235 protein-coding genes and 7 pseudogenes (2 of these 242 cut by a window edge) are annotated in these 461,373 nt (G+C 73.5%); 116 read left to right on the forward strand and 126 right to left on the reverse strand.

Going from position 1 to position 461,373, the window contains the following annotated elements; all coding sequences use genetic code 11:
* A protein-coding gene (locus OG570_RS34915; RefSeq protein WP_326960245.1) for a MarR family winged helix-turn-helix transcriptional regulator crosses the window boundary here: on the reverse strand, positions 1 to 413 show its 5' portion. Its footprint begins 64 nt before the window's first position; only the first 413 of its 477 coding nucleotides appear in the window; the start codon lies at positions 411 to 413; the stop codon falls past the left edge of the window.
* A gap of 145 nt (positions 414 to 558) precedes the next feature.
* Here OG570_RS34915 and OG570_RS34920 point away from each other — a divergent pair, with 145 nt between their 5' ends.
* From OG570_RS34920 to OG570_RS34930, 3 genes are read left to right on the forward strand one after another with little or no spacing between them, the layout of a single operon-like run.
* Entirely contained in the window at positions 559 to 1,146 is a 588-nt protein-coding gene (locus OG570_RS34920) for an ArsR/SmtB family transcription factor (protein ID WP_326953211.1), read from the forward strand.
* Positions 1,143 to 2,417, forward strand: coding sequence for an MFS transporter (locus OG570_RS34925; protein WP_326953212.1), 1,275 nt, complete (start codon positions 1,143 to 1,145; stop codon positions 2,415 to 2,417). The genes OG570_RS34920 and OG570_RS34925 overlap by 4 nt, the downstream gene beginning before the upstream one ends.
* Positions 2,381 to 3,214 (forward strand): metallophosphoesterase family protein, encoded by an 834-nt coding sequence (locus OG570_RS34930; RefSeq protein WP_326953213.1) that lies wholly within the window; start codon positions 2,381 to 2,383, stop codon positions 3,212 to 3,214. Before OG570_RS34925 ends, OG570_RS34930 begins: the two co-directional genes overlap by 37 nt.
* Before the next feature lie 241 nt (positions 3,215 to 3,455).
* Here OG570_RS34930 and OG570_RS34935 read toward each other — a convergent pair whose 3' ends face one another.
* Positions 3,456 to 4,007 (reverse strand): CGNR zinc finger domain-containing protein, encoded by a 552-nt coding sequence (locus tag OG570_RS34935; RefSeq protein ID WP_326953214.1) that lies wholly within the window; start codon positions 4,005 to 4,007, stop codon positions 3,456 to 3,458.
* 38 nt (positions 4,008 to 4,045) lie between these two features.
* Here OG570_RS34935 and OG570_RS34940 point away from each other — a divergent pair, with 38 nt between their 5' ends.
* Positions 4,046 to 4,981 (forward strand): phosphotriesterase family protein, encoded by a 936-nt coding sequence (locus OG570_RS34940; protein WP_326953215.1) that lies wholly within the window; start codon positions 4,046 to 4,048, stop codon positions 4,979 to 4,981.
* Between the two features lie 15 nt (positions 4,982 to 4,996).
* Here the strand turns inward: OG570_RS34940 and OG570_RS34945 are convergent, their stop codons facing one another.
* The gene (locus tag OG570_RS34945) at positions 4,997 to 5,908 is read right to left on the reverse strand and encodes a PAC2 family protein (RefSeq protein WP_247051910.1); all 912 of its coding nucleotides are present in this window, start codon (positions 5,906 to 5,908) and stop codon (positions 4,997 to 4,999) included.
* A 275-nt stretch (positions 5,909 to 6,183) separates the two neighbouring features.
* On the opposite strand from OG570_RS34945, the gene OG570_RS34950 reads away from it, so the two are divergent.
* The 5 genes from OG570_RS34950 to hisG all read left to right on the forward strand — a co-directional run bounded on the left by OG570_RS34950 (position 6,184) and on the right by hisG (position 10,125).
* Positions 6,184 to 6,816, forward strand: a complete 633-nt coding sequence (locus OG570_RS34950) for an HAD family hydrolase (protein ID WP_442788342.1) — start codon at positions 6,184 to 6,186, stop codon at positions 6,814 to 6,816.
* A gap of 58 nt (positions 6,817 to 6,874) precedes the next feature.
* Positions 6,875 to 8,350, forward strand: a complete 1,476-nt coding sequence (locus tag OG570_RS34955) for an AlkA N-terminal domain-containing protein (RefSeq protein ID WP_326953217.1) — start codon at positions 6,875 to 6,877, stop codon at positions 8,348 to 8,350.
* A 21-nt stretch (positions 8,351 to 8,371) separates the two neighbouring features.
* Positions 8,372 to 8,863 carry a methylated-DNA--[protein]-cysteine S-methyltransferase gene (locus tag OG570_RS34960; protein ID WP_326953218.1) on the forward strand — a complete coding sequence of 164 codons (492 nt, stop codon included), beginning with the start codon at positions 8,372 to 8,374 and terminating at the stop codon, positions 8,861 to 8,863.
* Positions 8,864 to 8,976: 113 nt separating this feature from the next.
* Positions 8,977 to 9,240, forward strand: a complete 264-nt coding sequence (locus OG570_RS34965) for a phosphoribosyl-ATP diphosphatase (RefSeq protein ID WP_247051907.1) — start codon at positions 8,977 to 8,979, stop codon at positions 9,238 to 9,240.
* A gap of 39 nt (positions 9,241 to 9,279) precedes the next feature.
* Positions 9,280 to 10,125 carry an ATP phosphoribosyltransferase gene (hisG, locus tag OG570_RS34970; RefSeq protein ID WP_326949716.1) on the forward strand — a complete coding sequence of 282 codons (846 nt, stop codon included), beginning with the start codon at positions 9,280 to 9,282 and terminating at the stop codon, positions 10,123 to 10,125.
* A 59-nt stretch (positions 10,126 to 10,184) separates the two neighbouring features.
* Here the strand turns inward: hisG and OG570_RS34975 are convergent, their stop codons facing one another.
* From OG570_RS34975 to OG570_RS34985, 3 genes are all read right to left on the reverse strand, one after another.
* On the reverse strand, positions 10,185 to 11,120 hold the full coding sequence (locus OG570_RS34975) for a ParA family protein (protein ID WP_247051905.1): 936 nt from the start codon (positions 11,118 to 11,120) through the stop codon (positions 10,185 to 10,187).
* Between the two features lie 64 nt (positions 11,121 to 11,184).
* A complete protein-coding gene (locus OG570_RS34980; protein WP_247051904.1) occupies positions 11,185 to 11,976 on the reverse strand; it encodes a thioesterase family protein in 792 nt (263 codons plus the stop codon).
* On the reverse strand, positions 11,976 to 12,893 hold the full coding sequence (locus OG570_RS34985; protein ID WP_326949715.1) for a RecB family exonuclease: 918 nt from the start codon (positions 12,891 to 12,893) through the stop codon (positions 11,976 to 11,978). The genes OG570_RS34980 and OG570_RS34985 overlap by 1 nt, the downstream gene beginning before the upstream one ends.
* A gap of 234 nt (positions 12,894 to 13,127) precedes the next feature.
* On the opposite strand from OG570_RS34985, the gene OG570_RS34990 reads away from it, so the two are divergent.
* Both OG570_RS34990 and OG570_RS34995 read left to right on the forward strand, forming a co-directional pair.
* Positions 13,128 to 14,282, forward strand: coding sequence for a site-2 protease family protein (locus OG570_RS34990; protein ID WP_326949714.1), 1,155 nt, complete (start codon positions 13,128 to 13,130; stop codon positions 14,280 to 14,282).
* A gap of 77 nt (positions 14,283 to 14,359) precedes the next feature.
* Complete coding sequence (locus OG570_RS34995) at positions 14,360 to 15,190, forward strand: tRNA (adenine-N1)-methyltransferase (protein ID WP_326949713.1); 831 nt, start codon at positions 14,360 to 14,362, stop codon at positions 15,188 to 15,190.
* A 1-nt stretch (position 15,191) separates the two neighbouring features.
* Here OG570_RS34995 and OG570_RS35000 read toward each other — a convergent pair whose 3' ends face one another.
* Positions 15,192 to 15,641 (reverse strand): hypothetical protein, encoded by a 450-nt coding sequence (locus OG570_RS35000; protein WP_247051900.1) that lies wholly within the window; start codon positions 15,639 to 15,641, stop codon positions 15,192 to 15,194.
* Positions 15,642 to 15,654: 13 nt separating this feature from the next.
* Positions 15,655 to 16,524 (reverse strand): hypothetical protein, encoded by an 870-nt coding sequence (locus tag OG570_RS35005; RefSeq protein WP_247051899.1) that lies wholly within the window; start codon positions 16,522 to 16,524, stop codon positions 15,655 to 15,657.
* A 361-nt stretch (positions 16,525 to 16,885) separates the two neighbouring features.
* On the opposite strand from OG570_RS35005, the gene arc reads away from it, so the two are divergent.
* A complete protein-coding gene (arc, locus tag OG570_RS35010) occupies positions 16,886 to 18,688 on the forward strand; it encodes a proteasome ATPase (protein WP_247051898.1) in 1,803 nt (600 codons plus the stop codon).
* Between the two features lie 57 nt (positions 18,689 to 18,745).
* On the opposite strand, the gene OG570_RS35015 is transcribed toward arc, so the two are convergent.
* Positions 18,746 to 19,672: a DMT family transporter gene (locus OG570_RS35015; RefSeq protein ID WP_326953219.1), complete on the reverse strand. Its 927-nt coding sequence runs from the start codon at positions 19,670 to 19,672 to the stop codon at positions 18,746 to 18,748.
* Between the two features lie 97 nt (positions 19,673 to 19,769).
* Here OG570_RS35015 and OG570_RS35020 point away from each other — a divergent pair, with 97 nt between their 5' ends.
* Positions 19,770 to 20,624, forward strand: coding sequence for a DUF3626 domain-containing protein (locus tag OG570_RS35020; protein ID WP_326953220.1), 855 nt, complete (start codon positions 19,770 to 19,772; stop codon positions 20,622 to 20,624).
* Here OG570_RS35020 and OG570_RS35025 read toward each other — a convergent pair.
* Both OG570_RS35025 and OG570_RS35030 read right to left on the reverse strand, forming a co-directional pair.
* Positions 20,601 to 21,479, reverse strand: coding sequence for a TIGR03620 family F420-dependent LLM class oxidoreductase (locus OG570_RS35025; RefSeq protein ID WP_442788343.1), 879 nt, complete (start codon positions 21,477 to 21,479; stop codon positions 20,601 to 20,603). The genes OG570_RS35020 and OG570_RS35025 overlap by 24 nt on opposite strands.
* Before the next feature lie 84 nt (positions 21,480 to 21,563).
* A complete protein-coding gene (locus tag OG570_RS35030; protein ID WP_326953222.1) occupies positions 21,564 to 21,899 on the reverse strand; it encodes an ArsR/SmtB family transcription factor in 336 nt (111 codons plus the stop codon).
* A 92-nt stretch (positions 21,900 to 21,991) separates the two neighbouring features.
* Between OG570_RS35030 and OG570_RS35035 the strand changes: the two genes are divergently transcribed.
* From OG570_RS35035 to OG570_RS35045, 3 genes are all read left to right on the forward strand, one after another.
* Positions 21,992 to 22,330 (forward strand): hypothetical protein, encoded by a 339-nt coding sequence (locus tag OG570_RS35035; protein ID WP_247051894.1) that lies wholly within the window; start codon positions 21,992 to 21,994, stop codon positions 22,328 to 22,330.
* Positions 22,331 to 22,338: 8 nt separating this feature from the next.
* Positions 22,339 to 23,277: an aldo/keto reductase gene (locus OG570_RS35040; RefSeq protein WP_326953223.1), complete on the forward strand. Its 939-nt coding sequence runs from the start codon at positions 22,339 to 22,341 to the stop codon at positions 23,275 to 23,277.
* A gap of 68 nt (positions 23,278 to 23,345) precedes the next feature.
* Positions 23,346 to 23,954 carry a hypothetical protein gene (locus tag OG570_RS35045; protein ID WP_326953224.1) on the forward strand — a complete coding sequence of 203 codons (609 nt, stop codon included), beginning with the start codon at positions 23,346 to 23,348 and terminating at the stop codon, positions 23,952 to 23,954.
* Here the strand turns inward: OG570_RS35045 and OG570_RS35050 are convergent.
* Positions 23,945 to 24,463: an NUDIX domain-containing protein gene (locus OG570_RS35050; RefSeq protein ID WP_326953225.1), complete on the reverse strand. Its 519-nt coding sequence runs from the start codon at positions 24,461 to 24,463 to the stop codon at positions 23,945 to 23,947. The two genes, OG570_RS35045 and OG570_RS35050, sit on opposite strands and share 10 nt — an antisense overlap.
* 42 nt (positions 24,464 to 24,505) lie before the next feature.
* Between OG570_RS35050 and dop the strand changes: the two genes are divergently transcribed.
* The 4 genes from dop (at position 24,506) to prcA (ending at position 28,160) form a co-directional block, all read left to right on the forward strand.
* Complete coding sequence (dop, locus tag OG570_RS35055; protein ID WP_326949704.1) at positions 24,506 to 26,008, forward strand: depupylase/deamidase Dop; 1,503 nt, start codon at positions 24,506 to 24,508, stop codon at positions 26,006 to 26,008.
* Positions 26,009 to 26,094: 86 nt separating this feature from the next.
* Entirely contained in the window at positions 26,095 to 26,289 is a 195-nt protein-coding gene (locus OG570_RS35060) for a ubiquitin-like protein Pup (protein WP_013226725.1), read from the forward strand.
* Positions 26,290 to 26,434: 145 nt separating this feature from the next.
* Complete coding sequence (prcB, locus tag OG570_RS35065; RefSeq protein WP_247051889.1) at positions 26,435 to 27,289, forward strand: proteasome subunit beta; 855 nt, start codon at positions 26,435 to 26,437, stop codon at positions 27,287 to 27,289.
* Positions 27,290 to 27,347: 58 nt separating this feature from the next.
* The gene (gene prcA / locus OG570_RS35070) at positions 27,348 to 28,160 is read left to right on the forward strand and encodes a proteasome subunit alpha (protein WP_326953226.1); all 813 of its coding nucleotides are present in this window, start codon (positions 27,348 to 27,350) and stop codon (positions 28,158 to 28,160) included.
* Between the two features lie 600 nt (positions 28,161 to 28,760).
* On the opposite strand, the gene OG570_RS35075 is transcribed toward prcA, so the two are convergent.
* Together OG570_RS35075 and OG570_RS35080 are read right to left on the reverse strand one after the other, a co-directional pair.
* Complete coding sequence (locus OG570_RS35075) at positions 28,761 to 29,945, reverse strand: alpha/beta hydrolase (protein ID WP_326949701.1); 1,185 nt, start codon at positions 29,943 to 29,945, stop codon at positions 28,761 to 28,763.
* A 129-nt stretch (positions 29,946 to 30,074) separates the two neighbouring features.
* On the reverse strand, positions 30,075 to 31,556 hold the full coding sequence (locus OG570_RS35080; RefSeq protein ID WP_326953227.1) for a bifunctional phosphatase PAP2/diacylglycerol kinase family protein: 1,482 nt from the start codon (positions 31,554 to 31,556) through the stop codon (positions 30,075 to 30,077).
* 143 nt (positions 31,557 to 31,699) lie between these two features.
* On the opposite strand from OG570_RS35080, the gene pafA reads away from it, so the two are divergent.
* Together pafA and OG570_RS35090 are read left to right on the forward strand one after the other, a co-directional pair.
* A complete protein-coding gene (pafA, locus tag OG570_RS35085; RefSeq protein ID WP_247051886.1) occupies positions 31,700 to 33,058 on the forward strand; it encodes a Pup--protein ligase in 1,359 nt (452 codons plus the stop codon).
* A 114-nt stretch (positions 33,059 to 33,172) separates the two neighbouring features.
* On the forward strand, positions 33,173 to 34,198 hold the full coding sequence (locus OG570_RS35090) for a WD40/YVTN/BNR-like repeat-containing protein (protein WP_326960247.1): 1,026 nt from the start codon (positions 33,173 to 33,175) through the stop codon (positions 34,196 to 34,198).
* A 36-nt stretch (positions 34,199 to 34,234) separates the two neighbouring features.
* Here the strand turns inward: OG570_RS35090 and OG570_RS35095 are convergent.
* The 3 genes and pseudogenes from OG570_RS35095 to OG570_RS35105 all read right to left on the reverse strand — a co-directional run.
* Positions 34,235 to 34,394: pseudogene (locus tag OG570_RS35095) on the reverse strand (IS481 family transposase); the annotation flags it as partial.
* Positions 34,395 to 34,447: 53 nt separating this feature from the next.
* A complete protein-coding gene (locus OG570_RS35100) occupies positions 34,448 to 35,146 on the reverse strand; it encodes an SDR family oxidoreductase (protein WP_326953228.1) in 699 nt (232 codons plus the stop codon).
* Between the two features lie 20 nt (positions 35,147 to 35,166).
* A complete protein-coding gene (locus tag OG570_RS35105) occupies positions 35,167 to 36,093 on the reverse strand; it encodes an NADP-dependent oxidoreductase (protein WP_326953229.1) in 927 nt (308 codons plus the stop codon).
* Between the two features lie 106 nt (positions 36,094 to 36,199).
* On the opposite strand from OG570_RS35105, the gene OG570_RS35110 reads away from it, so the two are divergent.
* From OG570_RS35110 to OG570_RS35140, 7 genes are all read left to right on the forward strand, one after another.
* Positions 36,200 to 36,631, forward strand: coding sequence for a winged helix-turn-helix transcriptional regulator (locus OG570_RS35110; protein ID WP_326949697.1), 432 nt, complete (start codon positions 36,200 to 36,202; stop codon positions 36,629 to 36,631).
* A gap of 10 nt (positions 36,632 to 36,641) precedes the next feature.
* Positions 36,642 to 37,634 (forward strand): helix-turn-helix transcriptional regulator, encoded by a 993-nt coding sequence (locus OG570_RS35115; protein WP_247051882.1) that lies wholly within the window; start codon positions 36,642 to 36,644, stop codon positions 37,632 to 37,634.
* Entirely contained in the window at positions 37,631 to 38,611 is a 981-nt protein-coding gene (locus OG570_RS35120) for a helix-turn-helix transcriptional regulator (protein WP_247051881.1), read from the forward strand. Before OG570_RS35115 ends, OG570_RS35120 begins: the two co-directional genes overlap by 4 nt.
* 9 nt (positions 38,612 to 38,620) lie before the next feature.
* A complete protein-coding gene (locus OG570_RS35125) occupies positions 38,621 to 38,833 on the forward strand; it encodes a bacteriophage holin (RefSeq protein WP_247051880.1) in 213 nt (70 codons plus the stop codon).
* A 31-nt stretch (positions 38,834 to 38,864) separates the two neighbouring features.
* Positions 38,865 to 39,200 carry a Sec-independent protein translocase subunit TatA gene (gene tatA / locus OG570_RS35130; protein ID WP_326953230.1) on the forward strand — a complete coding sequence of 112 codons (336 nt, stop codon included), beginning with the start codon at positions 38,865 to 38,867 and terminating at the stop codon, positions 39,198 to 39,200.
* A gap of 86 nt (positions 39,201 to 39,286) precedes the next feature.
* Entirely contained in the window at positions 39,287 to 40,261 is a 975-nt protein-coding gene (gene tatC / locus OG570_RS35135) for a twin-arginine translocase subunit TatC (protein ID WP_326949695.1), read from the forward strand.
* Positions 40,261 to 41,142, forward strand: coding sequence for a diacylglycerol/lipid kinase family protein (locus OG570_RS35140; RefSeq protein ID WP_326953231.1), 882 nt, complete (start codon positions 40,261 to 40,263; stop codon positions 41,140 to 41,142). The genes tatC and OG570_RS35140 overlap by 1 nt, the downstream gene beginning before the upstream one ends.
* A 36-nt stretch (positions 41,143 to 41,178) precedes the next feature.
* On the opposite strand, the gene OG570_RS35145 is transcribed toward OG570_RS35140, so the two are convergent.
* The gene (locus OG570_RS35145; RefSeq protein ID WP_326953232.1) at positions 41,179 to 41,745 is read right to left on the reverse strand and encodes a hypothetical protein; all 567 of its coding nucleotides are present in this window, start codon (positions 41,743 to 41,745) and stop codon (positions 41,179 to 41,181) included.
* Positions 41,746 to 41,972: 227 nt separating this feature from the next.
* Here OG570_RS35145 and OG570_RS35150 point away from each other — a divergent pair, with 227 nt between their 5' ends.
* The 5 genes from OG570_RS35150 (at position 41,973) to OG570_RS35170 (ending at position 48,616) form a co-directional block, all read left to right on the forward strand.
* A complete protein-coding gene (locus OG570_RS35150; protein WP_326949692.1) occupies positions 41,973 to 44,750 on the forward strand; it encodes a DEAD/DEAH box helicase in 2,778 nt (925 codons plus the stop codon).
* Between the two features lie 158 nt (positions 44,751 to 44,908).
* Positions 44,909 to 45,700 (forward strand): DUF4333 domain-containing protein, encoded by a 792-nt coding sequence (locus tag OG570_RS35155; protein ID WP_326949691.1) that lies wholly within the window; start codon positions 44,909 to 44,911, stop codon positions 45,698 to 45,700.
* 76 nt (positions 45,701 to 45,776) lie between these two features.
* Complete coding sequence (locus tag OG570_RS35160) at positions 45,777 to 46,979, forward strand: GNAT family N-acetyltransferase (protein WP_326953233.1); 1,203 nt, start codon at positions 45,777 to 45,779, stop codon at positions 46,977 to 46,979.
* Between the two features lie 25 nt (positions 46,980 to 47,004).
* Complete coding sequence (locus OG570_RS35165; RefSeq protein WP_326953234.1) at positions 47,005 to 47,343, forward strand: DUF4333 domain-containing protein; 339 nt, start codon at positions 47,005 to 47,007, stop codon at positions 47,341 to 47,343.
* Positions 47,344 to 47,398: 55 nt separating this feature from the next.
* Positions 47,399 to 48,616 carry a GNAT family N-acetyltransferase gene (locus tag OG570_RS35170; RefSeq protein ID WP_326953235.1) on the forward strand — a complete coding sequence of 406 codons (1,218 nt, stop codon included), beginning with the start codon at positions 47,399 to 47,401 and terminating at the stop codon, positions 48,614 to 48,616.
* On the opposite strand, the gene OG570_RS35175 is transcribed toward OG570_RS35170, so the two are convergent.
* Positions 48,613 to 49,560 carry a 5'-3' exonuclease gene (locus tag OG570_RS35175; RefSeq protein ID WP_326949687.1) on the reverse strand — a complete coding sequence of 316 codons (948 nt, stop codon included), beginning with the start codon at positions 49,558 to 49,560 and terminating at the stop codon, positions 48,613 to 48,615. The two genes, OG570_RS35170 and OG570_RS35175, sit on opposite strands and share 4 nt — an antisense overlap.
* A 131-nt stretch (positions 49,561 to 49,691) precedes the next feature.
* Here OG570_RS35175 and OG570_RS35180 point away from each other — a divergent pair, with 131 nt between their 5' ends.
* From OG570_RS35180 to OG570_RS35195, 4 genes are read left to right on the forward strand one after another with little or no spacing between them, the layout of a single operon-like run.
* Positions 49,692 to 50,834 (forward strand): M24 family metallopeptidase, encoded by a 1,143-nt coding sequence (locus OG570_RS35180; protein WP_326953236.1) that lies wholly within the window; start codon positions 49,692 to 49,694, stop codon positions 50,832 to 50,834.
* On the forward strand, positions 50,831 to 51,286 hold the full coding sequence (locus OG570_RS35185; protein ID WP_247051868.1) for an Lrp/AsnC family transcriptional regulator: 456 nt from the start codon (positions 50,831 to 50,833) through the stop codon (positions 51,284 to 51,286). Before OG570_RS35180 ends, OG570_RS35185 begins: the two co-directional genes overlap by 4 nt.
* Positions 51,287 to 51,332: 46 nt before the next feature.
* Positions 51,333 to 51,557, forward strand: a complete 225-nt coding sequence (locus OG570_RS35190) for a hypothetical protein (RefSeq protein WP_326949685.1) — start codon at positions 51,333 to 51,335, stop codon at positions 51,555 to 51,557.
* Entirely contained in the window at positions 51,544 to 51,843 is a 300-nt protein-coding gene (locus OG570_RS35195; RefSeq protein WP_247051866.1) for a hypothetical protein, read from the forward strand. The genes OG570_RS35190 and OG570_RS35195 overlap by 14 nt, the downstream gene beginning before the upstream one ends.
* Positions 51,844 to 51,939: 96 nt before the next feature.
* Here the strand turns inward: OG570_RS35195 and OG570_RS35200 are convergent, their stop codons facing one another.
* Positions 51,940 to 53,019, reverse strand: coding sequence for a GDSL-type esterase/lipase family protein (locus OG570_RS35200; RefSeq protein ID WP_326953237.1), 1,080 nt, complete (start codon positions 53,017 to 53,019; stop codon positions 51,940 to 51,942).
* A 129-nt stretch (positions 53,020 to 53,148) separates the two neighbouring features.
* Positions 53,149 to 54,051, reverse strand: coding sequence for a LysR family transcriptional regulator (locus OG570_RS35205; protein WP_326953238.1), 903 nt, complete (start codon positions 54,049 to 54,051; stop codon positions 53,149 to 53,151).
* A 98-nt stretch (positions 54,052 to 54,149) separates the two neighbouring features.
* Between OG570_RS35205 and OG570_RS35210 the strand changes: the two genes are divergently transcribed.
* Positions 54,150 to 54,989: an oxidoreductase gene (locus OG570_RS35210; RefSeq protein ID WP_326953239.1), complete on the forward strand. Its 840-nt coding sequence runs from the start codon at positions 54,150 to 54,152 to the stop codon at positions 54,987 to 54,989.
* Positions 54,990 to 55,044: 55 nt separating this feature from the next.
* Here OG570_RS35210 and OG570_RS35215 read toward each other — a convergent pair whose 3' ends face one another.
* Genes OG570_RS35215 through OG570_RS35225 form a run of 3 tightly spaced genes read right to left on the reverse strand, consistent with a single transcriptional unit; the run spans position 55,045 to position 58,989 of the window.
* Entirely contained in the window at positions 55,045 to 55,707 is a 663-nt protein-coding gene (locus OG570_RS35215; protein WP_326960249.1) for an ABC transporter ATP-binding protein, read from the reverse strand.
* A 20-nt stretch (positions 55,708 to 55,727) separates the two neighbouring features.
* Positions 55,728 to 56,420, reverse strand: coding sequence for an ABC transporter ATP-binding protein (locus OG570_RS35220; RefSeq protein ID WP_326953240.1), 693 nt, complete (start codon positions 56,418 to 56,420; stop codon positions 55,728 to 55,730).
* The gene (locus OG570_RS35225) at positions 56,413 to 58,989 is read right to left on the reverse strand and encodes an FtsX-like permease family protein (protein ID WP_326960251.1); all 2,577 of its coding nucleotides are present in this window, start codon (positions 58,987 to 58,989) and stop codon (positions 56,413 to 56,415) included. Before OG570_RS35225 ends, OG570_RS35220 begins: the two co-directional genes overlap by 8 nt.
* A 293-nt stretch (positions 58,990 to 59,282) precedes the next feature.
* On the opposite strand from OG570_RS35225, the gene OG570_RS35230 reads away from it, so the two are divergent.
* Both OG570_RS35230 and OG570_RS35235 read left to right on the forward strand, forming a co-directional pair.
* A complete protein-coding gene (locus tag OG570_RS35230; RefSeq protein WP_326953241.1) occupies positions 59,283 to 60,998 on the forward strand; it encodes a glycosyl hydrolase family 18 protein in 1,716 nt (571 codons plus the stop codon).
* A 144-nt stretch (positions 60,999 to 61,142) separates the two neighbouring features.
* Positions 61,143 to 61,676 (forward strand): carboxymuconolactone decarboxylase family protein, encoded by a 534-nt coding sequence (locus OG570_RS35235; protein WP_326953242.1) that lies wholly within the window; start codon positions 61,143 to 61,145, stop codon positions 61,674 to 61,676.
* A gap of 60 nt (positions 61,677 to 61,736) precedes the next feature.
* Here the strand turns inward: OG570_RS35235 and OG570_RS35240 are convergent, their stop codons facing one another.
* The 4 genes from OG570_RS35240 to OG570_RS35255 all read right to left on the reverse strand — a co-directional run bounded on the left by OG570_RS35240 (position 61,737) and on the right by OG570_RS35255 (position 65,444).
* Entirely contained in the window at positions 61,737 to 62,597 is an 861-nt protein-coding gene (locus tag OG570_RS35240) for a dioxygenase family protein (protein WP_326953243.1), read from the reverse strand.
* Between the two features lie 11 nt (positions 62,598 to 62,608).
* A complete protein-coding gene (locus OG570_RS35245; protein WP_326953244.1) occupies positions 62,609 to 63,406 on the reverse strand; it encodes a citryl-CoA lyase in 798 nt (265 codons plus the stop codon).
* Entirely contained in the window at positions 63,399 to 64,568 is a 1,170-nt protein-coding gene (locus OG570_RS35250; RefSeq protein ID WP_326953245.1) for a CaiB/BaiF CoA transferase family protein, read from the reverse strand. The genes OG570_RS35245 and OG570_RS35250 overlap by 8 nt, the downstream gene beginning before the upstream one ends.
* Before the next feature lie 69 nt (positions 64,569 to 64,637).
* Positions 64,638 to 65,444: an IclR family transcriptional regulator domain-containing protein gene (locus tag OG570_RS35255; RefSeq protein WP_326953246.1), complete on the reverse strand. Its 807-nt coding sequence runs from the start codon at positions 65,442 to 65,444 to the stop codon at positions 64,638 to 64,640.
* A 146-nt stretch (positions 65,445 to 65,590) separates the two neighbouring features.
* On the opposite strand from OG570_RS35255, the gene OG570_RS35260 reads away from it, so the two are divergent.
* Positions 65,591 to 67,024 (forward strand): amidohydrolase family protein, encoded by a 1,434-nt coding sequence (locus OG570_RS35260; RefSeq protein ID WP_326953247.1) that lies wholly within the window; start codon positions 65,591 to 65,593, stop codon positions 67,022 to 67,024.
* A gap of 3 nt (positions 67,025 to 67,027) precedes the next feature.
* Here OG570_RS35260 and OG570_RS35265 read toward each other — a convergent pair whose 3' ends face one another.
* The 4 genes from OG570_RS35265 to OG570_RS35280 all read right to left on the reverse strand — a co-directional run bounded on the left by OG570_RS35265 (position 67,028) and on the right by OG570_RS35280 (position 73,285).
* Positions 67,028 to 69,916, reverse strand: a complete 2,889-nt coding sequence (locus tag OG570_RS35265) for a helix-turn-helix transcriptional regulator (RefSeq protein ID WP_326949673.1) — start codon at positions 69,914 to 69,916, stop codon at positions 67,028 to 67,030.
* Between the two features lie 68 nt (positions 69,917 to 69,984).
* The gene (locus OG570_RS35270; protein ID WP_326949672.1) at positions 69,985 to 70,158 is read right to left on the reverse strand and encodes a hypothetical protein; all 174 of its coding nucleotides are present in this window, start codon (positions 70,156 to 70,158) and stop codon (positions 69,985 to 69,987) included.
* Between the two features lie 50 nt (positions 70,159 to 70,208).
* Entirely contained in the window at positions 70,209 to 70,388 is a 180-nt protein-coding gene (locus tag OG570_RS35275) for a hypothetical protein (RefSeq protein WP_326953248.1), read from the reverse strand.
* Positions 70,389 to 70,423: 35 nt separating this feature from the next.
* The gene (locus OG570_RS35280) at positions 70,424 to 73,285 is read right to left on the reverse strand and encodes a type 2 lanthipeptide synthetase LanM family protein (RefSeq protein WP_326953249.1); all 2,862 of its coding nucleotides are present in this window, start codon (positions 73,283 to 73,285) and stop codon (positions 70,424 to 70,426) included.
* Between the two features lie 431 nt (positions 73,286 to 73,716).
* Between OG570_RS35280 and OG570_RS35285 the strand changes: the two genes are divergently transcribed.
* From OG570_RS35285 to OG570_RS35355, 15 genes and pseudogenes are all read left to right on the forward strand, one after another.
* Positions 73,717 to 74,202 carry a cobalamin B12-binding domain-containing protein gene (locus OG570_RS35285; protein ID WP_247051847.1) on the forward strand — a complete coding sequence of 162 codons (486 nt, stop codon included), beginning with the start codon at positions 73,717 to 73,719 and terminating at the stop codon, positions 74,200 to 74,202.
* The gene (locus tag OG570_RS35290; RefSeq protein ID WP_326953250.1) at positions 74,199 to 75,485 is read left to right on the forward strand and encodes a methylaspartate mutase; all 1,287 of its coding nucleotides are present in this window, start codon (positions 74,199 to 74,201) and stop codon (positions 75,483 to 75,485) included. The genes OG570_RS35285 and OG570_RS35290 overlap by 4 nt, the downstream gene beginning before the upstream one ends.
* Before the next feature lie 35 nt (positions 75,486 to 75,520).
* Positions 75,521 to 76,513: an asparagine synthetase A gene (locus tag OG570_RS35295; protein ID WP_326949668.1), complete on the forward strand. Its 993-nt coding sequence runs from the start codon at positions 75,521 to 75,523 to the stop codon at positions 76,511 to 76,513.
* A complete protein-coding gene (locus OG570_RS35300) occupies positions 76,510 to 77,763 on the forward strand; it encodes a glutamate synthase-related protein (protein WP_326953251.1) in 1,254 nt (417 codons plus the stop codon). The genes OG570_RS35295 and OG570_RS35300 overlap by 4 nt, the downstream gene beginning before the upstream one ends.
* Positions 77,764 to 77,863: 100 nt before the next feature.
* On the forward strand, positions 77,864 to 79,093 hold the full coding sequence (locus tag OG570_RS35305; protein WP_326953252.1) for an MFS transporter: 1,230 nt from the start codon (positions 77,864 to 77,866) through the stop codon (positions 79,091 to 79,093).
* Positions 79,090 to 79,296 (forward strand): MbtH family protein, encoded by a 207-nt coding sequence (locus OG570_RS35310; protein WP_247051842.1) that lies wholly within the window; start codon positions 79,090 to 79,092, stop codon positions 79,294 to 79,296. The genes OG570_RS35305 and OG570_RS35310 overlap by 4 nt, the downstream gene beginning before the upstream one ends.
* 40 nt (positions 79,297 to 79,336) lie before the next feature.
* Positions 79,337 to 99,370, forward strand: a pseudogene (locus tag OG570_RS35315) (non-ribosomal peptide synthase/polyketide synthase); the annotation flags it as partial.
* Complete coding sequence (locus tag OG570_RS35320) at positions 99,367 to 103,356, forward strand: non-ribosomal peptide synthetase (RefSeq protein ID WP_326953254.1); 3,990 nt, start codon at positions 99,367 to 99,369, stop codon at positions 103,354 to 103,356. The pseudogene OG570_RS35315 and the gene OG570_RS35320, both read left to right, overlap by 4 nt.
* An 11-nt stretch (positions 103,357 to 103,367) precedes the next feature.
* Entirely contained in the window at positions 103,368 to 104,393 is a 1,026-nt protein-coding gene (locus OG570_RS35325) for a GHMP family kinase ATP-binding protein (protein WP_326953255.1), read from the forward strand.
* A 5-nt stretch (positions 104,394 to 104,398) separates the two neighbouring features.
* Positions 104,399 to 105,439: a pyridoxal-phosphate dependent enzyme gene (locus OG570_RS35330; protein WP_326949662.1), complete on the forward strand. Its 1,041-nt coding sequence runs from the start codon at positions 104,399 to 104,401 to the stop codon at positions 105,437 to 105,439.
* Positions 105,439 to 106,638, forward strand: a complete 1,200-nt coding sequence (locus OG570_RS35335; protein ID WP_326960253.1) for an ATP-grasp domain-containing protein — start codon at positions 105,439 to 105,441, stop codon at positions 106,636 to 106,638. The genes OG570_RS35330 and OG570_RS35335 overlap by 1 nt, the downstream gene beginning before the upstream one ends.
* Complete coding sequence (locus OG570_RS35340; protein ID WP_256474751.1) at positions 106,635 to 106,763, forward strand: hypothetical protein; 129 nt, start codon at positions 106,635 to 106,637, stop codon at positions 106,761 to 106,763. Before OG570_RS35335 ends, OG570_RS35340 begins: the two co-directional genes overlap by 4 nt.
* A complete protein-coding gene (argH, locus tag OG570_RS35345; protein ID WP_326953256.1) occupies positions 106,760 to 108,250 on the forward strand; it encodes an argininosuccinate lyase in 1,491 nt (496 codons plus the stop codon). Before OG570_RS35340 ends, argH begins: the two co-directional genes overlap by 4 nt.
* Positions 108,247 to 108,432 (forward strand): MbtH family protein, encoded by a 186-nt coding sequence (locus tag OG570_RS35350; protein ID WP_326953257.1) that lies wholly within the window; start codon positions 108,247 to 108,249, stop codon positions 108,430 to 108,432. The genes argH and OG570_RS35350 overlap by 4 nt, the downstream gene beginning before the upstream one ends.
* 17 nt (positions 108,433 to 108,449) lie before the next feature.
* The gene (locus tag OG570_RS35355; protein ID WP_326953258.1) at positions 108,450 to 109,565 is read left to right on the forward strand and encodes a GntG family PLP-dependent aldolase; all 1,116 of its coding nucleotides are present in this window, start codon (positions 108,450 to 108,452) and stop codon (positions 109,563 to 109,565) included.
* Between the two features lie 298 nt (positions 109,566 to 109,863).
* Here OG570_RS35355 and OG570_RS35360 read toward each other — a convergent pair whose 3' ends face one another.
* Positions 109,864 to 110,073, reverse strand: a complete 210-nt coding sequence (locus OG570_RS35360) for a hypothetical protein (protein ID WP_326949658.1) — start codon at positions 110,071 to 110,073, stop codon at positions 109,864 to 109,866.
* A gap of 312 nt (positions 110,074 to 110,385) precedes the next feature.
* On the opposite strand from OG570_RS35360, the gene OG570_RS35365 reads away from it, so the two are divergent.
* Positions 110,386 to 112,470, forward strand: a complete 2,085-nt coding sequence (locus OG570_RS35365) for a DUF6351 family protein (RefSeq protein WP_326953259.1) — start codon at positions 110,386 to 110,388, stop codon at positions 112,468 to 112,470.
* Between the two features lie 45 nt (positions 112,471 to 112,515).
* Here OG570_RS35365 and OG570_RS35370 read toward each other — a convergent pair whose 3' ends face one another.
* On the reverse strand, positions 112,516 to 114,081 hold the full coding sequence (locus OG570_RS35370; protein ID WP_326953260.1) for an MDR family MFS transporter: 1,566 nt from the start codon (positions 114,079 to 114,081) through the stop codon (positions 112,516 to 112,518).
* 133 nt (positions 114,082 to 114,214) lie between these two features.
* Here OG570_RS35370 and OG570_RS35375 point away from each other — a divergent pair, with 133 nt between their 5' ends.
* The 6 genes and pseudogenes from OG570_RS35375 (at position 114,215) to OG570_RS35400 (ending at position 187,489) form a co-directional block, all read left to right on the forward strand.
* Positions 114,215 to 114,799, forward strand: coding sequence for a TetR/AcrR family transcriptional regulator (locus OG570_RS35375; protein WP_326953261.1), 585 nt, complete (start codon positions 114,215 to 114,217; stop codon positions 114,797 to 114,799).
* 134 nt (positions 114,800 to 114,933) lie between these two features.
* Positions 114,934 to 158,595 carry a type I polyketide synthase gene (locus OG570_RS35380; protein ID WP_326953262.1) on the forward strand — a complete coding sequence of 14,554 codons (43,662 nt, stop codon included), beginning with the start codon at positions 114,934 to 114,936 and terminating at the stop codon, positions 158,593 to 158,595.
* A 77-nt stretch (positions 158,596 to 158,672) separates the two neighbouring features.
* Positions 158,673 to 181,097, forward strand: a pseudogene (locus tag OG570_RS35395) (type I polyketide synthase); the annotation flags it as partial.
* Positions 181,098 to 181,253: 156 nt separating this feature from the next.
* Positions 181,254 to 183,107, forward strand: a pseudogene (locus tag OG570_RS48440) (type I polyketide synthase); the annotation flags it as partial.
* Positions 183,108 to 183,452: 345 nt separating this feature from the next.
* Positions 183,453 to 184,532, forward strand: a pseudogene (locus tag OG570_RS48445) (thioesterase domain-containing protein); the annotation flags it as partial.
* Positions 184,529 to 187,489, forward strand: a complete 2,961-nt coding sequence (locus tag OG570_RS35400; protein ID WP_326953263.1) for a non-ribosomal peptide synthetase — start codon at positions 184,529 to 184,531, stop codon at positions 187,487 to 187,489. The pseudogene OG570_RS48445 and the gene OG570_RS35400, both read left to right, overlap by 4 nt.
* 6 nt (positions 187,490 to 187,495) lie before the next feature.
* On the opposite strand, the gene OG570_RS35405 is transcribed toward OG570_RS35400, so the two are convergent.
* Complete coding sequence (locus OG570_RS35405) at positions 187,496 to 188,884, reverse strand: KamA family radical SAM protein (RefSeq protein WP_247051829.1); 1,389 nt, start codon at positions 188,882 to 188,884, stop codon at positions 187,496 to 187,498.
* A gap of 131 nt (positions 188,885 to 189,015) precedes the next feature.
* Between OG570_RS35405 and OG570_RS35410 the strand changes: the two genes are divergently transcribed.
* The 3 genes from OG570_RS35410 to OG570_RS35420 are packed head-to-tail and all read left to right on the forward strand — an operon-like array spanning position 189,016 to position 193,054.
* Positions 189,016 to 190,620: an amidohydrolase gene (locus tag OG570_RS35410; protein WP_326953264.1), complete on the forward strand. Its 1,605-nt coding sequence runs from the start codon at positions 189,016 to 189,018 to the stop codon at positions 190,618 to 190,620.
* An 11-nt stretch (positions 190,621 to 190,631) separates the two neighbouring features.
* Entirely contained in the window at positions 190,632 to 192,260 is a 1,629-nt protein-coding gene (gene lnt / locus OG570_RS35415; protein ID WP_326953265.1) for an apolipoprotein N-acyltransferase, read from the forward strand.
* Positions 192,261 to 192,286: 26 nt separating this feature from the next.
* Positions 192,287 to 193,054 (forward strand): polyprenol monophosphomannose synthase, encoded by a 768-nt coding sequence (locus tag OG570_RS35420; RefSeq protein ID WP_326949648.1) that lies wholly within the window; start codon positions 192,287 to 192,289, stop codon positions 193,052 to 193,054.
* Here the strand turns inward: OG570_RS35420 and OG570_RS35425 are convergent.
* Together OG570_RS35425 and OG570_RS35430 are read right to left on the reverse strand one after the other, a co-directional pair.
* A complete protein-coding gene (locus tag OG570_RS35425) occupies positions 193,041 to 193,799 on the reverse strand; it encodes a class I SAM-dependent methyltransferase (RefSeq protein WP_326953266.1) in 759 nt (252 codons plus the stop codon). The two genes, OG570_RS35420 and OG570_RS35425, sit on opposite strands and share 14 nt — an antisense overlap.
* Positions 193,800 to 193,811: 12 nt before the next feature.
* Entirely contained in the window at positions 193,812 to 194,573 is a 762-nt protein-coding gene (locus tag OG570_RS35430; protein ID WP_326953267.1) for a DeoR/GlpR family DNA-binding transcription regulator, read from the reverse strand.
* 48 nt (positions 194,574 to 194,621) lie between these two features.
* Here OG570_RS35430 and OG570_RS35435 point away from each other — a divergent pair, with 48 nt between their 5' ends.
* A complete protein-coding gene (locus OG570_RS35435; RefSeq protein WP_326953268.1) occupies positions 194,622 to 195,290 on the forward strand; it encodes an NUDIX domain-containing protein in 669 nt (222 codons plus the stop codon).
* Between the two features lie 162 nt (positions 195,291 to 195,452).
* Here OG570_RS35435 and OG570_RS35440 read toward each other — a convergent pair whose 3' ends face one another.
* The 3 genes from OG570_RS35440 to OG570_RS35450 all read right to left on the reverse strand — a co-directional run bounded on the left by OG570_RS35440 (position 195,453) and on the right by OG570_RS35450 (position 198,212).
* Positions 195,453 to 195,800: an RNA polymerase-binding protein RbpA gene (locus OG570_RS35440; RefSeq protein ID WP_003081521.1), complete on the reverse strand. Its 348-nt coding sequence runs from the start codon at positions 195,798 to 195,800 to the stop codon at positions 195,453 to 195,455.
* A 225-nt stretch (positions 195,801 to 196,025) separates the two neighbouring features.
* Positions 196,026 to 196,790: a thymidine kinase gene (locus tag OG570_RS35445; protein WP_247051822.1), complete on the reverse strand. Its 765-nt coding sequence runs from the start codon at positions 196,788 to 196,790 to the stop codon at positions 196,026 to 196,028.
* Positions 196,791 to 196,811: 21 nt separating this feature from the next.
* Positions 196,812 to 198,212 carry an MFS transporter gene (locus OG570_RS35450; protein ID WP_326953269.1) on the reverse strand — a complete coding sequence of 467 codons (1,401 nt, stop codon included), beginning with the start codon at positions 198,210 to 198,212 and terminating at the stop codon, positions 196,812 to 196,814.
* Positions 198,213 to 198,457: 245 nt separating this feature from the next.
* On the opposite strand from OG570_RS35450, the gene OG570_RS35455 reads away from it, so the two are divergent.
* Positions 198,458 to 199,129 carry a transglycosylase family protein gene (locus tag OG570_RS35455; protein ID WP_326949643.1) on the forward strand — a complete coding sequence of 224 codons (672 nt, stop codon included), beginning with the start codon at positions 198,458 to 198,460 and terminating at the stop codon, positions 199,127 to 199,129.
* Between the two features lie 44 nt (positions 199,130 to 199,173).
* On the opposite strand, the gene OG570_RS35460 is transcribed toward OG570_RS35455, so the two are convergent.
* Together OG570_RS35460 and OG570_RS35465 are read right to left on the reverse strand one after the other, a co-directional pair.
* Complete coding sequence (locus OG570_RS35460) at positions 199,174 to 200,316, reverse strand: hypothetical protein (protein ID WP_326953270.1); 1,143 nt, start codon at positions 200,314 to 200,316, stop codon at positions 199,174 to 199,176.
* Positions 200,317 to 200,415: 99 nt separating this feature from the next.
* The gene (locus tag OG570_RS35465) at positions 200,416 to 201,198 is read right to left on the reverse strand and encodes a glycerophosphodiester phosphodiesterase (RefSeq protein ID WP_326949641.1); all 783 of its coding nucleotides are present in this window, start codon (positions 201,196 to 201,198) and stop codon (positions 200,416 to 200,418) included.
* Between the two features lie 66 nt (positions 201,199 to 201,264).
* On the opposite strand from OG570_RS35465, the gene OG570_RS35470 reads away from it, so the two are divergent.
* Entirely contained in the window at positions 201,265 to 201,645 is a 381-nt protein-coding gene (locus tag OG570_RS35470; RefSeq protein ID WP_326949640.1) for a hypothetical protein, read from the forward strand.
* A gap of 795 nt (positions 201,646 to 202,440) precedes the next feature.
* On the opposite strand, the gene OG570_RS35475 is transcribed toward OG570_RS35470, so the two are convergent.
* Together OG570_RS35475 and OG570_RS35480 are read right to left on the reverse strand one after the other, a co-directional pair.
* Positions 202,441 to 203,403 carry a tyrosine-type recombinase/integrase gene (locus OG570_RS35475; RefSeq protein ID WP_247051816.1) on the reverse strand — a complete coding sequence of 321 codons (963 nt, stop codon included), beginning with the start codon at positions 203,401 to 203,403 and terminating at the stop codon, positions 202,441 to 202,443.
* Between the two features lie 569 nt (positions 203,404 to 203,972).
* Positions 203,973 to 204,488, reverse strand: a complete 516-nt coding sequence (locus tag OG570_RS35480) for a GNAT family N-acetyltransferase (protein ID WP_247051815.1) — start codon at positions 204,486 to 204,488, stop codon at positions 203,973 to 203,975.
* Between the two features lie 41 nt (positions 204,489 to 204,529).
* Between OG570_RS35480 and OG570_RS35485 the strand changes: the two genes are divergently transcribed.
* The 5 genes from OG570_RS35485 to OG570_RS35505 are packed head-to-tail and all read left to right on the forward strand — an operon-like array spanning position 204,530 to position 208,264.
* Positions 204,530 to 205,087, forward strand: coding sequence for a helix-turn-helix domain-containing protein (locus tag OG570_RS35485; RefSeq protein WP_326953271.1), 558 nt, complete (start codon positions 204,530 to 204,532; stop codon positions 205,085 to 205,087).
* A gap of 49 nt (positions 205,088 to 205,136) precedes the next feature.
* Positions 205,137 to 205,781, forward strand: a complete 645-nt coding sequence (locus OG570_RS35490; RefSeq protein ID WP_326953272.1) for a DUF1345 domain-containing protein — start codon at positions 205,137 to 205,139, stop codon at positions 205,779 to 205,781.
* Positions 205,782 to 205,797: 16 nt separating this feature from the next.
* On the forward strand, positions 205,798 to 206,019 hold the full coding sequence (locus OG570_RS35495; RefSeq protein ID WP_326953273.1) for a hypothetical protein: 222 nt from the start codon (positions 205,798 to 205,800) through the stop codon (positions 206,017 to 206,019).
* A gap of 33 nt (positions 206,020 to 206,052) precedes the next feature.
* Positions 206,053 to 206,658, forward strand: coding sequence for a TetR/AcrR family transcriptional regulator (locus OG570_RS35500; protein WP_326953274.1), 606 nt, complete (start codon positions 206,053 to 206,055; stop codon positions 206,656 to 206,658).
* Positions 206,642 to 208,264 carry an acyl-CoA dehydrogenase family protein gene (locus OG570_RS35505; protein ID WP_326953275.1) on the forward strand — a complete coding sequence of 541 codons (1,623 nt, stop codon included), beginning with the start codon at positions 206,642 to 206,644 and terminating at the stop codon, positions 208,262 to 208,264. Before OG570_RS35500 ends, OG570_RS35505 begins: the two co-directional genes overlap by 17 nt.
* Here OG570_RS35505 and OG570_RS35510 read toward each other — a convergent pair.
* Both OG570_RS35510 and OG570_RS35515 read right to left on the reverse strand, forming a co-directional pair.
* Entirely contained in the window at positions 208,261 to 208,557 is a 297-nt protein-coding gene (locus tag OG570_RS35510) for a hypothetical protein (RefSeq protein WP_326953276.1), read from the reverse strand. The genes OG570_RS35505 and OG570_RS35510 overlap by 4 nt on opposite strands.
* Before the next feature lie 81 nt (positions 208,558 to 208,638).
* Positions 208,639 to 208,764 (reverse strand): annotated as a pseudogene (locus OG570_RS35515) (helix-turn-helix domain-containing protein); the annotation flags it as partial.
* Positions 208,765 to 208,802: 38 nt separating this feature from the next.
* Between OG570_RS35515 and OG570_RS35520 the strand changes: the two are divergent.
* On the forward strand, positions 208,803 to 209,981 hold the full coding sequence (locus tag OG570_RS35520; RefSeq protein ID WP_326953277.1) for an FAD-dependent monooxygenase: 1,179 nt from the start codon (positions 208,803 to 208,805) through the stop codon (positions 209,979 to 209,981).
* A 24-nt stretch (positions 209,982 to 210,005) separates the two neighbouring features.
* On the opposite strand, the gene OG570_RS35525 is transcribed toward OG570_RS35520, so the two are convergent.
* The 5 genes from OG570_RS35525 to OG570_RS35545 all read right to left on the reverse strand — a co-directional run bounded on the left by OG570_RS35525 (position 210,006) and on the right by OG570_RS35545 (position 216,106).
* Positions 210,006 to 210,584: a DinB family protein gene (locus tag OG570_RS35525; RefSeq protein WP_326953278.1), complete on the reverse strand. Its 579-nt coding sequence runs from the start codon at positions 210,582 to 210,584 to the stop codon at positions 210,006 to 210,008.
* A gap of 155 nt (positions 210,585 to 210,739) precedes the next feature.
* Positions 210,740 to 211,834, reverse strand: a complete 1,095-nt coding sequence (locus OG570_RS35530; RefSeq protein WP_326953279.1) for an SWIM zinc finger family protein — start codon at positions 211,832 to 211,834, stop codon at positions 210,740 to 210,742.
* The gene (locus OG570_RS35535; protein ID WP_442788344.1) at positions 211,831 to 214,329 is read right to left on the reverse strand and encodes a DEAD/DEAH box helicase; all 2,499 of its coding nucleotides are present in this window, start codon (positions 214,327 to 214,329) and stop codon (positions 211,831 to 211,833) included. Before OG570_RS35535 ends, OG570_RS35530 begins: the two co-directional genes overlap by 4 nt.
* Before the next feature lie 71 nt (positions 214,330 to 214,400).
* On the reverse strand, positions 214,401 to 215,183 hold the full coding sequence (locus tag OG570_RS35540; protein WP_326949629.1) for an ABC transporter permease: 783 nt from the start codon (positions 215,181 to 215,183) through the stop codon (positions 214,401 to 214,403).
* A complete protein-coding gene (locus tag OG570_RS35545; protein WP_326953281.1) occupies positions 215,180 to 216,106 on the reverse strand; it encodes an ATP-binding cassette domain-containing protein in 927 nt (308 codons plus the stop codon). The genes OG570_RS35540 and OG570_RS35545 overlap by 4 nt, the downstream gene beginning before the upstream one ends.
* A 79-nt stretch (positions 216,107 to 216,185) precedes the next feature.
* Here OG570_RS35545 and OG570_RS35550 point away from each other — a divergent pair, with 79 nt between their 5' ends.
* A complete protein-coding gene (locus OG570_RS35550; protein WP_326953282.1) occupies positions 216,186 to 216,971 on the forward strand; it encodes a TetR/AcrR family transcriptional regulator in 786 nt (261 codons plus the stop codon).
* Here OG570_RS35550 and OG570_RS35555 read toward each other — a convergent pair.
* Positions 216,954 to 218,126, reverse strand: coding sequence for a cytochrome P450 family protein (locus tag OG570_RS35555; RefSeq protein WP_326953283.1), 1,173 nt, complete (start codon positions 218,124 to 218,126; stop codon positions 216,954 to 216,956). The two genes, OG570_RS35550 and OG570_RS35555, sit on opposite strands and share 18 nt — an antisense overlap.
* An 86-nt stretch (positions 218,127 to 218,212) precedes the next feature.
* Between OG570_RS35555 and OG570_RS35560 the strand changes: the two genes are divergently transcribed.
* From OG570_RS35560 to OG570_RS35580, 5 genes are read left to right on the forward strand one after another with little or no spacing between them, the layout of a single operon-like run.
* Complete coding sequence (locus OG570_RS35560) at positions 218,213 to 219,283, forward strand: TetR/AcrR family transcriptional regulator (protein ID WP_326953284.1); 1,071 nt, start codon at positions 218,213 to 218,215, stop codon at positions 219,281 to 219,283.
* Between the two features lie 21 nt (positions 219,284 to 219,304).
* Positions 219,305 to 220,585 carry an RNA polymerase sigma factor gene (locus OG570_RS35565; protein ID WP_326953285.1) on the forward strand — a complete coding sequence of 427 codons (1,281 nt, stop codon included), beginning with the start codon at positions 219,305 to 219,307 and terminating at the stop codon, positions 220,583 to 220,585.
* A complete protein-coding gene (locus OG570_RS35570; protein WP_326953286.1) occupies positions 220,582 to 221,385 on the forward strand; it encodes an alpha/beta fold hydrolase in 804 nt (267 codons plus the stop codon). The genes OG570_RS35565 and OG570_RS35570 overlap by 4 nt, the downstream gene beginning before the upstream one ends.
* Positions 221,386 to 221,721, forward strand: coding sequence for a YciI family protein (locus OG570_RS35575; protein WP_326953287.1), 336 nt, complete (start codon positions 221,386 to 221,388; stop codon positions 221,719 to 221,721).
* Positions 221,721 to 222,206, forward strand: coding sequence for a GyrI-like domain-containing protein (locus OG570_RS35580; protein ID WP_326953288.1), 486 nt, complete (start codon positions 221,721 to 221,723; stop codon positions 222,204 to 222,206). The genes OG570_RS35575 and OG570_RS35580 overlap by 1 nt, the downstream gene beginning before the upstream one ends.
* 54 nt (positions 222,207 to 222,260) lie before the next feature.
* Here the strand turns inward: OG570_RS35580 and OG570_RS35585 are convergent, their stop codons facing one another.
* Positions 222,261 to 222,713: an anthrone oxygenase family protein gene (locus OG570_RS35585; protein ID WP_326953289.1), complete on the reverse strand. Its 453-nt coding sequence runs from the start codon at positions 222,711 to 222,713 to the stop codon at positions 222,261 to 222,263.
* Positions 222,714 to 222,730: 17 nt separating this feature from the next.
* Positions 222,731 to 223,552 (reverse strand): NmrA family transcriptional regulator, encoded by an 822-nt coding sequence (locus OG570_RS35590; RefSeq protein ID WP_326953290.1) that lies wholly within the window; start codon positions 223,550 to 223,552, stop codon positions 222,731 to 222,733.
* Between the two features lie 82 nt (positions 223,553 to 223,634).
* On the opposite strand from OG570_RS35590, the gene OG570_RS35595 reads away from it, so the two are divergent.
* The gene (locus OG570_RS35595) at positions 223,635 to 224,579 is read left to right on the forward strand and encodes an AraC family transcriptional regulator (RefSeq protein ID WP_326953291.1); all 945 of its coding nucleotides are present in this window, start codon (positions 223,635 to 223,637) and stop codon (positions 224,577 to 224,579) included.
* Here the strand turns inward: OG570_RS35595 and OG570_RS35600 are convergent.
* From OG570_RS35600 to OG570_RS35620, 5 genes are all read right to left on the reverse strand, one after another.
* On the reverse strand, positions 224,539 to 224,973 hold the full coding sequence (locus tag OG570_RS35600; RefSeq protein ID WP_326953292.1) for a YybH family protein: 435 nt from the start codon (positions 224,971 to 224,973) through the stop codon (positions 224,539 to 224,541). The two genes, OG570_RS35595 and OG570_RS35600, sit on opposite strands and share 41 nt — an antisense overlap.
* A complete protein-coding gene (locus tag OG570_RS35605; RefSeq protein ID WP_326953293.1) occupies positions 224,970 to 225,398 on the reverse strand; it encodes an SRPBCC family protein in 429 nt (142 codons plus the stop codon). The genes OG570_RS35600 and OG570_RS35605 overlap by 4 nt, the downstream gene beginning before the upstream one ends.
* Positions 225,395 to 225,739 carry an ArsR/SmtB family transcription factor gene (locus OG570_RS35610; RefSeq protein WP_326953294.1) on the reverse strand — a complete coding sequence of 115 codons (345 nt, stop codon included), beginning with the start codon at positions 225,737 to 225,739 and terminating at the stop codon, positions 225,395 to 225,397. Before OG570_RS35610 ends, OG570_RS35605 begins: the two co-directional genes overlap by 4 nt.
* A gap of 24 nt (positions 225,740 to 225,763) precedes the next feature.
* The gene (locus OG570_RS35615; protein WP_326953295.1) at positions 225,764 to 226,819 is read right to left on the reverse strand and encodes a hypothetical protein; all 1,056 of its coding nucleotides are present in this window, start codon (positions 226,817 to 226,819) and stop codon (positions 225,764 to 225,766) included.
* 656 nt (positions 226,820 to 227,475) lie between these two features.
* The gene (locus OG570_RS35620) at positions 227,476 to 228,396 is read right to left on the reverse strand and encodes a class I SAM-dependent methyltransferase (RefSeq protein ID WP_326953296.1); all 921 of its coding nucleotides are present in this window, start codon (positions 228,394 to 228,396) and stop codon (positions 227,476 to 227,478) included.
* Positions 228,397 to 228,533: 137 nt separating this feature from the next.
* On the opposite strand from OG570_RS35620, the gene OG570_RS35625 reads away from it, so the two are divergent.
* Genes OG570_RS35625 through OG570_RS35635 form a run of 3 tightly spaced genes read left to right on the forward strand, consistent with a single transcriptional unit; the run spans position 228,534 to position 230,622 of the window.
* Positions 228,534 to 229,031 carry a pyridoxamine 5'-phosphate oxidase family protein gene (locus OG570_RS35625; protein ID WP_326949613.1) on the forward strand — a complete coding sequence of 166 codons (498 nt, stop codon included), beginning with the start codon at positions 228,534 to 228,536 and terminating at the stop codon, positions 229,029 to 229,031.
* Between the two features lie 32 nt (positions 229,032 to 229,063).
* Positions 229,064 to 229,471 (forward strand): YciI family protein, encoded by a 408-nt coding sequence (locus OG570_RS35630; RefSeq protein WP_247051783.1) that lies wholly within the window; start codon positions 229,064 to 229,066, stop codon positions 229,469 to 229,471.
* 5 nt (positions 229,472 to 229,476) lie between these two features.
* The gene (locus tag OG570_RS35635) at positions 229,477 to 230,622 is read left to right on the forward strand and encodes an RNA polymerase sigma factor (RefSeq protein WP_326960257.1); all 1,146 of its coding nucleotides are present in this window, start codon (positions 229,477 to 229,479) and stop codon (positions 230,620 to 230,622) included.
* On the opposite strand, the gene OG570_RS35640 is transcribed toward OG570_RS35635, so the two are convergent.
* The 6 genes from OG570_RS35640 to OG570_RS35665 are packed head-to-tail and all read right to left on the reverse strand — an operon-like array spanning position 230,611 to position 236,189.
* Complete coding sequence (locus OG570_RS35640; protein WP_326953297.1) at positions 230,611 to 231,243, reverse strand: 3,4-dihydroxy-2-butanone-4-phosphate synthase; 633 nt, start codon at positions 231,241 to 231,243, stop codon at positions 230,611 to 230,613. The two genes, OG570_RS35635 and OG570_RS35640, sit on opposite strands and share 12 nt — an antisense overlap.
* A 16-nt stretch (positions 231,244 to 231,259) precedes the next feature.
* Positions 231,260 to 233,032 carry a gamma-glutamyltransferase family protein gene (locus tag OG570_RS35645; protein ID WP_326953298.1) on the reverse strand — a complete coding sequence of 591 codons (1,773 nt, stop codon included), beginning with the start codon at positions 233,030 to 233,032 and terminating at the stop codon, positions 231,260 to 231,262.
* Position 233,033: 1 nt separating this feature from the next.
* Complete coding sequence (locus tag OG570_RS35650) at positions 233,034 to 233,894, reverse strand: PhzF family phenazine biosynthesis protein (protein WP_326953299.1); 861 nt, start codon at positions 233,892 to 233,894, stop codon at positions 233,034 to 233,036.
* 10 nt (positions 233,895 to 233,904) lie between these two features.
* A complete protein-coding gene (locus OG570_RS35655; protein WP_326953300.1) occupies positions 233,905 to 234,768 on the reverse strand; it encodes an LLM class flavin-dependent oxidoreductase in 864 nt (287 codons plus the stop codon).
* Between the two features lie 3 nt (positions 234,769 to 234,771).
* On the reverse strand, positions 234,772 to 235,686 hold the full coding sequence (locus tag OG570_RS35660) for a hypothetical protein (protein ID WP_326953301.1): 915 nt from the start codon (positions 235,684 to 235,686) through the stop codon (positions 234,772 to 234,774).
* Positions 235,683 to 236,189 (reverse strand): VOC family protein, encoded by a 507-nt coding sequence (locus OG570_RS35665; protein ID WP_326953302.1) that lies wholly within the window; start codon positions 236,187 to 236,189, stop codon positions 235,683 to 235,685. The genes OG570_RS35660 and OG570_RS35665 overlap by 4 nt, the downstream gene beginning before the upstream one ends.
* A 205-nt stretch (positions 236,190 to 236,394) precedes the next feature.
* On the opposite strand from OG570_RS35665, the gene OG570_RS35670 reads away from it, so the two are divergent.
* Positions 236,395 to 237,057 (forward strand): O-methyltransferase, encoded by a 663-nt coding sequence (locus OG570_RS35670; RefSeq protein ID WP_326953303.1) that lies wholly within the window; start codon positions 236,395 to 236,397, stop codon positions 237,055 to 237,057.
* Positions 237,058 to 237,133: 76 nt separating this feature from the next.
* Here the strand turns inward: OG570_RS35670 and OG570_RS35675 are convergent, their stop codons facing one another.
* The 9 genes from OG570_RS35675 to OG570_RS35715 all read right to left on the reverse strand — a co-directional run bounded on the left by OG570_RS35675 (position 237,134) and on the right by OG570_RS35715 (position 250,956).
* Positions 237,134 to 238,666: a 4-hydroxyphenylacetate 3-hydroxylase family protein gene (locus tag OG570_RS35675; RefSeq protein WP_371827526.1), complete on the reverse strand. Its 1,533-nt coding sequence runs from the start codon at positions 238,664 to 238,666 to the stop codon at positions 237,134 to 237,136.
* Complete coding sequence (locus OG570_RS35680) at positions 238,648 to 239,199, reverse strand: flavin reductase family protein (RefSeq protein ID WP_326953304.1); 552 nt, start codon at positions 239,197 to 239,199, stop codon at positions 238,648 to 238,650. The genes OG570_RS35675 and OG570_RS35680 overlap by 19 nt, the downstream gene beginning before the upstream one ends.
* Positions 239,196 to 241,058 carry an anthranilate synthase family protein gene (locus OG570_RS35685; RefSeq protein WP_326953305.1) on the reverse strand — a complete coding sequence of 621 codons (1,863 nt, stop codon included), beginning with the start codon at positions 241,056 to 241,058 and terminating at the stop codon, positions 239,196 to 239,198. Before OG570_RS35685 ends, OG570_RS35680 begins: the two co-directional genes overlap by 4 nt.
* Positions 241,055 to 241,699, reverse strand: a complete 645-nt coding sequence (locus OG570_RS35690) for an isochorismatase family protein (RefSeq protein ID WP_326949602.1) — start codon at positions 241,697 to 241,699, stop codon at positions 241,055 to 241,057. The genes OG570_RS35685 and OG570_RS35690 overlap by 4 nt, the downstream gene beginning before the upstream one ends.
* 10 nt (positions 241,700 to 241,709) lie before the next feature.
* Positions 241,710 to 242,477, reverse strand: a complete 768-nt coding sequence (locus tag OG570_RS35695) for a 2,3-dihydro-2,3-dihydroxybenzoate dehydrogenase (protein ID WP_326953306.1) — start codon at positions 242,475 to 242,477, stop codon at positions 241,710 to 241,712.
* Positions 242,474 to 243,724, reverse strand: a complete 1,251-nt coding sequence (locus OG570_RS35700; RefSeq protein WP_326949600.1) for a 3-deoxy-7-phosphoheptulonate synthase — start codon at positions 243,722 to 243,724, stop codon at positions 242,474 to 242,476. The genes OG570_RS35695 and OG570_RS35700 overlap by 4 nt, the downstream gene beginning before the upstream one ends.
* Before the next feature lie 51 nt (positions 243,725 to 243,775).
* Entirely contained in the window at positions 243,776 to 248,197 is a 4,422-nt protein-coding gene (locus OG570_RS35705) for a non-ribosomal peptide synthetase family protein (RefSeq protein WP_326953307.1), read from the reverse strand.
* Between the two features lie 56 nt (positions 248,198 to 248,253).
* Entirely contained in the window at positions 248,254 to 250,044 is a 1,791-nt protein-coding gene (locus OG570_RS35710; protein WP_326953308.1) for a non-ribosomal peptide synthetase, read from the reverse strand.
* Positions 250,045 to 250,473: 429 nt separating this feature from the next.
* On the reverse strand, positions 250,474 to 250,956 hold the full coding sequence (locus tag OG570_RS35715) for a MarR family winged helix-turn-helix transcriptional regulator (protein WP_247051767.1): 483 nt from the start codon (positions 250,954 to 250,956) through the stop codon (positions 250,474 to 250,476).
* A gap of 224 nt (positions 250,957 to 251,180) precedes the next feature.
* On the opposite strand from OG570_RS35715, the gene OG570_RS35720 reads away from it, so the two are divergent.
* Both OG570_RS35720 and OG570_RS35725 read left to right on the forward strand, forming a co-directional pair.
* Positions 251,181 to 253,469, forward strand: a complete 2,289-nt coding sequence (locus OG570_RS35720) for an excinuclease ABC subunit UvrA (protein WP_326953309.1) — start codon at positions 251,181 to 251,183, stop codon at positions 253,467 to 253,469.
* A gap of 55 nt (positions 253,470 to 253,524) precedes the next feature.
* Entirely contained in the window at positions 253,525 to 254,700 is a 1,176-nt protein-coding gene (locus OG570_RS35725) for an LLM class flavin-dependent oxidoreductase (RefSeq protein WP_326949596.1), read from the forward strand.
* 4 nt (positions 254,701 to 254,704) lie between these two features.
* Here OG570_RS35725 and OG570_RS35730 read toward each other — a convergent pair whose 3' ends face one another.
* Together OG570_RS35730 and OG570_RS35735 are read right to left on the reverse strand one after the other, a co-directional pair.
* Positions 254,705 to 255,892 (reverse strand): RNA polymerase sigma factor, encoded by a 1,188-nt coding sequence (locus OG570_RS35730; RefSeq protein ID WP_326953310.1) that lies wholly within the window; start codon positions 255,890 to 255,892, stop codon positions 254,705 to 254,707.
* Positions 255,889 to 256,233 (reverse strand): YciI family protein, encoded by a 345-nt coding sequence (locus OG570_RS35735; RefSeq protein WP_326953311.1) that lies wholly within the window; start codon positions 256,231 to 256,233, stop codon positions 255,889 to 255,891. Before OG570_RS35735 ends, OG570_RS35730 begins: the two co-directional genes overlap by 4 nt.
* Positions 256,234 to 256,303: 70 nt before the next feature.
* On the opposite strand from OG570_RS35735, the gene OG570_RS35740 reads away from it, so the two are divergent.
* The gene (locus OG570_RS35740) at positions 256,304 to 257,350 is read left to right on the forward strand and encodes a site-specific integrase (RefSeq protein WP_247051762.1); all 1,047 of its coding nucleotides are present in this window, start codon (positions 256,304 to 256,306) and stop codon (positions 257,348 to 257,350) included.
* 1 nt (position 257,351) lies between these two features.
* Here the strand turns inward: OG570_RS35740 and OG570_RS35745 are convergent, their stop codons facing one another.
* Positions 257,352 to 257,516 (reverse strand): hypothetical protein, encoded by a 165-nt coding sequence (locus OG570_RS35745; RefSeq protein ID WP_326949593.1) that lies wholly within the window; start codon positions 257,514 to 257,516, stop codon positions 257,352 to 257,354.
* A 25-nt stretch (positions 257,517 to 257,541) separates the two neighbouring features.
* Between OG570_RS35745 and OG570_RS35750 the strand changes: the two genes are divergently transcribed.
* On the forward strand, positions 257,542 to 258,051 hold the full coding sequence (locus OG570_RS35750; RefSeq protein WP_326953312.1) for a CGNR zinc finger domain-containing protein: 510 nt from the start codon (positions 257,542 to 257,544) through the stop codon (positions 258,049 to 258,051).
* Here the strand turns inward: OG570_RS35750 and OG570_RS35755 are convergent.
* Entirely contained in the window at positions 258,048 to 258,470 is a 423-nt protein-coding gene (locus tag OG570_RS35755) for a class I SAM-dependent methyltransferase (RefSeq protein WP_326953313.1), read from the reverse strand. The two genes, OG570_RS35750 and OG570_RS35755, sit on opposite strands and share 4 nt — an antisense overlap.
* Positions 258,471 to 258,640: 170 nt before the next feature.
* On the opposite strand from OG570_RS35755, the gene OG570_RS35760 reads away from it, so the two are divergent.
* On the forward strand, positions 258,641 to 259,417 hold the full coding sequence (locus OG570_RS35760) for an SGNH/GDSL hydrolase family protein (RefSeq protein WP_326953314.1): 777 nt from the start codon (positions 258,641 to 258,643) through the stop codon (positions 259,415 to 259,417).
* Here OG570_RS35760 and OG570_RS35765 read toward each other — a convergent pair.
* From OG570_RS35765 to OG570_RS35790, 6 genes are all read right to left on the reverse strand, one after another.
* Positions 259,397 to 260,011, reverse strand: a complete 615-nt coding sequence (locus OG570_RS35765; RefSeq protein ID WP_326953315.1) for a TetR/AcrR family transcriptional regulator — start codon at positions 260,009 to 260,011, stop codon at positions 259,397 to 259,399. The two genes, OG570_RS35760 and OG570_RS35765, sit on opposite strands and share 21 nt — an antisense overlap.
* Positions 259,992 to 260,468, reverse strand: a complete 477-nt coding sequence (locus tag OG570_RS35770) for an SRPBCC family protein (RefSeq protein ID WP_326949590.1) — start codon at positions 260,466 to 260,468, stop codon at positions 259,992 to 259,994. Before OG570_RS35770 ends, OG570_RS35765 begins: the two co-directional genes overlap by 20 nt.
* Entirely contained in the window at positions 260,465 to 260,785 is a 321-nt protein-coding gene (locus OG570_RS35775; RefSeq protein WP_326953316.1) for a metalloregulator ArsR/SmtB family transcription factor, read from the reverse strand. Before OG570_RS35775 ends, OG570_RS35770 begins: the two co-directional genes overlap by 4 nt.
* Before the next feature lie 26 nt (positions 260,786 to 260,811).
* On the reverse strand, positions 260,812 to 262,341 hold the full coding sequence (locus OG570_RS35780; protein ID WP_326953317.1) for an FAD-dependent monooxygenase: 1,530 nt from the start codon (positions 262,339 to 262,341) through the stop codon (positions 260,812 to 260,814).
* 81 nt (positions 262,342 to 262,422) lie between these two features.
* Positions 262,423 to 263,043 (reverse strand): acyl-CoA-like ligand-binding transcription factor, encoded by a 621-nt coding sequence (locus tag OG570_RS35785; protein ID WP_326953318.1) that lies wholly within the window; start codon positions 263,041 to 263,043, stop codon positions 262,423 to 262,425.
* A 54-nt stretch (positions 263,044 to 263,097) separates the two neighbouring features.
* Entirely contained in the window at positions 263,098 to 263,418 is a 321-nt protein-coding gene (locus tag OG570_RS35790; protein ID WP_326949587.1) for a hypothetical protein, read from the reverse strand.
* Positions 263,419 to 263,573: 155 nt separating this feature from the next.
* Here OG570_RS35790 and OG570_RS35795 point away from each other — a divergent pair, with 155 nt between their 5' ends.
* Complete coding sequence (locus OG570_RS35795; protein WP_326949586.1) at positions 263,574 to 264,920, forward strand: MFS transporter; 1,347 nt, start codon at positions 263,574 to 263,576, stop codon at positions 264,918 to 264,920.
* Positions 264,921 to 264,983: 63 nt separating this feature from the next.
* Here OG570_RS35795 and OG570_RS35800 read toward each other — a convergent pair whose 3' ends face one another.
* The 7 genes from OG570_RS35800 to OG570_RS35830 form a co-directional block, all read right to left on the reverse strand.
* On the reverse strand, positions 264,984 to 266,351 hold the full coding sequence (locus OG570_RS35800) for an SPFH domain-containing protein (protein ID WP_326951536.1): 1,368 nt from the start codon (positions 266,349 to 266,351) through the stop codon (positions 264,984 to 264,986).
* Between the two features lie 88 nt (positions 266,352 to 266,439).
* On the reverse strand, positions 266,440 to 266,913 hold the full coding sequence (locus OG570_RS35805) for an SPFH domain-containing protein (RefSeq protein ID WP_326953319.1): 474 nt from the start codon (positions 266,911 to 266,913) through the stop codon (positions 266,440 to 266,442).
* 11 nt (positions 266,914 to 266,924) lie between these two features.
* Positions 266,925 to 267,359, reverse strand: coding sequence for an NfeD family protein (locus tag OG570_RS35810; RefSeq protein ID WP_247051749.1), 435 nt, complete (start codon positions 267,357 to 267,359; stop codon positions 266,925 to 266,927).
* Between the two features lie 84 nt (positions 267,360 to 267,443).
* On the reverse strand, positions 267,444 to 268,268 hold the full coding sequence (locus OG570_RS35815; protein WP_326953320.1) for a DUF3097 domain-containing protein: 825 nt from the start codon (positions 268,266 to 268,268) through the stop codon (positions 267,444 to 267,446).
* 51 nt (positions 268,269 to 268,319) lie between these two features.
* A complete protein-coding gene (locus OG570_RS35820; protein ID WP_326953321.1) occupies positions 268,320 to 269,207 on the reverse strand; it encodes an aminoglycoside phosphotransferase family protein in 888 nt (295 codons plus the stop codon).
* A complete protein-coding gene (locus tag OG570_RS35825) occupies positions 269,207 to 270,022 on the reverse strand; it encodes an SCO1664 family protein (RefSeq protein ID WP_326953322.1) in 816 nt (271 codons plus the stop codon). Before OG570_RS35825 ends, OG570_RS35820 begins: the two co-directional genes overlap by 1 nt.
* Positions 270,023 to 270,024: 2 nt before the next feature.
* Positions 270,025 to 270,600, reverse strand: a complete 576-nt coding sequence (locus OG570_RS35830) for a DUF3090 domain-containing protein (protein ID WP_326949580.1) — start codon at positions 270,598 to 270,600, stop codon at positions 270,025 to 270,027.
* A gap of 76 nt (positions 270,601 to 270,676) precedes the next feature.
* On the opposite strand from OG570_RS35830, the gene OG570_RS35835 reads away from it, so the two are divergent.
* Genes OG570_RS35835 through OG570_RS35845 form a run of 3 tightly spaced genes read left to right on the forward strand, consistent with a single transcriptional unit; the run spans position 270,677 to position 273,914 of the window.
* Positions 270,677 to 272,602, forward strand: coding sequence for a prolyl oligopeptidase family serine peptidase (locus OG570_RS35835; RefSeq protein ID WP_326953323.1), 1,926 nt, complete (start codon positions 270,677 to 270,679; stop codon positions 272,600 to 272,602).
* Positions 272,599 to 273,504, forward strand: coding sequence for a S66 peptidase family protein (locus tag OG570_RS35840; protein ID WP_326953324.1), 906 nt, complete (start codon positions 272,599 to 272,601; stop codon positions 273,502 to 273,504). Before OG570_RS35835 ends, OG570_RS35840 begins: the two co-directional genes overlap by 4 nt.
* Positions 273,501 to 273,914 carry a TIGR03668 family PPOX class F420-dependent oxidoreductase gene (locus OG570_RS35845; protein WP_326953325.1) on the forward strand — a complete coding sequence of 138 codons (414 nt, stop codon included), beginning with the start codon at positions 273,501 to 273,503 and terminating at the stop codon, positions 273,912 to 273,914. Before OG570_RS35840 ends, OG570_RS35845 begins: the two co-directional genes overlap by 4 nt.
* Positions 273,915 to 273,993: 79 nt before the next feature.
* Here the strand turns inward: OG570_RS35845 and mptB are convergent, their stop codons facing one another.
* The 5 genes from mptB to OG570_RS35870 form a co-directional block, all read right to left on the reverse strand.
* Positions 273,994 to 275,529 (reverse strand): polyprenol phosphomannose-dependent alpha 1,6 mannosyltransferase MptB, encoded by a 1,536-nt coding sequence (mptB, locus tag OG570_RS35850; RefSeq protein ID WP_247051740.1) that lies wholly within the window; start codon positions 275,527 to 275,529, stop codon positions 273,994 to 273,996.
* Positions 275,530 to 275,611: 82 nt separating this feature from the next.
* Positions 275,612 to 277,261: an ABC transporter ATP-binding protein gene (locus tag OG570_RS35855; protein ID WP_326953326.1), complete on the reverse strand. Its 1,650-nt coding sequence runs from the start codon at positions 277,259 to 277,261 to the stop codon at positions 275,612 to 275,614.
* The gene (locus OG570_RS35860) at positions 277,258 to 278,160 is read right to left on the reverse strand and encodes an ABC transporter permease (protein ID WP_326953327.1); all 903 of its coding nucleotides are present in this window, start codon (positions 278,158 to 278,160) and stop codon (positions 277,258 to 277,260) included. The genes OG570_RS35855 and OG570_RS35860 overlap by 4 nt, the downstream gene beginning before the upstream one ends.
* Complete coding sequence (locus OG570_RS35865; RefSeq protein ID WP_326949573.1) at positions 278,157 to 279,176, reverse strand: ABC transporter permease; 1,020 nt, start codon at positions 279,174 to 279,176, stop codon at positions 278,157 to 278,159. The genes OG570_RS35860 and OG570_RS35865 overlap by 4 nt, the downstream gene beginning before the upstream one ends.
* A gap of 3 nt (positions 279,177 to 279,179) precedes the next feature.
* On the reverse strand, positions 279,180 to 281,012 hold the full coding sequence (locus OG570_RS35870; protein WP_326953328.1) for an ABC transporter substrate-binding protein: 1,833 nt from the start codon (positions 281,010 to 281,012) through the stop codon (positions 279,180 to 279,182).
* Between the two features lie 180 nt (positions 281,013 to 281,192).
* Here OG570_RS35870 and OG570_RS35875 point away from each other — a divergent pair, with 180 nt between their 5' ends.
* Together OG570_RS35875 and OG570_RS35880 are read left to right on the forward strand one after the other, a co-directional pair.
* Positions 281,193 to 282,020, forward strand: a complete 828-nt coding sequence (locus OG570_RS35875) for a M55 family metallopeptidase (protein WP_247051735.1) — start codon at positions 281,193 to 281,195, stop codon at positions 282,018 to 282,020.
* On the forward strand, positions 282,013 to 283,311 hold the full coding sequence (locus OG570_RS35880; protein ID WP_326953329.1) for a M20/M25/M40 family metallo-hydrolase: 1,299 nt from the start codon (positions 282,013 to 282,015) through the stop codon (positions 283,309 to 283,311). Before OG570_RS35875 ends, OG570_RS35880 begins: the two co-directional genes overlap by 8 nt.
* 146 nt (positions 283,312 to 283,457) lie before the next feature.
* Here OG570_RS35880 and OG570_RS35885 read toward each other — a convergent pair whose 3' ends face one another.
* Entirely contained in the window at positions 283,458 to 284,102 is a 645-nt protein-coding gene (locus OG570_RS35885; protein ID WP_326953330.1) for a class I SAM-dependent methyltransferase, read from the reverse strand.
* A gap of 41 nt (positions 284,103 to 284,143) precedes the next feature.
* Complete coding sequence (locus tag OG570_RS35890) at positions 284,144 to 284,341, reverse strand: hypothetical protein (protein WP_326953331.1); 198 nt, start codon at positions 284,339 to 284,341, stop codon at positions 284,144 to 284,146.
* 151 nt (positions 284,342 to 284,492) lie between these two features.
* Here OG570_RS35890 and OG570_RS35895 point away from each other — a divergent pair, with 151 nt between their 5' ends.
* Positions 284,493 to 288,803: a GH92 family glycosyl hydrolase gene (locus OG570_RS35895; protein ID WP_326953332.1), complete on the forward strand. Its 4,311-nt coding sequence runs from the start codon at positions 284,493 to 284,495 to the stop codon at positions 288,801 to 288,803.
* An 86-nt stretch (positions 288,804 to 288,889) separates the two neighbouring features.
* Positions 288,890 to 289,429: a YciI family protein gene (locus OG570_RS35900; RefSeq protein ID WP_326953333.1), complete on the forward strand. Its 540-nt coding sequence runs from the start codon at positions 288,890 to 288,892 to the stop codon at positions 289,427 to 289,429.
* A gap of 7 nt (positions 289,430 to 289,436) precedes the next feature.
* Here the strand turns inward: OG570_RS35900 and OG570_RS35905 are convergent, their stop codons facing one another.
* Positions 289,437 to 290,210, reverse strand: coding sequence for an alpha/beta fold hydrolase (locus tag OG570_RS35905; protein ID WP_326953334.1), 774 nt, complete (start codon positions 290,208 to 290,210; stop codon positions 289,437 to 289,439).
* 67 nt (positions 290,211 to 290,277) lie between these two features.
* On the opposite strand from OG570_RS35905, the gene OG570_RS35910 reads away from it, so the two are divergent.
* On the forward strand, positions 290,278 to 293,400 hold the full coding sequence (locus OG570_RS35910; RefSeq protein WP_326953335.1) for a GH92 family glycosyl hydrolase: 3,123 nt from the start codon (positions 290,278 to 290,280) through the stop codon (positions 293,398 to 293,400).
* Positions 293,397 to 295,490 carry an FUSC family protein gene (locus OG570_RS35915; RefSeq protein WP_326953336.1) on the forward strand — a complete coding sequence of 698 codons (2,094 nt, stop codon included), beginning with the start codon at positions 293,397 to 293,399 and terminating at the stop codon, positions 295,488 to 295,490. Before OG570_RS35910 ends, OG570_RS35915 begins: the two co-directional genes overlap by 4 nt.
* Before the next feature lie 381 nt (positions 295,491 to 295,871).
* On the opposite strand, the gene OG570_RS35920 is transcribed toward OG570_RS35915, so the two are convergent.
* Together OG570_RS35920 and OG570_RS35925 are read right to left on the reverse strand one after the other, a co-directional pair.
* A complete protein-coding gene (locus OG570_RS35920; protein ID WP_326953337.1) occupies positions 295,872 to 296,240 on the reverse strand; it encodes a VOC family protein in 369 nt (122 codons plus the stop codon).
* Positions 296,240 to 296,641, reverse strand: coding sequence for a nuclear transport factor 2 family protein (locus OG570_RS35925; protein ID WP_326953338.1), 402 nt, complete (start codon positions 296,639 to 296,641; stop codon positions 296,240 to 296,242). Before OG570_RS35925 ends, OG570_RS35920 begins: the two co-directional genes overlap by 1 nt.
* A 105-nt stretch (positions 296,642 to 296,746) precedes the next feature.
* Between OG570_RS35925 and OG570_RS35930 the strand changes: the two genes are divergently transcribed.
* Positions 296,747 to 297,205 (forward strand): MarR family winged helix-turn-helix transcriptional regulator, encoded by a 459-nt coding sequence (locus OG570_RS35930; protein ID WP_326953339.1) that lies wholly within the window; start codon positions 296,747 to 296,749, stop codon positions 297,203 to 297,205.
* Positions 297,206 to 297,292: 87 nt separating this feature from the next.
* A complete protein-coding gene (locus tag OG570_RS35935) occupies positions 297,293 to 298,273 on the forward strand; it encodes a malate dehydrogenase (RefSeq protein ID WP_326953340.1) in 981 nt (326 codons plus the stop codon).
* Positions 298,274 to 298,330: 57 nt separating this feature from the next.
* Here the strand turns inward: OG570_RS35935 and OG570_RS35940 are convergent, their stop codons facing one another.
* Positions 298,331 to 299,194, reverse strand: a complete 864-nt coding sequence (locus OG570_RS35940) for a Vgb family protein (RefSeq protein WP_326953341.1) — start codon at positions 299,192 to 299,194, stop codon at positions 298,331 to 298,333.
* Between the two features lie 99 nt (positions 299,195 to 299,293).
* Between OG570_RS35940 and OG570_RS35945 the strand changes: the two genes are divergently transcribed.
* The gene (locus OG570_RS35945; RefSeq protein WP_247051721.1) at positions 299,294 to 299,887 is read left to right on the forward strand and encodes a ClpP family protease; all 594 of its coding nucleotides are present in this window, start codon (positions 299,294 to 299,296) and stop codon (positions 299,885 to 299,887) included.
* Positions 299,888 to 300,031: 144 nt separating this feature from the next.
* Here OG570_RS35945 and OG570_RS35950 read toward each other — a convergent pair whose 3' ends face one another.
* The 4 genes from OG570_RS35950 to OG570_RS35965 all read right to left on the reverse strand — a co-directional run bounded on the left by OG570_RS35950 (position 300,032) and on the right by OG570_RS35965 (position 304,853).
* Positions 300,032 to 302,086: a M3 family metallopeptidase gene (locus OG570_RS35950; RefSeq protein WP_326953342.1), complete on the reverse strand. Its 2,055-nt coding sequence runs from the start codon at positions 302,084 to 302,086 to the stop codon at positions 300,032 to 300,034.
* Between the two features lie 95 nt (positions 302,087 to 302,181).
* Complete coding sequence (locus tag OG570_RS35955; RefSeq protein ID WP_326953343.1) at positions 302,182 to 302,901, reverse strand: histidine phosphatase family protein; 720 nt, start codon at positions 302,899 to 302,901, stop codon at positions 302,182 to 302,184.
* Between the two features lie 70 nt (positions 302,902 to 302,971).
* Positions 302,972 to 303,814 (reverse strand): undecaprenyl-diphosphate phosphatase, encoded by an 843-nt coding sequence (locus OG570_RS35960; protein ID WP_326949554.1) that lies wholly within the window; start codon positions 303,812 to 303,814, stop codon positions 302,972 to 302,974.
* Position 303,815: 1 nt separating this feature from the next.
* Positions 303,816 to 304,853, reverse strand: a complete 1,038-nt coding sequence (locus OG570_RS35965; protein ID WP_326953344.1) for an LLM class F420-dependent oxidoreductase — start codon at positions 304,851 to 304,853, stop codon at positions 303,816 to 303,818.
* Between the two features lie 87 nt (positions 304,854 to 304,940).
* Here OG570_RS35965 and OG570_RS35970 point away from each other — a divergent pair, with 87 nt between their 5' ends.
* The 3 genes from OG570_RS35970 (at position 304,941) to OG570_RS35980 (ending at position 307,244) form a co-directional block, all read left to right on the forward strand.
* Positions 304,941 to 305,909, forward strand: a complete 969-nt coding sequence (locus OG570_RS35970; RefSeq protein WP_326953345.1) for an aldo/keto reductase — start codon at positions 304,941 to 304,943, stop codon at positions 305,907 to 305,909.
* A 106-nt stretch (positions 305,910 to 306,015) separates the two neighbouring features.
* A complete protein-coding gene (locus OG570_RS35975; protein WP_326960258.1) occupies positions 306,016 to 307,023 on the forward strand; it encodes a hypothetical protein in 1,008 nt (335 codons plus the stop codon).
* Positions 307,020 to 307,244 (forward strand): DUF5703 family protein, encoded by a 225-nt coding sequence (locus OG570_RS35980; RefSeq protein ID WP_247051714.1) that lies wholly within the window; start codon positions 307,020 to 307,022, stop codon positions 307,242 to 307,244. Before OG570_RS35975 ends, OG570_RS35980 begins: the two co-directional genes overlap by 4 nt.
* A gap of 43 nt (positions 307,245 to 307,287) precedes the next feature.
* Here the strand turns inward: OG570_RS35980 and OG570_RS35985 are convergent, their stop codons facing one another.
* From OG570_RS35985 to OG570_RS36020, 8 genes are all read right to left on the reverse strand, one after another.
* Entirely contained in the window at positions 307,288 to 307,785 is a 498-nt protein-coding gene (locus OG570_RS35985) for a DUF2975 domain-containing protein (protein WP_326953346.1), read from the reverse strand.
* A gap of 31 nt (positions 307,786 to 307,816) precedes the next feature.
* On the reverse strand, positions 307,817 to 308,563 hold the full coding sequence (locus OG570_RS35990) for an SRPBCC family protein (RefSeq protein WP_326953347.1): 747 nt from the start codon (positions 308,561 to 308,563) through the stop codon (positions 307,817 to 307,819).
* A gap of 1 nt (position 308,564) precedes the next feature.
* The gene (locus tag OG570_RS35995; protein ID WP_326953348.1) at positions 308,565 to 309,164 is read right to left on the reverse strand and encodes an ArsR/SmtB family transcription factor; all 600 of its coding nucleotides are present in this window, start codon (positions 309,162 to 309,164) and stop codon (positions 308,565 to 308,567) included.
* A gap of 31 nt (positions 309,165 to 309,195) precedes the next feature.
* On the reverse strand, positions 309,196 to 310,089 hold the full coding sequence (locus tag OG570_RS36000) for an alpha/beta fold hydrolase (RefSeq protein WP_326949548.1): 894 nt from the start codon (positions 310,087 to 310,089) through the stop codon (positions 309,196 to 309,198).
* Positions 310,089 to 311,411, reverse strand: a complete 1,323-nt coding sequence (locus tag OG570_RS36005) for a M20/M25/M40 family metallo-hydrolase (RefSeq protein ID WP_326949547.1) — start codon at positions 311,409 to 311,411, stop codon at positions 310,089 to 310,091. Before OG570_RS36005 ends, OG570_RS36000 begins: the two co-directional genes overlap by 1 nt.
* A 206-nt stretch (positions 311,412 to 311,617) precedes the next feature.
* A complete protein-coding gene (locus tag OG570_RS36010) occupies positions 311,618 to 314,377 on the reverse strand; it encodes an AAA family ATPase (RefSeq protein ID WP_326953349.1) in 2,760 nt (919 codons plus the stop codon).
* A gap of 3 nt (positions 314,378 to 314,380) precedes the next feature.
* The gene (locus tag OG570_RS36015; protein ID WP_326953350.1) at positions 314,381 to 316,984 is read right to left on the reverse strand and encodes an AAA family ATPase; all 2,604 of its coding nucleotides are present in this window, start codon (positions 316,982 to 316,984) and stop codon (positions 314,381 to 314,383) included.
* Positions 316,985 to 317,162: 178 nt separating this feature from the next.
* Positions 317,163 to 319,988 (reverse strand): ATP-binding protein, encoded by a 2,826-nt coding sequence (locus OG570_RS36020; RefSeq protein WP_326953351.1) that lies wholly within the window; start codon positions 319,986 to 319,988, stop codon positions 317,163 to 317,165.
* Between the two features lie 214 nt (positions 319,989 to 320,202).
* Here OG570_RS36020 and OG570_RS36025 point away from each other — a divergent pair, with 214 nt between their 5' ends.
* Positions 320,203 to 321,378, forward strand: a complete 1,176-nt coding sequence (locus OG570_RS36025; protein WP_326960260.1) for a CaiB/BaiF CoA transferase family protein — start codon at positions 320,203 to 320,205, stop codon at positions 321,376 to 321,378.
* An 83-nt stretch (positions 321,379 to 321,461) separates the two neighbouring features.
* On the opposite strand, the gene OG570_RS36030 is transcribed toward OG570_RS36025, so the two are convergent.
* On the reverse strand, positions 321,462 to 322,862 hold the full coding sequence (locus tag OG570_RS36030; RefSeq protein ID WP_326953352.1) for a class I adenylate-forming enzyme family protein: 1,401 nt from the start codon (positions 322,860 to 322,862) through the stop codon (positions 321,462 to 321,464).
* A gap of 201 nt (positions 322,863 to 323,063) precedes the next feature.
* Between OG570_RS36030 and OG570_RS36035 the strand changes: the two genes are divergently transcribed.
* The gene (locus tag OG570_RS36035; protein WP_326953353.1) at positions 323,064 to 323,690 is read left to right on the forward strand and encodes a MerR family transcriptional regulator; all 627 of its coding nucleotides are present in this window, start codon (positions 323,064 to 323,066) and stop codon (positions 323,688 to 323,690) included.
* A gap of 27 nt (positions 323,691 to 323,717) precedes the next feature.
* Here OG570_RS36035 and eno read toward each other — a convergent pair whose 3' ends face one another.
* The gene (gene eno / locus OG570_RS36040) at positions 323,718 to 325,004 is read right to left on the reverse strand and encodes a phosphopyruvate hydratase (protein WP_326953354.1); all 1,287 of its coding nucleotides are present in this window, start codon (positions 325,002 to 325,004) and stop codon (positions 323,718 to 323,720) included.
* Positions 325,005 to 325,250: 246 nt separating this feature from the next.
* On the opposite strand from eno, the gene fbaA reads away from it, so the two are divergent.
* Complete coding sequence (gene fbaA, locus OG570_RS36045; RefSeq protein WP_326945215.1) at positions 325,251 to 326,282, forward strand: class II fructose-bisphosphate aldolase; 1,032 nt, start codon at positions 325,251 to 325,253, stop codon at positions 326,280 to 326,282.
* A 57-nt stretch (positions 326,283 to 326,339) separates the two neighbouring features.
* Here the strand turns inward: fbaA and OG570_RS36050 are convergent, their stop codons facing one another.
* Complete coding sequence (locus tag OG570_RS36050; protein ID WP_326953355.1) at positions 326,340 to 353,936, reverse strand: SDR family NAD(P)-dependent oxidoreductase; 27,597 nt, start codon at positions 353,934 to 353,936, stop codon at positions 326,340 to 326,342.
* Between the two features lie 256 nt (positions 353,937 to 354,192).
* On the opposite strand from OG570_RS36050, the gene OG570_RS36055 reads away from it, so the two are divergent.
* Positions 354,193 to 355,002: a DUF2306 domain-containing protein gene (locus tag OG570_RS36055; RefSeq protein ID WP_326953356.1), complete on the forward strand. Its 810-nt coding sequence runs from the start codon at positions 354,193 to 354,195 to the stop codon at positions 355,000 to 355,002.
* Positions 355,003 to 355,078: 76 nt separating this feature from the next.
* On the opposite strand, the gene OG570_RS36060 is transcribed toward OG570_RS36055, so the two are convergent.
* The gene (locus OG570_RS36060) at positions 355,079 to 355,984 is read right to left on the reverse strand and encodes an NADP-dependent oxidoreductase (RefSeq protein ID WP_326953357.1); all 906 of its coding nucleotides are present in this window, start codon (positions 355,982 to 355,984) and stop codon (positions 355,079 to 355,081) included.
* A 119-nt stretch (positions 355,985 to 356,103) separates the two neighbouring features.
* Here OG570_RS36060 and OG570_RS36065 point away from each other — a divergent pair, with 119 nt between their 5' ends.
* On the forward strand, positions 356,104 to 356,559 hold the full coding sequence (locus OG570_RS36065; RefSeq protein WP_326953358.1) for a MarR family winged helix-turn-helix transcriptional regulator: 456 nt from the start codon (positions 356,104 to 356,106) through the stop codon (positions 356,557 to 356,559).
* Positions 356,560 to 356,668: 109 nt separating this feature from the next.
* On the opposite strand, the gene OG570_RS48450 is transcribed toward OG570_RS36065, so the two are convergent.
* The 5 genes and pseudogenes from OG570_RS48450 to OG570_RS36085 all read right to left on the reverse strand — a co-directional run bounded on the left by OG570_RS48450 (position 356,669) and on the right by OG570_RS36085 (position 411,775).
* The gene (locus OG570_RS48450) at positions 356,669 to 359,800 is read right to left on the reverse strand and encodes a type I polyketide synthase (RefSeq protein ID WP_442788345.1); all 3,132 of its coding nucleotides are present in this window, start codon (positions 359,798 to 359,800) and stop codon (positions 356,669 to 356,671) included.
* A gap of 9 nt (positions 359,801 to 359,809) precedes the next feature.
* Positions 359,810 to 362,860: pseudogene (locus OG570_RS48455) on the reverse strand (type I polyketide synthase); the annotation flags it as partial.
* A gap of 3 nt (positions 362,861 to 362,863) precedes the next feature.
* A complete protein-coding gene (locus tag OG570_RS36075) occupies positions 362,864 to 382,966 on the reverse strand; it encodes a type I polyketide synthase (RefSeq protein ID WP_326953360.1) in 20,103 nt (6,700 codons plus the stop codon).
* Between the two features lie 187 nt (positions 382,967 to 383,153).
* A complete protein-coding gene (locus OG570_RS36080) occupies positions 383,154 to 403,382 on the reverse strand; it encodes a type I polyketide synthase (RefSeq protein ID WP_442788213.1) in 20,229 nt (6,742 codons plus the stop codon).
* Positions 403,379 to 411,775, reverse strand: coding sequence for a type I polyketide synthase (locus OG570_RS36085; RefSeq protein WP_326953362.1), 8,397 nt, complete (start codon positions 411,773 to 411,775; stop codon positions 403,379 to 403,381). The genes OG570_RS36080 and OG570_RS36085 overlap by 4 nt, the downstream gene beginning before the upstream one ends.
* Positions 411,776 to 412,519: 744 nt before the next feature.
* Here OG570_RS36085 and OG570_RS36090 point away from each other — a divergent pair.
* From OG570_RS36090 to OG570_RS36100, 3 genes are read left to right on the forward strand one after another with little or no spacing between them, the layout of a single operon-like run.
* Positions 412,520 to 413,911 carry a glycosyltransferase gene (locus OG570_RS36090; protein WP_326949530.1) on the forward strand — a complete coding sequence of 464 codons (1,392 nt, stop codon included), beginning with the start codon at positions 412,520 to 412,522 and terminating at the stop codon, positions 413,909 to 413,911.
* A 25-nt stretch (positions 413,912 to 413,936) separates the two neighbouring features.
* Entirely contained in the window at positions 413,937 to 414,926 is a 990-nt protein-coding gene (locus OG570_RS36095) for an ATP-binding cassette domain-containing protein (protein ID WP_247051690.1), read from the forward strand.
* On the forward strand, positions 414,916 to 415,683 hold the full coding sequence (locus OG570_RS36100; protein WP_326949528.1) for an ABC transporter permease: 768 nt from the start codon (positions 414,916 to 414,918) through the stop codon (positions 415,681 to 415,683). The genes OG570_RS36095 and OG570_RS36100 overlap by 11 nt, the downstream gene beginning before the upstream one ends.
* Positions 415,684 to 415,961: 278 nt before the next feature.
* On the opposite strand, the gene OG570_RS36105 is transcribed toward OG570_RS36100, so the two are convergent.
* The 3 genes in view from OG570_RS36105 to OG570_RS36115 are tightly spaced (at most 26 nt apart) and all read right to left on the reverse strand, a layout consistent with a single transcriptional unit that may run on beyond the window.
* Complete coding sequence (locus tag OG570_RS36105) at positions 415,962 to 425,612, reverse strand: SDR family NAD(P)-dependent oxidoreductase (RefSeq protein WP_326953363.1); 9,651 nt, start codon at positions 425,610 to 425,612, stop codon at positions 415,962 to 415,964.
* Between the two features lie 7 nt (positions 425,613 to 425,619).
* Positions 425,620 to 451,095, reverse strand: coding sequence for a type I polyketide synthase (locus tag OG570_RS36110; protein WP_326953364.1), 25,476 nt, complete (start codon positions 451,093 to 451,095; stop codon positions 425,620 to 425,622).
* 26 nt (positions 451,096 to 451,121) lie between these two features.
* Positions 451,122 to 461,373 carry the end of a type I polyketide synthase gene (locus OG570_RS36115; RefSeq protein WP_326953365.1) on the reverse strand. 16,895 nt of this gene lie beyond the right edge of the window, so 10,252 of the gene's 27,147 nt are visible here — the last part of the coding sequence; the start codon falls outside the window, past its right edge — the gene reads right to left on this strand; it ends in the stop codon at positions 451,122 to 451,124.

Consider the following 461,373-nt stretch of genomic DNA (forward strand, 5'->3'; position numbering starts at 1 on the left):
CCGTCCGTGAGGAACCCGAGCAGGGCGGTGAGCTGCCGCCGGTCCAGGTGGGCCAGGCGCTCGCCCACGAACCGGGCCATCGGCGCGTACAGCTCCGCGAGCTCGGCCATCCGGTCCGGCAGCGGCCGGACGACGAGCCGGCGCCGGTCGGCGGGGTCGGGCGCGCGCTCGGCGAGCCGGTGCAGCGCCATCCGGTCGAGCAGCCGGGTGAACGCGCCGGTGGTCATGCCCAGCAGCCGGGCGAGCTCGGTCGGGGAGTCGCTGACGCCGCCGTGGAGCAGGTGCAGGCAGTGCAGCTCGGTGGGCGTGACGGCCATCCGCTCGGCGACCGCGGCGTGGAAGAACGCGGTCGACCCCACGAACCGGGGGAGGGCGAGGGCGGCGGCGGTGGCGAGTTCGCGCTGGTCGGGCAACATCCATCCCAGGTTCGGTGACGACGCAGTCACTGCTTCGCGCAGTCGCTGCCCGGCGAACGATAGCGGAGCCGGTTGACAAACCCGCAGGCGGGATCAACTATGAAAGAACACTTTCGAAACGATCCTTTCAGATAGGTGACCGATGGCCGAGCTGCCGCCGCGCAAGCGGGTCGAGGACGTCGAACTGCTGCGGGCGCTGTCGCACCCGCTGCGGTCGGCGCTGCTGCACCACCTGACCTCCGTCGGGCCGCGCACCGCGAGCGAGTGCGCGGAGGCCGTCGGGTCGACCGCGTCCAACTGCAGCTGGCACCTGCGGCAGCTCGCGCAGTACGGCCTGGTCGAGCGGGCGGACGCCGAAGACGGCCGGGAGCGCCCGTGGCGGGCCCGGCAGGTCGGGCTCGACCTCGGCGACATCGACGACGACCCGGTCCGCCGGGCGGCCCAGCTCGGGGTGGTCGGCGCGAGCCTCGCCAACGAGCAGGAGCTGACCCAGCGCTACCTCGACTCGCTGGACGACCTCGACCCGGCGTGGCGGTCCGCGGCCGGGCTGAGCAGCTACTCGCTGCGCGTCACGCCGGAGGAGCTGACCCGGCTCTCGCACGCGATCGACGCCCTGGTCCGGCCCTACGTCGGCGCGATTCGGACGGACGCGCCGCCCGGCGCGCGTCCGGTGCACGTCGGCGTGCGCGCGTTCCCGCGCATCGAACACTCGGGGAAGGCGGAGGAATGAAGCAGCTGCTGGGGGTACCCGCGTTCGCGCGGTTGTGGGTGGCCGCTTTCTTCGGCGAGACGGCCGAGTGGATGCTGCAGGTCGCGCTGCCGGTCTACGTCTTCCAGCGCACCGGGTCCGCGGCGTCGACGGCGCTGAGCATCGTGCTCGGCCTGCTGCCCGCGGTCCTGCTCAGCCCGGTCGCCGGCGTGGTCGCCGACCGCTGGAACCGGCGGGCGGTGCTGTTCGGCGTCTGCTGCGGCCTCGCCGTCGTCGCGCTGCCGCTGCTGGCCGAGCCGGGGATCGCCGTCGTGTACGCGGTGATGGCCGCGCAGGCGGCGCTCGCGTCGGTGTTCGAGCCGGCGCGCAACGCGCTGGTCCCGGAGCTGGTCGGCGTCGAAGAGGTCACCGGCGCGAACGGGCTGATGAGCGTCAACGGCAGCGTCGCCCGGCTGGCCGGCGGCTGGGCCGGGGGCGCGCTGCTGGGCTTCGGGGGACTCGCGGACGTCATCACCGGCTACCTGATCGTGCTGGTCGTGGCCGCAGGCCTGCTGGCGAAGCCGTTCCGCCGGGTGAGCGCGCCCATGCCGGCCGCGGCACCCGAACCGGTGGTGCAGGCGTGGCTGGACGGGCTGCGGGAACTGACGCACAACCGCCGGTTGTGGCGGACCGGGCTCGCCGTGGTGCTCACCTCGCTGGCCCAGGGCATGTTCCTGGTGCTGTTCGTGGTGTTCGTGCTGCAGGTGCTCGGCGGCAGCGAGGCCGACGCGGGCCTGCTGCGCGGTGTACAGGCGGTCGGCGGGCTCGCGGCGGGCTTCGCCATCGCGACCGTGGCGCGCCGGGTGGCGCCGGCCAGGCTGCTGGGCTGGGGCTCGATCGTGCTGGGCCTGGTCTCCGCGGTGATCTGGAACCTGGCGCTGGCGACGACCGCGCTGGGCGTCTACGTGGGGTTGTTCGTGCTGGTGGGCGCCCCCGGCGTGGTCGTCGGCGCCGGCGTGCTGTCGGAGATCCAGAGCGCGGTCGCGCCGGAGCGGGCGGGCCGGGTGCTGAGCACGACGTTCGCCGTGATGGCGACGTTCAGCACCATCGGCGCGCTGGCGGCCGGGACCCTGGTCGCGACGACCGGGCCCGCGGTGCTGCTGGACGTCCAGGCCGGGGTCTACGTCCTCGCCGGCGTCCTGGTGCTCGTGCGGAAAACCCGCCGAATCACCCGGTTCGGGGACGTCGGGGAAACGGTGGTGGCTACGGTGGAGGGGTGCCGCACCTCTTCGCCACCAGCGACCTCCACGTGACCCACGAGGGCAACGGCCCGATCCTCGACTCCGTCGTGCCCGAGACGCCCGAAGACTGGCTGCTCGTGGCGGGCGACGTCGCCGAGCGGGCCGACGTCACGATCGCGACGCTGAAGACGTTGCGCGAGCGGTTCGCGAAGGTCGTCTGGGTGCCGGGCAACCACGAGCTGTGGACCACGAAGACCGACGAGTGCCAGCTGCGCGGCCAGGCGCGCTACGAGCACCTCGTCGAGGGGTGCCGCGAGATCGGCGTGCTCACCCCCGAGGACGAGTACCCGGTGTGGCAGCACGGTTCGCGGCCGCTGACGATCGCGCCGCTGTTCCTGCTCTACGACTACAGCTGGCGGACCCCGGCGGCGGAGGGCAAGTCGCTGGAGGAGGCGCTGCGCCAGGCCCGTGAGGCCGGCGTGGTCTGCACCGACGAGTACTTCCTGCACCCGGACCCCTACCCCAGCCGCCAGGCGTGGTGCGCCGACCGGCTGAAGTTCAGCACCGAGCGGCTCGACGCGATCCCCGAGGACCACGGCACGATCCTGATGTCGCACTGGCCGCTGCACCGCCACCCGACCGCGCCGCTGTACTGGCCGGAGTTCGCGTTGTGGTGCGGGTCGACCAAGACCGAGGACTGGCACCTGCGCTATCGCGCGGAGATCGCTGTGTACGGCCACCTGCACATCCCGCGCACCACCGAAGCCGACGGCGTCCGCTTCGAAGAGGTCTCACTGGGCTACCCGCGCGAGTGGCGCAAGCGCGCCCGGGGCGCGGTGCCGATGCGCCGCATCCTCTGGCCCTCCTGACCCCGCCGCGAGGCCGCACTTTCGCCGAGAAAGTGTTCCGGAGTTACGACCTCCGCATCCGGGTTCACCCGAACGAGCGGGGCCGGTTCCGGCGCCGTGCGGGTTCCGTCGACGTCCTCGCCTCGGACGGACACCTCGGCCTGCGCCCTGATCGAGGTTGCCACGTCGGGCCGGGTCAGCGCGATCGCGGTTTCGGTCGGCGACCTCCGGTCGGTCGCGCGGACCGGCGCGGGTGCCGTCGTCAGGACTCGGCGCGGCGGCGCTCCCTGAGTGCGCGGACGCGGCCGCGGCTGGCGCACGCCGGTGAGGGGCACCAGCGGCGTCGCCCGCTCGGGTCGGCGAACACGCCCCGGCAGTCCTGCTCCGGGCAGGCCCGCAGGTCGGCGCGCAGGGGGCCGGTGAGCCAGTCGGCCGCCTGCAGCGCGAGCCTGCTCAGCGCGTCCGTCACCGTCGCCGGAGCACTGCGGTGGAGCCGGTCGAGCGCGGCCAGGTGCATCGGCTCGGCCCGGAAGAACGCCGTCAGCGCCCGCACCTGCTCGGCCCGCGGCGCGAGCCCGTCGACCGCGCCGAGCGCCAGTTCGCGCACCGCTTCGCGCAGCCGGTGCGCCGCCTCGACGTCGGCGTCGGTGACCAGCGCGAGCGGCGTCAACCCGACTTCGGCGAGCCACTCGGCCAGCCGGTCCCGCGTCGGCATCCGTTCCACCGGGCTCGCCCCGAAGTGGCGGCCGCGGGTGGCCATGAGGTCGAGCCAGGGGGCGCCGCTGTCGAAGCGGAAGGCGTGGTCGTCGGGCATGCTCGCATTGTAACGGGTCAGCCGTTACACTCGACGGCATGACCGCTGACCCGCAGGTCCGGACGGTGCTGGGTGACATCGATCCGGCCGAGCTGGGCGTGACGAACGCGCACGACCACCTCTTCTTCGCCTCGAAGCTGCTGCCGGGCCAGGAGCTGGACGACCCGTCCGCCGCCACGGAAGCGCTCCTCGAGTTCAAGGTGCGGGGCGGCTCGGCGCTCGTCCAGTGGACGCCGTACGGCCTCACGCGCCGGACCCGGGAGCTCGCCTGGATGTCACAGGAGCTAGGTGTGCACGTGGTCGCGGCCACCGGCCTGCACCGCGCGGAGCACTACGACCCGGCCGTCCTCGACCGGGTGATCGACGATCTCGTGCGCGAGTTCGTCGCCGACCTGACCGAGGGCACCCAGCCCGCCGACCTGCCGGACGAGCCGCGCACCGGCCCGCGCGCCGGGCTGGTCAAGGTCGCCGGCGCGTTCCACTCGATCGACTCCCACGCGCGGCTGACGATGACCGCCGCCGCGGTCGCCCACCAGGAGACCGGGGCCACGATCGCCGTGCACCTGGAACTCGGCACCGCGGCGCTCGAGACGGTCCACCTGCTGTGCGAGCAGCTGGACGTGCCGCCGGAGAGCGTGATCCTCGGGCACCTCAACCGCAACCCCGACGTGCGCATCCAGCGTGAGATCGCCGAGACCGGCGTCTTCCTCGGGTTCGACGGCCCGTCCCGGGCCAACCACGCGACCGACTGGCAGCTCTTCGACGGCCTGGAAGCGCTCGTCGAGGCCGGCCACGGCGGGCAGATCCTGCTGGGCGGCGACACGACGACCGCCGCGGCCCGGCGGCAGCCGGGGGCGTCCTACCTGCTCTCGACGCTGGCCCCGCGGCTCACCGAGCTGCTCGGCGGCGACGTCGTCACGGCCATGCTGGTGGCGAACCCCGCCCGGGCGTTCGCCACCAGCTGGCTCAAGTGACCTGGCTCAAGTGACTCAGCGGAGGCCGAAGCCTTCCTGGCCCCCGTTGCCGCCGCGGCCGCGGCGGCGCAGGTAGCGCTCGAACTCGGCGGCGATCTTGTCGCCGCTGACGTCCTGCTCCGCGACCTCGGTCTGCGCGTCGCCGCGCTCCTCGAGCCCGCGGACGTACTCGCTGATCTCTTCGTCCTCGTCGGCCATCTCGCTGACCGTGCGCTGCCACTCCTCGGACTGCTCCGGCAGCGCGCCCAGCGGGATCTCGACGTCGAGGATGTCCTCCAGCTTGTGCAGCAGCGCCAGCGTCGCCTTCGGGGACGGCGGGTGCGACACGTAGTGCGGCACCGCGGCCCAGATCGAGACGGCCGGGATGCCGGCCTGGACGCAGTAGTCCTGCAGGATTCCGACGATGCCGGTCGGGCCCTGGTAGTTGTTCAGGTCGAGCCCGTAGAGCGACGCGGTGTCCTTGTCGTACGCCGTCCCGGTGACCGGGACGGGCCGGGTGTGCGCCGTGTCGGCGAGCAGCGCGCCCAGTGTCACCACGGTCGCGACGTCCAGCTGCTGGATGTGTTCGAGCAGTTCGGCGCAGAAGGCGCGCCAGCGCATGTTCGGCTCGGGGCCCTGCACGAGGACAACGTCGCGGTCGAACCCGTCGGGGCGGCACACCGACAACGTCGTCGTCGGCCAGTCGACGCGGCGGGTGACGCCGTCGACCATGCGGACCGTGGGCCTGCTGACCTGGAAGTCGTAGTAGTCGTCCGGTTCCAGCTCGGCCAGTGGTGTGGCGTCCCAGTTGAGCTGCAGGTGCTCCACGGCGCGGCTGGCCGCGTCACCTGCGTCGTTCCAGCCTTCGAAGGCGACCACCATCAAGGGCCGGGAGGGTTCGGGGCGGTCGCCAGGCGGCCGCGGGGTCTCGTCGACGGGCTCACTCACCGGACCAGCCTACGACCACCGGGCCCAGGCTGTTCAGCACGTCCGGCGGCCTGTCGCCGCCGTTTACCGGCGTCACCCGTCCGGACGGCGCACCGCCGGCCTTCCTCCCGGCGGTGTGGCGGGCGCCTCAGCCGCCCCGTTGGCCGTCGAGGAGTTCTCCCGGCTCGGCTACCGTGGAGTGCGGGGGACCGCGCCCGGAGCGGAAACCCCGGCACTTCACCACCCGACCCCGGAGAGGATCCACTGTGGACGGTCTCGACGCCGTGTTGTTCGACATGGACGGAACATTGGTCGATTCCGAGAAGCTGTGGGACGTCGCGCTGTACGAGACGGCGGAAGCCCTGGGCGGCAAGCTCTCCGAAGAGACGCGGATGACGCTCGTCGGGTCCAACATGGACGACACGGCCGCCTGCCTGCTCGAGGTCGCCGGCCGTGAGGTGACGCCGGAGGCGATCGTCGAAGCGGGTGCGCTGATCCGGCGCCGCACGGCCGGGCTGTTCGACGACGCGCTGCCGTGGCGCCCCGGCGCCCGCGAAGTGCTGGCCGCCGTGCGCGCGGCAGGCCTGCGCTCGGCCCTGGTCACCTCCACCGAGCGTGACCTGACCGAGCTGGCGCTGAACACCATCGGCCGCGAGTTCTTCGACGTCTCCGTGTGCGGTGACGAGGTCGAGGGGTTCAACAAGCCGCACCCGCGCCCGTACCTCAAGGCCGCCGAGCTGCTCGGCGTCGCGCCCGGGCGCTGTGTCGCGATCGAGGACTCGCCGCCGGGCACGGCGTCGGCGGTCGCCGCCGGCTGCACGGTGCTGGTGATCCCGAACGACGTCGACGTCGAGCCGGGGGAGCGGCGCGTCTTCCGCGACACGCTCGTGGGTGTCGACGCGCGTGCGCTGACGGCCCTGCTCGGCTGAGCACCCCCATGTCGCTTTTCCGCTAGCCGGGGCGCGCGGACTCGGCGATGCTGGGGGCGTGCACGAGGACTTCGAGCGGTGCGTGCGGGCCGTGCAGGCGAAGGACGCCCGGTTCGACGGGTGGTTCTTCACGGCGGTCGTGACGACCCGGATCTACTGCCGGCCCAGCTGCCCGGTGGTACCGCCCAAACCGCGGAACATGACCTTCTACCCGAGCGCGGCGGCCGCCCAGCAGGCCGGTTTCCGGGCGTGCAAGCGTTGCCGTCCGGACGCCAGCCCGGGCTCGCCGCTGTGGAACGAGCGCGCGGACCTCGTAGCCCGGGCGATGCGGCTGATCGCCGACGGCGTCGTCGACACCGAGGGCGTCCGCGGCCTCGCCGCCCGCCTCGGCTACAGCGTCCGGCAGGTCGAGCGCCAGGTACTGGCGGAGCTCGGCGCCGGGCCGCTGGCCCTGGCCCGGGCCCAGCGCGCGCAGACCGCGCGGACGCTCATCGAGACGACCACGCTGCCGATGACCGAGCTGGCCCTGGCCGCCGGGTTCGGCAGCATCCGGACGTTCAACGACACCGTCCGCGAGGTGTTCGCCCTCTCGCCGACCGAGCTGCGCACCCGGGCCAAGGGCAAGCCGGGCGCCGCGGCCGGGGCGATCGAGCTGCGGCTGCCGTTCCGCAAGCCGCTCTGCCCGGACAACCTGTTCGGGCACCTGGTGGCCACCGGCGTGCCGGGCGTGGAGGAGTGGCGCGACGGCGCCTACCGCCGCACGCTGCGGCTGCCGCGCGGTCACGGCGTCGTCGCGCTGCGTCCCGGAGACTCCGCCGCCGGTCACATCGCCTGCCGATTGACCCTGTCCGACCTGCGCGACCTCCCGGCCGCCACCAGCCGCTGCCGCCGTCTGCTCGACCTCGACGCGGACCCGGAAGCCGTCGACGACCAGCTCACCACCGACCCGCTGCTGGCCCCGCTGGTCGCGGCCGCGCCGGGCCGGCGCGTCCCGCGCACGGTCGACGGCGCCGAGTTCGCCGTCCGCGCGGTGCTCGGGCAGCAGGTGTCGACGGCCGCCGCGCGCACCCACGCCGCCCGGCTCGTCGTCGCGCACGGCACCCCGATCGAGGACGCCGAAGGCGGCCTGACGCACCTCTTCCCGTCTCCCGAGGCGCTGGCCGACCTCGACCCGGAGACGCTCGCCATGCCGCGCAGCCGCCGTCGCACGCTGCTCGCCCTGGTCGAGGCGCTGACCGGCGGCGGCCTCGACCTCGGCGCGGGCAGCGACTGGGCCGGGACCCGCGCCGCGCTGACCGCGTTGCCCGGCTTCGGGCCGTGGACCGTCGAGAGCATCGCGATGCGCTCGCTCGGCGACCCGGACGCGTTCCTGCCCACCGACCTCGGCATCAAGTACGCGGCGGAGACGCTCGGCCTCGGCGGCCCGGCGGCCGTCGTCGCGCGGTCCGCGGCGTGGCGCCCGTGGCGCGCGTACGCCACCCAGCACCTGTGGGCCACCGGCGACCACGCCATCAACCGCATGCCCGCCGCCTGACCCACCCACGACAGGAGAATCATGCGTTCCCACACGGTGGTGGACAGCCCGTGCGGCCCGCTCACCCTCGTCGCCCAGGGCGACGCGCTCTGCGGGCTGTACATGGTCCAGCAGCGCCATCGCCCGGACGAGCTCACGTTCGGCGAACCCGATCCGGGCGCGAAGATCTTCGTGCGGGCCGAAACCGAGCTGAAGGAGTACTTCGCCGGGCAGCGCCACGAGTTCGAGGTGCCGCTCACCTTCGTCGGCACGCCGTTCCAGCAACGGGTCTGGGCCGCGCTGCGGGACATCCCTTACGGCAGTACCACTTCCTACGGCGAGCTGGCCGACCGGCTGGGGCAGCCTACGGCGTCGCGCGCGGTCGGGCTGGCCAACGGCAAGAACCCGGTCAGCATCATCGTTCCCTGCCACCGCGTCGTCGGCGCGAGTGGTTCGCTGACCGGCTACGGCGGCGGCCTCGAACGGAAGCGCTATCTGCTGGACTTCGAACAAGAGCACGAAGCCCGCTTCTGACCAGCGTCGATCCCATCCCTCGGGAGCCGATGTCCACGGAGGTGTGACATCGGCGGCACCGGGACCGGCCCGGGGCGGCGTCACCCCGGCCGGGGTGGAAGGATCTGCAGACCGTGAAGACCTTCGATGAGCTGTTCGCGGAGCTTGCCGAGCGCGCGCGTACCCGTCCCGACGGGTCCGGCACCGTCGCCGCCCTGGACGCCGGAGTGCACGCCCAAGGCAAGAAGGTGCTGGAGGAAGCCGGCGAGGTGTGGATCGCCGCCGAGCACGAGTCCGACGACCGGCTCGCCGAGGAGATCTCCCAGCTGCTGTACCGGCTGCAGGTGCTGATGCTCGGCCGCGGTCTGTCGACCGAGGACGTCTACCGCTACCTGTGACGGGTGGTCCACCGCTCGCTGAACGAGGAGAAAAGCGAAATGCTGCGTGTTGCCGTGCCGAACAAGGGAGCCCTCGCCGCCACGGCGACGGAGATGCTCGGCGAGGCGGGCTACCGGAAGCGGCATGAGCAGCGCGACCTGACGATCCTCGACACCGTCAACGAGGTCGAGTTCTTCTTCCTGCGCCCCAAGGACATCGCGATCTACGTCGGCTCCGGCGACCTCGACCTCGGCATCACCGGCCGCGACCTCGCGCTCGACTCGGGCGCGCCGGTCGAGGAGATCCAGGCCCTCGGTTTCGGCGGCTCGACGTTCCGCTACGCGGCCCCGGCGGGCCAGGACTGGAAGCCGGCCGACCTGCAGGGCAAGCGGCTCGCCACGTCGTACCCGCGGCTGGTCCGCGAGGACCTCGCCCGCCACGGCGTCACCGCCGAGGTGATCCGCCTCGACGGCGCGGTCGAGATCTCGATCCAGCTCGGGGTCGCGGACGCGATCGCCGACGTCGTCGAGTCCGGCCGCTCGCTGCGCCAGAACAACCTGGTGGCCTTCGGCGACCCGATCTGCGTGTCGGAAGCCGTGCTGCTGCAGCGCAAGGGCACCGAGCAGAGCAAGGCGAAGAGCCAGCTCGCGGCGCGGCTGCGCGGGGTCGTGTTCGCCCAGCAGTACCTGATGCTGGACTACGACTGCCCGCGGACGCTCGTCGAGCGCGCCATCGCCATCACGCCGGGCCTGGAGTCGCCGACGGTGGCCCCGCTCGCCGACGACGACTGGGTGGCGGTGCGCGCGATGGTCTCGCGCAAGGACGTCAACCGCGTCATGGACGAGCTGGCCGAGGTGGGCGCGAAGGCGATCCTGGCCTCGGACATCCGGTCCTGCCGCCTCTGAGTCCCACCGGTCGTGAGTGGTAATGCGGGTTAGAACCCGCATTACCACTCACGACGGGGTCAGCGGGGGCGGTGCGGTTTCTTGGGCAGCAGGTCGTAGAGGCCCTTGCGGGCGCCGTTGTCGTTGGCGTTGCGGGCCACCGAGACCTCGGAGATGAAGTCCTCGAAGACGAACTCCTCGTCGGCCGGGATCACCGCGGGCGCCGAGTTCTGCTCCAGGTAGGTGTCGAGCGTGCCCGCGATCTCGCGGAACGACAGCGCCTGCAGCGTTTCCGGGGCGTAGGTCGTCACCGGGACGCCGTGGGCGGCGGCCTCGTTCATCACCACACCCAGCGGCAGGTGCGACAGCATCGGGATGCCGAACTCGTACATCTCCTGCAGCGCCGCGGCCGCGTAGTGCGAGATCGGCCGGCGGTAGAGGCTCGGCACCAGCCCGAACCACGACAGCGGCTGCCGGCCGACGGTCTGCTCGACGTAGCGCACCTGATCCGCCAGCAGCCGCAGCGCGCGGATGCTCGTCTTGTCCGGCTGCACCGGGACCAGTATCCCGTGTGACGCCGCCAGCGCGTTGTTCGTCAGCACGTCGAGTGCCGGCGGGCAGTCGATGATGCAGTGGTCGTAGTTGGCGAACTGGATGACCCGGGCCAGCTGCCAGCCGGGCACGCGGAACGAGTCGAGCCGCCGGATCAGGTCGAACATCCCCGGCGACGTCGGGATGACGTCGAGCGCGCCGCCGCGGCCCAGGTTGCTGCGCGGATGCGGCACGACGAGGTCTTCGATCGGCCCCTTCCACTTCTTGGCCAGGGCTTTCGCCAGGGTCGGCGCGTCCCCGCGGACCTCGGCCAGGCCGAGCATCTCGGTCGTCGCGTGGCCCTGCGGGTCGAGGTCGACCAGCAGCACCCGCCGGCCGCGCTCGGCCAAGGCCGCCGCGGTGCCGACGCTCAGCGAGGTCTTGCCGACCCCGCCCTTCTGGTTGACCACCGAGGTGATCTGCATGCCGGAGCGCTCCTCATGTCGGTCGTTCCGCGAAGGTTATTGGATGCGGGCCCGTTGTGGTTGGCTATCCGCCCCCGGCCTGTCGCGGACGCACCATCAGCGCCTGCGCGCCGGTGGCCACCGGACCGTCGCCGTCGTGCAGGATGCTCGTCGCCGTGCCGACGCCGTGCTTGCCGACCAGCGTGACGGCGTCGAGGCCGATCCACTCGCCCGCAGGCGGCCGGCGCAGGTGCACGGTGAGCTCGGAGTTGATGAACCACCACTGCCGCGGGTCGAGGTAGTTGGACACGCCGTTGCCGGAGTCGGCGACCGCGAACAGCCGCTGCAGCCCGCTCGGCTCCTCGCCGTCGACCAGCGGGACGCGCTGGCGGGCCCACACCGCGGCCGAGCCGGGCACGTCCATGCCGCCGCGGACCGCGCGCCACTCCAGCGCGTCGAGGTAGCCGCCGTTCCAGCCTTCCGGCCAGGCCGACTCCGCCACGGTGTCCGGCGCCGGCAGCAGCGGGCCGCCGTCGGTGCTCACCGCCGCGGTGTCGGACGTCGCGATCCGCCACGCCGACGCGCGCGCGACGACCCGCTCGCTCGTCGCCAGCTCGGCCTGCAGCAGTTCCACCGACCGGCCGGGCCGCTCCACCCGGGCGCGCACCAGCAGCTCGGTCACCGGTGCCGGGCCGAGGATCTCGACGGTCACCCGCGCGAGCTCCGCGGGGTGGTGCGGTTCGACGTTTTCGAGCGCCCGGACCAGCAGCGCCGACGGCGGCCCGAAGTGCTGGGAGTCCGGGGTCCACGGCCCGGCCGTGTGCGCGGTCGCGGTGAACCGACCCTCGCCGTGGGGGACGTAGAACGCGTCGGCCATCAGTCGGCCCGGTCCAGCGGCGTCTCTTCGCCGGCGTCGGGTTCCGGCCAGCCGGGGTACGCCGGTGGGGTGCCGCCGTACTCGGGGCAGTGCGCCTGGTGGTCGCACCAGTTGCACAGCTTGCTCTTGTTCGGCCGGAAGTCGCCGGTCTTGCCCGCCTTGAGGATGGCCTGCCAGATGGCTTCCAGGGTCCGCTCGAAGCGGATCAGCTCCGCCTCGTCCGGGGTGTAGGCCAGCGACTGGCCGTCGGTCAGGTACATCAGCTTCAGCTGGCGCGGCACGATCCCGCGCAGCCGCCACAGCACCACGGCGTAGAACTTCATCTGGAACATCGCCTTGGCTTCGCCGATTTCCCGCGGCGCGGCGCCGGTCTTGTAGTCGACGACCCGGATCTCGCCGGTGGGCGCGACGTCGACGCGGTCGATGTAGCCGCGCAGCAGCACGCCCGAGCCGAGCTCGATCTCGACGTGCAGCTCGCAGGCCTCCGGTTCGAGCCGCCGCGGGTCTTCGAGCCCGAAGTACGCGTCCAAGAGCTTCTCGGCCGACCGCAGCCAGTCGGCGTGGTCGTCCGGCTTCGCGGCGTCGAACAGCTCGGTCCACTCCGGACGGTCCTCGGACAGCTCGGTCCACGCCGGGCCCAGCAGTTCGCGGGCCTTCGGCGGCACCCGTTCGCCGGCGGGCAGCGCGAAGAGCCGTTCCAGTACCGAGTGGACGAGCGTGCCGCGCAGCTGGGCCTTCGTCGGGACCTCCGGCAGCCGGTCGACCGCGCGGAACCGGTAGAGCAGCGGGCACTGCTTGAAGTCACTGGCCCGGGACGGCGACAACGCGGGCCGCCGCCGCACCCGCGTGGCGACGGCGGAGTCCGCGGCGTCCATGGGGGTGGGCGGGTCCGTGGTGACAGTGTCGGCGTCGGGCATGGGCAGAGCGTAACGCCGGGGTCCGACAGTTCCGGCGACCGCAACGCCCGGCACCGGTACCCGTACGGCGAACTCGCGTACCCGGACGGTCGGTTCGCGTGCCCGGACAGCCGGTTCGCGTGCCCGGACAGCCGGTTCGCGTACCTGGAGGGTCGGGTCGCCGAGTTACACGACCCGGTCGCGGGCGGGGCCGGATCACCCGCTCCTGACACCAGGGGCTCTAGGCTCTCCGGCATGGCCGCGACCAGTGAGCAGGGCACCGGGGGCTCCCGGCAGGCCGTCCTCGGGGACGGCGGCGGCCTCGTGCTGTTCCGCGTCGCCGGTGTCCCGGTGCTGCTGGCGCCGTCCTGGTGGATCGGCTCGCTGATCGTCGTCGTCCTGTACGCACCGCTGGTCGGGCGGCTGCTCCCGGACGTCTCCACGCTGATGTCGTGGCTGCTGGCCGCGGCGTTCGCGCTGCTGCTGGGGTTGTCGGTGCTCGCCCACGAGCTCGGCCACTGCCTGGTCGCATTGCGGCTGGGCATCCCGGTGCGCCGCCTGCGCTTGTTCCTCCTCGGCGGCCTGTCCGAGGTCGCCCGCACGCCGAAACGGCCGAGCGACGAAGGCCTGGTGGCCGCGGCCGGCCCGGCGGTGTCGCTGGTGCTGGGCGGGTTCTGCGGGCTGCTGATGTTCGCCGTGCCGCCGGGCGGCGCGGTCTGGCTGCTGATCGCCGAATGTTCCGTGGCGAACCTCGCCGTCGGTGTCTTCAACCTCCTGCCCGGCCTCCCGCTCGACGGCGGCCGGCTGGTCCGCGCCGGCGTCTGGGCGGCCACCGGCATCCGCGCCAAGGGCACCCGCGCCGCGGTGGGCGGCGGCGCGGTCGTGGCGGCGGGACTGCTCGTGTGGGCCCTGTGGGGCCTCGCGACGGCCAGCCCCGACCGCTGGCTGCGCCTCGGTGTCTGCGTCGTCACGGCGTGGTTCGTCATCCTCGGCGCGCGGTCCGAACTGGCCGCCGAACGGCGGCGTGGCTGGCCCGAGGGCCTGGTGCTGGGCGAGCTGGTCCGGCCCGTGCTGCAGCTGCCGGCGGAGAGCCCGGTGTCGGACGCGCTGGCCGCGTCGGCGGGCCGGGGCGTGGTGCTGGTCCGCGCGGACGGCGTCGCGGCCGGGCTGCTGGACGAGGGCGCGGCGGAGCGGCTGGCGAGCACGTCACCGCACGCGCCGGCCGAGCTGGCGGCCGAGCCGATCCGCGCCGAGACCGTCCTGCTGGCCTCCGAGCCGGGGGAGGAGATCGTCGAGCGGGTCCGCGAGACCCCGGCGTGGCAGTTCCTCGTGGTCGACGACGAAGGCCGCCCGGCGGGCGTGCTGCGCCGGGACGACCTGCGCGCCGCGCTGAACCGCCGTACCCGCTGACCCCGCGGCCCGGGCGGCCTGCGAAGATCTGTCGTCGGTCAAACGGCAAGAGGCCATTCGGGGTACTGGAGGAAGTGTTGTCGGTCAGCGGACCGTTTCGTGCGGGTGATCGGGTGCAGTTGACCGACTCGAAGGGGCGGCACTACACCCTGACGCTGGCCGACGGCGGTGAGTACCACACCCACCGCGGCGGCCTCGCCCACGACGACCTCATCGGCCGTCCCGAAGGCTCGGTCGTGACTTCGGTGGGCGGCTCGACGTACCTGGCGCTGCGCCCGCTGCTGCCGGACTACGTGCTCTCGATGCCCCGCGGCGCGCAGGTGATCTACCCGAAGGACGCCGCCCAGATCGTCATGTGGGGCGACATCTTCCCGGGCGCGCGGGTGCTCGAGGCGGGCGCCGGTTCCGGCGCGCTGACGTGCTCGCTGCTGCGCGCGGTCGGCCCGGCCGGGCAGGTGAGCTCGTACGAGATCCGCGACGACCACGCGGTGCACGCCGAGCACAACGTCGTGAAGTTCTTCGGCGAGAAGCCGGCGAACTGGACGCTCACGGTCGCGGACCTGGCCACGCACGAGGGCGAGGTCGACCGGGTCGTGCTGGACATGCTGGCCCCGTGGGACCAGCTCCCGAACGTCGCCGCGCACCTCGTCCCCGGCGGCGTGCTGACGGTCTACGTCGCGACGGTCACGCAGCTTTCGCGCGTCACGGAGTCGTTGCGCGAGCAGCAGTGCTGGACCGAGCCGGAGTCGTGGGAAACGCTGATGCGGCCGTGGCACGTGGTCGGCCTGGCGGTCCGCCCCGACCACCGCATGGTGGCGCACACGGCGTTCCTGCTGACGGCGCGCCGGCTGGCGGACGGCACCGTCTCCCCGCGCGTGTCGCGGCGCCCGGCCAAGGGCAAGGGCTGAGCTAGCCCGGCACGCACCACTTCCCGCTCTCCTTGTGCAGCGGGAACGGCGTGTCCTTCGTGCCGCCCGCGGCCTCGACGTGCACCACCGCCGTCGCCGACTCGCCGCGCAGTTCCGGGGGTTTCGGCAGGCTCGCCTTCACCTCGCCCGCCGCGTCCCACGTCCGCTGCAGCCCGGCCAGGGCCTCGGTGGTCTGCGGGCGGCAGGTGAGCTCGCCGAACGCCGCCGAGTCGTGCCGGGAGATCGCGGCGACGATCGCGTCGGCCAGCACCTTCACCGCCGCGGCGTCGACGGCGTCCGGGGGCGGGGCCGTGGACGTGCGGGCCGGCGCGGGCGGCGTGGCCGACGGCGGGGGCGTGCTGCCGGACGGCGCCACGAGCAGCAGTCCCAGCACGACACCCACGACCGCCACGCCGGCCAGCACGAGCCCGGCGGTGAGCGCGCGGTTCACCGCCGGCGCGGCCTCACGAGCCGTCCGCCTTGACGTTGGACAGGCACCAGAGACCGGACTCCTTGGCCGCCGACATCGTGCCGACCTTGGTCGCCGCGCCGTCGGTGGCCGAGTAGCGGACCGTGGACTTGTCGCCGACGTCCTTCGGGTCTTCGGTGAGCTTCACCGTCACCTTGGGGATCTGGCCGGTCGTGCCTTCGTAGACGCTGCGGCAGATGACGTCGCCGAGCGCCTTCTCGTCACCCGCGTTGTACGCGTCGATCGTCGAGGCGAACAGCTCCTGCGAGCTGGGCTTGCCGCCGGGGGCGGGGCCGCCGACCGGCTTCGTGGTCTTCGTCGACGGGCTGCTCGGCGTGGTGCTCTTCTTCGGGGTGGTCTTCGGCGCCGACGTCGGCGCGGGGGAGCTGCTGCTCGCCGGCGGCGCGGCCGTGGTGCTGTCGTCCCCGTTGAGGGCCAGCACCAGTGCCGTCACGCCACCGCCGACGACGATGACCGCGCCCACGGCGATGCCGATGATGAGCCCGGTTTTCTTCTTCTTGGGCGGCGGCCCGTCACCGAAACCGCCGCCACCGCCGCCGTACGGGTCGTAGCCGCCGTAGTTCTGCTGGTTCGGGTCGTACCCGCCCGGCTGCTGCTGGCCCCACTGGTCCTGCTGCCCGCCGTACGGGGGCTGAGCGCCCGGCTGGGGCGGGTAACCGCCCTGCTGCGGCTGCTGGCCGTAGGGATCCGGCTGGCCGAACTGCTGCGTGCCGCCGTAGCCCGGCTGGGACTGGGGTCCGCTCTGGGGGTAGCCGCCCGGCTGCTGACCGTAGGGCCCGGGCTGCTGCCCGTAGCCGCCGGGCTGCTGGCCGTAGCCGCCCGGTTGCTGCGGCGGGTAGGTCATGTGTGATGCCCCCTAGCGTTCCCACGACGAGATTCGGCCATCCGGTGGCCGCGTCGGCCCGATGCTAGTCACCGCGCGTGCTCGCCGCGCGGTTAGGGCGCAACTGGCCGGAAATGCCCGGCTTCGGCACGGTTGGGCCTCCCGGGGACGGGGTACTCCCTGCGTGCTTGGTTCGTCCAGCTCCGGAAGACCCCGTTCCGACCCCGTGTCACGGCACACAAATGGCCCCTTGTGCTGCAGGAATGTCCGTGCTGGACCAGGTGAAGAAACCGCGACGCGCCGATCTTGTGATGCGGAAAGGCCTTTTCTTGTCGGTGATCGCCGGTACCGTGGAATGAAAAGCACTCCGAGGAGGTGCCCGATGCATCATGACCTTCCCGGAGGTCGGCGCGAGGAGGCCGACCCTTCAGCAACATCCGGAGCTGGGACGACGGCGGACGAGCAGGCAAGGCAGATCCGCTTTCTCGAAGAGGAAGTGGCGCTGCTGCGCCGCAAGCTGACCGACTCGCCGAGGCAGAACCGCGTTCTCGAACAGCGGCTCGCCGAGGCGTCGGAAAGGGTGAGCCAGCTCACCGAGCGGAACACCAAACTGGTCGAAACCCTGCGCGAAGCGCGAGGACAGCTCCTCGCTCTCCGTGAAGAGGTCGACCGGCTGGCCCAGCCACCGTCCGGGTACGGCGTGTTCGTCACGTCGTACGAGGACAACACGGTGGACGTGTTCACGGCCGGCCGGAAGATGCGGGTGTCGGTTTCGCCCGCGGTGGAGATTTCGTCGTTGCGACGCGGCCAGGCGCTGCGCCTCAACGAAGCCCTGACCGTGGTCGAGGGCGGTGACTTCGAGCGCACCGGCGAGGTGTGCGCGTTGCGCGAGGTGCTCGCACCGGACGTCGAGGGCGCCAGCCCTCGTGCGCTCGTGGTCGGGCACGCGGACGAAGAGCGGGTTGTGCTGCTCTCCGATCTGCTGGCGGAGCAGCCGCTGAAGCCCGGCGACTCGCTCCTGGTCGACTCCAAGGCCGGTTACGCGTACGAGCGCGTGCCGAAGGCGGAAGTCGAAGACCTGGTGCTGGAGGAGGTGCCCGACGTCCGCTACGAGGACATCGGTGGCCTCACCCGGCAGATCGAGCAGATCAGGGACGCGGTCGAACTGCCGTTCCTGCACGCCGACCTCTACCAGGAGTACCAGCTGCGCCCGCCGAAGGGCGTCCTGCTCTACGGCCCGCCGGGCTGCGGCAAGACGCTCATCGCCAAGGCGGTCGCGAACTCGCTGGCCAAGAAGGTGGCGGCGGCGCGGGGCGACAACGAGGACGGGAAGTCGTACTTCCTGAACATCAAGGGTCCCGAGCTGCTCAACAAGTTCGTCGGGGAGACCGAGCGGCACATCCGCTTGATCTTCCAGCGGGCGCGGGAGAAGGCCTCCGAGGGCACCCCGGTGATCGTGTTCTTCGACGAGATGGACTCGATCTTCCGGACCCGTGGATCGGGCGTTTCGTCCGATGTGGAGACCACGATCGTCCCGCAGCTGCTCTCCGAGATCGACGGTGTCGAAGGCTTGGAAAACGTCATCGTCATCGGTGCCTCGAACCGTGAGGACATGATCGACCCGGCGATCCTGCGGCCGGGCCGGCTCGACGTCAAGATCAAGATCGAGCGTCCGGACGCCGAAGGCGCGAAGGACATCTTCTCCAAGTACCTGGCCGAAGGCCTGCCGATCCACGCGGACGACCTCGCCGAGTTCGGCGGCGACGCCAAGGCGACGTTCGACGCGATGATCCAGCACACCGTCGAGCGCATGTACGAGGAGAGCGACGAGAACCGGTTCCTCGAGGTGACCTACGCCAACGGGGACAAGGAAGTCCTGTACTTCCGCGACTTCAACTCGGGCGCGATGATCCAGAACATCGTGGACCGGGCGAAGAAGTCGGCGATCAAGTCCGTGCTGGAGACCAACCAGCCCGGCCTGCGCGTGCAGCACCTGCTGGACGCGATCGTCGACGAGTTCGCGGAGAACGAGGACCTGCCGAACACCACCAACCCGGACGACTGGGCCCGGATCTCCGGCAAGAAGGGCGAGCGGATCGTGTACATCCGCACGCTCGTCACCGGAAAGAACACGGACTCGGGGCGGGCGATCGACACCGCCACGAACACCGGTCAGTACCTGTAGATCGAACATCCCGGTGGGGCGGTCGCCGCGGCGACCGCCCCACCGGCGTGTCCGGGGTCAGTCCCGGACCAGCTCCCCTTCGGGCGCCGGCAGTGCGGCCTTGCGGCGGACGCGCAGCCGGCCGTGCGCGGCGAGAATGCCCAGCACCACCAGGATCGCGCCGGCGGGCTGGTTCCAGCTCACCGGTTCGTCCAGCACCGCCACGCCCAGCAGCACGCCGACGACCGGTGTGAGGTAGGTCACCGCCGATGCGTTAGCCGCGCCCCAGGCCGCGATGATCCGGACGTTCCAGACATAAGCCAGGCCCGTGCCGAAGATGCCGAGCGCCACCATGCTCAGCACGACCGGCAGCGTCGGGTGGATCGGCGTCACCGCGATCGCCGGCGCCAGCAGGCCGAGGATGACCGTCGCCGACGCCGTCTGCCCGAACGCGACGACGACCGGGTCCGCCCCGCGCGGCGAGACGAACCGGCGCATGTAGACGAAGCACGCGCCGTAACACGTGGTGGCGCCGAGACAGGCGAGCTGCGCGGTCAGCTGGTGCGACACGTCGACGCCGTGCCACACCCCGACGATCGTGAGCACGCCCAGGAACCCGAGCAGCAGCCCGAGCACCCGCGGCGGCGTGAACCGCTCCTCGGGCAGCGCCGCCGCAGCCAGCAGCATCGTGATCAGCGGCGTCGTCGCGTTGAAGATGCTGGCCAAACCGGACGAAATGTACTGTTCCGCCCACGAGAACAGCAGGAACGGCACCACGCACAGCAGCACCGACACGACGACGAGGTGGCCCCACAGCGCGAGATCGCGGGGGAGCGCCCGGCGGCGGACCAGCAGTACCGCGGCCAGCGCCAGCGCGCCCAGCGAAACCCGGGCCAGCGCGACCTGAGCGGGGGAGAGGCCGTCGAGGCCCACCTTGATGAACAGGAAGCTCGCGCCCCACACGGCCGCGAGCAACCCGAACCGCACCGTGACCCCGAAACCCATGACGCGCAGTCAAGCCGGGCGACCGCCGCCGGAGCCAGCGATTTTCGGACGTCGTCGTGTGTATAACGACCTATACCGCCGGGGTAGGATCAAGCCCGTGGGGGCTACGAACGACGAAGAACCGCCGTGGCGGCGGGCGCTCGCGCACGTCGCCGGCCTGGTGTCGGGGCCGCCGCTCGCCGCGGACCTGGACGTCACCGTGCACTTCCACCCGGACCGGCTGGTGGGCGGGGTGCCGCTGCTGCGGCACCTGGCCGCCGACGGCGTCTACCGCTCGCAGTTCGAGACCGGCACGAGCAACGGCGGCTTGACCGCCCACCCGGGCGGTGACCGCTGGCGCTGGGAGCACCGGATCTTCGGCGGCGCCTACGACGACGGGCCGCCGTCGGGGCGGCCCAAGTACGGCGCGTTGAACCACCGCTGCCGCGCGGCCGGCGGCTCGGTCCGGTTCGGCTCGGCCCACTTCCGGCTGAAGCGCGACGTGCTGCGGCGGACGACTTTCTGCTACCCGGACAGCTTCAGCGAGCCCGCCGACTTCGGCACAGCCGGCCACATGCCGCTGGTGGCCCTCGCCGACGCGGCGCCGGCGGACGTCCTCGACGACTACGTCGAGGCTCACGTGCACGGCCCGCTCCGGCTGGACACCGACGTCGCGGCCCTGGTGCTGGACCCGGCGTTCCGGGGGACCGACGTCGAGGCGGCGGCTGCCGCGCTGCCGTTCCCGACGTCGTGGCACCACGGTTTCCGGCTGTCCGTCGCGGTGCTCGCCGAGCACGCGGACTTCCGCGGCGAGGACGTCGTGCGGGCCGGCGAGGAGATCGCCGAACACGGGTGGCTCGACGCCCGCGTCATCGGCGACGCCGTGCGGGCCGGCACGCACGATCCGCAGACCCTCAAGCGCGTCTGGCACTGCACCGCGCGGTTCGGGCTACGCGACGACGCCGACGGGTAGCAGCGCCTCGGCCAGCCGCCGCCAGTGCGGCAGCGCGGACTGCCCGGGCTCGATCCCGACGACCTGGACGCCGACGTGGTCGGCGCCCGCGTCGAGGTGCTCCTCCAGCCGGCAGGCGATCGTGTCGAGGTCGCCCCAGAACACCAGGTCGTCGACGATCCGGTCACTGCCGCGGCCGCCGTCGATGTCGGCTTCGGTGTAGCCGAGCCGCAGGAACTTGGCCACGTTGTACCGCTGCGTCAGGTACGGGTGCAGGTGCTCCCGGGCGATCTCGCGCGCCCGGGCCGGATCGGTCTCGAAGAGGACGGCGTGCTCGACGCCGAGGAACGGGCGCTCGCCCAGGATCTCGCGCGCCTGCGCCGTGTGCCGCGGCGTCACGTGGTAGGTGTGCGCGCCGGCCGAGCGGTCGCGGGCCAGTTCGAGCATCTTCGGGCCGTACGCGGCCAGGACGCGCCGCATCGGCGCGGCGGGCGCGGGGTTGGCGTTCGTGGCCGCGTCCAGGGCGTCGAGGTAGTCGTTCATCGCCCGCAGCGGGCTGGTCGTGCCGGGGCGCCCGGCGCCGAAGCCGAGGCCGAGCAGGTGGCGGTCCGGGTAGGCGTCGGCCAGCAGCAGGGCCGCGCCGCGCGTCCACCGCGGCTCACGGGACCAGATCTGGGCGATCCCGTTGACGACGGCCAGGCGCCGGGTCGAGGCGAGCAGGAAACCGGCGTGGGTGAGGGCTTCCCGGCCGTCGCGCTCGGGGATCCAGACCGCCCGCCAGCCGAGGTCTTCCAGCTCCTGCGCGGTGTCGCGGGCCAGGCTCGCCGGCTGGTCCTCGAAGTCGAACGTCCAGATCCCGTAGCGCCCCAGGGGCATGTTGTCGATCGCGGTCATGCATCGAAGTATCGCAGAACTTCGATATGAGTCAACCGTCGGGACTGATCGGGGGGAGGGGAGTGGTCAGAGCGAGTGGCCGAGGATCTCGACGATCCGGGCGATCCGCTCTTCGTCACGGCGGTAGTGCGTCCACTTCCCGAGCCGCGTCGCGCGGACCAGCCCGGCGCGCTGCAGGGACGCCATGTAGGCCGAGACGGTCGACTGGGCCAGGCCGGCCTTCTCCTGGATGTGCGTCACGCACACCCCTTCGTCGACCACCATCGCCCCGCGCTGCTCGAGGAAGTTCTTCTCCGGATCCCGCAGCCACCCGAGGATCCGCAGCCGCACCGGGTTCGCGAGCGCCTTGAACACGTCGAGCAGCTGCTCGACCTCCGGCGGGGCCTCGGCGCGCGTCGTCACCTCTCCGATGGTAGATCACATCGCGACACTCCGATGCGACATCGGCGCGTGGTTCCCGGACCTCGGCGTATAACGACCTATACTTCACGGCTGTGAGCGAAGAAACCGGGCGACCGCGCGCGCCCATCACCGAAGCCGACGTCATGGCCTGGCTGGAGACGACCGCCGCCACCGTCGAAGCGGGGGAGGTGGGCCCCCAGGAGCTCATCGACATCCTCGGCGAGCTGCGCCGCGCCTCCGCGGCCTGCGCCGACGCTTCCGACTGGGCCCTGCTCGCTGCCCGCGAAGGCGGCGCCAGCCTGCGTCAGATCGCGCCGGTCTTCGGCAAGGGCTACGTCCGGGCCCCGGCCGCCCGCCTCGAGAAGCTCCACCGCCAGGCCCAGACCGCCGGCCAGTGGCTCGCCATCCTCCGGCACAAGCAGAACGGATGAGTACGCCCATGGATCGCGTGGATCGCATCGCGCTCGGCCTGGCGGCGCTGGGCCGGCCCGCGTACATCAACCTGGGCCGGGACGGCGCGCTGCCGGCCGTGCGGGACGTCGCGTCGATGCGGGCCGCGACGTTCACGGTGCTCGACGGCGCGTACGCCGCGGGGATCCGCAACGTCGACGTCGCCCGGTCCTACGGGCGTTCGGAGGAGTTCCTCGCCGGCTGGCTCGACGAGCGCGGGCACCGCGACGTCGTCGTCTCCAGCAAGTGGGGCTACGCCTACGTCGGCGGCTGGCGGCTCGACGCCGAGGTGCACGAGGTGAAGGAGCACTCGGCGACGCGGTTCGCCGCGCAGTGGGCGGAAACCCTGGCGCTGCTGGGGGACCGGGTCAGCCTCTACCAGGTCCATTCGCTCACTGTGGACAGTCCGCTGTTCACCGACGAGCCGCTGATCGAGGCGCTGGCGGAGCTCGCGGCGAACGGCGTCGCGGTCGGGTTCTCGACGTCGGGGCCGGCGCAGGCGGCCGCGATCGAGCGGGCGTTCGCGCTGGAAGTGGCCGGGCGGCCGGTGTTCTCCGCGGTGCAGTCGACGTGGAACCTCCTGGAGCCGTCGGCGGGGCCCGCGCTGGCCGCGGCGCACGCGGCCGGGAAACGGGTGCTGGTCAAGGAAACCCTGGCCAACGGCCGGCTGGCGGTCGAGGCGCCGCGGGCGCTGCTCGACATCGCCGCGGCGCACGGGACCGGGCCGGACGCGGTCGCCGTGGCGGCGGTGCTGGCGAACGACTGGGCCGGCGCGGCGGTCATCGGCCCGGCGAGCGCGCCGCAGCTCGAGGCGAACCTGCGCGCCACCATGCTTTCCCTGAGCACCGAGGAGGAAGCCGCGCTGGCCGGGCTGGCGGAGGATGCGGGGGACTACTGGCGACACCGGTCCTCTTTGGGCTGGGACTGACCGGCTGCACTACTCTGCGCAGTCACAGTCGGACTACGGGAGGGCCGGAGCAGGTGCGTCATCGCCAGGTGGTTGCGTTGGCCGCGGTCGCGTTGGTCGGCCTCACGGGGTGCGACGGCCCCGACCCGAACAACCTCGAGACGTACTACGACGATCCGGTCCCGTCGGCCACGCTGTCGGCGCCCACGCCGGAAGCCCTGGCGCCGGCCCCGAAGGCGGCTCCGGTCACCCAGGCGGCGCCGGACCCCGGACTGCTCGCGGAGCGGGCGCTGCTGTCCGATCAGGACGTCGCCGAAGAGGGTGTGCAGCCCGGCTCGGGCGCGGCGTCGGGCTGCCTGACGGACGACGTGTCGGCGACCAGCCGGACCGCGAGCTGGCGGTACCCGAGCGGTTCGGTGCTGCGGCACCGGGTCGCCGCCTACCCGGACGGCTCGGCCGGCGACATCGTGGCGAACGCGCAGTGCACCGGCCACACCGTGGACGTCCCGGCCCAGGCGGGCGTCGAGCGTCAGCGGGCCTGGTGCGACGGCAAGACGTGCACCGTGCTGCTGGCGCGGGGCACGCTCGTGTCCGGGCTGACCGTTTCGGCGAGCACGGAGTCGCGGGCGATCGACGCGGCGAAGCGCCTGCTGCCCGCGATGGCGGCGAAGCTGACGGCGCCGGCGGCTCAGCAGTAGCGGCGGAACCACTCCTGGACGCCTTCGCGGCCGTCGGGGATGAACGGGAGTGCCGGTGCCGGGTCGTCGACCCAGGCGCGCAGCTCGTCGAGCGGGAGCCAGCGGCCTTCGACGATCTCTTCGGCCTGGTGGTGGATCGGGCCGTCCCAGCGGACCTCGAAGGCGAAGTTGTGGCAGCGGTTGCGGCCGTCGTCGTACACCTTCGTGAACAGCGGAACGGGTTCCACCCCGTGGACGCCGAGCTCTTCGGCCAGTTCACGGCGAGCGCACTCGGCCGGTGACTCGCCGGCGGCGACGACCCCGCCGGCCCAGCAGTCCCAGGTGGACGGGAACACGTCCTTCGTGGCGGTCCGGAGGTGCACGTAGACCGCGTTTCCGTCACCCGAACGGACCAGCACGACGCCGGCGGCGTGCCACAGGCCCTCGCTGCGGAGGCGGCTGCGCAGCGTCGAACCGACGACGGAGCCGGCCTGGTCATAGAGGGCAACGAGTTCGTCACTGCCTGGCATGGGTGCATCGTTCCACTAGGCCTACCCCGTAGGGTGGTGGACATGCGGCGGATCATGGGAACCGAAGTCGAGTACGGCATCTCGGTGCCGGGCGACGCGACGGCGAACCCGGTACTCACCTCGACCCAGGTCGTGCTGGCCTACGCGGCCGCGGCCGACATCCCGCGAGCGCGGCGGGCCCGGTGGGACTACGAGGTGGAGTCCCCCTTGCGGGACGCGCGCGGGTTCGACCTGACCGGCCCGGGCGGGCCGGGGCACGACCCGGACGTCGAGGACCTGGGTGCGGCGAACGTCATCCTGACCAACGGCGCGCGGCTGTACGTCGACCACGCGCACCCGGAGTACTCGGCGCCCGAGGTGACGAACGCGCGTGACGCGGTCATCTGGGACAAGGCCGGCGAACGGGTGATGGAGGAGGCGGCGCTGAAGGCCGCGTCCGTGCCCGGGCAGCCCCCGCTCCAGCTGTACAAGAACAACGTCGACGGCAAGGGCGCCAGCTACGGCACCCACGAGAACTACCTGTGCGCGCGCTCGACGCCGTTCACCGCCATCATCGCCGGGCTGACGCCGTTCTTCGTGTCGCGGCAGGTCTTCACCGGGTCGGGCCGGGTCGGGATCGGGCAGCAGAGCGAAGAGGCCGGGTTCCAGCTCTCCCAGCGTGCGGACTACATCGAGGTCGAGGTCGGCCTGGAGACGACGCTGAAGCGCGGGATCATCAACACCCGCGACGAGCCGCACGCGGACGCGGACAAGTACCGGCGGCTGCACGTCATCATCGGCGACGCGAACATGTCCGAGTACTCGACCTACCTCAAGGTCGGCACGACGGCCCTGGTGCTCGACCTGATCGAGTCCGGCATCCGGTTCGACGACCTGAAGCTGGACGAGCCGGTCAAGGCCGTGCACCAGATCAGCCACGACCCGACGCTCAAGGCGCAGGTGTCGCTGGCCAACGGCAAGAAGTACACCGGCCTGGACCTGCAGTTCGCCTACCACGAGATCGCTTCGCAGAACCTGGAGCGCACGGGCGCGGACGAGGCCGCCAAGGAGGTGCTGCGGGTCTGGGGCGAGATCCTGGACGCGCTGGCGCGGGACCCGCAGGAGTGCGCGGACCGGCTGGACTGGCCGGCGAAGCTGCGGCTGCTGGAGGGGTACCGCCAGCGGGACAGCCTCGCCTGGGGCGCGCCGCGGCTGCGCCTGGTGGACCTGCAGTACTCGGACGTGCGGTTGGCGAAGGGCCTGTACAACCGGCTGGTCACGCGGGGCTCGATGAAGCGGCTGGTGACCGAGGAAGAGGTGCTGGCCGCCGTCACGACGCCGCCGTCGGACACGCGGGCCTACTTCCGGGGCCGGGCGCTGGAGAAGTACGCGAGCTCGATCGCGGCGGCGTCCTGGGATTCGGTCATCTTCGACGTCGGCAAGGAGTCGCTGGTGCGGATCCCGACGCTGGAGCCGTTGCGCGGGACCAAGGCGCACGTCGGCAAGCTGCTGGACAACGCGGCGACGGCGGAGGAGCTGGTGGAGGCACTCACCGGTTCGGACTAGGCGGTACGCACGCGGATCGCGGCGGTGACCCCGAATGTCGGGGTCGCTGGGTAGGCTAGGAAACATCAGCCACACCGGGAGGCGAGATGGCCCAGGAAAAGATCGAAAAGCACGGCGGCGGCGACTCCGACGAGGAGTTCGACGACACCGGCGCGGCGGGTCAGGAACGGCGCGAGAAGCTCGGCGAGGACGTCGACACGATCCTCGACGAGATCGACGACGTGCTGGAGGAGAACGCCGAGGACTTCGTCCGGGCCTACGTCCAGAAGGGCGGCGAGTAGCCGCTCGGGCGTTCGCGCCCTTGCCGACCGTTCAGCCGGCGGCCGGGGGCTCCGCGTAGTGGTGACCGTGGTCCGTGCGGGCCGGGGTCGCCGAACGCGGGGCCACGGCCGCCAAGGCCCGCACAGATGGGATTTTTGAGCACGTATGGACAACACCAGGGGCATCTCGGGTCCCGCTCTGCCGGGGGCGTACTTCTCGTCGGCGACGTCGTCGTTTTCCGACTTCCTGCGGGTGCAGGCGCCGGAACTGCTTCCGGAGCGCCGGATGTCCGGTGGTGCGGGCGACCTGGGCGTGCCGCACGGGACGACGATCGTCGCGCTGACCTTCGCGAGCGGAGTGCTGATCGCGGGTGACCGGCGGGCGACGTCGGGGAACCTGATCGCGAGCCGCGACATGGAGAAGGTGCACGTCACCGACGAGTACTCGGCGGTGGGCATCGCGGGCACGGCCGGGCTGGCCGTGGAGATGGTGCGCCTCTACGCCGTGGAGCTCGCGCACTACGAGAAGATCGAGGGCGTTTCGCTGTCGCTGGACGGCAAGACGAACAAGCTGGCCGGGATGGTCAAGGCCAACCTCGAGATGGCGATGGCCGGGCTGGCCGCGATCCCGCTCTTCGTCGGCTACGACCTGGAGGCCGAGGACGCGCGGCACGCCGGCCGGATCGTCTCGTACGACGCCGCGGGCGGGCGCTACGAGGAGAACGGCGGCTACGCCGGGATCGGCTCGGGTTCGCTGTTCGCGAAATCCGCGCTCAAGAAGCTGCACGACCCGGACGCCGACGTCGAGAACGCCACGCGGGTGGCTGTCGAGGCGCTGTACGACGCGGCGGACGACGACACCGCTTCGGGCCTGCCGGACCTGGTGCGCCGGATCTTCCCGTCCGTCGTGACGATCACCGCCGAGCACGGCGCCGTGCAGCTGCCGGAGTCGGAGACCGCCGCCGTGGCGGAGGCCGTGATCGCCGGGCGGATCGAGCGCCAGCAGCGTCGGCTGTCCTGACGCGGGCCGGAGCTGAACCAGTGAACGATGGAACACCGAAAGACCTGGAGCGCACACCGTGACGATGCCGTTGTATGCCTCTCCCGAGCAGCTGATGCGGGAGCGTTCCGAGCTGGCGCGCAAGGGCATCGCGCGCGGCCGGAGCGTGGTGGTGCTGAAGTACGCGGGCGGCGTGCTGTTCGTGGCGGAGAACCCGTCGGCGACGCTGCACAAGGTGTCCGAGATCTACGACCGGATCGGCTTCGCCGCCGTCGGGCGCTACAGCGAGTTCGAGAACCTGCGGGTCGCCGGAATCCGGCACGCGGACCTCAAGGGCTACCAGTACGACCGGCGTGACGTGAGCGCGCGGGCGCTGGCGAACGCGTACGCGGCGACGCTGGGCAGCATCTTCACCGAGCAGCTGAAGCCGTTCGAGGTCGAGGTCTGCGTGGCGGAGGTCGGGGCGAGCGCGGCGGAGGACCAGCTGTACCGGCTGACCTACGACGGCTCGATCTTCGACGAGCCGCAGTTCATCGTGATGGGCGGCCAGGCCGACAAGATCGTCACGAAGCTGAAGGAGACGTTCGAAGACGGCCTGGACCTGCAGGCGGCCCTCGGCGTGGCGGTGACGGCGTTGCGCACGCCGATCCAGCCCGCCGCGACGACGTCGTCGTCTTCGGCCGGTTCGTCGTCGTCCTCTTCGTCGGCGGCGGCGAGTGCGTCGGCCAACGGCAACGGCGAGACGGACCCCCCGATCAAGCTGGAGGTGGCGGTCCTGGACCGCGACCGCCCGCGGCGCGCGTTCCGCCGCCTGACGGGAACGGCGCTGGACGCGCTGCTGCCGGTGCCGGACCCCCAGGGTGACGAGCCGGAGAAGCCCGAAGGCGAGTAGTTCGTACGAAACGGGGCGTGGTCGATGACCACGCCCCGTTTTCGCGTCCGCGGTCAGGTGGCGCCGGAGCCGAAGAGGGCGGTGAGCACGAGGACGAAGGTGACGTTCCCGCCCAGCAGCCACCATGGCAGGTCGACAGGGTGTGCCCGGTGACGACCGATGGCCTGCGGGGTCCGCCCGTGAAGTCCACCGAGCCGTGGGCGGACACGCGGTCCGCCCACGAACGGCTGGCCGCGGGCGGGCTGCGCGGCCGTCTCGTGCTGACGCCGCGAATCCTCCCTTGCACTTGTCGGAGGGCAGCGGGCTCGGCGGTTTGCCGTCGCCGCAGGGGAACGCGCCCAGCACCACGCTGTCGAGGCGTTCGAGGCGGTAGTTCGCCCGGAGGAACAGCAGCCGGGCTTCGCTCGAACCGGTGCCGGTGAACCGGTCGTTCTTGACCGCGGTCGACCGGGTGTACTCGTCCAGCAGGACGGCTCGGGACGGCAGCGGGTCCGGTGTTCCGCACGCGGAGACGGCCAGTCCCGCGGACAGGGCGAGAACCAGGCGACCGAGGCGCACCCGGTGACCGTAGGCGGGGTGTGCCGGGACCCGTCCCGGCCTTCAGGACGCGGCGGACGGCTGCCGGAAGGTCTGGTCGGCGAAGGCCAGCAGGTACGGCAGCGTGGCCCGGGCGGTGTGCCACGTGTGGTTGAAGCCGCGTTCGGCGTGGACGACCGCTTCCTGGCCGCGGGCGTGCAGGGCGTCGGCGATGCGGTGGGCGGTCGTGACGTCGGTGGGCGCGCCGGTGCCGACGGCCAGCATCACCGAGATCGGGGCGGGGAACTTCATCGTCGGCAGGTAGCGGCGCGGGGTGTTGGCGGCGATGGCGGCCTGGTCGCCGCCGAGGACGCCGACGGAGTCGTTGAGATCGTCGTAGGGCAGGGCGATGACCAGGGTGGCGAACTCGTCGACGTGGTGCAGCCCGATGTTGAGCGCGCCGAAGCCGCCGCCGGACATGCCGCCGAGGGCGCGGTGGGCGCGGTCGGCCAGCGTCCGGTAGCGGCTGTCGATCGCCGGGACGACGGTGCGGGCGAGGTAGGTCTCCAGTTGCGGGCCGCCCGGGACGTCGAGGCACTCCCAGTCGGTGCTGGGGACGCCGGCGGTCATGTCCACGCTGACCACGATCATCGGCGCGATGACGTTGGCCTGCTGCAGGGCCTGGAGGGTGCCGGGCGCGTCGCCGGAGGTCAGCCAGTCGCGCGGGCCGCCGAACGGGTAGCCGTGGATCAGGTAGACGACGGGGTAGCGGCGGGCGGCGTTGGCCGGGTCGCCGTACCCGGCCGGCAGGATGACGTAGTTGCTGCCCGACGGCACGCCGTGCGCGGGGTCGGGCAGCGGGACGACGTCGATCTTCTGGCCGGCGGCCGCGACGCCGCTGCCGCCGTGGGGCGCCGGCTCGGACTCGGACTCCGGGGCTTCCCGGTCGTCGTCGAGCAGGCGGCCGGCCAGGTTGACGACGCCGGGGCCGCGCTGGAGCAGGCGGGCGAGGTCGTCGGAGGTGCGCACGTATCCGACGTAGCTGTTCACCGCCGTGACCGCCGCCAGCAGCACGAGGACGCCGAAGGCGGTGAACCCCCAGCGGCGGAGGCGGCGCCGGTGCGCGAGCGCGATCACGGCGGCGAGCACCGCGACCGCGGCGGTGGCGAAGGCGAGCCAGATGAACGGCGATTCGAACGGCCCGAGGTCACGGGCGCGGGCGGTGATGTCGCCCGGCAGCACCGGATCCACCGCGACCTGCGGGGTCATCCGCACCACGCCGCGTGCCACCGCATCGAAACCCCACTCGTCCCCTGGCTGCGGGCAGGAGGGCCCGCATCTCGATCTTGACGCTAGCCAGGGGACGCTGTGGGTTCGTTGAGAGAAAGTAAACGCAGATTAAAGACGGTAGATGGTGAGCGCGCTGGGGCGGGACTTGAAGCGGAACCGGTTGCCGAGCGGGCCGACCTCGCCGTCGGTGGCGACGCGGCGGTGGCCGTCGAGCAGCTCGACGTCCAGCTCGGCGACGTCGAGCTCCTGGTAGACGTGGCTGGCCGCGAGGCTGCGGGTGACCATGGCCAGCAGGAACCGGGCGCGGGAGTACGGCAGGTCGGCGCGCAGGTAGCGGACGTCGAGCAGGCCGGTGTCGAGGGCGGGCCGCCTGCTGGGGGCGAACCCCTTCGGCGCGTACGTGCCGTTGCCCACGAACAGCAGCCAGACCTGGGTGAGCTTGCCGTTGAGCCGGACGGTCAGCGGCTTGGCGTTGCGCAGCGTCCGGGTCAGCGCGATCGCGGCCGAGGGCCACTTCGGGTGCTTTTCCTGCAGCTTCTCGCGCAGCCGGACCATCTCCGGGTAGCCGCCGAGGCTCGCGGTGTTGACGAACCAGCGGTGCGCCGGGCCGTCGGGCCCTTCGACCCCGACCTCGCCGAGGTCGATGCCGACGGCGTTGCCGACCTCGGTGGCCGCGTCGGCGTCGGGCATCGAGCGGACGCCGATGTCGCGGGCGAAGTGGTTCAGCGTGCCGGCCGGGATCAGGGCGAGCGGCAGGTTCCGCTCGGCGGCGACCGAGGCGACCGCCGCGACGGTCCCGTCACCACCCGCGACGCCGAGGGCGCGGATGGTGCCGCGGGCGTCGATCTCGGCCTCGAGCTGGCCCCGCAGGTCCTGCTCGAAGTCGGGGTAGAGGATCTCGGCCTTCGGCCAGGCGAAGCGGACGTCGGCGGTCGGGTCCTGCCCGTTCACCCCGGAATGGGGGTTGACCAGCACGAGCATGTCGTCGCCGTCGACCATCTCCGGGGCGTGGGCGTCGTGGGCGGAGCGGCCCGGGATGTCGTCGTGCAGCGGCCACCAGTGCCGGGTCGCCAGGCCCACGCCGGTGCCGATGGCGAGGCCGACGCCGACGTCGGAGGGCCAGTGCACGCCGGTGTGGACGCGCGAGTAGGCGACCGCGAGCGCGAGCGGCGCGACGACGAGCCCGGCGCGCGGGGACTCCATGGCCACCGCCGTCGCGAAGGCCGCCGCGGAGGCGGAGTGGCCGGACGGGAACGACGACGACGTCGGACGTTTCCGCAGGCGGCGGTGCATCGGCATCTCTTCTTCGGCCGGGCGCCGGCGGGGGAAGAGCGGCTTGCCGATCAGGTTCGCGGCGGCGCTCGCACCGGCGATGGCGACCACGCCGCGCAGGGCGCCGCGACGGGTCGCGCCCGCGCGGACCGCCAGCCCCCCGGCGACCACCCACCAGAGGCGGGACTTGTTCGCCGACCGGGACAGGGCCATCAGCGCGTCGTCCGCCTTCGTGGCCGGCAAGCGGGCGCTGCGGCGCATCAGGGCGCGGTCGGTCCGGCCGACCCGCCGGAACGCCCGGATGAGCTGGTGTGACAAGAGGTCCGCCTTCCGCGCGACGTCAAGGGATGTGCTCCAATCGTGCCTGATTCGGGGGCTTTTCACCGTCTGTGGCCTACTGGGGGCGTGTCGACGCCCGAACGGCCCACCGTCGAGGGGGGTGCAGCGCTTACTCTGGTGGAATGCAGCGGCGGATCTTTGGCATCGAGACCGAGTTCGGGGTCACGTGCACATTCCACGGCCAGCGCAGGCTCTCGCCCGACGAGGTGGCACGCTACCTCTTCCGGCGGGTCGTCTCGTGGGGCCGTTCTTCGAACGTTTTCCTGTCGAACGGCTCCCGGCTCTACCTCGACGTCGGCTCGCACCCCGAGTACGCGACGGCGGAGTGCGACGACCTGGTCCAGCTCGTCACGCACGACAAGGCCGGTGAGCGGATCCTCGAGGACCTGCTGGTCGACGCCGAGCGGCGGCTGGCGGACGAGGGCATCGGCGGCGACATCTTCCTGTTCAAGAACAACACCGACTCGGCGGGCAACTCGTACGGCTGTCACGAGAACTACCTGGTGACCCGCGCGGGTGAGTTCTCCCGGATCGCGGACGTCCTGCTCCCGTTCCTGGTGACCCGGCAGCTCATCTGCGGCGCCGGCAAGGTGCTGCAGACCCCGCGCGGCGCGGTCTACTGCCTCTCCCAGCGTGCGGAACACATCTGGGAAGGCGTCTCGAGCGCGACGACCCGGTCGCGCCCGATCATCAACACCCGCGACGAGCCGCACGCCGACGCCGAGCGCTACCGGCGCCTGCACGTCATCGTGGGCGACTCGAACATGGCCGAGCCGACGACGATGCTCAAGGTCGGGTCGGCGAACCTGGTGCTCGAGATGATCGAGGCCGGCGTCCAGTTCCGCGACTTCACCCTGGACAACCCGATCCGGGCGATCCGCGAGATCAGCCACGACCTCACCGGCCGCCGCCAGGTGCGCCTCGCCGGCGGCCGCGAGGCCTCGGCGCTCGACATCCAGCGCGAGTACTACGCCCGCGCCGTGCAGCACCTCCAGGACAACGGCTCCAGCCCGGCGAACGACCGGGTCATCGAGCTGTGGGGCCGGGCGCTGGACGCGGTCGAGCAGCAGGACTTCGGCAAGATCGACACCGAGATCGACTGGGCGATCAAGCACCGGCTGGTCGAGCGCTACCGGCACAAGCACGACATGGACCTGTCCAGCCCGCGCATCGCCCAGCTCGACCTGGCCTACCACGACATCCGCCGTGGCCGGGGCATCTTCGACCTGCTCCAGCGCAAGGGCCTGGTCCGCCGGGTCACCGACGACGGCGAGATCGAGGCCGCCAAGGACACCCCGCCGCAGACCACGCGGGCCAAGCTGCGCGGCGACTTCATCGCCGCCGCCCAGGCCGCCGGGCGCGACTTCACCGTCGACTGGGTGCACCTGAAGCTCAACGACCAGGCCCAGCGCACCGTGCTGTGCAAGGACCCGTTCCGCTCGGTCGACGAGCGCGTCGAACGCCTGATCAGCTCGCTCTAGCCCAAAGCCGTGAAGGCCTCCTTACCGGCTCTTATGGCCGGTAAGGAGGCCTTCACGGCTTTTGACCCTACGAAAGTCGGCGGGCGGGTGCGGCAGGATCTGCCCATGCGTGTGCTGCGTGCGGTGCTTCTCGTCCTCGGTCTCCTGGCCGCGCTGGCTGTGCCCGCGTCGGCCACGGGGCACCTCCCGAAGTGGGAGCTGAGCGCCACCGGCGTCACCGCCCAGTTCCGCGGCCTGTCCGCGGTCAGCTCCCGTGTGGCCTGGGTCAGTGGGACCCAGGGCACCGTCCTGCGCACCGTCGACGGCGGCCGGAGCTGGCGGTCCGTCGGCCCGCCCGGCACCGGCACCCTCGAGTTCCGCGACGTCGAGGCCTTCGACGCCGATCACGCCGTGATCCTGTCGATCGGCCCCGGCACCGACTCCCGCGTCTACCGGACCGACGACGCCGGCGCGCACTGGCGCCAGACGTTCCAGAACACCGACGCCGCCGCGTTCTACGACTGCCTCGCCTTCTTCGACCCGTGGCGCGGGCTCGCGATGAGCGATCCGGTGGACGGGAAGTTCCGGATGCAGGCCACCGTCGACGGCGGCCGCAGCTGGCGGCAGGTCCCCGACAGCGGCTTCCCGCCCGCGCTGCCCGGTGAGGCCGGGTTCGCCGCCAGCGGCCAGTGCGTCACCACCGCGGGCCCGTTCGACGCCTGGCTGGCCACCGGCGGCGGCGCCACGGCCCGCGTCCTGCACTCCGGCGACGGCGGCCGCCACTGGACGGCGTCGGACACGCCGTTGCCGAGCAGCCCGTCGGCCGGCGTGTTCGCCCTCGCCTTCCGCACCCCGTGGCAGGGCGTCGCCATCGGCGGCGACTTCGCCGCACCGACCGCGCCCGGCCCCGCCGTCGCGCTGTCGAACGACCGCGGCCGCACCTGGCGCACCCCGGCGCAGTACCCCGCCGGGTACCGCTCCGGGCTGGCCTGGCGCGGCGGCACGGTCCTGGCCGTCGGCCCCGGCGGCAGCGACCTCAGCCCCGACGGCGGGCGGCACTGGACGTCGTTCGACACCGGCAGCTTCGACAGCGCGGACTGCACCGCGCTCGGCAGCTGCTGGGCGAGCGGCACCAAGGGCCGCGTCGCGCGGCTGGGCTAGCGACCTGCCCGGAGAGGTTGGTCAGCCGGGTGATGGGTGTCCTCCGCCGTCGGGGATGTTGCCGAACTCGGTGACGTCGACGTGGATCAGCGAGCCGGGGTGTCGTGTTCGTAGCGGCGCAGCGGTTCGCGGGTGACCGGTCGACGCGCGAGAGCCGGTTGACCCGGCTGCGCACGAGGACCGCGTGCACGGTCGAGACGGGCCGTTACCGCTCACCTCAACCCGGGGCAACGTCCCTGGACATCACAGCTAGCGGACCTGCCCGGTCGGGCGGACCATGATCTCGTTGACGTCCACGTGCGGTGGCTGCTGCAGCGCGTAGAGCACCGCCCGGGCGATGTCGGCCGGCTCCAGCTTCGGCTTCTTGCGCTGCTCGTCGCTGAGGATGCCGGTGTCGGTGATGCCCGGCTGGACCAGTGTGACGCGCACGCCGGTGCCGACGGCCTCCTCGCGGATCGCCCCGGCCATCCCCGTCACCGCCCACTTCGTCACCGAGTACAGGCTCGCGTTGCGGATGTAGCGGCCCGCGACCGAGCCGGTGATCAGCAGGTGCCCGGTCGATTCCGCCAGGGCGGGCAGCGCCGCGCGGGCGGTGTAGGCCGCGCCCAGCACGTTGACGCGGACCATCTCCTCCCACGCCGTCGGGTCGGGGTCGCCGGTGCCGAAGAACGACGTCCCGACGCCGATCCCGGCGTTGGCGAAGGCCGCGTCGAGCCGGCCGAACTTCCGCACGGTCTCGGCGACCGCCCCGGAGATGGCCGGCCAGTCCGCGACGTCGGCGCCCAGCGCCAGCGCCCGGTCTTCGCCCAGCTCGGCCGCGAGGGCCGCGACGGACTCCGCCTTGCGCGCCACGAGCGCGACCTTGAAGCCGGCCGCGGCGGCCAGCCGCGCGGTCGCGGCGCCCAGCCCGCGGGAGGCGCCGGTGACGAGGAGAACACGATCATCCATGTCCCCAGGCTAGGGAGGATTCACGGCGTCAGCACGAGACGTCCGCGGAGCCCGCCCGCGGCCAGCCGTTCGTGGGCGGACCGTGCGTCCGCCAGCGGCAGGACGTCCGCGACGCGCAGGGGGAGGACACCCTCGGCGGCCAGCCGCGCCAGCTCGGCCAGGCGAGTGCCGTCGGCGCGGATCCAGACACTGCGGACCCGGACGCCGCGCAGCGGGATCGGCGCGGCGTCCGCGGCGAAGGCGACGAACTCGCCGCCGCCGCGGACCGCGTCCAGCGCGTCCAGGCCGAGCAGCGCGGTGTCGAGGACGGCGTCCACCCCGCCGGGCACCAGCGCGCGCACGCGGTCGCCCAGCGCCGGCCCGCGCGGCACGAACTCGTCCGCGCCGAACGCCCTCACCTGCGCTTCGTCGGCGGGGCCGGCCACCGCGACCACCCGCAGCTTCCGGGCGTGCGCGAGGGCGACGGCGTAACCGCCGACCGCGCCCGCCGCGCCGGTGACCAGCAGCGTCCCGGTGGTGCCGGCGAGGTCCAGCGCCTGCGCCGCGGTCAGGGCGTTGAGCGGCAGCGTCGCCGCCTCGGCGGGGGAGACGCCGGCCGGCGCGGCGGCGACGGCGGCCGCGTCGAGCACGATCTGCTCCGCGTAGGCGCCGAGCGGCGTCGCGAGCCGGTCGCGCAGCCCGATCACCGCGTCGCCCACCCGGAAGCCGGTGCCCGCGCCGACGGCGTCGACCTCGCCGGCGACGTCCCAGCCCAGGCCGAGCACGTCCCGCGGCGGGATGATCCCGGCCTCGGTGAGCAGCCCGGACCGGGTCGCGGCGTCGACCGGGTTGACCGCGGCCGCCGCCACCCGGATCCGCACCTGACCGGGGCCCGGCACCGGCGCCGGGACGTCGACGGGCTCCAGCACTTCGGGACCGCCGAACCGGCGGACCACCATCGCACGCATCTTTCGCTCCTTCGCGGGTCGGACCTTCCCCGCGAACGTATGGGGAGCTACTCTCCATTGGGAAGTACGTACTCGCAGGTTCCCCACGTACCAGGAGGTTCGCCCGGTGCCCACGCGCACGGCGGAACAGCTGCGGCAAGCCGAGAAGGCCGCCTACGACGCCTATCTCGCCGCCTGCCCGACCCGGAAGCTGCTCGACGAGATCGCCGGCAAGTGGGTCAGCCTCGTCCTGGTGGCGCTCGGTGACGGCCCGATGCGCTACAGCGACCTTTCGCGGCGCATCGCCGGGGTGAGCCAGAAGATGCTCACCCAGACCCTGCGGGTGCTCGAACGCGACGGCCTGCTGCACCGCGAGGTGACCCCGTCGGTGCCCGTCCGCGTCGACTATTCCCTTACGCCGCTTGGCGAAAGCCTCCGCGCGCTGATGTCGGCGTTCAAGGACTGGGCCGAGGCCAACTTCGACGAGGTCAGCACCGCCCGCGCCGGTTACGACGCGCGTACACCGGACCTCACGATCGGGCCGGGCGGCGCGGGCTAGTCTCTACCGGGTGTCCACCGCACGCGCCGAACGGCTGGTCAATCTGGTGCTGGCCCTCCTGTCCACCCGGCAGTTCCTCACCGCCGAGCGGATTCGCGGCATCGTGCCCGGATACGGCGACGCGGCCAGCGACGACGCCTACTTCCGGATGTTCGAGCGGGACAAGACCGAGCTGCGCGAGCTGGGCATCCCGCTGGAAACCGGCCGCAACTCCGCCTTCGACGCCATCGAGGGCTACCGCATCGCCCGCCGCGACTACGAGCTCGGCGAGATCGACCTCGCCCCCGACGAAGCCGCCGCGGTCGCGCTGGCGTCCCGGCTGTGGGACTCGCCGGAGCTCACCGGGCAGGCCCAGGGCGCACTGGTGAAGCTGCGCGCCGCCGGCTTGGAGGTCGACGACCAGGCCCCGACCGTCGTCGAGCCCCGCGTGCGCGCCGAACCGGCGTTCGGGCCGCTGCTCGCGGCGGTCCAGAACGGCCAGGCCGTGCGCTTCGAATACCGCCGCAGCGGCTCGCCCGAACGCATCATGCGCACCCTCGAACCGTGGGGCGTGGTGTCGTGGAAGGCCCGCTGGTACGTCGTCGGGCACGACCGCGACCGCGGCGCCACCCGCTGCTTCCGGCTCTCCCGCGTCACCGGCCAGGTCCGGCCCGTCGGGAAGCCCGGCGCCGTGCAGCGGCCCGAGGGCGTCAACCTGCTGCAGCTCGTGTCGGCCACCAGCGGCGCGTCCGAACCCGCCCCGGTCACCACCGCGCGCCTGTGGGTCGCCGACGGCCGCGCCGCCGGGGTTCGCCGCCGCGGCACCGTTATCGGGCGCTCCAGCGTCGACGGCCAGGAGGGCGACCTCGTCGAGATCGGCCTCTACTTCCCGGAGTCGGCCGCCGACTGGATCACCGCGCAGGGCCCGGACGTCGTCGTGCTGGAGCCCGACGTCCTCGCCAAGACCGTCCAGGACCGGCTGGAAGCCGTCGTCGCCCGGCAGCAGCAGGGGAGTGTCCGATGAGCGGCTCCGGCGACCGGATGCCCCGGCTCCTGGCGCTCGTGCCCTACCTGCTGGCCCGGCCCGGCATCCGCGTGGACGAGGCGGCGCAGGACTTCGACGTCACGCCGAAGCAGCTGCGCAAGGACCTCGAGCTGCTCTGGATGTGCGGGCTGCCCGGCTACGGCCCCGGCGACCTGATCGACCTGTCCTTCGAGGGTGACACGATCGTCGTCACCCACGACGCCGGGATGAACCGGCCGCTGCGGCTCACCGGCGGCGAGGCGACCGCCCTGCTGGTCGCGCTGCGGGCGCTGGGGGAGACCCCGGGTGTGGTCGACGGCGACGCCGTCCGCCGCGCCATCGCCAAGATCGAGTCCGCCGCCGGGCAGGCCCAGCCGGCCGGGGTGGTCGTCGGCGGCGGCGTGCGCGAGGGCAAGAAGACCGCGCGGACCCGCGAGGAGGTCGCCCGGGCGCTGCAGGCAGGCAAGGCGATGCGGATCCGCTACTACACCGCGTCGAAGGACCAGGTCACCGAGCGCACGGTCGACCCGATGCGGGTGCTCATCGTGCAGGCCGTCGGGTACCTGGAGGCCTGGTGCCGCCGCGCCGAGGGCGTCCGGCTGTTCCGGCTGGACCGGATCGACGAGCTGACCGTGCTCGACGAGCCGTCCCGGCCGCCCGCGCACGCCCACCCGACCGACATCTCCGACGGTGTCTTCCGCGAGCGTCCCGATCAGCGGGAGGCCGTCCTGGTCCTCGACCCGGACGCACGCTGGGTAGCCGAGTACTACCCCTGCGAAGAGCTCGACGAGCTCGACGGCGGCCGCCTGCGGATCCGGATGCGCTACGCCGACCAGTCCTGGATGGTGCGCCTCGTGCTGGGCTTGAGCGGGGAAGCGCTGGTCGAGAGCCCGGCCGACCTGGCCTCCGACGTCGGCCGCCGCGCCGCCGACGCGGTGGCCCGAGCCCGTCACCTTCCGTCAACCTGCGACCACTAGGCTGACCGCGTGCCGTACCTGCCCACCATCGTGCTCGCCGCCGTCGGCCTCCTGCTGCTCGTGCTCCTGCTGGTGCGCACCGCGCGGGTCTTGCGTGGGTTCAAGCAGACCGCGAGCATGGTGGCTACGAACACCCAGGACCGGGCCGGACTCGTCCGCGCCCGGTCGGCAGCGCTGCGCGTCGCTTTCGCGCAACGCCGCCGCAAGCCGGAAAACCAGTAACATCCCTACCAGACGCAGATAGGAGGCCACCATGCTGAACGGATTGCAGCCGTGGCATTTGATCATCCTGGTGCTCGTCGTCGTGCTGTTGTTCGGGGCCAAGAGGCTTCCCGACGCGGCCCGGTCCATCGGCAAGTCCATGAAGATCTTCAAGGCCGAGACCAAGGACCTCACCGGCGAGCACAAGGCGGCGGCGCACGAAGACGCCGAGCCGGTCGAGACCCGGCAGATCCCGGTCACGCCCGTCGTGCCCGCCGCCCCGTCGGCCACCGACCAGCAGGTCGCCGACCTGCAGCGGCAGCTCGACGAGCTGAAGAAGCAGCAGCAGCAGCAGGCGCCCGCCGCCGAGCAGAAGAACGCCAGCTGAGCGGGTAGTCCACCACCGGTCCCTGGTCCACGGAGCGCGTCGAGCCCGGCGCGCTCCGAAGGACACCGACGAGAACGGAAACTCCAGTGGCGGAACCCGCCTCCGGGAACGGGGAGAAGCGCGGCACGAAGCGGCGCAAGCGCAGCCGCCGCGCCAACCCCGACGGCACGATGACGCTCATCGAGCACATCTACGAGTTCCGCCGCCGGCTCGGCTTCGCCCTGCTCGCCGTCGTCATCGGCGGCATCTTCGGGTTCATCTGGTTCAGCACCAAGCTGGGGCCGGTCCCGTCGCTCGGCGAGATCATGAAAGCGCCGTACTGCGCGATCCCGGCGGACCGGCGGCTCAACGGCGCCCAGGGCTGCCAGCTGCTGCAGACGGTGCCGTTCGAAGCGTTCATGATCCAGATCAAGGTCGGCGTCGCCGCCGGTGCGGTCCTGCTGGCCCCGGCCTGGCTCTACCAGATCTGGGCGTTCATCGCGCCGGGCCTGTACTCCAAGGAACGCAAGTACGCGCTGACGTTCGTGTCGTTCGCTTCGGTGCTGTTCGCCTCCGGCGCGGTGCTCGCCTACATCCTGTTCCCGCACGCGCTGCAGCTGCTGATGGGCTTCGGCCAGGGCGAGTTCATCACCGCGCTGACCGCGGACAAGTACATCTCGTTCATGCTGTCGCTGCTGGTCATCTTCGGCATCAGCTTCGAGCTGCCGCTGCTGGTGGTCATGCTCAACCGCGTCGGCGTGGTCAAGTACGTCCAGCTCAAGAAGTGGCGCCGCGGCATCGTGTTCGCGCTGTTCGTCTTCGCCGCTTTCGCCACTCCCGGTTCGGACCCGTTCTCGATGCTCGGGCTGGCCGCCGCGCTGACCGTGCTGTTCGAGATCTCGATCCAGATGTCGCGCTTCCACGACCGCAAGAAGGATCAGCTCCGGTCCGAAGAGGGCTGGGACAAGCTGGCCGACGACGAAGCCGCGCCGTTCGACTACACGCCGAGCAAGGTCGACGACGAGCCCTCCACGCCGACCGCCTCCGGTGGCCGGTCCGCCGGCACCGACGACATCACGTAGTGGGGATCCACGCCGCGCTCGCCGTGCACCCGGCCTCGGGGCACGGCGCCGCTGCCCGGATCGCGGACACGGTCGCCGCACGGCTCCGCACCGCCGTCGACCGCCTCGACGTCCTCGTGGCCAACTCGGTCGAGGAGTCCCGTGAGCTGATGCGGACGTCGCACGACGCGGGTCTCGACGTCCTGATCGTCCTCGGCGGCGACGGCGCCGCCCACCAGGGCGTCCAGTTCTGCGCGAACCACGACGTCGCGCTCGGCCTCGTCCCGGCGGGCACCGGCAACGACTTCGCCCGCGCCCTCGGCGTCCCCGGTGAGGCCCTGGCCGCGGTCGACGCCCTGGTGGCGGCCCTGAAGTCCGGCGCGCGCCGGCGGATCGACCTGGGCCGTGTCGGCGACACCTGGTTCGCGACGGTGCTCTGCGCGGGGTTCGACGCGAGCGTCAACGAACGCGCCAACCGGATGCGCTGGCCGTCCGGCCCGCGCCGCTACGACGTGGCGATCCTCGCCGAGCTGGCCGCGTTCCGGTCCCGCCCGGTGGTCGTCGACACCGGCACCGAACGTCTGGAGCTCGACGCGACTCTGGTGGCCATCGGCAACACCCGCTTCTACGGCGGCGGCGTCCCGATCTGCCCGACGGCCGACCCCGAGGACGGCGTCTTCGACGTCACGGTCATCGGCCACGCGACCCGCCGCGGCCTCATCCGGATGCTCCCGGGCCTGCGCACGGGCAACCACGTCACCCACCCGGCGGTCCGCACGCTCCGGGCCCGCTCGGTGACCCTGACGGGCAACAGCTGGCCCGCCTACGCCGACGGCGAGCCCCAGGGCACGGTCCCGGTGACGGTCACCTGCGTCCCCGGCGCGCTGACGGTTCTGGCTTAGTGAACTAACTCAGTGATCTCCTGACGACGCTGGCGCTCAGTAGCCCCCGGCTTCGCCGACCAGCTCCCGGAACCGCGCGGGCGCCATCAACGGCCCCTGCGCCAGGTAGACGCCGCCACAGCGGTGGCAGAACCACCCCTGCTCCCACAGCGCCTGCGCCGCCGGGATCCCGGCCCGCCGTCGCCGGTACTCCCGCACCCGCCGGACGTAGAGCCAGATCAGCGTCCCGGCGCCCCCGAACACGCACACCGACGGCAGCGCGAGCAGCGCGAACCCCAGCACCGGCCCGCCGGCGCCGCCCGGGGGAGGGTCGTCGACCGCGGAGAACGGCAGCCACAGGAAGCAGCTCCCGGCCATCAGGAGCAGCACCACACCCGCGACGAGCCCGCCGGCGCGGCGCCGGGGCGGGAACGGATCGAGCGCCCGCGCGACGCCGGTGACGGTCACCCCGGACACCTGGCCGCTGGTGTAGATCACGCCGTCACCGGCCGGCACGGCGACCGTGGGGCCTTGGCCGCGGTAGTAGGAGTGCCCGCCGTAGTAGACCGCGGGCACGTGCTGGACCTGGTCCAGCTGTCCACAGCTCGGACAGGGTGCGGTCACGACGTCCTCCTCATCGCCGCTCCGACGGCGAAACCACCGGACCGGTTCCCTCGCGACCCGGCAGACCTGAGTGTATAACGATCTATACGGCGCGGGCTGGTTACGGGCCTCCGGCCGGCGCACGAAGACCAAAAACCAGCGAAGACGGGGGACCCGATGACCACGTCACGCCACGCCGTTGGTCACGCCGCGTGCAAACTGTCGGTGGTGTGTGGAACCCTGACGGAGTGGCCAGTAGCCCTTCTCCTTCCCCGGCCGAGGCCTATGCGGCCTCCGCGCGCCGGGGGAAGCACCCTCAGCTGACCCGCTTCGCGGCGGAATCCTCCTTCGAGTTCGACGACTTCCAGATCCGTGGGTGTGAGGCCCTCGAGGGCGGCCACGGCGTGCTCGTCTGCGCGCCCACCGGGGCCGGCAAGACGATCGTCGGCGAGTTCGCCGTGCACCTGGCCATGGCCGAGGGGCGCAAGTGCTTCTACACCACGCCGATCAAGGCGTTGTCGAACCAGAAGTACGGCGACCTGGTGGCCCGGTACGGGTCGGACGCGGTGGGCCTGCTGACCGGGGACACCTCGATCAACGGCAACGCGCAGGTGGTCGTGATGACCACCGAGGTGCTGCGGAACATGCTCTACGCCGGGTCCTCGACGATCACCGACCTCGGGTACGTCGTGATGGACGAGGTCCACTACCTCGCCGACCGGTTCCGGGGCGCGGTGTGGGAAGAGGTGATCCTGCACCTGCCCGAGCACGTCCGGGTGGTCGGGTTGTCGGCGACCGTGAGCAACGCCGAGGAGTTCGGCGAGTGGCTGGTCGAGGTCCGCGGGGACACCACCGTCGTGGTGGACGAGCACCGGCCGGTGCCGCTGTGGCAGCACATGCTGGTCGGCAACCGGCTGCTGGACCTGTTCGCCGGGGAAGACGTCCACGGCCCGAACGCCGAGCTGCGCATCAACCCGACCCTGCTGCGCCGCACCGAGGAGATCGGCCGCCAGTACGCGCCGGCGGGGTTCCACGGGCCGCGGGGGGCGCGGCGGGGCGGTCCGCGGATGCCGCGGTTCCGGCCGCCGTCGCGCGTCGAGGTCGTGGAGCAGCTGGATCGGGCCGGGTTGCTGCCGGCGATCGTGTTCATCTTCTCCCGGGCGGGTTGCGAGGCCGCGGTCACGCAGTGCGTCCGGGCGGGGTTGCGGCTCAACGGGCCCGACGAGGTCGAGGAGATCCGCCGGATCATCGACGAGCGCACGTCCGGGCTACCCGAGGGCGATCTCGGGGTGCTCGGTTACTGGGAGTGGCGAGAAGCGCTCGAGCGGGGGATCGCCGGGCACCACGCCGGGTTGCTGCCGGCGTTCAAGGAGACGGTGGAGGAGCTGTTCGTCCGCGGTCTGGTGAAGGCGGTGTTCGCCACCGAGACGCTGGCGCTCGGCATCAACATGCCCGCTCGCACCGTCGTGCTCGAACGCCTCGTCAAGTACAACGGCGAGGCGCACGTCGAGCTGACGCCGGGGGAGTACACGCAGCTCACCGGCCGGGCCGGGCGCCGGGGGATCGACGTCGAGGGCCACGCCGTGGTCTCGTGGCAGCCGGGGGTCGACCCGAAGCAGGTCGCCGGGCTCGCCTCGACGCGGACCTACCCGCTGCGGTCGTCGTTCCGGCCGGGTTACAACATGGCGGTGAACCTGGTCGCCCAGGTCGGCGCGGCGCAGGCGCGTGACCTGCTGGAGCAGTCGTTCGCGCAGTTCCAGGCCGACCGGTCGGTGGTCGGCCTGGCCCGCCGGATCGAGCGGAACAAGGAAGCTCTCAAGGGCTACACCAACGCCGTGACCGGCGACTTCGACGAGATGCTCGAGTACGTCGAGCTGCGCGCGAAGATGTCGGCGCGGGAGAAGGCCCTGTCGCGGCAGAACACCACCGTGCGGCGCGCGGACACGGCGGATTCGCTGGAGAAGCTGCGCAAGGGTGACGTCATCGCGGTGCCCGCGGGCCGGCGGGCCGGGCTCGCCGTGGTCGTGGATCCCGGGCTCGACCCGATCCGCGAGCCGCGGCCGGTCGTGGTGACCGAGGACCGGTGGTCGGGGCCGTTGTCGGTGGCGGACTTCCCGGCGCCGGTCGAGGCGCTGGGCCGGATCAAGCTGCCCAAGCACATCGAGCTGCGCTCGCCCAAGACCCGCCGGGACATCGCCACGACGTTGCGCGGTGCCGGGATTTCCTTGCCCGGCAGGCAGAAGCGGCGCGCGGGGGCCAATGAGGACGGTGAGCTGGCGGCGCTGCGGCGGGCGTTGCGGGCGCACCCGTGCCACGGGCTGGCCGAGCGGGAGGCGAACCTGCGCTGGGTGGAGCGGTACCAGCGGCTGACCGGGGAAACCGAGCAGCTGGAGCGGAAGGTCGCGGCGACGACGCACTCGCTGGCCCGCGCGTTCGACCGGATCCTCGCGTTGCTGGGGGAGCGCGGCTACCTGGGGCCGGAGTCCGCGGGTGACGGCGAGGACCGCGTCACCGAGCACGGCCGCCGGCTGACCCGGCTCTACAGCGAGTCGGACCTGCTGGCCGCGGAGTGCATCCGCAACGGCGTGTGGGAGAAGCTCGGCCCGGCCGAGCTCGCCGCCGTCGTCTCGACGCTGGTGTTCGAGGCCCGGCGGGACACCGCGGGGGAGCCGCGGCTGCCCGGTGGTGCGGTGCCCGAGGCGTGGGAGGAGACGGCGCGGCTGTGGGTGGAGCTGACCGAGGACGAGCGGCGGCACCGGCTCGACCGCACGCGGGAGCCCGACGCCGGGTTCGCGTGGCCGGTCTACCGGTGGGCGCGCGGCGAGTCGCTGGAGAAGGTGCTCACGGCGGCCGAGGCGAACGGGCAGGAGCTGTCGGCGGGTGACTTCGTGCGCTGGTCGCGTCAGGTGATCGACCTGCTCGACCAGATCCGGGACGTGCTGGGCAAGTCCGACCGGGTCGGTGCGACAGCGGCTGAGGCGGTCAAGGCGCTGCGTCGTGGTGTGGTCGCCGCGGGTGCGGCGTGAGCTCGGTGTGAGGCTTGATCCGTCTCGGTGCGGCAGGAGAGCGTGGTCGCGTGTGCTGGGCCCGGACCTGTGGTTGGATCGGCCACGAACCGTGCGTACGCGGCTCGGCGGCGATATCGGGCTGGGCATGAGATGAACGAAGCAGGCGGAGGCAGACGATGAGCACGCCGTATGGCGGCAACGACCCACAGCAGCCCCAGTACGGGCAGCAGCCGGGCGGCGCGTACCCGCCGAGCGGCCCGCAGGAACAGCCTCAGTGGGGCCAGCAGCAGCCGCAGCAGCCGCCGTACGACCCCAACCAGCAGCAGCAGTGGGGTCAGCCGCAGCAACCCCAGCAGCCGCAGCAGTGGGGTCAGCAGCCCGGCGGGTACACCCCGCCGCAGCAGCCGCAGTGGGGTCAGCAGCCACCGCCGTACGGGCAGCAGCCCGGTGGCGGGTATCCGCAGAGCGGCCCGCAGGCGCAGCCGGGGTACGGCCAGCAGCCGCCCGGTGGGCAGTACCCGCAGAGTGGGCCGCAGGCCCAGCCCGGGTACGGGCAGCAGCCGCCCGGTGGGCAGGGCCAGTACGACTACGGCCAGCAGCAGTTCCCCGGCGGCGCAGCGGCTCCCGAAGGGGAGAAGCCGGCGAAGTCGAAGAAGGGCCTGCTGATCGGCATCGTGGTGCTGGTCGTGGTCGTCGCGGTGGTCGGCATCCTCGGTTTCGTCGCGCCCGGGTTCTTCAAGACGCAGGTCTTCAACAACACCCAGATGCAGACGGACGTGCAGAAGCTGCTGTCCGACACGTACAAGATCGACGGCGTCACCGGCGTCACCTGCCCGGCCGAGCAGAAGGTCGAGGACGGTGCGAAGTTCGAGTGCACCGCCACGATCGGCGGCAAGCCGCAGCAGATCCCGATCACGGTGAAGGGCGACGGCGGCAACTACGAGGTGTCCCCGCCCGCCACCAAGTAGCGTTCTACCTCCGGCCGAGTCCGGTCGCCGCGAATTGCGGTGGCCGGACTCCGCCGTCTCCGGAGATGATCCGGGGATGACCGACTTCGAGATCCGGACGCTGCGCGACGACGAGCACCGCGCCGCGAGCACCCTCTTCCGCGCCACCGTGCACGTGCCACCGTCCGACGACAAGGACTGGGAACGCGCCGCGCGCGCCTACCAGTCCGGCGGCACGATCGGGGTGTTCGACCCGGATTTCATCGGCACCGCCCGGGCTTTCGACGCCGAGCTGACGGTGCCGGGTGGCGCCCGGCTGCCGATGGCCGGCGTGACGGGCGTCGGTGTCCGCGCCGACCGGACGCGTCGCGGCGTGCTGCGGGCCATGATGTCCGCTCAGCTGGCGGACTTCGCCGCGCGCGGGGTGGTGTTCGCGAACCTGCTCGCGTCCGAGGCGCTCATCTACGGCCGGTACGGCTACGGCTTGGCGACGCGCAGCCGGACCTACAGCGTCGACCGGCACCGCGCGCGGTTGCGGCCGGACGCGCCCGCCGCCGGGGAGGTCGAGCTGCTGGAGCTGGACGTCGCCGTCGCGGCCCTGCCGGGCGTCTACGAGCGCGTCGAGCACCGGCCCGGGATGATGACCCGCCCGGAGGTGCTGTGGCGGCTCTACGAGAACCACCTCCGCCGCAGCACCGATCCGGTGAAGGCGCTCGTGCACCACGGCCCGGACGGGCCCGACGGTTACGCCCTCTACGTCGTCGGCGGCCTGCAGGCCCACCCGTGGACCAAGACCCTGGAGGTGCCGGACATGTTCGCCGGCACGCCGGCCGCGCTGGCCGGGTTGTGGCGGTTCCTGCTCGGCATCGACCTGGTGGACCGGATCGTCGCCGAGGAACGGCCGTTGGACGAGCCGGTCGAGCTGATCCTGGCCGATCACCGCCAGGGCAACGTCGACCGCGTCGAGGACGAGCACTGGCTGCGGCTCGTCGACGTCCCGAGGGCCTTGGCCGCCCGCGAGTACGGCCACGCCGCGCCGGTCGTCGTCGAGGTCACCGATCCGTTGCTGCCGGCCAACTCCGGGACCTACCAGATCACGCCGGACGGCGCCGAGCGCACCGGGGGACCGGCCGCGCTCGCTCTCGACGTCACCACGCTCGCGATGCTCTACCTCGGCACCTGGCGCGCGTCGGCGCTCGCCGACGCCGGCCGGATCGAGGTCCGCGACCCGGCCGCCCCCGCGGCCGCCGACGTCCTGTTCAGCACGCGCGTCCAGTCGTGGTGCGGTAGCTTCTTCTGAGTCCGCACCGCCGGGGGTGAGCACCGTGACCAGGCGTTTCCTCGCGTTCCTCGGGCTGTGCTGCGTGCTCTCGGGCTGCACCGCGTCGGTCCCGGCGCCGGTGCTGCCGAGCCGCGGCACGCCGGTCTCCACGAGTGCGCCGGTGAAGGTGCTCGACCCGGTCGCGGTCCGCGACGGCGTCCGGAAGATCCTCGTCGAGAGCTTCCACATCGCCGACGTCGGCGGTGTGAGCTGCCCGGTCGGTCAGCCCGTCAGCACCGGGCGCGCGTTCGCCTGCACGGCCCAGATCGGGGGGACGGCGAAGCGGGTCCCGATCACCGTGCTCGACGGGGACGGCCGCTACCGCGTCGATCCGCCGGGCTGAGTGCCTGCGCTAAAAGGGGATGCCGCGTCGTGGGTGTCCCGGCATGATCGGGCGCATGACCACCTTCGACGTCCGCCCCATCACCGAAGCCGAGCGCCGCAGCACGTTCGACCTGCTGGGTCGCTCGCTGCACAGCAACCGGATCGGCGACGAAGACTGGTCCCGCTACGGGGAGTCCTGGCCGGCCGCGCACAAGTTCGCCGCGTTCGACGGCGAGACCCCGATCGGCATCACGAGCTCCTACGAGACGGAGATCGCCGTGCCGGGCGGGCGCACGCTCGGCGTCGCGGCGGTCGACGGCGTGGGCGTGCGCGCCGACTGGACCCGCCGTGGGGTGTTCAGCGCGCTGATGGCCACGCAGCTGGCCGACGTCGCCGCGCGCGGGCTGCCGCTGGCCGCGCTGCACGCGAGCGAGCCGACCATCTACGGCCGCGCGGGTTACGGCTCCGCGACGCTCGGCAAGACGGCCTGGATCCCGCGGCCCGCCGCGCGCCTGCACGAGCGTCTCCCGGCCACCGGGCGGGTCCGGATGCTCACCCCGGACGAGGCCGTCAAGGAGATTCCCTCGCTGTACCAGCGGATCGGGCTGCACCGGGCCGGCATGATGGGGCGGCCGCCGGGGTGGTGGGCGTTCTCGCACGACCGGCTCGTCGGTCCGGCCGGGGACCACGTCGTGGTCGTCCACAGTGGACCGGACGGGGACGACGGCTTCGCCGTGTACGGCACCGTCAACCGCCGCACCCTCGAGGCACCGGACGAGGGCGCGGTGCTGAAGGTGCGCGACCTGCACGGGGCCGACACCGCCGCGCGCGTCGCGCTCTGGCGGTTCCTGCTGTCGGTGGACCTGGTTTCGGGGGTCCGCGCCCGGTTCCGCCCGGTCGACGAGCCGCTGGCGGCGATGATGGCCGACCACCGGCACGCCCGCACGGCCGAGGTCGAGGACGACCTGTGGCTGCGCCTGATCGACGTCGGCACCGCGCTGGACGCGCGTACCTACCGCGACGCCGCCCCGGTGGTCCTCGCCGTGACCGACCGGCAGCTGACGGCGAACACCGGGCACTACGAGGTCGGTCCGGACGGCGCCCGCCGCACCGGGGCCGCCGCGCACCTGAGCCTGGACGTCGACACCCTGGCCATGCTCTACCTGGGGGAGTGGAGCGCGTCCGCGCTGGCCGAAGCGGGCCGGATCACGGTCCGCGACCCGGCGGCGACGGCCCGGGCGGACGAGCTGTTCACCACGGTCACCGCGCCGTGGTGCGGGACGCCGTTCTAAGAACCGGGCAGGGCCTCGATGAGCCGGTCCACGGACTTGCCGAGGTTCCAGCGCTCGGCCAGCTCGGCGACGCGGTCCGGGTCGGCCGGCGTGGCCGGGACCTTGTCCGGGCGCGACTGCTCCACCGGCGCGTCGACCGCGACCCGGACCACCGTCGGCGCGACGGCCAGGTAGTCGGCGGCGTCGGCCAGCCGCAGGCGCGTCTTCAACGGGACGCGGGAGTCGCTCGCCGCCGCGGCCTTCAGGAGCGCGTCGAGGGAGCCGAACTCGGTGATCAGCTTCGCCGCGGTCTTCTCGCCGATCCCGGCGACGCCGGGCAGCCCGTCCGAGGGGTCGCCGCGCATCATGGACATGTCCGCGTAGGCGGGGCCGGCGCTCTCGCGGGGGACGCTGTAGCGCTCGGCGATCTCGTCGGGGCCGAGCGCCTCGGCCTTCGCCCAGCCCTTGCCGACGTAGACGACCAACGTCGGGGTCGGCTCGTCGCGCACCAGCTGGAACAGGTCGCGGTCGCCGGTGATGACCTCGACCGCGTCCTTCTTCTCGCGGTGGGCCAGCGCGCCGATGACGTCGTCGGCCTCGTAGCCCGCCGCCTCCGCGGTGGCGAAGCCGAACGCCTCGAGGACGTCGAGGATGATCGGCACCTGCGGAGTGAGGGTGTCGGGCACCACTTCGACGTCGGGCGCCTGGCCCGTGGTCTCCTGGGCCACCCGGTGGGCCTTGTAGCTGGGCAGCAGGTCGGTCCGGAACTTCGGCCGCCAGTCCGCGTCCATGCAGCACACCAGCCGCGACGGGCGCCGGTCGGTGAGGATCCGCGCGATCGTGTCGGTGAACCCGCGCACGGCGTTCACCTGGGTGCCGTCGTCGGCGCGCATCGAGTCGGGCAGGGCGAAGAACGAGCGGAAGTAGAGGCTCGCGGAGTCGAGCAGCGCAAGGGGTCCGGTCACGCGTACAGCCTGCCACGCCCCGGCGCCGCCGACCGGCATGCCACGCGCCACCCAGCACGGTCGGAGGTGGCTCCGGCATGTCGCACCACCGGGCGGATGGATCACCCGGGCGGCCCGGCTAGGCTCGCCCCATGTCGCGCCGTTCCCTCCACACGCCCGCCCCCGACGCCGCAGCCCTGCGCGCCCGCCTGGACCGCGCCCGCACCGCCGCGGCCGCCGCGGACACCGACGCCCTGCTGATCGCGCCCGGTTCCGACCTGCGCTACCTGATCGGCCAGGCCGGCGGCTCGTTCGAGCGCCTCACCACCCTCGTCGTCCCCGCCGACGGCACACCCGCGCTGGTCGTGCCGAAGCTGGAAGCGCCCGGTTACGCCGACGTGCCGACCGACGAGCTCGGCGTCGAACTGCTGACCTGGGTGGACGGTGACGACCCGTACAAGCTGGTGGCCGACCGGCTCGGCAAGGCCGGCCGCGTCGCGGTCAGCGACTTCACCCCGGCCCTGCACGTGCTGGCCCTGCGCGCGGCGCTCGGCGAGGCCGAGCAGACCCTCGCCGGCCCGGTCGTGCGCGAGCTGCGGATGCGCAAGGACGCCGCGGAGATCGCGTCGCTGCGCGAGGCCGGCGCGGCCATCGACCGCGTGCACGCCCGCGTCCACGAGTGGCTGCGCCCGGGGCGCACCGAGGCCGAGGTCGGCGCGGACATCACCGCGGCGATCGTCGAGGAGGGCCACGTCCGGGCGGACTTCGTGATCGTCGGTTCCGGCCCGAACGGCGCCAGCCCGCACCACGACGTCTCCGACCGCGTCATCAACAGGGGTGACGTCGTGGTCGTCGACATCGGCGGGCCGCTGCCGGCCGGCTACAACTCCGACTCCACCCGCACCTACTCGGTCGGCGCGCCGCGCGACGCCGACGTCGCCGAGACCTACGCCGTGCTGCAGCGCGCCCAGGCCGCTTCGGTCGCCGCGGTGAAGCCGGGGGTCACGGCCGAGGCGGTCGACGCCGCCGCGCGCGACGTCATCACCGAGGCCGGGTTCGGCGAGTACTTCATCCACCGCACCGGGCACGGCATCGGCCTGGACGTGCACGAGGAGCCCTACATCATCGCGGGCAACACGCTGCCGCTGGAGCCGGGCATGGCCTTCAGCGTCGAGCCGGGCATCTACCAGGCGGGCCGCTGGGGCGCCCGCATCGAGGACATCGTGATCGTCACCGCGGACGGCGTCGAGTCCGTCAACAACCGGCCGCACGAACTCGTCGTGCTGGACGCATGACCACCGGTGGCCTGGAGCCGCTCGACCAGTCGATCGTCGAGGAACTCGCGGCCGACGGGCGCCGCAGCTTCACCGACCTCGCCGAACGCGTCGGGCTTTCGGTGTCGGCGGTGCACCAGCGGGTGCGCCGCCTCGAGCAGCGCGGGGTCATCCTCGGGTACACCGCGCGGCTCGACGGCGAGCAGATCGGGCTGCCGCTGACGGCCCTGATCTCGCTGACGCCCAACGACCCCGGCGCGCCCGACGACTACCCGCAGCGGATCCAGCACATCAAGGAGATCGAGTCCTGCTACTCGGTGGCCGGCGACGAGTCCTACATCCTGCTGGTGCGCGTCCAGTCGCCGCTGGCGCTGGAGGACCTGTTGCGCCGGATCCGGGAGGCCGCCAAGGTGTCCACTCGCACCACGGTGGTCCTCTCTACGCCGTTCGAGGGACGTTCGCCTACGTTCTGACACCGGGCAGGTAGCCGGGTACCGGGGGACTGGTACGGTAAAAGGTATGGCAACACGTAAGGTGACTCTTTCGCTGGACAGCGGCGCCTTGGACTTCGCCGAACGCGCCGCGAAAGCACACGGGATCTCGGTCTCGTCCTGGCTGTCGAAGGCGGCCAGGCGCGAGGCGGTACGCACGGGCTACACCCCGCAGAAGCCGGAACCGGCCGTCGCGGACCTCGACGAGGCCGAGCGCACCGCGGCGGAAAAGGATCTGCGTGCGCAGGGGTGAAGTCTGGACGTACCACCCCCCGACCGATCCGGCCCGGCAGCGCACAGTCGTGCTGCTGTCCTCGGACGGGGTGAACGAGTCCGAGCGCCCCTGGCTGCTCGGCACCGAACTGCTCGACCGCGACCCCCAGGACATCCTCGGCGTGGCGATCGACGCCCGCTACTGGGTGTCGACGCTCAACCTCACGCGGCTCTACCGCCCGTGGTTCGACGAGCGCCTCGCGGAGATCGACCAGGAGGTCCAAGAGCGCATCGACATCGCACTGCGAGCGGCCCTCGATCTTTAAGTGTATAACGCCCTATACCGCGGGGCGATAGTGAAAGACCTTGCGGTCCAGTAAGTGCAGACGGCACGACTCAACCCTGCTCGAGAGCAGGGAAGGTCAGCGGGCGACGACCTCCGGGGCCGCGTGGAGCTTGCCGTCCGCGCCCGCGAGGCAGGAGGCGTTGCCTTCGCGAGTGGTCATGAACTCCGTGAGGCAGTCGGCGATCGCGGTGTGGCCGGCGGCGTTGGGGTGGAACGACTCCTGCAGTGCGTGGCCCGCCCGGTCGGCTTGGCCGAGGTCGGCGAGCTGGAGCGTCAGGCGGGTGAACCATTCCGTCGCGGGGTTGGCGCCGCCGCTGCACGCTTCGTGCTGCACGCCGGCCTTGGCGAGGTCCAGGAACCGGGCGCCGGTCTGCCGGGCGGCCGTTTTGATGCCGGAGGACAGGACGCCGATGCCGGTCTGGGAGATCCAGCGCAGGTCTTCGACCCGGAACGGGCAGCCGTTGAGGCTGCGCAGGTCTTCGGGGACGTCGGGGCCGATCGGGGCGGCGTAGGACTGCAGGATCAGCTGGTAGTCCGCGGGTACGTAACCGGCTTGGGCCAGTACTTTCTTGACGTCGGAGACGGCGGCGGCGACCTTCGGGACCATCGCGTCCACTTTGGACTGCCAGCTCTGCTTGAGTGCCGTGCTGCACGGCGGGCCGCCGGGGTCGAACCACGCTTTGAAGCAGTCGGTGACCTGGTTGGAGAACTTGGGGTCGTCGTTGGCGCCGACGGCGATCACGACGGCGGCGACGCGGTGGTCCTTGACCAGGGCGGCGAGCTGTTGTGCTTGTGAGCCTTCGGTCCACTGCTTGACGCCGCCGAGGGCGACCTGTTCGGCGGGGGCGCCGGAGCAGGCGAGGTTGACGTGGGCGGTGATGCCGGGGACGGCGATCTTTTCGACGAAGGCGTTGGGGGATCGGTGGCACCAGTCGCCGCCCTGGCCGTTGGTGGTGGGTGTGTACTGGCCGGCGCCTTCGCCGGAGGCGGTGCTGTCGCCCATGGCGACGACGGTGAGCGGGCCGGTGCCGGGCGGGCCTTGGCGGGGTTGGGGTTGTCCGGGTTGGCTTTCGGAGCCGAAGAAGGCGAAGAAACCCACGAGGAGGGCCACGCTGACGAGGACCAGCGCCCCCCAGTACCACCGAAGTCGTCGCATCACGGCTGATTCTACGGATCAGGTGATCGGCCCGGTCGTCGGACACCGTGCGTCACGGGTCACAGAGTCGCGGTCTCACCTGGGAAAGTTCCGGTCGCTGCGTGCGGCAGCTACTTTCGCGGGCACTTGCTAGCCGGCTTGGGTGAGGTCGGTGGTGGCGGCGAGTTCGGTGGCGACGTCGGTGATGGTGTGCCGGGCGGGGTTGTCGTTGGTGGGCAGCCAGACGAGTTCGGTTCGGGCGATGTCGCCGGTGAGGGGGACGAAGGCGACGCCGGTGCGGCGGAGGCTGTGGGACGAGCGGGTCAGCCGGGTGACGCCGACTCCGGCGGCGACGAGGCCGAGCAGTCCTTGGACGGTCGGGGCGCGCTGGACGACGTGGGGGGTGTAGCCGGCGGTGGCGAAGTCGTCGTCGTAGCTGCGGTGCCAGGGTTCCCAGCTGCTGCGTGGGGTGAGGACCCAGGGTTCGTCGGCGAGGTCGGCGAGGGTGAGTGCCGTGCGGGTGGCCAGTGGGTGGTCTTGGGGGAGGACGGCGCAGACCTCTTCGGTCATGAGGGTCCGTGAGGTGAGGTCGTCGACGAGGGGTGGGCGGGTGAAGGCCAGGTCGAAGCGGCGTTCGCGGAGGCCGTCGACGAGGTCGGCGATGGCTGCTTCGGCGGTGTGGACCTCGAGGGCGGGGAATCGTTCGCGGGCCGCGCGGACGATGGGTGGCAGCAGGTAGTTGGCGGTGGTGGTGAGGAAGGCGAGCCGGATGGTGCCGATTTCGCCGCGGACGGCGCGGCCGAGGGTCGCGACGGCGTCGTCGGCTCGGGCGAGGACCGCGCGGGCTTCGGGCAGGAAGAGTGCGCCGACGGCGGTGAGGCGGGTGCCGCGGGCGTCGCGGTCGAACAGCCGGGCGCCGAGGGTGCGTTCGAGGACGGTGATCTGCTGGGAGAGGGATTGCTGGGCGATGTGCAGGCTGGTGGCGGCGCGGGTGAAGCTGGTTTCGTCGGCGACGGCGACGAAGTAGCGCAGTTGCCGCAGCTCGGGGGTCACAGGTTTTGACTGTAGCTGTGCCAGGTGATCGGTGTTGGCGCCGTGTGCGTGATCTTCCGCAGGATGGACGGAGGAAACGTACTGGGAGGAACTCGGAGATGACGAACACCGACGGCCGCGTCTGGCTGATCACGGGCTGCTCTTCCGGCTTCGGCCGGGAGGTGGCGCTGGCCGCTCTCGCGGCCGGCGATCGGGTGCTGGCCACCGCTCGGCGGCCGGAAACCTTGAGGGACCTGGAAGTGGCGGGTGGTGACCGGGTCCGGACGGCGGCGTTGGACGTCACCGATGCCGGTCAGGTCGACGCGGCGGTGAAGACGGCGCTGGAGACGTTCGGGCGGATCGACGTCGTGGTGAACAACGCCGGCAACGGTTCGGTCGGCGCGGTCGAGGAGCTGACGATGGCGGAGCTGCGCGGGTTGATGGAGGTGATGTTCTTCGGTGCGGTCGAGGTGACGAAGGCCGTGGTGCCGCACCTGCGGGCGCAGGGCAGCGGGACGGTCGTGCAGATCAGCTCGATGGGTGGGCAGCTGTCGATGCCGGGGTTCGGGGCGTACTGCGCGGCGAAGTTCGCGTTGGAGGGGCTTTCGGAGGCGCTCGCGGCGGAGGTGGCGCCGTTCGGGGTGCGGGTGCTGATCGTCGAGCCGGGCGCGTTCCGCACCGAGTTCGGTGGTGACCGGATGCACCGTTCCCGCACGATCGACGCCTACGCGGTGTCGACGTCGGGGACGCGTGGTGCGGTCGAGGGCATGGACGGCACGCAGCCGGGTGATCCGGCGAAGGCCGCGGCGGCGATCGTGCGGGCTGTGGCGAGTGAGGACGCCCCGTTGCGGCTGGCGCTGGGCGCGGACGCCGTCGAGGCGATCCGGGGTCACCACGAGGTGTTGGCGGCGGATCTGGCCGCGTGGGAGGACGTGAGCCGTTCGACCGCCTTGGCGTAAGCCGTGAATGGCACATCGAGGGACTCTGAGTCCCTCGATGTGCCATTCACGGACTTCAGTCGAGCAGGGCGGTGAGGACGCCGTCGAGGAGGCGGACGCGGCGGTCGGCTATGCGGTGGACTTCGTCGTCGTGGGTGGCGACGATGACGGCCGCGCCTTCGGCCGCGCATCGGCGTAGCAGCTTCAGGACGCGGGGGGTGCTGCCGCCGTCGAGGTGGGCGGTGGGTTCGTCGGTGAGCAGGATCCGGGGGCGGCCGGCGACGGCGCGGGCCAGGGCGACGCGTTGCTGCTGGCCGAAGGAGACTTCGAGGGGGTAGCGGTCGCCGAGGTCGCCGATGCCGAGTTCGTCGAGCAGGTCGGTGACGCGGTCGTGGATGACCTGGCGGGACGGGCGGGGGATGTCGGAGCGCAGCCGCAGGGGCAGGGCGACGTTTTCGGCGATGGTGAGTTCGTTGGCGAGGCCGAGGGCCTGGGGCAGGACCGCGCAGGTGTGCCACGGTGGTGCGCCGCTGATGGGGACGCCGTCGAGGAGCACGCAGCCGGAGTCGGGCGAGTCGAACCCGCAGAGCAGGGCCAGCAGTGCGCTCTTGCCGGAGCCGGATCGGCCGGAGACGGTGACGAGTTCGCCGGCGGCGACGCGCAGTTCGAGGCCGCGCAGGACTTCGATGTCGCCGCTGGGGTGGGCGAAGCTGCGGCGCAGGCCGACGGCTTCGAGCATGGACGGTGCGGTTTCGGCGGTCACGGCCGCGGCTCCCGTTCTTCGATGCCTTCGAGGGCGCCCTTGTGCAGGCGGGCGATCCGGGCGCCGAGGTCGATGAGGCGTTCGTCGTGTGAGGCCACCAGGACCGCGAAGTCCTGGTCCACCAGGTACTGCAGGGTGTCGAGGACGAGGTCGGCCGAGGCTTCGTCGAGCTGGGACGTCGGTTCGTCGGCGAGGATGACCGTGGAGCGGGCCGCGAGGACGCAGCCGAAGGCGAGCCGTTGCTGCTGGCCGCCGGAGAGGGCGGAGATCTTCCAGCCGCCGGTGTCGTGCAGGCCGAGCTGGGCGAGGATGTCGTCGGGGCGGCAGTGGGTGCCGGCGGCTTCGGCGGCGGCGCGGAGGTTGTCGGCGACCGAGAGGTAGCCGAGCAGGTTGTCGGAGGGGTTCTGGAACACCAGGCCCAGGTGGTGACGCCGGAGGGCGCGTCGTTCGCGGTGCTTGAGCTTGCGGACGTCGGCGCCCTGGAACGTCAGGGTGCCGCGGGCGGGTTGTTCGAACAGCCCGAGGACGCGCAGGAGGGTGGACTTCCCGGAGCCGGACGGGCCGGCGAGGACGGTCATGCCGCGGGCGGGGACGTCGATGCTGACGTCGTCGACGCCGGTGACGATGCCGGCGGGTGTCTGGTAGTCGACGCCGATGCCGCGGAGCTGGAAGATCGGTTTTTCAGGCACGGATCAGCTCCGCGGTCCGGGCGGTGCGCACCGAGCGCACCGCGATCCAGCCGGCCAGGCCCACCACGAGGACGCCGACGGCCAGCACGGTCAGGACGAACGGCAGTGGGTCGGGTAGTTCGGAGCGGGGGGCGAGGAAGGTCGCGGGGTCGAACCGCGGCACGGAGAGTCCCGCGACGGAGATCCCGCAGACCACGCCGACGACGATGGCGAGTCCGCTGAGGGCGCCGAGTTCCATGAGGTGGCTGGCGAGCAGGGTCCGTGGCCGCATGCCCATCCGCAGGACGAGGGCGCCAGCGAGGGCGTTCTGCCTTCGCCGGACTTCGACGGCGACGAGCAGCGCGAGGATCGCGACCAGGCCGAGGACGGCGCCGAGCAGGGCCACGAAGGAGAACGTCCACGAGACGACGAAGAACGGGAGGCCGTCGAGTGCGGATTCGCGGCTGACGCGGTTGGGGATGTACACCCCGGCCGAGCGCAGTGCGGTGGTGGCGTCGGCCATCGCGGTTTTGGTCAGGACGCTCCACTTGGGGATGCCGTCGAGCTGGGCGTGGCTGAGCGCGGTGCGGGACACGACGTAGCCGGGTGAGGTGCCGATCATCGGGAACACCGGCAGGTCGCCAGCGGAGACGACGTCGGGGAGGCCGCCGGGCAGGTGGGTGGACTGGCCGTCGCGGTGCCCGACCCGGATCGCGGGTGTGCCGTGCGGGTCCGGCTGGGTGATCTTCCGCAGGAGCGCGTCGAGGTCGTCGACCGGGACGCGGTCGAGTGCGGCGGCGTTGGCGAACGTCGCGGGGTCGATCACCAGCACGACGCTGCCGGTGCCGGTGAGCTCGCCGACGATGGTGCTGGTGCCGGCCAGGGCGGCGGGCATGGCGACGGTGCCCATGCCGATCGGGCTGTCGGTGTCGAGGCGGGCGTCGCTGCCGACGAAGATCGCCGACTTGGTGGCGAGGGCGTCTTCCTGGCCGTCGGCGATGCCGATCCCGGTGGCCAGGGTGCCGATCGCGAGGGTGCCGATGACGAGCACGCCGGTCACCGGGGCGCGGGCGCCCGCCAGCCGGCGGATGGCCAGCTGCAGCGCGGGGTGAGACCAGAAGCGGGCGCGGTGGGAGGCGTGCAGGGCGAGCCAGGCCAGCCGGGCGGTCAGCAGCCCGACGGTCAGGACGACGAACACCGGGTAGGTCAGGGCGAGCGGGTCGACCTGGGGTAATGGATTTCCGAGGCGTGATCCGGTGCTGTAGCCGGCCAGGCGGGTCCAGCCGAGCCAGGCCATGCCCGCGGTCGCGAGTTCCCACGGGAAGTACGCGAGCAGCCGCGCCCGGTTGCCCTTGCGGCGTACCCGGCCGAGTTCGAACTCGCGGTGCGCTCGTACGGCGACGACGAGGGCGAGCAGCGTCATGGAGAGCAGCAGGACGGCCGCGGCGACGATGCCGGCGCGCAGTTCGGCGTCGGAGTCGGGGGCGCCGGGTGGTCCGTAGACGCCGAGCAGGAGGCGGGCGGCGACCGCGCCGGCGGCGCCGCCGAGCAGGATCGGCAGGCCGAGCTCGGCGATGGCGAGCCAGCCGAGGGCGCCGGGGCCGCTGCCGCGGGCGGAGAGCAGGCGCAGCTGGGCGTGGCGGCGCTGGTACCACTGCAGGGCGACGCTGCCGAGGCCCGCGCAGCCGACGAGCACGCTGATCACCGCGAGGGGCAGGATCGAGACGAACACGTTGTCCTGGGCCTGGCGGGCGATCGTGACCGAGCGTTCGAAGGTCGGGACGTCGGCGGCGACGGCGGAGCCGAGGCCTTGGGCGGTGAGGTCCGCGCGGACGTCGGCGACCAGGTCCTGGGAGCGGCGCAGGAGGTCTTCGGCGCCGCTGAGGGTGGTGGGTGGCGGGACGTAGAACGAGATGTGGAAGTACTGCATGGTCGGCAGGCCGAGGGCGTGGACGGCGTTGTCGAAACTCGCGCGGTCGGTGGCGAAGACGATCGAGTCGATGGGGTCGTTGGCCAGCCGGTCCACGACGGCGCCGGACTGCTGGGAGCACCACCAGCGCGGTGGCGGGTCGAGCAGGTCGCGGTAGATGCCGGTGACGGGCGGCAGCGGGGTGCCCTGGACGCTCGGGCGGGCGCCGAGGCCGATGTGTTCGCCGTCGGCGACGACGTTGCCGAGCCACAGGCCGGGGGCGCGGGTGCCCTGCTGCAGGGTGAGGTGGTCGAGCCCGGCCTGGTCGCGGTAGCCGAGGCGGATCTTGTAGTGCGGGTCGCCGTTGAACTGGGTGCCGAGCAGGACGTTGGTGTACTGGCCGACGATCGGGGTGCCGAAGCCGTGGGCGGGGGCGTGGCGCTGGACGGCGGCGGTGACCGCGGGGATGGTCTCGACGGGGATGTTGCCCTTGCCGAAGACCGGGCCGTAGGCGTCCGGGCAGACGATGCCGGTCTGGTAGGTGACGGCCGCGCCGCCGGCCGCGGAGGCTTGCAGGACCGCGGCGGTGCCGAGGAAGCACGCGAGCAGCGAGGTCACCGCCGCCACGATCAGCGTCAGCGGGCTGGTGAGCGCGGCTTTCGGTGCCGCACGCCACGGCATGGTCACTCTGAGTTGTTCGATCTTCCCCCACATCACCCGCATGGAGGCGCACGCTACCGGCCCACCCCAGGAGACGGAACGTTTTTGTCACGATCGTTGCTCACCCGCTGTGGTCGAAGGTGTCGAAAAGGGCGGGTGCAACCAGTACGGCCATCCGGCCGGTTTAGTGGTCTAGACCTTGACTCCTGGATTGGTCTGATCCAATCCTGGGGACGTTCCCGCCGTGCGACGCCGCAGCACGGCTCCCCGCCGGCTTTGGAGCGCTCGTGCGTCGACGCAGACCTTTCTCCCGATTGTCCGTTTCTCTTGCCCTGGCGGCATTTTCCGCCGGTTCGCTGGTCGCCGCGGCCGGGACCGCCCAGGCCGCCACGCCGCTGCCCTCGCACGTCTTCGCCCCCTACTTCGAGGCGTGGACCGGCGAAAGCCCGGCCGCGCTCGCGCAGGCGTCCGGGGCCAAGCACCTGACCATGGCGTTCATCCAGGCCGCCACCAAGGGGCAGTGCACCGTCTACTGGAACGGTGACTCCGGGATGCCGATCTCGAGTGCCACCTTCGGCTCCGACATCACCACCATCCGCTCGCGCGGTGGGGACGTCATCCCGTCTTTCGGCGGCTACACCGCCGACAACACCGGGACCGAGATCGCCGACAGCTGCACCAACGTCGACTCGATCGCCGCGGCCTACGAGTCGGTGATCACCACCTACGACGTCCCGCGCCTCGACATGGACATCGAGGACAACTCGCTCACCAATTCAGCCGGCATCGACCGCCGCAACAAGGCCATCAAGAAGGTCCAGGACTGGGCCGCAGCCTCCGGCCGGCCGCTGCAGATCTCCTACACCCTGCCCACGACCACCCGCGGCCTGGCCGACAGCGGTCTCGCCGTGCTGCGCAACGCCGTCACCAACGGCACCCGCGTCGACGTCGTCAACATGATGACCTTCGACTACTACGACAACGCCGCCCACGAGATGGCGACCGACACCCAGACCTCGGCCACCGGCCTGGTCTCCCAGCTCGCGGCGCTCTACCCGGGCAAGACCCAGGCCCAGCTGTGGGCGAGTGTCGGGATCACCGAGATGATCGGCGTCGACGACTTCGGCCCCGCCGAGACGTTCACGACCGCCGACGCGGCCACCGTCTACAACTGGGCCGTGTCCAAGGGCATCAACGAGCTGTCCTTCTGGGCGCTGCAGCGGGACAACGGCGGCTGCCCGGGCGGGGCCGCGGCGGACAACTGCTCCGGCATCAGCCAGTCGCAGTGGTTCTTCAGCCACGCCTTCGAGCCGTTCACCGGCGGCACGACCGTGCCGGGCAACGACTTCTCCCTCGCCGCGAACCCGGCCTCGGCCGCGGTGAACCCGGGCGCCTCCACCTCGGCGACGGTCACCACCGCCGTCACCTCCGGCGCCGCCCAGTCCGTGGCCCTCTCGGTCTCGGGCGCACCCGCCGGCGTCACCGCGTCGGTCAGCCCCGGCTCGGTCACCGCGGGCGGCAGCGCGACGCTGTCGGTCGCCACGACCTCGGCCGCGGTCCCCGGCGTCTACCCGCTGACCGTGGCCGGCGCCGGAACTTCCGGCAGCCACAGCGCGACCTTCACCCTCACCGTCAACGGCACCGTGCCGACCGGCTCGGTCGTCAACGGCGGGTTCGAGACGGGCGCGCTGAGCCCGTGGGTCGGTGCCGGCGACTCGGTCGTCGCCTCGCCCGCGCACTCGGGCACCAAGGCCCTGCAGGTGACGGCCACGGCGTCGTCGACCGGTGAGGCCGCGCAGAACATCACCCTCGCGCCGAACCACGCGTACACGCTCAAGGCGTGGGTGCAGGGCAGCTACGCCTACCTCGGCGTCCGGGGCGGCGCGACCGCCAGCACCTGGACCTCGAGCAGCGGCTGGACGCAGCTGTCGGTGCCGTTCACGACCGGTGCGTCGGGCGCGGTGACGATCTACGTCCACGGCTGGTACGGCCAGGGGTCGGTCTACACCGACGACGTCACCCTCGGCTGAGAAAAGAGCGGCTCCGGTCCTCCCCGCACCTGCCCGCGGGGAGGACCGGAGCCGTTCGGCCGCAGCACCACTGGGCAAAGTGGAGGTTGGCGCGGGCCCCTTCGCCGGAAAGACTGGATCTTCCGCTCGCGAGGAGGAACACCCATGCCCCACATCCCGCTCGACCCGGAGCTGCCCGGGATCCGGTCGCTGATGGCCTACCGGCCCGAGACCGCGGTCCCGCTGAACCTCCTGGCCCAGACGCTCCTGCGCGGGCCGAGCAGCCTCACGGTCGGCGAGCGCGAGCTGATCGCGACGGTCGTGTCGAACGGCAACGAATGCCGCTTCTGCACCGGCAGCCACGCCGCCACCGCGGCCGAGACCATCGACGGCGGCCGCGCGGTGGTCGACGCGGCCTGCGCCGGGGTCGACGACGCGCCGGTGTCGGAGAAGCTCAAGGCGCTGCTGCGGATCGCGCTGGCCGTGCGGGAGACCGGCCGCAACGTCACCGACGAGCTCGTCGCCGCGGCCCGCGCCCAGGACGCGACGGACCTCGAACTGCACGACACCGTGCTGATCGCGGCCGCGTTCTGCATGTACAACCGCTACGTCGACGGGCTCGCCACGATCGCGCCCGACGACCCCGCGGCCTACGAGCAGATGGGGAAGGTCCTGGCCGCCGAGGGTTACGGACGCTGATCAGCCGTGAAGGGCACCCTCAGGGCTTATACAGCCCTGAGGGTGCCCTTCAGGACATTGCTACGCGGGCTGCAGCACGAAGTCGTAGCGGGCTTCGATCCACGGCCCGTCGCTGTGCCCGCCGTCCGGGGTCGGGCCGGCCTCGCGCGGCTCGAACGTGACGACCAGCTCCTGCTTGGTGCCGAACACGACGTCGCTGTCGAGGTACTCGGCGCCCTCCTGGAACAGGTGCGTGATCAGCGGCTCGTAGCCGGCGGCGTTGATCAGGAAGTGCACGTGCGCCGGCCGGTAGTGGCTGATGTCGGTACCGCCGATCAGCTCGCCGACCGGGCCGTCCATCGGGATCGAGTACCCCTTCGGCGCGATCGTGCGCAGGCAGTACGACCCGTCGACGCGGGTGGTGTACTTCGCGCGCAGCCGGGCCTCGTCGATGCCGGGGATCTGCGACTCGTACGCGCCTTCCTCGTCCGCCTGCCAGACGTCGAGGACCGCGCCGCCGACGGGGGAGCCGTCCAGCCCGGTGACGGTGCCGGTGACGTAGAGCGGCGCGCCCGGCAGGCCGTCGGACATGTCGCCGCCGAACTCCTTCTCCGGTGAGCCGTCGATGTGGAACGGGCCCAGCACCGTCGCCGGCGTCGCCTTCGCGTCGAACGCGTGGTTCATCTGCACGACCAGCATGCTCAGGCCCAGCACGTCGGAGGCGAGGATGAACTCCTCGCGCTTCTCGTCGCTGATCTGCCCGGTCTCGGTGAGCCACCGCATCGCGGCCATCCACTCGGTCTCGCTCAACCGCACCTCGCGGGCGAAGGCGTGCAGGTGCCGCACGAGCGCCGACATGAGCTCCGCGGTCCGCGGGTCGTGCGCGCTCGACCAGCGCCGCGCGGCGAGCTCGGTGATGTTGTCCTCGGTGACCAGCTGCATCGGCGTTCCTCTCAGACTTCCGGATCCGGGGCGACGGACCGGTTGTTCAGGTCCACCGACAGGAAGATGTCGTTCGCGACGGGATGGCGCAACTCCTCGGCGAGCTGCCCGATCAACCCGGCCGTGCGGGCCAGCAACGCGAACCCGCGCAGCAGCTCCAGCGGCAGGCCCAGGTCGGCCAGCGCCGCGCCGCAGACGCCCGCGCCGTTGAGCGGCAGCGTCTTGCCCAGCACCCGCGGGTGCACCCGGCCGATCGCCGCGAACAGCTCCAGGTGCGGGCCGCGCAAGCCCTCTTCGGCGGCGATCTCGAACAGCCGCGCGGTGCGCGGGTCGCCGTCCTTGTGCACGTGGTGCCCGAGCCCGGGCACGAACTTCCGTTGTGCGCGCATGCTTTCGACGGTCGTCAACGCGAGTGCGTCCCACCCGGCGTCGTCGGTGGGTGGGTCCTCGACGGTGCCGAGGACGTCGTGGAGGAACCGGCCGCAGTCCTCGGTGACGCCGAGGAAACGCGACCCGCCGCCGAGCAGGCCCGCGGCGAGCGCGCCCTGGATCGAGTCGGGGGCCGAGAGGTAGGTCAGCCGGGTGACGATCGCGGTCGGGGTGAAGCCGTGGTCGGCGAGCGCGGCCAGGACCGCCTCGAAGACGCGCGTCTCGCTCTTGGTCGGACGTCGTTGCGTGGCGAGCCAGAACGCCAGCTCGCCGAAGCCGACCTCGCCCATCACGTCCCGGGCGAGGTCCTGGCCGAGCAGGGTGATCTTGTCGCGGCTCGACGCGCCGAGCGCCGTCTCGTACGCCGGCATGTCAGCCATCGTCGTCCTCCCGGGGACTCGTCAGCCACTCGCGCAGCTCGGCGCCGTGCTCGTCCAGCTCCGGCGGCGGCAGCCGGTAGGCGGCGGGGGTGGCGGAGAAGCGGATGGGGTGGCGGGTGGTCGGCACCGCGCGGTCGCCGTCGCCGACTTCGACGATCGGGTCGAGGCCGAAGCGTTCGGCCATCGCGAAACCGCCGTCGATGGTGTTGATCGGCCCGCACGGCACGCCGACCTTCGTCAGCGCTTCGAACCACTCGACCGCGCCGCGGGTGGCGAGCCGCTCGATGAGCAGCGGCCGGAGCTCTTCGCGGTTCTTCGTGCGGTCGGCGTTGCGGGCGAAGCGCGGGTCGTCCGCAACATCGGGCAGGTCGAGGACTTCGCAGAGCCGGCGGAACTGGCCGTCGTTGGCCGCGGCGACGATCAGGTCGTTGTCCGCGGTGGGCAGCGGCTCGTACGGGAAGACGCTCGGGTGGGCGTTGCCCATCCGGTACGGCACCACACCCCCGGCGGCGTAAGCGGAACTGTGGTTGACGAGCCCGGTCAGCGCCGAGGACAGCAGGTTGACCTCGACGTGCTGGCCCTCGCCGGTCGCGTCGCGGTGGCGCAGCGCGGCCAGGATGCCGATGACGGCGTGGTTGCCGGCCATCACGTCGAACACCGAGATCCCGGCGCGGTAGGGCGGGCCGTCCGGGTCGCCGGTGAGGCTCATCAGCCCGGAGATCGCCTGCACCATCAGGTCGTACCCGGGCACGTGCCGGCCCTCGCCCGAGCCGAACCCGCTGATCGACGCGTACACCGACCCCGGGTTGGCGGCTTGCACGCTCGTGTAGTCGAGGCCGTACTTGGCCAGCCCGCCCGGCTTGAAGTTCTCGATCAGGATGTCCGCGCGGGCCGCCAGCTCGCGGGCGACGACGGCGTCGGCCTCGTCGCGCAGGTCCAGGGCGATGGAGCGCTTCCCGCGGTTGATGCCGAGGTAGTAGGTGGAGACGTCGCCGCGCACCGGCGGCATCCACGTGCGGGTCTCGTCACCCTGCGGGCCTTCGACCTTGACGACCTCGGCGCCCAGGTCGGCCAGCAGCATCGTGGCGTACGGCCCGGCGAGCACCCGGGAGAAGTCCGCGACCAGCAGCCCGGTCAACGGACCGGCGGCGCTGTTGTCCACCCGAACCTCACCTTCGTGTCCGTCAGTCGGACGTATGTCCGCTCAGTTTGGGGGAGTGGCTCACGGCGGTCAAGACGCCGGGACCGTCACGTGCGGGACGTCGGCGAGCCGGGCGAAGTCGGCGCTGATGTCCCCGGCGGTCTGCAGCAGCAGCGGCAGGTGGTGCTCCAGCAGCCGCTCGACGGACGTCTCGGCGGCGTGGCAGTTGACGTTGACGCCGGCGATCACCCGGCCGGAGCCGTCCCGCAGCGGCGCGGCGACCGAGCGGATGCCCAGCGTGAGCTGCTCGTCGGTGAGCGCCCAGCCGCGGGCCCGGACCTCGCGCAGCTCGGCGTCGCGCTCGGCCCGGTCGGGCTGCCAGCGCGCGACCAGCCCGGAGCGGGTCGGTTCGGCCAGCACGGCCTCCAGCTCGTCGAGGGGCAGGGCGGCGAGCTGCACCTTGCCCAGCGACGTCGGCAGCGCCGGGAACCGCGTGCCGATCTGCACGCTGAGCCCGACGATCTTCGGCACGGCCACGCGCGCCACGTAGACGATGTCGGAGCCGTCGAGCTGGGCGATCGAACACGACTCGTTCGTGCGCGCGACCAGGCGTTCCAGGTGCGGGCGGGCGACGTCCCACAAGCCCGCCGAGCGCACGTAGGCGACGCCGAGGTCGAGCACCCGGGGCGTCAGGGCGAAGCCGCGGCCGTCGGAACGGACGTAGCCGAGCTCTTCGAGGGTCAGCAGGATCCGCCGCGCGGTCGGACGGGCCAGGCTCGTGGCCGTGGCCACCTCGGCGAGCGTCATGGCCTGCTGGTGCGGGCGGAACGCCGTGATCACCTCAAGCCCGCGGGCGAGCGCCTCGATGAAGTCGGGACCGGTTCCCTCGCGTGGCATGCGCGACCTCCCTCTGCGGTAACCCTCACCGGCAGCGTAGCGGCGGGGATTGACAGCGGCGCGGCACTGGGCAAAAGTGACTGCGCCCACCCCATGTCCGTCCAGCGGACGAGTGTACGCAGAAGTGCGTGGAGAACGAGGCAGCGATGACGCAGCCCACCGACGGCCGGCCGGTCCTCCTGCGCGGCGGCACGGTCCTGACCCTCGACGACACCCGCCGGGTCCTCACCGGCGCCGACGTCCTGGTCACCGGCGACCGGATCGCCGCGATCGGCCCCGCGCTGGAAGCCCCGCCGGGAGCCGTCGAGATCGACGCGACGGACGGGATCGTCATGCCGGGCATGATCGACACCCACCGCCACATGTGGCAGACGGCCATGCGCGGCTACGGCGCCAACTGGACGCTCACCCAGTACTTCGTCTGGTACTACCTGGAGTGGGGCAAGGTCTTCCGCCCCGAAGACATCCACGCGGGCAACCTGCTCGGCGCGTGGGAAGCGCTCGAAGCGGGCGTCACGACCACCGTGGACTGGTCCCACGGCCTGCAGACCACCCAGCACGCCGACGCAGCGGCCGACGCGCTCGAATCCGTGCCGGGCCGGTTCGTGCTGGCCTACGGCAACATCCAGGACTCCCCGGCCACCTGGACGGGCACGCCGGAGTTCCGCGACTTCGTCACCCGCCGCACCGGCGGCGACCTGGGCTTCCAGCTCGCCTTCGACGTCACCGGCGACCCGGCGTTCCCCGAGAAGGCCGCCTTCGAGGTGGCGCGCGAGCTGGGCGTGCCGGTGACGACCCACGCCGGTGTCTGGGGCGCGACCGGCGACGACGGCATCCGGCTGATGTACGAGAACGGCTTCATGACGCCGGAGACGGTCTACGTCCACAGCGCGTCCCTCTCGGCCGACTCCTACCACCGCATCGCGGCCACCGGCGGCTCGGTGTCGGTGTCGACCGAGAGCGAGCAGAGCGCCGGCCAGGGTTACCCGCCCACCTGGGCGCTGCGCGCGTACGGCATCCCGGTGTCGCTGTCGATGGACACGTCGGTGTGGTGGAGCGGCGACCTGTTCTCGGCGATGCGCTCGACCCTCGGCGCGGACCGCTCCCGCGAGCACCTGGAGGCGCACAAGCTGGGCGAAACCGTGACGCACGCGGCGTTGCGCGCCGAGCAGGTCGTGGAGTGGGCCACCCGCGGCGGCGCGACGGCGCTGGGGCGCTCGGCCGACCTGGGCAGCCTCGAGGTCGGCAAGAAGGCGGACGTGGTGCTGTTGAAGAACGACGCGTCCCCGGTGTCGTTCCCGCTGCTCAACCCGTACGGCCACGTGGCGTTCCAGGCCCAGCGCGCCGACGTCCACACGGTCCTGGTCGACGGCCGCATCGTGAAACGCGACGGCGCCCTGGTGGGCGTCGACCTGCCGGCGGTCCGCCGCGAAGTGGAGTCCACAGTGGACTACCTGCGCGCGCAACTGGGCGAGGAAGCGTGGCGCCAGGGCATGAACCCGGACGTCCCGCAGACGAAGGTCCTGGACAACCCGTACACGTACACGACCTACCAGAGCGACTCCACCCACGGCGGCTGAGGACTACCTCGACCGCGACGCGTACTCCGTCAAGGCCGTGCGGTTCTGCAGGTTCGACTTCGCCATCAGGCTCGCCACGTGCTTCTCCACCGTGCGTGGCGAGATGTGCAGCCGGCGGGCGATGTCCTTGTTGCCCATGTTGTCCGCCAGCAGCTGCAGCACCTCGTACTCGCGGACCGTCACCCCGGCCGAGCGCAGGTCGGCCGGGAGGCGGTCGGTGCCCTCGCGGCGCTGGCCCACCGGGGCGCCGATCTTGCGCAGCAGGCCCCGGCACGCGCTCGCCACCGCCGAGATGCCCGCCTGGTGGAAGTACTCCTCGGCCTCCTTCAGCCACGTCACCGGGTCGCCCCAGCCGTCGGCCGCGGCGGACTCGGCGACCATGCGCAGGCCCAGGTGCCGGCTGACCGGGAACAACGCCGCCGCGTCCACCGCCTTGGCCAGGGCCGCGTCGGCCAGGTCCGCCTCGCCCGCGCGGCCGTGCCGGACCGCCTCGCCCAGCAGGACGAACTGGCGGTTCCAGCGCATCCCGCTCACCGCCGCCCGCGGCTCACCCGGTTCCGTCTCGATCCCGTCGAGGGCTTCGACCAGCAGCCGCAGGCCGTGCTGGCCCGCCAGGTGGAAGCGGCTCGGCTGCCGCTCCTCCAGCGCCATCACCTGAGCCAGCTCCCGTCGCGCGCGATCGGCGTCCTCCTCCAGCAGCGAGCAGAACACCTGGGCCAGCCCGACGCTGAGCACCATCTCCTGCGCCGTCCCGCCGCCTTCGGCGCGGAAGTCGTCCAGCGCCAGCTCCATCCGCGCCCGGTCCGCCTGGTGCGCGGCGACCATCGCGCGCGTCATGTGCGTGTACTGCAACAGCGCGACCAGCCGCAGCCGCCCGAGGACGGCGAGGTTCTCGGCCAGGATCCGGTCCGCGTGCTCGAACTCGCCGCGCATCACCGCGTGCACCGCGCGGCTCGCGTCGACCGCGCAGGTCAGCGTGATCGCGCCGGTCCGCTGGGCTTCCGCTCGGGCCAGGTCGAACGTCCGGACGTCGCCCTCGGCCAGCATCCGGTGCCCACCGAGGCGGACCAGCACCTGGGTCCGCAGGTGCGTCAGCTGGTGGCGCTCCGCGAGCCGCCGCGCCAGCTGCAGGTAGCGCTCGGCCTCCGCGAGATCGGTCTCCAGCGCCACCATGCCGAGCACCTGCAGCGCCTGGCACGACACGAACGGCACCCCGGCGCGTTCGGCGACCTGCCACGCCTGGTCGGCGAGCTTCCGGGCGCGTTCGGTGTGGGCCGGGCCGGGGACGTCGAGCCACAGCGTCGCTTCGACGGCGTCGACGGCCGCCCGCTGCTCCTCGGCCATCTCGTCGCCCAGCGGGGCGCGGGCCTGCTCGATCTGGTTGAGGCACTCGTCGTGCCGCCCGGCGATGTAGGCCGCCCAGGCCAGCTGGATGTGCAGGTCGACCGCCCGCTCCAGCCGGCCCAGCTCGGCGAAGCGCGCGGAGAACTCCACGGCCCGGTCGAACTGCCCGGTCTGCCCGAGCGCGTGCAGCAACGCCTCCAGCGCGTCGGCCCGATCCTCGGTCCCCGCCGCGGCCAGCAGTTCGACGGCCCGGGTCAGCATGGTCACGGCGGTGTCGGCGGCCCCGCCGTCACGCGCGCGGCGGCCGGCTTCGGCGAACAGCCGGCCGGCGCCGGGGTGGTCCATCGCGGTCAGCCGCAGCGACGCGGCCAGCGCGCACAGCTCCCCGGGCAGGCCCGGGTGCAGCAGCTCGACGGCGTCGGCGGCCTTGCGCGCCAGGTTCGCCTTCGTCGAGGGCACCAGCCTCGACAGCAGCGCCTCGGCGGTGAGCGGGTGCCGGAAGGCGTACCAGCCGGGCGTGGTCTCGTCGGTGGTGACGAGGTGCGCGGCGACGCTCGCGCTGATGTGGTTGTGCAGCATCCGGTCGTCCATGTCGGTCACCGCCTGCACCACCGACAGCGGGAACCGCCGCCCGAGCACCGCGGCCACCGACAGCAGCGTCTCGCCGTCCGAACCGAGCGCGTCGACCCGGGCGGCGATGCTGCTGATCAACGCCTCGGGCACCCGGGCCTGCAGCTCGCCGACCACCTGCCAGCCGCCCGGCCCGCCCACGAGCAGGCCGTCGCCGAGCATCCCGTGCAGCAGCTCCTCGACGACGAACGGGACGCCTTCGCTGTTCTGCCACAGCAGGTTCGCGACGGCGGCCGGGACCGCGTCCGGCTCGGTCTCCAGGCACGCCGCCGCGAACTCGCGCGTGCGGGCGGCGTCCAGCCGGGTCAGCTCGAAGGTGCGGCTCGACGACCGTTGCGACGCCGCCGTGGCCAGCCGCAGCGCCTCGCCGGGCTCGTTGCGCAGGGTGCCGATCAGCATCACCTTGCCCGACGCGAGGTTGTCCACCAGGTACTCGACGATGAACAACGTCTCGGCGTCGGCGTTGTGCAGGTCCTCCAGCACGATCAGGCAGCCCTCGGCGCGCCCGGCGACCGACAGCAGCCGGAACACGGCCTCGGCCAGCACCATCAGCGAGCCGTTGTCGTGCGGGCGGTCACCGCGGTACCAGTCGGGCACGAGCCGGGCCAGCACCGGCACCAGCGGGTCGAGCTCCGGCGCGGCGGGCGGGTGCCCGCCGCGGAAGTGCGACAGCAGGGCTTCGGCGAGCGGCCGGAACGGCACCATCGGCCCGATCGAGCTGGCCCGCCCGCGCAGCACCGGCATCCCGGTCGCCAGCGCCCGCGCGGCGACGTCCGCGGCGAGCCGGGACTTCCCGATCCCGCCTTCGCCGACAAGGAAGAAGGCCCCACCGTGGTCGGTGCGGGCCTTCTCCAGAGCCTGGGACAGTGCGCCGAGCTCCCTGTCCCGCCCGATGAGGCGCGTCGAACGGATGCCCATGAGCGGGGACTATAGCCGGACGGATCACTTCCGGATGCCCGTCGAAATACCGGCGGGCCGGTGTCTCACTATTCGGTGAAACCCCCGGTGACGACCGTGACGTCGAACGTGGTGAGCGAATTCATCGAAGCCCTCGGGGCCCGCCCCGACAGTGCGTGGTTGCGGGCGCCGGTGCGGGCCGACGACGGGAGGGTCAAGTCGCCGATCGGGTTGTCGATGGCGGCGGTGTCGTGCTCGGTCATGCGGGTGTCTCCACTCTCGGTAGTACTGGCGGTGCGAAAAGGACGGACGGTCAGAGGGCGAAAGTGCCGTTGGTGACGACGGTGGGATCACCGAGCGTCTCCAATGTGATCCCGGACAACCGGGGCCGCGCCCCGGCCAGCGCCCGGTTGCGCGCACCGGCGCGGTTCGCGCGCGGGAGCACCAGGGCGCCGACGGTGGCTTCGACGGTCTCGGCGGTGATTTCGGGCATCGTGCGGTTCTCCTCGTGCAGGTGGGGCGGGGCGGTCAGCGAGTCGGGGGTTGCAGGAGCAGCGCGGACGGGACACGCGGGCCGAAGCCCAGGCGCAGCAGGCCGTAGCCGATCCCGGCCAGGCCGGTCAGCAGCCCCGGCGAAGGCACGGCGTCCGGGGTGCCGCAGCGCGCGCCGTCCTGTTCGACGGCGGTCAGCAGCTGCCCGGTCCGGCGCTCCACCGCGGCGGCGGCCCCGGCGTGGCCGTTCTCGGCCAGGACACCGAGCACGTCGGTGATGCCGGTTTCGCCGTGGCACAGGCTCAGGTCGCGCAGCGGGTCCTGGGCGGCCAGGCGCCGGACCTGCTCGTCGAGACCACCGAGAACGCCCGGGTCACCGGCGTAGGCGAGCACCTGCCCGGCCAGGCCGGAGCACCAGCCGTGCCCGGTCGCCGCGGTCGCGGGCGGCAGGGTCGCCGTCTCACGCGGGTGCCCGAGCAGGGCCCAGTCGACGCCGGCCGCGCCGTGCGCGAACCCGGGGTCGGCCAGGTCGGGGTCGATGGACCGGCCGGCGAGCTCGGTGGCGTAGGCGTCGGCCAGCAGGGCCGCGCTCGCGAGCCCGGTCTGGGCGGCGACCGACCGCAGCGCGACCAGGCCACCGGCCAGGCCGGTGGTGAACCGCGGTGACGTCGCCGGCGTCGCGCCCGGCATCACGGCGACGGTCCGGGCGGCCAGGTCCAGCAGGTCGGGCCGGGCGAGCAGCCGCGCCAGCCGGGCCAGCGCGTAGGCGACACCGCCGAGCCCGAGCAGGCCGCCGCAGCCGGCCGCCTCCGCGAGCTCCGGGTCGGCTTCCAGCTCCGAGACCAGCCACGGCAGTCCGGCCAGGGCTTTCCCGGCGAGGTCGTGGTATCGGTCGATGCCGGTCAGCTCCGCGAGCTGGGCCAGGAACAACGCAACGCCGGTGTAGCCCTCGCCGAGCCCGGCGCCCATCGGCAGCACGGCCCAGTACTTCTCGTCGACCAGCTCCAGCCCGACCCAGTTGACCCGGCCGCCGGCCGAGGACGCGCGGGCGATGATGGCGTCGGCGATGCCGCACGCGGCCGAGAGCAGGTGCGCGGGCTCGGGGCTCTTGCTCGGCAGGACGCCGTCGGTGACGCCGGTGCCGGCGTGGGTCTCCTCGGCCGGGCGGGTGGCCAGCGCGGCCGAGATCAGCCACTCCTGGTCACGGCGGTCGATCGTGGTCATCCCGGCGATCTTCGCCAGCACCGACGCCAGCGGCGTCGCGCTCAGCATGTCGGGCAGCCGCTTGCCTTCGGCGTCCCACAGATCGGCCGAGCCGGGCTCGCCGCTGAACATCGGGACGTCACCGGCCCACAGGTCGGTGAGCTCGGCCGCGATCAGGCCGCGGCGGACGTCGTCGGTGCTGTCGTCGTGCAGCAGCGCGAACGCCTCATCGCGCTCGGCCGCGTCGGCCAGCAGCGACGGGTGCGTCGTCTCGTCGAGCATCCGGGCGTAGAAGCTGGTCGGGCGGACCAGGACGCGGATCGTGTGTGCCGCGCAGCGCTCCAGCAGGGGAGCCAGCTCGGCCGCGCCGTCGGCGATGGTGTCGTAGCCGGCGCGGAACCCGGCCAGCAGCGCGGCGCCGTGTTCGGCCGGTTCGACGTCGACCCCGCCGAGGGTGGGCCGGTTGACGCCGGCGCCGGGGCCGCCGGGGACGCGGGCCAGCCGCATCCGGTCGGTGCCCGGCTCCAGCCAGTCGACGCGCTCGAGCGCCGGGGTGGTGACGCGGCCGCCGCCGAGGCCGGAGATGTCGACCGCGCCGTGCTCGCCGACGATCATCTGCGGCAGCAGCATCGTGCGGTGCACCGAGCGGGCCAGCAGCGTCGACGCCGGATCGGCGTTGGCGTCTTCCGCGGCCAGCAGGGGCTGGAAGAGCGTCTCGATGTCGATCAGCACCGGCTGGTCACCGGCCGCGATGATGTTCTCGAAGTGCACGTCGGTGCCGTCGAGCGCGTGCAGCAGAGCCAGCAGCACGCCCTGGCGGCGGTAGAAGCGGTCGACCTCGGTCAGGTCCGCGCACGGACGGTGCTCGACGAACCGCAGCCAGCCGTACCCGGGCCGGACCAGCACGTCGACGGTCTCCAGCTCCAGGCCGGGGACACGCGGGTTGAGCCAGGCGACGACGTCGGTGAACGCCGCGTGCAGGCCCAGCGGCCGCGGCTTGTAGACGACCCGGTCGCCGCCGTCGAAGCGCAGTTCGCGCACCGAGCGGCCGCGCTGGTGCGCGTCACCGGTGCCGCCGGTGATCTCGGCCAGCCGGCCGAGGCCGGCGGTGCCGATGAGCCCGGCCAGCGCGTCGCGGTCGGTGGCGTACCGGCCGAGCAGCTCCGTGGCCGACTCGATCGCGTACAGCCCGGCCTGCGCGGCGAGCCGCGCCAGCACCGGGTAGCGGTGCAGCAGATCCGTGAGCCCGGCGGTGGTGCCGGCCTGGCGGACGAAGTCGGCGAAGCGTTCTTCACCGGTCTCCCCGGCGAGCCGGCCGGCCCGGCGGGCCCGGCCCAGCTCCAGCACCAGCGTGCGGGCGGCGAGCCCGGCGAGCTGGTGGCCCAGCTGCGCGGCACAGCCGTCCGCGACCGAGACGACGTCGACGGCGGGCGCACCCGCTGCGGCGTCGGCGATCGCGGCGCGGACCGCGCCGACGAACGGGTGGAACACGGACGCGAACGCCGTGCGCCAGGTCGGGCCGGACACCGGCGCGGCCGGTGCCGCCGAAGCGAGCGCGGTCTCGGCGAAGTCCACCCACGCGGGGCGGAGGCCGTCGGACCGCCGCTCACGCGGGGTCAGGCCCGCCGCCCACCAGGTGGGCGGAAGCGTCGTCGTCGCCGGGTTCGGCTGCGGGGGAATCACGAGATCGAGCATGCCAGCGGGTGACCGCGGTTACATGGGGGTGCTACGCCCGCATTCCGGCGCCGTATGGGGGCGTACTGGGGGCTCATAGGGGCACCGCCGGGAAAACGCCTGGTCACGGAACCCCTGATTGGGCCGGACGGACGTGGCGGTTGGGCCGTTCGGCGGGCGGGCCGCATGGGGGCGTGAAGCGGCAACAAACCCCGAACGGACGCGGTACTCCACCCACCTGGGTCACCCCGGCGCACCGGGTTCCGCACTCGCGCGCGCGGCCGCGACGCCCGCGCGCGAGGCGGTCATGGGGGTTCGCGGCGCCGCCGGAATGCGGGGACGCGGCACCCATGTGCGCCGGGCCGCCGGCGATGACTATTCGTCTCGAGAAGTTCGTGGCCGCACCCCGCCGCGCCGCGGACGTTCCCCGAACTCAAGGGAGCGAGCGCACGATGACCACCTTCCAGATCGAGCAGCACCCCGACCGGCCCGGCGTGGCCGGGCGGCGACCGCTCAAGTTCGTCCTCTCCAGCGTCCAGTCCGACTCGCACATGTGGAACCTCGTCGCCCTCCAGCTGATCATGGAGGAGATGGGCCACGAGGTGCTCAACCTCGGCGCCTGCGTCCCGGTCGAGCGGCTGCTGGCCGCCTGCCGCGACGAGCGGCCGGACTGCCTGGTGATCAGCACCATCAACGGCCACGGCCACGTCGACGGCGCCCGGGTGATCTCCGCCCTGCGCGCCGACCCCGAGCTGACCGGGCTGCCAGCCGTCATCGGCGGCAAGCTCGGCGTCCGCGGCGACGCCAACAGCGAGCTGCGGGCCGAACTGCTGGCTCTGGGCTACGACGCGGTCTTCCACGTCGGCGCCGGCGACTCCGGCCAGGCCATCGAGTCCTTCCGCGAGTTCGTCGCCGCGAACGTCCGGACGTTGCGGTGAGCGCTGCCCGGTCGGTGTTCAGCAGCTTCGTGGCCGAGCACCGCCGCAGCCGGACGCTGCTCGTCCAGCCGCGGATGGGGTTCTCGGACCCCGCCATGATGCGCCGCGGGCTGCACGCGGTCGCCGAGGCCGGGGTGCCGGCCGTCGGCACCGTGACGCTCGACAGCTACACCCGCACCGGGCAGCACGACCTCGCCGCGATGTCGCTCGAATCCGGCGTCCAGCTCAACGGCTACCCGCTCGTCGCGCTCGGCACCGGCGTCACCGCCGAACTGCTCGACGGGCTCTTCGGCCCGCGTTTCCCGGTCCAGGTGCGCCACGGTTCGCCGCAGCCCGAGGACATCTTCGCCGCGATGCTCGAAGCCGGCCTGGACGCCTCCGAAGGCGGCCCGGTGTCCTACTGCCTGCCCTACAGCAGCGTGCCGCTGCGCACCGCGACGGCGTCCTGGTCCCGGTCGGCGACGCTGCTCGCGGCCCAGGCCGACCGCGGCGTCCTCTGCCACCTGGAGAGCTTCGGCGGCTGCATGCTCGGGCAGCTGTGCCCGCCCGGGCTGCTCGTGGCGCTCTCGGTGCTGGAGTGCCTGTTCTTCGTCGAGCACGGCGTCCGCAGCGTGTCCGCCAGCTACGCCCAGCAGACCAGCCCCGAGCAGGACGCCGAAGCGCTGTGGGCGATGCGGCGGCTGTGCGCCGAAGAACTGGCAGGCGTGGACTACCACGTCGTCCTCTACACCTACATGGGCCTGTTCCCGGAAACCCCGGCCGGGGCACGGGAGCTGCTGGCCGAGAGCGTGCGGCTGGCTGTGCGCACCGGCACCGAGCGGCTGATCGTCAAGACCACCGCCGAGGCCCACCGGATCCCGACCGTCGAGGAGAACGTCGACGCGCTGCGGCTGGCCCACGCCACCGCCCTCGACCAGCCCGCGCCCGGCCGGCCGCCGTCCGGTGACACCGAGGTCTACCTGCAGGCCCGCCTGCTCGTCGACGAGGTGCGCTCGCTGGCCCCGACGATCGCCGAGGCGCTGCCGGCGGCGTTCGAACGCGGCCTGCTCGACGTCCCGTACTGCCTGCACCCCGACAACGGCAACGAAACCCGCTGCGTGCTCGACGACGAAGGCCGCCTGCAGTGGTGGCACACCGGGCGGATGCCGCTGCCCGCCGCGCTCGGCGGCCGCCGCAGCCGCGACCGGGTCAGCGCGACCCGGATGCTCGCCGACCTGTCCTACCACCGGCGGCGGCTCGATCCCGTCCTGCCGGGCCCGAGCACCGAACCCGCCCGCGCCTGAACCACCTCTGCCGACCAGCTGGGAGTGAAATCGCCATGGAGTACACCGATTCCGCCGTGCCGCCGGACCCGCGGACGCATCTGACCTCGGACACGACCAAGCACGTGCTGCGCCTGCAGCACCGGATGCTCACCGAGGCCCGCGCGTTCCTCGGCGGCCGCGGCTTCGTCGAGCTGCTGCCCCCGGTCATCGGGCCGGTCACCGACCCGGGCGGCCGCGGCGCGAAGCAGGTGGACATCGACTACTACGGCCACCGCTACAAGCTGATGACCAGCGCGATCCTCTACAAGCAGGCCTCGCTGCTGGGCTTCGACAAGATCTTCTACGTCGCCCCGAACGTCCGGCTCGAACCGCTGGAGACGGCCAACACCAGCCGTCACCTCGCCGAGTTCCACCAGCTCGACGTCGAGGTCTCCGGCGCGTCCCGCGACGACGTCCTCGACCTGCTGCAGGACCTCGTCGCCCACGTGGTGCGCCGGGTCGTCGACGACGCCGGCGACGTGCTGGAGGCGCTCGGCCGCGACTCGGGCGCGTTCGCCGACCTGCTCGGTGGCGCGTTCGGCCGGCTGTCGCACACGACCGCCGTCGAGACCCTGCGCGAGCTCGGGCACCCGCAGAGCGCCGACGCCGAGATCGACTGGGCGGGCGAGGCGATCCTGTCGGAGAAGCACGCCCGGCCGTTCTTCCTCGTCGACTACCCCAAGGGCTCGCGCGGGTTCTACGACCGGGAATCCACGTCCCAGCCCGGGATCCTGCGCAACTTCGACCTGATCGCGCCGGAGGGCTACGGCGAGCTGTGCAGTGGCAGCGAGCGCGAGCACGAGTACGGCCGGATCGTCACGCGGATGCGCGAGACGGGGGAGAACCCGGCCAAGTACGCCTGGTACCTCGACCTCGTCCGCGAGGGCATCCCGGGCAGCGCCGGGTTCGGCCTCGGGCTGCAGCGGTTCACCCGCTACGTCGCCGGCCTCGACGCCGTGTGGCAGGCCACGGCGTTCCCGAAGCTGCCGGGCGTGGTGTCCCCGTGACCGCGCTGCACGCCGGGGGCTTCCCGGAGGACGACGTCCGGGCACGCGCCCGGCTGGGTGCCGAGGCGGTGTTCCCGCCCGCGGCCGAGTACGGCACGACGCTGTTCGGTTCCTCCACGGGCGTTTCGGGTGATTCTTTGGAATCGGCTCGGCTGGTGCCGCCGGCGTTCATGCCGCGCCGGCTGGAGAAGCTGATCGAGCTGGGCCGCGAGCCGCTCTACGGCGACGTCGAGCTGGACACCGTCATCGGCGGGTTCGCCTCGGCACTGCCGCTGTACCTCTCGGCGTTCGGGTCGACGCAGGTGGCGGGCGCCGGGCTCGGCGCGGCCGCGAGTGCCCAGGCCGCGCGGCTCGGCATCCCGATGGTGGTCGGCGAGAACGTCGTCCCGGTCCACGGCCACGGCCGCACGGGCGGCGCCGCGGCGGGCACGCTGCTGGAGCGCCTCCGGGCCTACGGCGACGCGGTCCCGGACGGCCTCGGCGGCGTCGTCGTGCAGCAGAGCACCGAAGACGCCGACGCCGAAGTCTGGAACCTGGTGTATTCGGACCCGTCGGCGGCACCGCTGCTCGACTCCGGGCGGCTGGCGTTCGAGCTGAAGGTGGGCCAGGGCGCGAAGCCCGGCCTCGGCGGGATGACCCTGGTCGACCCGGCGGCGGCGGACCGGCTCGCCGAGCAGTACACAGTGGACCTCACGCTGGGCGACGGCGTGCTGCGCAGCAGCAGCCCCGGGACGTTCACCCCGGAGATCCTGCGTCAGCAGATCCGCTTGATGCGCAACAACTTCCCGCGCGCCGGCGTGTGGGTGAAGCTGCTCCCGGGCCGTGACGTCGCCTCGGCGGCCACGGTCGCCTGGGCGGCCGGCGCCGACGCGGTGACGGTCGACGGCGCGGAGGGCGGCACGGGCTGGGCGCCGACGGCGTTCCTCGGCGTCGGACTTCCTCTGGCCGAGTGCCTGGCCCGGATCGGCGCGCCGGCCGGTTGCCTGCTGACGTCCGGCCGGATGTGGGAAGGCACCCGGGTCGCGAAGGTCCTGGCCCTGGGCGCCCGCGCGGCGGGTCTCGGCCGTGCGGCACTGCTGGCGGTGGACACCGACCCGCGTGACGGGTTGGTCCGCTTCGTGGAGGCTTTGGCGCTGGAACTGCGGCTCTTGGTGAGCGCGCTGGGCCAGTACCGCGCGGACGCCCTGACCTCGGAAGACGTCTGGTTCCCGGACGAGGCGACCCAGGTCCGTGAGCAGGTGCTGTCGTGAGCGCCCGGTTTGCGGGTCTGCCGCGGCTTGTCGTGAGTGGTAATGCGGGTTCTAACCCTCATAGCCACTCACGACCCCTGGCACCGAGCGGGGGTCTGGCATGACCGCCGTTGTCGAGCCGCAGCAGTCGCGGTCGGCGCTGCCTGCGCCGTTTCTCGGGCTCGTGCTCGCCATGGGGTTGTCCTCCTTCGGGGATGCCGTCTGGCTGATCGCTCTCTCCGTGACGCTCGTCGGGGCCGCTGGGCCTGCGGTCGCGGGGCTTGTTCTTGCCCTCGGGTCGCTGCCCAAGGTGCTCACCCTGCTCGTCGGGGGTGCCGTCGCCGATCGGACCGGGCCTCGGCGGGTGCTCGTCGCCACCGATCTGATCCGGGCCGCCGCCATGGTCACCGGGGCCGTCTGCGTGCTGTTCGCCGGGCCTTCGCTGCCGCTGCTGACCGGGCTGATCGTTGTCATGGCCGTCGCCAGTGCCTTCTTCATCCCGGCCTCCGACGCGCTGCGGCCCAACCTGCTGCCGCCCGAGCACCTCGTGCGGGGCAACGCCGTCTACCTCGCCGCCGTCCGCGGGGGGCAGGCCGCCGGTGGGGCGCTCGGGTCGTGGCTGGCCGGGCTCGGCGGGCTCGTCACCGTCGCCGTCGTCAATGGGGTCAGCTTCCTCGTCTCCGCCGTCGCCGCCGGGAACACCAAGACCCTCGCCCCGGCGCAGCCCCGCGAACGCGTCAAGGTCAAGCAGCTCCTCAAGGACGTCGGTGAAGGTTGCCGCTACGTCGCCGTCCGGCCCGCGCTGCGCACCGCCATGATCGTCACCGGGCTCCTCGAACTCAGCGGTGCCGGGCCGATCAACCTCGGGCTCGTCTTGCTCGGCGGCCAGAAAGGCGCCGGCTGGCTGCTCACCGCGATGACGCTCGGCGCGTCACTGGCCTTCATCGTCTCGGTCAAGTGGCCGCCTCGCGAACGCGCCGGGCTGCTGGCGACGTGCGGGCTCGGCGCCCAGGTCGGCTGCCTGGCCCTGCTCGCCACCGGGTCCCTGGCCGTCAGCATCGCCGCGTTCTTCGCGCTCGGCCTGGTCGCCGGGCTCACCGCGCTGGTCCTGGTGTCACTGGCCCAACGCTGGTCCGCGCCGGAGATGCGCGGCCGGGTCATGTCGATCCTCGCGCTGTTCACCCTGGCCGCCACCCCGATCGGCAACCTCCTGATCGGCCTGCTGGTCGAGACGCTCGGCGTCCCGCTCACCATGTTCGCCCACGCCGCGGTCGCGCTCGTCGCGTTCGCCCTGCTCGTCGCCACCCCGGCACTCGGCCGGGCCGCACTCACAGAGGAGAAGAAGTCATGAGCAACCCCTTCGAAGACGAGAACGGCACCTTCCTGGTCCTGGTCAACGCCGAGAACCAGCACTCGCTGTGGCCGTCCACTGTGGACGTCCCGGCCGGCTGGCGGACCGTGCACGGCGAAGACACCCGCGCCGCCTGCCTCGAGTACGTCGAGACGCACTGGACCGACCTGCGCCCGGCGAGCCTCGTCGCCTCGATGCGCTGACCCCCTCCCCGCCGGCAGATTCGAACTGGAGCTGATCTACGTGAAGCACGACACCCGGCAGCTGCTGGCGGCCTGGAACGACACCACCACCGACGTCCCGGAGGCGGGCCGCACGCTCACCCGGCTGCTCACCGAGCAAGCGGCCCGCACCCCGGACGCGACGGCGCTGGTCTTCGAGGGCGAAACCCTCACCTACCGCGCCCTGCACGAGCGGGCCAACCGGCTCGCGCACCTCCTGATCGGCCGCGGTGTCGGCCCCGGCGTCCTCACCGGTGTCTGCGTCGACCGCTCCTTCGACCTGGTCATCGCCCTGCTCGGGGTGCTCAAGGCCGGCGGCGCCTACGTCCCGCTCGACCCCGACTACCCGGCCGACCGGCTGGCCTTCATGGTCGCCGACAGCGCCGCCCCCGTCGTCCTGACCCAGAGCTTCCTCGACGACGCCGACCTCGCCGCGTTCCCGGCCACCGAGCCGGAAACCACGACGACTCCGCAGGATCTCGCCTACGCCATTTACACCTCCGGCTCGACCGGGCGCCCCAAGGGCGTGCTGGTGCCGCACGAGGGGATCGTCAACCGGCTCGCCTGGACGCAGGCCGAATACGGCCTCACCACCGAAGACCGCGTGCTGCAGAAGACGCCGTCCAGCTTCGACGTCTCCGTCTGGGAGTTCTTCTGGCCGCTGCTGACCGGCGCCACGCTCGTCGTCGCGCGCCCCGGCGGCCACCGCGACCCCGCCTACCTGGCCCAGCTGATCCGCGCCGAACACATCACGACCCTGCACTTCGTCCCGTCGATGCTGCAGGCGTTCCTGCTCGACCCGGCCGCGGCCGGCTGCACCGGCCTGCGCCGCGTGCTGTGCAGCGGCGAAGCCCTGCCCGCCGAACTGCAGGCCCGGTTCTTCGACACCCTCCCCGGCGTCGAGCTGCACAACCTCTACGGCCCCACCGAGGCCTCGGTCGACGTCACGTCCTGGGCGTGCCGCGCCGACGGCGGCGCGGTCCCGATCGGCCGGCCCGTGTGGAACACGCAGACGTATGTCTTGGACGCGCAGCTGCGGCCGGTCGCGCCCGGCGACGCCGGTGAGCTGTACCTCGCCGGGATCCAGCTCGCCCGCGGTTACCACCGCCGGCCCGGCCTGACCGCCGAACGCTTCATCGCGAACCCGTTCGTACCGGGGGAGCGGATGTACCGCACCGGCGACCTCGCCCGCTGGACCGACGACGGCGCCCTGCTCTACCTCGGCCGCACCGACCACCAGGTCAAGATCCGCGGCCTGCGCGTCGAGCTGGGCGAGATCGAGACCGTGCTCGACCGCCAGCCCGGCGTCGGCGGCTCCTGCGTCCTGGCCCGCGAAGACCGCGAAGGCGACCAGCGCCTCGTCGGGTACGTCGTCCCCGACGGCGGCACCCCGAACGTCGAGGCGCTGCGGACGGCCCTGGCCGCGGACCTGCCCGAGTACATGGTGCCCGCCGCGTTTGTCGTGCTCGCCGAACTGCCGCTGACCCCCAGCGGCAAGCTCGACCGCAAGGCCCTGCCCGCCCCCGACTGGACGGCGTCCCGCACCGGCCGCGCCCCGCGCACCCCGCGGGAAGCCGCGCTGTGCACGCTGTTCTCCGAAATCCTCGGCGTCGATGGCGTCGGCATCGACGACGGCTTCCTCGCCCTCGGCGGCCACTCGCTGCTCGCCGCGAAGCTCGTCTCCCGGATCCGCGCGACCCTCGGCGTCGAGGCCGCGATCGGCGACGTCTTCCGCGCGCCGACCCCCGCCGGCCTCGCCGAACTCCTCGAAACCGCCGCGCCCGCCCGCCTGCCGCTGACCCCGCGCCGCCGTCCCGAGCCGATGCCGCTGTCCTCGGCCCAGCGCCGGCTGTGGTTCCTCGACCAGGCCGACACCTGGAACGCCGGCTACCACGTCCCGCAGGCCGTGCGCCTCGACGGCCCGGTCGACGCCGACGTGCTGCGCCTCGCCGTCGCCGACGTCGTCGCCCGCCACGAAGCCCTGCGGACGGTGTTCGACAGCCACGGCGACGAGCCCGTGCAGCAGATCCGGCCCGCCGGAGACGTCCCGTGGACGTTCGCGGAGTCCACAGAGGACACTCTCGCCGCCGATCTGCGCACCGCCACCGAAGAGAGCTTCGACCTCGCCCGGGAACTGCCGATCCACGCCGCGCTGTTCACCCTCCCCGTGAAGACGTCGGTGCTGCTGCTGGTCGTGCACCACATCGCCTGCGACGGCTGGTCGATGGCGCCCCTGCTGCGCCAGGTCGGCGAGGCCTACACCGCCCGCACCCGGCACGAAACCCCGGCGTGGGCACCGCTGCCGGTCCAGTACGCGGACTACACGCTGTGGCAACAAGAACTTCCCGTCGACAGCGACCTCGCGTACTGGCGCGACGCGCTCACCGGCCTGCCCGAGGAACTGCCGCTGCCCGCCGACCGGCCCCGCCCGCCGGTGGCGAGCCACCGCGGCGGCGTCGTCCCGATGGACGTCCCCGCCGAGGTGCGCGCCAAGCTCACCGAGCTGGCCGCCGAGTCCGGCGCGACGCTGTTCATGGTCCTGCAGGCCGCCTTCGCCGCGCTGCTGACCCGCCTCGGCGCCGGCGACGACGTCCCCGTCGGCTCACCGGTCGCCGGACGTGGTGACGCCGCCCTTGACGACCTCGTCGGGTTCTTCGTCAACACCGTCGTGCTGCGCACCGAGACGGGCGGCGACCCGACGTTCCGCGAGCTGCTCGGCCGGGCCCGCGAGACGTGCCTGGCCGCGTTCGAACACGCCGAAGTGCCCTTCGAACGCGTCGTCGAAGAGCTGAACCCCGCCCGCTCGCTCGGCCGCCACCCGCTGTTCCAGGTCCTGCTGGTGCTGCAGAACAACCTCGCCGCCGAACTGGACCTCCCCGGCGTGCGCGCGACCGGTGAGCGCGTCGACATCGGCTACGCGAAGTTCGACCTGGCCGCGATCTTCGAGGAACGCGACGGCGAACTCACAGGCCTGCTCGAATACGCGAGCGACCTGTTCGACCGCGCCACCGCCGCCACCCTGGCCACCCGGCTGCTACGCGTCCTGGCCGCCGTCGCCGCGACCCCGGACGTCCGGATCGGCGACCTCGACCTGCTCGACGCCACCGAGACCGCCCAGGCCGTCGCGGGCGGGATGACCCGGCCCGCCGCCGCGAGCGTCACCCTGCACGAGGTCGTCGAAGGCCACGCCCGCCGCAACCCGGACCGCACCGCGCTGCTGTTCGAGGACCGGATCGTCACCTACGCCGAGCTGGACGCCCGCGCCAACGGCGTCGCCGCGCTCCTGACGGACGTCCCGGCCGGCCGGATCGTCGCGATCTGCCTCGACCGCGGCCCGGACCTCATCGCCGCGATCCTCGGCGTGCTCAAGGCCGGCTGCGGCTACACGCTGCTGGACCCGTCGTTCCCCGCCGAACGCCGTCAGCTGCTGGCCGAGCAGGTCGACGCGCCCCTGGTGCTCGACGACCTGTCCACAGTGGACTCCACGGTGACCGCCCCCGGCCTCGCCGTGCCCGCCACCGGACCCGCCTGCGTCATGTTCACCTCGGGCTCCACCGGCACGCCGAAGGGTGTCATCGCCTCGCACGAAGCCGTCGCCACGACCATTCTCGGCCAGGGCTACGGCGGCGCCGTCTGGCTGCAGACCGCGCCCGTCTCCTGGGACGCCTTCGCGTTCGAGCTGTTCGGCGCGCTGCTCACCGGCGCCGCCTGCGTGCTGCAGCCGGGCCCGAAGCCCGAGCCCGCGCTCATCGCCGACCTCGTCGAGCGCCACGGCGTCACCACGATGTTCGCCTCGGCCAGCCTGCTCAACTTCCTGCTCGACGAGTACCCGGGCGTGTTCACGCAGGTCAGCGACGTCTACACCGGCGGCGAGGTCGCCTCGGTCGCACACATCACCAAGGCGCTGACGACGTTCCCGGACCTCACCGTCACCAACGCCTACGGCCCGGTCGAGAACATGATCTTCGTCAGCTGCCACCGGATCACGGCGGCCGACCTCACCGGGGCGCCGATCCCGATCGGCGTGCCGCTGCACGGCAAGCGCGCCCACGTCCTGGACGAGCGGCTGCGGCCGGTCGCCCCCGGCGTCGTCGGCGAGCTGTACGCCGCGGGCGCCGGCATCGCCGACGGCTACGTCGGCCGTCCGGACCTCACCGCCGTCCGGTTCATCGCGAACCCGTTCGCGGCGGGGGAGCGGATGTACCGCACCGGCGACCTCGTGCGCCGCCGCGCCGACGGCGTCCTGGAGTACGTCGGCCGCGCCGACGAGCAGGTCAAGATCCGCGGCTTCCGCGTCGAGCCGGGGGAGATCCGGACCGCGCTCGGCACCCACCCGGCCGTCACCGAATCCGCCGTCGTCGTCCGCGAGGACCGGCCGGGCCAGAAGCTCCTGGTCGCCTACGTCGTCGGCGAGCCGGCCGACTTCCGCGGGTACCTGGCCGAGCGGCTGCCCGAGCACCTCGTGCCGTCGGCGTTCGTGCTGCTGCCCACCCTTCCCTTGACACCCAACGGAAAGCTCGACCACCGGGCCCTGCCCGCCCCCGCGCACACGAGCACGAGCACGAGCCGCGCACCGCGCACCCCGCGCGAAGAAGTCCTCTGCGGCCTCTTCGCCGACGTCCTCGACATCGAAACCGTCGGCGTCGACGACGGGTTCTTCACCCTCGGCGGCCACTCCCTGCTCGCCGCGAGGCTCGTCGCCCGGATCGGCTCGGTGCTGGGTGCCCGGATCGGCGTCGCGGACGTCTTCCGCGCCCCGACCGTCGCCGCGCTGGCCACCGTGCTCGACACCGCCCGCGCCGCCCGCCCGGCCGTCACCGTCCGGCCGCGGCCGGAGGTGCTGCCGCTGTCCGCGGCGCAGCGCAGCCTGTGGTTCGTCGAGCAGCTCGACGCCGCCGGCGCGGCCTACAACGTGCCGCGCGCCCTGCGCCTGAGCGGCCCGCTCGACGTCCCCGCGCTGCGGGCCGCGTTCGCCGACGTCCTCGAGCGCCACGAGTCGCTGCGGACGGTGTTCCCGAACACCGACGGCGTCCCTCGCCAGGAGATCCGCGCGCTCACCGAACTGCCCTGGTTCGAAGACGTGGCGGACGTCGACGAGTTCGCCGCCCGCGAGTTCGACCTGGCCACCGACCTCCCGGTGCGCGCCGCGCTGCTGCGCCACGCCGACGACGACCACGTCCTGGTCATCGTCACCCACCACATCGCGAGCGACGGCTGGTCCCTCGCCCCGCTGCTGCGCGACCTCTCCACCGCCTACGCGGCCCGCACCGGCGGGGAAGCTCCCGGTTGGGCGCCGTTGCCGGTGCAGTACGCGGACTTCGCGCTGTGGCAGCAGGACCTGACCGGCTCCGCCGACTACTGGGCCGGTGCCCTCGCCGGGCTGCCCGACGAGATCAACCTGCCCTTCGACCACCCGCGGCCGCCCGTCGCGACCCACCGCGGCGCCACGCTCCCGGTGGCCTTGGACGCGGACCTGCACGCCCGCCTCCTCGACGTGGCCCGCGGTGAGCACGCGACGCTGTTCATGGTGCTGCAGGCCGGGTTCGCGGCCCTGCTGTCCCGGCTCGGCGCCGGCGACGACGTCGCGGTCGGCACCCCGTCCGCGGGCCGGCCGGACGCCGCGCTCGACGACCTCGTCGGCTTCTTCGTCAACACCCTCGTGCTGCGCACCGACCTCAGCGGCGACCCGAGCTTCGCCGCCCTGGTCGGCCGGGTCCGCGAGGCCGCCCTCGAAGCGTTCGACCACGCCGACGTTCCCTTCGAGCGCGTCGTCGAACGCCTCAACCCCGCTCGCTCGACCGCCCGGCACCCGCTGTTCCAGGTGATGCTGGCGCTGCAGAACAACGTCGCGGCCAACCTCGCGCTGCCCGGCACGACCGCGGCCGACGTCCCGGTGGCCACCGCGACCGCGAAGTTCGACCTGACGCTGAACCTGGAGGAGAGCACCGGCCCCGACGGTGCCCCGGCCGGCATCGGCGGCTTCCTGGAGTACGCGACCGACCTGTTCGACGCCGGCACCGCCGCCGACCTCGCCGAGCGGTTCACCCGCCTGCTCGCCGCCGCCGTCGCCACGCCCGCCGTCCCGGTGTCCGGGTTGGACCTGCTCTCCGACGCCGAGCGCGTCGACCTCCTGCAGGCATCCGCCGAGACGCCGCTGCCGGACACCTCGGTGATCGAGCTGTTCGAGGCCCAGGCGGCCCGCACGCCGGACGCGCCCGCGCTGGAGTTCGGCACTGTGACGCTGACCTACGGCGAGCTGAACGCCCAGGCCAACCGGATCGCCCGATTCCTCGCTGCACGTGGTGCCGGGCCCGAGCGGTACGTCGCCCTGGCCCTGCCGCGCGACGAAAAGCTGATCGTCGCGATGCTCGCCGTCCTGAAGACCGGCGCCGGCTACCTCGCGCTCGACCTCGACTACCCGGCCGACCGGCTCGCCGCGATGCTCGAAGACGCCGACCCGGCGCTCGTGCTCGTGACCGAGGCAGGCGCGGTGCCCGGCGACCCGGCCCGCCACGTCCTGCTGGCCGAGGCGGAGATCGGGACGGCGTGCAACCCGCTGCAGACCGCGTCTCCGGACAGCCCGGCGTACGTGATCTTCACGTCCGGCTCGACCGGCCGCCCCAAAGGCGTCGTCGTGCCCCGGCGGCCGTTGCTGAACTTCCTGCTGGACATGGTGGACCGCTTCGGCATCGCCGCAGGCGACCGGCTGCTGGCCGTCACGACCGTCGGGTTCGACATCGCCGGGCTGGAGATCTTCGCGCCCCTGCTGGCCGGAGCGACCGTCGTGCTCGCCGGACGGGACACCGTCCGCGACAGCCGCGCCCTGGCGGACCTCGCCGAGGACGGCGTCACGATCATGCAGGCCACGCCCAGCCTCTGGCACGCGCTGCTGGCCGAGCCGGTCGACCTCACCGCCGTGCACGTCCTGGTCGGCGGCGAAGCGCTGCCCGACGACCTCGCCCTCGCGCTGCGGGCGCGGGCGGCGTCGGTCACCAACATGTACGGCCCCACCGAGACGACCATCTGGTCCACCACCGCCCGCGTCGGCGAGGGCTCGCCGACCATCGGCACCGCGATCGCCAACACCCAGGTCTACGTCCTGGACCGCGCGCTGCGGCCGGTGCCGCCGGGTGTGCCGGGCGAGCTGTACATCGCCGGCGACGGCGTCGTCCGCGGCTACCTCGGCCGCCCCGACCTGACCGCCGACCGGTTCGTCGCCAACCCCTTCGCCACCGGCGAGCGGATGTACCGCACCGGCGACCTGGTCGCCCGCCGCCGCGACGGCGAGATTCGCTTCCTCGGCCGCGTCGACCACCAGGTCAAGATCCGCGGCTTCCGCATCGAGCTGGGCGAGATCGAGGCCGTGCTGGCCACGCACCCGGCCGTCGCGCTGCGCGCCGTCGTCGTCCGCGAGGACCGGCCCGGGGACAAGCGCCTGGTCGCCTACGTCGTGGGCACCGCCGACGTCGAGACGCTGCGACGGCACGTCGCGGCCGCCCTGCCCGGGTACATGGTGCCGTCGGCGTTCGTGCTGCTCGACGAGCTGCCGCGGACCCCGAACGGCAAGCTCGACCGCAAGGCCCTGCCCGCGCCGGCCGTGGAGAGCGGTACCGGCCGGGTGCCGCGCAACGCCCGTGAGCACGCGCTGTGCGAGCTGTTCGCCGAGGTCCTCGGCGTGCCCGAGGTCGGCATCGACGACGGCTTCTTCGACCTGGGCGGGCATTCGCTGCTCGCCACCCGCCTCGCCGGGCGGATCCGGGCGGCGCTCCGCCTCGACGTCACCGTGCGGGCCCTGTTCGCGAACCCGACCGTGGCGGGGCTGAGCGACAGCCTCGGAGACACCGTCGTGGCGCGCCCGGCCATCACCGTCCGGCCGCGGCCGGCGCGGCTGCCGCTGGCCCCCGGGCAGGAACGGCTGTGGTTCCTGGCCCGTCTCGACGCCGACGACACGGCTTACCACATGCCGATCGCCCTGCGGCTGCGCGGCGACGTCGACGCCTCCGCCCTCGCCGCCGCACTGTCCGATGTGGCCGGTCGCCACGAAGCCCTGCGCACCCTTTACGCCGAGGACGAATCCGGGCCGTACCAGGTGATCCTCGACTCGTTCCGGGTCCCGTTCGAGGTCGGCACCGGCTCGGTCGCCGAGGCCGCACGCACCCCGTTCGACCTGGCCGCCGCGCCGCCGGTGCGCTCGTGGCTGTTCAGCGAGGGCGACGAGCACGTCCTGCTCGTGCTGACCCACCACATCGCCGGGGACGGCTGGTCGATCCCGGTGCTGCTGCGCGACTTGGCCGACGCCTACGCGGCCCGGCTCGACGGCCGCGCTCCGGAGTGGGTGCCGCTGCCCGTGCAGTACGCGGACTACACGCTGTGGCAACGAGAACTCGACAGCGACGTCGCGTACTGGACGGACGCCCTGGCCGGTCTGCCCGAGGAACTGGCCCTGCCCTACGACCGCGTCCGGCCCGCCACCGCGGACCACGCCGGCGGGGCCGCGGCCGTCACGATCCCGGCCGAGCTGCACACGCGACTCCTGGAGCTGGCGGCCGGGCGGCGCGCGACGCTATTCATGGTCCTGCAGGCCGCCCTCGCCACGCTGCTGGCGCGCTTCGGCGCCGGGGACGACGTCCCGATCGGCACCCCCGTCGCCGGTCGCACCGACCCGGCGCTCGACGACCTCGTCGGCTTCTTCGTCAACACCCTCGTCCTGCGCACCGACGTCAGTGGCGCTCCGGCGTTCACCGAGCTGCTGGACCGAGTCCGGGAAACCGACCTGAGTGCGTTCGAGCACGACGACGTCCCGTTCGATCGCCTGGTCGAGGAGCTGAACCCGGCCCGGTCGGCGTCGCGGCACCCGCTGTTCCAGGTGATGCTGGTGCTGCAGCAGGACAGCGCCGCGCCCGCACTGTCCGGTGTGGACGTCGAGCCGTACGAGGTGGACCGCGCGGTCGCCAAGTTCGACCTCACCGCCGCCCTGGAGGAACGCGGCAACGGCGGGGGGATCACCGGCGCCTTCGAGTACGCGACCGCGTTGTTCGACGCCGCCACCGCCGAGCGGCTGGCCGGCGCGTACGTCCGGCTGCTGGAGCAGATCGCCGACGCGCCCACGACCTCGGTCGCGGCGTTCGACGTGCTCACGGCCGCCGACCGCGACCTCGTGCTGACGTCGGGCCACGCGCTCGACCTGGCTCCGACGCCACAGGACTGCCTGCACACCATCGTCGAACGGCAGGATCCCGACGCCGTCGCGATCCTGTTCGACGGCGCCTCGATGACCTACGGCGAGCTGAACGCCCGCGCCAACCAGGTCGCCCACCACCTCCTCAACGACGGCGTCCAGCGCGGCGAGGTCGTCGGTGTCCTGCTGGACCGCGGCTTCGACTTCGTCGTCACGGTGCTCGGCGTCCTCAAGTCCGGTGCCGCCTACACCCTGCTCGACCCGAGCTACCCGGCCGAGCGCCTGGCCGCGGTCACCGAGCAGGCCCGCGTACAGCGGGTCCTGACGACCGCGCCGAGCCACTCGGACAGCACGAACCCGGACGTCGGGCTGACCCCGGCCGACCTCGCCTGCGTCATGTTCACCTCCGGCTCGACCGGCGTGCCCAAGGGCGTCGCGACGTCGCACCGCGGGGTCGTCGCCACGATGGGCCAGGACTACGCGACCTTCGACGCCGGTCAGGTGTGGCTCCAGTGCGCCCCGGTGTCGTGGGACGGTTTTGCGCTGCAGCTGTTCGGCGCGCTGCTCTACGGCGGCCGCACGGTCCTGCAGCCCGGCCAGAACCCCGAGCCCGAGCGGATCGCCGCGCTCGTCGTCGAGCACGGCGTCACCGTGCTGCACGCCTCGGCGAGCCTGTTCAACTATCTGCTCGACCAGGAGCCCCAGGTCTTCGGCGTGCTGCGCCGCGCGATGACCGGCGGCGAGCCGGCGTCCGTCGCCCACGTGACCAAGGCGCTGCGCGAGCACCCGGACGTCGCGCTGATCAACGGCTACGGCCCCGCCGAGAGCATGGGCTACACGACGTTCCACCCGATCACCGCCGCCGACCTCGGCGGCCCGGCCATCCCGATCGGCCGTCCGGTCGCCAGCAAGCGTGCCTACGTCCTCGACACGCACCTCGCCCTGGCCGCCCCCGGCGTCACGGGTGAGCTGTACCTGTCGGGCCACGGCCTGGCCGACGGCTACCGCGGCCTGCCCGGCGCGACGGCCGAGCGGTTCGTCGCCAACCCGTTCACGGCGGGGGAGCGGATGTACCGCACCGGCGACCTGGTGCGGTGGACCGCCGACGGCGTCCTCGAGTACGTCGGCCGCGCCGACGACCAGGTCAAGGTCCGCGGCTTCCGGGTCGAGCCCGGCGAGGTGCAGGCCGTGCTGGCCCGCCACGACGGCGTCGAGCAGGCCGCGGTCGTCGTCCGCGACGGCCGGCTCATCGGCTACGTCGTCGGCGCCGCCGAACCCGCCGCGCTGCGGGTCTACCTCGGCGACCGGCTGCCGGACTACCTGGTGCCCTCGGCGATCGTGCCGCTGGCCGAGCTGCCCCGGACGGCCAACGGCAAGCTCGACCGCCGCGCCCTGCCCGCCCCGGACTTCGCGGCGACGTCGTCCAGGCGCCCGCGGACCGTCACCGAGAACGTCCTCTGTGGACTGTTCGCCGAGGTGCTCGGGCTGCCCGAGGTCGGCGTCGACGACGGTTTCTTCGACCTCGGCGGCCACTCGCTGCTGGCCGCCCGGCTGATCGGCCGCGTCCGCGCCGTCCTCGGCGTCGAGCTGGGCATCCGCGACCTGTTCCGGACGCCCGCCGTCGCCGGTCTCGCCGAGGTGCTCGGCGACGCCGCCCCGGCGCGGCCGCCGGTGACCCGCCGCGACCGTCCCGCGCGGCTGCCGCTGTCGTTCGCGCAGCAGCGGCTGTGGTTCGTCGACCAGGCCGAAGAGGCCAACGCCGGCTACGACGTCCCGCGTGCCCTGCGGCTGCACGGCACCCTCGACGTCGCCGCGCTGCAGGCAGCGTTGGCCGACGTCGTCGAGCGGCACGAAGCCCTGCGCACGGTCTTCCCGTCGCACGAAGGTGAGCCGTGGCAGGAGATCCTGACCGCGCCTTCGGTGCCGTGGACTCTCACGCAGTCCACTGAGGACGAACTGCCGGGTGTGCTCTCGGCGGCCGCGTCGCACGTCTTCGACCTGCGGACCGAGCTGCCGCTGCGGGCCCACCTCGTCGAGATCGCCGCCGACGACCACGTCCTGCTGCTGGTCCTGCACCACATCGCCAGCGACGGCTGGTCAGCCGCGCCGATGCTGCGTGACCTGTCGACGGCCTACGCCGCGCGTCTCACCGGTGAAGCCCCGGGCTGGGCGCCGCTGCCGGTCCAGTACGCGGACTACACGCTCTGGCAGCGCGACGTCCTCGACGAGGCCGAGCTGGCCGGGCAGCTCGCCTTCTGGCGCTCCACACTCGCCGGAGCCCCCGAAGAGGTGGCCCTGCCCGCCGCCCGGGTCCGCCCGGCTGTCGCCAGCCACCGCGGCGGCGCCGTGGACTTCGCACTCGGCGCCGACGTTCACGCGGCGTTGGCCGACCTGGCCCGGGGCAGCGGAGCGACGCTGTTCATGGCGCTGCAGGCCGGGTTCGCCGCGCTGCTCTCACGGCTCGGCGCCGGGGACGACGTCCCGCTCGGCGCCGTCGTCGCCGGCCGCGGCGACACCGCGCTCGACGACCTGGCCGGGTTCTTCGTCAACACCCTCGTGCTGCGCACCGACGTCTCCGGGCAGCCGACGTTCCGGCAGCTCCTGGACCGCGTCCGCGACACCGGCCTCGCCGCGCTGGCCCACGCCGACGTCCCGTTCGAGCGGGTCGTCGAAGAACTGAACCCCACTCGGTCGGCGTCGCGGCACCCGCTGTTCCAGGTGATGCTGGTGCTGCAGAACAACGTCGCCGGGGAACTGCGGCTGCCCGGCCTGGCCGCCGAGGCCGTCACGGTCCAGCGGGACGTCGCGAAGTTCGACCTCACCGCGGGCGTCGAGGAGAACCGCGCCGCCGACGGCACCCCGGCCGGGCTGACCGGCCAGCTGGAGTACGCGGCCGACCTGTTCGACGCCTCGACGGCGGAAGCGATCGCGGCCCGGTTCGCCCGGTTCCTGACCGCCGCCGTGTCCACTCCGGACGTCCCGGTGACCGCCCTCGACCTGCTCACCAGTGACGAGCGCGCCGGACTTCTGGCGCAGGGCACCACTGAGGTGACCGCGCCCGCCATGCGGCTGCACGAGCTGGTCGAGCGGCAGGCCGCATGGGCGCCGGACGCGATCGCGCTCGTCTTCGAGGGCTCGCGCATGACCTACCGGGACCTCGACACCGAAGCCAACCGGCTGGCCCGGCACCTCGTCGCCGAGGGCGTCCGCCGCGGTGACCTGGTCGGCGTCCACATCGGCCGCACCCCGCGGCTGGCCGTCGCGCTGCTCGCCGTCCTCAAGACCGGCGCCGCCTACACCGTGCTGGACACGGACTTCCCGGCCGACCGCCTGGTCGGGGCGCTGCGCCGGACGTCGGCCGCGCTCGTCCTCACCGACGGACGTGAGCTGCCCTGGCGCCGGATCGACGTCGTCGCCGACGCGGCCGCCATCGCCGTCCGCGACGGCAGTGTCCTCGGCCTGCCCGGCAGCCCGGACGACCTCGCCGTCGTCATGTTCACCTCCGGCTCCACCGGCGTCCCCAAGGCCGTCGCGGCCCCGCACCGCGCGGTCGCCGGCACGCTCACCGGCCAGGACTACGCCGGATTCGGCCCGGACGACGTCTGGCTGCAGTGCGCGCCGGTCTCGTGGGACGCGTTCGGCACCCAGCTGCTCGGCCCGCTCATGGCCGGCGGCCAGGTCGTGCTGCAGCCCGGCCAGCGCCCCGACCCGGCGCTGATCGAGGACCTGGTGCTGGCGCACGACGTAACGGTCCTGGACGTCTCGGCCAGCCTGTTCAACTTCCTGGTCGACGAGCACCCGGCGGTGTTCGCGACGGTCCGCCGCGCGATGACCGGCGGCGAAGCGGCGTCACCCGCGCACCTGGCGAAGGTGCTGCACTCGTACCCGCAGGTCGCGGTGATCAACGGCTACGGCCCGGCCGAGACCATGGGCTTCAGCACCTTCCACACCGTCACGGCGGTCGACGGCCCGGTCCCGATCGGGCGGCCGCTCACCGGCAAGCACGCCTACGTCCTCGACACGCTTTTGCAGCCCACGCCCGCCGGTGTGGTCGGCGAGCTGTACCTGGCCGGCGTCGGCACCGCCCACGGGTACCTCGGGCAGCCCGGCGCGACCGCCGAGCGGTTCGTGGCGTCGCCGTTCGGCGCGGGGGAGCGGCTGTACCGCACGGGCGACCTCGCCCGGTGGAACGGCGACGGCGTGCTGGAGTACGCCGGCCGCGCCGACGACCAGGTCAAGATCCGCGGCTTCCGCGTCGAACCCGGCGAGGTCCAGGCGGTGCTGGCCCGGTACGACGGCGTCACGCAGGCCGCTGTGGTCGCTCGCGACGGGCTCCTAGTCGCCTACGTCGTCGGCACCGCCGACCCGGCCGCGGTCGCCGAGTACGCCGCCGCGCAGCTGCCGGACCACCTGGTCCCGTCGGCGATCGTGCCCTTGGAAGCACTGCCCCGGACGGCCAACGGCAAGCTCGACAAGGCCGCCCTGCCCGCACCGCGCCGGATCAGCGCCGGGCACGTCGCGCCCCGGACGGCCACCGAGGTCACGCTGGCCGCGATCTGGGCCGACGTCCTCGGCATCCCGGCACCGAGTGTGGAGGACAACTTCTTCGCGCTCGGCGGTCACTCGCTGCTGGCGGCCAAGGTGACCGGCCGGATGCGCACCGAGTTCGGCGTCCGGCTGGGCGTCCGCGCCCTGTTCGAGGCGCCCACGATCGCGTCGCTGGCCCGGCTGGTGCCGGAAGCGTCCACAGTGGACTTCGAGCCGATCCCGGCCCGGGACCGGTCGGCGCGCACGCCGCTGTCGCCGGTGCAGCGCGGCCTCTGGTTCGCCGAACGGCTCGCTCCCGGGTCTGCGGAGTACCTGGTGCCGCTGGCACTGCGGATCGAGGGTGACCTCGACGTCGAAGCGCTCACCGACGCGCTGTCGGCGCTGGTGGCGCGGCACGAGGTGCTGCGCAGCCGGTTCGTCGAGCAGGGGGGCGAGCCCGCCCAGGTCGTCGAGCCGGTGCGGCCGATGCCGCTCCCGGTCACCGACGTGACCGACGTCGAGGCGTTCGTCCGGTCCCAGGTGGACACGCCGCTCGACATCGAAAACGGTCCGGTGTTCCGGGCCGCGCTCGGCCGGGTGTCGGCCGGCGAGCACGTGCTGGTCCTGTGCCTGCACCACATCGTCGCCGACGGCTGGTCCATGGGTGTGCTGGCCGCCGAGCTGCGTGACCACTACGCCGGGAGCCGGCCGGCCGCGCTGCCGGTGCAGTTCGGCGACGTCGCCGCGTGGCAGGCCGCCGCGTCCGACGAAGCCGGGCTCGCCTTCTGGCGGGCGGCCCTCGAAGGGATGCCGCACGTCGCGGAACTGCCTGCCGACCGGCCCCGGCCCCTCGTGCGGGAGATCGCCGGTGCCAAGACGCCGGTGCACGTGCCGGCGGAGGTCGTCGGCCGGCTGACGGCGCTCGGTGCCGGGCACGGCGCGAGCCTGTTCATGACCGTGCTGGCCGCGTTCGAGGTGCTCATCGGCCGCTACACGGCCATGCGGGACTTCGCGATCGGCACCCCGGTGTCCGGCCGCAGCCACCCGCAGACCGAGGCCCTGGTCGGGCACTTCGTCAACACCGTGCCGCTGCGCGCGGACCTCACCGGCGACCCGGCGTTCACCGAACTCCTGCGCAGGGTCCGCACCAGCACGCTGGCCGCGTTCGACCACGACGACGTCCCGTTCGACCGGATCGTCGAGCTGCTGCGCCCGCAACGCGACCTCACCCGCACCCCGCTGGTGCAGATCGTGTTCGCGCTGCAGAACAACGACGAGGCCGGGTGGGCGCTGCCGGGCTTGGCCGTCGAGCGGCTGGCCGTCGACAGCCGGGTCAGCAAGTTCGACCTCGAACTCGCCCTCGCCCAGGACACCGACGGCGCGCTGACCGGCATCTTCGAGTACCCGACCGCGCTGTTCGACACCACCACGATCGAGCGGCTGGCCGGCCACTTCACGACACTCCTGCAACGGATCGCCGACGCGCCGGAAACCCCGGTCGGCGAGCTGGACCTCCTCGGCACGACCGAACGCGAGCACCTGATCAACGGCGTCAACGACACGGTCGTGGCCTACGACGAGGACGTCTGCCTTCACCACCTCATTTCGCAGCAGGCCGCGCAGACGCCGGACGCGGTCGCCGTCGAGTACCTGGACGAGCACATCGACTACGCCGAGCTGGAACGCCGGGCCGGAGTCCTCGCGGCCCGGCTGGTCGAGCACGGCGTCGGCCCGGACGTCCCGGTCGGGCTGCGGATGGACCGCTCGATCGACCTGATCGTCGGCCTGGTCGCGATCCTCAAGGCCGGCGGCGCGTTCGTCCCGATCGAGACCGACGCGCCCGAACCGCGGGTGCTCGGCATCCTCGGCGACGCCAACTCGCCGGTCTGCCTGGTCAACGCGGGCGCGTCGACGCCCCAGGACAGCGAGGTCGTCTTCCTGGAAGTGTCCGGTTTGGACGGAGAAGCGAAGCACCTGGCAGACACCACCCACCCCGACAACCTGGTCTCGATCTACTACACGTCCGGCTCCACCGGGAAGCCCAAGGGCGTCGCCAGCACCCACCGCGGCTGGGTCAACCGGCTGCGCTGGCACCAGGACACCTACCGCCTCCAGCCGGGCGAGGGCGTCCTCCAGAAGACGACGCTCGTGTTCGACGACGCGGCCGTGGAATGCTTGTGGCCGCTCATCGTCGGTGGTCGCGTCGCGCTGATCCCGCCGGGCCTGCACCGCGACCCGGCCGCGATCCTCGAAGGCGCCATCCGCCACCAGGTGTCCAACCTGCAGTTCGTGCCCAGCATGCTGACGCTGTTCCTGGAGCAGCTCACCCCGGCCGACCGCGCGGCCCTCAAGCCGCTGCGCAACGTCATCACCAGCGGCGAGGCACTCCAGCCGGAACTGCTGAAGCTGTTCTTCGACCGGCTCGGTGAGAACGCGACCCTGCACAACCAGTGGGGCGCCACCGAGGTGTCGATCGACTCGACCATGCGCGAATGCCTCCGGTCCGACCTCGACGGCGCGGGCTCGGTCAGTGTCGGGTCGCCGATCGCGAACAACCAGATCCACGTCCTCGACGAGCACTTCCGGCCGGTCCCGGTCGGCGTCCCCGGTGACCTCTTCATCGGCGGCGTCGGTCTGGCCCGCGGTTACCTCGGCAACCCGGGCAAGACGGCGGCGGCGTTCCTGGCCAGCCCGTTCGTCCCCGGCGAGCGGCTCTACCGCACCGGCGACCGCGGCCTGCGCACCCCCGACGGCGCGCTGACCTTCCTCGGCCGCCAAGACTCGCAGGTCAAGATCCGCGGCATCCGCGTCGAGCCCGGCGAAGTCGAGCAGGTGCTGCTCGAACTGCCCGGGGTGCGCGAAGCCGCGGTGACGGTCTGGCAGCCGTCGCCGGGCGACAAGCGCCTCGCCGGGTACGTCACCGCGCAGGCCGGCGTCACCCTCACCGAAGGTGAGGTCCGCGAGCAGCTGCGCGAGCGGCTGCCCGTCTACCTCGTGCCGACGGCGCTGAGCGTCCTGCCGGAGTTCCCGACCACCATCAGCGGCAAGATCGACCGCAAGGCCCTGCCCGCGCCCGCCGCGGCCGGCGCCGAGTACCGGGCGCCGGAAGGGCCGGTCGCGGAGCTGGTCGCCGAAGTCCTGCAGAACGTCCTCGGCGTCGAGCGGGTCGGCGCGGACGACAACTTCTTCGACCTGGGCGGGCACTCCCTGCTGGGCGTGCGGGTGGTCGCCGAGCTGCGCAAACGGCTCTCGGCGGACATCCCGATCCGGCTGATCTTCGACTCGCCCACGGTCGCGGAACTCGCCGACGCCGTCGCCCGCGCCACCCGCCGCGAGTTCCAGGCCATCCCGAAGCGGCCCGACGGCCCGGCACCGCTCGCGGGCGTCCAGGTCGGCATGTGGCTGGCGGACCGGATGGCGCCGTCGAGCGCGGAATACCTGGTGCCCAACGCGGTCCGCCTGCGCGGCACCCTGGACGTCGACGCCCTCGCCGCAGCCCTGACGAAGCTGGTCGAGCGGCACGAGATCCTGCGAACCCGGTTCGTGGAGCTGGACGGCGAACCCAAGCAGGTCGTCGACCCGGCCGGGCCGGTCCCGCTGCCGGTCACCGACATCGCCGCGGTCGAGCCGTTCGTGGCGGCGCGGCCCATCGACCTCGCCACGGGTCCGGTGTTCTCCGCGGCGCTCGGACGGCTGGCCGTGAACGACCACGTGCTCGTCCTGTCGGCGCACCACATCGTCCTCGACGGCTGGTCCGAAGGCATCCTCGCCGAGGAACTCCGGGACCTCTACGCGGGCATCGACCTGGCGCCGCTGCCGGTGCAGTACGCCGACGTCGCGACCTGGTCCCAGCCCACCGAAGCGGACGTCGCGTTCTGGCGGACGCAGCTGTCCGGGGTCCCGCAGGTCGTCCAGCTGCCCGCCGACCGGCCCCGGCCGGCGGTGCGCGACCCGCGGGGCGCGCGGTACGAGTTCAGCGTCCCGGCGGAGCTGGCCACCCGGCTCGGCGAGCTGGGTGCGGAAGCCCGGGCCAGCCTGTTCATGACGCTGCTGGCCGGGTTCCAGGTGCTCGTCTCCCGGCACACGGGCCTCCGCGAGTTCGCGATCGGCAGCCCGGTCGCCGGTCGCGACCACCCGGACACCGAGCGGCTGATCGGCCAGTTCGTCAACACGCTCGCCCTGCGCGCGGACCTGACGGGCTCGCCCGGCTTCACCGAACTGGTGGAACGCGTCCGCGAGACGGCGTTGAACTCCTTCAGTCACCAGGAAGTCCCGTTCGACCGCGTCGTCGCCGAGCTGCGGCCCGAGCGCGACCCGAGCCGCAACCCTCTGGTGCAGCTGATGTTCGCGCTGCAGACCGTCTCCGAAGGCGGCTGGGCACTCGGTGACCTCGACTGCGAGCCCCTCGGCATCGAGACGGGCGCGGCCAAGTTCGACCTCGCCATGGTGCTGCGCGAGCAGCCCACCGGCGCGGTCGACGGCGTCCTCGAATACCCCGTCGCGCTGTTCGACGAGGAGACGGTCGCCGCGTTCGCCGAGCGGTACGTCCGGCTCCTGACCGGGTTCGCCGCCGAACCGCAACGCCCGGTGGAGCGAGTCACAATGCTCGACGCGGCCGAGGCCACCCCGCTCGACGGCACCGCTCCCGGCGGGACGTTCGCGGGGTTGATCGAAGCCCAGGTGCGACGTTGTCCGGACGCCCCGGCCGTGCTGGCCGGACCGGACTCGCTCACCTACGGCGAACTGGACGCGGCGGCCAACCGCGTGGCCCGCGTGCTGCAGGCTCGCGGTGCCGCGCCGGAGACGGTGGTCGCGCTGCTGCTGCCGCGCTCGGCCGACCTGGTCGTGGCGCAGCTCGCGGTCGTCAAGACCGGGGCCGCGTTCCTCCCGGTCGACCCGAGCTACCCGGAGGAGCGCATCCGCTACATGCTCGACGACGCCGACCCGGTGCTCACCCTCCGCGAGCTGCCGGAGTCCACAATGGACGACGGTCCGCTGGACGTCGAGGTCAAGGCGGAGAACGCGGCGTACGTGATCTACACGTCGGGCTCCACCGGACGGCCGAAGGGCGTCGTCGTCAGCCACGCCGGCCTCGGCACACTGGTGGCCAACACCATCGACGCCTACCAAGTCGGCCCGGGGGACCGGGTCCTGCAGTACGTGTCGCCGAGCTTCGACGCCTCGGTGCTGGAACTGTGCGCCTCCCTGATGACCGGCGCCGCACTCGTCGTCACGCCGCCGGGACCGCTGCTCGGCGACCAGCTGCGGGACGTCCTCGCCGAAGGACGCGTCACGCACGCGCTGATCCCGCCCGCCGCCCTGGCCACGGTGGAGGATCCGGACCTGCCGGACTTCCGCACGGTCGTCGTCGGCGGCGACGTCTGCCCGCCCGAGCTGGTCGCGAAGTGGGCACCGGGCCGCCGGATGCTCAACATGTACGGCCCGACCGAAGCCACGGTCGTCTCCACGGTCAGCGAACCGCTGGTGCCGGGCCGGCAGGTGACCATCGGCCGTGCACTCAAGCACACCCAGGCGTACGTGCTGGACGACCGGCTCCAGCCGGTGCCACCAGGCGTCGCGGGGGAGCTGTACGTCGCCAGCCCCGGCCTGGCCCGCGGGTACCTCGGCCGTCCGGGGCTCACCGCGAGCAGGTTCGTCGCGAACCCGGCCGGTGGGCGGATGTACCGCACCGGCGACCTCGTCCGCCGCACCCGCACCGGGGACCTGGAGTTCCTCGGCCGGACCGACGACCAGGTCAAGATCCGCGGTTTCCGCATCGAACTCGGCGAAGTCGAGTCCGCGCTGCGGGCCCACCCGGCCCTCACGGCCGCGGTGGTGCTGGCCAAACCCGACCCGGCCGGACAGAAACGCCTGGTCGCGTACGTCGTCGGCGAGGTGACCCCGGCGGACCTGCGGACCTTCCTGGCCCAGCGCCTGCCGGAGCACCTGGTGCCGTCCGCGTTCGTCGTGCTCGACGCCATGCCGGTCAACGCCAGCGGCAAGCTCGACCGGGCCGCGCTGCCCGAACCGGCCGAGGAGACGGCGGACTACGTCGCCCCCGGCAGTCCCGAGGAGCAGCTGATCGCCGACATCTGGGCCGAGGTGCTCGGCGTGCCCCGCGTCGGGCTCGGCGACGACTTCTTCGCGCTGGGCGGGCACTCCGTGCTCGCCGCCAAGGTCCGCATGCGGCTGCAGGCCGCGTTCGGGGTGGACCTCTCCCTGCCCGTGCTCTTCCAGACCACCACGGTCACCGCGCTCGCCGCGGTGGTCCACACCGAGATCGAGGCCGAGCTCGCCGGCATGTCCGAGCAGGAGCTCCTCGACTCCCTCACCGAGGAGGCCAGCGCATGACCACGTTCGACACCCGCCCCGCCGGCGACGCTGTTGACGCCGATCGGGCGGCCCGGCTGCGGGCCGCGGTGCTCGCCCGGCGGCTGCGTGGACGCACCACCGCGCCGGTCCGCACCTTCGGCCGCGCCGACCGCGACGTCCCGCTGCCGCTCTCGGCCGGGCAGCAGCGGCTGTGGTTCCTCGACCGCCTAGACCCGGACAGCGCCGAGTACGCTGTGCCGCTCCTGCTCCGCCTGGACGGCGATCTCGACGTCGACGCCCTGCAGCGCGCCCTCGACGCCCTGGTGGCGCGGCACGAGATCCTGCGCACCACCTACGTCGCCGAGGACAACAAGCCGCGTCAGGTCATCGGTGCCCCGGCCCCGGTCGAGCTGCCGGTGGTCGAAGGCGACGTCGACGCGGTGCTCGCGGAGTACGTCGGCCGCCCGTTCGACCTGGCCAACGGCCCGGTGTTCCGGGCCATGCTGGTCCGCGAGACGCCGCAGCGGCACGTGCTGGCGCTCAACGTCCACCACATCGCCTGCGACGGCTGGTCCCTGCCGGTCCTCCTCGACGACCTCCGCAAGCTCTACACCGGCGCCGAACTGCCGCCGATCGCACTGTCCTATGCGGACTTCGCCGTCTGGGAGCAGTCCCGGCTGGACGTCCACGACGCCGACCTCGCCTACTGGAAGGACCGGCTCGCCGGCCTGGAGACGCTCGAGCTGCCGGCGGACCGGCCGCGTCCGGCCACCCGCGACCACCACGGCGCGTCGGTCCGGTTCACCATCCCCGCACCCGCGGCGGAAGCCGTGCTGAACCAGGGCAAAGCCGTCGGCGCGACGCCGTTCATGACGCTGCTCGCCGCCGCGTACGTGGTGCTGGGCCGGCACACCGGCCGCGAGGACATCGCCGTCGGCACCCCCGTCGCCGGCCGGTCGCGGGCCGAGCTGGAGCACATGGTCGGGTTCTTCGTGAACACCGTCGTCGCCCGCGGCGACCTCTCCGGCGACCCGGACTTCGCGACGCTGGCCGAGCGCGTCAAGGTGGCGCGGCTGGCCGACCAGTCCCACGAGGACCTGCCCTTCGAACGGCTCGTCCAGGAGCTCGCCCCGGAACGCGACCTCGCGCACACCCCGGTCGTCCAGGTGATGTTCGCCGTCTACGACGCCTCCGAAGGCGAAGCCGCACTCGGCGACCTCACGGTGTCGTCGGTGGACCAGGAGTCGTCGACGGCGAAGTTCGACCTGATGATCTCCTTCGTCCGCCAGGCCGACGGTTCCGTGGCCGGCGTGCTGGAGTACGCGACGGCGCTGTTCGACCAGGTCCGGATGGCGCGGATGGGTGAGCACTTCGTCCGCCTCTTCACCGAGCTGGCCGCCCGCCCCGCCGCCCGGCTGTCCGAAGTGGACGTCCTCGGCGCCGACGAGCGCACGCTGCTCCTGAACACCTGGAACGCCACCGCCGAGCCCTACCTGCGCGGCACCCTGCACGGCCGGATCGCCGAACAGGCGCTGTCCAACCCGGACGCCATCGCCGTCCGCTGCGGCGCGGTCGAGCTGACCTACGCCGAGGTGGAGGCCCGCGCGACCCGGCTGGCCCAGCGGTTGCGCGCCGAGGGCGTCGGCGTCGAAACCCCGGTCGGCGTCCTCTGCGAGCGCGGCCCGCTGCTGCTGCCGGTGCTGCTGGCCGTCCTCAAGACCGGCGGCCACTACATCCCGCTCGACCCGGCCTACCCGCAGGACCGCAAGGAGTACATGCTCCGCCAGGCCGGCGCCCGCGTGCTCGTCACCACCCGCCGGTACGCCGAGGAGAACCTCGGCGAGGTCGTCGTCTTCGCGGACGAGGCCGTGGCCGACGACCCGGCGCCGTGGCAGGACCCGGTCGTCGACCCGGAGAACCTCGCCTACGTCATCTACACCTCCGGCTCCACCGGCCGGCCCAAGGGCGTGATGATCAGCCACCGCGGCGTGCTGCACTATCTCGACTGGTGCCGCCAGGCCTACCGCGCCGACGAGGGCGACGGCGCGCCCGTGCACTCCTCGCTCGCCTTCGACCTCACCGTCACCGGCCTGTTCCTGCCGCTGCTGTGCGGCACGACCGTGACGCTGGTCCCGGAGGACGAGCACCCGGTCGCCGGCCTGGCGGACGTGCTGTCCAGCGGGCGGAAGTTCAGTTTCGTCAAGCTCACCCCGGCCCACCTCGAACCGCTGCGCCGCTGTCTGGAGCCCGAGGCGGCGGCCGCGGCCGCGCACCTGGTCGTCGGCGGCGAGCAGCTCACCGCCGAGGCCCTGGAGTTCTGGCGCGAGAACGCACCCGAAGTCGTCGTGGCCAACGAGTACGGCCACACCGAGACGTCCGTGGCCAACGTGATCAACCTGCTGCCCGCCGCCGAGTGCGTCAGCACGCCGATCTCGGTGGGCCGGCCGATCTGGAACACCGAGGTCTACCTGCTCGACGAGCACCTGCGCCCGGTCCCGGTCGGCGTCACCGGCGAGCTCTACGCGGGCGGTGCCGGGGTCGCCCGCGGTTTCGCCGGGAGCCCGGGCCTGACGGCGGCCAAGTACGTGCCCAACCCGTTCGGCCCGGGCCGGCTCTACCGCAGCGGTGACCTGGCCCGGTACCTGCCGGACGGGCGGCTGGAGTTCGTCGGCCGCACCGACCACCAGGTCAAGGTCCGCGGCTACCGCATCGAACTGGGCGAGATCGAGGCCGCGCTGGTCGGCGGCCCCGGCGTCACCGAGGCGGTCGCCGTGGTCCGCGACGGCGCCCTCGCCGGCTACGTCGTACCGTCCACAGTGGACGCCGACGCGTTGCGGGCCCACCTTTCCGAGCGGCTGCCGGAGTACATGGTCCCGTCGACGCTGACCACGCTGGACACGCTGCCGCTGACGTCCAACGGCAAGATCGACCGCGTCGCGCTGCCCACACCGGACGCCACGCCGGTCTCGACGTCCGGCGTCCTGCCGCGTGACGAGCTGGAGATGGCGCTCGCCAAGCTGTGGGAAGACCTGCTCGGCCGCCGCGTCGGCGTCACCGACGGCTTCTTCGAGGTCGGCGGGCACTCGCTGCTGGCCGTGGTGCTGGTCGACCGGATCGCCGCCGAACTGGGCGCCACCGTCGGGCTGGCCGAGGTGTTCCGCGCGCCGACCGTGCGGGCGCTGGCCGACCACATCCGCGCCGGAGACAGCGGCGGGGGACTGGTCGTGCCGCTCTCGCCCGGCCGCACCGGCGTCGCGCCGCTGTTCCTGCTGCCGCCCACCGCGGGCAGCCCGTTCCCCTACCTGCAGCTGGTCGCCGAGCTGGACCCGGCGCTGCCGGTGTTCGGCCTGCAGGCGCCCGGCTTCGCGCCCGGCGAGGACCCGGTCCACACCATCGAGGAGCTGGCCGCCCGGTTCGTCGCCGACCTCCTGCCGGTCGCCGGGGACCGCCCGATCCGGCTCGCGGGCTGGTCGCAGGGCGGGTCGGTGGCCTTCGAAATGGCCGCGCAGCTGGAGAAAGCGGGCCGCGCGGTCGAGCACCTGTGCGTCATCGACGCGACCGTCCTCGGCGTCGACGACTACGGCAACCCGTTGCCCGACATCGACACCAGCGACCCGCTGGCCTGGTTCGGCGAGGCGATCCTGAAGCTCGAGCCGGGCGCGGCAAGCACTGACACCTTGGACGAGATGCTCGCCGAGGCCCGTGACCGCGGCATGGTCTCCGAAGTCGCGGGCAACGCCGTGGTCGAGCAGATGGCCCGGGTCTACCTGGCCGGCAAGGACGCGGTCGAGGCCTACCGCTGCCGCGCGGTGGTCGACACCGGCATCCACCTGATCACCTCCACCGGCACCCACCCGGTGAAGGGCCGCCCGGAGGTGCGCCCGGAGAGCTGGCGCGCCCGCACGCGCGGCGAGCTGACGGTGACGCCGGTTTCGGGGCACCACTGGGACATGGTCGAACCGCCGCACGTGGCGGAGCTGGCGGCGGCCGTGCTGGCCGGGCTGGCCGTGACCGCCGACGAGTGAAGGAGAACGCCATGACCGAGGACCTCGCGGTCGCCGCACCGGCCCCCGCCCCTGTTACCAGTCCGACCAAAGGTAGGCCGACCCTCGCGCGCCACGTAACCGTTGCTACAAAGCCATTCGGCCGTGACCGTGGTCGGATTGGTAACGATCAGCACAGTACCGACCCGCGCGCGGGCAGTTTCCGCGTCGACGCCCACCACGGCGAGATCCTGCAAGGGGTCTTCGTCACCGGCGACCGGCTGCGCCGCGGCCTGGTCACGCTGCCGTGCCCGCTCTACAGCACCCGCGCGACGTTCCTGCCCACCGAGGACACCGGCACGACCGTGCGGCCCGCGTGGCGCAGCAAGGCCCGCCGCGCCGCCGACCTCACCCTCGCCCGGCTGGGCTACCCGGTGCCCGGTGGGCTGCTCGACATCACCAGCGACATCCCGCTCTGCCGCGGTTTCGGGTCGTCGACGGCGGACGTGACGTCGGCGATCGGCGCGGTGCTCGCCGCGACCGGCCGCCGGCTCACCCCGGCCGAGGTCGGCGCGCTCGCCGTCGAAGCCGAAACCGCGTCCGACTCCCTGATGTACGGCGGCCGCGCGGTGGTCTTCGCGCACCGCGAGGGCGAGCCGATCGAAGACCTCGGCGAGCTGATGCCGCTGGCCGTGCTGGGTTTCGGCACCAGCCCGGGCGGGCGCGGCGTCGACACCCTGGAACTCCCGCCCGCGCGCTACACGTCGTGGGAGATCGAGGCGTTCCGCCCGCTGCGCGGCCTGCTGCGGCGGGCCATCAACGATGGCGACGCGCGGCTGCTCGGCCGCGTCGCCACCGCCAGCACCCTGCTCAACCAGCGCCACCTGCCCATCCCGGGGCTGGACGACATCCTCGCCGTCGCCCGCGCCGCCGGGGCCGCCGGCGTGCAGGTCGCGCACAGCGGCGACGTCGCCGGCCTGATCTTCGACGCGGCCGACGCCGAAACCCCGGCGCGGCTGGAGTTCGCCGCGACCCGGCTCGACGTGACCGAAACCTGGCAGTTCGAAACCGAAAGGTGAGTCCGATGACCCTTGCCGCTCCCCTCAGCCACGCTGTCAGCCGGTCCGTTGTGGAAGCCACCGAGCTGCCCCGGATCATCCGCATCCGGCCCGGCTTCCACGTCGCCGCCTTCGGCCTGATGAAGCTGCTGCCCGCCCGGTTCATGCTCGACCGCGCCGAAGAACGCGGCGAAGTGGGCCCCGGCACCACCGTGCTCGAGACGTCGTCGGGCACCTTCGGCCTCGGCCTCGCGATGGTCTGCCGCCTGCGCGGCTACCCGCTCACGATCGTCGGCGACCCGGCGATCGACGCGCCGTTGAAGCGCCGCCTCGAGCACCTCGGCGCCCGCGTCGAGATCTGCCCGAAGCCCAGCCCGGTCGGCGGGTTCCAGCGCGCCCGGCTCGACCGGCTGGAGGAGCTGCGCGCGGAGTACCCGAACCACTGGGTGCCCGGCCAGTACAGCAATCCCGACAACCCGGCGTCCTACGCGCTGGTCGCCGAGCAGCTCGCCGAGACGATCGGCGTGCCGGACTGCCTGGTCGGCGCGGTCGGCTCCGGCGGGTCGACGTCCGGCACCAGCTCGTTCCTGCGGATGCTCGCCCCCGAGCTGAACCTGATCGGCGTCGACACCCAGCGCAGCGCGATCTTCGGCCAGCCCGACGGCCCGCGCGTGCTGCGCGGGCTCGGCAACAGCCTGGTGCCGCCCAACGTCGCGCACGAAAGCTACGACCAGGTGCACTGGATCGGCGCCGCCGAGGCGTTCGCCGCGACCCGCGAGCTGTACGCGCGGCACTGCCTGTTCATGGGCCCGACCAGCGGCGCGTCCTTCAAGGTCGCCGACTGGTGGTCGCGGCAGCACCCGGACGCCACCGTCGTCGCGCTGCTGCCGGACGAGGGCTACCGCTACCAGGACACCGTCTACTCCGACGAGTGGCTGCGAGCCCAGGGCCTGGCCCACCCGGGCGCGGCCGAGCCGTACGAGGTCGTCGCCCCCACCGAGCCCGGCGGCTCGTGGAGCTGGCTGAACTGGGGCCGGCGCCGCCTGGTTCCCGACGTGGCGGCGTGATGCGCACCCTGCTGCTCGTCGAAAGCAACACCACCGGCACCGGCCGGCTGTTCGCCCGCCGCGCCCGCGAGCTCGGCTACGAGCCGGTGCTGGCGGCGGCCGACCCGAACCGCTACCCGTACGCGGCCGAGGCCGGCGTCCGCGTCGTCCGGTGCGACACGGCCGACGCGTGCGCGGTCCTCGCCGCCGACATCGGCGAACCGGCCGGGGTGACGACCAGCTCGGAGTACTTCATCCCGGTCGCGGCACGGATCGCGGCGAAGCTGGACCTGCCCGGCCCGGACCCGGACGCCGTCACCGACTGCCGCAACAAGGCCCACCAGCGGGCCGCGCTGGCGGCGATGGCCCCGAAGTGCACGGTCGTGACGTCGGTGGCCGCGGCCGTCGCGGCGGCCACCGAGTTCCCCGTGGTGCTCAAGCCGGCCGAGGGCTCGGGCAGCGTCGGGGTGCTGCGGTGCGAGACACCCGAATCGGTGGCCTCCCAGGCGGCGGCGCTGCTTTCGGTGACCCACAACGAACGCGGCCTGCCGGTGCCGGCGCAGGTGCTCGTGGAGCCGTACGCGAGCGGGCCGGAGTACTCGGTCGAGCTGTTCGGCGACGTCGTCGTGGCGATCGTCCGCAAGCACCTCGGTCCGGCGCCGTTCTTCGTCGAGGTCGGCCACGACGCCCCGGCCGCGCTGCCACCCGCGGACGAGACCGCGCTGGCCGACACCGCACGGGCCGCGGTGGCCGCGCTCGGCCTCGGGTTCGGCGCCGCGCACGTCGAAATCCGGCTCACGCCGGATGGCCCGCGGCTGATGGAGGTCAACCCCCGCCTGGCGGGCGGGATGATCCCGGAACTGGTCCGCGCGGCCACCGGCGTCGACCTGGTGGCGGCGCAGGTGGCGGCGGTGCTGGGGGACGACCCGCACCTGCGGCCGGACCGGCGGGTGTGCGCCTCGCTGCGGTTCCTGACCGCGTCGTCGGCGTCGGTGGTCGCGGCGGGGGACGCGGTCGCCGAAGCCACCGCCGTGCCCGGAGTGGTGGAAGCCCGGCTGTCCCGGCCGGACGGCACCGTCGTCCGCCCGGCCCGGGACTACCGCGACCGGGCCGGGTACGTGCTGGCCGTCGCGGACCGGCCCCGCGCCGGCCGCGCGGCCGCGGTGGCGGGGCTGAACCGGCTGCGCGCCGCCCTGATCCCCCGAGGAGAAACCCGATGACGCTGCGGTTCCTGATCGCCACCGTCGCGCAGACCGCCGAAGCCCACGCCGACCGCGCGGGCGACGAACGGGACCCGGACGGTCCCGCACCCCACCCGGAAACCCCGGAAGGAGCACCCCGATGACCATCGCCAAGGGCGATACAGGACGGCTGAGCAGCCCGGTCGCCGCCGCGGCCCGGGAAATCCTCTTCGACCGCGACACCGCCCCCGCGGCGGACCCGGTCGCCGCCGAGCTCGGCCTGATCAGCCAGGTCGACCGCGCCCACGTCGTGATGCTGGCCGAACGCGGCATCGTCGACGCCGGCCGCGCCGCCGAGCTCCTCGCCGGCATCGAAAACCTGCGGGCGCACCGGTTCGCGCCGCTGCACGAGGTCCCCGCGCCCCGCGGCCGGTACCTCGCCTACGAGTCCTACCTGATCGACACCCTCGGCGCCGAAGTCGGCGGGATCCTCCACAGTGGACGGTCCCGCAACGACCTCAACGCCACCGTCGTGCGGCTGCGGCTGCGGGAACCGCACGAGCGGCTGCTCGCCGAGTCCGACGCCCTCGGCCGCGCCCTGCTGGAACGCGCGCGGCGCTGGGCCGACGTCACCATGCCCGCTTACACCCACCACCAGCCCGCGGTGCCGATCACCTACGGCCACTACCTGGCCGGGGTGGCGAGCGCGCTGGTGCGCGACGTCGAAGGGCTGTGGCAGGCCGGCGCGGAGCTCGACCAGAACCCGCTCGGCGCGGGCGCGGTCGGCGGGACGTCGCTGCCGGTCGACCAGCACCGCACGACGGCGTTGCTCGGCTTCGCGGAACCGCTGGCGAACTCGCTGCACGCCGTCGCGTCGCGGGACCTGGTGCTGCGGCAGCTGTCCGCGGCCACCGTGCTCGGGGTGCTGCTCTGCCGCGTCTCGCACGACCTGCAGGCCTGGACCAGCGCCGAGGCCGGGCTGCTGCGGCTGGCCGACGACGTCGTCGGGTCCAGCTCGATGATGCCGCAGAAGCGCAACCCGTTCCTGCTGGAGCACGTCCAGGGCCGGGCGCTGGCGCCGCTCGGCGCGTTCACCGCGTCGGCGAGCGCGATGGCCACCGCGCGGTTCACCAACGCCATCGCCGTCGGCACCGAAGCCGTCGCCCCTGCCTGGTCGGCGCTCGAAGCGGCCACCGACGCGGTCGTCCTGCTGCGGCTGGTCGTCGAAGGCGCCGAGCCGGTGCCCGAGCGGATGTACGAACGCGCCGTCGACGGCCAGACCGCGGCCACCCACCTCGCCGAGCGGCTCGTCGACGCCGGGATGCCGTTCCGGCAGGCGCACCACGAGGTCGGCGCCATCGCCAAGGAGGCCCTCGACGCCGGGCTGCCGCTGCACGAAGTCGCCCGGACCCGGCTGGCCGGCCAGCCCGAGCACGTCCTCGCGGCGCTCGACCCGGCCGAGGTCGCCCAGCACGCCGCCCACGGTGGCGGCCCGGCGCGGGAGTCCGTGCTCGCCGCCGTCACCGAGGCCGAGACGGCGTTCGCCCGCATCCGCGCCGACGTCGAGGAACGCCGCTGGCGCTGGAGCCAGGCCGAGATCGGCCTCGACGACGCCGTCCGCTCGCTCATCGACACCCGGAGCACGTCATGACGTTCACCGTCGTCCGCAACGACGAGGACCAGTACTCGATCTGGCCCGCCGGCCGCGACCTGCCGCCCGGCTGGCTGAGCGCCGGCGTCACCGGCCCGCGTGACGAGTGCCTCGCCCACATCGACGCCGTCTGGACCGACATGCGCCCGCGGAGCCTCCGCGACCGCATGGCCACCCGCTGACCTCTTAGGAGCCTGTTGTGACGACCTTCGCCGACGACCTCGCGACCCTGCGCCCGGAGTCCGTGCCCGCCCAGGGCACGCACGTCGAACTCCGCAGCGACACCTTCACCCTGCCCACTCCGGCGATGCTCGAGGCGGTCGCCCGCGCCCCGCTCGGCGACGACGTCTACGGCGAGGACCCGACCGTGGACCGCCTCGAGCAGCTCTCGGCCGAGCTGCTCGGCAAGCAGGCCGGCTGCCTGATGCCGAGCGGCACGATGGCCAACCTGACCGCGTTGCTGGCCCACTGCCCGCGCGGTGGCAAGGCGATCGTCGGCCACGAGTCCGATGTCTACGTCTACGAAGCGGGCGGCGCGTCGCTGTGCGGCGGCATCGTCTACGACCCGCTGCCCAACCTCGCCGACGGCACCATCGACCCGGCCGCCATCGCCGAGGCGCTCGCGGTCGACCGCAGCGACCCGCAGATCGCGCCGCCGGCGGTGCTGAGCCTGGAGACACCGCAGAACCGCTGCGGCGGGCTGCCGCTGCAGCTGGACTACCTGAGCGAGGTGTCGCGGCTGATCCGGTCGCACGGCGTCGCCCTGCACCTCGACGGCGCCCGGCTGTTCAACGCCGCGGTGGCGCTGGGCGTCAGCGCGGCGGAGATCGCCAAGCACGCCGACACCGTGCAGATCTGCCTGTCGAAGGGCCTGTGCGCGCCGATCGGCTCGGTGCTGGTCGGCGACCGCGTGACGATCGCGGCGGCCCGCCGGATGCGCAAGATGCTCGGCGGCGGCATGCGCCAGGCCGGGATGATCGCGGCCTGCGGCATCGTCGCACTCACGGAGATGACCGAGCGCCTGGCCGACGACCACGCCCGCGCAGCCCGCCTGGCCCGTGGCCTCTCGCGCGTCCCGGGCGTCCGGCTGGACCCGGGCCCGCCGCTGACGAACATGGTGTTCTTCAAGGTCCGCGACGACCGCTACACCACCCGCACCCTGATCGAGGCGGCCCGCCGCCGCGGCATCAAGGTGGAGGAGCTGGGCACCGACCGCATCCGCGCGGTCACCCACGCCGGAGTCGACGACGACGCCATCGACCGCGCGATCACGGTGTTCACCGAGCTGCTGGGCCCGACCGCCGGCCTGCGGTGACGCTCCGCTCGCGGGGTCCCCAGGCCCCGCGAGCCGGCCACCACCGGCCTGTGACCGACCGCGCTCGTGGCGACCGGTGCCCGGCATCCTCGACGCGGACTTGGCGACGCTGCTGTTCGGCTACCGGGTTACAGCGGCAGCCCGGGCCGAGGCCGGCCGACGCGACCGCCGTCGTCGTCGCAGAGCCGCGGGATCGCCGTCGATCCGTTGGTCCAGAACGAACGAGGCCCGCCTGAACCCCGCTGCGGACGGGGAAAGGCGGGCCTCGGGCTGATGCTCCTTTGTGGACTGACCGCCGTCACCGGGTGGGGGTGACGGTGCCGGTCGTGGCGGTTTCCCGGCGCTTGCGCTGGATCGCTTCCTGCTGACGCTGCAACTGGTCGTGCCAAGCTCCTGAGTCGTTCATGATGGTCTCCGGGTGGGCGAGGCGTGCGGCAATCCGGCGAAAGGCGCCGCGGCCGGTGGGTTTCGCTGTGCCGCAGAAGTACCCAACGGTGCGGCGGGTCAATCAGCTTTACCCCCTTCCACCAGGCAATTAGTCCGCTCGGGCGATGCGGCCCCCACCGCCGGGCCGGTTCGGGTACCGGTCGGCGAAGGCCCCGGACCGCTCGCCCGGGTGCCGGCCCCAGCGTCCGAACCGGACTTTTCGGTTCTTCCACAACGGATACCGGATGTTGTTCCGGCCGGGCCGCAGGTGCTATACCGGCAGCTGCCCGGTGTCGCGATGACGCGATGCCACAAGCGAGCGGGGTGTCTGGTGGCCAACCGTACTTTGCGCTCATCCGTCGTGGTGGCGGCCCTGACCGCACCCGTCCTCCTGATGGGGACCGCGACCGCGGTGGCCGGCGCTCCGCCCGGGCGGCAGCTGACGATCGAGACGGTGTCGAACCCGCGGCCCGCGCTCGTCAGCGGGGGACAGGTGCTGGTCAAGGTCGTCCCGCCGGCGAGGGCGCGGGTCACCGTGAGCGACAACGGCCACGACGTCACCTCGAGCTTCCACGCCCAGCCGGACGGCAGCCTGCTCGGCCTGGTCACCGGCCTGCGCGACGGGGCCAACGACCTGAGCGCCCGGACGAGCGGGCACGGTCCGGACCAGCGGGCCAACCTGCGTGTCACCAACCACCCGATCACCGGGCCCGTCTTCTCCGGCTCGCAGCAGCGCCCGTTCTACTGCGAGACCCAGGCGTTCGGCCTGCCCGCGGCGTCCCAGCCGTTGTGCAGCGCGCCGACCCAGGTGAGCTACCAGTACAAGACCACCGCCGGGGCGTTCGCGCCGCTCGCGGACCCGGCGACCCGGCCCGCGGACCTCGCGACGGCCACGGTCGGCGGGCACGCGGTGCCGTACGTCGTCCGCGTCGAACGCGGCACGATCGACCGCGCCGTCTACGAGATGGCGGCGCTCTACGACGGCGCGCCGTCACCCGTCGCGCCGGACAAGAGCTGGAACGGGAAGCTGGTCTACACCTTCGGCGGCGGCTGCAACGCGGGCTACCACCAGGGCAACTCGACCGGCGGGGTCGTCAACGACCTGTTCCTGGCCCAGGGCTACGCGGTCACGTCGTCGAGCCTGAACGTGCTCGACAACAACTGCAGCCCGATCATCTCCGCCGAAGCGGCGATGATGGTCAAGGAACACTTCGTCGAGACCTACGGCCCGGTCGCCCACACCATCGGCTGGGGCGGCTCGGGCGGGGCGATCCAGCAGTACGACATCGCCGAGAACTACCCCGGCATCGTCGACGGCATCATCCCCGGCGTCTCGTTCCCGGACCCGCTGAGCACCGGCGGCCCGGTGTCGGACTGCCGCCTGCTGGACCGGTACTTCGCCGGGGCGGGCGCGTCGTTCACCGCGGCGCAGAAGCAGGCCGTCGCCGGCTTCACCAGCTACGACACCTGCGTCTCCTGGGACCAGACGTTCGCCAGCCGCGCCACCGCGACCGACAGCTGCAACGCGGCCATCCCGGTCGCGGCACGCTGGGATCCCGTCACCAACCCGCGCGGGGTGAAGTGCAACTCGAACGAGCAGCTGGCCAACCAGATCGGCCGTGACCCGAAGACCGGGTTCGTGCGCAGCCCGCTGGACACCACCGGGGTGCAGTACGGCTTGGCCGCGCTGAAGGCCGGGACGATCACCGCGGCGCAGTTCGTGGACCTCAACGCCGCCATCGGCGGCCTCGACTACACCGGAAAGCCCGTCGCACAGCGGATCGCGGCCGACCCGAAGGCACTCAACACGGTGTACGCCGACGACCTCGTCAACTCGGCGTCGCAGGGCTTGCGGGAGACGCCGATCATCGACCAGCGGACCGATCTCGACCTCGCCGGGTTCGGCAACGACATCCACACCACCGAGTGGTCTTACGTGATGCGGCAACGGCTTCTGCGGGCCAACGGCACCGCGGGCAACCAGGTCATCATCGAAAACCACGCCACCGGAGCCGAAGCGGCGGCCGCCAGCGTCTACGAGCTCGACGCGATGGACCGCTGGCTCACCGCGATCGACGCCGACGGCTCACACCGGAGCCACCAGCAGAAGGTGCTCGCGAACCGGCCGGGCGATCTCAGCGACGGGTGTTACCTCTCCGCCACGTCGCGGATCACCGAGAAGCTGACGTACCCGGCGAGCGGCCAGTGCGGCGCGCAGTACCCGGTGGCGGCGAACACCCGGATGGTCGCGGGGGAGAGCCTGGCCCTCGACGTGCTGAAGTGCCGGCTCCAGCCGCTGAACTTCCGCGACTACCCGGTCACCTTCACGACAGCGGAGCGGACCCGGCTGCGGGCGGCGTTCCCCGGCGGCGTGTGCGACTACAGCCGTCCGGGCGTCGGGCAGCGTGCCCCGATCGGCACCTGGCTGAGCTACGGCGACGAACGGACCGGCACCACGCCGCCGACGAAGCTGCGTTAAGAGAAGGACTCGGTGAGCGTTCCGGCCGGAACGCTCACCGAGTCGTCAGACTTCCTGGAGCGCCGTCTCGGCGGGGGCGCGGCCCCGCAGCGGGATCTGGCGGACGAAGAACGCGATGACGATGCCCGCCGCCGCGACCGAGGCGGCCACGATGAACATCGTGCCCAGGCTGTCGGTGACGGCGACCTTGAACATGTGCTGCGCGGCTTCGGGCAGCTTGTGCAGGATGGCGGGGGTCATCTGGTTGCCGCTCGCGGAGAAGCCGGCGCCCCCGGTCAGGGACGTGCTCAGCGAGCTGGTGTAGATCGCGCCCAGCAGCGCCACCCCGAGCGAGCTGCCCATGTTGCGCAGGAAGGTCGCCGCGCCCGTGCCCGCGCCGATGTCACGCAGTTCGATGCTGTTCTGCGCGATCAGCGTGGACGTCTGCATCAGGCAGCCCATCCCGGCGCCGAGCACGACCATGTAGATCGCGGTCGTCGTCTTCGACGTGTCGATGTCCAGGGTCGCGAACAGGGCGAGCGCCGCGGTGAGCAGGATGCCGCCGATGATCGGGAAGATCTTGTAGCGCCCGGTCTTGCTGATGATCGCGCCACTGGCCAGGGAGACGACCATGGCCGCGATCATCATCGGCATCAGCAGCAGCCCGCTGTTGGTCGCCGACGAGCCCTGCACGAACTGCTGGAACTGCGGCAGGAACGTGACCGCGCCGAACATCGCGAAGCCGGAGATGAACGCCAGCCCGCCGGAGAGGGTGAAGTTGACGTTGCCGAACACCCGCAGCGGCATGATCGGCTCGGCCACCCGGCGCTGCACGATCACGAAGGCGATGAACGCGGCCACGGTCACCACGGCGAGGCCGAGGATCTGCGGTGACGCCCAGTCGTACTGCGTGCCGCCCCAGCTGGTGATCAGGACGAGCGTGGTGATCCACACGGTCAGCAGGCCGGCGCCGAGCCAGTCGATGCGCGCCTTGCCGGTGCCGCGGGGGAGCTTGGCGAGGGTGAGCCAGCAGACCACCAGCGCGACCGCGCCGAGCGGCAGGTTGACGTAGAAGGCCCAGCGCCAGGAGAAGTTGTCCGTGATGAAGCCGCCGGCCAGCGGGCCGCCGATCATCGCGACCGGCATGACGGCCATCATCAGGCCCATGTACTTGCTGCGTTCCCGCGGCGGGATCATCTCGCCGATGATCGACAGCACGCCGACCATCAGGCCGCCGGCGCCGAGGCCCTGCACCGCGCGGAAGGCGACCAGTTCACCCATGTTCTGCGACATCCCGGCCAGCGCCGAGCCCGCGAGGAACACCACGACCGACGAGACGAAGACGATGCGCCGCCCGAAGAGGTCGCCGAGCTTGCCCCAGATCGGGGTGGACGCCGTCGAGGCGAGGATGTAGCCGGTCGTCACCCAGGCGAGGTGGCTCAGGCCGCCGAGGTCGCCGACGATCGTGGGCAGCGCCGGGGCGACGATCATGTTGTCCAGCATCGCCAGGAGCATCGCGATGACCAGGCCGCTCATGGTGACCATGATCTGCCGGTGGGTGAACTGGGCGGGCGCCGTTGCCGTGGCCGCGGTGTCGGGCGGGGCGGCCTCGCCGGTGGTCTCTGTCGTCATGGGGCGGGATCCTTCACGGGATGGTCAACTTACTTTCCGGCCGGTCAGTAGTGAGAGTACTGACCGGCCGGAAGGTAAGCAACGGGTTATCATGGACCCGCGGACCGATCGAGCAACCAGGAGAGCCACGCCCATGGCGCAGCAACGCAAGGCAGCGGGCGACCGGCGCGCCGAAATCCGGCGCGTCGCGCTGGACCTGTTCACCGTGCACGGCTACGAGGCCACGTCGTTGCGGCAGATCGCCGAGCAGCTCGACATCACCAAGGCCGCGTTGTACTACCACTTCGAAAGCAAGGAAGCGATCGTCCGCAGCCTGTTCGAAGACCGGCTGACCACGCTCGACGCGCTCATCGAATGGGCCGAGGGGCAGCCGCACTCGCCGGAGCGCTCGGCCAGGATAGCGGCCGGCTGGTTCGGCCTCATCATGGACGACGGCCTCGGCTTCGCCCGGTTCGCCATCGCCAACCAGGCCGCGCTGCGCGACCTCAAGCCCGACCACGGCGGCGCACTGGACCGGCTGCAGAAGATCTCGTCGCTGCTGGCCGAGCCGGGCGCGTCGGAGCTGGACCGCCTCAAGATCCGGATGGCGATGATGAGCGTCAACCTCGCGGTCATGGGCTCGCACGGGCTCGACCTGACCGACGACGAGATCCTCGCCGCGGCCACCGAGACGGCGTCCCTCATCTCCCCGGGCTTCCCGGTCGTCGTGCACTCGTAGCTTTCCGGACGTTCCCACGCGGGCAAGACTGCGGTTTTCCCGGCCCCGATCAGCCGATCCTTTACCTCGACCTCTGCGATGAGCAGGCGTGCAGGTGAGCAACGGGAGACGCATTGAGCCGGGCTGGTGGCACCGTGTCCGAAACCCTCTCCGGGGATCCCCAGCCGATCGCGGTGGTGGGCCTCGCCTGCCGGCTCCCCGGCGCCGGAAGTCCCGCCCGGTTCTGGGACCTGCTGCGCGACGGTGTCGACGCCGTCGGCGAGGTGCCCGCCGGCCGGCACTACCCCGACGGGCCCGGGCTGCCCCGCCGGGGCGGCTACCTGCCGGACGTCGACCGGTTCGACGCGCGGCTGTTTTCCGTCTCGCCGCGGGAAGCGCGCGAGATGGACCCGCAGCAGCGGCTGATCCTCGAGCTCGGCTGGGAAGCCCTCGAAGACGCCCGGATCGCGCCGGATGCCCTGCGCGGCCACGAGATCGGCGTCTACATCGGCGTCACCTCGGACGACTACTCGATCCTGCACCACCGCGCCGGCGGACCCGTCGGGCACTACGCGATGACCGGTGCGAACCGCGCCATCATCGCCAACCGCGTCTCGCACCGGTTCGGGTTCACCGGCCCGAGCATGGCCGTCGACACCGGGCAGTCGTCGGCGCTGGTCGCCGTCCACCTCGCGTGCACCGCCATCCGGGCCGGTGACTGCGAATCCGCGCTGGTCGGTGGCGTGCAGCTGAACCTGGCCGCCGAAAGCACGCAGGCCGTCGCCGCGCTCGGGGCGCTGTCGCCGGACGGGCGCTGCTTCGTCTTCGACGACCGCGCCAACGGCATCGTCCGCGGCGAGGGCGGCGGAGTCGTCGTGCTCAAGCCCCTGGCCGCCGCGCGGCGCGACGGCGACCACGTCTACTGCGTCGTCCGCGGCAGCGCCGTCAACAACGACGGGCCGACCGACGGACTCACCACACCCGGCCGCGAAACCCAGGAACGCGTGCTGGCCGCGGCCTGCCGCCGCGCCGGAGTGGCGCCCGCGGCCGTCCAGTACGTGGAGCTGCACGGCACCGGCACCCGCGTCGGCGACCCGATCGAAGCCGGCGCGCTCGGCACGGTCCACGGCGCGGGCCGGACCGAGCCGCTGTGGATCGGCTCGGCGAAGACCAACGTCGGTCACCTCGAAGGCGCCGCCGGCATGGTCGGACTGCTCAAGACCGCGCTCGCGGTCGACCGGCACATCCTGCCTGCCAGCCTCAACTTCGCCCGCCCCAACCCGGAAATCCCCTTCGCCGAGGCGAACCTGCGGGTCGTCCGGGAGACGATGCCGTGGCCTTCGGACCGCGACGCCGTCCTCGCCGGCGTCTCGTCGTTCGGTGTCGGCGGCACCAACGCCCACGTCGTCCTCGGCGCCGGCGAAGCACCCGACACCGAGCCTGCCGCCGACCCGGCCGGGCCGGTGCTGTGGCCCCTGTCCGGGCACTCCGAGCCCGCCCTGCGCGACCAAGCCGCCCGGCTGGCCGAGCACCTCGACGCCCACCCGGGCGCGTCGGCCGCCGACGTCGGGTTCTCGCTGGCGACGACGCGGGCCTCGCTGGGCGTCCGGGCCGCGGTCGTCGGCACCGGGACGGCCGAGCTGAGCGAAGCCCTGCGCGCGGTCGCCGAAGACCGCCCGACGACGGCCTGCGTGCGCGCCGTCGCCGAACCGGGCCGCGCGGCCCGCGGGCGGACCGTGTTCGTCTTCCCCGGCCAGGGCACCCAGTGGGCCGGGATGGCTGTAGAGCTGCTCGACACCGCGCCCGCGTTCGCCGAATCGCTGGCCGACTGCGACCGCGTGCTGGCGCCGCTGACCGGGTTCTCCGCGCTCGCCGTGCTGCGGGACGAGCCGGGCGCGCCGTCGATGGCCGACTCGGCCGTCAACCAGCCGGTGATGTGGGCCGTCATGGTCTCCCTCGCGGCGTTGTGGCGCGCGCACGGCGTCGAGCCGGACGCGGTCGTCGGACACTCGCAGGGCGAGCTGGCGGCGGCCTGCGTGGCCGGCGCGATGTCCCTGGACGAGGCCGCCCGCATCGTGGCGGCCCGCGGCCGGGTCGCGTCGGAGGTGATGCGCGGCGTCGGCGGCATGGTGTCGGTGGCGCTGCCCGTCGACGTCGTGCGCGAACGGATCGAGCGCTGGGCGGGCCGGCTGTCGATCGGCGCGGTCAACGGGCCCGCGTCGGTCATCGTGTCCGGCGAAACCGAAGCGCTCGACGAACTGATGGCGGCCTGGGACGGCGAAGACATCCGGCTGCGGCGGCTGAAGGTCGACTACGCCTCGCATTCGCCGCTGGTCGAACGCATCGAGGCCCCGCTGGTCGCCGCACTCGGCGAACTGCACCCGCGCAGTTCGCCCCTGCGCTTCTACTCCACCGTGACCGGTGGCCCGCTCGACACCGCCGGGCTGGACACGTCCTACTGGTACCGCAACTCGCGGGCGACGGTCGACTTCTTCGGCGCCGTCACGGCGTTGTGCCAGGACGGCTTCACGGAGTTCGTCGAGGTCAGCCCGCATCCGGCGCTGCTCGGGAACGTCCGCGACATCGCGCAGGCGGCCGGCGTCCCGCTGGTCTCGGTGGGCACGCTGCGCCGCGATCAGGGCGGCCTGACGCGCTTCGCGACGTCGATGGCCGAGCTGTACGCCGCGGGCGGGCACCTCGACTGGGCGGCCGTGTACCCGGGCGCCACCCGGATCGCGCTGCCGACGTACGCGTTCCAGCGCGAGCGCTACTGGATCGACGACACCCCGCGCGTCGCCGCGACGGCCGTCGAACCCGAGGAGTTCGACGAACCCGCCGAGCCGCAGCGGGACCTGCGCGCGCTGGTGCGGCGGGAGTGCGCCGCCGTGCTCGGGATGTCCGATGTGGACAGTCTGGAACCGGCGGCCACGTTCAAGGAGCTGGGGTTCGACTCCGCCACGCTCGTCGAGTTCGCCGGCCGGCTCAGCGCCGCCAGCGGCCGCGCCCTGACCAGCAGCGTCCTGTTCGACCACCCGACACCGGCCCGGCTCGGTGAGTTCCTCCAGCCCGACGTCGAAGCGGCCGCCGTCGAACCCGAGACCCCGCCCTGTGACGACGACGATCCGATCGTCATCGTGGGCATCGGCTGCCGTTACCCGGGCGGCATCGACTCGCCCGAGTCCTTCTGGACCCTGCTGCGCGACGGCGCCGACGCGGTGTCGGCCATGCCGGCCGACCGCGGCTGGAGCGCCGAGGTCCTGGCCACCGGCCGCGGTGGCGGGTTCCTGCACGACGCCGGCGACTTCGACGCCGCGTTCTTCCGCATCTCGCCGCGCGAGGCCCTCGCCATGGACCCGCAGCAGCGGTTGCTGCTCGAGACGTCGTGGGAGGCCCTGGAGCGCGCCGGCATCGACCCGACGACGCTGCGGGACAGCCCGACCGGTGTCTTCCTCGGCGGCATGGCGCAGGACTACGGCACCCGGCTGCACGAAAGCTCCGGCGACACCGGCGGGTACGGCCTGACCGGGACGTCGCTGAGCGTGCTGTCCGGGCGCGTCTCCTACGTCCTGGGCACGCGCGGGCCGGCGATCAGCGTCGACACCGCCTGCTCGTCTTCGCTGGTGGCGCTGCACCTCGCGGTCCGCGCGCTGCGGGCGGGGGAGTGCTCGCTCGCCCTCGCCGGCGGCGCCACCGTGATGGCGTCACCCGGCGTCTTCGTCGAGTTCGAAAAGCAGGGCGGCCTGTCCGCGGACGGGCGGTGCCGGTCGTTCGCCGACGACGCCGCCGGCACCGGCTGGGCCGAAGGCGCCGGGGTGCTGGTGCTGCAGCGGCTGTCCGACGCGCGGCGCGACGGCCGTGACGTCCTGGCCGTGGTCCGCGGTTCGGCGGTCAACCAGGACGGCGCGTCCAACGGCCTCACCGCACCCAGCGGCGCCTCCCAGCAGCAGGTGATCGGGCAGGCCCTGGCCGACGCCGGGGTGCCCGCGACCGAGGTCGACGCCGTCGAGGCGCACGGCACCGGCACCACACTCGGCGACCCGATCGAGGCCCACGCACTGCTGGCCACCTACGGCCGGGACCGGGAAACCCCGCTGTGGCTGGGTTCCCTCAAGTCCAACATCGGGCACACCCAGGCCGCCGCAGGCGTCGCCGGCGTGATCAAGATGGTCCTCGCCCTGCGGCACCGGCTGCTGCCGAAGACCCTCCACGCCGGGACGGCGTCGTCCAAAGTGGACTGGTCGGCCGGCGCCGTCCGGCTGCTGAGCGAACCGGCCGGCTGGCCCGACGCCGGACGGCCGAGCCGTGCGGGCGTCTCGTCGTTCGGCATCAGCGGCACGAACGCCCACGTCATCCTCGAACAGGCACCAGCCGTCGAGTCGCCCGCCGAGGACACCGAACCGTCGGGAGTACTTCCGCTGGTCGTCTCGGCGCGCTCGGAAGCCGGCCTGGCCGCCCAGACGGGTCGGTTGGCCACGCTCCTCGAAGACGCGCCCGCACTCGGCGCCGTCGCGGACGCCCTGCTCGTCACCCGGGCGCGGTGGGAGCACCGGGCCGTGGTGGTCGCCGACGGGCACGCGGACGCGATCGACGGACTGCGCGGCGTCTCGGCCGGCGACCCGACGTCGTTCGCCGTCACCGGCGCCGCCGATCCGGCCGGGCCGGGCAAGGTCGCGTGGGTGTTCCCGGGCCAGGGCGCGCAGTGGGCCGGGATGGGCGCGCGGCTGTGGGACACCGAACCGGTGTTCGCCGCGCGGATGGCCGAGTGCGAGGCGGCGCTGGCGCCGTTCGTGGACTGGTCGCTGGCCGACGTCGTCCGCCAGGTGCCGGGCGCGCCGTCGCTGGCCCGGGTGGACGTGGTGCAGCCGGTGTCGTTCGCGGTGATGGTGTCGCTGGCCGCGCTGTGGCGGGCCTGCGGGATCCGGCCGGACGCCGTGCTGGGGCACTCCCAGGGTGAGATCGCGGCGGCCTGCGTCGCGGGCGCGCTGTCGCTGGCCGACGCCGCGCGCACGGTCGCGTTGCGCAGCCAGGTCATCGCCGCCCGCCTGGCCGGTCGCGGCGGCATGCTGTCGGTCGCGGTGAGCGCCGAGGACGCGGCCCGCGACCTGCCCGGCGGCGTCGAGATCGCCGTCGTCAACTCGCCGTCCGCGGTGGTGCTGGCCGGCGAACCGGCCGCGCTGGACCGGGCCGAGGCCGCGTACCGCGAGCGCGGGGTGCGCGTGCGCCGCATCGACGTCGACTACGCCTCGCACACGTCCCAGGTCGACGCCGTCGAAGCCGAACTCGCCACGCTGCTGGCCGACGTCGGCGCGACCGCGCCGGAGATCGCCTGGTACTCCACAGTGGACGGTTCGTGGGCGGATGGCCCGGTCGAACCCGGCTACTGGTTCCGCAACCTGCGTGGCCGGGTCGGGTTCGCCGACGCCGTCGACGCGCTGGCAAGCAACGGTTTCCGGGTGTTCCTCGAAGTCTCGTCGCACCCGGTGCTGACGTCGAGCATCCAGGAGGGCTTGGAACGGGCCGGGGTGACCGGCGCGCTGGTCGGCGGCACCCTGCGCCGTGACCAGGGCGATCGCGAGCGATTCCTGCGCTCGGCCGCCGAACTGCACGTCCGCGGCGTGCCCGTCGACTGGCGCCCGTTCGTGCCCGGCACCGGCCGGGTAGCGCTGCCGACGACGGCGTTCCAGCGCACGCGTTACTGGGCGCCCGCCTCGACCGGCACCGACCCGGAGAGCCTCGGCCAGACCGTCGTCGCACACCCGCTGCTGGGCGCGGCGATCGACGCACCGGACACCGGCGGCGTCGTCCTGACCGGCCGGCTGTCGCTGGCCGCCCAGCCGTGGCTGGCCGACCACGCGGTGGCGGGGACCGTGCTGCTGCCCGGCGCGGCGCTGGCCGAGCTGGCCATCCAGGCCGGCGAGTGGACCCGGTGCCCGGTGCTGGCCGAGCTGATCGTCGAGGCGCCCCTGCCGTTGCCGCCGACGGCGGTGGTGCGCATCCAGGTCGTGGTCGGCGCCGCCGACGACGCGGGCCGCCGCGAGGTGGCCGTCCACTCCCGCCCGGACGAACCGGGCCGCGAATGGACCCGCCACGCCACCGGCGTCCTGACCCCCGAACCGGCGACGGTTCCCGCACCGGCCGAGTGGCCACCCGCCGGAGCCGAAACCCTTGCTGTGGAAGGGTTCTACGACGACCTAGCCGCCCGCGGCTACGACTACGGCCCGGTGTTCCGCGGCCTGACCGCCGCGTGGCGGCGCGGGGACGAGTACTTCGCCGAGGTGACACTGCCGGAGCCGGCCGACCCCGCCGGGTTCGCGATCCACCCGGCGCTGCTCGACGCCGCGCTGCACACCACCCTGCTGGCCGCGGGCCCAGCGCCCGAGGGCGAGATCGCCCTGCCGTTCGCGTGGCACGACGTCGTCGCCCACGCCACCGCCGCGGGTTCGGCCCGGGTCCACGTCACACCCGCGACCGACGGCGGCCTGGCGGTGACGCTGACGGACACGGCGGGCGAACTGCTGCTCTCGGTGGGCGCGCTGATCACCCGGCCGGTACCGCTGGCCCAGATCGGCGCGGCCCCCGCCGGCGCCGACCCGGTCTTCACGGTGGACTGGCCCGCCTTGCCAGTGGGCACCACCGAACCGCTGCCCGCCGACGCCGTACAGATCATCACCGGTCCCGGCGACATCGCCGCCCCTTGGCTCGTCTTCCCGGTCGAGCCGGGCCCGGCCGACGCGCGTGTGGCGGTCAACGCCGTTCTCACGGTGCTGCAACGCTTTCTCGCCGAACCGGAAACGCCGGGCACACGCCTGGCCATAGTCACCCGTGGTGGAGTCGCCACCGGACTCGCCGACGCCGCACCCGACCCAGCGGCCGCCGCTGTCTGGGGCCTGGTCCGCAGCGCCCAGCGAGAGAACCCCGGCCGGATCGTGCTCGCCGACCTCGACAGCGCCGACTTCGCTGCGCTCACGGCCGTCCTGCCGGTCGTCACCGCAGCCGGTGAGCCGCAGTTCGCCCTGCGTGACGGCGAAATCCGCGTCCCCCGCCTCGCCCGGCCCGGCCCCGCCGACCTGACGCCACCCGCCGGTGATGTGCCGTGGGTGCTCGACACCACCGGTACCGGCACGTTCGACGGCCTGGCCCTGCTGCCCTGCCCGGAACTGGCGGACCCCCTGTCCGCCGGGCAGGTGCGGGTCGGGATGCGTGCGGCCGGCCTGAACTTCCGGGATGTCCTCGCCGGGCTCGGCATGCGCCGGGGTGCGGCGGAGATGGGTGGCGAAGGCGCCGGCGTCGTTCTCGAAACCGGACCTGAGGTCACGGATCTCGCCGTCGGCGACCGGGTGCTCGGGCTGTTCACCCGCGGCTTCGGCCCGATCGCCGTCGCCGATGCCCGCCGGCTGGCGCGCGTGCCCGCCGGGTGGACGTTCGAGCAGGCCGCGTCGATGCCGGTTGTGTTCCTCACCGCCCTCTACGGCCTGCAGGACCTGGCCGGGCTGCGGGCAGGGGAGAAGGTCCTGGTGCACGCGGCCGCGGGCGGTGTCGGGATGGCCGCCGTGCAGGTGGCCCGCCTGCTGGGCGCCGAGGTGTTCGCCACCGCGAGCCCCGGCAAGCACGGCCTGCTGCGGGACATGGGCCTCGACGACGACCACATCGCCAGCTCCCGCACCCTCGCGTTCGAAGAGCGCTTCCTCGCGGTCACCGGCGGCACCGGCGTGGACGTCGTGCTGGACTCCCTGGCCGGCGAGTTCGTCGACGCCTCGCTGCGGCTGCTGCCCCGCGGCGGCCGGTTCCTGGAGATGGGCAAGAACGACATCCGCGACGCCGGGCAGGTCGCGCGCGAGCACCCCGGGGTCGCCTACCAGGCCTACGACCTGATCCAGCTCGATTCGCCGCGGGTCGCGGAACTGCTCGGCGACCTGCTGGAGCGGTTCGGCTCCGGGGCGCTGCGGCTGATCCCGCTGACCGCGTGGGACATCCGGCGCGCGCCCGAGGTCTTCCGGCACATGGCCCAGGGCCGCCACACCGGCAAGAACGTCCTGACGATCCCGCGGCCACTCGACGCGGGTGGCACCGTGCTCGTCACCGGCGGTACCGGCACGCTCGGCGGGCTGGTGGCCCGCCACTTCGTGCAGGAGCACGGCGTCCGCAGCGTGCTGCTGGCCTCCCGCCGCGGCCCGGCCGCCGACGGTGCCGCACAGCTGTGCGCGGACCTGCGCGACCTCGGCGCCCGTGTCGACGTCGTCGCGTGTGACACCGCCGAGCGCGACGACGTCCGGGCGCTGCTGGCCGCCGTCCCGGCCGACGCGCCGCTCACCGCCGTCGTGCACGCCGCCGGCGTCCTCGACGACGGCGTCATCGCCACGCTCGACGCGGACCGGGTGGACGCGGTGTTCCGGCCCAAGGCCGACGCCGCCGCGCACCTCGACGAGCTGACCCGCGACCTGGACCTGAGCGCCTTCGTGCTGTTCTCGTCCGTCGCCGGGGTGCTCGGCACGGCCGGGCAGGCCAACTACGCCGCCGCCAACGGGTTCCTCGACGGCCTGGCCGCCCGCCGCCGGGCCGCCGGCCACGCGGCGGTGTCGGTCGCCTGGGGCCTGTGGGCCGACGCCAGCGGGATGACCGGCCACCTCGCCGACGCCGACCGCACCCGGCTGGCCCGCACCGGCATCGGCGCACTCGGCACCGCCGACGGCCTGGCCGCCCTCGACGTCGCCCTCGGCTCGGCCCGTCCCGCGCTGGTCGCGGTGACCCCCGACCTCGGCGTCCTGCGCGAGCAGGCCCGCACCGGCACACTGCCGGCGCTGCTGCGCGACCTGGTGGGCCGCGTCCGCCGCGCCGCGCGCACCCCGGACGACAGCGGCGCCGGGACCCTCACCGCCCGGCTCGCGAACCTGGCCGGGCCCGCCCGGCGGACCGTGGTGGTCGACCTCGTCCGCACCGAAGCCGGCGTGATCCTCGGCGGGGGCGGCGCGATCGCCCCGACCCGGGCGTTCCGGGACGTCGGGTTCGACTCGCTGACCGCCGTCGAACTGCGCAACCGGCTGGCCGCCCGCGCCGGCGTCACCCTCGCGACCACCGCCGTCTTCGACCACCCCAGCCCGGTCGAGCTGGCGGATCACCTGCTGGAGAAGCTGTTCGGCACGGTCGAAGCAACCGCCGCGCCGGCCATCGCCGTGGCGCCCGCCGACGACCCGGTCGTGATCGTCGGGATCGGCGTCCGGCTGCCCGGCGGTGTCGCCGGCCCGGACGACCTGTGGGACCTGCTGCGCCGCGGCGGCGACGCGATGACGCCGTTCCCGGCCGACCGCGGCTGGCCCGAAGGGCTCTACGACCCCGATCCCGACGCGCCTGGCAAGTCCTACGCTCGCCACGGCGGGTTCCTGCCCGACGCCGCGATGTTCGACGCCGGGTTCTTCGGCATCTCCGCCCGCGAGGCCTTGGCGATGGACCCGCAGCAGCGGCTGCTGCTGGAAACCTCCTGGGAGGCCCTGGAACGGGCGGGCATCGACCCGGTGTCGCTGCGCGGCAGCCGGACCGGCGTCTTCGTCGGCGCGCTCGCCCAGGGGTACGGCACCGGCGCGGCCGCCTCGGGCGGCGAAGGTTACGTCCTGACCGGGACGTCGTCGAGCGTGCTGTCCGGGCGGGTGTCCTACGTGCTCGGCGCGCGCGGCCCGGCGGTCACCGTCGACACGGCGTGTTCGTCGTCGCTGGTGGCGATCCACCTCGCCGCGCAGTCGCTGCGGTCCGGCGAATGCGGGCTGGCGCTGGCCGGCGGCGTCACGGTGCTGACGTCGCCGATGCCGTTCGTCGAGTTCTCCCGCCAGCGCGGGCTGGCGCCCGACGGCCGGTGCAAGTCCTTCGCCGACGACGCGGACGGCACCGGCTGGGCCGAAGGCGTCGGCGTGCTGGTGCTGCAGCGGCTGTCCGACGCCCGGCGCGAAGGCCGTGAGGTGCTCGCGGTGGTCCGCGGGACCGCGGTCAACTCCGACGGCGCGTCCAACGGGCTGACCGCCCCCAACGGCCCGGCCCAGCAAGCGGTAATCAGCGACGCGCTCACCGCGGCCGGACTGGCCGCTTCAGACGTCGACGCCGTCGAGGCGCACGGCACCGGCACCACCCTCGGCGACCCCATCGAGGCGCAGGCGGTGCTGGCGACGTACGGCCAGAACCGGGAAACGCCGCTGTGGCTGGGTTCCCTCAAGTCCAACATCGGGCACGCCCAGGCCGCCGCGGGGGTCGCGGGCGTGATCAAGATGGTGCTCTCGATGCGCCACGGCGTGCTGCCGAAGACACTGCACGCGGACGCCCCGACGTCCAAAGTGGACTGGTCGGCCGGTGCGGTGCGGCTGCTGGCCGAGGAGACGCCGTGGCCCGACACCGGACGGCCGCGGCGCGCGGGCGTCTCGTCGTTCGGGATCAGCGGGACCAACGCACACGTCGTGCTCGAACAGGGCCAGCCTCTTGAGTCCGAAGTGGACACGACGGTGCCGGATCTGCTGCCGGTCGTGGTGTCCGCCCGGTCGGCGGCCGGGCTCGAGGCGCAGGCCGGTCGGCTCGCGGACTTCCTGGCCGGTGCCACCGATCTCGCCGCGGCCGCCGGCGCCCTCGCGGCCAAGTCGGCGTGGGAACACCGCGCGGTCGTGGTGGCCGGGGGCCGCGACGACGTCGTGACCGGGCTGCGTGACCTGGTCGTCCGCGGGGTCGCCGACCCGGCCGGGCGCGGGGTCGGCGTGCTGTTCACCGGCCAGGGCGCGCACCGGCCCGGCATGGGCCGAGGCCTCTACGAGCGCTTCCCGGCCTACGCGACGGCGTTCGACGACGTCTGCGCCGAACTGGACATCCACCTGGCCGGCCCGGTACCGCTGAGGGAGGCCGTCTTCGACGGGCCGCTCGACGAGGCCGCGTTCGCGCAGGCCGGCCTGTTCGCCGTCGAAGTGGCGATGTTCCGGCTGGTCGAGTCGTGGGGCGTGCGGCCGGTCGCGGTCGCGGGCCACTCGCTGGGCGAGCTGGCCGCGGCGCACGTCGCCGGGGTGCTTTCGCTGCCCGACGCGGCGAAACTGGTCGCCGCCCGCGGGCGCCTGATGGGCGCGCTGCCCGCCGGTGGCGCGATGATCGCCATCGCCGCGCCCGAAGCCGACGTCGTCGCCGAACTGGTCGACGGCGTCTCGATCGCGGCCGTCAACGGCCCCGAGGCGGTCGTCGTCTCCGGTGACGCCACCGCCGTGCACGCGGTGGCCGGCGGGTTCGCCGAGCGCGGCGTGCGGACCAAGACCCTCGACGTCAGCCACGCGTTCCACTCGCCGCTGATGGACCCGGTGCGCGACGACCTGCGCGCGGTCGCGCGGACCCTGACCCACCGGCCGGCGGCGCTCACCGTGGTGTCGTCGGTGACCGGGGCGGCCGGCGCGCCGCTGACCGCGGACTACTGGGCCGAGCAGGTGCGTCGTCCGGTGCGGTTCGCCGACGCCGTCCGCGCCATGCCGGACGTCTCGGTGCTGCTGGAACTGGGACCCGACGGCGTGCTGAGCGCGCTGGCCAACGCCCTCGACGACGTCGCGCCCGCCGTGTCGCTGGCCCGCCGGGACCGGCCGGAGGCCGAGACCGCGCTGGCCGCGCTCGCCGAGGTGTTCGTGCGCGGCAACGACGTCGACTGGACTTCGCTCGCGCCCGCCCGGCGGCCGCTTCCGTTGCCCACCACGGCGTTCCAGCGCCGCCGGTACTGGCTCGACGCGGCACCCGCCGGCGACGCCGCCGGTTTCGGCCTGGACGCGGCCCGGCACCCGGTGCTCGGCGTCGTCGTCGAAGACCCGGCCTCGGGCGGCGTCACGCTGACCGGGCGGGCGTCGCACGCGGCCCAGCCGTGGCTGGCCGAGCACCGCATCGACGGCGTGGCCGTCGTCCCCGGCGCGGCCCTGGTCGAATGGGCCGTCCGGGCCGGCGACCACGTCGGCTGCCCGGTGCTGGACGAACTCGTCGTCGAAACCCCGCTGCCGGTGCCCGAGACCGCCGCGGTGCGGATCCAGGTCGTCGTCGGCGCGGCCGCGGCGGACGGACGCCGCGAGGTCGCCGTCCACGCCCGGCCCGACCAGGGCGGTTCGTGGACCCGGCACGCGTCCGGCTATCTGGCTCCCGCGGTGGCCGTCCCGCCGGTTTCCGGCGAGACCTGGCCACCCGCCGGCGCCGAACCGGTGGCCCTCGACGACCTCTACGACGTCCTCGCCGAGCGCGGCTACGGCTACGGCCCGGTGTTCCGCGGGCTGACCGCGGCCTGGCGCGACGGTGCGGAGCTGTTCGGCGAGGTCGTGCTCCCGGAACCGGCCGACGTCGCGGGCTTCGTGCTCCACCCGGCGCTGCTCGACGCCGCCCTGCACCTGACTGGCCTCGACACCCCGGCCGACGACGACGGCATCGCCCTGCCGTTCGCCTGGAGCCGGGTCGCCGTGCATGCCGGTGGCGCCCGCGAGGTGCGCGTCCGGCTCACCCCGGCCGACGACGGCGCGGTCTCGCTCGACCTCACCGACCCGTCGGGAGCGCCGGTCGCGTCGGTGGGCGGGCTGATCAGCCGTCCCGTCGCCCGCGCCGCCCTGTCCGGCGCGGCCGAGGTCGTCCACGGCGTGGAGTGGCGCCCACTGCCCGCCGGAACCTCTTCGGAAACCGTTGCGGTACAGGCGATATCGGGCCCGGACGACCTGACGCGCCTGGCGGCGAACCCGCCGCGGTGGCTCGTGCTCCCGGTGGTCCCGGCCGGTGCCACGGACCCGGACCGGGCCCGCGCCGCGATCGCCGGGGTCCTGGCGGTCGCACGCCCGCTCCTGACCGAGCCCGCTTGGGCGGCGACCACCCTGGTCGTGACCACCCGCAACGCGGTGGCGGACGAGACGATCGACCCCGCTGCGGCGGCCGTCTGGGGCCTGGCGCGCTCGATCGGCACGGAGAATCCCGGCCGCGTGGCGCTCGTGGACCTCGGTGCTGCCGATGCCGCCCTGCCGGTCGGTGCGATCGAGAGCGGCGAATGGCAGCTGGCCCTGCGCGACGGCGAATTCCGCGTCCCCAGACTGACCGCCCTGCCCGCCGAACCCGTCGGCGAGTGGCTCGACCCGGCCGGCACCGTGCTGATCACCGGCGGTACCGGCGCCCTCGGCGCGGCGGTCGCCCGGCACGTGGTGACCGTCCACGGCGCACGCAGCGTGTTGCTCGCCTCCCGGCGCGGCCTCGACGCGCCCGGCGCACGCGAGCTGCGCGACGAACTCCGTGACCTCGGCGCCCGAGCCGACGTGGTGACGGCCGACGTCGCCGACCGGGCTCAGGTGCGGGCGCTGCTCGCGGGCGTCCCCGCCGATGCCCCGCTGACGGCGGTCGTGCACACCGCAGGCGTCCTCGCCGACGGTGTCGCCACCGAACTCGACGCCGCTCGCGTCGACGCCGTGTTCCGGCCCAAGGCCGACGCCGCCGTGCACCTCGACGAGCTGACCCGTGACCTCGGCCTGCGTGCCTTCGTGCTGTTCTCGTCCGTGTCCGGCGTGCTCGGCGGCGCCGGACAGGCCAACTACGCCGCGGCCAACACCTTCCTTGACGCGCTCGCGCACCGCCGTCGCGCGGCCGGGTTCCCGGCCGTCTCCCTCGCCTGGGGCCTCTGGGCGCTCGACGGTATGAACGGCGCCCTCGGCACGGCCGACACCGCCCGGATCCTCGGCTCGGGCCTCGGCCTGATCGACCCGGCCCGCGGCCTGCGCATGCTCGACACCGCCGCGAGCGCTTCACAGGCGTCGGTGGTCACCGCCGTCCTCGACCTCGCCCGGCCCGGCGCGGTCGTCTCGCCACTGCTGCGGGACCTCGCCGGTCCGGTCCGCCGCACCGTCCAAGCGAGTACCGGCGACCTGGTGCCCCGGCTCGTCGAGCTGGACGCGTCCGCGCGCGTCGAGGCGCTCCTGCAGCTGGTCCTCACCGAAGCCGGCGGCGCGCTCGGTGACGCCGCGGCCCTCGGGCCGGTCCAGGCGTTCCGCGACGCCGGGTTCGACTCCCTGGCCGCGGTCGACCTGCGCAACCGGCTCACCGCCGCGACCGGCGTGCGGCTGCCGCCGACCGTCGCCTTCAACTTCCCCAACGCCACCGCCCTCGCCGAGCACCTGCACAGCGAGCTGTACGCCGAACTCGAAGCGGTGCCCGAACCGGCACCGGCCGAAGCCGTCGTCGAGGACGACCCGGTTGTCATCGTCGGCATGGGTGTCCGGCTGCCCGGCGACGTCGCCGGCCCGGCCGACCTGTGGGACTTGCTGGCCCGCGGCGACGACGCGATCTCGGAGTTCCCCGCCGACCGCGGCTGGGACGAGGACCTCTACGACCCGGACCCCGACGTGCCGGGCAAGTCCTACACCCGCTCCGGCGGGTTCCTCCACGACGCGGCGCTGTTCGATCCCGAGTTCTTCGGCATCTCGCCGCGCGAGGCTCTCGCGATGGACCCGCAGCAGCGGCTGCTGCTGGAAACCTCCTGGGAGGCGCTGGAACACGCCGGGATCGCGCCCGCTTCGGTGCGCGGCCGCGACGTCGGCGTCTTCACCGGCCTGATGTACCACGACTACGGCACCGGGGCGCGCACCGAAGGCCTGGAAGGGCTGTTCGCGACCGGGTCCACCGGCAGCGTCGCCACCGGCCGGGTGTCCTACGTGCTGGGCCTGCGCGGCCCGGCGGTCACGATCGACACGGCGTGTTCGTCGTCGCTGGTGGCGCTGCACCTCGCTGCGCAGGCCCTGCGGTCGGGCGAGTGCTCGATGGCGCTGGCCGGCGGGGCGACGGTGATGGCGACGCCGTCGACGTTCGTCGAGTTCTCCCGCCAGCGCGGGCTCGCCGCCGACGGCCGCTGCAAGGCCTACGCCGAGTCCGCCGATGGCACCGGCTGGTCCGAGGGCGTCGGCGTCCTGGTGCTGCAGCGCCGGTCCGACGCGCTGCGCGACGGCCGCGAGATCCTGGCTGTGGTCAAGGGGATCGCGGTCAACCAGGACGGCGCGTCCAACGGCCTGACCGCGCCCAACGGTCCGGCCCAGGAAGCGGTGATCCGCCAGGCCCTGAGCCAGGCCGGGCTGGCCGCATCGGACGTCGACGCCGTCGAAGGCCACGGCACCGGCACGACCCTCGGCGACCCGATCGAGGCGCAAGCGCTGCTGGCGACGTACGGCCAGGACCGGGAAACCCCGCTGTGGCTGGGTTCCCTCAAGTCCAACATCGGCCACGCCCAGGCCGCCGCCGGTGTGGCCGGGGTGGTCAAGATGGTCCTCGCGATGCGCCACGGCGTCCTGCCGAAGACGCTGCACGCCGACACGGCGTCGTCCAAAGTGGACTGGACGGCGGGTGTCGTCCGGCTGCTGACCGAGCAGAGGCCGTGGCCGGAGACCGACCGGCCGCGCCGCGCGGCGGTGTCGTCGTTCGGCGTCTCCGGGACCAACGCGCACGTCATCCTCGAACAGGGCCCGCCGGTGAAGGCTCCTCGCAGCGTCGGACGTCGCCAGGTCCCGCTCGTGATCTCGGCCCGGTCGGCCGACGCGCTCACCGCCCAGGCCGGGCGGATCGCCACGCTCCTCGACGGTCCCGACGCGCCGGCCGAGGCCGCCGTGGCGGGTGCCCTGATGTCGTCGCGGGTCCTGTGGGAACACCGGGCCGTCGTGCTCGGCGACGTGCGGGCCGGGCTCGGCGATCTCGCCGCCGGTGTCCCGGGACCGGACGTTGTGCGCGGGATCGCCGACGCTTCCGGCAAGGTCGCGCTCGTCTTCCCGGGCCAGGGGGCCCAGTGGCCGGGCATGGGCGCGCGGCTGTGGGACTCCGAGCCGGTGTTCGCGGCGCGGATGGCCGAGTGCGACCGCGCGCTGGCGCCGTACGTGGACTGGTCGCTCGCCGACGTCGTCCGCCAGGCGCCGGACGCGCCGTCGCTCGACCGGGTCGACGTGGTGCAGCCGGTCACGTTCGCCGTGATGGTGTCGCTGGCCGCGCTGTGGCAGTCCACCGGGCTGCGCGTCGACGCCGTGGTCGGCCACTCGCAGGGCGAGATCGCCGCCGCGTGCGTCGCGGGCGCGCTGTCGCTGGCCGACGCGGCCCGGATCGTCACCCTGCGCAGCGCGCTGATCGGCGACCGGCTCGCGGGCGACGGCGGGATGCTGGCCGTCGGCACGTCCGGTGCCGAAGCCGCCCGGGACATCGAGGACTGGGGCGGCCGGGTCGAGATCGCCGCGGTGAACTCGCCGTCGGCGGTCGTGCTGGCCGGTGAACCGGCCGCCCTCGCGGCCCTGAAGGAGACCTACGAGAGCCGGGACGTCCGTGCCCGGCTGATCCCGGTGGACTACGCCTCGCACACCGTCCAGGTCGAGGGCATCGCCGAAGAACTCCTCGACGTCCTCGGCGACGTCGCGGCCACCCGGCCCGCCACACCGTGGTACTCCACTGTGGACAGTCAGTGGGTGACCGGCCCGGTCGCGGCGGACTACTGGGTCCGCAACCTCCGGCAGCCGGTCCGGTTCGCCGAGGCCGTGACGGCGCTGGGGGAGCAGGGCTTCGGCGTGTTCGTCGAGTCCAGCTCCCACCCGGTGCTCACCGCCGGCGTGCAGGACACCCTCGCGGCGGCCGGCGTCGACGCCGTCACCGGCGGCACGCTGCGGCGCGACCAGGGAGACCGGGCCCGGTTCGTCCGGTCGGTCGCTGAGCTGTTCGTCCGCGGCGTCGCGCTCGACGCGGCCACCATCGTCCCGGCCGGTCCGGCGCTGTCCGGCCTGCCGACCACCGCGTTCCGCCGCGAGCACTACTGGCTGCTGCCCGAGACGGTGAGCGACGCGGCCGGACTCGGCCAGGGCGCCGTCGACCACCCGCTGCTCGGGGCCGTCGTCGAGACCGCCACCGGCGGCGGAATCCTGCTGACCGGCCTGCTGTCGCACCGGGCGCAGCCGTGGCTCGCCGATGAGCCGCTGGTGCCCGCTTCGACGCTGGCCGAGCTGGCGATCCGGGCCGGCGACCAGGTCGGCGCACCCGCGCTCGACCGGCTGAGTGTCCACGAGCCGCTGCTCCTGCCGCCGGACACGACCGTCCGGCTCCAGGTCGTCGTCGGGGAACCGGACGACTCGGCGCGCCGGTCCGTGAGTGTCCACTCGCGCCCGGACGCCGGGAGTCCACAGTGGACTCTGCACGCCAGCGGCGTGCTGAGCGACGACGTCCGCCCGCCGTCGACGGAACCAGGCCCGTGGCCGCCCGCCGGTGCCGAACAGGCGGACGCCAGTGACGGCGTGACCGCGCTGTGGACCCGGGGTGACGACGTGTTCGCCGAGGTCAGCCTGCCGGGCGACGCCGGCGGCTTCACCATTCACCCGGCGCTGCTCGAGACGGCGCTGCAGCTCGGCCTCGGCGGCGCGTCCGTCCAGCCCACCGAGTGGACCGGGCTGACCCTGCACGCCGCGGGCGCGACGGCCGTGCGCGTCCGGCTCACCCCGGCCGCCGGCGGCGGTGTTTCGGCCGAGCTGACCGACGAACTCGGCGCCCCCGTTCTGTCGCTGGCCGCGGTGACCGGCACGTTGGTGCGTCCGGCCGTCGCCCGCGCGGGCGACGAGCTGTACGGCGTCACCTGGACCGCCCTGCCCGAAGCGGGGAGCACCCCGGACGGCTCGGTCCGGCCGATTACCGGCGTGGCCGACCTCGACGGCCCGGCCATGGACTGGCTCGTGCTGCCGGTGCCCGGCGACGACGGCACGCCCGAACCGCAGCGGGTCCGCTCCGCGGTCGGCGATGTCTTGGCCGTCCTGCAAGCCTTCCTGAACGACCCGGCTCTCGGCGCGTCCCGGCTGGTCGTCACCACCAGGCACGCGGTGAGCGTCGACGACACCGACCTGATCGACCCGGTCGCGGCGGCGGTGTGGGGCCTGGTGCGCTCGGCCCAGGCGGAGCACCCCGGCCGGCTGCTGCTGGCCGACACCGAAGGCGTCCCGGCGTCCCTCGGTGACCTCGTCGGCCGCGACGAGTGGCAGGTGGCGTTCCGCGACGGCGACCGCTGGGTGCCGCGCCTGGTCCCGATCGCCGCCGAGGCGCCGGAACCGGTGCTGGACCCCGCCGGCACCGCCCTGATCACCGGCGGCACGGGCCTGCTGGGCGCACTCGCCGCCCGGCACCTGGTCGCCACCCACGGGCTGCGCAGCGTCGTGCTGGCTTCGCGCCGGGGCCCGGCGGCCGACGGCGCCACCGAACTGAGCGACGAACTGCGGGCCCTCGGCGCCCGGGTCGAGATCGTCGCCTGCGACGTCGCCGACCGCGAGCAGGTCCGCGCGCTGCTGGCGCGGGTGCCCGCGGACGCGCCGCTGACGGCGGTCGTGCACACCGCCGGCGTGCTCGACGACGGCGTCGTCACCGCGCTCGACGCCGACCGGCTCGACGTCGTGTTCCGGCCGAAGGTCGACGCCGCCGTGCACCTCGACGAGCTGACCCGCGACCTCGACCTGACCGCGTTCGTCCTGTTCTCCTCGGCCGCCGGTGTGCTGGGCACCGTGGGCCAGGCCAACTACGCTGCGGCCAACGCCTTCCTCGACGCGCTCGCCGCTCGCCGCCGCGCGGCCGGGCAGGCCGCCGTGTCGCTCGCGTGGGGCCTCTGGGCCCCGGCCGGCGGCATGACCGATCACCTCGGCGACGCCGACCTGGCCCGGGTGACCCGCACCGGCATCGGTGCCCTGGACCCGGACCAGGGTCTGCGCCTGCTCGACAGCGCACTCTCGGCGTCCCGGCCGCTCGTCGTGCCGGTGGTGCTCGACGTCGCGGCCCTGCGCCGCCGGGCCCGCACCGAAGCGGTGTCGTCGATCCTGCGCGGCATCGTCGGCCGCGTCCGCCGTGACGCTTACACCGGATCCGCCACGAGTAGCCGGTTCGCCGGGCTGGACGCCGCCGCGCGCCGGGCGTCGCTTGTGGAGCTGGTGCGCTCCGAGGCGGCGGCGGTGCTCGGCAGCAGTGCTCCGCAGGCCGCGTCGCGGGCGTTCCGCGACGTCGGCTTCGACTCGTTGACCGCGGTGGACCTGCGCAACCGGCTCGCCGCGGCGACCGGCCTGGTGCTGCCGACGACCGTGGTGTTCGACTACCCGAACCCCGGCGCGCTGGGCGGATACCTGGACGCCGAGCTGTCCGGCGTGACCCCGGCGGCCACGCCGGTGAAAGCCGCGGCGGCCGCCGACGACCCGGTCGTGGTCGTGGGCATGGGCGTCCGGCTGCCGGGTGGCGTGACCAGCCCCGAAGACCTGTGGGACCTGCTGAGCCGCGGTGGCGACGCCATTTCGGGCTTCCCGGCCGACCGCGGCTGGGACCTGGACCCGGCCGGGTCGTTCGCGCGGCTCGGCGGCTTCCTCGACGACGCCGGCCTGTTCGATCCGGAGTTCTTCGGGATCTCGCCGCGGGAAGCCGTGGCGATGGACCCGCAGCAGCGGCTGCTGCTGGAGACGTCGTGGGAAGCCCTCGAACGGGCCGGGATCGACCCGGCTTCGGTGCGCGGCCGCGACGTCGGCGTGTTCACCGGCGCAGCCGGGCAGGACTACGGCGCGCGGCTGCACGAGGTCACCGGGCCGGGTGAGGGCTTCGCGCTGACCGGGACGTCGCCGAGTGTCCTTTCCGGCCGGGTGTCCTACGTGCTCGGCGCGCAGGGGCCGTCGCTGACGGTCGACACGGCGTGTTCGTCGTCGCTGGTCGCGCTGCACCTGGCGGCGCAGTCGCTGCGCTCGGGTGAGTGCTCGCTGGCGCTCGCCGGTGGTGTGACGGTGATGGCCTCGCCGGGCGTGTTCGTGGAGTTCGCGCGACAGGGCGGCCTCTCGGCCGACGCGCGGTGCAAGGCGTTCTCGGACACCGCGGACGGCACCGGCTGGGCCGAGGGCATCGGCGTCCTCGTGCTGCAACGGCTGTCCGACGCCCGGCGCGACGGCCGGGAGATCCTGGCCGTGGTCAAGGGCACGGCCGTCAACCAGGACGGTGCGTCCAACGGCTTGACGGCGCCCAACGGCCCGGCCCAGCAGGCGGTGATCCGCCAGGCGCTGGCCAACGCGGGTCTGCGTCCGTCCGAAGTGGACGCGGTCGAGGCGCACGGCACCGGCACCGTGCTGGGTGACCCGATCGAGGCCCAGGCGTTGATCGCGACCTACGGGCAGGACCGGGACGCGGCCCGGCCGTTGCTGCTGGGGGCGTTGAAGTCGAACATCGGGCACACCCAAGCCGCGGCCGGGGTCGCGGGCGTGATCAAGATGATCCTCGCCCTGCGCCACGGCACTCTGCCGCGGACCCTGCACGTCGAGCGGCCGTCGGCCCAGGTGGACTGGTCGGCCGGGACCGTGCGGCTGCTCACCGAGGAGACGGCCTGGCCCGAGGGTGACGGCCCGCGCCGCGCCGGTGTCTCGGCGTTCGGCGTCTCGGGCACGAACGCCCACGTCATCCTCGAACAGGCGCCGCTCGCCGAGTCCATTGTGGACGCCGAGCCGGTGGCCGGGATCGTGCCGCTGGTCGTGTCGGCCCGCAGCGAGCGGGCGCTGGCCGCGCAGGCGGACCGGCTGCTGACCGCCCTCGACACCGATCTCGGCGCTGTCGCCGGTGCGCTGGTCTCGTCGCGCGCGGTGTGGGAGCACCGCGCGGTCGTCGTGGCCACGGACCGCGAGCGGGCCCTCGACGGCCTGCGCACCGTCGCGTCCGCCGGGCTGCGCCGTGGTGTCGTGCGCGGTGAGGTCGACCCCGCCGTGGAAGGCGTCGGTGTCCTGTTCACCGGCCAGGGGTCCCAGCGGGCCGGGATGGGCCGTGAGCTGTACGAGACGTTCCCGGTGTTCGCGGAATCGTTCGACGCGGTGTGCGCGGAACTCGACCCGCTTCTGGGGGTTTCGCTGCGGGAGGTCGTGTTCGGGACCGAGCTGGACGGCACGCTGTTCACGCAGGCGGGCCTGTTCGCGGTCGAGGTCGCGATGTTCCGGCTCGTGACGTCGTGGGGTGTGCGGCCGAAGGTGGTCGCCGGGCATTCGCTGGGGGAGATCACGGCCGCGCACGTCGCCGGAGTGTTTTCCCTGGCCGACGCGGCGAAGCTGGTGGCGGCGCGTGGCCGGCTGATGGCCGACCTGCCGCCGGGTGGCGCCATGGTCGCGATCGAGGCGGCCGAGGCCGACGTGCTGGCGGCCCTCGACGGCGCGGTCTCGATCGCGGCGGTCAACGGACCGCAAGCCGTGGTCGTCTCCGGTGCCGCCGAGGCGGTGCACGCCGTTGCGGCGGAGTTCGCCGCGCGCGGTTGCCGGACCAAGGCGTTGACGGTCAGTCACGCGTTCCACTCGCCGCTGATGGACCCGGTGCTCGACGAACTGCGCACGGTCGCCGAGTCCTTGACCTACCAAGAATCCACGGTCCCTGCGGTGTCCACCGTGACCGGTGCCGTCGTGACGGACGACTGGCGTTCCCCGGAGTACTGGGTCGAGCAGGTGCGCCGTCCGGTGCGCTTCGCCGACGCCGCCACCGCGATGGGACCGCTGTCGGTGCTGCTGGAGCTGGGACCGGACGGCGTCCTCACGTCGCTCGCCGACGCCCTCGGCGTGCCTGCGGTTGTGCTGACCCGGCGGGATCGGTCCGAACCCGAGACCGCCGTCCTCGCGCTGGCCGAGCTGTTCGTGCGCGGCAACGACGTCGACTGGGCCGCGCTCGTGCCGGCCCCGCGCCGCGTGGTGCCGCTGCCGACCACGGCGTTCCAGCGCCGTCGCTTCTGGGCCGAACCCCCGGCGGCGCGGATCGTCGACGCCGACGCGCCGTTCTGGCAGGCCGTCGAAGCCGGGAACAGCGCGACCCACGGCGACCCCGCTGCCCTGGAAACCGCCTTCGCCGCGCTGTCACGGTGGCGACAGGACCAGCAGGACGAGTCGACCGTGCGCTCCTGGTCCTACCAGGTCGAGTGGGAACCCGTCAGCCACGAAGTCTCGCCGCTCACCGGCCGCTGGCTGGTGCTGTCCACCGCGGACACGGCCGTCGACGCGATCACTCTCGACCCGGCCGCGGCCGACCTGGCCGAACGGATCACCGCGGCCGGCCCGGTCGACGGCGTGGTGTGCCTGGCGGACACCGTGACCGACCTGGTGGCCGCAGTGCGCGCGCTGGTGGCCGCCGGGACGACCGCGCGGCTCTGGTGCGTCACCCGTGGCGCGGTCACCACCGGTGGAACCGACCCCGCTCCGGACCCGCACGCCGCGGCGACCTGGGGCCTCGCGCAGACCGTCGCACTCGAACACCCCGAGCTGTGGGGCGGCATCGTCGACGCCACCGACCCGGCCGAAGCGATCGCCGTGCTCACCGGCACCCCGGCCGAAGACCAGCTCGCGATCCGCCCAGCCGGCGTGTTCGCCCGCCGCCTGGTCCCGGCACCCGAAGCGACGTCCGGCGCGGGCTGGACACCGCGCGGCACTGTCCTGGTCACCACCGCGATCGACGGCGTCGCCGCGCCGGTCCTCGACCGGCTCGCCGCCGACGGCGCGGAACACCTGGTACTGCTGGACTTCCGCGGCGACGCGGCCACACCGCCCGCCATGCCCGACGGCGTCCGGGTGACGTTCGCGGCCTGCGCCCCTGACGACCGCGACGCCGTCACCGCGCTGCTCGCGCAGTACCCGCCCAACGCGGTGGTCCACACCGCCGCCGTCACCGGCGATGTCACCGCCGCCGTCGACCTCGCCCCGGCGGACTTCGCGGCCGGCGCGGCCGCCGCGCTGCTCGACGAACTCCTGCCCGACCTCGACGCCTTCGTGCTCTTCTCCTCGGTGGCCGGGGTGTGGGGCTCGGCGGGCCAGGGGGCCGCCGCGGCGAACACCGGCTTCCTCGACGCCCTCGCGCACTCGCGACGCGCCCGCGGCCGGACGGCCCTCGCCGTGGCCTGGGGCCCGTGGTCGAACCCGGACGTCCGGCACGCCGGCCCCGCCGACGAGCAGGCACGCCGCGGTGTGCTGCCGATGCTGGACGCCGACCTCGCCCTGACCGCCTTGGCGCACGCGCTGCGCCACGACCGCCCGGCGGTGGTCATCGCCTCCGTCGACTGGGCGCGGTTCGTCCCGCTGCTCACCGCCCGGCGGCCCAGCCCGCTCCTGCGGGCGCTGGCCGGCGCGGACACCCCGGTGGCCGGTTCCGTCGCCGACGACCTGCGCGCCCGGCTGGCCGGGCTCGACGCCGACGCCCGGTCGGCGCTGCTGGTGGGCCTGGTGCGCACCGAAGCCGCCGACGTGCTCGGCGCCGGTGAAGGCATCGGCGCACGGCGCTCGTTCCGCGACACCGGGTTCGACTCGCTCACGGCCGTGGAGCTGCGCGACCGCCTGCAGGCCGTGACCGGGCTCGCGTTGTCCCCGACCGTCGTGTTCGACCACGCCGACCCGGTCGCGCTCGCCGCCCACCTCGAGGCTGAGCTGACCACCGGCGACGCGCCTGTGACGACGACCGAAGCCGCCGTCACGGCGACCGACGAGCCCATCGCGATCGTCGGCATCGGCGTCCGGCTGCCCGGCGGCATCACCACCCCGGACGGCCTCTGGGAGCTGCTGCGCACCGGCGGCGACGCGATTTCGGCGTTCCCGGCCGACCGCGGCTGGGACGTCGACGGCCTCTACGACGCCGACCCCGACGCGGTCGGCAAGTCCTACACCCGCTCCGGCGGCTTCCTGCGTGACGCGGCCCTGTTCGACCCGGGCTTCTTCGGCATCTCGCCGCGCGAGGCCCTGGCCATGGACCCGCAACAGCGGCTGTTGCTGGAGACCTCCTGGGAGGCCCTGGAACGGGCGGGCGTCGACCCGACGTCACTGCGCGGGCAGGACGTCGGCGTCTTCACCGGCCTCTCGTACCAGAACTACGGGCAGGGCGCCCGCGACGCGGACCTCGACGGCCTGCTCTCGATCGGCGGCACCGGCAGCGTCGCGAGTGGCCGGGTCTCCTACGTCCTCGGCGTCCGCGGCCCGGCGATGACGGTCGACACGGCGTGTTCGTCCTCGCTGGTCGCCATCCACCTCGCCGCGCAGGCCCTGCGCTCGGGCGAATGCACGACGGCGCTGGCCGGCGGCGCGGCGATCATGGGCACGCCCATGCCGTTCGTGGACTTCTCCCGCCAGCGCGCGCTGTCCGCGGACGGCCGCTGCAAGCCGTTCGCGGCGGCCGCTGACGGCACGGGCTGGGCTGAAGGTGTCGGCGTGCTCGTGCTGCAGCGGCTCTCGGACGCCGTCCGCGACGGCCGCGAGATCCTCGCCGTGGTCAAGGGCACCGCCGTCAACCAGGACGGCGCGTCCAACGGGCTGACCGCGCCCAGCGGGCCGGCCCAGCAGGCCGTGATCCGCCAGGCACTCGCCAACGCCGGACTGTCCACTTCGGACGTCGACGCCGTCGAGGCGCACGGCACCGGCACCGCGCTGGGCGACCCGATCGAGGCCCAGGCGCTGCTGGCCACCTACGGCCGTGACCGTGACGTCCCGCTCTGGCTGGGCTCGCTGAAGTCCAACATCGGGCACGCGCAGGCGGCCGCCGGGGTCGCTGGCGTGATCAAGATGATCCTCGCCCTGCGCCACGCCGTGCTGCCGAAGACGCTGAACATCGACGAGCCGTCCGCGAAGGTCGACTGGTCGAGCGGAGCCGTCGCGCTGCTGACCGAGGAGACGTCCTGGCCCGAGCTGGGCCGCCCGCGTCGCGGCGCGGTGTCGTCGTTCGGCGTCAGCGGCACCAACGCGCACATCATCCTGGAACAGGGCCCCGAGGGCGCTCCGGCCGTCGAGGACGAGCCGGGCGTCACGCCGCTCGTGGTGACCGCCCGGACCGAAGCGGGACTCACGGCGCAGGCCGATCGGCTGGCCGAGTTCCTGGCCGGTGACGGCGACTTCGCCGGTGTGGCCGGATCCTTGGGCGCGGCACGGGCGCGCTGGGAGCACCGCGCCGTTGTCGTGGCCGCGGACGCCGCCGAGGCGGTGGCCGGGTTGCGGGCGCTCACCGGACCCGAGGTCGTGCGTGGCGTCGCCGGCGCCGACACCGGCCGCACCGTGCTGGTCTTCCCCGGCCAGGGTGCGCAGTGGCCCGGCATGGGCGCGGACCTGTGGGCCACCGAACCGGTGTTCGCCGCGCGGATGGCCGAGTGCGAGGCCGCCCTGGCGTCGCATGTGGACTGGTCCCTGTCCGACGTCGTGCGCGGCCGGGACGCCGCGGCCCTCGACCGGGTCGACGTCGTGCAGCCCGTGTCGTGGGCGGTGATGGTGTCGCTGGCCGCGCTGTGGCGCTCGGCCGGGCTGCGCGTGGACGCCGTCGTCGGGCACTCGCAGGGCGAGATCGCGGCGGCCTGCGTGGCCGGCGCGCTGTCACTCGCCGACGCCGCGCGGATCGTGGCGCTGCGGAGCAAGGTGATCGGCGAAGAACTCTCCGGCCACGGCGGGATGCTCTCGATCGCGACCGGCGCGGACGACGTCGACCTCACGGCCTGGGACGGCCGGGTCGAGCTGGCCGCGGTGAACTCGCCGTCCGCCGTGGTTCTCGCGGGCGAACCCGCGGCGCTGGCGGAGGTCCGCGACCGCTACGACGCCCGTGGCGTCCGGACGCGGCTGATCCCGGTGGACTACGCCTCGCACACCGTCCAGGTGGCCGGCGTCGCCGAGCAGCTGACCGCCGTCCTGAGCGGCACCGAACCGGCCGCGCCCGCCATCCCGTGGTACTCCACTGTGGACGGTGCCTGGGTGACCGGCCCGCTCGACCCCGGCTACTGGGTGCGCAACCTGCGCCAGCCCGTGCGCTTCGCCGAGGCGATCGCGGCGCTGGGGGAGCAGGGCTTCGGCGTGTTCGTCGAGTCCAGCTCGCACCCGGTGCTGACCGCCGCCGTCCAGGACACGCTGGCCGGCACCGACGTCGTCGTGGCCGGGACGCTGCGGCGCGACCAGGGCGACCGCGCGCGGTTCGTCCGGTCGCTGGCCGAGGTGTTCGTCCGGGGCGTCGACCTGACCTGGGCCGGGTTCCTGCCGGCACGCCGCGCGTCCTCGGCGATGCCGACGACGGCGTTCCAGCACCGGCACTTCTGGCTGCGGCCCGAGGCGGCCACCGGCGACGCGGCCGGTGCCGGCCTGACCGACGCCGGCCACCCGCTGCTCGGCGCCGTCGTCGACACCCCGGACACCGGCACCCTGGTGCTCACCGGCCGGCTCAGCCCGGCCCGGCAGCCGTGGCTCGGCGAGTACGTCGTCGACGGCGCGCGCCTGCTCCCGCCCGCGGTCCTGGTGGAACTGGCGATCCAGGCCGGCGACCACACCGGCTGCCCGACGCTGGAACGCTTCGACGCCGGTTCCGCGGCGGTCCTGCCGGAGGACGGCGCCCTGCGCGTCCAGGTCGTGGTCGGAGCCGCTGACGACACCGGACGGCGCACGATCGCCGTCCACACGCGGCCGGAGACCGAGGACGCCGCGTGGACGTGCCACGCCAACGGCATTCTCTCCACCGCGCTCACCACCGCAGCGCCCGCTGAAGAGTGGCCGCCGTCAGGCGCTCAGGCCGTCGACGTTCTCACCGAGCACGGCCCGGCCTTCACGGCCGCCTGGCGCCGCGGCCGTGAGCTGTTCGCCGAGGTCACGCTGCCGGAGCCGATCGACCCTGCGGGCTTCGCGCTGCACCCGGCGTTGCTGGACACCGCGCTGCAGGCGATCGACGGCGAGCTGCCGGTCGCGTGGACCGGCGTCACGCTGCACGCCACCGGCGCGACCGTCGTCCGGGCGCACCTCACCCCGGCAGGCGACGGCTGGTCCGCCGAGCTGACCGACCTCGCCGGGCAGCCGGTGCTGTCCGTGGCCTCGGTGACGACCGGCCGCGTCCGCGCGGTGCGGCCGGAACCGGCCGACTCGTCGTACGGCCTCGACTGGCTCGCGCTCCCGGACCTGGTCGCGGCCTCTGTCGGGCGTACACGGACTGTGCAGGACGCCGCGGGATTCGCCGAGCCCGCCGACTGGTACCTGCTGCCCGTCCCGGCCGAACCCGCCACGCCCGAAGGCATCCGGGCCGCGACGGGCCGGGTTCTGCTGGTGCTCCAAGCTTTCCTGGCCGACCCGAACCTCGCGGACGCGCGGCTGGCCGTGCTGACGCGCGGCGCGGTGGACCCGCTCGGCGGGGACGCCGACCCGGTCGCGGCGTCCGTGTGGGGCCTGGTGCGCGCCGCGCAGACCGAGAACGCCGGCCGGATCCTGCTGGCCGACGTCGACCGCGACCTCACCGACGCCGCTCTGCCGGCCGGTGCGGCCGCCGCCGGGGAGTGGCAGCTCGCCGTGCGCGACGACGTCGTGTGGGTGCCGCGCCTGACCCGGCTCACCGCCGACGCCGAGCGCGTGGCGGTGCTGAACCCCGCGGGCACCGTGCTCGTCACGGGCGGCACCGGCACGCTGGGCGCCGTCGTCGCCCGGCACCTCGTCACCGAGCACGGCGTGCGCAGCCTGCTGCTGTCGTCCCGTCGCGGCCTCGACGCCGAAGGCGCCGAAGACCTGCGGGCCGAACTCACCGGGCTCGGCGCCCGCGTCGACGTCGTGGCCTGCGACGTCGCCGAGCGCGAGCAGGTCCGCGCGCTGCTGGCGCACGTCCCGGCCGACGCGCCGCTCACCGGCGTGCTGCACCTCGCCGGGCTCCTCGACGACGGCGTCATCGCCGCCCTGGACTCCGGCCGGCTCGACACCGTCTTCCGGCCGAAGACCGACGGCGCGATCCACCTCGACGAGCTGACCCGCGACCACGACCTCGCCGCGTTCGTGCTGTTCTCCTCGGTGTCCGGCCTGATCGGCGGCCCGGGCCAGGGCAACTACGCCGCCGCGAACGCCTTCCTGGACGCGCTGGCGACCCGGCGGCGGGCCGCGGGCCTGGCGGCGACGTCGCTGGCGTGGGGTCTGTGGGCGCCGGCGAGCGGGATGACCGCGCACCTCGGCGCCGCCGACACCGCGCGGATGGCGCGCTCCGGCATGAAGGCGCTCGGCGAGACGCAGGGCATGCGGTCGCTGGACCTCGCGCTCGGCTCGGCCCGTGCCGTGCTGGCGCCGATGCTGCTGGACGTCCCGGCGCTGCGGGCCCAGGCCCGCTCGGGTGCCGCGCTCTCGCCGCTGCTGCGGACCGTGGTCGGGCACGTCCGGGCCACCGCGACCAACACCGCGGCGGTCACCGGCGTGCCGACGCTGCTCGCCGGCCTCGACACCGCCGCCCGGCGCGCGCTGCTCGTCGAGCTGGTGCGGACCGAAGCGGCCGTGGTGCTCGGCGGCGACACCCCGCTCCCGGAGTCGCGGGCCTTCCGCGACGTCGGCTTCGACTCGCTGACCGGCGTCGACCTGCGCAACCGGCTGGCCGCCGCGACCGGGCTGACGCTGCCGTCCACCGTGGTCTTCGACCACCCGAACCCCGGTGCGCTGGCCGACTTCCTGCTGGCCGAGCTGTCCGGTGTGGTCCAGGAGGCCGCGCCGGTGGCCGCCGCGATGGTGACCACCGACGACCCGATCGTGATCGTCGGCATGGGGGTCCGGCTGCCGGGCGAGGTGGGCAGCCCGGCGGACCTGTGGGATCTGCTGCGCCGCGGCGGCGACGCGATCTCCGGCTTCCCGGACGACCGCGGCTGGGACGTCGACACGCCCTCCACCACCCGCTCCGGCGGGTTCCTGAGCGGCGCCACCCTGTTCGACCCCGAGTTCTTCGGAATCTCACCGCGCGAAGCCGTCGCGATGGACCCGCAGCAGCGGCTGCTGCTGGAGACGTCGTGGGAAGCCCTGGAACGGGCCGCGATCGACCCGCAGTCGCTGCGCGGCCAGGACGTCGGTGTGTTCGCGGGCGCGTCGCCGCAGGGCTACGGCGGCGCCCTCGGCGACAGCGAGGGCTTCGCGCTGACTGGGACGTCGCCGAGTGTCCTTTCCGGACGGATCTCGTACGTCCTGGGCGTGCGCGGCCCGGCCGTCACGGTCGACACGGCGTGCTCGTCGTCGCTGGTCGCGCTGCACCTCGCGGCCCAGTCGCTGCGCTCGGGTGAGTGCTCGCTGGCGCTGGCCGGCGGTGTGACGGTAATGGCGTCGCCCGGCGTGTTCGTGGAGTTCTCCCGCCAGGGCGGGCTGTCCGCGGACGGCCGGTGCAAGGCGTTCTCCGCGGCCGCCGACGGCACCGGCTGGGCCGAAGGCGCCGGTGTCCTCGTGCTGCAACGGCTGTCCGACGCGGTCCGCGACGGCCGTGAGGTCCTGGCCGTGGTCAAGGGCACCGCGGTCAACCAGGACGGCGCGTCCAACGGCTTGACGGCGCCCAACGGCCCGGCCCAGCAGGCGGTGATCCGGCAGGCGCTGGCCAACGCCGGTCTGGCCGCTGCGGACGTCGACGCGGTGGAAGCCCACGGCACCGGCACGGTGCTGGGTGACCCGATCGAGGCGCAGGCGCTGATCGCGACCTACGGCCAGGAACGGGACGCGACGCGGCCGTTGCTGCTGGGGGCGCTGAAGTCGAACATCGGGCACACCCAGGCCGCGGCGGGGGTCGCGGGCGTGATCAAGATGGTGCTCGCGCTCGGCCACGGCGTCCTGCCGCGGACACTGCACGCCGACGAGCCGTCGGCCGAGGTCGACTGGTCGGCCGGGACCGTGCGGCTGCTCGCGGAGGAAACCGCGTGGCCGGACCGCGGTGCACCGCGCCGGGCCGGCGTGTCGTCGTTCGGCGTCTCCGGCACCAACGCCCACGTCGTCCTGGAACAGGCGCCCGCCGCCGACCGGGCCGAGCCCGATGTGGACGTTCCGGTCGTGCCGCTCGTCCTGTCCGCGCGCAGCGAGGAGGCGCTGACCGAGCAGGCCGACCGGCTCGCGGCGTTCCTCACCGACCGCACCGACCGCACCGACCTCACCGCCGTCGCCGGTTCCCTGCTGTCGTCGCGCTCCCGGTGGGAACACCGCGCGGTCGTCGTGGCCCGGGACCACGCGAGTGCCCTCGCCGGGCTGCGTGACGGGACCGCCGTCCGGGGCGAGGTCGACCCCGCCGTCAGCGGCGTCGGTGTGCTGTTCACCGGCCAGGGTGCGCAGCGGCCGGGCATGGGCCGCGAGCTGTACGAGACGTTCCCGGTGTTCGCGGACGCGTTCGACGCCGTGTGCGCGGAGCTGGACCGGTGCCTGGGCGACACCGTCCCGGTGCGCGACGTCGTGTTCGCCGAAGCGGGTTCCGCCGTCGCGGCGTTGCTCGACGACACGTTGTTCACCCAGGCCGGGCTGTTCGCGGTCGAGGTGGCGATGTTCCGCCTGACCGAGTCGTGGGGCGTCCGGCCGCAGGTCCTGGCCGGGCACTCGCTGGGTGAGATCACCGCGGCGCACGTCGCGGGCGTGCTGTCGCTCGAGGACGCGGCGAAGCTGGTGGCGGCGCGCGGCCGGCTGATGTCGGACCTGCCGCCGGGCGGCGCGATGGTCGCCATCGAGGCGTCTGAGACGGACGTGCTGGCCGCGTTGACCGACGGCGTCTCCATCGCCGCCGTCAACGGGCCGGACTCGGTCGTCATCTCGGGTGCCGCGGACGCGGTGCATGCGGTCGCGGCGGAGTTCGTCGGCCGCGGTCGCCGTACGAAGGCGCTGACGGTCAGCCACGCGTTCCACTCCGCGCTGATGGACCCGATGCTCGACGCGTTCCGCGCGGTCGCCGAAACCCTGACCTACGGGCCGCCGTCGATCCCGGTGGTGTCGATGGTGACCGGCACGCTCACCGACGACCTGCGCACTCCGGAGTACTGGGTCGAGCAGGTGCGCCGTCCGGTGCGCTTCGCCGACGCCGTCGCCGCGATGGGACCGCTCTCGGTGCTGCTGGAACTGGGCCCGGACGGCGTTCTCACGTCGCTGATTGACGCGCCTAGCGTCGTGCTGACCCGGCGGGACCGGCCCGAGGCCGAGACCGCCGTCGCCGCGCTGGCCGAACTGTTCGTGCGCGGCAACGACGTCGACTGGACCGCGCTGGTCCCGGTCCCGCGGCACGCCGTGGCGCTGCCCACGACCGCGTTCCAGCACCGCCGGTTCTGGCTGGCCCCCGTCACGTCCGGCGACGCCACGAGCCTCGGCCAGGTGTCCCTGGACCACCCGATGCTGGCCGCGGTGATGGAGGCCCCCGGCACCGGCGGTGCCGTGCTGACCGGCCGGTTGTCCACGGCGCTGCAGCCGTGGCTGGCCGACCACGCCATCGACGGCGTGGTGCTCGTCCCCGGGGCGGCCCTGGTCGAGTTCGCCGTCCAGGCGGGCGACCAGTGTGGCGTGCCGGTCGTCGACGAACTGGTCGTCGAGACGCCGATGGTGCTCACCGGCGCCGCGGCGCTGCGGGTGCAGGTGATCGTCGGCGAGACCGACGAGACCGGCCGGCGCGAGGTGGCCGTCCACTCCCGCCCGGAGCACGGTGCACCCGGCTGGACCCGGCACGCGACCGGCTGGCTGACCACCGAACCCGCCCCCGCGACGCCGTTGTCCACTTGGCCGCCCGCCGAGGCCCAGCCGGTCGACGTGACCGGCTTCTACGACACCCTCGCCGCGCGCGGCTACGGCTACGGGCCGGCCTTCCAGGCCCTGACCTCGGCCTGGACGCGTGACCGTGAGTTCTTCGGCGAGGTGACGCTGCCCGAGATCGCCGACCCCGCCGGGTTCGCCGTCCACCCCGCGCTGCTCGACGCGATGCTGCACGTGGCGCTGGTCGGGCTCGGCCCGGACGACGGGTCGCCCGTCGCGCTGCCGTTCGCGTGGAACCGCGTCGCGGTGCACGCCACCGGCGCCCGCAGCGTGCGCGTCCACGTCTCGGAACTGCCCGACGGCTCGGTGGCGATGACCGTCGCCGACCGGACGGGCGCGCCCGTGCTGGCGCTGGGTTCGCTGGTCAGCCGGCCGATGCAGGCCCCGGCCGCCACCGGTGACGACGCGATGTTCGCCGTCACCTGGACGGCGTTGCCGCAGGCGGAACCGCGGCCCGCGGAGGTCCGGTACGTCACGACGGCCGCCGACGTCACGGAACCGGCGCCCTGGCTGGTGCTGCCGGTCGACACCGGCGCTCCCGAGCAGTCCGAACCCGAGCGGGCGCGGACGGCCGTCGGCACGGTTCTCGCCGTCCTGCAGGCGTTCCTGACCGACGAGTCCACAGTGGACAGCAAGCTGGTCGTCACCACGACCGGTGCCGTCGCCACAGGCACCGAGGACGTCGACCCGGTCGCCGCGGCCGTCTGGGGCCTGGTGCGGACCGCGCAGACCGAGCACCCCGACCGGGTCGTACTCGCCGACCTCGACGCCCCGGCCGAGTTCGTGCCCGGGATCGCCGCGTTCGTCGAGACCGGCGAGACGCAGTTCGCCCTGCGTGACGGCCGGGTTCTCGTGCCCCGGCTGGTGCGGGCCGGTGCCGGTGAGCTGACCGTGCCCGCCGGGACCACGTCGTGGGCGCTGGCGACGACCGGCGGCAAGACCCTCGACGCGCTGGCCCTGCTGCCGCACCCCGAGCTGCCGGAAACCCTGACGGGCAGCCAGGTCCGGCTCGCCGTCCGGGCCGCCGGCCTGAACTTCCGCGACGTCCTGACCGCGCTGGGCCTGTACCCGGGCGACACGGGCCGGCTCGGTGCCGAGGGCGTCGGCGTCGTCACGGCCATCGGCCCGGACGTCACCGGCCTGCAGCCCGGCGATCGTGTGTTCGGCCTGATGGGCCACAGCTTCGGCCCGGTCGCGGTGACCGAGGCCGACCTGCTCGCCCCGGTGCCGGAAGCGTGGTCCGCCGAAGCGGCCGCGACCGTGCCCGTGGCGTTCCTGACCGCGTACTACGCCCTGGTCGAGCTGGCGGACCTGCGGCCGGGCGAGAAGATCCTGATCCACGCGGCCGCCGGCGGCGTCGGCATGGCCGCCGTCCAGCTGGCCCGCCACCTCGGTGCCGACGTCTTCGCCACGGCGAGCCCGGGCAAGCACGACGTGCTGCGCGGGATGGGTATCCCGGACGACCACATCGCGAACTCGCGAACCCTGGACTTCGCGGCGAAGTTCGGCACGGTCGACGTCGTGCTGAACTCGCTGGCGGGGGAGTTCGTGGATGCGTCGCTGGGGCTGCTGGCCGAGGGTGGCCGGTTCCTGGAGATGGGCAAGACCGACATCCGCGACGCCCACCCCGGCGTCATGTACCGGGCGTTCGACCTCTACGACGGCGGGCCGCCGCTGATCGGGCGGATGCTGGCCAAGCTGGTCGACCTCTTCGAGACCGGTTCGCTGCGGCTGCTGCCCTTCACCACCTGGGACGTCCGCGACGCCGTCGCCGCGTTCCGGCACATGGCCCAGGCCCAGCACGTCGGCAAGAACGTCCTCACCGTGCCGCGCACGCTCGACCTGGCCGGGACGGTGCTGATCACCGGCGCCGGCGCGCTCGGCACGCTCGTGGCCCGCCACGTCGTCGACCTCGGCGTGCGCAGCGTCGTTCTCGCTTCCCGCCGTGGCCCGGCCGCCGACGGTGCTTCGGAGCTGGTCGCGGAACTGCGGGAGCACGGCGCCGACGTCGAAGTGGTCGCGTGCGACCTGGCCGACCGCGCTCAGGTGCGGGCGCTGCTGGCGGGGATACCGGCGTTGACCGCGGTGATCCACACCGCCGGGGTCCTGGCCGACGGCGTTGTCGCCGCCCTCGACGCCGAACGCGTGGACACCGTGTTCCGGCCCAAGGTCGACGCGGCCGTCCATCTCGACGAGCTGACCCGCGACCGCGACCTGGCCGCGTTCGTCCTGTTCTCCTCCGCCTCCGGCGTCCTCGGCGGGCCCGGGCAGGGCAACTACGCCGCCGCCAACACGTTCCTCGACGCGCTGGCCGTGCGCCGGCGCGCCGCGGGGCACGCCGCGACGTCGCTCGCCTGGGGCCTGTGGCGCCAGGACGGCGGCATGACCGGGCACCTCGCGGCGGCCGACACGACCCGCATGGCACGGTCCGGCCTCGGTGTCGTCGAAGCCGCGCATGGCATGGCGCTGCTGGACGCCGCGCTGGCCAGCCCGGCGGCGTTGCTCGTGCCGATGGTGCTCGACCTGCCCGCTCTGCGTGCTCAGGCGCGGTCGGGACCGATGGCCCCGATGCTGCGCGAGCTGGCCGGCCCCGGCCGGCGCACCGCGCACACCGCCGCGCCCGCCACCGGCGTTCTGGCCGGCCTGACCGGGCTCGACCCCGAACAGCGGCTGGCCGCGCTGACCGACCTCGTCACCGCCGAAGCCGCGATCGTCCTCGGCGGCGGCCGCGGGATCGGCGCCGCCCGGGCGTTCCGTGACGCCGGGTTCGACTCGCTGACCGCGGTCGAACTCCGCAACCGGCTCACCAAGGCCACCGGCGTCCGGCTGCCCGCGACGGTCGTGTTCGACTACCCGACCCCGCGCGCCCTGGCCGGGTTCGTCGACGGCGAGCTGTTCGGCGCGACCGCCGTGGCGGCCCCGGCGCACACCGCCGTGACCGACGACCCGGTCGTCATCGTCGGCATGGGCGTCCGGCTGCCGGGCGGCGTCGCGACCCCGGACGAGCTGTGGGAGCTGCTGCGGACCGGGCGTGACGCGATCTCGGCGGTCCCCGCCGACCGCGGCTGGGACCTCGGCGACAACCACCCGCGCTCGGGCGGGTTCCTGCACGACGCGGGCTCGTTCGACCCCGGCTTCTTCGGCATCTCGCCGCGCGAGGCCCTGGCGATGGACCCGCAGCAGCGGCTGTTGCTCGAGACGTCGTGGGAAGCGCTCGAACGCGCCGGGATCGATCCGTCCTCTCTGGGCGGCCGGGACGTCGGGGTCTTCACCGGCCTGGCCTACCAGGGCTACGGCGCCGGCGTGCGGTCCGCGGAGCTGGAAGGCCTGCTGGGCACGGGGTCGGCGAGCAGCGTCGCCGCGGGCCGGGTGTCGTACGTGCTCGGGGTGCAGGGTCCCGCGGTGACGGTGGATACGGCGTGTTCGTCGTCGCTGGTGGCGATCCACCTGGCCGCGCAGTCGCTGCGCTCCGGCGAGTGCTCGGTGGCGCTCGCGGGCGGGGCGTCGGTGATGGCGTCGCCGTCGATGTTCACCGAGTTCTCCCGCCAGGGCGCGCTGTCCGGCGACGGCCGTTGCCGCGCGTTCGCCGAATCGGCCGGGGGCACCGGCTGGGCCGAGGGCGTCGGCGTCTTGGTGCTGCAACGACGGTCCGACGCGCTGCGGGAAGGCCGGGAGATCCTGGCCGTCGTCCGCGGCACGGCCGTCAACCAGGACGGCGCGTCCAACGGCCTGACCGCGCCCAACGGCCCGGCCCAGCAGGCGGTGATCCGTCAGGCTCTGGCCAACGCGGGGCTGCGGCCGTCCGAAGTGGACGCCGTCGAGGCGCACGGCACCGGCACGACCCTCGGGGACCCGATCGAGGCCCAGGCCCTGATCGTGACGTACGGCCAGGAGCGCGACGAGCCGCTGTGGCTCGGCTCGCTCAAGTCCAACATCGGGCACGCGCAGGCCGCCGCGGGCGTCGCCGGTGTGCTGAAGATGGTCCTCGCCATGCGGCACGGGACGCTGCCGCGGACGCTGCACGTCGACACGCCTTCGTCCAAAGTGGACTGGGAATCCGGTGCTGTCCGGCTGCTGACCGACACGACGCCGTGGCCCGAGGCCGGACGCCCGCGCCGGGCCGGTGTCTCGTCGTTCGGCGTCTCCGGCACGAACGCCCACCTCATCCTCGAACAGCACCCGATGGAGGTGCCTACCACACCCGAACCCACCGGAGAGCTTCTCCCGATCGTGGTGTCGGCCCGGTCGGAAGCCGGGCTGGCGGCCGAGGCGCGTTCGCTGGCCGACTGGGTCACCGGCCACGCCGACCTCGGCGCGGTGGCCGCGTCGCTGCTGTCGGATCGCGCGCTCTGGGAGCACCGCGCGGTGGTCCTCGCGACGGACGTCACCCAGGCCGCGGACAGTCTGCGCGGCCTCGCGGACGGCGTGCCGGACCCCGGGGTCGTCCACGGCGTCACGCGGACCCCGGGAAAGACCGCGCTGGTCTTCCCGGGCCAGGGCGCGCAGTGGCCGGGCATGGGCGCGGACCTGTGGGACACCGAGCCGGTGTTCGCGGCCCGGATGGCCGAGTGCGCGGCCGCGCTGGCGCCGCACGTCGGCTGGTCGCTCGCCGATGTGGTCCGCGGCCGCGACGCCCTCGACCGGGTCGACGTCGTGCAGCCGGTGTCGTTCGCCGTCATGGTGTCGCTCGCGGCGCTGTGGCGGTCCGTCGGCCTGCGGGTCGACGCCGTGGTCGGGCACTCGCAGGGCGAGATCGCCGCGGCCGTCGTCGCGGGCGCGCTGTCGCTCGAGGACGGGGCGAAGATCGTGGCCCGGCGCAGCCTGCTGATCGCCGCCCGGCTGTCCGGGCACGGCGCGATGCTCGCCGTCGGGATCTCCGGCGACGAAGCGGCCCACGACCTCGAAGACCTCGCCGGCCGAGTGGAGATCGCGGCCGTGAACTCGCCGTCGTCGACGGTCCTGGCCGGCGAACCCGAAGCCTTGAACCAGCTGCGCACAGCTTACGAGGAGCGCGGGGTGCGCGTCCGGCTGATCCCGGTGGACTACGCGTCGCACACCGTCCAGGTCGCCGGGATCGCCGACGAGCTGGCCGACGCGCTCGGCGACGTCGCCGCAGTCACGCCGTCGATCCCGTGGTACTCCACAGTGGACGATCGCTGGGTCACCGAGCCGGTGGCCGACGGCTACTGGCTGCGGAACCTGCGTCAGCCCGTCCGGTTCGCCGACGCCGTGAAGGCGCTGGGGGAGCAGGGCTTCGGCGTGTTCGTCGAGTCCAGCTCGCACCCGGTGCTGACGACCGGCGTCCAGGACACCCTGGGTGAGCCCGGCGCGATCGTGGCCGGCACGCTGCGGCGCGACCAGGGCGACCGTGCCCGGTTCCTGCGGTCGATGGCCGAGGTGTTCGCCGAGGGCGCCGACGTCGACTGGACCGGCTTGGTCCCGGCACGCCGGACGACACTGCCCACGACCGCGTTCCAGCGCAAGCACTTCTGGCTCCACGCTGTCGACGGCGGCGTCGCCGGGGCCGGGCTGGAGACCGCGGAGCACCCGCTGCTCGGCGCGGTCGTCGACATCCCGGAGACGGGCGGGCTGGTGCTGACGGGCCGGGTTTCGCCCGCCACCCACCCGTGGCTCGCCGGCACGCTCGTCGAGCTGGTGATCCAGGCGGGCGACCACGCCGGCTGCCCGGTGGTCGACGACCTGCGGATCGAAACCCCGCTCGTGGCGCCGGCTCGCCTGCGGGTGTCGGTCGGTGCCGCCGACGAGACCGGCAAGCGGCCGGTCACGGTCCACTCCCGCCCGGACGGCACGGACACCGCGTGGACCCGCCACGCCACCGCGACCCTCGGCACCGACCCGGCGCCGCGTCCGGCGTCGACGCCGGAATGGCCCCCGGCCGGAGCCGAGCCCCTCGACGTCGACGACTGCTACGACCGCCTCGCCGCTCAGGGCCACCCCCACGGGCGTGGCCTGCGAGCGGCCTGGGCCCGCGGCGAGGACCTCTTCGCCGAGGTCACCCTGCCCGAGGCCGTCGAACCCGCCGGGTTCGCGATCCACCCCGCTCTGCTCGACGCCGCGACGCACGTCGTGCTGGCCCGCGCCGGGACGGACCCGGTGGCGGCCGCCGACTGGACCGGCCTGACGGTCCACGCCACCGGCGCCACCACCGTCCGGGTCCACCTCGTGTCCACAGGGGACGGTGGGCACGCGCTCGACCTGACCGACCCGGCGGGCGAGCCGGTGCTCTCGGCCCGGTCCGTGCACACCCGGCGAATCCAGGCCACGACCGCCGCTCGCGAGACGAGCCTCTACGCCCTCGACTGGGTCCCGCTGCCCGAACCGGCCGCGGTACCGGCGGTGGCTCCGGTGGAGCTGACCGGCGCCGCGGACCTCGCCGAGGTTCCGGACTGGTTCGTGCTGCGGGTCGACACCGGCGCGCCCTCGCGAACCGAGCCGGAGCGGGTGCGGCAGGTCCTGGAGCACGTTCTGCTTGAGGTGCAAGGCTTCCTGGCCGAACCCGCCTACGCGGACGCCCGGCTGGCGGTCGTGACGCGCGGCGCCGTGAGCGTCGCCGAGGACGTGCCCGATCCGGTCGCCGCCGCCGTGTGGGGGCTGGTGCGCTCGGCGCAGTCGGAGCACCCGGACCGGCTGCTGCTCGCCGATCTCGACGACGAGGCCGGTATCGCGGCCGCGATAGCGGCTGGCGAAGGGCAGGTCGCCGTCCGCGGTGGCCGTGCCTGGGTGCCGCGGCTGCGGCGCACCACCACCGACGACAAGCAGGCTGAGCTCGACCCGGCGGGCACCGTGCTCGTCACCGGCGGCACCGGCACGCTGGGCGCGCTGGTGGCCCGGCACGTGGTGGCGGCGCACGGCGTCCGCAGCCTGGTCCTGGTCTCCCGCCGTGGCCCCGACGCCGACGGCGCGGAAGACCTGCGGGCCGAGCTGACCGGGCTCGGTGCCCGGGTCGACGTCGTCGCCTGCGACATCGCCAACCACGACCAGGTCCGCACACTGATGGCGCGGGTCCCGGCCGACGCGCCGTTGACGGCGGTCGTGCACACCGCGGGCGTCCTCGACGACGGTGTCCTCGCCGCGCTCGACGCCGACCGGATCGACACCGTGTTCCGGCCCAAGGCCGACGGCGCGGTCCACCTCGACGAGCTGACCCGCGACCGCGACCTGGCCGCGTTCGTCCTGTTCTCTTCCGCCTCCGGCACCCTCGGCGGGCTCGGCCAGGGCAACTACGCCGCCGCGAACGCCTTCCTCGACGCGCTGGCCGAACGCCGTCGCGCCGCCGGGCACGCCGCGACGTCGCTCGCCTGGGGCCTGTGGGCACCGGCGAGCGGGATGACCGGCGACCTGGCCGCGGCCGACACCGCGCGGCTGGCGCGCTCGGGCATGAAGCCGATCGGCGCCGAACAGGGGCTGCGGCTGCTGGACAGCGCGCTGGCCACGACCCGGCCCGCGGTGGTGCCGGTGGTGTTCGACGTCGCCGCGCTGCGGCAGCAGGCCCGCACCGGACCGGTGCCGGCGCTGCTGCGGGAGATCGTCGGGCACGTCCGCGCCACCGCGTCGGCGGCCGGAACCGGCCTGGCGGCCCGGCTGGCCGGGCTCGACGCGGCCGGCCGGCGCGAGGTGCTGGTCGAGCTGGTCCGCGCCGAAGCGGCCGTGGTCCTCGGCGGCGCGGCACCGGGCGTGTCCCGGGCGTTCCGCGACGCCGGTTTCGACTCGCTGACCGCCGTCGACCTGCGCAACCGGCTCGCGACGGCGACCGGGCTCGCCCTGCCGTCGACGCTGGTGTTCGACCACCCGAACCCCGCCGCGCTCGCCGACCACCTGGGCTCGCGGCTCGCGGGCACCGAACCGACGGCCGACGCAGCCGTGGCTGTCAGCAGCACCGACGACCCGGTCGTGATCGTCGGCATGGGCGTCCGCCTGCCGGGTGGCGTGACCAGCCCGGACGGCCTGTGGGAACTGCTGCGCCGCGGCGGCGACGCCATCGCGGAGTTCCCGGCGGACCGCGGCTGGGACGTCGGCTCCACCGGGTCGTTCGCCCGACGCGGCGGGTTCCTCTACGACGCCGGGCTGTTCGACCCGGAGTTCTTCGGGATCTCCCCGCGCGAGGCCCTCGCGATGGACCCCCAGCAGCGGCTGCTGCTCGAAACGTCGTGGGAAGCTCTGGAGCGGGCCGGAATCGACCCGGTTTCGCTGCGCGGCCACGACGTCGGCGTGTTCACCGGCGCCGCCGCGCAGGACTACGGCACGCGACTGCACGAAGGTGCCGGCAGCAGCGAGGGATACGCACTGACCGGGACGTCGTCGAGTGTGCTGTCGGGCCGGGTGTCCTACGTGCTCGGCCTGCGCGGCCCGGCCGTCACCGTCGACACGGCGTGTTCGTCGTCGCTGGTGGCGCTGCACCTGGCGGCGCAGTCGCTCCGCTCGGGCGAGTGCTCGGTGGCGCTGGCCGGCGGCGCCACGGTGATGGCGTCACCGGGCGTCTTCGCCGAGTTCGCCCGGCAGGGCGGGCTGTCCGCGGACGGCCGCTGCAAGGCGTTCGCCGACGCCGCCGACGGCACCGGCTGGGCCGAAGGCGTCGGCGTCCTGGTGCTGCAGCGGCAGTCCGACGCGCTGCGCGACGGCCGCCAGATCCTGGCCGTGGTCAAGGGCACCGCGGTCAACCAGGACGGCGCGTCCAACGGCCTGACCGCCCCCAACGGCCCAGCGCAGCAGGCCGTGATTCGGCAGGCGCTGGCCAACGCCGGACTGTCCACATCGGACGTCGACGTCGTCGAGGCCCACGGCACCGGCACCACGCTGGGCGACCCGATCGAGGCCCAGGCCCTGCTGGCGACCTACGGGCAGCGCGACGCCGGGCAGCCCGTGCTGCTCGGTGCGCTGAAGTCGAACCTCGGCCACACGCAGGCCGCCTCCGGCGTCGCAGGCGTCGTGAAGATGGTGCTGGCGCTGGGCCACGGCCTGGTGCCGAAGACGTTGCACGCCGACGAGCCGTCGTCGCAGGTGGACTGGTCGGCCGGGGCGTTGTCGCTGGTGACCGAGGAGACGGCGTGGCCGGAGCGCGCGACGCCGCGCCGAGCCGCCGTGTCCGCGTTCGGGGTGTCGGGCACCAACGCCCACATCATCCTCGAAGCGGCACCCGCGGTGTCCGATTTGTCCACTGTGGCTGCCGGGCCGGTGCCGCTGGTCGTGTCGGCTCGGTCGGCCCGCGCGTTGACCGAGCAGGCCGCGCGCCTGGCCGAGTTCCTTCAAGACGGCGCCGACCTCGCCGCGACGGCGGGCTCGCTGGTGGCCGGCCGGACGACGTGGGAGCACCGGCTCGTCGTCCCGGCGCTGGGCCGGGACGAGGCCGTGGCCGCACTGCGCGACGGCACCGGCGTCGTCCGCGGTGAGATCGATCCCGCCGCCGGCGGCGTCGGGATCCTGTTCACCGGGCAGGGCGCGCAGCGGCCGGGCATGGGCCGCGAGCTGTACGAGACGTTCCCGGCGTACGCGGCGGCGTTCGACGCGGTGTGCGCGCAGTTCGATCCGTTGCTGGGTATTTCCCTGCGGGAAATCGTGTTCGGTGAGGACATGGACGGCACGCTGTTCACCCAGGCCGGGCTGTTCGCCGTCGAGGTGGCGATGTTCCGGCTCGTCGAGTCGTGGGGTGTCCGGCCGAAGGTGCTCGCCGGGCACTCGCTGGGCGAGATCACCGCGGCACACGTGGCCGGGGTGTTTTCCCTGGCAGACGCGGCGAAGCTGGTCGCGGCGCGCGGCCGGTTGATGTCGGCGCTGCCGCCGGGTGGCGCCATGGTCGCGATCGAGGCCGCCGAGGCCGACGTCCTCGCCGCCCTGGGTGACGACGTGTCCATCGCCGCGGTGAACGGGCCGGAGTCCGTCGTGGTGTCCGGTGCCGCCGAGGCGGTGCACGCCGTCGCGGCGGCGTGCACCGAGCGCGGCCGCCGGACCAAGGCGCTGACCGTGAGCCACGCGTTCCACTCGCCGCTGATGGACCCGGTGCTCGACGAACTGCGCACGGTCGCCGAGTCGCTGACCTTCCGGGACGCCGTGATCCCGGTCGTCTCGACCGTCACCGGCACGGTGACCGACGACCTCGGCACACCCGGTTACTGGGCCGAGCAGGCCCGGCGCCCGGTGCGCTTCGCCGACGCCGTCACCGCGATGGGGCCGCTTTCGGTGCTGCTCGAACTCGGGCCCGACACGGTGCTGAGCACGTTGGCCAACAGCCTCGACGGCATCGCACCCGCGGTCGCGTTCACCCGCCGCGACCACGCGGAGGCCGGCACCGCGCGCACCGCGCTGGCCGAACTGTTCGTGCGCGGCATCGACGTCGACTGGAGCGCGCTCGTCCCGGCCCCGCCGCGTCCGGTGGCGCTGCCGACGACCGCGTTCCAGCACCGGCACTTCTGGCTCAAGCCCGCCGACACCACGGTCGTCGACGCGGCCGACGCCGAGTTCTGGCAGGCGGTGGATTCCGGGGACGTCTCGTCGCTGGCGGACACCGGCGACGCCGCGGCGTGGGCGGCCGCCCTGCCGCTGCTGGCGCGCTGGCGCCAGACCCGCCGGGCCGAGTCCGAGCAGCGCGAGTGGACCTACCGGATCGGCTGGGACCGGGTGCTGCCCGGCCGGGCCGTCGTGGGTACCTGGCTGCTGCTGACCGACCCCGGCGCGGCCGAAGACGGCGTCACGGCGGCGTTCGCGGCGGCCGGGATGACCACGAAGACCGTCGTGCTGTCGCCGCACCGCGACGAGCTGGCCGACCGCATCACCGCGGCCGGCGCGGTGGACGGCGTGCTGTGCCTGTCCGACCGGGTCGAGCAGGTGGTGGTGGCGATCCAGGCCCTGCGCGCCACCACCACCGGAGCCCGGTTGTGGGCCCTGACCCGGGCCGCGGTCGCCACCGGGGACGCCGACGTCGTCGCCCCGCGCGCGTCGCTGATCTGGGGGCTCGGCCAGGTGGCCGGGCTGGAGCACCCGGACCTGTGGGGCGGGCTGGTCGACGTGCCGGCCGACGCGGACTCCCGGCTGCTGGCCGACGTCGTCGCCGTGCTGACCGGCGGCAGCGGCGAGGACCAGGTCGCGGTCCGGACCACGGGGGTGTTCGCCCGCCGCCTGCACCGCGCCCCGGACACCTCGGCGTCCGACGCGCAGTGGACTCCCCGCGGGACCGTGCTCGTCACCGGCGGGACCGGGGCGCTCGGCGGGCACGTCGCCCGCTGGCTCGCCGGGAACGGCGCGGAGCACCTGGTGCTGCTGAGCCGCGCGGGCGACGCCGCCCCCGGCGTACCTGCCCTGGTCGCGGATCTCACCGGCGCCGGGGCCCGGGTCGACGTCGTCGCCTGCGACATCGCTGACCGCGACGCCGTCGCCGCCGTCCTGGCCGCCTACCCGCCGGACGCTGTTGTCCACGCGGCCGGCGTCAACAGCGAAGCGACGTTGATCGAGGACTACGAGGCCGCGGACGTCGCCAAGGTGCTCTCGGCCAAGGTCGACGGCGCCGCGATCCTCGACGAGCTGCTCGGCGACCGGCCGCTGGACACGTTCCTGCTGTTCTCCTCGATCGCCGGAGTCTGGGGTTCGGCGGGGCAGGGCGCCTACGCCGCGGCCAACAGCTACCTCGACGGCCTGGCGCACGCCCGCCGGGCCCACGGGCTGGCCGCGCACGCGGTCGCCTGGGGACCATGGTCGGGCGGCGGCATGGCCGGCCACGGCGACATCGAACGGGAGCTGCGCCGCCGGGCCGTGCTGACCATGGCCCCCGGGCCCGCGCTCGCCGCGCTGGGCCGGGTGCTGCGGCAGGACCGGCCGGCGGTGGTCGTCGCGGCCATGGACTGGCCGCGGTTCGCGCCGATCTTCACCGCGGCCCGGCCGAGCCCGCTGCTCGGCGGCTTGCCCGAGGTCCGCGAAGCCCTGACCGTCGGCACCGAGCCCGGCGCGGGTGCGGACCTGCGGTCGCGGCTGGCCGAGCTGCCCGCCGCCGACCGGCTCGAGGTGCTGATCGAGCTGGTCCGGGCGGAGGCGGGCGCGGTGCTGGGCAGCGTCGAGCCGATCGGCGTGCTCCGGGCGTTCAAGGACGTCGGGCTCGACTCGCTCACCGCGGTCGAGCTGCGCGACAAGCTCGCCGCGGCCACCGGGCTCACGCTGCCCGCGACGGTGGTCTTCAGCTACGCCGACGCCACGGCGCTGGCCGGGCACCTGCTGACCCGGCTCGCGCTGCCGGCCCCCGACGAACCGCCCGCACCCGAACCCGACGACGAGGCCCTGATCGCGGGCATGGACGTCGACGAACTCGTGCGCCTCGCACTGGACGGAACCGACTCATGACCACCGGAGGACCCGTGGGCACGCCCGATGCCAAGCTCGTCGAGGCGCTGCGGAAGGCGCTGCTCGACAACGCGCGGCTGACGAAGGCCAACGCCGCCCTGACCGCCGAGGCTGCCGACGACCCGATCGCGGTGGTCGGCATCGGCGTGCGGCTGCCGGGCGGGGTGACCGATCCCGCCGGGCTGTGGGCGTTCCTCCGGCGCGGCGGCGACGGGATCACGTCGTTCCCGGCCGACCGCGGCTGGGACCTCGACGGGATCTACGACCCGGACCCGGACGCGGCGGGCAAGTCCTACGTGCGCTCCGGCGGGTTCCTGGCCGACGCGCCCGCGTTCGACCCGGAGTTCTTCGGCATCTCCCCGCGCGAGGCCCTCGCCATGGACCCGCAGCAGCGCCTGCTGCTGGAGACGTCGTGGGAAGCGCTGGAGTACGCCGGCATCGCGCCGACGACGTTGCGCGGCGAGCGCGTGGGCGTGTTCACCGGGCTGTCCTACCAGGGTTACGGCGGCGGTGCGGCGCCCGTGGAGCTGGAAGGGCTACTCGCCACCGGATCCGCGGGCAGCGTCGCGGCGGGCCGCGTCTCGTACGTCTTAGGCCTGCGCGGTCCGGCCGTCACCGTCGACACGGCGTGTTCGTCGTCGTTGGTCGCGATGCACCTCGCGGGCCAGTCGCTGCGCGCGGGGGAGTGCCGGCTGGCGCTCGCCGGCGGCGCCACGGTGATGGCGACGCCCGGGGTATTCCTGGAGTTCTCCCGCCAGCGCGGCCTGGCCGCCGACGGCCGTTGCAAGTCCTTCGCCGACGCCGCCGACGGCACCGGCTGGGCCGAGGGCGTCGGCGTGCTGGTGTTGGAACGCCTGTCCGACGCGGTGCGCGAAGGGCGTGAGGTCCTGGCCGTGGTGCGGGCCACCGCGGTGAACCAGGACGGCGCGTCCAACGGCCTGACCGCCCCGAGCGGCCTCGCCCAGGAAGAGGTGATCCGCGAGGCCCTCGCGGCGGCCAAGCTGTCCACAGTGGACGTCGACGCGGTCGAGGCACACGGCACGGGCACAGCGCTGGGCGACCCGATCGAGGCCGACGCTTTGCTGGCCACGTACGGTCAGCACCGGGAAACCCCGCTGTGGCTGGGTTCCCTGAAGTCCAACATCGGCCACGCCCAGGCCGCGGCGGGCGTCGCGGGCGTGATCAAGATGATCCTGGCCCTTCGGCACGGCATCCTCCCGAAGACACTGCACGTCGACGCACCGTCGTCCCAAGTGGACTGGACGGCCGGCGCGGTGCGGCTGCTGACCGAGGAGACACCGTGGCCCGCGCTGGACCGCCCGCGCCGGGCGGCGGTGTCGTCGTTCGGGGTGTCGGGAACGAACGCACACGTCATCCTGGAGCAGGCGGCCTCTGTGTCCCCTGCGCCTACTTCGTCTGCGCCGGCGATCGTGCCGCTGGTGCTCTCGGCGCGTTCACCGCAGGCGCTGGCCGCACAGGCGGACCGGCTCGCGACGGCGCTCGACTCGCAGAACAACCTCTTGGCCGTCGCCGGTTCTTTGGTGTCGTCGCGGGCGCTGTGGGAACACCGCGCTGTGGTGATCGCCCCCGACCCCCTCGCCGCCCTGCGTGCTTTGGCAGCGGGTGAGTCTCACCCGGGTGTCGTGCTCGGCGAGGCTGACTCCGCCGGGGTCGGCGTTGTGTTCACCGGCCAGGGCGCGCAACGCGCCGGGATGGGCCGGGAGCTGTACGAGACGTTCCCGGCGTTCGCATCGGCATTCGACGCCATCTGCGCCGACCTCGATCCGCACGTCGGCGTCTCGTTGCGGGACGTGGTGTTCGCCGAGCCCGGCACCGACCTCGCCCGGCTGCTGGACGACACGGCGTACACGCAGGCCGCCCTGTTCGCCGTCGAGGTGGCGATGTACCGCCTCGCCGAGTCGTGGGGCGTCCGCCCGCGCGCGGTGTCCGGGCACTCGCTAGGCGAGCTGACCGCGGCGTACGTCGCCGGGGTGTGGTCGGCGGCCGACGCCGCCAAGCTGGTCGCCGCCCGCGGCCGGCTCATGTCGGCCCTGCCCGCGGGCGGCGCGATGATCGCCGTCGCCGCGGCGGAAGCCGAGGTCCGCGCCGTCCTGGCCGAGCACGGGGGACCGGTAGAGATCGCCGCCGTCAACGGCCCGACGGCCGTGGTGCTGTCCGGCCCGGCGGACGACGTGCACGCCGTCGCGGAAGCCCTCTCGGCCCGCGGGCACCGGACCCGCGCGCTGACGGTCAGCCACGCATTTCACTCAGCGCTGATGGACCCCATGCTCGATGAGTTCCGCGCAGTGGCGGAAACACTCACCTACCGTCCCCCGGCCATCCCGGTCGTCTCCGCGGTGACCGGCGCCCTCTCCGCCGACCTCTGCTCGCCCGAGTACTGGACCAGCCAGGCGCGCGAAACCGTGCGCTTCGCCGACGCCCTCTCGGCTCTCGGTGAACTCCCGGTCTCGGCACTGCTGGAACTCGGCCCGGACGGCGTCTTGACCGCGATGGCGAAGTCCGTCGAAGGTGCACCGCCCGCGGTCGCCCTGACCCGCCGCGACCGTCCCGAGCCGACGACCGCCCTGACCGCGTTAGCCGAGCTGTTCGTCCGCGGAGCCGCCGTCGAGTGGGCCGCGATAGTGCCCCGTCCGGCCCACCCGGTGCGCCTGCCCACGACGGCGTTCCGTCGCCGCCCCTTCTGGCTCACGGCCGAACCCACGGCCACACCGGACCAAGGCGAGGACGCCGCCTTCTGGCGTGCCGCCCGAACCGGCGACGCAGCCGCGCTGGACCCCGCGCTGGCCCCCGACGACCAGGCCGCGCTAGCAGCGGTCCCCCCGGTCTTGTCCCGCTGGCGAGCGGCCCGCCGCGACGACTCCGCGGTCCGAGACTGGACCTACGAGGTCACCTGGGACGAGATCACCGAGCCCACCACCCAGCCCGCTACAGGCCGCTGGCTGGTACTGGTCGACCCCGACGACGACGGCGCACTGGCCGCAGCCTTCGCCGGGACGACTGCTGACCTTTCGGCGGCCCGCACCCAGCTCGCCGGTGCCGGGCCCCTCGGTGTTGCCACGGCCGATCTCTCGACAGACCGCGCCACGCTAGCCTCGGGAATTCCCGAGCGGACTGCGGAAGCCAGCTCGGTAGCCGTGCCGGTGGGCGGTGCCGCGGCTGACCTGCCGCCGGGCCGCGCCGCGCTTGCCGATGCTAGGCCGGTTGGCGGCGTCGTCGTCGAACTCTCCCTGGATCGCGCCACGCTCGCCGCGCGGATCGCTGATGCCGGGCCCCTCGACGGCGTCGTGTGTCTGCCCCGGCGGGCGGAGCAGCTCGTCGTCGTCGTGCAAGCCCTGGCGGATGCCGGGGGCGCCGCGCGGATGTGGTGCGTTACCCGCGGTGCCGTGCGTACCGGGCCCGCCGACACCGCGCCCGACCCGCGGGCGGCGCAGCTGTGGGGCCTCGGCCAGGCGGCGGCGCTGGAACACCCGGGCCGCTGGGGTGGCCTGCTCGACTTGCCGTCCGAAGTGGACGGTGACCTGCCCGCCCGCGCGGTCGCCCTGGTGACCGCGGACGGCGGCGAAGACCAGCTCGCCCTCCGCGCAAATGGCACCTTCGCCCGTCGTCTGGCCCGCGTGGAGGACACCAACGCCGAAGGCTGGCGGCCGCGGGGCACCGTCCTGGTCACCGGTGGCTCCGGCGCGCTCGGCGGCCACGTGGCCCGCTGGCTCGCCCGTGCCGGCGCCGAGCACCTCGTGCTGCTCAGCAGGGGTGGCACCGCGCCGGACCTGACCGGCACCCGTGTCACGACCGTGGCCTGCGACGTCACCGATCGCGACGCCCTCGCCGCCGTGATCGCCCAGTACCCGCCCGACGCGGTCGTCCACGCCGCGGGGGCGGCCGCTGATGCGACCGCGCTGACCGACCACGACGTAGCTGGGTTCAGTAAGGCCGTGGCGGCGCGTATCGAGGGCGCGGCGATTCTCGACGAGCTGCTCGACGGCCACCCGCTCGACGCGTTTGTGCTGTTCTCCTCCGTCGTCGGCGTGTGGGGCTCGGCCGGGCAGTCCGCGCCCGCTGCCGCCAGTGCTTACCTCGACGCGCTCGCCGAGGCCCGTCGTGACCGCGGTAAGCCCGCGCTCTCCGTCGCCTGGGGGCCGTGGGCCGGGACCGGTGTTGTCGGTACCGCCGCCGATACCGAACGGCTGCGCCGGCGCGCGGTGCTGACCATGGAACCCGATCTGGCCCTGACCGCGCTGAACCGCGTGCTGTGCGGTGACCGGGCCGCCGTGGTCGTCGCGGCCATGGACTGGCCCCGCTTCGCCCCGATCTTCACCGCGGCCCGGCCGAGCCCGTTCCTGCGTGGGCTGCCCGAGGCGCGGGACGCCATCGACGCCGCCGAAGCGGCCGTCGCCGCCGATCGGTCGGTCACCAGTGGGCTGCGTGCCCGGCTCGAAGGCCTCGACGCCGCCGCTCGGCACGCTGAGCTCACCACGCTGGTCCGCGCGGAGGCCACACTTGTCCTCGGCAGCGAGGACGCCATCGGCCGGACGCGTGCCTTCCGCGACGTCGGCTTCGACTCGCTCACCGCCGTCGAGCTGCGCGACCGGCTGGTCACCGCCACCGGCGTCGCCCTGCCCGCGACCGTCGTGTTCGACCACCCGAACCCGGCCGCGCTGGCCGAGCACCTGCACGCCGAAATCCTCGGCGTGGACACCGTGGTCACCGCCTCGGTCGCCGCGGTGACGGTCACCGACGACCCGATCGTCATCGTCGGCGTCGGTCTGCGCCTGCCCGGCGGCGTCGACAGCCCCGAATCGCTCTGGGACCTCCTCGAAGCGGGCCGTGACGCCATTTCGGGCTTCCCGGCCGACCGCGGCTGGGACCTCGACGCGCTCTACAACCCGGACGCCGACGTCGAGGGCACGACCTACACCCGCTCCGGCGGCTTCCTGCACGACGCGGGCGACTTCGACCCCGGCTTCTTCGGGATCGCGCCGCGCGAAGCCCTCGCCATGGACCCGCAGCAGCGCCTCTTGCTGACGACGTCGTGGGAAGCGCTGGAGTACGCGGGCATCGACCCGGGGTCGCTGCGTGGACAACCGGTCGGCGTCTTCAGCGGCCTGTACTTCCAGGGTTACGGCGTCGGCTCGCGCGAACCGGGCCTCGAGGGCCTGCTGGGCACCGGGACGGCGTCGAGTGTCGCGGCCGGGCGGGTGTCGTACTTGCTGGGCCTCGAAGGGCCGTCGGTCACCCTGGACACGGCGTGCTCCTCGTCGCTGGTCGCGATCCACCTGGCCGCCCAGGCCCTGCGCTCGGGTGAGTGCTCGCTGGCGCTGGCCGGCGGCGTGACGGTGATGGCGACCCCGGGCGTGTTCGTCGGGTTCTCGCGCCAGCGCGGGCTGAGCGTCGACGGCCGCTGCAAGTCGTTCGCCGAAGCCGCCGACGGCACGGGCTGGGCCGAAGGCGCCGGCGTCGTCGTCCTGCAACGGCTGTCCGACGCGCGCCGCGAAGGCCGCGAGATCCTTGCCGTGGTCAAGGGCACGGCCGTCAACCAGGACGGCGCCTCCAACGGCCTGACCGCGCCCAGCGGCCGGGCCCAGCAGGGTGTCATCCGGCAGGCGCTGGCCAACGCCGGGCTGTCCACATCGGACGTCGACGCCGTGGAAGCCCACGGCACGGGCACGGTCCTGGGCGACCCCATCGAAGCCCAAGCGCTGCTGGCCACCTACGGCCGGAATCGGGAAACCCCGCTCTGGCTGGGGTCGCTGAAGTCGAACGTCGGGCACACGCAGGCCGCGGCCGGGGTCGCCGGCGTGATCAAGATGATCATGGCGCTGAAGCAGGGCGTGCTGCCGAAGACGCTGCACGTCGACGCGCCGTCGTCCAAAGTGGACTGGACGATCGGCGAGGTGCGGCTGCTGACCGAGCCGACGCCGTGGCCGGCACTCGACCGGCCGCGCCGCGCGGCGGTATCGGCGTTCGGCGTCTCGGGCACCAACGCCCACGTCATCCTCGAGGCCGCTCCCGAATCCACTGTGGACGAAGAGCCCAGCGTCGGACTGATGCCGTTGGTGGTGTCCGCTCGATCGGAAACCGGTCTGAACGACCAGGCCGAGCGGCTCGCGGACCATCTGACCGGACGCACAGATCTCGGCGCCATCGCCGGTTCGCTGATCGCCTCGCGCACGGTATGGGAACACCGCGCCGTCGTGCTCGCCACCGACGTCGAAGAGGCAGCCGGACGGCTCCGCACACTCGACGGCACCGGCGTCGTCCGGGGTGTGGCCGACCTGGCCGCACCCGGTATCGCCGTGCTCTTCACCGGCCAGGGCGCCCAGCGGCCGGGGATGGGCCGGGAGCTGTACGCCGCGTTCCCCGCGTACGCCGAGGCGTTCGACGCCGTGTGTGCCGAACTGGACCGGGGCCTGGCCGGGCTGCCGCCGGTGCGGGACGTCGTGTTCGCCGAGCCCGGCAGCGACCTCGCGGCCCTGCTCGACGACACGGTGTTCGCCCAGGCCGGACTGTTCGCGGTCGAGGTCGCGATGACGCGGCTCGTCGAAACCTGGGGTGTGCGGCCGGAGATCGTGGCCGGGCACTCGCTGGGTGAGCTGACCGCCGCGCACGTCGCCGGCGTGCTGTCCCTGCCCGATGCGGCGACCCTGGTCGCGGCCCGCGGCCGGCTGATGTCGGCGCTGCCCGCCGGTGGCGCGATGACCGCGATCGCCGCGTCCGAGAGCGAGGTGGTCCCGCTGCTCGGCGACCGCGTCGCGCTGGCCGCCGTCAACGGCCCGGAATCCGTGGTGATTTCGGGTGACTACGACGCCGTGCACGCCGTCGCCGAGCTGTTCGCCGCGCGCGGGGTCCGCACGAAGGCCCTGACGGTGAGTCATGCGTTCCACTCGCCGCTGATGGACCCGATGCTGGCGGACTTCCGCGAGGTCGCCGCGCGGTTGACCTACGCCGAGCCGGTCATCCCGGTCGCCTCCACCGTGACCGGCGACCGCGCCGGCGCACTGTCCATCCCGGACTACTGGGTCGAGCAGGTCCGCCGCCCGGTGCGGTTCGCCGACGCGGTCGCCGCCCTCGGGCCGCGGCCGGTGCTGCTGGAGCTGGGCCCCGACGGTGTCCTCAGCGGGCTTGCTGCTGCCCTGCCGAGCGGGCCCGCGGCGGTGACGCTGACCCGGCGGGACCGGCCCGAGGTGACGTCCGCGCTCACCGCGCTGGCCGAGGTGTTCGTCCGCGGCGGTGACGTCGACTGGGCCGCGCTCGCCCCGCGGCCACGCCGGTTGCGGCGGCTGCCGGCCACGGCGTTCCAGGAGCGGACGTACTGGCTGCCCGCCGGCACCGGCCTCGCCGACGTGTCGGCGGCCGGGCTCACCGCGGGCGGGCACCCGCTGCTCGGCGCCGTCGTCGAAGCCCCCGAGACCGGCGGCGTGGTGCTGACCGGCCGGATCTCGCGGTCGCTGCACCCGTGGCTGGCCGACCACGTCGTCGCCGGTAGCACGGTCCTGCCGGCTGCCGCGCTGGTCGAACTGGCGATCCGCGCCGGCGACCACGTCGGCTGCCCGGCACTGCGTGAGTTCACTGTGGACACTCCGGTTGCGTTGCCCGAGAACGAGGTCCGGCGTGTCCAGATCGTCGTCGGCGCGGCCGACGACGACGGAAAGCGTGAGGTCAGCGTCCACTCCCGGCCCGACACCGACGGCGCGTCCTGGACCAAGCACGCCACCGGCCGGCTCGGCGCGGGCGTCGCCACACTCGCCGCCGTGACCGGCGAGTGGCCGCCGTCCGGCGCGGAACCGGTCGACCTGACCGGGTGCTACGACGGCCACGAATTCGGTGACGCCCTGCGCGGCCTGACCGCCCTGTGGCGCCGCGGCTCGGAGCTGTACGCCGAACTCACCCTGCCCGAAACGCTGTCCGCCGACGGCTTCGCGATCCACCCGGCGCTGCTTGCCGCCGCGCTGCACCCGGTGCTCGCCACCGACCCCGGCACCGCCCCGCTGACCCCGGCCGCCTGGACCGACGTCGCGATCCACGCCACCGGCGCCCGCACGGTGCGGGCCCGGCTGACCCCGGCCGGCGACGGCGTCGCGCTGCACCTGACCGACCCCGACGGCCTGCCCGTGCTCACCGCCGCCACTGTCCGCCACCAGCGGACGGAAGTGGCCGCCACCCACCCCACCGACGTCCTCTTCGGCGTCGACTGGACACCCCTCGACGTCCCCTCGGCCGCATCGGACTCGACGTCGCAGGTCGTCACCGAACTCACCGAGACGACCACGGCCGCGGACTACGTCCTGCTGCCGGTCCCCGCGGGTACCGGCAGCACCGAACCCGAACGCGTCCGGTCCACTGTGGACGTCGCGCTCAGAGCGATCCAGTCGCTGCTCACCGAGCCGCGCTGGGCCGGGACCCGGCTCGTCCTGCTCACCCGCAACGCCGTCGCCACCCGGGACGGCGAGACCGTCGACCCGGTCGCCGCCGCGGTGTGGGGGCTGGCGCGCTCCGCCCAGTCGGAACACCCCGACCGTCTCCTGCTCGCCGACGCCGACGGGATCCCGGACACGGTGACCCTCGACGCCGCGGTCGCCGCCGGTGAGGGCCAGCTCGCCGTCCGCGAGACCGGCACGTGGGTGCCGCGGCTGACCCGGGTCACCACCGGCCCGCCCGCCGTCGCCCTGGATCCGGCCGGTACCGCGCTGATCACCGGTGGCACCGGCGCGCTCGGCGCCGTCGTCGCCCGGCATCTGATCACCGCCCACGGCTGCGGCACCGTCGTGCTCGCGTCCCGTCGCGGCCCGGACGCCGCCGGCGCGCCGGAACTCGCCGCGGAGCTGCGGGAGCTGGGCGCTCGCGTCGAGATCGTGGCCTGCGACGTCGCCGACCGCGACCAGGTACGGGCGCTGCTGGCCGGGCTGCCCGCGCCGCTGACGGCCGTCGTGCACACCGCCGGGGTGCTGGAGGACAGCGTCGTCACCTCGCTCGACGCCGCCGCGGTCGACCGCGTGTTCCGGCCCAAGGTCGACGCCGCCACCCACCTCGACGAGCTGACCCGGGACCTCGGCCTGGCCGCGTTCGTGCTGTTCTCCTCCGCCGCGGGTGTGCTGGGTGGTCCCGGCCAGGGCAACTACGCCGCCGCGAACACCTACCTCGACGCGCTCGCCACCCGCCGCCGCGCGGCCGGGCACGCCGCCGTGTCGCTCGCCTGGGGCATGTGGGCCCGCGTCGGCATGGGCGGGCGGCTCGACACCGCCGACACCGCGCGGATGGCCCGCTCGGGCATCGGCGCGGTGGACGTCGAGCACGGCATGCGGCTGCTCGACAGCGCGCTCGGCGCTGACCGCGCGGCCCTGGTCCCGGTGGTCCTCGAACCGGCGATCCTGCGCGACTACGCCCGGCTCGGCGTGCTGCCCGCGATCTTCCGCGGCCTGGTCGGCGGCGTCCGCCGGGCCGCGCGCGACGGCGACCCGACCGGCGGCCTGCCGGACCGGCTCGCCGGGCTCGACCCCGCCGAACAGCTCGCGGTGCTGACCGACCTGGTCCGCGCCGAGGCCGCCGTTGTGCTCGGCGACGCCGAGGGCGTCGGCGCGTCGCGGGCCTTCCGCGACGCCGGGTTCGACTCGCTGACCGCCGTGGAGCTGCGCAACCGGCTCACCGTGAAGACCGGCGTCAACCTGCCGTCCACGGCCGTTTTCGACTACCCCAACCCGGAAGCGCTGGCCGGGCACCTGCACGCCGAACTCGTCGGGTCCGCCGCGCCCGCCACGGTGGCTTCGGCCGCGACCGCCGTCGACGACGACCCGATCGTCATCGTCGGGACCGCGCTGCGCCTGCCCGGCGGCATCGACAGCCCCGAAGGCCTGTGGGAGCTGCTGCTCGACGGCGGCGACGCGATCGCGCCGTTCCCCGCCGATCGCGGCTGGGACCTCGGCGACCTCTACGACGCAGATCCGGACGCCTCCGGCAAGACCTACGTCCGCCACGGCGGCTTCCTGACCGGCGCCGGGCTGTTCGAACCGGAGTTCTTCGGCATCTCGCCGCGCGAGGCCCTCGCCATGGACCCGCAGCAACGGCTGCTGCTGACGACGTCCTGGGAGGCCCTGGAACGCGCCGGCGTCTCACCGGTTTCGTTGCGCGGCAAGAACATCGGCGTCTTCCACGGCGCCGCCTACCAGGGTTACGGGCTGGGCGCGCGGACCACCGGGCTGGACGGCCTGCTGGGCACCGGCTCGACGACCAGCGTCGTCGCCGGGCGCGTGTCGTATGTGCTCGGGGTGCAGGGCCCGTCGGTCACGGTGGACACGGCGTGTTCGTCGTCGCTGGTGGCGATGCACTTCGCGGCGCAGGCGCTGCGTTCGGGTGAGTGCTCGATGGCCTTGGCCGGCGGTGTGACCGTGATGGCCACCCCGGCGACGTTCGTCGAGTTCTCGCGCCAGCGCGGTCTCGCGCCCGACGGGCGTTGCAAGCCGTTCGCCGAGGCCGCCGACGGCACCGCGTGGGGTGAGGGCGCCGGGGTCGTCGTGCTCCAGCGCCTCTCCGACGCACTGCGCGAAGGCCGTCGCGTGCTGGCCGTGGTGAAGGGCACTGCGGTCAACTCCGACGGTGCGTCCAACGGACTGACCGCCCCCAACGGCCCCGCACAGCAGGCCGTGATCCGGCAGGCACTGGCCAACGCCGGACTGTCCACATCGGACGTCGACGTCGTCGAAGCCCACGGCACCGGGACGACGCTGGGCGACCCGATCGAGGCTCAGGCGCTGCTGGCGACCTACGGGCAGGACCGGCCCGACGACCAGCCGCTGCTGCTCGGCGCACTGAAGTCGAACCTCGGCCACATCCAGGCCGCGTCGGGCGTCGCTGGCGTGGTCAAGATGATCCTGGCTCTCGAGCACGGCGTGCTGCCGAAGACCCTCCACCTGGACGAGCCGTCGTCCCATGTGGACTGGACGGCGGGTTCGGTCCGGCTGCTCGGCGAGCAGACCCCGTGGCCGGAGACCGGCCACCCGCGACGGGCCGCCGTCTCGTCGTTCGGCGTCTCCGGGACCAACGCCCACGTCATCCTCGAACAGCCGCCGCACGCCGAGGTCGCCGACCGGCCCGCCGAGCCCGCCGGCCCGGTGCCGCTGGTCGTTTCGGCCCGTTCCGAAGCCGGTCTTGCCGCACAGACCGAACGGCTGGCGGCGCACCTGGCCGCGACGCCGGACGTCCGGCTCACCGACGTCGCCGGTTCACTCGTGTCCGCCCGGGCCGCGTGGGAACACCGCGCCGTGGTGCTCGCCGCCGATCCCGGCCAGGCTGTGACCGCCTTGCGCGAAGGCGGCGCCATCCGGGGCGAAGTGGACCCCGCCGGTGCCGGTGTCGCGGTCCTGTTCACCGGCCAGGGCGCGCAACGCGCCGGGATGGGCCGGGAACTCCACGCGGCGTTCCCGGTGTTCGCCGCCGCCTTCGATGCGGCCTGCGCCGAACTGGACCGGCACCTGCCGGAACACCCGCCGGTCCGCGACGTCGTCTTCGCCGAGCCGGGCACCGACCTCGCCGCGCTGCTGGACGACACCGTGTTCACCCAGGCCGGGCTGTTCGCGGTCGAGACGGCGATGTTCGCGCTGGTCCGCTCGTGGGGTGTCCGGCCGCGCGCGGTCGCGGGCCACTCGCTCGGCGAGATCACCGCGGCCCACGTCGCCGGGGTGCTGTCACTGGCGGACGCCGCGAAACTGGTGGCCGCCCGCGGCCGCCTGATGTCGGCGCTGCCTGCCGGCGGCGCGATGGTCGCGATCGCCGCGTCCGAAGAGGACGTCGTCGCCGCGCTCGACGGCCGCGTGTCGCTGGCCGCCGTCAACGGGCCGGAATCCGTGGTGATCTCCGGTGAACACGACGCCGTGCACGCGGTCGCCGAGGCGTTCGCGGCCCGCGGTTGCCGCACGAAGACGTTGGCCGTCAGCCACGCGTTCCACTCGCCGCTGATGGACCCGATGCTGGCCGAGTTCGCGACCGTGGCCGAGACGCTGGAGTACCGGCCGCCGACGATCCCGGTGGTCTCGATGGTGTCCGTCACCGCCGACTGCGCCACGTCCGAACACTGGGTCGAGCAGGTCCGCCGCCCGGTGCGGTTCGCCGACGCCGTCGGCGCGCTGGCCGGCCGGTCGCTGCTGGTCGAGCTGGGCCCGGACGGCGTCCTGAGCGGCCTCGCCGGTGCGCTGCCCGGCGCCCCCGCGGCGGTCGCGCTGACCCGGCGCGACCGGCCCGAGGTCTCGACGGCGATCCGCGCGCTGGCCGAGGTGTTCGTCCGCGGCGAGGACGTCGACTGGACCGCGCTGCTGCCGGCGTCGCGGGCCCTGGTCCCGGTGCCGACCACGGCGTTCCAGGACCGGCGGTTCTGGCTGGAGCCCCAGGAGTCCGGCAGTGCCGCGGCGCTGGGCCTGACACCGGCCGCGCACCCGCTCGTGGGCGCGGTCCTGGACACACCCGGCTCCGACGGTGTCGCGCTGGCGGGCCGGCTGTCGCAGGCCCTGCAGCCGTGGCTGGCCGACCACGCCATCGGCGGGGTCGTGCTCGTGCCCGGCACGGCGCTCGTCGAGCTGGCCGTCCGCGCGGGTGACGACGTCGGCTGCCCGGTGCTCGACGAACTCGTCATCGAGGCGCCGCTGCTGCTGCCCGCGGACGCCGTGCTGCGCCTGCAGGTCGTCGTCGGCGAGCTGGACGCGACCGGCCGCCGCGCGGTTTCGGTGTACACCCGCCCGGAGACCGGCGACGCGAGCTGGACGCGGCACGCGGCCGGGTTCCTCGGCACCGCCGTGCCGGCCGCCGCCGCGGCACCCGCGGTCTGGCCGCCGGACGGCGCGCTCCCGCTGGACCTCGACGGCTTCTACACCGCGCTCGCCGACCACGGTTACGGCTACGGGCCGGCTTTCCAGGGCCTGACCGCCGTCTGGTCGCACGGGCCGGAGCTGTTCGGCGAGGTCGTCCTGCCGGAAGCCGCGGCCGACGACGGGTTCGCGATCCACCCGGCCCTGTTCGACGCGGCCCTGCACACCGCGCTCGTCACCGCGGGCTCGGGCGAGCGCGACGGGATCGAGCTGCCCTTCGCGTGGAACCGCGTCGCCGTCCACGCCACCGGCGCGACCACGGTCCGCGTCCGCGTCACCCCCGCCGCGGACGGCGGGATGGCGGTGGAGCTGAGTGACCCGGCGGGCTCGCCGGTGCTGTCGGTGGGCTCGCTGGTCAGCCGGCCGGTCACCGCCGCGAAGCTCGACGCCGGCCCCGGAATCGGCGCCCTCTACCGGGTTTCCTGGACGGAGCTACCCGCGGCCGGTGAACAGAGCGCCGTCCCCACGAAGACGATCACCGGCCCCGCCGACCTGGCGGGCGAGGGTGAAGCGGATCTGCTCCTGCTGCTGGTGACCACCGCGCAGCTCCCCGATGACGCCCGGGCCGCGGTGACCAGCGTGCTCGAGACCGTCCAGGCGTTCCTCGCCGACGACAAGTGGCGAGGCGCCCGGCTGGTCGTCGTCACCGACGGCGCCGTCGACCCGCTCGGTACGCACCCGGCCGATCCGGCGGCCGCTGCGGTCTGGGGCCTGATCCGCTCGGCCCAGCTGGAGAACCCGGGCCGGCTGGTGCTGGCCGACACCCAGGACACCGTCGGCGGTGCGCTGGCCGCGGCGATCGACGCGGGGGAGAGCCAGTTCGCCGTCCGCGACGGCCGGATCCTGGTGCCCCGCCTGGAAAAGACGCTCCCGGACACCGACCGGCCCGCCGGGTTCGACCCGGCCGGGACGGTGCTCGTCACCGGCGGCTCCGGCACCCTCGGCGGCCTGGTGGCCCGGCACCTGGTGACCGTCTACGGCGTCCGGAGCCTGCTGTTGGCCTCGCGGCGCGGCGCGGCCGCACCCGGTGCGGCGGAGCTGGCCGCCGAGCTGCGCGACCTCGGCGCCGAGGTGCGGCTGGCGGCGTGCGACGTCGCCGACCGCGACCAGGTCCGCGCGCTGCTCGCCGACGTCCCGGCGACCGCGCCGCTGACGGCGGTGGTGCACACCGCCGGCGTGCTCGACGACGGCACCTTCGACGCCCTCGACGCCGCCCGCGTAGACGCCGTGTTCCGGCCGAAGGCCGACGCGGCGGTCCACCTCGACGAGCTGACCCGCGACCTCGGCCTGAGCGCGTTCGTCCTGTACTCCTCGGTCGCCGGGGTGCTCGGCAGCGCCGGGCAGGCCAACTACGCCGCGGCCAACGCCTTCCTCGACGCGCTGGCCGCCCGCCGCCGCGCCGCCGGGCACCCGGCCGTGTCGCTCGCCTGGGGCATGTGGGCCGAGGCGAGCACGATGACCGCGGGCCTCGGCGAGGCCGACGACGCCCGCGCCGACCGCTCCGGCATGACTCGCCTCGACGCCGCCCGTGGCCTGCGCCTGCTCGACGCCGCGCTGACCGCCGACGACGCCGTGCTCGTGCCGGCCGCGCTGGACCTGCCGGTACTGCGCGGGCACGCCCGTGCGGGCGTCCTGCCGTCGATCCTCTGGGGCGTGGCCGGCCGCGGCCGCCGGACCGCCCAGGCGGCGTCGGCGTCCACCGGGCTGCTCGCCGAGCTCGCCGGTCTCGATGCCGCCGAGCAGCTGGCCGCGCTGACCGAGCTGGTGCGCACCGAAGCCGCCGTCATCCTCGGCAGCGGCGCGGGGATCGGTGTGGCGAAGGCGTTCCGCGACGCCGGGTTCGACTCGCTGACCGCGGTCGAGCTGCGCAACCGGCTGACCGCCGCCACCGGCGTGACGTTGCCCGCGACCGTGGTGTTCGACTTCCCGAGCCCGGCCGTCCTGGCCGAGCACCTGCACGGTGAGCTGGCCGGCGACGCGGCCCCCGAAGCCCCCAGTACCACGGTCGCGGTGCGCACGGCGGCGGCCGACGACCCGATCGCCATCGTCGGGATCGGCGTCAAGCTGCCCGGCGGGGTGGCCACGCCCGAAGACCTGTGGGACCTGCTGCGTCGCGGCGGGGACGGGATCACCGAGTTCCCGTCCGGTCGTGGCTGGGACGCGGAGAACCTCTACGACCCCGATCCGGACGCCGCGGGCAAGACCTACACCCGCCACGGCGGTTTCCTGCACGACGCCGGGCAGTTCGACCCCGCCTTCTTCGGCATCTCGCCGCGGGAAGCCCTGGCGATGGACCCGCAGCAGCGGCTGCTGCTGGAGACGTCGTGGGAGGCCGTGGAGCGCGCCGGGATCGATCCGACGTCGCTGCGCGGGCAGCGGGTCGGCGTGTTCACCGGCCTGATGTACTACGACTACGGCATGGGTGCCCAGGCCGACGGCCTGGAAGGCCTGCTGGGCACCGGCGGCTCGGGCGGCGCGGCCGCCGGTCGCGTGTCGTACGTGCTCGGGGTGCAGGGCCCGTCGGTCACGGTGGACACGGCGTGCTCGTCGTCGCTGGTGGCGATCCACCTCGCCGCGCAGGCACTGCGCTCAGGTGAGTGCACGATGGCCCTGGCCGGTGGCGCGACGGTGATGGCCACGCCGGGCCCGTTCATCGGGTTCTCCCGCCAGCGCGGCCTGGCCGCCGACGGCCGGTGCAAGTCGTTCGCCGAGGCCGCCGACGGCACCGCCTGGGGCGAGGGTGTCGGCGTGCTGGTGCTGCAGCGGCTGTCCGACGCGCGCCGCGAAGGCCGTGAGGTGCTGGCCGTGGTCCGGGGGAGCGCGGTCAACTCCGACGGCGCGTCCAACGGCCTGACCGCGCCGAACGGGCCCGCGCAGCAGGCGGTCATCCGCCAGGCGCTGGCCGACGCCGGACTGGCCGCAGCGGACGTCGACGCCGTCGAGGCGCACGGCACCGGCACCACGCTGGGCGACCCGATCGAGGCCCAGGCCGTGCTCGCGACCTACGGCCAGGACCGGGAAACGCCGTTGTGGCTGGGTTCCCTGAAGTCGAACGTGGGACACACCCAGGGCGCCGCCGGCGTGGCCGGGGTGATCAAGATGGTCCTGTCCATGCGGCACGGGCTGCTGCCGAAGACCCTGCACGTCGACACGCCGTCGTCCAAAGTGGACTGGACGGCCGGTGCGGTGCGCCTGCTGACCGAGGAGACGGCGTGGCCCGAGCTGGGCCGGCCGCGTCGCTCGGCGGTGTCGTCGTTCGGGGTCAGCGGCACCAACGCGCACGTGATCGTCGAACAGGCGCCTGCCGCTGTCGTCGAGTCGGCGCCGGACGCGCCGGCGATCGTCCCGGTCGTGGTGTCGGCCCGCTCCCGGCGTGGCCTGACGGCGCAGGCGGCCCGGGTGGCCGCGCACCTGGACGCGGGGCACGACCTCGCGGCTGTGGCCGGTTCGCTGCTGTCGTCGCGGGCCGTGTGGGAACACCGCGCCGTGGTGCTCGCGGGTGACCGCGACGCCGCGGTGGCCGGGCTGACCGCCGTCGACGGCCCCGGCGTCGTCCGCGGCGAGGTCGATCCCGAGACCTCGGGTGTCGGGATCGTGTTCACCGGCCAGGGCGCGCAGCGACCCGGGATGGGACGCGAGCTGTACGACGCCTATCCGGTGTACGCCGAGGCATTCGACGAGGTCTGTGGCGCGCTGGACGCGCACCTCGACGGCCGGCCTGCCGTGCGGGACGTGGTGTTCGCCGAGCCGGGCACCGATCTGGCCGCGCTGCTGGACGACACGGCGTTCACCCAGACCGGGCTGTTCGCCGTCGAGGTGGCGATGTTCCGGCTCGTGCGCTCGTGGGGCGTCCGGCCGAAGCTGCTCGCCGGGCACTCGCTGGGTGAGCTGACCGCGGCCCACGTCGCCGGGGTGCTTTCGCTGGCGGACGCGGCGAAACTGGTCGCCGCTCGCGGCCGGCTGATGTCGGCGCTGCCCGCCGGGGGCGCGATGGTCGCCGTCGCGGCCACCGAAGGCGACGCGCTCAAGGCCATCGAAGCGGTCGACGGGCACGTCTCGATCGCCGCGGTCAACGGGCCCGAGTCGGTGGTGCTCTCCGGCGAGCACGAGCCGGTGCACGCCGTCGCCGGCCGGCTCGCCGCCGAGGGGCGCAAGACGTCGGTGCTCACGGTGAGCCACGCGTTCCACTCGGCGCTCATGGACCCGATGCTCGACGAATTCCGGGCCGTCGCCGAAACGCTCACCTACCAGCCTCCGGCCATCCCGGTCGTCTCCGCGGTGACCGGCACCTTCGCCGACGACCTGGGCTCGCCGGACCACTGGACGGCCCAGGCGCGCCGGACGACGCGGTTCGCCGACGTCGTCACCACCATCGCCGGGCGCTCGCCCGCGCTGGTGCTCGAACTCGGCCCGGACGCGGTGCTGTCGGCCCTGGTCGCGGCGGCCGGCACCCCGGCGGTCGCGCTGACCCGGCGCGACCGGCCCGAGGTGGCCACCGCGCTGACCGCGCTCGCCGAGCTGTTCGTGCGCGACGCCGGCGTCGACGCGTCCGCGCTGCTCGCGGGGCCGCGGCGCGTGGTTCCGGTGCCCACCACGGCGTTCCAGCACACCGAGTACTGGGTGCGCCCGGCCACCGGCGGCAACGCTGCCGGTCTCGGCCAGGCGGCGCTGGACCACCCGCTCGCCGGCGCGGTCGTGGAGATCCCGGGCGGCGGCTTCGCGCTGACCGGCCGCGTCTCGCGCGAACTGCAGCCGTGGCTGGCCGACCACGTCGTCGGCGGCGTGCTGCTGGTGCCGGGGGCCGCGCTGGTCGAGCTGGTGCTGCGGGCCGGCGCGTACGGCGACTGCCCGATGCTCGACGAGCTGGTGATCGAGGCGCCGATGCTCGTCCCGGAGACCGGGGCCCTGGACCTGCGGGTCGTCGTCGCCGAGGTCGACGACCTCGGCCGCCGCGCGGTCGCGGTGCACTCCCGGCCCGATGACGTGTCCACTGTGGACGTCGAATGGACCCGGCACGCCACCGGCTACCTGACGCCGACCGTGCCCGCCGCCCTGCCGGACACCACGACGTGGCCGCCCGCGGAAGCGGAACCCGTTGCCCTGGAAGACTTCTACGACCTGCTCGCCGAGCAGGGTTACGACTACGGCCCGGTCTTCCAGGGGCTGACCGCCGCCTGGCGCCGCGGCCCGGAGACCTTCGGCGAACTGACGCTGCCCGAGACGGCCGAGGCGCGCGGGTTCACCCTGCACCCCGCGTTGCTCGACGCCGCCCTGCACGCCGGTTTCCTCGCCGGTGACGAGAGCGGCGGCGCCCTCGGCGTCCCGTTCGCCTGGAACCGGATCGCGCTGCACGCACCGGGCGCGGACCGCCTGCGCGTGCGCGTCGCTCCGGCCGCCTCCGGCATTTCGGTGGACCTGACCGACGAAACCGGGGCGCCGGTCCTGTCGGTGGCGTCCGTGGTGAGCCGCCCGCTGCAGGCCGACGCGCCGCGGCGGGACGACCTGCTGTTCGGCCTCGACTGGGTCCCCTGGACCGAACCGGCCGTCGCCGAACCCGGCGTCGTGCGCGGCATCGACGACCTGATCGGCCCGGCTGCCGACTGGTACGTCCTGCCCGTGGCCGGCGGAACGTCACTGCACGAGGCGACGGCCGGCGTGCTGGTCGTGCTGCGCGCGTTCCTGGCCGATCCGGAACTGCGGGACGCGCGGCTCGCCGTCGTCACCCACGGCGCGGTCGACGCGGCCGGGACCGTCGCCGACCCGGTGCTCGCCGCCGTGTGGGGGCTGGTGCGCGCGGCCCAGGCCGAGGAACCCGGCCGCGTGCTGCTGGCCGACCTCGACACCGGGGACGCGCCGATGGACGTCCTCGCGGGCGCCGCGTCGGCGCAGGAGTGGCAGGTCGCCGTGCGCGAGGACGCCGTGTGGGTCCCGCGCCTGAACCGCGTCAACGCCGAGCAGACGGACGTCGCCACCCTCGATCCGGCGGGCACGGTCGTCATCACCGGCGGCACCGGCGCGCTGGGCGCGGTCGTGGCCCGGCACGTCGTCGCCACACACGGGATCCGCAGCCTGGTGCTCGCCTCCCGGCGCGGGCTCGCCGCCGACGGCGCGGCCGAACTGGCCGAGTCGCTGCGGGAACTGGGCGCGCGGGTCGATGTCGTGACCTGCGACGTCGCCGACCATGACCAGGTCCGCGGGCTGCTGGCCGCCGTCCCGGCCGACGCGCCGCTGACGGCCGTCGTGCACACCGCCGGCGTGCTGGACGACGGCATGATCGGCACCCTCGACCCCGACCGGCTGGCCACGGTGTTCGGCCCGAAGGCCGACGCGGCGAGCCACCTCGACGAGCTGACCCGCGACCTGGACCTGGCGGCATTCGTCCTGTTCTCCTCCGTCGCCGGCACGCTCGGCAGCGCCGGGCAGGGCAACTACTCGGCGGCCAACGCGTTCCTCGACGCCCTCGCCGCCCGCCGCCGCGCGGCCGGGCACCCGGCGGTCTCGCTGGCCTGGGGCCTCTGGGCCGCCGAGGGCAGCGGCATGACCGGCGGGCTCGGCGCGGCGGACACCGCGCGGATGGCGCGGTCGGGCATCAAGGCGATCGACGCCGAGCAGGGCATGCGCGCCCTCGACACCGCACTGGCCGCCGACCGCGCCGTGCTGGTACCGCTCGCGCTGGACCTGCCGGTCCTGCGTGGCCACGCGCGCGCCGGCGTGCTGCCGGCGACCCTGCGCGAGATCGTCGGCAAGGTCCGCCGCCCGGCGGACCGGACCGCGACGGCCGGCGGGGTGCTGTCCCGGCTGGCCAGTCTCGACGCCGACGCGCAGCGCGCACTGCTCACCGACCTGGTGCGCGCTGAAGCCGCCGTCGTGCTCGGCGGCACCGACCCGATGGCGGTCTCGACGGCGTTCCGCGACGCCGGGTTCGACTCGATGACCGCGGTGGAACTGCGCAACCGGCTGAGCACGGCCACCGGCGTCACGCTGCCCGCGACGGTCGTGTTCGACTTCCCGAACCCCGCCGCGCTCGCCGGGCACCTGCTCGGCGAACTGGTCGGCGAGGACGACGTCCGTGTGGTGACGGCCGCGGCCGGCGCACTCGCCGACGACCCGATCGTCATCGTCGGCATGGGCGTGCGGCTGCCCGGCGGCGTGGCGACCCCGGACGGCCTGTGGGACCTGGTCCACGAGGGCCGCGACGCCGTGTCGGCGTTCCCCGAGGACCGCGGCTGGGACCTCGGGGCGCTGCTCGGCGGCGACCCGGACGCGACGGGCCGCTCGGTCACCCGCTCCGGCGGTTTCCTGCACGACGCGGGCCTGTTCGACCCCGGCTTCTTCGGCATCTCGCCGCGTGAGGCCCTGGCCATGGACCCGCAGCAACGGCTTCTGCTGGAGACGTCGTGGGAGGCCCTCGAACGCGCCGGGGTCGACCCGACGTCGCTGCGCGGGCAGGACGTCGGCGTCTTCACCGGCCTGATGTACCAGGGCTACGGCGCGGGCGTGCGGTCCGCGGAACTCGAAGGCCTGCTGGGCACCGGTTCGGCGAGCAGCGTCGCCGCGGGCCGGGTGTCGTACGTGCTCGGTGTGCAGGGCCCGGCGGTCACGGTGGACACGGCGTGTTCGTCGTCGCTGGTGGCGATCCACCTGGCGGCCCAGTCGCTGCGCTCCGGCGAGTGCTCGGTCGCCTTGGCCGGTGGCGCGACGGTGATGGCGTCGCCGTCGACGTTCGTCGAGTTCTCCCGCCAGGGCGCGCTGTCGGCCGACGGCCGGTGCAAGTCGTTCTCGGACGACGCCGACGGCACCGGCTGGGCCGAGGGCGTCGGCGTCGTGGTGCTGCAGCGGCTGTCCGACGCGCGCCGCGAAGGACGTCCGGTCCTGGCCGTGGTCAAGGGCACGGCCGTGAATCAGGACGGCGCGTCGAACGGCTTGACGGCGCCGAACGGCCCGGCTCAGCAGGCGGTGATCCGCCAGGCGCTGGCCAACGCGGGCCTTCGTCCGTCCGAAGTGGACGCTGTCGAGGCCCACGGCACCGGCACCATGCTCGGTGACCCGATCGAAGCGCAGGCCGTCATCGCGACCTACGGCCAGGAGCGCGCCGAGCCGCTCTGGCTCGGCTCGCTCAAGTCCAACATCGGCCACTCCCAGGCCGCCGCGGGCGTCGCCGGCGTGATCAAGATGATCCTCGCCATGCGGCACGGCGTGCTGCCGCGCACGCTGCACGCCACGACGCCGTCGTCCAAAGTGGACTGGGAGTCGGGTGCCGTGCGGCTGCTGACCGACGAGGTCGCCTGGCCCGAGCCCGGCCGTCCGCGCCGCGCAGGCGTGTCATCGTTCGGCGTCTCCGGCACCAACGCGCACGTCATCCTCGAACAGGGCCCGCCGCCCGCCCCGGCCGACGCCGGCGACGGCACAGCGGTGCCCGTGGTGCTGTCGGCGCGGTCGGCCCGCGGCCTGGCCGCGCAAGCCGAGCGCCTGGCCGACTTCCTGACCGCCGACGGAGACGCGTCACTGCCCGAGGTGGCCCGCACGCTGCTGACCGGCCGGGCCGCGTGGGACCACCGCGCGGTCGTCGTGGCCGGCGACGTCGAGACGGCGATCGACGGCCTGCGCGGCGTCGCTGGCGGCCGGTCGGTGACCGGGGTGCGCACCAGGGCCGTCGTCCCGGCCACCGCGGGCGGGACCGTGCTGGTCTTCCCCGGCCAGGGCACGCAGTGGGCCGGCATGGGCCGCGACCTGCTCGGCACCGAGCCCGCGTTCGCCGCCCGGATGGCCGAGTGCGAACGCGCGCTGGCGCCGCACTTCGACTGGACGCTCTCCGACGTCATCGCCGGGGCACCCGGTGCGCCGGGCCTGGACCGCGTGGACGTCGTCCAGCCGGTGTCCTGGGCGGTGCTGGTCTCGCTGGCGGCGCTGTGGCAGTCCGCCGGCGTCCGGCCCGACGCCGTGGTCGGCCACTCGCAGGGCGAACTGGCCGCGGCGTGTGTCGCGGGGGCGCTGTCCCTTGAGGACGCCGCGAAGGTGATCGCCGTGCGCAGCAAGCTGATCCGCGACGAGCTGTCCGGGCACGGCACCATGCTGTCGGTGCTGGCCGGGGCCGACGTGGTCGAGCCGCTGCTCGGCGATCTGGCCGGCCGGGTGTCGATCGCCGCGGTGAACGCACCCGACTCCGTCACGCTGTCCGGCGAATCCGAGGCGATCGACACCGTCGAACGCCGGCTGGCCAAGGCGGGGATCATGCGCTGGCGGCCGGAAGGCGTCGACTTCGCCGCCCACACAGCCCAGGTCGAGCCGCTGCGCGAGCGCGTCCTCGCGCAGCTGGCGGACCTCGCGCCGCGTACTGCCGAGATCCCGCTGCTGTCTACCGCGACCGGCGACTGGGCCGACGGCGAGGAGCTGGACGCGCGGTACTGGTACGAGAACATGCGTCACCCGGTGCGGTTCGCCGACGCGACCAGGACGCTGGCCGAGCGTGGGTTCCGGGTGTTCGTCGAGGTCGGGCCGCATCCGGTCCTGACCACGGCGCTGGGCGAGACCCTGGACGACGTGGGGGTGCGTGACGCCGTCGTGTGCGGCACGCTGCAGCGCGGTCAGGGCGGCCGGGGCCGGTTCCTGGAGTCTCTCGCGGAGCTGTTCGTCCGCGGCGTCGCCGTCCGCTGGCCCGAGAACCCGGCGACCGGGTCGGTCGCGTCCGTGCCGACGTCCGCGTTCCAGCACGAGCACTTCTGGCTCGTACCGCAGGCCGCCACCGACGCGGCCGGCCTGGGCCAGACGGCGCTCGCGCACCCGGTGCTCGGTGCCGCGGTCGAGGACCCGGACACCGGCGGCGTCGTCCTGACCGGGCGGTTCGCGCTGGCCACCCACCCGTGGCTGGCCGACCACGCCGCCCACGGCGTCGTCCTGGTCCCGGGCGCGGCACTGGTCGAGCTGGCCGTCCAAGCCGGCGACCGGGTCGGCGCGTCGGTGGTGGAGGAGCTGGTGATCGAGGCGCCGATGCTCGTGCCCGACACCGCCGCCCTGCGCGTCCACGTCGTCGTCGGGGCGGCCGCGGAACCGGACGGCCGCCGGGCCGTCGTGATCCACTCGCGGCACGAGACCGGCGGCGCGGACTGGACCCGCCACGCTTCCGGGACGCTCGCCGAGACCACGGTGCCCGCCGGCGCCGGGCTGCGCGAGTGGCCGCCCACCGGCGCAGAGACGATCGAGGTGGGCGAGCTGTACGACACCCTCGGCGCCCGCGGGTACGACTACGGCCCCGCCTTCCGCGGCCTGACCGCCGCCTGGACGCGCGGCGACGAAATCTTCGCCGAGGTGACGCTGCCGCCGCAGGCCGGCGGCACCGGGTTCGTCTTCCACCCGGCCCTGCTCGACGCCGCCCTGCACGCGCCCATGCTGGCGCCGGGGGACAGCGGCGAAGTCTCGCTGCCGTTCGCGTGGACGGGCGTCGCGGTGCACGCCACGGCCACCGGCGCCGTCCGCGTCCGGCTCACCCCGGCCGACGGTGGCGTCGCGATCGACCTCGCCGACACCGCGGGTGAACCGGTCCTCTCGGTCGGCTCCCTGGTGACCCGGCCCGTCTCGCCCGACCAGCTCACGACCGGCCCGGACCGCGGGACCGACGGGCTCTTCGGCATCGACTGGACGGTGCTGCCGGTCCCGGCCGGTCCGCCGGTGGACGCCGTCTTCCTCGACGGCCCGGCGGATCTGGCCGAGGCGGGCGCCCCGCCGTGGCTGGTGCTGCGGCCCGGCGCCGGTGAAGACGGCGAGCCCACACCGCGGCGGGTGCGGACCGTGCTCGCCGACGTCCTCACGACGCTGCAGACCGTGCTCACCGACCCGGCCCGGGAGGACACCCGGCTGGTCGTCACCACCCGGAACGCCGTGGCCACCGAGACCGCCGACCCGGTCGCGGCGGCCGTGTGGGGCCTGGTGCGCGCGGCGCAGACGGAGAATCCCGGCCGCGTGCTGCTCGCCGACCTCGGCACCGACGGCGACCTGCCGCCGGACGTCGTCACGCCGGTCACCGACGCGGGCGAGTGGCAGATCGTCGTCCGGGACGAGCGGGTGCTCGTGCCCCGGCTGGCGGCCGGGACGTCGGAGTCCGCCGACGATCTCCCCTGCACGTTCGGCCCGAAGGGCACGGTGCTGATCACCGGCGGCACCGGCACACTGGGCTCGCTCGTGGCCCGGCACCTGGTGACCGAACACGGCGTCCGCGACCTGATGCTGGTCTCGCGCCGCGGCGGCGGTGCGGACCTCGGCGCCGAGCTGCGGGAGCTGGGTGCGCGCGTCGAGGTGGTGGCGTGCGACGTCGGCGACCGCGACCAGGTGCGCGACCTGCTCGCCCGGGTCCCGTCGGACGCGCCGCTGGCCGGGGTGGTGCACGCCGCGGGCGTGCTCGACGACGGCGTGATCACCGCGCTCGACCCGGCGCGGATCGACACCGTCTTCGGTCCGAAGGCCGACGCGGCGGTGCACCTCGACGAGCTGACCCGCGACCTCGGCCTGACGGCGTTCGTGCTGTTCTCGTCGGTGTCCGGGCTGCTCGGCAGCGCCGGGCAGGGCAACTACGCCGCGGCCAGCACGTTCCTCGACGCGCTCGCGGCCCGCCGCCGCGCCGCCGGGCACCCGGCCGTCTCGCTGGCGTGGGGCCTGTGGGCGCAGGCCAGCGGGATGACCGGCGACCTCGGCGAAGCCGACTTCGCGCGGATGGCGCGGTCGGGGATGACGGCGCTGGACGCCGCGCAGGGCCTGCGGCTGTTCGACGCCGGCCTCACCGCGCCCCGGCCGCTCGTGGTGCCGGTCGGCATCGACGTCGCCGGGCTGCGGGCCCAGGCCCGCTCGAGCGGGACCGTGGTGCCGATCCTGCGCGGCCTGGTCGGGCGCGTCCGCCGCACCGCGACGGCCGCCGCGGCCGGGACCGGCCTCGCCACCCGGCTGGCCGGGCGGGACCGGGCCGGCCGGCTCGCGGTGCTGGTCGAGCTCGTCCGCACCGAAGCCGCGGCCGAACTGGGCTACCGCTCGGTGGAGGCGATCGACGCGGACCGGCCGTTCCGGGAGCTGGGGTTCGACTCGCTGACGGCGGTGGGCCTGCGCAACCGGCTCGCCACCGCGACCGGCCAGCGGCTGCCCGCCACCGTCGTCTACGACCTCGAAAACGCCACCGCCCTGGCGGACCTGCTGGTGTCCCGGGTGGACACCGCAGAGGCCCCGGTGTCCGGCGGGCCCACGTTCGGCGACATCTACCGGACCCTGCTGCAGCAGGGCAAGGGCCGGGAGATGGAGCTGCTGGGCGCCACCGCGGCCGCCGCACGGTCCACTTTCGACAGTGCGGCCGAGTTCGACGGCGGGACGCGGATCGTCCGGCTGGCCGAGGGCGACGAAGGCCCGCACCTGATTTGCTTCGCGCCGCTGGCGGCGATGGACGCCGTGCTGAACTTCAGCAGGCTCGCCAACGAACTGCGGGGCGTCAGCGACCTTTCGCTGGTCGTCACACCCGGGTACGCATCGGGCGAGCCCCTTGCCGCCGGGTTCGACGTGCTGGTGGCCGCGCTCGCCGAGGCGACGCTCCGGTGCGCCGGCGGAAAGCCGTTCGCGCTGTTCGGGATGTCGTCGGGCGGGGTGCTGGCCGCCGCCGTCGCGGCCGAGCTGGAACGGGCGGGCACGATCCCGGCGGCCGTCGTCCTGGTCGACACCTACGTGCCCGACGAAGTGCCGTCGCGGATGCTGCGGTTCCTCAGCCACCAGTACGCGGCCATGCCGGACGCGAGCGACCTCGATTTCGAGAAGATCACCGCGTCCTCGGTGTACACGCTGATGCTGCAGGGCTGGCGGCCGAGCCCGCTCGCCGCGCCGACCCTGGTCCTGCGGCCCACCGACGCGCTGGCCGGGCCGCTCGAGCTGGAACCGCTGGCCGACGAGGAGTGGCACACGCGCTGGCCGGTCGCGCACGACGAGATCACCTTGGCCGGTGACCACTTCTCCCTGAGCAGCCGCGACGTCGCGGCGACGGCCGAGGCCGTGCGGACCTGGCTCGGCGAGCTGCCGGCCGCCCCGGAAGGAACCCACCGGTGACCGAGCGGATCTTCTTCTCCGAGCGATTCCTGCTCGCCACGCCGCCGGCCGCGCCGATGTGCATCCAGGTCGTGGTCGAGGGCACCGGAAGCCTGGCCCCGGCGGCACTGGCCGACGCCGTCGGACGCGCGGCCCGCACCTGCCACGGATCGCGGCTGACCCGCCGCGGCGGCCGGTGGCTCGACAGCGGCCGCGCCCCGGCCGTCCGCACCCTCGACGGCGACCGCGTCGACCGCGTGACGTTCGCGGGCGAGCCGGCCCTGGAGCGGCCACTGACCGGAGCCGGCGGTGAGCCGATGAGCGAGGTCGTCCTGCTCACCGGCGCGCGCCCGGCCGTCGTGTTCCGCGTCCACCACTCCCTGATGGACGGCAAGGGCGCGCTGCTCTGGGCGGGCGAGGTCTTCCGCGCCCTGCGCGGCGAAGCCCCGACGGGCCCCGACGCGCGCACGACGATGCGCGACGTCCAGCACCTGCTCGGTCCCCGCCCCGGGCCCGGACCGGCCAAGCCCACGGCCCCGCCGCCGTTGCGCGGGCGCGCCCCGCTGGCCGCGCGGGGGCACTTCTTCCGGCGGCGCACGGTCGACGGCCGGCACCCGGCCGCGGTGGCCAAGATCGCGACGGCGCTGACGGAGCTGTGCGGCCTCGACCCCGCGACGTTCATCGTCCCGGTCGACCTGCGCCGGCACCTGCCCGACGGCTTCTCGACCGGCCCGCTGACGTCACAGCTGACCCTGCCCGTGCCACCCGGCTCGACGTGGCAGCGGACGCAGGAGACGCTCCTGCGGATGGTCGGCGACGAGCAGCACCTGAGCGGCTACCCGCACCCGGCGCTGCTGTGGCTGCTCGACCGCGTGCCGCTCCCGGCCTGGCGCGCCATGTTGTCCACTGTGGACACCACGATGGCGGTCAAGGGCAAACCCGGGCCCGCCTTCACCTTGAGCCACTTGGGCCTGGTCGAGCTGGCGGACTACACAGCCGGCGGTTTCACCGCGACGACCGTCTACTCGCTGCCGGTGTGCGGCCTGCTGATCACGCCGGTGCTCACGATCGTCGAGGTCGACGGGCGCACCGAGATCATCATCTCCGGCGACGACGTCGACGGCCTCGCGAACCGGGCGGAGGCCCTGCTCGACGGCATCGCGGAGGCGCTTTCCCCGCCCGAGGCCGAGCTGCGCGGCCCGGTCACCCCAGCGGTCGACGAGACACTGGTGAGCCTGTTCGCCCGCCAAGTCGAGCGGACGCCCGGCGCGGTCGCCGTCGTCGAGGGGGACACGACCCTCACCTACGCCGAGCTGGACGCCCGGTCGGACGCCGTGGCGCACACCCTGGTCGAGCGGGGCGTGCGGCCGGGCGACCTCGTCGGCCTGCTCGCCGAGCGCACCGCGGCCACCCTCGCCGGGCTCTGGGGCGTCCTGAAAGCCGGCGCCGCCTACCTCCCGCTGGACCCGAATCACCCGGACGCGTGGCTGGCCGACCTGCTCGCCGACGCCGGGGCGGCCGCGTGCCTGCTCCCGGCGTCCCACGCCGACCGGCCGTGCACGCCCGATGGCTGCACGCGAATCACCCTGGACGATCGGCGTGCGGCGTTTCCGGGAGTGCCGGTGGCGCCTGAGGACCTGGCGTACGTGATCTACACGTCCGGGTCGACCGGGCGGCCGAAGGGCGTCGAGGTCGAGCACCGGCACGTCGTCAACTACGTGCGGTGGGCGATCCGCGAGTACCGGATCGGGCCCGCGACCCGGTTCCCGCTGTTCACCTCGCTGGCCTTCGACCTGCCGATCACCGCGATCCTGCTGCCGCTGCTCGCCGGCGGCAGTGTCGCGGTGTTCGCCGAGGAGCCCAACCACGTCGGGCTGACGCGGATGCTGCGCGACAGCGGCGTCGACTCGGTCAAGCTCACGCCGTCGCACCTGGAGCTGATCGCCAGGCTCGGGATCACCGCGCCGGGCGTGCGGCTCGCGATCGTCGGAGGGGAACGGCTGGCGGTGCGGACCGCGGCCGCGGCGCGGGCGGCGTTCGGGCCGGACTGCCGCGTCCTCAACGAATACGGGCCGACCGAGGTCACCGTCGGCTGCGTCGTCCACGAGTACGACCCCACCACCGACGTCGGCGCCGCCGTCCCGATCGGCCGACCCGCCGACAACGTCACGGTGCACCTGCTCGACGACCGGCGCGCCGCCGTACCGGCCGGCGAGGTCGGCGCGATCCACCTGAGCGGCGCGCAGACCGTCCGCGGCTACCGCGGCCGGCCGGACCTCACCGAGCGGCTGTTCGTGCGCCTGGCCGACGGCAGCCGCGCGTACGCCACCGGCGACCACGCCCGCGTCCTGCCGTCGGGCGCCTTGGACTACCTCGGCCGCGGCGACGACCAGATCAAGGTGCTCGGCCACCGCGTCGAACCCGCGGAGATCGAGCACGCGCTGGAGACCCACCCGGCGATCAGCCGCGCGGCCGTGGTCGCCAGAAGCCGCCCCGGCGACACGGACCGCGTCCCGTGCGCCTACGTCGTCTGCGCCGGGGACGTGCTACCGGCCGACCTCACGGCCCACCTGACCGCCCGGGTGCCGAAGCACCTGGTGCCACCGGTGTTCGTGGCGGTGCCCGACCTCCCGCTCGCCCCCAGCGGCAAGGTCGACGCCCACGCGCTACCGGACCCGTTCGCGACGGCGGACGTCCCCACGGCCGAACCGGCGGGTCCGACCGAGTCGGCGCTGGCCACGATCTGGGCCGCAACACTGGGCCTGCCCGAGCGCGACATCGGCCCGGACAGCGACTTCTACTCCCTGGGCGGCACCTCGTTGACGCTGATGGTGATGGTGGCGAAGGCGTGCGCGGTAGTGGTCGCGCCCGAGGACGAGCCCCACTTCATGGCGGCACTGGGCGAGATCATCGACCGCCCCACCCTGCGCCGGGTCGCGCACCTGGCCGCGAGCCCGGCGCGCGTCCCGATCGCGTGAGCGGCGTCAGCCGGCCTGCCCGGCCCACCACGTCCGGCCCGCCTCCGGCAGGGTCGAGATCGGGTCGTAGTACGGGTAACGGCGGTTCAACGCCTCCGGGTCGTCCAGTTCGATGCCCGTGCGGTAGTTCTTGGTCCAGTAGGAGATCCCCAGCTCCCGGTCGTAGTCGGCCAGCTGGTGCACCCAGCGCTTCCCGACGTACGGGACGTCGCAGACGATGCGCGGGGTGGCGTAGCCCGGGAGGTAGCCCATGATCGCGTGCTGCAGTTCCTGGGCCTCGTGCACCGACACCCGCCAGTGTTCGGCGTTGGGGATCATGTCGCACATGTAGAAGTAGTACGGCAGGATGTTCGCCTCGCCCTGCAGTGCGAAGCACAGGTCCAGCAGCTGTGCCGGCGTCGCGTTGACGCCACGCATCAGGACGCCCTGGTTGCGGACGTCGCGGACGCCGACGTTCAGCGCCGTCTGCGCGGCCTCCGCGACCAGCGGGGTCACCGACTGGGCGTGGTTGACGTGGGTGTGGATCGCCAGGTTGACGCCGCGGCGCTGGGCGGTGACGGCGACGCGCTCCAGGCCTTCGACGACCTTCGGCTGCAGCCAGTGCTGCGGCAGCGCGGCCAGGGCCTTGGTCGCCAGGCGGATGTCGCGGACCGTCTCGATGTCCATCAGGCGCATGAGGAACGACTCGAGCTGCGGCCACGGCACGTTGGCGACGTCGCCACCGGAGACGACCACGTCGCGCACGCCCGGGGTCTTCTTGAGGTACGCGATCATCGCGTCCTGGCGGTCGACCGGCTTGAGGGCCAGCTTGTGCTTCTCGACCTGCTCGGTCGAGTTGCCGACGAGGTCCATCCGGGTGCAGTGCCCGCAGTACTGCGGGCAGGTCGAGATCATCTCGGCCAGCACCTTGGTCGGGTAGCGGTGGGTGAGGCCTTCGACGACCCACATCTCCGCCTCGTGCAGCGAGTCGCGTTCCGAGTGGGGGTGGCTCGGCCACGTCGTGTCGCGGTCGCTCTTGACCGGGAGCATGTAGCGGCGGATCGGGTCGCGGTAGAACGCCTCGGTCACCTTCGCCGGGTCGGTGCCCGCCGTCGGCGCCATCGTGTTGATCATCTGCGGCGGCAGCAGCATCGACATGGTCGCCATCTCGCGCTGGTCGGCGGCCAGGTCGTCGTAGAAGCGGTCCTCCAGCAGGTCGCCCATCAGGGCGCGCAGCTGCTTGGCGTTGCGGATGCAGTGCACCCGCTGCCACTGGGCGTCACGCCACTCCGCGTCGGTCACGCCGTGCCAGCCGGGGAAGCGGCGCCAGTCGGGTTCCACCAGCTCGGCGCGGGCGTACTCGTAGGGCTGGTCGATGGCGGCGGCAGGTGTCACAGGTTCCTGGATCGCAGTCACTTGTACTCCCAGTCGTCGGTTAGGCGTCAAAATATCCTGTCATAACGTTCTCACGGAGTAAATCTTCCTGCATGCTCGCGGATCTTCCCCCAGGTGGCGGAGGGGTCGGCAGGCCGGAGCAGACTCAGGGCGTGACGGACGAACACACCACGCTCCTGCTCGGCGGACGCATCTACACCCCCGCCGGCCCGGACGCCACGGCCATGGCGGTCACCGGCGGCACCGTCGTCTGGGCCGGCCAGGACGGCCCGGCCCGCGCCCTGCACCCCGGCGCCGAGACCATCGACCTCGACGGCGCCTTCGTGGCCCCGGCGTTCGTCGACGCGCACGTCCACGCCACCGCCACCGGCCTGCACCTGACCGGCCTCGACCTCACCGCCGTCCGGGACCGCGCCGGGCTGCTGGCCGCCGTCCGCGACGCCGTCGTCCCCGGGCAGGTCCTGCTGGCCCACGGCTGGGACGAGACCACCTGGACCGACCCGCGGCTGCCCAGCCGCACCGAACTCGACGACGCCGCCGGCGGCGCCCCGGTCTACCTGAGCCGCGTTGACGTCCATTCCGCCCTCGTCTCCACGGCGCTGGTCGAGCTGGCCCCGGCCGCCCGCGGCGCCGACGGCTGGTCGCCCGACGGCCCGCTGACCCGCGACGCCCACCACGCCGTCCGCGCGGCCGTGCGCGCCGCCGTCACGCCCGACCAGCGTGAACGCGCCCAGCGCGCGTTCCTTGCCGAAGCCGCGAAACAGGGCATCGTCAGCGTCCACGAGTGCGCCGGCCCCGACATCTCCGGCCGCGACGACCTCGCCGCGCTCCTGGCCCTCGCCGGCCCGGACGCGCCCGAGGTCGTCGGCTACTGGGGCGAGCTCGGCGCCGTCGACACCGCTCGCGAACTGGGCGTGCGCGGCCTGGCCGGCGACCTCTTCGTCGACGGCGCCCTCGGCTCCCGCACCGCCGCCCTGAGCGAGCCGTACGCCGACCACCACGGCTCCGGGGCGCTCTACCTCGACGCCCACCGCATCGGCGAGCACCTCGCCGCGTGCACCGAGGCCGGGCTGCAGGCCGGGTTCCACGTCATCGGCGACGCCGCCACCGCCGAGGTCGTCGAAGGCTTCCGCCTGGCCGAGAAGCAGGTCGGCCAGCGCGCCCTCGCCGCGAGCCACCACCGGCTGGAGCACCTGGAGATGGTCACGGCCGAGCAGGCCCGGATCCTCGCCGGCTGGGGTGTCGTCGCCTCGATGCAGCCGCTGTTCGACGCCGCGTGGGGCGGCACGGACGGGATGTACGCCGAACGCTTGGGCGCCGGCCGTGCGGCCGGGCTCAACCCGTTCTCCGCCCTGGCCGCCGAAGGCGTCATGCTCGCCTTCGGCTCCGACGCGCCCGTCACGCCACTGGACCCGTGGGCGAGCGTCCGCGCGGCCGCCTACCACCGGACGCCGGGTGCGGGCCTGTCACCGCGCGCCGCGTTCACCGCGCACACCCGGGCCGGGCACCGCGCCGCCGGCGTCAACGACGGCATCACCGGGAGCCTGGCCCCGGGCGCGCCGGCGCACTACGCGATCTGGGACGCCACCGACCTCGTCGTCGCCACCCCGGACACCCGGGTGCAGCGCTGGTCCACCGACCCGCGCGCCGGCGTGCCGCCGCTGCCGCGCCTCGAGCCCGGTGCGGAGCTGCCGCGCTGCCTGCGCACGGTGCGCGCGGGCGAGGTCGTCTACGACGACTTCACGCCGGGCACCTAGAGTCAGCACCTGTGGCAGTCACCGTCGCGGACCCCGAACCGGGCGCTTCGCACCAACCCACCCGAACCCGGCGCTTCCCGCGAGAGTGGCTGCTGCGGCTGGTCGGCGCGCTGGTGTCCGGTTTCGCCTATTACCTGAGCTTCGCGCCGCGCCCGCTGTGGTGGCTCGCCCCGCTCGCCTTCGCCGGGTTCGCGCTCGTGCTGCGCGGCCGGAGCTTCCGGGGTGCGTTCGGCTACGGCTTCGCGTTCGGGCTCGTCTTCTTCCTGCCGCTGCTGACCTGGCTGCTGGACTTCCTCGGCCCGGACTTCGGCCCGTGGCCGTGGCTCGGCCTGTCGGGCGCGCTGGCGCTCTACTACGGCCTGGCGGGCGGGCTCATCACGCTGGTGGCCCGGCTGCCGCTCGCGCCGCTGTGGGGCGCGTTGATCTTCATCGCGATGGAGACGCCGCGCGCGTGGTTCCCCTTCGGCGGGTTCCCGTGGGGCCGGGTCGCGTTCAGCCAGCCCGAAGGCGCGTTCCTGCCGCTCGCCTCCATCGGCGGCGCGCCGCTGGTCGGCCTCGCCGTCGTCTTCAGCGGCTTCTGCCTCGCCGCGCTCGCCGGACGGCTCTGGGACACCCGTGCCGCGCTCCGGCCCGCACTGCGCGCCCGGCGCAACGTCCTGGCCGCCGTCGGCACGGTGCTGCCCGTCGTCGCGGGCCTGGCGCTGTGGCCGACCATCGGGACCGCCGCCCAGGACGGCGAGCGCACCATCGCCACCGTGCAGGGCAACGCCCCGGACATCGGCCTCGCGCTGCAGGGCGAGCGGGACCTGCTGCGCCGCAACACCATCGCCGAAAGCCAGCGGCTGCTGGACGCCATCCGCGCCGGGAAGGTCCCGAAGCCGGACCTGATCCTGTGGCCGGAGAGCGCCACCACCGTCAACGGCCCGGACCCGCAGGTCGACCAGCTCGTCGCGAACTTCGGCGTCCCGGCCCTGATCGGCGCCCTCTACGTGCTGCCGGACCGGCACATCCAGAACTCCGTCATCGTCTGGGACCCGAACACCGGGCCCGGGCAGCGCTACGCCAAGCAGCAGCTGGTGCCCTTCGGCGAGTACGTGCCCGCCCGCAAGCTCGCCGCGCTCGTCACGCCGTTCGTGGACCAGGAGACCGTCGACATGGTCCCGGGCGACGGCGCCAACCAGACCCTGGGCGTCGCCGGCACCCAGGTCGGGGTGTTCGTCTGCTACGAGGCCGCGTTCGACTACCCCGCCCACGACGCCGTGCGCGACGGGGCCGAGCTGCTGGTCGTGCCGACCAACAACGCCTGGTACGGGGACAGCGAGATGAGCGTGCAGCAGCTGGCGATGTCGCGGCTGCGGGCGGTCGAGCACAGCCGGTCGGTCGTGGTGTCCGCCGTCTCAGGGGTCAGCGCCATCGTCGCGCCCGACGGCACGATCACCAGCTCAACCGGCCTTTTCACGGCCGACTCCCTGGTCGGGCGCGTGCCGCTGCGCACGCAGACTACGCTGTCGGATCGACTCGGTGCGTGGACGGAGTACGGGTTGCTGGCACTGGCGATCGCCGGGGTGGCCGGCGGGCTCGTACTCCGTTTTCGCACCCGGCGCAGCAGCGCCGGCACGGCAGGGGACACGGCGGACTGACCGCCGGGGATATCGGAGGAGCACGGATGTCGCAGGCGCCGCGGGGGGCCCGGGGAATCGAGCCGGTGCTGGTGGTGATCCCGACCTACAACGAGCGGGAGAACCTCGGGCCGATCCTGGACCGCCTGCACAAGGCACTTCCGGATGTGGACGTCCTGGTCGTGGACGACGGCAGCCCGGACGGGACCGGTGAGCTCGCCGACGAGCGCGCCGCGGCCAACGAGCGCGTCCACGTGCTCCACCGGACGGAGAAGTCCGGCCTGGGTGCCGCCTACATCGCCGGGTTCCGGTGGGGCCTGGCCCGGGAGTACAACACCATCGTCGAGATGGACGCCGACGGCTCGCACGCGCCGGAGGACCTGCCGCGGCTGCTGGACGCGGTCGGCGACGCCGACCTGGCCATCGGCTCGCGGTACGTGCCCGGCGGGAGCGTGGTGAACTGGCCGGTCAACCGGCAGATCCTCTCCCGCGGCGCCAACGTCTACTCGCAGCTCGCGCTGGGGATGCGCGTGCGCGACATCACCGCCGGCTTCCGCGCGTACCGGCGCCCGGTGCTGGAGAAGCTGGCCCTGGACGAGGTCAACTCGCACGGCTACTGCTTCCAGATCGACCTGACGCTGCGCACGGCCGACGCCGGGTTCGAGATCGTCGAGGTGCCGATCACGTTCACCGAGCGCGAGATCGGCGAGTCGAAGATGAGCGGCTCGATCATCCGCGAGGCGTTCCTGCGGGTGGCGACGTGGGGCGTGCAGCGCCGCACACAGCAACTGAAGCGGCTGTTCAAGCGCGGCTGAGCGCCGTCACGATCCAGGCCTCGGAGCCGAGGAAGACGCCGTCGGGGGTCTCACGCGCGGTGAACGCCGTGCGCAGCCGATCCACGGCGGCGTCTTCGTCCTGCCCGGCGAGCAGCTCCTTCGCGTCCTTGAGGCCGAGGGTGAACTCGACCGCGGTCGCGGTGTCGGGCCCGTAGCAGACCGGCTCGCGCACTTCGGTGAACTCGACGCCGGTGAAGCCTGCGCCTTCGAGCAGCGCCCGCGTGCGCTCCCGGTCACCGAGGGAGAAGTGCGATCCGGCGGGTGGCGCTGTCGTACCGGGGGCCAGGGCGTCGTGGAGCACGGAGTACCACTCGTTGCGGTCGCGCTCCTGCCAGACGAGCAGCACCACGCGCCCGCCGGGCCGCAGGGCGCGGGCGATGTTCGCGAAGGCCGCGGGCGGGTCGGGGAAGAACATCGAGCCGAACCGGCTGAGCGCGACGTCGAACCGCGCGGCCGGGAACGGGTGCGTTTGCGCGTCGGCGACCGCGAACGTGGCTTCTCCGCGTTCTGAGGCGGTCGCGATCGCCGCCTCCGAGACGTCGACGCCGAGGACGGTCCCGGTCACCGACGCCCGCGCGGCCTCCCGCGTCGACTCGCCGGTGCCGCAGCCGACGTCCAGGACGTCCTCGCCGCGGGTGACGGCCGCCGCGGCCCGGAAGCGCTCGTTGTGCGGCCGGACCTCGGCGTCGAACAGCGCCGCGAACTTCACCCGGTGCTCGGTCATGTGGTTTCCCCCTCAGTGGCCGGTGAGCCGCAGCTCGACGCCGAGTTCTGCAAGTTTCCGCACGTTCGGGTCGGTCTCGTCGGCGTCGGTGATGATTCCGGCGACGTCGGTGAAGGGCAAGACCGCGCACCGCGACGCCGCGCCGAGCTTCTCGGCGCTCGCCAGCACGTACGTGTCGGCCGCGCGCCGGGCCAGCGTCCGCTTCATCGCGGCTTCCTCGGCGTCGCCGGTGGTCAGGCCGGCCTCGGGGTGGACGCCGGTGACGCCGAGCAGGAAGACGTCGGCGCTGATCGCCTGGGCGGCCTCGGCCGCGGCGGCGCCGCAGGTGACCGCGGAGTGCCGGAACAGGCGCCCGCCCAGCAGGAACACCTCGATGCCCTCGTGGTCCAGCAACGCGGCGGCGACGGTCGGGCTGTGCGTCACGACCGTCGCCGCCAGGTCTCTGGGCAGCGCCTTAGTGACGGCCAGGGACGTGGTCCCGCCGTCGAGGATGACCGTCGACCCCTGCCGGATGAGGCCGGCGGCGAGGGCGGCCACCCGGTCCTTGCCCGCGACGGCGATCGACGTCCGGCTCGCGTAGTCGGCGACGGCGGGGGAGACGGGCAGCGCCCCGCCGTAGACGCGCTGGCAGAGCCCGGCCGCGGCGAGGTCCCGCAGGTCACGGCGGATGCTGTCCTCCGAGACGCCGAGCTCGGCCGCGACGTCTTTGGCCAGCACCTTGCCCTCGGCGGCCAGCCGGCCCAGCAGCAGCTCGCGACGTTCCCCGACCAGCATGCACGATCCTCCTTGTTCGTTCCGAGTCGTGCACATTATGGTCGCGGCATGACCCCTTCGACAAGCGTGCCCGGCCTCGACGTCCCCGACCACCGCGGCCGCACCGGCCTCGACCGGGCGGGCCGCGACCTGGACCGGAACCCGCGGGTGCGCGTTACCGACGTCGAGCTGCTCGCGGCCGGCTGGCACGTGCTGCGCCGCACGACGTTCGACTACGACCACGGCGACGGGCACCGGACGACCGAGCGGCGCGAGACCTACGACCGCGGCAACGGCGCCACCGTGCTGCTCTACGACCTCGAGGGCGCCACGGTGCTGCTGACCCGGCAGTTCCGTTACCCGGTCTACGTCAACGACCACCCCGACGGGATGCTGCTGGAGGCCGCGGCCGGGCTCCTGGACGACCAGGACCCCGAGACGGCCATCCGCCGCGAGGCGCAGGAGGAGACCGGCGTCCGCATCGGTGAGCTGGAGCACGTGTTCGACGTCTACACGAGCCCGGGCTCGGTCACCGAGCGGCTGCACTGCTACGCGGCGCCGTACCGCCCGGCCGAGCGTGGCGTAGGCGGCGGGCTCGCGGAGGAGGGGGAGGACATCGAGGTGGTCGAGCTGCCGTTCAAGGAGGCCCTGGCCATGGTGGGCACGGGGGAGATCGCCGACGCCAAGACGATCATGCTCCTGCAGTGGGCGGCCCTGGAAGGCCCGTTCAGCCGTTAGCCGTGAGGGGCACCCTCAGGGCTTATACGTCCTGAGGGTGCCCCTCACGGCCGAAGGGCCCCGGCAGCCGGTGTGCGGGCATGCGAAAGGCCCCCGCGGGGGGAGGTCGCGGGGGCCTTTCCGTTGTGGTGGGAGCAGGCTACGAGCCGAGTCCCGAAGAGGTCACGCGGACCGCGAGGTCCGGCGGCCCTTCAGCTCGGCGAGACGTTCGTTCAGCAGGTCCTCGAGCTCGGGGATGGTGCGCCGCTCAAGCAGCATGTCCCAGTGGGTCCGCGGCGGCTTGACCTTCTTCTGCTCGGGCTGCCCGCCATCGACGATCTCGGACTCGCTGCCGTGCAGCCGGCATTCCCACACCGTCGGGATCTCGGCGTCGTCAGAGAACGGCACCTCGAACTCGTGGTTCTTGGGGCAGGCGTAGCGCACGGTGCGTCGCGGGGCGAGGTCGTGGTTGCGGTCGGTCTCGTAGCTGACCGCTCCCAGCCGGCTTCCACGAAGAACACGGTCGGCCATGATGGGTCCTTTCAGTCAGCTCCGGGGTGGAGCCAGGGTGGTGCTCACCCTATGCAACGACTCAGGGTCTCCGGGGATTCCCGGTTCACCATGTCGTTGCTCACGATGAGCTGCGTCACCCGCCGGGATCAGCTTCCACTAGTAGGAGGCATTTCGCGCTCCGGCGTGACGTCAATACGGCCTTCTTAGTGCTGATATCCCCCGGATGGGCTACTCGGGCATCTCTCAGGTCAACCGTAACTGACCGTGATGAGCGGTAACGGGCCCCAGGTCACCCGCCCGAAAGTGGCGACGACACAATACCTGATAACGCAAAGTAGCCGTTTCGGCCTCAAATCGTGCTGAAGCTGAAGTTTCAACTACGGATTGTTCGGTATCTGCCACGACCACCGTATCGCCTTCGCGCACAACCTCGCCGTCGAGCACCCGCGCGTTGAACCGCCCGGTCAGCCCGCACCAGCACAGGACCTCCACCTGGACCGGCTGCAGCTCGTCCGCCAGTTCGAACAGGCGTGCGGCTCCCGGGAACAGCTTGCTCCGGAAATCCGTCGCGATCCCGAAGCAGTAGACGTCGATCTGGACCTCGTCGGCCAGCTCGGCCAGCTGGTCGACCTGTCCGGGGGAGAGGAACTGCGCCTCGTCCACCACCACGTAGTCCACGTGCTGCCCGCGCGCCCACTCCTGGCGCACCAGGTCGCGCACGTCGGTGTCCTCACCGACCTCCACCGCCTGCCGGCTCAACCCGATCCGGCTGGAGATCTGCGGCGCGCCCGAGCGGTCGTGGCGCACCAGCACCAGCCCCCGTCTGCCCTGGCGCGCGTGGTTGTGGTCGATCTGCAGCGCCAGCGTCGACTTCCCGCAGTCCATCGGCCCGTAACAGAACTTCAGCCGGCCCACCGGCGGCGTCCCGCGGCGCGAACCGGCCGCGGGAACCGACGACAGCGCGTCCGTGGGATCGGGGCCGGAGGCCCGGTCGTTCAGCGAGGTCACGACAGTCGACCCTATCGGGGACTACAGCACCTCGGGCGGACGGTTGCCCGCCGCCTCGATCGCGCGCCGCACCGGGACCAGCGCGACCAGCACCAAGCCGGCCACGAAGAAGATCACCAGCGCCACGATCGCCAGCCGGAACGACCCCGTCGCCTGCCCGACCCCCGCGAACACCAGCGGCCCCAGCCACGACGTCCCGCGCTCGCCCACGACGTAGAGCGAGTAGTACTGCGCGTCCTTGCCCTGCGGGATCATCTGGCTGAACAGCGACCGCGACAGCGCGTTCGTCCCGCCCAGCACAAGCCCGATCCCCACCGCCACCGCCAGGAACTGCACCACCTTCCCCGGCTGGATGAAGTACGCCCCGACCAGCACCACGATCCACAGCACCAGGCTGCCCAGGATCGTCCGCTTCGCCCCGTACCGCCGCGCCACCAGCCCGTGCAGCGTGCCACCCAGGTACGCCACGAACTGGATCACCAGGATCGTCATGATCAGCACTTCGTCGCCGAACCGCAGCTCGTCCTTGCCGTACTGCGCCGAGACCGCCACCACCGTGGTGATCCCGTCGGTGAAGATCAGGTAGCTGCCCAGGAACGCCAGCGTCAGCGGGAACGCCTTCGCCGAGACGATCGTCCGCCGCAGCTCGCCGAACCCCGCCCGCAGCACCGACGTCCCCGGCGCGACGTCCACCGGCGTGTGGTTGCGGGGGAGCGCCCGCACCGAGGGAACGGTGAACAACGCCCACCACAGCCCCGAGGTCAGGAAGCAGATCTGCACCGCGGTGCCCTTGGACACCCCGAAGGCGTCGTGGCCGAGGTAGAACCCCAGCTGCAACGCCAGCGCCAGACCGCCGCCCAGGTACCCGAACGCCCAGCCCTTCGCCGAGATGTCGTCCCGCTCGTCCGGCCCGCCGATGTCCACCAGGAACGAGTAGTAGACGACCAGCGAGCCGCCGTACCCGATGTTCGCCACGATGAACAGCGCCGCGCCCAGCTGCCAGTCCGACCCGGCCATGAAGAACATCGCCGCCGCCGCGGTCGCGCCCAGGAACGCGAACCCGCCCAGGATCCGCCGCTTGTTGCGGCTGCGGTCGGCCACCGCACCCGCGATCGGCAGCACCAGCACCTGCACCACGGTCGCCACCGACAGCAGGTAACCCCACGTCGAGCCGGCCGGGAAGTGCAGCCCGAACAAACTCACGTCGCAGTTGTGCAGCGTGTCCGACGCGCCGGACGCGTCGACACAAGCGTGGTCCCCGTTAAGGGTGAAGTTCGACTTCGCGTCCTCGGCCGCGATCGTGCTCATGTAGAGCGCGCCGAACACCGTCGTCGTCGACGAATAGAACGGCGAATTCGCCCAGTCGTAGAAATACCAGCCCCAGCGCTCGCGCTTGGTCGAGCGCGTTCCGGCCAGCGTCATCCACGGCTCCTCAGGGTCAAGAACGTCCAGGTCAGCGCGGAGACTACTGGGCGGTACCGCCGCCGGTCCCGAAGTTCGCCGAAACCGTGTCCGGTTCGTCGCACCGTGATCATCCGCCACTTCCGTGGCAATCACATTCGACGCGTCACGGCGTGTCGCTCGGCGGCGTGAACGGTGTTTCGTGTGAGACTCGTGCGAGCAGTGTGTCTCTTGTGGTCAAAGGGGCACCCTCTTACTGTGCTCGCATGATCCACAACCGCCGACGCACCGTGGCGAGAATCCTGCTTCTCGCCTCCGCCGCTTTGGGTCTGCAGCTGACCGTCCCCGCCATCGCCTCCGCGGACCCCGCGTCGAGCGCCTGGGCCAAGCTGCGCATGTGCGAGTCGAGCGGCCGCTACGCCACCAACACCGGCAACGGCTACTACGGCGCCTACCAGTTCGACCTCCCCACCTGGCGCAGCGTCGGCGGCGCCGGCCGCCCCGACCAGGCCGCCGCCCACGAACAGGACTACCGCGCCCTCTACCTCTACCGGATGCGCGGCTGGCAGCCCTGGCAGTGCGCCGGCATGCTCAAGCTCTCCGGCGACGGCGACGCCCGCAGCAAGCGCGTCCCCAGCTACGCCGACTCCGCCTACATCGGTGGCGGCGGACCGGCCCCCGCACCCACCCCGCCACCCCCGAGCGGCAAACCCGCCTGGCCCGGCGTCGTCTACGCCTACGGCGACTGCGCCGCCCCGCTCAAGACGTTCCAGCTCCGCATGAACGCCTTCGGCTACGGCTTCACCGGCACCGGCTGCTACCTCGAGAAGACCAAGGAAGCCGTCCTCGCCCTCCAGCGCGCCAACGGCATCAAGGACTCCGGCCTCCTCGGCCCCAAGACCTGGGACGCCGCCTGGAACGGCAAACCACCCCGCTGACGCCGGCGCCGGGCCGGGGGAGCAGCCCCGGCCCGGCCCCGACGTCACGGCAGGGGATAGAAGTAGTACCCGTCCCCGTCCAGCACGTGGTTCTCCGCCAGGAACCGGGTGAACCGCCGCTGGAACTCCGCGTGGTCGGTGTCCAGCACCGGCCGCACCGTGAACGACGACGTCGCCGAAGCACCCTGCACGCTCTCGTCGACCGGATAAGCACCGCACACGTTGGTCAGCCCACCCGAGTGCCGGTTCCAGAACGGCCCCCACGTACTCGCACACCGCGCCTCCGCCGCCACCCGGTGCGCCTCACGCGCCGCGACGTCGTAGAACAACCGGTTCTGCGGCCCGGTGAACCCGGCCGACCCACCCGACGTCCCCGGATAACCCGCGTACCGCCCGGCCGGTGCGACGTCCCGCACGAACCGCCCCGTCTCCGCGATCGGCAGCTCGGCCGCCGAGAAGTCGAACATCGGCGTGAACCACGTCCGCAGCACGCAGTCCGCACCCCGCACGTACGCCGGATCCAGCTGCCGCGCCACGTCGCACCGCACACCCGTCCCCATCGACGACCCGGTCAGCGTGAACCGGCCGTCCGTCTCCGCCACCAGCCGCGACGACACGGTGTAGGACGTCCGCTTCTCCGCGGCCACCGCCGCCGACGCCCCCGTGGCCGGCGGGTCCTCGCCGTCCAGGGAGAACACCTCCGTGACGTCGGGCGCCGCCTTCCACTCCGCGATGCTCTTCACCACCGGCACGACCGACCGGTCACAGAACCCGGCGCCACCCGTCGGCGGCCCGCACAGGATCGACACCCCGAACCGCGCCGTGTCCGCCACGTTGTCCGTCCGCCAGTTCACCAGCCGGTGCGCCATCGCCACCCGCCGCGAGTCCTTCAGCACGTTCAGCGTCGAGAACACGTACGCCGACGCCGTCCCGTCCACCCCGCACGCCGGCTCCGGGCACGCGTAGTGCGCGAACTTCAGCTCCGTGAACCAGCACGCCCCGAAGGCGCTCTTCACGTAATAGCCGTGCCGCGTGTCCACATGACACTCGTCCAGCGACAACGGCTGATCCACCGGAGCCGTGTAAGGCTCCGAATTCGGCGGCGGCCCCGCCGCCTCACCCGGCACAGCGACCAGACCCAGCAACGCCAGCACGGCGCAGAACAGCACAACAGCACGTCTTCGCATGGATTCCCTCCCCAAGGAAGCCCGGAACCGGGCGGAAACCCACGCTAGCGAGACCGGCGCGAACCGGTCACTCCGGCGAACAGGTGGACAAAATTCCCGTCACGCCTGCTGCCAGGTGCCCCGCTCGATCAGCACCTCACGCAGCAGGTCCGGCCGGTCCGTCACGATCCCGTGCACCCCGAGGTCCAGCAACGTCCGCATCTCCGCCGGATCGTCGATCGTCCACGTGTGCACCTCGATCCCGGACCGCCCCGCCATCGACACGAACGACTTGTCCACCACCCGCAACGCCCCCTGCCGCACCGGCACCTGCGCCATCACCCCCAGCACCAACCCGCCCAGCGGCAGCAACGGCAGCTTCCCGCGCGCCCACAGGGCCAGCACCGACCGCGGCCCGACCGCCGTCACCAGCTCCGGCCCCGCCAGCTTCCGCAACCGCGCCAGCCGCGCGTCCGAGAAGGACGCCGCCGCCACCCGGTCCCGCGCACCCGTCCGCTCCAGCACGTCCACGAACGGCTCCACGGCCTGATCGACCTTCACGTCGACGTTGAACCGCGCCTCCGGCAGCTCCTCCAGCACGTCCTCCAGCCGTGACAGCGCGACCTCGCCCCCGACCTTCACGTTCTTCAGCTGCGCCCACGTCTGCGACGCGATCGCCCCCGACCCGTCCGTCGTCCGGTCCAGGTGCGTGTCGTGGTGCACCACCACCACACCGTCCGCCGTCGCGTGCACGTCCGTCTCGATGTACCGGTACCCCTCCGCGAACGCCCGCTGGAACGCCGGCAGCGAGTTCTCCAGCCCCGCCAGCTCGTCGAGGTGCCAGCCACGGTGCGCGAAAGCACGGGGGAGCGGATCGGCCAGGTACGGGAAAGACGCGCGCATCCCCCAAGTGTGCACTTCCGCCATGACCCCGGCATGAGCAGACGATGGCCAGCTAGGGTCTCCCGGGTGAGGGAAGCCGCCGAACTAGCCCAGCCACCCGTGGACGACCTGGCCCCGGCCCGCCGCGGCGCCCCGAAGCACTGCGGCTGGTGTGGCCGACGCCTCCCCGAAGGCGGCAACGTCGGCCGCCGCCGACGCTACTGCGGCCAGTCCTGCCGCCAGCGCGCCTACGAACGCCGGACCGCCCTGCAACGCAGCGGCCTCCCCGAAGACGCGGTCGTGCTCTCCGACACGGAGATCGCCGCACTGCAGGACCGTCTGTTCCAGCTCCGCTGCGCCGCCGAGGACATCGTCACCGCGGCGGACGACGGAGCCGACGCCGGGGAGCTGCGCGGCCTCGCCGCCGACATCGCCCGCGCAGCCAAGGACCTCGAACAACTCCGCTGACCCACGGCGGCAAGTGCGCGAGTGGCTGTTTGTGTGAGGTAGCGCTCAAGCGGACACGTGCATGACTGGCCCTCTCCCGCGCCGAGCCGAGCGCGAGTGACCGTTCGCGTGTGAGCAACGCTCAAGGGGACACGTGCACGGCAGTCACGACTGGCCCTTTGGCGCGTAGGGGCAGAGCGCGAGTGGCCCTCTCGCGCTGGGTCGGCGCGACTGGCCCGTTCGCGCGTGCGACAGGGAGCCAACGGGCCGCTCGTGCACCGGCCCAAGCGCGAGAGGGCCGTTCGCGTCCTCGGGGCATGGCACAAATGGCCCGTTCGCGTCTGATGTGGCGCACGAGCGGTCCATTCGCACACACAGCTTGGCGTGAATGGGCCTCTCGTGCGAGATAGAGTCGCCCGCGCACCGGGGGGGGGGGTATGGCACGGACTGGCCAGGGGAGCGAGTGCTGGGGTAACGCACACGAAGACCACTCCCGTGAGGTGCCTCTCAAGAGAGCCGAGCGGCACGCCCTGCCCGGCGCGGTCGCACATGGAACTCCCGACCGCCCATCGGGAAGCTGACGGGAGAAAAGCTGACGGGGGACAGTCGGCCAGGCGCTGTCTGCTCCAGGCATGCATGGAGCGCGGCCCCCACCGTGGTGCGAGTGGCCCGTTCGTGCCCGATAACGCGCGAACGGGCCGTTCGCGCTGCCTGCGCGACTGGCCCGTGCGCGCCGTTGATGCCCCACAGTCCGCAGAACCCAGCTGACCAGGCTGGCTCGACAGCCCCCACCCGCAGAAACTGCCTGAGCCGCCGTCAGCTCAAGCCGTCCAGGGCGCGGTACGTGCGGTTGCTCGCCGCCGCCGCGCGTTGCTCTCGGCCTGTCGCCTCGATGTAGTTCTGGCTCGTCGCCAAGCTCGCGTGACCCAGCAGCGCCATGATCTCCGATGCCGTCGCGCCATCCTCCGCCAAGCGCGTCGCGAACGTGTGCCGCAACGCGTGCAGGTTCGCGCCCACCGGCACCCGGTCGTGCAGACCCGCGCCCCGGTAACACGACTTCACCAGGTACTCCAGCGCGCCCCGGCCGATCGGCTCGCCCGCTCGGTCCACCAGCAACGGCGAACCAGGGGAGGACCGCACCCCCGGGAACCGCACCCGGCACGACTCCCGGTATCGCTCGATCAGCTCCGCCAGCACCGGCTGCACCGGGATCGACCGATCCCGGCTGCCCTTCCCCTTCACGTGCAACCGCAGCTCACCGGCGCGCCCGACCAGCGACCGCGGCGTCAGCGCCCGCATCTCCGCCGCCCGCAACCCCGCCACCAGCCCCAGCGCGATCACCAGCACGTCCCGCTCCGGCCACGGGTCCCGCGCCCGCCGCGAACCGGCGGCCGCCGCAGACAGGAGCTGCTCCGGGGTTTCCTCACCCCGCAACGGCTTCGGCGTCAACGCCGGCGTCCGCGGCCGCGCCACCGCCCCCATCGGGTTGCCCGCCAGCAGCCCGTCCGCCACGCAGAACGTCAGGAACTGGTTCCACGTCGACCAGGCCCGCAGCACCGAGCTCTTCGCGTGCCCGTCCGCGAACACCCCGAACACCGAGCGCAGCGCCTGCCCGGTGAGGTCGGCGACCGCCAGGTCCTCGGCGGGGCGGCCGAGCTCCGAGACCAGGAGAGTGGTGATCCCGGCCAGATCCCGGCGGTAGGCGTCAGTGGTGTGCGGCGAGTCCTTGCGCGGCCGGCGGGCGGCGAAGAAGGCTTGCTGGGCCTCGGAAACCTTCATGGTGGATCTTGTACCGTACGGCACCGACAATTCCGCTCACCGGGTCCCGTCCGATTTCATGCATAATGGCAATTATGCATGAAATGTCGGAATCGACAGGAATCCGCTCCCGGGGGACCCCGGATCTCGCCTGACGGCCTTCGAGGCCCTCTGACGGCTCATCTGACACACCGCGGGGCATACGCACACATGTTCGACTGTCGCTTGAAGGCGTCCAGGCCTGAAGCTGGCCGAGGGCGGACCCGGAAGATGGCTCCCGATGAGCCCGTCAAGTCCCGACGACGTGCGTTCGGCCTAACATTGCGTACTCTAGTTTCGTCACCGTGACGTTTTACGGTCGGGTGACGGGACACCGGATCCGCGGCTCCAGGGGATGTCTCTCGCGGTCCCAAGGAACCCTCCCTGGGCACCCCTGAGGCTCAGGAGACTCCGTACGACGACGCTGTCGCTTCACTCCCGGCCGTTCTCTCAGGAGAAGCCGTCCTGACGAAGAACCCCCGCCGAGTTCGGCTTCTTTCGCCCCTCTTGGGTGTCCGCCGCAGGCACTGCTCTAGTGCCGATAATGTACATTATGTCAAGTAACCGGGATCTGGCGCTCCCTCGTCGTCCGAGAGGTCCTTCTGGACCCAGGCGACGTCACGCCAGGCTCCGTGCTTCCAGCCCACCTTGCGGTAGACGCCCGCGGGCTCGAACCCCAGTGCGCGGTGCAGCCCGGCGCTCGCGTCGTTCGGCATCGCCATCCCGGCGAACGCCCGCCGGTATCCGCGTTCCCGCAGTCTGCTGAACAACGCCTCGTACAACGCGCGCCCGGCGCCCGTGCGGCGTCGGCCTGGTTCCAGGTAGATGCTCGTCTCGCACGACCACCGGTACGCGGCGCGCTTGGCGAACGGGCCGGCGTAGGCGAACCCCAGTACCTGTCCATCCTCCTCGAGGACGAGCCAGGCGTGCGCGCCGGCGATGCGGCGGGTCATTTCTTCGGTGTCGGGTGGTTCGGTTTCGAAGGAGATCACCGTGTCGGTGACGTACGGCGCGTAGATGGCGGCGCAGGCGGCTGCGTCGTCCGGTGTGGCGTCTCGAACCTTCATGGCTCCTATGGTAGCCATACTGAGTCGTATAGTATCAAGTGATGACCGATCCCCTGACTCTTCGGCTGGCGGCGACCGTGCACGCGGCGCGGACGTCCCGAGGCTTGTCCGTCGCCGTGCTGGCCGAGGATTCCGGGGTGTCCCGGGCGATGATCGGGAAGATCGAGCGGGGTGACGTCCAGCCGACGGCGGCGTTGCTGGCGAAGCTGTCGTCCGCGCTGGGGATGACGTTGACGGAGCTGATCGCGCGGGCCGAGGGTGACGAGCGGCGGTTGGTGCGGGCGGCGGAGCAGCCGGTGTGGGTGGATCCGGATTCCGGGTACCGGCGCCGGTCGGTCTCCCCCGCGTCCGGGCGGCCGTTGGAGCTGGTGGAGATCGAGCTGCCGGTGGGTGCGGCGGTGCCGTTGCGGGCGAGCACGTTCTTGCACCAGCAGATCTGGGTGCTGGCCGGGCACCTGCGGATGCGGGAGGGCGCTGAGGTGCACGAGCTGGACGCCGGGGACTGCCTGCAGCTGGGGTCCGCGCCGGATCGGGTGTTCGAGAACCCGGGGTCGCTCCCCTGCCGGTATCTGGTCGCGCTGGTCCCCCGGGCCACCTGACCAGGTGATCCCGGGTGCCGTCGGGGCGTGGGGCCGTTAGTTTCGCGCGATGCGGTGGCTGCGGAGGGTCTGGTACCGGTGCGCGGAGTTCCTGCTGGTGTTGCTGGGGCTGGGGTGGTTGATCGCGCCGAACACCGGGCTGGACGTGGTGTTCCTGCTGGCGTGGGACGTGTTCGCGCTGGTGGCGATCGTGTCGCGGTGGGTGCGGATCCGGCGGTACCGGCTGGTGGGTGACGAGGTGGAGCCGTCGTGGTTGCACAGTCTCCTGGGGCGTCGGTGGAACTTCGCGGCGACGCTGGTGGTGAGTGTGGTCGGGATGACGGCGGGTGGGTTGATCCTGGTGGCGAACGCGATCGCCGACGAGGACGACGAGATGGCGTCGGTGCTGCAGATCAGTGCGGTGCCGGCGGTGCTGGCGGCGTGGATCCTGCTGCACTTCGGGTACGCGGACCGTTATGCGCACCTGCACTACCAGGCCGCGCCGGAGCCGGGGTTGCGGTTCCCGGCGACGGAGCGGCCCAATTTGCTGGACTTCGCGTATTTCGCGTTCACGGTGGGGACGTCGTTCGCGACGTCCGATGTGGAGGTGCGGGCGCGGCCGATCCGGTACACGGTGCTGACGCACAGCGTGGTGTCGTTCGTCTACAACACGGCGATCCTGGGGATCGCGGTGGGTGTGATCACCGGGAAGTAGCGAAGGCGTCGACGTCGTGCTCCCCGACCGGCCGGAGAACCGGCTGGCGCGCCGGGTGTCGACGTTCGAGGCGTCCTTCTCCTGTGTGCCGGTCGACGGCGGGGTCCGGGTGACGCGGCGGATCGTGTTCGGGTTCGCCGCTCCCCTGCGCCCGCTGCTCGAGCCGATGCTGCGGCGCAAGCTGCGAGCCGACGTCGAGGCGGAGATCCGGGGCGCGCAGGCTCTCTTGGAGCGTTGACTGAAGCAATGAATCAGTGCTTCACTTCTTGACGTGCCCTACCGCCGTACCCCGAAGGTGCAGGAACGCCTCGACGCGCAGCGCGAGACGATCGTCTCCGCCGCGACGCGCCAGCTGGCCGAGCGCGGCCACAGCGGCTGCTCCGTCGCCGCGGTCGCCGAGCGGGCCGGGGTGGCCGTCGGCAGTGTGTACCGCCACTTCCCCACCAAGGCCGACCTGGTCGTGCACGTGTTCCGGCAGGTCGTGACGCGGGAGGTCGAGGCGGTCCGGGCGGCGTCGGCGGGGCTGGACGAGCCCGCCGAGCGGGTCCTGGCCGTGTTCGAGACGTTCGCCCAGCGCGCCCTCAAGGCTCCCCGGCAGGCTTATGCCCTGCTCGCCGAGCCGGTCGACGCGCTCATCGACGCCGAACGGCTCGAGTTCCGCCGTGCGTTCACCGACGTCGTCGCCGAGCACGTCGCCGCCGGCGTGCGGGACGGCTCGCTGCCGCCGCAGGACGGCCGGATCACTGCGGCCGCGCTCGTGGGGGCTGCCGCCGAGGTCTTGATCGGCCCGTTGACCAGTGGAAACGAACAGGACGTCGGCGCTCTGCGCGCGTTCGTCCTTCGCGCTCTAGGAGGTTCCGATGCCCGCCACGCATGACGTCGTCAACCAGGTCCCGCCGCTCAACGGCCACGACGTCGCCGCCGACCCGGCGCTGCTGGACGGCCTCGAGCGGGCCGGGGCGGGCTGGGCCGCGGCCGAGGTGCACGAGCTGGGCCGGCTGGCCGGCAGCGAGCTGGCCCAGGACTGGGGTCGGCTGGTCAACGAGCACGAGCCGGTGCTGCGCACCCACGACCGTTACGGCCACCGGATCGACGAGGTCGAGTTCCACCCGCACTGGCACGACCTGATGACCGTCGCGGTCGAGCACGGGCTGCACGGGACGCCGTGGCGTGACCCGCGGGAAGGCGCGCACGCGGCGCGGGCGGCGAAGTTCTTCGTCTGGGGCCAGGTCGAGGCCGGGCACAGCTGCCCGATCTCGATGACCTACGCCGCGATCCCGGCGCTGCGGGCGAACCCGGAGCTGGCGGCGCGGTACGAGCCGCTGCTGGCGGCGACCGAGTACGACTTCGGGCTGCGGGAGCCGACGTCCAAGCGCGGCCTGATCGCGGGCATGTCGATGACGGAGAAGCAGGGCGGCTCGGACGTCCGCGCGAACACGACCACGGCGACGCCGTCCGCGGACGGCAGTTACACCCTCGTCGGGCACAAGTGGTTCACCTCCGCACCGATGTCCGACATGTTCCTGACGCTGGCGCAGGCGCCGGGCGGGCTGTCGTGCTTCCTGCTCCCCCGCGTCCTGCCCGACGGCTCGCTCAACCCGATCCGGCTGCAGCGGCTGAAGGACAAGCTGGGCAACCGGTCGAACGCGTCGTCGGAGATCGAGTACGACCACGCCGTCGGCTGGCTCGTCGGCGAAGAGGGCCGCGGGGTCCGCACGATCATCGAGATGGTCAACAACACCCGCCTCGACTGCGCGCTCGGCAGCGCGTCGGGGATGCGGCTGGGCGCGGTGCGCGCGGTGCACCACGCCACCCACCGCTACGCGTTCGGCAGGGCGCTGGTCGACCAGCCGCTGATGGCGAACGTGCTGGCCGACCTGGTGCTGGAGTCCGAAGCGGCGACGACGGTGGCGATGCGGCTCGCGGCCGCGGGCGACCGGCCCGGCGACCCGCGGGAGCAGGCGTTCCGGCGGCTCGGGCTGGCCGTGTCGAAGTACTGGGTGTGCAAGCGGGCGCCGGCGCACGCGGCGGAGGCGCTGGAGTGCTTCGGTGGCAACGGGTACGTGGAGGAGTCCGGCATGCCGCGGCTCTACCGCGAGGCGCCGCTGATGTCGATCTGGGAGGGCTCGGGCAACGTCGCGGCGCTGGACGCGCTGCGGGCGATGGGCCGGCAGCCGGAGTCGGTAGCGGCGTTCTTCGAGGAGGTCGAGCTGGCCGCCGGGGGTGACGCGCGGCTGGACGACGCCGTCGACCGGGTGCGCAAGGAGCTGACCGACCTGGACGGGATCGAGTACCGGGCGCGGCGGCTGGTGGAGTCGCTGGCGCTGGTGCTGCAGGGTTCGCTGCTGGTGCGCCACGGCGACCCGGCGGTCGCGGACGCGTTCTGCGCGTCACGTTTCGGCGGTGACTGGGGCATCGCGTTCGGCACGCTGCCGGCCGGCGTCGACACGGGCGCGATCATCGAGCGTGCCGCGGTCCGCTAGCGGCCGAGGGCGTCGAGGGCCGCGGTGACCGCCGCGGCCTTCAGTTCGTCGACGGGGGCGTCGGGGAACTGCATGCAGACGTCCTGCAGACCGCCGAGGGCGAGGATCGCGCGGGCGGCCTGTTCGAGGGTGGGTTCGGGGCCGCTGATCAGCTCGGTGAGCCGGGTGCGCCAGGCCAGGGCCTTGTCGATGAGCCCGAGGTCGGCCAGGGTCGGCGTCTCGGTGAGCAGCATGATGACGTCTTCGCGGTGCCGGTAGTTGAAGTCGAAGAACCCCTCGATGAGCTCCCGCACCGGCGCGTCGCCCCGGGCTTCCTGCTCGACCAGGAACTTCTCGCCGTCGTCGAGCAGGGGCTGGACGATGCTGCGGACCAGGTCTTCGCGGGACTGGAAGTGGTAGTACAGCGCGGGTTTGGTGATGCCGAGGACGTCGGCGATGTCCTGGAGGCTGGTGCGCTGGACGCCCTGCTGGGTGAACAGGTCGCGTGCGGTGGCCAGGATGCGCTGCTTGGTGTCGGAGGAGGGTTATCGCGGGTCCGGTGCTGGCCTATTGGCTCACCAGGTACGGCTTCGACGTCACCGTCGTCGAACGCGCGCCGGCGCTGCGCAAGACCGGCGGCCACGCCGTCGACCTCTTCCGCCCGGCCATGGACATCACCGAACGGATGGGCGTGCTGCCGCGGGTCGAGGCCCTGGCCACCGGCACCACGCGGATGACGCTGCACCGCGAAGGCGCGCGCCGGCCGACCCGGGTGGACCTGGCGAAGCTCTTCCAGGCCACCTCCGACCGGCACGTCGAAGTCATGCGCGACGACCTCAGCGAGATCTACTACGACGCCGGCCGCGACGACGTCGAGTACCTGTTCGGCGACTCGATCACCGCCATCTCCCCCGACGGTTCGGTGACCTTCGAACACGCCGCGCCCCGGACGTTCGACGTCGTCGTCGGCGCCGACGGCCTGCACTCGAACGTGCGCCGCCTGATCTTCGGCGAGGAAGCCGGGCAGACCCGGTTCATCGGCGCCTACCTCGCCGTCCTGTCCCTGCCCGGCACCCTCGGCCTCGACGGTGAGACCGTCGCCCACCTCGGCGCCGGGCGCACCGCGGCGATCTACAGCGCCCGGCACATGGACGAGGCCCGCGCGGTGTTCCTCTTCCGCCGCGACGAGCCGCTCGACTACCACCACCGCGACGTCGCGCGGCAGAAGCTACTGCTCCGGGAAGCTTTCGCCGGGATGCATCCGCAGGTCGACGGCTGGCTGGCCGAGCTGGCCGGCGAGCGCACGTTCTACTTCGACTCGATCACGCAGCTGCAGCGCGACACCTGGTCCCGGGACCGCGTCACCCTGGTCGGCGACGCCGGGTACTGCCCGGGCCCGGCCGTCGGCGGCAGCACCAGCCTCGCCGTGCTCGGCGCGTACGTCCTGGCCGGCGAGCTGGCCGCGGCGGGTGGTGACCACACGCGGGCGTTCGCCGCCTACGAACGGGAGATGGGCGACCTGGTCCGCAAAAGCCGGGCCTTCGCGCTCGGCGCGGCCCGGAGCCTGATCCCGGGTTCGCGCGCCGGGGTCTGGGCGCTCGCGCGTGGCGGGCAGCTGGTGTCGGCGTTGCCGGCCGGGCTGACCCGGGCGATCGCGAAGCTCAACACCGGCGGCGTGCGGATGCACGACTCGATGACGGTCAAGGACTACGCGGTCACCCCGGTCGTGAGTGGTTAGGGCGGTTAGAACCGCCCTAACCACTCACGACCTCGGGTGGGCGTGCTGGTCGGCGGCCTCCTGGACGCGGGTGAGGTGGCGGGTCCACCAGTCCGCGTCGCCGGCGACGTCGTGGTCGGCGCCCGGACGGCCGTCGATCGTCTCCCGGATGATGTCCGCGTGGCCGGCGTGCTGCGCGGTCTCGGCCACGACGCGCACCAGCAGGGAGCCGAACGTCGTCCGCCGGCGCTCTTCCGGCCACCACGAAACCGACGCCGGGGCGTCCAGGGGAAGCTGGGCGATCGACTCGTCGGAGTGCTGCCACGCCCGGCGGTAGAGGGTGACCAGCTCCTCGCGGGTCTGCCCGGCCGTGGCCCACATGTCCGCGCTGTCCCAGATCGACGCGTCTTCGACCCACGGCAGCGGGTCCGGAGTGGGGCGGCCGACGCTGTCGCCGAGATACCCGAACTCGACGCCGGCCAGGTGCTTGACCAGGCCCAGCAGGTTGGTCGCCGTCGGCGTCATGGGGCGGCGGACGTCGTACTCGCTCAGCCCGTCCAGCGACGCGAGCAGGCTGTTCCGCGAGTCCTGGAGGTAGCGGTGCAGATCGGCGGCGAGGTCCATGCCGCGCACGCTAGCGCCGGGCACCGACAAAAGCGGACCGGGCGGGCGCGCGGGAGGAGCCCGCGCGCCCGCACCCCCAGTGGCCCGGCGGAAGCCGCCGTCACAGGACAGGAGACAGCGAGGTTCGCGCTGGATACCGGGAATTACGGCGCTTTTCAGACCAGCAGCAGACCGGGGTCGGTCTCCGGCGGGCCGGCGGGCCACCACACGTCGTCTTCGCGGCGGTAGGGGTGCCACCGGCCCTGGTGGTCCAGGCGCAGCTGCGTGTCTCCGAGCGTGCAGTGGTTGCGCTCGAACACCGGGTCGACGTCGGCGAGCGCGGCCCGCGCGGCCGCGAGCACCGGCTTCGGCGGCGTCCACGTCGTGTCGAGGACTTCGAGCCCGGCACGGCCGCCGTGCGTCCACGCCGCCACCGCCCGCTCGAACTCCGGGCCGTCACCCAGCCGTGTGGCCGGGAACTGCGCGGCCAGCCGGACGGTGTCCTGCCGGCGGCCGGGCCACGGCTCCCCCGCCAGCACCGCGCCGGCCTGCGTCGCGGCGTTGGCCACCAGCAGCGCGAACGCCTCGGCGGGCACCCCGGGCGCCGCCGGGATCGACGGCGCCCCCGCGGGCCGGAACTCCGCCAGGTCGGGCAGCTCTCCCGGCGTCCGGTCGACGTCGGCGGAGACGTCTTCGCGGGGCGTGGTCCGGCTCTCCAGCTCCTCCCGGATCTCCCGCTCGCCCATGCCGCGCATCAGCAGCAGCACGAACGGGTCCGCGTCCAGCAGCCACGACGCCTGGAACGACAACGCCGCCGCGTGCTTGCACGGCAGCTCCCAGCCCGGGCAGTCGCACTCCGGGTCGAGGTCGCCGATCACCGGCAGCAGGTGGACGCCGGCGTCGTCGGCCGCCGCCACCAGGTCCGGCGGCATGTCCCGGTCCAGCAACGCCGCCAGGTGCCCGGCACGCGAGGCCACCCGGTCGAGGAAGCGCACCCAGTCCCCGTCGGACAGTTCCGCCAGCGTGAGCTGGGTGCGGTACGGGCCGCCGTCCACGTCATCGACCACGGCCGCGATCCGGCCCGGGCTCACCGTGATCGGCCCGACCAGCCCGGCCGCGGCGTATCGGCGGCCCTGCTTGAGCTGCCGCAGGTCCAGCGCGGTGTCCTCCATCGCGCTCACCCAGGCCCGGCCCCACCACGACGTCGCGAACCGCCCGCGCGTCCCGGTCGTCCCGAACGCGGGGAAGCCCCGCACGCGGTCGTCGTTCATCCGCGGCTCCTCAGTTCGACGAGCTCCGCGAGCTCGGTGTCGGACAGTTCGGTCAGCGCGGCCTCGCCCCCGGCCAGCACCGCGTCGGCCAGGACCCGCTTCTCCCGCAGCATCGCCGCGATCCGGTCCTCGACCGTGCCCTCGGCGACGAGCCGGTGCACCTGCACCGGCCGGGTCTGCCCGATCCGGTACGCCCGGTCGGTCGCCTGGTCTTCGACGGCGGGGTTCCACCAGCGATCGAAGTGCACGACGTGATCGGCGCGCGTCAGGTTCAGCCCGGTGCCCGCCGCCTTGAGCGACAGCAGGAACACCGGCACCGCGCCGTCCTGGAAGCGCGCCACCAGCTCCTCGCGCCGCGGCACGGGCGTACCGCCGTGCAGCAGCTGCGTGCCGATCCCGCGGGTGGCCAGGTGCTGCTCCAGCAGCCGGGCCATCGCGACGTACTGGGTGAACACCAGCACCGCGCCGCCTTCGGCGAGGATGGTGTCCAGCAGCTCGTCGAGCAGCTCCAGCTTCCCGGAGCGCCCGCCGGGTGCCTTGAGGTACTGCGCCGGGTGGTTGCAGATCTGCTTCAACGCGGTCAGCAGCTTCACGATCCGCCCGCGCCGCGCCATCCCGTCGCTCGCGGCGATGTCGGCCATCATCTCCCGCACGACCGCCTCGTACAGCGCCACCTGCTCCGGGCTGAGCGCCACCGGCCGGTCCGTCTCGGTCTTCGCGGGCAGCTCCGGCGCGATCCCCGGGTCGGACTTGCGACGCCGCAACAGGAACGGCCGCAGCAACCTACCGAGCCGCTCCGCGGTCACCGGGTCACCCGCCTCGATCGGCTTCGCCCAGCGCGCCCGGAACTCCGAGAGCGACCCCAGCAGCCCCGGCGTCGTCCAGTCGAGGATCGCCCACAGCTCCGAAAGCGTGTTCTCCACCGGCGTGCCGGTCAACGCCACCCGCGCCGACGCCGGCACCAGCCGCAACGCCTTCGCCGTGCTCGAGCGGTGGTTCTTGACGTGCTGGGCCTCGTCGGCGACCAGCAGCCCCCACCGCACACCGGCCAGCGGCGCGGGATCGGTCCGCAGCGTCCCGTAGGTCGTCAGGATAAACCCGTCGATGTCCTCGATGTCGTCGAGCGAGCGGGCCGCGCCGTGGAAGCGCCGCACCGGCACGCCCGGGGCGAACCGCCGGATCTCGCGTTCCCAGTTGCCCAGCAGCGACGCCGGGCACACCACCAGCGTCGGGCCGGCCGCCCGGTGCAGGTGCAGCGCGATCAGCGTGACCGTCTTGCCCAGGCCCATGTCGTCGGCGAGACACCCGCCGAGCCCCAGCTCGGTGACCGTGGCCAGCCACTGCAGCCCGCGCAGCTGGTAGTCCCGCAGCGACGCGGCCAGCCCGGACGGCGGCACCGGCGGTTCCGGTGGCGCGGCCAGGCGTTCCCGCAGGTCGGCCAGCCAGCCTTCGGTGACGACCTCGACGTGCTCGCCGTCGATCTCGGTGGTGCCGCTCAGCACGGCGCCGAGCGCGTCGACCGGGGTCAGCGGCTTGAGCGTCCGCTCGCGGGCCTTCGCCGCGAACGCCGGGTCGATCAGTACCCAGCGGTCGCGCAGCCGCACCACCGGACGCCGCGCCTCGGCGAGGGCGTCCAGTTCGGCCTCTGTCAGGACCTCGTCACCGAGCGCGAGCTGCCAGTCGAAGGCCAGGGCCCGGCCGCCGCCGAAGAACGACGGCAGGTCACCCGGTGCGTCCCCGGCGGCCACGACGGCCCGCGCGGTGAGCGAACCGGCCAGCTCGGCGGGCCAGTGCACATCGATGCCGGCCGCCGTCAGCCGGGGGGCCGCGGCCGCGACCAGCTCGGTGAGGTCGTCCCCCGCGAGCGCCAGCTCGTCCGGGACGGCCGAGGTCAGCAGCGGGCTCAGCGCCGGCCACACCTGCGCACCCCGCCGCAACGCCAGCACGACGTCGATGCGGGCCCGCGGCCCGAACCGGCCCGTCTCCCACAGCTCCGCCGCGTCGGCGATCTGCCCGGGATCGGCGAGGCTGTGCACCTGGACCACGGCCCGGTAGCGGCCGGCGTCGAAGCCGTCGGGGGCCTCGACGCGCAACGACACCCGGATGCCCGAGTCGAGGCCCGCGGCCAGCTCGTCCGCCCAGTCGCGCACGGCGTCGGCGCGCTGGGGCGCGACCGCGGCGAACAACTTCGTCCCGGCGGCCTTCGCCGCGGCGGGCGTGCGGGGCAGCGTGTCGGCGACGGCGTCGAGGAACGCCCGCAGCAACGGCCCCGGCGCCCGGTCATCGGCGGGCATCGCGGCGGCCAGGTCCCGCAGCCACGCGGCGTCCGCCGGCTGGAGGGGGCCGACGCGCCAGGCGTCGTGCCCGGCCTCGGTGACCCCCGGCAGCAGCCGTCCCGCGGCGACCAGCCGCAGCGCGGCCTTCGCCGCCGTCGCCCAGAACACCGCGGACGGCTCCGGGTCGTCGCTCGCGAGCAACGCCCGCAGACCGTCCACGATGGACAGTGGTGTGTCGTCGAGCACCAGGTGGCCCGCTCGTGGCGGTTCCCCCGGCAGGAAATCGGCGTTCAGTTCCCCAGCCTCCCGAATCGGCGCACGGACAGCGGCACGAACACCGCGAGCAGGACCAGCGGCCAGACCACCGCCATCACCACCGGGTGCGTACTCACCCAGGACGTCCCCACCACCCCCGGGTTGTCGAACAGGACCCGCGCCGCTGTCACCGTGGAGGACAACGGGTTCCACTCGGCCACGGTTCCCAGCCACGCCGGCATCGTCGCGGTCGCGACGAACGCGCTGGAGAGGAACCCGAACGGGAACTCCAGCGTTTGGGCGAGCGTCACCATCGACGGGTCCGTGGTCAGCAGGCCCAGGTAGATCCCGGCCCAGACCAGCGCGGCCCGCAGCAGGAGCAGCAGCGCGAGCGCGGACAGCGTCTCGCCGAGGCTGCCGTGCGGGCGCCAGCCGACCGCGAACCCGCAGCCCACCAGCACGGCCAGCGCGAGGACGGCGTTGACGAGGTCCGCGGCGACCCGGCCGGTGAGCACCGCCGACGGCGCCATCGGCAGCGACCGGAAGCGGTCGGTGACGCCCTTGGTGGCGTCGTCGAGCACCGCGATCATCGTGCCCGACAGGCCGAACGCCATGGTCATGCCGAACATCCCCGGCATCAGGAACTCGCGGTAGGAGCCGCCGCCCGGCACGGTCATCCCGCCGCCGAGCAGGTAGGCGAAGATCAGCACCATCAGGATCGGGAACGCCACCACGGTGACAAGCCGGGCCGGGCGCCGGGCCAGGTGCGCGAGGTAGCGCTGGGTCAGCGTCCAGCCGTCGGTGATCGCCCAGGTCATCGCGCCACCCCCGTCAGCTCCAGGAACACCTCATCGAGCGTCGGGTGCCGCAGGGCCACGTCGGCGAACGCCAGCTCGGTCACCGCCAGCTCGCGCACGACATCGGTCAGCATCGACGGCGCCGCCCGCGCGCTCACCCGCAGCTCCTCGGTGACCGGCTCGGCGCCGGTGACCCGGGCGAGCAACGCCGTCGCCGCGCCCACGACGTCCGGATCGGTCAGCACCAGCTCGATCCGGGTCGCGCCGAGGGACCCCTTCAGCTCGGCCGGACTGCCTTCCGCGATGACGCGCCCGTGCTCGACGAGCGAGATCCGGTCGGCCAGCCGGTCCGCCTCCTCGAGGTACTGGGTGGTGAGCAGGACGGTCGTGCCGTCGGCCACCAGGGACCGCACCGCGCGCCAGACCTCGATGCGGCTGCGCGGGTCCAGCCCGGTCGTCGGCTCGTCGAGGAACAGCACTCGCGGTGCCGCGAGCAGGGACGCGGCCAGGTCGAGGCGTCGCCGCATGCCCCCGGAGTACGCGGACACCGGCTTCGACCCGGTGTCCGCGAGGTCGAACCGCGCCAGGAGGTCGTCGGCGCGGCGGGTGGCTTCGCGGCGGCCGAGGTGGTGCAGCCGGCCGAACAACACGAGGTTCTGCCGGCCGGAGAGCAGTTCGTCGACGGCGGTCTGCTGGCCGACGACGCCGATCGCCGCCCGGACCTTCGCCGGTTCGGTGGCGACGTCGAAGCCGGCCACGCGCGCGACGCCGTCGTCGTGCCGTAGGAGCGTGCTCAGGACGCGGACGGCGGTGGTCTTGCCCGCGCCGTTGGGTCCCAGCAGGCCGTGCAGCGTGCCGGCCGGGACCGACAGATCGAACCCGTCGAGGGCGTACGCGGCGCCGTAGCGCTTGCGGAGTCCCTCGGCCTGGATCTGCGGAGTCATCTTCCCCCTTAACTCTGTACTGTGTACGAAGAAGAGGTTAGCACAACTCTGTACGACGTACGGGGATCGAATGGGCAGAATGAGCGGCGTGAGCACCGAGGACGACGGCGGCAGTGACCCGCGACGGGGGATCGAGCTGCTCTGGGGCGTCTCCGCGCCACCGCGACGCGGCCCGAAACCCAAGCTGACCACGGCCGACGTCGTCAAGGCCGGCATCACGATCGCCGACGCCGAGCACCTCGACGCGGTCACCATCCGCCGCGTCGCCGACCACCTCGGCGTCTCCCCCATGTCGCTCTACACCTACGTCCCCGGCCGGGACGAGCTCGTCGAGCTGATGATCGACCACGCCCGCGGCGAGCTGCCGGCCCCCGAACCCGGCCTCGGCTGGCGCGCGGCGCTGACCGCCATCGCCGAAGCGGCCTGGGCCCACTTCCACCGCCACCCCTGGCTGCTGGAAGCCGCCACGACCCGCTCGGTCCTGGGCCCGCACACCTTCGCCAGGTACGAGCACGAGCTGCGCGCGATCGACGGCATCGGCCTGGACGACGTCGAGATGGACTCCGTGATCACCATCGTCAACGGCCTCGTCCGGGCCACCGCGCGCACCTCGGTCGACGCCGCCCGCCTGGTCCGCGCCAGTGGCCTGACCGACGCGCAGTGGTGGGCGCGCGCCGCGCCGGTGCTGGCCGGCATCCCGGCCGCCGACGCGGCGAACTACCCCCTCGCCTCCCGCGTCGGCCAGGCCGCCGGCGAGACGCACAACGCCGCGTCCGACGCCGCCCACAGCTTCCACTTCGGCCTCGCCCGCGTCCTCGACGGCATCGAGACGCTGATCAACGCCCGCTCAGAGGGTCAGCGGTAGCGCCGACGGCCGCCAGGTCCCGCCGTCGGGCGCGCGCGGAACGTCGTCGACCGCCAGCGCGAGGTCCGGGAACCGCGTGAACAGTCCCGACAACGCCACCTCAGCCTGCACCCGCGCGATCGACGCGCCCAGGCAGAAGTGCGGGCCGTGCGAGAACCCCAGCTGCGCCGGCCCGGACCGGGTGACGTCGAGCCGGTCGGCGCCGTCGAACACCCGCGGGTCACGGTCGGCGGCCACCATCGCCGCGGTCACCCGCTCACCTTCCCGGATCAGGGTGCCGTCGATCTCGACGTCCTCACGCGCGAACCTCGGCGTGGTGAGCAGCTGCGGGCTGCACCACCGCATCAGCTCCTCGACCGCGCCCGGCCACAACGCCGGATCCACGCGCAGCAGTGCGAGCTGGTCCGGGTGCGTGAGCAGGGCTTCGACGGCGTTGGCGATGAGGTTGACCGGCGTCTGCCCGGCCAGCATGAGGTGCCAGACCAGGGTGACCAGCTCGGTGTCGGTGAGCCGGTCACCGTCCTGGGCGCGGACGAGGTCGCCGATGAGGTCGTCACCCGGCTCGGCGCGGCTGCGCGCGACGACGTCCTTCGCGCCCTCGATGATCACCGGGATGGCCGCGAGGAAGTCCTGGCCCACCCCGCCGGCGACCGCGGCGCCGTACTCGCGCCAGCGCGGCCGGTCCGCCGCGGGGATGCCGATCAGCTCGCAGATGACGTCCATCGGCAGCGGCCGGGCGAAGTGCGGGACCAGGTCGACGACGCCGTCCTCGGCATGGGACGGCAGCTCGTCGAGCAGGTGTCCGGTGATGGCCGCCAGCCGCGGGCGGAACTGCGCGGCCCGCTTCGGGGTGAAGGCGGGCGCCACCAGCCGTCGCAGCCGCAGGTGTTCGACGCCGTCCTGCTCGGCCATGGTCCGCATGTACTCGAGGCAGTGCTCGGGGATGCCCGGCGGGCGCATGAAGCTCTCCGGCTTCACCTCGAACCGCGGGTCGCTCAGCATCGCGCGGGCCTCGGCGTAGCGGGTCAGCGCCCAGAACGGGCCGAAGCCGGGGATCACCAGCCGCGCCACCGCGCTCGCCTCGCGTGCCTGGTCGTAGGCGGTGAACGGGTCGGTGAGCACCTTGAGGTCGGTCAGGTCGATCTCGGGGATCATCGGGGACTCCAAATGTTAAGATCAGATGTTCTTGTCATCTGGATGGTCACGGTATCTTGACCGGCAACACCGGGGCAAGGAGGACGATGGCCGGACTCAGCAGAGCGGAAACGCAGGTGCGCAACCGCGCGAAGGTGCTTTCCGCCGCCCGGGACGAGTTCGCCCGGCGCGGCTTCCGCGACGCCAAGATCGACGTCATCGCCGAGCGCGCCGAGCTCACCCGCGGCGCCGTCTACTCCAACTTCCCCGGCAAACGCGCTCTGTACTTCGCGGTACTGGCCGACCTCGCCGAACACGCACCCCGGCCCGCCACGCCGCCGTCGCACCCCAGCGCGCCGGACGCCCTGGCCGCGTTCGCCCGCGCCTGGGTCGCCCGGCTCCCCCTGGCCACCGACAGCGACAGCGAGGACGCCCGGCTCACCCGCGACCTGCTGCCGGAGATCCTCGCCGACGAGCACACCCGCCGGCCGTTCGCGCAGCTCATGCGGGTCGACGCGATCCTGCTCGGCCTCGCCCTCGAACGCCTCCGCCCGGGCGGACGCCTGGTGCGCGTCGCCGAAGCCGCGTTGACCACGCTGCACGGCGCGAGCCAGCTCGCGGCCGCCGCACCGGGCTTCGGCGAGCCGTTCCACATCGTCACCGCCTGCGAGCGGCTCCTGGAGCTGGGCCTCGACGACGACTGGCCCGCCGAGCCACCGATCACCTCCCAGCCCCGGCGCGTCGACGAACCGTGGCACCCGCCCGCCGGGACCGACCTGCTCACCGGCGAGACCGTCCGGCCCGGCGACGGCGTCGTCACCGTCCTCGGCCTGCACCGTGCCGCCGCCTTCGAGGAAGCCGTCCGCACCGGGGCCGACGTCACCGTCGCGCTCGTCACCAGCGACCCCGGCGAACTCGCCCCGCTGACCCGCCTCGCCGTCGCCGACCTGCGCGGCTGCCTCGACCAGGCTGTGGCGCCGCCCCGGGAGCCGCGGCTGCGGATCGTCTGCGACGCCTCGGGCACGCTCGCCGCGGCCGCCGGTGTCACCGCGGTCAGCGACGCCACCGAAACCGCCGTCCGCGTCGAAGGCGGCCGGATCGTCGTGCGCGCCGATGGGTTCGGCGCCTGCCACGCCGTAGCTGTCGAATCGGGGCCGGGCCGTTCGTCGGGACGGTGACAGCAACCGGGAGGAGTGGTGGTGGACGTCGAGACGGCCGTCGCCGAGGCGTTTCGCGAGGAGTGGGGCCAGGTCGTGGCCACGCTCATCCGGATCACCGGCGACTGGGACCTCGCCGAAGAGTGCGCGCAGGAGGCCTTCGCGCTTGCCCTGCGCACCTGGCCCCGCGACGGCGTCCCGAAGCGGCCCGGCGCCTGGCTCACCACCACCGCGCGCAACCGCGCCACCGACCGGCTCCGGCGCGAGACCCTCGGCGCCGCCAAGCTCCGGGAGGCCGGCCGCATGCACATCCCCGAAGACCCCGACGTCTCCGACGACAGTGATGTGCCCGACGACCGGCTGCGGCTGATCTTCACCTGCTGCCACCCGGCGCTGGCCACCGAAGCCCAGGTCGCGCTCGCGCTGCGCACGCTCGCCGGGCTCAGCACCGCCGAGATCGCCCGCGCCTTCCTCGTCCCGGAAGCGACGATGTCGCAGCGGCTCGTGCGGGTGAAGCGCAAGATCCGCCACGCCCGGATCCCCTACCGCGTCCCGCCCGCGCACCTGCTGCCCGAACGCACCGCCGCCGTGCTCGGCGTGCTCTACCTGACGTTCAACGAGGGCTACTCCGCCACCGCCGGGCCCGACCTGCTCCGCCCCGACCTCGCCGCCGAAGCCGTCCGGCTGGGCCGCGTCCTGGCCCGGCTGATGCCCGACGAACCCGAAGTCCTGGGCCTGCTCGCGCTGATGCTGCTGCAACACGCCCGCCGCACCACCCGCGTCGGCCCCGACGGCGAACTCGTGCCGCTCGAAGAGCAGGACCGCACGCGCTGGGACACCGCGCTGATCACCGAAGGCACGCAGCTGCTGGAGACGGCGTTGCGGCGCCGGCAGCCCGGGCCGTACCAGATCCAGGCCGCCATCGCGGCCTGTCACGCCACCGCCGCCACGCCCGCCGACACCGACTGGGCGCAGATCGCCGGCCTCTACCGGGAGCTGCGGAAGTTCGTCCCCAGCGCGATCGTCGCACTCAACCGGGCGGTCGCCGTCGGCATGGCCGACGGCCCCCTCGCCGGGCTCGCCCTCCTCGACGAACTGACCGAGGCGCTCGAGGGCTACCACCTGCTGCCGGCCACTCGCGCCGACTTCCTCCGCAGGCTGGGCCGCCACGACGAGGCCGCACACTGGTACGCCACGGCCCGGGACCTGGCCACGACCGCTGCCGAGCGCAGCTACCTCACCCGAAGAATTTCCGAAACGGTGTCTGTTCCGGCCGATCCCATCCGTCGGGTAGGCGAACCCCGATCCGAGGAGACGCCATGACCACCCGCACCCTCGCCGTACCCGGCGCCCGCATCACCTACGACGTCACCGGCAGCGGCCCCGTCCTGCTGCTGATCCCCGGCGGCCCCGCCGACGCCACCGGCTTCGCCCCGATCCGGCCGCTGCTGGCCGAGGACCACACCGTCGTCACGTTCGACCCCCGCGGCATCTCCCGCAGCCCCCTCGACGGCGAACCCGGCGACCACACCCTCCGAGAGCACGCCGACGACGTCCACCGCCTGCTCGCCGAGATCGGCGACGGGCCGGCTGAAGTGTTTGCCAACAGCGGCGGCGCCATCACCATGCTCAACCACGTCGTGCGCCACCCCGGCCAGGTCCGCACCGTCGTCCTGCACGAGCCGCCGGTCACGCGGTACCTCGGCCCGGGCGTGCTCGACGGCCCCGACATCCCGGCGATCTACCGCGAGCACGGCATCGGCGCCGCCATCGGCGCGTTCGCGAAGATGAGCGGCTTCGACATCACCCCGCCCACCGACCCGACGCCCGAAGAGCTCGCCCGGATGAAGGTGATGGAAGGCAACTTCGCCTACTTCTTCGGCCACCTCATGGCCGCCATCGGCGCCTACGACCCGGACCTCGACGCCCTGCGCGCGGTGACCACCCGGCTGGTCGTCGGCGTCGGCGAGAAGGCCGTCGGGCTGCCCGCCCACGAAGCCGGCCTGGGCCTCGCCGCCGACCTCGGCCTGACCGCCGAGCCGTTCCCCGGCGACCACGGCGGGTTCCTCGCCGAGCCTGCCGCCTTCGCTGTGCGCCTGCGTGAAGTCCTGGAAGGACGTTGAATGCAGTACCTGCTCATGATCTGCGGCGACGAAACCGCCGAAGGACACCAGTACGACGGCTGCGACGGCTGGGGTGAAGACCTGGACCGCCGCGGCAAGATCCGCGGTGGGGGCGGCCTGCGCCCGCCGTCGGAAGCCACCACCATCCGCGTCCGCGACGGCGAGGTCCTGCTCACCGACGGCCCGTTCACCGAGGCCAAGGAGCAGGTCGGCGGGTACGTCGTCCTCGACTGCGACGACCTCGACGAAGCCCTGGAGATCGCGGCCAAGCACCCCGCGGCGACCTACGGCAGTATCGAGGTCCGCCCGATCCGACCGGCCGAGGAGTTCGCCTGATGCCGTCCGTCGTGGACCTGCCCGCCCAGCGCTACGTCGCCGAGCGCGCCACGCTCGGCATCGCGGAGTTCCCGCGGATCGCCGACCGGCTGCCGCCGTTGATCGGCACGCTGGCCGGGCAGGGGATCGCCCTGGCCGGCGCGCCGTTCTTCCGCTACCGCGTCATCCACCCCGGGATGCGGTTCACCGTCGAGGCCGGCGTCCCGATCGCGGGCGACTTCGCCCCGGCGGAACCGGCGTTCACCGACGAGCTGCCGGCCGGGAAGTACGTCCTCGACACCTACGTCGGCGCGCCCGACGGCTTGGCCGCCGCCACCGCGTCGGTGCTGGCCTGGGGCGCGGAGCAGGGCGTCACGTGGGACCGCACCGAAGGACCCGACGGCGAGGAATGGGGCTGCCGCCTGGAAGTGCTGCGCACCAATCCGCTGGAGGTACCCGACCCCGCGCAGTGGGTCACCGACCTGCTCTTCCGCCTCACCGACTGACGTGCCTCGTGAGTGCGTAACAGTGTTCTAACACTGTTACGCACTCACGAGGGGTCAGCCACGGCGGGTGAGGACCGCGGCGACCAGGCAGCCGAAGCCCGCCGTGCTCGTGAGGGTGCGCAGTACGTTCCAGCGCACCCACGACGTCTCGAACTGCGCCCGCAGCGCCGCGTAGTCGTCGCCGCCGTTCTCCAGCGCGTTGTTGAGCGGGATGTTCAGCGTCGCGGTGATCACCAGCGTCGCCACCAGGAACACGAACCCCGCGATCACCCACGGCCGCGGCCCGGGGTTGAGGAAGATCGCCACCCCTGCCAGCAGCGGCGCGCCCAGGAACGTCAGCATGAAGACCGGGTTGACGATCGCGACGTTGATCCCGCGCATCGCCTCCACGAACGTCTTGTCGTCACCGCGCGCCAGGCCCGGCAGCACCGAGCACGAGTAGGCGTAGAACAGCCCCGCGAGCAACCCGGCCGCGACCAGCGCGGCCACCAAAACCACCGTCGACATCGGTGTCACCTTCCCCTTCACCGGGCCCAGACCCCGGTCGCCGCCGCGTCCCGCGCGAAGTCGGCGAAGTCCGTCGCCGGGCGGCCCAGCACCCGGTCGACGTCGTGCGTCACCGACTCGTTGCGCCCGTCGAGCACCCGGGCGAACAGCTCCGTCAGCGCCTCGGCTTCCGCCGTCGGCACGCCGTAGCCGACGGCCGCGGCGGCGTAGTCCTCGGCGGAAACCGGAACATAGCGGACATCCCGCCCCGACGCGGCCGCAATGTCCGCGGCGGCGTCGGCGAAGGTCAGCAGCCGTGGCCCGGTCAGCTCGTACAGCCGGCTCGTGTGGCCGGGTTCGGTCAGCACCTTCACCGCCACGTCAGCGATGTCGCGGACGTCGAGGAACGGCTCGACCACCATCCCCGCGGGCAACGCGATCTCGCCGCCGCGGACGGCGTCGAGCAGGAAGTGCTCGCTGAAGTTCTGCGCGAACCAGCTGCAGCGCAGGATGGTCCAGCCGATGTCGGCCGCGGCGACGATCCGCTCGCACGCCTCGGCCTCCTCCTCACCGCGGCCCGAGAGCAGCACCAGGTGCCGGACGCCCTCGGCGATGGCCAGCTCGGTGAACGCGCGGATGTCGTCGACCGCGCCGGGCACGACCAGGTCGGGGTAGTAGGTCAGGTAGACGGCGTCGATGCCCTCGAGCACCGGCGCCCAGGTGGCGCGGTCGGCCCAGTCGAACGGCGGCGCGCCCCGCCGGGACGTGATCCGCACCGGCAGGTCACGCTCCCGCAGCCGGTCCGCCACCCGGCGGCCGGTCTTGCCCGTGCCGCCCACCACAAGGAAGTTCGTTGTCATGGCCGTGAGTCAACCGGGCCACGGTGAGACTCTCCATAGTTCACAGCCTCGATGGCATGTGCCAGCGTCTACACTCGGACGCATGGATCCGCTCGCCGCCCTGCTCGACGGCCCCCGCGCGCACGGCGCGTTCCTGCTGCGGTCGGTACTGACCCCGCCGTGGTCGCTGCGCATCGAAGACCGGGCGCCGCTGACGGTCGTGTCGGTGGTGCGCGGCGAAGCGTGGATCGTGCCCGACGGCGGCGAAGCCGTCCAGCTGCGCGAAGGTGACGTCGCGATCGCGCGCGGCCCGGACCCGTACGTCGTCGCCGACCACCCCGGGACACCGCCGCAGGCGATCATCCTGCCGGGGCAGGAATGCCGCACGCCCGACGGCGGGCACCTCACCGACTACGCCGACCTCGGCGTCCGGACCTGGGGCCACGGCACCGACGGCCCGGTCGTGCTGCTGACCGGCACCTACGGCATGGAAGGCGAGCTCAGCAAACGGCTCCTCGCGGCACTGCCGGTGCTGATCGTCCTGCGCGCCACCGACTGGCCGACGCCGCTGGTCGGGCTGCTCGCCGGGGAGATCGGCCGGGACGTCCCGGGTCAGGAAGCCGTCCTCGACCGGCTGCTGGACCTGCTGCTCATCGCGGCGCTGCGAGCGTGGTTCGACCGGCCCGACACCAGCGCGCCCGCCTGGTACCGAGCGCACGACGACCCGATCGTCGGCCAGGCGTTGCGGCTGCTGCAGCACCAGCCCGCCGAGCCGTGGACGGTCGCGAAGCTCGCCGCCGACACCGGCGTCTCCCGGGCCGCGCTGGCCCGCCGGTTCGCCACGACCGTCGGCGAGACCCCGATGGCCTACCTGACCGGCTGGCGGCTCGCCCTGGCCGCGGATTTCCTGCGCCAGCAACGGGAAGCAACGATCGGCGCGGTCGCCCACCAGGTCGGCTACGGCAGCGCGTTCGCCCTCAGCACGGCCTTCAAACGCGAGTTCGGCGTCAGCCCGCAGCAGTACCGGACCCGGGCCGCAGCCGGGTGAGTGCTTCGCCGGTGGCGCCGTCGAACGGGACCGAGCTGTGCTCGTGGACGATCTTCCAGCCGTCATCGTCGCGGCGGAGCCCGGCAGTCGAGCGCACCCACATCGCCACGGCGGTTCCGTCGAGCATGGTGCCGCGCACGCGGAACAGGTAGGACGCGAAGGCGACATCGCCGTCGGCGACGACCTCCAGGTCGCGAATGTCCAGCTCGATCGCGGATCGGTAGACGCCGAACCACTCCCGCAGCCGGGCCCGTTCCGCTTCACGGCCCGTGTCGCGCAACGGACCGACCGCGTCGAACAGCGTGACGTCCTCGGCGTAGCAGGCCAGGAGTGCGTCGAGGTCCTTCGCCGCTACGGCCGCGACGCGGGACTCGATCAGCGCCCTCGGGGTCACTTCAGCTCCTCGCCCAGCTTGTCCAGCCAGTCGCCGGTGCCCTGCTCGCGCCAGGCGGGTTCCTCCGCGCCGTCGAGGAAGGTGCCCTGCTCGGTGAGGACGAGGCGGGTGCCGGCGGCGTCGGGGAGCAGCTCGATCGTCGTCGTCGAGACGGTGGCGAGGGTGTCGCCGCCGGTCAGCGTGGTGGAGTAGACGATCCGCTCGTCGGGGACGATGTTGTGGTAGGTCGAGGCGGCTTCGAGCTTGGTGCCGTTCGGCGCGGTGCCCGTGGTGACCTCGCTGCCGCCGGTGCGGAAGTCCAGCGCGTGGGTTTCCCCGCCGAACCAGCGGGCCTTCGCCGCGGGGTCCGCCCAGGCGTCGAACACCCGCGCGGGTGTCGCGGCGTAGGTGCGTTCCAGGGTGAACGTGCTGTGCGTGACGGTCATGAGGACGTTCCTTCCGAGTCACCCGGCTCGAGGAAGTCCCCGAGCCGGTCGAGCTTGCTCTCCCACTCGGTGCGCTGGTGCCCGAGCCAGTGCTCGCCGGCGCGCAGCACCTCCGGCACGATCCGGCAGGTGCGCACCCGGCCGACCTTCTCCGAGCGCACGATCCCGGCCGTTTCGAGCACCTGCAGGTGCTGCACGACAGCGGCGAGCGACATCGGCAGCGGCGCGGCCAGCTCGCTGACCGACGCCGGACCGCGCACGAGCCGCTCCACCAGAGCCCGTCGCGTCCGGTCCCCCAAGGCGCGGAACACCAGGTCCAGCGACTCGTCATGGTTAAGCATGTACTTAAGTTAGGCTCGCTCGGCTCATTGGTCAAGTAACTGCTTAAGTGTTGCTGAGACTTCTTCAGCCTTCAGGGCTGCGCGGACCTGGCTCAGCCGGTGGTCGGCGGCGTCGGCCCGGGCGGTACTGGCGCGCAGCTCGGCGCCCAGGTTCGTGGTGGTCTCGTGCATGGACCGGACGGTCTGCTCGTGGGACGCCTGCACCTCGGCGAGCCGCTGGTCGAAGCCGGCGCGGAGCCGTTCGACGTCGGCCTGGGCCCGGTCCGCGGCTTCCTGACGGGCCTTGGCGTGCTCCTCGCGCGCGGCGTCGAGCTTCTGTGAGACGGCTTCTGCTCGGGTTTCGGCAGCCTCCGCACGGACGGTCGCGGCTTCCGCTCGCACGTTGGCGTCCTGACCACGGCCGCGTTCGTCGTCGAGCGCGGTCCGGGTGGCGGCGAGTTCGGCGGTGACGGTGGCGATGGTCGTGGCCCGCTCCCCGGCGAGGGTCGCGGCGGCCTCGGCCCGCTCGGCGACGCGGGCGAGCTCATCCCGCACGGCGGCCAGCTGCCCCTCGGCGCGTTGCTGCTCCTGCACGGCGGCCTTCCGGACGGCGCGCTCCTGATCCCGTTCCCGACCGGCGGCGGTCTTCTCCTTCTCGGCGACGGCCGCCTGCCGCACGGCTTCTTCGGCGACGTCGCGAGCCTGGGCGGCTTCGGCGTCGGCCCGGCCGCGCTGGAGCCGGTGCTCGTCGGCCTCGGCCAGAGCGGCGTCCCGCTCGGCGAGGGCGGTGGTGGTGGTCGCTTCGAGCTGGTGGCGCAGCGTCGTGAGCGTCTCGACGAGCCCGCGGGCCGGTTCGAGCACCCGGTCGACCTGCCCGGACAACGCCGTGACGGCCGTGTCGTCGAGCGCCGTGTCGCTCTCACGCAGGGACTCGGCGTCGGCCAGGACGGCTTCGGCGTCACGGCAGGTGAGGTTCCGCCGCCCCCAGGTCTTCCCGTCCTGGCAGAACCGCGCCCGGCTCCCCCGGCCCACGGCGGGCGGCAGAGCCGCTCCGCAGCGTCGGTACTCGCAAACCCGGGCTTGACCAGCATCTTCCGTCATGGTCAAGACCCTATCAAACCTTCTGATTAGAACTAGAAGCGGCTGTTCAAAATCAAAAGATAGCTACCAGTGTGCTTAAGTTCGGATAAGGTTACATATCCAAACTCAGATGAGCCTGGAGAAGCCTTGAGGCTTGGAGGGGCGCAAAGAGGCGCTCAAAAACTAGGACCCCCCTCCCCGGGGCCCGCACACACCGCCGGACGGAGCGACGGCCAACGCGCGCCGCTCGATGACGGAGGCCGCGATCTGCCCCATCCCCCACGCGCTGATCGGGTCTGCCGCGGCTTGTCGTGAGTGTTTAGGAGGGTTAGAACCCTCCTAAACACTCACGACCGGTACCGGTGTGGCGCGTGTGACTTCTGGTGCGGTGGGGTTGGCCTGCGATGGCTGGGTGCCGGACCTGCGTGATGCGGGCCGGTGTTCCGATGGGTGGCGGAACACCGGTCCGCTAGTAGACGACTGTCGCGACGGTGCGGAACTGCCACGTGCCGAACGCCAGCCACACGATTCCGGCTGAACACAGATGACAAGCCGCGGCAGACCCGGCAACACGCCAGCCTCAGCAACCCAGAGCGCCAGCCGGACCGGTTGGTCACCAAAGCAGGTCCGCTCCAGCCCGGCTGAGCACTCACGATCCCTCGGCAAGGCTGTGGGTGCTAGTTCGGCGGCTCGTTGAGGGTGCCGCTGATGTAGCGCACGTTCCCCAGCCGCAGGCCGTCGGCCTTCAGGGGTGGGAGGTTGACGGCGGCCAGCAGGTCTCCGACCGTGCTTCCGGACAGGGCCCAACCCAGGCCCGCCAGGTAGGGCGCCGCCTCGTTGCGGTCTCCGAAGTAGCGCAGCTTGGCCATGCCCGGGTCGAAACCGCTCTCGCGCCAGCGCTCGGAGACGCGGTCCAGGCTTTCCTTCGTCCGGTCCTCCTCGCCCGGCTTCGGGTTGGGGCGGCTTTCGGTGGCCACGCGGCTGCCCGGGGCGCTGAGTTCGGTGATCGTGTCCAGCAGGCTGTCCTGGGCCTCCGGTGGCAGGTAGCCCAGCAGGCCTTCGGCGCTCCACGCGGTCGGCCGCGTCGGGTCGAAACCGGTTTCACGCAGGGCGGCCGGCCAGTCGTCGCGCAGGTCGGCCGCGGCCACTCGCCGGTCGGCGGTGGGCTTGGCGCCCAGCTCGGCCAGTGCGCGGGTCTTGAACTCGACGACCTGCGGCTGGTCCAGCTCGTACACCACGGTCCCGGCCGGCCAGGGCAGCCGGTACGCGCGGGAGTCCAGCCCCGAGGCCAGGATCACGACCTGCGTGATGCCCGCGTTCGCCGCGTCGAGGAAGAAGTCGTCGTAGAACTTGCCGCGGACCTTGGCCACGTCGATCGCCACCTGCTCGACCAGGTCGCCCGGCGGCAGCTCGCCGGACGCCAGCCGGGTGAGCAGGTCGACGCCGACCGCCCGGACTAGTGGTTCGGCGAATGGGTCGGCGAAGAGCGAGCTGTCCTCGCGGGTCGCGATCGCCCGGGCCGCCGCGGCGGCGGTGGCCGTGGTGCCGACGCTGGACGCCAGGTCCCAGGTGTCGCCGTCCTGCCTGGTGGAAGTCATGTTCTGCCCCCGTCTTCGGTTGGAGTCGCCGCACTCTAGGACGGGCCGCGAAAAATTTCGGGACCCGTCCCCCGCGGTGATGTCGAGAATGCGGGACCGGCTCCGTCCCAGGGGCGACAGCGACCACTGGAGGAACCGTGCACCAGACCGAGATCACCGAGATCCTGAACCGCCCGTACAGCCAGGAGCTGCTGGGCCGCGACCTGACCCGGCTGGCCTACGTCGCCAAGGACGGCACCCCGCGCACCATCCCGATCGGGTTCACCTGGACCGGCTCGCAGATCGTCCTCTGCACCCCGAAGAACGCCCCCAAGCTGCACGCCCTGCGCGCCAACCCGGCGGTCGCCCTCACGATCGACACCGAGGTGCACCCGCCCAAGATCCTGCTCATCCGCGGCCAGGCCGAACTGGACGTCGTCGACGGCATCCCGGAGGAGTACCTGCAGATGAACGGCACCTACGAGATGACGCCGGAGCAGCGCGTCGAGTGGGAGGCGGAGGTGCGTGACCTCTACGACGGTATGGTCCGGATCGTCGTGACCCCGACCTGGGCGAAGCTCATCGACTTCGAGCAGACCCTGCCCAGCGCCGTCGAGGAGCTGATGCACGAACGTGCCGCGCGGCAGAGCGCCTGAACCCCGAAGACCACCTCGCGAAGGAGATCACCGTGACCAAGTACCTGCTGCTCAAGCACTACCGGGGCGCCCCGGCCGCAGTCAACGACGTCCCGATGGACCAGTGGACGCCGGCGGAGCTCACGGCCCACGTCCAGTACATGCAGGACTTCGCCGACCGGCTCGAGAGCACCGGCGAGTTCGTCGAACACCGGCCGCTCTCCCCCGACGGCACGTTCGTCCGGTCCGACGGCGAGGGACGGCCGCCGGTCACTGACGGGCCGTTCGCGGAGACCAAGGACCTGATCGCCGGCTGGACGATCATCGACGTCGACAGCTACGAGCGGGCGCTCGAGCTGGCCGGCGAGCTGTCCGCCGCGCCGGGTGCCGGCGGGACGCCGATCCAGGAGTGGCTCGAGGTGCGCCCGTTCCTGACCGCGCCCCCGACGATCACGGAGTGACGTCCGTGGACGAAGCCCTGCTGCGGACCCTCACCCCCACCGTGCTCGGCGTCCTCGTCCGGCGCGGCGCCGACTTCGCGGCGGCCGAGGACGCCGTGCAGGACGCCCTGATCGAGGCGCTGCGCACGTGGCCGGACGAGGTGCCGCGCGACCCGCAGGGCTGGCTGATCACCGTGGCGTGGCGCAAGTTCCTCGACGCCACCCGCGCCGAGACGTCCCGGCGGCAGCGCGAGGAACGCGTCGACGACGAGCCCGCGCCCGAGCCGGGCGCGGCCGTGGACGACACGCTCCAGCTGTACTTCCTGTGCGCGCACCCGTCGCTGACGCCGGCGTCGGCCGTCGCGCTCACGCTGCGCGCGGTCGGCGGCCTGACCACGCGCCAGATCGCGCAGGCCTACCTCGTGCCGGAAGCGACCATGGCCCAGCGGATCAGCCGGGCCAAGAAGACCGTCTCGGGCGTCCGGCTCACCCGGACCGGCGACCTCACCACGGTGCTGCGCGTGCTCTACCTCGTCTTCAACGAGGGCTACGGCGGTGACGTCGACCTCGCCGCCGAGGCGATCCGGCTCACCCGCCAGCTGGCGATCGGGACCCACGACGAAGAGGTCGCGGGCCTGCTCGCGCTCATGCTGCTGCACCACGCCCGGCGTCCCGCGCGGACCGGGCCCGACGGCAGCCTCGTACCGCTGGCCGAGCAGGACCGCAGCCGCTGGAACACCCGCCTGATCACCGAGGGCGTCGACATCCTCCAGACGGCGTTGACCGGCGACCGCCTGGGCGAGTTCCAGGCCCAGGCGGCGATTGCCGCGCTCCACGCGGATGCCCAGACGGCCGAGGAGACCGACTGGGTGCAGATCGTCGAGTGGTACGACGAGCTGGTGCGCCTCACCGGCAGCCCGGTGGCCCGGCTCAACCGGGCCGTCGCGGTCGGCGAGGCCGACGGCGCCCGCGCCGGCCTGGCGGCGCTGGCGGATCTCGACCCCGCGCTGCCGCGCTACACGGCCGTCTCGGCGTACCTCCACGAGCGCGACGGCGACGCGGCGGGCGCGGCCCGGCTCTACGCCGAGGCCGCGCGGGCGGCGGCCAGCGTGCCGGAGCGCGACCACCTCACCCGCCAGGCGGCCCGGCTCAATGCCCGGCTACGCGGCTGAAGCCAGCCGGGTCCGGAACCCGCGCAGCATCGCCAAGCTCACCGCCGGTAGCGCGCATTCGCCGCGTAGCCGGTCCAGCTCTTCCGGCTTGGCGAGCCGCGTCGGGTCGAGGGGGCTGACGATGTGCGTGTACACCGCTGCCGGGCCGCAGTGGGCCAGGTCCGCCAGGTCGGACGCCGCTTCGGGGAAGCCGGCGTGGCCGACGACGCCGTCCGGGTGGGTCGCGCGGGTCATCACGTGTCCCGGCCGCTGGAAGTCCGTCGGGCCCGCGGACGAGTCGGCCAGCCGCGAGAGGGTCGTCGCGCGGTCGGTCGCCGAGATGCCCGTGGTGATGCCGTCCGCGGCGTCGACCGTGACGCAGTAGTCCGACGGCTGCTCGAACTCGCCCCACATCCTCGGCAGGCCCAGGTCGTCGCAGCGGCTCCGGGGCAGGGCCGCGATCAGCAGACCCGAGCCGTGCCGGACCAGGAACGCCACCCCCGACACCGAAACCTCGGCCAGTGGCAGCACGAACACGGCTTCGCGTCCGTTGTGGACGACCGCGGGCCGGCCCCGGCCCAGCTCGTCGGTGACTTCGGCCAGCGCACGCCGGCTCGGGGACAGTTCCAGTACGGACTTCACCACGACACCTCCGGTCTCAGCGGGCGACGGCGTAGGCCTGCTGCCCGCGCGGGCTCGCCGCGGCCAGGACGAGGTCGCCGTCGAACCCCGTCGCGCAGACCTTGCCCAGGGACTTGTCCGGGGCGAGGGCGACGTCGTGGCCGCGCGCCCGCAGCTCCGCGACCACCTCCGGCGGGCAGCTGTTCTCCACGACCAGCCGGTTCGGGCGGGCCGAGCGCGGCGCGAACGACGAGGGCACCTGGTCGGTGTGGAACGCCCGCTGCTCCACGGCCGCCTGGGGCCGCAGGCCGCCGTCGACGTGGCTGACGAAGAAGTTCAGCGTCCACTGGTCCTGCTGATCACCGCCCGGGGTGCCGAACGCCAGGTGCGGCCGCCCGTCCTTGGTGACCAGGGTCGGGCTCAGCGTGGTCCGCGGGCGCTTGCCGGGCGCGACCGTGTTCGGGTGGCCCTCGTCCAGCAACGCCATCTGCCCGCGGGTGCCGAGCGGGAAGCCGAGGCCGGGGATGACGGGGGAACTCTTCAGCCAGCCGCCGCTCGGCGTGGCGACGACCATGTTGCCGTCGCGGTCCGACGCGCTGATGCAGCACGTGTCGCCCTTGGCCGCGGTCAGTTTGACGACCGCCGGGATCCCGTCGGCCAGCTGCGCGCGCCAGTCGGTGTCCGGCTCGCCGGGCAGCGGCGGTTCCGGGAACCAGCCGTCCATGCCGGGACGCAATGAACCGCACGCCTTCCTGCCGATCAGCTCACGCCGGGCCGCGGCGTACGCCGGGTCCAGGAGCTCCTTGAGCGGGACGTCGGTGTGGGCCGGGTCGCCGTAGAAGGCCTCGCGGTCGGCGAAGGCGAGCTTCGCGCTCTCGACGACCGTGTGGAGGTGGTCGGCGCCGCCGTGGTCCATCGCGGCCAGGTCGAAGCCTTCGAGCAGGCCCAGCTGCTGGAGGAACACCGGGCCCTGCGACCACGGGCCGGCTTTGTGCACGGTGTGGCCGCGGTAGTCGGCGCTGACCGTTTGCTCGATGGTGGGCCGCCACGCGGCCAGGTCGTCGCCGGTGAGCAGGCCGCTGTTGCGGCGGCCGGTGGAGTCGAGCGGCTCCGCCGTGGCGAGGAAGTCGGCGATCGTCTCGGCGACGAACCCTTCGTAGAACACGGTGATCGCGGCGTCGATCCGGTTCTCGCGCCCGCCCTTGGCGGCGTCGGCCTCGGCGACGATCCGCCGGTAGGTCGCGGCGAGCGGTTTGTTGCAGATCCGCGCGCCGGGCTTCGGCGACCGGCCACCGGGCAGGTACACCTCGCCGGAGCCGGTCCACTCCTCGCGGAACAGCGGTGCGAGGACGTCGATCATGTCCGCCGCCTTCGGCAGCAGCGGGTACCCGTCTTCGGCGTAGGCGATCGCCGGGGCGAGGACGGTGCCGAGGTCGAGGCGCCCGCGGTCGCGCAACAGCCGCAGCCACGCGCCGAACGCGCCGGGCACGACCGCCGGGAGCAGGCCGGAGCCGGGGATGGCGTCGACGCCGCGGTCGCGGAACGCCTGGGGCGTGGCGGCTTCCGGCATCGGGCCCTGGCCGCAGATCACCTCGACCTCGCCGGTCGCGCCGTCGTGGACCAGGATCGGGACGTCGCCGCCCGGGCCGTTGAGGTGCGGTTCGACGACCTGGATGACGAACGCCGCGGCGACGGCGGCGTCGAAGGCGTTGCCGCCCAGGTCGAACATCGCCGTCCCGGCGGCGGAGCCGAGCCAGTGCGTGGACGAGACGGCACCCCGGGTGCCGAGCAGTTCGGGTCGGTCGAGCACGTCAGCTTCCCTTCTCGCGGTCCGGATCGGCCAGCTCGCCTGTGCCCGCGGGCAGTACGGCGCCGGAGACCGACGCCGACACCGGCCGGCCGTCGGCGACCTGGACCGAGCCGGACAAAGTGGACGGACGGCCTTGTTCGTGGCCCTGGTGCAGGGTGAAGTCGCCGCCGGCGAGCCAGCCCGCCTCGACGAGCCAGACGCCCAGGCCGAGCGCGGCCGACGAGCAGGCCGGGTCCTCGGGCATCCCGTAGCCCGGCGCGAACAGCCGACCGTGCGCGGTGCGGGTCGCCGGGTCCCAGCTGAACACCAGGACGTCGGCGAGGTCGGCGGCCGCCATCCGCGCGAAGTCGGGCTTCGCCGCGGCGACGGCGTCCGCGCGCACCGGTAGGAAGTGGAACGCCGGGCCGAACCCGCACGCGAAGGGAAGGGCGCCGCCGGCCGCGGAGGCGGGCAGGCCGACGGCGCCGAGCAGGACCCCGGCATCCAGCTTTTCGCTGGCCAGGGGGTCGTTCGCGGTGATCTTGCCCGCCTCGGCGGACACGTCCAGGGGCAGCAGCTTCGGGCCGCACTCCTGCACGACCCGCCCGGCGGGCACCAGGCCCAGCCGCGCGAGCGTCACCGCCGTGCCGACGCTGGAATGCCCGCCGAACGGCGACTCCGCCTCGGGTGTGAAGACGCGGACGCGGTAGTCGGCGCCGGTCCCGGTCGGGGGCAGCACGAACGCCGTCTCGGTGTGGTTGATCTCGCGGGCCAGCGCCTGCATCCCCGCCGTGTCGAGGTCACCGGCCCGCGGGACGACGCCGAGCGCGCTGCCGGCGTAGACGTGGTCGGCGAACATGTTGACGATCTCGTACGCGGGCATGCTGCTCCTTTCAGGCCAGGTCCAGCTCGTCGAGGACCCGCTCGTCCCCTTGGTAGGGCTCGGACGGCCGGGGCCAGTGCACGACCAGGTCGGTGAAGCCGAGGTCGGCGAACGTGCCCGAGGCGTCCCGGAAGGACTGCGCCGAATCCAGCACACCCCCGACGGTCGCGCCCGTCACCAGCAGCTTCCCCACCGCCGCCGGCTCGCGGCCCGCCGCGGCACAGGCGTCTTCGAACGCCCGGAGCTGGTCCTTCAGCTCCGGCACGACCAGGTCCCAGCGCCGCGCGTCGAACCGGCCCGGCGCCCCCGCGGTGATCCACGTTTCGGCGTACCGCGCGGCCAGGCCCATCGCCTTCGGGCCGGTCGCGGCGACCGCGAACGGCAGCCGCGGGCGCTGCACGCAGCCCGGCACCATCCGGGCGCCTTCGCAGCGGTAGTACTCGCCCTCGTACGACGTCACCGGCTGCCGCAGCAGCAGGTCCGTCAGCTCGAGGAACTCCGCGAACCGCCCGGCCCGGCTGCCTTCTTGTTCAGCGCCGAAGACGCTCTCGTCGTACCCGCCGGCCCCGGAGCCGACGCCGCAGATCAGCCGTCCGCCGGAGATGTCGTCGAGCGTCATCAGCTCCTTGGCGAAGGGCACCGGGTGGCGGAACGTCGGGGTGGCGACGAGCGAGCCGAGCCGCATCTTCGACGTCACCCCGGCCGCGGCGGTCAGCGTCGGCAGGCAGCCGAACCACGTCTCGTCGCGCAGCCAGCGCCACATCAGGTGGTCGTAGGTCCAGGCGTGGTCGAACCCGAGCTCTTCGGCGCGGCGCCAGCGGTCCCGCGCGGCGGACCAGCGCTGCTCGGGCAGCAGGACTATGCCGTGGCGCACGGCTCAGTCCGCCGGGGAGCCGGCCGCGCACGCCGCGACGTCGGCGAGGAGGCCGACGAACCCGGCCTCGCAGGAGCGGACCTCGGGACTGGTCAGCTCGGCCGGCGGGTCCTCGGCGTCGGACACCGCGTCGACGCCGTTCTGCGTGACGTCCAGCGCCACGGCGTTGAGCCGGCGCAGCAGCTGGGCCACGACGTCCGGCAGCGACGTCGGCGCTCGCAGCGTCATGAAGTAGTTGTCGTAGACGACGCTCAGCACGTCCGGGTGCGGCGCCTCGGCCGCGCCCGCCGCGTCCTGCAGCAGCGACCGGCCACTCGGCACCAGCTTGGCCGCGATCCCGCCGTGGACGCGCTGGTAGAAGCCGACTTCGTCGCGCAGGGCCTGGACGCCGGGCGAGTCGTCATCGGGCAGGCCCTTGCCGCGGTAGAGATCGCGGACGGGGGCGAAGTCCGGCGCCCACGTGCCGCTGAACCCGCGGTGCTGCAGGAACATGCTCGGCCGGATGACCTCGTGGTAGACGTCGATCGGCGTCGAGCTGGTGTAGAGCAGCATCGCGCTGAAGCCGCGGGTGAACAGCGCCGCCGAGGCCAGCGCGGCCTCGCGGTCACGCTCGCCGCGTTCGGCCATGGCCAGTTCGCGGGCGACGAGCTGCCACAGCACGAACGTCACCTGGTGGCCGGTGATCCAGCGGAACCAGTACAGCCGGTCGGACGACTCGACGGGTTCGACCGGGCCCGGCACCCCGCTGCGCGAGATGTGCTCCAGGTGGGTGCACAGCCCGGCGAAGCGGGAGCAGGGGCCGTCGCCGCCGGGCTCGGTGCCGGCGTCCGGGATGGTCAGCGGTTCGAGGCCGTAGGGGAAGTCGCCGAAGTCCCACCCCTCGCGCACGGGGACCCCGGTCAGCACGGGAACGGTCATGACGCGGCCTCCGGAATCCAGGTGAACTCGTATTCGAGGCCGTTCACGTCGAATACGTAGAAACTCTGCACGCCGTCGTCATCGGTGACGATCTCCGTCGCCGGTTCGTCACGCGTGAAATGGAATCGGCCGGATTCGTACAACCGGGTCCAGTGCCGCTGCCACGCGGACATTTCCGCCGGCGAGCCGACCTCCATGCAGACGTGCTGGAATTGCGCGTTGCCGGGCTCGGGCGGTTCACTGCCTTCGCCCGCGCGCTCGAAGAGGTGGAACCGGGTGCCGCCGGCCCGCAGTTCGACGAGCTTGACGATGCCCGGCAGCCGGCTGGTGGTCAGCTCGGAGAACTCGTCGAGGTTCCAGTTCTCCTTGCAGCCGAAGAACTCCTGGTACCAGGAGACGCAGTTGGCGAGATCGGCGGTCTGGATCCCCAGGTGGTGGAACGCGGCCGCGCGGAGCGGGGCAAGGCGGGGCGACTCGAGGGTCGCCACGGCGTTCTCGGACATGTCGCCATCCTTTCTTCCGGCGCCGGGAAAGCATTCCCAGACGGCGCCTCGGAGAGTGGCCTTGATCGATCATCGGGGGCGGCGGCGAAACAACCGCCCGATCTCCTTCGACACTACAGTGGTTGCCTCCAGGAAATCAACCTGACGAGAAAAATAATCCATTATCCCTATAGCCGCGCGCCTTCCTCAAGTAACATCGGGAGACATGAGCGAAGACCAGTGGACGAAAATCGACACCTACACCTCGAACCTGATGGTGGAGCACGACGCCGCCCTGGACCTCGCGGCCAAGGCCAGTGCCGAGGCCGGGCTGCCGGAGATCGCGGTGGCACCCAACCAGGGCAAGTTCCTCCACCTGCTCGCCCGCACCCACGGCGCGCGTCGCATCCTCGAGATCGGCGCGTTCGGCGGCTACAGCGCGATCTGGCTGGCCCGCGCGCTGCCCGCGGGCGGCACGCTGACCACGCTGGAGGCCGAACCGTCCTTCGCCGAGGTCGCGCAGCGCAACATCGACAACGCCGGCCTGTCCGACGTCGTCGACCTGCGCGTCGGCAAGGCGCTCGAGACCCTGCCGGAGCTGGCGGGCGGCGAGCCGTTCGACCTCGTGTTCATCGACGCCGACAAGGCCAACATCCCGGAGTACTTCGGCTGGGCCCTGAAGCTGACCCGCCCGGGCAGCGTCATCGTCGTGGACAACGTGGTGCTCGACGGGCTCGTCATCGAGGCCGACAGCCCCAACCCGGCGGTGCAGGGCGTGCGCCGGTTCAACCAGCTGGTGGCCGACGAACCGCGCGTCACGGCGACGACCGTGCAGACCGTCGGCAGCCGCGGCCACGACGGGTTCTGCCTGATGCTCGTCGAAAGCTGAGGAACCAGCTGACAGACGCACGACCGGAGGGCCTTCCCGCACCGCGGGGAGGCCCTCCGTCACGTCGTGGCTCACGTCAGAGCCGATCGGGGTTGATCAGGTCCGGTGCGGTCCAGCCGTCGAGGTCGTACTCGGCCAGGCACTGCTCGGCGAAGCCCTTGTAGCCGTCGACCTGCCCGGACGCCTGCTGGGCGGTGAGCATCTCGATCCGGACGTTCTCGTGGTTGCCCGAGAAGTTCCGCTCGTAGAGCTCGTTGCGGCCGGCGAACTCCGTGCCGACGGAGTCCCAGATCAGCTTCATCAGCTTGACCCGCTCGACCGCGTCGTAGCCCGACGAGCCCCGGACGTACTTGTCCAGGTAGGGCCGCAGCTCCGGGTTCTGGAAGTCGCTGGCGTGCGAGTTCAGGTAGATCAGCGCGCTGCCCAGGTCCTGGTGGATGATCTCCCGCACCCGCGGGTAGCCGATCGTCATGAACCAGCGGTAGGCCATGCCGTAGTCGAGCTTCGGCAGCACCGCGCCGTCCTTCCACGGGTCCGGGTTCAGCGCCATCGCATCGCTCAGGCCCCAGAACATGTTCCGCCACGCGATGACCTCGCCGATGCGGGTCTGGATGCCGCGGAAGTCCTTGGTGCCGGTGACGTCGACGCCCTTGAGCAGCAGCCCGGCCAGGAAGTCCAGCTTCACGGCCAGCCGCGTCACGCCGTGGAACGTCGAGCGGTTCAGGAACCCCGACGCCGACAGGAACGTCGCCGCCTTCGCCTGGTCGCCGTAGACGAAGACGTTCTCCCAGGGGATCTTCACCTTGTCGAGCACGAAGATCGTGTCGTTCTCGTCGAGCCGGCTCGACAGCGGGTAGTCGAACGGGCTGCCCGTCGTGTCCGCCTGCAGCGCGTAGGACGGCCGGCAGATGAGCTTCAGCCCCGGCGAGTCCATCGGCAGCGTCGCCACCAGCGCGAACTCGCGCTTCTTCACCGGCAGCCCGTAATGGGCGATGAAGTTGCCGTGCGTCAGCGCGGACCCGGTCGCGACGACCTTGGCGCCGCTGACGACCAGGCCGTCGTCGCGTTCCTCCTCGACGTGCACGAACACGTCCCCGACGTCGTCGGCCGCCTTGTGCCGGTCGACGGGCGGGTTGATGATCGCGTGGTTCCAGAAGAGGACCTTCTCCTGCGCCTCGGCGTACCAGCGACGCGCGTTGCCCTCGAACTCGCCGTAGTAACCCGGGTCGACGCCGAGGGTGGCGAGGAAGCTCGCCTTGTAGTCCGGGCTGCGGCCCAGCCAGCCGTAGCTCATCTTGGCCCACTCGGCGATCGCGTCCCGGTCGCCGATCAGGTCCTGTGCGGACCTCGGCGCGCGGAAGAACCGGTGCGTGAACCCGCCGCTGCCCGTGTCGGTCGGCGTGGTCAGCACGTCCTGCTTCTCCGGGTCGTGCAGCGCGTCGTACAGCCGCGCGGTCATCCGGGCGGTGTTGCGGAACGCCGGGTGCTTGGTCACGTCGTCGACGCGTTCGCCGTAGGCCCAGATCTCGCGGCCGTCGCGGATGCTCTCCAGGTACTCGTCCCCGGTCAACGGCCGGGTCGTCGTCTCGCTCACTTGCCTGCCTCCCATCGTTGGGGTGTCGGGTCGTCCAGCGACCACGACCAGTGCGGTGCTTCGGGGTCTTCGGCCAGCCGCGGGAACTCGCCGCCGAAGAACAGCAGCGGCCGCCCGCCGGCCAGGTCGAGGCCGGTCACCTCGCCGACGTGCAGCACGTGGTCGCCGCCGTCGTAGGCGCGCCACGGGGTGCACTCGACGTGCCCGACCGTGCCGCCCAGCCGCGGCACCGGCGAGTCGAGGTCGACCCACGGCACGTCGTCGTCGGCCAGCGGCTTGCCCGCGAAGTGCATCGCGACGTCCTGCTGGTCCTCGGCGAGGATGTTGACCACGAACGGCCCGTCGCCGAGGTGCTGCACCGAGCGGCTGCGCCGGTCCAGGGAGACGAGCACGAGCGGCGGGTCCAGCGACACCGACGTGAACGCGTTGACGGTCGCGCCGCGCACCATCGGCCCGCGCCGGTAGGTGACGACCGTGACGCCGGTGGTGAAGTGGCCGAGGAAGGTCCTCAGCCGGGCGCGGTCGAACGCCGGGGCGGTCGCTGTCATGAGCTGCCTCCTTCGGTCGCGTGGTCGACGACGTCGCGCAGGATCGCCGGACCGTCCTCGGTGAGGAAGGACTCGGCGTGGAACTGGATGGTCGCCAGTCCCGGCCCGCGCAGGCCGATGACCTGGTCGTCGAGCCCGCGGACGACGTCGGCGGGCGCACGGCCGGGCACCGCGACGCGGTCGTCGGCCGTCCGCGCGGCGAAGCTGTTGTAGAACCCGACCGCACGGCGGGTGCCTTCGATCGTCACGTGCGCCTGACGGCCCTGGTTGGGCCGCGCCAGCCGCTGGACGGACAGCCCGAGTTCGGCGCAGAGCATCTGGTGGCCCAGGCAGACGCCGACCAGCGGACGGCCTTCGCGCAGCAGATCCGCGGCCAGTGCGCGCAGCCGGCCGACCTTCGCGCCGCCGACGTCGTTGGGGTCGCCCGGGCCGGGGCCGAGCAGCACCAGGTCGTTGTCCGGCAGCTCCCCCGCGTCCCACGGCACCGTCGTCACGTCGCAGTTCACCGACTTGAGCTGGTAGGCCAGCATCGAGGTGAACGCGTCTTCGGCGTCGACGACGGTGATCCGCACCCGGGACCCGGTGCCGGGCCGGGCGCCGTCGAGCCAGAACCGGGACTTCCCGTCGTTGCGTGCCTTCAACGCCGAACGCACCTCGTCCGACGACGTCGACGGCGGTGGCGAAGCCGTGGCGGCGCGGGTTTCGCCGGAGAGCGACTTCAGGACGGCCGACACCTTCGCCGTCGTCTCGGCGGCTTCCGACAGCGGCGCCGACTCGCGGACGATCGTCGACCCGGCGGCCAGCCGGACGTCGCCGCCCGGCGAGATGTCCGCGGTGCGGATGAGGATCGCCGAGTCCAGGGAGCGGCGGCCGTCGTCGTCGCTGCCGACGAGCCCGATGACGCCGCTGTAGTAGCCGCGCCCCTTCGGTTCGTACCGGCGGATCACGCGGCAGGCGTTGACCAGCGGGCTGCCGGTGACGGTCGGCGCGAGCAGCGTGTGCCGCAGCACCTCCGTCAGCGGCCGGCCGGTCTCGCCCTCCAGGGAGTACTCGGTGTGGGCCAGCCGCGACATGCGCCGCAGCCGCGGCCCGGACACCCGGATGCCGCGGTCGCACAGCTCGGCCATCATCTTCAGTTCCTCGTCGACGACCATGCAGAGCTCGTCGGCCTCCTTCTCGTCGTGGAGGAACTCGAGCAGGCCTTCGGCGTCGGCGCCGCCCTCGGGATAGCGGTAGGTGCCGCTGATCGGGTTCATCGTCACCGTGCGGTCGAACAGCCGGACGTGCTGCTCGGGCGTGCTGCCGAGCAGGTACCGCTCGCCGGTGAAGACCAGGAACGTCCAGTACGCCCCGGCTTCCGCGCCCAGCAGGCGCTTGAAGACCGCCCGCGCGACGTCGTCGTCGAAGCCGGGGAACCGGCCGCGCAGGCTGCGGGAGAGCACGAAGTTCGCGCCCTCGCCGGCCCCGATCTCGTCGTCGAGGATCCGCTCGACCGTGCGGGCGTACTCATCGTCGCCGAGGTCGAACGCGCGGTCTTCCAGCGGCGGGACGCCGTCGGGCAGCGCCGCGAGGGTCTCGGCGACGGTGAGGGTCGTCTGGGCCTCGATGTCCATCACCTGCAGCGGGACCTGGTCGTCCGGGCAGTCGTAACCGCGCTCGGCGAGCTGCCGGTACGGGAGCAGCACCAGTTTCGTGTGCCGGCCCCGGCCTTCCCACGAGCCGTCGTCCAGGGTCAGGTCGGCCAGCCGCTCGGCGGTGCGGACCGGGCCGGAGACGATCTCGACCTGGTCGCCGCGGCCGCTGCCGGGCCGGTGCAGGATCGCGTACGGCGAGCCCGCGCGGATGGGCAGGGGACTCACGTGACCACCGCCCCTTCCAGCTCGCCGACCAGCGCCGCCGTGGTGGTCGCGACGGCGCAGTTGCGGGCCGCGTAGTCCACCGCGAGCCGGTGCTCGTCCGGGCCGAAGTCGGCGACCGCGTCGGCGACGAAGAACGTCTCGATGTCGTGCGTGAACGCCTCGACGGCGGTGACCAGGCAGCCGACGTGCGCGTAGATCCCGCAGACGATCAACTGGTCGCGACCGGCCGCGCGCAGCCGGTCGAGCAGGTCGGTGCGGTGGAACGCGCTGTAGCGCCACTTCGTCAGCACGACGTCGGACGGCGTCGGCGTCAGTTCGTCGATCACCTGCCGGTCGGCCGGGGTGGCTTTCATGCCCGGGCCCCAGATGTCCTGCAGCAGCCCGCGGTCCTCGGGTGTCATCGAGCCGGGCTGGGCGGTGTAGAACACCGGGATGCCCAGCCGGTCGGCCGTTTCCCGCGCCTGGACGACGTTGCGGACGAGCGTGCGCCGCAGTTCGCCGTCCTCGGGGTAGAAGCCGAGGAAGTAGCGCTGCATGTCGTGGATCAGCAGGGCCGCGCGGCCCGGGTGGGGCCGCCAGGTCGCGGTGCTGGCCGGGACGGTGGTGGGCAGGTCGTACGGTTCGATCGTGATGCCGGTCATCAGGCCTCCTTCAGACGGCGCCGAGGGCCGCGCCGCCGTCGACGAGCAGGGTGGCGAGGGTGACGTGCCGGGCCTCGTCCGACAGCAGGAACGCGACGCTGCGGGCGACGTCCTCGGCCACGCCGATCCGGCCCAGCGGGATGCCGAGGCGGAACTGGCCCGGGTCGCCGTCGACCGTGGCCTGCCGCCCGGTGTCGTCCGTCCACATGGAACGCAGCATCGGCGTGTCGGTCGAGCCGGGCGCGACGACGTTGCAGCGGATGCCGAGCGGGGCGAGGTCCAGGCCGAGGCTGTGGGTCAGGCTGGTCGCGGCGGACTTCGACGCGGCGTAGGCGGCCATGTGGCTGCGGGGCACCCCCGCGGCGTTGGACGCCACCGTGACGATCGAGCCGCTCTTGCGCGCCGCCATCCGGCGGGACACCGCCCGGCAGACGTGGAACACGCCGGTCGCGTTGACCGCGAACGTCTCGTTCCAGTCCTCGTCGGACAGCTCGGCCACCCGGCCCATCCGCAGCACCCCGGCGACGTTCGCCAGGCCACTGATCGGCCCGAAGCCGGTCTCGACGTGCTCGACGGCGGCGTCGACCTCCGCGCTGGAGGTGACGTCGACGACGTGCGTCTCCACGCTGCGGCCGTCGTCCAGCAGGGGTTTCGCAACCTGGGCGAGGGCGTCCTCGTCCCGGTCGAACAACGCGAGGGTGTGGCCGCGTTCGGCCAGGAGGGTCGCGGTGGCGGCGCCGATGCCGCTGCCGGCTCCGGTTATGAGGGTCACGGTCATGACGCCAGCTCCGTCCTGAGTTCGTGGGCCGCCTCGGGCTGCCAGTGCGCGGTCAGCGCGACGGCCTGGGTGAGGTTCAGCCGCGGGTCGCACAGCGTCGTGTAGCCGGGCCCGCGGGCGGCGGTGATGCCGGCGCCGTGGCATTCGGAGATCTCGCTGGGCGAGGCCTCCATGTGCAGCCCTGCGCAGGCGCCGCCCTCGCCGGTGACGATCCGGACGAACTGGCGCAGCTCGTTCATGATGTCCTCGAGCCAGCGGACCTTGAGCCCGTCGTCGGCGACGACGGTGTTGCCGTGCATCGGGTCGCACAGCCACAGCACCGGGTGCCCGGCGTCGCGCACCGCCCGCACCAGCGGCGCGAGTTCCCCGATGCGGGCCGCGCCGAACCGCGGGATCAGCGTGAGCCGCCCGGGCGTGCGGAACGGGTCGATCTGCCCGCAGAGCTTCAGGACGTCCTCGATCGGCGCCTTCGCGCTCACCTTCGCCGCCACCGGGTTGACCACAGTGGACAGCAGGTGCACGTGGGCGCCGTCCGAGCGCCGGGTGCGTTCGCCGATCCACGGCCAGTGCGTCGAGGCGAGGTAGCTGCGGCCGCCGGGCATCCGGCGCACCAGCGGGACCTCGTAGTCCAGCAGCAGGGCTTCGTGACTGGTCCAGATCCGGCCGGCCGGCTCGGCTCCGGTCCCCCGGCCGAGGCGGCCGATCGACGCGCGGACGCCGAGCGCGGCGTCATGCGCGTCCAGGATCCGGGTGGGGTCGGGCCGCCGGGCTTCGGCGGTCGGTTCGGGGCTGTTGACGATCGGGCCGCGGTAGACGGGCAGCTCGTGGCCGTCGACGTTCTCGACGTTCTGCGAGCGGGGTTTGGCGTACTGGCCGGCGATCCGGCCGACCTCGAGGACCGGGCGGCCGGAGCCGACCCGCATCACCTCGGCGAGCGTGTCGAGCATGCCGATCTTGCGGGCCACGGCCCGGACGCCGGTGTCAGCCGGGTCTTCGGCGCAGTCACCCGCTTGAAGCACGCAGAACTCGCCTTCGGCGGCGCGGGCCAGCAGGGACCGCAGTTGCAGCACCTCGGCGGCGCCGACGACGTCTTCACGCTCGGACAGCGTGTCGCGGACGCCGGCGAGCTCGGCCGGGTCGGGCCAGTCGGGTTGCTGGGCGGCGGGGTAGTCGGACAGGGTCTCGTCGCACTGATCGGCGGCGCGGTGCAGGACCGGCCGGGCTCGTGCGGGCAGCGTCTTCCTCATCACGCATTCCTTGCTTGAGCCGGATATCGGGAGCACGGGGACGAATCGGCGTCAGCCGGTGAATTCGCCCGTTTCACGGAAATAGCCGATCATTTTCGTGAACACGGCCGGGGTGATCTCCGGCCAGCACAGGCCCAGCCGGGCGAGCTCGCGCCCGGTGTGCTCGTTGCCGTAGACGTTGTCGCCGATGTCGAGGGCCCCTTCCTGGTAGAGCGGGGCCATCGCGGACAACGGGTTGTCCCGGTCGGCCAGCGCCGCGCGCCATTCCTCGACCGGGATTTCGCGCAGCGGGTAGCCCAGCTCGCGAATGGCTTCGTAAACGACGTCGAAGGTCTTGATGCCGGGGTTGAACAGGTGCCAGGTGCCGTTCTCCGCCGGGCGGGCCTTCGCCAGCCGGACCAGCGCGCGGCCGACGAAGTCGACCGGCAGGAGGTCGGTGTCGTGTTCCTCGGGCGGCGGGACGACGCCGAGGGCGAGGAAGCTCTTGACCTGCCGCCAGAGGAAGTCCTCGGACTGCAGCGCGCCGGTCTCGCTGTCGCCGGCGATCCGGCCGATGCGGTAGATCGTCACCGGCACCCCGCGGTCGCGGGCCAGCCGCGCGACCTCCTCGGCGACCCACTTGCTCTGGGTGTAGCCGATCGTCAGGTCGTGCGCGTCGTCCGGGACGTCGTCCTCGGTGATCGTCTCGGGCCGCGGCTTCGGCGAGAACACCGCCACCGTGGAGGTGTAGTGCACCGGCTTGACCGGCCCTGACGCGGCGAACTCGACGATCCGGGCCAGGCCGTCCACATTGGCCTGTTTCACCGAGGCGTACGGCGCGACGAAGTTGATGTGCGCCGCCGTGTGGTGGATGGTGCCGACGCGGTGCGCGAGGTCGTCGTAGTCCGCTTCGGACAGTCCCAGCCGCTCGGCGGCGAGGTCGCCGGGGACCGCGGTGACGCGGTCGCGGTCGAGGGACTTCCCGATGCCGTAGCGGTCGGCCGTCGCGGAGATCCGGTCCCACGCGGCGTCGGCGTCGGTGGCCCGGACCAGGCAGTGCACCCGGTCGGTGGTCTCGGTGAGCAGCTCGCGCAGCAGGTGGATCCCCAGGAACCCGGTCGCGCCGGTGAGCAGGACGTCGTCGGCGGTGGCGCGCGGTGCGCCGTCCGGAACGCGGATGTGGTCCGGCAGCCGGACGTCGGCCCGCAGGTCGACGCGGTCGCCGGTGTCCTCGCCGGAGCGCAGCGCGTCGATGCGCGCGGCCATCCCGCCGACGGTCGGGTTGTCGAACAGCACTCGCAGCGGCACGTCGACGTCGAACCGCTTGCGCAGCCGGTACATCAGCTCGGTGGCGAGGATCGAGTGGCCGCCCGCGGCGAAGAAGTCCTCGTCCAGGCCGACCCCGCCGGTGCCCAGCAGGTCGGTCCACGCTTCGGCGATGGCCTGCTCGGTCGGCGTCTCCGGCGGCCGCGACGCGGTCGTCGTGCCCGGGTCGAACAGGTCCGGCAGTGCCTTGCGGTCGATCTTGCCGCTGGGCGCGATCGGCAGCGCGGCGAGCCGCACGAAGTGGGACGGCACGAGGTAGTCCGGCAGCGTCCCGGCGAGCGCGGCCCGCACCCGCACCGGGTCGGGTTCCCGTTCGGTGACGAGGTAGCCGACCAGGCGGCGGTCGCCGGCGCCGAACGTCACCGGGGCCACCGCGGACGCGCTGACCTCGGGCAGCTCGTTCAACGCCGCCTCGACCTCGGCCGGTTCGACGCGGTAGCCGCGGATCTTGATCTGGGTGTCGGCGCGCCCGAGGTAGTCGAACTCGCCGTGCCGGTCGTAGCGGACCAGGTCGCCGGTGCGGTAGAGGCGCCCGAACGGCGTCTCCACGAACCGTTCACGGGTCTGCTCGGGCAGGCCGTGGTAACCCGGCGAGACCAGGTCGCCGCCGAGGTACAGCTCCCCCGGCACCCCGGGTGGGACGAGCCGGCCGCCGTCGTCGAGGGCCAGCATCGACAGGCCCCCGATCGGGCCGCCGATCGACGGCGCCTCCGGCCAGCCGGCCGGGTCGCCGCTCAGCTCGTGCGCGGACGCCAGGTGCGTCTCGGACGGCCCGTACATGTTCAGGAACCGGATTTCCGGCCGCCGCGCGAAGAACGCGCGGATCTGCGGGGTGATCACCAGCTGTTCGCCGACGGAGGCGACCTCCACCAGGTCGGGGAACGGCTTGTCCTCGGCGACCGCGGCCAGCTGCTGCACGGCGACGTACGGCAGGTAGGTCCGGGAGATCCGGTGGTCACGCAGGAAGCCGCTGAGCCGGTGCAGGTCCTTTTGCAGGTCTTCGTCGATCAGCACGAGCGTGCCACCGGCGCAGAGCGTCCCCAGGATCTCCATCACCGAGACGTCGAAGGACAACGTCATGTACTGCAACGTCCGCCCGGTCGCGCCGATCGGCGACGTCCGGCGTTGGTACTCGACGAGGTTAGTGACCGTCGCTTCGGTGAGCACGACGCCCTTGGGACGCCCGGTCGAACCGGAGGTGTAGATGACGTAGATCTCGTCGTCGCCGGTCTTCAGCCGGCCCAGGTCGGTCTCGTCGGTGGCTTCCGCGTCCGCCGACTCCAGCACCAGCGCGACGCCGGAGTCCGCCAGCATGTACTCGATCCGCTCGGCCGGGTACGACGGGTCGACCGGCACGTACGCCGCGCCTGCCTTCAGGACACCCAGCAGCGCGACGACCATGTCCGGCGACCGCGGCACGTGGATGCCGACGCGGTCACCGCGTCCGACGCCCTTCGCCCGCAGGTCACGGGCCAGCCGGTTGGCGCGGCCGTTGAGCTCGCGGTAGGTCAGGACGCGGTCGCCGTGTTCCAGCGCGGGCGCGTCCGGGGTGACCGCGGCCTGCGTCTCGAACAGCTCCGCGACCGGACGGCGGGTGGTGTCCTCCACCGGCGGCGCGCACCACGCGAGCACCTCCTGCTCCTGCGCGTCCGACAGCAGCCCCAGTTCACCGACGGTGCCGCCAGGATTCGCGACGAGCGCTTCCAGCAACCGGACGTACCGGTCGCCGAACTCCTCGACGGTCTCGCGGTCGAACAACGCCGTGTCGTACTCGAACACCCCGCGCAGCGCCGTGCCGTCCTGCTCGACGATCAACGAGAGGTCGTACTTCGAGCTGCGGCTGACGTAGAGGTCGAGGTCGGCGTCCAGGCCGAGCCGGTCGAGGGCCGCCCAGTCGGAGTCCGGCAGCACGAACATGGTCTGGAAGACCGGCGCGTGGCTCGGGCTGCGGGGCGGGTTGACGCGCTCGATGACCTTCTCGAACGGCGCGTCCTTGTGCCGCAGGGCTTCGGTGATCTCGGTGCCGGCCTGCGCGTACAGCTCCCGCAGCGGCTGGTCACCGCGCACGCCGTGGCGGAAGACGACCATGTTGACGAAGTAGCCGAGCATCCCGGCCGTCTCGGGCAGGTCCCGCAGCGAGACCGGGCTGCCGATCAGGACGTCGTCCTGGCGCGTGTGCCGGTGCAGGAACGCCGCGTACGCGGCTTCCAGCAGCATGAACAGCGTGACGCCTTCGTCGGCGGCCAGGGCGCGGACCTGCTCGGTCAGCTCCGGCGGGAGGTCGAACCGGACGATGTCGCCGCGGTGCGACTGCTCCAGCGGCCGCGGCCGGTCCGTCGGCAGGTCCAGCAGCGGCAGCGGCCCGGCGAGCCGCTCTTCCCAGTACCCCAGCAGGTCGGCCAGCTTGTCGTCGCGGACGGTCTCCCGCTGCCGGCGGGCGAAGTCGCGGTACTGCGGCCGGTCCGGGCCCTCGTCGAACGGGTCCCCGGCGAGCGCGGCGTGGTAGCGGGTGAACCACTCGGTGAGGAACACCCCGGCCGAGGCCGCGTCGAAGACGATGTGGTGGATGCTGCAGACGACGTGCGTCGGCCCGTCCGGCTCGGCCGCGCAGACCACCTTGACCAGCGGGCCGTTCCCCAGGTCGAACTCGGTGTCGACGACCTCGGCGACGACGTCGTCCAGCGGCCGCTCGACACTCAATTCGACGGTCGAGAAGTCGGCGACCGGGTCGGGGTTGACCTGCTGGAAGACCTCGCCGCCGTCGGCGGTGAACGTCGTGCGCAGGATCTCGTGCCGGGCCAGCACGGCCCGCAGGCTCTCCTGCAGCACGGCGGTGTCCAGTGGGGTCTTGACGGTGAACACGAACGGCGCGTTGTAGGCCGCCGGCCGCGGCGAGTACTGGTCGATGAACCAGATGCCGCGCTGGCCGTAGGAGGCGGGGGCCGGGCCGCTGTCGTGGCTCGCGGTGAGGCCGGGCGGGCCGCCGCGCAGGTCGTCGATGTGCCGGGCCAGGTCCGCGGGGTCCTCGTGGCGCCGGACGTCCTCGGCCCCCAGCGTGATCCCCAGCAGCGCACCGAGCAGCCCGGCGAACTGCTCGTGGCCGGCCACACCGTCGGCGGTGACGCCGGAACGGGCCCGGCGGATCACCGACTCGAGTGGGTTCTCCATGGTGTCAGTACCTCTCCGATCATCGCGGCCCCCCGTGCGTCGGTTCGGTCTGCCGCTCACCTGGCGGCGGCGCCGGCCCGCAGGGACTCGACGTGCTCGGCGAGCTTGCGGACGGTGCCGTGTCGGAACACGTCCTCGGGCCGGACCTCGACCGCGAAGACCGACTGCAGGCCGGAAGCGAACTTCACGAAGTGCAGGGAATTGCCGCCGTGCCCGACGAACGGGTCGGTGACCGAATAGTCGTCACTGCCGATGATGTCGCGCCACATCTGCAGAATGACCGTTTCGAGGGGGTTCGACATGCGTTGCTCCTTTTCTGCTCGGGGATCTTCCGGCGGCCGGGCGCGCGGGTCGTGCAGTGCGGCCCGGTCGATCTTTCCGTTGAGGTTCGCCGGCATCGCTTCGAGCCGGCGGAAGTCTGACGGGATCATGTGCTCCGGCAGGGAATCGGCGAGTTGCGCGATCAGTTCGCCGGTGCCGATTTCCTGCCCGCTCCACGTCGTGTAGAACGCGACGAGGCTCTTTTCGTTCGCTTCGTTCCCGAAGGCCTTGACCACGGCGTGCTCGACGTCGTCGAAGGACTTCAGGGCGAGCTCCACGGCGCTGGTTTCGACACGGAACCCGCGGATCTTCACGAGACTGTCGGACCGGCCGACCAGGACGACGTCACCGTCGGGGGTCAGCCGGGCGAGGTCGCCGGTGCGGTAGCGGGTGCCGCCGTCGACGAACTTCCCGGCCTGGGCGTCCGGCAGGTTCAGGTAGCCGTTGGCGACGCCGGTGCCGCCGATGCACAGCTCGCCGACGTCGCCGGGCGGGCACGGCTTGAGGTCCTGGTCGAGCACGTCCATCGTGACTCCGGTCAGCGGCTTGCCGACTGGCACCCGGTCGAGGTCGCGGACCGCCGGCGTGATCGGGTACAGCGAGGAGATCGCGGAGTTCTCGGTGCAGCCGTAGCCGTTGAAGATCGCGGCGGTGGTGTGCTCGGCCGCGGTCGCCAGGTGCGCCGGCGACGGGAAGTCGCCGCTGACCATGATCACGCGCAGCTGCCGCAGGGCGTCGAGTTCGTTGTCGACCAAGAGGTTGAACAGTCCACAAGGCAGGCTCAGCACGCTCACGCCGTGCTTGGTGATCACGTCACGCAGGTCGGACAGCGACGGCAGGCCGGGCGGCAGCAGGACGAGCTCGGCGCCGTTGAGCAGGCTCAGCCAGAACTCGTTGCCGGACGCGGCGAAGGAGAACGCGGCCAGCTGCACCAGGCAGTCGTCCGGCGTGATCGTCAGCTTCGGGTCCGCGACCGCGAGCCGGGCGAGGCCGCGGTGGGCGAGCCGGACACCCTTGGGCCGGCCGGTGGAGCCGGAGGTGAACAGGACGAACGCGTCGTCTTCGGCGGCCGGCGCCTGGTCGAGGTCGTGGTCGTCCTGGGACGCGCTTTCCTCCATCAGGTCGGCGACGTGCGCCTGCCGGACCGGCAGGTCCGCCTCCGCCAGCGACGGCTGTCCTTGGTGGACGACCGTGCGCAGGCCGGTCTCCTCGACGATGTGGCGGATCATCTTGGCCGGGTAGGCCGGGTTCAGCGGGACGACGCAGCCGCCCGCCTTGAGCACCGCGAGCAGCGCGACGACGAGGTCGGCCGAGCGGTCCAGGTAGAGGCCGGCCGGGGCGCCGTCACGCACCTGCGTCAGGCGCAGCGTCCGGGCCAGCCGGTTGGCGCGGGCGTTGAGGTCCGCATAGGACACTTCGGGGCCGTCGCCGCTCAGCGCCGTCCGATGTGGACGCAGCGCGGCGGCGCGTTCGAACAGCCGTGGCAGCACAAGCTCGGGCACGGCCGGGTTCCCGTCGACGGGCATGGATCCCCCTGTTCGGTGCCGATGGCGATCGCCTTTACCGCAAGGAAGCGGCACTAATGATCAATTCAGGCGAGATGATTTCTTTTCAGCAACCAGTATGCAAACGGCCCGGAAGCCTGTCAACCGCGGGCAATATCAATGACCCAGCGTTGCCTTTATCGCCTGAAAACGATTACCCGAGAAATTGTTTATCGCCGCGAATTCGCGCGCGTACGGTACCGGCCATTGCGGTCACGGCAACCCGGGCGCGGGAATCCGATGTGGATTGCCGACGGTCAGCGGTGCGCACTGGTCCGATCGGTGGAGAGGTGTCGCGGGAGCACCGGCGTGCACGCGGGGTGACGTCGGCGCGAGCGCGTTTGAGCCGGTCACGGCCGGGGAAACCGTAACGGGACGTGAGCGTCTGGGGGCCAGGCGTGACCGCGCGGATCAGACGTCGCGAAGCGGGAAAGGCTGGGGTGTGGAGTGCAGTGCGTCGGCGACCTTCTGGCAGAGCTCGGCGAAGAGCTGCGCTTCGCCCGATGTGAGCGCCACGCCGGCGACCTTGGCCGTCTCGCGGCGGCCCTGAGCGGCCCGCATGAGGAACTCTTCGCCCTCGGCGGTCAGCGAGGTCGTCTGCTCGCGCCGGTCGGTGCCGCGGGAGGCCTGCTCGATCAGGAACTGGTCCTTGAGCACGCGCAGCACCTTGGACGTGCTCTGGCGCGAGATGCCCAGGGACTCGCCGATCGCCGACGGCGTCAGCGGGCCGTGGATCCGCAGGGTTTCGAGCACGTCGTACTGCGACCAGGTGATCTTCTCCGGCGTCGCGCGCGTACGCCGCGCCACCAGCACGCATTGCATGTACGACAACGCGTTCTCGAGTTCGCCGGGCGGGCCCGGCGGAGCGGTCGGGGAACCGTGGAACTTGGTCATAACCCACCTCCGCTTTCGAGGGAAAGCGCACCGCAATCGGAAAGCCCGAGGATATCATCTTCCGTTCGCGCACAGGCCATACGGCGCTCGCGATACACCTGCCGCCGGTCCGTCACCCGGCCGTGACGGACTCGGGATGGTAAAGTGATTGCCCGAAGGCAATCAATCGTCCGATCGACCACCGGGTCGCGTGGCTTCGGCCCCGGGACGAGGAGGCGCAGGTCATGGCGAACCGGCAGACCCGCCGCACCGGCGGCCACATCGTGCTCGAAGGTGCGTGTGAGAACAACCTGAAGAACGTCTCGCTCTGCATCCCCAAGGGCGAGATCACCGTGTTCACCGGCGTATCGGGCTCGGGGAAATCGTCGATCGTGTTCGACACGATCGCGGTCGAGTCCCAGCGCCAGCTCAGCGAGACCTTCAGCTGGTTCATCCGCAACCGGCTGCCCAAGCACGAACGCCCGCGCGCGGAACGGATGTCGAACCTGTCGACGGCGATCGTGGTGGACCAGAAGCCGATCGGCGGCAACGCCCGCTCCACGGTCGGCACGATGAGCGAGATCCACGCGATGCTGCGTGTGCTGTTCTCCCGCTACGGGAAGCCGAGCGCGGGGTCGTCGAACCTGTACTCGTTCAACGACCCGCAGGGCATGTGCGAGGAGTGCCAGGGCCTGGGCAAGACCACCAAGCTGGACCTGGACCTGCTGATCGACCGCGACAAGACGCTCAACGAGGGCGCGCTGGACTCCCCGCTGTTCGCGATCGGCACCTACATGTGGCAGCTCTACGCGCAGTCCGGACTGTTCGATCCGGACAAACCGCTGAAGAAGTTCACGAAGAAGGAATGGGAGCTGCTGCTGCACGGCGGTGGCTTCCGGGTGGACCGCTCGGGCAAACGGCAGAACTACTCGAACGAGTACGAAGGTGTCGTCGTCAAGCTCGACCGCCGGTACCTCAAGAACGGCCTCGACACGCTCAAGGAGCGTGACCGCCGCGAGGTGGAGAAGATCGTCGCGGCCGGCCCGTGCGCCGTCTGCAAGGGCGGCCGGCTGAACCAGGCCGCGCTGGCGTCGAAGATCAACGGCAAGAACATCGCCGACCACTGCGCGCTGGAGGTCAGCGAGCTGATCGCCGAGCTGAAGGCGATCGACGTCCCGGCGGCGAAGTCGGTGCTCGCGGGCGCGCTCGCGGCACTGGAACGCGTCGAGTCGATCGGGCTGGGTTACCTCAGCCTCGACCGGGAGACCTCGACGCTCTCGGGCGGTGAGGGCCAGCGGCTCAAGACGGTCAAGCACCTGGGCAGCAGCCTCACCGACCTCACCTACGTCTTCGACGAGCCGAGCGTCGGGCTGCACCCCCGCGACGTGCACCGGCTCAACGAGCTGCTGTGCGCGCTGCGGGACAAGGGCAACACGGTGCTGGTCGTCGAGCACGACCGCGACGTCATCGACATCGCCGACCACGTCGTCGACATGGGCCCCGGCGCCGGCACGCACGGCGGTGAGGTCGTGTTCGAGGGCACAGTCAAGCAGCTGCGCCGCTCCTCGACGCTCACCGGCAAGTGCCTGACGCACATCCCGGGGCTCAAGGAGGGCTTCCGCGAGCCGACCGGGCAGCTGCCGATCGAGAAGGCCGACCTGCACAACCTGCACGACGTGTCGGTCGACGTCCCCACCGGCGTCCTCACCGTGGTGACCGGCGTGGCGGGCTCGGGCAAGAGCACGCTGATCTCGGGCTCGTTCCGCCGGCAGCACCCGGACGCGGTGATGATCGACCAGTCGGCCATCGGGGTTTCGACGCGGTCGACGCCGGCGACCTACCTCGACGTCATGGACGTGATCCGCAAGCTGTTCGCCGAGGCCAACAACGCGCAGCCGGGGCTGTTCAGCTTCAACTCCGAGGGCGGCTGCCCGGAGTGCAAGGGCCGCGGGGTCATCGAGACCGACCTGGCCTACATGGACCCGGTGACGACCGTCTGCGAAGCGTGCGACGGTCGCCGCTACCGCCCCGAGGTGCTGGACAAGACGTTGCGGGGCAAGAACATCGTCGACGTGCTCGCGCTGACCGTCGAGGAAGCCCTCGGCTACTTCACCGAAGAGCCGATCACGAAGAAGCTGGAACTGCTGACCGAGGTCGGGCTGTCGTACCTGACGCTGGGCCAGCCGCTCTCGACGTTGTCCGGCGGTGAACGGCAGCGGGTCAAGCTCGCGCACCGGCTGCGCGAGACCGGCAACGTCTACCTGTTCGACGAACCGACCACCGGCCTGCACATGGCCGACATCGGGCACCTGCTGGACCTGCTCGACCGCTTGGTGGACGGCGGCAACACGGTCGTGGTGATCGAGCACGACCTCGACGTCGTCAAGCACGCGGACTGGGTGATCGACCTGGGCCCGGAGGCCGGCCGCCACGGTGGCCGCGTGCTGTTCGAAGGCACACCGGAGAAGCTCTTGAAGGACAAGAAGTCCTACACCGCCGAATACCTGCGCGCGGATCTCGAACACGCCAAGTGATTTCGGCGTTTCCCGTTGACCTGAAAGAAGAACGACTATCCGATAGGAGATGCGCATGTCCCGTGGCACCACGAAGGACCGCCTCCCCGACGGGCAGCTGCGATTCGGCTTCATGTGGCTCAGCTCGCCGACCCCCACCGCGACGTCCAAGGCGGTCGCCGACCGCAACCCGGACGCCCTCGACCCCGCCACGCAGATGGACCTGGCCCGCCGGGTCGAGGACATCGGCATGGACTACGTCTTCTTCGCCGACGGCTACATCACCCACGGCGAGAACAGCGCACGCATCGGGCACGCGCAGCCGCACATCTCGGCGCCGATCTACGCACCCGTCGTGATGGCCGCGACGCAGCACATCGGCGTCGTCACCACCATGCACACCCGCTACCTCTCCCCCGGCGTCATCGCCCGCCTCGGCGCCAACCTGGACGCGCTCAGCGGCGGCCGCTGGGGCTGGAACATCGTGCCCGGCTGGAAGACGCCGGAGGCCGAGCTCCTCGGCGCGCCCACCGACACCGACCACGACCTGCGCTACAAGATCACCACCGAAGCCGTCGAAGCGGTCAAGACGCTGTGGGCCGCGCGCGGTGAGCACGTCGAGTTCCACGGCGAGTACCACGACCTGCGCGGCAGCCTGATCGGCCCGCACATCGAGCAGCAGCCGTGGCCGTGCCTGTTCAACGCCGGCGTCTCGGCGGCCGGGCAGGAGCTGATCGCGGGCACCTGCGACTTCGCGTTCACCCCGCTGCCCGACGACTACTCGAAGGTCCGCAAGACCGTCGACTCGCTCGCCGAGCGCACCGAGGCGGCCGGGCGGTCGCCGCTGGACGTCAACATGGCCGGCGCGGTCGGCGTGCTGCTCGGCCGGACCGACGCCGAGGCGCAGGAGAAGTTCGAGTGGGTCCGCGACTCGCTCGACATGGGCGCCGCCCGCGACATCGCGACGGAACTGATGGGCGGCAGCGAGACCTACCAGGAGAACTACGAGGGCGAGTTCGACGACATCGCCCGCACGATCGGTCTCGCGTGCGGCAGCAAGGTGCTGGTCGGCTCGCCGGAGACGGTCGCCGAGCAGTTGCTGGACCTGCACCACGAGACCGGCGTCCGCGGGTTCATGTTCCTGCCGGTGATGTACGACGCCGAGCAGATCCGGCTGATGGGCGAGGTCTTCCCGTACCTGCAGAAGGCGAACGTCTGGACGCCGCCGGCCGAACGCGGCTGGAGCTGGTGACACGCTAGCCGCACACGGCGAGTTTCCGTTCCAGCAACGTTCTTTCAGCGGCGTTGTGAGTCAGCTCGATCGCCGTCGTGTACGCCGTGACCGCGTCCTGCCGGCGCCCGAGGCGCTCGAGCAGGTCCGCGCGGATCGCGTGGTAGAGCGGGAATCCGCCGAGGTCGAGGTCTTCGACCAGGACGAGCCCGGCGGCGGGCCCCTCGACCTCGGCGACGGCGATCGCCCGGTTCAGCGCCACCACCGGGGTCGGGGTGAGCACGAGGAGCTGGTCGTAGAGCTGCTTGACCTGCGCCCAGTCGGTGGGGGCGTCGCTGTGGACGGCGTTGATCGCCGCCTGGATCTGGTACGGGCCCGGCTGGTTCCGCCGCAAGCAGCGGCGGACGATCTCCTGGCCCTCGGCGATCAGGCCCGCGTCCCACCGGGCGCGGTCCTGATCGGCCAGGAGGACGAGGTCGCCGTCGGCGGTGGTGCGGGCGCCGCGCCGGGAGTCGACGATCAGCATCAGCGCGAGCAGGCCCCAGACCTCGGGTTCGTCCGGCAGCAGGCCGGTGAGGACCCGGGTGAGGCGGATCGCCTCACGGCACAGGTCTTCGCGGACCAGGTCGGCGCCGGCGCTGGCGGTGTAGCCCTCGGTGAAGATCAGGTAAAGCACGGCCAGCACCGCCGCCAGCCGGTCGGGCAGGTCGGTGTCCTGGGGGACGCGGTACGGGATGCCGGCGTCTCGGATCTTGTTCTTCGCGCGGACGATGCGCTGGGCCATCGTGGCCTCGCCGACCAGGAACGCGCTCGCGATCTCGGCGGTGGTCAGGCCGCCGAGCAGCCGCAGGGTGAGCGCGACCTGGGCGGTGGGGGCCAGCGCGGGGTGGCAGCAGGTGAAGATCAGCCGGAGCCGGTCGTCGGGCACGGCGCCCTCCTCGACGGACTCGGTCTCGGCATGCAGCAGCGCGGCCTGGGCGTGTTTGTCTTCGCGCGCGGACTCGCGGCGCAGCCGGTCGACGGCCCGGTTGCGGGCGGTGGTGATGATCCAGCCGGCCGGGCTGGGCGGCTGCCCGGACTCCGGCCACCGCCGGACGGCCTCGGCGAACGCGTCCTGGACGGCTTCCTCGGCGATGTCGATGTTCCCGAAGACCCGCACCAGCACGGACACCGCTCGCCCGTACTCGGCGGCGAAGACGCGTTCGACGCTCATGTGCCGTCGGCGAAGGGCCGCACCTCGACCGGCAGCGGCGCGACGGCGTCGGCGAGCCGGCGGCCCCACGCCAGGGCGGCGTCGAGGTCGGGCGCGGTGATGATGGTGAACCCGCCGAGGTGTTCGCGGCCTTCGGCGAAGGGCCCGTCGGTGCGAAGTGGCTCCCCGGCCCGCACCACGGTGGCGCTCGACGGCGGGTGCAGTCCCCCGGCGAACACCCAGGCCCCGGCGGTCTTGAGGTCGGCGTTGAGCGCGTCGAGCTTCCCGGTGACCCCGGCGAGCACGTCCGGCGGCGGGGTCGGGCCGTCGGGCTGGTAGATGCTGAGCAGGTAGTGCGTCACGGCAGGATCATGGCACGACGACCCGCGCGGGCTCCGGTCCGCGGAGATCGACATCCCGTAACCTCGGCGGGTGCCTGGCGACCTGGAACCGGTGACCGACGCGGCCCTGGCCGCCGCGAGCCCGGAAGACCGGCTCGCGCTGCTGGACGAGGCCGCCACGCGGCACGTCGACGGGCAACGGCCGCCCAACACGCTCAAGGCCTACGCGCAGGACTGGCAGGTGTGGCAGGACTACACCGCCGAGACCGGGATCCCGCCGCTGTCGGCGTCGATCGGCGCGCTGACCGGGTTCGTCGTGTGGCTCGAACGCGGACGCACGCTGCGCCCGGACGAACGTGTCGTGCCCGAGGTGCCGGAGCGGGCCGCCCCGGCGGCGCCGTCGACGATCGAACGGCGGCTCACCGGCGCGCTCGCCGGGCTGCGGCACCACAAGGTCGTCATCGACACCGAGGCGAGCCGGGCGGCCTGGCGCGCGTTGAAGGGCTACCGGCAGCGGCTCGCGCGCGAAGGCGTCAAGCTCGGCCGCGGCAAGGCCACCATGGTCACCCTCCCCGACCTGCGGGCGATGTCGCGGGCCTGCCCGGACACCCTCGCCGGCGCGCGCGACCGGGCGATGCTGCTGATCGGGTTCCCGATCGCCGCGCGGTGCTCGGATCTGGCGAACCTGCTGGTCACCGACGTCGAGCCGGTCGACGACCGGGGCCTGGCGATCACCGTGCGGCACGGCAAGAGCACCGGTGACATGGTCGTGCCGCGGCGGGAGAGCCCGGACACCGATCCGGTCCGGGCGTGGCACGCGTGGCGCTCGGGCGCCGGGATCGGCGACGGGCCCGCGTTCCGCCGGGTCGACCGGCACGGCAACGTCGGCGTGCCGGCGCTGAGCACGACCGGCGTCAACCAGATCCTCACCCGGGCCGGTGTCCGCGCCGGGCTGCCGTACCCGGTGACCGGGCACTCCCTGCGGTCCGGGTTCGCCACGGAGGCCCGCCGGGCCGGGGCCGACGACCTCGCGATCGCCGACCAGGGCCGGTGGGTGCGCGGCAGCCGCGCGCTGTACGAGTACATCCGCCGGGTCGACCAGTGGGACGACAACGCGGCGGGCGTGCTCGACCTCTGACTCACCGGGTCAGCTGCCCTCTCGTCGCGCCGACGACTTCGCCGTCGAGGCGCGCGAGCCAGCTGCCGCAGACGCAGCGCACGTACTCGAGCCGGTGGGAAACGGGCTGGGCCGCGGGCAGTTCGGCGAGCGGCCAGCCGCAGCGGGGGCAGCGGGTGGTGTCCATGATTCGATCGTGCTGTAATGACTCAGTGCACTTCAACCCTTACGGCGGACCGGCCGCACAAGTCGCCGCCGGCCTGGTCAACGCGAGTTCGGCGAGCGAGCTGTTCGACGCGATGGCCGGCAACGGCATGTCCATCGCCGCGCTGACCGGCGACGAGGCCGCGCGCATCGGCGCCTGGGCGGCCCGGCTGCGGCCGGTGTTCGCCGCGACGCCGGCCGAGCGCGTCGACCTCGTCAACGCGCTGCTCACGGAGTCGGCGTGCCGGCCGTACATCACCAGCCACGACGGCAAGCCGCCCCACCTGCACTACTCCGAGGAGGACGCCGGCCCGGTCGGCCGCGTCCGCGCCTACACCTCCGGCGGCTTGGCCCACCTGGTCTGCGAAGCGCCGGACCGGCTCGGCATCTGCGGCCGCGACGGCTGCGAAACGGCGTACGTCGACACCTCGCGCAACGGCCGCCGCCGCTTCTGCTCGACCCGCTGCGCGACCCGCGTCCACGTCGCCGACCACCGCGCCCGGCAGCTCACGGCCTAGTTCCGCGCCCGCCAGGCGAGCACCATCAGGCTGGGTTCGCCGCCCTCGGCGAACCGCTCGAACGTCAGGCCCGCGCCGAGCACCGCGTGCAGCAGCTCGGGCAGCGACAGGTGTGCGGCGCGGACCTTGTCGCGCAGCCCCTGGTCGGTCCACGACGTCGTCGTCCAGCCGGCCTCCCGGTAGCCGGGCCGGATCACGACGGCGCGTTCGTCGGAGCGGTCGGCGAACCCGCCACAGAAGCACGGGTGCACGCCGACGTGCACGAACACGACACCGGGCGCCAGGACGCGGGCGACCTCGCGCAGCACCGCCGGGTAGGCGGGCATGTCGGTGTGCACCATGACGGCCACGACGGCGGGCAGCGACCCGTCGGCGAACGGCGGCGTCACCGCGCGCGATCGGGAGCGTGCAGGCGCCACCGCGCGCCACCGGCAGCCGGTCCGCCGCGTACCGCAGCATGCCTTCGGAGACGTCGAGGCCGAGCGGGGTCCGGCCGAGCGACCGGTCCATGCGGGAGCGGAGTCAGGGATTCCGCGAAGGGCGGAACCGGGTCTCCGGGTGATCGGCGTCGCTGCCTAGACTGGATCTCATGAGCAAGCGCTTAGTAGCACTGGGGGACTCGTTCACCGAAGGCGTCGGAGACGACGATCCGGCCGCTCCCAACGGTGTGCGCGGCTGGGCCGATCGCACCGCCGAGGAGCTCGCGGCCCACGAGCCGGGCTTCCGGTACGCCAACCTCGCCATCCGCGGCAAGCTGATGGGGCAGGTGCTCGCCGAGCAGCTCGAGCCGGCCCTGGCCATGGCGCCCGACGTCGTAACGCTCTACGCGGGCGGCAACGACCTGATGCGGCCCAAGGTCGACATCGACGCGCTGATGGACGCCTACGAGACCGCCGTCGCCCGGATTCGCGCGACCGGGGCCCGGCTGGTGCTGTTCACCGGGGTCGACGGCGTCGAGGACCCGCTGTTCCGCACGATCCGCGGCCGGGTCGCGATCTACAACGAGCACGTCCGCGGTATCGCGGCCCGCCACGACGCGCTGCTGGTGGACATGTGGGGCATGCGGCAGCTGCGCGACCGGCGGCGCTGGGCGCCGGATCGCTTGCACCTCAACGCTTTCGGCCACACCGAGGTCGCCATCGCGGTGCTGGACGCCCTCGGCGTGACGCACCCGCTCACCGCGGCCGTGCTGGGCCCGCGTGAGGTGCTCAGCCCCACCGAGCGCCGCAGCCGGAACCTTCGGTGGGCCCAAGAGCACGCCGTGCCGTGGGTGCGGCGCCGGCTGCGCGGTGAGTCGTCCGGGGACACGATGACCGCGAAGCGGCCCACGCTGGAGCCGATCGGCTCAGCCGCGCTCCCCCGCTGACGCGCGGGGGCGGAGGCCGTCGAAGAGGATCGCCACGGCCCGGTCGCGCAGGCGCGCGTCCGGGCCGGCGTACTCGGCGGCCCGCGCGGTGCCGATGATCACCGTGATCAGCTCGCCGACGACGAGGTCGTCGCGGACCGCGCCGACACCCTGTGCCCGCGAGAGCAGCACGCCGAGCGACTCGATCAGCCGCGCGCCGATGTCGGACTCCGTCTTCGGCACGGTGACGCCGGCCGCGGTGAGCGCCTCGAAGTAGGCGTTCTTGGCGCTCGACATCTCGATCCAGCTGGTCAGGAACGCGAAGAACGCGCCACCCGGGTCGCCGGACTCCGCCTCGACGACGGATTCGGCCTCGTCGACGAACCGCTGCAACCGCGCGTAGAGCACCGCTTCGAGGAGGGCTTCCTTCGTCGGGAAGTGCCGGAAGACGGTGCCGATGCCGACCCCCGCGGCGCGCGCGACCTCTTCGGTGGGTGCCCCGGTGCCCTTGGTGGCGAAGACGCTCTCGGCGGCTTCCAGCACGCGGGCCCGGTTGCGCCGGGCGTCGGCTCGCAGCGGCTTCGACTCGGTGGGATCAGCGGCGGCGGGGGTCACCACCCGATGGTAGCTGGGCCTCGTCGGTCAGCGTGTCCAGCAGCCGGGCCAGGGCCCGCGGCACGTGGGAGCGCCAGCCGCCGCCCATGATCCGCCGGGACATCCGCTGGAACTCGTCGTCGGGGTCGAACCCCTCGTGGCTGAGGAAGAGCCGGGTGCCGGTGCCTTCGGGTTCGAGGCGCCAGGTGACCGTCCACTGCGGACCCCAGCGGATGCTGAGCTTGCGCTCGGGCTCGACTTCGAGCACCTCGCAGGCCACCGGCCCGCCGGCGAACCCGGCCGCGGGCACCGGCTCGGCCAGCAGCTGGAACCGGTGCCCCACCACGGGTTTGATGTCGTTGGGCATGCTGATCCAGCGTTCGAGCAGGTCCGGTTCGGTGAGCGCGCGCCACACCTTGCGGGCCGGGTGGGCCAGGAACTGGTCGACGTGGATCGCGGTCGGGTCGTCGTCGGTCACAGGTCCTCTTCCCGGTCGAGCAGGTCACGCAGGTTGGCGAGTTTGCCGCGCCAGAAGCGTTCGTACGGGGTGAGCCAGTCCGCGACCTCTTCGAGCGGGGCCGCTTCCAGCCGGTAGACGCGGTTGCGGCCGTGGCGCTGTTCGTCGACCAGTCCGGCCTCCCGGAGCACCCGCAGGTGTTCCGAGAGGCTGGGCCGGGCCATCTCGAACCGCTCGGCGATCGCGCCCGCGGCCATCGGGCCGTCGAGCAGCAGCCGCAGCACCTCCCGCCGGGCGGGGCTGGCCAGTGCGGCGAAGACGTCGTCGTTGACCGGCATGCGCCCGACAATACGTAGGAGATATCCTACATGTCAACCGGGCTGCCGAACCACCGCTCCAAAGCCGCCCGAAGGGCCTTCCGATCGGTGTCGTCGGGATCCGTCGCGCTCGTCGCCCAGGCGACGTACCCGTCGGGCCGGATCAGCATCGCGGTCGCCTCCTGGCCGGCCTTCCCGGTGACGACGTCGACGCGGCCGGCCCAGCCGGTCACCTCGTCACCGAGCGAGGCCGGCGGGGTCAGGTCGAGCAGCAGCGGCCGGGCCGTCCTGGTCAGCTCGGCGAGGCGGATCCCGTTGGCCAGCACCAGATCCGGGGCCCAGCGGCCGTCGAGCGGGTGGGCGGTGCCCGGCTCGTAGCGGATGTCGGCGCCGGACATCAGGTCCGCGATGTGCTGCACGGTGCTCGGCTGCCGCAGCAGCTCGCCGAACAGCTCCCGCAGCGCCGTGACGTCACTGCCCGGCGCGATCAGCGCCGACTGGGCCTGGGAGTGCATGACGACCCGCTCCGCGACCGGGCGGCGTTCGGCCTCGTAGGTGTCGAGCAGCCCGGCCGGCGCCCGGCCGCCGATCTCGGCGGCGAGCTTCCAGCCGAGGTTGACCGCGTCCTGCAGACCGAGGTTGAGGCCGGGCCCGCCGATCGCGGAGTGGACGTGCGCCGCGTCGCCGACCAGCAGTACACGACCGGCGCGGAACCGGTCGGCGAGCCGGGTGTTGCGGCCCTTCAGCCGGCGCAGCAGGTGCGGGCCGTCGCCGTCGGGCGGGCCGATCGGCAGGTCGAAGCCGAGAACCCGGTGGACGCTCGCGCGCACCTCGTCGAGGGTCACCGGGCGGTCCTCGTCGTCCTCGGCGTCGTCGCCCCACTCGATGGCGGTGACGCCCGTGCCCGCGGCCAGCGGCGCGTAGACGAAGAGCCCGTGTTCGGTGCGGTAGTGGAACAGCGGCGGGATCACGCCGTGACCCGGCACGCGCAGGCCACCGGTCGCGGCGTCGATCAGGTCGGCGGGCACGGTGGCGCTCGCGCTGTAGGAGATCGTGCGATCGTCGGTGACGCCGGGGAACCCGATCCCGGCGAGCTTGCGGGTGACGCTCTTGCCGCCGTCCGCGCCGACGACGTACCGCGCGGTCAGCGCGTAGGGCCCGTCCGGGCCGGCGATCTCGACGGTGACCTGCTCGTCGTCCTGCGTCAGGCCGGTCAAGGCGTGGCCTCGGCGGATCTCGACGCCGAGTTCGGCCGCGCGCTCACCGAGTGCTGCTTCGATCCGCCGCTGCGGGACGGGGAGGATGTTCAGCGGGTTGGGTTCGGTGAGGGTGAGGTCGAGCCGCAGGGCGCCGAACACGAAGGCGGGCACGGGCGGGCCGATCGGGCCGGCCAGCCGCTCGTGCAGGCCGCGGCGGTCGAGCAGGCGCACGACCTGGCCGACGAGCCCGTTCGCGCGGGGCGTCGGGCTCGGTTCGGGCAGCGCCTCGAGGACGATCGGGTGGACTCCGGCCAGGGCCAGCTCGCAGGCGAGCATGAGGCCGTTCGGTCCGGCTCCGGCGATGACGACGTCTTCCATGGCGGAACTCCTTGTGCTGGAGCGGAAAAGGGCATGACGAACTCGCCCGGCGGGTGCCGGGCGCCCCAGTGGTGCGATAGGTCAGCGCGGTTCGGGCAGGCCGGCGGCGAGCCGGCCGAACACGTCCCGCAGCAGGGCTTCCATCGACGGCGGCGGGTCGGTACCGAGCCACTGCTGGATCACGACGTGGTGCGCGGCCCCGACCACGGCCGCCACCAGCTGCGGGTAGACGTCCGTGGCGGCGTCGGTGCCGGTGCGTTCGGCGACGGCGAGGGCGAACTCGGCCTCCCCCGCGGTCACCGCCTTGTGCATCTCGCCCTGCAGCGCGGGCTCGGCGACCATCAGCCGGACGCCCTCGATCCACGCCTGGTCCGGCGCGCGCCCCTGCCCTTGCTCGCCGAGCGCGAACCCGGTCAGCACGGCGTGGGTGACGGCCTCCCAGAGCGGCTCCCCGGCCGGCCGCTCGCGCAGCGCGGCCGCGATGGCCCGCGACCGGTCGTACTGCCGGGCCGCGATGGCCTCGCCCTTGCTGCCGAAGTAGTTGCTGAAGGTCCGGGTGGACACTCCGGCCGCGGCGGCGATGTCCTCGACCCGGACGTTGTCCAGCCCCCGTTCGACGGTGAGCCGGATGGCCGCCCAGCTCAGCGCGACGCGCGTCTCCTGCTTCTTGCGCTCACGGAGGCCGCCGGTGTCGAGGTCCATGACTCCAAGGTACAGAAACTTGCCGAATCTGCAAACCTGCCGATTCGGCAAGTTTCAGCCGCGCTCCCGGCCCGGCAGCGGCACCCCACCGAGGAACGCCTCGTACGGACCGGCTGCGTCAGCGTCGACCGCCGGCGAGCCGGGGCCGTAGCGACCGTCGGTCCGATCGCGCTTCGGCCCGGACAGCCAGAACTCTTCGCCGCTGTCGACGTCGACGAAGTTGGCGGAGGACAGGCCCCACCAGCGCCGCAGGGTGCGGCCGTGGACGTAGGCCGTCTGCCAGGTCTTGGAGAACCGGACCCACGCAATCCACGACGGGCCGCGATCGGTGTCGTAACCCGTCTTGAGCTGGAGGTACATGACCCGGCGCGCCATGAGGTGACGGTAACCGGCGCGGCATCGACCCCGCGCGAGGTTTCGCGCGCGCCGGGAGTCCTTCACGGCTTGAACAACTTCTCCGTCATCGATCGCCGAATTCGTCGAGGACCGTCACACTGTTGTGTGACGTCAGTCACCGGAGGTGTTGATAGATGGTCCTCGGAGACAATGGAATCACTCACAAGGTGGAGCCGGACAGCAAGTCAGGGCGGGTGCAAGTACGGCGTGCGGCGCTGGCGAGCTCGATCGGCACGACCATCGAGTGGTACGACTTCTTCCTCTACAACACCGCGGCCGCCCTGGTTTTCCCGCACCTGTTCTTCCCCGCGTCGAGCGCCTACGCCGGGGCGATGCAGTCGTTCGCGACCTACGCGGTCGGCTTCGCGGCCCGCCCGGTCGGGGCCGCGATCTTCGGGCACTGGGGTGACCGGATCGGGCGCAAGACGACGCTGATCGTCACGTTGCTGCTGATGGGCATCTCTTCCGGCGTGGTCGGGCTGCTGCCCGGGACGGCGGCGATCGGGTTCGCGGCACCCCTGATCCTGGTGCTGCTGCGGCTGGTCCAGGGCATCGCGATCGGCGGCGAGTGGAGCGGCTCGGTGCTGCTCGCGATGGAGTGGGGCGACCAGAAGAAACGCGGGCTGCTCGGCAGTTTCGCGCAGATCGGCGTGCCGGTCGGGCTGGTGCTCGGCACCGGCGGCATGACGCTGCTCTCGGCGACGCTCTCCCCCGCGTCCTTCGACTCCTGGGGCTGGCGGCTGCCGTTCCTGGCCAGCCTGATCCTGGTCGCGATCGGCCTGGTGATCCGGCTGAAGATCCTCGAGACGCCGATGTTCGCCAAGCTCATCGAGAAGGGCGAGACCGCGAAGACGCCGGTGCTCGACGCGATCCGCCAGCACTGGCGCGAGATCCTGCTCTCGTCCGGGGTGCGCTTCAGCGAGCAGATGCCGTTCTACCTGTTCACCAGCTACGTGCTGATCTACGTCGTGGCGCGCCACGACTTCAGCAAGACGTTCGTGCTCAACGCGGTGCTCGTCGGCGCCGCGCTGGAGCTGCTGATGATCCCGTTGTTCTCGCAGCTGTCCGACCGCTACGGCCGCAAGAAGGTCTACCTGACCGGGGTGGTGCTCACCGGGCTGATCGCGTTCCCCTACTTCGCGATCCTGACCAGCGGCGGGCACGCTCTGGTGTTCGTGATCGTCGTCGTGTCGTTCATCCCGCACGCCCTGCAGTACGGCCCGCAGGCCGCACTCATCGGCGAGAGCTTCCCGACGCACCTGCGTTACGGCGGCGCGGGCCTGGGCTACCAGCTGGCGTCGGTGTTCGCGGGCGGGCCGGCGCCGCTTCTGGCGACGTGGCTGCTGCACCAGACCGGGACGCCGTACTCGATCTCGGGTTACATCGTGCTGTCGGCGATCGTCTCGGTGGTGTGCGTGATCTGGCTGAAGGACCGTTCACACGCCGACATCGACGACGCGAGCGTCTACCGCCGGGCCTGAAACGCCGCGAAGGCCTCCTTACCGGCCATAAGAGCCGGTAAGGAGGCCTTCACGGACCAAGCGTCAGCGGCGCGGGCCACCGAACGGGGGCTGCTGCGGGAACGGCCCGCTGCCCGGGTTCTGCTGCTGGCCACCGAACTGCCCCGGCGGCGGGGTCTGCGGCGGCGGGCCCTGGTAGGACCCACCCTGCGGCGGACCGGAGTGCTGCTGGGACTGCAGGGGCGACTGCGGCTGGGGCAGGCCGGCCGGCGGCGTCGACGCCTGCTTCGGCGGTGCGGGCGCGGGGGTGACCTCGGTGCCGCGGTCCTCGTCGGCCTCGGGTTCCGGTGCGGGAGCCTGCTGCTGTTGCGGACGCGGGATCTGCGGCCGCGCGGGCGGCGCGCTGCTCGGCACCCCGAGCGCCGGGACCTCCTGGCGCGCCACGGCTTCCGCGGCCGCGACGGCTTCGGCGACCTTCGGGTCGCTCTTCGTCTCGAACCAGTCGGCGACCTCTTCGTCCTCGAGCTCGGGCTTGGCCGGGACGTCGTCGTCCTTCGCCGGCTCGTAGCGGAAGACGCCGTCGTCGCCCGGAGCGCCGAGTGCGCGGGCGAAGCCTTCGAGAGCCTTGCCGTAGTCGCTCGGGATCATCCAGACCTTGTTCGCGTCGCCCTGCGCCATCTGCGGGAGCGTCTGCAGGTACTGGTAGGCCAGCACCTCCGGCGTCGGGCGGCCGGCCTTGATCGCGGCGAACACCTTCTCGATCGCCTTCGCCTGGCCCTGCGCCTGCAGGTACCGCGCGGCGCGTTCACCCTGCGCCCGCAGGATGCGCGACTGCCGCTCGGCCTCGGCGGCGAGGATGGTCGCCTGGCGGGCACCTTCGGCCGAGAGGATCTGGCTCTGCTTCTGGCCCTCCGCGGTCTTGATCGCGGACTCCCGCTGACCTTCCGCGGTGAGGATCATGGCGCGCTTCTCACGGTCGGCGCGCATCTGCTTCTCCATCGAGTCCTGGATGGAGGGCGGCGGGTCGATCGCCTTGAGCTCGACGCGGCCGACGCGGATGCCCCAGCGGCCGGTCGCCTCGTCGAGCACGCCGCGCAGCTGGGTGTTGATCGAGTCGCGCGAGGTCAGCGTCTGCTCGAGGCTCATGCCGCCGACCACGTTGCGGAGCGTGGTGGTGGTGAGCTGCTCGACACCGACGATGTAGTTCGAGATCTCGTAGACCGCGGCACGCGAGTCGGTGACCTGGAAGTACACGACGGTGTCGATCGACACCGTCAGGTTGTCCTCGGTGATGACGGGCTGCGGCGGGAACGAGACGACCTGCTCGCGCAGGTCGATCCGGGCCCGTACCTTGTCCAGGAACGGAACCAGGAAGGTGAGGCCCGGTGACGCCACTGTGCGGAACCGGCCCAGCCGCTCGATCACGGCCGACTGCGCCTGCGGCACGACCATGATCGCCTTGGCCACCACGATGATCACGAACAGGACCACCGCGATGACGGCTATGAGCGCTGCTGTCCCCAAGAGACCTTCTCCTTACCTAGTACCATTCTTGCGCGGTTGATGGCGTTCCGGGCGCCGCGGGCGGACGCACCGTGAGCTCGAGCTCCTTGGTGGTGATCCCCCAGCGTCCCGTGGTGTCGTGCAGGACCGTCCACACTGTACGGTGCAGGTCCTCCGGTGCGGCGACGGCACGCTCGGCGGTCGTCAGGCCGGTCTCCTGCCGCAGTGCGGTCAGGGTCAGCTGTTCGATCGCGATGGCCGGGTTGCCGATTTCGTAGGTGGCCAGCCGCGGGTCCGTGACGGCGAAAGTGACCTCGAACCCGACGAGGACCTCGTGCCCGTCACCCGCTTCGACGGCCCGCGGCGGACAGGACAGGATCTGGTCGCCGAGGTCGACGCGGGCCCGGACGCTGTCGGCGAACGGGGTCACGAAGTGCCGGCCGGGGCCGAGCACGGTGCGGAACCGCCCGAGGCGCTCGATCACCGCGGCCCGGCCTTCGGGCACGCGCACCAGGCCGAGGCTCACAGCTCGGCCGACACGACGGCGGTGGCCCCGGCGATTTCGACCACGGTGACCGCGGTCCCGGGGGCGATCGGCTCGTGCTGTTCGGAAATGCTGCGCGCGGACCAGACGTCCCCGGCGAGTTTCACCTGCCCCGCTTCGAAATCCACTGTGGACACCACGACGGCGCGGGCGCCGATGAGCGCGTCGATGCCGGTGCGATGGCCGGTGCCGGCGAAGAACCGGCGTTTCAGCGCGGGCCGGACCAGCACGAGCATCCCGACCGAGGTCACGGCGAACACGACGGCGTCGATCAGCAGGTTCCCGGTGAGCACGTCGGAGCCCGCACCGAACAACGCGGCGACGCCGAGCATGATCAGCACGAAGTCGCCGGAGAGGACTTCCGCGATCATCAGGGCGATGCCGACGATCAACCAGACCACTGCCCATGCCATGGCTTCATGCTCTCAGATCGTGCCGGTTCGCACCGGCGGAGTGACGGGACGTGACCTACGCGTGACCTTGGACAAATCAGACATTCAGCCTTCTTTAGCCGGCTCCGTCGTCGGCTCCGTGACGAAGTCGATGAGCCGCTCCACGGCCCCGATGAGCGGGGTCTCGAGGTCGCGGAAACTGCTCACCCCGCTCAGGACACGTTGCCAGCCTTCGAAAGGTTGCCCCCAGCCGAGCGCGTCGCAGATCCCCTGCTTCCACTCGGTGCCGCGCGGGATCTTCGGCCACGCCCTGATCCCGACCGCTTCGGGCCGCACGGCCTCCCAGACGTCGATGTAGGGATGGCCGGTGACCAGCACGTTCTCGTCGCGGACGCCCGCGACGAGCCGGGACTCCTTGCTGCCGGGCACGAGGTGGTCGACCAGCACGCCGAGCCGCCGGCCGGGGCCGGTGCCGAACTCGGCGATCCGGTCGGAGAGCACGTCGACGCCGTCGAGCGGTTCCACGACGACGCCTTCGACGCGCAGGTCGTGGCCCCAGACGCGTTCGACCAGCTCGGCGTCGTGCTTGCCCTCGACCCAGATCCGCGAGTCGCGGGCGACGCGCGCCTGCAGGCCCTGGACCTTGACCGAACCGGACGCCGACACCTGCTTGACCGGCGTCTGCACCGTCTTGACCGGCACGAGCGTCACCGGCTTGCCCTCCAGCAGGAACCCGGCGGGCTCGAGCGGGAACACGCGGTGGCGGCCCTTGCCGTCTTCGAGCACGACGTTGCCGTACTCGATCTTGATCACGGCACCGCAGAACCCGCTGGCCGGGTCTTCGACGACCAGGCCGGGCTCGGCGGGGACTTCCGGCACCTTCTTGCGGCGCCGGCCGGCGAGCACGTCGTCATAGGAGTGGGAGCGCACGACCAGCGAAGGTAGTGGCCGGAGTGACCCCGGTGGGTGACGCCACGCCGGTCAGCGCGCCATCTGCAGCAGGGCGTCGGTGAACGGCGTGCGCTCGCCGCGGCGCAGCGGGCCGTGCGCGAGCAGCGGCGCCAGCGCGACGCACCAGGCGTGGACGCGCTCGGCGTCGAGGTGCGGCACGTGCGGCGCGAGCAGGGTGATGCCGTCGTCGATCGTGCCGCCCGCCGCCATCGGCAGGAAGGCCCAGTCGACGGCGTCCATGGCCGGGTCGCCGACGCTGGGGCGCGGGTCGATGGCGACCACGCCGCGGCCGGGGCCGGCGTCGAGGACGTTGCCGGGGTGCAGGTCGCCGTGCACGACCGCGACCGGGCCGCCGGTGGCGGCCAGGGCGAGCGCCCGGTTCCGGGCCCTGGCCAGCAGGTCGCGGGTCAGGTGGGGCTCGGCCGCGGACCCGGGGACGGTGCGGTCGGTGATGTCGTACATGAACGTCACCCGGTCGGTCAGCGACGGGAGGCCGGCCGGGGGTGCGACGCTGTGCAGCTGGGTGAGCAGGTCGCCGATCTCGGCCCACGGGACGTCCCGGCCACGCAGCTCGGTGCCGGGGACCAGGCCTTCGAGCAGGATGGCGCCGGCGTCGGGATCGGTGTCGAGGACCTGCACGGCGCGGGGGCAGCCGGTCCACGCGCGCAGCCCCGCGGCCTCGAGCCGGGCGATCTCGGGGTCCGGGGTCAGCTTCAGGACCTGCAGCTCACCGCCGGGGCCGGTGCACAGCAGCGTGCGGCCGGTGTTGCCGGGCCGGGCGTCGCGCACCTCCAGCCCCCAGCGGGCGCTCAGCCGGGCCACCAGGTCCGGGAGGGCGTCGCACCACGGGCCGGCCACGTCCGCGCCGAAGCGGGTCACGAGCCGGGCGCGCGCGGCGGCGTCGAGGACCGCCGTCATCAGAACAAGGGCCAGGGAACCGCGCGCCAGTCGTCGCCGGGCTCGGGGAAGATGCCTTCCGCGAGCAGCAGGTCGGTGCGCTCGGCCAGGGCCCGGATCTCGAACCTGGTGATGTGCTCGGCCAGCTGCTCGCCGAGCTTCCCGTCGATCTCCGAGCGCAGCTTCCGCAGCTTCTCGACGGTGTCCGGCGGCACCGGCTCGCCGATCCAGCCCCAGAGCACGGTCCGCAGCTTGGGGTCGGTGTGCAGGCAGATGCCGTGGTCGACGCCGTAGACGCGGCCGTCGACGCCGGGCAGCAGGTGCCCGCCCTTGCGGTCGGTGTTGTTGACGACGATGTCGAGCACGGCGAGGTCGCGCAGGCCGGGGTGGTCGGCGTGGGCCAGCACCGCGGGCTCGCCGAACCGGTCGTGGGCGTGCAGCACGACCCGCCAGCCGTCGGGCAGCTCCTCGGGGGCGCGGACCTCGACCAGGTCGTCCTCGGTCGTCTCGATCCACAGCTGGACCATGCCGGGGCCGAACGGGCCGTCGCGCAGCACGGTCGGCGGGATCCCGCCGATGCCGCTGGCCTCGGCGATGATCGCGGTGGCGAACTCGCGGCCGGCGAGCGTGCCGTCGGGGAAGTCCCACAGCGGCTTCTCCCCCGACACCGGCTTGTACACGACGGTGCCGGTGACGCCGTCGAGCTCGATGGCGCAGAACAGCGTGACGTTGGAGGCGTCGACGAGCCGGCCCTCGACGTCGATGCGGCCGTGCGTGACGAGCTCACGCGACGCCGGGTCGGCCGGGTCCGGCTGTGCCACCGGCGTGTCGGCCATGGTCAGTCTTCGCCGGCGTCGGTGTCGCGCCGGTAGCCGTTCTGCCGGGGGCAGATGTGCCCGGCCGGGTCGAGCGGCTCGGCGCACAGCGGACACGGCTTGCGGCCGGCGTTGACGACGCGGTCGGCGCGCTCGGCGAAGGCCCGCGCGGCGGCCGGGGTGAGGAAGACGCGGACGGCGTCCGGGCCCTCTTCGGTGTCGTCCAGCACGACCGTTTCGTCGACTTCGCCCTCGGTGATGGCGAGCAGCTCGATGACGACGGCGCTGCTGTCGGCGTCCCAGCCGAGGCCCATGGTGCCGACGCGGAACTCCTCCTCGACCGGCACCGTGAGCGGCTCGAGGTCGACGAGGTCGTCGGGCGCGTCGTCGGGCACGTCGGCACCGAAGCGGCTCGCCACCTCCTCGAGCAGCGAGCCGAGGCGTTCCGCGAGGACGACGACCTGCTGTTTTTCGATGGAGACGCTGATCGTCCGCACTTCCTCCGAGGCCTGGAGGTAGAAGGTGCGGTCGCCGGGCTCGCCGACGGTGCCGGCGACGAAGCGATCCGGCTGGCGGAAGACGTGGATTACGCGAGACATAGCACCAACGACCCTAGGCCACCGGCGCATGATCGGCATCCGCCGCCCCTCGTTCCCGGGCCGCTAGCCTCTGGGGGTGTCTCCGATCTCCCCGTACGGAACGTGGTCCTCGCCCATCACCGCCGCCGAGGTGGCCGCCGCCGGCGGCGGCCCGCAGTGGCTCGACGTCGTCGGCGAAGAAGTGTGGTGGGCCGAAGCAAGGCCTGGTGAGCAGGGTCGCGTGGCCCTCGTGCGCGCGGTGCCGGGCGGTGGGACCGAGGACGTGCTCCCGGCGCCGTGGAACGTCCGCAACCGGCTGCACGAGTACGGCGGGAGGCCGTGGGTGGCCGTCGGCGGTGTGGTGGTGTTCACGCACTGGGCCGACCAGCGGGTGTACGCCCAGCGGCCCGAAGGTGTGGTGGCGCTCACTCCGGAGCCCGCGCGGCCCCAGGCCGTCCGCTACGGCGACCTCGGACCGGGCCGGCCCGGTGAGGTCTGGGCGGTGCGCGAGCGCAGTGTCGGCGAGCGCCCGGCCGACATCGAACGTGAGCTCGTCGCGATCGCGGTGGCCGACGGCGCCGAGCGGGTGCTGGGCGCGAGCCACCACTTCCTGACCGCGGCGAAGCTGTCCCCGGACGGGCGGCACGCGGCGTGGTTCGGCTGGGACCACCCGGCGATGCCGTGGGACGGCACCGAGCTGTGCGTCGCGCCCGTGCTCGAAGACGGGACGTTCGGGCCGCACCGGGTGGTCGCGGGCGGCGCGGACGTGTCCGTCTGCCAGGTCGAGTGGGAGTCGGCGGACACGCTGCTGGCGCTGCTGGACCCGGACGGCTGGTGGAACCTGCACCGCGTCGGCCTCGACGGGACGCTGACCAACCTCGCGCCGGTCGAGCAGGAGCTGGGCGGGCCGCTCTGGAAGCCGGGTGCGCGGTGGTTCGTGTCGCTGGGCGGCGGCCGACACGCGGTGCTGGCGTCGAGCCGGCTGGCCGTGCTGGACGAGGCGGCCGGGTCGGTAACGACCGTGGCGCACCAGCTGACGGCGTGGTCGAGCACCGGGCTCGCCGCCTACGACGACGGCGTCGCCGGGGTCGCGGCCGGGCCGATCCGCGAGGCCGGCGTCGTGCACTACGCGATCGACGCGGACCTGCTCACCGACCTGACCGAGCAGCCGGAGCTGGCCGTGGCCCACGTGCCGGTGCCGGACGAGCGGGTGTTCACGACGGCGGACGGCGAGACCGTGCCGGTGGTGCTCTACCCGCCGTCCAACCCGGAGTTCATCGCGCCCGAGGGCGCGGTGCCGCCGCTGCTGGTGCACGTCCACGGCGGCCCGACCGGGCAGCACCTGCCGGTGCTGGACCTGGAGATCGCGTACTTCACCAGCCGCGGGTTCGCCGTCGCGGCCGTCAACTACGGCGGCTCGACCGGCTTCGGCCGCGCTTACCGGGAGCGGCTGCGTGAGCAGTGGGGTGTCGTCGACGTCGCCGACTGCGTCGCGGTGGCCGAGGCGCTGGTGGCGGCCGGGCTGGCCGACGGCGAGCGGCTGGCGGTCCGGGGCGGCAGCGCCGGCGGGTTCACCGCGGCGGCGTCGCTCACCACGACGAAGACCTACCGCGCGGGCACCGTGATGTACCCGATCGTGGACCTCGCCGGGTGGACCGGCGACGGCGGCGAGACGCACGACTTCGAGTCGCGGTACCTGGAGGGCCTGGTCGGGTCGCTGCCCGCGCACCGGCAGCGCTACGTAGACCGGTCGCCGCTGGCGAACGCCGGGGCGCTGGCCGGGCCGGTGCTGTTCCAGCAGGGCCTGGAGGACCGGATCTGCCCGCCGGAACAGGCGGACCGGTTCGTCGCCGGGCTGGCCGGGCGCGGGATCCCGTACGCCTACCAGCGGTTCCCCGGTGAGCAGCACGGGTTCCGCCGCGCGGAGACGATCGTCGCGGCGCTGGAGGCCGAATTGTCCTTCTACGGCCAGGTGTTCGGGTTCGAGGCGCCGGGTGTGCCGCGGCTGGAGCTGTCGCGATGAGGCCACCGCGGCTGCGGGCGGGCGACACGCTCGCCCTGGTGGCGCCGGCCGGGCCGGTGCCCGCGGACCTGCTGGAGAAGGCACTGCCGGTGCTGCGCGGCTGGGGTGTCGAGCTGCGGATCGGGCCGTGCGTGCGCGCTTCGGCGGGGTCGCCGCCGTACCTGTCCGGTTCGGACGCCGCGCGGGCGGCGGAGTTCACCGAGGCGTGGTGCGACCCGGGCGTGCGGTGCGTCCTGGCCGCGCGCGGTGGCTACGGCGTGCAGCGGATGCTGGATTTGGTCGACTGGACGGCGTTGCGCGCGGCGGGGCCGAAGGTGCTGGCCGGGTCGAGTGACGTCACGGCGTTGCACCGGGCGGTGGACGTCCACTTGGGACTGTCCAGTTTGTTCTCCCCGATGCCGGCGAGCGTGCTGTTCGACGACGTCGCGGTGGAGCACCTGCGGCGCGCGTTGTTCGAGCCGGAGCGCAACCTCGTCGTACGGGGCACCGCGGCTTCGACCCTGGTGCCGGGCCGCGCGTCGGGGACGCTCGTGGGCGGGAACCTGTCGTTGCTGGCGGGCGGCATCGGCACGCCGGAGCACGGGTCGGCGCGCGACGCGGTCGTGCTGCTGGAAGACGTCACCGAGAGCGTCTACCGGCTGGACCGGATGTTGACGCAGCTGCTGCGCAGCGGCTGGTTCACCGGCGTCCGCGGGATCGTGCTGGGCTCGTGGGCGGCATGCGGCGCACCGGCGGACGTCGAGGCGCTGCTGCTGGAGCGGCTGGGGCCGCTGGGGGTGCCGATGGTGGGCGAGTTCGGGTTCGGGCACGTGGCGTCGTCGCCGACGTTGCCGCTGGGCGTGCCGGTGACCCTGGACGCGGACCTGGGGACGCTGACGTTCGACGCCCCGGCGCTGACATGAGGCTGCCTCCCGAGGAAGCCCGCACCCGGTTCGCCGCCGCTCGGGTGGCCCGGCTGGCGACGGCGTCGGCGTCCGGTGTCCCGCACCTGGTCCCGGTGACGTTCGCGGTGCACGGCGACCGGATCGTGTTCGCGGTGGACCACAAGCCGAAGTCGACGACGGCTCTGCGTCGGCTGGCGAACATCGCGGAGAACCCGTCGGTGAGCTTCCTGACCGACGGCTACGACGAGGACTGGTCACGCCTGTGGTGGACCCGCGCGGACGGCGTGGCGAGGGTCCTCGCCGACACGGACCGCGCCGAGCCGGTGTCGTGGCTGGTGGCGAAGTACGAGCAGTACGCGGAGCGGCCGCCGGAGCACGCGGTGGTCTCGACCCTGGTCCGCACCTGGCGGGGCTGGGCCGGGTCGTGAGTGTTTAGGAGGGTTAGAACCCTCCTAAACACTCACGACAAGCCGCGGCAGACCCGGTACAGCGACGGAATTCGGTCGCCTAGTCGCGGATGAACTTCTCCGGGCGGCGCCAGGCGTCGATGAGCCCGAGCGGGTCCGGGCGCAGCAGGGACGCCGCCGAGTAGAGGCTGGCCACGACGACCAGGGCGATGAACCACCAGTCGTAGAGGGCCTGTTCGCCCGTCGGGTAGTAGACCAGCGTCACGAACACCACGACCGCGACCACGACCGCGAGGTGGCGGGGCTGCCACTTGAACGCCGACAGGAGCACGAAACCCCAGGTCAGGTACCACGGCAGGGTCGGCGGCATGAGGATCGCCACCGCCAGCAGCGAGATGCCGGCGCGGTAGACGGCCTCGTGGCCGCCGCCGCGGGCCAGCCACCACTGGCGGACGCCGAAGGCGACCAACAGGAGCATGCCCGCCGCGCGGGCGACCGTGACGAACGGCGAGACCTGGACGTCCACCACCAGGTGCACGAGGTTGTAGAAGACCTCGCCGATGCCGGTGGGGATGTTGAGCCAGTTCGCGATGAGCTGCGGGGCCTTGAGGCCGGACCACCAGCCGAGGTTGAGCGACCCCAGCGAGATCCACGTGCCGGCGACGAACACCGGCAGGAACAGCCCGACCGAGGCGGCGCCGGCGCGCAGGAAGTTGCGGACCTTCGACTCGCCCGCCATGTGGTTGGCCCACATCCAGACGATGAACGGCAGTGCGATCGCCGCCGTCGGCTTGATCAGCATGCCGATCGTGACCAGGACGACCGCGAGGACGTGCTTGCGTTCCAGGGCGGCGAGGACGCCGATGGTGAGGAACGCGAGCATCATCAGGTCGTTGTGCGGGCCGCCGAAGAGGTGGATGACCATCATCGGGCTGGCCACCGCGAGCCACAGCGCGACCGGGAGCTTGCCGCCGAGGTGCTTGACCAGTCGCGGCAGCGCCCACAGCGTGCCGGCCAGGCCGACCAGCAGGACCAGGCGCATCAGGATGACGCCGAGGATCATGTTGTCGCCGGAAACGGCGACGACGCCCTTGGAGATCAGCAGGAACAGCGGCCCGTACGGCGCCGGGGTGGTCTGCCAGAGCGGGTGGACGTTCTGCACCACGTTCGGCAGCACGTCGAGCTCGGCGGGCCCGTTGGCGTACGGGTCGAGGCCGTAGAGCAGCTGGGCGCCCTGGCCGAGGTAGGAGAAGACGTCGCGGGTGAACAGCGGCGGCGAGATGAGCAGCGGCGCCATCCAGCAGCCGGCGGCGACCAGGATCGGGCGGCTGCCGACGCGGCCCTGCAGGACGTAGCGGCCGAGCCGGACCCACGCCCACACCACGAGGCCGAAGCCGGTGTAGAGGACGGCGTTGGCGAGCATGCGCCCGTGGCCGTAGCGGATCCACGAGAGCGGGCCGTGGCCGAGCACGGGGTCCTTGATCAGGATGCCGCCGGCGCCGAAGGCGGCGAGCATGAGCAGCGTGCTGCCGACGGTGCCCATCGCGATCGTGCGGTACGGGAATCGCGAGGGCACGAGGAGTCGCTCGGCCAGTCCGGTCGAGGACGTCTGCGCGGGGTCGGTGGTGGTCGCCATTTCCGTTCGGAGGTTACACACCTGGCCGAGGTGACCTTTCCGCAGTGCCGGGTTTCGATGGGACGAGCCCGGCACCGCGGTTTCAGGCCCGCGCGGTCCGGCGCTGGGCGGTACCGCCGGGCAGGGCGGCCAGCAGGGATTTCGTGTACTCGTGGTGCGGGTCGAGCAGGACCTGTTCGACGGTCCCGGTTTCGACGAGCTCGCCGCGGTACATCACGGCGACGCGGTCGGCGATGTTCCAGGCCAGCCCGAGGTCGTGGGTGATCACCAGCCCGGCTAGGCCGAGCTCGCGGCGCAGCCGCAGCAGCAGCCCGAGGATCTCGCCGCGGACGGACGCGTCCAGCGACGCGACCGGCTCGTCAGCCACCACCACCGACGGTTCCAGCGCCAGGGCCCCGGCGATCACGACGCGCTGGCGCTGGCCGCCGGACAGCTCGTGCGGAAGTCGGTCGGCGTACTTCTCCGCCGGCCGCAGTTCGGCGGCCTCCAGCGCCCGGTGCACGACCGCGCGCTCGTCGCGCAGGCCGTGGATCCGGGGACCTTCGGCGACGGCCTCGTAGACGGTGTGGGCCGGGTTGAGCGCGCTGGTCGGGTCCTGCAGCACCAGCTGGACCTGGCGGCGGTAGGCCTTGAGTCCGGACCCGCCTGACGGCACCGGTTTTCCGGCGTAGCGGACCACGCCGGAGTCGGGTTTCTGCAGGCCGAGCAGGGTGCGGGCGAGCGTCGTCTTGCCGGAGCCGGACTGCCCGACCAGTGCGACGATCTCGTCGCGCGACACCGTGAGGTCGACGCCGGCGACGGCGTCGATCCGCTTGCCGGTGCGGTCGCGGAAGGACACCCGCAGGTTCTCCGCCGCCAGCAGCGGCTCACCGCCGGCCGCGCGGGACGCCGGTTCGGGCGGCAGCGGCGTGCTGGTGGCGGGGGCGAACCGGGACACCGGGTCGCCGACGGTCGGGAACGCCGCCGCGAGGGCCTGGCTGTGCGGGTGCCGCGGGTCGGCCATCAGCTCGGCGCTGGGGCGTTCCTCGACGATCTCGCCGTCGTACATCACCGCGATGCGCTCGCAGGTGGCGGCGAGCACGGACAGGTCGTGGCTGATCATGACCAGCCCGATGTCCTGTTCGGCGACCAGCCGCGAGAGCAGGGCGAGGACCTGGGCCTGGACGATGACGTCCAGCGCCGTGGTCGGCTCGTCGGCGATGATCAGCCGGGGCGAGCAGGCCAAGGCCATCGCGATCATGACGCGCTGCTTCTGCCCGCCGGAGAGCTCGTGCGGGTAGGCGCCGGCGCGGCCCGGGGGCAGGTCGACCTGGGTGAGCAGGTCGGCGACGCGGGCGTCGATCTCGGTGTCGGACAGCATCTTGCCGTCGGTCGGGTGCAGCCGCAGCGGCTCGGCGATCTGCTCGCCGATCTTGCGGACGGGGTTAAGCGCGTGCATGGCGCCCTGGAAGACCACGGACGCCTCGGCCCAGCGGACCGCGCGCAGCCGGCCCCACTTCATGGCGGTGACGTCTTCGCCGTCGAGGAGGATCTCGCCGCTGATCTTGGCCGTGCGCGGCAGGAGGCGCAGGACGCTCATCGCGACCGTGGACTTGCCGGAGCCGGACTCCCCCGCCACGCCGAGCGTGCCGCCGGGGTCGAGGGTGAGGTCGACCCCGCGCACGGCGGGGATGTCGCCGCCGGCCGTCTCGTAGGTGACGGTGAGGTCCTTGAGCTGCAGCAGCGGGGTCACTTCTTCAACCTCGGGTTGAGCACGGTCTCCAGTCCCCGGCCGACCAGGGTGAAGCAGAGCACGACGAGCACGATGGCGATGCCCGGCGGGAGCAGGTTCCACCAGGCGCCGCGGGTGACGGCGCCGTTGTTGAGGGCGGTTTCCAGCATCGCGCCCCAGGAGACGGCGTTCGGGTCGCCGACGCCGAGGAAGGCCAGGGTGGCGTCGGCGATGACGGCGTTGCCGACGACCAGGGTGGTGTTGGCCAGCACGAGCGGCGCGACGCCGGGCAGGACGTGCTTGCCGACGACGTGCAGGTGGCCCCCGCCCAGGGCCCGGGCGCGCTCGATGTAGGGCCGGCTCTCGATGGTCAGCGTCTGGGCGCGGACCAGCCGCGCGGTGCCGGGCCAGGAGGTCAGGCCGATCGCGACGATGACCGTGGTGACGCCTTGGGGCAGCACGGCCGAGAGCGCGATGGCCAGCACCAGCGAGGGCAGGACCAGGAAGAAGTCGGTGAACCGCAGCAGGATCGTCGAGACCCAGCCGCCGAAGTGGGCGGCGGTGATGCCGATGAGCGTGCCGATCAGCACGGACAGCACGGTCGCGGAGAACCCGACGAGCAGCGAGATCCGGGCGCCCCAGAGCGTCATGAGCAGGACGGACCGGCCGTCGATGTCGGTGCCGAGCCAGTACTGGCCACTCGGCGGGCGCAGCGCGCCGCCATCGGCCTTGGTGACGTCGAGGCCGCCTTCGTCGCTGATCACCGGCAGCAGCAGCGCCATGACGACGGTGAGGGCGAGCAGGATCAGCCCGGTGAGCGCGCCCTTCTGGGCGGCGAACTCGGTCCAGGTGCGCGCCGCGGACTGGCGGCGCCGCCGCCAGGCGATCGCCCGCGGCGATTCGATGGACTCGGTGGTCATGAGGTGCGCACCCTCGGGTCGAGCACGCGGTAGAGCAACTCCGCGAGCAGGTTCATCAGCACGACGGCGCCGGCGAGGACGACGAAGACCCCTTGCAGCACCGGCAGGTCCGGGCCGTGCAGGGCCTGGTAGGTCAGCTGCCCGAGGCCCGGCCAGCTGAACACCGCCTCGACCGACACGGCGCCGGCGACGACCGCGCCGAACTGCATGAACACCAGCGTCGTGGTGGGCAGCAGCGCGTTCGGGACGGCGTGGCGACGGCGGACGAGGTCGTCCTTCAGCCCCTTGGCGCGGGCGGTGGTCAGGTAGTCGGCGTTCATCTCCCCCAGCAGCGACGAGCGCATGATCAGCATGTACTGGGCGTAGAACACCGCCAGCAGCGTCACGCACGGCAGCACCAGGTGGTGCAGCACGTCGAGGGTCTGGGAGAAGACGTCCGGCGCCGCGTCCGGGGAGTGCATGCCGCGGCTGGGGAACAGGCCGTTGGTCGCGACCAGCAGGATCAGGCCGAGCCAGAACTGCGGGACCGACCACAGCGTGAGCGCGATGCCGGTCTGGGTGCGGTCGAACACGCTGTCGCGGCGCCAGGCCGCACGCGTGCCCAGCCACAGCCCGAGCGCGATGGCGAGCACGGTCGCGCTGCCGACCAGCAGGATCGTCGGCCAGAGGCGTTCGCCGATCATGTCCGCGACCGGGCGCTGCTCCAGGTAGGACGTACCGAAGTCGCCGTGCAGCAGCTTCCACAGGTAGTCGCCGAACTGCTGGAACACGGGCCGGTCGACGCCGAGGCGCTCCCGGATCTCCGCGATCTGCTTCGGGTCGGTCGGCCGGTCGCGGATCATCGTGGCGACCGGGTCGCCGGGCAGCATCCGGAACAGGAAGAAGAACAGCACGATCACCAGCAGGATGCTGACGAGCGCTTCGACGACCTTCTTGAGGACGAACCGGGCGGTGCCGGTCCCGCCGCGGCGCTCGTCGGGGTCGACGAGCGCCGCGGCTTGTTCGGGGGCGGTCACGCGCTACTCGCGGTCTTCGGACGTCTTGTTGCGGCGGCTGATGATGACGAGCCCGCCGGCCACGATCACCACGACGATGACGCCGACGACGATCCACACGACCGTGCCGCTGTCCCCGGAGTCGGCCGAGGCCTCGGTGCCGGCCGGGGTGGCGCCGTAGACGCCCCAGTAGCCGGACTGCTCGAGGATCGCGCCCTCGGGCTGCGGCTGCTTGGCGAAGCCGGAGAACTTGTCCGAGCGGTACGCCTCGAGCGCGTTCTGGTAGTCGAGCACGACGTTGACGGCCTGGCCGGCCAGGCGGGCCTGGGCCTGCTTCACCGTGGCGGCCCGCTGCGTGTCGTCGGTCTCGGTGAGCTGCTTGGCGCGCAGCGCGTCGAACTCGGGGTCGCAGAAGAACGTGTCGGTCGTGGCGCCCTTGCCCTGGGCGTTCGGCCGGGCCGCGCAGGTGTGCAGCTGCAGCGCGGAGTCCGGGTCCGGGTTGGTCGCGTAGCCGGAGATCGCCAGGTCGTAGTTGCCGGCCGTGGTGCGGTCGTTGAGCTCGTCGTCGGAGACGAGCTCCTGCTTGACTGTGATGCCGATGTCCTTGAGCCAGCCGGAGACGTACTGCGCGAGCCGCTGGTCGTAGGGGCGGTTCGCGTGCCCGGTCAGCCGCAGTTCCAGCTTCGCGCCGCCGGGGGCGGCGCGGACGCCGTCGGAGCCCTTGACGTACCCGGCCTGGTCGAGCGCGGTGTTGGCGCCGGCGATGTCGAACCCGACCTTGTCCGCGCCGGAGGGCTCCCAGTGGTAGGCCTGGTAGATCGGCGGGACGATGCCGGTGCCGAGCTGGGCGTGGCCGCCGGCGACCCGGTCGACGATCGTCTGCTTGTCGATGGCCTGCACGATGGCCTTGCGCAGCCGGATGTCCTTGAGGACCGGGTTGCCGTTGCCGATCGGCTGGTTCTGGTTGTTCTGGACGCCGAAGTTGAGGTTGATCTCGTCGTAGCGGCGGCTCGGGGCGGCGTTGGTCGTGATGTTCGGCTGGCCGTTGAGCGAGTCGAACTGGGTCGGGGTGAGCCGGTTGATGACGTCGACCTCGCCCTGGCGCAGCGCGTTCACCGCGGCCTCGGCGTCCTTGAAGATGAGCAGCTGCAGTTCGTCGACCTTCGGCGCGGTGCGCCAGTAGTCCTTGTTGGCCTTGAACTTGACGTACTCGTTCTGCTTGTACTCGGTGAGCTGGTAGGGCCCGTCGCTGACGCCCACGACCGAGATGTCGTCGGTCTTGGGGTCGTTGAGGTCCTTGATCGGCGCCCAGATGTGCTCCGGGACGATCGGCACGTCGAGCAGGTTCATGTCCGACTGCACGGTCTTGGTCTTGATGACCAGCGTGGTGTCGTCGGGCGCGGTGACCGTGTCGAAGTTGGTCACGTAGCTGCCGTTGGCGGTGCGGGCGTTCTCGTCGGTCAGCATCCGGTTGAACGTGAACGCGGCGTCCTTGGCCGTGACCGGCTGCCCGTCGCTCCACTTGGCGCCGGAGCGGATCTTGTACGTCCAGGTCAGCTTGTCCGCCGACGGCGTCCACGACTCGGCGAGCGCGGGCGAGGCCTGCGCGGTCTCGGCCGAGGGGATGGTGAGGAACTCGTAGATGAACCGGCCCACCTGGGTGGACGCCGCCAGTGACGCGGTGAACGGGTTCAGGTGGTCGATACCCGTGGTCAGCGCGACCCGCAGCACCTTGCCCTGCTGCGCCTGCGCCGGCGCAGCGAGCGGGATCGCCCCCAGTGTCGCGACGGCGACGATCGCCGCCACGCGGCCGAACCGGCCGGGTCTGCGTTGGAAATGCACCAAAAACCACCCCATCGTTCTCGCTGTGAGCCTCCCCAAGGACGAGAAGTAACCACATACCCGGACAACCGCGCAATATGTTGCCACCTCGGCAGGTGTCCGATCGTTATCGACCGGACAAAGTTCACGCTGCGTGACATTCGGAAGGCGGGATTCGGTGCTCGTGGGTCGCGCGGGCTGGTTAGAGTGCCCCGCATGCGCATCATGATCTCGGCGGACATGGAGGGCGCCACCGGCGTCACCTGGACCGACGACGTCGTGCCCGGTTCGCCGCAGTGGGACCGCTTCCGGCGGCTGTTCACCGGCGACGTCAACGCGGTGCTGGCCGGGCTGTTCGACGCCGGGGCCGGCGACGTCCTGGTGAACGAGGCGCATTCCTCGCAGCGGAACCTGCTGCTGGAGGACCTCGACCCGCGGGCGCGGCTGCTGACCGGGCGGCACAAGCCGCTGTCGATGATGCAGGGCGTCGACTCCGGTGTGGACGGTGTCGTCTTCCTGGGCTATCACGCCGGTGCCGGGTTCGACGGGGTGCTTTCCCACACGTACCTGGAGAACCAGATCACCGGGGTGTGGCTGGACGACGTCCCGGCGAGCGAGGGCCGGTTGAACGCGGCGATGGCCGCGGAGTACGGCGTGCCCGTCCTGCTCGTTTCGGGTGACGACGAAACGTGCGAAGACGCGCGTGATTACGCACCGGACGCGGAGCTGGTCCAGGTGAAGGAGTGCGTCAGCCGGTACGCGGCGATCTGCCTGCCGCCCGCGCGCACGGCGGAGCTGCTGACGACCGCGGCCGCCGACGCGATGGCGCAGGCCGGCCGCCTGGAGCGGCGGGTCGGGCCGCACCGGATCGAGGTCGAGTTCGACGCGAGCCACCTGGCCCAGGCCACCGCGGTGATCCCGACGGTGGAGCAGATCGGCGTCCGGCGCGTCGGGTTCGACGCGGTGACGATGACCGAGGCGATGAAGGCGTTCAAGGTCGTGACGGCGATCGCGGCGGGGGCGGTGCAGGGCATCTATGGCTGACGTGGCCGACGCTGTCCAGCTCTGCGCGGACTTGATCCGGTTCGACACCACCAACCGCGGTGGGGGTGACGCTTCGCCGGAGCGGCCGGCGGCGGAGTACGTGGCCGCGTTCCTGGACGGGCTCGGCATCCCGTCGAAGATCTTCGAGGCCGCGCCGGGCCGGGCCAGTGTGATCGCGCGCGTCGCGGGCACCGACCCGTCGCTGCCCGCCCTGCTGGTGCAGGGCCACCTGGACGTCGTCCCGGCGGACGCCGCGGACTGGTCGGTGCCACCGTTCTCCGGCGAGGTCCGCGACGGCTACCTGTGGGGCCGCGGCGCGACCGACATGAAGGACTTCGTCGCGATGGTGCTGGCCGCGCTGGCCGGCGGGGTGCGGCCGCGGCGTGACGTCGTGCTGGCGTTCGTCGCCGACGAGGAGGACCGCGGCGACTACGGCGCGCACTGGCTGGTCGCCGCGCACCCGGAGCTGTTCGAGGGCTGCGCGGCGGCGATCAGCGAGTCGGGCGGCTACACCTACCACGTGCCGGCGGCGGACGGCCGGATCGTGCACCTGTACCCGGTCGGGACGGCCGAGCGCGGCACGGCGCACCTGCGCCTCACCGCGCGTGGCCGCGCCGGGCACGGGTCGCGGCCCAACGACGAGAACGCCGTCACCCGGTTGGTGGACGCGTTGCACCGGATCGCGGCGCACCAGTGGCCGGTGTCGCTGACCCCGACGGTGCAGGCGTTCCTGGAGCGGACCGGCGCGGCTTTGGGCATCCCGGTGGATCTGTCCGATGTGGACGTCACGGTGGCGGCTCTGGGTCCGGCGGGCGGGCTGGTGGTGCCGACGGTCCGCAACAGCACGACCCCGACGATGCTGGACGCGGGCTACAAGGTGAACGTGATCCCGACGACGGCGACCGCCCAGGTCGACGTCCGGGTCCTGCCGGGCACCGAGGACGCGCTGTTCGCGGAGCTGGACGAGCTGCTCGGCGTGGGCGTCACGCGGGAGTTCGTCGCGCACCAGCCGCCGGTGCAGGCCCCGGTCGATTCGCCGTGGTTCGCCTCGATGGCCGCGGCTTTGCAGGCCGAGGACCCGGAGGCGGTAGTGGTGCCGTACTGCATGGGCGGTGGCACCGACGCGAAGGCGTTCGCCCAGCTCGGGATCGTGAACTACGGCTTCGCGCCGCTCTGGCTGCCGGCGGGGTTCCCGTACCGGGCGATGGCGCACGGGGTGGACGAGCGGGTCCCGGTGGAGGGCCTGCACTTCGGGACGCGGGTGCTGTCCCGGTTCCTGGAGAGCTGCTAGACGTCCCGAACCTCCGCGACGCGCGCCTCCGCCTCTGCGCTGTGCCGCAGGGGTCGTGAGTGTTTAGGAGGGTTAGAACCCTCCTAAACACTCACGACAAGCCGCGGCAGACCGCTTACCGATGAGTCGCGGGCGGGCCGGGCGCGTTACCGGGTGAAGGTGGCCCAGTGGCGGGCGCCGTCGCGGACCGTGCCCAGGCTGACCAGGCGTACGCCGTCCTGGGCGATCGACTCGATCTCGGCGCGGCTGAACGGCCACGGCGGGCTGACCCACGTCTCGACGTCCGTGCTTTCCTCCGCGACCTCGCTGACCAGCGCCGTGCCGCCCGGGGCGAGGAACCCGGCCAGCGACGTGAGCGCCGCGGGGCGGAAGTCGCGGGGCATCGCCTGGACGTTCATGATCTCGACGACCAGGTCGAACGCCTGGTGCCACTCCCCCGGCGGCTTCAGCAGATCGGCCACGACGTAGTCCACCGCGGACTCCGGGAAGCGGACGCGGGCGGCCTCGACCGCCGTCGGGGCGACGTCGAAGCCCGTCACCGCCCACCCCGCGGCCGCCAGCAGTTCGGAGTCGTCGCCGAGGGCGCTGCCGACCACCAGGGCGCGGCGGCCTTCGCCGGGGTGCTCGGCCGCCCAGGTCACCAGGTCCGCCTGGGGCTTGCCACGGGTCCACGGGACTTCCGCCTCACCGCGGGCGGCGGCGGTGTAAAGCTCGTCGAACCACGCGGTCGGGTTGCCCTCGGCGAGCGAGGCACGGGACAGGACACGGTCGGCGGGCTCCGAGGTCGACATGATCACGACTTTAGCGACGACCCCGGAGCCGCGTGACCGATTTACCGCGCGACCGGGCCGGTCGCGGCGACGACGGTGGCCGCGGTGATGTGGGTGGTGGCGCCCGGCAGGGTGAACCCGCGGGCCGGATCGCCGCAGGCGGTGCTCGGCCGGACGGTGGAGCCGGTGGCCGCCGGGGTGAAGGCGGTGGTCACGAGCAGGGGCGTCACGACCGCGGCAATGGTCCGGACGGTTCTCACCAGGTCCCCCGGTGGTTGGGTTGTCCAGTTCTGGCCAGGTTTGCCGACCGGTCTTGACATCGATGTCACCCGCGCGTTTGTCTTCCTACGCGCCGCCGGTTTCCCCGTCGCGCGGTGCCGTTGTTCATCCCCTCCAGAGCTTGGAGCAATGATGCCCCGAAGCGCCAGACCACCGGTCGCCATGATGCTGGCCGCCACCGTGGTCGCCGCCGGCCTGGTCGCCCTCCCCGCGGCCGCTTACGCCGCCGAGGACGCCCTTCCCGCCGACTTCTCGTCCTCGTTCGAGCCGGGTGACCCCCAGCCGACGTGGACCGACACCGTCGACACCGACGCGGCCGGGAAGCCGCGCGCGTTCGGCGTCAACGGCGCGAACGGCACCGCGATCCCCGGCGACATCCGCGGCAAGGTCACCGAGACCAGCGCGAGCAGTGAGAACACCGACGGCGGCGAGGTCGTCGCCAACCTCGTCGACGGCACGCCGGACACGAAGTGGCTGTCCTGGGACCCGACCGCGTGGGCGCAGGTGAACCTGTCGGAGGCCACGTCGGTGACGCACTACGCGATCACCTCGGCCAACGACCACGACGAGCGCGACCCCAAGGACTGGACCCTGCAGGGGTCGGACGACGCGCAGACCTGGACGGACCTGGACAAGCAGGCCGGCCAGACGTTCAGCGCCCGGTTCCAGCAGAAGGACTACAAGCTGGCCGCGCCGAGCGCGCCGTACAAGTTCTTCCGGCTGAACGTGACGGCCAACAACGGCGGCGACATCCTGCAGGCCGCCGAGCTGCTGCTGGCCAACGACGACCCGACGCCGCCGCCGCTGCCGAACATGCGCAGCTTCACCGACTCCGGCCCGACCGGCGGGTACACGAACAAGAACCGCGCCGGCTTCACCGGGCTCAAGGCGTTCCGCTACTCCGGCAGCCAGACCGAGGCCGGGCACGGCTGGTCGTACAACAAGGTCTTCGACGTCAACGTCCCGGTCGTCGCCTCGACCGAGCTCTCGTACAAGGTGCAGCCGCAGTTCATCACCGGCGACCTGAAGTACCCGAGCACCAACGTCGCGATCGACCTGGCCTTCACCGACGGCACCTACCTGCGCAACCTCGGCGCCACCGACCAGTACGGCTTCCCGCTGACCCCGGAGGGCCAGGGCGCCTCGAAGGTGCTCTACGCCAACCAGTGGAACCTGGTGCGCTCGGCGATCGGCTCGGTCGCCAAGGGCAAGACCATCGACCGGATCCTCGTCGGGTACGACAACCCGAACGGCCCCGGCACGCTGCAGGGCTGGCTGGACGACGTGAAGGTCTCGGCCACGCCGACGCCGCCGTCGAGCACCCGGCCGAGCGACAACGTCGTGACCACGCGCGGCACGATGGCCAACAGCACGTTCTCCCGCGGCAACAACTTCCCCGCCACGGCGGTGCCGCACGGGTTCAACTTCTGGACGCCGGTGACCGACGCCGGGTCGAGCAGCTGGCTCTACAACTACAGCACCCAGAACAACGCGCAGAACCTCCCGCAGCTGCAGGCGTTCAGCGTGAGCCACGAGCCGAGCCCGTGGATGGGTGACCGGGAGGCGTTCCAGGTGATGCCGTCCGCGGCCACCGGGGTGCCCGACGCCAACCGCGACGCGCGGGCGCTGCCGTTCAAGCACAGCGACGAGGTCGCGCGGGCGCACTACTACGGCGTGCAGTTCCAGAACGGGATCAAGACCGAGATCGCGCCGACCGACCACGCGGCGATGATGAAGTTCTCGTTCCCGGGCGCGGACTCGAGCCTGATCTTCGACAGCGTCAACAACTCCGCCGGGCTCACGCTCGACCCCGCCACCGGCACGCTCTCGGGGTACACCGAGACCAACGTGTACGCCGGCGCGGGCCGGATGTTCGTCTACGCGACGTTCGACAAGCCGGTCACCACGGGCGGCAAGCTCACCGGGCAGGGCCGCGACAACGTCACCGGCTACCTGCGGTTCGCCGCGGGCGCCGACAAGACCGTGAACATGAAGATCGCGACGTCGCTGATCAGCCTGGACCAGGCGAAGAAGAACCTCGCCATGGAGATCGCCCCGGCCGCGACGTTCGACTCGGTGCGTGACGCCGCGCAGAAGGCGTGGGACGACCAGCTCAAGGTGATCGAGGTCGAGGGCGCGTCGAAGGACCAGCTCACGACGCTCTACTCGAACCTGTACCGGCTGTTCCTGTACCCGAACTCCGGGTTCGAGAACACCGGCACCGCCGCCAAGCCCGCCTACAAGTACGCGAGCCCGGTGTCGCCGAAGACCGGCCCGGACACCGCGACCCAGACCGGGTCGAAGGTGGTCGACGGCCAGACCTACGTCAACAACGGGTTCTGGGACACCTACCGCACGACGTGGCCGGCGTACTCGCTGCTCACGCCGGACATGGCCGGGAAGATGGTCGACGGGTTCGTGCAGCAGTACCGCGACGGCGGCTGGATCGCGCGCTGGTCCTCCCCCGGGTACGCGGACCTGATGACCGGCACCAGCTCCGACGTCGCGTTCGCCGACGCCTACCTCAAGGGCGTCAAGAACTTCGACGTCAAGTCGGCCTACGACGCGGCGCTGAAGAACGCCACGGTGACCCCGCCGAACTCGGCGGTCGGGCGCAAGGGCCTGGACCAGGGCACCTTCCTCGGCTACACGCCCAACACCGCCAGCGAGGGCTTCTCGTGGGCGATCGAGGGGTACGTCAACGACTTCGGCATCGCCAACCTGTCGAAGAAGCTGGCCGACGAAGCGGCGCCGAACGACCCGCGCAAGGCGGAGTACCAGGAGAACTACGAGTACTTCACCAGCCGCGCCCAGCAGTACGTGAACCTGTACGACCCGAGCATCGGGTTCTTCCAGGGCAAGGACGCCAGCGGCAAGTTCACCAAGACGAAGGACCAGTACGACCCGCGCTCGTGGGGTGGCGACTACACCGAGACCGACGGCTGGGGCATGGCGTTCACCGTGCCGCAGGACGGCAAGGGCCTGGCGAACCTCTACGGCGGTCAGGCGGGCCTGGCGAACAAGCTGGACCAGTTCTTCGCCGACCAGGAGACCGCCAACTACCCGGGTTCCTACGGTGGCGTGATCCACGAGATGCGGGAAGCGCGGGACGTGCGGATGGGCCAGTACGGCCACTCCAACCAGCCTTCGCACCACCTGCTCTACATGTACGACTACGCGGGTCAGCCGTCGAAGACGCAGGCGAAGGTCCGTGAGGCCCTCTCGCGGCTCTACAACGGCGCCGAGATCGGCCAGGGTTACGCCGGCGACGAGGACAACGGCGAGATGTCCGCGTGGTACATCTTCAGCGCGCTGGGCTTCTACCCGCTGCAGATGGGCAGCCCGAACTACGCGATCGGGTCGCCGCTGTTCAAGAAGGCGACGATCCACCTGGCCGGCGGCAAGGACCTGACGATCAACGCGCCGAAGAACAGCGCGAAGAACGTCTACGTCCAGGGCGTGAAGGTCAACGGCAAGGCCTACAGCTCGACGTCGCTGCCGCAGGACGTCATCGCCAAGGGCGGCACGATCGACTTCGACATGGGCCCCAACCCGTCGAAGTGGGGCACCGCCCCGAACGACGCGCCGACGTCGATCACCAAGGACAACGCGGTGCCGACGCCGTTGCACGACGAGACCGGTCCGGGCAAGGGCACGCTGTCCACTTCGGACGGCTCGGACGCGGGGGCGTTGCTCGACAACACCTCACGCACCCAGGCCGCCGTCACCGGCGCCCTGCAGTACCAGCTCAACTCGACCGACGAAGCCGTCAGCCACTACACGCTGACGTCCCAGACCGGTGCGGGCGACCCGAAGAGCTGGACGCTGAAGGGCTCCTACGACGGCAAGACGTGGGCGGTCGCGGACCAGCAGACGAACCAGAGCTTCGCCTGGCGGCAGCAGACCCGCGCGTTCAAGGTGGCCAACCCGGCGCACTACGCCTACTACAAGCTCGAAGTCACCGCGACCAGCACCGGCGCCCCGGCGCAGCTGGCCGAGTTCGAGCTGCTGGGCAAGCCGGACGTCTCCTGCACGCAGACCATCACCGGTGACCGCAAGGGACCGCTGAACGTCTCGAGCGGCACGGTGTGCCTGCAGGACGCGACGGTGTCGGGTCCGGTCACCGTGGGCGGCGGCGCTTCGCTGATCGTCCGCGGCGGCGAGGTCAAGGGCCCGCTCGCGGCGACGGGTGCCGCCCAGGTCGTGCTCAACCGCACGAAGGTGGACGGCCCGGTGGCGATCACCGGGGTGACCGGTCAGGTGTCGATCGAGCTGACGACCATCGGCGGCCCGGTGGCGCTGACCGCCAACCACGGGCCGGTGCTCACGTCGAGCACGATCGGCGGCCCGCTGGCGTGTGCGATCAACTCGCCGGCCCCGACGGACTACGACCTGCCGAACACCGTCCGCGGCCCGTCCGCCGGGCAGTGCGCGAAGATCTAGTCCCGCAGTAGCCAGGTCCGTGAAGGCCTCCTTACCGGCTCTTACCGCCGGGAAGGAGGCCTTCACGGCTTTCGGAGGGGGGTGAGATGGAGTTCTTCTGCTACCACCGGGACCGGCCCGGCTCGGCCGGGTTGCGTCAGGAGCTGCGGGAGGCGCACTGGACCTACATGGACCGCTTCCCGATGATCGCCCGCGGCCCCACGATGGACGGGGACACGCCCACCGGCAGCGTCCACGTCCTCGACCTGCCGGATTCCGCCGCGGCCCGCGCGTTCGCCTTCGACGAGCCGGGCTACCAGGCCGGGGCGTACCGGGACGTGCTGCTGCGCCGGTGGCGCAACTCCCTGGGCCGCACCATGGGCGACTTCCCGGGCGGGCGCACCGGTGGCCGCCGGTACCTGGTGCTCGGCCTCGGTTCCGGCACACCGGCCGATCTCGAGGTCCCGCCGGGACGGGACGAGCTGATCGCGTACGGGCCCCTGCTGTCCGACGACGGCGAAGCGTGGCTCGGGACGGCGGTGCTGCTGCGGGCCCCGGACCCGGACGCCGCCCGCGCCGTCCTCACCGCGGACCGCTACGCCGCGATCGAGGTGCACGCCTGGCAGTTCGGCGGCCGTCCCGCCTGAGCTTTCGTCAGGGGCGGCGCAGGCCGGCCAGTTCCTTGGCTAGGGCGTCGGCGAAAGGGCCCGGTTCGGACACGAAGCCGAGGTGGTCGCCGGGGAACTCGACGTAGCGGCAGGCCAGGTGCTCGGCCTGCAGCCGCGCGGCCTGGGCGTGGCAGGCGTCCCGGTTGCCGGCACCGGCGGCGGTGACCACCGGGATCCCGGTGCGGCGGACGGCGTCGAGGTCCGGGATGGACAGGGCGATCGGCAGGAACTCCCGGCGCAGGAAGTAGTCGGCGGCCGCCGGTTCGGCGAAGTCGGCCGGGGACGCGCCGAGCAGCTCCAGTGCCGGCACCGCGCCGCGCTGCGTGTAGGTGGTCCGGACCTGCCGGGCGAACGCCAGCCGCTGCGGGGCGTCGGGCAGCAGCGCCAGGCTGGGGGCGTCGTGGACGACGAGCTCGGTGACGACGTCCGGCTGGTGCGCGGCCAGCTCGAACGCGATCGACCCGCCGCCGCCCTGGCCGAACACCACCGCGCGGGCCGTGGCGGGGCGGGCCGAGCGGATGACCGCGGCGGCGTCCCGGGCCTGCTGCGCCAGGTCGAAGTCGGTGTCGCGGCCGGTGCTGCGCCCGGTGCGCCGCCGGTCGTAGGTCACCACGGTGTAGTCGTCCGACAGCTGCTCCGCGAGACCGGCGTAGCGCGTGGCGTCACCGCCGAGGCCGGCGATCAGGAGCAGGAGCGGGCCGGCGCCCCGGAGGTCGTAGGTGAGGTCGGCGCCCTCGTGCCGGACGGTGTGCGTGCCCACGCGCCCCTCCCCCTGCGTCGAGTCTGCCGGGCCACACGCTACGCCGTTCGGCCGATACGGTGGGCACATGTCCGACGCCGTGTTCTTCTCCTCTTTCGAAACCGGTGACCCGCAGCCGGTGGACCCCGCGCTGCGGGTCGATCGTGGGCCGGACCGGTCCCCCACGGCCAAGACCGGCGTCGGCTTCACCGGGGCCCGCGCCCTGCGCTACACCGCGCGTCCGTACGGTGTCCTGTTCGAACTCGACGCACCCGTCACCGACCGCACCGAGCTGTCCTATGTGGTCTTCCCGCGGTCCGACGGGGAGATCCCGGCCTACCACGCGACCTGGGTCAGCCTCGACGTCGAGTTCGCCGACGGCACGTCCGCCGGGTTCGACCCCGTGGACGACAAGACGCTGTGGGTGGACCAGTGGAACCCCGTCCGCCGCGCGCTCGGTGCGTTCGCCGGGCGCCGGATCGCCCGGATCGTGCTGCGGACCGCGTCACCGGACGGCGAGATCACCGGCTGGCTCGACGACGTCCGGATCACCGAGCGGGAAGACGCGCCGCGCGAACCCGCCGACCTCGTCCACACCACCCGCGGCACGCACTCCAGCGGCGACTACTCCCGCGGCAACAACTTCCCCGCGACGGCGGTGCCGCACGGGTTCAACTTCTGGACCCCGGTCACCGACGCCGGCGTCACCAACTGGATCTACTCCTACCACCGCCACAACGACGAGCAGAACCGTCCGGCACTGCAGGCGTTCGCGCTGAGCCACCAGCCGAGCCCGTGGATGGGCGACCGGCACACCTTCCACATCATGCCCGGCACCGGGCCGGTCGAACCGGACCGCCGCAAGCGCGCCCTCGCCTTCTCCCACGACGACGAGACCGACTCGCCGCACCACTACGGCGTCCGCTTCGCCAACGGCATGACCGCCGACCTCGCCCCGGCCGACCACGCGGCGATCCTGCGGTGCACCTTCCCCGACAAGCACGGCTGGCTGCTCTTCGACAACGTCGGCCACCGCGGCGGCCTCCGGCTCAACGCCGACACCGGCGTCGTCACCGGCCACACCTGGGTCCGCAGCCGCCTCTCGGCCGGCGCCCGCCGGATGTTCGTCTACGCCCAGACCGACGCCCCGGCCACCCGCGGCACCAAGTACCGCCGGCCCTGGCGGCGCGTCTCGGGTTACTTCGAGTTCGACGGCCCCGAGGTGACGCTGCGGATCGCGACGTCGCTGATCAGCCTCGCCCAGGCCAAGCGCAACCTCGAACTCGAGATCCCGGCCGGGACGACGTTCGAGCAGGTCCGGGCGCAGGCGCGGGAGCGGTGGCAGGAGCAGCTCGGCCGGATCGAGGTCGAAGGCGCCACCGACGACCAGCGCACCACGCTCTACTCGAACCTCTACCGGCTGTTCCTGTACCCGAACAGCGCGCACGAGAACACCCCGAAGGGGATCCGGCACGCGAGCCCGGTCGTGCCCCGGCGGTGGCCGAGCACCCGCAAGCGCACCGGCGCGAAGGTCGTGGACGGCGAGATGTTCGTCAACAACGGCTTCTGGGACACCTACCGCACCACCTGGCCCGCGTACGCGCTGCTGACCCCGGCCCACTGCGGCCGGATGATCGACGGGTTCGTCCAGCAGTACCGCGAAGGCGGCTGGATCTCCCGGTGGTCGTCCCCGGGGTACGCCGACCTGATGACCGGCACCAGCTCCGACGTCGCGTTCGCCGACGCCTACCTCAAGGGCGTCCGCGGCTTCGACGTCGAGGCCGCCTTCGACGCCGGGCTGAAGAACGCCACCGTCACCCCGCCGCATCGCTCGGTCGGCCGCAAGGGACTCGACCGGTCGATCTTCCTCGGTTACACGCCGACGTCCGTCCACGAAGGACTGTCCTGGGCGCTGGAAGGCTGCATCAACGACTTCGGCCTCGCCAACCTCTCGACGGCACTTTCCCGTGAAAGCGACGGGCCGCGCGCCCGGATGTACGCCGACTACGCCGCCTACTTCCGCGAGCGCGCGCAGCACTACGTCCACCACTTCGACCCGAAGATCGGCTTCTTCCAGGGCCGCAAGCGCGACGGCGGCCGCAAGTTCGCCCCCGAGGGCTACGACCCCGCCGCGTGGGGCGGCGACTTCGTCGAGACCAACGCCTGGAACACCGCCTTCACCGCACCCCACGACGGCCCCGGCCTCGCCGCCCTGCACGGCGGCAACGCCGGCCTCGAAGCCAAGCTCGACACCTTCTTCGCCACCCCCGAAACCGGCCAGCGACCCGGCGCCTACGGCGGCCTCATCCACGAGATGACCGAAGCCCGCGACGTCCGGATGGGCCAGTACGGCCACTCCAACCAGCCCTCGCACCACATCCCCTACATCTACAACCACGCCGGCGCGCCCGCGAAGACCCAGCGCGTCGTCCGTGAGGTGCTGCGGCGGCTCTACCTCGGCAGCGAGCTCGGCCAGGGCTACCCCGGCGACGAGGACAACGGCGAGATGTCCGCCTGGTACCTCTTCAGCGCCCTCGGCTTCTACCCGCTGGCCGTCGGCAGCCCGCGCTACGCGATCGGCTCGCCGCTGTTCGAGAAGGCGACCGTGCACCTGGGCGACGGCAAGAAGCTCGTCGTCCACGCACCCGGCAACACCGACGAGACGGTCTACGTCCGCGGCCTCACCGTCGACGGCGCACCGCACGACGCCACCACGATCGCCCACGCCACCCTCGCCGGCGGCGCCGAGCTCGTCTTCGACCTCACCACCGAACCGACCACCTGGGGCGCCCCGCCGCCGCCCGCCGAGCAGCCGGCCCCGGTCACCGACCTCACCGGCACCGCGACCAGCTCCGACGGCACCCGCGTCACCGCGCTGTTCGACGACACCACCGGCACCCAGGTCACCTTCCGCGGCGCCGAGCCGGTCGTCGAGTTCACCGTCACCGGCGACCCCCGCGAGGTCACGATGTACACGCTCACCTCCGGCACCCGCCGCGGCGACCCCAGCGCCTGGACCCTCGAAGGCTCCGACGACGGCACCGACTGGACGACACTCGACGAACGCACCGGCGAGCTGTTCCGCTGGCGCCGCCAGACCCGCCCGTTCGTCCTCGCCACCCCGGCCGCGCACGCGCGCTACCGGCTGCGGATCACCGCCACCCGCGGCCGCCGGGCCACCTTCGCCCAGTGGGAGCTGCTCGCCCGATGAACCACCTCCGCACCGCCGCGCTCGACCGGTTCGCGGCGGCCGACCCCGGCCTGGTCCGGCTGCGCCTGGCCGGCTCCGCGGTCCTCGGCATCGTCCTGGCCGTCGGGGCGCTGCTGCCGGCGCACCTGCCGCTGACGGTGATGCTGGTCGGCGCGATCGCGGCGATGATGACGGCGTTCACGGTCAACGACGTCACCCCCGGCGGCCAGGCCGGCACCCTGGCCCTCGCGTTCCTCACCGGCGCCGCGTCGATCACCGTCGCCAGCCTCGGCTCGGTCCTGCCGCCGCTCGACACGATCGTCTTCGTGCTGCTGATCTTCGTCGCGGTCTACGCCCAGCGCTTCGGCCCGCGCGGCACCGCGCTCGGCTCCATCGGGTTCTTCCTGTTCTTCTTCCCGATGTTCCTGCAGACCCACCTCAAGCAGGTCCCGCAGCTGCTGCTCGCGCTCGCCGTCGGCGTGCTGGCCAACACCGTCGTCCGGTTCGTGCTGCTGCGCCGCAACCCCGAGGCCGAGTTCCTCCGGGTCCGCCGCGCCTTCCGCGCCCGGCTCGCCGCCGTCGTCCGCGCCACCGAGGCCTACCTCGCGGTCAACGGCAGCGAACGCACCCGCAAGCAGCTGCGCAGCTCCATCAGCCGGCTCCACGAGTGCGTCCTGCTCATCGAGGACGCCGCCCCCGACGTCGTCGACGCCCGTGCCACCGACCGGCTCCGCCGCCGCGCCATCGAGGTCGAGCTCGCTGTCCAGTGGCTCGCCAGCACCGTGCAGCGCACTTGCTCCGACGAGCTCACCGCCGAAGTCCGCGACGACCTCATCGCCCGGCTCGCCCGCTTCCGCGCCCTGATGGAACGCGACCCGCGCGAACTGCCGCTGATCAGCCAGACCGGCGAGTACAGCCGGATGCTCGTCGAAGGCAGCCGGATCGACGAGCACGCCGCGCCCGGCGACGGCGTCCGCAAGGCCCTGGCCGAACTGGCGCTGGCCGACGACCGCGCCCAGCGCGCCGCCGACCCGGAGACCTCGACCGACCCGCTCGACGCCGAAGAGGACGCCGACGAGCCGACGCGGAAGTTCGCCTACGACAACCAGACCCGCAGCGCCATCCAGGCCGTCGTCGGCGGCGGGCTCGCCGTGCTCGGCGGCGCGCTCGTCTCCCACCAGCGCTGGTACTGGGCCGTGCTCACGGTGTTCGTGGTCTTCATCGGCGCCTCCAGCGCCGGCGCCACCTTCGTCAAGGGCGTCCGCCGCCTCGGCGGCACCCTGATCGGCATCTTCGGCGGTGTCCTGCTCGCCCTGCTGGTCGCCGGCAGCACCCCGGCCACCCTCGCGCTGATCCTGGTCTGCGTGTTCGGGATGGTCTACACCGCGCGCGTCTCGCAGGTGGTGATGGCGTTCTTCGTCACCAGCATGCTGGGCCTGCTCTACAGCCTGCTCGGCACGTTCAGCTTCGCGGTGCTCTGGATCCGCGTCGCCGAGACCGCCGTCGGTGCCGCCGCCGGGATCCTCGCCGCGGTCGTCATCGTCCCGGTGCGCACCCGCTCGGTCATGCTCGACAACATCACCGAAGTCCTCGACGAGCTCACCGAGTTCCTCGAACACGCCGAGGGCCTGCTCGCCGGCGAGGAGAACGTCAACATCATCGAGCTCTCCCGCGACCTCGACCGCGCCGTCGAGCAGGTCCGCACCACGATCGAACCCCTCACCCACCCGGTGAACCTGCGCAGCGCCCGCCGCGACTACGGCTGGCACGTGCTCACCACGCTGGAGACCATCGCGTTCCGCGCCCGCCACGTCGCCGCTCGTGCCCAGCCCGGCCAGCTCGCCGGCGGCGACGTCGACCGGCTCCGGCTGTTCACCGGCCGGCTGCTGGCCAACATCGACGTCCTCCGCAAAGCCCTCGACTCACCGGGCGGCCCCACCCCCGGCACGCTCGTGCGCGACGACGGCACCCCCGTCTCCGACCGCATCGAGCAGGCCGAAACCCGGGCCGTCCTCTCCAGCCTCAGCCACCTCGACGAAGGCCTCATCTCCCTCGGCCGCGTCTTCCACGTCGAAGCCACCGATCCCCGGGTACCCGCGAAACGGCCGTGAGGGCGGCGCGGACTCGCCCGGCGAGAGCCGCGTGCTGATCGTCCTTCTCGATCTCCCCGGTACGGCCGTCCCACCTCGTCACAGTGCCGCGCGAGCACGGCCAGCTTGTGCCGGACCGTGCGCCCGCCGTCCGGGACGCCGGTTCCCCGATCGGGCGCTCCGGCCGGTAGTGCGCACCCTCGAACGGCGAGGCGTCTCCGTCCCACATCCGGAACGCCGGCCGGACGGTCTCGTCCAGCCGCTCGAACCGTTCCCCCACCGGCGGGAACGGCAGGCCCATCGCCCGCGCCTCGCCGTCGTGGTGCCCGGTGCCGATCCCGAACCGCGCCCGCCGGGCCACGAGAAGTCCGTGATGCCGATGCCGAACCGCACGACAGCTCCTCAGGCCCGCGTGAGCAGCTCCAGGTTGTGCCCGTCCGGGTCGGCGAAGTAGACGCCCCGACCCCCGAGTTCGTGGTTGATCTCGTCCGGCACCCGGTGGAAGGGGTCGGCCCAGAACGGCGTCCCCGACGCCCGCAGCCGAGCCAGCGCCGCGTCGAACTCCCCGTCGCCGACCAGGAACGCGTAGTGCTGACCCTGCACCGCGCCCTCGGCCATCGCGAAGTCCAGCGTGACGCCGTTCGCCAGCCGCAGCTGGCGGAACGGCCCGGCCACCGGCCCCACCGGCAGTCCGAGGATCCCGGCCAGGAAGCCCGCCGACGCCTCCCGGTCCGACGCCCACACGATCGTGTGGTTCAGCTCCACGCCCATTATGCGGCCCCCGGCGTGAACGGCAGCGGGCCGCCGATCGCGCTGAGGTGGATCCCGGCCAGCCGCCAGCCGCCGTCCTCGCGCACCAGGACGTGCGTGGCGCGGAACTTCCCGTCCGCGGGCGCGCCCTTGAACGACGCGGTCTGCTCGTGGACGCCGATCGCGATCGCCGTGTCCCCGAACTCGCGCACCTCGACGTCACGCCAGTCGAGGGCCTTCGTGACCAGGTCGCCGGTGCGGTAGCGCGCCAGCCACTGCGGCCCGTCCAGGACGAACCCGACCGGGCCGACCAGCCGGAAGCCGTCGGCGACCAACGCGCCGAGCGCCTCGGTGTCACCCCGCACCTCGGCGTCCGCCCACCGGCGTCCCACGGCCCTGACCTGCTCTTCGGTACTGCTCATGATCGCGCTCCCCACCGGGCGGTGACTTGACGACGCAAACGTTAGAAGTCTAACCGTTCGAAGTCAAACGCTTAGACCTCTCCACACCTGCGATACGGTCCCCCCGTGCCACCACCCACCACCGCCCCCATCGGCGTCGTCCTCGCCCGCACCGCCAAAACCGCCAGCCGCGCCTTCGACCACGCCCTCACCGCCGCCGGCAGCTCCCAGCCCATCTGGCAGATCCTCATCTCCCTCAAAACCACCCCCGTCGCCAACCAACGCGAACTCGCCGACGCCGTCGGCATCCAAGGCGCCACCCTCACCCACCACCTCAACGGCATGGAAACCACCGGCCTCGTCACCCGCCGCCGCGACCCCGACAACCGCCGCATCCACGTCGTCGAACTCACCGACCACGGCGAACAGCTCTTCCACCAGCTCGCCACCGCCGCCATCGCCCACGACAAACGCCTCCGCGCCGGCTTCACCGACGACGAGATCACCACCCTCGCCAGCCTCCTGCACCGCCTCGCCGCCAACCTCACCGACCAACCCGCCCCCGAACCGATCCGGCGAGAGTGACTGGACGCACCCGGACGGCGACCACGGAGAGGGATAGGCTCCGACGCACAAGCCAAAGTCGTCTCGATTTCAAGCTGGAGTAGCGCTATGACCCAAGCCCCCGTCAACGTGACCGTCACCGGCGCCGCCGGCCAGATCGGCTACGCGCTGCTCTTCCGCATCGCGTCCGGTCAGCTCCTCGGCCAGGACGTCCCGGTGAAGCTGCGGCTCCTCGAGATCCCGCAGGCGGTCAAGGCGGCCGAGGGCACCGCGATGGAACTCGACGACGGCGCCTTCCCGCTCCTCGCCGGCATCGACATCTTCGACGACCCCAAGCAGGCCTTCGAAGGCACCAACATCGCCCTCCTCGTCGGCGCCCGCCCCCGCAGCAAGGGCATGGAGCGCGGCGACCTCCTCGAAGCCAACGGCGGCATCTTCAAGCCCCAGGGCGAAGCCATCAACGCCGGCGCCGCCTCCGACATCAAGGTCCTCGTCGTCGGCAACCCCGCCAACACCAACGCCCTCATCGCCCAGTCCCACGCCCCCGACGTGCCGGCCGACCGCTTCACCGCGATGACCCGCCTCGACCACAACCGCGCGCTCGCCCAGCTCTCCAAGAAGCTCGGCGTCTCCGTCACCGACATCAAGAAGCTCGCGATCTGGGGCAACCACTCCGCCACCCAGTACCCCTCGGTCCAGCACGCCGAGGTCAACGGCAAGACCGTCGACCTCGACCAGGCCTGGCTCGAGAGCGACTTCATCCCCACCGTCGCCAAGCGCGGCGCGGCGATCATCGAGGCCCGCGGCCTCTCCTCGGCCGCCTCGGCCGCGTCCGCCGCCATCGACCACGTCCACACCTGGGTCAACGGCACCAACGACGGCGACTGGACCTCCGCCGCCGTCGTCTCCGACGGCTCCTACGGCGTCCCCGAAGGCATCATCTCGTCGTTCCCGGTCACCGCCGCCGGCGGCGAGTACAAGATCGTCCAGGGCCTCGAGATCGACGACTTCTCCCGCGCCCGCATCGACGCCTCCGTCGCGGAGCTCGTCGAGGAGCGCGACACCGTCCAGAAGCTCGGCCTCATCTGAGCCAGTACCTCGTAGCGAAAGGGTCGCCGTCCGATGTGGACGGCGACCCTTTCCGCGTCAGTACGAGATCCGCGCCAGCTTCCCGATCTCCAGCGCCGTCCACAGTGCACCGTCCGGACCCACCGCGATCCCATGCGGCTCCGACCCCGGCGTCGACAGCTCCACCTCGGTGATCACGCCGTCCACCGTGATCCGCCCGATCCGGTTACCACCCCACACCGTGAACCAGCAGGCCCCATCCGGGCCCGCCACGATCGCGTGCGGCCGCGACCCGCGGTCCGGCAACGGGAACTCGACGACCTCCCCGCCGGTGTCGATCCGCCCGACCTGACCCGCACCGATCTCCACAAACCACAACGCGCCGTCCGGCCCGGCCGTGATCCCCACCGGTGCCGCGGCCTCCGTCGGCAACGGGTACACCGAAACCTCACCGGACGTCGTGATCCGCCCGATCGCGTTCGCCTGGTTCAAGGTGACCCACAACGCCCCGTCGGAACCCGCGGTGATCATGGACGGGAACGCACCCGAAACCGGCAGGCGAAACTCCGTCACCTCACCCTCGACGGTGATCCGGCCGACCCGATCGGCGTTGATCTCGGTGAACCACAGCGCCCCGTCCGGCCCCGCCGTGATGCCGTACGGCGTCGGCACCGCGAACGACGACACCGCCCCCTCGGTCGTGATCCGCCCGATCCGGTTCCCCTGGTACTCCGTGAACCACAACGCGCCGTCCGGCCCCGGCGTGATCACCGTCGGCCCGGTCGTCGCCGGGTCCAGCTGATAGGTCGTCACCTCATACGCGGTGCTCATGCGGCCGATCTGCCCACTGTGGACCAGCGTGAACCACAACCCGCCATCCGGCCCGGCCACGACCCCGTACGGCCCCTGGCCCGGCACCACGAACTCTTCGATCGACGCCATCACGCGCCCCCCATCCCCGGTGATCGCCCGGAGCGAAACTCGCACGCCCACAGCGAACGACGATCACCACCACACCCCCAGCACCCTACGGTCGGGCCCATGACCCTCCTCGCCGTACCCGACATGCAGACACCCGGCCAGTCCTTCACCGACTCCGTCAACGAACAGCTCCTGCGCGACCGCATCGTCTTCCTCGGCACCGAAGTCACCGACGACGTCGCCAACCGGATCGTCGCCCAGCTGCTCCTGCTCGCCGCCGACGACCCCGAGAAGGACATCACCTTCTACATCAACTCACCCGGCGGCTCCGTCACGGCCGGCATGGCCATCTACGACACCATGCAGCTCGTCAAACCCGACGTCTCCACCTGGGGCCTCGGCTTCGTCGCGTCCATGGGCCAGTTCCTGCTGACCTCGGGCACCCCCGGCAAGCGCTACCTGCTGCCCAACACGCGCATCGTCATGCACCAGCCGTCGGCCGGGATCAGCGGCGCCGCCACGGACATCGCCATCCAGGCCGAGGTGTTCGGCAAGATGAAGCTCCGCATGGCCGAGCTCACCGCGCAGCAGACCGGCCAGAGCGTCGAGCGGATCACCGCCGACGCCGACCGCGACCGCTGGTTCGACGCCGGCGAAGCACTGGCGTACGGCTTCATCGACCACATCGTCACCCGCGAACAGGCGACGGCCTGACTTCCCTGGTCTTTGCTGGTTTGTAACAGCTACAGGACCGCTGATCTTCTTGAAACCAGCCCCGCAGTATAGGGCGTTATACACTTAGAGATGCTGCTGGACCCGGATGTGGTGGTCCGGGTCCAGCAGGGTTGGTCAGATGCCTCAGACGCCGTTGATGCCGCGGCGGATGAGCAGGGGTTCGATCTCGGGGTCGCGGCCGCGGAAGGCGCGGAAGGCGTCCATCGGGTCGACGCTGCCCCCCTTCCCCAGCAGGGTGCGGCGGAAGTGGTCGCCGTTCTCGCGGGTCAGGCCGCCGCTCTCGCGGAACCACTGGACGGTGTCGGCGTCGAGGACTTCGCTCCAGATGTAGGAGTAGTACCCGGCGCTGTAGCCACCGCTGAAGACGTGGGCGAAGTAGGTGGTGCGGTAGCGCGGCGGCACGCTTTCGAGCGCCACACCGGCCTTGACGAGGGCGGCGGTCTCGAACCGCTGCACCTCCCCCACGTGGTCGTCGACGCCGAGGCCGTGCCAGGCCTGGTCGAGCAGGGATGCCGCGAGGTATTCGGTGGTGGAGAAGCCTTCGCCGTACTGCTGGGCGGCGAGGAGCTTCTCGACCTGCTCGGCGGGCAGCGGCTCACCGGTCACGTGGTGCTTGGCGTAGTGGGCCAGGACCTCCGGCCACAGCATCCACATCTCGTTGACCTGCGACGGGTACTCGACGAAGTCGCGCGGCACGTTGGTGCCGGAGAACGTCGGGTAGCGCACCGCCGAGACCAGCGCGTGGAGCGCGTGCCCGAACTCGTGGAACGCGGTGACGACCTCGTCGAAGGTCAGCAGGGTGGGCTCCCCCGCCGGCGGCTTGTTGACGTTGAGCACGTTCACCACGACCGTGCGCTCGCCGAGCAGGTCGGACTGGTCGACGAAGGTGTTCATCCAGGCGCCGCCGCGCTTGGCGTCGCGGGTGTAGAGGTCGAGCAGGTACAGCCCGAGCGCGGTGCCGTCGGTGTCGAAGACCTCGAAGGTGCGGACCTCCGGGTGGTAGACGGGCAGGTCGTGGCGCTCGGTGAAGGTCAGGCCGTACAGCTTGCTGGCGGCGAAGAAGACGCCGTCGAGGTACACCCGGTCGGCCTCGAAGTACGGCCGCAGGCCCTCGGTGTCGACGTCGAAGCGCTCACGGCGGACCTGCGCGGCGTAGTACGGCCAGTCCGACGGCCGCAGCTTCGCGCCCGGGACGTCGGCCTCCAGCAGCTTCTGCAGCTCCGCGGCTTCGGTGCGGGCGTTCGCGACGGCGGCCGGGGCGAGGCGCTCGAGCAGCCCGGCGGCCGCCTCGGCGGTCTTCGCCGTCTCGTCCGCGATGACGTACGCGGCGTGGTTCGGATAGCCCAGCAGCGCGGCGCGTTCGGCGCGCAGGTGCGCGATCTCGGCGACGACGGCGTTGTTGTCCTGGTCGTTGCCCTGGTTGCCACGCGCCATCGACGCGGTGTGGATCCGCTCACGCACGTCACGGTCGCTGAGCGTCTCCAGGGGCGAAGCCTGGCTGGTCGGCAGCGTCAGGTTGATGACGTACTTGCCGGTCTCCCCGCGGGAAGCCGCCGCTTCGGCCGCCGTGGCGATCGCGCTGTCACCGAAGCCGGCCAGCTCGGCGCGGTCGCCGATGACGACGGCCAGCTCGTTGGTGTCCTTGAGCAGGTTCTGCTGGAACTTGGTCTGCAGCGTCGAGAGCTGCCCGTTGAGCTCGCGCAGGCGGGCCTGCTCGGCCTCGCCGAGCCCGGCGCCGGCGCGGCTGAAGTCGGTGTGCCGGCGTTCCAGCAGCCGCAGCGACTCCTCGTCCAGCCCGAGGTCTTCGCGCCGGGCGTGGAGCGCGTCGATCCGGGCGAACAGCCGCGGGTTGAGGTGGATCGCGTCGTGGTGGGCGGCCAGCTTCGGCGCGAACTCCGCCTGGATGGCCTGGATCTCGTCGGTGCTGTTGGAGCCGGCCAGGTTGTAGAAGACGCTCGCCACGCGGCCGAGCAGCTCCCCGGCGCGTTCGAGGGCCTCGACGGTGTTCTCGAACGTCGGCTCGGCGTCCTGCGCCGCGATCTGCTCGATCTCGGCGGCGTGCTCGGCCAGGCCCGCCTCGAACGCGGGCCGGTAGTGCTCGTCGGAAATCCGGTCGAAGGGCGGCAGGGCGTAGGGCAGCTCGCTGGGTGCGGCGAACGGATTGTCCGGCGAAATCATCTCGGGGCAGGCTCCTGGTCGGGGAAAACACTCGGTCCCGCCACCCTACGTGCTCCCCCGGGAGCGATGTCAGCGCTTTCCGTAGGTGGCCGGGGTCACCGGCCGGTGGTACCGCCGACGACCGCGTCGCTGCTCGAGGCGTCCTTCGCGGCCTTTTTGCCCCGCTTCGCCGGTTTCGGCGCGGGCGGCACGATGCCGCGGAAGTCACCGCTGTGGTCGTTGACGCGCAGGACGAACGGCCGGGTCTCGGTGTAGCGCACGACCGAGATCGACGACGGGTCGACGACGATCCGCTGGAAGGCGTCGAGGTGCTGGCCGAGGGCGTCGGCGATGAGGGACTTGATCACGTCGCCGTGGCTGCACAGCAACCAGACGGCGTGGTCGCCGTGCTCGGCGGCGATCCGGCGGTCGTGGGCCCGGACCGCGGCCACCGAGCGGGCCTGCATCTGCGCGAGCCCCTCGCCGCCGGGGAACACCGCGGCGGAGGCGTGCGCCTGCACGACGCGCCAGAGCGGTTCCTTGGCCAGGTGCTTGAGCTCCTTGCCGGTCCAGTCGCCGTAGTCCACTTCGGACAGCCCGGGCTCGACGGTCTTCCCGATCCCCCGCGCCGCCAGCAGCGGCGCGACGGTCTGCTTGCACCGCAGCATCGGCGACACGACCACGCCAGCCAGCGGGACGCCGTCGAGGCGTTCGACGAGCTTCTCCGCCTGGGCCCGGCCCGTGTCGTCGAGGTTCACCTTCGGGGACCGCCCGGCCAGGATGCCGGATCCGTTGGCCGTCGACTTGCCGTGCCTGACCAGAATGACCGTACTCACAGGACCCACCCTACGTTGCCGCCGATCATCCTCCCGGGTACTGGGCGGCAACGCGGGTGACCCGCGACGATCAGCTGCCGACCGGCCCGGCGTTCGGGTCCAGGGCGCCGGTGAAGATGAGGACGAACAGCAGCACGCCCAGAACCAGGCGGTAGACCACGAACGGCACGAAGCTGCGCTTCTTGATGTAGGCCATCAGCCAGGCGATCACCAGGTAGCCGACGCCGAAGGCGACCAGCGTGGCCAGGATCGTCGGGCCCCACTGGGCCGGTACGCCGCCCGAGCCGATGTCCTTGAGCTTGTACACGCCCGAGCCGAACACCGCGGGCAGCGCCAGCAGGAACGAGTACTCGGCCGCCTCGGCGCGGGTGTAGCCCATCAGCAGGCCCGCGCTGGTCGTGCCGCCCGAGCGGGAGACGCCGGGGATGAGCGCCAGCGCCTGGGCGAACCCGAAACCGAGGCCGTGCGGCACGGTCAGCTCGTCCAGGCCGCGCTCCTGCTTCCCGATCCGGTCGGCGACCAGCAGGATCAGGCCGAACACGATGAGCACGGTCGCGGTGATCCGCAGGTCGCGGAACGCGCTGTCGATGGCGTCCTGCAGCAGCAGGCCGAGCACCACGATCGGCAGCGAGCCGACGATGATCAGCCAGCCCAGCCGGGCGTCCGGGTCCCGGCGCCAGTCCGGTTTGTACAGCGAGAAGAACCAGGCCTGCAGGATCTTCCCGATCTTCTTGCCGAAGTAGAGGATCACCGCGAGCTCGGTGCCGATCTGGGTGACGGCGGTGAACGCCGCCCCCGGGTCGTCCCAGCCGACGAGCGCCGCGACGATCCGCAGGTGCGCGCTCGAGGAGATCGGCAGGAACTCCGTCAAACCCTGGACCAGGCCCAGGACGAGCGATTCGAACCACCCCACGTCAGGCCACCCCCGCCAGCTCGAGCGCCTCGACGGCCGTGCGCAGGGCGGCCCCCGGGTCGGGGCTGAACGACGACACCGACAGGGTCGTCACGCCGGCTTCGGCGAATTGGGTCATCTTCTCCGCGATCCGTTCCTTGGGTCCGAGCAGCGACGTGGCGTCGAGGAACTCCAGCGGCACCGCCGCCATCGCCCCCGCGCGGTCGCGGGTCAGGTACTTCTCCTGCACTTCGGCGGCTTCGGCTGCGAAGCCCATCCGGCAGGCCAGCTGGTTGTAGAAGTTCTTCTCCCGGCTGCCCATGCCGCCGAGGTAGAGCGCCGCGTACCCGCGGACGGCGTCCGCGCAGGCCCGCCAGTCGTCGCCGACGACCAGGGGCACGGTCGGGACGACGTCGAAGCCGTCCATCGACCGCCCGGCCGCGTCGGCGCCGGCCCGGATCTGCGCGAGCTGCTCCCCCGCGTGGGCGGGCGAGAAGAACACCGGCAGCCAGCCGTCGGCGATCTCGCCGGTCAGCGCCAGGTTCTTCGGCCCGATCGCGGCCAGGTACAGCGGGATGTGCTTGCGCGCCGGGCGGACGGTCAGCCGCAGCGCCTTGCCGGGGCCGTCCGGCAGCGGGAGCGTGAAGTGCTCGCCCTCGAACTTCAGCCGCTCGCGGCGCAGCGCGCTGCGCACGATCCCGACGTACTCGCGGGTGCGGCCCAGCGGCGACGCGAACCGCACGCCGTGCCAGCCCTCGGACACCTGCGGTCCGGAGACGCCGAGGCCGAGCCGGAACCGGCCGCCCGAGAGCGTGTCCAGGGTGGCGGCGGTCATCGCGGTCATCGCCGGGGTCCGCGCCGGGATCTGCAGCACCGCGGCGCCGACGTCGATCCGCGACGTCTGCGCCGCGATCCAGGAAAGCACCGTCACGGCGTCCGAACCGTAGGCCTCCGCCGCCCACACGACGGCGTAGCCGAGTTCGTCCGCTTGTTTCGCCAGGGCCAGGTTCGCGGGGTCGTTCCCCGCTCCCCAGTAGCCGAGATTCAGTCCGAGTCGCACGGGGCCAGACCCTAACGGGGGCCCTTGTGGGCGACACGACTCACCTTGGTCAGGTCCGGCCGGGGCGGCCCACTAGGCTCGGCGGTCGTGGAAAAGCGACAGCTGGGCCGCTCGGGACTGCGGGTCTCGCGGATGGCGCTCGGCACCATGACCTGGGGTGGCGACACCGACGCGGAGGAAGCGGCGAGCCAGCTGGTCGCCTTCGTCGACGCCGGCGGCACCCTGGTGGACACCGCCGACATCTACGGCGAAGGCGAAGCCGAACGGGTGCTCGGCTCACTTCTGGGTGATCTCGTCCCGCGCGACGACATCGTCCTCGCGACGAAGGCCGTCGCCCGGCGCACCGACGGCCCGTTCGGCGGTGGCGCCTCCCGCGGCGCGCTGCTCTCGGCGCTCGACGGCTCGCTGAAACGCCTCGGCACCGACCACATCGACCTGTGGCAGCTGCACGCCTGGGACCCGACGGTGCCGGTCGCCGAGACCCTCGCCGCCCTCGAATACGCCGTCAACAGCGGCAAGGCCCGCTACGTCGGCGTGTCCAACTACTGCGGCTGGCAGCTGGCGACGGCCGCCGCCGGGGCCGCCGCGGTCGCGCCGCTCGTCTCCACCCAGGTCGAGTACTCGCTGCTGGAACGCGGGGTGGACCGCGAGGTCGTGCCCGCCGCCGAGCACCACGGCATCGGCCTGCTGCCCTGGGCACCGCTCGGGCGCGGGGTGCTGACCGGCAAGTACCGCAGCGGCACGCCGGCCGACTCCCGCGGCGCCTCCAGCGTGTTCGCCGGGTACGTCGAGCACCACCGCACCGACCGCGCCGCCCGGATCGTGCAGGCGGTCGCGACCGCCGCCGACGGGCTCGGCACGTCCCCGCTCGCCGTTGCGCTGGCCTGGGTCCGCGACCGGCCCGGCGTGGTCGCCCCGGTCGTCGGCGCCCGCGACACCGGCCAGCTCACCGGCTCCCTCACGGCGGAGGGCATCACCCTCCCGCCGGCGATCCGGTCGGCGCTCGACGACGTCAGCGCGATCGAGGCCGGCTACCCGGAGCGGTGGCCCCGGTGATCGACACCACGGCAGGTGTCTGTTGGGTGACATGCACGTGACGGCAAGACGATCGTGGAGGATGCTGGTGAAGACCGCCCGTCGAGGGACATCTGGAGGCACCAACGTGCGTCGGCTCACCGCCGCGTCGCGGATCGCGATCCCGCTCGCCGGTGTTCTGGTGCTCGCCGGCTGCTCCTCGGCCAAGTCGGACAGCGACGACCTGCAGATCGTCGCGAACCCGGTGGCCGCGCAGCCGGCCGTCTCCCCCGCTGTCACCGTGAAACCCGCCGGGCAGGTCCTGCCCGGCGCCGCCGTTTCCGCGGTGGCCGTGTCGGGGGCGACGCTGGTCGTCGCTCTCGCTCGGCAGCCGTCTTTGCAGCTCTACGACCTGAACGCGCTTGCGTCACCGCCGGTGAATATGCCGTTATACGGCACAGCTTCACGGTTGACCGTGGCGCCCGGCCGGGTGGAGATCGCGGAGCCGGGTCAGGGTGTGGTGCAGCAGCTGACGTTGCCGGACCGGAAGCTCACGGAGACGAAGACGGGCGGGCAGCCGGCGTCGAGCATCGCCTACGGCGCCGATCGGCTGGTCGCGATGGGGGCGGCGAAGGACATCCAGGTGCTGCCCGCGAGCGGTCCGGCGCGGACGATCGGCGGGCAGATCTACAGCGCCGACGACGTCCTGGCGGCCGGCGACGGTGTCGTGGTACTGGATCGCCTGCGCACGGCCGTGTTCTCCGTGGACGTCGCCGGCGGCAAGATCAACGAAGGCCTGCGGGCGGGTGACGGCGCCGCCAACGCCGTCGCGGACTCCTACGGCCGGATCCTGGTGACCGACGCGCGGGCGGGCGCGCTGATCGCGTTCTCGGCGTCGCCGCTGATCATGCGGCAGCGCTACCCGGTGCCGGGTGGCGCGTACGGGATCGCCTACGACGCCAAGCGAAGCCTCGCCTGGGTGACGCTGACGGCACGCAACGAAGTGGTCGGGTTCGACGTCCGCGGCGGTGAGCCGGTCGAGAAGTACCGGTTCCCCACCGTGCGCCAGCCCGACTCGGTGGGGGTCGAGGACCAGAGCGGCCGGGTGATCATCGGCTCCGCCGCCGGAGAAGGGACCCAGGTGATCCAGCCATGACGACGGTCAGCGAGGCGGTGGTCGAAGGGGATTGGGAGTACCGCCGCCTGCACCTGCCCCCGGGTGTGTCCCGGCGTGCGGCGGCGATCCAGCTCTCCATCCACGCGGAGTTCGCCGGCTGGGAACTGCGGAACGTGCGGCTCTACGCCGACGGCACCCGCAAGGTCTGGCTGCGCCGCAAGAAGACGGGTGAGACCCTGCCCGGCGGCCTGCCCACCTGATCGACCGGCGCCGACCGGCCTCGGGTGGCTGCGCCCCGGGCCGTCAGACGACGCCGTCCAGCTCGGTGCGCAGGCCGATCGCCTTGACCAGCAGGTGCCGGCCGGCGAACAGGAGCAGCACCGCCGCCGTGCCCGCCACGACCGCCGCGGCCGTGCCGAGCCAGAGGCCGATGACCTCCATGCCGTCGCTCGGTGACGGGATGTCGGCGAGGGTCACGTAGGCGAAGACCGCGGCGGTGACCACGGTCGCGGCCGCCGTCGCGCCGACCACGACGTTCGCCCCGGTGAGGGCCGACGGCTGGAAGACCGTGCCCCGGCTCGCCCGGCGCAGCAGCATCCCGAGGCCGACGAGCGCGAGCTGCCCGCACGCCACGAACGCGATCGCCGCGGCCACCAGGGGGAGCCGGATCGGCGCGTACGGCGGGAACAGCTCGACCTGGTCGGCCGCGCTCGTCGGGATCACGACGAGCTGGGCGTACAGGCCGACGAGGAACGCGCCGGCGACGACGGTCTGCAGCGAGGCGACGAGTAAGCGAGGCATGTATCGATAGTCGATGCCTACCGCTCGATTGTCAATCGAACACGCGGGCCAGCCAGTCGCTCCAGATCTTTTCTTCGACCTCGCCGTCCGCGCCGGGCGTGAAAACGTGGTGGGCCGCGACCACCGGACCGCGGAAGCCCCGCATGAACCGGATCATCGCGTCGGGCGTGCGGATGCCGACGGCCTGGTCGTCGGCCACGTAGACGACGCCCTCGACCGGCGCGCGGCCGTCGAGGTCCAGGCGCACCCGGTCCCCTTCGGCGATCCGGGCCGGAAGTCCCAGCGCGGCCCCGAGTTTCGCCCAGGCTTCGGTCCAGTCCGGGACCGGCGGCCCGAACGCCGTGACCGGGACCGCGACGCGGCCGGCGAAGTGCGTGACGTACTCGACCAGCGTGCGCAGGAACAGCGCCCGGCCCGACGTCATCGCCTCGAACTCGTCCTCCCAGTCGTCGCCCGGCAGGAAGCCGCTCGTGACGCACCGGATCACCGAACTGCCGCCTTCGCGGCCCTCGATGAGGAACTCGTAGGCGATGTGCCGGCCGTCGGGCGCGGTGTCGGTGCCGTAGACCAGCCGCTCGAGCGGCTCCCACTCGCGGATCCCGCACTCGGACCGGTAGCCGCCGAAGGCGCCGCGGACGACACCGCCGGTGCCGCTCTCGACCTCGTTGCGGCCCATGAACCACGAGTCGATGCCCGGGCCGGTGGCGATGGCCGCCCACAGCTGTTCCGGCGTCGCGTCGACGTCGGCGACGTCGGTCCGTTCGAAGTCGCGGCCCATGTCAGGACTCCTCCCCCGGCGTCGCCGGCACGCTCGGGTGCACGGCGACGATCACCCGGTGCTTGCGGCCCTTCTCGGCCGTCTCGTCGTGGTACTTCCCCACCAGCGTGGTGACGGCCGTCGCTAGCTCCTCGGCGAACGCGGCCCGGTCGGCCGCCGAGGCGAACCGCACCTCGCCGTCGAGCGCGAAGGTGGCGACCCGCTGGTTCGCCTTGGCCGCGCCGGTGATGAGCACGCCGACGTCACGCACCAGCCGGCCGGCCACCGCGAGCAGCCAGCGGGCCGAGAGCCGGTCCGGCGACCGGGCCGGGTCCGGCTGCACCGCGGCCAGGGCCGCCGGCGAGATGACGTACGAGGACGCCGTCGCCCGCATCATCCGCTCGGTGACGTTGCCCTTCCGGCGCTCCTCGACCAGCTCCACCAGGCCGTGCGCCTCCAGCGCCCGCAGGTGGTAGTTGACCTTCTGCCGCGGCAGGTCGACCCGCCCGGCCAGCATCGTCGCGGACGCCGGTTCCGCCAGCTCGGCCAGGAGCCGGGCCCGGATGGGGTCCAGCGAAACCTCGGCCGCCGCCGGGTCTTCGATCACCGCCACGGAGAACATGCGCCCAGCATCGTGCCGAACAGAAGAGTTGTCAAGAACTCTCGTCTTGTCGGTAACTCGCGTTCACCAGAGCGAGGATCCGCGGCAGCACCTGCGGCGCGGCCTCCAGCGGCACGACGTGCCCGACACCCGGCAGCACCACGGCCGTGCCGTCGTCGAGGCCGCCGGCCCACTGCTCGACGTCGGCGGCCCGGACGATGCGGTCCCGCTCCCCCACGATCGCCGTCACCGGCAGGCCGCTGACCTGCGTCAACGCCGCGTCACGCGCGTAGGCGTCCAGGGCCGGGCGGAACAGGGAGACGGTGTGCGGCCAGTTGCCGCGGATCATCTGCACGGTCAGCTCGACCAGGTCCGGCTCGGGGTCGTCGCCGAAGAGCCACCACCGCAGCCCGGCACTCACCGCGCGGCTCGTGCGCTCGTGCACCACGCCGAACAGCTTCGAGCCGAGCACCGCTTCGAGGTCGCGGGCCAGCTTGCCCAGCGCGTTCGGCCAGGTCGCCGAGACCTCCGTGGCCAGCGTGCCCGACGACGTCGCGAGCAGCGCCAGCCCGGACACCCGGGCGCGGAACAGCTCCGGGTGCCGCTGGGACAGCGACATGATCGCCAGCCCGCCCATGTCGTGCCCGACCAGCACCACCCGCCCGGCCGGGACCTCGCGCTCCAGCAGCTCGGCGAGGTCGTCGCCGAGCTGGGCCATGGTCGCCGTCCCGCGGCGCGCCCGCCCGGACCCGCCGTGGCCGCGCTGGTCGTAGGTCAGCACGGCCACCGGCCCCTCGGCGGCGTCCGGCACCAGCGGCGCGATCCGGTCCCAGCTGCGCTGGTCGAGCGCGTAGCCGTGGACGAACACCACCGCGACCGGCGCGTCCGGGTCGCCCCGGCGGACGACCGCCAGCGGCGTGCCGTCGGCGAGCGCGAAGCCGGTCATCAGGACGTGCGCAGGAACCGGTCCAGCACGCGGGTGCCGAACTTCAGCGCCTCGATCGGGACGCGCTCGTCGACGCCGTGGAACAGGGCCGAGAAGTCGAGGTCCGCGGGCAGCTTGAGCGGCGCGAAGCCGAAGTTGCGGATGCCGAGGTCCTGGAAGGACTTCGCGTCGGTGCCGCCGGAAAGCATGTACGGCAACGTCTTCGCGCCCGGGTCCTCGGCCAGGATCGCCGCGGTCATGGCGTCGACGAGCGCGCCGTCGAAGGTCGTCTCGACCGGCGGCAGCTCCATCCACTCCTTCTCGATGTCTGGGCCGAGCAGCTCGTCGAGCTCGCGGTCGAACGCCTCGAGGCGACCCGGCAGGATCCGGCAGTCCACCGACGCCTCGGCCACCGACGGGATGACGTTCGACTTGTAGCCGGCGGTGAGCATCGTCGGGTTGGCCGTGTCGCGCAGGGTCGCGCCGATCATCCGGGAGATGTTGCCCAGCTTGGCGACCGAGCCCTCCAGGTCGTCCTCCGGGAAGTCCCAGCCGGTGATCTCGGTGACACCGGCGAGGAACTCCTTCACGGAGTCGGTGAGCACCAGCGGGAAGCGGTGGTTGCCGAGCTTCGCGACGGCTTCGGCCAGCTTCGTCACGGCGTTGTCGCGGTGGATCATCGAGCCGTGGCCGGCGGTGCCGCGCACGCGCAGCTTCATCCAGCGGATGCCCTTCTCCGCCGTCTCGATCAGGTACGCGCGGACGTCGTCCTTCAGCGTGATCGAGAAGCCGCCGACCTCGCTGATCGCCTCGGTGACGCCCTCGAACAGCTCGGGCCGGTTCTCGACCAGCCACTGGGCGCCGTACTTGCCGCCCGCCTCTTCGTCGGCGAGGAACGCGAAGACCAGGTCGCGCGGCGGCACGACGTTGTGCATCTTGTAGTGCCGGGCCAGCGCGAGCGCCATCCCGCACATGTCCTTCATGTCGACCGCGCCGCGGCCCCAGACGTAGTCGTCCTGGATCGCGCCGGAGAACGGGTGGACCGACCACTCGGACGGATCGGCCGGCACGGCGTCGAGGTGACCGTGGATCAGCAGCCCACCCCGCTCGCGATCGGCCCCTTCGAGCCGCACGATGACGTTGTGCCGGTTCTTCCCACCCGACTCGACGTAGGTGATCTCGTAGCCGGCGTCGGTCAGCTTCTCCGCGACGTACTCGGCCGCCGCCCGCTCGCCGACCAGGGTCTCGGGGTCCCCGGTGTTGGTGGTGTCGATGCGGATGAGCTCACTGGTCAGCGTGACGGCCTCGGCCGCGGCGGCTTCGATCAGGTTCGGTTCGGTCACCGGCCATTCCTATCATTCCGCGAGGCGGGAAGCCGGACGCGATCACCCGCTGGACCGTGGGTGGCCCGCTCGGCGGCGGGCGGGCCACCGGTCACCGGACCCACGTTCGGGGCTCCGCGAACAACTTCCGTCGCGCGGGCACCGGAAACTGCGGTCAGGGCGGCCGCCGGCTGTGCGTTTCCCCACCTTTCCCGGGCGCCGCGGTGTCACTCCTCCGCGGTGCGGCCGCCCAGGGCGCCGGCCAGGTCCGGACGGCCGTCGATCTTCAGCTTGCGGTAAGAGCTTGTCAGGTGCTTCTCCACCGCTCGGCGGCTGATGCTCAGCTGCTCGGCGATCTCCGAGTTCGTCCTCCCGCGCACCGCCAGTTCCGCCACCGTTGCCTCGCCGCGGGTCAGTTCGGCTGTTGCGCGAGCGGGCTCGGTGTGGGTTACCGGGCCGGCCTCGCGGGTCAGCAGGCGGCCCATTCCGCAGGTTTCCGCCAGGGCCTGGGCGCGGGCCAGCAACCGTTGCGCCGCTTCGGGTTCCGTGGGCCTCAGCCGCTCGGCCAGGTCGGCTCGGGCCTTGGCCTCCTCCAGGTCGTCCGGTGAGCGGGCGAGCAACTCGACCGCCTCGTGCAGCAGCCGGATTCCGTCGCGGCCGGCGTCCAATGCCGCGAGGACTCGCAGGGCGCGGCCGACCGTTGCGGGTGCGCCCCACGCGACGCAGCGGCGGTGGTGTTCTTCGGCCAGGCGTCCGGCTTCGTCGGTGCGGCCGAGGCGGTGGGCCAGTAGCGCCGCCGACGTGCGCCACGGGTAGAGGGCTGGGTTGCGCCAGCCGGCCCGGTCGAGCCGGCGCCCGCAGTCGAGGAACTGCGCCAGCGCCGCGCCGGGGTCGTCGGCGGCGGCCAGTGTCCCGCGCAGGCTCCGCTGGACGGCGAGCACGGCGAGGCCGTCGCCGGCCGGGAGGTCGTCCAGCACCGTGCGGGTCAGCGTCCGGTCGCCGGTCGCGGTCGCGACCAGGCCGAGGATCGTGGCCGGTAGCGCGAGCACGTCGTAGCCGGCGGGCTCGGCGAGCCGGAACGCCCGGCCCGCCGGTTCCCCGGCCGCCGCGGCCCGGCCGCGGGCCAGCAGCGCCAGCGCCCGGTGCACGTCCAGCAGCGCCCGGGTCGCCGCGGTGCCCGCCGCGCCGGTGGCCGACAGCCACGGCGTCACGACGTCGACGCGGCCCGCCGCGACCAGGACGACCGGGACGATCCGCAGCATGGCCCCGGCGCGGACGGACCGCGCGGGCTCGTGGTCCAGCAGGCAGGTCGCCCGGCGCGCGGCTTCCTCGGCGTCGATCCGCCCGGCCAGCGTCGCGGCCAGCAGCAGCACGGCCCGCAGCTCGCGTTCGGCCGCCCCGGGGCCGGCCGGGGTGTCGGTCAGCTCGCGCAGCCGGGCCGGCGCCGCGGCCAGCCGGGCCGGGTCCTCCAGCGCGGCGAACCAGTCGTGCGCTTCCAGCCGCAGGGCGAGGTCGCGGTCGTGCCCGGTCAGGGCGGCGGCCGGGCCGAGCTCGCCGGCGACGGCGCGCACGAGCTCGGTCACCAGCGGGCCGCGCGCGGTGATCGTGAACGGGATCCGGGTGACCGCCGCGGCCCGGTCGCGAACCGTCGGCAGCAGCGGTGCGGCCTGGACCAGGTGCCGCACGGCGGAGGCCGGGTCGGGGCCGAGCTCGGCGGCGGCCAGCTCGACGAGCAGCGGCGCGCGCCCGGCGCTGCCCGGCGGCAGTTCGAGCAGCGCCCGCCGCAGGTAGCGCGCCGCGGACTCGGGCGCGCCCCGGCGCAGCGCGCCGACGGCGGCCGCCCGCAGCATCTCGATCTCCGGGCCGCCGCACAGGGTGTCGACGCGCAGCAGCTGCCCGGCGATGTCCTCCGCGGGGTAGCCCCGCACGGTCAGCAGCCCGGCCGCGGTGCGGTGGGCGGCGGCGGTGTCTGCGGCCGACGCGGTCTCTTCGACCACCCGCACCAGCGCGGCCTCGGGTACCAGCCGGCCGTCCGCGGCGACGGTGAGCCAGGGGCCCTGCAGCGCGGCGCGCGCCGCGCTGCAGGCGGCGTCGGCCAGCCCGCTCAGCGCCGCGACGAGCGCGGGTTCGGCGTGCCGCCCCAGCACGACCACGGCCCGGGCGAAGGCCTCGACCTCCGGATCACGCCGGACGAGCACCCGCAGCCGCTCGCGGCGGAGGTCCGCGCCGAGGGCACGCAGCCGGGCGCGGTCGTCGGCCTTCGCCGTCAACCGGTGGGAGAACGCCCGGTCCAGCAGGGCCCGCAGGTCCTTGGGACGGCCGCCGGTGAGCTCGTGGCAGGCCGCCGCGAACTCCGGGTCGTGACCGGCGTCGAAGCGCGCGGCGACCAGCCGCCCGGTCGCGGCGAGCGACAGCGGCTCGGCCCGCACGTGGTGGCGGGCGGCGGCCTCGATCTCCGGCACGAACGCGGTGCGGGCACCCGCGCCGTCGCGCAGGACCGCGCCGATCAGGACGCGCATGCCGGACAGCCGGGTGACCAGGAAAGCCAGGGCCCGCAAGGAAAGCTCGTCCGCCCAGTGCAGGTCGTCGACGAGCACGACCACCCCGCGGGACCGGCTCAGCCGCGCCAGCAGCGCGTGCAACCCGTGCAGCAGGGACGCCAGCTCCGCCGGACCGGCCGAGCCGTCGGCCAGCGGGCCGAGCACCTGCCGGGCCACCGGCGGCAGCGCCGGGTCGTCCGGGTCGGCGAGGATCGGCAGCACGAGCTGCCGGACGACCCCGAGCGGGAAGGCCTGTTCGAGCTGGGCCCCGCTCGAACGCAGGATCCGCGCGCCGTGGGCCGCGCCGAGCTGGGCCAGGTGCCGCAGCAGCGCCGAGCCACCGGCGCCGGCCTCGCCGTGGATCAGCAGCAGGCCGCCGCTCCCGGCGTCGGCGTCGCGCACCGCCTCGTCCAGCACCGACAGGTGCGCTTCCCGTTCCAGCAGCACCGGTCAGTCCCCCAGCGTCCAGGTCGCCCAGCGCTCGGTGAGCGCGGAGCGGCCCTTGAGACCGAGCTTGCGGTACACCTTCGTCAGCCGCAGTTCGACCGTGCGCAGCGCGATCGAGAGCTCCCGGGCGATCTCGCGGTTCGGCAGCCCGCGCGCGGCGAGCGCGGCGACGTCCTGTTCGGCGGGCGAGAGCACCTCCGGCCGGCGCGGCTCGAACCGGCGTCCCGGCGGCAGCACGGGTTCGGGCACCGGCTCGGCCGGCCGCCGCTGCGCGGGCACGCTGCGCCGCAGTTCGGCGACCGCGCGTTCACGCAGGGCGTCGAAGGCCCCGTCGGTGCCCCAGTAGCCGGCCAGCGACAGCTCCTCGGCCGAGAGTGCCGCGGCCGCCGCGCCGTCGCCGAGGCTGCGCAACGCGAAGCCGGCGATCGTGCGCCACGGGCACAGCATCGGGTTGACCCACTGCCGGGACCGCAGGATCCGGCCGCACTCGCGGGCCGCGGCGAGGGCGGCCTCCAGCTCGTCGGCGGCCAGGGCCAGCTCGGCCCGCGCGTACAGGAGGAACGCCTGCCCCGCGGTGTGCTCGCCGCCGCGCGGCAGCGGTTCGGCGGCGAGCCGGCGGGCGCGTTCGGTCCGGCCCAGCTTGAGGTGCGCGGAGATCTCGACGGCGAGGTAGGCCGGGACGAGCGCGGGGTGCCAGCACCGGACGGGCAGCTCCCGCCCGGCGGCGGTGAGGTCGTGGAGGGCGTCGTCGGGCCGGTTGCGCCGCAGGTTCACGACGGCCCGGTGCAGCAGCGCCTGCGCGGCGGCGGCCTTGGCGTCCCGGCGCCGGGCCGCGGCGGCGACGGCGGTGAGCCCTTCGGCGGCGGACTCCAGCTCGTCGCAGCACAGCAAGGCCCGGCAGGCGGCGATCCGCGGCATGAGCGGCGCGTCCTCACGCACGATGAGAGCCTGCTCGGCCAGGTCGAGCGCCCGGCGGCGGTCCTCGCCCCGGGTCGCGAGCCACCAGGCTTCGGCCCCGGCTTCGGCGGGACCGCCGGGCCGCGGGTTCCAGAGGAGCGGCGCGACGGGCATGACCGGGTCCACCGCGGCTTCCTCCTCGGCGATCCGGCCGAGGGCGACCAGGTCCGAGTCCACAGTGGACGAGACGGGGGCGTCCGCCACGTCACTTTCCACAGTGGACACCAACGCGCGGCCGCGTAGCTCCGCCACCGCGCGCCGGGTCGTCTCGACGTCGCCGCGGGCCAGGAGGAGGTCGGCCGCCGTCACGGCCGCGGGCAACGTGCTCAGTCCGGGTTCGGCCAGGATCCTGCGCAGCCGCCCGTCCGCCGCCTCGGGGTCCCGCGTCACCTCCATCGACGCCAGGCGCAGCAGCAACGCCGCGCGCTCCGCCGGTTCCAGCGGCTCCAGCAGCACTCGGCGCAGCGCGTCGGCCGCCGCCGACGTACGGCCCTGCAGGAACCACTGCTCGGCCGCCTCCACCAGGACCGTCCGCGCCCACGGCTCCCCCACCGCAGGCGCCGCGCAGAGCAGGTCGGCCGCCACCGTCGCGCCGGCCCCGGTGCCGTGCGCCAGTTCCGCCGCCCGCCGGTGCAGGTCGCCGCGAGCGTCGGCGTCCAGCTCCGCCAGCACTTCCGCCGCCAGGTGCGGTTCGGCGGGCCGCCCGGCCGCCACCAGGCCGCTCGCCACGAGCGGTTCCAGCGCACCGGCGACCGCGGTCTCCGGCAGGCCCGCCAGCCGGCCCGCGAGCACGACGTCCGATGTGGACACCGACATCGCCCGCAGCAGCGCCAGCGCGTCGGCCGGCAGGCCGCGCCGGACGCGGGCGGCGCGCGCCGACGTCACCGCGCGCCCGATCCGCACCAGGTGGGGTACCTGCTCGGGCTCGGGCGGGCGCCCGTCGGCGCTCCAGCGCGTCACGATCTCGCGCAGCACCGCGGGCCGGCCGGCCGCGATGCTCAGCGCCGCCGTGGTGAACGCCGCCCCGCCCGGGGCCCCCGGGATCTCCCGCAGCAACGCCGCGGTCTCCGCCTCGGTCAGCGGCGGCAGGTCCAGCTGGGTGCCCGGGCCGTCGCCGAGGTAGCGCGCCAGCGGGCCGTGCGCGGCCGCGACCAGCAGGATCGGGCCGGGCCGGGCGGCCATCGTGGCGAAGCACCGCAGCGACCAGGCGTCCGCCCACTGGAGGTCGTCGATCGCCAGCACCAGCGGCCCGTCGGCGGCCAGCTCGGCGAACACGTCGCACAGCAGCGGCACGGTGGCGTCGCACGGGCCGGCGAAGCACTCGGTCGCCAGGTCCGCGAACCGCGCCGGCGAGTGCAGGGCCGCGACCAGCTGCGACGCCGTGCTGAACGGGATCCCGGTCTCCACCGGCGAGCACGACGCCAGGCCGGCGACGGCGCCGCGTTCGCGGGCGGTGGCGAGCACGTGGCGCAGCAGGACCGTGCGGCCGGTCCCGGCGGCACCCGAGACGCCGGCCCGGGCGGGACGGCCCGCGAAGAGGCCGTCGACGAGGTCGTCGAGCAGGGCGAGCTGGCGCTCCCGGCCGATCAACCGCCCGGCCGGGCGGTGGTGTCCGGAGTTGATCACGGACAGTGGCCGGTGGTACGGCACGGACGACCTCCCTCGGCGCGACGACGGGCGCTCGGACTGGTGGATCCACCAGGGAGGCTAGCTCCGCACTACGGCATCCGCCGACGCCGTGGCCGCCGGACGGGCATTTCCGTCCCCCTTGGCCATTCCGGGTGGCACAAGCGGGCAATGCGTGACGGCGGGTAAGGGATACCGCGGCTCACCAGGTGCGCAGGGCCTCCGCGAGATCCGCCCGGCCCTTGATGCCCAGCTTGCGGTAGACGCTGGTCAAGTGCACCTCGACGGTGCGCTGGGTGAGGAACAGCGACTCGGCGATCTCCCGGTTGGTCGCGCCGGTCGCGGCCCGCTCGGCGACCCGCCGCTCGCTGCCGCTCAGCGCGTCCGCCGGCGAGTCGGTCCCGCTGCGCATCCGCCCGCCCGCCTCGGTCAGCGCCGGCAGCGCCAGCCCGAGCTGCTGCTTGTCCCGGCTGAGCACGGACAGGTCGATCGACCGGCGCAGCCGTTCCCGCGCGCCCTCGGTGTCGCCCCGGCGCAGCAGCCGGCGGCCCAGCAGGTACTCGGCCTTCGCGAGCTCCAGCTTGGCGGGCGAGCCGGCCAGCACGTCGGCGGCCGCCGACAGCCGCTCGATCGCCGCGTCGCCGTCGGCCAGCACCCCGCGGCCGGTCTCCAGCATGCCGAGGGCCCGCGTGGTGCCCCAGCGGCGGACCGCCGGCTCGACCTCGTCGAGCACGGCCACGCCCTCGGCCACCCGGCCGAGGCCCGCCAGCAGCTCGGCCGAGTCGTACCACCACGGCGCCAGCACCGGGTTGCCGATGCCGCTGCCGCGCAGGCTGTCCCCGCAGGTGCGCAGCACGGTCAGCGCGCCTTCGACGTCGCCCTGCGCCGCCCGCGCCCTGGCGCGGGCCATCAGGAACCAGTGGTACTCCAGGGTGAACTCCGACAGCCGCGGCCGGGTCACCGTGTCCAGCACCTCTTCGGCGCGGACCGGGTCCCCTTGACGGACCAGCATCGCGCCGAGCGCCGCCTGCGGCATGGAGACGCCGGGAGCCCACCGCTCCTGCGTGACGACGTCGAACGAGTACTGCGCGTCCGACAGCCCTTCCGCGAGGTTCCCGGTGAACTCGTGCATCAGCGCGCGGGTGCTCGCGCCGAGGGCGTAGGTCCACGCCTCACCGCGGCTCTGGGCGTGGTTGAGCAGCTCGTTGATCGCGGTCAGGGCCGGCTCGCCGTGGTCGCCGAGGTAGAGCGAGAGGACGGCGCCCAGCACGGCCCAGCCGCCGGGGGCGACGTCGCCGATCAGCAGGACCCGGCTCGCCTGGTCGGCCACTTCGGCCGCCGGCCGGCCCTGCAGTGTGCCCAGCGACGAGAGCATGCCGAGCAGCTGGCGTTCCTCGGCGGTGTCGCCGGGCGGCGGCGTGACGTCGCGCAGCCGCGCGCTGACCCGGGGCACGCCGGACTTCTCGTCGAGGCCCGAGAGCAGCAGCGCGGACTCGAGCAGCATCCGCAGGGCCCGGTCGGCGGGCGACGGGTCCGGGCCGCCGGCCGCGACCAGGGCGTCCAGTGCCTCTTCGCCCAGCGCGTAGGCCCGCTGGGAGTTCTGCGCGGCCAGCGAGATCATCGTGTACTGCATGACGACCGGCACCCGGCGGCGCGGATCGGTCACCAGGCCCAGCACCCGCTCCAGGTGCCACAGGGACGACGCCGGGTCCAGCTGCCCCTGCACCCGGGACAGGTGCACCAGCACGGCGACGTCGTCCTCGTCGGCCCGCAGGGCGCGGGTCAGGTACCGGGCGGCGGCCGAGGGCGCGCCCCGGCCCTCGGCCGAGACGGCGGCGTCGCGCAGCACGTTCACCATCCACGGCTGCGGCACCGAGTCGAGCAGCAGCAGGTGGACGGCGACCTCCTCGGCGGGCCGGCCGCGGTCGTTGAGCAGGACGGCCGCGCGTTCCCGCAACCGGGCCAGCTCGGCGGGCGGCACGGAGTCCAGCACCGCGGTGCGGATCAGGTCGTGCGCGTAGTCCAGCCGGTCCGGCGCCAGCAGCTCGCCGGCGCGCAGGGCCCGCACGGCGCCGCTCGCCGGGCCGGGCTGGGTCCCGGCGAGCGCGGCGATCGTCTCCAGGTCTTCCCCGCTCAGCACGGCGATCGCGCGCGCCACGGCGAACGCGCCTTCCGGCAGCCGGTCCAGCAACGGCCGCGCCACGACCTCGCGGCCGATCCGTTCGAGCAGCGCGACGCGCTCGGCGCCCGGCGTCCCCTCGTCCCGGACCCGGCTGACGACCCGGTCGAGCAGGAACGGGTTCCCGCCGGTGAGGTCGAGGACGCGGGCGGCGAAGACCGGGTCCGGCGCCGCGCCGAACGCCGACTCCAGGACGTCGGCGACGGCGTCCGGGGACAGCGGCGCCAGGTCGACCGTCAGGCAGCTCAGGGCCGCGCCGATCTCGCCGAGCACCTCCGGGACGGGTTCGTCCGGCCCGGTCCGCTGGGTCATCAGCACCAGCAACGGCAGGTCTTCCGCGCGGCGCAGCAGGAACCCCAGCCACCGCAGCGACGTCTCGTCGCACCACTGGACGTCGTCGAGCGCGAGCACCACGAGGCCGCGGGCGGCCAGGCCGGCGGTGAGCCAGTGCAGGCCGTGCATCACGGAGTAGGTGTCGGCGCTGCCCTGGCCCTCGCCGAGCGCGGGGACGAGGGCCGGCAGCGCCAGCCGGGCGCTGCCGGTGAGCAGGTCGGCCGCGGCGGCGCCGGCCGGCTGCAGCGGCTCGAACAGCGCCCGGACGGCTTCGTAGGCCGCGACCCCGCTGTCCGGGCAGGCCACCGTGAGGACGGTGGCGGCGATCCCGTCGAGCTCGTCGAGCGCGGCGGCGAGCAGCTTCGTCTTCCCGATCCCCGCGGGCCCGCGCAGCAGGACCGCCTGCCCCGCGCCGACGGCGGCGGCCCGGGCCCGGTCGGCGAGCAGCCGGACCTCCCACTCCCGGCCGGCCAGTTCTGTCCCGGGCAAGGCCCGGAGGCCGCTGCGTAGGGCCACGGATCTCCAGTCTCAGCTGCGATGCGGGGTTTCCGGAGCGGTGCCGGGCGGTGGGTCGCACCGCCTTGCGCTCGCGTACCGGCGCTCGGGACGCCGCCGTCGCGAACGTCACCGAACAGGGCCGAAACCCTTCGATCACCTTACTGGCCGGACCTCGGGATCCGGTCACCCCGCCCGCGTCCGGGTGAGGTGACAGGATGCGGCGGTGTCTTCCCTGCCTTCCCTCCCGCTCGACGGCGTCACCGTCGTCTCCTGCGAGCAGGCGGTCGCGGCGCCGCTGGCCACGCGGCACCTGGCCGACCTCGGCGCGCGGGTGCTCAAGATCGAGCGGCCGGGCAGCGGCGACTTCGCGCGGGCCTACGACGAGACCGTCCGCGGGCTTTCGAGCCACTTCGTCTGGCTGAACCGGTCGAAGGAGAGCGTCACGCTCGACCTGAAGCACGAGGCCGCGCCCGAGGTGATGGGCCGGCTGATCGACGGCGCCGACGTCTTCGTGCAGAACTTCGCCCCCGGCGTCGCCGAGCGGCTCGGGCTCGGCGCCGCCGCGTTGCGGGCGTCACGGCCGGGGCTGATCACGTGCTCGATCTCGGGGTACGGCTCGACCGGCCCGTACCGCGACGCGAAGGCGTACGACCTGCTGATCCAGTCCGAAGCCGGGCTGGTGTCGGTGACCGGCACGGCGGACGAGCCGGCGAAGAGCGGCATCCCGGCGGCCGACATCGGGGCCGGGATGTACGCCTACTCCGGCATCCTGTCGGCGTTGTTCCACCGCGAACGCACCGGCGAGGGCACCGAGCTGGAGGTGAGCCTGTTCGACGCGCTGATCGAGTGGATGGGTTTCCCGCTCTACTACACGGATTTCGGCGGCACCCCGCCGCCGCGGGCCGGCACGAGCCACCCGGCGATCGCGCCGTACGGCACGTTCGCCGCCGGCGACGGGACGCAGCTGGTGCTGGCCGTGCAGAACGACCGGGAGTGGGCCGCCTTCTGCCGGCACGCGGTCGGCCGTCCCGAGTGGACGTCCGACGAGCGGTTCGCCACAGGCAGCGCGCGCGTCGCTCACCGGGCCGAGCTGGAGCGGGAGATCGGCGTGATCTTCGCCGAGCTGACCGGCGAGGAGCTGGCGGCGCGGCTGAGCGAGGGCCGGATCGCTCACGCCCGGCGGCGTGAGCTGCCGGAGGTCCTGGAGCACCCGCAGCTGACCGAACGCGACCGGTTCGCCGAGGTCGGCTCGCCGGCAGGGCCGCTGCGGATGACGCTGCCGCCGGTGACGGTGCCCGGCCGCCCGCCGCGCCTCGACCCGATCCCGGCGCTGGGCGAACACACGGACGCGGTGCTCACGGAGTTCGGCTTCGATGCCGCGGACCTGCGACGGCGCGGCTTGTCGTGAGTGGTTAGGGCGGTTAGAACCGCCCTAACCACTCACGACAAGCCGCGGCAGACCACCCAGGCGGGCTTTCCCCGGTGCTCGCGCTAGGCGGTGGCCGCCAGTTCTTCCAGGCGGCGGCCGTCCGGTTTGCCGTTGCGGTTGAGCGGGAAGCTGTCGACGACGACCACCCGGTTGGGGACCTCGTACGGCGGCAGGATCCGGGCCATCCGCTCGCGCCAGTACGCCGGGGCGTGGCCGGCCTCGTCCTCGACGAAGGCGACCAGGCGGCTGCCGTGGCGCTCGTCGGGGACCGCGACGACCTTCGCGCAGCAGCCCGCCTCCGCGACGCGCGCCTCGATCATGTCCGGGTACAGCGTGTAGCCCATCCGGTGGACCGCGCGCTTGCGGCCCAGGACGTGGAGGTTGCCGGCGCCGTCGAGCAGACCGAAGTCGCCGGTGCGGAACCAGCCGCCCGGCTCCGGTGCCACCTCGCCGGCGTCGTCCAGCACCCCGGTCGGCAGGTCGGGGGTGCGCACGAGCAGCTCGCCCACCTCGCCGGGCGCGACCGCGACGTCGGAGTCGTCGACGACGCGGACGTCCACCCCGTGGACCGGGCGGCCGGTGGCGACCGGGTTGCCGGGCACGGCGAAGGAGATGTTGCCGAGCTCCGTGCTGCCGTAGCCGTCCAGCAGGGGCTTCCCGAATTCCCCGCGGTACTCCGCGACCAGCCGGTGGTTCAGCGGCGCCGCGCCGACGCACAGCATCCGCGCCCGCTGCAGCGCGGCCCGCAGGACCGGCCGCTGCCGGGTGATGTTCAGCATGCTGCGGTAGGTCGAGGGCGCGGCGTCGAGCACGGTCGCGCCGCGCAGCCCGGCCAGGCCGAGCGCGTGGTCGAGCCGGCGGTAGGGCACGACCACCAGCGAGCAGCGGACCAGCCAGGCGAGCAGCACGATCGACAGGCCGTACTGGTGGGAGAACGGCAGGAACGGCGCGAGGACGTCGGAACGCGTGTAGCCGAGGGTGTCCGCGGTGCGCCGGAGGTTGGCGAGGAACACGGCGCCGGACTTCACGACCACCTTCGGCCGCCCGGTCGACCCCGAGGACGACATGAGCAGCCCGTCGGGCAGCGCGGCCCACGCCCCGGCGTCGACACCGCCCGGCACCGGCCGGGCGGCCGCGGCCAGCTCCGGCAGCAGGATTGCCGGGACCGGGGCGACGCTCGCCGCCACCGCGGCGTCGTCCACCAGGCACGCCTTGACCTTCGCACGGCTGAGGACGTCGCAGGTGGCCGCCGGGCTGTCCCGGTGGTCGATCAGCACGATCGACGCGCCGAGGTGGACCAGGGCCAGCACCGCCGTCACGTAGCCGATCGAGTTGTCCGCCTTGAGCAGCACGCGATCGCCGCGCCCGAGGCCTCGCGCGGTCAGTTCGGCCGCGATCCCCGCGGCGTCCGCCTCGAGCTCGTCGAGGGTGTACGCGGCGTCGGTCCCGCAGATGGTGGCCATGGCCCGCCCCTTCGTCGCCGGCAAGCTCCTGGCCCGAGTCTCGCCGATGGGGTTCAAGGATTTGTCCAGTACCGGCCGGACGGGTGGCGAGGTGTGGGCATCGCACTAGATTTTCCGCCCGGTGCTGGGCAGCCGCCGAGAGTCCACGATCCACTGGGTCTCCCGTGCGCGGGCAGGGAGACGGAGAAGGGGTACCGGCACATGCGGATGGCTGAGCTGAGCACGGAGTCGGGGGTGCCGGTCGCGACCGTCAAGTACTACCTGCGTGAGGGCCTGCTGCCCGCGGGGCGCCGGATCGGGCCGAACCAGGCGCAGTACTCCGACGAGCACCTCCGGCGGCTCCGGCTCGTCTGCGCGCTCCGCGAGATCGGTGGCCTTTCGCTGGCCGAAGTGGCCGCCGTGCTGGCCGCGCTCGACTCCGGCCACGCCTCCCCCGTCGTGCTGGGCGTCGCCCAGGACGGCCGGGTCAGCACGCGCCCGACCGGCGAGGCCGCCCGGGCGTGGGCGCTGGACCGGGTCCGGGCCCTGCTGGGCGAGCACGACGGCGGTACCGTGGACGCCGCCGATCCCAGCATCGCGAACCTCGTGACCGTCCTGGCCACCTTCCACGCCCTCGGCCACAGCGCCGTCACCGGCAAGCTCGCCGACTACGCCGCGCTGGCCCGGGCGACCGCCGAGGTCGACGCCGGGCTGATCGCGGACGTCGGGCCCGCCCGCCGGCCCGCCGAGACGGCGTTGATCACCACCCTGCTCGGGGAACGGCTCTTCGCCGGGCTCCGCCACCTCGCGCTCGTGAACGTGGTCCGGGCGGAAACCGCGGAGGCCTGACTCGCGCCAGGCCTCCGCGGTCTTTCCTCAGCGCGCCTTCCGGGTCAGCGGGTGCCGGCCCGCGTACACGGCGGTGCTGCCGAGGTCTTCTTCGATCCGCAGCAGCTGGTTGTACTTGGCCGTGCGGTCGGCGCGGGAGAGCGAACCCGTCTTGATCTGGCCGCAGTCGACGGCGACCGCGAGGTCCGCGATGGTGGTGTCCTCGGTCTCGCCGGACCGGTGCGAGAGCACGACGCCGTACCCGGCCTGGTAGGCGACCTCGACGGCCTCGAGCGTCTCGGTGAGCGTGCCGATCTGGTTGACCTTCACCAGGATCGCGTTGCCGACGCCGTTTTCGATGCCGTGCTTCAGCAGCTCCACGTTGGTGCAGAAGACGTCGTCGCCGACGAGCTGGCAGCGCTCCCCCAGCTCGCGCGTGACGAGCTGCCAGCCGGCGATGTCGTCCTGGGCCATGGCGTCCTCGATCGACGCGATCGGGTACCGGTCGACCAGGCCGGCCAGGTAGTCGACGTGCTCCTCGGCCGAGCGCTTCCGCCCTTCGCCGCGGTAGTGGTAGACGCCCTCCTCGTAGAACTCCGACGCCGCGAGGTCGAGCATCAGCACGACGTCGTCGCCCGCCACGTAGCCGGCCTTCTCGACGGCGCGGACCACGAAGTCGAGTGCCTCGTCGGCCGAGCCGAGCTGCGGGGCGAAGCCGCCCTCGTCGCCGACGTTGGTGTTGTGCCCGGCGTCGCGGAGGATCTTGCGCAGCGTGTGGAAGATCTCCGAGCCGATCCGGACGGCGTCGGCGAAGTTCGTCGCGCCGACCGGGGCGATCATGAACTCCTGGTAGTCGATGCCGTTGTCGGCGTGGGCGCCGCCGTTGACGATGTTCATCATCGGCGTCGGCAGCAGGTGCGCGTCGGCGCCGCCGAGGTGGCGGTAGAGCGGCAGCACGTGGGTCTGGGCGGCCGCCTTCGCGGCGGCCAGCGAGACGCCGAGGATGGCGTTCGCGCCGAGGCGGGCCTTGTTCGCCGTGCCGTCGAGCTCGATCATCGCGCGGTCGACGGCGGCCTGGTCGTCGGCGTCGAGGCCGACGACCGCGTCGGCCAGCTCGCCGTTCACGGCCGCGACCGCGCCGGTGACGCCCTTGCCCAGGTACCGGTGCGGATCGCCGTCACGCAGCTCGACCGCTTCCCGGGTGCCCGTCGACGCGCCCGAGGGCACCGCCGCGCGCCCGAACGAGCCGTCGGCCAGCTCGACGTCGACCTCGACGGTCGGATTGCCCCGGCTGTCCAGGATCTCCCGGCCCGTGACTTGGACGATGGCAGTCATTTCACTCCTCGGCGGCGGGTGCCCACGACTTCGGCGCACCCTGGGATTCGGTTACGGGAAGGTCGTCGTCGACACCACTCGCACCCGGCGGGCGCGACTTCGTCGTCGCCGGCCGCCGAGCCGACCCGTTGTACCGCGTCCCCCACTGGGGAAAACCCCAGCGATGGGTCACGGCGGCCCGGCGCGCACCGGCCGTCACGCTATGTTCGACGGGTTCCCCAGCCGGAGATCGAGAGGACCTGACCGATGCCCATCGCGACCCCCGAGGTCTACGCGGAGATGCTGGATCGGGCCAAGGCGAACGAGTTCGCCTACCCCGCCATCAACGTGACCTCGTCCGAAACCGTGAACGCCGCCATCCGCGGCTTCGCCGAAGCGGAGAGCGACGGGATCATCCAGTTCTCCACCGGCGGCGCCGAATTCGCCTCCGGCCAAAAAGTCAAGGACATGGTCGTCGGCTCCGTCGCCCTCGCCGAATTCGCGCAGGTCGTCGCCGCCCGCTACGACGTCAACGTCGCGCTGCACACCGACCACTGCCCCAAGGACAAACTCGACGGGTTCGTCCGCCCGCTGATCGAGATCTCCGCCGAACGCGTCAAAAACGGCCAGAACCCGCTGTTCCAGTCCCACATGTGGGACGGCTCCGCCATCGACCTCGACGAGAACCTCGTCATCGCGCAGGAGCTGCTGGCCAAGACCGCGGCCGCGAACATCATCCTCGAGGTGGAGATCGGCGTCGTCGGCGGCGAAGAGGACGGTGTCGAGGCGGAGATCAACGAGAAGCTCTACACCGCCGAAGGCGACTTCCTCAAAACGATCGACGCGCTCGGGTCCGGCGAGAACGGCCGCTACCTGCTCGCCGCCACGTTCGGGAACGTCCACGGCGTGTACAAGCCGGGCAACGTCAAGCTGCGCCCGGACGTGCTCAAGGGCGGCCAGGAAGCCGCGTCGAAGAAGCTCGGCCTCGACGCCGGGTCGAAGCCGTTCGAGCTGGTCTTCCACGGCGGCTCCGGCTCACTGCCGGAAGAAATCCGCGAAGCCGTCTCCTACGGCGTGGTGAAGATGAACGTGGACACGGACACGCAGTACGCGTTCACCCGCCCGATCGTGGACCACTTCTTCAAAAACTACGACGGCGTCCTGAAGATCGACGGCGAGGTCGGCAACAAGAAGTTCTACGACCCGCGTTCGTACCTCAAGGCCGCCGAAGGCGGCATGGCCGCCCGGATCGTGGAGGCCTGCCAGGCCCTCGGCTCCGCCGGCACCAAGCTCAAGTAGGACCACAACGACGAAGGGGCGGCACTTTCACGTGAAAGTGCCGCCCCTTCGCGCGTGTCAGTCCCAGTCGGCGCTCAGCTTCTCGTCCAGCAGGGCGAAGACGTCCTCGTCGCTGGCCGCGTCGAAGTCGAAGCCGTCGCCTTCCACGTCTTCGCGGGCGCTCCACGTGCCGCGCAGCTGCTCCAGCCGGGTCGCGATCTCCTCGTGCGAACCCGGGTCGAGCACGGCGTCCTGCAGCACCTTCTCCAGCCGCGCGAGGTCGGCGAGGATCGCCTGCTCCGGCTTCTCCTCCGGGGCGACCAGCTCGGCGAGGTAGGCCGCGAGGTCGCGCGGGGTCGGCTGGTCGAACGCGAGCGTCGCCGGCAGCTGCAGCCCGGTGGCGCCCTCCAGGCGCCGCCGCAGTTCGACCGCGGTGAGCGAGTCGAAGCCGAGTTCGGTGAACGCTTGGTCGGGCCCGACGACGTCCGCCGGCCCGTGTTCCAGCACCACGGCCACCGCGTCGGCGACGACCTCCAGGAGCACCTCGATCCGGTCCGCCGGGGACAGCCCGGCCAGCCGCGGCGCGAGGTCCGCCCGGGCCGGGGCCGCAGCCGCGGTTCGCCGCGGCGGCACCAGCTTGCGCAGCACCGGCGGGACGTCCTGCCCGCGCAGCACCGGCAGGTTCAGGTGGACCGGCACGGCCAGGGGGTCGCCGCCCGCGCGGACCGCGTCGAACACGGCCAGCCCGTCGTCGGCGGCCAGGAGCTCGACGCCGGCCCGGGCCAGGCGCCGGATCTCGGCGTCGGGCAGGGCGGCGGTCATGCCCGCCTCCGGCGTCCACGGGCCCCACGCCAGCGAGACCGCGGGCCGGCCGTGGGCGTGGCGGTGGACGGCGAGGGCGTCGAGGAACGCGTTCGCCGCGGCGTAGTTGGCCTGCCCCGCGCCGCCGAGCGTCCCCGCGAGCGAGGAGAACAGCACGAAGCCCGCGAGGTCGTGCCCGGCCGTGAGTTCGTGCAGGTGCCACGCGCCGTCGGCCTTGGGCCGCAGCACCGTCTCGAAGCGGTCCGGGGTCAGCGATCCGAGGACGCCGTCGTCGAGCACGCCCGCGGCGTGCACCACGGCCGTGAGGTCGACGTCGTCGAGCAGCGCGGCGAGGGCAGCCCGGTCGCCGACGTCGCAGGCAGCGACGGTGACCGAGGCGTCCAGCGCGCGCAGGTCGGCTTCGAGCCCGGCTTCGGCGACGCCGGATCGGCTGACCAGCAACAACTTCCGCTGACCGGCCGCGGCGAGCCGCCGCGCGACGAGGGCGCCGAGACCGCCGGTGCCGCCGGTGATCAGGACCGTGCGTTCCGGGTCCCACTCCGTGACGTCGGGGCCGGTGGTGGCGCGATCGAGCCGGGCGGCCGACGCGGCTCCGTCCCGAATGGACAGGTCCGGCTCGCCGGCACCGAGGAAGTCCCGCAGGGGCAGCGAATCGTCGGTGTCGGCCAGGACGAACCGGCCCGGGTTCTCCTGCTGCGCCGAGCGCACCAGGCCCCACACCGCGGCGGCCGCGAGGTCGTCGCCGGTCAGGGCCCCGCTGGTGCGCAGGACGAGGACGTCGTCGAACCGCGGGTCCGCCAGCCAGGCCTGCAGCAACGCCAGGACCGCGGTGGTCGCGGCGCGGGTCGCGACCGTCGGGCCGCCCGGGTACGCCGGAACGGTGACCACGACCGGGCCGTCGGTGCCCAGCGCTGCGAGGTCGTCGAGGGCGCGGGCCGGGTCGGTCAGCGTGTGGTCCGGGGCGGTCACCTCGGCCGCCGGGATCGCCGACAGCGGGGTCCAGGTGAGCCGGTAGAGGTGGTTCGCCCGGAGCTGGTCGGCGGCCGGTTCGCGGACCGTCAGGCCGTCGACCGTGGCCACGGGTGCGCCCGCCGGGTCGGTGATGGTGATGCCGATCGTGTCCGGGCCCGCCGGGGCCAGCCGGACGCGCAGGTCCGCCGCGCCGGTCTGGTGCAGCGAGACGCCGCGCCAGGTGAACGGCAGCGCGGGCTTACCGTCCGGGTCGGCCACCATGCTCGGGTGCAGGGCGGCGTCGAGCAACGCCGGGTGCAGCCCGAACGCGCTGGTCTCCGGGTCGTCGAGCCGCACTTCGGCGAACAGCTCGTCGCCCTGCCGCCAGAGCGCCGTCAGGCCCTGGAACACCGGGCCGTAGTCGAAACCACGGTCCGCCAGCAGCGAGTAGGCGTCCGTGAGATCCACCGGCGACACTCCGGCGGGCGGCCACTCGCTCGTGTCGGACGCGGGTGCCGGGGTGGCCGGGGCGAGGACGCCGGTGGCGTGCCGGGTCCAGGTGCCGCCTTCGAGCAGGGAATGGACCTCGACCGGCCGGTTCCCGGCGTCGTCGGCCGGGCCGGCCGACACCTGGATCGTGGCGGCGCCGTCGGCGGGCAGGACCAGCGGGGCGAGCAGGGTCAGCTCGTCGACGCGGTCGCAGCCGACCTGCGTCCCGAGGTGGCGGGCCAGTTCGAGGAACGCCGTGCCGGGCAGCACGATCGAGCCGAAGATCGTGTGGTCGGCCAGCCACGGCTGGGCCGCCGCGGACAGCCGCCCGGTGCAGACGGCGGTGCCGGACGCGCCCAGGTCGAGCACGCCGCCGAGCAGCGGGTGCCCGGCGCTGCCACGCGCGTCACCCTGGCGCACGGGCGGCCAGAAGCGGCGGTGCTCGAACGGGTAGCCCGGCAGGTCGGCCCGCGGCCCGGGGGTGGACCAGGCGACGTCGACGCCGGAGACGTACAGCTCGGCCAGGGCGGTCAGGAACGTCCGCTCCTCGTCGCGGTCGCGGCGCGCCACCGGGACGACGAGCGCGCCCGGGACGTCGACCAGGCTCGCGAGCACCGCGTCCGGGCCGACCTCGACGAACCGCGTCACGCCGGACTCGGCGAGCCGGTCGACCGCGTCGGCGAACCGCACCGCGTCGCGCACCTGCCGGACCCAGTACCCGGGTGACGTGACGTCGCCCGCCGCGATCATCGGCACCGCCGGCGTCGAGAACTCCAAGCCCGCGACGACCTCGCCGAACTCGGCCAGCATCGGTTCCATCAGCAGCGAGTGGAACGCGTGCGACACGCGCAGCCGGCGCTGCTTCGCGAACTTCGACGCCACCGCCTCGACCGCGTCTTCGAGGCCGGACAACACAACCGACTCGGGACCGTTGATCGCGGCGATGTCGACGCCGTCGCTCAGCAGCGGCAAGACGTCCGCCTCGGACGCCCGGACAGCGACCATCACGCCGCCTTCGGGCAGCGCGCCCATCAGGCGCGACCGGGCGGAGACCAGCGTGCACGCGTCTTGGAGCGTCAGCACGCCCGCGATGTGAGCGGCCGCGATCTCCCCCACCGAGTGGCCGGTGACGAAGTCCGGGTGCACGCCCTGCGACTCGAGGAGCCGCGCCGCGGCGACCTCGAACGCGAGCAGGCCGGGCTGGGTGTACTCCGTGCGGTCGACGAGATCGGTGTCGAGTGCCGCCCGGACGTCCGGGGCCAGCAGGCTCAGGACCTCGTCGAACGCCGTGGCGAACACCGGGAACCGCTCGGCCAGCCGGCGGCCCATCCCCGGTCGCTGCGCGCCCTGTCCGGAGAACAGGAACGCGGTCGGCCCGGTCAGGACTGTGCCCTCGACGACGTCGGCGGACGGGCCCGCCTCGACGTACGCGGCCAGCGCGGCCGCCGGGTCTTCGGAGACCACCGCGGCGCGGTGCGGGAACGGCGACCGCAGGGCCAGCGCACGACTGACGTCGCCCGCGTCCAGACGGTCGACGACGCCGCCGAGCCGCGTGGCCTGGGCCCGGACCGCCGCGGCGGAGCGCGCGGACAGCGGCCAGACGGCGAGTCCGGCGGCCGGTGCGGCGGGCGGCTCGGGAGCCTGCTCGATGATGACGTGGGCGTTGGTGCCGCTGATCCCGAACGACGAGATCCCGGCCCGCCGCGCCCGGCCGACCTCCGGCCAGCCGCGGGTTTCGCCGACCAGCTCGACGGCGCCGGCGTCCCAGTCCACATGGGACGACGGCTCGCCGACGTGCAGCGACTTGGGCACGATTCCGTGGCGCATCGCCTCGACCATCTTGATGATCCCCGCGACACCGGCGGCGGCCTGGGTGTGCCCGAAGTTGGACTTCACCGAGCCCAGCAGCAGCGGGGTTTCCCGGTCCTGGCCGTAGGTGGCCAGAAGGGCCTGAGCCTCGATCGGGTCGCCCAGTTTCGTGCCGGTGCCGTGCGCTTCGACGACGTCGACGTCCGAAGTGGACAGTCCGGCGCTGGCCAGGGCCTGGCGGATGACGCGTTGCTGCGAGGGGCCGTTCGGGGCGGTGAGGCCGTTGGACGCGCCGTCCTGGTTGACCGCCGAACCGCGCACCACGGCGAGGATCTCGTGGCCGTTGCGGAGGGCGTCCGACCGGCGTTCGAGGACGAGCAGGCCGACGCCTTCGGACCAGCCGGTGCCGTCGGCGTCGTCGGAGAACGCCTTGCAGCGGCCGTCCGGGGACAGCCCGCGTTGGCGGGAGAACTCGACGAACGTGGCCGGGGTGGACATCACCGTCACACCACCGGCCAAAGCGAGCGAGCACTCCCCCGCCCGCAGGGCCTGCGACGCCCAGTGCAGCGCCACCAGCGACGACGAGCACGCCGTGTCCACCGTGACCGCGGGACCTTCGAGGCCGAGGGTGTAGGCGACGCGGCCGGAGGCGACGCTCGGGGCGCTGCCGTAACCCTGCTGGCCTTCGTACTCGCCGCCGGTGAGCAGGCCGCCGTAGTCGCTGTACATCACGCCCGCGAACACGCCGGTCGACGAGCCGCGCAGGCTCACCGGGTCGATCCCCGCGTGTTCCAGGGCCTCCCACGACGTCTCCAGCAGGAGCCGCTGCTGGACGTCGGTGGCGACGGCCTCGCGCGGGCTCATCCCGAAGAACGCGGCGTCGAATTCGGCCGCGGCGTGCAGGAAGCCGCCTTCGCGGGTGTAGGTCGTGCCCGTGTGGTCGGGTTCCGGGTCGTAGAGCGCGCCGAGGTCCCAGCCGCGGTCGGCCGGGAAGCCGCCGATCGCGTCGGTGCCGGCGGCGACCAGGTCCCAGAACTCGGCCGGGGAACCGGCGCCGCCCGGGTAGCGGCAGCCCATGCCGACGATGACGATCGGGTCGTCGTCGGCTGCCCGGACCGGACGCGTTTCCGCGGCGGTTTCCGTGGTGCCGACCAGTTCGGCGAGCAGGTGGGCCGTCAGCGCGGCCGCGTTCGGGTGGTCGAAGACGAGCGTCGTGGGCAGCCGCAGCCCGGTCGCCGTGGCGATCCGGTTCCGCAGCTCGACGCCGGTGAGCGAGTCGAAGCCCATGGCCGAGAACGCCCGGCCGGGGTCGATCGACGTGCTGTCGGCGTGCCCGAGCACCGCGGCGACCTGCCCGGCGACCAGGTCCGCGACGACGTCCCGGCGTTCGGCCCCGGTGAGCCCGGCCAGCCGCCGGCCCAGCTCGCCGGTGCTCGCCGTCTTGGCGCGGCGGGTGGTCGCGCGGACCAGCCCCCGCAGCGGCGGCGCGACCTCGCCGGTCGCCGACGCGGCCGGCCGGACCGGTGCGAGCACCGGGGTTCCGGCGCCGAGGGCGGCGTCGAACAGTTCCAGGCCGTCCTCGGCCGTGAGGACCGAGACGCCGTCGCGGGCCATCCGGCGGACGTCGGCGTCGGTGAGGTCCGCCGTCATGCCGCCGGTGCCGGACCACGGGCCCCAGGCCAGCGAGACGGCGGGCAGCCCGAGGGCGGTGCGGTGGTGGGCGAGCGCATCGAGGAAGGCGTTGCCCGCGGCGTAGTTCGCCTGGCCCGCGCCGCCGATGGTGCCGGCGATCGAGGAGAACAACACGAACCCGGCGAGGTCGGCGGTCAGCTCGTGCAGCGCCCAGGCGGCGTCGGCCTTGGTGCGCAGGACGCGGTGGAGCTGGTCGTCGGTCAGGGTCTCTACGGTCGCGTCGTCCAGGACGCCGGCCGCGTGGACGACGGCGGTGAGCGGGTGCTCGAGGCCGTCGATCAGGGCCTTGAGCGCGGCGCGGTCGGTGACGTCGCAGCGCGCGACGGTCACCCCGGCGCCGAGGTCGATGTCGACCTGAGCGCTGCGGCTGACCAGCAGCACGTGCCGCATGCCGTGCTCCCGCACCAGGTGCCGGGCCAGCAGGCGGCCCAGTCCCCCGGTGCCGCCGGTGATCAGGACGGTCCCGTCGGGATCCCAGGTCCACGGCTCGGATGTGACGTCGGCGCGCACCAGGCGCGGCACGGCCAGCTCGCCGTCACGCACGCGGACCTGCGGTTCTCCGGCGGCGAAGGCGAGTTCGCCGTCGACGAGCAGGAAGCGGTCCGGATGCTCGGTCTGCGCTGAGCGGACGAGCCCCCAGACGGCGGCCGCGGCGAGGTCGGTGCCGTCGGTGGCGCCGCGGGTGTGGAAGACGAGTTTCGCGTCGGCGAAGCGGGGGTCGGCGAGCCAGTCGCGGACCAGGGTGAGCGCCCCGGCGGTGACTTCGTGGACGTCTCCCCCGGTGATCGGGACGACGACGTGGTCCGGCACCTCCGCCAGGTCGGCCAGCGTGCCTTCGAGGACCACGGACGACGTGCTCGGTGCGGCTGTGGCCGGGATCCAGTCGAGCCGGAGCAGGGCGTCCTTGACGGCGGACCGGGCGCGGGTGACCGCGGCGGGCCGGAACGTCACGGCGTCGACCGTGGCGACCGGAGTGCCGTCGGCGTCCGCGAGGGCCAGGGCGACCGTGTCGGTCCCGGCCGGGGTGATGCGGGCCTGCAGGAACGACGCCCCGGCGGCGTGCAGCCGGACGCCGCGCCAGCTGAACGGCACGTGCGGGCGGGCATGGTCCGCCGTGAGGGCCACCGCGTGCAGAACCGAGTCGAGCAACGCCGGGTGCAGGCCGAACGCGGCGGTGTCCTCACCCAGCTCGATCTCGGCGTAGACGTCCTCGCCGCTGCGCCAGACCCGGCGCAGGCCCTGGAACGCGGGCCCGTAACCGAGGCCTAGCGCGGCGAGGGTTTCGTAGTCGGCGTCGACCGGGATCGCGTCGGCCGGGCGGGTCACGTCGATCGCGGCCGTGCCGGTCGACGGCTCCAGGACGCCGGTCGCGTGCCGGGTCCAGCTGCCGTGGTCACCTTCGGGGCGGGAGAAGACGTCGACGTCGCGCAGGCCCGCGGCGTCCGGCGCGGCGACGCGGATCTGCAGGTGCGCGGCCGTGTCGAGGGCCAGTGGCTCCAGGAGGGTCAGCTCGCGGACGGCCGGGCAGCCGGCCTCGTCGCCGGCGCGGCGGACGAGTTCGACGAACGCCGTGCCGGGCAGCACCGTCGCGCCGAGGACCGTGTGGTCGGCCAGCCACGGCTGCGTCTGCGTCGAGAGCCGGCCGGTGAACAGCAGACCGGCGTCCTCGGCCAGCTCGACCGACCCGCCGAGCAGCGGGTGCCCGGGCGCGCCGAGGCCCAGTCCGGCCGGGTCACCGGCCACGGCGCGGGCGTGCGGCCAGAACCGCTGGTGCTGGAAGGCGTAAGTGGGCACCGGGACTGCGCGGCCCTCGAAGAAGCCGTCCCACGACACCGGCAGGCCGGAGACGTAAAGCTGGGCGAGGGCGGTCAGGAAAGTGCGGGATTCATCGTGGTCCCGGCGCAGGGCCGGGACGACGATGGCGTCTTCGCCGACGACGTCGGCCGCGAGCCCGGCGAGCACCGCGTCCGGGCCGAGTTCGACGTAGCGATCGACGTCCCACGCTTCGAGGGCTCGCAGCGCGTCGAGGTAGCGGACGGGCTCGCGCACCTGGCGGACCCAGTACTCGGGCGAGGTGACGATGCCCGCGGCCACGACCGGGATCGACGGCTCGTGGTAGGTCAGCTCCGCCGCGACGGCGGCGAACTCGGCGAGCATCGGGTCCATCAGCGACGAGTGGAACGCGTGCGAGACGCTGAGTCGCTTGGCGTCGCCGAACCGCTCCGCGACGGCCAGCACCGCGGCCTCCGGCCCGGCGATCACGACCGAGCGGGGGCCGTTGACCGCGGCCAGGGAGACGTCGTCGCCGAGCAGCGGGAGGACGTCGGCTTCGGTGACGCGCAGGGCGACCATCGCGCCGCCCGGCGGGAGCGCCTGCATCAGCCGGCCGCGCGCGGCGACCAGACGGCAGGCGTCGTCCAGGGAGAACACGCCGGCGACGTGCGCGGCGGCGATCTCGCCGATCGAGTGCCCGGCGACGTAGTCCGGGCGCACGCCGCGGGCGGTCAGGGCCTGGAACAGCGCGACCTCGACGGCGAACAGCGCGGCCTGCGTGTGTTCGGTGCGGTTGAGCGCGGCCGCGTCGTCGCCCCACATGACCTCGCGGACCGCCGGGGCGAACCCGGCGAGCACCGTGTCCAGCGCGGCCGCGAACACCGCGTCGGCGGCGGCCAGGTCCCGGCCCATGCCGAGGCGCTGGGAACCCTGGCCGGAGAACAGGAACGCCGTCCGGCCGGTGGTCTGGGTACCGGTCACGACGTCCGGGTGGGTAGCGCTCGCGCTCAAGGCGGCCAGGGCCGCGCCGTCGTGGTCCGGGCCGGCGAGGACGACGGCCCGCGCGTCGAAGCGGGACCGGCCGTGGGCCAGGGTCCACGCGACGTCGCGGTGGTCGGCTCCGGTGACGTGCTCGCGGAGCACGGCAGCCTGCGCCCGCAACGCTTCCTGGGTCTTGGCGCTGAGCAGCCACGGGACGGTCCCGGCTTCGGGCCGTGTGGCGGCCGGGGGCGGCGGCGCGGGCTGTTCCAGGATCACGTGGGCGTTCGTGCCGCTGATCCCGAACGACGAGACTCCCGCGCGGCGCGCCCGGTCCGCGTGGGGCCAGGCGGTTTCGGCGGTGGTCAGCTCGACCGCGCCCGCGGTCCAGTCGACGTGCTTCGACGGTTCGGTGACGTGCAGCGTCCGCGGCACGACGCCGTGGCGCATCGCCTGGACCATCTTGATGATCCCGGCGACCCCGGACGCGGCCTGGGTGTGCCCGAGGTTCGACTTGACCGAACCCAGCAGCAGCGGGGTTTCCCGGTCCTGGCCGTAGGTGGCCAGGAGAGCCTGGGCCTCGATCGGGTCGCCGAGTTTCGTGCCGGTGCCGTGCGCTTCGACGACGTCGACGTCCGAAGTGGACAGTCCGGCGCCCGCCAGGGCCTGGCGGATGACACGCTGCTGGGACGGGCCGTTCGGGGCGGTCAGGCCGTTGGAGGCGCCGTCCTGGTTGACCGCCGAGCCGCGCACGACGGCGAGGATCTCGTGGCCGTGGCGCTGGGCGTCGGAGAGGCGTTCCAGGACCAGGATGCCGACGCCTTCCGACCAGCCGACGCCGTCGGCGCTGTCGGAGAACGGCTTCGAGCGGCCGTCGGCGGCGAGGCCGCGCTGGCGGGAGAACTCGACGAACGCCGCCGGCGTCGACATCACCGTGACGCCGCCCGCGAGGGCGAGGTCGCAGTCGCCGGCCCGCAGCGCCTGGGCCGCCCAGTGCAGGGCGACCAGGGACGACGAACACGCGGTGTCGACGGTGACGGCCGGGCCTTCCAGCCCGAGCGCGTACGAGACGCGACCCGAGGCGACGCTGCCCGCGCTGCCGCTGGTCTTGTAGCCCTCGACGTCTTCGCTGCCGTCGAGCAGGCGGCTGTAGTCGCTGTACATGACGCCCGCGAACACGCCGGTCGCGCTGCCGCGCAGCGAAGCCGGGTCGACGCCCGCGCTCTCGACCGCGGCCCACGACGTCTCCAGCAGCAGCCGCTGCTGGACGTCGGTCGCGACGGCTTCACGCGGGCTCATCCCGAAGAAGTCCGCGTCGAACTCCGCGGCGTCGTGCAGGAAGCCGCCGTGGCGGGTGTAGGACGTCCCGGAGTGGTCCGGGTCGGGATCGTAGAGCGCGCCGACGTCCCAGCCGCGGTCGGCGGGGAACTCGCTGATCGCGTCGCCGCCTTCGCGGACCAGCCGCCACAGGTCCTCGGGCGACGTCACGCCGCCCGGGTAGCGGCAGGCCATGCCGACGATGACGATCGGGTCGCCGTCGACGACACCGGTCGCGCGGATGGTCTCGACCGGCGCGTCACCGAAGATCTCCCCGACGATGTGCGCGGCCAGGGCCCCGATGGTCGGGTAGTCGAACACGAGCGTCGCCGGGAGCCGCAGTCCCGTGGCGGCGTTGAGGCGGTTGCGCAGTTCGACGGCGGTGAGCGAGTCGAAGCCGAGTTCGGCGAAAGAGCGCGTTGGCGCGATCTTGCGGGTGCCGGTGTGGCCGAGGACGTGCGCGACCTCGTTGGCGACGACGACGCCCGCTTCCTGCAGCCGTTCCTCCGCGGACCGGGTCCGCAGGCGGCGTTCGAGCGCGCCTTCGGCGACCGCGAGGGTGCGGCGGGCGGGCGCGCGGACCAGGCCGCGCAGGGGGTGCGGGATGTCGTCGCGGGCCTGGAGGGCGGCGCGGTCGAGGCGAACCGGCAGCAGCACCGGCGCGGCCGCGGACAGGGCCGCGTCGAACAGCTGAAGACCCTGCTCGACCGACAGCGGCGGGAAGCCGGCGCGGGCGAGGCGGTCGAGACCGGCCTCGCCGAGGTCGGCGGTCATGCCGGTCGTCGGGACCCACGGGCCCCAGGCCAGGGAGACGGCCGGGAGACCCTGGGCCCGGCGGTGCGCGGCGAGGGCGTCGAGGAACGCGTTGGCGGCACCGTAGTTGGCCTGGCCGGGGATGCCGAGGGTGCCCGAGACCGAGGAGAACAGCACGAACGCGGTCAGGTCGCCGGTCAGTTCGCCGGTCAGTTCGTGGAGCAGCCAGGCGGCGTCCGCCTTCGGCCGCCGGACGGTCGCGAGCCGCTCGGGCGTCATCGCTTCGAGGGGCGCGTCGTCGAGCACGCCGGCGGCGTGGACGACGGCGGTGGGCGGGTGGCTCGCCAGCAGTGCGGTGAGCTGGGCGCGGTCGGCGACGTCGCAGGCCTCGACGACGACGTCGGCACCGGCGGTCCGCAGCTCCGCCACGAGGTCCGCGGCGCCCGGGCTGTCCGCGCCGCGGCGGCTGACCAGCAGCAGGCGACGGGCCCCGTGCTCGGTCACCAGGTGCCGGGCGAGGACGGCGCCCAGTCCCCCGGTGCCGCCCGTGATCAGGACGGTCCCTTCGGGGTCCCAGGCCGTGCTTTCCGTCGGCACGGCGGGCGCGAAACGGGCCGCGAGCAGTTTGCCGTCACGCAGCGCGACCTGCGGTTCTTCGGTCGCGAACACGGCCGGCGGCAGCGTGGACCCGTCGAGTTCGAGGAGGCCGAAGCGGCCCGGGTGCTCGGCTTGCGCGGCGCGCACGAGACCCCAGACGGCGGCGGCCGGGAGGTCGCCCTCGCGGGTCACGAAGATCAGCTTCGCGTCGGCGTAGCGGTCGTCCGTGATCCAGCGCTGGGCCAGCTCGAGGGCTCGGTCGGCGAGGTCGGCCGCCGAGCCCGGCACGTCGGCCGCGTCGCCGGTCAGGCAGGTGACGACGACGTCGGGTGCGTCGGCGCGGTCGTCCAGCGCGGCCACTCCGATGCCGAGGGGGTCGTCGCCCAGGAGCGCGACCGAAAGGGAGGTCGCGTCCGGGATCGGCACCGGCGTCCAGTCGAGCTGGAACAGGGAATCGTTGCGGCGCACGGCGTCGCGGCCGGCTTCGCGGACGACCAGGGAGTCGATGGTCGCCACCGGGTCGCCGTCGGCGGTGGTCAGTTCGAGACCGATGCCGGGGGTCACGCGGACCCGCAGGGCGACGGCTCCGGCGGCGTGCAGTGAGAAGCCCTGCCACGAGAACGGCAGTTCACGCGCGGCCGGGGCGCCCGGGCGGAGCGTCACGGCGTGCAGGGCCGCGTCCAGCAACGCCGGGTGCAGGCCGAACCCGGCCGCTTCGGCGTGGTGGGCGGGATCCAGTTCGACCTCGGCGAAGACGTCGTCGCCGCTCCGCCAGGCCGCGCGCAGGCCGCGGAACCGGGGGCCGTAGTCGAAGCCGTCCGCGGCGAAACTCTCGTAGAAGTCGTCCAGGGGCACCGGAATCGCGTCCGGCGGCGGCCAGGCCGTGGTGTCCGAATCAGACACAGTGGACACCGGGGTGGCCGGGCTCAGGGTGCCCGTGGCGTGTTCGGTCCAGGCGTCCGCGGTCCGCGAGTGGATGCCGACCGGGCGGCGGCCGCGGGCGTCCGGCTCGCCGACCCGGACCTGCACCTGGACGCCACCCTGCGGCGGCACGACCAGCGGGACGGCCATGGTCAGCTCGTCGATGCGGGGGCAGCCGGTCTCGTCGCCGGCGCGGATGGCCATCTCGGCCAGCGCCGTGCCCGGCAGCAGGACCTGGCCGTACACGACGTGCTCGGCCAGCCACGGCTGGGTGTGCAGGGAAAGCCGGCTGGTCAGCACGACCTCGTCGGAGCCCGCGAGGCGGACGGTTCCGTCGAGCAGCGGGTGCCCCGGCGCGCCGAGCCCGAGCGACGTGGCGTCGCCGCCGGTCCGGGTGGCCGGTGGCCAGAACAGCTCGCGCCGGAACGGGTAGGTGGGCAGGTCGACGCGGCGGCCGCCGGTCAGGGCCGGCGTCCAGTCGACGTCGGCGCCCGAGACGTGCAGCCGCGCGACGGCTTCGGTGAAGGCGATCTCCTCGCCGCGGTCACGGCGCAGCAGCGGCACCGCGACGGCGTCCGGCGCCACGCCCGCGACCAGCGCGGACAGCACGCCGTCCGGGCCCGCCTCGACGAACCGGGACGCCCCCGCGGCCACCAGCGCGCCGACACCGTCGGCGAAGCGGACGGCGTCACGTGCGTGGCGCACCCAGTGCTCGACGGTGGTGACGTCGGCGTCGGCGCTCACGGTGGAGACGAGCGGCAGGCGCGGCTCGTGGAAGGTCAGGCCCGCGAGGACGTCGGCGAAGTCCGCGAGCATCGGCTCCATGAGCGGCGAGTGGAATGCGTGCGAGACGGTGAGCCGCCGCGTCTTCTCGAACCGTGCGGCGATCGCGACGACGGCGTCCTCCGCCCCGGCGACGACGACCGAACGCGGCCCGTTCACCGCGGCGATCGAGACGTCCGCGCCGAGCAGCGGACGCACCTCGTCCTCGGTGGCCTGCAACGCGATCATCGCGCCGCCGGCGGGCAGCGCCTGCATCAGCGCGCCGCGGGCGGCGACGAGCGTGGACGCGTCTTCGAGGGAAAGGACGCCCGCGGCGTGAGCCGCGGTGATCTCGCCGATCGAGTGGCCGGCGACGAGGTCGGGCTCGACGCCCCACGACGCGGTCAGCCGAAGCAACGCAACCTGGAGTGCGAACAGCGCGGGCTGGGCGAACTCGGTGCGGTCGAGCGCGGTCTGGTCGTCGCCGCGGACGACGTCGGCGATGCGGTCGCCGAACTGCGCGAGCACGGCGTCGTGGGCCTCGGCGAACACCGGGAACCGCTGGGCCAGCTCGCGGCCCATGCCGGTGCGCTGGCCGCCCTGCCCGCTGAAGACGACCGCGGTGCGGCCCGGGACGACCTCGCCGGTGACGACCGCGGGGTGCGAGCCGAGGGCGGTCAGGGCGTCGGCGTGGTCGGCGAGGACGACGGCACGGTGCGTGAACCGGGAGCGGGTTGTCGCCAGGGAGTGGCCGACGTCGAGGGGGTCGGCGGTCAGCCCGGCCAGCTGCGTGGCCTGGGCGTGCAGGGCCTCTTCGGACTTCGCGGACAGCACCCAGGGCACGACTTCCGGCCGGGGCGCTGCGGGGGCGGTCGGTGTGGCGGGCGGCTGTTCGACGATCGCGTGGGCGTTGGTCCCGCTGATCCCGAACGACGAGACCGCCGCGCGGCGCGGGCGGCCCGTCTCCGGCCACGCCGTCGGCTCGGCGAGCAGGGTGACCCCGCCCTCGGCCCAGTCGACGCGCGACGACGGCGTCTCGGCGTGCAGGGTCCGCGGCAGCACGCCGTGGCGCATGGCCAGGACCATCTTGATGATCCCGGCGACACCGGCGGCGGCCTGGGTGTGCCCGAGGTTCGACTTCACCGAACCCAGCAGCAGCGGCGTTTCGCGGTCACGGCCGTAGGTCGCGAGCAGGGCCTGGGCTTCGATCGGGTCGCCCAGCGACGTCCCGGTGCCGTGGCCTTCGACCGCGTCGACGTCCGTTGCAGCCAGTCCGGCGTTGGCGAGGGCCTGGCGGATGACGCGTTGCTGCGACGGGCCGTTGGGCGCGGTCAGGCCGTTGGAGGCGCCGTCCTGGTTGAGCGCGGAGCCGCGGACGACGGCCAGCACCGGGTGCCCGAGCCGCCGCGCGTCGGACAGCCGTTCCAGCAGCAGCATTCCGGCGCCTTCGGACCAGCCGGTGCCGTTCGCGCCGTCGCCGAAGGAGCGGCAGCGGCCGTCTTCGGACAGGCCGCGCTGGCGGGAGAACTCGATGAACGTCGACGGCGTCGACATCACCGTGACGCCGCCGGCCAGCGCCAGGTCGCACTCCCCCGATCGCAGCGCCTGCGCGGCGAGGTGCAGCGCGACCAGCGACGACGAGCAGGCGGTGTCGACCGTGACGGCCGGGCCTTCCAGGCCGAGCACGTAGGACACCCGGCCGGAGGCGACGCTGCCCGCGCTGCCGCTGGTCTGGTAGCCCTCGGCGTCCTCACTGCCGTCGAGCAGGCGGCTGTAGTCGTGGTACATCACGCCGGCGAAGACGCCGGTGGCGCTGCCGCGCAGCACGACCGGGTCGATCCCGGCGCGCTCGATGGCCTCCCACGACGTCTCCAGCAGCAGGCGCTGCTGGACGTCGGTGGCGACGGCCTCACGCGGGCTCATGCCGAAGAACTCGGCGTCGAACTGCCCGGCGTCGTGCAGGAACCCGCCGTGACGGGTGTAGGACGTCCCGGCGTGGTCGGGGTCCGGGTCGTAGAGCGCGTCCAGGTTCCAGCCGCGGTTGGCGGGGAATCCGGAGATGGCGTCGCCGCCGTCGTTGATCAGGTCCCACAGCTGCTCGGGCGTGGTGACGCCGCCGGGGTAGCGGCAGCTCATGCCGACGATGACGATCGGGTCGGTCGTGGTCGCGGCTTTGCGGACCTCGGCGACCGGCGCGTCGGCGTCGAACAGCTCGGCCAGGAGGTGCTCGGCCAGCGCCGTGACGGTCGGGTGGTCGAAGACGAGGGTGCTCGGCAGCCGCAGCCCGGTCGCCGCGGCGAGGCGGTTGCGCAGGTCGACGCCGCTGAGCGAGTCGAACCCGAGGTCGGAGAACGCCCGGCCCGGCTCGATCGCGGCCGCGTCGGCGTGCCCGAGCGCGAGGGCGACGTGCGTGGCGACCAGGCCTTTCAGCGCGTCGGCACGTTCGGCGACGGGGAGCTGGGTGAGCGTGCCGGTGAGGTCCCCGGCGGCCGCGGTGGCCCGGCGGCGGGCCGGGCGGACGAGGCCGCGCAGGACGTGCGGGATCTCCGGCTGCCGTCGCACGGCGGCCAGGTCGAGCGGCAACGGCAGGACGGCGGGTTCGCCGGTGCCGCGGGCGGCGTCGAACAGCGCGAGTCCGTCCTCTGTGGACACCGGCGGCATGCCCGCTTCGGCGAGGCGCCGCAGGTCGGTGTCCGAGAGCGTCGCCGTCATGCCGCTGCCGGACTCCCACGGGCCCCAGCCGAGCGAGCGCGCGGGCAGGCCGTCGCGGTGACGGCGCCGGGCGAGCGCGTCGAGGAAGGCGTTGGCGGCGGCGTAGTTCGCCTGTCCCGCGCCGCCGAACGTGCCGACGACCGAGGAGAACAGCACGAAGTCGGTGAGGCCGGTGGTCAGCTCGTGGAGGTGCCAGGCGCCGTCGGCCTTGGCCCGCAGGACCTGCTCGAAGCGTTCGGGGGTGAGGGCGGCGAGGATGCCGTCGTCGAGAACACCGGCGGCGTGCACGACGGCGGTGATCTCACGGCCGTCCAGGAGCCGCTCGACGGCGTCCCGGTCGCCGACGTCGCACGCGGCGACCTCGACGTGCGCGCCCAGCGCGGCCAGGTCGTCGAGCAGGCCGGGCGCGGTGCGGCCGGACCGGCTGACCAGCAGGAGGTCGCGGCGCCCGCGCGCGGCCAGGTGTTTCGCGACGGCGCTGCCCAGGCCGCCGGTGCCGCCGGTGATCAGGACGGTGCCGTCCTGCTCGTCGATCTCCTGCGGTGTTTCGGTGATCCGCGCGAGCCGGGCGGCATGGACCTGGCCGTCGCTGATCTTGAGCACCGGTTCGCCGGTGGCCACGATCGCCGTGGTCAGCGGCGTGGAGTCGTCGGTGTCGACGAGCACGATGCGGCCGGGGTGCTCGGCCTGGGCGGAGCGGACGAGCCCCGCGGCGGCCGCGGCGACCGGATCGGTGCCATCCCACGCGCCCCGCGTGACGACGACCAGGGTGGCCGCGCTGTCCCGCGTCAGCCAGTTCTGCAGTTGCGTCAGGACCCGGCCGGTCTCGCGGCGCAGGGACAGCGGCACGGCACGCAGGTCTCCGGCGACCGGCCAGGCCACGAACTCCGGCGCCTCCGTCAGCGACGCGGGATCCTCGGTCTCGAAGACCGGGTCCGCCGCCGGCACCGGGATCGGCGTCCAGTCCAGGCGCAGCAGGGAGCGGGCCTGCGTCCGGGCGGCCGGGCCGGTGCGGCGCAAGGTGAGGCGGTCCACCGTGACGACCGGGGTGCCCGACGGGTCGGCGGCGGTGACGCGGATCGCGTCGCCGTCGCCCGGGGTGAGCCGCACGCGCAGGGCGGACGCGCCGGTGGCGTGCAGGGAGACGCCGTGCCACGAGAACGGGACGCTGCCCGTGAAGTCGGGGCTCAGCAGGGAAACCACGCGCAGGGTCGCGTCGAACAGGGCCGGGTGCAGGCCGTAGGCGTCCGGCTGGTCCGTGCTCGGGAGCGCGACCTCGGCGAAGATCTCGCCGTCGCGGCGCCAGGCGGCGGACGGGCCGGGGAACGCGGGGCCGTACCCGAGGCCGTCTTCGGCGAGCCGTTCGGTCAGGCCGGTCAGGTCGAGGGGTTCGGCGTCGGCGGGCGGCCAAGCCTCGAAGTCGGCGGGGGCTGCGGTGTCCGGGACGAGCCAGCCCGCGGCGTGCCGGGTCCAGGGGTCGTCGGTGCTGCCGTCGGTCCGGGACGAGAACGTGAACTCGCGGGCGCCCGCGTCGCCGGGGGCGCTGATGCGCAGCTGGAGCTGCCGTCCGCTCGACTCGAGGACCAGCGGGGCCTCGATGGTGAGTTCGTCGACGCGCTCGCAGCCGAGGTCGGCGCCCGCGGCGAGGGCGAGTTCGACGAACGCGGTGCCGGGTAGGACGGGCTCGCCGTGCACGGTGTGGTCGGCGAGCCAGGGCCGGGTCGCGGTGGTGAGCAGGCCGGTGAGCACGACACCGCCGTCGTCGGCGAGGTCGAGCGCCGCGCCCAGCAGCGGGTGCCCCGCGGCGGCCAGACCGGCGCCGCGGAGGTCGCCGGTGGCACGGGCGACGGGCCAGAACCGGCTGCGCTGGAAGGGGTAGGTGGGCAGGTCGACGGTCCGCGCGCCGCGGCCGGCGAACCACGCGGCCCAGTCGACGGTGGTCCCGGCGACGTGCACCCGGGCGAGGGCTTCGAGGACGGCCACGGTTTCGGGACGGTCCCGGCGCAGCAGCGGCGTGACGACAGCGTCCGCGTCGACCATCCCGGCCAACACGGCGTCCGGCCCGACCTCGACGTACGTGGTGACGCCGGCGTCGGCGAGCCGGCCGAGGGTGTCGCCGAAGCGGACGGTGGCCCGCACGTGCTCGACCCAGTACTCCGGCGACGTCACGTCCCCGGCGGCGATCACCGGGAGCTGCGGCTCGTTGAGGGTCAGCTCGGCGACGACCGCGCGGAAGTCGTCGAGCATCGGGTCCATCAGGTGCGAGTGGAAAGCGTGGCTCACCTTGAGGCGGGTGGTCTTCTCGAACTTCGCCGCCACTTCCAGTACCGCGGCTTCGACGCCGGACAGCACGACCGAGCGCGGGCCGTTGACCGCCGCGATGTCGACGCCGTCGGTGAGCGCCGCGCGAACGTCCTCTTCGGACGCTCGCACCGCGACCATCGCGCCGCCCGGCGGCAGGGCTTGCATCAGGCAGCCACGCGCCGCGACCAGCGCACACGCGTCGTCCAGGGACAGGACACCGGCGAGGTGGGCGGCCGCGATCTCGCCGATCGAATGGCCGGCGACGTAATCGGGGCGGACACCCCAAGTGCTGAAGAGCTTGGCGAGCGCGACTTCGATGGCGAACAGCGCGGGCTGGGCGGTTCCGGTCTCGGCGATCAGGGCGGGATCCGTGCCCCAGATGACGTCCCGGAGTTCCGGGTCGAAATGGGCGAGGACCTCGTCCAAGGCCGCAGCGAAGACCGGGTACTCCTCCGCCAGCTCGCGACCCATGCCGAGCCGCTGGGCGCCCTGGCCGGTGAACAGGAAGGCGACGCTTGGTGCCGCCGCTTGTCCTCGGGCCGCCTCCCGCACGCCGTCCGGCGTCGCCAGGAGGACGGCTCGGTGGGCGAAGGTCGCGCGGGTGGTGACCAGGGAGTATCCGGCGTCGAGCGGGTCGAGCCCGGCCAGCCGCTCGGTCTGCGCGTCGAGGGCGGCGTCGGAGCGGGCCGAGAGCACCCACGGCACGACCGGCGGGACCGGCCGCGGTTCGGGGGTGTGCGCGGGCGCGGGGGCTTCGATGACGACGTGGGCGTTGGTGCCGCTGATCCCGAACGACGAGATCCCGGCCCGCCGCGCCCGGTCGACCGCGGGCCAGTCGCGGGCCTCGGCGACCAGCTCGACCGCGCCCGTGTCCCACTCGACGTGGGACGACGGCGTCCCGGCCCAGAGCGACTTCGGGACGACGCCGTGACGCATGGCGAGGATCATCTTGATGATGCCCGCGACGCCGGCGGCGGCCTGGGTGTGGCCGAGGTTGGACTTGACGGAACCCAGCAGCAACGGCGTTTCGCGGTCCTGACCGTAGGTGGCCAGCAGGGCCTGGGCCTCGATCGGGTCGCCGAGTTTCGTGCCGGTGCCGTGGGCTTCGACGACGTCGACGTCCGTTGTGGACAGTCCGGCGCTCGCGAGGGCCTGGCGGATGACGCGTTGCTGCGACGGGCCGTTCGGGGCGGTGAGGCCGTTGGACGCGCCGTCCTGGTTGACCGCACTCCCCCGCACGACGGCGAGGATGCGGTGGCCGTTGCGGAGCGCGTCCGACTGGCGCTCGAGGACCAGGAGGCCGACGCCTTCGGACCAGCCGGTGCCGTCGGCGTCGTCGGAGAAGGACTTGCAGCGCCCGTCGCCGGCGAGGCCGCCTTGGCGGGCGAAGTCGAGGAACGTCGCCGGGGTGGACATCACCGTCACGCCGCCGGCCAGCGCGAGGGAGCACTCCCCCGCCCGCAGGGCCTGCGACGCCCAGTGCAGCGCCACCAGCGACGACGAGCACGCCGTGTCGACCGTGACCGCGGGACCTTCCAGGCCGAGCGCGTAGGAGACGCGGCCCGAGGCGACGCTGCCGGCGGTGCCGTTGACGTCGAAGCCGCGCGCGTCCGGGTCCTGCCCGGCGGTGACCGCCGCGTAGTCGTGGTACATCACGCCGGCGAAGACGCCGGTGTCGGATCCCTTGAGCGACAACGGGTTGATGCCCGCCTGCTCGAACGCCTCCCACGACGTCTCCAGCAGCAGCCGCTGCTGCGGATCGGCGCTGAGCGCGTCACGCGGGGAGATGCCGAAGAAGTCGGCGTCGAACTCGGCGGCGCCGTGCAGGAAGCCGCCGGCGCGGGTGAAGTCCGCGTCCGGGACGTGCCAGCCACGGTCGGCCGGGAAGCCGGTTATCCCGTCGCGGCCCTCGGTGAGGAGGTCCCACAGCTCGTCCGGGGTCGTCACGTCGCCGGGATAGCGGCAGGCCATGCCGACGACGACGATCGGGTCGTCGGTGCGCGCGGTGGTGACGGTCCGGGCCGGCGCCGGGGTGTCGCCCTCGACGAGGGTCTTGAGGAACGCGCTGACCGCGTCGGGGGTCGGGTGGTCGAAGACGAGGGTGGCGGGCAGGCGGAGGCCGGTCGCTTCGGCGAGGCGGTTGCGGAGTTCGACCGAGGTCAGGGAGTCCAGGCCGAGTTCGCGGAAGGTCAGAGCGGGGTCGACGTTCGCCGCGGAGGCGTGGCCGAGGACGTTCGCGACGGTGGTGACGACGACGGCGCCGAGGTCGGTCGCGGGCTGCCCGGCGGCGACGGCGGCGCGACGCGGGCGCGGCGGGACCAGGCGGTGCAGGATCGGCGGCACGGAGTCGAGGGCCCGCAGCGCGGCGCGATCGAGGTGCGCGGCGACGACGACCGGGTCTCGTCCTTCCAGCGCGGCGTCGAACCAGGCGAGACCGTCTTCGACGGAGTGCGTCGGCAGGCCGGCGCGGGCCATCCGCCGCAGTTCGGTGTCGGACAACGTCCCGGTCATCCCGCTCTGCTGCGCCCACGGCCCCCACGCGACGGCCCGGCCGGGCAACCCCGCGGCGGCCCGCCCCCGGATCAGCTCGTCGAGAGCGGCGTTGGCGGCGGTGTAGGCGCCCTGGCCGCCGTTGCCGAGCACGCCGAAGACGGAGGTGAACACGACGAAGCCGGCGAGATCGGGCAACAGCTCGTGCAGATGCCAGGCCGCGTCGACCTTGGGCGCGAGCACCCGGGCGAGCCGCTCGGGGGTGAGAGCATCGAGGACCCCGTCGTCGAGCACCCCGGCGGCGTGGACGACACCGGTGATGGCGTGCTGGGCCAGCAGCTCGGCCAGAGCAGCGCGATCGGAGACGTCACAGGCGGCGACGGTGACGTCCGCGCCGCACTCGGTGAGTTCGGTTGCCAGGTCGGCAACACCGGGAGCAGCGCTCCCCCGGCGACCGACGAGTACGAGCCGGGTAACGCCATGGTGGGCGACAAGGTGCCGAGCGACGTGCGCGCCGAGCCCGCCGGTACCACCGGTGATCAGAACAGCCCCATCACCCCAGCCGGCCGAGGTCGGCTCGGCGACGGTCGCGGACGCGGGCACTGGGGCGAGGCGGGGTACCTCCACCCGGCCGCCGCGCACGCGGATCTCGGTCTCTCCCGACTCCGGCAATGCCGCCAGGGCCGCCGCCAGTGTCTCGTCCACTTCGGACTCGGTGTCTTCCAGTGACAGCAGGAAGAAGCGGCCCGGCCGTTCCGCCTGGGCCGAGCGGACCAAGCCCTCCGCGGCCGCCGCGGCTGGGCCGCCGCGGGTGAGGAACACCAGCTGGGCTTCGTCCTCCAGGTGGTCACGCAGGTGGCCCAGGACCGCCGACGTCACCAAGCGGATGCCGTCCGGGGCCGAGAGGCCTACCGGGTCCGGGACCGGGACCACGAGCACGTCGGCCGCCGAAGGTGCCGCGCGGCGGCTCGGCAGCAGTGCACCCAGGTCGTCCGGGCCGACCGAAGCCCACGTCAGGTCCGCCGGGGTGCCCAGGTCCTTCGGCGTCCACTCGATGCGCAGCAGTGGCGGCGGGCCTGCCGGGGCCGGGTCGGCCGGTGGGCGCAGGACCAGGGAACCCACCGTCGCGACCGGGGCGTCGGCGGCGTCGGTCAAGGACAGTGTCACCGTGTCCGGGCCCAGGCGGCGGATGCGCAGCCGCACGGCCGAAGCGCCCACCGCGTGCAGTGCGACGTCCGACCAGACGAACGGCAAGCGAGCCCGCGGTTCGGCGTCCAGGCCCAAGAACGGGACCAGGTGCAGCGCGGCGTCGAACAGCGCCGGGTGCAGCAGGTAGCCCTCGGCGTCACCCGCCGCGGGCGGCAGGGTCAGGTCCGCGCACAGGTCGTCGCCCTCGTGCCAGGCCGCCTGGACGCCGCGGAACGCGGGGCCGTAGTCCAGGCCGGCCGCGGACAACGTCCGGTACATCTCCTCGACGTCGAGCGGCGAGGCGGCGGGGCCTGACGACGTCAGGACCGGCGCGGCGGCTGAAGGGGCCAAGCGACCGGTGGCGTGACGCGTCCACGCACCGCCGGGCGTGCGCGAGTGAATGGAGACATCCCGGCGTCCCGCCGAGTCGGGGCCGCCGACGCGGACCCGGATGCTCACACCGTCGCGTTCCAGGGGCAGGGGCGCGGTCACCGTCAGCTCGGTGAGCGCGCCGCAGCCCAGTTCGACGCCCGCGCGCAGCGCCAGCTCGACGAAACCGGTGCCGGGGAACAGGATCCGCTCTTCGACGACGTGGTCGGCCGGCCACGGCAGCGACGACGGCGAGAGGTGCCCGGTGAACACCGAGCCGTCGTCGCCGGGCAGCTCGACGGCCGCGCCGAGCAGCGGGTGCCCCGGCCGGTCCAGGCCCAGCTCCACCGGCGCGGGGCGCGCGGTGACCCAGAACCGCTCGTGCTGGAAGGGATACGTCGGCAGCGCGACGCGACGCGCACCCGTCCCGGCGAAGTAGGCGTCCCAATCGAGGGGGACGCCGAGCAGGTGCAGCCGGCCGAGTGCGGCGGCGACGGCCGGTTCCTCGGCGCGGTCGGCGCGCAGCAGCGGTACGGTCGCCGCACCCGGCAGGGCCCGCGCGATCATGCCCGACAGCGTGGTGTCCGGGCCGATCTCGACGAACGCCTCGGTTCCCGCGGCCTGCAGCGTGGTCACGGCGTCGGCGAACCGCACGGTCGCGACGACCTGCTCGACCCAGTACCCGGGGTCGGTCAGTCCGGCTTCGATCCGGCCGGTGACCGTCGAGACGACCGGGATCGACGGCTCGTGGAACGTCAGGCCTTCGGCGACGCGGCGGAAGTCGTCGAGCATCGGGGCCATCAGCGGCGAGTGGAACGCGTGCGACACCGAAAGCCGCCGCGTGTCCTCGAACGCCGACGCGACCTGCAGAACCGCATCCGCGACGCCGGAGATCACCAGCGACGTGGGGCCGTTGATCGCGGCGATCGTGACGCCGTCGACCAGCAGCGGCCGGACCTCGTCCTCGGACGCGCGCAGCGAGACCATCGCGCCGCCCTCGGGCAGCGCCTCCATCAACCGGCCGCGCGCGGCGACCAGCGTGCACGCGTCGGCCAGCGACAGCACACCGGCGACGTGGGCCGCCGCCAGCTCGCCGATCGAGTGGCCGGCGACGTGGTCGGGTCGCACCCCGAGCGATTCGGCGAGGCGGAACAACGCGACCTCGAGCGCGAACAACGCGGGCTGCGCGGTGCCGGTCCGGTTCAGGACGGCGGCGTCGTCGGTGCCGATCGCGGCGTCGAAGTGGCTGATGACCTCCTGGTACGCGGCGGCGAACACCGGGAACCGGGCGGCGAGCCCGGTGCCCATGCCGACGCGCTGGGTGCCCTGGCCGGCGAACAGCACCGCGACGAGGGGCTCGACCGGCGGCGCCGTCCCGCGGGCGACCTCGGCGAGCCCGTCCGGCCCGGCGAGCAGCACGGCCCGCCGGTCGAACGACGAGCGCGTGGTGACCAGCGACGCACCGACGTCGACCGGGTCCGCGTCGATCGCGCGCAGCTGCTCGACGGCCATGTGCAGGGCGTCGTCGGACTGCGCGGACACGACCCACGGCACGACGGCGGGGACGACGTCGCGCGCCGGTTCGGCCGGCTCGAAAGCGGGCGCCTGTTCCAGGATCACGTGGGCGTTGGTGCCGCTGATGCCGAACGACGACACCGCGGCCCGGCGCGGCCGCTCCCCCGCCGGCCAGTCACGCGCCACCGTCGCGAGTTCCACCGCGCCGGCCGTCCAGTCCACGTGGGACGACGGGACGTCGGCGTGCAGCGTGCGCGGCACCGAGCCGTGGCGCATCGCGAAGATCATCTTGATCACGCCGGCCACCCCGGCCGCGGCCTGGGTGTGCCCGATGTTCGACTTCACCGAGCCCAGCACGAGCGGGCTCGGCCGGTCCTGGCCGTAGGTGGCCAGCGCCGCCCGGGCTTCGATCGGGTCGCCCAGCCGGGTGCCGGTGCCGTGGGCTTCGAGGACGTCGACGTCCGATGCAGCCAGTCCGGCGTCGCCGAGGGCCTGGCGGATCACGCGTTGCTGCGCGAGGCCGTTCGGGGCGGTGAGGCCGTTGGACGCGCCGTCGGAGTTGACGGCGGAGCCGCGGACCACGGCGAGGACGTCGTGGCCGAGTTCGCGGGCACGCGAAAGCCGTTCGACGACGACCATGCCGACGCCTTCGGCCCAGCCGGTGCCGTCGGCGCCGTCGCCGAACGCCTTGCAGCGGCCGTCCTCGGACAGGCCGCCCTGCTTGGCGAACTCGACGAAGATGCCGGGCTCGGCCATCACCGTGACGCCACCCGCGATGGCCAGGGACGTCTCGCCGGACAGCACCGACCGGACGGCCAGGTGCAGCGCGACCAGCGACGACGAACACGCCGTGTCCACCGTGACCGCGGGGCCCTCGGTGCCCAGGACGTACGCGAGGCGGCCGGAGACGAGGCTCGGCGAGGTGCCGGTGAGGACGTACCCCTCGGCGTCGCCGGTCGCTTCGGCCAGCTTCGGGCCGTAGTCCTGCGCCGTTGCGCCGACGAAAACGCCGGTCGGCGTGCCGCGCAGGGACAGCGGCGCGATGCCGGAACGCTCAAGGGCTTCCCAGGCGACTTCCAGGACCAGCCGCTGCTGCGGCTCCATGGACTGCGCTTCGCGCGGTGAGATGCCGAACAGACCGGCGTCGAAGCCGGCGACGTCGTCGAGGAACCCGCCGGGACGGCCGGTGTCCAGGACGGCGGCGGGCCAGCCGCGGTCGCCGGGCATGGCCGCGATCGCATCGACCTCGCCGTCGACGAGGCGCCACAGGTCTTCGGGCGAGCGGACGCCGCCGGGGTACCGGCAGCCGATGCCGACCACGACGACCGGGTCGGCCGCGCCGCCGGCCGCCGGAGCGGGGCCGGTGGGCTCGGCGACGAAGCCGGCCAGGTAGCCGGCCAGATCACGGGCCGTCGGGTGGTCGAAGACCTCGGTCGTGGCCAGCGTCCGGCCGGTGGCCGCGCCGACGCGGACCGCGAGGTCGACGTTCATCGCCGAGTCGAAACCCAGTTCGCGGAAGGAGGTGTCGGGGTCGACGCCGCCGGTGACGCCGAGGACCGCGGCGGCCTCGCCGCGCACCAGCCGCAGCAGGTCGCGGCCGGCCGGCGGCGCGGGCGTGGCCCGGGCGGGCTCGGCGGCGTCGAACCAGTGCCGCTCCCGGTCGAACGCGTAGGTCGGCAGGTCCAGCACCGCACCGCCGCCGGTCACGGCGGTCCAGTCGACGTCGAGGCCGTGCACGTACAGCCCGGCCAGAGCGGCGATGACGCCGTGGTCCTCGGGCCGGCCGGACAGCGAGGCCCGCACGGTGACGGGTTCGCCGTGGCCGTCGAGGGACGCGCGGACGAGCGAGGTGAGCGTGCCGTCCGGGCCGAGCTCCAGGAACGCCGTGACGCCTTGGCGCCACAACGTCGTCACGGCGTCGGCGAACCGGACGGTCTCGCGCGCCTGCCGGACCCAGTGGTCCGCCGACTGCAGCTGCGCCGCGCTCAGCGGGCGGCCGGTCACGGTCGAGACGACCGGCAGCACCGGCGGCCGCAGGTCGAGCTGGTCGACGACGCCGCGGTACTCCGCCAGCATCGGGTCCATCAGCGGCGAGTGGAACGCGTGGCTCACCGGCAGCCGCGTCACCTTGCGGCCGTCGGCCTCGAACCGGGCGGCCAGCGCCAGCACCGGCTCCTCGGGCCCGGCGATGACGACGGACGCGGGCCCGTTGATCGCGGCCAGCACGACGTCGCCGGTCAGGTGCGGCTCGACCTCGTCGGCGGCGGCGCGGATCGAGACCATCGCGCCGCCGACAGGCAGCGAGCCCATCAGGCGGCCGCGGGCGGTGACCAGCATGCAGGCGTCGTCCAGCGACAGGACGCCGGCGACGTGCGCGGCGGCCAGCTCGCCGACCGAGTGCCCGGCGACGAACGCCGGGGCGACGCCCCAGGACGCGAACAGCCGGTACAGCGCGACTTCGAACGCGAACAACGCGGGCTGGGTGTGCCCGGTCTCGTCGAGGACCGCGGCGTCGGCCGAGCCCTCCTCGGCGAACAGGACGTCCCGCAGCGGGCGTTCGGTGTCGCAGCGCGCGCAGATCTCGTCGATCGCGTCGGCGAAGACGGGGAACCGCGTGTACAGCTCGCGGCCCATCCCGGGCCGCTGGGCGCCCTGGCCGGGGAACACGACGGCCAGGCGCGGGGCGTCGGCGGCGGTGCCCGCGACGACGTCGGCCGCCGGGTCACCGGCGGCGAGGGCGGCCAGCGCGGCCGGCCGGTCGGCGGCCAGGACGACGGCGCGGTGCGGGAACGCGCTGCGGGTGGTGACGAGCGAGTGCGCGACGTCGAGCGGGGCCGCGTCGAGGGCGGCGAGCCCGGTGGCCTGGCCGCGGAGGCCGCCCGGGGTCCGGGCGGACAGCACCCACGGCACGACCGCGCCCGGACCGTCCACACGGGAGCGTCCGGTCGTCTCGACCCGCTGCGGCGGGGCGGAAAGGACGAGGTGGCAGTTCGTGCCGCCCATGCCGAAGGACGAGACGCCCGCGTAGGCCGTCGCCTCGGGCCACGGCCGGACGTCGGCGGTGACGCGCAGGCGCCACTCGTCGAACCGGATGGCCGGGTTCGGGTGCTCGTGGTTGCGGCTGGGCGGGATCTCGCCGTGGGCCAGGGACAGCGCGACCTTCAGCAGGCCGGCGATGCCCGCCGCGCCTTCGAGGTGGCCGATGTTGGTCTTGACCGAGCCGACCCACAGCGGGTCGTCGCCGGGGCGGCCGGGCGCGAACACCGCGCCGAGCGCGGCCGCTTCCAGGGGGTCGCCGACGCGGGTGCCGGTGCCGTGCAGCTCGACGTAGCGCACCGCGTCCGCCGGGACACCCGCGCGGCGCAGCGCGGCCCGGACGACCGCTTCCTGCGCCTGCGCGCTCGGGGTGGTGAGGGTGTCGCTGAAGCCGTCGTTGTTGACCGCGCCGCCCTCGATGACGCAGTGGATGCGGTCGCCGTCGGCCAGCGCCGCGGCCAGGGGCTTGAGGACGACGAACCCGCCGCCCTCACCGCGGACGTAGCCGTTGGCGCGCTCGTCGAAGGTGTAGCAGCGGCCGTCGGGCGAGAGGCCGCCGAACCGGTCGGCGGCGACGGTGCTCTCGGGCGCGAGGTTGAGCTGGACGCCGCCGGCCAGCGCGAGGTCCGCTTCGCCGCTGCGCAGGGCCTCGCAGGCGAGGTGCACGGCGACGAGCGAGGACGACTGCCCGGTGTCGACGGACATGCTGGGCCCGCGCAGGCCGAACGTGTAGGAGATGCGGTTGGCGACGACGGCGCGGCTCTGGCCGGTGAGCGTGTGGTGCCCGATGGCGGCGGCGCCGCGTTGCTTGAGCAGGGTCGCGTAGTCGTCCGCGCTGGAGCCGACGAAGACGCCGGTCGCGCTGCCTTCGAGGCGGGCCGGGACGATCCGCGCGTCCTCCAGGGCCTCCCAGCCCAGTTCCAGGGCGAGGCGCTGCTGCGGGTCCATCGTCGCGGCTTCCCGCGCCGGCACGCCGAAGAACGCGGCGTCGAACGTGTCCACATCGGACAGAAAACCGCCGCGGCGGGTCTCCGGCGGCACCGAGGCGCGGCGCTCCGGCGGGACGTCGGTGGTGCCGTCGGCGCCTTCGCGCAGCAGCGTCCAGAACGCGCCGGGCCCGTCGGCCGACGGCAGCCGGCAGGCGAGGCCCACGACCGCGACGGCACCTGCACGGGCAACGGCACGCTCGTCAGGCACGTGCTCGGATCGTTCCACCGCGGCGCTCCCAAGGGTTCGGACGGGGTCCGTTCCGGCGTGCGCTGGGGAAGCCGCGGTACGCCGCCGCCCGAACCACCGCCGACACGGAGGTCAGGCAGACTATGCCGCCGGACGGACCCTGTTTTCCCTAGCTGTTGCGGCCGATCCGGGATCGGTGGAGAGCGAACTCTACGGTTTTCCCCACTGTCTTCGCGCCACACTCTTCGCGCCGGTTCCTCCCACGGAAGGCCCACCCATGTCACGCATCGGAACGGCGCTGAGACGCCCCTGGATCGTCCCCTTCTACTTCCTCGCGTTCGGTTTCCTCGCGTTCCGGCTGCCCAACTACGTCGGCCTGGATCCGAGCAAGTCGACGGCGGCGACCCGGCTGGACGTGCCGTTCTACTACCCGCTGCTGGTGGCGCACATCTTCTTCGGCTCGGTCGCGTTCGTGACCGCGGCGATCCAGGTGTGGCCTCGCCTCCGGAACAAGTTCCCGAAGCTGCACCGCGTGTCCGGCCGGATCTACGTCTTCGGCGGCGCGCTGCCGGCCGGGATCGCGATCCTGACGATCACGCCGCTGCTGACCCACGGCCCCGGCCAGAAGGTCGGCAACGCGATCCTCGGGCTGCTGTGGCTGATCACCACGATCACCGGGTTCCGCCGCGCCCGCCAGGGCCGCATCGTGGAGCACCGCGAGTGGATGCTGCGCAGCTTCGCGCTGTGCTTCTCGATCCTGGCGTCGCGCTTCTGGCTCGGCCCGGCGATCCTCTGGCTGGAGCCGGAGGTCTTCACGATGGGCGTCGACGGCCCGGCGGCGGTGCAGGACCAGGTGTCCACGCTGACGTCGTGGGTGCCCTGGGTGGTCAACCTGCTGATCGCGGAGTTCTTCATCAACCGCGCCCGCTACAAGAAGCTGGGCGAGCAGGCCGCGAAGCGCAAGGCGGCCCAGGCGCGCGCGGCCGCGTCGGAGACGGCCGATGTCACCCCCACTGAGGCGACCCTGGTCCCGGACGCGAAGACGCCGCTGCTGGACGCACGGCCGTCACCCGATCCGGTGGCCTGACCCCGAGAACGCGCCTTCCCCGGCGGCGGACGAGCCCGGCACCATCCCCCGGTGCCGGGCTCGTCCGCGTGTCCCGTCAGACGAGGACGACGATCTTCCCCTGCGTGTGGCCGCCTTCGGAGTCCCGGTGCGCGTCGGCGATGTCGTCCAGCGCGTAGGTCGCGGCGAGGTGCGGCGTGTACCCGCCCCGGGCGCCCAGCGCGGCGCCTTCGGCCAGCAGCGCGGAGTTGTTCTCCGAAGACCGGGCCCGGACGCCGAGGTCACCCGCACGGGCCGCGTCGGCGACCGTCACGACGCGGTCCGCGTCACCGGCGATGGCGACGAGGTCGGGCAGCGAGCCGGACGCGGCCGTGTCGAGCACGGCGTCCACCCCGCCGGGGGCGAGTTCGCGGACGCGGTCGGCCAGCCCTTCGCCGTAGGTGGTGGGCAGCGCGCCCAGCTCGCGCAGGTAGTCGTGCTTGCCCGCGCTCGCCGTGCCGATGACGGTGGCGCCACGCGCCACGGCCAGCGCGACGGCGGCACTGCCCACTCCGCCGGCCGCGCCTTCGACCAGCAGCGTGCGGCCGGCCAGGTCGCCGAGCGCGTCGAGCCCGCTGCCGGCGGTGTCGACGGCCAGCCCAGCGCCGGCGGCCTGCGCCAGGGTCCACTGGTCCGGCACGGGCGCCCACGCCGACAGCGTGGCGTACTGCGCGGACGCCCCGAACACACCGCCGAGCCCGAACACCCGGTCACCGACAGTGACACCGGTGACCCCTTCGCCGACCTCGTCCACCACGCCGGCGGCGTCGCGGCCGGGGATCGCCGGGAAGCCGACCTCGAACATCGCGCGGGCCGCCCCCGAGCGCACTTTCCAGTCGACCGGGTTCACACTGGCGGCGGCGACCCGGATCCGGACCTCGCCGGGCCCGGCGTGCGGTTCCGGGACGTCCTCGACGACGAGCACCTCCGCCGGGCCGTAGTCGTGGTAGCGGGCTGCGCGCATGGTGACTCCTTGATCTGCGGATGCTTTCCCTGGAAACTAACTTAGAGTCAGTTACTTTCCATGGCAAGTGTCTCGCAAATCACTTTCCGCGGAAAGTGACTGCGTGTACAGTCACGCCCGTGGAAGCGGATGACAGCTTCGCCCCGGCCGAGGCGGACACCTGGGAGTCGCTGCTGTCCGTGATCCTGTGGCTGCCCGCGGCGCTGGAGGGGCGGCTCAAGCAGGATGGCCTGAGTCACGCCGAATTCCTGATCCTGTGGTGCCTGTCGCAGCACCAGGACCGCACCATGACCTCGCTGGCCGAGATGTCCCGGGTCACGCCGTCGCACCTGTCTCGCATCGCCTCCCGGCTGGAGAAGCAGGGCTGGCTGGTCCGCAAGTCCGACCCGGCCGACACCCGCTACACGATCGCGTCACTGACCCCGGCGGGGTCGCGGAAGTACGACGAGTCGGCACCCGGCTACTACGCGACCCTGCGCGAGCACGTCTTCGGCCTGCTGACCGAGGAACAGCTCGGTCAGCTCGGCGGCATCACCGGGATCGTCGCGCGCTCCCTCGACCCGAGCGCGGACTAGCGCCCGAGCCGGCCCGCGGCCTGGTGAGTCTGCCGCGGCTTGTCGTGAGTGTTTAGGGCGGTTCTAACCGCCCTAAACACTCACGACAAGTCTGGGCGCTGCCAAGCCGTCAGCCGACGTCCGGGAGCCAGGCCCGGACTGCCGCGACCGCCTCCGCGATGTGTTCCTCCACGATCGTGAAGTGGTTGCCCGGGACGTCGGTCACGGTGTCCGCGTGGGCCCAGGCCGAGCGCCACTCGACTTCCGCCTGCTCCGCCACGATCGGCTCCGACGCGCGGACGAGCAGCGTCGGGCACGGCAGCGGGCCCAGGTCCCAGCCCTCCATCAGGTCGAAGCACCACGCCATCGCCGACAGCCCGGCGCTGGTGACCTCGGTGTACTGCTGGTTCCGCTTGTACAGCCCCGTCATCAGGCCGCCGCCCGCGCTGGCGACGAACTGGCTGTCCACCGCGTACGGGTCCAGCAGCGCGACGCCGGCCGGCGGGGTGCCGCGGCGGGTCAGTTCCGTCGCGATCGCGTGCACCAGCAGGCCGCCGGTGGAGACGCCGAGCACCACGAACGGCTCCCCCGCCGCGTACGCGAAGATCGCGTCGGCTTCGGCGGCCACCAACGACGCCCGGTCGGCCGGGAGGGCTTCGCCGTCGGTGAAGCCCGGGATCGGGACCGCCGAGACGTCGTACTGGCCACGGCAGGACGCCGCGAACAGCGAGTACTGTTGCACCCCGGCCATCGCGACCAGCGCGGGGACGCAGATCAGGTGCGGGCCGGGTGCCGCGTCCGGGTCACGCCGGGCCAGGCGCAGCGGGCGGATCGGCCGGGTCAGCTCGTCCGACGTGCGGAACTTCGGGCGCAGGGTCGCCGCGGCGCGGAGGAAGTCGATCGCGTCGGCTTGCTGGCCGTTGTACAGCGCCTGGGTGAACAGGCCGGAGATCGTCTCGTTCGCTTGCGCGGACACGGTTTCCGGCGCGGACGACTCGGCCGGCCGGGAAACCCGGTCCAGCTCGGCGCCCAGGTGGCCGGCCAGCTCGAGCGGGGTCGGGTGGTCGAAGACCACACCGACCTGCAGGATCAGGTCCGTCGCCGCCTGGAGACGGTTGCGCAGGTCCATCGCCGTCAGCGAGTCGAAGCCGAGTTCGGGGAAGCCGCCGTCGATGGCCACCGCGGCCGCGCTCGGGTGCCCGAGCACCGCGGCGGCGAGCGTGCGGACCAGGTCCAGGACAGCCGCGCCACGGTCATCCTCCGCGAGGCCCAGGTACGTCTTGGCGAACGAGCCCGCAGCCTCGGCCGACACCGCCGACCGGCGGGACGGCGGCGGGACCAGCAGCCGCATCATCGGCGGCACCTCGCCCGACGCGCGCATCGCGGCCAGGTCCAGGCGGATCGCGGCGAGCACCGGGTCGGCCGGGCGGGCCATAGCGGCGTCGAACAGGGCGACGCCCTGCTCCCCCGTCAGCTCCAGGGCCCCGCCACGCGCTTGGCGGCGGCGGGCGGCGTCGTCGAGCTGCGCGGCCATCACGCTGTCGGCGCGCACCCAGCTGCCCCAGGCCACCGACGTGCCCGGCAGGCCGAGGCCGCGGCGGTGCCGGGCCAGCGCGTCGAGGAAGCTGTTGGCGGCGGCGTAGTTGCCCTGCCCGGCGGTGCCGGCCAGCCCGGCGAACGACGAGAACAGGACGAACGCCGCCAGGTCGCGGTCGCGGGTCAGGTCGTGCAGGTGCCAGGCCGCGTCGAGCTTCGGCGCGAACACCGTCTCGAGCTTCTTCGGCGTCAGCGAACCGAGGACGCCGTCTTCGAGGGCGCCGGCGGTGTGGACGATCGCCCGGACCGACGGCTCGGCGTCGAGCAAGCGGGCCAGTTCGTCCCGGTTGGACACGTCGCAGGCGCGGTACTCCACCACGGCGTCGAGTTCCGCGGCGAACTCCGCCGCGCCCGGCGCCGAGCCGCCGCTGCGGCTCACGAGCAGCAGCTCGCGGACGCCGTGTTCGACGACCAGGTGCCGCGCGATCGTCCGGGCCAGCGCGCCGGTACCGCCGGTGACGAGGACCTTGCCCGCGTCGCGCCAGACCTCCGTCGGCGAGGCGTCGCCGCGCACGCGGGCCAGGCGGCCGACGTGCGGGACGCCGTCGCGCAGCGCCACCTGGGGCTCGCCCGAGGCGAGCAGGCCGGGCAGCATCGGGAGCAGGTCGCGGATGGACTGGTCGCCGGACTCGTCGAGGTCGACGAGCACGAGCCGGCCCGGGTTCTCGGTCTGCGCGGAGCGCAGCAGGCCCCACGCCGCGGCGGCGGAGAGGTCGGTGTCGCCCGTGGCGCCGCGGGTGACGAAGACGAGCCGGGTGGTGCGCAGCCGGTCCTCCTCGAGGAACGCCTGGACCTGGCCCAGCACCCACTTCGTCAGCAGGTGGGCCGATTCCCGGGGGTCCTCGGGCCGCACGTGCACCAGCGGCACCAGGATCAGCTCGGGTGGCTCCAGGCCGTCGTCGAGAGCGGCGGACAGCGTGCCGAGGCCGAGGAACGTCTCGACCGCGCGGCCGAGGGTGTAGACGGCGCCGGTGAGGCCGAACTCGTCGGCGCCGGCCACGACCCAGCTGCCGTCGGCCAGGCGGCCGGGTTCCGGCGCGGGCACGGCCTGCCACTCCCAGCGGAACAGGCTGTCGCCGAAAGGGGATGCGACGGCGACAGCGTCCGTGGCGGCCGCGCGCAGCAGCAGCGAGCCGACCGACGCGACGGGCTCCCCGGTCGCGTCGGCGAGGTCGATGCGGACGCTGCCGCTGCCGGACGGCACGATCCGGACCCGGGCCCGGGACGCGCCGACCGCGTACAGCTCGACGTCGGTCCACGAGAACGGCAGCCGGCTCTGGCCGCCGTCGCCGGTGAACGACGTCGCGTGCAGCGCGGCGTCGAGCAACGCGGGGTGCAGGGCGCACGCGCCCGCTTCGGCGCGGTTCGCCTCCGGCAGGGCGACTTCGGCGTAGACCTCTTCGCCGAGGCGCCACACCGATTCCAGGCCGCGGAAGAGCGAGCCGTAACCGAAGCCGTTTTCGGCGGCCTGGTCGTAGAAGCCGGTGAGATCGACGCGCTCGGCGCCGGCCGGCGGCCACTCGGCGGGGAACTCCCCCGCCGTCGGCTGCTCGCCGGCGCGCAGGACGCCGTTGGCGTGGCAGGTCCACGGCTCGTCGCCGTCGGTGTCGGGCCGCCCGTAGACGGCGAGGGTGCGGCGGCCGGCCGGGGTCAGCGGACCGAGCACGAGCTGCGTCCGGACGGCCTGACCCGGGGGAACGATCAGGGGCACGGCGAGGGTCAGCTCTTCGACGACCGGGCAGCCGGCCTCGTCACCCGCGCGGATCGCGAGTTCCAGGAACGCGGTGCCGGGCAGCAGGACCGAGCCACCGAAGGTGTGCTCGGCCAGCCACGGGTGCGTCGCCACCGACAGCCGTGAGGTGAAGAGAAAGCCTTCGGTGTCCGGCAACGCCGTCACCGCGCCCATCAACGGGTGGTTCGCCGCGCCGAGGCCCAGCGCGGTGACGTCGCCGGCCGGGAGCAGGCTGGTCTGCGGCCAGATGTTCGTGCGCTGGAAGGGATACGTCGGGAGCGGGACACGGCTGCCGGCAGGCACGTTCCAGTCGACGTCGGCGCCGCGGGCGAACGCGGCTCCGACGGCGACCAGGAACCGGTCCAGGCCGCCGTGGCCGAGCAGGAGCGTGGCCGACGCCGTGGCGCCGGTGCCCGACTCCTCGAGGATCGCCTGCAGCCCGAGGCTCAGCACCGGTTGCGGGCTCACCTCGACGAAGTGCCGGCCGCCGCGCTCCAGGGCGGCGTGGACGCCGGAGTCGAACCGCACCGTGCGTTCCAGGTTGCGGTACCAGTACTCGGCGTCCAGCTCCGGGCCGTCGAGCCACTTTTCGTCGGCGGTGGAGAAGAACGGGATTTCCGACGTCGCAGGGTGCAGCTCGCCGAGGAGGGACACCAGTTCGTCGTGCAGCACGCGCACCTGCGGGCTGTGCGCGGCGAAGTCGATGCCCTCGACGCGCCAGCGCATCATCCCGGCCGCCGAGAGGCGCTTCTCCAAGGTGGTCAGCGCGCCGGGCTCGCCGGCGACGGTCACCGTGCGCGGGCCGTTGACGGCGGCGATCGACAGCGTGCCGTCGAAGTCGCCGAGCAGCGCGCGGACGTCCTCTTCGGACGCCATCACCGACAGCAGGCCGCCGTGGCCGGCGAGCCGGTCGCCGATCAGGCGGCTGCGCAGGGTCACGATGCGCGCGGCTTCGGGCAGCGGCAGGGCGCCGGCGAAGCAAGCGGCGGCGATCTCGCCCTGCGAGTGGCCCAGGACCGCGGCCGGACGGACGCCGTAGGAGCGCCAGAGGTGCGCGAGCGACACCATCACCGAGAACAGGACGGGCTGCACGACGTCGACGCGGTCGACCGAGGGCGCGCCGTCGACGCCGCGCAGGACGTCGAGCAGCGACCAGTCGACGAAGGGGGCGAAGGCTTCGGCGCACTCCTCGATGTGACGCCGGAACACGGGCGCGGTGTCGAGGAGGCTCGCGGCCATCTCCGGCCACTGCGAGCCCTGGCCGGGGAACACGAACACCGGGCCGGGCCCGGCGGTCGCGGCGCCGGTGGCCGCGTACGGCGACGGCACGCCCGCCGCCAGGGCGGACAGGCCTTCGCGCAGGGTGGCGACGCCGGTGCCGGCCACGACGGCGCGGTGGTCGAAGCGGCTGCGGGCCAGCAGGGTGCGGGCGATCGCGGCCGGGGGCTGCCCGGTGTGCTCGTCGAGGTGGGCCAGCAGGCCCGCGGCCTGGGCGGCCAGCGCTTCCGGCGACTTGGCCGACAGCACCCACGGCACGGCGGGCGGTTCGGCGGAAACGGCCGGTGCCTCGGCGGGCGGGGCTTGTTCGAGGACGACGTGGGCGTTGGTGCCGCTGACGCCGAACGACGAGACGGCGGCCCGGCGCGGGGCTCCGGTGCGCGGCCACGGCCGGGACGTCGTCAGCAGCTCGACGTCACCCGCGGCCCAGTCGACGCGCGACGACGGCGTCTCGGCGTGCAGGGTGCGCGGCAGGACGCCGTTGCGCATGGCCAGGATCATCTTCATCACGCCGCCGACGCCGGCGGCGGCCTGGGTGTGCCCGATGTTGGACTTCAGCGAGCCCAGCCACAGCGGGCGGCCTTCGGGCCGGTCCTGGCCGTAGGCCGCGATCAGCGCTTGGGCCTCGATCGGGTCGCCGAGCGACGTACCGGTGCCGTGGGCCTCGACGACGTCCACTTCGGACGGTGAGAGTTTCGCGTCGGCCAGCGCCTGGCGGATCACCCGCTGCTGGGACGGGCCGTTGGGGGCGGTGAGGCCGTTGGACGCGCCGTCGGAGTTCACGGCCGAGCCGCGCAATACGGCCAGGACCTCGTGGCCGTTGCGCCGCGCGTCGGACAGCTTTTCGAGCGCGAGCATGCCGACGCCTTCGGACCAGCCGGTGCCGTCCGCGCCCTCGGCGAACGCGCGTGAGCGGCCTGTCGGCGACAGGGCGCCCTGTCGGCTGTACTCGATGAACACCATCGGCGTCGACATCACGGCGACGCCGCCGGCCAGCGCCAGCGAGCACTCGCCGCGGCGCAGCGCCTGGGCCGCGAGGTGCATGGTGACCAGCGACGACGAGCACGCGGTGTCGACGCTGACGGTCGGGCCCTCGAAGCCGAACGTGTAGGAGATCCGGCCGGAGGCGACGCTGCCGGCGCTGCCGTTGCTCTGGTAGCCCTCGAGGTCTTCGGTGACGCCCTGCAGCGCGATCGCGTAGTCGTTGTACATCACGCCGACGAACACGCCGGTGTCGCTGCCGCGCAGCGTGTGCGGGTCGATCCCGGCGGATTCGCAGGCCTCCCAGGACGTTTCGAGCAGCAGCCGCTGCTGCGGGTCGGTGGCCAGCGCCTCGCGCGGGCTCATCCCGAAGAACGCCGGGTCGAAGCCGCCGGCGCCGTGCAGGAAGCCGCCCTCGGCCGTGGCGGACGTCCCGGGGGCGCCGGGTTCGCCGAGCAGGCCGGCCAGGGGCCAGCCGCGGTCCTCCGGGAAGCCGGAGATCGCGTCGACCCCGCCGTCGACCAGCCGCCACAACGCTTCGGGCGTGTCGACGTCGCCGGGGTAGCGGCAGCTCATGCCGACCACCGCGATGGGTTCACCGCCCGCGGATTCCGCCTCCACCAGCCGCTCGCGCGTGCGGGTCAGGTCGGCGGTCACCCGCCGGAGGTAGTCGAGGAGTTTGGCCTCGCTCATCGAACCATCCGTTCGGTCCGGCTGCGGCGTCTCGGTCGCCACTGGTCACCTCACACCCAGGTCGTTGTCGATGAACGCGAACAGGTCGTCGGCGGTGCTGAGCTCCGGGACCGACGAGTCGCCGGCGTCGCGGGCGTCGCCCGAACCGGTCCACTTGACGAGCAGGGCCTGCAGCCGCACGGTGATCGCGGCGCGGGCGTCGTCGTCGGCGTCGACCGCGGACAGCAGGTTTTCGAGCTTCTGGAGTTCCGCCAGTGCCGGGCGGGCGGCCGCGCCGTCGCCCAGCGCGGACGTGACGAGCAGGTCCGCCACCCGCGTGATGGTCGGGTGGTCGAAGACGAGCGTCGCCGGCAGCCGCAGCCCGGTGCGGGCTTCGAGGCGGTTGCGCAGCTCCACCGACGTCAGCGAGTCGAAGCCGAGTTCGGTGAAGCTGCGGTCGGGCCCGACGGCGTCATCGTGGCCGAGCACGGCCCCGACCTGCTTGCCGACCAGCCCGATCGCGAACGGCAGCCGGTCGTCCTGGGGCAGTTCGGCCAGCCGGGTGGCGAGGTCCGCTCCCCCGGGTTCGAGGGCCGCGGCCGCCGCGCGCCGCGGTGCGGTGGTGACGAGACCGCGCAGGGCCGGCAGGAGCGGGTCCTGCCCGCGCAGCACGGCGAGGTCGAGCCGCAGCGCCGCCACTGCGGGCGACGCAGTGGCGAGGGCGGCGTCGAACAGCGCGACGCCTTCTTCGGTGGCCAGCGGGGGCATGCCGGACCGCTGCATCCGCGCCAGTTCGGCGTCGGTGAGCGCGCCGGTCATGCCGCTGCCGGCGTGCCAGGCGCCCCAGGCGATCGAGACGGCCGCCTGGCCCGCGGCGGCCCGCTGGTGGGCGAGCGCGTCGAGGAAGGCGTTGGCCGCGGCGTAGTTCGCCTGCCCGGCCGCGCCGAGCGTGCCCGCGATCGAGGAGAACAGGACGAACGCCTTCAGGTCGCGGTCGGCGGTGAGCTCGTGCAGGTGCCAGGCGGCGTCGACCTTCGGCGCGAACACCGTGCCGAGCCGCTCGGGCGTCAGGGCGCCGAGCACGCCGTCGTCGAGGACGCCGGCGGCGTGCACGACGGCGGTCAGGTCCGGCACCGTGCCGAGCACGGCGGCCAGGGCCGCGCGGTCGGCGGCGTCGCAGGCCGCGACGCGGACGTCCGCGCCCAGCTTGGCGAGTTCGTCGACCAGGTCCGGGACGCCGGGGGCGGCGTCGCCGCGGCGGCCGAGCAGCAGCAGGCGCCGCACGCCGCGTTCGGTGACGAGGTGCCGGGCGAAGGTCGCGCCGAGCCCGCCGGTGCCGCCGGTGATGAGGACGGTGCCGTCGGGGTCCCACAGTGCGGGTTCGGCGGCCGGTTCGGCGGCGGCCAGGCGGGCCGTGTGGAGGTGACCGTCGCGCAGCGCGACCTGGGGTTCTCCGGCCGCGAGGGCACCGGCGACCGCGGCCGACGGGAGGTCGCCGTCGTCGAGGTCGAGCAGGACCAGGCGGCCCGGGTTCTCCAGCTGGGCCGCGCGGAGCAGGCCCCAGACGGCGGCCTGCGCGAGGTCGACGTCTTCGGCGCCGACCGCAACGGCGCGGCGGGTGACGACCACCAGAACCGCACCGGCGGCCCGGTCGTCGGCGAGCCACTGCTGGGTCTGGAGCAGGACGTCGGTCGTGACGGTCCGGACGGCGGTGGGCACCGGCATGCCCGGCGGGGCCGAGGTGACCGGCAGCAGCACGACCGGCGGCACGGGCTCGGCGGACTCCAGCAGCGCCGCCAGGCTCGGGTACTCGACGGCTCCTTCGGCCGTCAGGCCCGGTCCGGCGATCGCCGACGTGCCGGCGGCGACCAGCGTCGCTTCCGGCAGCTGCGGCCAGGTGAGCCGGTAGCCGGTCGTGGTGCGCGCCGGGGCGGCGATCCCGGTCGGGACGGCCCGCAGCGCCAGCGACTTCACCGCCACGACGGGCGTGCCGTCCACAGTGGACGCGGTGAGGGCGATGGCGTCGCCCTCCTGCGGCGTGATCCGGACCCGCAGGCCGGTCGCGCCGGCCGCCAGGAAGGACGCGCCGGACCAGCTGAACGGGAGCCGTCCGGCACCGTCCGCGGACAAGCGGGTGAGCGACGCGGCGTGCAGCGCGGAGTCCAGCAGCGCGGGGTGGACGACGAACGACGCGGCTTCGTCGCGGTCGTCCTCGGCGAGGGCGACTTCGGCGTAGACGTCGTCGCCGTGGCGCCAGGCGCGGGTCAGGCCCTGGAACATCGGGCCGTACCCGAGACCGCGCTCGGCCATCGTGTCGTAGAAGCCTTCGAGGTCGACGGCTTCGGCGCCGTCCGGCGGCCAGGTGATCGGGTCGGCGGGTTCGACGTCGGCGGCGGGCACGAGCGTGCCGCTCGCGTTCCGGATCCAGGCCGCGTCCGGGTCGCCGTCGGCCCGCGAGTAGATCCGCAGTGAGCGACGGCCTTCGTCGTCCGCTCCGGCCACCGCGACCTGCAGGACCACGCGGCCCGCGTCCGGCACGACCAGCGGGGCTTCCAGGGTGAGCTCGTCGACCTGCGGGCAGCCCGCCTGGTCGCCGGCGCGGACGGCGAGTTCGAGCAGCGCGGTGCCGGGGACCACGACGGCGCCGCCGACGGTGTGCCCGGCCAGCCACGGCTGCGCCGCGACCGAAAGCCGGCCGGTGAACAGCAGCCCACCGGTGTCCGGCAGCTCGACGGCCGCCCCGACCAGCGGGTGCCCGGCCGCCCACAGCCCGGCGGCGGAGACGTCGCCCGCCTGGGCGAGCAGGCCCTGCGGCCAGATGTGCTGGTGCTGGAACGCGTAGGTGGGCAGCGGGACGGTGCGCGCGGGGCCGAACACCGCGGGCCAGTCCGCGGTGACGCCGGCGACGTGCAGCCGCCCGAGCGCCTCGGTCGCCGCGGTGGCTTCGGGCCGGTCGCGGCGCAGGAGGGCGACGGTGGTCTGACCGGCGTCGAGCGACTCGGCGGCCATGGCCGCCACGGTGCCGTCCGGGCCGATCTCGGCGAAGACGGTCACGCCCAGCTCGGCCAGGCGGCGCACGGCGGGCCCGAACCGGACCGGGCGGCGGACCTGCTCGACCCAGTGGTCGGCGGACGCGAGGACTTCGGCTGTGACCAGGTCGCCGGTGACCGTCGAGACGATCGGCACCGTCGGCGCGGCGGCCGTCAGCCCGGCGACGACCTTGCGGAAGTCGTCGAGCATCCCGTCCATGCGCGGCGAGTGGAAGGCGTGGCTGACGCGCAGGCGGCGGATCTTGCGGCCGTCCGCGGCGAACCGCGCGGCGATCTCCTCGACGCGCCCGGCCTCGCCGGAGAGGACGACCGACGACGGCCCGTTGACCGCGGCGAGGGCGACCTCGTCCTCGCGGCCGTCGAGCAGTGGCCGGACCTCGTCCTCGGTGGCCTGGACGGCGATCATCGCGCCGCCTTCGGGCAGCTGCTGCATGAGCCGGCCGCGCGCCGCGACCAGCGTGCAGGCGTCGTCGAGGCTGAAGACACCGGCCACGTGCGCGGCGGCGATCTCGCCGACCGAGTGCCCGGTCAGGTACTGCGGCTCGACACCCCAGGAGCGGACCAGCCGGTAGAGCGCGACTTCCAGCGCGAACAGCGCCGGCTGCGCGTAGCGCGTCTCGTCGAGCGCGGCGGCGGCTTCGGTGTCTTCCTCGGCGAAGAGCAGCTCCCGCAGCGGGCGATCGAGTTCGCGGTCGAGCCGCGTGACGACCTCGTCGAGCGCGTCGGCGAACGCCGGGAAGGCGTCGGCCAGCTCGCGGCCCATCCCGGCCCGCTGGCTGCCCTGGCCGGCGAACAGGAACGCCGGCACGGCTTCCCCGGACGTCCCGGTGACAAGACCGGCCGAGGAGCCACCACGGGCCAGAACCTCAAGCCGCGCTTGGAGTTCTTCACGGGTGCTGCCGACGACGACGGCCCGCTCGGCGAAGTGCGTCCGGGTCGTGGCCAGCGCGAGGCCCAGGTCGGCGGCGGACGCGGGGTGGGCCTGAGTGTGCGTGAGCAGCCGTTCCGCCTGGTCGCGCAGGGCGTCCGGGGTGCGGCCGGACAAGAGCCACGACACGACGGCGGGTTCGGGCCGGACGTCCACCGGCGCGGGTGCGACGGCGGGCGGCTGCTCGATGACGGTGTGGGCGTTGGTGCCGCTGATGCCGAACGACGAGACGGCGGCGCGGCGCGGGCGGCCGCGGTCGGGCCAGGCGCGGGACTCGGTGAGCAGCGCGATCGTGCCGTCCGACCAGTCGACGTGCGAGGACGGCTCGGTGACGTGCAGGCTGCGCGGCAGCGTGCCGTGCCGCATGGCCTGGACCATCTTGATGATCCCGGCGACGCCGGAGGCGGCCTGCGTGTGGCCGAGGTTCGACTTGATCGACCCGAGCAGCAGCGGGTCGGCGTCGCCGCGTTCCCGGCCGTAGGTGGCCATCAGCGCTTGGGCCTCGATCGGGTCGCCGAGGGTGGTGCCGGTGCCGTGCGCCTCGACGACGTCGATGTCCGAAGTGGACAGTCCGGACGCGGCGAGAGCCTGGCGGATCACGCGTTGCTGCGACGGGCCGTTCGGCGCCGTCAAGCCGTTGGACGCGCCGTCGGAGTTGACGGCCGAGCCCTTCACCACGGCCAGGATGTCGTGGCCGTTGCGGCGGGCGTCGGACATCCGCTCCAGCACCAGGATTCCGGCGCCTTCGGACCAGCCGACGCCGTCGGCGGTGTCCGAGAAGGACTTGCAACGGCCGTCGGCGGACAGGCCGCGCTGGCGGCTGAAGCCGATGAACGTGCTCGGCGTGGACATCACGGTGACACCGCCGGCGAGCGCGAGGGAGCATTCCCCGTTCTGCAAGGCGCGAGCCGCGAGGTGCAGTGCGACCAGCGACGACGAGCACGCCGTGTCCACGGTCAGCGTCGGGCCTTCCAGGCCGAGCGCGTAGGCGACGCGGCCGGACGCGACACTGGGCGCGCTGCCGTTGCCCTGGTAGCCCTCGGTGTCCGGGCTGCCCTGCAGCAACATGCCGTAGTCGGAGTACATGACGCCGACGAACACGCCGGTCCGGGACCCGCGCAGCGACGCCGGATCGACGCCGGTCCGCTCGACGGCCTCCCACGACACTTCGAGCAGCAGCCGCTGCTGCGAGTCCGTGGCCAGGGCTTCACGCGGGCTCATGCCGAAGAAGGCCGGGTCGAACTCCCCCGCCTCGTGCAGGAAACCGCCGCTGCGGGTGTAGGACGTGCCGGGGTGGTCGGGGTCCGGGTCGTAGATGCCTTCGACGTCCCAGCCGCGGTTGGCCGGGAAGTCCGAGACGGCGTCGACGCCGCCGTCGACCAGGCCCCACAGGTCCTCGGGCGAGGTGACCCCGCCCGGGTAGCGGCAGCCCATGCCGACGATGACGATCGGGTCGTTGTCGACGGCCTTCGCCTGGACGACCACCTGGTCGGGCACGTCGGCCTCGCCGGCGATCTCGCCGATCAGGAACGCGGCCAGCGCGGCGGGGCTCGGATAGTCGAAGGTGAGTGTCGCGGGCAGGCGCAGGCCCGTCGCGGCGTCGAGGCGGTTGCGGAGTTCGACGGCGGTCAGCGAGTCGAAGCCGAGTTCGCGGAACGGTCGGTCGGCGGACACGCCGGCCGACGTGCTGTGCCCGAGCACCGCGGCGACCTGCCCGCGGACCAGGTCGAGCACCGCCCGGGAACGTTCGGCCGGGTTCATCCCGGCGAGCGGGTCGTCCAGCCGGGGCAAGTTGGCCGCGGTCTGGCGGACCGGCGTCCGGACCAGGCCGCGCAGCAGGTGCGTGACCTCGGGCTGGACGCTGAGCGCGGCGAAGTCGAGCCGGACCGGCAGCACGGTGTCGAGACCGGTGGCGCAGGCCGCGTCGAACAGGGCCAGGCCCTGCTCGGGTTCGAGGGCGGGCATGCCGGACGCGGCCATCCGCCGCAGGTCGGTGTCGGTGAGCGTGGCGGTCATGCCACCGGCGCGGGACCACGCGCCCCAGCCCAGCGACAGCGCCGGGAGGCCGGCCGCACGACGGCGCCGCACGAGCGCGTCGACGGCGGCGTTGGCCGCGGTGTAGTTCGCCTGCCCGGCCGCGCCGAAGGTGCCCGCGACCGAGGAGAACACGACGAACGCGGCGAGGTCGCCGGTCAGGTCGTCGAGGTGCCAGGCGGCGTCGAACTTCGGCGCGAACACCGTGTCGAGCCGCTCGGGGGTGAGGGAGCCGAGGATGCCGTCGTCGAGGACACCGGCGGCGTGCACGACCGCGGTCAGCGGGTGTGTCTCGGGAATGTCGGCCAGGACCCGCGCCAGGTCGGCGCGGTCGGCGACGTCGGCCGCGGCGGCCGTGACCTCGGCGCCCGACTCGGCCAGCTCGGCGATCAGGTCCGCCGCGCCCGGGGCGTCCGGGCCGCGACGGCTGACGAGCAGCAGCCGCCGGGTGCCGTGGGTGGTCACGAGGTGCCGGGCCAGGGTCGCACCCAGTCCCCCGGTGCCGCCGGTGATCAGGACGGTGCCGTCGCCGTCCCACGCGATCGGCGTGACGTCGTCACGGCGCGGAGCCCGAGCGACACGGGCGGCGGTGATCTCCCCGGCACGCACGCGCACCTGGGGTTCGCCGGTGGCGAGGACAGCGGCAAGGGAGTCCGTGTTGTCGGTGTTGTCTACGTCAGCCAGGACGAACCGGCCCGGATTCTCCCGCTGCGCCGAGCGCACCAAGCCCCAGACGGCGGCGGCCGCGAGGTCGGTGTCGGCCTCAGTGGTGACGAAAACCAGCCGCGAGCCGGTCAGTTCGGGAGCCGCCGACCAGGCCTGCAGCAGGGCGAGCGCGTCGACTGCCGCGGCGCGGACGCCGTCGGGGTCGCCGGCGCGGGCCGGGACCGGGCAGACGACGACCTCGGGTGCCGCCGCGACGACCGCGGCGAAGTCCGGCAGGTCGGCGCCGAAGACGGCCCAGTCCGGGCCCGCCTCGACGTCCGGGCGGGGCACCGGGATCCAGTCGAGGTGGTAGAGCGAGTCGGTGTCGTGGCCGACCTTCGCCACGGCCGCGGGCCGCAACACCAGGGAGTCGACGGTGGCGACCGGGTCGCCGGCCGCGTCACGCAGTTCGATGGCGACGGAGTCCTCGCCGCGCCGGGTGATCTTGGCACGAACGACCGCAGCGCCGCTCGCATGAAGAGTGACGCCGCTCCAGGCGAAGGGCAGGCGGCCACCGTCCACATCGGTCAGTCCGGCGTGTTCGGAGGCGTGCAGGACGGCGTCGAGCAGCGCCGGGTGGACCCCGAACGCCGCCGCGTCGCGCTCGGCTTCCTCGGGCAGGACGACGTCGGCGAAGACCGCGTCCTGACCGCGCCAGACGGCCTTGAGGCCGCGGAACAGCGGGCCGTAGGCGAACCCGCCGGAGGCGAGGCGCTCGTAGAAGCCGTCCAGGGAAACGGGTTCCGCGTCGGTCGGCGGCCAGGTGCGGTCGCCGTCGGCGGGCTGGGTCGTGCCGGTCCCGAGGCGGCCGCTCGCGTGGCGCGTCCACGGCTGTTCGCCGCCGCCGGCGGGGCTGGAGTAGACGGCGAGGTCGCGGTCGCCCGCGGACCCGGCCGGGCCGACGACGACCTGCAGGCGCACGGCGCCCTCGGACGGCAGGACCAGCGGGACTTCGAGGGTGAGTTCGTCGACGCGGGCGCAGCCGACCTGGTCGGCGGCGCGGATCGCGAGGTCGAGGTAGGCGGTGCCGGGCAGCAGGGCCGCGCCGAGCACGAAGTGGTCGGCCAGCCACGGGTGCGTCCGCAGCGAAAGCTGAGCGGTGAACAGGAAGCCCCCCGAGCCGGGCAGTTCGACACCGGCGCCGAGCAGCGGGTGCCGCGCGGCGGTCAGGCCGACCGAGCCGAGGTCGCCCGGGACCGCGCCGGTGGTGCGCGGCCAGTAACGCTCGCGCTGGAACGGATACGTGGGCAGGTCCGGGCCGGGACCGGCGGCCGGGCCGAAGAAGGACGTCCAGTTCACGGCCACGCCGGCGACGTGCAGGCGGCCCAGCGCCCGGACGAACGCGGTCTCTTCGGGCTGGTCGCGGCGCAGCAGCGGGACGCACGCGACGTCGGCGTCCAGGGACGCGGCGGTGGCGGCGGACAGCGAGCCGTCGGGCCCGAGTTCGACGACGGCACCGGCGCCGTACTCGCCGAGCGCGGCGACGGCGTCGGCGAACCGGACGGGCCGGCGCACGTGGTCGACCCAGTACTCCGGCGAGCGCAGTTCGGCCGCGTCGGCGAGGCGGCCGGTCACGGTGGACACGATCGGCAGCCGCGGCTCGCCGAACTCCAGGCCCGCCAGGACGGCGGCGAAGTCCTCGAGCATCGGGTCCATCAGCGGCGAGTGGAACGCGTGGCTGACCGTGAGCTGCCGGACGCGGAACCCCGCGGTGGTCAGGGCCGTGCTGCTCTGCTCGACGGCGTCGGCGGTACCGGCGATGACGACGGCGTCGGGGCCGTTGACGGCGGCGATCGACGTGCCGTCGGCCAGGAGCCCGCGGACGTCGGCCTCCGGCGCGCGCACCGAGGCCATCGCCCCGCCGGCCGGGAGCGCGGCCATGAGGCGGCCACGGGCGGCGACGAGCGCGCAGGCGTCAGCGAGGGACAGGACGTCGGCGACGTGGGCCGCGGCGATCTCACCGACGGAGTGCCCGACGAGCCAGGACGGCTTGACACCGAAGGACTCCAGCAGCCGGAACAACGCGACGCTCAGGGCGAAGGTGGCGGGCTGGGTCCAGTCGGTCCGGTCGAGCAGGGTGGCCTCGGGCGTGCCCAGCTCGGCGAACAGGACGTCGCGCAGCGGGCGGTCCAGGTGCGGGTCGAGGTGGGCGCAGACGGCGTCGAGCGCGTCGGCGAACACCGGGAAGCGCCGGTACAGCTCGTGGCCCATGCCGGGACGCTGGGCGCCCTGACCGGCAAAGACGAACGCGCTCTTGGCCCGCGAGCGAGCGGGTGCCGTGGCCGGGGTCTCCCCCGCGGCGAGAGCGGCCAGTTCGGCCAGCGGGTCGTCGCCGACGATGGCCGCGCGGTGCTCGAACGCCGTGCGCGTGGTGGCCAGCGCCCGGGCGAACCCGACAGGCGTGGGCTCCGAGGACAGGAGGTCGTGCAGTTGCCCGGCCTGGGCGGCGAGGGCCTGCGGGGTACGCGCCGCCAGCAACAGCGGCACGGTCGCGGGCTCCGCCGCGACGGGAGCTTCCGGCGCGGGCGGGGCTTGTTCGAGGATCGCGTGGGCGTTGGTGCCGCTCAGGCCGAACGACGAGACGCCGGCGCGGCGCGGGCGGCCGGTCTCGGGCCAGGTCTGGTGCTCGGTCAGCACCTTCACGGCCCCGGCGGTCCAGTCGACGCGGCTCGAGACCTCGTCGACGTGCAGCGTCCGCGGGAGTTCGCCGTGGCGCAGGGCGAGGATCATCTTGATGACCCCGGCGACACCCGCGGCGGCCTGGGTGTGGCCGAGGTTGGACTTGACCGCGCCGAGCCACAGGGGCTCGCCGTCGCGGTCGCGGCCGTAGGTGGCCAGCAGCGCCTGCGCCTCGATCGGGTCGCCCAGCACCGTGCCGGTGCCGTGGGCCTCGACCGCGTCGACGTCCGATGTGGACAGTCCGGCGTCGGCCAGGGCCTGGCGGATGACGCGCTGCTGGGCCGGGCCGTTGGGGGCGGTGAGGCCGTTGGACGCGCCGTCGGAGTTGACGGCTGTGCCGCGCAGCACCGCCAGCACCGGGTGCCCCAGCTCGCGGGCGGTGGAAAGCCGCTCCACCACGAGCATGCCGGCGCCTTCGGACCAGCCGGTGCCGTCGGCGGCGTCGGCGAAGGGCTTGCAGCGGCCGTCCGCGGCGAGGCCGCCCTGGCGGGCGAACTCGGCGAAGGAGTTCGGGGTGGACATCACGGTGACGCCGCCGACGAGTGCGGCGCCGCACTCGCCGCGGCGCAGGGCCTGCGCGGCCCAGTGCAGCGCGACCAGCGACGACGAGCACGCGGTGTCGACGGTGACCGACGGCCCTTCCAGCCCGAGCGTGTAGGACAGCCGCCCGGACATCACGCTCGCGGTGTTGCCGGTGGCGAGGTGGCCCTGGACGTCTTCGCCGGACGTGGCGAGCAGGTTCACGTAGTCCTGGCCGTTGGTGCCGACGAACACACCGGTGTCACCGCCGCGCAGGGTGGCCGGATCGATGCCGGCGCGCTCCAGCGCTTCCCACGAGACTTCCAGCAGCAGCCGCTGCTGCGGGTCCATCGCGACGGCTTCGCGCGGCGAGATGCCGAAGAAGTCCGCGTCGAAACCGGCTACGCCGTCGAGGAAACCGCCGGTCAGCGCGTACTCGTAGCCGGAGGCCAGCATGCCCAGGTCCCAGCCGCGGTCGGCCGGGAACGCCGTGATGCCGTCCTCGCCGCCGGCGAGCAGGCGCCAGTAGTCCTCGGGCCCGTCGACGCCGCCGGGGAAGCGGCAGCCCATGCCGACGATGACGATCGGGTCGTCGTCCGCCGCTGCGCCGCCGGTCACCAGGCGGACCGGCGTTTCGAGGGTGCCGGCCAGCTCGCCGAGCAGGTACTCGGTCAGGACTTCCGGGGTCGGGTGGTCGAAGACCAGCGACGGCGGCAGGTCGAGCCCGGTCGCCAGGGTCAGCGTGTTGCGGAGTTCGACGGCGGTGAGCGAGTCGAAACCGAGGTCGCGGAACGCGCGGTCGGCCGCGACGCCGCCGGTCCCGGCGTGCCCGAGGACCAAGGCGACCTGTTCCAGCAGCAGGCCGAGCAGGAAGTCGAAGCGGTCGTGCTCGGGCACGGCGCCCAGGCGGGCGCGAAGGCCTTCGTCACCGCGCGGCGACGAGCCGCGCAACGCCGCCAGGACGTCCTTCGCGGCCGGGATGCCGCTGAGCAGCGGGCTCGGCCGCAGCCCGGAAAGCACGGGTGCGTACCGGGTCCAGTCGATGTCGGCGACAGCGACCGTGGTGTCGTCGTGCCCGAGCGCGCGCTCCAGCGCGGCGCCCGCGCGGTCCGGGTCCATCGGCGCGAGGCCGCCGCGACGGGCCCGCTCGGCGACACCGGCTTCGAGCATGCCGTCGCCCGCCCACGGGCCCCACGCGACCGAGGTCGCGGTCAGGCCGAGGCCGCGGCGGTGCTCGGCGAGCGCGTCGAGGGTCGTGTTCGCGGCCGCGTAGACCGCCTGGCCGGCCGATCCCAAGGTGCCGGCGACCGAGGAGAACAGCACGAAGTTCGCGAGATCCGCGGTACGGGTCAGCTCGTGCAGGTGAATCGCCGACGTGACCTTGGCGCGGTGCACGGCGGCGAACCGCTCCGGGGTGAGCGAGTCGAGGACGGCGTCGTCGAGCACACCGGCGGTGTGCACGACCTCGGTCAGCGGCCGGTCTTCGGGGATCGCGGCCAGCACGGCGGCGAGGGCGTCGCGGTCGGCGACGTCGCACGCGGCGATCGTCACCTCGGCGCCCAGCTCGACCAGCTCGTCGCGGAGTTCCGGCGCGCCGGGCGCGTCGGAGCCGCGGCGGCTGAGCAGCAGCAGGTGGGTGCGGCCGGCGCGGGCCAGCAGCCGGGCCGTCACGGCGCCCAGTGCGCCGGTGCCGCCGGTGATCAGGGTGGTGCCGCCGGTGACGTCGGCGCGGGACCGGCGGGTGGTGACCGGAGCGGCGACGAGGCGGCGGCCGAACACCCCGGCCGGGCGGATCGCCAGCTGGTCCTCGCCGTCGGCACCGGCCAGCGCGGCGGCCAGGCGGCGAGACACCTCGGCGTCGAGGTCGCCGGGAAGGTCGATCAGGCCGCCCCAGCGCTGGGGCAGTTCGAGGGCCGCGGCGCGGCCCAGGCCCCAGACGGCGGCCTGAGCGGCGTGGGCGACCGGCTCGCCGGGCGAGACGGCGACGGCTTCGCGGGTCACGCACCACAGCGGCGCGCCGATCCCGGCGTCACCGAGGGCCTGCAGCAGCGTGGTCGTCGCGGTCAGCCCGGCCGGGACGCCGGGGAAGCCGGATTCGTCCAGCGCCAGCAGGGAAAGCACCCCGGTGGCGTCGTTCGGCAGGAGCGCGGCGACCTCGGTGCGATCCAGCGCCGGGTCGAGGGCCAAGGGTTCCGTGCCGAAGTAGCCGGCGACGGTCGTGACCCACGGGTCGTCGGCCAGCGCAGCCGGGACGACCACGAGCCACGAGCCGAGGGCGCCGGAGCGGCCGGCGTTGACCGGGGTCCAGGTCGCGCGGTAGCGCCATCTGTCCACAAGGGACTCGTCGGCGCGGGAGCGGCGGTAGGACGACAGCGCGGGCAGGATCGCGCCGAGCGAGGCGTCGTCGACGTCGAGGCGGGCGGCCAGGCCGGTGACGTCGTGGCGGTCCACGGCGTCCCAGAACTCGGCGTCCCCGCCGCCGGCCGGCTGGGCCGGGGCGGTCGGCGGCCAGAACCACTCGTGCTGGAAGGCGTAGGTCGGCAGGGCGACGCGGCGGGCGCCGGTGCCGGCGTAGAAGGCGGGCCAATCGACGCGGACGCCCTCGACGGACAGCTGCCCGAGGGCGCCGACGAGCGTCTCGACGTCGTCGCGGTTGCGCCGGGCCACGGCGACCGCGGGCACGTCGGGGAGGATCTCGGTGACCATCGCGGACAGCACGGCGTCCGGCCCGACCTCGACGAACAGGCCGGTCCCGGCCTCACGCAGCCGGGTCGTGACGGCGGCGAAACGGACGGGTTCGCGGACGTGGGCGACCCAGCGTTCCGGGTCGGTGACGTCGCCGTCCGCGATCAGCGGCACCGCCGGGGCGCTGAAGGTCAGTCCCGCCACGACCTCGCGGAACGCGGGCAGCATCGGGTCCATCAGCGCCGAGTGGAACGCGTGCGAGACCGTCAGGCGTTTGGTCTCCTCGAAGTGGCTCGCGGCGGCGAGCACGGCCGCCTCGGTGCCGGAGAGCACCACCGAGCGCGGCCCGTTGACGGCCGCGAGCGCGACGTCGTCGCCCAGGTACGGCGCGATCTCGTCCTCGGTGGCGCGGACGGCGACCATCGCGCCGCCCGGTTCGAGCTGCTGCATCAGCGACGCGCGCGCCGTGACCAGCGTGCAGGCGTCGTCCGGAGAGAGCACTCCGGCGACGTGCGCGGCGGCGATCTCGCCGACGGAGTGGCCGGCGACGAAGTCGGGCCGGACGCCCCAGGCGGTGAGCAGCTTGGCCAGCGCGACCTCGACGGCGAACAACGCGGGCTGGGCGAACTCGGTGCGGGACAACGCCTCGGCGTCTTCGGACCACAGGACGTCCCGCACGCGGGAGTCGAGGCGGTCGAGCAGCTCGTCGAGGGCGGCGGCGAAGACCGGATACCGCTCGTACAGCCCGCGGGTCATCCCGGGCCGCTGGGCGCCCTGGCCGGTGAAGACGAACGCCGTCTTCGGGATCGACTTGGCCTCACCCAGGCTGACCAGGGCAGACGGGCGCCCGGCGGCCAGCGCGGCCAGGCCGTCGGCGGCCGACGCGGCGTCGGTCGCGCGGACGACGGCGCGGTGGTCGAACGCCGACCGCGTGGTGGCGAGCGAGAACCCGAGGTCGGCCAGCGGTGTCCCGCTGACGACGTCGAGCAGGCGGGCGGCCTGGTCGCGCAGCGCGTCCGGGGTGCGGCCGGTGACGACCAGCGGCACACAGGTCGGTTCGGTCGCTTCCACGACGGCGGCGGCCGCTGCGGCGGGCGGCTCTTCGATGATGGTGTGGGCGTTGGTGCCGCTGATGCCGAACGACGAGATGCCCGCGCGGCGGGGGCGGCCGGGCGAGGGCCACGGCTGGGCGTCGGTGAGCAGCTCGACGTTCCCGGCGGCCCATTCGACGTGCGTCGAGGGCTCGGTGACGTGCAGGGTGCGCGGCATTGTCTCGTGCCGCATCGCCTGGACCATCTTGATGATCCCCGCGACGCCCGCGGCGGCCTGCGCGTGCCCGATGTTGGACTTGATCGACCCCAGCCGCAGCGGGGTCTCGCGGTCCTGACCGTAGGTGGCCAGCAGGGCCTGGGCCTCGATCGGGTCGCCCAGGGTGGTGCCGGTGCCGTGCGCCTCGACAACGTCGACGTCCGCAGTGGACAGTCCGGACGCGGCCAGCGCCTGGCGGATCACCCGCTGCTGCGAGGGGCCGTTGGGGGCGGTCAGGCCGTTGGACGCGCCGTCGGAGTTGACCGCCGAGCCGCGCACGACGGCGAGGATGTCGTGGCCGTTGCGGCGGGCGTCCGACATCCGCTCCAGGACGAGGATGCCGGCGCCTTCGGACCAGCCGACGCCGTCGGCGGTGTCCGAGAAGGACTTGCAGCGGCCGTCTTCGGCGATGCCGCGCTGGCGGCTGGAGGCGATGAACGAGCCGGGCGTCGACATCACGGTGACGCCGCCCGCCAGGGCCAGGGAGCACTCCCCCTGCCGCAGCGCCTGCGCCGCCCAGTGCAGCGCGACGAGCGACGACGAGCACGCGGTGTCGACGGTGACCGTGGGGCCTTCGAGGCCCATCGTGTAGGCGATCCGGCCCGAGGCGACGCTCGGCGCGCTGCCGTTGCCCTGGTAGGCCTCGGCTTCCGGGCTGCCCTGCAAGAGCATCCCGTAGTCGGAGTACATCACGCCGACGAAGACGCCGGTGCGGGAGCCGCGCAGCGACACCGGGTCGACCCCGGCACGCTCGACGGCTTCCCAGGAGACCTCGAGCAGCAGCCGCTGCTGCGAGTCCGTGGCGATGGCCTCGCGCGGGCTCATCCCGAAGAACGCCGGGTCGAACTGCCCCGCGTCGTGCAGGAAACCGCCACTGCGCGTGTACGACGTCCCCGGGTGGTCGGGGTCGGGGTTGTAGAGGCCTTCGACGTCCCAGCCGCGGTTGACCGGGAAGCCGGACACCGCGTCGACGCCGCCGTCGACCAGGCCCCAGAGGTCTTCCGGCGAGCCGACGCCGCCCGGGTACCGGCAGCCCATGCCGACGATGACGATCGGGTCGTCGGACACCGGCCGCAGCGTCGTCGGCGCGTCCGTCGTCTCTGCGGCGGCGCCGGTCAGTTCCCGGTCGAGGTGGGTGGCCAGGGCTTCAGGGGTCGGGTAGTCGAAGACGAGCGTCGCGGGCAGGCGCAGACCGGTCGCGGCGTCGAGGCGGTTGCGCAGCTCGACGGCCGTCAGCGAGTCGAAGCCGAGGTCCTTGAACGCGCTGCGGACGTCGACGGTGTCGGTCGCCGCGTAGCCGAGCACGAGGCCCGCTTCGGCGCGGACGAGGTCTTCGAGGACGCGGGCCCGGTCGGCCGGGTCCAGCGCGCCGAGGCGTTCGGCCAGCGCGGACGCCGGGACCGCGCCGGCCGCCGGCCGGCCGCCACCGGGGACGAGCCCGCGCAGCAGCGGCGGGATGCCCGGGCGGCCGCGCAGGGCCGCGAGGTCCACGCGCATCGGCAGCACGGCGGGTTCGTTCTCGGCCAGCGCGGCGTCGAACAACGCGAGGCCCTGGGCGGGGTCGAGGGACGGCAGGCCCGCGGCGGCGAGGCGCCGGTGGTCGGCGTCGGACAGGTGCGCGGCCATGCCCGCGTCACCGGCCCAGGCGCCCCAGGCCAGGGACAGGCCCGGCAGTCCCAGCGCGCGGCGGCGCTGGGCGAGCGCGTCGAGGAAGGCGTTGGCGGCGGCGTAGTTGCCCTGGCCGGGGCTGCCGAGCACACCGGCGGCCGAGGAGAACAGGACGAACGCGCCGAGGTCGTGGTCGCGGGTCAGCTCGTGCAGCGCCCAGGCCGCGTCGACCTTGGCGCGGAAGACGGTGGCGACGCGCTCGGGCGTCAGGGTTTCGATGACGCCGTCGTCGAGGGCGCCGGCGGTGTGCACGACGGCGCTGAGCGGGTGCTCGGCCGGGATCGAGCCGAGCAGCGCGGTCAGCGCGTCACGGTCGGCGGCGTCGCACGCCACCACGGACGCCTGCGCGCCGAGCGCGGCCAGGTCGGCGACGAGGTCGGCCGCGCCGGGCGCGTCCGGGCCGCGACGACCGGCGAGCAGCAGGTGCCGGACACCGTGTTCGGTGACCAGGTGCTTGGCGATCAGGCCGCCCAGTCCCCCGGTGCCGCCGGTGACGAGGACCGTGGCGCCGTCCGGGATGCGCGGCGTGGCGGGCTCGTCGCCGACGGGCAGTCGGGCCAGGCGCGGCAGCACGATGCCGCCGTCGCGGATCGCGGCCTGGGACTCGCCGGAGCCGAGCAGCCGCGGCAGGACCGCGGCCAGGTCGTCGGGGTCGGTGACGTCGACCAGCACGAACCGCTCGGGGTGCTCGGCCTGGGCCGCGCGCACCAGGCCCCAGACCGCGGCGGCGGCGGGATCGACGTCGTCGTCCGGGAGGACCGCCTCGGCGCCGCTGGTGACGAACACCAGCCGCGAGCGGGCGAAGTCTTCGTCGGCGAGCCAGCTCTGCAGCAGTTCGAGGGCCCAGGAGGTGGCGGCGTGGGCCGCGGCCGCGTCGCCCTCACCGGTCGGCGGGAGCGGGGCCAGCACGACGGCGGGCGGGGTGTCGGCGGCGATCCGGATCGTGCGCAGGTCGTCGAACACGGCCGGGGCGGAGAAGCCGAAGTCCGCGCCGTGGCCCAGGAGTACCCAATCCGCGTCGTCGGCGGGCTTCGTCATCGAGACGGCCGGGACCGGCGTCCACACCGTGCGGAACAGCGAATCGTGGCGGGTGGCGCGGACTTCGCCGGCGCTGACCGCGCGGAAGGTGAGCGACTCCGCTGCCAGCACGGGGTTGCCCGCGGTGTCGGTGACCTCGACGGACACCGCGTTGTCGCCCGCCGGGGCGAGCCGGGCCCGCAGTGTCGAGGCGTGCGAGGGGTGCACGCCGACGCCGCGCCAGGAGAACGGGAGGCCGTCGCGGTCTTCGTAGTGGGCCGACGCGTGCAGGACCGCGTCAAGCAGCGCCGGGTGCAGGCCGAACGACGACGCCTCGGCCTCGTGCTCCGGCGGCAGCGCGACCTCGGCGTAGATCTCCTCGCCGACGCGCCAGGCGGCACGCAGGCCGCGGAACGCCGGGCCGTAGTCCAGGCCCTGGTCGACGAGCCCGTCGTAGAAGCCGTCGAGGACGATCGGCTCGGCTCCGGCCGGCGGCCACTGCGCGCCGACCGTGGCGACCACGGCGCCGCCGACACCGAGGCGGCCGCTCGCGTGCCGCACCCAGGTCTGGGCGTCGCCGTCGTCCTGCTGCGAGAAGACGCTCAGCGAGCGGCTGCCGTCGACGTCGGGCGGGCCGACGACGACCTGCAGGCGCACCCCGGTCGTCGCGGGCAGGACCAGCGGGGCCGCGAGGGTCAGCTCTTCGACGCGGGCGCAGCCGACCTGGGCACCGGCGCGGCCGGCCAGCTCCAGGAACGCCGTGCCGGGCAGGAGCTTCGCGCCGAGCACGACGTGCTGGCCCAGCCACGGCTGCCGGTTGACCGACAGCTGGCCGGCGAACAGGAACCCACCCGATTCGGGCAGTTCCACGGCGGCGCCGAGCAGCGGGTGCCCGGCCGCGTCGAAGCCGAGCCGGCTGAGGTCGCCGCCGGTGCCGGCTTCGAGCCAGTAGGTGCGGCGCTGGAAGGCGTACGTCGGCAGCTCGATCGTCCGGGCGCCGGTGCCCTCGTGCCACGCCGTCCAGTCGAACTTGCCGCCGCGGACGTGCCAGCGCGCCAGGGCGGAGAGCAGCGTGGTGGTCTCGTCGCGGCCACGGCGCGACGCGGGGATGCACTCGGTGTCGAGGGTGGGGTCGAGCAGCTCGGCCGTCATCGCGGACAGCGTCGCGTCCGGGCCCACTTCGACGAAGGTGCGTGCGCCGCGCGACACCAGGTCCGCGACCGTGTCGGCGAACCGGACGGCGTCGCGCACGTGCGAGACCCAGTAGTCCACAGTGGACACGTCGCCGGTCGCGACGACCGGGATCGTCGGGGCGGCGAACGTCAGCCCGAGCAGCACCCCGCGGAACTGGTCGAGGATCGGGTCCATCAGCGGCGAGTGGAAGGCGTGGGACACCTTGAGCCGCTTGGTCTTCTCGAACTGCCCGGCGACGGCCAGCACGGCGTCCTCGGTGCCGGAGAGCACCACGGCCTGCGGGCCGTTGACGGCCGCGATCGCGACGCCGTCGGTCAGCAGCGGCAGCACGTCGGCTTCGGCGGCCTGCACGGCGACCATCACGCCGCCGTCCGGCAGGGCCTGCATGAGCCGGCCGCGGGCGGAGACGAGGGTGCACGCGTCGGCCAGGGACAGCACCCCGGCGACGTGGGCCGCGGCGATCTCGCCGACCGAGTGGCCGGCGACGAAGGCGGGCCGCACGCCGAGGGACTCAAGCAGGCGGTAGAGCGCGACTTCGAAGGCGAAGAGGGCGGGCTGGGCGACGCCGGTACCGTCCAAAGCGGATTCGCCGTTGCCGGTCAGCGCGTCGCGGACGGCCGGGTCGAGCAGCGCGAGGATCTCGTCGAGGGCCGCGGCGAACACCGGGAACGCGGCCGCGAGGGTGCGGCCCATCCCGGCCCGCTGCGAGCCCTGGCCGGTGAACAGGAACGCCGCGTCGCCGGTGTGCAGGGCGGAACCGGTGTGGACGCCGGGGGCGACGTTTCCGGCGGCGAGCGCGCGCAGGCCGTCGAGGAGCTCGTCGCGGGTGGTGCCGGTGACGACGGCCCGCTGCGGGAACGCGACGCGGGTGTCCGCCAGCGAGCCGGCGACGTCGAGGGCGGTGACGTCGGCGTGGTCGTCGAGGTGCGTGCGCAGGCGCGCGGCTTGATCGCGGACGGCGTCCGCGGTGCGCCCGGAGATCGGCCACAAATACCCGGCGGGCGCGCGCTGCGGCTCGGCGGCTTCGACGGGGGTGTCGCCGGGTTGTTCGAGGATGATGTGCGCGTTCGTGCCGCTGATGCCGAACGACGACACGGCCGCGCGGCGCGGTTTCCCGGTCTCCGGCCACGGCCGCTGCTCGGTGAGCAGCGAGACGGCGCCGGCGGTCCAGTCCACATGGGACGTCGGGGCGTCGACGTGCAGGGTCTTGGGCAGGACGCCGTGGCGCATCGCCATGATCATCTTGATGATGCCGCCGACGCCGGCCGCGGACTGCGTGTGCCCGACGTTCGACTTGAAGGAGCCCAGCCACAGCGGCCGGTCGGTCGGCCGGTCGCCGCCGTAGGTGGCCAGCAGGGCCTGGGCCTCGATCGGGTCGCCGAGCACCGTGCCGGTGCCGTGGGCCTCGACGGTGTCGATGTCGGCGGGCGCGAGCCCGGCGTTGTCGAGGGCCTGGCGGATCACGCGCTGCTGCGACGGGCCGTTGGGGGCGGTGATGCCGTTGGACGCGCCGTCGGAGTTCACCGCGGACCCGCGGAGCACGGCGAGCACCTGGTGCCCGTTGCGCCGCGCGTCGGACAGCCGCTCCAGCAGCAGCATGCCGGCGCCTTCGGAGAACCCGGCGCCGTCGGCCGCGTCGGCGAACGACTTGCAGCGGCCGTCGGAGGCGAGGCCGCCCTGCCGGTCGAACTCCCCGTACAGGCCGGGCGTCGCCATCACCGTGACGCCGCCGGCCAGCGCCAGCGAGCACTCGCGGGCCCGCAGCGAACGGGCGGCCCAGTGCAGCGCGACCAGCGACGACGAGCAGGCGGTGTCGACCGTGACGGCCGGGCCCTCCAGGCCGTAGAAGTAGGCGATCCGGCCGGAGATGACCGAGCACTCGGTGCCGGTGACCAGGTAGCCCTCGACGCCGTCGGGCAGCGCGGCGAGGCCGCGGCCGTAGTCCTGGGACGCCGCGCCGACGAACACGCCGCCGGTGCTGCCTTCGAGGCTGCCGGGGTCGATCCCGGCCCGCTCGAACGCTTCCCAGGCCAGCTCCAGCACGATCCGCTGCTGCGGGTCCATCGCCAGCGCTTCCCGCGGCGAGATGCCGAAGAACGCCGGGTCGAAGTCACCGGCCTGGTGCAGGAACCCGCCCTGGTGCGCGCTCTCGGGCCAGCCGCGGCCGTCCGGGAAGCCGGACACCGCGTCGACCCCGTCGGCGACCAGCCGCCACAGCTCGTCCGGGGATTCGACCCCGCCCGGGTAGCGGCAGCTCATCGCGACGATCGCGACGGGCTCGCTCGACGTCGAGAGGAGATTCTGGTTCTGTCGCCGCAGCTGCTGGTTCTCCTGCACCGCGACGCGCAACGCCTCGACAACTCGATCGGACCCGGCCGGCATAGTCTTCTCCACGGTGAGCGCATCGGTGTTGACGGTTACCTGGGTAGCGCCACCGCGTCGGCGTTCTCCTCTGGACCGGCGGCGGGCGAACGTCCTTCTTGGCGAGTGAGTCAACCGCACGGCAGACCCGGAAACGTCTAGTTGTTGCCCGTCACCGGGGCCGCCATCCGGCCTAGACCCGCTGCTCTCAGTCCTGTCCGCCCAGCACGAAGCGGACGAGATCGTCCGCATCCATGTCGCCGATATCGCCGTCGTCGCCGGTCTCCGCCGCGGATTCCTCGTCGTAGGTCCGCTCCGACCGGTCGACCGCCTCCACGAGCAGGTCCATCAGGCCCAGCGAGCGCAGCTGGTCGAATGAGACCGCCGCCAGGAACTTCCGGACGCGGGTCTCCTCTTCGGACAGCGGAACGTCGTCGACGTCACCGAACAGCTCGCGGTGGAGGTGCCCGGCGATGGCGTTCGCGGTCGGGTAGTCGAACACCAGCGTCGAGGCCAGCCGCACGCCCGTCCGCTCCGCCAGCACGTTCCGGACCTCGACGGCGGCGAGCGAGTCGACACCCATCTCCCGGAACGCCTGGGTCGGCTCGATGTCCGACCCGTCGCCGTAACCGAGCAGCTCGGCGGCGATCGAGCGCACCAGCGTCAGCAGCGCCTCGCGCCGCTCCGCCGGTTCCAGGTGGGCCAGTTCCTCGTGCAGGGTCGCCTCGGCCACGACGGCGTCGCGTTCGACGATCGTGTCCGCGCCCAGCGCCTGCCGGACCTCCGGCAGCTCGCTCAGCAGCGCGCTCTGGCGGGGCAGGGTGAACGTCTGGGCGAAGCGGCTCCAGTCGAAGTCCGCGGCCAGCACGGAGCCCTGGAAGCCCAGGGCACGGCCGAACGCCGTCATCGCCTCGGCCGGGGCCAGCGGGACCAGGCCGTGGCGCTGCATGTGGTCGAGCATGTCGCCCTGCATCGCCATCCCGGTCTCGCCCCAGAGGCCCCAGCCGAGCGAGGTGCCGCGCAGCCCGCGGCGCACCCGGTCTTCGGCCAGCGCGTTCAGGTAGGCGTTGGCCGCGGCGTAGGCGCTCTGCTTGCCGCTGCCGAGCATGCCGGCGACCGACGAGTACAGCACGAAGAAGTCGAGCTCCCGGTCCCCGACGAGCTCGTCGAGCAGCCGGGCCCCGGCCACCTTGGACTTGAGGACCGCTTCGACGTCGTCGAGGGTCAGGGCGACGACGTCGGCGCCGCCCTGCGGGACGCCGGCGGAGTGGACGACACCGCGCAGCGGGTGCTCGGCCGGGATCGCGTCGAGCATCGCGGCGAGCTGGTCGCGCTCGGCGACGTCGCAGGCCACGACGGCCGCCTCGGCGCCCCGCGCGGCCAGGTCTTCGACCAGCTCGGCGGCACCTGGTGCGTCCGGGCCGCGGCGGCTGGTCAGCACCAGCCGCTTGACGCCGGCGTCGGCGAGCCAGCGTGCGGTCTCCGCGCCGAGCGCGCCGGTGCCGCCGGTGACCAGGACCGTGCCGGGCCCGGCCAGCGCCGGGGTGATCACCGGGGTCTCGGCCGCGGTGGTGCGGCGCAGCCGCCGGCCGAGGATCCGGCCGGTCCGCAGGCACACCTGGTCCTCGCCGTCGATCCCGGCGAGCACGAGCGGCAGGTTCTTGAGGTCGGTCTCGCTCGGTTCGGCCGTGAGGTCGACCATGCCGCCCCAGGCCGCGGACAGCTCCAGCGCGACGGTGCGGCCGAAGCCCCAGACCGCGGCCTGCTCGACGGTGTCCGGCGCCGCCGGATGGTCCTCGACGCCCAGTGCCTCACGGGTCAGGCACCACAGCCGGACCCCGGCGCCGAACCGGTCGACCTCCTGGACCAGCGCCTGGACCAGGACGGCGGTGAGCGTCATCCCGGCCGGGGCCGTCGGTGCGCCCGGCAGCGGTTCGGAGCGCAGGGCCAGCAACGAGACGACGCCGTCGAACGAGCCGGGCAGCGCCTCGATCCGGGCCGCCAGGGCGACCGGGTCGGGTTCGGCGACCGGCAGCACCGTGACGTCACCGGGCAGCGCGCCGAGCACCCGGCCGACCCACGGCTGGTCCTCGGTGCCCTCGGCGATTACGGCGAGCCACCGGCCCGGCACCGCGGCTTCCGCCGGCACCTTCAACGGCGTCCAGTCGATCCGGTACCACCAGCGGTCGATCGCGGCGTCGCTGCGCAGCTTCTCCCGCCACGACGTCAGCGCGGGCAGGACGGAGTCCAGCGCCGTGCGGTCGACGTCCAGGACCGAAGCCAGGGTGTCGACGTCGGCGGCGGCGACCGTGCCCCACAGCCGCGCGTCCGCCGCGCTCTCCCCCGCCTCGGGCGCGGCCTTCGGCTGGGCCTCGGGCCAGTAGTTCTTGCGCTGGAAGGCGTACGTCGGCAGCGGGACGCCGGTGGTGACGCCGGCGCGGTCGAAGTAGGCGCGCCAGTCGATGGTGACGCCCTGGGCGTGCGCACCGGCGACCGCGGTCACCATCCGGCGCCAATCGCCCTCGCCGGTGCGCAGGGTCTCCTGGAACACCAGCGGCTCGCCGGTGGGGTCCATGGTCTGCTCCAGCGCCATCTTCAGCACCGGGCTCGGGCTGGGCTCGATGAACGCCGCGGTCCCGTCGGCGACCATCGCCGCGGACGCGTCGCCGAACAGCACGGTCTGGCGGATGTTGCGGTACCAGTACCGGGCGTCCAGTTCGGCGGTGTCCAGCAGGCCGCCGGTCACCGACGAATAGAACCGCACCGTGCTGCTGCGCGGCGTGATCGGCGCCAGCTGCTCCAGCAGGTCGTCCTCGAGGAGCTCCACCTGCGGCGAGTGCGCGGCGAAGTTCACCCCGGCCAGGCGCCAGCGCATCATGCCGGCGGCCGAGAGGCGCTTCTCCAGCGCGGTCAACGCGCCTTCGTCGCCGGAGACGGTGACCAGCTTCGGCCCGTTGACCGCGGCGATCGAGACCTCGTCACCGAGGTCCGCCACCAGGGCACGGACGTCGTCGGCCGGCGCCACGATCGACAGCATCACGCCGGTGCGGGCGAGCTTCTGCCTGATCAAACGACTGCGCAGGGCAACTACCCGGGCGCCGTCGGACAGGCTCAGGGCGCCCGCGACGCAGGCCGCGGCGATCTCGCCCTGCGAGTGCCCGACCACGGCGGCGGGCTCGACGCCGAACTCGCGCCACAGCGCGGCCAGCGACACCATCACCGCCCACAGCGCGGGCTGGACGATGTCGACCTCCTGCAAGGCCTCGTCGTCCTCCAGGACCTCGAGCAGCGACCAGTCGACGAACTCGGACAGCGCCGCGGCGCACTCGGCCATCGTCCCGGCGAAGACCGGGGACGCGGCCAGCAGGTCGCGGGCCATCCCGGCCCACTGCGAGCCCTGGCCCGGGAAGACGAACGCCGGGGCGCGGGTGCCGAAGGTGCGGCCGGTCACGACGTCCGGTGCGGCCTCCCCGGCGGCGACGGCGGTGAGCGCGGCCGTCAGCCCCGCCCGGTCCTCGCCGACCAGGACGGCCCGGTGCGCGAACGCCGACCGGCCGGCCAGCGCGCGGCCGATCGCGGCCGCGTCCGCCTGCTCGGGCAGGTGCGCCAGCACCCGCTCCGCCTGGCCGCGCAGGGCGGCCGACGTCCGGCCCGAGAGCACCCACGGCACGATCGCCGGCGGCGTCTCCGGGGCGGGCGCGGGGGCCGGCGCGGGGGCGGCTTCCAGCACGGTGTGGGCGTTGGTGCCGCTGATGCCGAAGGACGACACCGCCGCGCGGCGCACGCGGCCGGCGTCCGGCCACGGCCGGGCCTGCGACAGCACCTCGACACCGCTGTCCTGCCAGTCCACGTGGGACGACGGGGTGGCCGCGTGCAGCGAGCGCGGCAGGACGCCGTGGCGCATGGCGAGGACCATCTTGATGATCCCGGCCACGCCGGCGGCGGCCTGCGTGTGCCCGATGTTGGACTTCACCGAGCCGATCGGCAGCGGGTGCTCCCGGTCGCGGCCGTAGGTCGCGATGAGCGCCTGCGCCTCGATCGGGTCACCGAGCTTGGTGCCGGTGCCGTGCGCCTCGATCGCGTCGATGTCCGAAGTGGACAGTCCGGCCGCGGCGAGCGCCTGGCGGATGACCCGCTGCTGCGAGGGCCCGTTGGGCGCGGTGAGGCCGTTGGACGCGCCGTCGGAGTTGATCGCCGAGCCGCGGACGACCGCCAGGATCTCGTGGCCGTTGCGCCGCGCGTCGGACATCCGTTCCAGCAGCAGCATCCCGACGCCCTCGGCGAAGCCCAGGCCGTCGGCGTCGTCGGAGAACGCCTTGCAGCGGCCGTCGGTGGCGAGGCCGCGCTGGCGGCTGAACCCGACGAACGTGCCGGGCGTGGCCATCACGGTCGCGCCGCCGGCCAGCGCCAGCCCGCACTCGCCGTTGCGCAGCGCCTGCGCGGCCAGGTGCAGGGTGACCAGCGACGACGAGCACGCCGTGTCGACGGTCAGGGTCGGGCCTTCGAAGCCGAAGGTGTAGGCGACCCGGCCGGAGGCGACGCTCGGCGAGCTGCCGTTGCTCTCGTAGCCGTCGGTGTCGGCCATGTGGTTCAGCGTCAGGCCGTAGTCGTTGTACATCACGCCGACGAACACGCCGGTGCGGCTGCCGCGCAGGGTGGCCGGGTCGATCCCGGCGCCCTCGACGGCCTCCCAGCCGGTCTCCAGCAGCAGCCGCTGCTGGGCGTCGGTGGCCAGCGCCTCGCGCGGGTTCATCCCGAAGAACTCCGGGTCGAACTCCCCCGCGTTGTGCAGGAAACCGCCTTCGCGGGTGTAGGTCGTGCCGGGGTTGTCGGGGTCCGGGTGGTAGAGCGAGGCGATGTCCCAGCCGCGGTTGGCCGGGAACGCCGTGATCGCGTCGCGCTCCTCGGTCAGCAGCTGCCACAGGTCTTCGGGCGAGGAGACCCCGCCCGGGAACCGGCAGCTCATGCCGACGATGACGATCGGGTCGCCCGCGACGGCGGCGGGCACGGCGGTTTCGTCGGTCACCGCGCCGGAACCGAGCAGCGCTTCCAGGAGGTGCCCGCCGAGCGCGGCGATGGTCGGGTAGTCGAACACGGCGGTGGCGCTGAGCCGGACGCCGGTCGCGCCGTCGAGCCGGTTGCGCAGCTCCAGGGCGGTCAGCGAGTCGAAGCCGAGCTGCTGGAACGTCTGGTCGGCGTCGAGCCCGCCGGTGTCGGCGTGCCCGAGGACCTGGGCGACCTGCGCGGTGATCAGCTCGCGCAGGGCCCGGACGCGCCCGGCCTCGTCGAGCGCGCCGAGCCGGCGGACGAGACCGACCGCGGCTTCGCCACCCGCCGCGGCGGCGGACCGGCGCAGCGGGACGCGGATCAGGCCGCGCAGGATCGGCGGGACCTCGCCCATGGCCCGCAGCACGGGCAGGTCGAGGTGGACCGGCGCGAGGTCGGGCACGCCGGCGGCCAGGGCCGCGTCGAACAGCCGCGTGCCCAGCTCGGCCGGGATGGCAGGGGTGCCGGCGCGGGCCATCCGGGCGAGGTCGGCGTCGGTCAGCGCGCTCGTCATGCCGCTGCCCGCGGCCCACGGGCCCCAGGCGAGCGAGGTGGCGGGCAGGCCTTCGGCGTGGCGGCGGCGGGCGAGGGCGTCGAGGAACGCGTTGGCCGCGGCGTAGTTCGCCTGGCCCGCGGTGCCGACGGTGCCGGCGACCGACGAGAACACCACGAACGACGTCAGGCCGAGGTCCTTGGTCAGCTCGTGCAGGTTCCACGCGCCCTGGGCCTTGGGCCGCAGCACGCGGTCGAAGCGCTCGGCGGTCAGGGAGTCGAGAACGCCGTCGTCGACGACGCCCGCACTGTGCACGACGGCGGTCAGCGGGTGCTCGGCCGGGATCCCGGCCAGCAGCGCGGCCAGGGCGTCCCGGTCGGCGACGTCGCACGCGGCGACGCTCGCTTCGGTGCCGTGCGCGGCGAGTTCGGCGATCAGGGCGGTGACCTCGTCGACGTCGCCGCCGCTGCGGCTGACCAGCAGCAGCCGGCGCATGCCGTGCTCGGAAGCCAGGTGCCGGGCGAACAGCGCGCCCAGTCCCCCGGTGCCGCCGGTGATCAGGACGGTGCCGTCGGGGTCGCCGAAAGCCTCGGCTTCGGCCACGGCGACGCGGGCGAGCCGGCCACCGTGCACCTCACCGTCGCGCAGGACGACCTGCGGTTCGTCCGTGGCGAGAGCAGCGGCCAGGCCGGTCGTGTCGTCGGCGAGGTCGACCAGCGTGACGCGGCCCGGGTGCTCGGCCTGCGCGGAGCGCACGAGCCCCCAGACGGCCGCCGCGGCGGGGTCACCGTCGGTGGCCCCGCGGGTGAGGACGACAAGCCGGGTCTCCCGCAGCCGATCCTCGGCCAGCCATTCCTGGAGGAGTCCGAGAGTGCGGGCGGTCAGGGCACGGGCCGATTCGGCCGCGTCGTCGTGCGGCTGGCCCAGAAGCGGGAGGACCACCAGGTCCGGTGCGGCCGTGGCGGCCGCTTCGACGTCGTCGAAGGCGGTCTCGATTCCCGCTGTGGTCAGGAGTTCGGTCGTGTCGCCCAGGACACCGGCGGTGGCGAAGCCGGACGGCGTCGCGGTCAGCGGGGTCCACGTGAGCCGGTACAGGTGTTCCTGGCCCACCGGGCCGGGACGGGACGCGGTCAGCGGGCGCAGCCGCAGCGACGCGGCCTCCGCGACCGGCTGCCCGGCCGGGTCGGCGACGGCGATCGCGACACCCGCGCCGGACCGGGAGATCCGGACCCGGACGTTCGCCGCGCCGGTCGCGTGCAGCTGGACGCCTTCCCAGGCGAACGGCAGCTCGGCGGCACCGCTTTCGGTACCCAGCAAGCCGATCGCGTGCAGGCAGGCGTCGAACAGGGCCGGGTGCAGGCCGAACGCGCCCGCCTCCCCCGCCTCGTCGCTCGGGAGCGCGACGTCGGCGAAGACGTCGTCGCCGAGCTGCCACGCGGCGGTCAGGCCGCGGAACGCTCCGGTGTAGGCCAGTCCGGCGTCGGTGAGGCGCTCGTAGTGGCCGTCGAGGTCGACCTCGACGGCGCCGGCAGGCGGCCACTCCGCGGCGTCGAAGGTGGCCGCCGGACGTGCCGGGCCGAACATACCGGTGGCGTGCTGGATCCAGGCCAGGTCGTCGGCGTCTTCCGGTCGCGAGTAGACGGTGAGGGCGCGACGTCCGTCGCCGGCCGGCTCGGCTACGCGCAGCTGCACCTGGACGCCGCCGCGGCCGGGCAGGACCAGGGGCGCGGTGAGCGTGAGCTCTTCCAGGCACGGCGTCCCGGCTTCGTCGCCGGCCCGCAGGGCGAGTTCGGCGAAGACGGTGCCGGGCAGCACCACGCTGCCGCCGACGACGTGCCCGGCCAGCCACGGGTGCCCGGACACGGACAGCCGGCTGGTCAGCAGGATCTCGCCCGACCCGGCCGGGCGCACCACGGCGCCGACCATCGGGTGGCCGCCGACGCCGAGGCCCGCGGCGGTGGCGTCGCCACGTGGGGTCGCGCCGCCCTTCGGCCAGAAGCGTTCCCGCTGGAACGCGTACGTCGGCAGTGCCGTCCGCCGGCCACCGGCCAGCACCGCGGCCCAGTCGACGCGGACGCCGGTGACGTGCAGGCCGCCCAGCCCGGCGAGCGCGGCCCGCGGCTCGGGGACGTCCTTGCGCAGCAACGGAACCGTGACAACGTCGGACGGAAGGGTCCCGGCGGTCATCGCCGACAGGACGCCGTCCGGGCCGAACTCGGCGAAGACGCGGACGCCGCGCCCGTGCAGCGCCGTGACGCCGTCGGCGAAGCGGACCGTGCGGCGGACGTTGGCGACCCAGTGGTCCGCGCTCACGGATTCCAGCAGCTCGCCGGTCACCGTGGACACGAGCGGGATCCGCGGCGTGGCGTAGGTCAGGGACTCGGCCACCGCTCGGAACTCGTCGAGCATCGGGTCCATCAGCGGCGAGTGGAACGCGTGGCTCACCTTGAGCTGTGTCGTCTTCTCGAACTGGGCCGCGACGGCCAGTACGGCGTCCTCGACGCCCGCGAGCACGACGGCTTCGGGACCGTTGACCGCCGCGATGGCGACGTCGTCGCCCAGCAACGGGCGCACTTCGTCTTCGGTGGCCCGCACGGACACCATCGCGCCACCGGCGGGCAGCGCGCCCATCAGCGAGGCGCGGGCCGCGACCAGGGTGCAGGCGTCGGCCAGGGACAGCACACCCGCGACGTGCGCGGCCGCGATCTCCCCCACCGAGTGCCCGAGCACGTAGTCCGGGCGCACGCCCCACGACTCGGCGAGCCGGAACAGCGCGACTTCGAGCGCGAACAACGCGGGCTGCGCGGCGGCGGTGCCGGCCAGCGCGCGGGAGTCCTCGCCCCAGACGATCCCGGACCAGTCGCCGGGCAGCAGCTCGACGACCGCGTCCCAGGCCTGGGCAAACGCGGGGTACCGGGCGTAGAGCCGGCGGCCCATGCCGAGACGCTGGGCGCCCTGCCCGGCGAACAGGGCGGCGAGCTTCGCCGTCTCGTCCGCCTGGCCGGTGACGACGGCCGGGTGCGGCTCCCCCGCGGCCAGCGCTTCGAGCGCGGCGGCGAGTTCGCCGCGGTGCTCGGACAGCACGACCGCGCGCTGGTCGAAGGCGGTCCGGCCGGTGGCCAGGCTGTAGCCCGCGTCGACGCGGTTCAGTTCGGTGGCTTCGGTCGCGTGCTCCGCCAGCCGGGCGGCCTGCGCCCGCAGGGCTGGTTCGGTGAACGCGGACAGCGGCCACGGCACGACACCGGCGTCCGGCGGCGCGTCCGGCAGGTTCGCGTCCGGGGCCTGCTCGATGATCGTGTGGGCGTTGGTACCGCTGATGCCGAACGACGACACCGCCGCGCGGCGCGCCCGGCCGGTCTCCGGCCAGGGCCGGTTCCCGGTGACGACCTCGACGTCGCCGGCGGCCCAGTCGACGTGCGTGGACACCGCGCCGGCGTGCAGGCTCGGCGGGACGACGCCGTGCCGCAGCGCCTCGACCATCTTGATGATGCCGGCGACGCCGGCGGCGGCCTGGGTGTGGCCGATGTTGGACTTGACCGAGCCCAGCAGCAGCGGGGTTTCCCGGTCGCGGCCGTAGGTCGCGAGCAGCGCCTGGGCCTCGATCGGGTCACCGAGCGTGGTGCCGGTGCCGTGGCCTTCGACGACGTCGACGTCCGCAGTGGACAGTCCGGACGCGGCCAGCGCCTGGCGGATCACGCGTTGCTGCGACGGGCCGTTGGGGGCGGTGAGGCCGTTGGACGCGCCGTCGGAGTTGACGGCGGAACCCTTGACCACGGCGAGCACCGGGTGGCCGTTGCGGCGCGCGTCGGACAGCCGCTCCAGCAGCAGCATCCCGGCGCCCTCGGACCAGCCGACGCCGTCCGCGTCGTCGGAGAAGGACTTGCAGCGGCCGTCGGCGGACAGGCCGCGCTGACGGGAGAACCCGACGAACGTGCCCGGCGTCGACATCACGGTGACGCCGCCGGCGAGGGCGAGCGTGCACTCGCCGGAACGCAGCGCCTGCGCCGCCCAGTGCAGCGCGACCAGCGACGACGAACACGCCGTGTCGACGGTGACGGCGGGGCCTTCGAGGCCCAGCACGTACGAGACGCGGCCGGAGGCGACGCTGCCCGCGCTGCCGTTGCCCTGGTAGGCCTCGAGGTCACCGCCGGAGACGAGGCTGTTGTAGTCGTTGTACATCACGCCGGCGAACACGCCGGTCCGGCTGCCGCGCAGGACACGCGGGTCGATGCCGGCCCGTTCGATCGCCTCCCACGAGACTTCCAGCAGCAGCCGCTGCTGGGTGTCGGTGGCGACGGCTTCGCGGGGGCTCATCCCGAAGAACGCGGCGTCGAACTCGGCCGCGTCGTGCAGGAACCCGCCGTGGCGCGTGTAGGACGTGCCCGGGTGGTCCGGGTCGGGGTCGTAGAGGGAGTCGACGTCCCAGCCGCGATCGGACGGGAACTCGGTGATGGCGTCGGTACTTCCGGCGACGAGGTCCCAGAGCTGCTCGGGCGTGGTGACGCCGCCCGGGTAGCGGCAGCTCATCGCGACGATCGCGATCGGCTCGTCGAGCAACGGCGCAGTCACCCGTGCCGCGTCCTGGTGGTCGTCGTCCGCGCCGGCCAGCTGGCCGGTCAGGTGCCGGGCCAGCGCGGTCATCGTCGGGTAGTCGAAGACGGTCGTGGCCGGCAGCGCGACGCCGGACGCGGCGGTCAGCTTGTTGCGCAGGTCGACGGCGGTCAGGGAGTCGAGACCGAGCTCCTGGAACGTCTTCGCGGCGGGGATCGCGGCGGCGTCGGCGTGCCCGAGCACCAGCGCGACCTGGCCACGCACGAGGTCGAGCACGGCTTCGGCCCGCTCGTTCTCGCTCAGCCCGGCCAGGCGGCGCACCAGGCCGGCGGCGGCCGGACCACCGCCGGCGAGGCGACGCCCGGAGACCCGGACCAGGCCGCGCAGCAGCGGCGGGATCTCCGGCTGGGTCCGGATCACCGGCAGGTCGAGGCGCACCGGCAGCAGCACGGCGCGGTCGGTGGTCAACGCGCGGTCGAACAGCCGGATGCTCTGCTCCGGCTGCAGCACCGGCATGCCGAGCCGGGCCATCCGCTCGATGTCGGCGTCGGAGAGCGCCCGGGTCATCCCGGTCGCGGCGGCCCACGGGCCCCAGCCCAGCGACTGCGCGGGACGTCCTTCGCCGGCGCGGCGCAGGGCGAGCGCGTCGAGGAAGGCGTTGGCGGCGGCGTAGTTGGCCTGCCCGGCACCACCGAAGGTGCCGGCGACCGACGAGAAGGAGACGAACGCGGCGAGGTCGAGATCGCGGGTCAGCTCGTGCAGGTTCCAGGCCGCGTCCACCTTGGGGCGCAGCACGGTCGCGAGCCGCTCGGGGGTCAGCGACCCGAGAACGCCGTCGTCGAGCACACCGGCGGTCTGCACGACGGCGGTCAGCGGGTGCTCGGCCGGGACGTCTTCGAGCAGCGCTCGCAGCGCGTCGCGGTCGGCGATGTCGCAGGACCGGACGTCGACCTCGGCACCGGCCTCGGTGAGGTCGGCGACCAGTTCGGGAGCGCCGTCGGCGGCCAGGCCGCGGCGGCTGACGAGCAGCAGGCGCCGGGCGCCGCGCTCGGTGACCAGGTGGCGGGCCAGCAGCCCGCCGAGCCCACCGGTGCCGCCGGTGATGAGCACGGTGCCGTCGGGGTCCCAGGAGGCGGCACTTTCACGTGAAAGTGCCGCTTCGGCGCGGGTGAGGCGGGCCGCGCGCAGGTCGCCGTCGACCAGCGTGACCTGCGGTTCGCCCGTTCCGAGGGCCGAGGGCAGTGCGGCCAGGGACTCGGCGGTGCCGTCGAGGTCGACGAGCACGATGCGGCCAGGGTGCTCGACCTGGGCGGTGCGGGCGAGGCCCCAGACGGCGGCGGCGGGCAGGTCCGCCCCGGTCGTCGCGCCGCGGGTGACGAGCACCAGCCGCGCCGCGGCGAACCGCTCGTCGGCCAGCCAGTCCTGCAGCAGGGCCAGGACGTGCGTGGTGAGTTCGCGCGTTTCCCGCACGACGTCGGCGTTCTCGGCCCCGGCGACCGGGAGGACGACGAACGGCGGGACGTCACCCTCGAAGGTCAGCGGGCTCGGGAGCCGCGTCGCGTCCGGGAAGACGCCGGCGACGCCGAGCGGGTCACTGCCCGCGACGGCCACCGCGCCGGTCTCGGGGGCGCCGGGGGTGAACGGGATCCAGTCGAGCTGGAACAGGGAGTCGCGGTCGGCGGTGTCGTCGATCGCGCCCGAGGGCAGCGGCCGGAGCACCAGCGAGCGCACGGACGCGACGGGGTGGTCGTCGGCGTCGGTGACGTGCAGGGAAACCGCGTCGTCGCCGGCGGGTGAGATCCGCACGAGCACCGCGGTCGCGCCGGCCGCGTGCACCGAGACGCCTTCCCACGAGAACGGCAGCGAGCCGGGGCGGACGGCGGTGCTGAACGACGTCGCGTGCAGGCAGGCGTCGAGGAGCGCGGGGTGCAGCCCGAACGACGCCGCGTCGGCGTGTTCGTCCTCCGGCAGCTCGACTTCGGCGAAGACGTCCTCGCCGTGCCGCCACACCGCGGTCAGGCCGCGGAAGGCCGGGCCGTACTCGAAGCCCTGGTCGGCGAACCGGTCGTACAGGTCGGCCAGGTCTGCTTCGGCCGCGCCGTCGGGACGGCGGACCGGCTCCGGCGCGGGTTCAGCGGTGGCCAGCAGCGTGCCGCTCGCGTGCCGGGTCCACGGCTGGTCGATGGCGTCTTCGCGGCGCGAATAGACGGTGATCGGCCGGTCGCCGGCCTCGTCGGGCGGGCCGACGGCGACCTGGACGTGCGTGCCGGCCTCGTCGGCCAGCACCAGCGGCGCTTGCAGGGTCAGCTCGCCGACACCCGGGCAGCCGAGCTGGTCGCCCGCGCAGACGGCGAGCTCGAGCAGCGCGGTACCGGGCAGCAGGACCGAACCGGCGATGCGGTGCCCGGCCAGCCACGGGTGGGTGGCCAGCGAAACCCGTGCGGTGAACAGGAATCCGCCCGACTCGGGCAGGTCGATGCCGCCGCCGAGCAGCGGGTGGGCGACGGCGCCGAGGCCGATCGCGCCGACGTCGCCGGGCAGCGTGGCCATCCGCGGCCAGAAGCGTTCGTGCTGGAAGGCGTAGGTGGGCAGGGCGAGCTGGTGGCCCCCGACGAAGTAGGCGTCCCAGTCGACGTCGACGCCGTGCCGGTGGAGCGCGCTGAGGGCATCAACGATCGCGTCGACGTCCTCGCGGTCACGGCGCAGTGCCGGGACGGCGACGGCTTCGGCGGGGAGAGTGTCGGCGGCCATGGCGCTGAGCACGCCGGCCGGGCCGACCTCGAGGAACGCCGTAACGCCGTCGGCGAGCAGGGCCGCGACGCCGTCGGCGAACCGGACGGCTTCGCGGACGTGGCGCACCCAGTAGTCCGCCGTGCCCAGCTCGTCGCCGGCGATCGCGCCGGTCAGGTTCGACACCACCGGCAGCTCGGCCGGGGCGTACTCGACGGTCTCCGCGATCGCGCGGAAGTCGTCGAGCATCGGGTCCATCAGCGGTGAGTGGAACGCGTGGCTGACCTTGAGGCGGCTGGTCCGGTAACCGTCCGAGGCGAAGGTCGCGGCGATCTCCGTGACGACGTCTTCGTCGCCCGACAGGACGACCGACTCCGGCCCGTTGACCGCGGCGATCGACACTCCGGCGCGGCCGTCGATCGCTCCGGCGACAGCCGCTTCGGTCGCGTTGATCGCGACCATCGCGCCACTTGTGGGCAGTGCGGCCATCAAGCGGCCACGCGCCGCCACCAGGCGGGACGCGTCGGCGAGGGAGAAGACGCCGGCGACGTGCGCCGCGGCCAGCTCACCGATCGAGTGGCCGAGCAGCAGGTCCGGCGTGACGCCCCAGGAGCGCAGCAGGCGGTACAGCGCGACCTCGATCGCGAACAGCGCGGGCTGCGCGACGTCGGTGGGTTCGAGGGACGCGTCGACGTCGAACATGCGCTCCCGCAAGGAGAACCCGAGTTCCGGGTCGAGGTGCGCGCAGACGTCGTCGAGGGCCTCGGCGAACGCCGGGAACCGCTCGTACAGCTCACGTCCGGCGCCGGCGCGCTGGGCGCCCTGGCCGGTGAACAGGAACGCCGTCCGGGCCCCCGGGGTGGCCGGAAGTGGCACGTCCTCCCCCGCCGCGAGGGCGGTGAGCGCGGCGACCGGGTCGCCGGTGAGGACCGCGCGGTACTCGAACGCCGTCCGGGTGGTGGCCAGTGACCAGGCGACGTCGCGGGGGTCGGCGTCGCCGACCGCCGTCAGGAGCCGTTCGGCCTGGGCACGCAGGGCTTCCGGCGTCCGGGCGGCCAGCAGCCACGGCGCGGGCCGGTCGTCCTGGGTCACCACGGGTGCCGGTTCGGCGGCCGGGGCCTGCTCCAGCACGACGTGGGCGTTGGTGCCGCTGATGCCGAACGACGACACGGCGGCCCTGCGTGGGCGGCCGGTCTCCGGCCACGGCCGGGTGTCCGTCACGAGCTGGATGTCGCCGGCCGTCCAGTCCACGTGGGACGACGGCGCGTCGATGTGCAGGCTCTTGGGGACGATGCCGGCGCGCATGGCGAGCACGGACTTGATCACGCCCGCGACACCGGCGGCGGCCTGGGTGTGGCCGAGGTTCGACTTGACCGAACCGAGCAGCAGCGGCTGGAACTCGTCCCGCTCCTGGCCGTAGGTGGCCAGCAGCGCCTGCGCCTCGATCGGGTCGCCGAGGGTAGTGCCGGTGCCGTGGCCTTCGACGACGTCCACTTCGGACGGTGTCAGCCCGGCGGCGCCGAGTGCTTGACGGATGACGCGCTGCTGCGACGGCCCGTTCGGCGCGGTGAGGCCGTTGGACGCGCCGTCGGAGTTGACGGCGGAGCCGCGGACCACGGCGAGCACGGGGTGACCGTTGCGGCGCGCGTCGGACAGCCGCTCCAGCACGAGGACGCCGACGCCTTCGGACCAGCCGACGCCGTCGGCACTGTCCGCGTAGGACTTGCAACGGCCGTCGGCGGCGAGGCCGCGCTGGCGGCTGAAGTCGATGAACGTGCCCGGCGTGGCCATCACCGTGACGCCGCCGGCCAAGGCCAGCTCGCACTCGCCGCGTTGCAGGGCGGTCGCCGCCATGTGCAGCGCGACCAGCGAAGACGAGCACGCGGTGTCGACGGTGACCGACGGGCCTTCCAGCCCGAAGACGTAGGAGATGCGGCCGGACAGCACACTGCCCGCGTTGCCGGTGCCGAGGTAACCGAGCGAGTCAGCCGGGAACTCGACGTTGGCGCCGAGGTAGTCGTGGTACATGATCCCGGCGTAGACGCCGGTCCGGCTGCCGCGCAGGGTGCCCGGCCGGATCCCGGCGCGTTCCAGGGCCTCCCACGACGTCTCCAGCAGCTGGCGCTGCTGCGGGTCCATCGCCAGGGCCTCACGCGGCGAGATGCCGAAGAAGCCGGGGTCGAAGCCCGCGACGTCGTCGAGGAAGCCGCCGTCGCGGGTGTAGCTGGTGCCCGCGTGGTCGGGGTCGGGGTGGTAGATGGCGTCGACGGGCCAGCCGCGGTCGCCGGGGAAGCGTGAGATGCCGTCGCCGTCGCCGACGACGAAGTCCCACAGCTCGTCCGGGGACGTGATGCCGCCCGGGTAGCGGCAGCCCATCGAGACGATGACGACGGGGTCGGACTCGACGGCGGCCGCCGTGCGCACCGGCGTCCGGTCGACGGCATCCAGGGAGCCGAGGGAGCCGACCAGTTCGTCGTGCAGGTGGCGGGCCAGGGCGAGGACGGTCGGGTAGTCGAAGACGAGCGTCGCGGGCAGCCGCAGGCCGGTTTCGGCCTGCACGGCGTTGCGCAGCTCGACCGCCGACAGCGAGTCGAAACCGAGGTCGGAGAACGACTGGGCGGGCTCGACCTGGCTGATCGAGCTGTAGCCGAGCAGGCCGACGACGTGCGTGCGCACCAGGTCGACCAGCGCGCGCTGCCGGTCGGCCGGGGCCAGCGCGGCGAGCCGGGCGGTCAGACCAGAGTCGGCCTTCGGGCGGCGGCGGGCCGAGCCGCGCACCAGGCGTCGCAGCAGGGGCGGGACCTCCGGCGCGCCCGAAAGCGTGTCGAGGTCGAGGCGGACCGGGGCGAGCAGGGCGTCGTCGGCGCCGAGCGCGGCGTCGAACAGGCTCAGCGCCTGGTCGAGGGCGAGCGGCGGGGTGCCGGCGCGGGTCATCCGCTCGATGTCGGCGTCCGCGAGAGTGCCGGCCATGCCGAGATTGCCACCTTCGGACTCCCACGGCGCCCACGCGCCCCAGGCCAGCGAGACGGCCGGAAGTCCTTGTGTGCGGCGGTGGTCGGCGAGGGCGTCGAGGAAGGCGTTGGCGGCGGCGTAGTTGCCCTGCCCGGCCGCGCCGAAGACGCCGGCGACGGACGAGAAGAGCACGAACGCCGTGACGCCCGGCAGGTCGGCGGTCAGTTCGTGGAGGTGCCAGGCGGCGTCGACCTTGGGCCGCAGGACGGCGTCGACCTGCTCGCCGGTGAGTGACGGGAAGGTCGCGTCGGCGAGGACGCCCGCGGTGTGGACGACGGCCGTGATCTCGTGGCCGGCGAACACCGCGGCCAGGCCGTCGCGGTCGGCGACGTCGCACGCGATCGCCGTGGCGTCGGCGCCCAATTCGGCGAGGTCGGCGCACAGGCGGTCGGCGCCCGGGGTGTCCGGGCCGCGGCGGCCGAGCAGCAGCAGCCGCCGGACGCCGTGTTCGGTGACGAGGTGCCGGGCGACCTGGCCGCCGAGCCCGCCGAGGCCACCGGTGACGAGCACCGTCGAGGTCTCGTCGAACACCGGCGTCGCATCGGTGGTGACGGCGGCCCGCGCGAGCCGGGGCACGCACAGCTTTCCTTCACGGATGGCGATCTTGGGCTCGCCCAGCGCCACCGCGGCGCTCAGCAGCTCCGCGGACGCGGGGTCGTCGTCCAGCTCGACCAGGGTGATCCGGTCCGGCTGCTCGGCCTGGGCGGAGCCCAGCAGACCCCACAGCGGTGCCGTGACGAGGTCGCTGTGGGTCACGACGACCAGCCGCGAGCGGGTGAACCGGTCGTCGGCCAGCCAGTCCTGGACGGTGCTCAGGGCCGTGTGGACGGCTTCCCTTACCGCACTGGGAGTCTCGCCGTCCGGCACGACCGGGGTGTAGCGGACGAGCGCCGGGATCTCCGGGCCGAAGTCGGCGCCGAGCGCGGGCCAGTCCGCGACGGCGGGGGCCGCACCGGCCGGGACCGGGACCCACTCGACCGTGAAGAGCGATTCGTGGCGTGCCTTGCGTCCGGTGTTCGTGGAAACCGGGCGCAGGGCGAGGGAATCCACCGTCGCCACGGGTTCACCGGCGGCGTCGGAGACGTTCAGGGAGACCGAAACCGGGTTGGTCGCGTCGATCCGGACGCGCAGCGCGGACGCGCCGGCGGCGTGGAGGGTGACGCCGGACCACGCGAAGGGCAGCAGGCGGTCCGCGTCCTCGGCCCGGCCCGCCGCGCCGAGCGCGTGCAGGGCGGCGTCGAGCAGGGCGGGATGCAGGCCGTAGGAGTCGGCGGCGGTCGCCTGACGCGGGCGCGAGACTTCGGCGAAGACCTCGTCGCCGCGGCGCCACACGCGTTCCAGGCCCTGGAACGCGGGCCCGTAACCGAACCCGACGGACGCGAGGCCGTCGTAGAAGCCGGTTATGTCGACCTCGTCGGCACCGGCGGGCGGCCAGGCCTCCGCGGCCGGGACCGTGACCGGCTCGCCCGGAGCGAGCACGCCACTGGCGTGGCGCTCCCAGGCCGTGTCCTCGGGTTCGTCGTCGAGTCGCGAGTGGACGGTGATCGGGCGGCGGCCGGCGTGGTCGGCCGCGCCGACGATCAGCTGCAGCCGCACCCCACCGCGCTCCGGCACGACCAGGGGCGCTTCGAGGGTGAGCTCGGCGACCTGCGGGCAGCCGACGCTGTCGCCGGCGCGCACGGCCAGCTCCAGGAACGCCGTGCCCGGCAACAGGATCGAGCCCATGATGACGTGGTCGGCGAGCCACGGCGTCGCCGCCGCGGTGAGCCGGCCGGTGAACAGGTAGCCCTCGCCGTCGGCCAGGCCGATCGCGGTGCCGAGCAGCGGGTGCCCGGCCGCGGTGAGGCCCAGGCCGGCCGGGTCGGTGGCCGCCGCGCCCGGCGGCGTCGCCTCGGGCCAGTAGCGCTCGTGCTGGAACGCGTAGGTCGGCAGGTCCACCCGGGTCGCGCCGGTCCCGGCGTAGAACCCGGCCCAGTCGACGGGCACCCCGGCGACGTGCAGCGTCGCGAGCGCCGTGGCGGCGGAGAGTTCCTCCGGCCGGCCCGAGCGCAGCAGCGGGACGCAGCGGACGTCGTCGCTCACGGTCTGCTGGGCCATCGCGCTGAGCACGCCGTCGGGCCCCAGCTCGACGAAGCGGGTGACGTCGCGTTCGGCCAGCCAGCGGACGCCGTCGGCGAAGCGGACGGCTTCGCGGACGTGGGAAACCCAGTACGCCGGGTCCTGCAGCTCACCCGGGGTCGCGACGCGGCCGGTGCGGTTCGAGACCACCGGCAGGCGGGCTTCGCCGTAGGTGATGCCGCGGGCCACGGCGGCGAACTCGCCGAGCATCGGCTCCATCCGCGGCGAGTGGAAGGCGTGGCTGACGCGCAGGCGCTTGGTCCGGCGGCCGCGTGTGGTCAGTTCGGCGGCGAGCTCGTCGATCGCCGTCTCGTCGCCGGAGAGCACGACGGAGTCCGGGCCGTTGATCGCGGCCAGCGAGACCGCGGCTTCGCGACCGGCGATCAGTTCGAGGGCTTCGGCCTCGGGGATCTCGGCGGCGAGCATCGCGCCGCCGGCCGGGAGGGCCTGCATGAGCCGGCCGCGCGCCGAGACGAGCGCGCAGGCGTCTTCAAGGGAGAACACGCCCGCGACGTGGGCCGCGGCGATCTCGCCGACGGAGTGGCCGAGCAGGTAGTCCGGGTGCAGGCCCCACGACTCGGTCAGCCGGAAGAGCGCGACCTCCAGCGCGAACAGGGCGGCCTGAGCGTACTGAGTCTCGTCGAGGTTGCCAGTGCCGCGGACGACGTCCGTCAGCGCGGGGTCGAGGTGGGCGCACGCGGCGTCCCAAGCCTCGGCGAACACCGGGAACGCCTGGTACAGCTCGGCTCCCATGCCAACACGCTGCGCGCCTTGGCCGGTGAACAGGAACGCGACGGCGCCAGAGGCGGCCACGCCGGAGGGGCCGTTGCCCGCGGCGAGGGCGGCCAGACCCTGGCGGAGGTCGTCGAGGCCGGCGCCGGTGACGACCGCGCGGTGCGGCAGCGCGGCGCGGGTGGTGCCGAGCGAGTACGCGAGGTCCAGCGGTGCGACCTCTCCGTCCACAAAGGACAGCAGACGCGCGGCCTGGGCCCGCAGCCCGGCCGCGTTCTTGCCCGCCAGCGGCCAGTTCAGCACGCCCGGGACGCGGACGTCCGGCGAGGACTCCCGCTCGGGGATCGCCGGGGCCTGCTCCAGGATGATGTGGGCGTTCGTGCCGCTGAGGCCGAACGACGAGACGCCGGCGCGGCGCGGCCGGCCGGTCTCCGGCCACTCGCGGGTGCCGGTGACCAGGGCCAGACCGCTGGAATCCCAGTCGAGGGCCGGGGTCGGCGCGTCGACGCCGAGGGTCTCGGGCAGCACGCCGTGCTGCAGGGCGAGCACCATCTTCAGCACGCCGGCCACACCGGCGGCGGCCTGGGTGTGCCCCAGGTTCGACTTCACCGAGCCGAGCCACAGCGGCTCACCCTGGCGGTCACGGCCGTAGGTGGCGGCCAGGGCGCGGGCCTCGATCGGGTCGCCGAGGGTGGTGCCGGTGCCGTGGGCCTCGACGGCGTCGACGTCGGCCGGGGTGAGCCCGGCGCCGGCGAGCGCGGCGCGGATCACGCGTTCCTGCGCGGGCCCGCTCGGGGCGGTGAGGCCGTTGGACGCGCCGTCCTGGTTGACCGCGCTCCCCCGCATGACCGCGAGGATCCGGTGGCCGTTGCGTTCGGCGTCGGACAGCCGCTCCAGGACGAGGACGCCCGCGCCCTCACCCCAGCCGGTGCCCTCGGCGCCGGCGGCGAACGAGCGGCAGCGGCCGTCGGGCGCGAGGCCGCGCTGGCGGCTGAAGGCGATGAACAACGTCGGGGTGGCCATGATCGTCGCGCCGCCGGCCAGGGCCAGCGAGCAGTCGCCGCGGCGCAGCGCGTGCGCGGCCAGGTGCATCGCGACCAGCGACGCCGAGCACGCGGTGTCGACGGTGATCGCGGGACCTTCCAGGCCGAGCGCGTACGCGACCCGGCCGGACAGCACACTGGAGGCGTTCGCCGTGGACAGGTAGTCCTCGGCGCCCTCGGCCGCGCTGGCCGCGAGGTGGATGTAGTCCTGGAAGTTCGTGCCGGTGAACACGCCGGTCGACGAGCCGCGCAGCGCGGCCGGGTCGATCCCGGCGCGCTCGATCGCCTCCCAGGAGATCTCCAGCATCAGCCGCTGCTGCGGGTCCATGACCAGTGCTTCGCGCGGCGAGATGCCGAAGAACGCGGGGTCGAAGTCACCCGCGTCGTGCAGGAAACCGCCGTGCCGGACGTACGACGTGCCGCGGGTGTTGCCCTCGGCGTCGTGCAGCCGGTCGACGTCCCAGCCGCGGTCGTCCGGGAACTCCGTGATCGCGTCGCGTCCGCCGGACAGCAGCTCCCACAGCGCCTCGGGACTCGAGGCCCCGCCGGGGAAGCGGCAGCCCAGGCCGACGATCGCGATCGGCTCCTGGTCCGCCGTCTCGGCTTCGCGCAGCTTTTCGCGGGTCTCCTGCAGTTCCACGGTGACGCGCTTGAGGAAGTGCCGAAGCTTCTCTTCGTTGTCCATGAACCCTCGCCCATCGTGGCTGTTCACGAGATCCCGAACTCCTTGCCGAGCAGGTCGAACATTTCGTCGTCCGAAGCCGCGAGGACGACGTCGCCGGCGACGCGGTCGGACCGCATCCCGTCGAGCAGCCCGTGCAGCCGGCGGGTGAGGTCGTCCTTGCGGACGTCGCTGAGCTGGGCGCCCGCCAGCGCCCGTTCCAGCCGGTCCAGTTCTTCGGTCAGCGGATCGGTCGCCGGCCGGTCCGCCGGCACCAGCTCGGTCCGCAGGAACTGCGCGAGCGCGAGCGGCGTCGGGTGGTCGAAGACGATGCCCTGCGCCAGGTTCAGCCCGGTGCGGCGAGCCAGCAGGTTGCGGAACTCGACCGCGCTCAGCGAGTCGAAGCCGAGACCGCCGAACTTGGCCTCCGGCTCGATCGCATCCGGTGACGCGTGCCCGAGGATCATCGCGGCCGCCGTCCGCACCGCGCGGGACAGCGTGCTGACCCGCTCCGGTTCGGACATCGCGGCCAGCTCGTCCACGAGCGACGTTTCCGCGGCTTCCGGTTCACGCCGCGCGGCCTCGACGGCGGCGCGGGCGGCCGGGACCCCGTCGAGCAGGTGCGTCATCCGCATCAGCGCCATGCCCGGCGCGTAGCGGCTCCAGTCGATGTCGGCGACGGTCAGCGAGACGTCGCCGCGGCGCAGGGCCTCGCCGAGGGCGAGGATCGCGCGTCTCGGCGCGAGGGCCGCGGCGCCGCTGCGGCGCATCCGTTCCTGGATCGCCGGGTCGGCCGCCATGCCGACCTCGCCCCAGGCGCCCCAGGCGACCGACGTCGCGGCCAGCCCGTCCCGGGCGCGTTGTTCGGCGAGGGCGTCGAGCACGGCGTTGGCGGCGGCGTAACTGCCCTGGCCGGGCCCGCCCACGGTGCCGGCGATCGAGGCGAACAGCACGAACATGCTCAGGTCGTGGTCCGCGGTCAGCTCGTGCAGGTTGAGCGCGGCGGCCGTCTTGGGCCGCAGCACGGTCTCGAAGCGGCCCGGGTCGACGGCGTCGACCACGCAGTCGTCGAGCACACCGGCGGCGTGCACCACGCCGCGCAGCGGGAACTCGGCCGGCAGCCCCTGGATCAGGCCGGCCAGCGCGGTCCTGTCGGAGACATCGCAGGCGGCGACGGTCACGCGGGCCCCGGCCGCCGTCAGGTCGTCGGCGAGTTCCCGCGCACCCGGCGCGTCGAGCCCGCGGCGGCTGGTGAGCACGATGTGCCCGGCACCTTCGTCGGCGAGCCAGTGCGCGAGCTTGCCGCCCAGCGCGCCGGTACCACCGGTGACGATGACCGTGCCGTCCTTCGGGACGGCGGCCCGGTCCGGCACCGGCCCTCCGGCCGGGGCGGGGACGAGACGGCGGACGTGCGCGCCACCGGGGCGCAGCGCGAGCTGGTCCTCCTCCCCCGCCGCGGCCAGCGTCGCGGGCAGGCGGGTGAGCGCACGGGGGTCGAAGTCGGCGGGCAGGTCGACCAGGCCGCCCCAGCGGCCGGGGTACTCCATCGCGGCGACCCGGCCCAGGCCCCAGACGGCGGCCTGCGCCAGGCTCCCGGCGGCGTCGGCCGGGCCGATCCGGACGGCTCCGGTGGTAACGCACCACAGCGGCGCGTCGACGCCGGCGTCGCCGAGGGCCTGGACGAGCGCGGCCGTCGTCGCGAGCCCGGCGGGCACCGACGGCGTGTCCGCCGCGGGTTCCTCGTCGAGCGCGAGCAGGGACAAGACCCCCGCCGGGCGCGGGAAGCTTTCGAGCAGCGCGGTGATCCGGTCGTGGAGGACGTCGCGGTCCGGGGTGTCGACGACCAGCCGGACGGTGTCGGCGCCGAGCGCGTCCACGATGACGTCGATCCGCTCGTCGCCGTCGAGGGCGGCGGGCACGGCGACCAGCCAGTCTTCGCGGCGCGGCGCGGCGGTGGCCGTCAGGGGCTGCCAGTCGACGCGGTAGCGCCAGCCGTCGGTGATCGTGCGGTCCACGTGGCCCTTGCGGCGTGCGGAAAGCGCGGGCAGGACGCGGGCGAGTTCGTCGGCGTTCGCGTCGAGTTCGGCCGCCAGCCCGGTGAAGTCGGCGCCGTCGAGAGCCGCCCAGAACTCCTCGTCACCGCCGCTCTCCACCGGCGTCGCGACGGCCGCCGGCTGCGGCCAGAAGCGCTCGCCCGCGAACGGGTACGTCGGCAGCGCGACACCCCGCGCGTCAGCTCCGGCGAAGAACGCGGGCCAGGCCACGTCGACGCCGTCGGTGTGCAGGCGGGCCAGCGCGGTGACGACCGTGGTCTCTTCGTCGCGACCTGATCGCAGCAGCGGCACGAGTACGGCGTCGTCGAGGATCTCCGCGGCCATGCCGGACAGCACGCCGTCCGGGCCGACCTCGACGAACCGCGTGACACCGCGGGCGGCGAGGTCGGCGACGACGTCACCGAAGCGGACGGTCTGGCGGACGTGGTCGACCCAGTACTGCGCGGTGGCCAGCAGCTCACGCTCGGGCCGCCCGGTCACGGCGGACACGATCGCCCGCCGCGGCACGCGCAGGTCGAGCCCGGCGACGACCTTCGCGAAGTCGTCCAGCATCGGCTCCATCAACGGCGAGTGGAAGGCGTGGCTGACGGTGATCCGCCGCGCCTTCTCGAAGTGCGCGGCGACGGCTTCGGCGGCCGCCTCGGTCCCGGCGATCACGACGGACGCGGGCCCGTTGACCGCGGCGAGCGAGACGTCCGGGCCGAGCAGCGGCAGCACCTCGTCGGCGCTCGCCCGCAGCGCGATCATCGCGCCGCCCTCGGGCAGCTCCTGCATCAGCCGGGCGCGGGCCGCGACGAGCGTGCACGCGTCTTCCAGGGACAGCACCCCGGCACCGTGCGCGGCGGCGATCTCGCCGATCGAGTGGCCGGCGAAGTGGTCGGCCCGCACGCCCCAGGACTCGATCAGCCGCAGCAGCGCGACTTCCAGCGCGAAGATCGCGGGCTGCGCCCAGCCGGTGGTGTCGAGCAGCGCCGCGTCGTCGCCGAAGACGACGTCACGCAGTGATCCCTCGAACTGCGCGCAGACCTCGTCGAAGGCGTCGCGGAAGACCGGGAAGCGGGTGTGCAGCTCGCGGCCCATGCCGAGCCGCTGTGCGCCCTGCCCGGTGAACAGCAGCGCGAGGCCACCGTCGCGGGCCGTGCCCTCGACGACGTTCCCGGACTCGTCTCCGGCGGCCAAGGCGGCCAGGCCGGACCTGAGCGCGGCCGGGTCGGCGCCGACGACGACCGCGCGGTGGTGCAGCGCGGCGCGTCGGGTCGCGAGAGCGAGCCCGGTGGCGGCGAGCGGCGCGGTCTCCGCGTCGATCAGCCGGGCGGCCTGGGCCTGCAGCGCGGAGCGGCTCGCCGCGGACAGCACCCACGGGACGACCGCGGGCTCCGGGTCCGGCTTCCGCGCCGGGGCGGCCGGAGCCTGTTCCAGGACGACGTGGGCGTTCGTGCCGCTGACGCCGAAGGCGGAGACGCCGGCGCGGCGCGGGCGTTCGGCAGCGGGCCACGGTGTCGGCTCGGTGACCAGCTCGATGGCGCCGGTCGTCCAGTCCACGTGGGACGACGGCGCGTCGACGTGCAGGGTCGGCGGCACGATGCCGTGGCGCATCGCCTGGACCATCTTGATGATCCCGCCGACCCCGGCGGCCGCCTGGGTGTGCCCGATGTTGGACTTGAACGACCCGAGCAGCAAGGGGTTCTCGCGGTCCTGGCCGTAGGTGGCCAGCAGCGCCTGCGCCTCGATCGGGTCACCCAGGGTCGTGCCGGTGCCGTGCGCCTCGACGACGTCGACGTCCGATGTGGACAGTCCGGCGTCCTCCAGCGCGGCGCGGATGACCCGGCGCTGGGACGGGCCGTTGGGGGCGGTGATGCCGTTGGACGCGCCGTCGGAGTTGACCGCCGAGCCGCGCACCACGGCGAGGACCTCGTGACCGTTGCGGCGCGCGTCGGAGAGGCGTTCGACAACGAGCATGCCGACGCCTTCGGCCCAGCCGGTGCCGTCGGCCGCGTCGGCGAACGCCTTGCAGCGCCCGTCCGGGGCGAGGCCGCCCTGCTGGCTGGTGCCGAGGAAGTAGTTGGCGCTGGACATCACGAGCACGCCGCCGACGATCGCCAGCGAGCACTCGCCGCCCCGCAGCGCCTGGCTCGCGAGGTGCAGCGCGACGAGCGACGACGAACACGCCGTGTCGACGGTCATCGACGGACCTTCCAGCCCGAGCACGTAGGACACCCGGCCGGAGACGGCGCTCGCCGCGTTGCCGAGGCCCGCGTGCGCGCCGACGTCGGCGTCGCTGCCGGCGAGCACGCTCGCGTAGTCCTGGCCGTTGGTGCCGACGAACACGCCGGTCGCGCTGGCGCGCAGGCTGAGCGGGTCGATCCCGGCGTCTTCCAGGGCCTCCCACGACGTCTCGAGCACCTGGCGCTGCTGCGGGTCCATGGCGAGGGCCTCGCGGGGCGAGATGCCGAAGAAGGAGGCGTCGAAGCGGTCGATCTCGTCGAGGAACCCGCCGTAGGTGGTGGCGGACGCGCCCGCGGCGAGCGTGGCGAGGTCCCAGCCGCGGTCGGCGGGGAACGGGCCGACGGCGTCGTCGCCGTTCGAGACCATGGTCCAGAGGTCGGCCGGGGACCGGACGCCGCCGGGATAACGGCAGCTCATCCCGACGATGACGACCGGGTCGTCACCGCGCGCCCGGGTGCGGCGGACCGGGCCGGTGCGCTCGGCTTCCCCGAAGAGGCCGGCGAGCAGCAGCTGGGCGACGTCGGCCGGGGTGGGGTGGTCGAACACGAGCGTGGCCGGCAGGTCCAGGGTCGTCGCGGCGGTCAGGCGGTTGCGGAGTTCGACCGACATCATCGAGTCGAAGCCGAGGTCGGTGAACGGCTGGCCGGTGCCGACCGCGCCGGTGTCGCCGTGGCCGAGCACGGCCGCGACGGTGGTGCGGACCAGGTCTTCGGCCGCGCGGGTGCGGTCGGCCTCGCCGAGGTCGGCCCAGTTCCCGGCCAGTGGGCTGGCGGCGACGCGCGCGACCGGCCCGGCGGCGAGGTCCGACAGGTCGGCCAGGCCGGTGCCACCGGCGAACTCGACCGCACCGGCCAGGAACACCGGCCGATCGGCGGAGTCGAGCAAGGCCAGGCTCACGGCCGCGTCACCGAGCGGCGCCACCCGCAGCCGCAGCCGGGTCATGCCCTGGGCGTGCAGCGAAACCCCACGCCAGACCCGGGGTTCCGGGGCGGGCTCGCCGTCGGCCACGCAGGCACGCAGCGCCTCGGCCAGCAGCAGCGGGTGGAGGTCGAAGTGCCCGTCGAGGGTGTCCGGCAGGGTGACGTCGGTGCGGTACGCGCCTTCGGTGAGCACCGCGGGTTCCGGGCCGGGCCCGGCGGCGAGGGTGCCGGTGGCGTGGTGGGTCCAGTCCGGCACGTCGGTGCCGGCGGGCGCGCTGTGGACGTCGATCGGGCGGCTGCCGTCGGCCTCGGGCGGGCCGACGCGCACCTGCAGGACGAGGGCGTCGGACGGGCCGAGCACCAGCGGCGCGGTGAGCGTCAGTTCGGTGATCTCCGGGCAGCCGAGGTTGCGGGCCGCGCGCAGGGCGAGTTCGAGGAAACCGGTGCCGGGGAAGGTGATCCAGCCGTCGTCGAGGTGTGCGGCGAGCCACGGCTGGGTGGCCAGCGAGAGCGTCCCGGTGAGCAGGGACTCGGTCGTCCCGGCGACGTCGAGGGCGGCGCCGAGCAGCGGGTGGCGGACGGCGGCGAGGCCGAGCCCGGCGGCGTTGCCGGCGCGGACGGTGAGCGTGGGCCAGTACCGCTCGCGCTGGAACGGGTAGGTGGGCAGGTCGACCAGGCGGGCCCCGGCGAGCACGGCCGTCCAGCCGACGGTGCCGCCGCCGACGTGCAGTGCGGCCAGGCCGGTGACCAGCGTGGTGTCCTCGTCGTGGTCACGGCGGGACAGGGGCACGACGACGGCCGCGTCGACCAGGCCGGACAGCACGGCGTCCGGGCCGACCTCGGCGAACCGCGTCACGCCGGCTTCGGTGAGCCGGGACAGGGCGTCGCCGAAGCGGACGGTGTCGCGGACCTGCCGGACCCAGTACTCCGGGTCGGTGACGTCGCCGGCCGAGACGACCGGAACGCGCGGGGTGGCAAGAGCGAGTTGCGCGACGACCTGGCGGAACTCGTCCAGCATCGGCTCCATCAGGACCGAGTGGAACGCGTGCGAGACGCGCAGGCGGCGGTGCTTGGCGAACTTCGCGGCGACCGCGACGACGGCGTCCTCGACACCGGAGAGCACAACCGACTCCGGGCCGTTGACGGCGGCGATGTCGACGCCGTCCGCAAGCACCAGCTGAACGTCCACTTCGGACGCGCGCACGGCGACCATCACGCCACCCTCGGGCAGCGCGCCCATCAGCCGCGCCCGGGCCGCGACCAGCGCGCAGGCGTCGTCGAGGGTCAGGACGCCGGCGACGTGCGCGGCGGCGATCTCGCCGACCGAGTGCCCGGCGACGTGGTCCGGGCGCACGCCCCAGGTGCCGAGGAGCCTCGCCAGTGCGACCTCGAACGCGAAGAGCGCGGGCTGCGCGAACTCCGTCCGGTCGATCCGGTCGTCGCCGAGGGCGTCACGCAGGTCCGGGAACCGCTCGACGATCTCGTCGAAGGCGGCCGCGAAGACCGGGTAGACCTCGGCCAGGCGGCGGCCCATGTCGCGGTGCTGGGCGCCCTGGCCGGAGAACAGGAACGCCGTCTCGCCGCGGACCGCGGACGCCGTGGTGACGCCGGGAGCTGCGCCCTTGTCGAGCCAGCCGCGCAGAGCTTCGCGCAGGGTCGCGGAGTCCGGGCCGACGGCGGCCAGGCCGTGCTCGAACCCCGCGCGCGTCACCGCCGAGGACAAGGCGACGTCGGCGGCGGGTGTCGTGTCGGTGGTCGCGGCGAGAAGGCGCTCGACCTGGGCCCGCAACGCCGTCTCGGAGCGGGCCGAGGCGAACCACGGCACCGGACCCGCGGTGGTCGTGGGCTCGACGGCTTCGGGCTCGGGGGCCTGCTCGACGATCGTGTGGGCGTTGGTCCCGCTGACCCCGAACGACGACACCGCCGCGCGGCGCGGCCGGTCGGTCTCGGGCCAGGACACCTGCTCGGTCACCGGGGTGACGGCGCCGGCGGACCAGTCCACCTGGGACGACGGCGTCTCGGCGTGCAGCGTGCGCGGCACTTCGCCGTGGCGGATCGCCATGACCATCTTGATGATCCCGGCGACCCCGGCGGCGGCCTGGGTGTGGCCGAAGTTCGACTTCACCGAGCCCAGCAGCAGCGGGATCTCGCGGTCCTTGCCGTAGGTCGCGAGCAGCGCCTGCGCTTCGATCGGGTCGCCGAGTTTCGTGCCGGTGCCGTGGGCTTCCACGACGTCGACGTCGTTCGTCGTCAGGCCGGAAGCGGCGAGCGCGGAGCGGATCACGCGCTGCTGCGACGGTCCATTGGGGACGGTCAGGCCGCTGCTGGCGCCGTCGGAGTTCACGGCGGTGCCGCGCAGCACGGCGAGCACCGGGTGGCCGTGGCGCCGGGCGTCGGAAAGCCGTTCCAGGACGAGGATGCCGGCGCCTTCGGACCAGCCGACGCCGTCGGCGCCGTCGGCGAACGCCTTGCAACGGCCGTCCGGCGCGAGGCCGCCCTGCTTGCTGAACTCCGCGAACGCCTCGGGCGTCGCCATCACCGTGACGCCGCCGGCGAGCGCGAGGGAGCACTCGCCGGAGCGCAGGGACTGCGTCGCCCAGTGCGCGGCGACCAGCGAAGACGAACAGGCGGTGTCGACGGTGACCGAGGCGCCTTCGAACCCGAAGGCGTAGGCGATCCGGCCGGACAGGACGGCGGCGGTGTTGCCGGTGCCGGTGTGCCCTTCGACGGTCTCGCCGGACGCGGCGAGGAGCTTGCCGTAGCTCTGGCCGTTGGTTCCGACGAAGACGCCGGTGCGGCTGCCGCGCAGGCTCGCGGGGACGATCCGGGCGCGTTCGAGGGCTTCCCAGGTGACCTCCAGCAGCACGCGCTGCTGCGGGTCCATGGCGAGGGCCTCGCGCGGGGAGATGCGGAAGAAGCCGGCGTCGAAGCGGTCGGGCTCGTCGACGAAGCCGCCGCGCCAGGCGTCGACGTCACCGAGGCTGACGGTGCTGCGGTCGACGCCGGCGAGCAGCGCGTCCCAGCCGCGGCCCGCGGGCAGCGGGCCGATCGCGTCGGTGCCGGCCGCGACGAGGTCCCACAGCTGCTCCGGCGAACAGACGCCGCCGGGGAACCGGCAACCGATCCCGATCACGGCGATCGGCTCGGTCGCGGCCGTCTCGAACTCGCGCACGCGCTGCCGGGACCGGTGCAGGTCGGCGGTGACGCGCTTGAGGTAGTCACGAAGCTGGCTCTCGCTAGCCATCCTGGCCTCTCGGTGTCGTCCGGACGGGTCCGGCGGCGCCGGATCCCGGGGCCGGGTCCGGATTCCGCATCGCGTGAGTCAAACCCACCCCACGCCCGCAAACCCTTAGTCTTTCCAGCCGCCCCCGGCGGCCACACCGGCCGACACGCGCGCGGGAGCGACCAACACGCCGACGCCCCGGCCACTCCCGGCGGCGTGTTGGCCGCTCCGGGCACCGAAATCGCCCCTCCGGCGCCGAGTCCGCAGCGCTGTGTCGGCCGCTCCCCGGCACCGGGCCGGCGACTCCGCGCACCAAGTTGGCCCTGCCGGCACCGAGGTGGCCGCCTTGGGCTGAAAGTCGGCCCTTACCGGCCGCGAGTCGGCCGCACCCGACGCTGTGTCGGCCACTCCGGGCACTGTGTCGGCCGCTCCCGGCGGGGAGTTGGCCACCATCGGCACCGAGTTCGCCGCGCCGAGCGGCAAGTCGGCACACCGCGCGCCGCAGCTGACCGTTCCCCGGCGCCGTGTCAGCCGCACCGGGCACCGAAATTCGCCTTCCGGCGCCGAGTCCGCGGCTCCGGGCGCGGACTCGACCACTCCCGGCGCTGCGCTGGCCGTCCCGGGCGCCGTGTTGGCCGATCTCGCGCACCGTGTCCGCCGCTCCCCCAGCGCCGCGGACCGCGCGCAACAGTAGGTAAATCACGGAAACTCCGCTGTTACGGTCGCCCGGTCCGCGCGCTTCCCGTCCGTGAAAGGTGCTCGACCATGAGCCGAGATCGGCGCCCGATCCTCTTCGTCAGCTCGCCGGACAGCGGACTGATCAACCCCCAGCTGGTGCTCGCCGCCGAGCTCTCCCGGCGGGGCGTTCCCGACCTGTACTTCGCGACGAGCGACAACCGCCGGGACGAGGTGGAGGCGATCGGGACCGTCGCGTTCCGGTCGCTCGGTGCGCCGATCCCCGAGCTGTCCTCGGGTGCCTGGGACGACGAGACCTACGCGGCCGTCACCCAGCAGTCCCGCTGGAAGGCGCACAAGGCGCTGATGCGCCAGACCTTCGACACCCGCTTCCGCAACGCGACCTACCGCGCGCTCGAGGAGATCGTCCGCGAGGTCGAGCCGGCGCTGATGGTGATCGACTCCCTGCTGCACGCGGGCTTCGAGCTGGCCGTCACCTACGGCATCCCCTACGTCGTGAGCGCGCCGTTCTCGCCGAGCAACCTCGTCAACAAGCTCCCGAAGACCTACCCCGCCCCGCACTCCGGGCTGCCGCAGGACATGACGCCCAGGCAGCGCCGGGAGAACAACGCCTTCCGCCGCCGCCGCGGCCGTCTGTTCATCGCGGACTCGCTGCTGCGCAAGCGGGTCGTCGAGTACGTCAAGTCCAACAAGGAGCTGGGCGTGTCGCGGCTGGCCGCGAAGTACACGTCCCGCATCGACCAGGCCCGGCTCGTGTTCAGCTACACCCTGGCCGAGCTCGACTACCCGCTCGAGATCCCGGAGCACTTCCGGATGCTCGGCGCGATCCTGCCGCCGATCCCGGAACTGCCGGACGAGCAGGACGTCAAGGGTTGGCTCGACCGGCACGAATCCGTGGTGTACATGGGGTTCGGCACGGTCGCCCGGCTGGGTGCGACGGAGGTCGCGAACCTCGTCGAGGTCGTGCGGCGGCTCTACGGCGACCACTCCGTGCTGTGGCGGCTGCCCGCCGCGGCCCACAAACTGCTGCCGGACGACCTGCCCGCGAACCTGCGGATCGAGAAGTGGCTGCCGTCGCAGCTGGACGTCCTCGCCCACCCGCACGTGCGCGCCCACTTCACCCACGGCGGCGGCAACGGGTTCGTCGAGAGCCTCTACTTCGGCAAGCCGCTGCTGACCCGTCCGCTGTTCGTCGACTGCTACGACCAGGCCGTCCGCGGCCGGGACCTCGGCGTCGGCCTGGTCGTCGACCGGCCCGAAATCGTCGACGTCGACGACACCGTCGCGAAGCTGACCGAAGTGCTGCGGAACCCGGAGTTCACCACCCGGGCCCGGGAAATCGCCCGGCTGCAGCACGAACCCGGCCGCGGCCGCGAAGCCGCCGCCGACCTGCTGCTGTCCCTCGTCGCAGACGAGCCGGCCGCGCAGTCACCCACCCCGTCGGCCCGGCTCGCCCGGTGACCGGCCGGCGCACCCGGAGGTATCGATGATCAAGGCCCAGGGGCTGGCCCGGACGTTCACCGCGCAGGGCCGCACGGTCGAGGCGGTGCGCGGGGTCGACCTGGACGTCGGCGCCGGCGAGATCGTGGCGTTCCTCGGCCCGAACGGCGCCGGGAAGACCACGACCATGCGCATGCTGACGACGTTGATCAAGCCGACGGCCGGCACGGCCACCATCGCCGGCGCCGACCTGCTCACCGAGCCGACGAGCGTGCGCCGGCACATCGGCTACGTCGCCCAGGGCGGCGGCACGGTCGAAGAGCGCAAGGTCAGCGAGGAACTGGTGCTGCAGGGCCGGTTGTACGGCCTGAACAAGTCCGACGCGCTCGAGCGGGCGCGGGACATCTCGCACCAGCTCGACCTCGACGGCCTGCAGGACCGCCTCACGGTGACGCTCTCGGGCGGCCAGCGGCGGCGGCTCGACCTGGCGCTCGGCATGGTCCACAGCCCGGCGCTGCTGTTCCTCGACGAGCCGACCACCGGCCTCGACCCGCAGAGCCGCGCCCACCTGTGGAGCCACATCCGGCGGCTGCGTGACGAGCAGGGCGTCACCGTGTTCCTCTCGACGCACTACCTCGACGAGGCCGACGCGCTGGCCGACCGCATCCAGATCATCGACAACGGCGTGATCGTCGCCGAGGACACCCCGGACGCGCTGAAGTCGCGGCTGCTCGGCGACGGCGTCGAGGTCACGGTGCCCGAGGAGCTCGCGGACCACGCCGAGCTGGTCGTCGCCGGACTGGGCTCGGCGGAACGGCTGCGGCGCGACGGCGCGACCCTGCACTTCCAGGTCGCGCACAGCGAGGAGGTCCTCTCGCCACTGGTCCGGGCGCTGGACCGGGCGGACATCCCGCTGGTCGCGCTGCGCGTCCAGCGGCCGACGCTCGACGACGTGTTCTTCACCCTGACCGGCCGGAGCCTGCGCGAGCCGGCCGCCGCCGGACTTGAACCCGACGGAGTCACCGATGCTGCGTGAAGCGATCCTGATCTACCGCAGCGAACTGGCCGTCACGCTGCGGAACAAGCCGTACCTGATGATGGGCATGATCCAGCCGGTGCTGTACCTGGTGCTGTGCGGGCCGCTGCTGGCGGTGCTGGTGACGCGCGCGCCGGGCACCCCGGCGGGCACGTCGTGGGTGGACCTGACCCCGGCGCTGATCGTCCAGATCGCGGCGACCAACGGCATTTACGGCGGCTACATCCTGCTGAGCAACCTCCGCAACGGCACCCTGGACCGGCTGCGCGTCACCCCGGTCAGCCGGACGTCGCTGAGCCTGGGCAAGGCGCTGCCGTCGGTGACGCTGTCGCTGATCCAGAGCGTGATCATCCTGGTACTGGCGGGCGGCGTCTTCGGCGTCTCGCTGAGCATCGTGGGTGTGCTGCTGGTGCTGGCGATCGCGGCCCTGACGTCGATGACGATCGCCTGCTGCTCGCACGCGATCGTGCTGAAGCTGAAGAACGAGGACGCGTTCTCGTCGCTGGTGAACATCGCGATCCTGCCCCTGACGCTGCTGTCGGGCATCCTGCTCCCGATCACCCCCGACCGCGCCCCGACGTGGCTGTACGTCCTGTCGCGCTTCAACCCGCTCGCGTACATCGTGGACATCAGCCGCGCGAGCTTCCGCGAAACCCTCCCGCTGGTCCCGACCCTGATGGGTGCGGTGGTCATCATCGCGCTGGCGGCGTTGGCCCTGCGCTGGAACACCCGCACCTTCCAAACCGAAACCGCTTAAGCTCCACACGAAAGCCGGGCCGGGGACACGTTCCCCGGCCCGGCTTTCTGCTGCCCAATCACACGAGTCGACCCTCCAATCACGTGTCGTCGCCCCAATCACGCGTGTCGACCCTCTGATCACACGTGTCGACCCTCCAAGCACACGATGACCGTTCCCGCTCCTTGTGATGGAAGCGCCGACACGCGTGATTGAGGGGTCAACTCGCGTGATTGGGAGGTCGACACGACGAAACCGGGGCCGTCGGCGTTAGCCGGCGGCCCCGTTTCGCGTCTGGGTTAGGAGAGTTCGGAGTCGATCAGGCGGAACAGCTCGCCGTCGCTGGCCGAGTCCAGGGAATCCAGGAACTCGTCGCCGCCGGCGTCCAGGCGGTCCAGTAGGGAGCGGAGGCGGGTGGTCAAGGTGGTCACCGCGGCCGGGGTCAGGGCCGGGTTTTCCGCCAGCGCCTCGAAGCGGGTCAGTTCTGTCAGGACGCGCTCCGCGGGGTCGGTTTCCTCCGGGCTCAGGAGGTCGCGCAGGTGCTCGCTCAGGTCGCGGGGGTTGGGGTGGTCGAACAGGACCGTCGCCGGGAGGGTGAGGCCCGTCGCGTAGCTGAGGCGGTTGCGCAGCTCCACCACCGTCAGCGAGTCGAAGCCGATCTCGGTGAAGCCGACGTCCGGGTCGATCGCCTGCGGGGTGTTGTGGCCCAGCACGCTCGCCGCCAGTTCGCGGACCAGACCCAGCAGCTCCTTCTGCTGCGCCGCGGGCTCGAGGTCGCCCAGCTGCGGCACGAACGACCGCAGGCCCTCCTCGCTGATCTTGGCCGTGCGGCGGACCTTCGGGACCAGCCCGTGCAGCACCGGCGGGACGACGTGGCCGCGCAGGATCGCGAGGTCCAGGGCCACCGGGACGATGGTCGCGGTACCGGCGGAAAGAGCCGCGTCGAACAACGCCAAGCCCTCCTCCGGACGCAGGCGCCGCATGCCGGACTTCTCCAGCCGCTGCGCGTCGACGTCGGCGAGCGTGCCCGCCATGCCGTCCGCCTGAGCCCACGGGCCCCACGCCAGCGACAACGCCGGCCGCCCCTCGTCACGCCGGAGTTCGGCCAGCGCGTCGAGGAACGAGTTGGCCGCCGCGTAGTTGCCCTGGCCGACGCCGCCGAGCAGGCCGCTCGCCGACGAGTACAGGACGAACGCCGAGAGGTCGAGGTCGCGGGTCAGGTCGTGCAGGTTCCAGGCGCCGTCCACCTTGGGGCGCAACACCTTCTTCAGCCGCGCCGGGGTCAGCGACCCGACGACGCCGTCGTCGAGCACGCCCGCCGTGTGCACGACCGCCGTCAGCGGGTGGTCGGCGGGCACCGACGCGAGCAGGTCCACGACGTCCTCGCGGTCCGATGTGTCGCACGCGGCGACCCGGACGTCGGCGCCGAGTTCCTTCAGCTCCGCCACCAGTTCCGCGGCCCCGGCGGAGCCGAGTCCCCGGCGACTGGCGAGCAGCAGGTGCCGGACGCCGTGGGTGGTGACGAGGTGCCTGGCCAGCAAGCGGCCCAGTCCCCCGGTGCCGCCGGTGACGAGCACCGTCCCGTCGCCGAGGTCGAAGTCCGCACCCGCGGTAACCGCCCGCACCAGGCGCGCGCGGTGCAGGACGCCGTCGCGCACCGAGATCTGGGTCTCCCCCGACGCCACGACGACGGGCAGCACACCCGCATCCGACGCGCCGAGGTCGACCAGCAGGAACCGGCCCGGGTTCTCCGACTGCGCGGCCCGGACGAGCCCGTGCACCGCGGCGGCGACCGGGCCGCCGCCGCGGGTGACGAACACCGTCGTGACGCCGTCGAGGCCCTCGGCGGCCAGGAGGAACTGCAGCTGGTCCAGCACGGTCGCGGTCGCGCGGTGCGTGACAGCGGCCAGGTCGTCGCCCTCGGTCGCGACCGGGATGACGAGGACCGCGTCGTCGCTCGCCGCGGCCACGAGGCCGGGCAGGTCGGCGTGCGCCTCGGCGTCCGGGAAGCCCGCGGAGTCGCCGAGCACAAGCCAGCGGGCCGCCCGAGGCGACGGCGTTTCGGGCAGCGGCGTCCACTCCAAGTGAAACAGCGAGTCGGAGCCCGATTCCCGTGGCGCGACGGCGGCTTCGCCGAGCACCACCGTCTCCGCCGATGCGACCAGCGCGCCGGCGGCATCGGTGAGGTCGAGCGTGATCGTGTCCTCGGCCGTCCGCCGGACGTGGACGCGGGCGGCGGCGGCACCCGCGGCGTGCAGTGCGAAACGCGTCCAGCCGGTCGCCGCGCGGGGCGTGGAATCCAGCAGCGACACGGCTTGCAAGGCCGCGTCGAGCAACGCCGGGTGGAGCCCGAACTTGGCGGCGTCGTCCTGCCGCTCGGCGGGCAGCGCGATCTCCGCGAACACCTCGTCCGCGGCCAGCCACGCCGTCCGCAGGCCGCGGAAAGCGGCGCCGACGACGTGCCCGCGTTCGGCGAGCCCGTCGTAGAAGTCCTCGAGATCGACCTCGGTCGCGTCGGGCGGCCACGTCGGGTCGACCGCGGGTTCGCCGGCCCCCATCGAGAGCCGGCCGGACGCGGTGCGCGTCCACGACGCCTCGCCGACACCCTCGGGCCGGGTCCAGATGGTCAGGTCCCGGTCACCCGCGGGGTTCGCGGCGCCGACGACGACCTGGGCGTGCACCCCGCCGACCGGCGGCAGCGTCAACGGCGTCTCGACGGTCAGCTCGGCGACGACGTCGCAGCCGACCTCGTCGCCCGCCCGCACGGCGAGTTCGACGAACCCGGCCTCCGGGAACACGATCGTCCCCTCGACGGTGTGGTCGGCCAGCCACGGCTGCACCTGCGGCGACAGCGCGCCGGTGAACAGGAACCCGCCGGACTCCGGCAGCGCGACCCCGGCGCCGAGCAGCGGGTGCTCGGCGGAGTGCAGGCCGGACAGGCGCAGGTCGCCGCCCGCGCCGTGGAATCCCTCGGGCCAGTACCGATCGGCGGCGAAGGGGTAGGTGGGCAGGTCGACCGGGACGCCGCCGCCGAAGAACGCGGCCCAGTCCAGGGGCACGTTCCGGGCGTGCAGGCGGGTCAGCGCGGTGGTCAGCGCGCGGCACTCGTCGCCGTCGGCGCGAACGGCCGCGACGACCTCCCCCGCGTCCTCGGCCAGGCTGTCGGCCGCCATCGCGGCGGCGACGCCGTCCGGGCCGACGTCGAGGAACGTCGTCGCGCCGGCCTCGGCGAGCGTGGTGACGGCGTCCGCGAACCGGACGGCCTCGCGCGCCTGGCGCACCCAGTACTCCGGCGAGTCCAGCTCGGTCGCGAGAGTGCCGGTGACGCCCGAGACGACCGGGATCGACGGCGCCGCGAACTCCAGCTCCGCCACGACCTTGCCGAACTCGTCCAGAGCGGGCTCGATCAGCGGCGAGTGGAAGGCGTGGGAGACCGACAGCCGCCGCGTCTTCGCGAAGTGCGCACCCAGCGCGAGCACGGCTTCTTCGGTGCCGGAGACGACGACGGACCGCGGGCCGTTGAGGGCGGCGATGGCGACGTCACCGGTGAGCAGCGGCCGGACCTCGTCCTCGGTCGCCACGAGCGACAGCATCGCGCCGCCGGGCGGCAGGGCCTGCATGAGCCGGCCGCGCGCGGCGACCATCCGGCATGCGTCAGCCAGGCTCAGCACGCCGGTGACGTGCGCGGCCGCGATCTCGCCGATCGAGTGTCCCGTCACGAAGTCCGCCCGCACGCCCCACGACTCGAGGAGCCGGTAGAGCGCGACCTCGAAAGCGAAGATGGCGGGCTGCGCGTAACCGGTCTCGTCGAGCAGCTCGGTGTGGTCGCCGTGCAGTACGGAGCGCAGCGGGCGGTCGAGTTCGACGTCGAGGTGGGCGAGCACGGCGTCGAGCGCGTCGGCGAACACCGGGTACGCGGCGGCGAGGTCACGGCCCATGCCCGGACGCTGGCTGCCCTGCCCGGCGAACAGGATCGCGAGCTTCCCGCCGGCCGGTCCGGCCGCGGTGGGCGCCCGGGTTCCGCGCGCCAGCACGGTGAGGCCGTCGAGGAGTTCGTCCCGGTCGCGCGCGACGAGACCGGCGCGGTGGTCGAACCGCGTGCGGCCCGCGAGCGCGGCGGCCAGGTCGGCGACGGCGACGTCCGGGTGCTCGGTGACGAACGCGGCCAGGCGGTCGGCCTGCGCCGCGAGCTGGTCGGGTGTGCGAGCCGAGACCACGACAGGCACCGGACCGGCGACCGACGCAGGCATCGATTCCACAGCCGTGGCCTGTTCCAGGATCACGTGCGCGTTGGTGCCGCTGACGCCGAACGAGGACACGCCCGCGCGGCGCGGCCGTCCCGTCTCGGGCCAGTCCTGCTGGTCGCCCAGCAGGGTGACGGCGTCGGGCTGCCAGTCCACTTTGGACGTCGGTGCGTCGAGGTGCAGGGTTTTCGGCAGCACGCCGTGGCGGATGGCCTCGACCATCTTGATCACTCCGGCGACGCCGGCGGCGGACTGCGAGTGGCCGATGTTGGACTTGATCGAGCCGAGCAGCAGCGGCCGTTCGCGGCCGGTGCCGTAGGCGGCGATCAGGGCCTGGGCCTCGATCGGGTCGCCCAGCTGGGTGCCGGTGCCGTGCGCCTCGACGGCGTCGACCTCGGTGCCGGTCAGGCCCGCGTTGGCCAGGGCCTGGCGGATGACGCGCTGCTGCGACGGCCCGTTCGGGGCGGTGAGGCCGTTGGACGCGCCGTCGGAGTTGACCGCGGTCCCGCGCACCACAGCGAGCGGGGTGTGGCCGTTGCGGACGGCGTCGGACAGCCGCTCCAGCAGGAGCAGGCCGGTGCCCTCGGACCAGCCGGTGCCGCCCGCGGCCTCGTCGAACGACCGGCAGCGGCCGTCGGCCGCGAGCCCGCCCTGGTAGCTGAACTCGACGAACGCGCTGGGCGTCGCCATCACGGTGACCCCGCCGGCGACGGCCAGGGAGCACTCCCCGGACGCCAGGGCGCGCGCGGCCATGTGCAGCGCGACCAGGGAAGACGAGCACGCGGTGTCGACGGTGACCGACGGGCCTTCGAGGCCGAACAGGTAGGAGATCCGGCCGGACAGGACACTCGTGGCCGCGCCGGTGAGCAGGTGCCCGGCCAGCTCCGGCGGCGGCGAGTAGCCGTTGCCGGAGCCGCCGACGTAGACGCCGGTGTCGCTGCCGCGCAGGCTGTCCGAGCTGACGCCGGCGCGTTCGAACAGCTCCCAGGCCGTTTCGAGGAGCTGGCGCTGCTGCGGGTCCATGGCCAGGGCTTCGCGGGGTGAGATGCCGAAGAAGCCGGCGTCGAAGTCGGCGACGCCGTCGACGAACCCGCCTTCCTGGACGTAGGACATGCCGCCGCTGAGGCCGAGCAGGTCCCAGCCGCGGTCGACGGGGAACTCGGTGATCGCGTCGGTGCCGTCGGCGACGAGGCGCCACAGGTCCTCGGGCGAGCGGACACCGCCCGGGTAGCGGCAGCTCATGCCGACGATGACGATCGGGTCGCCGTCGACGATCCCCGACGCCGCCGGGGCGGCCGTGAGGTCGCCGCCGCCGAGCAGCTCGGTCGCCAGCAGGCGCGCGACGGCGTCCGGGCGCGGGTGGTCGAACACGAGCGTGGAGGGCAGCGTGAGGCCGGTCGCGGCGTTGATCCGGTTCCGCAGCTCCACCGAGGTGAGCGAGTCGAAGCCGAGGTCGCGGAACGGCCGGCGGGCCTCGATGGCGGCGCCGCCCGCGTAGCCGAGCAGGCCCGCGACCTGGTCGCGGACGAGGTCGAGCAGCGCGTCTTCGCGTTCGCGCTCGGACAGGCCACGCAGCCGGTCCAGCAGCGCCGACGCGGTCGAGACGGCGTCGGCGGACGGGCCGTCCGCCAGTTCGCGCACCTCGGGCAGCTCGTCGAGCAGCGTGCCGGACCGGCGGGAGGTCAGGGCCGGGACGAACCGGTCCCACCGGACGTCGGCGAGCACGACGGCGGTGTCGTCGTGGGCGACGGCTTGGCCCAGGGCAAGCAGCGCCTGGTCGGGGTCGAGCGGCGGCAAACCGCGCGCCCGCAGGAACTCGGCCGTCTCCTCGTCGGCGGCGACGCCGGTACCGGCCCACGCGCTCCAGGCGATCGACGTCGCGGCCAGACCGCGGTCCCGGCGGTGGCGGGCCAGGGCGTCGAGCCCGGTGTCGACGGCGGCGCGGTCGCGCTGGCCTTCGGCGCCCCAGATCGCGGACACCGACGAGAACAGCACGAACGCTTCGAGGTCGTGGTCGGCGAGGACGTCGTCGAGCAGGACGGCGGAGTCGTAGGCACCGGCTTCCGCCATCCCGGCGGTGTGCAGCACGGCGGTCAGGGGCCGATCCTCGGGCACGGTGGCGAGCAGGGCGGTCAGCGCGTCGCGGTTGGCGAGGTCTTCCGGGCCCGCGTGCAGGACGTTGACGTCGGTGAGCCAGCGCGTGACGTGCTCGCCGAACCCTTCGTGGCCGCCGGTGACCAGGACGGTCCCGTGCGGGCGCCACGGTTCTGCTGCTCCCCCGGCCGCGGAGCGGACCAGACGGCGGCCGAACAGCCCGGACGCGCGCACGGCGACCTGGTCCTCAGGGCCGCCGACGGCGGCGGCGAACCGGGCCGCGGCCCGGGCGTCGAGGGTCTCGGGCAGGTCGATCAGGCCGCCCCAGGCGCGCGGGAACTCCAGGGCCAGCACCCGCCCGGCACCCCAGAGTGCGGCGCGGGCGGGGTTGTGGACCGGCTCGGACCGGCCGACCGACACCGCGCCGCGGGTGACGCACCACAGCGGCACCACGGCCTCGGCTTCGGCCAGCGCCTCGGTGAGCGCGGCCGTGGTGGCGAAGGACGTCCCGTCGAGGTCGAGCAGCGAGAGGACGCCGGTGTAGTCCTGGCCCGGCAACGCTTCGCGCAAGACGTCGACGGCGTCGGTCTCGACGCGGACCTGGACGGCGTTCAGCGTGTCGAGGGCTTCCGCGATGTCGGCGGGCAGGTCGGTGGGGACGAGCGCGAGCCACCGGCCCGGCGCGGACGTCTCGGCCGACAACGGCTTCCACGTGATGCGGTAGCGCCAAGCGTCCACAGCGGACTGTTCGCCGCGGCGGCGGCGCCACGACGAGAGCGCGGGCAGCACGCGGGTGAGCGCGTCCTCCTCGACGTCGAGGGTGGTGCTGAGCGCGGCGAAGTCGGCGTCGTCGACGGCCGTCCAGAACGCGGCCTCGGCCGGGTCCGCGACGGCGTCGGCCGAGGCCGGCTCGGGCCAGTAGTACTCGTGCTGGAAGGCGTAGGTGGGCAGCGGGACGATGTGCGCGCCGGCGGCCAGCAGCGCCTTCCAGTCCGGGCTGACGCCGCGGACGTGCGCCTCGGCGACCGACGTCAGGAACCGGTCGAGGCCGCCGTTGTCGCGGCGCAGGGTGCCGGTGACGACCGCGCGGGCGTCGGCGGACTCGGCGGTGTCCTGGATCGCGACGGCCAGCACCGGGTGCGAGCTGATCTCGAAGAACACCTGGTACTGCAACGAAAGCAGCTCGCGGACGGCGTCTTCGAAGCGGACGCGCTGCCGCAGGTTCCGGTACCAGTAGGCGGCGTCCATCTTGGTCGTGTCGAGCCAGTCGCTGTCGACCGTGGAGAAGAACGGGATGTCCGACTGGCGCGGTGCGAGCCCGGCCAGCGCGGTGTGCAGTTCCTGCTCGATCAGCTCGACGTGCGCGGAGTGCGACGCGTAGTCGACGTCGACGCGGCGGACGCGGATCTCGGCCGCGGTCAGCTCGGCGATGAGCTGCTCCCCCGCCTCCGGATCCCCGGCGACGACGACGGACGCCGGGCTGTTGACCACGGCGACGGACAGCTTGTCCGCATAGGACTCAAGCCGCGTTTCGACGTCGGCGACCGGCAGGGCCACCGAGATCATGCACCCGGCACCGGCCAGCCGGCGGGCGATGGCCTGGCTGCGCAACGCGACGACGCGGGCAGCGTCGGCCAGGCTCAGCGCGCCGGAGACGCAGGCGGCCGCGATCTCGCCCTGGGAGTGGCCGGCGACGGCGTCCGGCCGGATGCCGGCGGACTGCCAGAGCGCGGCCAGGCCGACCATGACGGCGAACGACGCGGGCTGGATGACGTCGACCCGGTCCAGCTTGGGCGCGTCGTCGTCACCGCGCAGGACGGCGGTCAGGGACCAGTCGACGTGTGCGGACAAGGCTGCTTCGCACTCGGCGATCCGGGCCGCGAACACCGGCGACTCGGTCAGGAGCCGCGCGCCCATGCCGGCCCACTGCGCGCCCTGGCCGGGGAAGACGAAGACGATCTGGCCGTCGACGTCGGCGGCGCCGGTGGTGACGGCCGGGTCCGGGGTGCCGGCCGCGAGTGCCGCGAGGCCCACGCGGGGGTCGTCGGCGACGATCACCGCGCGGTGGTCGAGCGCGGCGCGGGACGCGGCCAGCGACCACGCGAGGTCGGGCGCGTCGAGGGCGCCGTCGCCGAGGTGCGCGAGCAGGCGCGCGGCCTGGGCTTTCAAGGCGGCTTCGGTGCGGCCGGCCAGGACGAACGGACGGACCCCGGCGGGCGCGGTGTCCCCGGCGGTCACGTCGGCGGGTTCGGCCTGTTCGAGGATGACGTGGGCGTTGGTGCCGCTGATGCCGAACGACGAGACGGCGGCGCGGCGCGCGCGGTCCACCTCCGGCCAGGCGGTGTTCTCGGTGACGACCTCGACGGCGCCCGCCGTCCAGTCCACCTGGGACGACGGGCCGTCCAGGTTCACGGACTTCGGCACGACGCCGTGGCGCAGCGCCTGGACCATCTTGATCACGCCCGCGACACCCGCGGCGGCCTGGGTGTGGCCGATGTTCGACTTCACCGACCCCAGCAGCAGCGGCGTCTCGCGGCCGCGGCCGTAGGTGGCCAGCAGGGCCTGCGCCTCGATCGGGTCGCCCAGGGGCGTGCCGGTGCCGTGGCCTTCGACGACGTCCACATCGGACAGTCCGAGGCCGGCGCCGGTCAGCGCCTGCCGGATGACCCGCTGCTGCGACGGGCCGTTGGGGGCGGTGATGCCGTTGGACGCGCCGTCCTGGTTGACCGCGGATCCGCGAAGCACGGCGAGGACTTCGTGGCCGTTGCGACGCGCGTCCGACAGGCGCTCCAGCATGATCAAGCCGACGCCCTCGGACCAGCCGACGCCGTCCGCGGCGTCCGCGTAGGACTTGCAGCGGCCGTCGCGCGCGAGGCCGCCCTGCGCGGAGAAGTCGACGAACGAGCCCGGCGTCGCCATGATCGTGACACCGCCGGCGAGGGCCAGGTCGCAGTCGCCCGCCCGCAGCGCCTGCGCGGCCCAGTGCATCGCGACCAGCGACGACGAGCACGCCGTGTCGATCGTGACAGCGGGGCCTTCGAGGCCCAGCGAATACGAGACGCGGCCGGACATGACGCTGCCCGCGGTGCCGACGCCGAGGAAGCCGAGGGCCTCGTCGGGGAACTGGGCGCCTTGGCCGTAGTCGTGGTACATCACGCCGGCGAACACGCCGGTTTTGCTGCCGCGCAACGAAAGCGGGTCGACGCCGGCGCGTTCGATGGCCTCCCACGACGTCTCCAGGAGGAGGCGCTGCTGCGGGTCCATCGCCAGGGCTTCGCGCGGCGAGATGCCGAACAGGCCCGGGTCGAACTTCCCGGCGCCGTCGACGAAACCGCCTTCGCGGACGTAGGAGCGGCCACGCTCGTCGCCGAACAGCGAATCCAGGTCCCAGCCGCGGTCCTCGGGGAACCCGGCGATGCCGTCGCCCCCGGACAGGACGAGGTCCCAGAGGTCCTCCGGCGACCGCACCCCACCCGGGTAGCGGCACGCCATCGACACGATCGCGACCGGCTCCTGCTCCGCCGACTCCAGCTCCTCGACCCGCTTGCGCGTCTTGGCGAGGTCGGCGGTGACCCACTTGAGGTACTCGACGAGCTTCTTGTCCTCGGTCATGGCGGCCTCAGCCTTCCTGGTCGAAGGGGGACCCGGGTGCGTCACCGAGCCGGCCCAGTTCGTTGTCGATGAAGGCGAACACCTCGTCGGTGCTGGCCGCGTCGATCCGGTCGGTGACGTCTTCGGGCGCGGCCGCACCGCCGATCTTCGCCAGGATCCGGCGCAGCCGGGCCGCGACCTCCGCCTGGGCGACGTCGTCGGCCGAGCTGGCCTCCATCAGCTCGTCGAGCCGGTCGAGCTCCGCCGGCAGCGACGTCGCCGCGGCGGGAGCGGGCGCGAGCTCGGTCCGCAGGTGCCGGGCGAGCCCGGCCGGGGTCGGGTAGTCGAAGACGAGCGTCGCGGACAGCGTCAGGCCGGTGGCCGCCGACAGGCGGTTGCGGAACTCGACGGCGGTCAGCGAGTCGAAGCCGAGTTCGCGGAACTCGAGGCCGCCATCGATCCGGTCGGCCGGGTGGCCGAGCACGGCCGAGACCTGGGCCCGCACGAGCGTCAGCAGCGTCCGGTCCTGCTCGTTCTCCCGCATCCCGGCGAGCTTCAGGCGCAGGTCGCCGGCCGCGGCCCGGTCGGCTCCGGCGGCGGCGCTGCGCCGGCCGGGACGGCCGATCGGCCGCAGCAGCCAGGGCAGCTCGCCACGAGTGCGCAGCACGGGCAGGTCGACGAGCACCGGCACGAGCGCCGATTCCGTCGACGCGACAGCGCGGTCGAACAGTTCCGCGCCCTGCTCGCGGCCCAGCGGCGGCATCCCGCCGCGGACCATCCGTTCGCGTTCGGCGTCGGTCAGGTCGCCGGTCATGCCGGTGTCCCAGGCGCCCCAGGCCAGCGAGAGCCCGGGCAGACCGCGGTCGCGGCGCAGGTCGGCGAGGGCGTCGAGGAACGCGTTGGCCGCCGCGTAGTTCGCTTGGCCCGGCGTGCCGATGGTGCCGGCGACCGAGGAGAACAGGACGAACCCGGCGAGGGGCAGGTCGGCGGTCAGCTCGTGCAGGTGCCAGGCCGCGTCGAGCTTCGGCGCGAACACCGTGTCCAGGCGCTCGGCCGTCAGCGAGCCGACGACGCCGTCGTCGACGACCCCGGCGGTGTGCACGACGGCGGTGAGCGGGTGCTCGGCCGGGATGCCCGCGAGCAGCGCGGCCACGGCGTCGCGGTCGGCGACGTCGCAGGCCTCGACGCGGACGTCGGCCCCGGCCGTCTTGAGTTCCGCGACCAGTTCGGCGACGCCGTCGGCGCCCGGGCCGCGGCGGCTGGCCAGCAGCAAGTGGCGGGCACCGCCGGTGACGAGGTGCCGGGCGAAGACCCGGCCCAGGCCACCGGTGCCGCCGGTGATGAGCACGGTGCCGTCGGGGTCCCAGGTCGTCTCGGTGGTGTCGAGGGTCGCGCGGGCCAAGCGGGCGACGTTCAGGACGCCGTCACGCAGGACCAGCTGAGGTTCGCCGGTGGCGACCGCGGCACGCAGGACGTCCGCGTTGGGCTCGTCGACGTCGAGGAGCACGAACCGGCCCGGGTCCTCCGACTGGGCCGAGCGCACCAGGCCCCAGACGGCGGCGGCCGCGACGTCCGTGCGGCCCGGGCCCGCGGCACCGCGCGTCACGAAGACGACCTTGGTGGCCGAGTCCGTCTGGAGCTGTTCGAGCACCGACGCGGTGAGCGCGTGCGCGGCGGCTCCGGCATCGGCGTCACCGGACACCGGGACGGCGACCACTCCGGCACCGGACGCCACGGCGGCGGCCAGGTCAGGGTGCGTATCGCAGCCCAGGGTCTCGGCCAGGCCGAAGCCGTCGCCGACGACGGCCCAGGTGCTGTCGTCCGGCTCGGGGACCGGGACCGGCAGCCAGTTCAGGCGGAACAGCGGGTCGGCCGCGTCCGGCGCGGTGGCCGCGCGGAGGGTGACGCCGGTGGCCGAGAGCACGGGCTTGCCCGCCTCGTCGGCGATGGCGAGGGAGACGGAGCCGCCGCCGACCGGGGAGATCCGGACGCGGGCGCGGCTCGCGCCGGCCGCGTGCAGCGACACGCCCGTCCAGGCGAACGGCAGCCCGGCCGGGGCGCCTTCGCCGAAGCCGATGGCCTGCAACGCGGCGTCGAGCAACGCCGGGTGCAGCCCGAACCGCGCGGCTTCCTGGCCCTCGGGCAGCGCCAGCTCGGCGAAGACGTCGGCGCCGTCCTGCCAGACGCGGTTGAGGCCCTGGAACGCGGGCCCGTAACCGAATCCGGCTTCGGCGGACGTTTCGTAGAAGCCCGTCAAGTCCACTTCGGACGCTTCGGCGGGCGGCCAGGTCTCGGGCACCGGTTCGGCCGCCACCGCCTGCGGCGACAGCGTGCCGGTCGCGTGGCGGACCCACTCGTCGGTGTCGTCGGCGCGGGAGGAGATCGTCAGCTCACGACGGCCTGTGTCGTCCGGCTCCCCCGCGGCCAGCTGCAGGACGACGGCGCTGTCCGGCTCGAGGACCAGCGGCACGGACAGGGTCAGGTCGGCGACCGACGCACAGCCGACCTCGTCGGCCGCGCGGACGGCCAGTTCGAGGAAAGCCGCGCCCGGGAACAGGATCCGGCCGCCGATGACGTGGTCACGCAGCCACGGCTGGGTGGCCGCGGAGAGCCGCCCGGAGAACAGGACGCCGAGCGAATCGGCCAGCGTGACGGTCGCGCCGAGCAGCGGGTGGCCCGTCGGCGCGAGGCCGAGCCCGGTGGCGTCGCCGCCGGTGGCCGGCAGCGGCCAGAACCACTCGTGCTGGAACGCGTAGGTCGGCAGGGCGACGCGCTGCGCACCGGCGAAGTAGTCGTCCCAGCCGACGCCGACGCCGGCGACGTGCAGCCGCGCGATCGCCTCGGTGACCGCGGCCGCCTCGTCACGGTCCTTGCGCAGCAACGGGATCACGCTCGCGGACGGTTCGTCGACGGACGCGGACAGGGTCGCGTCCGGGCCCACCTCGGCGAAGACGGTCACGCCGGCTTCGGTGAGCCGCTCGACCGCGTCGCCGAAGCGGACGGTGTCGCGGATCTGGCTGACCCAGTACTCCGGCGACGTGACGTCCCCGGCCGAGACGACCGGCACCCGCGGCTTCGCGAACTCCAGGTTCGCCACGACCTCGCCGAACTCGGCGAGCATCGGCTCCATCAGGACGGAGTGGAAGGCGTGCGACACCCGCAGGCGGCGCCGCTTGGCGAACTTCGACGCCACCGCGACGACGGCGTCCTCGTGCCCGGACAGGACGACCGAGCCCGGGCCGTTGACGGCCGCGACGTCGACGCCCTCGCCGAGCAGCGGCAGGACGTCCGATTCGGACGCGCGCACCGCGACCATGACGCCGCCGGTCGGCAGCGCGCCCATGAGCCGGGCGCGGGCGGACACCAGGGCGCAGGCGTCGGGCAGGGACAGCACGCCGGCCACGTGGGCGGCGGCGATCTCGCCGACGGAGTGCCCGGTCACGAAGTCCGGGTGCACGCCCCACGACTCCAGGAGGCGGAAGAGCGCGACCTCGAAGGCGAACAGCGCGGGCTGCGCGAAGTCGGTGCGGTCGATCAGGTCCGCGTCGCCAAGAGCGTCCCGGACGGCCGGGTCGAGCTGGGCCAGGATCTCGTCGAACGCGCCCGCGAACACCGGGTACACCTCGTGCAGGCGGCGGCCCATGCCGATCCGCTGCGAGCCCTGCCCGGCGAAGAGGAACGCGACCGGCGGGGCGACCCGCGCCTCACCACGCACGACTCCGGCGGGGGTCTCGCCGGCGGCCAGCTCACGCAGGCCGCTGACCAGGCCGTCGAGGTCGTCGGCGACGACGGCCGCGCGCTGGGCCAGCGCCGCGCGCGTCACCGCGGCGGAGTAGGCGAGGTCGGCCGGGGCGAGCGTCTGGTCGGCCTCGATCCGGTCGGCCAGGCGCGCGGCCTGGGACCGGAGCGCCTCCGGAGTCCGTCCGGAGACGACGACCGGCACCGGGCGGGACAGCGGCGCGGACGGACGCGGCGCGGGCCGGTCGGCCGGGGCGGGCTGCTCCAGGATGACGTGAGCGTTGGTGCCGCTGATGCCGAACGACGACACCGCCGACCGGCGGACGCGGTCCACCTCGGGCCAGGAGGTGTTCTCCGGCACCAGCGAAACCGCGCCCTCGGTCCAGTCGACATGGGACGACGGCTCGGCCGAGAACCGGGACTGCGGGACGACACCGTGGCGCATGGCCTGCACCATCTTGATCACGCCCGCGACCCCGGCGGCGGCCTGGGTGTGCCCGATGTTCGACTTCACCGAGCCCAGGAGCAGCGGCGTCTCACGGTCACGGCCGTAGGTGGCGAGGAGGCTCTGGGCCTCGATCGGGTCGCCCAGCGGCGTCCCGGTGCCGTGGCCTTCGACGACGTCCACATCGGACACGCCGAGCCCGGAGACCGACAGCGCCTGGCGGATGACGCGCTGCTGCGACGGGCCGTTCGGGGCGGTCAGGCCGTTGGACGCGCCGTCCTGGTTGACGGCGGAGCCGCGCAGCACGGCGAGGACTTCGTGGCCGTTGCGCCGCGCGTCGGACAGGCGTTCCAGCATGACCAGGCCGACACCTTCGGCCCAGCCGACGCCGTCGGCGGAGTCGGAGAACGACTTGCAGCGGCCGTCACCGGCGAGGCCGCCCTGGGCCGAGAAGTCCACGAACGCGCCCGGCGTCGCCATCACGGTCACGCCGCCGGCGAGCGCCAGTTCGCAGTCACCGGCCCGCAACGCCTGCGCGGCCCAGTGCATCGCGACCAGCGAAGACGAGCACGCCGTGTCGATCGTGACGGCCGGACCTTCCAGGCCCAGCGCGTAGGAGACACGGCCGGACATCACGCTGCCCGCGGTGCCGATCCCGAGGAAACCGAGGGCCTCCTCCGGGAACTGCACGCCCTGGCCGTAGTCGTGGTACATCACCCCGGCGAAGACGCCGGTCCGGCTGCCCCGCAGCGACACGGGGTCGACGCCGGCGCGTTCGATCACTTCCCAGGACGTCTCCAGGAGGAGGCGCTGCTGCGGGTCCATCGCCAGCGCTTCGCGCGGCGAGATCCCGAAGAGCCCAGGATCGAAGCTTCCCGCACCACCGAGAAAACCGCCTTCACGAACATAAGAACGTCCCCGATCCGCCCCGAAGAGGCCACTCAGGTCCCAGCCGCGGTCGGCCGGGAAGGGTCCGACGCCGTCGCCGCCGGTCAGGACCATGTCCCACAGGTCCTCCGGCGAGGTCACGCCGCCCGGGTAGCGGCAGGCCATCGACACGATCGCGATCGGCTCGTCGGCGACCGGCGTGGTCGTGGTCCGCGCCCGCAGCACCGGCGCGGCGTCCGCGCCGGACAGCTCGTCGCGGAGGTACCCGGCCAGCACGACCGGCGTCGGGTGGTCGAAGACGAGCGTCGCGGGCAGCCGCAGGCCGGTGGCCGACGCGAGGTGGTTGCGGAACTCGACGGCGGTCAGCGAGTCGAAGCCGAGGCCGCGGAACTCGCGGGCGACGTCGACGGTGGCGGCGTCGAACCTGAGCACCGCGGCGACCTGCGCGCGGATGACGTCGAGCAGCACCTTCTGCTGCTCCCCCTCACGCAGGCCGGACAGCCGGTCGCGCAGGGCGTTCGCGGTCGGCGTCGACCGGCCCGCACCGCGGCGGCCCGGGCGGCCGACCGGGCGCACCAGCCACGGCGGCTCGGCCTGCGAGCGGATCAGCGGCAGGTCCATCAGCACCGGCACGAGCGCGGGTTCGCCCGATTCCAGGGCGCGGTCGAACAGCTCGCAGCCCTGCTCGACGGGCAGCGGCGGCATGCCCGCGCGGGTCATCCGGTCGCGGTCGGCGTCGGTCAGGGTGCCGGTCATGCCGGTCTCCCACGCGCCCCAGGCCAGCGACGTCGCGGCCAGGCCGCGGTCGTGCCGGTGGGCGGCGAGCGCGTCGAGGAAGGTGTTGGCGGCGGCGTAGTTCGCCTGGCCCGGCGAGCCGATCGTGCCGGCGACCGAGGAGAACAGCACGAACGCGGCGACGTCGCCGGCCAGCTCGTGCAGGTGCCACGCGGCGTCGGCCTTCGGGCGCAGCACGGTGTCGAGGCGAGCGGCGTCGAGCGAACCGATGACGCCGTCGTCGAGCACACCGGCGGCGTGCACGACGGCGGTGAGCGGCCGGTCGGCCGGGATGGCGGCCAGCAGCGCGGCGACGGCGTCGCGGTCGGCGAGGTCGCACGCCTCGACGCTGACCTCGGTGCCGTGCGCGGCGAGTTCGGCGACCAGCTCGACGAGCCCGTCGGCCGCACCGCCGCGGCGGCTGGCGAGCAGGACGTGCCGGGCGCCGTACTCGGCGGCGATGTGCCGGGCGAAGACCCGGCCCAGGCCACCGGTGCCGCCGGTGATGAGCACGGTGCCGTCGGGGTTCCAGGCGGCACTTTCACGTGAAAGTGCCGCATTCGGACGGCCGAGGCGGGCGACGCGGGCGGTGCCGTCGCGCAGCAGCAGCTGGGGTTCGCCGGTGGCCAGCGCGGCGGGCAGGCCGGGCAGGGACACGTCGTCGGCGTCGGCGAGCACGAACCGGCCGGGGTCCTCCGACTGGGCCGAGCGCACGAGGCCCCAGGCGGCGGCCGCGGCGAGGTCCGTCGGCGCGGTGCCGACGGCGCCGTGGGTCACGAAGACGACCCGGCCGAGGCCGCGTTCGCTCGCGGCCTGCACGACGGCCAGGACGTCGGCGGTGACGCGGCGGAGAGCGTCGGGGACGTCGCCGGTGCCCTGGACCGGGACGACGAGGACGTCCGGGTCCGCGGCCAGCGCGGCGTCGAGGTCCGGGTACTCCGGGCCGAGTTCGCCGAGGCGGGTGTCGTGGCCGAGCACGGCCCACTGGCCGTCCGCTTCGCCGGCGGGCACCGGCAGCGGCACCCAGTCCAGGCGGAACAGCGGCTCGGGTCCGGCGGCGGCCTGGGTCGTCGCGCGCAGCGTCAGGGCGTCGACCGAGAGCACGGGCGCGCCGGACTCGTCGGTCAGGGTGAGCGCGACGGCGTCGTCGGCGGCCCGGGTGATCCGGGCGCGGACCTTCTCCGCGCCCGTCGCGTGGAGCACGGCACCTGCCCAGGAGAACGGCAGGCCGCCGGGCACGGAGTCCACAAAGGACACCGCTTGCAGGACCGAGTCGAGCAGCGCCGGGTGCAGGCCGAACGCGTCGGCGTCCTCACCGGGCAGCTCCGCCTCGACGAAGACTTCGCCGTCGCGCAGCCAGACGCGCCGCAGGCCCTGGAACTCCGGGCCGTACGCGAAGCCGGCGCCGGCGAAGTTGTCGTAGAACGCGGTGAGGTCGACCGGCTCGGCACCGGACGGCGGCCACTCGGTGTCCGGCGCGGCGGTCGGCAGCGTGCCGGGCGCGACGATGCCGGTGCCGTGGCGGACCCAGTCGGCGTCCGGGCCCTCGGCCCGCGACGAGACGCCGACCTCGCGACGGCCCGAAGCGTCGGGCGCGCCGACGACGAGCTGCACCAGGCTGGCGGTGTCGCCGAGCACGAGCGGCGCGGCGACGGTGAAGTCCTCGACCTGGCCGCAGCCGACCTGGTCACCGGCCCGCACGACCAGCTCCAGGAAACCGGCGCCCGGGAACAGGACCTGACCGCCGATGACGTGATCGCCCAGCCAGGGCGTCGTCTTCAGCGACAGCCGGCCGGAGAACACCAGGTCACCGGACCCCGCGACCTCGGTGATCGCGCCGAGCAGCGGGTGCCCGGCCGCGGTCAGGCCGAGGCCGCCGAGCTGGCCCGCGCCGGCCACGAGCCGCGGCCAGAAACGCTGCCGCTGGAACGGGTAGGTGGGCAGTGCGACGCGCCGGGCGCCGGTGCCCTCGAAGAGCGCGGCCCAATCCACGGCGACGCCGCCGGTGTGCAGTGCGGCCAGCGCGGTGACGGCGGCCGTCTCCTCGTCGCGGCCGGCACGCAGCACCGGCGCGAGGACCTGGTCGTCACCGTCGACGAGGGCGGTGAGTACGGCGTCCGGGCCCAGTTCGACGAACGCGCTGACGCCCGCCCCGGTGAGCCGGGTGACGGCGACGGCGAACCGGACGGTGCCGCGGACCTGGCCGACCCAGTACTCCGGCGACGTGACATCGCCGTCGCACACCACCGGGACGTCCGGCTCGGCGAAGGTCAGCGTCTCGGCGACCGCGCGGAACTCGGCCAGCATCGGGTCCATCGCCGCGGAGTGGAAGGCGTGGGACACGGTGAGCCGCTTGGTCTTCTCGAACCGCGCGGCGACGGCCAGCACGGCATCCTCGACACCCGAGAGCACGACGGCCTCGGGTCCGTTGACGGCGGCGAGCGAGACGTCGTCGTTGAGGAACGGCCGGACGTCGTCTTCGGTGGCCCGGATCGCCACCATCGCGCCACCCGAAGGCAGGGCCTGCATCAAGCGGGCACGAGCGGCGACGAGCGTGCACGCGTCGGCGAGGGACAGCACACCCGCGCAGTGGGCGGCCGCGATCTCGCCGACCGAGTGCCCGGCGAGGAACGCGGGCCGCACACCCCACGAGCGCACGAGCCGGAACAGGGCCACTTCCAGCGCGAACAGCGCGGGCTGCGCCCAGCCGGTCTCGTCGAGCGCGGCCACGTCGTCGCCGAAGACGACGTCACGCAGCGGCTGCGGGAGGGCGGTGTCGAGGTGGGCGCAGACGGCGTCGAAGGCGTCGGCGAACACCGGGAAGCGCTCGTAGAGCCCGCGGCCCATGCCGAGGCGCTGCGAACCCTGGCCGGTGAAGAGGAACGCGGCCGTGCGCTCGCGGGCGACGCCGCGGGCGACCTGGTCGCCGGGGGCGAGCAGCACCGCGCGGTGCTCGAACGCCGCCCGCGTCGTGACCAGGGAGAAGCCGGTGTCGATCGGGTCGAGGTCGCGGGGCAGGGCCGCGAGCTGCGCGTCCAGGGCGGCTTCGGACCGGCCGGACAGCACCCACGGCACCACGCTCGGGGTGACGTCCCGGCGAGGTTCGACCGGCACGGAGACGGGCGCCTGCTCGATGATCACGTGGGCGTTCGTGCCGCTGAGGCCGAACGACGAGATGCCGGCACGGCGCGGGTGGCCGTTCTCGCGCCACTCGGTCGCCTCGGTGACCAGCCGGATGTCGCCGCCCGTCCAGTCCACGTGGGACGACGGTTCGGTGACGTGCAGCGTCGCGGGCACCAGTTCCCGTTGCAGGGCAAGGACCATCTTGATGATCCCGGCAACACCGGCCGCGGCCTGGGTGTGCCCGAGGTTGGACTTGACCGAGCCGAGCAGCAGCGGCCGCTCGCGGTCGCGGCCGTACGCGGCCAGCAACGCCTGGGCTTCGATCGGGTCGCCCAGCGTGGTGCCGGTGCCGTGGCCTTCGACGACGTCCACTTCGGACGGCTGCAGCCCGGCCGACGCGAGCGCCTGGCGGATGACGCGCTGCTGCGAGGGCCCGTTGGGGGCGGTGAGGCCGTTGGACGCGCCGTCGGAGTTGATGGCCGAGCCGGCGACGACCGCCAGGACGTCGTGACCGTGGCGGCGCGCGTCGGACAGCCGTTCCACGACGAGGACGCCGATGCCTTCGGACCAGCCGGTGCCGTCGGCGGAGTCGGAATAGGCCTTGCAGAGGCCGTCCGGGGCGAGGCCGTTCTGGCGGCTGAAGCCGACGAAGCTGACAGGGGTGGACATCACGGTGACGCCGCCCGCCAGGGCGAGTTCGCACTCGCCGGCGCGCAGGGCCTGGGCGGCGAGGTGCAGCGCGACCAGCGACGACGAGCACGCCGTGTCGATCGTCATCGCCGGGCCTTCGAGGCCGAGCGCGTAGGACAGCCGGCCGGACACGACGCTCGCCGCGACGCCGGTGCCCGCGTGGGCCTCGACGTCGGTGGCGGAGTTGACGATCACGCCGGCGTAGTCCTGGCCGTTGGTGCCGACGAAGACACCGGTGCGGCTGCCGCGCAGGCCGCTCGGGTCGATGCCCGTGCGTTCGACGGCTTCCCACGACGTCTCCAGCAGGAGCCGCTGCTGCGGGTCCATGGCGAGGGCTTCACGCGGGGAGATGCCGAAGAACTCCGGGTCGAACTCGGCGGCGTCGGGCAGGAAGCCGCCGCGGTCGACGTAGCTGCTGCCGCGGCCCTGGCCGCCGAGGGCGGTCATGTCCCAGCCGCGGTCGGCCGGGAAGCCGGTGATCGCGTCGCGGCCGTCGGAGAGCAGGTCCCACAGGTGTTCCGGGGTGCGGACGTCGCCGGGGAAGCGGCAGCTCATGCCGACGATGACGATCGGGTCGCCGGTGCCCGCGGCCGCGTTCGGCAGGAGCGCGACGGGCAGGTCGGTGCCGTCCCCGATCAGCTCGCCCAGGAGGAACTCGCCCAGCGCGGCCGGGTTCGGGTGGTCGAAGACGAGGGTGGCGGGCAGGCTCAGCGCGGTCGCGGTCTCCATCCGGTTGCGCAGTTCGATGGCGGTCAGCGAGTCGAAGCCGAGGTCGGAGAACGCCCGCGTGGCGCCGATTTCACCGGTGCCGGTGTGGCCGAGGACGGCGGCGACGTGGTCGCGCACCAGGTCCAGCAGGACGGTGCCGCGCTCGGCCGCGGGCGTCGTGAGCAACCGGGTGGCCAGCGCGCTGGTGCCGGGCGCGGGAGCCGCGTCCAGCTCGGCGACGACACGGCGGACCGCGGGGAGGTCGGCCAGCAGCGGGCTGCGGCGGATGCTGAGCAGCGAGCGCAGGACGTCGGCGTTCTGGATGTCGGCGACGACGAGCTGTGCGGCGGGCCCACCGGCGTCGGCGAGGACGGTGGCGGCCAGATCCGGGTCGAGGCCGCCGCCGAGGCCCGCGGCCATGCCGTCGCCCGCCCAGGCGCCCCAGGCGATGGACGTCGCGGCCTGGCCGCGGGCGCGCCGGGTTTCGGCCAGGGCGTCGAGGACGGCGTTGGCGGCGGCGTAGTTGGCCTGGCCGGGGTTGCCGACGGCGCCGGCGACCGAGGAGAACAGGATGAACGCGTCGAGGTCGCCGGCCAGCTCGTCGAGCAGGACGGCCGACTCGACCTTGGCGCGGAACACCGCGGCGAAGCGGTCGGGCGTCAGGCTGCCGAGGACGCAGTCGTCGAGCACACCCGCGGCGTGGATCACGGCGCCGGGGCGGTATTCGGCGAGCAGCGCGGTGAGCTGCTCACGGTCGGCGACGTCGCAGCGGGCGATGACGATCCGCTCGTCGGCGTCGGGCTCGCCGCCGGAACGGCTGGCCAGGACCACGCGCTCGGCACCCTGGCTCAGGAGCCACTTCGTGACGTGCCGGCCGAGCGCGCCGGTGCCGCCGGTGACGAGGACCGTGCCGCTGGGCTGCCACGGCGACGGCGCGGCCGCCGCGGGGGCGAGCCGACGCCCGTAGACCCCGGAGGCGCGGACGGCGATCTGGTCGTCGTCGCCTTCCAGCGCTCCGGCGAAGCGGGTGAGCAGGCGGGCGTCGAGCTCGGCCGGCAGGTCGGCGAGGCCGCCCCAGCGGCGCGGGTATTCGAGGGCCGCGACACGGCCGAGGCCCCAGGTCGCGGCCTGGGCCGGCGCGGTGAGGCGGTCGGCCGGGCCGGTGGTGACGGCGCCGCGCGTGACGCACCAGAGCGCGGTGTCCGCGCCGAGGTCGTCGAGGGCCTGGACGACGGCGGTGTTGCCGGTGAGGCCGGCGGACTCGTCGAGGGCGAGCAGCGAGACGACGAGCCCGCTGACCTGGTCGCGCAGGAGGTCGGCGAAGGTGTCGCGGTCGGCGCCGGCGGGGATTTCGACGGTCGTGCCGAGGGCGTCGGCGACCTGCCGCGCCCACGGGTCATCGATGTGGGACGCGGGGACCAGGACCAGCCGCTCCCCCGCCGTCGCCGGGGTCGCGTCCAGCGGACGCCACTCGACGCGGTAGCGCCAGCCGTCCACAAGGGACTGACGCTGCCGCCGGGCCCGCAGGGCGGACAGCGCGGGCAGGACGGTTTCCAGGGCCGGGGCGTCGACCTGGAGGTCGGCGGCCAGCTCGGCGAGGTCGCCGCCTTCGACGACGGCCCAGAAGGCGTCGTCACCGGTCGAGGCGCGGACGGCCGCTTCCGGCCAGTAGCGGCGGTGCTGGAAGGCGTAGGTGGGCAGGTCGACGGGCCGGGCACCGGTTCCGGCGAACCACGCGGTCCAGTCGATCCGGACGCCGGCGACGTGCAACGCGGCGACCGCGGTGGTGACGGCGGTGCGTTCGTCCCGGCCGCGGCGCAGGACGGGGACGGCGGTCGCGCCGGGCACGTCGACCAGGCCGGTGAGGACGGCGTCCGGCCCGACCTCGACGTACGTCGTGACGCCGGCGTCGGCCAGTTTCCCGACGGTGTCGCCGAAGCGGACGGTGGCGCGCACGTGCTCGACCCAGTACTCCGGCGACGTCACGTCCCCGGACGCGACGACCGGCAGCTGCGGCTGCGCGAACTTCAGGGCCGAGACGACCTGGCGGAACTCCGCCAGCATCGGGTCCATCAGGTGCGAGTGGAACGCGTGGCTCACCTTGAGCCGCTTGGTCTTCTCGAACCGCGCCGCGACCTCGAGCACGGCGGCTTCGACGCCGGACAGCACGACCGAGCGCGGCCCGTTGACCGCGGCGATGTCGACGCCGTCGGTCAGCACCGCGCGGACGTCCGCTTCGGACGCTTCGACCGAGACCATGGCGCCACCGGCCGGCAGCGCCTGCATGAGGCGGCCGCGCGCCGAGACCAGCGCGCACGCGTCGGCCAGCGACAGCACCCCGGCGACCTGCGCGGCGGCGATCTCGCCGATCGAATGACCCGCCACGTAGTCGGGGCGGATGCCCCACGCGTCCAGGAGCCTGGTCAGCGCGATCTCGATGGCGAACAGGGCCGGCTGGGCCCAGCCGGTCTCCGCGATCACGCCCGCGTCCGTGCCCCAGACGACGTCGCGCAGGTCCGGGTGGAAGTACGCCAGCACCTCGTCGAGGGCCTCGGCGAACACCGGGTACGTCTCCGCCAGCTCGCGGCCCATGCCGAGCCGCTGCGCGCCCTGGCCGGTGAACAGGAACGCCTGGACGGGCTGGTGCGCGGTCTCACCGGTGAGCGCCCCCGCGGCGGGCTCACCGTCGGCGAGGGCCCGCAGCGCGCGGACGGCGGTGCCGGTTTCGTCGACGACGATCGCCGCGCGGTGCGCGAAGCTCGTCCGGGTGGTGGCCGCCGCGAAGGCGACGTCGAGCAGGTTCGAATCGCCGGCCAGGACACTCAGGAGGCGTCCCGCCTGGGCGCGGAGAGCGTCCTCAGTTCGGCCGGAGACGAGCAGCGGCACGGTGGTCGCGGCCGGGGTCTCGCGCGGCACCTCCGGCGTGGATTCGGGGGCCTCGATGATGATGTGGGCGTTGGTGCCGCTGATGCCGAAGGACGAGATCCCGGCCCGGCGCGCGCGGTCGGCGGCAGGCCAGTCGGTGGCCTCGGCCACGACCTCGACGGCCCCGGCCTCCCAGTCCACATGGGACGACGGTTCGCCGACGTGCAGCGACTTCGGCACGATCCCGTGCCGCATCGCCTCGACCATCTTGATGATCCCGGCCACGCCGGCGGCGGCCTGGGTGTGGCCGAAGTTCGACTTGATCGAGCCCAGCAGCAACGGGGTTTCCCGGTCCTGGCCGTAGGTGGCCAGCAGCGCCTGAGCCTCGATCGGGTCGCCCAGCACCGTGCCCGTTCCGTGCGCTTCGACGACGTCGACGTCCGAAGTGGACAGTCCCGCGTTGGCGAGAGCCTGGCGGATGACCCGCTGCTGTGACGGCCCGTTCGGGGCGGTGAGGCCGTTCGACGCGCCGTCCTGGTTGACCGCGGAACCCCGCACCACGGCGAGGATCCGGTGGCCGTTGCGGATGGCGTCGGACTGACGCTCGACCACGAGCAGGCCGACGCCCTCAGACCAGCCGGTGCCGTCGGCGTCGTCGGAGAACGCCTTGCACCGGCCGTCCGGCGCGAGGCCGTTCTGGCCGCTGAAGCCCACGAAACCGCCCGGCGTCGCCATCACGGTGACACCGCCCGCGAGCGCGAGGGAGCACTCGCCGGAGCGCAGTGACTGCGCGGCCAGGTGCAGCGCGACCAGCGACGACGAACACGCCGTGTCCACCGTCATCGCCGGGCCTTCGAGCCCCAGTACGTACGACAGGCGGCCCGACGCGACGCTCCCGGCGATGCCGGTGCCCGTCTGCCCGCGCAGCTCGGCGTCCGTGCTCATCAGCAGGTCTGAGTACGACTGCCCGTTGGTTCCGACGAAGACGCCGGTGCGGGAGCCACGCAACGTCGACGCGTCCAGGCCCGCGCGCTCGAACGCCTCCCACGAGACTTCCAGGAGCAGGCGCTGCTGCGGGTCCATCGCGACGGCTTCGCGCGGTGAGATGCCGAAGAAGCCCGCGTCGAACTCGGTGGCGTCGTAGAGGAAGCCGCCCGCCTGGGTGTCGCTCCCGGCGAGGGAGGCGACGTCCCAGCCGCGGTCGGCCGGGAAGCCCGAGACGGCGTCGCCGCCCGAAGCCACCAGGTCCCACAGGTCGTCGGGGCCGGTCACGCCGCCCGGGAAGCGGCACGCCATCCCGACCAGCACGATCGGGTCGCCTTCCACGGCCGCGGTCGTCACGACGGCGTCGGCGCCGCGGGCGCCGAACAGCTCGCCCAGCACGAACCCGGCCACCGCGACCGGTGTCGGGTAGTCGAAGACCAGCGTGGACGGCAACCGCAGGCCCGTCACGCCGGCCAGCCGGTTGCGGAACTCCACCGCCGTCAGGGAATCGAAGCCCAGTTCGCGGAATTCGCCGGTGGTGTCGACGTTCTCCGGCGCGTGGCCGAGCACGGTCGCGACCTCGGCGACGACCCGGCCGGTGAGCACCCGCAGCTGCTCGGGCTCGCGCATCCCGGCGAGCTGTTCGCGCAGCGAGCCGCGGACGTGCGCGGCGTCGCCGCCGGCGCGGCGGCGGCCGGGCTGGGTGACCGGGCGCAGCAGCCACGGGAGTTCGCCCTGGGCGCGCATGGCCGTCATGTCCACGCGCATCGGCACGACGACGGCGCTCGGCGAGCGGGTGGCGCGGTCGAACAGCCGCATACCGTGCTCGACGGTCAGCGGCGGCACGCCCCCGCGTGCCATCCGCTCGCGGTCGGCGTCGCTGAGCGTGCCGACCATGCCGGTTTCCCAGCCGCCCCAGGCCAGGGAGGTCGCGACGCGGCCTTCGGCGTGGCGGTGGACGGCGAAGGAGTCGAGGAAGGCGTTGGCGGCGGCGTAGTTGCCCTGCCCGGCCGAGCCGACGGTGCCGGCGACCGAGGAGAACACGACGAACGCGGCGAGGTCGGCCTCGCGGGTCAGCTCGTCGAGGTGGACGACGGCGTCGGCCTTGGGCCGCAGCACGTGGTCGAGCCGGTCGGCGTCCAGGGACGCGACGACGCCGTCGTCGAGGACACCGGCGGTGTGCACGATCGCCTTGAGCGGGTGCTCAGCGGGGATCCGGCCGAGGACGGCGGCGAGCTGGTCGCGGTCGGCGGCGTCGCAGGCCTCGACCGTGACGTCGACACCGAGAGCGGTCAGCTCGTCACGCAGCTCCGCGGCGCCAGGCGCGTCCACACCGCGGCGGCTGGTGAGCACGAGGTGCCGGATGTCGTAACCGGCGACGAGGTGGCGGGCCAGCTCGCGGCCCAGGCCACCGGTGCCGCCGGTGATGAGCAGCGTGCCTTCGGGGTCCCAGCGCGGCGGCAGGGTCAGCACGATCTTGCCGATGTGCCGGGCGCGGCTCATGAACCGGAACGCGGCGGCGCTCTGGCGCAGGTCCCAGCTGCGGATCGGCAGCGGCGTGAGCACACCCTCGCCGAAGAGCCGCAGCAGCTCGACGAGCAGTTCCTGCGTCCGGTCGGGTCCGGCCTCGCCGAGGTCGAACGCGCGGTAGCGGATCCGGCTCAGCGAGGCGGCGTCGCGGACGTCGGTCTTGCCCATCTCGAGGAACCGGCCGCCGTCGGCGAGCAGGTTCAGCGACGCGTCGGCGAAGTCGCCGGCCAGGGCGTTGAGCACGACGTCGACGCCCTGACCACCGGTGACCCGGCGGAAGGCGGCTTCGAAGTCGAGGGTCCGGGAGGAGGCGATGTGGTCGTCGGCGACACCCAGCTCACGCAGGACGTGCTGCTTGCCGGAACTGGCCGTCGCGAAGACCTCGGCGCCGAGGTGGTGGGCCAGCTGGATCGCGGCCATCCCGACGCCGCCGGCACCCGCGTGGATCAGGATCTTCTCGCCCGGCCGCAGGTCGGCCAGGTCGACGAGCGCGTAGTAGGCGGTGAGGAAGACCAGCGGCACCGACGCGGCGGTGCGCGAGGACCACTCGGCCGGCACCGGGGCCACGTAACGGGCGTCGAGGGTGGTGTACGGGCCGAACGGGCCCGGCATCATGCCGAAGACGCGCTCGCCGACGCGGGCCGGGTCGACGCCGGGGCCGGTGGCCTCGATGACGCCCGCGCCCTCGGCGCCGAGCTTGCCGGCCTCGCCGGGGTACATGCCCAGGACGTTGAGCACGTCGCGGAAGTTGAGGCCGGCGGCCTCGACGCGGACGCGGATCTCGCCGGGTGCCAGATCGTCGAGGACCTCGGGGCACGTTTCGGCGGTCAGGCCGTCGATCCCCGCGGCACCGGCGGTGAGCCGCCACGCCGGTACCGCGGGAGGCAGGATGTCGCCGTTGCCGGCGAGGCGCCCGAGCCGGGCGACGCGGATGCTTTCGCCGCGGACGGCGAACTGCGGTTCGCCGGAGACGACGAAGCCGGTGCCCGGCAGCGCCGCGCCGGGTTTCAGGTCGACCAGGACGAACCGGTCGGGCTGCTCGGACTGGGCCGAGCGGATCAGGCCCCAGGCCGCGGCGGCGGCGAGGTCGGCGATCCGGTCGCCCGGGTCGACGGCCACGGCGCCGCGCGTCACGAAGACGATCCGGCCGGCGCGCTCGTCGGTGAAAGCGTGCTGCAGCACCGAAAGGACCCGCGCGGTGACCTCACGGACGGCGGTGAGGACGTCGCCGACACCCGCGACGGGCACGAGCAGGACGTCCGGTTCGAGGGAAAGGGCCTGCTCCAGCTCGGCGCAGCGCCGGGCGACGGGCGCCAGCAGCGGGTCGTCGCCGAGCAGCGCCCACGTGCCGGCCGGGGCGTCCTTGGCCAGCGCGGCCGGGACCCAGGTCGTCTGGAACAGCGACTCGTCGTCGGCGCTGCGAGGCGTGGCTTCGCGCAGCTGCAGGGATTCCGCCGACAGCACCGGCGCGCCGGTCTCGTCGGCGACGGCGATGGCCACCGACTCCTGGTCGACCGGGGTGATCCGGGCGCGGATCCGGGTCGCGCCGGTCGCGTGCAGGGAGACGCCGGACCAGGCGAACGGCAGGCCGGGGGCGATCGAGTCGAGCCGGTGGATGGCGTGCAGCACCGAGTCGAGCAGCGCGGGGTGCAGGCCGAACGCGTCGCCGTCCTCGGGCAGCGCGGCTTCGACGAGCAGGTCTTCGCCGTCGTGCCAGGCCTTGACCAGCCCACGGAAGGCGGGGCCGTAGTCGAGACCGTTGTCGGCTAGTTCGTTATACAGCGTCGTGACGTCCACTTCGGACGCGTTCGCCGGTGGCCAGTCGCCGACCGTGGCGGCCGGGCGTTCGCCGACCGCGACAACGCCGGCGGCGTGCTGCGTCCACTCCGCGTGCGGGTCGGTGCCGCGGGAGGAGATGGTCAGTTCGCGCAGGCCCGCGTCGTCGGGGCCGCCGACGGTGACCTGCAGCAGGGTCGGCTCGTGCTCGCGCAGCCACAGCGGCGCGGCGACGGTGAGGCTTTCGACGGCCGAGCAGCCGACCTGGTCGGCGGCGCGGACGGCGAGGTCGAGGAAGCCGGTGCCGGGGAACAGCACGTGCCCGCCGACGACGTGGTCGGCCAGCCACGGCTGCCCGGCCAGGGACAGCAGGCCGGAGAAGACGACACCGCCCGAGTCGGCGAGGTCGACGGCGAAGTCGAGCAGCGGGTGCCCGGCCGGGGTGAGGCCGAGGCGTTCGACGGCGCCGCGGCCCGGCGTCACGCTGGGCCAGTAGTGCTGGCGCTGGAAGGCGTAGGTGGGCAGGTCGACGGTCCGGGCGCCGGTGCCGGCGAACCACGGCGTCCAGTCGACGTCCACGCCGGCGACGTGCAGCCGGGCCAGCGCGCCGAGCACGGCGTCGGGCTCCGGGCGGTCCTTGCGCAGCAACGGCGTGACGACGGCTTCGGGCGCGTCGACCATCGCGGAGAGGACGCCGTCCGGGCCGACCTCGAGGAAGGCGGTGACGCCCGCTTCGGTGAGCCGGCCCAGCGCGTCGGCGAACCGGACGGTGTCGCGGACGTGGCGGACCCAGTACTCCGGCGAGGTGACGTCGCCGGTGGTGACGAACGGGATGCGCGGCTGCGCGAAGGTCAGCGTCGAGACGACCTCGCGGAACTCGTCGAGCATCAAGTCCATCAGCCCGGAGTGGAAAGCGTGGCTGACCTTGAGGCGCTTGGACTTCGCGAACCGGCCGGCGACGGCCAGGACGTCGGCCTCGACGCCGGACAGCACGACCGAGCGCGGGCCGTTGACGGCGGCCAGGGAGACGCCGTCGGTGAGCAGCGGGCGGACGTCGGATTCGGACGCTTCGACGGCGACCATCGCGCCACCGCGCGGCAGGGCCTGCATGAGGCGGCCGCGGGCGGTGACCAGGGTGGCGGCGTCGGCCAGCGACAGCACGCCGGCGATGTGGGCGGCGGCGATCTCGCCGATCGAGTGGCCGGCGACGTGGGCGGGCCGGACGCCGTGGGCCTCGGCCAGGCGGGCCAGGGCGACCTCGATGGCGAACAGCGCAGGCTGCGCCCAGCCGGTTTCGGCCAGGAGGCTCGGGTCGTCGCCCCACAGGACGTCGCGGACGCCGGGGTCGAGGTGGCCGAGGACCTCGTCGAGGGCCGCGGCGAACGGCGCCGACGTGGCGTGCAGCTCCCGGCCCATGCCGAGCCGCTGGGAGCCCTGGCCGGTGAACAGCAGCGCGACCGACGGGGTCGTGGTGGCCGCGCCGGTGGCGGCTTCGCGGACGCCGTCGAGGGTGGCGAGGAGGACGGTGCGGTGCGGGAAGCTCGCGCGGGTGGTGACGAGCGAGTGGCCCACATCGAGGCGGTCGAGGCCGGTCTCGGTGACCCGCGCGACCTGCGCGGCGACGGCGGCTTCGGTCTTGCCGGAGACGACCCACGGGACGACCGGCAGCTCACGGCGTTCGGCGTCCGGCTCGGCGACGGGCTCGGGCGCCTCGATGATGACGTGCGCGTTGGTACCGCTGATGCCGAAGGACGAGATGCCCGCGCGGCGCGCGCGGTCGGCGGCGGGCCAGTCGACGGCCTCGGAGACGACCTCGACGGACCCCGCCGTCCAGTCCACATGGGACGACGGCTCGCCGACGTGCAGCGACGGCGGCACGGTCCCGTGCCGCATCGCCTCGATCATCTTGATGATGCCCGCGACACCCGCGGCGGCCTGGGTGTGCCCGAAGTTCGACTTGATGGAACCCAGCAGCAGCGGCGTTTCCCGGTCCTGACCGTAGGTCGCCAGCAACGCCTGGGCCTCGATCGGGTCACCCAGCACCGTGCCGGTGCCGTGCGCCTCGACGACGTCGACGTCCGAAGTGGACAGTCCGGCGTTGGCCAGGGCCTGGCGGATGACGCGCTGCTGCGAAGGGCCGTTCGGGGCGGTGAGGCCGTTGGACGCGCCGTCCTGGTTGACGGCCGAGCCGCGGAGCACGGCGTGGATCCGGTGGCCGTTGCGGAGGGCGTCGGACTGGCGTTCCAGCACCAGGACGCCGACACCTTCGGACCAGCCGGTGCCGTCGGCGTCGTCGGAGAACGCCTTGCAGTGCCCGTCCGGGGCGAGGCCGTTCTGGCCGCTGAAGCCGACGAACCCACCAGGCGTGGCCATCACGGTGACGCCGCCGGCCAGCGCGAGGGTGCACTCCCCCGAGCGCAGCGACTGGGCCGCCAGGTGCATCGCGACCAGCGACGACGAACACGCCGTGTCGACGGTCATCGCCGGGCCCTCCAGGCCCAGCACGTACGAGAGGCGGCCGGACACGACGCTGCCGGCGATGCCGGTGCCGGTCTGGCCGCGCATGTCGACGTCGGCGGTGAGGAACAGGTCGGAGTACGACTGGCCGTTGGTGCCGACGAACACGCCGGTCCGGGAGCCGCGCAGGCCGGTGGCGTCGAGGCCGGCGCGTTCGAACGCCTCCCACGACACTTCCAGCAGCAGGCGCTGCTGCGGGTCCATCGACATCGCCTCGCGCGGCGAGATGCCGAAGAAGCCCGCGTCGAACTCGGCCGCGTCGTAGAGGAAACCCCCGGCGCGGGTGTCGGAGGCGGCCAGCGCCGCGACGTCCCAGCCGCGGTCGACCGGGAAGCCCGAGACGGCGTCGCCGCCCGAGACGACCAGGTCCCACAGGTCCTCGGGACCGGCGATGCCGCCGGGGAAGCGGCAGGCGACGCCGACCACGACGACCGGGTCGTCCGCGAGCGCGCCCGTGTTCGCCACGACGTCGTCGACGCCGCGGGCGCCGAACAGCTCGCCCAGCACGAACTGCGCGACGGCCGTCGGGGTCGGGTGGTCGAAGACGAGCGTCGCGGGCAGGCGCAGGCCCGTGACGGTGGCCAGCTTGTTGCGGAACTCGACCGCGGTCAGCGAGTCGAAACCCAGGTCGGAGAACGACTTCCCGGCGCCGACGGCGGTGGCGTCGGCGTGGCCGAGCACCGTGGCGGCGCGGCTGCGGACCAGGTCGACGACGGCGGTGAGCCGGTCGGCCTCGGACAGCTCGCGCAGGCCGCGGGCGAGGTCACCGGCGGCCGCGGAGGTGGCGACGGCGGCCGAGCGGCGGGTGCCGCCGACCAGGCCGCGCAGCAGCGGCGGGAGCTCGTCGAGCAGGCGCAGCGCGGCGAGGTCGACGGCGACCGGGACGACGAGCGCGTGCGGCAGGGTCAGGGCGGTGTCGAAGAGCGCGAGGCCGTGATCGAGTTCGAGGGGCGGCATGCCGGTGCGGGCCATCCGCGCGCGGTCGGCCTCCGACAGGGAGCCGGCCATGCCGCCTTCGACGGCCCACGAGCCCCAGGCCAGGGAGAGGCCGGGCAGGCCGGTGGCACGGCGGTGGGCCGCGAGGGCGTCGAGGAAGCTGTTGGCGGCGGCGTAGTTGCCCTGCCCGGCGCCGCCCATGATCCCGGCGACGGAGGAGAACAGCACGAACGCGGCGACGTCGCCGGCCAGCTCGTGCAGGTGCCACGCGGACGCGGCCTTGGCATTCAGGACACGAGTCAGCCGCTCGGGCGTGAGCGCGGTGACGACGCCGTCGTCGAGGACACCGGCCGCGTGCACGACGGCGGTGAGCGGGTGCTCGGCCGGGATCGCGGCGAGAGCGGTTTCGAGCGCCGCGCGGTCGGCGACGTCGCAGGCGGCGACGGTCGCGTCGACCCCGAGGGCGGCCAGGTCGTCGCGGAGGTCCTGCGCGCCCGGAGCGTCCGGGCCGCGACGGCTGAGCAGGAGCAAGTGCCGGACGCCGTGCTCGCGCACGAGGTGCCGGGCGAGTTCGGCGCCGAGGCCGCCGGTGCCGCCGGTGATCAGGACGGTGCCGTCCGGGTTCCACGCGCGTGCTTCGGCGCCGGTCATCCGGGCCCGGGCGAGTCTCGCCGCGCGGACGTCGTCGCCGCGCAGCGCGAGCTGCGGTTCGTCGAGCGCGAGGGCCCGCGCCACCGCGTCGGCCGACGTCTCGGCGTCGACGTCCACCAGCACGAACCGGCCCGGGTTCTCGGCCTGGGCGGTGCGGATCAGGCCCCAGACGGCCGCCGCGGCGAGGTCGTGGATCGGCTCGCCGTCCTCGGCCGCCACAGCGCCTTCCGTCACGAACGCCAGCCGGGCGTGCGCGAACCGTTCGTCGGCCAGCCACTCCTGGGCCAGCACCAGGGCCCGCGTCGCCAAGCCGTCCAGCGGGTCCGACGCCGTGAGCCGGACCGTGACGACGGCCGGGACGTCGGCCAGGTCGGCGAGCGGGCCGGTCAGCTCGGTGACGACGACGGCGTCCGGCGGGAGCACGACCGGCGCCCAGCGCGGCTCGAACAGCGAGTCCGCACCGGTGAACGTCACGGTGCCGAGGTCTTCCGCGTGGACGGACCCGACCGACGCGACGGGCTGCCCGGCCGCATCGGCCATGGCCAGCGAAACGCCGTCCTCGCCGTGGCGGATCCGGACGCGCACCCGGGCCGCGCCCGCGGCGTGCAGCGTCACCCGGGTCCACCGCGCCGGGTAGCCCCGCAGCCCGGCCGCCTGCAGCGTGCTCTCCAGCAGCCGCGGGTGCAGCCCGAACGCCGTGGTCTCGTCCTCGCCGAAGGCGACCTCGGCGAACACGTCGTCGCCGCGGCGCCACAGGCCGCGCAGCTCCGGGACGTCCGACGTCAGCTCTTCGGCGTCGGCCGGCGGCCACTCGGCCGTGGCGAAGTCTTCGTGGTGCCCGCCGGTGGCGAGCACGCCTTCGGCGCGGCGGACCCAGCTGCCGACGACCGACCCGGCGGGCCGGGTGTGGATGTCGAGGCGGCGGCGGCCGGTCGCGTCCGGCTCCCCCACCGACAGCTGCAGGTCGACGGCCTCGTCGGCGGCCGGCTCCAGCGGCGCGCCGAGGGTGAGTTCCTCCACCAGGTCGCAGCCCAGGTCGAGCCCGGCCCGCAGGGCCAGCTCGAGGAATCCGCTGCCGGGGAACCGCGTGTCGGTCAGCCACGGGTGCGTGCGCGCGGACAGCCGGCCGGTGAGCAGCAGGCCGTCGGACTCGGCGAGGGTGAGCGACGCGCCGAGCAGCGGGTGCTGCACCGGCGTCAGGCCGAGCCCGGCCGCGTCGGTAACCGCGTCCACAGTGGACGGCCAGTACCGCTCGCTCTGGAACGGGTAGGTCGGCAGGGCCACGGGCCGCGCGCCGGTGCCGGCGAAGAACGCCGTCCAGTCGATCCGGACACCCGCGGTGTGCAGGGCGGCCAGCGCGGCCGTCAGCGTCTCGGGCTCGTCGAGGTCCTTGCGCAGCACCGGGATCGCGGTGACGTCGTCGGCGGTCAGGCCGATCAACGGGGTGAGCACGGCGGCCGGGCCCAGCTCGGCGAACACCGTCGCGCCCCGCTCGGCGAGCCGGCGCACGGCGTCGCCGAAACGAACCGGCTCGCGGACGTGGCTCACCCAGTACTCGGCCGAGGTGACGTCGCCACCGGCGACGAACGGGAGCACCGGCTCGGCGAAGGTCAGGCCGCTGACGATCTGCCGGAAGTCGCCCAGCATCGGGTCCATCAGGCGCGAGTGGAAGGCGTGCGACACGGCCAGCCGGCGCGGCCGGTCGAACCGCTCGGCCACGGCGAGCACGGCGTCTTCGGTGCCGGACAGCACCACCGACGTCGGCCCGTTGACCGCGGCGACGCACACGTCGTCGCCCAGGTACGGCCGGACGTCGTCTTCGGACGCCCGCACGGCCACCATCGCGCCGCCCGCGGGCAGCGCCTGCATCAGCCGGGCGCGCGCGCTGACCAGCACACAGGCGTCGTTCAGGGACAGCACACCGGAGACGTGCGCAGCGGCGATCTCGCCGACGGAGTGCCCGGCGACGAAGTCGGGCCGCACGCCCCAGGACTCCAGCAAGCGGAACAGGGCCACTTCCACGGCGAACAGCGCGGGCTGCGCGTGCCCGGTCTCGTCGAGGGCAGCGGTGTCGGCGCCGGCCAGCACCTCGCGGACGCGCGGGTCGAGCAGGTCGAGCGTCGCGGACAGGGCGTCGGCGAAGACCGGGAACCGGGCGGCGAGGGTGCGGCTCATGCCGAGCCACTGCGCACCTTGCCCGGAGAAGACGTAGGCGAGGGCCGGGGGCTGGTCGGCCGAACCGGTGACGACGCCGGCCGCTTCACCGTCGTCCAGCCAGGACGCCAGGGCGGCCCGCGGGTCGCTACCGACGACCGACAGCCGCTCCTCGAACGACGAGCGGGTGGTCGCCAGCGACCACGCCACGTCCAGGGGTTCGCGGTCTTCGGTGGCCGAGAGCACCTGGGCGACCTGGGCGCGCAGCGCGGCCGGGGTGCGCCCGGACAGCAGCCACGGCACGGGAATCGAGGCCCGCGGCATCTCCTCGGCAACCGGCGCCGGCGGGGCCTGCTCGATCAGCGCGTGGGCGTTGGTCCCGCTGACGCCGAACGACGACACACCGGCGCGACGCGGGCGGCCGGTCTCCGGCCACGGCGTCTGCTCGGCGGCCAGGACGACAGCGCCGGACTTCCAGTCCACATGGGACGACGGCTCGGCGGCGTGCAGGGTCTGCGGCACGACGCCGTGCCGGATCGCCTCGACGGTCTTGATGATCCCGGCGACCCCGGCCGCGGCCTGGGTGTGGCCGATGTTGGACTTGACGGACCCCAGCAGCAGCGGCGTCTCGCGGTCCTGACCGTAGGTGGCCAGCAGGGCTTGGGCCTCGATCGGGTCGCCGAGCTTCGTACCGGTACCGTGCGCCTCGACGACGTCGACGTCCGAAGTGGACAGTCCGGCGCTCGCGAGGGCCTGGCGGATGACACGCTGCTGCGACGGGCCGTTCGGCGCGGTGAAGCCGTTCGACGCACCGTCGGAGTTGACGGCGGTGCCGCGGACGACGGCGAGGACCTCGTGCCCGAGGCGCTGGGCGTCGGACAACCGCTCCAGCACCAGCACACCGACGCCTTCGGACCAGCCGGTGCCGTCGGCGTCGTCGGAGAACGCCTTGCAGCGGCCGTCACCGGCGAGCCCGCCCTGACGGCTGAACTCCATGAGCGAGCCGGGCGTCGACATCACGTTGACCCCGGCGGCGAGCGCGAGCGAGCACTCCCCCGCCCGCAGGGCCTGCGCGGCCAGGTGCACCGCGACCAGCGACGACGAACACGCCGTGTCGATGGTCACGACCGGGCCTTCCAGGCCCAGCGAGTACGCGAGCCGGCCGGAGATCGCGCTCGCGGCGATCCCGGTGCCCACCGAGCCGTCCGCGTCGGCGAGCGAGCGGACCATCAGGTAGGCGTAGTCCTGGCCGTTCGTCCCGGCGAACACGCCGGTCTTGCTGCCCCGCAACCGTTTCGGGTCGATGCCGGCGCGTTCGATGGCCTCCCAGGACACCTCCAGCAGCAGCCGCTGCTGCGGGTCCAGGGACACCGCCTCACGCGGCGAGATCCCGAAGAACCCGGCGTCGAAGTCGGCGACGCCGTCGAGGAAGCCGCCGGCCTGGCTGACGCTCATGCCGCGCTCGTCGACGCCGGCGCCGGTGACCGCTTCGAGGTCCCAGTCGCGGTCGGCGGGGAACGGCCCGATGGCGTCCCCGCCGTTCGCCACCAGGTCCCAGAGGGCCTCCGGGGAGCGGACGCCACCGGGGAACCGGCAGCTCATGGCCACGATCGCGATCGGCTCCGTCGACGCGGCCAGCAACTCCTGGTTCTGCCGCTTGAGCCGTTCGGACTCCTTCATGGCGGCACGGAGTGCTTCGACGACCCGGTCGTTCGGCGTGGACATGTGTCAGCTCCGTAGGTTCATCGGGATCAGGTGGCCTCACCGTCGAGCGCGGCGCGGACCAGGTCGTCGAGCGACATCCCGTCGATGTCTTCGCTCGCCTTCCCGGTGCCGCCGACCGGGTCCGGGACCTGCCCGGCCAGGCGCCGCAGGGGTTCCAGCACGCCGATCTCACGCAGGCGGGCCAGGGGTACCGTCGCGAGCAGGGCTCGCAGTTCGGCGTCGTCGTCGGAATCCGTGGCCGGCACCAGCTGCCGGACCAGGTCCGCCGCCAGCACTGCCGGGGACGGGTGGTCGAACACCAGCGTCGCGGGCAGTTCCAGGCCGGTCGCCGCCGCGAGCTGGTTGCGCAGCTCGATCGCGCTGAGCGAGTCGAAGCCCAGCCCGGAGAACGGCCGTTCCGGGTCGACCGCGTGCGGCCCGGCGAAGCCGAGCACCGCGGCGACCTGGGTGCGGACGACGTCCAGCGCGGCCTTCTCGCGGTCCGGAGCCGGCAGCTTCGCCAGCTTCTCCCGCAGGGCCCCGGAGACGTCGACCGGTGCCTCGGCGGTGAGCCGGTGGTACTCGGGCAGGTCGGTCAGCAGCGGGCTCGGGCGGGCCGCGGTGAACGTGCGCAGGAACGTGGCGTGGTCGATGTCGGCGACCACCGGGGTGGCGTCGCTCGCGAGCACGACCTGCGCGAACGTGGTGAGCGCGAGGTCCACCGGCACCGGCCGGGTCCCGGTGCGCTTGGCCCGGGCGGCGGCGTCGGCCGTCTCGGCCATGCCGGCCTGCCAAGCGCCCCAGGCGATCGACGTGCCCGGCAGCCCGGCGCGGGTCCGGTGTTCGGCGATCGCGTCGAGCACGGCGTTCGCCGCGGCGTAGTTGGCCTGCCCGGCGTTGCCGACCGAGCTGGACGCCGAGGAGAACAACGCGAAGACGTCGAGGTCGAGTTCGAGTTCGCGGGTGACCTGGTCGAGCACCCGCGCCGAGTCGGCCTTCGCCGCGAAGACGGCGTCGAACCGGTCGGCGTCGTAGCTTTCGAGGACACCGTCGTCGAGCACGCCCGCCGCGTGGACCACGGCGGACAGGGGCGCGTCGGCCGAGACGTCGGTCAGCAGGGTGCGCACGGCGGCCACGGCGGTCAGGTCGCACGCCACGATCGACGCGCGCTCGCCCAGCTCGGCCAGCAGTTCTGCGGCGTCGGGGGTGTCCGGGCCGCGGCGGCCGGTCAGCACGACCTTGGCCGCGCCTTCGTCGAGCAGCCAGCGGGCCAGCCGCCGGCCCAGCGCACCGGTACCGCCGGTGACGACGACGGTGCCGTGCGGGCGCCACGCCTTCGGGGCCGCGCCGGACGGCGTCCGGACGAGCCGGCGGGCGAACACGCCTGCGGCCCGGACCGCGACCTGGTCCTCACCGCCGGCGAGGATGCCGCCGAGCCGTGCGACCGCGTGGTCGTCGAGCTCGCCCGGCAGGTCGATCAGGCCGCCCCAGCGGCCCGGCTGTTCGAGCGCGGCCACCCGGCCGAGGCCCCAGAGCGCGGCCTGCGCCGGCGAGGTGAGCCGGTCGGACGGGATCGCGGTGACGGCGCCGCGGGTCAGGCACCACAGCGGTGCGGTGCTGCCGGTCCCGGCGAGGGCCTGCAGCAGCGCGGTGGTCGCCGCGACCCCCGCCGTCGGCGAGGATTCGTCGAGGCCCAGCAGGGAAACGACGCCGGCGACGTCGTCGAACCCGCTGAGCGCGGCGGTCAGCGCCGCGCGGTCGGTGCCGGTGACGTCCATGCGCTCGGCCCCGAGGGCCTTGACCACACCGGCGGCCCAGGCGTCGTCGGTGCACCCGGCGGGCACGAGGACCAGCCAGGTGCCGTCCGGGACGACGCCGAGGGAGCCGCCGAGCGGCTTCCAGGCGATCCGGTAGCGCAGGTCGTCCACAGTGGACTGGGTGGCCCGTCGGTGCTTGAGGTCCAGCAACGCGGGCAGGACGGCGTCGAGCGCGGCGCGGTCGACACCGAGGCCGGCCAGGGATTCGGCGTCCAGCTCCGCCCACAGGTCCTCGCTGGTACCGGCGGTGAACTGCGTCTGGTCCGGCCAGAAGCGTTCGTGCTGGAACCGGTAGGTGGGCAGGTCGACCGGCCGCGCGCCGGTGCCGGCGAAGAAGTCCGCCCAGCGGACCGGGGTGCCGGCGACGTCGAGGCGGGCCAGCGCGGCGACCACGGACGACTCGTCCGAGCGGCCCTTGCGCAGGGCGGCGGTGACCGTCGCGGCCTCGCCGGCGAACGAGCGGGTCAGCGCCGCGAGGGTGCTGTCCGGCCCGAGCTCGAGGTACTTGGTGACGCCGAGGGCGCCGAGAGCGGAGATCGCGCCGGTGAAGAGCACCGGACGGCGGGCGTGGTCCACCCAGTACTGCGCGTCCTGGATCTCCGGCCCGGCCGGGGAGGCCGTCACCGTGGACACGATCGGGAGCACCGCGGGGGCGTACACCACCCCCGCGGCGACCCGCCCGAAGTCGTCCATCATCGCGTCCATGTGGGACGAGTGAAACGCATGGCTGACCCGCAAATGTCTAGTCTTTCCGCCCGCCGCCGCGACGACCCCGGCCACTTCGGCCACGGCGTCCTGGTCGCCGGAGACGACCACCGCGTCGGTCCCGTTGACCGCCGCGATCGACAGCCGGCCGGCGAACCCGGCGACGAGGCGCTCGGCTTCGGCCTCGGTGGTCTGCAGCGAGACCATCGCCCCGCGCGGCAGCTCCTGCATGAGCCGGCCGCGGGCGGCGATCAGCGTGCAGGCGTCGGCCAGGGACAGCACCCCGGCGACGTGCGCGGCGGCGAACTCGCCGATCGAGTGCCCGACGAGGTAGTCGGGCCGCACGCCCCACGACTCGACGAGCCGGAACAACGCCACTTCCAGCGCGAACACCGCGGGCTGGGCCCACCGGGTCTCGGCCAGCAGGTCGGCGTCGTCGCCGAACATCGCGTCGCGCAGCGAACCGGGCAGTTCGAGGTCCAGGTGCGCGAACACGGCGTCGAGCGCCTCGGCGAACACCGGGAACCGCGTGTAGAGGTCGCGGCCCATGCCGGGACGCTGGGAGCCCTGCCCGGAGAACAGGAACGCGAGCTTCCCGCCCGTCTGCGGGCCCGTGAGCACCAGCGGCGACGGCGTGCCGGCGGTGATCGCGGCGAGCCCGGTCAGCAGCTCCTCGCGGTCCTCGGCCACCACGGTGGCCCGCGACTCGAGCCACGCGCGGGTGGTCGCCGCGGAGTACGCGACGTCGGGCAGCGCCAGCTCCGGGCGCGCGGCGAGGTGGTCCCGCAGCGCGCGGGCCTGGGCCCGCAGGCCCTCGGGCGTCCGCGCCGACAGCTTGACCGGCACGGCCACGGCTTCGGCGGGCTCCCGCGCCGGCGTCGGCGGGGCCTGTTCGAGGATGAGGTGCGCGTTGGTGCCGCTGGCGCCGAAGGCCGAGATCCCGGCGCGGCGTGGGCGGCCGGTGGCCGGCCACGGCGTGCTCTCGGCCAGCAGCGACACCGTGCCCGCCGACCAGTCGACGTGCTCCGAGGGCCGGTCGACGTGCAGGGTCCTGGGCAGCAGCCCGTGCCGCATGGCGAGCACCATCTTGATCACCGCGGCGGCGCCGGCGGCGGCCTGGGTGTGGCCGATGTTGGACTTCACCGAGCCGAGCAGCAGCGGCCGGTCCCGCTCGCGGCCGTAGGTGGCCAGCAGGGCCTGCGCTTCGATCGGGTCGCCGAGCTTGGTCCCGGTGCCGTGCGCCTCCACGGCGTCCACTTCGGACGCCGTGAGCCCGGAAACGGCCAGGGCGCGGGTGATCACGCGTTGCTGGGCGGGGCCACTGGGGGCGGTGAGACCGTTGGACGCGCCGTCGGAGTTGACGGCCGAACCGCGCACGACGGCGAGGATCGTGTGCCCGTTGCGCCGCGCGTCGGATTCGCGTTCCAGCACGATCATCCCGACGCCCTCGGACCAGCCGGTGCCGTCGGCGGCGTCGGCGAACGCCTTGCAGCGCCCGTCGGCCGACAGCGCGCCCATCTCGCCGAACTCGACGAACCCGGCCGGGCTGGACATGATCATCACGCCGCCGGCGACGGCGAGCGAACACTCCCCCGCCCGCAGCGCCTGCGCGGCGAGGTGCATCGCGACCAGTGAAGACGAGCACGCGGTGTCGACGGTGACCGACGGGCCTTCCAGCCCGAAGGTGTAGGAGACGCGCCCGGACAGCAGGCTTCCGGCCTGGGCCGTGGACTGGTGGCCCGCGGTGTCGGTCGGCGGCCGGTAGTCGCCGGAGCCGCCGCCGATGTAGACGCCGGTGTCGCCGCCGCGCAACGCGGTCGCGTCGACGCCGGAGCGTTCGAAGGCCTCCCACGCCACTTCGAGGACGAACCGCTGCTGCGGGTCCATCACGATGGCCTCGCGCGGCGCGATCCCGAAGAAACCGGGGTCGAACTCGGCCGCGTCGTGCAGGAAGCCGCCTTCCTTGGCGGCGCTGCTGCCCGGTCCGTCGCCGGTCAGGGTGGCCAGGTCCCAGCCGCGGTCGGCCGGGAAGCCGCCGACGACGTCACGCTCGTCGACGATCGCCCGCCAGAGCTCTTCCGGCGAGCCGATGCCGCCGGGGTACCGGCAGCTCATGCCGACGATGACGATCGGGTCGCCCGCGACCGGCGCGGCCACGCTCACCGCTGTCTCCTCGGCCTCGCCGATCAGCTCGCCGAGCAGGAACGCGGCCAGCTCGCGTGGGGTCGGCCGGTCGAAGACCAGCGTCGCCGGGAGCCGCAGGCCGGTCTCGGTGCTCAGCGCGTTGCGCAGGTCCATCGCGGTGAGCGAGTCGAAGCCCAGCGCGGAGAACGCGCGGTCGGTGTCGATCTCGGTCGTGTCCGGGTGCCGCAGCACCTCGGCGACGGCCGTCTTCACCACGTCCAGCACGACGTCGGCCCGGTCGCCCGCGGACTGGGCGAGCAGCCGGTCGCGCAGGCCGTGGGTCCGCTCGCCGGTCTCGGCCGGGCTGTGCAGCTGCGCCAGCAGCGGGCTCGGGCGCCGCGCGGTGAACGCCGGGCCGAACCGCTCCCAGCGGACGTCGGCCACGACGGTGGTGACGTCGTCGGCGCGCACGGCCGTCGTGAGCGCGGTGACGGCGGTCGCCGGGTCCAGCGCGGGCAGGCCGCTGTCACGCAGGTGGTCGAGGTCCTCGTCGGCGCCTTCCCACGCCGAGAACGCGACGACCGCCGCCTTCTCGCCGCGGTCCCGGCGCTGCCGGGCGAACGCTTCGAGTGCGGCGGCCTCGGCGGCTTCGTCACCGCGGCCGCGCACGCCCCACACCCCGGCGATCGAGGTGAGCAGCACGAAAGCGTCGAGTTCCTTGCTGTCGAGCAGGTCCGCGAGGTGCCGGGCACCCGCGAGACCTTCGCCGTGGATGACGGCGTCGGGCGGGAACTGCGTGAGCAGGTCGCGCAACGTGTCCGGGTCGGCCGTGGCGCCGCGGACGACGTGGACGCCGTCGCGCTCGGCGAGCCGGTCCGCGATCGCGGCGGCCGGGCCGTCGCCGGTGACGAGCACGGTGCCGACCGGCTCCCAGCGCTCGCCGGGCGCGCCGGCGCGGGTCAGGCGGCGGCCGTAGGCCCCGGCCGCCCGGACGGCGACCTGGTCCTCGTCGCCGGCCAGCACGCCGGCCAGCCGGGCCGCGGTCCGCGCGTCCAGGTCGGCGGGGACGTCGACGAGCCCGCCCCAGCGCACCGGGTCGTGCAGCGCGGCGACGCGGCCGAAGCCCCACAGCGCGGCCGTTTCCGGCGACGCGATCCGCTCGGCCGGGGTCACGGCGACCGCGCCCCGGGTCACGCACCACACCGGCGCGTCGAGGCCGGCGTCGTCGAGCGTGGCCAGCAGCGCGCGGGTGTCGGCCACGGTGTCGAGCAGGGAGACGATCCGTGTGGCTCGCACCTGCGTCAGGTCGGCGTCCGGGCTGTGGACGTCGGCGCCGAGCGCGTCGGCGAGGGTTTCGGCCCATTCGGTGTCCGGGCCGCTGATGACCACGACGTCGGTGGTGTCCGCCGCGCCGACGGTGACGGGCTGCCAGGTGATCCGGTAGCGCAGGTCGTCGGCGGCGGATTCGGCGTCGCGCTTGCGGCGCCACTCGGCCAAGGCGGGCAGGACGGCGGTGAGTGCCGCCGGGTCGACGTCCAGGGCGGTCGCCAGCTCGGCGCCGTCGGCGCGGTCGACCGACGCCCAGAACTCGGCGTCGACGGCGGTCCCGGCCACGGCCGTGGCGGGCGCGTCGGGCCAGTAGCGACGGCGCTGGAAGGCGTAGGTCGGCAGTTCGGTGCGTCGCGCGGCGGTGCCGGCGAACCAGGCGGTCCAGTCCGGATCGGCCCCGGCGGTGAACAGCGTGCCGAGCGCAGTGGCCGCACTGTCCTCTTCGGACTTTCCGCGGCGGAGCACCGGCACGACGACGCGGTCGTCCGCCTCGGCGACGAGCGGCGCCAAGACGGCGTCCGGCCCGATCTCGACGTACAGCGAGACGTCCGACTCCGCGAGCCGGTCCAGGGTGTCGCCGAACCGGACGGTGTCACGCACGTGCCGCACCCAGTACTCCGGCGACGTGACGTCCCCGGCCGTGACGACCGGGATCGACGGCGCCGCGAACCGCAGGCCCGCCACCACCGCCCGGAACTCGTCGAGCATCGGCTCCATCAGGTGCGAGTGGAACGCGTGCGAGACCGAAAGCCGTTTGCTGCTCTCGAAGTTCGCCGCGACGGCGAGCACGGCGTCCTCGACTCCGGACAGCACGATCGACTCGGGCCCGTTGACGGCGGCGAGGTCGACGCCGTCGGTGAGCCGGACATCGGCCTCGGCCGCGCGGACGGCGACCATCGCGCCGCCCGTCGGCAGCGCCTGCATGAGCCGGCCGCGAGCCGCGACGAGTGTGCACGCGTCGTCCAGGGACAGCACACTGGCGACGTGCGCGGCGGCGATCTCGCCGATCGAGTGCCCGGCGACGAAGTCGGGCCGGATGCCCCACGACTCCAGGAGCCGGAACAGCGCGACCTCGACCGCGAACAACGCGGGCTGGGCCCAGCCGGTGTGGTTCAGTTCGGCCGCGTCGTCGCCCCAGGCGATGTCACGCAGCGAGCCGGGCAGCCCGGCGTCGAAGTGGGCGCAGACCTCGTCCCACGCCTCGGCGAACACCGGGAACCGGTCGTACAGCTCGCGGCCCATGCCGAGGCGCTGGGCGCCCTGGCCGGAGAACAGGAACGCACTCACGCGCTCGCGGGCCACACCTCGCGCGACGACCCGGCCGTCGGCGAGGACGGCCCGGTGGTCGAGCGCGGCGCGTCCGGTGGCCAGGGTGAACCCGGCGTCCAGGGCGTCGGTCTCGACGTCGGCCAGCAGAGCGAGCTGCGCGTCGAGCGCGGCCGCCGAACGCGCCGACACCGGCCACGGGACGACCGCCGGGCGAGTGCCGGTGACGTCCTCGCGAGCGGGCGGCGCCTCCAGGATCACGTGGGCGTTGGTGCCGCTGACGCCGAACGACGACACGGCGGCGCGACGCGGGCGGCCGGTCTCGGGCCACTCCGTCGCCTCGGTGACGAGCCGGACCGCGCCGGCCGTCCAGTCCACATGGGACGACGGCTCGCCGACGTGCAGTGTCTTCGGCACGGTGCCGCGGCCCAGGGCCAGCACCATCTTGATGACGCCGGCGGCACCGGCCGCGGCCTGGGTGTGGCCCAGGTTCGACTTCACGGAACCGAGCAGCAGCGGCTCTTCGCGCTCGCGGCCGTAGGTGGCCAGCAGCGCCTGGGCCTCGATCGGGTCGCCGAGGGTGGTGCCGGTGCCGTGGCCTTCGATGACGTCGACGTCCGAAGCAGCCAGTCCGGCGTTGGCCAGGGCCTGGCGGATCACGCGTTGCTGCGACGGGCCGTTCGGGGCGGTGAGGCCGTTGGACGCGCCGTCCTGGTTCATCGCCGAGCCCCGCACCACGGCGAGGACGTCGTGGCCGAGGCGGCGCGCGTCGGACAGCCGCTCGACGACCAGCACACCCGCGCCTTCGGACCAGGTCGTGCCGTCGGCGTCGTCGGAGAAGGCCTTGCAGCGGCCGTCGGCGGCGAGGCCGCCCTGGGCGTCGAACTCGACGAACGAGAACGGGCTGGTCATCACCGTGACGCCGCCGACCAGGGCCAGCGAGCACTCGCCCGAGGCGAGCGACTGAGCCGCCCAGTGCAGCGCGACCAGCGACGACGAGCAGGCCGTGTCGACCGTGACGGCCGGGCCTTCCAGGCCGAGGGTGTAGGACAGCCGGCCGGACAGCACGCTCGCCGTCGTGCCGGTGGCCATGTGCCCGGCGACGTCCGCGCCGGAGGTGAGCAGCAGGCCGGTGTAGTCCTGGCCGTTGGTGCCGACGAACACGCCGGTGTCGGAGCCGCGCAGCGTCGCCGGGTCGATCCCGGCGTGCTCCAGGGACTCCCACGACGTCTCCAGCAGCAGCCGCTGCTGCGGGTCCATCGCCAGGGCCTCGCGCGGCGAGATGCCGAAGAACCCGGCGTCGAAGTGCCCGGCGTCGGGCAGGAACCCGGCCTGGCCGGCGCTGATCGTCGAGAGGTCCCAGCCGCGGTCGGTGGGGAACGGCCCGATCGCGTCGCCGCCGCCGTCCAGGAGGTCCCAGAAGGTGCGCGGCGAGGTGACGCCGCCGGGGAAGCGGCAGCCGATGCCGACGATGACGACCGGGTCGGTCGCGTCGGCCCGGGTGGCCGCCGTGGTCGTGATGAGTTCGGTGGTGCCGACCAGTTCGCCGAGCAGGAACGCGGTCAGCGCGCGCGGCGTCGGGTGGTCGAAGACCAGCGACGACGGCAGCGCGAGCGCGGTCGCCGCGCCGATGCCGTTGCGGAGTTCGACCGCGGTGAGCGAGTCGAAGCCGAGGTCGGCGAACGCGGCGTCCGGCGCGACGGCACCGGCGTCGGAGTGCCCGAGCACCATCGCGACCTGGGTGCGCAGCAGGGTCAGCAGGTGCTTCTCGCGGTCCGCGTCGGGCAGCCCGGCCAGGGTGGTGCGCAGGTCGCCGCGCTCCCCCGCCTCGCGGGCCTGGCTGAGGACGGCCTTCGCCGCGGGCAGGTCGGCCAGCAGCGGGAACGGGCGGCCGATGCTGAACGCCGGGATGAAGCGGGTGAAGTCGATGTCGGCGACGAGCACTTCGGCGTCGCCGGCGCCGATCGCGCGGCGCATCGCCGCGATCGCGCGGTCCGGCGGCAGCAGGGCGAGCCCGCCGCGGCCGACGCGGTCCTGCACCCCGGCGTCGCCGCCGAGCATGCCGGCGCCCGCCCAGGGACCCCAGGCGATCGACGTCGCGGGCTGGCCCGCGGCCCGGCGGCGGGCGGCGAGGGCGTCGAGGTAGGCGTTGGCGGCCGCGTAGTTGCCCTGCCCGGCAGCGCCGAACGTGCCCGCGGTCGAGGAGAACAGCACGAAGGCGTCGAGGTTCTCGGTCAGTTCGTCGAGGTTCTCGGCGCCGGTGCACTTCGGGCCGAAGACGGTCGCGAACTGGTCCGGGGTCAGGGAATCCGTGGTGCCGTCGTCGACGACACCGGCGGTGTGCACGACGGCGTTCACCGTCGGGAGCGACGCGATCAGTGCGGCCAGGGCGTCGCGGTCGGCGACGTCGCAGGCCGCGATCGTCACGCGCGCTCCGGCTGCGGTGAGTTCGGCTTCGAGGTCGGCCGCGCCGGGCGCGTCCGGGCCGCTGCGGCTGACGAGCACCAGGTGCTCGGCACCGGCCGTGGCGAAGCGGCGCGCGACTTCCGCGCCGAGCCCGCCGGTGCCGCCGGTGATCAGGACGGTGCCGCGCGGCGTGTAGGCCTCGACGGTCGTCATGGGGGCTGTGGCGAGGCGTCGGGCGAAGACCCCGGACGACCGGACGGCGACCTGGTCCTCGTCGCCGATCCCGGCCAGGACGGCGAAGAGCCGGATGACCGCGCGGGTGTCCAGGGTTTCGGGCAGGTCGACGAGCCCGCCCCAGCGCTGCGGCTGCTCCAGCCCCAGCACCCGGCCGAGGCCCCACAGGGCCGCACCACGCGGGTCCGCCGCGGGGTCGGCGGCACCGACGCTGACGGCGCCGCGGGTCGCCCACCACAGCGGGGCGGCGATCCCGGCGTCGCCGAGCGCCTGCGCCACGGTGAGGGCGCGGTCGGTTTCTCCCAGCAGGGAAAGCACGACGTCTATGTCCACTTCGGACAGTCGTGCGGCCAGGGTCTCGCGGTCTTCGGCGCCGACCTCGAACCGGACACCGTCCACAGCGGACAGGACCGACTCG

This window comes from Amycolatopsis sp. NBC_01286 (assembly GCF_035982555.1).
GTDB lineage: Bacteria > Actinomycetota > Actinomycetes > Mycobacteriales > Pseudonocardiaceae > Amycolatopsis.

Bases quoted from the DNA above. Each gene is read 5' to 3' on its own strand.
- OG570_RS34920 (WP_326953211.1), top strand. From the start codon at position 559: ATGGCCGAGCTGCCGCCGCGCAAGCGGGTCGAGGACGTCGAACTGCTG.
- OG570_RS34925 (WP_326953212.1), top strand. From the start codon at position 1,143: ATGAAGCAGCTGCTGGGGGTACCCGCGTTCGCGCGGTTGTGGGTGGCC.
- OG570_RS34935 (WP_326953214.1), bottom strand. From the start codon at position 4,007: ATGCCCGACGACCACGCCTTCCGCTTCGACAGCGGCGCCCCCTGGCTC.
- OG570_RS34940 (WP_326953215.1), top strand. From the start codon at position 4,046: ATGACCGCTGACCCGCAGGTCCGGACGGTGCTGGGTGACATCGATCCG.
- OG570_RS34950 (WP_442788342.1), top strand. From the start codon at position 6,184: ATGGACGGAACATTGGTCGATTCCGAGAAGCTGTGGGACGTCGCGCTG.
- OG570_RS34960 (WP_326953218.1), top strand. From the start codon at position 8,372: ATGCGTTCCCACACGGTGGTGGACAGCCCGTGCGGCCCGCTCACCCTC.
- hisG (WP_326949716.1), top strand. From the start codon at position 9,280: ATGCTGCGTGTTGCCGTGCCGAACAAGGGAGCCCTCGCCGCCACGGCG.
- OG570_RS34975 (WP_247051905.1), bottom strand. From the start codon at position 11,120: ATGCAGATCACCTCGGTGGTCAACCAGAAGGGCGGGGTCGGCAAGACC.
- OG570_RS34980 (WP_247051904.1), bottom strand. From the start codon at position 11,976: ATGGCCGACGCGTTCTACGTCCCCCACGGCGAGGGTCGGTTCACCGCG.
- OG570_RS34985 (WP_326949715.1), bottom strand. From the start codon at position 12,893: ATGCCCGACGCCGACACTGTCACCACGGACCCGCCCACCCCCATGGAC.
- OG570_RS34990 (WP_326949714.1), top strand. From the start codon at position 13,128: ATGGCCGCGACCAGTGAGCAGGGCACCGGGGGCTCCCGGCAGGCCGTC.
- OG570_RS35005 (WP_247051899.1), bottom strand. From the start codon at position 16,524: ATGACCTACCCGCCGCAGCAACCGGGCGGCTACGGCCAGCAGCCCGGC.
- arc (WP_247051898.1), top strand. From the start codon at position 16,886: ATGCATCATGACCTTCCCGGAGGTCGGCGCGAGGAGGCCGACCCTTCA.
- OG570_RS35015 (WP_326953219.1), bottom strand. From the start codon at position 19,672: ATGGGTTTCGGGGTCACGGTGCGGTTCGGGTTGCTCGCGGCCGTGTGG.
- OG570_RS35025 (WP_442788343.1), bottom strand. From the start codon at position 21,479: ATGCCCCTGGGGCGCTACGGGATCTGGACGTTCGACTTCGAGGACCAG.
- OG570_RS35040 (WP_326953223.1), top strand. From the start codon at position 22,339: ATGGATCGCGTGGATCGCATCGCGCTCGGCCTGGCGGCGCTGGGCCGG.
- OG570_RS35050 (WP_326953225.1), bottom strand. From the start codon at position 24,463: ATGCCAGGCAGTGACGAACTCGTTGCCCTCTATGACCAGGCCGGCTCC.
- dop (WP_326949704.1), top strand. From the start codon at position 24,506: ATGCGGCGGATCATGGGAACCGAAGTCGAGTACGGCATCTCGGTGCCG.
- OG570_RS35060 (WP_013226725.1), top strand. From the start codon at position 26,095: ATGGCCCAGGAAAAGATCGAAAAGCACGGCGGCGGCGACTCCGACGAG.
- prcB (WP_247051889.1), top strand. From the start codon at position 26,435: ATGGACAACACCAGGGGCATCTCGGGTCCCGCTCTGCCGGGGGCGTAC.
- OG570_RS35075 (WP_326949701.1), bottom strand. From the start codon at position 29,945: ATGACCCCGCAGGTCGCGGTGGATCCGGTGCTGCCGGGCGACATCACC.
- pafA (WP_247051886.1), top strand. From the start codon at position 31,700: ATGCAGCGGCGGATCTTTGGCATCGAGACCGAGTTCGGGGTCACGTGC.
- OG570_RS35100 (WP_326953228.1), bottom strand. From the start codon at position 35,146: ATGGATGATCGTGTTCTCCTCGTCACCGGCGCCTCCCGCGGGCTGGGC.
- OG570_RS35105 (WP_326953229.1), bottom strand. From the start codon at position 36,093: ATGCGTGCGATGGTGGTCCGCCGGTTCGGCGGTCCCGAAGTGCTGGAG.
- OG570_RS35120 (WP_247051881.1), top strand. From the start codon at position 37,631: ATGAGCGGCTCCGGCGACCGGATGCCCCGGCTCCTGGCGCTCGTGCCC.
- tatA (WP_326953230.1), top strand. From the start codon at position 38,865: ATGCTGAACGGATTGCAGCCGTGGCATTTGATCATCCTGGTGCTCGTC.
- OG570_RS35155 (WP_326949691.1), top strand. From the start codon at position 44,909: ATGAGCACGCCGTATGGCGGCAACGACCCACAGCAGCCCCAGTACGGG.
- OG570_RS35160 (WP_326953233.1), top strand. From the start codon at position 45,777: ATGACCGACTTCGAGATCCGGACGCTGCGCGACGACGAGCACCGCGCC.
- OG570_RS35170 (WP_326953235.1), top strand. From the start codon at position 47,399: ATGACCACCTTCGACGTCCGCCCCATCACCGAAGCCGAGCGCCGCAGC.
- OG570_RS35180 (WP_326953236.1), top strand. From the start codon at position 49,692: ATGTCGCGCCGTTCCCTCCACACGCCCGCCCCCGACGCCGCAGCCCTG.
- OG570_RS35185 (WP_247051868.1), top strand. From the start codon at position 50,831: ATGACCACCGGTGGCCTGGAGCCGCTCGACCAGTCGATCGTCGAGGAA.
- OG570_RS35190 (WP_326949685.1), top strand. From the start codon at position 51,333: ATGGCAACACGTAAGGTGACTCTTTCGCTGGACAGCGGCGCCTTGGAC.
- OG570_RS35200 (WP_326953237.1), bottom strand. From the start codon at position 53,019: ATGCGACGACTTCGGTGGTACTGGGGGGCGCTGGTCCTCGTCAGCGTG.
- OG570_RS35210 (WP_326953239.1), top strand. From the start codon at position 54,150: ATGACGAACACCGACGGCCGCGTCTGGCTGATCACGGGCTGCTCTTCC.
- OG570_RS35215 (WP_326960249.1), bottom strand. From the start codon at position 55,707: ATGCTCGAAGCCGTCGGCCTGCGCCGCAGCTTCGCCCACCCCAGCGGC.
- OG570_RS35225 (WP_326960251.1), bottom strand. From the start codon at position 58,989: ATGCCGTGGCGTGCGGCACCGAAAGCCGCGCTCACCAGCCCGCTGACG.
- OG570_RS35235 (WP_326953242.1), top strand. From the start codon at position 61,143: ATGCCCCACATCCCGCTCGACCCGGAGCTGCCCGGGATCCGGTCGCTG.
- OG570_RS35240 (WP_326953243.1), bottom strand. From the start codon at position 62,597: ATGCAGCTGGTCACCGAGGACAACATCACCGAGCTCGCCGCGCGGCGC.
- OG570_RS35245 (WP_326953244.1), bottom strand. From the start codon at position 63,406: ATGGCTGACATGCCGGCGTACGAGACGGCGCTCGGCGCGTCGAGCCGC.
- OG570_RS35255 (WP_326953246.1), bottom strand. From the start codon at position 65,444: ATGCCACGCGAGGGAACCGGTCCCGACTTCATCGAGGCGCTCGCCCGC.
- OG570_RS35260 (WP_326953247.1), top strand. From the start codon at position 65,591: ATGACGCAGCCCACCGACGGCCGGCCGGTCCTCCTGCGCGGCGGCACG.
- OG570_RS35265 (WP_326949673.1), bottom strand. From the start codon at position 69,916: ATGGGCATCCGTTCGACGCGCCTCATCGGGCGGGACAGGGAGCTCGGC.
- OG570_RS35270 (WP_326949672.1), bottom strand. From the start codon at position 70,158: ATGACCGAGCACGACACCGCCGCCATCGACAACCCGATCGGCGACTTG.
- OG570_RS35275 (WP_326953248.1), bottom strand. From the start codon at position 70,388: ATGCCCGAAATCACCGCCGAGACCGTCGAAGCCACCGTCGGCGCCCTG.
- OG570_RS35280 (WP_326953249.1), bottom strand. From the start codon at position 73,285: ATGCTCGATCTCGTGATTCCCCCGCAGCCGAACCCGGCGACGACGACG.
- OG570_RS35285 (WP_247051847.1), top strand. From the start codon at position 73,717: ATGACCACCTTCCAGATCGAGCAGCACCCCGACCGGCCCGGCGTGGCC.
- OG570_RS35295 (WP_326949668.1), top strand. From the start codon at position 75,521: ATGGAGTACACCGATTCCGCCGTGCCGCCGGACCCGCGGACGCATCTG.
- OG570_RS35305 (WP_326953252.1), top strand. From the start codon at position 77,864: ATGACCGCCGTTGTCGAGCCGCAGCAGTCGCGGTCGGCGCTGCCTGCG.
- OG570_RS35310 (WP_247051842.1), top strand. From the start codon at position 79,090: ATGAGCAACCCCTTCGAAGACGAGAACGGCACCTTCCTGGTCCTGGTC.
- OG570_RS35320 (WP_326953254.1), top strand. From the start codon at position 99,367: ATGACCACGTTCGACACCCGCCCCGCCGGCGACGCTGTTGACGCCGAT.
- OG570_RS35325 (WP_326953255.1), top strand. From the start codon at position 103,368: ATGACCGAGGACCTCGCGGTCGCCGCACCGGCCCCCGCCCCTGTTACC.
- OG570_RS35330 (WP_326949662.1), top strand. From the start codon at position 104,399: ATGACCCTTGCCGCTCCCCTCAGCCACGCTGTCAGCCGGTCCGTTGTG.
- OG570_RS35335 (WP_326960253.1), top strand. From the start codon at position 105,439: ATGCGCACCCTGCTGCTCGTCGAAAGCAACACCACCGGCACCGGCCGG.
- OG570_RS35340 (WP_256474751.1), top strand. From the start codon at position 106,635: ATGACGCTGCGGTTCCTGATCGCCACCGTCGCGCAGACCGCCGAAGCC.
- argH (WP_326953256.1), top strand. From the start codon at position 106,760: ATGACCATCGCCAAGGGCGATACAGGACGGCTGAGCAGCCCGGTCGCC.
- OG570_RS35350 (WP_326953257.1), top strand. From the start codon at position 108,247: ATGACGTTCACCGTCGTCCGCAACGACGAGGACCAGTACTCGATCTGG.
- OG570_RS35365 (WP_326953259.1), top strand. From the start codon at position 110,386: ATGGGGACCGCGACCGCGGTGGCCGGCGCTCCGCCCGGGCGGCAGCTG.
- OG570_RS35370 (WP_326953260.1), bottom strand. From the start codon at position 114,081: ATGACGACAGAGACCACCGGCGAGGCCGCCCCGCCCGACACCGCGGCC.
- OG570_RS35375 (WP_326953261.1), top strand. From the start codon at position 114,215: ATGGCGCAGCAACGCAAGGCAGCGGGCGACCGGCGCGCCGAAATCCGG.
- OG570_RS35420 (WP_326949648.1), top strand. From the start codon at position 192,287: ATGTCGCAGGCGCCGCGGGGGGCCCGGGGAATCGAGCCGGTGCTGGTG.
- OG570_RS35425 (WP_326953266.1), bottom strand. From the start codon at position 193,799: ATGACCGAGCACCGGGTGAAGTTCGCGGCGCTGTTCGACGCCGAGGTC.
- OG570_RS35430 (WP_326953267.1), bottom strand. From the start codon at position 194,573: ATGCTGGTCGGGGAACGTCGCGAGCTGCTGCTGGGCCGGCTGGCCGCC.
- OG570_RS35435 (WP_326953268.1), top strand. From the start codon at position 194,622: ATGACCCCTTCGACAAGCGTGCCCGGCCTCGACGTCCCCGACCACCGC.
- OG570_RS35440 (WP_003081521.1), bottom strand. From the start codon at position 195,800: ATGGCCGACCGTGTTCTTCGTGGAAGCCGGCTGGGAGCGGTCAGCTAC.
- OG570_RS35450 (WP_326953269.1), bottom strand. From the start codon at position 198,212: ATGACGCTGGCCGGAACGCGCTCGACCAAGCGCGAGCGCTGGGGCTGG.
- OG570_RS35455 (WP_326949643.1), top strand. From the start codon at position 198,458: ATGATCCACAACCGCCGACGCACCGTGGCGAGAATCCTGCTTCTCGCC.
- OG570_RS35460 (WP_326953270.1), bottom strand. From the start codon at position 200,316: ATGCGAAGACGTGCTGTTGTGCTGTTCTGCGCCGTGCTGGCGTTGCTG.
- OG570_RS35465 (WP_326949641.1), bottom strand. From the start codon at position 201,198: ATGCGCGCGTCTTTCCCGTACCTGGCCGATCCGCTCCCCCGTGCTTTC.
- OG570_RS35475 (WP_247051816.1), bottom strand. From the start codon at position 203,403: ATGAAGGTTTCCGAGGCCCAGCAAGCCTTCTTCGCCGCCCGCCGGCCG.
- OG570_RS35480 (WP_247051815.1), bottom strand. From the start codon at position 204,488: ATGAAGGTTCGAGACGCCACACCGGACGACGCAGCCGCCTGCGCCGCC.
- OG570_RS35485 (WP_326953271.1), top strand. From the start codon at position 204,530: ATGACCGATCCCCTGACTCTTCGGCTGGCGGCGACCGTGCACGCGGCG.
- OG570_RS35490 (WP_326953272.1), top strand. From the start codon at position 205,137: ATGCGGTGGCTGCGGAGGGTCTGGTACCGGTGCGCGGAGTTCCTGCTG.
- OG570_RS35505 (WP_326953275.1), top strand. From the start codon at position 206,642: ATGCCCGCCACGCATGACGTCGTCAACCAGGTCCCGCCGCTCAACGGC.
- OG570_RS35525 (WP_326953278.1), bottom strand. From the start codon at position 210,584: ATGGACCTCGCCGCCGATCTGCACCGCTACCTCCAGGACTCGCGGAAC.
- OG570_RS35530 (WP_326953279.1), bottom strand. From the start codon at position 211,834: ATGAACGACGACCGCGTGCGGGGCTTCCCCGCGTTCGGGACGACCGGG.
- OG570_RS35540 (WP_326949629.1), bottom strand. From the start codon at position 215,183: ATGACCTGGGCGATCACCGACGGCTGGACGCTGACCCAGCGCTACCTC.
- OG570_RS35545 (WP_326953281.1), bottom strand. From the start codon at position 216,106: ATGACTCCGCAGATCCAGGCCGAGGGACTCCGCAAGCGCTACGGCGCC.
- OG570_RS35550 (WP_326953282.1), top strand. From the start codon at position 216,186: ATGAGCGGCGTGAGCACCGAGGACGACGGCGGCAGTGACCCGCGACGG.
- OG570_RS35555 (WP_326953283.1), bottom strand. From the start codon at position 218,126: ATGATCCCCGAGATCGACCTGACCGACCTCAAGGTGCTCACCGACCCG.
- OG570_RS35560 (WP_326953284.1), top strand. From the start codon at position 218,213: ATGGCCGGACTCAGCAGAGCGGAAACGCAGGTGCGCAACCGCGCGAAG.
- OG570_RS35570 (WP_326953286.1), top strand. From the start codon at position 220,582: ATGACCACCCGCACCCTCGCCGTACCCGGCGCCCGCATCACCTACGAC.
- OG570_RS35575 (WP_326953287.1), top strand. From the start codon at position 221,386: ATGCAGTACCTGCTCATGATCTGCGGCGACGAAACCGCCGAAGGACAC.
- OG570_RS35580 (WP_326953288.1), top strand. From the start codon at position 221,721: ATGCCGTCCGTCGTGGACCTGCCCGCCCAGCGCTACGTCGCCGAGCGC.
- OG570_RS35585 (WP_326953289.1), bottom strand. From the start codon at position 222,713: ATGTCGACGGTGGTTTTGGTGGCCGCGCTGGTCGCGGCCGGGTTGCTC.
- OG570_RS35590 (WP_326953290.1), bottom strand. From the start codon at position 223,552: ATGACAACGAACTTCCTTGTGGTGGGCGGCACGGGCAAGACCGGCCGC.
- OG570_RS35595 (WP_326953291.1), top strand. From the start codon at position 223,635: ATGGATCCGCTCGCCGCCCTGCTCGACGGCCCCCGCGCGCACGGCGCG.
- OG570_RS35605 (WP_326953293.1), bottom strand. From the start codon at position 225,398: ATGACCGTCACGCACAGCACGTTCACCCTGGAACGCACCTACGCCGCG.
- OG570_RS35610 (WP_326953294.1), bottom strand. From the start codon at position 225,739: ATGCTTAACCATGACGAGTCGCTGGACCTGGTGTTCCGCGCCTTGGGG.
- OG570_RS35615 (WP_326953295.1), bottom strand. From the start codon at position 226,819: ATGACGGAAGATGCTGGTCAAGCCCGGGTTTGCGAGTACCGACGCTGC.
- OG570_RS35620 (WP_326953296.1), bottom strand. From the start codon at position 228,396: ATGACTTCCACCAGGCAGGACGGCGACACCTGGGACCTGGCGTCCAGC.
- OG570_RS35650 (WP_326953299.1), bottom strand. From the start codon at position 233,894: ATGCCCGCGTACGAGATCGTCAACATGTTCGCCGACCACGTCTACGCC.
- OG570_RS35660 (WP_326953301.1), bottom strand. From the start codon at position 235,686: ATGACCGTTCCCGTGCTGACCGGGGTCCCCGTGCGCGAGGGGTGGGAC.
- OG570_RS35665 (WP_326953302.1), bottom strand. From the start codon at position 236,189: ATGTCCGAGAACGCCGTGGCGACCCTCGAGTCGCCCCGCCTTGCCCCG.
- OG570_RS35670 (WP_326953303.1), top strand. From the start codon at position 236,395: ATGAGCGAAGACCAGTGGACGAAAATCGACACCTACACCTCGAACCTG.
- OG570_RS35675 (WP_371827526.1), bottom strand. From the start codon at position 238,666: ATGGGAGGCAGGCAAGTGAGCGAGACGACGACCCGGCCGTTGACCGGG.
- OG570_RS35680 (WP_326953304.1), bottom strand. From the start codon at position 239,199: ATGACAGCGACCGCCCCGGCGTTCGACCGCGCCCGGCTGAGGACCTTC.
- OG570_RS35690 (WP_326949602.1), bottom strand. From the start codon at position 241,699: ATGACCGGCATCACGATCGAACCGTACGACCTGCCCACCACCGTCCCG.
- OG570_RS35695 (WP_326953306.1), bottom strand. From the start codon at position 242,477: ATGACCGTGACCCTCATAACCGGAGCCGGCAGCGGCATCGGCGCCGCC.
- OG570_RS35700 (WP_326949600.1), bottom strand. From the start codon at position 243,724: ATGAGGAAGACGCTGCCCGCACGAGCCCGGCCGGTCCTGCACCGCGCC.
- OG570_RS35705 (WP_326953307.1), bottom strand. From the start codon at position 248,197: ATGGAGAACCCACTCGAGTCGGTGATCCGCCGGGCCCGTTCCGGCGTC.
- OG570_RS35710 (WP_326953308.1), bottom strand. From the start codon at position 250,044: ATGCCCGTCGACGGGAACCCGGCCGTGCCCGAGCTTGTGCTGCCACGG.
- OG570_RS35715 (WP_247051767.1), bottom strand. From the start codon at position 250,956: ATGACCAAGTTCCACGGTTCCCCGACCGCTCCGCCGGGCCCGCCCGGC.
- OG570_RS35720 (WP_326953309.1), top strand. From the start codon at position 251,181: ATGGCGAACCGGCAGACCCGCCGCACCGGCGGCCACATCGTGCTCGAA.
- OG570_RS35725 (WP_326949596.1), top strand. From the start codon at position 253,525: ATGTCCCGTGGCACCACGAAGGACCGCCTCCCCGACGGGCAGCTGCGA.
- OG570_RS35730 (WP_326953310.1), bottom strand. From the start codon at position 255,892: ATGAGCGTCGAACGCGTCTTCGCCGCCGAGTACGGGCGAGCGGTGTCC.
- OG570_RS35745 (WP_326949593.1), bottom strand. From the start codon at position 257,516: ATGGACACCACCCGCTGCCCCCGCTGCGGCTGGCCGCTCGCCGAACTG.
- OG570_RS35760 (WP_326953314.1), top strand. From the start codon at position 258,641: ATGAGCAAGCGCTTAGTAGCACTGGGGGACTCGTTCACCGAAGGCGTC.
- OG570_RS35775 (WP_326953316.1), bottom strand. From the start codon at position 260,785: ATGCCGGTCAACGACGACGTCTTCGCCGCACTGGCCAGCCCCGCCCGG.
- OG570_RS35780 (WP_326953317.1), bottom strand. From the start codon at position 262,341: ATGGAAGACGTCGTCATCGCCGGAGCCGGACCGAACGGCCTCATGCTC.
- OG570_RS35785 (WP_326953318.1), bottom strand. From the start codon at position 263,043: ATGGACCTCGACACCGGCGGCCTCCGTGAGCGCAAGAAGCAGGAGACG.
- OG570_RS35790 (WP_326949587.1), bottom strand. From the start codon at position 263,418: ATGGCGCGCCGGGTCATGTACCTCCAGCTCAAGACGGGTTACGACACC.
- OG570_RS35795 (WP_326949586.1), top strand. From the start codon at position 263,574: ATGGTCCTCGGAGACAATGGAATCACTCACAAGGTGGAGCCGGACAGC.
- OG570_RS35800 (WP_326951536.1), bottom strand. From the start codon at position 266,351: ATGGTCGTGCCGCAGGCGCAGTCGGCCGTGATCGAGCGGCTGGGCCGG.
- OG570_RS35810 (WP_247051749.1), bottom strand. From the start codon at position 267,359: ATGGCATGGGCAGTGGTCTGGTTGATCGTCGGCATCGCCCTGATGATC.
- OG570_RS35820 (WP_326953321.1), bottom strand. From the start codon at position 269,207: ATGACGGCGGTCCTCGACGCCGCCGCGCGCGCCCGGCTCGTGACCCGC.
- OG570_RS35825 (WP_326953322.1), bottom strand. From the start codon at position 270,022: ATGGCCGACACGCCGGTGGCACAGCCGGACCCGGCCGACCCGGCGTCG.
- OG570_RS35830 (WP_326949580.1), bottom strand. From the start codon at position 270,600: ATGTCTCGCGTAATCCACGTCTTCCGCCAGCCGGATCGCTTCGTCGCC.
- OG570_RS35840 (WP_326953324.1), top strand. From the start codon at position 272,599: ATGAGGCCACCGCGGCTGCGGGCGGGCGACACGCTCGCCCTGGTGGCG.
- OG570_RS35845 (WP_326953325.1), top strand. From the start codon at position 273,501: ATGAGGCTGCCTCCCGAGGAAGCCCGCACCCGGTTCGCCGCCGCTCGG.
- mptB (WP_247051740.1), bottom strand. From the start codon at position 275,529: ATGGCGACCACCACCGACCCCGCGCAGACGTCCTCGACCGGACTGGCC.
- OG570_RS35860 (WP_326953327.1), bottom strand. From the start codon at position 278,160: ATGACCACCGAGTCCATCGAATCGCCGCGGGCGATCGCCTGGCGGCGG.
- OG570_RS35870 (WP_326953328.1), bottom strand. From the start codon at position 281,012: ATGGGGTGGTTTTTGGTGCATTTCCAACGCAGACCCGGCCGGTTCGGC.
- OG570_RS35875 (WP_247051735.1), top strand. From the start codon at position 281,193: ATGCGCATCATGATCTCGGCGGACATGGAGGGCGCCACCGGCGTCACC.
- OG570_RS35880 (WP_326953329.1), top strand. From the start codon at position 282,013: ATGGCTGACGTGGCCGACGCTGTCCAGCTCTGCGCGGACTTGATCCGG.
- OG570_RS35885 (WP_326953330.1), bottom strand. From the start codon at position 284,102: ATGTCGACCTCGGAGCCCGCCGACCGTGTCCTGTCCCGTGCCTCGCTC.
- OG570_RS35895 (WP_326953332.1), top strand. From the start codon at position 284,493: ATGCCCCGAAGCGCCAGACCACCGGTCGCCATGATGCTGGCCGCCACC.
- OG570_RS35900 (WP_326953333.1), top strand. From the start codon at position 288,890: ATGGAGTTCTTCTGCTACCACCGGGACCGGCCCGGCTCGGCCGGGTTG.
- OG570_RS35910 (WP_326953335.1), top strand. From the start codon at position 290,278: ATGTCCGACGCCGTGTTCTTCTCCTCTTTCGAAACCGGTGACCCGCAG.
- OG570_RS35915 (WP_326953336.1), top strand. From the start codon at position 293,397: ATGAACCACCTCCGCACCGCCGCGCTCGACCGGTTCGCGGCGGCCGAC.
- OG570_RS35920 (WP_326953337.1), bottom strand. From the start codon at position 296,240: ATGGGCGTGGAGCTGAACCACACGATCGTGTGGGCGTCGGACCGGGAG.
- OG570_RS35925 (WP_326953338.1), bottom strand. From the start codon at position 296,641: ATGAGCAGTACCGAAGAGCAGGTCAGGGCCGTGGGACGCCGGTGGGCG.
- OG570_RS35935 (WP_326953340.1), top strand. From the start codon at position 297,293: ATGACCCAAGCCCCCGTCAACGTGACCGTCACCGGCGCCGCCGGCCAG.
- OG570_RS35940 (WP_326953341.1), bottom strand. From the start codon at position 299,194: ATGGCGTCGATCGAAGAGTTCGTGGTGCCGGGCCAGGGGCCGTACGGG.
- OG570_RS35945 (WP_247051721.1), top strand. From the start codon at position 299,294: ATGACCCTCCTCGCCGTACCCGACATGCAGACACCCGGCCAGTCCTTC.
- OG570_RS35950 (WP_326953342.1), bottom strand. From the start codon at position 302,086: ATGATTTCGCCGGACAATCCGTTCGCCGCACCCAGCGAGCTGCCCTAC.
- OG570_RS35980 (WP_247051714.1), top strand. From the start codon at position 307,020: ATGACGACGGTCAGCGAGGCGGTGGTCGAAGGGGATTGGGAGTACCGC.
- OG570_RS35985 (WP_326953346.1), bottom strand. From the start codon at position 307,785: ATGCCTCGCTTACTCGTCGCCTCGCTGCAGACCGTCGTCGCCGGCGCG.
- OG570_RS35990 (WP_326953347.1), bottom strand. From the start codon at position 308,563: ATGGGCCGCGACTTCGAACGGACCGACGTCGCCGACGTCGACGCGACG.
- OG570_RS35995 (WP_326953348.1), bottom strand. From the start codon at position 309,164: ATGTTCTCCGTGGCGGTGATCGAAGACCCGGCGGCGGCCGAGGTTTCG.
- OG570_RS36000 (WP_326949548.1), bottom strand. From the start codon at position 310,089: ATGACCGGCTTCGCGCTCGCCGACGGCACGCCGCTGGCGGTCGTCCGC.
- OG570_RS36030 (WP_326953352.1), bottom strand. From the start codon at position 322,862: ATGGCCACCATCTGCGGGACCGACGCCGCGTACACCCTCGACGAGCTC.
- OG570_RS36035 (WP_326953353.1), top strand. From the start codon at position 323,064: ATGCGGATGGCTGAGCTGAGCACGGAGTCGGGGGTGCCGGTCGCGACC.
- eno (WP_326953354.1), bottom strand. From the start codon at position 325,004: ATGACTGCCATCGTCCAAGTCACGGGCCGGGAGATCCTGGACAGCCGG.
- fbaA (WP_326945215.1), top strand. From the start codon at position 325,251: ATGCCCATCGCGACCCCCGAGGTCTACGCGGAGATGCTGGATCGGGCC.
- OG570_RS36055 (WP_326953356.1), top strand. From the start codon at position 354,193: ATGTCACGCATCGGAACGGCGCTGAGACGCCCCTGGATCGTCCCCTTC.
- OG570_RS36060 (WP_326953357.1), bottom strand. From the start codon at position 355,984: ATGCGCGCAGCCCGCTACCACGACTACGGCCCGGCGGAGGTGCTCGTC.
- OG570_RS36075 (WP_326953360.1), bottom strand. From the start codon at position 382,966: ATGCCGGCCGGGTCCGATCGAGTTGTCGAGGCGTTGCGCGTCGCGGTG.
- OG570_RS36085 (WP_326953362.1), bottom strand. From the start codon at position 411,775: ATGGCTAGCGAGAGCCAGCTTCGTGACTACCTCAAGCGCGTCACCGCC.
- OG570_RS36090 (WP_326949530.1), top strand. From the start codon at position 412,520: ATGAGCCGAGATCGGCGCCCGATCCTCTTCGTCAGCTCGCCGGACAGC.
- OG570_RS36095 (WP_247051690.1), top strand. From the start codon at position 413,937: ATGATCAAGGCCCAGGGGCTGGCCCGGACGTTCACCGCGCAGGGCCGC.
- OG570_RS36100 (WP_326949528.1), top strand. From the start codon at position 414,916: ATGCTGCGTGAAGCGATCCTGATCTACCGCAGCGAACTGGCCGTCACG.
- OG570_RS36105 (WP_326953363.1), bottom strand. From the start codon at position 425,612: ATGACCGAGGACAAGAAGCTCGTCGAGTACCTCAAGTGGGTCACCGCC.
- OG570_RS36110 (WP_326953364.1), bottom strand. From the start codon at position 451,095: ATGTCCACGCCGAACGACCGGGTCGTCGAAGCACTCCGTGCCGCCATG.